The sequence below is a fragment of the Janthinobacterium sp. GL_088 genome (assembly GCF_057837845.1).
Genome location: NZ_CM174453.1, coordinates 2,787,848 through 3,248,117, shown reverse-complemented (window position 1 = coordinate 3,248,117; position 460,270 = coordinate 2,787,848). Strand labels below are relative to the sequence as shown.

387 protein-coding genes, 2 tRNA genes and 2 riboswitches (2 of these 391 cut by a window edge) are annotated in these 460,270 nt (G+C 63.1%); of the genes, 165 read left to right on the top strand and 224 right to left on the bottom strand.

Annotation, left to right across the window (positions count from 1 at the left end; all coding sequences use genetic code 11):
- The 3 genes in view from narJ to AC3IQ7_RS14665 are tightly spaced (at most 9 nt apart) and all read right to left on the bottom strand, a layout consistent with a single transcriptional unit that may run on beyond the window.
- Positions 1-585 carry the 5' portion of a nitrate reductase molybdenum cofactor assembly chaperone gene (narJ, locus tag AC3IQ7_RS14675; protein ID WP_233516041.1) on the bottom strand. Its footprint begins 84 nt before the window's first position, so only the first 585 of its 669 coding nucleotides appear in the window; it begins with the start codon at positions 583-585; its stop codon lies off the left edge, out of view.
- 9 nt (positions 586-594) lie between these two features.
- A complete protein-coding gene (gene narH, locus AC3IQ7_RS14670; protein WP_034751243.1) occupies positions 595-2,145 on the bottom strand; it encodes a nitrate reductase subunit beta in 1,551 nt (516 codons plus the stop codon).
- Position 2,146: 1 nt separating this feature from the next.
- On the bottom strand, positions 2,147-5,845 hold the full coding sequence (locus AC3IQ7_RS14665; RefSeq protein WP_099376992.1) for a nitrate reductase subunit alpha: 3,699 nt from the start codon (positions 5,843-5,845) through the stop codon (positions 2,147-2,149).
- A 233-nt stretch (positions 5,846-6,078) separates the two neighbouring features.
- Here AC3IQ7_RS14665 and AC3IQ7_RS14660 point away from each other — a divergent pair, with 233 nt between their 5' ends.
- Complete coding sequence (locus AC3IQ7_RS14660) at positions 6,079-6,450, top strand: ribonucleotide reductase subunit alpha (RefSeq protein WP_099376993.1); 372 nt, start codon at positions 6,079-6,081, stop codon at positions 6,448-6,450.
- Here AC3IQ7_RS14660 and AC3IQ7_RS14655 read toward each other — a convergent pair.
- The 3 genes from AC3IQ7_RS14655 to AC3IQ7_RS14645 form a co-directional block, all read right to left on the bottom strand.
- The gene (locus tag AC3IQ7_RS14655) at positions 6,436-7,131 is read right to left on the bottom strand and encodes a carbonic anhydrase (protein WP_099376994.1); all 696 of its coding nucleotides are present in this window, start codon (positions 7,129-7,131) and stop codon (positions 6,436-6,438) included. The two genes, AC3IQ7_RS14660 and AC3IQ7_RS14655, sit on opposite strands and share 15 nt — an antisense overlap.
- 63 nt (positions 7,132-7,194) lie before the next feature.
- On the bottom strand, positions 7,195-8,580 hold the full coding sequence (locus AC3IQ7_RS14650) for a NarK family nitrate/nitrite MFS transporter (protein ID WP_099376995.1): 1,386 nt from the start codon (positions 8,578-8,580) through the stop codon (positions 7,195-7,197).
- Positions 8,577-9,821, bottom strand: a complete 1,245-nt coding sequence (locus AC3IQ7_RS14645; protein ID WP_489210451.1) for an MFS transporter — start codon at positions 9,819-9,821, stop codon at positions 8,577-8,579. Before AC3IQ7_RS14645 ends, AC3IQ7_RS14650 begins: the two co-directional genes overlap by 4 nt.
- A 283-nt stretch (positions 9,822-10,104) precedes the next feature.
- On the opposite strand from AC3IQ7_RS14645, the gene AC3IQ7_RS14640 reads away from it, so the two are divergent.
- Positions 10,105-10,551, top strand: coding sequence for a GNAT family N-acetyltransferase (locus AC3IQ7_RS14640; RefSeq protein ID WP_489206461.1), 447 nt, complete (start codon positions 10,105-10,107; stop codon positions 10,549-10,551).
- A gap of 87 nt (positions 10,552-10,638) precedes the next feature.
- Positions 10,639-11,016, top strand: coding sequence for a SirB2 family protein (locus tag AC3IQ7_RS14635; RefSeq protein ID WP_099376998.1), 378 nt, complete (start codon positions 10,639-10,641; stop codon positions 11,014-11,016).
- Positions 11,017-11,020: 4 nt separating this feature from the next.
- On the opposite strand, the gene AC3IQ7_RS14630 is transcribed toward AC3IQ7_RS14635, so the two are convergent.
- The 4 genes from AC3IQ7_RS14630 to AC3IQ7_RS14615 all read right to left on the bottom strand — a co-directional run bounded on the left by AC3IQ7_RS14630 (position 11,021) and on the right by AC3IQ7_RS14615 (position 15,800).
- A complete protein-coding gene (locus AC3IQ7_RS14630; RefSeq protein ID WP_489210363.1) occupies positions 11,021-13,483 on the bottom strand; it encodes a TonB-dependent siderophore receptor in 2,463 nt (820 codons plus the stop codon).
- 85 nt (positions 13,484-13,568) lie between these two features.
- On the bottom strand, positions 13,569-14,543 hold the full coding sequence (locus tag AC3IQ7_RS14625; RefSeq protein WP_489210361.1) for a FecR domain-containing protein: 975 nt from the start codon (positions 14,541-14,543) through the stop codon (positions 13,569-13,571).
- Positions 14,543-15,055, bottom strand: a complete 513-nt coding sequence (locus AC3IQ7_RS14620) for a sigma-70 family RNA polymerase sigma factor (protein WP_489210359.1) — start codon at positions 15,053-15,055, stop codon at positions 14,543-14,545. The genes AC3IQ7_RS14625 and AC3IQ7_RS14620 overlap by 1 nt, the downstream gene beginning before the upstream one ends.
- 103 nt (positions 15,056-15,158) lie before the next feature.
- Entirely contained in the window at positions 15,159-15,800 is a 642-nt protein-coding gene (locus tag AC3IQ7_RS14615) for a hypothetical protein (RefSeq protein ID WP_489210357.1), read from the bottom strand.
- Between the two features lie 283 nt (positions 15,801-16,083).
- Here AC3IQ7_RS14615 and AC3IQ7_RS14610 point away from each other — a divergent pair, with 283 nt between their 5' ends.
- Positions 16,084-16,596, top strand: a complete 513-nt coding sequence (locus AC3IQ7_RS14610; protein WP_489210355.1) for a hypothetical protein — start codon at positions 16,084-16,086, stop codon at positions 16,594-16,596.
- Positions 16,597-16,606: 10 nt separating this feature from the next.
- On the opposite strand, the gene AC3IQ7_RS14605 is transcribed toward AC3IQ7_RS14610, so the two are convergent.
- The 5 genes from AC3IQ7_RS14605 to AC3IQ7_RS14585 form a co-directional block, all read right to left on the bottom strand.
- Positions 16,607-17,914, bottom strand: coding sequence for a DUF3472 domain-containing protein (locus AC3IQ7_RS14605; protein WP_489210354.1), 1,308 nt, complete (start codon positions 17,912-17,914; stop codon positions 16,607-16,609).
- Positions 17,915-18,043: 129 nt separating this feature from the next.
- On the bottom strand, positions 18,044-19,435 hold the full coding sequence (locus AC3IQ7_RS14600; RefSeq protein ID WP_322427126.1) for a Gfo/Idh/MocA family protein: 1,392 nt from the start codon (positions 19,433-19,435) through the stop codon (positions 18,044-18,046).
- Between the two features lie 66 nt (positions 19,436-19,501).
- On the bottom strand, positions 19,502-22,546 hold the full coding sequence (locus AC3IQ7_RS14595) for a TonB-dependent receptor (protein ID WP_489210351.1): 3,045 nt from the start codon (positions 22,544-22,546) through the stop codon (positions 19,502-19,504).
- A 502-nt stretch (positions 22,547-23,048) separates the two neighbouring features.
- Positions 23,049-25,994, bottom strand: coding sequence for a TonB-dependent receptor plug domain-containing protein (locus AC3IQ7_RS14590; RefSeq protein WP_489210349.1), 2,946 nt, complete (start codon positions 25,992-25,994; stop codon positions 23,049-23,051).
- 98 nt (positions 25,995-26,092) lie between these two features.
- Positions 26,093-29,443, bottom strand: coding sequence for a TIM-barrel domain-containing protein (locus AC3IQ7_RS14585; protein ID WP_489210347.1), 3,351 nt, complete (start codon positions 29,441-29,443; stop codon positions 26,093-26,095).
- A 344-nt stretch (positions 29,444-29,787) separates the two neighbouring features.
- On the opposite strand from AC3IQ7_RS14585, the gene AC3IQ7_RS14580 reads away from it, so the two are divergent.
- The 8 genes from AC3IQ7_RS14580 (at position 29,788) to AC3IQ7_RS14545 (ending at position 39,924) form a co-directional block, all read left to right on the top strand.
- Complete coding sequence (locus tag AC3IQ7_RS14580; RefSeq protein WP_489210346.1) at positions 29,788-30,924, top strand: AgaS family sugar isomerase; 1,137 nt, start codon at positions 29,788-29,790, stop codon at positions 30,922-30,924.
- On the top strand, positions 30,911-31,864 hold the full coding sequence (locus AC3IQ7_RS14575; RefSeq protein ID WP_489210344.1) for an ROK family protein: 954 nt from the start codon (positions 30,911-30,913) through the stop codon (positions 31,862-31,864). Before AC3IQ7_RS14580 ends, AC3IQ7_RS14575 begins: the two co-directional genes overlap by 14 nt.
- Positions 31,864-33,207, top strand: coding sequence for a D-tagatose-bisphosphate aldolase, class II, non-catalytic subunit (locus tag AC3IQ7_RS14570; RefSeq protein WP_489210449.1), 1,344 nt, complete (start codon positions 31,864-31,866; stop codon positions 33,205-33,207). Before AC3IQ7_RS14575 ends, AC3IQ7_RS14570 begins: the two co-directional genes overlap by 1 nt.
- Positions 33,208-33,242: 35 nt before the next feature.
- Positions 33,243-34,010 carry a DeoR family transcriptional regulator gene (locus tag AC3IQ7_RS14565; RefSeq protein WP_034781637.1) on the top strand — a complete coding sequence of 256 codons (768 nt, stop codon included), beginning with the start codon at positions 33,243-33,245 and terminating at the stop codon, positions 34,008-34,010.
- 3 nt (positions 34,011-34,013) lie between these two features.
- Positions 34,014-35,108 (top strand): N-acetylglucosamine-6-phosphate deacetylase, encoded by a 1,095-nt coding sequence (locus tag AC3IQ7_RS14560; protein ID WP_099377009.1) that lies wholly within the window; start codon positions 34,014-34,016, stop codon positions 35,106-35,108.
- A gap of 56 nt (positions 35,109-35,164) precedes the next feature.
- Positions 35,165-36,952, top strand: a complete 1,788-nt coding sequence (locus AC3IQ7_RS14555; protein ID WP_489210341.1) for an MFS transporter — start codon at positions 35,165-35,167, stop codon at positions 36,950-36,952.
- Between the two features lie 210 nt (positions 36,953-37,162).
- Positions 37,163-38,560, top strand: a complete 1,398-nt coding sequence (bcaP, locus tag AC3IQ7_RS14550) for a branched-chain amino acid transporter BcaP (RefSeq protein WP_322427134.1) — start codon at positions 37,163-37,165, stop codon at positions 38,558-38,560.
- Positions 38,561-38,637: 77 nt separating this feature from the next.
- Positions 38,638-39,924, top strand: coding sequence for a DUF445 domain-containing protein (locus AC3IQ7_RS14545; RefSeq protein ID WP_489210339.1), 1,287 nt, complete (start codon positions 38,638-38,640; stop codon positions 39,922-39,924).
- Between the two features lie 17 nt (positions 39,925-39,941).
- Here AC3IQ7_RS14545 and AC3IQ7_RS14540 read toward each other — a convergent pair whose 3' ends face one another.
- From AC3IQ7_RS14540 to AC3IQ7_RS14530, 3 genes are read right to left on the bottom strand one after another with little or no spacing between them, the layout of a single operon-like run.
- The gene (locus tag AC3IQ7_RS14540; RefSeq protein ID WP_489210337.1) at positions 39,942-40,964 is read right to left on the bottom strand and encodes an LLM class oxidoreductase; all 1,023 of its coding nucleotides are present in this window, start codon (positions 40,962-40,964) and stop codon (positions 39,942-39,944) included.
- A gap of 18 nt (positions 40,965-40,982) precedes the next feature.
- Positions 40,983-41,606 carry a glutathione S-transferase family protein gene (locus tag AC3IQ7_RS14535; protein ID WP_489210335.1) on the bottom strand — a complete coding sequence of 208 codons (624 nt, stop codon included), beginning with the start codon at positions 41,604-41,606 and terminating at the stop codon, positions 40,983-40,985.
- Complete coding sequence (locus tag AC3IQ7_RS14530) at positions 41,603-43,006, bottom strand: MFS transporter (protein WP_099377015.1); 1,404 nt, start codon at positions 43,004-43,006, stop codon at positions 41,603-41,605. The genes AC3IQ7_RS14535 and AC3IQ7_RS14530 overlap by 4 nt, the downstream gene beginning before the upstream one ends.
- Before the next feature lie 123 nt (positions 43,007-43,129).
- On the opposite strand from AC3IQ7_RS14530, the gene gcvA reads away from it, so the two are divergent.
- Complete coding sequence (gcvA, locus tag AC3IQ7_RS14525) at positions 43,130-44,041, top strand: transcriptional regulator GcvA (protein WP_489210333.1); 912 nt, start codon at positions 43,130-43,132, stop codon at positions 44,039-44,041.
- Here the strand turns inward: gcvA and AC3IQ7_RS14520 are convergent.
- Positions 44,038-44,277: a hypothetical protein gene (locus AC3IQ7_RS14520; protein ID WP_158301119.1), complete on the bottom strand. Its 240-nt coding sequence runs from the start codon at positions 44,275-44,277 to the stop codon at positions 44,038-44,040. The genes gcvA and AC3IQ7_RS14520 overlap by 4 nt on opposite strands.
- A 271-nt stretch (positions 44,278-44,548) precedes the next feature.
- On the opposite strand from AC3IQ7_RS14520, the gene AC3IQ7_RS14515 reads away from it, so the two are divergent.
- From AC3IQ7_RS14515 to AC3IQ7_RS14500, 4 genes are all read left to right on the top strand, one after another.
- The gene (locus tag AC3IQ7_RS14515) at positions 44,549-46,351 is read left to right on the top strand and encodes a PHA/PHB synthase family protein (protein ID WP_489210330.1); all 1,803 of its coding nucleotides are present in this window, start codon (positions 44,549-44,551) and stop codon (positions 46,349-46,351) included.
- Positions 46,352-46,375: 24 nt separating this feature from the next.
- The gene (locus AC3IQ7_RS14510) at positions 46,376-47,218 is read left to right on the top strand and encodes a universal stress protein (RefSeq protein WP_489210328.1); all 843 of its coding nucleotides are present in this window, start codon (positions 46,376-46,378) and stop codon (positions 47,216-47,218) included.
- 101 nt (positions 47,219-47,319) lie between these two features.
- Positions 47,320-48,387 (top strand): alpha/beta fold hydrolase, encoded by a 1,068-nt coding sequence (locus AC3IQ7_RS14505; RefSeq protein WP_489210326.1) that lies wholly within the window; start codon positions 47,320-47,322, stop codon positions 48,385-48,387.
- A gap of 80 nt (positions 48,388-48,467) precedes the next feature.
- Complete coding sequence (locus tag AC3IQ7_RS14500) at positions 48,468-49,166, top strand: alpha/beta hydrolase (protein WP_322427140.1); 699 nt, start codon at positions 48,468-48,470, stop codon at positions 49,164-49,166.
- 9 nt (positions 49,167-49,175) lie between these two features.
- Here AC3IQ7_RS14500 and AC3IQ7_RS14495 read toward each other — a convergent pair whose 3' ends face one another.
- The gene (locus AC3IQ7_RS14495; protein WP_099377023.1) at positions 49,176-50,162 is read right to left on the bottom strand and encodes a magnesium and cobalt transport protein CorA; all 987 of its coding nucleotides are present in this window, start codon (positions 50,160-50,162) and stop codon (positions 49,176-49,178) included.
- A 188-nt stretch (positions 50,163-50,350) separates the two neighbouring features.
- Here AC3IQ7_RS14495 and AC3IQ7_RS14490 point away from each other — a divergent pair, with 188 nt between their 5' ends.
- From AC3IQ7_RS14490 to AC3IQ7_RS14475, 4 genes are all read left to right on the top strand, one after another.
- Positions 50,351-50,863 carry a sigma-70 family RNA polymerase sigma factor gene (locus AC3IQ7_RS14490; RefSeq protein ID WP_489210324.1) on the top strand — a complete coding sequence of 171 codons (513 nt, stop codon included), beginning with the start codon at positions 50,351-50,353 and terminating at the stop codon, positions 50,861-50,863.
- A gap of 1 nt (position 50,864) precedes the next feature.
- A complete protein-coding gene (locus AC3IQ7_RS14485; RefSeq protein WP_489210322.1) occupies positions 50,865-51,821 on the top strand; it encodes a FecR domain-containing protein in 957 nt (318 codons plus the stop codon).
- Positions 51,822-51,883: 62 nt separating this feature from the next.
- Positions 51,884-54,301: a TonB-dependent siderophore receptor gene (locus AC3IQ7_RS14480; RefSeq protein WP_489210320.1), complete on the top strand. Its 2,418-nt coding sequence runs from the start codon at positions 51,884-51,886 to the stop codon at positions 54,299-54,301.
- A 161-nt stretch (positions 54,302-54,462) separates the two neighbouring features.
- A complete protein-coding gene (locus AC3IQ7_RS14475) occupies positions 54,463-55,017 on the top strand; it encodes a hypothetical protein (protein ID WP_489210319.1) in 555 nt (184 codons plus the stop codon).
- A gap of 62 nt (positions 55,018-55,079) precedes the next feature.
- On the opposite strand, the gene AC3IQ7_RS14470 is transcribed toward AC3IQ7_RS14475, so the two are convergent.
- From AC3IQ7_RS14470 to AC3IQ7_RS14420, 11 genes are all read right to left on the bottom strand, one after another.
- On the bottom strand, positions 55,080-57,596 hold the full coding sequence (locus AC3IQ7_RS14470) for an ATP-binding protein (protein ID WP_489210317.1): 2,517 nt from the start codon (positions 57,594-57,596) through the stop codon (positions 55,080-55,082).
- 10 nt (positions 57,597-57,606) lie between these two features.
- Entirely contained in the window at positions 57,607-58,635 is a 1,029-nt protein-coding gene (locus AC3IQ7_RS14465) for an ABC transporter substrate-binding protein (protein WP_489210315.1), read from the bottom strand.
- Entirely contained in the window at positions 58,632-60,269 is a 1,638-nt protein-coding gene (locus AC3IQ7_RS14460; protein ID WP_489210313.1) for a response regulator, read from the bottom strand. Before AC3IQ7_RS14460 ends, AC3IQ7_RS14465 begins: the two co-directional genes overlap by 4 nt.
- Before the next feature lie 133 nt (positions 60,270-60,402).
- Positions 60,403-62,601 carry an aldehyde oxidoreductase molybdenum-binding subunit PaoC gene (gene paoC / locus AC3IQ7_RS14455; protein WP_489210311.1) on the bottom strand — a complete coding sequence of 733 codons (2,199 nt, stop codon included), beginning with the start codon at positions 62,599-62,601 and terminating at the stop codon, positions 60,403-60,405.
- Positions 62,602-62,605: 4 nt separating this feature from the next.
- A complete protein-coding gene (locus AC3IQ7_RS14450) occupies positions 62,606-63,565 on the bottom strand; it encodes an FAD binding domain-containing protein (protein ID WP_489210309.1) in 960 nt (319 codons plus the stop codon).
- Positions 63,562-64,221: an aldehyde dehydrogenase iron-sulfur subunit PaoA gene (gene paoA / locus AC3IQ7_RS14445; RefSeq protein WP_489210307.1), complete on the bottom strand. Its 660-nt coding sequence runs from the start codon at positions 64,219-64,221 to the stop codon at positions 63,562-63,564. The genes AC3IQ7_RS14450 and paoA overlap by 4 nt, the downstream gene beginning before the upstream one ends.
- Before the next feature lie 76 nt (positions 64,222-64,297).
- Complete coding sequence (locus tag AC3IQ7_RS14440) at positions 64,298-65,008, bottom strand: RNA polymerase sigma factor (RefSeq protein ID WP_489210305.1); 711 nt, start codon at positions 65,006-65,008, stop codon at positions 64,298-64,300.
- Positions 65,005-77,610: a filamentous hemagglutinin family protein gene (locus AC3IQ7_RS14435; RefSeq protein ID WP_489210304.1), complete on the bottom strand. Its 12,606-nt coding sequence runs from the start codon at positions 77,608-77,610 to the stop codon at positions 65,005-65,007. Before AC3IQ7_RS14435 ends, AC3IQ7_RS14440 begins: the two co-directional genes overlap by 4 nt.
- Before the next feature lie 157 nt (positions 77,611-77,767).
- Positions 77,768-78,739, bottom strand: a complete 972-nt coding sequence (locus AC3IQ7_RS14430; protein ID WP_489210302.1) for a FecR family protein — start codon at positions 78,737-78,739, stop codon at positions 77,768-77,770.
- 8 nt (positions 78,740-78,747) lie between these two features.
- Complete coding sequence (locus AC3IQ7_RS14425) at positions 78,748-79,323, bottom strand: RNA polymerase sigma factor (RefSeq protein ID WP_489210300.1); 576 nt, start codon at positions 79,321-79,323, stop codon at positions 78,748-78,750.
- Positions 79,320-80,042: a hypothetical protein gene (locus AC3IQ7_RS14420; RefSeq protein ID WP_225241035.1), complete on the bottom strand. Its 723-nt coding sequence runs from the start codon at positions 80,040-80,042 to the stop codon at positions 79,320-79,322. The genes AC3IQ7_RS14425 and AC3IQ7_RS14420 overlap by 4 nt, the downstream gene beginning before the upstream one ends.
- Before the next feature lie 209 nt (positions 80,043-80,251).
- On the opposite strand from AC3IQ7_RS14420, the gene AC3IQ7_RS14415 reads away from it, so the two are divergent.
- From AC3IQ7_RS14415 to AC3IQ7_RS14395, 5 genes are all read left to right on the top strand, one after another.
- A complete protein-coding gene (locus AC3IQ7_RS14415; protein ID WP_489210297.1) occupies positions 80,252-81,268 on the top strand; it encodes a M14 family zinc carboxypeptidase in 1,017 nt (338 codons plus the stop codon).
- Positions 81,265-82,071, top strand: coding sequence for an alpha/beta fold hydrolase (locus tag AC3IQ7_RS14410; RefSeq protein WP_489210295.1), 807 nt, complete (start codon positions 81,265-81,267; stop codon positions 82,069-82,071). Before AC3IQ7_RS14415 ends, AC3IQ7_RS14410 begins: the two co-directional genes overlap by 4 nt.
- The gene (locus AC3IQ7_RS14405) at positions 82,062-83,099 is read left to right on the top strand and encodes a serine hydrolase domain-containing protein (protein WP_489210293.1); all 1,038 of its coding nucleotides are present in this window, start codon (positions 82,062-82,064) and stop codon (positions 83,097-83,099) included. Before AC3IQ7_RS14410 ends, AC3IQ7_RS14405 begins: the two co-directional genes overlap by 10 nt.
- 88 nt (positions 83,100-83,187) lie before the next feature.
- Positions 83,188-84,111: an EAL domain-containing protein gene (locus AC3IQ7_RS14400; RefSeq protein WP_489210291.1), complete on the top strand. Its 924-nt coding sequence runs from the start codon at positions 83,188-83,190 to the stop codon at positions 84,109-84,111.
- Between the two features lie 10 nt (positions 84,112-84,121).
- Positions 84,122-84,400, top strand: coding sequence for a helix-turn-helix domain-containing protein (locus AC3IQ7_RS14395; RefSeq protein ID WP_489210290.1), 279 nt, complete (start codon positions 84,122-84,124; stop codon positions 84,398-84,400).
- Between the two features lie 64 nt (positions 84,401-84,464).
- Here the strand turns inward: AC3IQ7_RS14395 and AC3IQ7_RS14390 are convergent, their stop codons facing one another.
- The 11 genes from AC3IQ7_RS14390 to AC3IQ7_RS14340 all read right to left on the bottom strand — a co-directional run bounded on the left by AC3IQ7_RS14390 (position 84,465) and on the right by AC3IQ7_RS14340 (position 98,629).
- Positions 84,465-85,616 carry a fimbrial protein gene (locus AC3IQ7_RS14390; RefSeq protein ID WP_489210288.1) on the bottom strand — a complete coding sequence of 384 codons (1,152 nt, stop codon included), beginning with the start codon at positions 85,614-85,616 and terminating at the stop codon, positions 84,465-84,467.
- Entirely contained in the window at positions 85,613-88,561 is a 2,949-nt protein-coding gene (locus AC3IQ7_RS14385; RefSeq protein WP_489210286.1) for a fimbria/pilus outer membrane usher protein, read from the bottom strand. The genes AC3IQ7_RS14390 and AC3IQ7_RS14385 overlap by 4 nt, the downstream gene beginning before the upstream one ends.
- Positions 88,562-88,571: 10 nt before the next feature.
- Positions 88,572-89,336 (bottom strand): fimbrial biogenesis chaperone, encoded by a 765-nt coding sequence (locus AC3IQ7_RS14380; RefSeq protein WP_099377043.1) that lies wholly within the window; start codon positions 89,334-89,336, stop codon positions 88,572-88,574.
- Between the two features lie 72 nt (positions 89,337-89,408).
- Positions 89,409-89,963: a fimbrial protein gene (locus AC3IQ7_RS14375; protein WP_489210284.1), complete on the bottom strand. Its 555-nt coding sequence runs from the start codon at positions 89,961-89,963 to the stop codon at positions 89,409-89,411.
- Positions 89,964-90,267: 304 nt separating this feature from the next.
- Entirely contained in the window at positions 90,268-91,512 is a 1,245-nt protein-coding gene (locus AC3IQ7_RS14370) for an MFS transporter (RefSeq protein ID WP_489210282.1), read from the bottom strand.
- Between the two features lie 20 nt (positions 91,513-91,532).
- On the bottom strand, positions 91,533-93,911 hold the full coding sequence (locus AC3IQ7_RS14365) for an ATP-binding protein (RefSeq protein ID WP_489210280.1): 2,379 nt from the start codon (positions 93,909-93,911) through the stop codon (positions 91,533-91,535).
- Positions 93,908-94,582, bottom strand: coding sequence for a response regulator (locus AC3IQ7_RS14360; protein ID WP_489210278.1), 675 nt, complete (start codon positions 94,580-94,582; stop codon positions 93,908-93,910). Before AC3IQ7_RS14360 ends, AC3IQ7_RS14365 begins: the two co-directional genes overlap by 4 nt.
- 189 nt (positions 94,583-94,771) lie before the next feature.
- On the bottom strand, positions 94,772-96,073 hold the full coding sequence (locus tag AC3IQ7_RS14355) for an EAL domain-containing protein (protein ID WP_199534261.1): 1,302 nt from the start codon (positions 96,071-96,073) through the stop codon (positions 94,772-94,774).
- A 75-nt stretch (positions 96,074-96,148) separates the two neighbouring features.
- Positions 96,149-96,475, bottom strand: coding sequence for a hypothetical protein (locus AC3IQ7_RS14350; protein ID WP_233516046.1), 327 nt, complete (start codon positions 96,473-96,475; stop codon positions 96,149-96,151).
- A 154-nt stretch (positions 96,476-96,629) separates the two neighbouring features.
- On the bottom strand, positions 96,630-97,760 hold the full coding sequence (locus tag AC3IQ7_RS14345) for a YbfB/YjiJ family MFS transporter (RefSeq protein WP_489210275.1): 1,131 nt from the start codon (positions 97,758-97,760) through the stop codon (positions 96,630-96,632).
- On the bottom strand, positions 97,757-98,629 hold the full coding sequence (locus AC3IQ7_RS14340; RefSeq protein WP_489210273.1) for a LysR substrate-binding domain-containing protein: 873 nt from the start codon (positions 98,627-98,629) through the stop codon (positions 97,757-97,759). Before AC3IQ7_RS14340 ends, AC3IQ7_RS14345 begins: the two co-directional genes overlap by 4 nt.
- A gap of 87 nt (positions 98,630-98,716) precedes the next feature.
- Between AC3IQ7_RS14340 and AC3IQ7_RS14335 the strand changes: the two genes are divergently transcribed.
- Entirely contained in the window at positions 98,717-99,778 is a 1,062-nt protein-coding gene (locus AC3IQ7_RS14335) for an NAD(P)H-dependent flavin oxidoreductase (RefSeq protein WP_489210271.1), read from the top strand.
- Between the two features lie 22 nt (positions 99,779-99,800).
- Here AC3IQ7_RS14335 and AC3IQ7_RS14330 read toward each other — a convergent pair whose 3' ends face one another.
- Together AC3IQ7_RS14330 and AC3IQ7_RS14325 are read right to left on the bottom strand one after the other, a co-directional pair.
- Positions 99,801-100,892: an agmatine deiminase family protein gene (locus tag AC3IQ7_RS14330; protein ID WP_099377051.1), complete on the bottom strand. Its 1,092-nt coding sequence runs from the start codon at positions 100,890-100,892 to the stop codon at positions 99,801-99,803.
- Between the two features lie 10 nt (positions 100,893-100,902).
- Positions 100,903-102,069, bottom strand: a complete 1,167-nt coding sequence (locus tag AC3IQ7_RS14325) for an agmatine deiminase family protein (protein WP_233516048.1) — start codon at positions 102,067-102,069, stop codon at positions 100,903-100,905.
- A gap of 104 nt (positions 102,070-102,173) precedes the next feature.
- Between AC3IQ7_RS14325 and AC3IQ7_RS14320 the strand changes: the two genes are divergently transcribed.
- On the top strand, positions 102,174-103,067 hold the full coding sequence (locus tag AC3IQ7_RS14320) for a LysR family transcriptional regulator (protein WP_099377052.1): 894 nt from the start codon (positions 102,174-102,176) through the stop codon (positions 103,065-103,067).
- Positions 103,068-103,079: 12 nt separating this feature from the next.
- Here the strand turns inward: AC3IQ7_RS14320 and AC3IQ7_RS14315 are convergent, their stop codons facing one another.
- Positions 103,080-103,874: a TOTE conflict system archaeo-eukaryotic primase domain-containing protein gene (locus tag AC3IQ7_RS14315; protein ID WP_099377053.1), complete on the bottom strand. Its 795-nt coding sequence runs from the start codon at positions 103,872-103,874 to the stop codon at positions 103,080-103,082.
- A 61-nt stretch (positions 103,875-103,935) separates the two neighbouring features.
- Positions 103,936-105,453 (bottom strand): MFS transporter, encoded by a 1,518-nt coding sequence (locus AC3IQ7_RS14310; RefSeq protein WP_489210268.1) that lies wholly within the window; start codon positions 105,451-105,453, stop codon positions 103,936-103,938.
- Positions 105,454-105,594: 141 nt separating this feature from the next.
- Between AC3IQ7_RS14310 and AC3IQ7_RS14305 the strand changes: the two genes are divergently transcribed.
- On the top strand, positions 105,595-106,500 hold the full coding sequence (locus tag AC3IQ7_RS14305; protein WP_489210266.1) for a LysR substrate-binding domain-containing protein: 906 nt from the start codon (positions 105,595-105,597) through the stop codon (positions 106,498-106,500).
- A 63-nt stretch (positions 106,501-106,563) separates the two neighbouring features.
- Here AC3IQ7_RS14305 and AC3IQ7_RS14300 read toward each other — a convergent pair whose 3' ends face one another.
- Together AC3IQ7_RS14300 and AC3IQ7_RS14295 are read right to left on the bottom strand one after the other, a co-directional pair.
- Positions 106,564-107,568 (bottom strand): fimbrial protein, encoded by a 1,005-nt coding sequence (locus AC3IQ7_RS14300; protein ID WP_489210264.1) that lies wholly within the window; start codon positions 107,566-107,568, stop codon positions 106,564-106,566.
- 456 nt (positions 107,569-108,024) lie between these two features.
- Positions 108,025-109,413, bottom strand: a complete 1,389-nt coding sequence (locus AC3IQ7_RS14295; protein ID WP_489210262.1) for an MFS transporter — start codon at positions 109,411-109,413, stop codon at positions 108,025-108,027.
- 94 nt (positions 109,414-109,507) lie between these two features.
- Between AC3IQ7_RS14295 and AC3IQ7_RS14290 the strand changes: the two genes are divergently transcribed.
- On the top strand, positions 109,508-110,404 hold the full coding sequence (locus AC3IQ7_RS14290) for a LysR family transcriptional regulator (protein ID WP_489210260.1): 897 nt from the start codon (positions 109,508-109,510) through the stop codon (positions 110,402-110,404).
- Between the two features lie 109 nt (positions 110,405-110,513).
- Positions 110,514-111,128 (top strand): glutathione transferase GstA, encoded by a 615-nt coding sequence (gene gstA / locus AC3IQ7_RS14285; protein ID WP_489210258.1) that lies wholly within the window; start codon positions 110,514-110,516, stop codon positions 111,126-111,128.
- A gap of 22 nt (positions 111,129-111,150) precedes the next feature.
- Here gstA and AC3IQ7_RS14280 read toward each other — a convergent pair whose 3' ends face one another.
- Positions 111,151-111,597 carry a PaaI family thioesterase gene (locus tag AC3IQ7_RS14280; RefSeq protein WP_489210256.1) on the bottom strand — a complete coding sequence of 149 codons (447 nt, stop codon included), beginning with the start codon at positions 111,595-111,597 and terminating at the stop codon, positions 111,151-111,153.
- 180 nt (positions 111,598-111,777) lie between these two features.
- On the opposite strand from AC3IQ7_RS14280, the gene AC3IQ7_RS14275 reads away from it, so the two are divergent.
- A complete protein-coding gene (locus AC3IQ7_RS14275; protein WP_489210254.1) occupies positions 111,778-112,875 on the top strand; it encodes an acyl-CoA dehydrogenase family protein in 1,098 nt (365 codons plus the stop codon).
- On the opposite strand, the gene AC3IQ7_RS14270 is transcribed toward AC3IQ7_RS14275, so the two are convergent.
- The 3 genes from AC3IQ7_RS14270 to AC3IQ7_RS14260 are packed head-to-tail and all read right to left on the bottom strand — an operon-like array spanning position 112,861 to position 115,613.
- Positions 112,861-114,228 carry an MFS transporter gene (locus tag AC3IQ7_RS14270; protein ID WP_099377061.1) on the bottom strand — a complete coding sequence of 456 codons (1,368 nt, stop codon included), beginning with the start codon at positions 114,226-114,228 and terminating at the stop codon, positions 112,861-112,863. The genes AC3IQ7_RS14275 and AC3IQ7_RS14270 overlap by 15 nt on opposite strands.
- A gap of 40 nt (positions 114,229-114,268) precedes the next feature.
- Positions 114,269-114,916 carry a 4-carboxy-4-hydroxy-2-oxoadipate aldolase/oxaloacetate decarboxylase gene (locus AC3IQ7_RS14265; RefSeq protein WP_099377062.1) on the bottom strand — a complete coding sequence of 216 codons (648 nt, stop codon included), beginning with the start codon at positions 114,914-114,916 and terminating at the stop codon, positions 114,269-114,271.
- A gap of 34 nt (positions 114,917-114,950) precedes the next feature.
- Positions 114,951-115,613, bottom strand: coding sequence for an RraA family protein (locus AC3IQ7_RS14260; protein WP_489210251.1), 663 nt, complete (start codon positions 115,611-115,613; stop codon positions 114,951-114,953).
- Positions 115,614-115,706: 93 nt separating this feature from the next.
- On the opposite strand from AC3IQ7_RS14260, the gene AC3IQ7_RS14255 reads away from it, so the two are divergent.
- Positions 115,707-116,600, top strand: a complete 894-nt coding sequence (locus AC3IQ7_RS14255; RefSeq protein ID WP_489210249.1) for a LysR family transcriptional regulator — start codon at positions 115,707-115,709, stop codon at positions 116,598-116,600.
- On the opposite strand, the gene AC3IQ7_RS14250 is transcribed toward AC3IQ7_RS14255, so the two are convergent.
- The gene (locus AC3IQ7_RS14250) at positions 116,601-117,065 is read right to left on the bottom strand and encodes a (R)-mandelonitrile lyase (RefSeq protein ID WP_489210247.1); all 465 of its coding nucleotides are present in this window, start codon (positions 117,063-117,065) and stop codon (positions 116,601-116,603) included.
- A 259-nt stretch (positions 117,066-117,324) separates the two neighbouring features.
- Here AC3IQ7_RS14250 and AC3IQ7_RS14245 point away from each other — a divergent pair, with 259 nt between their 5' ends.
- The 3 genes from AC3IQ7_RS14245 to AC3IQ7_RS14235 all read left to right on the top strand — a co-directional run bounded on the left by AC3IQ7_RS14245 (position 117,325) and on the right by AC3IQ7_RS14235 (position 119,620).
- Positions 117,325-118,158 (top strand): HDOD domain-containing protein, encoded by an 834-nt coding sequence (locus AC3IQ7_RS14245; protein ID WP_233516049.1) that lies wholly within the window; start codon positions 117,325-117,327, stop codon positions 118,156-118,158.
- A gap of 92 nt (positions 118,159-118,250) precedes the next feature.
- On the top strand, positions 118,251-118,682 hold the full coding sequence (locus AC3IQ7_RS14240; RefSeq protein ID WP_071077609.1) for a hypothetical protein: 432 nt from the start codon (positions 118,251-118,253) through the stop codon (positions 118,680-118,682).
- Complete coding sequence (locus tag AC3IQ7_RS14235) at positions 118,679-119,620, top strand: DUF2145 domain-containing protein (protein WP_099377067.1); 942 nt, start codon at positions 118,679-118,681, stop codon at positions 119,618-119,620. The genes AC3IQ7_RS14240 and AC3IQ7_RS14235 overlap by 4 nt, the downstream gene beginning before the upstream one ends.
- On the opposite strand, the gene AC3IQ7_RS14230 is transcribed toward AC3IQ7_RS14235, so the two are convergent.
- From AC3IQ7_RS14230 to AC3IQ7_RS14195, 8 genes are all read right to left on the bottom strand, one after another.
- Complete coding sequence (locus AC3IQ7_RS14230) at positions 119,586-120,890, bottom strand: glycosyltransferase (protein WP_489210244.1); 1,305 nt, start codon at positions 120,888-120,890, stop codon at positions 119,586-119,588. The genes AC3IQ7_RS14235 and AC3IQ7_RS14230 overlap by 35 nt on opposite strands.
- Positions 120,891-121,053: 163 nt before the next feature.
- Positions 121,054-121,503 (bottom strand): GNAT family N-acetyltransferase, encoded by a 450-nt coding sequence (locus AC3IQ7_RS14225; RefSeq protein WP_489210242.1) that lies wholly within the window; start codon positions 121,501-121,503, stop codon positions 121,054-121,056.
- A gap of 45 nt (positions 121,504-121,548) precedes the next feature.
- Positions 121,549-122,178: a Rossmann-fold NAD(P)-binding domain-containing protein gene (locus tag AC3IQ7_RS14220; protein WP_489210240.1), complete on the bottom strand. Its 630-nt coding sequence runs from the start codon at positions 122,176-122,178 to the stop codon at positions 121,549-121,551.
- Between the two features lie 58 nt (positions 122,179-122,236).
- Positions 122,237-122,620, bottom strand: coding sequence for a nuclear transport factor 2 family protein (locus AC3IQ7_RS14215; RefSeq protein WP_099377071.1), 384 nt, complete (start codon positions 122,618-122,620; stop codon positions 122,237-122,239).
- Between the two features lie 41 nt (positions 122,621-122,661).
- Complete coding sequence (locus AC3IQ7_RS14210; RefSeq protein WP_489210238.1) at positions 122,662-123,762, bottom strand: alkene reductase; 1,101 nt, start codon at positions 123,760-123,762, stop codon at positions 122,662-122,664.
- 72 nt (positions 123,763-123,834) lie between these two features.
- Positions 123,835-124,419 (bottom strand): TetR/AcrR family transcriptional regulator, encoded by a 585-nt coding sequence (locus AC3IQ7_RS14205; RefSeq protein ID WP_199534262.1) that lies wholly within the window; start codon positions 124,417-124,419, stop codon positions 123,835-123,837.
- Between the two features lie 58 nt (positions 124,420-124,477).
- Positions 124,478-125,758 (bottom strand): arsenic transporter, encoded by a 1,281-nt coding sequence (locus AC3IQ7_RS14200; RefSeq protein ID WP_489210236.1) that lies wholly within the window; start codon positions 125,756-125,758, stop codon positions 124,478-124,480.
- Between the two features lie 118 nt (positions 125,759-125,876).
- Positions 125,877-127,523: a DUF4394 domain-containing protein gene (locus AC3IQ7_RS14195; RefSeq protein WP_489210234.1), complete on the bottom strand. Its 1,647-nt coding sequence runs from the start codon at positions 127,521-127,523 to the stop codon at positions 125,877-125,879.
- Between the two features lie 153 nt (positions 127,524-127,676).
- Between AC3IQ7_RS14195 and AC3IQ7_RS14190 the strand changes: the two genes are divergently transcribed.
- From AC3IQ7_RS14190 to AC3IQ7_RS14180, 3 genes are all read left to right on the top strand, one after another.
- Entirely contained in the window at positions 127,677-127,988 is a 312-nt protein-coding gene (locus AC3IQ7_RS14190) for a 7(1) septoil knot domain-containing protein (RefSeq protein WP_489210232.1), read from the top strand.
- A gap of 41 nt (positions 127,989-128,029) precedes the next feature.
- On the top strand, positions 128,030-128,605 hold the full coding sequence (locus AC3IQ7_RS14185) for an Hcp family type VI secretion system effector (RefSeq protein WP_489210230.1): 576 nt from the start codon (positions 128,030-128,032) through the stop codon (positions 128,603-128,605).
- An 89-nt stretch (positions 128,606-128,694) separates the two neighbouring features.
- A complete protein-coding gene (locus tag AC3IQ7_RS14180) occupies positions 128,695-129,558 on the top strand; it encodes a hypothetical protein (protein ID WP_489210228.1) in 864 nt (287 codons plus the stop codon).
- Here the strand turns inward: AC3IQ7_RS14180 and AC3IQ7_RS14175 are convergent.
- Genes AC3IQ7_RS14175 through AC3IQ7_RS14165 form a run of 3 tightly spaced genes read right to left on the bottom strand, consistent with a single transcriptional unit; the run spans position 129,506 to position 135,225 of the window.
- Complete coding sequence (locus AC3IQ7_RS14175) at positions 129,506-130,879, bottom strand: efflux transporter outer membrane subunit (RefSeq protein ID WP_489210226.1); 1,374 nt, start codon at positions 130,877-130,879, stop codon at positions 129,506-129,508. The two genes, AC3IQ7_RS14180 and AC3IQ7_RS14175, sit on opposite strands and share 53 nt — an antisense overlap.
- A complete protein-coding gene (locus tag AC3IQ7_RS14170; RefSeq protein ID WP_489210224.1) occupies positions 130,879-134,025 on the bottom strand; it encodes a multidrug efflux RND transporter permease subunit in 3,147 nt (1,048 codons plus the stop codon). The genes AC3IQ7_RS14175 and AC3IQ7_RS14170 overlap by 1 nt, the downstream gene beginning before the upstream one ends.
- Positions 134,026-134,058: 33 nt before the next feature.
- Positions 134,059-135,225 carry an efflux RND transporter periplasmic adaptor subunit gene (locus AC3IQ7_RS14165; RefSeq protein WP_489210222.1) on the bottom strand — a complete coding sequence of 389 codons (1,167 nt, stop codon included), beginning with the start codon at positions 135,223-135,225 and terminating at the stop codon, positions 134,059-134,061.
- A gap of 133 nt (positions 135,226-135,358) precedes the next feature.
- Between AC3IQ7_RS14165 and AC3IQ7_RS14160 the strand changes: the two genes are divergently transcribed.
- A complete protein-coding gene (locus AC3IQ7_RS14160; protein ID WP_099377082.1) occupies positions 135,359-136,108 on the top strand; it encodes a response regulator in 750 nt (249 codons plus the stop codon).
- Complete coding sequence (locus AC3IQ7_RS14155) at positions 136,108-137,193, top strand: ATP-binding protein (protein ID WP_099377083.1); 1,086 nt, start codon at positions 136,108-136,110, stop codon at positions 137,191-137,193. The genes AC3IQ7_RS14160 and AC3IQ7_RS14155 overlap by 1 nt, the downstream gene beginning before the upstream one ends.
- Here the strand turns inward: AC3IQ7_RS14155 and AC3IQ7_RS14150 are convergent, their stop codons facing one another.
- A complete protein-coding gene (locus AC3IQ7_RS14150; RefSeq protein ID WP_489210219.1) occupies positions 137,194-138,081 on the bottom strand; it encodes a LysR family transcriptional regulator in 888 nt (295 codons plus the stop codon).
- Positions 138,082-138,182: 101 nt separating this feature from the next.
- Between AC3IQ7_RS14150 and AC3IQ7_RS14145 the strand changes: the two genes are divergently transcribed.
- Both AC3IQ7_RS14145 and AC3IQ7_RS14140 read left to right on the top strand, forming a co-directional pair.
- Positions 138,183-139,181: an aldo/keto reductase gene (locus tag AC3IQ7_RS14145; protein ID WP_489210217.1), complete on the top strand. Its 999-nt coding sequence runs from the start codon at positions 138,183-138,185 to the stop codon at positions 139,179-139,181.
- A gap of 109 nt (positions 139,182-139,290) precedes the next feature.
- Positions 139,291-139,929, top strand: a complete 639-nt coding sequence (locus tag AC3IQ7_RS14140; RefSeq protein ID WP_099377086.1) for an NAD(P)H-dependent oxidoreductase — start codon at positions 139,291-139,293, stop codon at positions 139,927-139,929.
- A 66-nt stretch (positions 139,930-139,995) separates the two neighbouring features.
- Here the strand turns inward: AC3IQ7_RS14140 and AC3IQ7_RS14135 are convergent, their stop codons facing one another.
- The 3 genes from AC3IQ7_RS14135 to AC3IQ7_RS14125 all read right to left on the bottom strand — a co-directional run bounded on the left by AC3IQ7_RS14135 (position 139,996) and on the right by AC3IQ7_RS14125 (position 142,214).
- Positions 139,996-141,306 (bottom strand): ATP-binding protein, encoded by a 1,311-nt coding sequence (locus tag AC3IQ7_RS14135; RefSeq protein WP_489210215.1) that lies wholly within the window; start codon positions 141,304-141,306, stop codon positions 139,996-139,998.
- Positions 141,300-141,965, bottom strand: a complete 666-nt coding sequence (locus tag AC3IQ7_RS14130; RefSeq protein ID WP_099377088.1) for a response regulator transcription factor — start codon at positions 141,963-141,965, stop codon at positions 141,300-141,302. Before AC3IQ7_RS14130 ends, AC3IQ7_RS14135 begins: the two co-directional genes overlap by 7 nt.
- A 78-nt stretch (positions 141,966-142,043) precedes the next feature.
- The gene (locus AC3IQ7_RS14125) at positions 142,044-142,214 is read right to left on the bottom strand and encodes a hypothetical protein (RefSeq protein ID WP_322427207.1); all 171 of its coding nucleotides are present in this window, start codon (positions 142,212-142,214) and stop codon (positions 142,044-142,046) included.
- Positions 142,215-142,446: 232 nt separating this feature from the next.
- Between AC3IQ7_RS14125 and AC3IQ7_RS14120 the strand changes: the two genes are divergently transcribed.
- Positions 142,447-144,312 (top strand): LodA/GoxA family CTQ-dependent oxidase, encoded by a 1,866-nt coding sequence (locus AC3IQ7_RS14120; RefSeq protein WP_489210213.1) that lies wholly within the window; start codon positions 142,447-142,449, stop codon positions 144,310-144,312.
- Positions 144,309-145,415, top strand: a complete 1,107-nt coding sequence (locus AC3IQ7_RS14115; RefSeq protein WP_489210211.1) for a tryptophan 7-halogenase — start codon at positions 144,309-144,311, stop codon at positions 145,413-145,415. The genes AC3IQ7_RS14120 and AC3IQ7_RS14115 overlap by 4 nt, the downstream gene beginning before the upstream one ends.
- On the opposite strand, the gene AC3IQ7_RS14110 is transcribed toward AC3IQ7_RS14115, so the two are convergent.
- From AC3IQ7_RS14110 to AC3IQ7_RS14095, 4 genes are all read right to left on the bottom strand, one after another.
- The gene (locus AC3IQ7_RS14110) at positions 145,412-145,600 is read right to left on the bottom strand and encodes a hypothetical protein (RefSeq protein WP_099377091.1); all 189 of its coding nucleotides are present in this window, start codon (positions 145,598-145,600) and stop codon (positions 145,412-145,414) included. The genes AC3IQ7_RS14115 and AC3IQ7_RS14110 overlap by 4 nt on opposite strands.
- 65 nt (positions 145,601-145,665) lie before the next feature.
- Positions 145,666-146,328, bottom strand: coding sequence for a DUF799 domain-containing protein (locus tag AC3IQ7_RS14105; protein WP_099377092.1), 663 nt, complete (start codon positions 146,326-146,328; stop codon positions 145,666-145,668).
- The gene (locus tag AC3IQ7_RS14100; protein WP_225240994.1) at positions 146,325-146,693 is read right to left on the bottom strand and encodes a DUF4810 domain-containing protein; all 369 of its coding nucleotides are present in this window, start codon (positions 146,691-146,693) and stop codon (positions 146,325-146,327) included. The genes AC3IQ7_RS14105 and AC3IQ7_RS14100 overlap by 4 nt, the downstream gene beginning before the upstream one ends.
- Before the next feature lie 8 nt (positions 146,694-146,701).
- Positions 146,702-147,376: a CsgG/HfaB family protein gene (locus tag AC3IQ7_RS14095; protein ID WP_489210208.1), complete on the bottom strand. Its 675-nt coding sequence runs from the start codon at positions 147,374-147,376 to the stop codon at positions 146,702-146,704.
- A gap of 306 nt (positions 147,377-147,682) precedes the next feature.
- Between AC3IQ7_RS14095 and AC3IQ7_RS14090 the strand changes: the two genes are divergently transcribed.
- On the top strand, positions 147,683-148,882 hold the full coding sequence (locus AC3IQ7_RS14090; protein ID WP_489210206.1) for a YbfB/YjiJ family MFS transporter: 1,200 nt from the start codon (positions 147,683-147,685) through the stop codon (positions 148,880-148,882).
- A gap of 30 nt (positions 148,883-148,912) precedes the next feature.
- On the opposite strand, the gene AC3IQ7_RS14085 is transcribed toward AC3IQ7_RS14090, so the two are convergent.
- Positions 148,913-149,281, bottom strand: coding sequence for a cupin domain-containing protein (locus tag AC3IQ7_RS14085; RefSeq protein WP_489210204.1), 369 nt, complete (start codon positions 149,279-149,281; stop codon positions 148,913-148,915).
- 218 nt (positions 149,282-149,499) lie between these two features.
- On the opposite strand from AC3IQ7_RS14085, the gene AC3IQ7_RS14080 reads away from it, so the two are divergent.
- Positions 149,500-150,033: an ankyrin repeat domain-containing protein gene (locus tag AC3IQ7_RS14080; RefSeq protein WP_489210202.1), complete on the top strand. Its 534-nt coding sequence runs from the start codon at positions 149,500-149,502 to the stop codon at positions 150,031-150,033.
- Positions 150,034-150,896: 863 nt separating this feature from the next.
- Here the strand turns inward: AC3IQ7_RS14080 and AC3IQ7_RS14075 are convergent.
- Complete coding sequence (locus AC3IQ7_RS14075) at positions 150,897-151,301, bottom strand: hypothetical protein (RefSeq protein WP_489210200.1); 405 nt, start codon at positions 151,299-151,301, stop codon at positions 150,897-150,899.
- Between the two features lie 216 nt (positions 151,302-151,517).
- On the opposite strand from AC3IQ7_RS14075, the gene AC3IQ7_RS14070 reads away from it, so the two are divergent.
- Positions 151,518-152,246 carry a transposase gene (locus AC3IQ7_RS14070; RefSeq protein WP_489210198.1) on the top strand — a complete coding sequence of 243 codons (729 nt, stop codon included), beginning with the start codon at positions 151,518-151,520 and terminating at the stop codon, positions 152,244-152,246.
- Between the two features lie 72 nt (positions 152,247-152,318).
- On the opposite strand, the gene AC3IQ7_RS14065 is transcribed toward AC3IQ7_RS14070, so the two are convergent.
- Complete coding sequence (locus AC3IQ7_RS14065; protein WP_489210196.1) at positions 152,319-152,897, bottom strand: hypothetical protein; 579 nt, start codon at positions 152,895-152,897, stop codon at positions 152,319-152,321.
- A 326-nt stretch (positions 152,898-153,223) separates the two neighbouring features.
- Here AC3IQ7_RS14065 and AC3IQ7_RS14060 point away from each other — a divergent pair, with 326 nt between their 5' ends.
- Complete coding sequence (locus AC3IQ7_RS14060; RefSeq protein WP_489210194.1) at positions 153,224-153,415, top strand: hypothetical protein; 192 nt, start codon at positions 153,224-153,226, stop codon at positions 153,413-153,415.
- A gap of 106 nt (positions 153,416-153,521) precedes the next feature.
- Here the strand turns inward: AC3IQ7_RS14060 and AC3IQ7_RS14055 are convergent, their stop codons facing one another.
- Together AC3IQ7_RS14055 and AC3IQ7_RS14050 are read right to left on the bottom strand one after the other, a co-directional pair.
- A complete protein-coding gene (locus tag AC3IQ7_RS14055) occupies positions 153,522-154,262 on the bottom strand; it encodes a hypothetical protein (protein ID WP_489210192.1) in 741 nt (246 codons plus the stop codon).
- A 5-nt stretch (positions 154,263-154,267) separates the two neighbouring features.
- A complete protein-coding gene (locus AC3IQ7_RS14050) occupies positions 154,268-154,750 on the bottom strand; it encodes a putative toxin (protein ID WP_489210190.1) in 483 nt (160 codons plus the stop codon).
- Between the two features lie 47 nt (positions 154,751-154,797).
- Between AC3IQ7_RS14050 and AC3IQ7_RS14045 the strand changes: the two genes are divergently transcribed.
- Positions 154,798-155,661, top strand: a complete 864-nt coding sequence (locus tag AC3IQ7_RS14045) for a transposase (protein WP_489210188.1) — start codon at positions 154,798-154,800, stop codon at positions 155,659-155,661.
- 322 nt (positions 155,662-155,983) lie between these two features.
- Here the strand turns inward: AC3IQ7_RS14045 and AC3IQ7_RS14040 are convergent, their stop codons facing one another.
- The 3 genes from AC3IQ7_RS14040 to AC3IQ7_RS14030 all read right to left on the bottom strand — a co-directional run bounded on the left by AC3IQ7_RS14040 (position 155,984) and on the right by AC3IQ7_RS14030 (position 178,928).
- A complete protein-coding gene (locus tag AC3IQ7_RS14040) occupies positions 155,984-156,556 on the bottom strand; it encodes a hypothetical protein (RefSeq protein WP_489210186.1) in 573 nt (190 codons plus the stop codon).
- Positions 156,546-177,074: a two-partner secretion domain-containing protein gene (locus AC3IQ7_RS14035; RefSeq protein WP_489210184.1), complete on the bottom strand. Its 20,529-nt coding sequence runs from the start codon at positions 177,072-177,074 to the stop codon at positions 156,546-156,548. The genes AC3IQ7_RS14040 and AC3IQ7_RS14035 overlap by 11 nt, the downstream gene beginning before the upstream one ends.
- Before the next feature lie 81 nt (positions 177,075-177,155).
- Positions 177,156-178,928 (bottom strand): ShlB/FhaC/HecB family hemolysin secretion/activation protein, encoded by a 1,773-nt coding sequence (locus AC3IQ7_RS14030; RefSeq protein WP_489210182.1) that lies wholly within the window; start codon positions 178,926-178,928, stop codon positions 177,156-177,158.
- 1,164 nt (positions 178,929-180,092) lie between these two features.
- Here AC3IQ7_RS14030 and AC3IQ7_RS14025 point away from each other — a divergent pair.
- From AC3IQ7_RS14025 to AC3IQ7_RS14005, 5 genes are read left to right on the top strand one after another with little or no spacing between them, the layout of a single operon-like run.
- Positions 180,093-180,974 carry a WYL domain-containing protein gene (locus AC3IQ7_RS14025; RefSeq protein ID WP_489210180.1) on the top strand — a complete coding sequence of 294 codons (882 nt, stop codon included), beginning with the start codon at positions 180,093-180,095 and terminating at the stop codon, positions 180,972-180,974.
- Positions 180,956-182,422: a Wadjet anti-phage system protein JetA family protein gene (locus tag AC3IQ7_RS14020; RefSeq protein WP_489210178.1), complete on the top strand. Its 1,467-nt coding sequence runs from the start codon at positions 180,956-180,958 to the stop codon at positions 182,420-182,422. Before AC3IQ7_RS14025 ends, AC3IQ7_RS14020 begins: the two co-directional genes overlap by 19 nt.
- Positions 182,419-183,117, top strand: a complete 699-nt coding sequence (locus AC3IQ7_RS14015) for a DUF4194 domain-containing protein (protein ID WP_489210176.1) — start codon at positions 182,419-182,421, stop codon at positions 183,115-183,117. Before AC3IQ7_RS14020 ends, AC3IQ7_RS14015 begins: the two co-directional genes overlap by 4 nt.
- Complete coding sequence (locus AC3IQ7_RS14010; protein ID WP_489210174.1) at positions 183,104-186,556, top strand: SbcC/MukB-like Walker B domain-containing protein; 3,453 nt, start codon at positions 183,104-183,106, stop codon at positions 186,554-186,556. The genes AC3IQ7_RS14015 and AC3IQ7_RS14010 overlap by 14 nt, the downstream gene beginning before the upstream one ends.
- Positions 186,553-187,734: a Wadjet anti-phage system protein JetD domain-containing protein gene (locus tag AC3IQ7_RS14005; RefSeq protein WP_489210172.1), complete on the top strand. Its 1,182-nt coding sequence runs from the start codon at positions 186,553-186,555 to the stop codon at positions 187,732-187,734. The genes AC3IQ7_RS14010 and AC3IQ7_RS14005 overlap by 4 nt, the downstream gene beginning before the upstream one ends.
- 210 nt (positions 187,735-187,944) lie before the next feature.
- Here the strand turns inward: AC3IQ7_RS14005 and guaA are convergent, their stop codons facing one another.
- From guaA to AC3IQ7_RS13985, 4 genes are all read right to left on the bottom strand, one after another.
- Positions 187,945-189,555 carry a glutamine-hydrolyzing GMP synthase gene (guaA, locus tag AC3IQ7_RS14000; protein WP_489210170.1) on the bottom strand — a complete coding sequence of 537 codons (1,611 nt, stop codon included), beginning with the start codon at positions 189,553-189,555 and terminating at the stop codon, positions 187,945-187,947.
- Between the two features lie 66 nt (positions 189,556-189,621).
- Positions 189,622-191,082 (bottom strand): IMP dehydrogenase, encoded by a 1,461-nt coding sequence (gene guaB / locus AC3IQ7_RS13995; RefSeq protein ID WP_099377100.1) that lies wholly within the window; start codon positions 191,080-191,082, stop codon positions 189,622-189,624.
- A gap of 135 nt (positions 191,083-191,217) precedes the next feature.
- Positions 191,218-191,514 carry an RnfH family protein gene (locus AC3IQ7_RS13990; RefSeq protein ID WP_099379855.1) on the bottom strand — a complete coding sequence of 99 codons (297 nt, stop codon included), beginning with the start codon at positions 191,512-191,514 and terminating at the stop codon, positions 191,218-191,220.
- A complete protein-coding gene (locus AC3IQ7_RS13985) occupies positions 191,507-191,938 on the bottom strand; it encodes a type II toxin-antitoxin system RatA family toxin (protein WP_035818194.1) in 432 nt (143 codons plus the stop codon). Before AC3IQ7_RS13985 ends, AC3IQ7_RS13990 begins: the two co-directional genes overlap by 8 nt.
- A gap of 93 nt (positions 191,939-192,031) precedes the next feature.
- On the opposite strand from AC3IQ7_RS13985, the gene smpB reads away from it, so the two are divergent.
- A complete protein-coding gene (gene smpB, locus AC3IQ7_RS13980) occupies positions 192,032-192,481 on the top strand; it encodes an SsrA-binding protein SmpB (protein ID WP_034752217.1) in 450 nt (149 codons plus the stop codon).
- Between the two features lie 300 nt (positions 192,482-192,781).
- Here smpB and AC3IQ7_RS13975 read toward each other — a convergent pair whose 3' ends face one another.
- The gene (locus tag AC3IQ7_RS13975; RefSeq protein WP_010397665.1) at positions 192,782-193,090 is read right to left on the bottom strand and encodes an H-NS histone family protein; all 309 of its coding nucleotides are present in this window, start codon (positions 193,088-193,090) and stop codon (positions 192,782-192,784) included.
- A gap of 501 nt (positions 193,091-193,591) precedes the next feature.
- On the opposite strand from AC3IQ7_RS13975, the gene AC3IQ7_RS13970 reads away from it, so the two are divergent.
- Entirely contained in the window at positions 193,592-193,741 is a 150-nt protein-coding gene (locus AC3IQ7_RS13970) for a hypothetical protein (RefSeq protein WP_489210166.1), read from the top strand.
- Here AC3IQ7_RS13970 and AC3IQ7_RS13965 read toward each other — a convergent pair.
- From AC3IQ7_RS13965 to ppsA, 4 genes are all read right to left on the bottom strand, one after another.
- On the bottom strand, positions 193,731-194,675 hold the full coding sequence (locus tag AC3IQ7_RS13965; protein WP_035818190.1) for an SPFH domain-containing protein: 945 nt from the start codon (positions 194,673-194,675) through the stop codon (positions 193,731-193,733). The genes AC3IQ7_RS13970 and AC3IQ7_RS13965 overlap by 11 nt on opposite strands.
- A gap of 15 nt (positions 194,676-194,690) precedes the next feature.
- A complete protein-coding gene (locus tag AC3IQ7_RS13960) occupies positions 194,691-195,107 on the bottom strand; it encodes an NfeD family protein (RefSeq protein WP_035818188.1) in 417 nt (138 codons plus the stop codon).
- A gap of 177 nt (positions 195,108-195,284) precedes the next feature.
- Positions 195,285-195,782, bottom strand: a complete 498-nt coding sequence (locus AC3IQ7_RS13955) for a Dps family protein (RefSeq protein ID WP_034752224.1) — start codon at positions 195,780-195,782, stop codon at positions 195,285-195,287.
- A 167-nt stretch (positions 195,783-195,949) separates the two neighbouring features.
- Positions 195,950-198,382: a phosphoenolpyruvate synthase gene (gene ppsA, locus AC3IQ7_RS13950; protein ID WP_071078407.1), complete on the bottom strand. Its 2,433-nt coding sequence runs from the start codon at positions 198,380-198,382 to the stop codon at positions 195,950-195,952.
- A 152-nt stretch (positions 198,383-198,534) separates the two neighbouring features.
- On the opposite strand from ppsA, the gene ppsR reads away from it, so the two are divergent.
- The 3 genes from ppsR to AC3IQ7_RS13935 all read left to right on the top strand — a co-directional run bounded on the left by ppsR (position 198,535) and on the right by AC3IQ7_RS13935 (position 200,955).
- A complete protein-coding gene (ppsR, locus tag AC3IQ7_RS13945; RefSeq protein ID WP_035818186.1) occupies positions 198,535-199,383 on the top strand; it encodes a posphoenolpyruvate synthetase regulatory kinase/phosphorylase PpsR in 849 nt (282 codons plus the stop codon).
- 549 nt (positions 199,384-199,932) lie between these two features.
- Entirely contained in the window at positions 199,933-200,343 is a 411-nt protein-coding gene (locus tag AC3IQ7_RS13940; protein WP_489210162.1) for a hypothetical protein, read from the top strand.
- Between the two features lie 60 nt (positions 200,344-200,403).
- Positions 200,404-200,955 carry a hypothetical protein gene (locus AC3IQ7_RS13935; RefSeq protein ID WP_322427281.1) on the top strand — a complete coding sequence of 184 codons (552 nt, stop codon included), beginning with the start codon at positions 200,404-200,406 and terminating at the stop codon, positions 200,953-200,955.
- Between the two features lie 36 nt (positions 200,956-200,991).
- Here the strand turns inward: AC3IQ7_RS13935 and AC3IQ7_RS13930 are convergent, their stop codons facing one another.
- From AC3IQ7_RS13930 to rpsB, 17 genes are all read right to left on the bottom strand, one after another.
- Positions 200,992-202,185: an aminotransferase class V-fold PLP-dependent enzyme gene (locus tag AC3IQ7_RS13930; RefSeq protein ID WP_489210160.1), complete on the bottom strand. Its 1,194-nt coding sequence runs from the start codon at positions 202,183-202,185 to the stop codon at positions 200,992-200,994.
- Between the two features lie 7 nt (positions 202,186-202,192).
- Positions 202,193-202,978 carry a TrmH family RNA methyltransferase gene (locus tag AC3IQ7_RS13925; protein WP_077403392.1) on the bottom strand — a complete coding sequence of 262 codons (786 nt, stop codon included), beginning with the start codon at positions 202,976-202,978 and terminating at the stop codon, positions 202,193-202,195.
- Positions 202,975-203,613 (bottom strand): ribonuclease HII, encoded by a 639-nt coding sequence (rnhB, locus tag AC3IQ7_RS13920; RefSeq protein WP_099379858.1) that lies wholly within the window; start codon positions 203,611-203,613, stop codon positions 202,975-202,977. The genes AC3IQ7_RS13925 and rnhB overlap by 4 nt, the downstream gene beginning before the upstream one ends.
- A 43-nt stretch (positions 203,614-203,656) precedes the next feature.
- Positions 203,657-204,841: a lipid-A-disaccharide synthase gene (lpxB, locus tag AC3IQ7_RS13915; protein WP_489210157.1), complete on the bottom strand. Its 1,185-nt coding sequence runs from the start codon at positions 204,839-204,841 to the stop codon at positions 203,657-203,659.
- Entirely contained in the window at positions 204,825-205,616 is a 792-nt protein-coding gene (lpxA, locus tag AC3IQ7_RS13910; protein ID WP_092610952.1) for an acyl-ACP--UDP-N-acetylglucosamine O-acyltransferase, read from the bottom strand. Before lpxA ends, lpxB begins: the two co-directional genes overlap by 17 nt.
- Position 205,617: 1 nt before the next feature.
- Positions 205,618-206,112: a 3-hydroxyacyl-ACP dehydratase FabZ gene (fabZ, locus tag AC3IQ7_RS13905; RefSeq protein ID WP_046684969.1), complete on the bottom strand. Its 495-nt coding sequence runs from the start codon at positions 206,110-206,112 to the stop codon at positions 205,618-205,620.
- Positions 206,109-207,164 carry a UDP-3-O-(3-hydroxymyristoyl)glucosamine N-acyltransferase gene (lpxD, locus tag AC3IQ7_RS13900; protein WP_099379859.1) on the bottom strand — a complete coding sequence of 352 codons (1,056 nt, stop codon included), beginning with the start codon at positions 207,162-207,164 and terminating at the stop codon, positions 206,109-206,111. Before lpxD ends, fabZ begins: the two co-directional genes overlap by 4 nt.
- Before the next feature lie 21 nt (positions 207,165-207,185).
- Positions 207,186-207,704: an OmpH/Skp family outer membrane protein gene (locus tag AC3IQ7_RS13895; protein WP_099379860.1), complete on the bottom strand. Its 519-nt coding sequence runs from the start codon at positions 207,702-207,704 to the stop codon at positions 207,186-207,188.
- Between the two features lie 51 nt (positions 207,705-207,755).
- A complete protein-coding gene (gene bamA / locus AC3IQ7_RS13890) occupies positions 207,756-210,092 on the bottom strand; it encodes an outer membrane protein assembly factor BamA (RefSeq protein WP_099379861.1) in 2,337 nt (778 codons plus the stop codon).
- A gap of 83 nt (positions 210,093-210,175) precedes the next feature.
- Positions 210,176-211,537, bottom strand: a complete 1,362-nt coding sequence (gene rseP / locus AC3IQ7_RS13885) for an RIP metalloprotease RseP (protein WP_489210153.1) — start codon at positions 211,535-211,537, stop codon at positions 210,176-210,178.
- The gene (ispC, locus tag AC3IQ7_RS13880; protein WP_099379863.1) at positions 211,534-212,718 is read right to left on the bottom strand and encodes a 1-deoxy-D-xylulose-5-phosphate reductoisomerase; all 1,185 of its coding nucleotides are present in this window, start codon (positions 212,716-212,718) and stop codon (positions 211,534-211,536) included. Before ispC ends, rseP begins: the two co-directional genes overlap by 4 nt.
- A gap of 8 nt (positions 212,719-212,726) precedes the next feature.
- Entirely contained in the window at positions 212,727-213,560 is an 834-nt protein-coding gene (locus AC3IQ7_RS13875) for a phosphatidate cytidylyltransferase (protein ID WP_219310583.1), read from the bottom strand.
- Positions 213,560-214,327 (bottom strand): polyprenyl diphosphate synthase, encoded by a 768-nt coding sequence (uppS, locus tag AC3IQ7_RS13870; RefSeq protein ID WP_099379865.1) that lies wholly within the window; start codon positions 214,325-214,327, stop codon positions 213,560-213,562. The genes AC3IQ7_RS13875 and uppS overlap by 1 nt, the downstream gene beginning before the upstream one ends.
- A gap of 98 nt (positions 214,328-214,425) precedes the next feature.
- On the bottom strand, positions 214,426-214,986 hold the full coding sequence (gene frr, locus AC3IQ7_RS13865) for a ribosome recycling factor (protein WP_034784152.1): 561 nt from the start codon (positions 214,984-214,986) through the stop codon (positions 214,426-214,428).
- A gap of 178 nt (positions 214,987-215,164) precedes the next feature.
- Positions 215,165-215,881 carry a UMP kinase gene (pyrH, locus tag AC3IQ7_RS13860; protein WP_035818156.1) on the bottom strand — a complete coding sequence of 239 codons (717 nt, stop codon included), beginning with the start codon at positions 215,879-215,881 and terminating at the stop codon, positions 215,165-215,167.
- A gap of 147 nt (positions 215,882-216,028) precedes the next feature.
- Complete coding sequence (tsf, locus tag AC3IQ7_RS13855) at positions 216,029-216,940, bottom strand: translation elongation factor Ts (RefSeq protein WP_099379866.1); 912 nt, start codon at positions 216,938-216,940, stop codon at positions 216,029-216,031.
- Between the two features lie 158 nt (positions 216,941-217,098).
- Positions 217,099-217,851 carry a 30S ribosomal protein S2 gene (gene rpsB / locus AC3IQ7_RS13850; RefSeq protein ID WP_010397614.1) on the bottom strand — a complete coding sequence of 251 codons (753 nt, stop codon included), beginning with the start codon at positions 217,849-217,851 and terminating at the stop codon, positions 217,099-217,101.
- 391 nt (positions 217,852-218,242) lie between these two features.
- Between rpsB and map the strand changes: the two genes are divergently transcribed.
- From map to AC3IQ7_RS13830, 4 genes are all read left to right on the top strand, one after another.
- The gene (gene map / locus AC3IQ7_RS13845) at positions 218,243-219,055 is read left to right on the top strand and encodes a type I methionyl aminopeptidase (RefSeq protein WP_035826955.1); all 813 of its coding nucleotides are present in this window, start codon (positions 218,243-218,245) and stop codon (positions 219,053-219,055) included.
- 36 nt (positions 219,056-219,091) lie between these two features.
- Complete coding sequence (locus AC3IQ7_RS13840) at positions 219,092-221,659, top strand: [protein-PII] uridylyltransferase (RefSeq protein ID WP_099379867.1); 2,568 nt, start codon at positions 219,092-219,094, stop codon at positions 221,657-221,659.
- A gap of 40 nt (positions 221,660-221,699) precedes the next feature.
- Positions 221,700-222,449 (top strand): pseudouridine synthase, encoded by a 750-nt coding sequence (locus tag AC3IQ7_RS13835; RefSeq protein ID WP_099379868.1) that lies wholly within the window; start codon positions 221,700-221,702, stop codon positions 222,447-222,449.
- Between the two features lie 152 nt (positions 222,450-222,601).
- Complete coding sequence (locus tag AC3IQ7_RS13830; RefSeq protein WP_099379869.1) at positions 222,602-223,366, top strand: flagellar brake protein; 765 nt, start codon at positions 222,602-222,604, stop codon at positions 223,364-223,366.
- Between the two features lie 78 nt (positions 223,367-223,444).
- Here the strand turns inward: AC3IQ7_RS13830 and def are convergent, their stop codons facing one another.
- From def to AC3IQ7_RS13795, 7 genes are all read right to left on the bottom strand, one after another.
- Positions 223,445-223,981 carry a peptide deformylase gene (gene def / locus AC3IQ7_RS13825; RefSeq protein ID WP_034752265.1) on the bottom strand — a complete coding sequence of 179 codons (537 nt, stop codon included), beginning with the start codon at positions 223,979-223,981 and terminating at the stop codon, positions 223,445-223,447.
- Positions 223,978-224,871 carry a UTP--glucose-1-phosphate uridylyltransferase GalU gene (gene galU / locus AC3IQ7_RS13820; RefSeq protein WP_489210147.1) on the bottom strand — a complete coding sequence of 298 codons (894 nt, stop codon included), beginning with the start codon at positions 224,869-224,871 and terminating at the stop codon, positions 223,978-223,980. The genes def and galU overlap by 4 nt, the downstream gene beginning before the upstream one ends.
- Positions 224,872-224,896: 25 nt before the next feature.
- Positions 224,897-227,263: an NAD-dependent DNA ligase LigA gene (gene ligA, locus AC3IQ7_RS13815; protein WP_489210145.1), complete on the bottom strand. Its 2,367-nt coding sequence runs from the start codon at positions 227,261-227,263 to the stop codon at positions 224,897-224,899.
- A 14-nt stretch (positions 227,264-227,277) separates the two neighbouring features.
- Positions 227,278-228,441: a cell division protein ZipA C-terminal FtsZ-binding domain-containing protein gene (locus AC3IQ7_RS13810; protein WP_489210143.1), complete on the bottom strand. Its 1,164-nt coding sequence runs from the start codon at positions 228,439-228,441 to the stop codon at positions 227,278-227,280.
- A complete protein-coding gene (smc, locus tag AC3IQ7_RS13805; RefSeq protein ID WP_489210141.1) occupies positions 228,438-231,965 on the bottom strand; it encodes a chromosome segregation protein SMC in 3,528 nt (1,175 codons plus the stop codon). The genes AC3IQ7_RS13810 and smc overlap by 4 nt, the downstream gene beginning before the upstream one ends.
- A gap of 183 nt (positions 231,966-232,148) precedes the next feature.
- Complete coding sequence (locus AC3IQ7_RS13800) at positions 232,149-232,784, bottom strand: phosphatase PAP2 family protein (RefSeq protein ID WP_233516292.1); 636 nt, start codon at positions 232,782-232,784, stop codon at positions 232,149-232,151.
- A 146-nt stretch (positions 232,785-232,930) separates the two neighbouring features.
- Positions 232,931-233,503: an ATP-dependent Clp protease proteolytic subunit gene (locus tag AC3IQ7_RS13795; RefSeq protein WP_489210139.1), complete on the bottom strand. Its 573-nt coding sequence runs from the start codon at positions 233,501-233,503 to the stop codon at positions 232,931-232,933.
- Between the two features lie 169 nt (positions 233,504-233,672).
- Positions 233,673-233,759, top strand: a riboswitch (glycine riboswitch).
- A 27-nt stretch (positions 233,760-233,786) separates the two neighbouring features.
- A riboswitch (glycine riboswitch) is annotated at positions 233,787-233,892 on the top strand.
- 74 nt (positions 233,893-233,966) lie between these two features.
- Between AC3IQ7_RS13795 and gcvT the strand changes: the two genes are divergently transcribed.
- From gcvT to gcvP, 3 genes are all read left to right on the top strand, one after another.
- Positions 233,967-235,088 (top strand): glycine cleavage system aminomethyltransferase GcvT, encoded by a 1,122-nt coding sequence (gcvT, locus tag AC3IQ7_RS13790; RefSeq protein ID WP_489210137.1) that lies wholly within the window; start codon positions 233,967-233,969, stop codon positions 235,086-235,088.
- A 70-nt stretch (positions 235,089-235,158) separates the two neighbouring features.
- Complete coding sequence (gcvH, locus tag AC3IQ7_RS13785) at positions 235,159-235,539, top strand: glycine cleavage system protein GcvH (protein ID WP_035818129.1); 381 nt, start codon at positions 235,159-235,161, stop codon at positions 235,537-235,539.
- 118 nt (positions 235,540-235,657) lie between these two features.
- Entirely contained in the window at positions 235,658-238,558 is a 2,901-nt protein-coding gene (gene gcvP / locus AC3IQ7_RS13780) for an aminomethyl-transferring glycine dehydrogenase (RefSeq protein ID WP_489210135.1), read from the top strand.
- Between the two features lie 79 nt (positions 238,559-238,637).
- On the opposite strand, the gene AC3IQ7_RS13775 is transcribed toward gcvP, so the two are convergent.
- Positions 238,638-238,796: a hypothetical protein gene (locus tag AC3IQ7_RS13775; protein ID WP_158301322.1), complete on the bottom strand. Its 159-nt coding sequence runs from the start codon at positions 238,794-238,796 to the stop codon at positions 238,638-238,640.
- 163 nt (positions 238,797-238,959) lie between these two features.
- On the opposite strand from AC3IQ7_RS13775, the gene AC3IQ7_RS13770 reads away from it, so the two are divergent.
- The 5 genes from AC3IQ7_RS13770 (at position 238,960) to AC3IQ7_RS13750 (ending at position 244,801) form a co-directional block, all read left to right on the top strand.
- Positions 238,960-240,177 (top strand): Bcr/CflA family efflux MFS transporter, encoded by a 1,218-nt coding sequence (locus AC3IQ7_RS13770; RefSeq protein WP_489210133.1) that lies wholly within the window; start codon positions 238,960-238,962, stop codon positions 240,175-240,177.
- Positions 240,178-240,199: 22 nt separating this feature from the next.
- Positions 240,200-240,811 carry a TetR/AcrR family transcriptional regulator gene (locus AC3IQ7_RS13765; protein WP_489210131.1) on the top strand — a complete coding sequence of 204 codons (612 nt, stop codon included), beginning with the start codon at positions 240,200-240,202 and terminating at the stop codon, positions 240,809-240,811.
- Between the two features lie 394 nt (positions 240,812-241,205).
- Complete coding sequence (gene mgtA, locus AC3IQ7_RS13760; RefSeq protein ID WP_489210129.1) at positions 241,206-243,890, top strand: magnesium-translocating P-type ATPase; 2,685 nt, start codon at positions 241,206-241,208, stop codon at positions 243,888-243,890.
- Between the two features lie 36 nt (positions 243,891-243,926).
- On the top strand, positions 243,927-244,280 hold the full coding sequence (locus tag AC3IQ7_RS13755) for a hypothetical protein (protein WP_489210127.1): 354 nt from the start codon (positions 243,927-243,929) through the stop codon (positions 244,278-244,280).
- Positions 244,277-244,801 (top strand): ribonuclease HI family protein, encoded by a 525-nt coding sequence (locus tag AC3IQ7_RS13750; RefSeq protein ID WP_489210125.1) that lies wholly within the window; start codon positions 244,277-244,279, stop codon positions 244,799-244,801. The genes AC3IQ7_RS13755 and AC3IQ7_RS13750 overlap by 4 nt, the downstream gene beginning before the upstream one ends.
- 1 nt (position 244,802) lies before the next feature.
- Here the strand turns inward: AC3IQ7_RS13750 and AC3IQ7_RS13745 are convergent, their stop codons facing one another.
- The 4 genes from AC3IQ7_RS13745 to AC3IQ7_RS13730 form a co-directional block, all read right to left on the bottom strand.
- On the bottom strand, positions 244,803-245,447 hold the full coding sequence (locus tag AC3IQ7_RS13745) for a hypothetical protein (protein ID WP_489210123.1): 645 nt from the start codon (positions 245,445-245,447) through the stop codon (positions 244,803-244,805).
- A 283-nt stretch (positions 245,448-245,730) separates the two neighbouring features.
- Positions 245,731-247,377, bottom strand: coding sequence for a methyl-accepting chemotaxis protein (locus tag AC3IQ7_RS13740; RefSeq protein WP_489210121.1), 1,647 nt, complete (start codon positions 247,375-247,377; stop codon positions 245,731-245,733).
- Between the two features lie 73 nt (positions 247,378-247,450).
- A complete protein-coding gene (locus AC3IQ7_RS13735; protein ID WP_099379882.1) occupies positions 247,451-249,058 on the bottom strand; it encodes a methyl-accepting chemotaxis protein in 1,608 nt (535 codons plus the stop codon).
- A gap of 230 nt (positions 249,059-249,288) precedes the next feature.
- Positions 249,289-249,780, bottom strand: coding sequence for a chemotaxis protein CheW (locus AC3IQ7_RS13730; protein WP_034752308.1), 492 nt, complete (start codon positions 249,778-249,780; stop codon positions 249,289-249,291).
- A 296-nt stretch (positions 249,781-250,076) separates the two neighbouring features.
- Here AC3IQ7_RS13730 and AC3IQ7_RS13725 point away from each other — a divergent pair, with 296 nt between their 5' ends.
- The 4 genes from AC3IQ7_RS13725 to AC3IQ7_RS13710 all read left to right on the top strand — a co-directional run bounded on the left by AC3IQ7_RS13725 (position 250,077) and on the right by AC3IQ7_RS13710 (position 254,116).
- Complete coding sequence (locus tag AC3IQ7_RS13725; protein ID WP_489210118.1) at positions 250,077-250,724, top strand: HD domain-containing protein; 648 nt, start codon at positions 250,077-250,079, stop codon at positions 250,722-250,724.
- A 321-nt stretch (positions 250,725-251,045) separates the two neighbouring features.
- Positions 251,046-252,329: a TCR/Tet family MFS transporter gene (locus AC3IQ7_RS13720; RefSeq protein WP_322427305.1), complete on the top strand. Its 1,284-nt coding sequence runs from the start codon at positions 251,046-251,048 to the stop codon at positions 252,327-252,329.
- Positions 252,330-252,429: 100 nt separating this feature from the next.
- On the top strand, positions 252,430-253,251 hold the full coding sequence (locus AC3IQ7_RS13715) for a substrate-binding periplasmic protein (RefSeq protein ID WP_099379884.1): 822 nt from the start codon (positions 252,430-252,432) through the stop codon (positions 253,249-253,251).
- A gap of 7 nt (positions 253,252-253,258) precedes the next feature.
- Positions 253,259-254,116 carry an EamA family transporter gene (locus AC3IQ7_RS13710; protein WP_489210115.1) on the top strand — a complete coding sequence of 286 codons (858 nt, stop codon included), beginning with the start codon at positions 253,259-253,261 and terminating at the stop codon, positions 254,114-254,116.
- Here the strand turns inward: AC3IQ7_RS13710 and AC3IQ7_RS13705 are convergent.
- Entirely contained in the window at positions 254,113-256,092 is a 1,980-nt protein-coding gene (locus AC3IQ7_RS13705; RefSeq protein WP_489210113.1) for a CocE/NonD family hydrolase, read from the bottom strand. The genes AC3IQ7_RS13710 and AC3IQ7_RS13705 overlap by 4 nt on opposite strands.
- Positions 256,093-256,389: 297 nt before the next feature.
- Between AC3IQ7_RS13705 and trpS the strand changes: the two genes are divergently transcribed.
- The 4 genes from trpS (at position 256,390) to AC3IQ7_RS13685 (ending at position 261,204) form a co-directional block, all read left to right on the top strand.
- Entirely contained in the window at positions 256,390-257,466 is a 1,077-nt protein-coding gene (gene trpS, locus AC3IQ7_RS13700; protein WP_233516294.1) for a tryptophan--tRNA ligase, read from the top strand.
- A 130-nt stretch (positions 257,467-257,596) separates the two neighbouring features.
- Positions 257,597-259,186 (top strand): pyridoxal-dependent decarboxylase, encoded by a 1,590-nt coding sequence (locus AC3IQ7_RS13695; protein WP_489210111.1) that lies wholly within the window; start codon positions 257,597-257,599, stop codon positions 259,184-259,186.
- A gap of 36 nt (positions 259,187-259,222) precedes the next feature.
- Complete coding sequence (locus tag AC3IQ7_RS13690) at positions 259,223-260,476, top strand: voltage-gated chloride channel family protein (protein ID WP_489210109.1); 1,254 nt, start codon at positions 259,223-259,225, stop codon at positions 260,474-260,476.
- Complete coding sequence (locus tag AC3IQ7_RS13685; protein ID WP_489210107.1) at positions 260,473-261,204, top strand: class I SAM-dependent methyltransferase; 732 nt, start codon at positions 260,473-260,475, stop codon at positions 261,202-261,204. The genes AC3IQ7_RS13690 and AC3IQ7_RS13685 overlap by 4 nt, the downstream gene beginning before the upstream one ends.
- 8 nt (positions 261,205-261,212) lie before the next feature.
- Here AC3IQ7_RS13685 and AC3IQ7_RS13680 read toward each other — a convergent pair whose 3' ends face one another.
- Complete coding sequence (locus AC3IQ7_RS13680) at positions 261,213-261,770, bottom strand: helix-turn-helix domain-containing protein (RefSeq protein ID WP_489210105.1); 558 nt, start codon at positions 261,768-261,770, stop codon at positions 261,213-261,215.
- 51 nt (positions 261,771-261,821) lie between these two features.
- Here AC3IQ7_RS13680 and AC3IQ7_RS13675 point away from each other — a divergent pair, with 51 nt between their 5' ends.
- Complete coding sequence (locus AC3IQ7_RS13675) at positions 261,822-262,730, top strand: DMT family transporter (protein WP_489210104.1); 909 nt, start codon at positions 261,822-261,824, stop codon at positions 262,728-262,730.
- Position 262,731: 1 nt separating this feature from the next.
- Here the strand turns inward: AC3IQ7_RS13675 and AC3IQ7_RS13670 are convergent, their stop codons facing one another.
- From AC3IQ7_RS13670 to AC3IQ7_RS13645, 6 genes are all read right to left on the bottom strand, one after another.
- Positions 262,732-263,679 (bottom strand): cupin-like domain-containing protein, encoded by a 948-nt coding sequence (locus AC3IQ7_RS13670; protein WP_489210103.1) that lies wholly within the window; start codon positions 263,677-263,679, stop codon positions 262,732-262,734.
- 52 nt (positions 263,680-263,731) lie between these two features.
- Positions 263,732-264,724, bottom strand: coding sequence for a chemotaxis protein CheB (locus AC3IQ7_RS13665; protein ID WP_489210101.1), 993 nt, complete (start codon positions 264,722-264,724; stop codon positions 263,732-263,734).
- A 230-nt stretch (positions 264,725-264,954) separates the two neighbouring features.
- Entirely contained in the window at positions 264,955-265,698 is a 744-nt protein-coding gene (locus tag AC3IQ7_RS13660) for a DNA-binding protein (protein ID WP_046684938.1), read from the bottom strand.
- A gap of 142 nt (positions 265,699-265,840) precedes the next feature.
- Positions 265,841-266,458: an LON peptidase substrate-binding domain-containing protein gene (locus AC3IQ7_RS13655; RefSeq protein WP_099379894.1), complete on the bottom strand. Its 618-nt coding sequence runs from the start codon at positions 266,456-266,458 to the stop codon at positions 265,841-265,843.
- A 66-nt stretch (positions 266,459-266,524) separates the two neighbouring features.
- Positions 266,525-267,763 (bottom strand): DEAD/DEAH box helicase, encoded by a 1,239-nt coding sequence (locus tag AC3IQ7_RS13650; RefSeq protein ID WP_034752386.1) that lies wholly within the window; start codon positions 267,761-267,763, stop codon positions 266,525-266,527.
- A 119-nt stretch (positions 267,764-267,882) separates the two neighbouring features.
- Complete coding sequence (locus tag AC3IQ7_RS13645; protein WP_233516295.1) at positions 267,883-269,964, bottom strand: TonB-dependent receptor plug domain-containing protein; 2,082 nt, start codon at positions 269,962-269,964, stop codon at positions 267,883-267,885.
- Between the two features lie 383 nt (positions 269,965-270,347).
- On the opposite strand from AC3IQ7_RS13645, the gene asd reads away from it, so the two are divergent.
- Positions 270,348-271,196 carry an archaetidylserine decarboxylase gene (gene asd / locus AC3IQ7_RS13640; protein WP_099379896.1) on the top strand — a complete coding sequence of 283 codons (849 nt, stop codon included), beginning with the start codon at positions 270,348-270,350 and terminating at the stop codon, positions 271,194-271,196.
- 152 nt (positions 271,197-271,348) lie between these two features.
- Here the strand turns inward: asd and AC3IQ7_RS13635 are convergent, their stop codons facing one another.
- Positions 271,349-272,254: a LysR family transcriptional regulator gene (locus AC3IQ7_RS13635; RefSeq protein WP_099379897.1), complete on the bottom strand. Its 906-nt coding sequence runs from the start codon at positions 272,252-272,254 to the stop codon at positions 271,349-271,351.
- A gap of 124 nt (positions 272,255-272,378) precedes the next feature.
- On the opposite strand from AC3IQ7_RS13635, the gene AC3IQ7_RS13630 reads away from it, so the two are divergent.
- The 3 genes from AC3IQ7_RS13630 (at position 272,379) to AC3IQ7_RS13620 (ending at position 274,989) form a co-directional block, all read left to right on the top strand.
- The gene (locus AC3IQ7_RS13630) at positions 272,379-272,978 is read left to right on the top strand and encodes an FMN-dependent NADH-azoreductase (protein ID WP_489210098.1); all 600 of its coding nucleotides are present in this window, start codon (positions 272,379-272,381) and stop codon (positions 272,976-272,978) included.
- 67 nt (positions 272,979-273,045) lie between these two features.
- Entirely contained in the window at positions 273,046-273,921 is an 876-nt protein-coding gene (locus tag AC3IQ7_RS13625; RefSeq protein ID WP_070279226.1) for a pirin family protein, read from the top strand.
- Between the two features lie 117 nt (positions 273,922-274,038).
- Positions 274,039-274,989 carry a cation diffusion facilitator family transporter gene (locus tag AC3IQ7_RS13620; protein ID WP_099379900.1) on the top strand — a complete coding sequence of 317 codons (951 nt, stop codon included), beginning with the start codon at positions 274,039-274,041 and terminating at the stop codon, positions 274,987-274,989.
- An 80-nt stretch (positions 274,990-275,069) separates the two neighbouring features.
- Here the strand turns inward: AC3IQ7_RS13620 and AC3IQ7_RS13615 are convergent, their stop codons facing one another.
- Genes AC3IQ7_RS13615 through AC3IQ7_RS13605 form a run of 3 tightly spaced genes read right to left on the bottom strand, consistent with a single transcriptional unit; the run spans position 275,070 to position 278,640 of the window.
- Positions 275,070-277,322, bottom strand: a complete 2,253-nt coding sequence (locus AC3IQ7_RS13615; protein WP_099379901.1) for a RelA/SpoT family protein — start codon at positions 277,320-277,322, stop codon at positions 275,070-275,072.
- A 39-nt stretch (positions 277,323-277,361) separates the two neighbouring features.
- Positions 277,362-277,712, bottom strand: a complete 351-nt coding sequence (locus AC3IQ7_RS13610) for a RidA family protein (RefSeq protein WP_099379902.1) — start codon at positions 277,710-277,712, stop codon at positions 277,362-277,364.
- Between the two features lie 46 nt (positions 277,713-277,758).
- Entirely contained in the window at positions 277,759-278,640 is an 882-nt protein-coding gene (locus AC3IQ7_RS13605) for an alpha/beta fold hydrolase (RefSeq protein WP_099379903.1), read from the bottom strand.
- A 349-nt stretch (positions 278,641-278,989) separates the two neighbouring features.
- On the opposite strand from AC3IQ7_RS13605, the gene AC3IQ7_RS13600 reads away from it, so the two are divergent.
- Both AC3IQ7_RS13600 and AC3IQ7_RS13595 read left to right on the top strand, forming a co-directional pair.
- Positions 278,990-280,327, top strand: coding sequence for a dicarboxylate/amino acid:cation symporter (locus tag AC3IQ7_RS13600; protein WP_489210094.1), 1,338 nt, complete (start codon positions 278,990-278,992; stop codon positions 280,325-280,327).
- Between the two features lie 250 nt (positions 280,328-280,577).
- Positions 280,578-280,988, top strand: a complete 411-nt coding sequence (locus tag AC3IQ7_RS13595) for a DoxX family protein (protein ID WP_489210092.1) — start codon at positions 280,578-280,580, stop codon at positions 280,986-280,988.
- 52 nt (positions 280,989-281,040) lie between these two features.
- Here the strand turns inward: AC3IQ7_RS13595 and AC3IQ7_RS13590 are convergent, their stop codons facing one another.
- Positions 281,041-281,691 (bottom strand): CoA transferase subunit B, encoded by a 651-nt coding sequence (locus tag AC3IQ7_RS13590; RefSeq protein WP_035818065.1) that lies wholly within the window; start codon positions 281,689-281,691, stop codon positions 281,041-281,043.
- 20 nt (positions 281,692-281,711) lie between these two features.
- On the bottom strand, positions 281,712-282,413 hold the full coding sequence (locus AC3IQ7_RS13585; RefSeq protein ID WP_034784215.1) for a CoA transferase subunit A: 702 nt from the start codon (positions 282,411-282,413) through the stop codon (positions 281,712-281,714).
- A 147-nt stretch (positions 282,414-282,560) separates the two neighbouring features.
- Here AC3IQ7_RS13585 and AC3IQ7_RS13580 point away from each other — a divergent pair, with 147 nt between their 5' ends.
- A complete protein-coding gene (locus AC3IQ7_RS13580; protein ID WP_046684925.1) occupies positions 282,561-283,127 on the top strand; it encodes a LuxR C-terminal-related transcriptional regulator in 567 nt (188 codons plus the stop codon).
- A gap of 22 nt (positions 283,128-283,149) precedes the next feature.
- On the opposite strand, the gene AC3IQ7_RS13575 is transcribed toward AC3IQ7_RS13580, so the two are convergent.
- Complete coding sequence (locus AC3IQ7_RS13575; RefSeq protein WP_034752351.1) at positions 283,150-283,926, bottom strand: SDR family oxidoreductase; 777 nt, start codon at positions 283,924-283,926, stop codon at positions 283,150-283,152.
- Positions 283,927-284,177: 251 nt separating this feature from the next.
- Between AC3IQ7_RS13575 and AC3IQ7_RS13570 the strand changes: the two genes are divergently transcribed.
- The 10 genes from AC3IQ7_RS13570 to AC3IQ7_RS13525 all read left to right on the top strand — a co-directional run bounded on the left by AC3IQ7_RS13570 (position 284,178) and on the right by AC3IQ7_RS13525 (position 296,494).
- Positions 284,178-285,854, top strand: coding sequence for an electron transfer flavoprotein-ubiquinone oxidoreductase (locus AC3IQ7_RS13570; protein WP_175444538.1), 1,677 nt, complete (start codon positions 284,178-284,180; stop codon positions 285,852-285,854).
- A gap of 229 nt (positions 285,855-286,083) precedes the next feature.
- The gene (locus tag AC3IQ7_RS13565) at positions 286,084-288,693 is read left to right on the top strand and encodes a tetratricopeptide repeat protein (RefSeq protein ID WP_489210088.1); all 2,610 of its coding nucleotides are present in this window, start codon (positions 286,084-286,086) and stop codon (positions 288,691-288,693) included.
- Complete coding sequence (locus AC3IQ7_RS13560) at positions 288,690-289,823, top strand: DegT/DnrJ/EryC1/StrS family aminotransferase (RefSeq protein ID WP_489210086.1); 1,134 nt, start codon at positions 288,690-288,692, stop codon at positions 289,821-289,823. The genes AC3IQ7_RS13565 and AC3IQ7_RS13560 overlap by 4 nt, the downstream gene beginning before the upstream one ends.
- Entirely contained in the window at positions 289,820-290,569 is a 750-nt protein-coding gene (locus tag AC3IQ7_RS13555; RefSeq protein WP_489210084.1) for a CatB-related O-acetyltransferase, read from the top strand. Before AC3IQ7_RS13560 ends, AC3IQ7_RS13555 begins: the two co-directional genes overlap by 4 nt.
- On the top strand, positions 290,562-291,158 hold the full coding sequence (locus tag AC3IQ7_RS13550) for an acyltransferase (protein ID WP_489210082.1): 597 nt from the start codon (positions 290,562-290,564) through the stop codon (positions 291,156-291,158). The genes AC3IQ7_RS13555 and AC3IQ7_RS13550 overlap by 8 nt, the downstream gene beginning before the upstream one ends.
- Positions 291,159-291,330: 172 nt before the next feature.
- The gene (locus AC3IQ7_RS13545) at positions 291,331-292,182 is read left to right on the top strand and encodes a flagellin N-terminal helical domain-containing protein (RefSeq protein WP_099664377.1); all 852 of its coding nucleotides are present in this window, start codon (positions 291,331-291,333) and stop codon (positions 292,180-292,182) included.
- Between the two features lie 183 nt (positions 292,183-292,365).
- On the top strand, positions 292,366-293,217 hold the full coding sequence (locus tag AC3IQ7_RS13540) for a flagellin N-terminal helical domain-containing protein (RefSeq protein WP_099411527.1): 852 nt from the start codon (positions 292,366-292,368) through the stop codon (positions 293,215-293,217).
- A 183-nt stretch (positions 293,218-293,400) separates the two neighbouring features.
- Positions 293,401-294,279: a flagellin N-terminal helical domain-containing protein gene (locus AC3IQ7_RS13535; RefSeq protein WP_489210079.1), complete on the top strand. Its 879-nt coding sequence runs from the start codon at positions 293,401-293,403 to the stop codon at positions 294,277-294,279.
- Between the two features lie 173 nt (positions 294,280-294,452).
- Positions 294,453-295,331 (top strand): flagellin N-terminal helical domain-containing protein, encoded by an 879-nt coding sequence (locus tag AC3IQ7_RS13530; protein WP_322428927.1) that lies wholly within the window; start codon positions 294,453-294,455, stop codon positions 295,329-295,331.
- Positions 295,332-295,387: 56 nt separating this feature from the next.
- Entirely contained in the window at positions 295,388-296,494 is a 1,107-nt protein-coding gene (locus AC3IQ7_RS13525; RefSeq protein ID WP_489210078.1) for a hypothetical protein, read from the top strand.
- Positions 296,495-296,546: 52 nt separating this feature from the next.
- Here AC3IQ7_RS13525 and AC3IQ7_RS13520 read toward each other — a convergent pair whose 3' ends face one another.
- Genes AC3IQ7_RS13520 through AC3IQ7_RS13490 form a run of 7 tightly spaced genes read right to left on the bottom strand, consistent with a single transcriptional unit; the run spans position 296,547 to position 302,860 of the window.
- Positions 296,547-298,634: a flagellar biosynthesis protein FlhA gene (locus tag AC3IQ7_RS13520; protein ID WP_099380176.1), complete on the bottom strand. Its 2,088-nt coding sequence runs from the start codon at positions 298,632-298,634 to the stop codon at positions 296,547-296,549.
- The gene (locus AC3IQ7_RS13515) at positions 298,631-299,770 is read right to left on the bottom strand and encodes an EscU/YscU/HrcU family type III secretion system export apparatus switch protein (protein ID WP_099380177.1); all 1,140 of its coding nucleotides are present in this window, start codon (positions 299,768-299,770) and stop codon (positions 298,631-298,633) included. Before AC3IQ7_RS13515 ends, AC3IQ7_RS13520 begins: the two co-directional genes overlap by 4 nt.
- Entirely contained in the window at positions 299,760-300,560 is an 801-nt protein-coding gene (locus tag AC3IQ7_RS13510; protein WP_099380178.1) for a flagellar biosynthetic protein FliR, read from the bottom strand. Before AC3IQ7_RS13510 ends, AC3IQ7_RS13515 begins: the two co-directional genes overlap by 11 nt.
- A gap of 11 nt (positions 300,561-300,571) precedes the next feature.
- On the bottom strand, positions 300,572-300,844 hold the full coding sequence (locus tag AC3IQ7_RS13505) for a flagellar biosynthetic protein FliQ (RefSeq protein ID WP_034757874.1): 273 nt from the start codon (positions 300,842-300,844) through the stop codon (positions 300,572-300,574).
- Positions 300,845-300,847: 3 nt separating this feature from the next.
- Positions 300,848-301,618, bottom strand: a complete 771-nt coding sequence (gene fliP, locus AC3IQ7_RS13500; protein WP_077403187.1) for a flagellar type III secretion system pore protein FliP — start codon at positions 301,616-301,618, stop codon at positions 300,848-300,850.
- Positions 301,615-301,980, bottom strand: a complete 366-nt coding sequence (locus AC3IQ7_RS13495; RefSeq protein WP_077403184.1) for a FliM/FliN family flagellar motor switch protein — start codon at positions 301,978-301,980, stop codon at positions 301,615-301,617. Before AC3IQ7_RS13495 ends, fliP begins: the two co-directional genes overlap by 4 nt.
- A 1-nt stretch (position 301,981) precedes the next feature.
- Positions 301,982-302,860, bottom strand: coding sequence for a FliM/FliN family flagellar motor switch protein (locus tag AC3IQ7_RS13490; RefSeq protein WP_322428924.1), 879 nt, complete (start codon positions 302,858-302,860; stop codon positions 301,982-301,984).
- Positions 302,861-303,412: 552 nt separating this feature from the next.
- Between AC3IQ7_RS13490 and fliE the strand changes: the two genes are divergently transcribed.
- The 17 genes from fliE (at position 303,413) to AC3IQ7_RS13405 (ending at position 317,085) form a co-directional block, all read left to right on the top strand.
- Positions 303,413-303,751 carry a flagellar hook-basal body complex protein FliE gene (gene fliE, locus AC3IQ7_RS13485; protein WP_099380180.1) on the top strand — a complete coding sequence of 113 codons (339 nt, stop codon included), beginning with the start codon at positions 303,413-303,415 and terminating at the stop codon, positions 303,749-303,751.
- A 60-nt stretch (positions 303,752-303,811) separates the two neighbouring features.
- Positions 303,812-305,542 (top strand): flagellar basal-body MS-ring/collar protein FliF, encoded by a 1,731-nt coding sequence (gene fliF, locus AC3IQ7_RS13480; RefSeq protein WP_489210073.1) that lies wholly within the window; start codon positions 303,812-303,814, stop codon positions 305,540-305,542.
- Complete coding sequence (locus tag AC3IQ7_RS13475) at positions 305,520-306,560, top strand: flagellar motor switch protein FliG (protein ID WP_035818015.1); 1,041 nt, start codon at positions 305,520-305,522, stop codon at positions 306,558-306,560. The genes fliF and AC3IQ7_RS13475 overlap by 23 nt, the downstream gene beginning before the upstream one ends.
- Positions 306,557-307,246, top strand: coding sequence for a flagellar assembly protein FliH (gene fliH, locus AC3IQ7_RS13470; protein WP_099380182.1), 690 nt, complete (start codon positions 306,557-306,559; stop codon positions 307,244-307,246). Before AC3IQ7_RS13475 ends, fliH begins: the two co-directional genes overlap by 4 nt.
- On the top strand, positions 307,243-308,553 hold the full coding sequence (gene fliI / locus AC3IQ7_RS13465) for a flagellar protein export ATPase FliI (protein ID WP_099380183.1): 1,311 nt from the start codon (positions 307,243-307,245) through the stop codon (positions 308,551-308,553). Before fliH ends, fliI begins: the two co-directional genes overlap by 4 nt.
- A gap of 8 nt (positions 308,554-308,561) precedes the next feature.
- Positions 308,562-308,999: a flagellar export protein FliJ gene (locus AC3IQ7_RS13460; protein ID WP_070289072.1), complete on the top strand. Its 438-nt coding sequence runs from the start codon at positions 308,562-308,564 to the stop codon at positions 308,997-308,999.
- Positions 309,000-309,088: 89 nt separating this feature from the next.
- On the top strand, positions 309,089-310,498 hold the full coding sequence (gene fliD / locus AC3IQ7_RS13455; protein WP_099380184.1) for a flagellar filament capping protein FliD: 1,410 nt from the start codon (positions 309,089-309,091) through the stop codon (positions 310,496-310,498).
- 50 nt (positions 310,499-310,548) lie between these two features.
- Positions 310,549-310,938, top strand: a complete 390-nt coding sequence (gene fliS, locus AC3IQ7_RS13450) for a flagellar export chaperone FliS (RefSeq protein WP_035818009.1) — start codon at positions 310,549-310,551, stop codon at positions 310,936-310,938.
- A 31-nt stretch (positions 310,939-310,969) separates the two neighbouring features.
- Positions 310,970-311,248 carry a hypothetical protein gene (locus AC3IQ7_RS13445; protein WP_233516324.1) on the top strand — a complete coding sequence of 93 codons (279 nt, stop codon included), beginning with the start codon at positions 310,970-310,972 and terminating at the stop codon, positions 311,246-311,248.
- Positions 311,245-312,390, top strand: coding sequence for a flagellar hook-length control protein FliK (locus tag AC3IQ7_RS13440; protein WP_489210070.1), 1,146 nt, complete (start codon positions 311,245-311,247; stop codon positions 312,388-312,390). The genes AC3IQ7_RS13445 and AC3IQ7_RS13440 overlap by 4 nt, the downstream gene beginning before the upstream one ends.
- On the top strand, positions 312,390-312,866 hold the full coding sequence (locus AC3IQ7_RS13435; protein WP_099380187.1) for a flagellar basal body-associated FliL family protein: 477 nt from the start codon (positions 312,390-312,392) through the stop codon (positions 312,864-312,866). The genes AC3IQ7_RS13440 and AC3IQ7_RS13435 overlap by 1 nt, the downstream gene beginning before the upstream one ends.
- Before the next feature lie 33 nt (positions 312,867-312,899).
- Positions 312,900-313,643, top strand: coding sequence for a FliA/WhiG family RNA polymerase sigma factor (locus tag AC3IQ7_RS13430; RefSeq protein ID WP_077403148.1), 744 nt, complete (start codon positions 312,900-312,902; stop codon positions 313,641-313,643).
- Between the two features lie 56 nt (positions 313,644-313,699).
- Positions 313,700-314,614 (top strand): flagellar motor stator protein MotA, encoded by a 915-nt coding sequence (gene motA / locus AC3IQ7_RS13425; RefSeq protein ID WP_034757817.1) that lies wholly within the window; start codon positions 313,700-313,702, stop codon positions 314,612-314,614.
- Positions 314,541-315,602, top strand: a complete 1,062-nt coding sequence (locus AC3IQ7_RS13420; protein ID WP_099380188.1) for a flagellar motor protein MotB — start codon at positions 314,541-314,543, stop codon at positions 315,600-315,602. Before motA ends, AC3IQ7_RS13420 begins: the two co-directional genes overlap by 74 nt.
- A gap of 16 nt (positions 315,603-315,618) precedes the next feature.
- Positions 315,619-315,909, top strand: a complete 291-nt coding sequence (gene flgM, locus AC3IQ7_RS13415; RefSeq protein WP_034757812.1) for a flagellar biosynthesis anti-sigma factor FlgM — start codon at positions 315,619-315,621, stop codon at positions 315,907-315,909.
- On the top strand, positions 315,906-316,346 hold the full coding sequence (flgN, locus tag AC3IQ7_RS13410; protein WP_099380189.1) for a flagellar export chaperone FlgN: 441 nt from the start codon (positions 315,906-315,908) through the stop codon (positions 316,344-316,346). The genes flgM and flgN overlap by 4 nt, the downstream gene beginning before the upstream one ends.
- Positions 316,333-317,085: a glycoside hydrolase family 73 protein gene (locus AC3IQ7_RS13405; RefSeq protein WP_322428920.1), complete on the top strand. Its 753-nt coding sequence runs from the start codon at positions 316,333-316,335 to the stop codon at positions 317,083-317,085. Before flgN ends, AC3IQ7_RS13405 begins: the two co-directional genes overlap by 14 nt.
- Positions 317,086-317,092: 7 nt before the next feature.
- On the opposite strand, the gene flgA is transcribed toward AC3IQ7_RS13405, so the two are convergent.
- Entirely contained in the window at positions 317,093-317,740 is a 648-nt protein-coding gene (flgA, locus tag AC3IQ7_RS13400; RefSeq protein ID WP_099380191.1) for a flagellar basal body P-ring formation chaperone FlgA, read from the bottom strand.
- Between the two features lie 254 nt (positions 317,741-317,994).
- Here flgA and flgB point away from each other — a divergent pair, with 254 nt between their 5' ends.
- The 13 genes from flgB to AC3IQ7_RS13335 all read left to right on the top strand — a co-directional run bounded on the left by flgB (position 317,995) and on the right by AC3IQ7_RS13335 (position 329,059).
- Positions 317,995-318,357, top strand: a complete 363-nt coding sequence (gene flgB, locus AC3IQ7_RS13395; RefSeq protein WP_034758109.1) for a flagellar basal body rod protein FlgB — start codon at positions 317,995-317,997, stop codon at positions 318,355-318,357.
- Between the two features lie 8 nt (positions 318,358-318,365).
- A complete protein-coding gene (gene flgC, locus AC3IQ7_RS13390; RefSeq protein WP_034757795.1) occupies positions 318,366-318,782 on the top strand; it encodes a flagellar basal body rod protein FlgC in 417 nt (138 codons plus the stop codon).
- A 3-nt stretch (positions 318,783-318,785) separates the two neighbouring features.
- Complete coding sequence (locus AC3IQ7_RS13385; protein WP_489210065.1) at positions 318,786-319,439, top strand: flagellar hook capping FlgD N-terminal domain-containing protein; 654 nt, start codon at positions 318,786-318,788, stop codon at positions 319,437-319,439.
- Positions 319,440-319,495: 56 nt separating this feature from the next.
- Positions 319,496-320,692: a flagellar hook protein FlgE gene (locus tag AC3IQ7_RS13380; protein ID WP_489210064.1), complete on the top strand. Its 1,197-nt coding sequence runs from the start codon at positions 319,496-319,498 to the stop codon at positions 320,690-320,692.
- Between the two features lie 26 nt (positions 320,693-320,718).
- Complete coding sequence (locus tag AC3IQ7_RS13375) at positions 320,719-321,447, top strand: flagellar basal body rod protein FlgF (protein ID WP_099380194.1); 729 nt, start codon at positions 320,719-320,721, stop codon at positions 321,445-321,447.
- A gap of 32 nt (positions 321,448-321,479) precedes the next feature.
- Entirely contained in the window at positions 321,480-322,268 is a 789-nt protein-coding gene (gene flgG / locus AC3IQ7_RS13370; protein WP_167389655.1) for a flagellar basal-body rod protein FlgG, read from the top strand.
- An 11-nt stretch (positions 322,269-322,279) separates the two neighbouring features.
- Complete coding sequence (gene flgH, locus AC3IQ7_RS13365; protein ID WP_099380232.1) at positions 322,280-322,942, top strand: flagellar basal body L-ring protein FlgH; 663 nt, start codon at positions 322,280-322,282, stop codon at positions 322,940-322,942.
- Positions 322,943-322,951: 9 nt separating this feature from the next.
- Positions 322,952-324,064, top strand: coding sequence for a flagellar basal body P-ring protein FlgI (locus AC3IQ7_RS13360; protein ID WP_099380195.1), 1,113 nt, complete (start codon positions 322,952-322,954; stop codon positions 324,062-324,064).
- Positions 324,061-324,453, top strand: a complete 393-nt coding sequence (locus AC3IQ7_RS13355; RefSeq protein WP_416208785.1) for a flagellar biosynthesis protein FlgJ — start codon at positions 324,061-324,063, stop codon at positions 324,451-324,453. The genes AC3IQ7_RS13360 and AC3IQ7_RS13355 overlap by 4 nt, the downstream gene beginning before the upstream one ends.
- Positions 324,454-324,534: 81 nt before the next feature.
- Positions 324,535-325,896 (top strand): flagellar hook-associated protein FlgK, encoded by a 1,362-nt coding sequence (gene flgK / locus AC3IQ7_RS13350; protein ID WP_099380196.1) that lies wholly within the window; start codon positions 324,535-324,537, stop codon positions 325,894-325,896.
- Positions 325,897-325,906: 10 nt separating this feature from the next.
- A complete protein-coding gene (gene flgL / locus AC3IQ7_RS13345; protein WP_489210060.1) occupies positions 325,907-326,818 on the top strand; it encodes a flagellar hook-associated protein FlgL in 912 nt (303 codons plus the stop codon).
- 5 nt (positions 326,819-326,823) lie between these two features.
- The gene (locus AC3IQ7_RS13340; protein ID WP_489210058.1) at positions 326,824-327,858 is read left to right on the top strand and encodes a hypothetical protein; all 1,035 of its coding nucleotides are present in this window, start codon (positions 326,824-326,826) and stop codon (positions 327,856-327,858) included.
- Between the two features lie 100 nt (positions 327,859-327,958).
- Complete coding sequence (locus AC3IQ7_RS13335) at positions 327,959-329,059, top strand: glycosyltransferase family 9 protein (protein WP_489210056.1); 1,101 nt, start codon at positions 327,959-327,961, stop codon at positions 329,057-329,059.
- Here the strand turns inward: AC3IQ7_RS13335 and AC3IQ7_RS13330 are convergent.
- Together AC3IQ7_RS13330 and AC3IQ7_RS13325 are read right to left on the bottom strand one after the other, a co-directional pair.
- Positions 329,044-331,209 carry a putative bifunctional diguanylate cyclase/phosphodiesterase gene (locus AC3IQ7_RS13330; RefSeq protein ID WP_489210054.1) on the bottom strand — a complete coding sequence of 722 codons (2,166 nt, stop codon included), beginning with the start codon at positions 331,207-331,209 and terminating at the stop codon, positions 329,044-329,046. The two genes, AC3IQ7_RS13335 and AC3IQ7_RS13330, sit on opposite strands and share 16 nt — an antisense overlap.
- A gap of 117 nt (positions 331,210-331,326) precedes the next feature.
- On the bottom strand, positions 331,327-331,779 hold the full coding sequence (locus AC3IQ7_RS13325) for a hypothetical protein (protein WP_489210052.1): 453 nt from the start codon (positions 331,777-331,779) through the stop codon (positions 331,327-331,329).
- Positions 331,780-331,961: 182 nt separating this feature from the next.
- On the opposite strand from AC3IQ7_RS13325, the gene AC3IQ7_RS13320 reads away from it, so the two are divergent.
- Positions 331,962-332,429: a PACE efflux transporter gene (locus tag AC3IQ7_RS13320; protein ID WP_070291265.1), complete on the top strand. Its 468-nt coding sequence runs from the start codon at positions 331,962-331,964 to the stop codon at positions 332,427-332,429.
- Here the strand turns inward: AC3IQ7_RS13320 and AC3IQ7_RS13315 are convergent.
- Positions 332,405-333,286, bottom strand: coding sequence for a LysR family transcriptional regulator (locus tag AC3IQ7_RS13315; protein WP_035826890.1), 882 nt, complete (start codon positions 333,284-333,286; stop codon positions 332,405-332,407). The genes AC3IQ7_RS13320 and AC3IQ7_RS13315 overlap by 25 nt on opposite strands.
- Before the next feature lie 87 nt (positions 333,287-333,373).
- Between AC3IQ7_RS13315 and AC3IQ7_RS13310 the strand changes: the two genes are divergently transcribed.
- Entirely contained in the window at positions 333,374-333,577 is a 204-nt protein-coding gene (locus tag AC3IQ7_RS13310) for a DUF3460 family protein (RefSeq protein ID WP_035817978.1), read from the top strand.
- 6 nt (positions 333,578-333,583) lie between these two features.
- On the opposite strand, the gene AC3IQ7_RS13305 is transcribed toward AC3IQ7_RS13310, so the two are convergent.
- Both AC3IQ7_RS13305 and AC3IQ7_RS13300 read right to left on the bottom strand, forming a co-directional pair.
- Complete coding sequence (locus tag AC3IQ7_RS13305; RefSeq protein WP_416208784.1) at positions 333,584-334,333, bottom strand: YcbK family protein; 750 nt, start codon at positions 334,331-334,333, stop codon at positions 333,584-333,586.
- Positions 334,334-334,432: 99 nt separating this feature from the next.
- Positions 334,433-335,269, bottom strand: a complete 837-nt coding sequence (locus tag AC3IQ7_RS13300) for an EAL domain-containing protein (RefSeq protein ID WP_322428912.1) — start codon at positions 335,267-335,269, stop codon at positions 334,433-334,435.
- Between the two features lie 232 nt (positions 335,270-335,501).
- On the opposite strand from AC3IQ7_RS13300, the gene AC3IQ7_RS13295 reads away from it, so the two are divergent.
- On the top strand, positions 335,502-336,314 hold the full coding sequence (locus AC3IQ7_RS13295; RefSeq protein ID WP_322428911.1) for a class II glutamine amidotransferase: 813 nt from the start codon (positions 335,502-335,504) through the stop codon (positions 336,312-336,314).
- Between the two features lie 66 nt (positions 336,315-336,380).
- Here the strand turns inward: AC3IQ7_RS13295 and AC3IQ7_RS13290 are convergent, their stop codons facing one another.
- Complete coding sequence (locus tag AC3IQ7_RS13290; RefSeq protein ID WP_225240924.1) at positions 336,381-336,911, bottom strand: GNAT family N-acetyltransferase; 531 nt, start codon at positions 336,909-336,911, stop codon at positions 336,381-336,383.
- A gap of 301 nt (positions 336,912-337,212) precedes the next feature.
- On the opposite strand from AC3IQ7_RS13290, the gene AC3IQ7_RS13285 reads away from it, so the two are divergent.
- Complete coding sequence (locus AC3IQ7_RS13285; protein WP_152252574.1) at positions 337,213-338,268, top strand: sulfate ABC transporter substrate-binding protein; 1,056 nt, start codon at positions 337,213-337,215, stop codon at positions 338,266-338,268.
- Positions 338,269-338,432: 164 nt separating this feature from the next.
- The gene (locus tag AC3IQ7_RS13280; RefSeq protein ID WP_034757699.1) at positions 338,433-338,651 is read left to right on the top strand and encodes a TOBE domain-containing protein; all 219 of its coding nucleotides are present in this window, start codon (positions 338,433-338,435) and stop codon (positions 338,649-338,651) included.
- A 59-nt stretch (positions 338,652-338,710) separates the two neighbouring features.
- On the opposite strand, the gene AC3IQ7_RS13275 is transcribed toward AC3IQ7_RS13280, so the two are convergent.
- The 3 genes from AC3IQ7_RS13275 to AC3IQ7_RS13265 are packed head-to-tail and all read right to left on the bottom strand — an operon-like array spanning position 338,711 to position 341,185.
- Complete coding sequence (locus AC3IQ7_RS13275; protein ID WP_489210046.1) at positions 338,711-339,139, bottom strand: DsrE family protein; 429 nt, start codon at positions 339,137-339,139, stop codon at positions 338,711-338,713.
- A 43-nt stretch (positions 339,140-339,182) separates the two neighbouring features.
- Positions 339,183-339,932: a LytR/AlgR family response regulator transcription factor gene (locus tag AC3IQ7_RS13270; protein WP_099380205.1), complete on the bottom strand. Its 750-nt coding sequence runs from the start codon at positions 339,930-339,932 to the stop codon at positions 339,183-339,185.
- Positions 339,929-341,185 (bottom strand): sensor histidine kinase, encoded by a 1,257-nt coding sequence (locus AC3IQ7_RS13265; RefSeq protein WP_489210044.1) that lies wholly within the window; start codon positions 341,183-341,185, stop codon positions 339,929-339,931. The genes AC3IQ7_RS13270 and AC3IQ7_RS13265 overlap by 4 nt, the downstream gene beginning before the upstream one ends.
- Before the next feature lie 416 nt (positions 341,186-341,601).
- Here AC3IQ7_RS13265 and AC3IQ7_RS13260 point away from each other — a divergent pair, with 416 nt between their 5' ends.
- Positions 341,602-342,480 carry a serine hydrolase gene (locus AC3IQ7_RS13260; RefSeq protein WP_489210042.1) on the top strand — a complete coding sequence of 293 codons (879 nt, stop codon included), beginning with the start codon at positions 341,602-341,604 and terminating at the stop codon, positions 342,478-342,480.
- On the opposite strand, the gene AC3IQ7_RS13255 is transcribed toward AC3IQ7_RS13260, so the two are convergent.
- Entirely contained in the window at positions 342,481-343,413 is a 933-nt protein-coding gene (locus AC3IQ7_RS13255) for a DMT family transporter (RefSeq protein ID WP_099380208.1), read from the bottom strand.
- A gap of 109 nt (positions 343,414-343,522) precedes the next feature.
- Here AC3IQ7_RS13255 and AC3IQ7_RS13250 point away from each other — a divergent pair, with 109 nt between their 5' ends.
- Entirely contained in the window at positions 343,523-344,422 is a 900-nt protein-coding gene (locus AC3IQ7_RS13250) for a LysR family transcriptional regulator (protein WP_099380209.1), read from the top strand.
- Positions 344,423-344,436: 14 nt separating this feature from the next.
- On the opposite strand, the gene AC3IQ7_RS13245 is transcribed toward AC3IQ7_RS13250, so the two are convergent.
- From AC3IQ7_RS13245 to AC3IQ7_RS13220, 6 genes are all read right to left on the bottom strand, one after another.
- Positions 344,437-346,362, bottom strand: a complete 1,926-nt coding sequence (locus tag AC3IQ7_RS13245; RefSeq protein ID WP_099380210.1) for a methyl-accepting chemotaxis protein — start codon at positions 346,360-346,362, stop codon at positions 344,437-344,439.
- A gap of 159 nt (positions 346,363-346,521) precedes the next feature.
- Positions 346,522-348,480, bottom strand: coding sequence for an exodeoxyribonuclease V subunit alpha (gene recD / locus AC3IQ7_RS13240; RefSeq protein ID WP_489210039.1), 1,959 nt, complete (start codon positions 348,478-348,480; stop codon positions 346,522-346,524).
- Complete coding sequence (gene recB, locus AC3IQ7_RS13235) at positions 348,477-352,133, bottom strand: exodeoxyribonuclease V subunit beta (protein ID WP_489210037.1); 3,657 nt, start codon at positions 352,131-352,133, stop codon at positions 348,477-348,479. The genes recD and recB overlap by 4 nt, the downstream gene beginning before the upstream one ends.
- Positions 352,130-355,549: an exodeoxyribonuclease V subunit gamma gene (gene recC, locus AC3IQ7_RS13230; protein ID WP_489210035.1), complete on the bottom strand. Its 3,420-nt coding sequence runs from the start codon at positions 355,547-355,549 to the stop codon at positions 352,130-352,132. The genes recB and recC overlap by 4 nt, the downstream gene beginning before the upstream one ends.
- Positions 355,550-355,624: 75 nt before the next feature.
- Complete coding sequence (locus AC3IQ7_RS13225; RefSeq protein ID WP_489210033.1) at positions 355,625-358,663, bottom strand: CHASE domain-containing protein; 3,039 nt, start codon at positions 358,661-358,663, stop codon at positions 355,625-355,627.
- Between the two features lie 142 nt (positions 358,664-358,805).
- The gene (locus tag AC3IQ7_RS13220; RefSeq protein ID WP_489210031.1) at positions 358,806-359,696 is read right to left on the bottom strand and encodes a LysR family transcriptional regulator; all 891 of its coding nucleotides are present in this window, start codon (positions 359,694-359,696) and stop codon (positions 358,806-358,808) included.
- 108 nt (positions 359,697-359,804) lie between these two features.
- Here AC3IQ7_RS13220 and AC3IQ7_RS13215 point away from each other — a divergent pair, with 108 nt between their 5' ends.
- Positions 359,805-360,797, top strand: a complete 993-nt coding sequence (locus tag AC3IQ7_RS13215) for a cyclase family protein (RefSeq protein WP_489210029.1) — start codon at positions 359,805-359,807, stop codon at positions 360,795-360,797.
- A gap of 2 nt (positions 360,798-360,799) precedes the next feature.
- On the opposite strand, the gene cobA is transcribed toward AC3IQ7_RS13215, so the two are convergent.
- From cobA to AC3IQ7_RS13160, 11 genes are all read right to left on the bottom strand, one after another.
- Positions 360,800-361,570: a uroporphyrinogen-III C-methyltransferase gene (gene cobA, locus AC3IQ7_RS13210; protein ID WP_322428899.1), complete on the bottom strand. Its 771-nt coding sequence runs from the start codon at positions 361,568-361,570 to the stop codon at positions 360,800-360,802.
- A 14-nt stretch (positions 361,571-361,584) separates the two neighbouring features.
- On the bottom strand, positions 361,585-362,775 hold the full coding sequence (locus AC3IQ7_RS13205) for a CmpA/NrtA family ABC transporter substrate-binding protein (RefSeq protein WP_489210027.1): 1,191 nt from the start codon (positions 362,773-362,775) through the stop codon (positions 361,585-361,587).
- A 157-nt stretch (positions 362,776-362,932) separates the two neighbouring features.
- Positions 362,933-363,571, bottom strand: coding sequence for an ANTAR domain-containing response regulator (locus AC3IQ7_RS13200; RefSeq protein WP_099380218.1), 639 nt, complete (start codon positions 363,569-363,571; stop codon positions 362,933-362,935).
- Positions 363,572-363,633: 62 nt separating this feature from the next.
- The gene (locus AC3IQ7_RS13195; protein WP_489210025.1) at positions 363,634-365,133 is read right to left on the bottom strand and encodes a CoA-acylating methylmalonate-semialdehyde dehydrogenase; all 1,500 of its coding nucleotides are present in this window, start codon (positions 365,131-365,133) and stop codon (positions 363,634-363,636) included.
- 10 nt (positions 365,134-365,143) lie between these two features.
- Positions 365,144-365,941: a 5-deoxy-glucuronate isomerase gene (iolB, locus tag AC3IQ7_RS13190; protein ID WP_035817911.1), complete on the bottom strand. Its 798-nt coding sequence runs from the start codon at positions 365,939-365,941 to the stop codon at positions 365,144-365,146.
- Positions 365,938-366,858: a myo-inosose-2 dehydratase gene (iolE, locus tag AC3IQ7_RS13185; RefSeq protein ID WP_489210023.1), complete on the bottom strand. Its 921-nt coding sequence runs from the start codon at positions 366,856-366,858 to the stop codon at positions 365,938-365,940. Before iolE ends, iolB begins: the two co-directional genes overlap by 4 nt.
- On the bottom strand, positions 366,855-368,684 hold the full coding sequence (gene iolD, locus AC3IQ7_RS13180) for a 3D-(3,5/4)-trihydroxycyclohexane-1,2-dione acylhydrolase (decyclizing) (protein WP_489210021.1): 1,830 nt from the start codon (positions 368,682-368,684) through the stop codon (positions 366,855-366,857). The genes iolE and iolD overlap by 4 nt, the downstream gene beginning before the upstream one ends.
- Entirely contained in the window at positions 368,681-370,627 is a 1,947-nt protein-coding gene (locus AC3IQ7_RS13175) for a bifunctional 5-dehydro-2-deoxygluconokinase/5-dehydro-2-deoxyphosphogluconate aldolase (RefSeq protein WP_099380223.1), read from the bottom strand. Before AC3IQ7_RS13175 ends, iolD begins: the two co-directional genes overlap by 4 nt.
- 8 nt (positions 370,628-370,635) lie before the next feature.
- Positions 370,636-371,421 carry an ATP-binding cassette domain-containing protein gene (locus AC3IQ7_RS13170; RefSeq protein ID WP_322428892.1) on the bottom strand — a complete coding sequence of 262 codons (786 nt, stop codon included), beginning with the start codon at positions 371,419-371,421 and terminating at the stop codon, positions 370,636-370,638.
- 3 nt (positions 371,422-371,424) lie between these two features.
- The gene (locus tag AC3IQ7_RS13165) at positions 371,425-372,546 is read right to left on the bottom strand and encodes an ABC transporter permease (RefSeq protein ID WP_322428932.1); all 1,122 of its coding nucleotides are present in this window, start codon (positions 372,544-372,546) and stop codon (positions 371,425-371,427) included.
- 170 nt (positions 372,547-372,716) lie between these two features.
- A complete protein-coding gene (locus tag AC3IQ7_RS13160) occupies positions 372,717-373,763 on the bottom strand; it encodes a sugar ABC transporter substrate-binding protein (RefSeq protein ID WP_099380225.1) in 1,047 nt (348 codons plus the stop codon).
- A gap of 258 nt (positions 373,764-374,021) precedes the next feature.
- Here AC3IQ7_RS13160 and AC3IQ7_RS13155 point away from each other — a divergent pair, with 258 nt between their 5' ends.
- Genes AC3IQ7_RS13155 through AC3IQ7_RS13145 form a run of 3 tightly spaced genes read left to right on the top strand, consistent with a single transcriptional unit; the run spans position 374,022 to position 376,918 of the window.
- Entirely contained in the window at positions 374,022-374,888 is an 867-nt protein-coding gene (locus AC3IQ7_RS13155) for a MurR/RpiR family transcriptional regulator (RefSeq protein ID WP_034757651.1), read from the top strand.
- Positions 374,881-375,867: an inositol 2-dehydrogenase gene (gene iolG, locus AC3IQ7_RS13150; RefSeq protein WP_489210446.1), complete on the top strand. Its 987-nt coding sequence runs from the start codon at positions 374,881-374,883 to the stop codon at positions 375,865-375,867. Before AC3IQ7_RS13155 ends, iolG begins: the two co-directional genes overlap by 8 nt.
- Before the next feature lie 28 nt (positions 375,868-375,895).
- Positions 375,896-376,918: a Gfo/Idh/MocA family oxidoreductase gene (locus AC3IQ7_RS13145; RefSeq protein WP_328574842.1), complete on the top strand. Its 1,023-nt coding sequence runs from the start codon at positions 375,896-375,898 to the stop codon at positions 376,916-376,918.
- A gap of 13 nt (positions 376,919-376,931) precedes the next feature.
- On the opposite strand, the gene AC3IQ7_RS13140 is transcribed toward AC3IQ7_RS13145, so the two are convergent.
- Together AC3IQ7_RS13140 and AC3IQ7_RS13135 are read right to left on the bottom strand one after the other, a co-directional pair.
- Positions 376,932-377,267 carry a helix-turn-helix domain-containing transcriptional regulator gene (locus AC3IQ7_RS13140; protein ID WP_099380228.1) on the bottom strand — a complete coding sequence of 112 codons (336 nt, stop codon included), beginning with the start codon at positions 377,265-377,267 and terminating at the stop codon, positions 376,932-376,934.
- Complete coding sequence (locus tag AC3IQ7_RS13135) at positions 377,236-377,613, bottom strand: type II toxin-antitoxin system RelE/ParE family toxin (RefSeq protein WP_489210016.1); 378 nt, start codon at positions 377,611-377,613, stop codon at positions 377,236-377,238. Before AC3IQ7_RS13135 ends, AC3IQ7_RS13140 begins: the two co-directional genes overlap by 32 nt.
- A 237-nt stretch (positions 377,614-377,850) precedes the next feature.
- Between AC3IQ7_RS13135 and AC3IQ7_RS13130 the strand changes: the two genes are divergently transcribed.
- Together AC3IQ7_RS13130 and AC3IQ7_RS13125 are read left to right on the top strand one after the other, a co-directional pair.
- Positions 377,851-379,068, top strand: coding sequence for a hypothetical protein (locus AC3IQ7_RS13130; protein WP_489210014.1), 1,218 nt, complete (start codon positions 377,851-377,853; stop codon positions 379,066-379,068).
- A gap of 25 nt (positions 379,069-379,093) precedes the next feature.
- Positions 379,094-380,128 carry a ParB/Srx family N-terminal domain-containing protein gene (locus AC3IQ7_RS13125; protein WP_489210012.1) on the top strand — a complete coding sequence of 345 codons (1,035 nt, stop codon included), beginning with the start codon at positions 379,094-379,096 and terminating at the stop codon, positions 380,126-380,128.
- Between the two features lie 77 nt (positions 380,129-380,205).
- On the opposite strand, the gene AC3IQ7_RS13120 is transcribed toward AC3IQ7_RS13125, so the two are convergent.
- From AC3IQ7_RS13120 to AC3IQ7_RS13100, 5 genes are all read right to left on the bottom strand, one after another.
- Positions 380,206-381,315: an ABC transporter ATP-binding protein gene (locus AC3IQ7_RS13120; RefSeq protein WP_489210010.1), complete on the bottom strand. Its 1,110-nt coding sequence runs from the start codon at positions 381,313-381,315 to the stop codon at positions 380,206-380,208.
- Positions 381,316-381,324: 9 nt separating this feature from the next.
- The gene (locus AC3IQ7_RS13115) at positions 381,325-382,194 is read right to left on the bottom strand and encodes a carbohydrate ABC transporter permease (protein ID WP_034777933.1); all 870 of its coding nucleotides are present in this window, start codon (positions 382,192-382,194) and stop codon (positions 381,325-381,327) included.
- Entirely contained in the window at positions 382,191-383,075 is an 885-nt protein-coding gene (locus AC3IQ7_RS13110; RefSeq protein ID WP_034777935.1) for a carbohydrate ABC transporter permease, read from the bottom strand. Before AC3IQ7_RS13110 ends, AC3IQ7_RS13115 begins: the two co-directional genes overlap by 4 nt.
- 115 nt (positions 383,076-383,190) lie before the next feature.
- Positions 383,191-384,444: an ABC transporter substrate-binding protein gene (locus tag AC3IQ7_RS13105; RefSeq protein WP_034777937.1), complete on the bottom strand. Its 1,254-nt coding sequence runs from the start codon at positions 384,442-384,444 to the stop codon at positions 383,191-383,193.
- A 245-nt stretch (positions 384,445-384,689) separates the two neighbouring features.
- On the bottom strand, positions 384,690-385,976 hold the full coding sequence (locus AC3IQ7_RS13100) for a maltoporin (RefSeq protein ID WP_489210007.1): 1,287 nt from the start codon (positions 385,974-385,976) through the stop codon (positions 384,690-384,692).
- Between the two features lie 345 nt (positions 385,977-386,321).
- Here AC3IQ7_RS13100 and AC3IQ7_RS13095 point away from each other — a divergent pair, with 345 nt between their 5' ends.
- Both AC3IQ7_RS13095 and AC3IQ7_RS13090 read left to right on the top strand, forming a co-directional pair.
- A complete protein-coding gene (locus AC3IQ7_RS13095) occupies positions 386,322-388,235 on the top strand; it encodes a glucokinase (RefSeq protein WP_099380657.1) in 1,914 nt (637 codons plus the stop codon).
- On the top strand, positions 388,219-389,292 hold the full coding sequence (locus AC3IQ7_RS13090) for a LacI family DNA-binding transcriptional regulator (protein WP_489210005.1): 1,074 nt from the start codon (positions 388,219-388,221) through the stop codon (positions 389,290-389,292). The genes AC3IQ7_RS13095 and AC3IQ7_RS13090 overlap by 17 nt, the downstream gene beginning before the upstream one ends.
- 7 nt (positions 389,293-389,299) lie before the next feature.
- Here the strand turns inward: AC3IQ7_RS13090 and AC3IQ7_RS13085 are convergent, their stop codons facing one another.
- From AC3IQ7_RS13085 to AC3IQ7_RS13065, 5 genes are all read right to left on the bottom strand, one after another.
- Positions 389,300-390,250, bottom strand: coding sequence for an IS481 family transposase (locus AC3IQ7_RS13085; protein ID WP_489210003.1), 951 nt, complete (start codon positions 390,248-390,250; stop codon positions 389,300-389,302).
- A 93-nt stretch (positions 390,251-390,343) separates the two neighbouring features.
- Entirely contained in the window at positions 390,344-391,267 is a 924-nt protein-coding gene (locus tag AC3IQ7_RS13080) for a carbohydrate kinase family protein (protein ID WP_489210001.1), read from the bottom strand.
- Positions 391,264-392,478, bottom strand: a complete 1,215-nt coding sequence (locus AC3IQ7_RS13075; RefSeq protein ID WP_489209999.1) for an AGE family epimerase/isomerase — start codon at positions 392,476-392,478, stop codon at positions 391,264-391,266. The genes AC3IQ7_RS13080 and AC3IQ7_RS13075 overlap by 4 nt, the downstream gene beginning before the upstream one ends.
- 68 nt (positions 392,479-392,546) lie before the next feature.
- Entirely contained in the window at positions 392,547-393,548 is a 1,002-nt protein-coding gene (locus AC3IQ7_RS13070; protein WP_489209997.1) for a tetratricopeptide repeat protein, read from the bottom strand.
- Entirely contained in the window at positions 393,545-394,387 is an 843-nt protein-coding gene (locus AC3IQ7_RS13065; RefSeq protein ID WP_489209995.1) for a tetratricopeptide repeat protein, read from the bottom strand. The genes AC3IQ7_RS13070 and AC3IQ7_RS13065 overlap by 4 nt, the downstream gene beginning before the upstream one ends.
- Before the next feature lie 134 nt (positions 394,388-394,521).
- On the opposite strand from AC3IQ7_RS13065, the gene AC3IQ7_RS13060 reads away from it, so the two are divergent.
- A complete protein-coding gene (locus AC3IQ7_RS13060; protein ID WP_322428880.1) occupies positions 394,522-394,911 on the top strand; it encodes a DUF1090 family protein in 390 nt (129 codons plus the stop codon).
- Here the strand turns inward: AC3IQ7_RS13060 and mmsB are convergent.
- From mmsB to AC3IQ7_RS13045, 3 genes are read right to left on the bottom strand one after another with little or no spacing between them, the layout of a single operon-like run.
- Positions 394,908-395,813, bottom strand: a complete 906-nt coding sequence (gene mmsB / locus AC3IQ7_RS13055) for a 3-hydroxyisobutyrate dehydrogenase (protein WP_099380664.1) — start codon at positions 395,811-395,813, stop codon at positions 394,908-394,910. The genes AC3IQ7_RS13060 and mmsB overlap by 4 nt on opposite strands.
- Before the next feature lie 10 nt (positions 395,814-395,823).
- Entirely contained in the window at positions 395,824-397,338 is a 1,515-nt protein-coding gene (locus tag AC3IQ7_RS13050) for a CoA-acylating methylmalonate-semialdehyde dehydrogenase (protein WP_489209992.1), read from the bottom strand.
- A 26-nt stretch (positions 397,339-397,364) separates the two neighbouring features.
- Complete coding sequence (locus tag AC3IQ7_RS13045; RefSeq protein WP_489209990.1) at positions 397,365-398,582, bottom strand: ABC transporter substrate-binding protein; 1,218 nt, start codon at positions 398,580-398,582, stop codon at positions 397,365-397,367.
- Positions 398,583-398,706: 124 nt separating this feature from the next.
- On the opposite strand from AC3IQ7_RS13045, the gene AC3IQ7_RS13040 reads away from it, so the two are divergent.
- Both AC3IQ7_RS13040 and AC3IQ7_RS13035 read left to right on the top strand, forming a co-directional pair.
- On the top strand, positions 398,707-399,624 hold the full coding sequence (locus AC3IQ7_RS13040) for a LysR family transcriptional regulator (RefSeq protein WP_099380667.1): 918 nt from the start codon (positions 398,707-398,709) through the stop codon (positions 399,622-399,624).
- A 50-nt stretch (positions 399,625-399,674) separates the two neighbouring features.
- Positions 399,675-400,205: an isochorismatase family protein gene (locus AC3IQ7_RS13035; RefSeq protein WP_489209988.1), complete on the top strand. Its 531-nt coding sequence runs from the start codon at positions 399,675-399,677 to the stop codon at positions 400,203-400,205.
- A 45-nt stretch (positions 400,206-400,250) separates the two neighbouring features.
- Here AC3IQ7_RS13035 and AC3IQ7_RS13030 read toward each other — a convergent pair whose 3' ends face one another.
- Positions 400,251-400,826 (bottom strand): hypothetical protein, encoded by a 576-nt coding sequence (locus AC3IQ7_RS13030; protein WP_489209987.1) that lies wholly within the window; start codon positions 400,824-400,826, stop codon positions 400,251-400,253.
- Between the two features lies 1 nt (position 400,827).
- On the opposite strand from AC3IQ7_RS13030, the gene AC3IQ7_RS13025 reads away from it, so the two are divergent.
- Entirely contained in the window at positions 400,828-402,183 is a 1,356-nt protein-coding gene (locus AC3IQ7_RS13025; RefSeq protein ID WP_489209985.1) for a hypothetical protein, read from the top strand.
- Positions 402,184-402,191: 8 nt separating this feature from the next.
- Here the strand turns inward: AC3IQ7_RS13025 and AC3IQ7_RS13020 are convergent, their stop codons facing one another.
- From AC3IQ7_RS13020 to AC3IQ7_RS13010, 3 genes are read right to left on the bottom strand one after another with little or no spacing between them, the layout of a single operon-like run.
- Positions 402,192-403,355 carry an acetyltransferase domain-containing protein gene (locus AC3IQ7_RS13020; RefSeq protein WP_489209983.1) on the bottom strand — a complete coding sequence of 388 codons (1,164 nt, stop codon included), beginning with the start codon at positions 403,353-403,355 and terminating at the stop codon, positions 402,192-402,194.
- A gap of 3 nt (positions 403,356-403,358) precedes the next feature.
- A complete protein-coding gene (locus AC3IQ7_RS13015) occupies positions 403,359-405,461 on the bottom strand; it encodes a TonB-dependent siderophore receptor (RefSeq protein ID WP_489209981.1) in 2,103 nt (700 codons plus the stop codon).
- A gap of 54 nt (positions 405,462-405,515) precedes the next feature.
- Complete coding sequence (locus tag AC3IQ7_RS13010) at positions 405,516-406,436, bottom strand: LysR family transcriptional regulator (RefSeq protein ID WP_489209979.1); 921 nt, start codon at positions 406,434-406,436, stop codon at positions 405,516-405,518.
- Positions 406,437-406,556: 120 nt separating this feature from the next.
- On the opposite strand from AC3IQ7_RS13010, the gene AC3IQ7_RS13005 reads away from it, so the two are divergent.
- The gene (locus AC3IQ7_RS13005; RefSeq protein WP_489209977.1) at positions 406,557-407,543 is read left to right on the top strand and encodes a zinc-dependent alcohol dehydrogenase family protein; all 987 of its coding nucleotides are present in this window, start codon (positions 406,557-406,559) and stop codon (positions 407,541-407,543) included.
- A gap of 70 nt (positions 407,544-407,613) precedes the next feature.
- Complete coding sequence (locus AC3IQ7_RS13000; RefSeq protein WP_489209975.1) at positions 407,614-407,937, top strand: tetratricopeptide repeat protein; 324 nt, start codon at positions 407,614-407,616, stop codon at positions 407,935-407,937.
- Between the two features lie 5 nt (positions 407,938-407,942).
- On the opposite strand, the gene bla is transcribed toward AC3IQ7_RS13000, so the two are convergent.
- The 12 genes from bla to AC3IQ7_RS12940 form a co-directional block, all read right to left on the bottom strand.
- The gene (gene bla, locus AC3IQ7_RS12995; RefSeq protein WP_489209973.1) at positions 407,943-408,893 is read right to left on the bottom strand and encodes a subclass B3 metallo-beta-lactamase; all 951 of its coding nucleotides are present in this window, start codon (positions 408,891-408,893) and stop codon (positions 407,943-407,945) included.
- 61 nt (positions 408,894-408,954) lie between these two features.
- Complete coding sequence (locus AC3IQ7_RS12990; protein WP_489209971.1) at positions 408,955-410,706, bottom strand: M56 family metallopeptidase; 1,752 nt, start codon at positions 410,704-410,706, stop codon at positions 408,955-408,957.
- 8 nt (positions 410,707-410,714) lie between these two features.
- Positions 410,715-411,107: a BlaI/MecI/CopY family transcriptional regulator gene (locus AC3IQ7_RS12985; RefSeq protein ID WP_034757543.1), complete on the bottom strand. Its 393-nt coding sequence runs from the start codon at positions 411,105-411,107 to the stop codon at positions 410,715-410,717.
- A gap of 64 nt (positions 411,108-411,171) precedes the next feature.
- Positions 411,172-412,692, bottom strand: a complete 1,521-nt coding sequence (locus tag AC3IQ7_RS12980; RefSeq protein ID WP_489209969.1) for a hypothetical protein — start codon at positions 412,690-412,692, stop codon at positions 411,172-411,174.
- Between the two features lie 73 nt (positions 412,693-412,765).
- Positions 412,766-414,112 (bottom strand): DUF3422 family protein, encoded by a 1,347-nt coding sequence (locus tag AC3IQ7_RS12975; RefSeq protein ID WP_099380676.1) that lies wholly within the window; start codon positions 414,110-414,112, stop codon positions 412,766-412,768.
- Between the two features lie 121 nt (positions 414,113-414,233).
- Entirely contained in the window at positions 414,234-415,442 is a 1,209-nt protein-coding gene (locus tag AC3IQ7_RS12970; protein ID WP_489209967.1) for a multidrug effflux MFS transporter, read from the bottom strand.
- Entirely contained in the window at positions 415,439-416,113 is a 675-nt protein-coding gene (locus AC3IQ7_RS12965) for a TetR/AcrR family transcriptional regulator (RefSeq protein ID WP_489209966.1), read from the bottom strand. The genes AC3IQ7_RS12970 and AC3IQ7_RS12965 overlap by 4 nt, the downstream gene beginning before the upstream one ends.
- A gap of 125 nt (positions 416,114-416,238) precedes the next feature.
- Complete coding sequence (locus tag AC3IQ7_RS12960; RefSeq protein WP_099380679.1) at positions 416,239-416,709, bottom strand: copper chaperone PCu(A)C; 471 nt, start codon at positions 416,707-416,709, stop codon at positions 416,239-416,241.
- 19 nt (positions 416,710-416,728) lie between these two features.
- Positions 416,729-417,325 carry an SCO family protein gene (locus AC3IQ7_RS12955; protein WP_322428866.1) on the bottom strand — a complete coding sequence of 199 codons (597 nt, stop codon included), beginning with the start codon at positions 417,323-417,325 and terminating at the stop codon, positions 416,729-416,731.
- 61 nt (positions 417,326-417,386) lie between these two features.
- Positions 417,387-417,785: a DUF2946 domain-containing protein gene (locus AC3IQ7_RS12950; protein ID WP_489209963.1), complete on the bottom strand. Its 399-nt coding sequence runs from the start codon at positions 417,783-417,785 to the stop codon at positions 417,387-417,389.
- A 24-nt stretch (positions 417,786-417,809) separates the two neighbouring features.
- Positions 417,810-418,403, bottom strand: a complete 594-nt coding sequence (locus AC3IQ7_RS12945) for a helix-turn-helix transcriptional regulator (protein WP_322428864.1) — start codon at positions 418,401-418,403, stop codon at positions 417,810-417,812.
- Positions 418,404-418,465: 62 nt separating this feature from the next.
- Positions 418,466-419,137 carry a Crp/Fnr family transcriptional regulator gene (locus tag AC3IQ7_RS12940; RefSeq protein WP_099380681.1) on the bottom strand — a complete coding sequence of 224 codons (672 nt, stop codon included), beginning with the start codon at positions 419,135-419,137 and terminating at the stop codon, positions 418,466-418,468.
- 156 nt (positions 419,138-419,293) lie between these two features.
- Here AC3IQ7_RS12940 and AC3IQ7_RS12935 point away from each other — a divergent pair, with 156 nt between their 5' ends.
- Entirely contained in the window at positions 419,294-420,928 is a 1,635-nt protein-coding gene (locus AC3IQ7_RS12935; RefSeq protein WP_489209961.1) for an acyl-CoA synthetase, read from the top strand.
- Between the two features lie 10 nt (positions 420,929-420,938).
- On the opposite strand, the gene AC3IQ7_RS12930 is transcribed toward AC3IQ7_RS12935, so the two are convergent.
- The 4 genes from AC3IQ7_RS12930 to AC3IQ7_RS12915 all read right to left on the bottom strand — a co-directional run bounded on the left by AC3IQ7_RS12930 (position 420,939) and on the right by AC3IQ7_RS12915 (position 424,914).
- Entirely contained in the window at positions 420,939-422,354 is a 1,416-nt protein-coding gene (locus AC3IQ7_RS12930; RefSeq protein WP_489209959.1) for an MFS transporter, read from the bottom strand.
- A 77-nt stretch (positions 422,355-422,431) separates the two neighbouring features.
- Entirely contained in the window at positions 422,432-423,148 is a 717-nt protein-coding gene (locus tag AC3IQ7_RS12925; RefSeq protein WP_199534529.1) for a ribonuclease T2 family protein, read from the bottom strand.
- Between the two features lie 69 nt (positions 423,149-423,217).
- A complete protein-coding gene (locus tag AC3IQ7_RS12920; RefSeq protein WP_099380684.1) occupies positions 423,218-424,318 on the bottom strand; it encodes a branched-chain amino acid aminotransferase in 1,101 nt (366 codons plus the stop codon).
- Between the two features lie 95 nt (positions 424,319-424,413).
- Positions 424,414-424,914, bottom strand: coding sequence for a Fur family transcriptional regulator (locus AC3IQ7_RS12915; protein WP_322428860.1), 501 nt, complete (start codon positions 424,912-424,914; stop codon positions 424,414-424,416).
- A 167-nt stretch (positions 424,915-425,081) separates the two neighbouring features.
- On the opposite strand from AC3IQ7_RS12915, the gene AC3IQ7_RS12910 reads away from it, so the two are divergent.
- Positions 425,082-426,050: an IS1595 family transposase gene (locus AC3IQ7_RS12910; protein WP_489209956.1), complete on the top strand. Its 969-nt coding sequence runs from the start codon at positions 425,082-425,084 to the stop codon at positions 426,048-426,050.
- Positions 426,051-426,113: 63 nt separating this feature from the next.
- Here the strand turns inward: AC3IQ7_RS12910 and AC3IQ7_RS12905 are convergent, their stop codons facing one another.
- From AC3IQ7_RS12905 to AC3IQ7_RS12890, 4 genes are all read right to left on the bottom strand, one after another.
- The gene (locus AC3IQ7_RS12905; protein ID WP_489209954.1) at positions 426,114-428,444 is read right to left on the bottom strand and encodes a TonB-dependent receptor; all 2,331 of its coding nucleotides are present in this window, start codon (positions 428,442-428,444) and stop codon (positions 426,114-426,116) included.
- 105 nt (positions 428,445-428,549) lie between these two features.
- Complete coding sequence (locus tag AC3IQ7_RS12900) at positions 428,550-430,946, bottom strand: TonB-dependent siderophore receptor (RefSeq protein ID WP_489209952.1); 2,397 nt, start codon at positions 430,944-430,946, stop codon at positions 428,550-428,552.
- Between the two features lie 94 nt (positions 430,947-431,040).
- Entirely contained in the window at positions 431,041-432,057 is a 1,017-nt protein-coding gene (locus tag AC3IQ7_RS12895) for a FecR domain-containing protein (RefSeq protein ID WP_099379556.1), read from the bottom strand.
- Entirely contained in the window at positions 432,047-432,643 is a 597-nt protein-coding gene (locus AC3IQ7_RS12890; protein WP_489209950.1) for a sigma-70 family RNA polymerase sigma factor, read from the bottom strand. The genes AC3IQ7_RS12895 and AC3IQ7_RS12890 overlap by 11 nt, the downstream gene beginning before the upstream one ends.
- 181 nt (positions 432,644-432,824) lie before the next feature.
- On the opposite strand from AC3IQ7_RS12890, the gene AC3IQ7_RS12885 reads away from it, so the two are divergent.
- From AC3IQ7_RS12885 to AC3IQ7_RS12870, 4 genes are all read left to right on the top strand, one after another.
- Entirely contained in the window at positions 432,825-435,344 is a 2,520-nt protein-coding gene (locus AC3IQ7_RS12885) for a PepSY domain-containing protein (RefSeq protein ID WP_489209948.1), read from the top strand.
- 109 nt (positions 435,345-435,453) lie between these two features.
- Positions 435,454-435,639, top strand: a complete 186-nt coding sequence (locus tag AC3IQ7_RS12880; RefSeq protein WP_489209946.1) for a hypothetical protein — start codon at positions 435,454-435,456, stop codon at positions 435,637-435,639.
- A gap of 151 nt (positions 435,640-435,790) precedes the next feature.
- The gene (locus AC3IQ7_RS12875) at positions 435,791-435,946 is read left to right on the top strand and encodes a hypothetical protein (RefSeq protein WP_158301299.1); all 156 of its coding nucleotides are present in this window, start codon (positions 435,791-435,793) and stop codon (positions 435,944-435,946) included.
- Positions 435,947-436,148: 202 nt separating this feature from the next.
- Complete coding sequence (locus AC3IQ7_RS12870) at positions 436,149-436,547, top strand: bacteriohemerythrin (protein ID WP_489209943.1); 399 nt, start codon at positions 436,149-436,151, stop codon at positions 436,545-436,547.
- Between the two features lie 7 nt (positions 436,548-436,554).
- Here AC3IQ7_RS12870 and AC3IQ7_RS12865 read toward each other — a convergent pair whose 3' ends face one another.
- Positions 436,555-437,214 (bottom strand): hypothetical protein, encoded by a 660-nt coding sequence (locus tag AC3IQ7_RS12865; protein ID WP_158301301.1) that lies wholly within the window; start codon positions 437,212-437,214, stop codon positions 436,555-436,557.
- Between the two features lie 509 nt (positions 437,215-437,723).
- Here AC3IQ7_RS12865 and AC3IQ7_RS12860 point away from each other — a divergent pair.
- The gene (locus tag AC3IQ7_RS12860; protein ID WP_489209941.1) at positions 437,724-439,958 is read left to right on the top strand and encodes a TonB-dependent siderophore receptor; all 2,235 of its coding nucleotides are present in this window, start codon (positions 437,724-437,726) and stop codon (positions 439,956-439,958) included.
- Here the strand turns inward: AC3IQ7_RS12860 and AC3IQ7_RS12855 are convergent.
- Entirely contained in the window at positions 439,955-440,698 is a 744-nt protein-coding gene (locus AC3IQ7_RS12855) for a nucleotidyltransferase domain-containing protein (RefSeq protein WP_489210444.1), read from the bottom strand. The genes AC3IQ7_RS12860 and AC3IQ7_RS12855 overlap by 4 nt on opposite strands.
- 100 nt (positions 440,699-440,798) lie before the next feature.
- Here AC3IQ7_RS12855 and AC3IQ7_RS12850 point away from each other — a divergent pair, with 100 nt between their 5' ends.
- From AC3IQ7_RS12850 to AC3IQ7_RS12840, 3 genes are all read left to right on the top strand, one after another.
- Positions 440,799-441,365, top strand: coding sequence for a methylated-DNA--[protein]-cysteine S-methyltransferase (locus AC3IQ7_RS12850; RefSeq protein WP_322428854.1), 567 nt, complete (start codon positions 440,799-440,801; stop codon positions 441,363-441,365).
- Positions 441,366-441,424: 59 nt separating this feature from the next.
- Positions 441,425-441,799 (top strand): DUF1294 domain-containing protein, encoded by a 375-nt coding sequence (locus AC3IQ7_RS12845; RefSeq protein ID WP_099379563.1) that lies wholly within the window; start codon positions 441,425-441,427, stop codon positions 441,797-441,799.
- Between the two features lie 124 nt (positions 441,800-441,923).
- Positions 441,924-442,313 (top strand): hypothetical protein, encoded by a 390-nt coding sequence (locus AC3IQ7_RS12840; protein WP_489209938.1) that lies wholly within the window; start codon positions 441,924-441,926, stop codon positions 442,311-442,313.
- A 64-nt stretch (positions 442,314-442,377) separates the two neighbouring features.
- Here the strand turns inward: AC3IQ7_RS12840 and AC3IQ7_RS12835 are convergent, their stop codons facing one another.
- Positions 442,378-443,097 carry a hypothetical protein gene (locus tag AC3IQ7_RS12835; protein ID WP_489209936.1) on the bottom strand — a complete coding sequence of 240 codons (720 nt, stop codon included), beginning with the start codon at positions 443,095-443,097 and terminating at the stop codon, positions 442,378-442,380.
- A 164-nt stretch (positions 443,098-443,261) separates the two neighbouring features.
- Here AC3IQ7_RS12835 and AC3IQ7_RS12830 point away from each other — a divergent pair, with 164 nt between their 5' ends.
- Positions 443,262-443,441, top strand: a complete 180-nt coding sequence (locus tag AC3IQ7_RS12830; protein WP_099379565.1) for a hypothetical protein — start codon at positions 443,262-443,264, stop codon at positions 443,439-443,441.
- 125 nt (positions 443,442-443,566) lie between these two features.
- Positions 443,567-443,779: a hypothetical protein gene (locus AC3IQ7_RS12825; protein ID WP_035817803.1), complete on the top strand. Its 213-nt coding sequence runs from the start codon at positions 443,567-443,569 to the stop codon at positions 443,777-443,779.
- A gap of 63 nt (positions 443,780-443,842) precedes the next feature.
- On the opposite strand, the gene cydX is transcribed toward AC3IQ7_RS12825, so the two are convergent.
- From cydX to cydD, 5 genes are all read right to left on the bottom strand, one after another.
- Entirely contained in the window at positions 443,843-443,968 is a 126-nt protein-coding gene (gene cydX, locus AC3IQ7_RS12820) for a cytochrome bd-I oxidase subunit CydX (protein WP_099379566.1), read from the bottom strand.
- Positions 443,969-443,989: 21 nt separating this feature from the next.
- Positions 443,990-445,144, bottom strand: a complete 1,155-nt coding sequence (gene cydB, locus AC3IQ7_RS12815) for a cytochrome d ubiquinol oxidase subunit II (protein WP_099379567.1) — start codon at positions 445,142-445,144, stop codon at positions 443,990-443,992.
- 13 nt (positions 445,145-445,157) lie between these two features.
- Positions 445,158-446,735, bottom strand: a complete 1,578-nt coding sequence (locus tag AC3IQ7_RS12810; RefSeq protein WP_099379568.1) for a cytochrome ubiquinol oxidase subunit I — start codon at positions 446,733-446,735, stop codon at positions 445,158-445,160.
- Between the two features lie 114 nt (positions 446,736-446,849).
- Positions 446,850-448,532: an amino acid ABC transporter ATP-binding/permease protein gene (locus AC3IQ7_RS12805; protein ID WP_489209932.1), complete on the bottom strand. Its 1,683-nt coding sequence runs from the start codon at positions 448,530-448,532 to the stop codon at positions 446,850-446,852.
- The gene (cydD, locus tag AC3IQ7_RS12800; protein ID WP_489209930.1) at positions 448,529-450,229 is read right to left on the bottom strand and encodes a thiol reductant ABC exporter subunit CydD; all 1,701 of its coding nucleotides are present in this window, start codon (positions 450,227-450,229) and stop codon (positions 448,529-448,531) included. The genes AC3IQ7_RS12805 and cydD overlap by 4 nt, the downstream gene beginning before the upstream one ends.
- 138 nt (positions 450,230-450,367) lie before the next feature.
- On the opposite strand from cydD, the gene AC3IQ7_RS12795 reads away from it, so the two are divergent.
- From AC3IQ7_RS12795 to AC3IQ7_RS12785, 3 genes are all read left to right on the top strand, one after another.
- Entirely contained in the window at positions 450,368-450,913 is a 546-nt protein-coding gene (locus AC3IQ7_RS12795; RefSeq protein WP_199534463.1) for a GbsR/MarR family transcriptional regulator, read from the top strand.
- A gap of 286 nt (positions 450,914-451,199) precedes the next feature.
- On the top strand, positions 451,200-451,766 hold the full coding sequence (locus AC3IQ7_RS12790) for a PEP-CTERM sorting domain-containing protein (protein ID WP_489209927.1): 567 nt from the start codon (positions 451,200-451,202) through the stop codon (positions 451,764-451,766).
- 145 nt (positions 451,767-451,911) lie between these two features.
- Positions 451,912-452,091: a hypothetical protein gene (locus AC3IQ7_RS12785; RefSeq protein WP_099379572.1), complete on the top strand. Its 180-nt coding sequence runs from the start codon at positions 451,912-451,914 to the stop codon at positions 452,089-452,091.
- 70 nt (positions 452,092-452,161) lie between these two features.
- Here the strand turns inward: AC3IQ7_RS12785 and AC3IQ7_RS12780 are convergent.
- The 6 genes from AC3IQ7_RS12780 to AC3IQ7_RS12755 all read right to left on the bottom strand — a co-directional run bounded on the left by AC3IQ7_RS12780 (position 452,162) and on the right by AC3IQ7_RS12755 (position 457,573).
- Positions 452,162-452,236, bottom strand: a tRNA-Arg gene (locus tag AC3IQ7_RS12780).
- A gap of 94 nt (positions 452,237-452,330) precedes the next feature.
- A tRNA-Pro gene (locus tag AC3IQ7_RS12775) sits at positions 452,331-452,407 on the bottom strand.
- Positions 452,408-452,488: 81 nt separating this feature from the next.
- Positions 452,489-453,826: a phosphoglucosamine mutase gene (gene glmM, locus AC3IQ7_RS12770; RefSeq protein ID WP_489209925.1), complete on the bottom strand. Its 1,338-nt coding sequence runs from the start codon at positions 453,824-453,826 to the stop codon at positions 452,489-452,491.
- Between the two features lie 40 nt (positions 453,827-453,866).
- Positions 453,867-454,700, bottom strand: a complete 834-nt coding sequence (gene folP, locus AC3IQ7_RS12765) for a dihydropteroate synthase (protein ID WP_489209923.1) — start codon at positions 454,698-454,700, stop codon at positions 453,867-453,869.
- 103 nt (positions 454,701-454,803) lie between these two features.
- Positions 454,804-456,687 (bottom strand): ATP-dependent zinc metalloprotease FtsH, encoded by a 1,884-nt coding sequence (gene ftsH, locus AC3IQ7_RS12760; protein ID WP_099379575.1) that lies wholly within the window; start codon positions 456,685-456,687, stop codon positions 454,804-454,806.
- Between the two features lie 202 nt (positions 456,688-456,889).
- Complete coding sequence (locus AC3IQ7_RS12755; RefSeq protein ID WP_034757436.1) at positions 456,890-457,573, bottom strand: RlmE family RNA methyltransferase; 684 nt, start codon at positions 457,571-457,573, stop codon at positions 456,890-456,892.
- A 42-nt stretch (positions 457,574-457,615) separates the two neighbouring features.
- Between AC3IQ7_RS12755 and AC3IQ7_RS12750 the strand changes: the two genes are divergently transcribed.
- Entirely contained in the window at positions 457,616-458,086 is a 471-nt protein-coding gene (locus AC3IQ7_RS12750) for a YhbY family RNA-binding protein (RefSeq protein ID WP_010397237.1), read from the top strand.
- 106 nt (positions 458,087-458,192) lie between these two features.
- Here AC3IQ7_RS12750 and AC3IQ7_RS12745 read toward each other — a convergent pair whose 3' ends face one another.
- From AC3IQ7_RS12745 to carB, 3 genes are all read right to left on the bottom strand, one after another.
- Entirely contained in the window at positions 458,193-458,636 is a 444-nt protein-coding gene (locus AC3IQ7_RS12745) for a DUF4149 domain-containing protein (protein ID WP_199534464.1), read from the bottom strand.
- Positions 458,636-459,112, bottom strand: a complete 477-nt coding sequence (gene greA / locus AC3IQ7_RS12740; RefSeq protein WP_010397233.1) for a transcription elongation factor GreA — start codon at positions 459,110-459,112, stop codon at positions 458,636-458,638. The genes AC3IQ7_RS12745 and greA overlap by 1 nt, the downstream gene beginning before the upstream one ends.
- A 163-nt stretch (positions 459,113-459,275) precedes the next feature.
- A protein-coding gene (carB, locus tag AC3IQ7_RS12735; RefSeq protein ID WP_489209919.1) for a carbamoyl-phosphate synthase large subunit crosses the window boundary here: on the bottom strand, positions 459,276-460,270 show its end. The gene runs 2,236 nt beyond the window's last position; only the last 995 of its 3,231 coding nucleotides appear in the window; the start codon falls outside the window, past its right edge; the stop codon is at positions 459,276-459,278.

Sequence of the window (460,270 nt, the reverse complement as noted above, 5' to 3'; positions counted from 1 at the left end):
CTCGACGCCGTCCGCACCGGGACCGAAGGTTTCCAGCGCTTCGTCCATGTCGCGCACCGGCGGTTCGGCCAGCATTTCTGCCGCCACGGGGCTCAAGCGTTCGAGCAAGGTGAAGACGGGCGCGTACGGGCTGCCGTTGGCCGTCAGCTTGCGGCCGATGTGCGCCAGCACGTGGACGGCGTCGCCCAGCAGCGGTGCCGAGACTTCCTCGTCGAGCTGTGCCAGAAACTCCAGGAACAGGGGCACGAAGTCGGGCAAGTCGTCGCCCACCATTTGCAGGCCGTGGCGCTTGTATTCCTCCATCAGATCGACCATGGCCTGGCCCCGGTCGCGCGATTCGCCGTGGATATGCTCGAACAGATGCAGCGAGTGCGACGGATTGCGGTCGAACGTGGCCACGTACTGCTGCTGCAGGTCGATCAGGCTGCTGCTTTCCAGGTGCGCCAGCAGGGGCCGCAGCAGCGCGTGCTGCTCCGGCACGGCCGCCAGCGCGGCGTCCAGCTGCGGCAGGTGCGCGATCAGCTCGGGCTCCGGATACAGCAGCAGGCGCGAAAGGATTTGGTAGTGATGCATAGCGTGTTCCATATCAGCTCCTTAAGCGCCTGGCGCCGTTTTGCGCGACTTCGGCATCTGCATGAAGATGGCCGAACCGTGTTTTTTCTTGCCGAACAAGGTCGGCTCGCTGGTGCCGTCCGAGCAGCCGTTGCCGAAGCTGAAGCCGCACGAACCCTTCTCGTTGAAGCTGTCCTCGGCCATTTCCTTGTGGCTGCTGGGGATGACGAAGCGGTCTTCGTAATTGGCGATGGCCATGATGTGGTACATGTCCTCCACCTGCGCCTTGCTCAAGCCCACTTGCTTCAGAACCGTGAGGTTTTCCACCTTCTCGACGGTCTTGCTGCGCATGTAGGCACGCATGGCCAGCATGCGGTCCAGCGCCGTGACGATGGGCGGCTGGTCGCCGGCCGTCAGCAAATTGGCCAGGTACTGCACCGGAATGCGCAGGCTTTGCGTGTCCGGCAGCATGCCGTTCACGCCCAGCTTGCCCGATTCGGCGGCCGCCTGGATCGGCGACAGCGGTGGCACGTACCACACCATTGGCAAGGTGCGGTATTCGGGATGCAGCGGGAACGCCACTTTCCACTCGACGGCCATCTTGTAGACGGGCGACTTGACGGCAGCTTCCAGCCACAGGTCGGGAATGCCCTGGCGGCGCGCTTCGGCGATGATGGCCGGGTCGTGCGGGTCGAGGAACAGGTCGAGCTGCGCCTGGTACAGGTCCTGCTCTTGCGGCACGGAGGCGGCAGCCTCGATCTTGTCGGCGTCGTACAGCAGCACACCCAGGTAGCGGATGCGGCCCACGCACGTTTCCGAGCACACGGTAGGCTGGCCCGCCTCGATGCGAGGGAAGCAGAACGTGCACTTCTCCGCCTTGCCGGAGGACCAATTGTAGTAAATCTTCTTGTACGGGCAACCGGAGATGCACATGCGCCAGCCGCGGCACTTGTCCTGATCAATCAGCACGATGCCGTCGTCTTCGCGCTTGTACACGGAACCGGACGGGCAAGACGCCACGCACGTCGGATTCAGGCAATGCTCGCACAGGCGCGGCAAGTACATCATGAAGGTGTTTTCGAAGGTGCCGTACATCTCCTTCTGCATGTTGTCGAACAATTTATCCTTGCTACGCTGGGCAAACTCGCCGCCCAGGTCATCTTCCCAGTTCGGACCCCACTCGATTTTCTCCATCTTTTTCCCCGTCAGCACGGAGATCGGACGGGCCGTCGGCGGCGTCTGCGACAGCGGCGCGCTTTGCAGGTGCTCGTAGTCGTAGGTGAACGGCTCGTAGTACTCGTCGATGGCGGGCAGGTTCGGGTTGGCGAAGATATTCGCCAGGATTTTCAAACGGCTGCCCTGGCGCGGCTCGATCTTGCCCGCATCCGTGCGGCGCCAGCCGCCATTCCACTTGTCCTGGTTTTCCCACTGCTTCGGATAGCCGATACCCGGCTTGGTTTCCACGTTGTTGAACCATGCGTATTCGACACCGTCGCGGCTGGTCCATACGTTCTTGCAGGTGACGGAACAAGTGTGGCAGCCGATGCACTTGTCCAGGTTCAGCACCATGCCGATTTGCGCTCTGATTTTCATACTATGCTCCTTCTTCCTGCAACGGGCCTTCGAGCCAGTCGACCTTGTTCATCTTGCGCACCAATACGAATTCATCGCGGTTGGAGCCCACCGTGCCGTAGTAATTGAAGCCGTACGCCAGCTGGGCGTAGCCGCCGATCATGTGCGTCGGCTTGGGCACGGCCCGCGTCACCGAGTTATGGATGCCGCCCCGCTTGCCCGTCATCTCCGCGCCAGGCACGTTGATGATCTTTTCCTGGGCGTGGTACATCATCGTCATGCCGGCCGGGATGCGCTGACTGACGATGGCACGCGCCGTCAGGCTGCCATTCACGTTGAAGACTTCGATCCAGTCGTTGTCGACGATGCCGGCCGTCTGCGCGTCCGTCTCCGACAGCCACACGTGCGGTCCGCCACGCGACAGGGTCAGCATGCGCAGGTTGTCCGAATACGTGGAGTGGATGCCCCACTTCTGGTGCGGCGTCAAAAAGTTCAGCGCCAGTTCCTTGTTGCCGTTCGGCTTGGTGCCCAGCAGCGCTTCCGTCGTCTTCGTGTTGATGGCCGGCTTGTACACGCACAGTCCCTCGCCGAAATCGCGCATCCACAAATGATCCTGGTAGAACTGCTGGCGGCCCGTCAGGGTGCGCCAAGGGATCAGTTCATGCACGTTGGTATAGCCGGCCGTGTAGCTGACTTCTTCGCTTTCCAGGCCAGACCAGGTGGGCGAGGAAATGATCTTGCGCGGCTGCGCCTGCACGTCGCGGAAGCGGATGCTGTCATGCTCGCGCGGCAGCGCCAGATGCGTATGCTCGCGTCCCGTGATGGCGGACAGCGCGGCCCAGGCTTTCACGGCCACGTGGCCATTCGTTTCCGGCGCCAGCGACAGAATCATCTCGGCCGCATCGATGGCCGTATCGAGGCGCGGCTGGCCCTTCGACACGCCTTCTTCCAGCACCGTACGGTTGATGCCGCGCAGGACGTCGACTTCATGCCCCGTTTTCCAGGAAATGCCCTTGCCGCCGTTGCCGATGCTTTCCAGCAGCGGGCCGATCGAAGTGAACTTCTTGTACACGTCGCGGTAATTGCGCTCGACCACCGTCATGTTCGGCATGGTCTTGCCGGGAATGGCGTCGCATTCGCCGGCGCGCCAATCCTTGGGATCGAAAGGCTGGCCCAGTTCACCCGGCGTGTCGTGCATCAGCGGCGTGAGGATGATGTCTTGCTGGGTGCCCAGCAGCTCGCCGCCGATTTCCGAGAATTTCTCGGCCAGCCCTTTGTAGATTTCCCAGTCCGACTTCGATTGCCACAGCGGCTGCACGGCTTCGGACAGCGGGTGGATGAACGGATGCATGTCCGACGTATTCAGATCGTCTTTTTCATACCAGGTGGCCGTCGGCAGCACCACGTCGCCATACAAACACGTGGTCGACATACGGAAGTCCAGCACCACCAGCAGATCGAGCTTGCCTTCGGCGGCCGGGCGCACTTTCACCTGTTTCGGCGTGATGCAGTCGTCTTCGTCGCTGAGCAAGCCATTCTGCGTGCCCAGCAGGTATTTCAGGAAGTACTCGTGGCCCTTGCCCGAGCTGCCGAGGATATTCGAGCGCCAGACAAACATATTGCGCGGGAAGTTGGCCGGGTTGTCCGGGTCGTCGCACGAGAATTGCAGCTGGCCCGCCTTGATCTGGTCGAGCGCATACGCGGCCGGTGCCTGCCCTGCCGCCTTGGCGGCCTTCGCCACTTCCAGCGGATTGGTTTGCAGCTGCGGCGCCGATGGCAGCCAGCCCATGCGTTCCGCCTTGGCGTTGTAGTCGAGCAGGGTCAGGTCGCCCGTGCCGCCGGCCGCCGATGGCGAGGCGATGTCGCCCGTTTCCAGCTTTTCGTGGCGCCATTGGCTCGTGTGGGCATAGAAGAACGAGGTGCCGTTCATCTGGCGCATCGGGCGTACCCAGTCCTGGGCGAAGGCCAAAGGCGTCCAGCCCGTTTGCGGACGCAGTTTTTCCTGGCCCACGTAATGGGCCCAGCCGCCGCCGGACTGGCCGATACAGCCGCACATCATCAGCATATTGATGATGCCGCGATAGGTCATGTCCATGTGGTACCAGTGATTCAGGCCGGCGCCCACGATGACCATGCTCTTGCCGCGCGTCTGGTCCGCGTTCTCTGCGAACTGGCGCGCCACGGTAATCACGTCGGCGCGTTTCACGCCCGTGTGCTTCTCTTGCCATGCGGGGGTGTACGGCACGTCATCGTCATAGCTTTCCGCGACATTGGCGCCGCCGAGGCCACGGTCGATGCCGTAGTTGGCCAGGGTCAGGTCGAACACGGTGGTGACGAGGCCCGTCGTGCCATCGGCCAGGCGGATGGTTTTCACCGGCACCTTGCGCAGCAGCATGTCGGACGCGTCCTTGCCGCCGAAGTAGGCGAAGCCCACTTCCGTGACGGCGTCGCTGTCATTGATCATGGAGAGCATCGGCACGATGGGTTCGCCGCTGCCGCCGGCCTTCTGTTCCAGGTTCCACTTGCCCGATTCGCCCCAGCGGAAGCCGATAGAGCCGGCCGGCGCGGTAATGGCACCCGTGGTTTCGTCGATGACGAGGGTTTTCCATTCCGGATTGTTGGTTTCGTCGAGGTTGTTGTCCAGGTGCGAAGCGCGCAGGAAGTAGTCGGGCACGAGGGTGCCGTTATGCTCCTTGAGCAGCACCAGCATGGGGAAGTCCGTGTACTGGCGTGCGTAGTCGCGGAAGTAGGCGCTCTGCCCTTCCGAGTGGAATTCCTTGAGGATGACGTGGCCCATGGCCAGTGCCAGCGCGGCGTCCGTGCCCTGCTTCGGCGCCAGCCAGATGTCGCCGAACTTCACCATTTCGCCATAGTCGGGAGAGATGGCCACGGTTTTCGTGCCCTTGTAGCGCACTTCCGTGTAGAAGTGGGCGTCCGGCGTGCGCGTCATCGGCACGTTCGAGCCCCACACCATCAGATAGGTCGAGTTGTACCAGTCGGCCGATTCCGGCACGTCCGTCTGCTCGCCCCACACTTGCGGGCTGGCCGGCGGCAAGTCGCAGTACCAGTCGTAGAAGCTCAGGGCCACGCCGCCGATCAGGGACAGGTAGCGCGTGCCGGAGGCATAGCTGACCATGGACATGGCGGGAATCGGCGAGAAGCCGACGACGCGGTCCGGGCCGTATTTCTTGATCGTCAGCGCATTCGCGGCGGCGATGATTTCATTCGATTCGTCCCACGTGGCGCGCACGAAGCCGCCCAGGCCACGGATGGATTTGTACTGCTGCGAGCGCACGGGGTCCTGGCTGATCCAGTCCCAGGCCGTGACGGGGTCCATGGTCTTGCGTGCTTCGCGCCACATTTCCATCAGGCGGCCGCGCACCATCGGGTATTTCACGCGCTGGGCCGAATACACGTACCAGGAATAGCTGGCGCCGCGCGGGCAGCCGCGCGGTTCGTGGTTGGGCAGGTCGGGCCGCGTGCGCGGGTAATCGGTTTGCTGGGTTTCCCAGGTGATCAGGCCATTCTTGACGTACACCTTCCAGCTGCATGAACCGGTACAGTTCACGCCATGCGTGGAGCGCACGATCTTGTCGTGCTGCCAGCGCTGGCGGTAGGCGTTTTCCCAGGTACGGTCTTCATCGACCACGGTGCCATGGCCGTTTGAAAACGGCTCGGCGGGCTTGCTAAAAAATTTCAGGCGGTCCAGAAAGTGACTCATGCTACCTCCACATTGCGCCGCAGGCAGCGACGCCAGGTCTTAAAAAACGCTGCAAGCAGGATGGCTCAAGCGTCGATACAAACAGTCTATCGATGCGCCGCGCCCGGCGGTATTGGCAAGAAGTCGGTTTCCGGCACCAGGAATGCATAGGCGGATAGTCACTATTGCCTATGGGCGGCGCGACGGAGCTGCGGTATACCTGTCGTCATCGTTCAACACAGAGAAAGAGCATCATGCCGATTACCGATTACGCCAGCCTGCTGCGCAGCGCCCGCAACCAGGAGCAGCCGCAACGCCTGCTGTTCACCTTTACCCAGGCGCAGGCCCAGCCTGGCGGCCAGGGAAAATCCCTCACGCCCGTGATGTGCGCCGACAAGCTGCCCGAGGAACTGGACAGCTTCGAGACATTGAAGGAGGAGTCGAAACAGATGCAGACGCACTGGGACGTGGTCTTCGTGGCGGGACTGGCGGGTCGCGAGGGCCAGCCACCGGCGGCGCAGGAATGCGAAGCACCCCTGCGCGCCATGGTGACGGCCATCGAGCAAGGCCGCATCGACAGCCTGCTGGCGTTTGACCGCAGCGGGGATTTGTTACGTTTTAGCTGAGTCCGGCCAAGGGCGCTCGTGCAAATGACGCGCCCGCTCGATGGGACAGACCAGCGGCAGAAACTGCTGCTGGCGCGCGGAATACGCCATCAGCGCCCCGCTGTCGATATCGAAATACCATCCATGCAATTTCAATAGTCCCTGCTCCACCCGGCGCTTCAGCCACGGGTAGGTGAGCAGGTTATCGAGCGACTGCAATATGCTGGCCAGTTCGCACGCGTGGTGCTGTTCCGCCGACGAGCGGTGCGCCAGCTCGCGCCGCACGCGCTGCGCCACCGGTTCGGCAATGCGCATCCACTGCCCCACGAAGTCCGTTTCCTGCCCTTCCGCGCGCGGCTGCGGTTCCAGCAGCGCGCGGATGCCGCCGCAGCGCGCATGGCCAAGCACGATGACCCTGGCCACTTCGAGCTTGCAGACGGCGAACTCGATGGCCGAACTGACGCCGGGCGGCGCGTCCGGGGTACAGCGCGGCACCAGGTTGGCGATATTGCGCACGACGAACATGTCGCCCGGGTCGCTGCCCGTCAGCAGCATGGGATCGACGCGCGAATCGCAGCAGCCAATCAGCAAGGTCGAGGGCCGCTGCCCGTCGCGCAGGCTGTCGTACAAGGTTTGCGGCTCGCTGAAGTACTGCTGCTGAAACAGGCTGAAGCCGTTGACGAATTTTTCCAGTTCTTCCATGACTACCTCGAATACTTTATACAGCGCCCGGCAAGCAGGACTTGCCAGGCGTTCTGACGCTAACTAGCACGGCATAGCCGCGTTCTTGCGCGCATAGCACCACCAGGTGATCGCGATGCAGCTGACATAAAAGCCGATGAAGCACCACAGGGCCGCGTCGGGGCTGCCCGTCAGCGCAATCGAGGTGCCATAGCTTTTCGGGATGAAGAAGGCGCCATACGCGGCCACGGCCGAGGTAAAGCCCAGGACGGCGGCGCCTTCCTTGTTGGCGTCGACGATCGCTTGCTCCTGCACCGCCTTGCCCTTGCCGGCCGCCGCGCGCTGGTGTTCCGTCAAAAAGATCACGGGAATCATGCGGAAGGTCGACGCATTGCCGATACCCGTGCCGGCGAACAGCAGCATGAACATCCAGAAGAAGCCGTTGAAACTGCCACCAGTGCCACCTTGAGGCATGAAGTACAGCACGCCCAGCACGGCGCCTATCATCAAGAGGAAGGACCACAGGGTGACTCTGGCGCCGCCCAATTTATCGGAAATCACGCCGCCGGCCACGCGCGCCAGCGCGCCAACCAGGGGTCCGAGGAAGGCGTAATCGAGCGGGTTCACGTCGGGGAACTGGATCTTGATCAACAGCGGAAAGGCGGCCGAATAACCGATGAAGGATCCGAAAGTGCCCGTGTACAGCCAGCACATGAGCCAGTTGTGCTTGCGCTTGAAGATCACGGCCTGCTCGGAAAACGAGGCTTTCGCCGACGCCAGGTCATTCATGCCGAACCAGGCCAGCAAGGTGGACAGCGCGATAAACGGCACCCAGATGAAGCCCGCGTTTTGCAGCCACATGTCCTTGCTCACGCCATTTTTCACCCAGGTGAGCGAATCGCCGCCCCAGGCGCCGAAGACGGCAAACGTGATCACCAGCGGCACGACGAACTGCACCACGGACACGCCCAGGTTGCCCAGGCCCGCATTCATACCCAGCGCGAAGCCCTTGCTCGCCTTCGGATAGAAAAAGCTGATGTTGGCCATCGACGAGGCGAAATTGCCGCCACCGAAGCCGCACAGCAGCGCCAGGATCAGCATGGTCGGGTAGCCCGTGTTCACGTCCTGCACGGCCAGGCCGATGCCGATGGCGGGAATCAGCAGGGAACCCGTGGAAATGGCCGTCCAGCGGCGCCCGCCGAAGATCGGCACCATGAACGAATAAAAGATGCGCAAGGTGGCGCCGGACAGGCCCGGCAAGGCCGTCAGCCAGAACAGCTGGTTGTTACTGTAAGTAAAACCGATGTTGGGCAGATTGACCACCACCACGCTCCACACCATCCACACGGCGAATGCCAGCAGCAGCGCGGGAATCGATATCCACAGATTGCGCGCGGCCGTGGCCTTGCCCGTGTTTTGCCAGAAGCTCGGGGTTTCCGGCTCCCACGTATTGATCATGTAGCGGCTCATGCTTTAACTCCTGCAGGTTGAGGGATAGTCGCCGCGCGTAGCGGCTTGAACGAGAAATACATCCAGACGAGGGAAACGCAGACGGTGCCGTACAAGAGCATGAAAGAGCTCGAACGCACGCCGGTGAGGTCCACCAGGGCGCCGAACATCACGGGCAGGATGAAGCCACCGAGACCGCCTGCCAGGCCGACCACGCCCGAGACGGCGCCGATGTTATCGGAAAAATCATCGCCGATGAACTTGAAGACGGATGCCTTGCCCACGGCCATGGCGATGCCGACGATGAACAGCAGCACGGTGAACCACAGCGGCGACAGGCCGATGTGGAAAGCCAGCGGTCCCGTGACGGTTTCCACCACCATTTGCGTTTGCGGATACGACAGCAGGAAGAAGCACACCCAGCACACCCACATCACGGCCCAGGTGACTTTCGCCGCGCCGTATTTGTCTGAGATCCAGCCGCCAAACGCGCGCAGCACGCCGCCCGGCAGCGAGAAGCAGGCGGCCAGCAGCGCCGCGTGCTTCAAATCGAAGCCGTATTCGGCCACGTAGTACTTCGTCATCCACAGGGCCAGCGCCACGTAGCCGCCGAACACCACCGAGTAGTACTGGCAGTAGCGCCACACGCGCGGATCCTTCAGCACCTTCATCTGCGCCGAAAAGCTCTCGCCCGATGGCGCCAGGTGCGATTTGTCCGTGTACGAAAACAGCCAGAAGATGATGGCCGTGGCCAGCATGGCGACCGCATACACCTTGGGCAGCATCTGCCAGCCGAAGGCGGCGACGATGCCCGGCGCGACGAACTTGGTCAGTGCGGAACCGGAGTTGCCGGCGCCGAAGATGCCCATCGCCAGGCCGCGGCGCTCCTTTTCATACCAGCGTGCCACGTACGGCGTGCCGACGGAAAACGAGCCGCCCGCCAGGCCGACGAACATGCCCAGCACGAGGAAATGCCAGTAGGCGGTGGCGTAGGAGATCAGGTAGATCGGCACCACGCTGGCCAGCATCAGCCAGAAGAAGACGCGGCGCCCGCCGTATTTGTCCGTCCAGATGCCCAGCGGCACGCGCACGAGGGAACCCGTCAGCACGGGCATGGCGGCCAGCAGGCCGAATTGTGTTTCAGTCAAGCCCAGGCTGGTCTTGATGGGAATGCCCAGCACGGCAAACATCATCCAGACTGCAAAGCAGATGGTAAATGCGAAGGTACTGCTGACCAACACGGAAAACTGCTTGCGCCGTATGCCGGGTTCGACTGCCTTGTTACTACTGTTGTTCTTAGTGCCATCTAGGGTAGCCACGATGTTTCTCCATGAATGCACTGGCCGTCTGGCCAGCCGTCCCGACCAGCTTACGTGGCAGAGGGGAAAGGCACTATCGGTCACAGGGTGATTCTGGAAAGGCAATCTGGATAGCCGTATCGGCAAAAGTGACTAGATGGCGCGGTGCGGATCTAGCCTGGATGGCGGGTGTTTTACAAACGGACGCATTTTTGGCACACTCGGCGCCTGGAGAAAAAGGATCGGCATGCAGAACAGAACGGAAGCAGATGAAATCGTCACCCGCGTGGCCGGGCATGGCGATGTGGCAGCCATGCTGGCCTGCGACGCCTACGCGCAGGCGCATGCCAGCCGGGGCGATGCCGTGCGCACCGCCGTCGGCAAAGGTCAATGCCAAGTGGCCATCCGGGCTGGCCAGGTGGCCGGCTATGTCCTCACGCACGACGATTTCTTTGGCTACGGCTTCGTCTCGCTGGTGGTGGTCGCTCCCGGCCAGCAGCGGCGCGGCGTGGGTTTGCGCCTGCTGGCCGCCGCAGTAGCCGCGTGCCAGACAGGGAAAATTTTCACGTCGACGAACCAGTCCAACCTGGCCGCGCAACAGCTGTTCGCCAGCGCGGGCTTCGTGCGCAGCGGCCAGATCGACCATCTCGACGAGGGAGACCCGGAACTCGTGTACGTGAAATTCCTGCGTTAGCAGCGTCTCATCCCGACGACGTATGGCGCGGCGCGCCAAAGGCGGCTATGCTGGCGCCACCGTCAATCAACGCCCACCACATCACGCATGGATTACCTGAGCCTCAAGCATTTCCACATGGGTTGCGCCGCCGCCAGCGGCTTTCTTTTCCTCTTGCGCGGCGCCTGGATGCTGCGCTCCTCTCCCGCGCTGCAGCAGCGCTGGGTGAAGATATTGCCCCACCTGGTCGACACGGCCCTGCTGGCCAGCGCCATCACCCTGGCCGTGTGGAGCGGCCAGTCGCCGGGCAGCCAGCCCTGGCTGGCCGCCAAGCTGTGCGCGCTGGTGGCCTACATCGTGTTGGGCACCATCGCCCTGAAACGTGGCAAGACGCCGGCCGTGCGCGGCGCCGCTTTCGCGCTCGCCGTGCTGGTCTTCGCCTACATCATCGCCGTGGCCGTGACCAAACAGGCCTGGCCATTCTGACACATCAGAAGAGGTAACGCAGGGTGACGCTGGCGTTGCGCGGCGCGCCCCAGTAACCCTGGTTGTACATGCCAAGCTGGCTGTAGTAATGCTTGTCGAACAGGTTGTTGATGTTCGCCTGCAGGGACAGCTGGCGCGACAGCGCGTACTTCGCCATCAGGCTGGCCACGGCATAGCCGCCCTGCTCCACGCGCTCCATGCCCTTCGGCCCGCTGGCATCGCGGTAGGCGCCGCTCTGCCAGTTCACGCCGCCGCCCAGCGACAAGGCCCGCCAGTCGCCATGCAGCTGATACGTGGAAAATACGCGCGCCAGGGTTTGCGGCACATAGCTGTTCAAGCGCGCGCCCCCGTTGTCCTCGGCCGCCGCATGCGACACGCTGGCCGACACATTCCAGCCTTGCGCCAGTTCGCCCGAGACATCGAGTTCCACACCCTTGCTGGTGGTACCGGCTGCCGCGTAATACGCCTGCGTCAGTGAATTGCCGACAAAATGGCCCGTATCTTCCTGCGCCAGGCCATCCTGCGCGATGCGGAACACGGCCAGCGCCGCATTGAGCTTGCCGCCGAAATACTCGCCCTTCACGCCCGCTTCCAGATTCTTGCCCTGCACGGGATCGAGGTAGCGCCCGAACCGGTCCTGGTAGCCCTGCGGCTTGAAGATTTTGCTGTAGCTGGTGTACAGCGCATGCTGCGCGTCGATATCCCACACCAGCCCCGCGTAGGGCGTGACGGCATGCTTGGCGTAGGCGTAGCTGCCGCCCCAGTCATCGACGTGGTCAGCCTTGTAGCGGCTGTAGCGCGCGCCGACGATCAGTTTCAAGGAGTCGGCCAGCGAAAAACGCGCCGTGCCGTAGATGCCGCGCTGCTGCACCGTGTCGAGCAACTGCCAGCGCGAGAAATTCGGGTTGTTCCAGTCCGGTTCCGGCGTCACGCCCTGCCATTGATGGAAATTGCCGTAATCGACGCTGCCGCCGGCCAGGCCCGGATTACTGGCAAACTGGTTACTGCCCGAGACGCCAAACGCCAGGTCGTGCGTACGGCCCAGCAGCTGCAGCGGCCCCTGCACATAGGCGTCGACGCTGTCCTGGCGCCGCGTGCCCGAATAAAAGCCGGTGTAGCCCGTCACGCCCTGACCCGTGGCCTTGTCCGGCCAGGTATTGGCGAAAAGCTCGGCCGCCGAATAATTGCCCCAGCCGTGATTCAGCATGGCGGTCAGGCTCCAGCCGCTACCCAGGCTTTGCTCCAGGCGCAGGAAAGCCGTCTGGCTGGTGCTGAACCAGCGGCTCCAGGCGGTCGCCGTGGTGGCGGAGCGGGGCAAGGTGGCCCGTTCGCCATCCGCATACCACAGCGGCAGGCCGCCATACATGCCGCCGCGCGGGCGGTTGTCCTGATATTCATAGCCGGCGATCAGCACGCTGCCAGGCGCCAGATCCGCTTCCACGGTGGCGTAGGCCATGGCTTTCTTGCCGTGATACAGACTCACATACGATTCGCTGTCCTGGTAACTGGCGACGACACGGCCACGCACCTTGCCATCGCTGCTCAAGGGCGTGGAGAGGTCGGCGCTGGCGCGCGCATTGTTCCAGGAACCCAGGCTCACGGCCGCATTCCCGGCCAGCTGCCGAGATGACGCGCGCTTGCGCACCAGGTTGATGGTGGCCGATGGCTCGCCCGCGCCCGTGAGCAGGCCGGTGGCGCCGCGCACGATCTCGACCCGGTCGTAGGCCGTCATGTCCAGGGTGCTGTCGCCCACGCTGAACGCATTGTCGACCGTGGTGGGGATGCCGTCGTACTGGTAGCTGGCGATGGAAAAGCCGCGCGCAAAGAACGAAGTACGGTCGCTGTCGTAGCGGTTGATGGCCACGCCGGCCGCGTTTTGCAGCACCTCTTCCACCGTTTGCAGGTTCTGGTCATCCATCTGCTGGCGCGTGACCACGCTGACGGCTTGCGGCGTCTCGCGCACGGACAGGCCCAGGCGCGTGGCCGAGCGCATGCTCTGCGTCGTGTACGAGCCGCTGCCTTCCGTCGCGCCGTTCGCATCAAAGCTGGCGCTGACCTTCATCTCGGGCATGGTCTGGCCGCCATCGGCCGCCGCCACGTCGAGCACATAACCGCCATTCGCCTGCGGCACGGCGCGCAGACCTGAGCCGGCGACAATGGCGCCCAGCGCCGCCGGCACGCTGTAGCTGCCCGTCAGTCCGGCACTGCGCTTGCCCGCCACGGTGACAGCCTGGTAGGAAATCATGGTGCCCGTCTCCTGGCCGAAGCGCACCAGCACCTGTTCCAGGGTGCCGGCCGGTATCGCCAGTTCGATGCGCGCCGCATTGGCTGCCTGGGCAATAGGTGCGGCGGCCGAGGCGCCGCTGGCGGCGAGCAGCCACAGGGCCTGGCTGACGGCCAGCGCCGCTACGCTGCGGCGGCATACAGTGGAAGTGGAAGTGGCGTAAATAGGTGTTGTGCTGGGCATGCTGACTGTTTTCCTGAAAGTGAATGAGGGGTTCACTTGCTATGTCACGCGAAAATCGAAAAACCCTCAGTTTTTCAGAAAATAATCATGGATGCTGCCGATGCGGCACCACGGTCACCCAGAAGCGCGTGCTCTGGCGCACGTCGACGGGCAAGGTGCGCGTCAGCATGTCGAGTACCTTGTCGGTATCGGCCAGCGGATAGATGCCGGAGACGCGCAGGTGGCCAATAGCCGGGTCGCAGGCCAGGCGCCCATGGCGGTAACGTGCCAGCTCGCCGATAAAATCGGCCAGCGCCATGTCGCGCGCCACCAGCATGCCGGCCGTCCACGCATCGGCGCCGGCTGGCAGAAGCTCGACGGAGCCAACGCTGCCCGCCGTGAAAGTCGCTTGTTCGCCCGCCTGCAGCCTGCGCGCCACCTCAGGCGCCCGTTCCGGCACGATGTCGACGGCGCCCGCGAACACGCCCAGCTGCGTGCGTTCACCTTCGACGCGCACGGCAAAGCGCGTGCCCACCGGTTGCAAGCGGCCTTGCGGCGTGCGCACGACAAAGGGCCGGCCAGCCGCATCGTGCGCGGTCGTGACCATGATCTCGCCTTTGAATACCGTCACCAGGCGCTGACCCGCGTCGAAACGCACATCGATGCTGGACGCCGTGTTGAGGGCGATACGCGTGCCGTCTGCCAGCACGATATGGCGCAGCTCGCCCGTGCCGGTACGGTAATCGGCCAGCCAGAATCGCGCCTGTTCATCGCCGCCAGCCAGCCAGACGCAGCCGCCCACGGCCAGCAGCGCCAGGAGTTTCAAAGACTGGCGCCGCGCCGCATTCGCTTGCGCGTGCAGCGGCTTGCGGACCAGGGTGCCGTGCGCCAGCGGCGCGGGCAAGGCACGCATGCGCGCCATGCAGCCTTCCACATGCTGCCACGCTTGCTCGTTCTCCGGATCGCTGCCGCGCCAGGCGCGCCAGGCCTGCTCCACTTCGGGCGTGGCGTCGCCCGCCTGCAGGCGCACCAGCCATTCGACCGCCTGCAAGCTGGCCGCTTCCGGTGTGAGGGCACCCATTACGGCGCCAATTGGGAAAAGAAACACTGGTGCATGGCTTTGACCAGATAGCGCTGCACGGTGGCCAGCGAAATGTTCAGTTCCAGCGCGATGGCCACCTGCGGCATGCCATCGAGTTGCGACAGCAGAAAGGCGCGGCGCACGGCAGGCGCCAGGCCATCGAGGCGGCGGTCGATGTCGAACAGGGCTTCGAGCAGGATCGCCTGCGCCTCGGGATCGGGCGCACTTTGCGCCGGCAGGCTGGCCAGGGTTTCCAGGTAGGCCGCCTCCAGGTCGCGCCGGCGGTACAGATTGCCCAGCACGCCCTTGGCCACGGTCGTCAGGAAGGCGCGTGGCTCGCGCGCGGCGATAGCCTCGTCGCGGTTCAGCAGGCGCATGAAGGTGTCGTGCGCCACGTCGGCCGCATCAAACGCGTTGCCCAGCTTGTGTTTGAGCCAGCCTTGCAGCCACCGGTGGTGATCGTGATACAGGCTGCCCACCTCCTGGTGGACGCCGGATTGGGCAGGCGGCACGTCGCATACTCCCTGGCTTGCAAATAATAATGATTCGCATTCTATCTCTATGCGGTGCTGCGGCGCAAGCGACCTGCCGGCCGCCGCCCCACCCGGCAGGTGCTTACTTGGCGCGGTTTCTTTCCTGAATTTCCTTGCCAAGGGCGTCCTGTAGCCACCATTCACGCACCTCGAGCGCCTTGTTCTCGATGCTGGCATTGGCCAGCAAGGGATTTTTCTTCAGGTATGCGATATCCTCCTCGAAATTGTCGTGTATCGAAGCCACTTGCAGGGAACGGTTGGCATCCAGACGTCCCAGGTAGATGACCTTGCCAGCAACGACGTCAAACTCGATCGCCTTCGGCGACGATTCGGAGTACCTGGACCTGAATCCATAGTCAAGCAGCCAGATGATAACGCTGTAGCGTCCCGGCGTCAGCTGCAGCGCAAAGGTGCTGCCCTTGCCCGTGGGCACTTTTGGCAAGACATTCTGCAAGGCGACCTGGCCGGCGGGAGCATGGCTGGATAACCACAGACTTTTTCCCTCGAGGGCGGCAGGGTCGCTGCTGACAATGCCGAACCTGGCGCCATGCGCCTCGAAGACGGAGCTCTCGAACACGATGCCGACGACAACGCCCTTGGCAAGGTCGGGTGTCGTGTAGGTAAACGCAGGCGCGCTATTGCGGCCGGTGACGCAGGCCGACAACAGCGCAGGCAGCAAGACGGCGCACGCCAGCGCGCGCAGCATGGTGGTTCGGACAAACATGGATGATCCTGAATAAAATGAAGAAATGGGTAACAAGTAATGGGCAAAAGGGCAAAGGGCAAAGGACGACAAGCGTGCCTGTGCCTGCATGAGCCCAGACAAATATTTCCAATTGGAAATATTTTCAGTGTATCCGCCTGGAACAAAAATGTCTAGTTGACAAGTAGTCAAAGGACGCAGTACGCGTTCTGCAGAGCGCGGCAAGCTGCACGGCAATGATAGTATTGGCAACTTCATCGACAAGGCAGCCACCCTGGCCATGCCGCTCCCCTGAAAGGCAAACATGCTCTTATCCGAACTATTGACCAAGCTGACCTGCGGTGATCTGGAAGGCGAGGAACTCGACGACGCCGTCGCCGCCATCACCAACGCGCCGTCCGCGCCGCGCGACGAGTGGATCGACAGCGATGCGCAGGCCTATGCGGTGGAACTCCTCTCGCAGCTGGGCGGCTATATGGCGTCGAGCGACAAGCTCGATGAACTGCACGAACAGATCCAGGACATGTTCGACGAATTCCCCGACTTCCCGTACGAGCTGCTCAAGGACAGCGACGGTAGCGCGCTGCCCTATTTCGAGTGGCTGGACACGGAACTGGCGCAGCGCGCCGTGGACGAAGGCGGCTATGACCTGATCCAGATCGACGGCAATGGCACCGACGAAATGGATGCGCTGGTCGTGTACCGGCGCGATACAAACGACATCATCCAGGCGGCGGCATTGATGGGCGTGACGATAGGCCGGCCGCTCACCTACTATCGCGGCATCGAAGCGATGGTGGGCAAGCGGCCGTTCTGAGAAACCACGCCTATTGCATCGGCAAGGTCGCCACATCGACAGCCGGCGCCTGGCCCGTGGCCGGACGCGTGAAGTTCTGGCTGGTTTGCACGTAATTGGCGAAGAAGCCGCCGTTATGCAGGTAGAACTTGCCGTTTTCCAGGCCGCCCGCGTAATCCATGCGCTGCGCATTCGTGGCCGTGGCGTCGCCGGTGAAGCGCCCCGCCGTCACTTCCGACCAGATGCCCGATGCATTCCTGGCCCACTGATTGCCGAACTGGACGCGCCGCTCCGTGTAGCCCAGGGTATTGATGAAGTTCTCGAGGAAGGAATGCACGCCCGTCAGATAGGTGGAAATCGCCGGCCGCTTCCAGGTGGCGATGTAGCGCCACTGGCCCGTCTCGGGCGCGAAGAACCAGGCCGAATAATCGCTGCCGCCCTTGCCGTCGGGCCGCGCGCGCGTGATGAAGCGGTACGTCGTGCCGGCCGCCCAGTTATACGACAGATACGTCTGGCCGCCCGTGCCCTCGCCACCGAAGGCGTTGTCGACCACGCCGGCGCCCTTGCTGACCAGGGTGGTCTTGGCACCATTGTCGGCGTCCCACACGGAGAACAATATCCAGCGCTCGCTCGGCGACTTCACCTGGATGCCCATGTAGCCCTGGCCAAAGCCGTTGGCCATGAAGTAGGAGCCGATGGCGTCCTGGCCCTGGGGAATCGTCATCTCGTTATAAAAATACTCGGTATTGGCCGGCACCGTGTAACCCATGTGCACAGAGGGTCCGCGCCGCGACCAGTAGTAATTGGCCGGATCATTGGCGTACGTGAGCGCGGCGTTCGCAGTCACCTTCAGCGCCGCGACGTCGCCGAACGTGCCCTTCACGCGCTTCAGGCCCTGCATGTCGACCTTCACATAGCCGGCCGCCGCCACATTGACCGTGCCGACGGCATAGGTCTTGCGCTCCTTGCCGGCCAGCTTGACGTCGAACGGCGTGCCGTTGATCTTCACACGGATGGTGCTGTTGCCGCCATCGGCCAGGCTGGCGTCGAGCGCCACCTGGACGGGACCTGCTTCGGCCACGCGGAAATACGTGCTGGCGACGGCAGCCGGATTGCTCCAGCCGGCCAGGCCATGCTCGCCGATGACAGCGCCTGTGTCCCCGCTGGTGATGAAGGCGTTGCCGGCCAGTTCCACGGTCGCCGTCGTGGCAGGCGCCGCCACGCTGGACGCCAGCAAGGCCGTATTGCCGTTGCCCGTGGCGGTGGCGCCGCCGCAGGCTGCCAGCAGCAAGGGCATGGCGGGAAGAATGGCATAGAGTAATGAACTTCTGTGTTTCATCAACGTCTCCTGGTGGTACAGCTTTGCGGCGGGCGAACACGGGCCTGCGCACCTGCGCCGCGGTTGAAAAATGCATAGGGATAGAAAAAACCCGCTACGGCAACTGGTGCGGTAGCGGGTTCTGCAGGCTTAGTACTTGCCGTCGAGGGCGAAGATCGGCTTGCGCGATTTCCACTGCCCGCCCGTGAAGTCCGGGAAGTCCAGGGTCTGGAAGTTGGCGGCGATCGATTGCTCGGACAGGGGCGTGATGGCGCTCCACGTCACGGCATCGTAGATATCGATCGGCATCGGCGCATTCGCCTTCAGGGCTTCGACAAAGGCGTGGATGACGAAGAAGTCCATGCCGCCATGGCCTGCGCCTTCCGCCTGCGCCGCATATTTACGCCACACCGGATGCTCATACTTGTCCTGGTAGGCCTTGAAGTCGTCCCACTGGTGCGGCTTGCTGACGCCCTCGATGTGAATCGAATTGTTCAAATCCATCCACAGGCCGTCCGTGCCTTGCACGCGGAAGCCCAGCGAATATGGGCGCGGCAGGCTCGTATCGTGCTGCAGGATGATGGTTTCGCCGTTTTCGCACGCCAGCGTGGTGGTCACCACGTCACCCAGCTTGAATTTCACCTTCGCGTTCGCATGCTGCGCGCCGCCCGGCTGCTTGACGATGTAGTCGTGCAAGCCGCGTGCCTTGGTGGCGAAGGCGTTAATGCGCGTAAAACGGTTGCCGCGGTTGATGTTGGTGTACATGGCGCACGGACCAATGCCGTGGCTCGGATACAGTTCGCCATTGCGCTCGACCGAGTGCTGCGTGCGCCAATGGGCTTCCGACCAGCCCTTCTCGCCGAATTCCACGCCGCCGCCATACGGCTTGGCCGGATTGCCGCTGTTGAATTTGACGGCGCGCAAATCGTGCTGGTAGCCGCCCTGCAGGTGCAGCAGTTCGCCGAACAGGCCCGCGCGCACCATCTGCAGCGCGGCCATGACGTCGCGGCGGTAGCACACGTTTTCCAGCAACATGTACGGCGTGCCCGTTTTCAGCTGGGTATTCAGGACATCCCAGTGGTCTTGCAGTGTGATACCGGCCACCACTTCGCAACCGACGGGTATCTTCGCTTGCATGGCGGCGATCGCCATGGGCGCGTGGAATTCCCACGGCGTGGCGATGATCACGCCATCGAGGCCGCCCGCGTCCAGCATGCGCTTGTAGGCTTTCTGGTCGCGGTCTTCGCCATACGTGCGCGGACGCGGCTTGCCGGCTTTGGCCACCTGGCCCAGCGCGTGTTTCAGCATGATCGGTTCGATATCGCACAGGGCAACCACTTCCACGTCATCGCGGCGCACCAGTTCGGCCAGCAGCACCTGGCCGCGCATGCCCGTGCCGATGACGCCCAGGCGGACCTTGTCGCGGCCGGCCGCAGGTGCGGCGCTGGCGTCGCCGGGCAGCAGTGCGCTGCCGGCCATGGCGCCACCGGCCAGCGCGGCGCTGGCGGAGAGGAAATTGCGTCGATTGATTTGTGTTGTCATTGGTCTCTACTCGCTTCCATTGGTAATGTTCGTCGCCGGCCCGCCTTGCAGCGGGCCGGCTGCAGTTTAATAGGTGTATTCAGCCGTGAAGCGCACGGAACGCGGCGCCGTGCGCCCATCGACCTGCAGGTAATTGCGGGAGATGGCGCCATGGTCTTCGCGCGTTTCGCTGTAGCGGGTCACGGTCTGGCTGTTGAACACATTGAAGACGTCCACCTTCAGGCTCAGGCCCTTGACGGCGCTGGGAGTATAGGCCACATTCATGTCCAGCTGGGCTTGCCACGGCAGGCGGCCCTGGCTGCCGCGCGGCGCCGGCTTGCCATTGCAATAGAAGTAGGAATCGCCATAGTCGTTCTCGAACCTCAGGTTGTCGGGCAGCGCGCCGATGCAGTTGCGCGGCGCACCCGAGGTCAGCGACAGGTTGGCGCCGACCATCACGTCCGGGATGACCTGCATGAAGCCATAGGCCTTGAAGGCGTGGCGGTGGTCGCCCGGCAGGTAGCCATAGGCGTTGTACATCAGCTCCTTGTGATCGTCGCTGACGGTCAGGCCCACGTCGCCGCCGCCGATGCTGTCCGTCTGGCCTTCCATATTGCCCTTCAGGCCGGACAAGGTGTAGGTCAGCTTGCCGTACCAGCCATTCGTGTACGGGTGCTCGATGAACATGTTCAAGGCGCGGTAGGTGCGCGATGGCAGTGGGTTGCCCCACTCCGCCGCCGAAATATCCACGCGGCGCAGGCCCTTGCCATCGTCAAAGTCCACCATCAGGCTGTTGTCGCGGCCAGGGTTGATGATGGCGCACTGGAAACCGCTCCAGTTGCCCGTATCGACGCCGTTGCGCGTGGCCCAGGCTTGCAGCGGACGCTCGTCGCAGACGTCGTCGTTGGTGTCGTTCAGCTTGCGGTACAGGAAGCTGGCGCCCACCACCAGCTTCTTGCTCAAGGCGCGTTCGAAGCCCAGCGAGAATTCATCCTGCGACAGCGGCTTCAGGCCGACGGCCGTCACTTCGCGCGCATCGCGGCTCTGGCCATACGCGTTGTTGGCCGAATACGGCTTGCTGATGGCGTGCAGGCCCGTCGGCGCGCCCGTGACGGGATCGACGCCCGTATAGGTGTACATCTCGCTGGTGGCCAGGAAGGGGCTGGCCATGTTGCTCGACAAATTCGATGGCACCGGCAGGTGGTAGCGGCCGCCGTTGGCGAAGAATTTCAGGGTGCCGTCGCCCAGATAATCCCAGGTGGCGCCCACGCGCGGGGCGATCATGTTGCGCTGCGAAATGAAGGCCACGCCATCGGTGCTGTAGTTGGTGAACTGCTCGCGGCGCAGGCCCAGGTCCAGCAGCACCCGTTCCGTGACCTGGTAGTGATCCTGGATGTACTGCGCCGATTGCACGCTGGTCGGACGGGCCAGGTTGGCGTTCAGGTCCTTGCTGACGTAATAGCCATCCTTGCCGTAGCCCTGGCCCTGGGCCGGCGTTTCAAAGGCGCCGTTGATCGGCAGATTCGGATCTGTCGCCCGCAGGTAGTTCCAGCGATAGCCGCCGGCCAGGCTCAGGCCCACTTTCGATTCCACGTCGATGCGGTCGATGCCGCCACGCAGCGAATGCTTGCCCAGCTTGTATTCCAGGTCCAGGCGCTTGGCCTTCTGGCGGTCCTCCGAGGAAGGGTCGGTCAGGGTGCCCGTGACCGATTGCGGGTTCATGTAGACCAGGCCAGGGACTTGCGTCGATTGGATGGACTTGGTTTGCGCCAGGCTGGGGTCATAGCCTTCGGGAGTGCGGCGGTGGCTGGTGCGCGATTGCCCCATCATGGCCGTCACCGTCAGGTTGTCCGTCAGGTAGCCCGTGTACTTGAAGATGTCGACATTCGCACCCGGTGCAGCCGACGAGCCGCAGCAGTTGATGGTGGTCTCGCTCCCGCCGCCAGGCACGTTGTTGCGTTTCAAGGTGGCATAGTCGAAACCATAGCTCTGGCTATCCGTAGTCGTGCGGTCATACAGCTTGGTATATTCAAAATGATGGTCGTCCGTCAGGTTGTAATCGAGCTTGGCCATCATGCGGTCAACCTTGCTCTTGCTCTCGCGCCAGCCGTTCGGCAGCACCTTGTCCGAGTCATCGCGCGCACCGGCGACGGCGCCGCCGTCCGTGCGCGTCTGTTCCAGCGCCACGAAGGCGAACAGCTTGTTCTTGATCAGCGGTCCGCTGCCGTACAAGCCGACGACCTTGCTGGTGCTGCCGTTATCGCGGTTCCAGTACTTCAAGGTGCCATCCGTGTCCGGATTGGCGCCCGTGTTCGGGTAATAGCGGTTTTCCGTCGTGCCCTTCAGCGAACGGGGGATGATGGACACCTTGCCGCCGAATTCGACCTTGTTGCCGCCGCTCTTGGTAGTGATGTTGATCACGCCGCCCGTGGAACGGCCAAATTCCGAGCCGTAACCACCCGACAGCACCTGCAGGTTGGAGATCGCGCCAAACGGCAGTTCCGACGCGCCCACCTGGGTCAGGAGATTCGTGATGGGGAAGCCGTTGACGTAGAACGCGTTTTCCGACTGGCCCGAGCCGCCGATCGACGGCGCATTGCCATATGCGCTGTTGGTGCCCCGCGCCACGCCCGGCGTCAGCTGCACGATGGAAGCGACGTCATTACCGACCGGCAGCGCCTTCAATTCCTTGGCCGTGAAGATCACGCCATTGTTGGTGTTCGACACGTCGATCGGATTGCGCGACGCTTTCACGACGACGGTCTGCTCCTGGCCCACGGCGCCTGCCGCGCTGGCCGGACCGAAGTTCGCTTCCGCGCCCGCGCCGATCAGGGCTTCGACTTCCTGCGACGCTTCCACCGAACCGGCACGCAGCACGCGCACCGCATAGCGCCCTGGCGGCATGGAGTTGGCCACGTAGCGGCCCGACGTATCGGGCGTCAGGCTGCGCTGCACGCCTGTCGCCAGGTTTTCCAGCACCACGGTGGCGCCGGCCGGCGCGCTTACTTCACCGAAAATGGTGCTGGTGGCGTTCGACTGTGCCCAGGCCTGGCCTGGCACGCCGGCCGCCAGGGCGATCACGATCGCGGCGGCGCGGCTGATGTCGCGCAATTTGAGTCGGGTGGTATGCATGGTGTGTCTCCGTCTATATCGAGGGTTATGCGCGCCCTCCCCGCTCCAGGGCGGAGCCGGGGGATGCAATTTTTATGGTGGTCGTCGGCCGGCGCAGCCAGGCAGTTGCGCCTTCCGGGAAATCAGTCCGTATCGGCTGATTTTCGTTTTCTTGGGATTACTTTAAAAAGAAAAATAAGTATCGTCAACAAAAAGAAAGTTACAACGCAAATTTATTGCTAAATTCAGTAAATAAAGGCGTTTTATCTTTCGATTCAATCAGCAATGCGTCAGATAACTTTCGTTATCGTGGTGTGACGGATACACACGTAGGTACGGAGATGGCCATGAGCACAGAACCGGCGCAGAAATCTGGGGATATCAACGCGAAAGCAGCCAAGGCAATCGCCTTTCACTTACGTTTATCTTTCGTATTGCGCATTTTAGAATGTTGTCTTTTCTTTTTGTAGCAATACCCCGGCCCGCCACCATGCTGGCTGGCGGGCCGGGACAAGGTCACGCCTTAAAAGAACTTGTAGCTGGCCGACAGGGCAAACTGGCGGCCGAACAGGTCCTGGCTATGGTTGTAGCCTTCCCAGCCGTTCGGGTCGTAGTACGGCTGCTTGTTGAACGCGTTTTTCACGTTCAGGCCAATGTCCAGGTGCTTGATCGGTTTCCAGCTGAAGGCCAGGTTGACCGTCGTGTACGACGGCGCACCCTTGCACTGGCCGGCCGGCAGCGCCACCGAGGCGGCGGTGCAGTTTTCCGGCGTATTGTCCTTGTCCCAGGGACCATAGGCCCAGCGCGTCTTGCCCGAGTAGTTGACGAAGACGCTGCTGACGAAGTTACGGTAGCTCCAGTCGGCATTCACGGTGGCGCGGTAGCGCGGCGAATCGTAGTAGCCGACGGTGTTGCCCTTGATGTCGCTGCCGTCTTCGCTGTCGTGGGTGTCGCGCTTGCGGATGGTGGCGGCGATGCCGGTGCTCAGCTTGCCCCAGTCGCCGAGCGCGAAGCGCGTGCGGGCGTCGATGTCCACGCCGTCCATCAAAGTGCGGCCGCGGTTCGAATACGAGTTGATCAAGCCGCCCAGGTTGCCCACCGAGTAGCCGGGCACGCCGCCCGCGCACACGCCAGCATTGGCGGGATTGGCGCACATGGCCGCCACCGCCGCCACATTGCCCCGGTCCGTGTCAGTCAGGTCGTTGCGGATGGCGCTCGATGTGCCGGCCAGGGTCGGGCCGTACTTGCCCACCAGTTCCGTAAACAGCTCGTTGAAGTCCTGGCGCACGATTTCGTCGCGGCGGTTGATGAACCAGTAATCGATGGAGATGCTCACATCCTTGGCCGGCTGCAGCACCAGACCCACGGTCGATATCTTCGCCTTTTCCGGACGCAGGTTCTGGTTCGGCGGCGTCAGGCCGCCCACCGTCGTGGAGCAGTTCGAATTGAGCAAACTCTTGCCCAGGTCCGCATCCGTCGCCACCTTGGACTTCATCAGGGCGCGCGCCATGGCATTCGTTTCATCGCAGCGCACCGTGTCGCGGATGCCGCCCACCTGTGCAAAGACGCCGCCCGTGCCCGATTCGGCCAGATTGGGTGCGCGGAAGCCTTCCGAATACGTCCCGCGCAGCATCAGGTCGGGCCGCGCACGCCAGATCACGCCCAGCTTGGGCGCCAGGTTGGCGGCGAAATGCGGGTATTTGTCCACGCGCGCGGCCGCGTTGACTTCCAGGGTGTCGCTGAGCGGCACCACCACTTCGCCAAACACGGCGGCAATGGTGCGCCGGCCGTCGAACCAGGAACCGCCCTGCTGCGTGATCAGGCCATTGGCCGCATCCGCGTTGCCGGGCGTGAGAAAGCTCTCGCGCATCACGTTGGTGCCGACGGCGGCGCGCACTTCGCGCTCGCCCAGCTTGAACAGGGTGCCTTCCAGCTTGGCGTCCCACGTCATCAGTTTGGTCCACGATTCGATGGCAAACGTCGGGTAAGCGGCGCGCACCAGCGCCGCATTCGCCTCGCTGATTTCGCCGAACTTGTAGGCGGGATTGTCGGCGATATACGTGCGGCCGCTGACGGGGTCTTTCGTGAACGGCCCGAATGCCTGCTCGAAACCCTTGATGTTGATATTCGCCGTCTGGAACAGGGTCGAATGGCTGCCCGCCACGCTAAGCGCCGTTTCAAAATCCCAGCCGCCGCCGATGCTGCCGCGCAGGCCGACGAGCGCGCGGTAGTTTTCATCGACGTTCTTCTGGCCGAAGTGGCCTTGTGCATCCTGCAGCAGGTAGTTCAAGCCGGCCGCGCCGCCCATCCTGGCCACCATGTCGGCATCGAGCTTGCCTTTCAGGTAGACATTGTTCGGGCTCAGGAAAGGCGTGGCGAAGGTGTTCAGGGTATTGCCCGTATTTCGCGCGAACCAGTTGTTCGTGCTGCCGCTATTGAAGCTGGACGGGCCATTCTCGCCACGCATCTTGATGTGGGTGAAGGCGCCTTCCGCGAACGCTTCCATGTCGCCGCCCAGTTTCAGCCGGCCACTCAGGTAAGCCGTGGCGCGCTCCGAGGTAGGCCCCGTGTCGAGCTGGTTGGGCAGCGCATTCCACACGCAGCGCGTGCCCGACGCTTCGGTGATGCTGTTGTTGCAGCCATTGACGGCGCGCTGGGTGCGGGCATTGTTATTTGCCTTGTCGAAGACAAAGAAGGTTCCGGGATTCATGGTGCCCGGTTCGCTGCCGACGCCCACGCGCATGTTCGGGATGAAATTGGGATTGTTCGCATAAAAATACGAAGGACGCTTCTGCCAGGTGTCGGCCAGCGCGATGCGGTCGCGCTGGTAGACGTTCACGGAACCGTAGATGTTGTAGCCGTCGCTGGCCAGGTCGCCCAGGCCATACAGCACGCTGGCCTGGCGTTCGCCATAGGCTTTCACGCTCGGTGAAAACTCGCCATTGGCGCGCGCTTCCAGGCCTTGATACGACTTTTTCGTGATCACGTTGATAACGCCGGCCACGGCATCGGAGCCATACACGGCCGACGCGCCGTCCGTCAAAATCTCCATGCGCTCGATGGCGGCGGCGGGAATGGCGTCGATATTGACGAACATGGTCTGGAAGCCGGCCGGCGCGCCATAGAACGACAGGCGGCGGCCGTTCAAGAGCACCAAGGTGCCCTGCGCGCCCAGGCCGCGCAAATTCGCTTGCGAACCGCCATCGGAACCCGTGAACATCGAGCGAAAATCCTGCTGCGCCGGACGGGCGGCGGGCAGGTTGTCGAGCACTTGCAGCAAGGTGAGCGCGCCCATGTTTTCGATCTGCTTGGCGTTGATCACCTGCACCGGCGACGCCGTTTCCGCGTTGATGCGCTTCAGGCTCGATCCCGTCACTTCGACGCGCGCCAGTTTCTCCTCCTCGGCTGCCAGTGCCGTCGACGCCAACCCTACCGCCACCATGGCGGCCATCAGTTTTTTCAAGTGCATTCCCAACTCCCTTTTTATAAGTGATTTGTTTTCGTCAGCTTGCAAGAGCCCCTCCCCGGTCCGAAGAGGGGCTCCTTTGTAGTGAAATGATGATGTGTCTAGCGCGGCTTGACGGTCGCGCCTTCCGTGCCGGTCAGCACGGCGTTGGCCCAGTTGCCGCACACCTGGGCCGGGTGGGCGCCGCGCGCGCCCAGGGTGCGCAAACTGAGCTGGCTCAGGCCGCGCACGTCGATTTCGGGTTTGACCACCCCGGGAGCCGTGACCAGACCGCTGTCATACAGCAGCCGCTCACCGCTCCAGACCTGGAATTGCAAGCCGCCCGCGCTGCGGCAGCTATCGTCCACACCCAGGTCGGCGCGCAGCAGATTCCAGTTGCCCGCCAGCTGCAAATCGATGCGGCTGGCAGGTCCCACGCCGAGGCCCTTGCGGAACCACAGCCCGTTCATGCGCATTTCGGCCACCTTGCCCACTGGCCGGTCTTTCGCGACAGTCTTCGGCAGCGCCAGGTCCGACAGGTAGCGCTGTACTTCCTCGCCGTCGGCCACGCGGTGCTCGAGCACGCGGAATGCGGACAGGGTGACGGGCGCCACGTCGGTCGCCAGCGCCGCGTCGAACGCGCGCGCCACCGGACCCGCTTGCGCCGCCGTCACCATCGGGTCCAGGGACGCGGCACCGTCGCCTTCCGGATTTTGCGTGCTCATGACGCGGAAACGCAGCAAGCGCCCGGCCGTGGCGGGGAAAGTAATCGTCTGCACGCCTTCCTGCAGTTTCAACGTGCCCCGCACCAGCGGTGCGCCCCATTCGCCGTTGTTGTCGCCGATGTAGATTTCATAGTCGCGCACCTGGCCATGCTTCCAGTGCTGGTCGTTGCGCGGCGCCAGTTCGATGCCGTCGACCAGCCGGCGCTCCGTGAAGCCGATCACCCATTCGTGCGGACCGCTTTTCACGGACGGGCTGCGCACGGTGCGGAACCACGTCTCTGGCTTGCCATCAAAGGCGTTTTCCAGCGGATAGCCGCTTTCCTCGGCAGGACGCGCCACCACCTGCATGGCGTCGGCCGGCAAGGCGCGGCCCGGCACGGGAGCGGCAGGGAAGTCGGCGTCGATTCTGGCCACGGCCAGCGCGCCGGCGACCTGCAAAGTCAAGGCCTGTCGGATGTCCTGCGCCGCCACTTTCACGTGCAGGGTGCCTTGCCTGTCAGCCGCGTCGAAATACCAGCCCTCTGCCGCCTTGTCGTAGGCAGCGCGGTCGCCGGCTGCCGCGATCAGCCGTTCGCCAGCGCGCACGGCGGCCGGTGCCTGGCCCGCCAGCATGCGCAGCGCATAACCGCGGCGCGCTTCCTGGCCCTGGTACTGGCCATCGACGGCGCCGATGTCGACCTGCACATCGCCGCCCGTCTGGCGCATGCGGATGACTTGCTGGCTGAAGGCGCCGCCCTGGTACTGGCGCGTGTTGCCATCGTCTTCATACAGGGTGTATTCGGAATCGCCGTGCGGGTAGATATCGAGGGTCAGCTGATCCTTCGGCTTCTGGCCGTCGTACAGCATTTCCGGATACATGGGGAGGATGGCGCCGGCGCGCACGAACACAGGCAATTTATCCAGCGTCACCTGCATGTCCAGGTCGCGTCCTTTCGCGTCCGCCGTGGCCTGGCGGCCATCCCAGTAGTCGTACCACGTGCCCTGCGGCAGGTGGATGCCCTTGCGCCAGCCGCCGCTGACGGCCTGGCTGCGGTAGACGGGCGCCACCAGCACGTCGCGGCCCAGCAGGAACTGATATTTATAGGCTTCCGTGTAGGCGGCAGGGTCTTGCGGGTAATCCCACATCAGGCCGCGCACCAGCGGCGCGCCCGATTGCTCCGCTTCGCGCACCAGGGTATACATATAGGGAGTGAGGCGCATCTTGAGTTTCAAATAGCGGCGGTTGATGTCGCGGTAGGGCTGCTCGAACCACCACGGGTGCTTGCGCTCGGCCGCGGCCCAGCCGGACATACCCATCAGCACGGGCGTAAAACTTTTCCACTGCAGGTCGCGCAGATAGGTTTCCGGGCTGCCGCCGAAGATGGCGTCCACGTCGCCCGATGCATAGGCCTGGCCGGACAGTCCCGAGCCGATCAGGGTCGGGATGTGCCAGCGGATGTAGTCCCAGCTGGCGCTCTGGTCGCCCGTCCACGCCACGGCGTAGCGCTGGATGCCGGCCCAGCCCATCACCGTCCACAGGAAGGGCCGGCTGTCGGAGTTGTTCAGGATGCCGTCGTAGGCCGACTTGTTCGCATCCATGGCGAACTGGTAGCCCTTGCCCGTCCACGCCACGTCGAGCTTTTGCACGCGGCTGCCCGCCTGGCCCACTTCCCAGGCGATCTTGTCGACGCCGTTTTCCGTCCACAGGCCCGTGCGGAAGCCATAGCCTGCCAGGCCCTTCACCGTTTCCGGCAAGTTCGTGTAGCCGCAGCCATAACCGTCGTTGGGCAGGATCCAGCCGCCCGGCATGTCGTGTTCGCGGTACTGGCGCGCCACGCTTTCCACCACGTCCGGCGTCTTGCCGGTGGGGCCATCGCTCCAGCCCTTCGGCACGGAACCGGGCTTTTTCACGTTGTCGCCATCGTTGTAGCAATCGGCGTCGCCGTATTCCAGCGCCCAGCGGGGCAGCATGCGCGCGCGGCCCGTCAAGTCCGTGTAGCGGGCGACGACGTCGCGCAAGTCCTTGCCGACGAAGAAATACGCATCGAAGCGCCCTTCCGCGTGCTGCAGCGAGATCTGCTCCTTGTCGCGCAAGTCGTAGTTCCCGTCGGACCAGGTGTTGCGCAGCATGCCCCAACCGCGTGAACTCATCAGAAATGGCGCGGGATTCGGGCGGTCGCCCTCTTCCCAGCCGCCCGAATACGACACGGGCACCTGCTTGCCCTTGAACTCGAAGCGGCCATTCTGCTGGCCGCCGCCAAAGTAACGCTCGCCCGGCAAGCTCGATAGAACCTGCACGCCCTGCTTGTCGTCGAGCGACAGCGGCTGCACCTCGCGCCACAGGGGCACCGCATCGCCCTTGCGCAGCAGGGTAAAGCGCAACGGTTTGCGGTCGATGCGCAGACTCAGGGCTTCGGTGCTGATCAGGATATGGTCGGGCTGTTCATGGATCTGGTACGCCACCTGCGCGGCAGGCTGGCCCACGACGATGGGCGCGGCCTTGTCGCCCGGTCCCGTCAAGCCCCCTTTTCCGCCGGCCTGGATGCGCAGCACGTCCACCTGCGGCAGGCTGATACGCAGCTGCATGCCCGTGTCGCTGCGCAGATCCCAGCCCAGTGCCTCGCCCTTGTCCACGTCGGCCGCGTGCACGGCACTCACGCTGGCCAGGTTGCCGAGAGGCGCGGCCTGCAAGCTTTGCGCAGACAAGGTGGCGAGGGCGGCGAGGACACAGGCGGCAAGGACGCGGCGGGGAAGCGGGAGAGGTTTCATCTATCGGCTTTCAGAAGTGATTCGATGAAATACTTTAAGAAGAAAAATAAATATCGTCAATCAAAAGAAAGTTAAAGCGGTAATTTATTAATAAAATGCCCATAATTGGCGCATTTTTCTTACGTTTCACCAAAATGTCACAAAACATACTTTCGTTATCGTGGCATTTCAGCGACAAGCCGCGCCGCCGCGGGCTTTTACGCTGCACCGCAGCAAGCTTCGATGCCTTTAAAGCGACATTATTTCGCAAGACAGAAAACTATTTACTTTCGTTTTACTTTCGTATTTGACTTTTCGAAATTTAGTATTTATGCTTTCTCCAACAAACACTTTACTGAGCTCTCATGACTACCCTTCTTCAGCGTGACATTCAAACCTGGCGCGACATCGGCGGCCTGCACACGGCCGAGGAAATCGCCCACCAGCCGGCCATCTGGCGCGCGCTGGCCAGCATTTTGCACAATGAACAAGCAGCCCTGGCCGCCTTCCTCGGCGACACACTGTCGAATCCGCAGCAACGCGTCATCCTGACGGGCGCCGGCAGCTCGGCGTATGTGGGCGAGATCGTCGTCGATACCCTGAATGCGGCCTGGCCGGCGCAAATCCGCGCCATCGCCACCACAACCTTGCTGACGCACCATGAGCTGTACCTGGAAGCAGACGCGCCCACCCTGCTCGTCTCGTTTGCCCGCAGCGGCGACAGCCCGGAAAGCCTGGCGGCAGTAGAACTGCTGCGCCAGGTCGTGCCCGGCGCGCGCTTCCTGAACATCACCTGCAACGCGGACGGCAAGCTGGCGCGCCAGGGCGCCAACGACAGCAATACGTATAACCTGCTGATGCCGGAAGGCAGCTGCGACCGCGGCTTCGCCATGACCAGCAGTTTCAGCAGCATGCTGCTGGCGGCCCTGTCGGTGCTTGGCAAGGACACGGATCTGAATCGCCTGGAGACCATGGCCGGCCTCGGCGAGCAAGCCTTGCGCGACTGGTCGGCGCCCGTGGCGGACCTGGGATCAACGCCCGTGCAACGCGTCGTCTACCTGGGCAGCGGTCCGCTGGAAGCGCTGGCCAAGGAAGCGGCATTGAAGATCCTGGAATTGACGGGCGGCCGGGTGATGGCGATGGCGAATACGCCGCTGGGCTTCCGCCACGGCCCGAAATCGGCCGTCACCACGGAATCGCTGGTAATCCTGCTGCTCAGCAGCAAGCCCCTGGCGCGCCAATACGAAGACGACCTATTGAAAGAGCTGCAGCGCGACAGCGTGGCGCAGCGCTGCCTGACGGTGGGCATCGGCAGCGACTTATCTGCCGATGCGCCGGCCTGGCCCGACGCCTGGCTGGCTTCGCTGTGGCTGCTAATGGCGCAGCAATATGCGCTGCACCAGTCCGCGCTGCTGCAACTGCGCCCCGACAATCCATTCGCCGGCGGCATCGTCAACCGTGTCGTGCAGGGCGTCACCATCTATGGCCATGACCAATTCTAAACACACAGCCGGCTACCACGGCATCGACATCGGCGGCAGCAAGATGGAGCTGGTCGCCTTTGCCGACCACGATGGCGCGCTGGCGGAAGTGTTCCGCGAACGGGTAGCCACGCCGGGCGACGATTTTGCCGCCTTCGTGCAAGCCATCGTCGACCTGGTGGCGCGCGGCGACGCCGCCCTGGGCACGACGGCGCCCGTCGGCATCGGCTTGCCCGGCGTGATCGACAGCGCCACTGGCCGCCAGCTCAGCTCCAACGTGCCGGCCCTGAACGGCCGCCTGGTGGCGCAAACCCTGCAGCAGGCCTTAAAACGTCCTGTCGCCATCGGCAACGATTGCCAGTGCTTCGCCCTGTCGGAAGCGCAGGGCGGCGCGGCCGACAATGCCGCCAGCATGTTCGGCGCCATTCTCGGCACGGGCGCAGGCGGCGGCTATTGCGTGGGCGGCCAGCTGCTGCGCGGCTTTAACGGCGTGGCCGGCGAATGGGGCCACTGGAGCCTGCCCGCCACCCTGCTGGCGCAGCACGGCCTGGCCGATTACGACTGCCCGTGCGGCAAGGCGGGCTGCCTGGAGCGCTATGTCTCCGGCCCCGCCATGCGCAAAATCCACGCCCACTTTGGCGGCGACGGCGCAGAGCCTTTGGCGATCGTGGCGCGCGCCAACATGGGCGACGCCGTGGCCCAGCGCACGGTGGCCGTGCACCTCGATGTGCTGGGCCACGCGCTGGCCGGCCTGGTGCTGGCCTACGACCCGCACGTCATCGTGCTCGGCGGCGGCTTGTCCAAGCTGCCGCACCTGTACGACAAGCTGCCGGCCGCCGTCAAGCGCCATCTGTTCCCCGGCGTGCACGTGCCGCCGATACTGCCGCCCCGCTTTGGCGATGCCGGCGGCGCGCGCGGCGCGGCCCTTTTGATACGACAACATACAAAGGCGTCAACATGATGAAGCAAGCGGAAAACCCGACTTTTACCCTGTCCCCGATCCAGCAAGTGATCAAGGCGCACCGCCGCGGCGAGCGCGTGGGACTGTACGCCGTCTGCTGCAGCCACCCGAGCGTGCTGCGCGCCGCCATGCGCGTGGCCAGCGAGTACGACACTGTGCTGCTGGTCGAGGCGACGTCGAACCAGGTCGACCAGTTCGGCGGCTACACGGGCATGACCCCGGCCGTTTTCCGCGACACCATGCTGGCACTGGCCCGCGAACAGGGTTTCCCCGCCAGCCGCCTCGTACTGGGCGGCGACCATCTGGGCCCGAACGCCTGGCAGCATCTCGATGCGGCCACCGCCATGGACCACGCCGAAACCCTGATCGCCGCGTATGCGGCCGCCGGCTTCCATAAAATCCACCTCGATTGCAGCATGCGCTGTGCCGACGACCCTTTGCAACTCGACGATGAAACCGTGGCCGCCCGTTCGGCGCGCCTGTGCATCGTCGCCGAAGCGGCGGCGGCCGCCGCCGGATTCGCGCCGCCCGTCTACGTGATCGGTACGGAAGTGCCGGTTCCCGGCGGCGAAGCGTCGCTGGCGCAGGCCGGCGCCGTCACCAGCCCGCAAGCGGCGCGCCGCACGCTCGACGTGCACCGCCGCGCCTTCCTTGATAACGAGCTGCATGGCGCCTGGCGCCGCGTCATCGCCATGGTGGTGCAGCCCGGCGTCGATTTCGACCAGAGCAGCATCCAGCATTACGACGCGGACGCCGCCACCGAGCTGTCGGCCTTTGTCGCCGAGCAGCCTGGCCTCGTGTTCGAAGCCCATTCCACCGACTACCAGCGCGAGTCCGCCCTGCACGCCATGGTGCGCGACCATTTCGCCATCCTGAAAGTGGGCCCTGCCGCCACCTTCGCCCTGCGCGAAGCGCTGTTCGCGCTGTGCCAGATCGAGGAAGAACTGCTGCCGGCGCACGCCACCTCGCAGCTGATGCAAGTGCTCGACGACGTGATGGTGGCCAAGCCGAAGAACTGGATCAAGCATTACCTGGGCACGCCGGACGAGCAGCGATTGATGCGCCGCTACGGCTTGAGCGACCGTTGCCGCTATTACTGGGGCGAACCGGAAGTGGCGGCCGCCGTCGGCAAGCTGCTGGCCAACCTGGACACCGTGGCGATTCCGCTGCCGCTGTTGAGCCAGCATTTGCCGGAGCAGTACCTGGCCGTGGTGCAGGGCAGCCTGCCAGCGCAGGCGCCGGCCTTGATCGAGCACAAAATCGGCAGCTTGCTGGCGCAATATGCGCGCGCCTGCAACCGCAATGCGGCAGTCCCCGTCATTGCCGAAGCGGCAATCTGTTAAGCTCGGTATTTTCATTTTTTACTGAGCCCGCCACCATGCGAAATACCAGCCAACGCCGTGAATCCATCCTCCAAATGCTTGCCCAGCAGGGCTCGGTGCAGGTGACCGATCTGGTGGAAAAGCTCGGCGTGTCCGCGGTCACCATCCGCAGCGACTTGAATGCGCTGGAAGCGCAAGGCATGGCCACGCGCAGCCACGGTGGCGCGACCCTGACGCGCACGCCGCCGCCTGAACACACGATACGCCAGAAGGACGCCATCAACCACGAGCAGAAGGAGCGCATCGGCGCCTATGCTGCGCGGCTGGTGGAACCGGGCGACAACATCATCATCGACTCGGGCACCACCACCATCTCGCTGGCGCGCCATTTGCGCGACGCGACCGGCGTGACGGTGGCGACGAATGGCCTGAACATCGCGTGGGAACTGGCCGACGCGCCCGGCGTGGACCTGATCCTGACGGGTGGCCTGCTGCGCAAGCAGTCGCTGTCGATCCAGGGCAGCCAGGCGGAAACCTGTTTGCAGGCGTACAGCTTCGACAAGCTGTTTCTGGGCGTGGACGGTTTCGACCTGCAGTTTGGCGTGACCACCCATCACGAAGCGGAAGCAAGCCTGAACCACAAGATGGTGGAACGGGCCAAGAAAATCATCGTCCTCACGGACGCCTCCAAGTTCGGCCGCGTCAGCCTGCACCGCATCGTGCAGCTGGACCGGGTCGATACCGTCATCACCGATGCCAGCATCAGCCAGGAGTACCGCGAAGGGCTGCAAAAGCTGGGCATCGAACTTTTTATAGCGGAATAACACATGCTGAGCGGCAGAATCCTTACCCCATCTGGCTGGATCACGGGCACCATTACCTTTGACCAGCGCATCGTCCAGATACAAGAAGACCCTGCCGCCGACAGCGCGCTGACCATTTTGCCCGGCTTTATCGACCTGCACGTGCATGGCGCGGCCGGCGTCGACATCATGGAAGGCGACGACGCGGGCGCCACCGTAGCGCAGGTACATGCGCGCCATGGCACCACGGCCCTGCTGGGCACCACCCTGACGGCGAAAGAGCCGTCGATCCTGCACGCCCTGCAAGGCCTGGCCGGCGTCATCGCCGAGCGCCCGGCCAACGGCGCGCGCATGCTGGGCGTGCACCTGGAAGGCCCATTTTTGAACCTGCACCGCCTGGGCGCACAGCCGCCCGACGTGGTGCAGGCCAGCCTGGCGCTGGTGCAGCGCTTTCACGCCATCGCCCCCATCAAGGTGCTGACCATGGCGCCGGAAATCCCCGGCCACCTGGAACTGATCCCGCAACTGGCGGCGATGGGCATCCGCGTGCAGATCGGCCACAGCGCAGGCACGTATGACGAAGGCGTGGCGGCGCTGAACGCCGGCGTCTCCGGTTTTACCCACCTGTACAACGGCATGACGGGCATGACGCATTACGACCCGGGCATGGTGGGCGCGGCGCTGGCGCATGCCGAATACGCGGAAATCATCCCCGACCTGCAGCACGTGGCCAAGGGCGCCCTGCGCGCGGCCCTGCGCGCCATCCCGCGCCTGTACGGCGTGACGGACGCCACCTCGGCCACCGGCATGCCGGACGGCGAATACGGCCTGGGCACGCAGCGCGTCTACAAATGCCTGGGCTGCGTGCGCCTGGCAACGGGCTCGCTGGCCGGCAGCGTGCTGACCATGGACCAGGCCCTGCGCAATTTCGTCGAGCTGGGCCTGGACCTGGCCGACGCCTCGAACCGCTTGTCGCTGTACCCGGCCGACTACCTGGGCGAATCCGAACGGGGCCGCCTGGCACCGGGTGCCTGGGCCGATATCGTCGTCCTCGATTCCACACTACAGCCAGTGTCCGTCTTCGTCGAAGGCGCGGCCATCGATCTTTCCACCCGCTAGATTCAGCCTCCAGATCCATCCCCCAACCTCAACCTCAACCCCGTCCCGGAGTTACCATGCACGACACGTCACACAAGGCCCCCGTGTGGGCCATGCGCTACCTGCTATTTATTGCCGGCATGGGGGGATTGCTGTACGGCATAGACATCGGCATCATCGCCGGCGCCCTGCCCTACCTGGAATCGACGGCCTCGGTGGCCTGGAAACTGACGGCCCAACAGCTGAGCTTTATCGTCGCCGCCGTGCTCCTGGGTTCAGTCCTGTCTTCGCTGTTCGCCGGCGCCCTGGCCGACCTGCTGGGCCGGCGCTGGGTGATGTTCCTGGCCGGCGCCCTGTTCAGCGCCAGCATCCCGCTGATCGCCCTGGCCGACGGCTACACGCCGCTGCTGCTGGGCCGTCTGCTGCAAGGCATCAGCGGCGGCTTGATCGGCGTCGTCGTGCCCTTGTACCTGGCCGAATGCCTGCCCGCGCAACAGCGTGGACGCGGCGCCGCCCTGTTCCAGCTGCTGCTGACCATCGGCCTGGTGGCCGCCGCTCTGATCGGTCTGCTGCAGGCGCAGACGGTGGAAACGGCCACGCAGGCGGCGCAAGCGTTGCCGGAAGCGGGCCGCATCGCCGCCATCTTCGCCGCCAAGGACCATGCGTGGCGCAGCATCTTCTGGGTCTGCCTGACGCCGGGCCTGGTGTTTACCGTCGGCGCCCTGCTGCTGGCAGAGTCGCCGCGCTGGCTGGCGCAACGGGGCCGCATCGAGCAGGCGCGCCAGTCGCTGCTGCGCACGCGTTTGCCCGCCGCCGCCGACATCGAACTGCGCGAGATGCAGGACACGCCGGAAAATACGGCCAAGGCGAGCGGCAAGGCGAAAGATCCGCTGCTGAGCCGCCGCTATGTGCTGCCCTTCCTGCTCGCTTGCCTGATCCTCGCCTGCACGCAGGCGACGGGCATCAATTCCATCCTCGCCTATGTCGTCAATATCCTGAACCAGGCGGGCCTGTCGGGCGCCTCGGCCAACATGGCCGACGTGCTGTTGAAGGTGCTGAACGCCGTAATGACGGTGGTGGCCGTGCTGCTGGTGGACCGCAAGGGCCGCAAGTTCCTGCTGATGCTGGGCACGGGCGGCATCGTCGTCTCGCTGCTGGCGGCCGGCTTGCTGTTCCGCGGCGCCGAAGCGCACCTGGCCGACGTGCGCCCCGCCATCGCGGCGCAAGTGCAAGCGGACGGCCTGTCCCTGCGCCTCGACGCGGCTACCTTGACGGCCTTGGGCGCGGCGGCCGACGGCACGCCGCAGCAGCTGACCATCGCCTACGCCTACGGCCCGTTCACCAACGTGAAAAGCTTGCGCAGCGACGATCCCGTGCTGCGCCAGGTGACCATCGCCCGCGAAGACGCCGTGCAGGCCGACAGCGTGATCGGCGTGTTCTTCCGCAAGCTGCACCTCAATCCGTTCGCCGACCCGGCCGCCGGGCGCGAGGCGCCGCTGCGCATCGAGAAGGCCAGCCTGGGCCCCGTGCCCTCGTCCACGCATGGCTGGCTGGTGGCCATCGCCATCTGCGTGTTCGTTTCCAGCTTTGCCGTGGGACCGGGCGTGTGCGTGTGGCTGGCCCTGTCCGAGCTGATGCCGACGCGTATCCGCTCAAACGGCATGAGCATCGCCCTGCTGGTCAACCAGTTCGTCTCGACAGTGATCGCCGCCATCTTCCTGCCAACGGTGGGTTTGCACGGCTATTCGACCCTGTTCTTCTTTGGCGCCGGCTGCACGGTGCTGTACTTCCTGGCAGCAGCCTTCCTGCTGCCGGAAACGAAGGGCAAGACTTTGGAAGAAATTGAAGCGCACTTTGCCAAGTAAGCCAAAGTAACCAACGGTAGCAGTCTCCTTTCCAGCCCCGGTCCACATCCGGGGCTGTTTTTTTGCCTACTGGACAAGTTGTCAGGGCTGACGCGCATGGCACCGTACGGTTTTCCTTCTGGAATCACGGGCGTGTGGGCTAGAATCTGGCTGCGTCGTGCTACTCACGAGGCGGCAATGGCGCCATGACAAAAACCACTAGGAGACACAGTGAGCTTATTTAGAACCAAGAATTTGGATGACATGATTGCCCACAGCAAGAAGCCAGGAGGACTGGCCAAGGTGCTGGGGCCCTTCGACCTTGTCCTCATGGGCATTGGCGCCATCGTCGGCACGGGCATTTTCGTGCTCACCGGCACGGGCGCGCTGACGGCCGGCCCCGCCCTGTCGCTGTCATTTGTCGTGGCGGCCGTCGCCTGCTGCTTCGCCGCCCTGTGCTACGCGGAATTCGCTTCCACCGTGCCCGTGGCAGGCTCCATCTACACGTACAGCTATGCCACCCTGGGCGAGCTGGCCGCTTGGATGATAGGCTGGGACTTGCTGCTCGAATACGGCCTGGCCGCTGCCGCCGTCTCCGTCGGCTGGTCCGGCTATTTCCAGTCGCTGCTGTCGGGCTTTGGCATCGCCCTGCCCGTGGCCCTGACTGCCGCACCGGGTGCGCTGCCCGGCGTGACCACCTTCATCAACCTGCCGGCCCTGGTCATCATGCTGGCCCTGACGGCCATGCTGGGCTGGGGCGTGCGCGAATCGGCGCGCCTGAACAACATCATGGTTGCCATCAAGGTGGGCGTGGTGCTGCTGTTCATCATCTTCGGCGCGCGCCACGTGCAGCCAGCCAACTGGCAGCCTTACATGCCGTTCGGCTACCACGGCATGCTGAGCGCCGCCGCCCTCGTCTTCTTCGCCTTCATCGGCTTTGACGCCGTCACCTCGGCCGCCGAGGAAGTCAAGAAGCCGTCGCGCGACCTGCCGATCGGCATCATCGGTTCGCTGGCCGTGTGCGCCGTGCTGTACGTGGTCGTCTCGGCCATCATGACGGGCATCGTGCCGTACCAGAAATTCCTCGGCGTCGACCATCCCGTCTCGCTGGCCCTGCAATATGCGGGCGAAAACTGGATCGCCGGCTTCGTCGACCTGGGCGCCATCCTCGGCATGACCACCGTGATCCTCGTGATGGCCTTCGGCCAGACGCGCATCATCTTCGCCATGTCGCGCGACGGCTTGCTGCCCAAGCGCCTGTCGACCGTGCACCCGCGCTTCCACACGCCATTCTTCGCCACCTGGCTGGTCGGCATCGTCTTCGGCCTGATCGCCGCCGTGATCCCGCTCAACATCCTCGCTGAACTGATCAACATCGGCACCCTGGCCGCCTTCACCATGGTGTCGATTGCCGTGGTGGTGCTGCGCAAGAAGCGCCCGGATCTGCCACGCGCCTTCCGCTGCCCCGGCGTGCCGTACGTGCCGGCGCTGGCCGTGATCCTGTGCGTGGGCCTGATGACCTTCCTCAGCTGGGTCACCTGGGTGGCCTTTACCATCTGGCTGGTGATCGGCCTGGTCATCTACTTCGGCTACGCGCGCCGCCGTTCGCTGCTGCACCCGCCGCAGTAAAAAATCCCCTGCAGCGACATATCCTGTCGCTGCCGCAGTTAAGATGGCGGTCTCGCAACCACCGCAGGCCGCCATCCATGCAACGTTCCCCCGACCTCATCGCACAACTGGACCAGAGCACGGACCAGCTCAAACGCGCGCGCCTGCGCAACATGCAGTGGCTGGCGGCCGGCTTGCTGCTGCTGGCCGCACTGGTCTTCGCCGTGGCCCGCTCGCAACGGGGCGGCCACCCCGCCTGGGGCTATGTGGAGGCATTCGCCGAAGCGTCCATGGTGGGGGCGATCGCCGACTGGTTCGCCGTCGTGGCCCTGTTCCGCCACCCTTTGGGCATCCCCCTGTGGCATACGGCCATCATCCCGAACAGCAAGGCGGACATCGGCCGCAGCCTGGGCGCCTTCGTGGAAAATCATTTCATTACCGAGCAAGGCATCGCCGAGCGCATCGCGCAAGCCGATCCCGCCGCGCGCCTGGGCGCCTGGCTCAGTGACGAGGTCCACGCGCGGCAACTGGGCATGGCCAGCGCCAGTGTTGCCAGACAGCTGCTGGCGATGGCCGACCACGACAAACTGGGACGCCTGCTGCGTGTACAGGCCAGCAGCTACCTGGGCCAGCTGAATCTGTCGGACGTGGCGGCCGACTGCATCGATGCGCTGATCGCCGACGGCAAGCCGCAGGAACTGCAGGACTTCATGCTCGACCGCAGCGCCGCCTACCTGGACGACGAGGCGCACCATGCCGCCATCGGCGATTTCGTGCTGGGCGCCTTCCAGATCGAGAACGCGCTGGTGAAAAAGGCCGTGAAAGCATATGAACCGCGCATGATCGCCTCGCTGCAAAAATTCGCCCTCGCCGTGCGCCTCGATCCAGACCACCCGCTGCGTCAGCGCATCGCCGGCTGGATCGCCGACAGCGCCCTGCACCTGAAGGCCGACCCGCAATGGCAAGAAACGGTGCGCCGCTACCAGTTGCAGCTGATCGCCAGCGATACGGTGCAAGCCATGCTGGGCGACGTCTGGAAGCACCTCAGCACGCGCCTGCTGACCGACCTGCACGCGGACCAGCCCTTGCTGGCGCAAGCCATCGCCAGTCTGGCACGCAACACGGGCAAGGTGCTGGAAACGGACAAAGCAGCGCGGGCATGGCTGAACGACGCCATCGTCGCCGGCAGCGGCTCGCTGGTGCGCCGCTACCGGGGGGAGGTGGGCGCCTTCATCGCCGCCCGCCTGGACTTGTGGAGCAAGGATGAAATGAGCGAGCGCATCGAACTGGCCATCGGGCGAGACCTGCAATTCATCCGCATCAACGGCACCATCGTGGGCGGCCTTGCCGGCTTGCTGATTTACGCCGCCAGCCACGCGTTTTAAGCGCGTTAATCTCCCCTTCACCAGCGCGGCACGGCGCTGGGCGGCGCCGCATGCGAGGGAAAATGCGGCAGCACTTCCTGCGCCAGTTCCTGCAGCACCTCCGCGGCCGGGCGCCGGCCATGCTGGATGCCCAGCGCCGCATGGTTGACGCCCGCTTCGCGCCATTCACCGAGCAAGTCGATCAAGCCCTTGCGCCCAGTGCGCAGCACATAGCCGCTGCGAACTAGCGTGCGCGGGTAATCGGGGTCGTCCACCAGGTCCAGCCACTCATTGCACATATGCGGGCGAAAGCCGCCATCCGGTATGCACTGGCGCCAGGCGCGGATCTTTTCCGCCAGGCGGCACGGCCCGTCCCGCGTATCCGTCGCTTCCGGATACGTCAGCCAGCCGTCCGCGTGGCGCCCTATCCACTCCAGCGCCTGGCCCGACGAGCTGGTGACGACCAGGGGAATGCTGCCCGCCACGGGCTTGGGCAGCAGTTCGAGGCCCTCGATGCTGCCCAGTGGACCTTTGACGCTGGCGGGGCCGGCGCGCAGTAACTGGCGAAACATATGCACGGCCTGCGCATAACGCTCGCCGCGCGTGGCGTACGGCACGCCATACGCGGGAAACTCGCTGGCGCGGTCGCCCGACGCCGTGCCCAGCACCAGGCGCCCGCCGGACAATTGGTCGATGCTGGCAGCCGCCTTGGCCAGGTCGATGGGGTGGCGCAGGGTAAAGATGGCGCTGCCCGTGGCCAGGGCCAGCGAGTCCGTGCACGCTGCCAGATACGCCAGGTAGGTCCACGGGTCGAACAGCTGGCCCGCATCGCCGAAGCGCGGGTCGAACAGGGGAATGTCGCGCACCCAGGCGGCGGCAAAGCCTTGCCTGTCCATGGCAGCGACCAGCTCGGCCTGGCCGGCCAGCGCCTGCATGTCGCCCTGGTAAAAGCGCAGGGGCAGATAAATGCCGAGGGTGAGCGCGCCGGGCGCGAACATGCGGCGGTAGCCGGCATGGTGGGAAAACGCGTGCGAGGACGCGCCACTGGTATCGATCGTCATATTGTTCCTTGAAGTTGCTCAGGCGCCCGTGGCGGGCGTGGGCAGCGTGATGCCCAGCTGGACGGCCGGACGTGCCGCCACGCGGGCGTACCAGGCGCCCACGTGGGGCCATTCATCGAGCTTGAAGCCGATCAGGTCGGCGATATGCAGCCAGCCAAAGCTGGCGATGTCGGCGATGGAATAAGCGTCGCCGGCCAGGTAGGCGTGGTTCGCCAGGCGGCCATCCATGGTGGCCAGCGCGGCGTCGCTCAATTGCCGAAAGTGCGCCGTGGCGGCGACATTCGCGCCCGCTTCCGCAATCTCGAAATGCACGCGCTGGCCCAGCATCGGCCCCATGCTGGCCGCGTGGAATTGCAGCCAGGTGATGGCGGCCCAGCGCTGCGCGGGAGCCTTCGGCAGCAGCCGCCCCGTCTTCTCGGCCAGGTACAGCAGGATGGCGGCCGATTCAAACACGGTGATGCCCGTGTCGTGGTCGACCAGCACCGGAATGCGCCCGTGCGGATTGAGGACCAGGAAAGCGGGCAGCCGGTGTTCGCCCTGCTCAATGCGCACATGGCGCAACTGATAGGGCAAGCCCAGTTCGGCCAGCGCAATCGTGGCTTTGAAACCGTTCGGCGAGCTGTCGGTGTAGAGTTCCATCATGGCGCCGCCTCCTGGCGCGCAGCCTTGCCGGGCAGGATGGCGATGGCGCACGCCAGGCCCGCCGCCACCAGACAGGCGGAAACGAGGATGGCGCTGCTGTAGCCTTGCGCGGCCGTGCCGCCGCCGGCAAGCACGGCGATGCTGACCGCCACGCCCACGGCCAGGCCAACGGCCGAGCCGACTTCCTGCGTGGTCGTCAGCATGCCGCCGGCCAGGCCATGGTCCGCTTCCGGCACGCCATCGATGCCGGCCACGGTCCAGGCGGGAAACGCCAGGCCATAGCCGATGCCGGCCAGTACGGTGCCAGGCAGGATGGAGACGGCCCACGACGCCAGCGTGGCCAGCGACGCGCCCAGCATGGCCAGGCCGCCGATGAACAGCAGCATGCCGCCGACGATGACGGGCTTGGTGCCGCAGCGGGCGATCAGTGCCGGCCCGGCCCACGCGCTGGCCAGGGTAAAGGCGACGGCCATCGGCAACAGTCCCAGTCCCGTGCGCGTGGCGGAAAACGCCAGCACTTCCTGCATGGCCAGCGCCACGACGACAAAGGTGGGGCCCAGGGCCGTATTGGCCAGCAGGGAGACGATATTCGCGCCGCCCGTGGAGCGGCGCCGGAAGACGGCCAGCGGCATCAGCGGCGCAGCCACGCGTCCCTCCACCCACACGAACAGGGCCAACAAGGCCAGCGCCAGCGCGATCAGGGCAAAGGTGAACGGATGCGCCAGTCCCACATGCTCGCTATTGGCAAAGGCAAACACCAGCGTCGCCGCGCCCGACGCCACCAGCAGCGCGCCCCAAACGTCGAGCGTGCCGGCAGCCGCAGCGGTATCCGCATCGGGTCGCCCCAGTGGCAAGGCCGGCGACAGGGCCAGCACCAGCAAGCCGACGGGCACATTGATCCACAGCACCCAGCGCCAGCCCAGCAGGTCCGTGATGAAGCCGCCCAGGATCAGGCCCGCGACAAAGCCGCTGGCCGCCACGGCCGTCCAGGCACCGAGCGCCCGGTTGCGCCGGGCCGGTTCGGGAAACACGGCCAGCAGCAGCGAGAACGCAGCCGGCGAAAACATGGCGGCGCCAAAGCCCTGCAGCGCGCGCGTGGCCACCAACATGGCCGGGCTATGCGAAAAGCCGCCCGCCAGGGAAGCGGCCGTAAACAGCAGCAACCCCGTGACGAAGACGCGGCGGCGGCCAAACAGGTCGGCCGCGCGCCCGCCCAGCAGCAGGAAGCCGGCGATGGCCACGCCATACGCATTGATCACCCACTGCAGGCCGCCGGGCGTAAAGCCCAGGCTGTGCTGAATTTGCGGCAAGGGGATCATGGTGATGGAAAAATCGAGCAAGGCAACGAATTGCGTGGTGCATAGCAGGATCAGGCAAATTTGCCGATGTGAAAGTAGCATGGATATCCTATCGATATAGTTTTACTCGACGTCAAAAGAACGCCGTATGCCCCTATAATGCGTTCTCCAAGAGCGAAACAGAAACGATGATTTTTCGCGCTTAACTATAGAAAAACTATATCGATGAAACATCCTTTACCACTCCAGGCGCTGCGCGCCTTTGTCGAAGTGGGCCAGCGCGGCAGCATCAAGGCGGCCGCCGAGGCGCTGCACGTGACGTCGGGCGCCGTCAGCCAGCAAATCCGCCTGCTCGAAGATCGGGTCGGCATGCCCCTGTTTACGCGCGAACGCCAGGGCCTGCGCCTGACCGAGGCGGGCGCCAGGGTCCACCCCGCCCTGCTGGGCGCCTTCGCGCAGATCGCCGGTGCCAGCCAGGCGCTGGAAGACATGGGCGCCCGCCAGACGCTGACCGTCAGCACGGTCGCCACGTTTGCCGCCGCATGGCTGGTGCCGAGGCTGGGCCGCTTCAACCAGCGCCATCCGCAGATCGAGGTGCGCGTGGAAGCGACGTCGGCCCTCGTCGACCTGCGCCGCGACCGGGTCGACGTGGCCTTGCGCCACGGCCTGGGCGACTATCCGGGCTTGCAGGTGACGCGATTGATGGCGCCCGTGCTGGTGCCCGTCGCCAGCCCCGCCCTGATGGCGGGCCAGCCGCCCATCGCCACGCCGGGCGATTGCCTGCGCTACCCGCTGCTGCACGATACGGACCGCGCCGACTGGTCCCTGTGGCTGGCCGCGCATGGCGCGCCGGACGACAGAGAGGATGCGGCGCGGGCGCTGCGCGGCTCGGCCTTCGAAGATGATTTTCTGTTGATACGCGCGGCCGAGGCGGGCCAGGGCCTGGCCCTGGTGCCGCAGCTGTACGCGCAGGAGGAGATCGCCGCCGGGCGCCTGGTGCAAGTGCTGGACTTGCCCTGGCCCGCGCGCTTTGCCTACTACCTGGTAGCGCGGCCCGACGCAGCCACGCGCCCCGCCGTGCAGGCATTCATGACCTGGATCTGCGAGGAAGCGCAGGAAGCGCAGGAAGCGCGCTAGAACACATGGCCGTCGGCCGCGCACGACACCACGCCGCACATGGTGGTAAACAGCACCGGCACGCCGGCGCGTCCCGTGGCGATGCAGGCTGCGGCCGGCACCACGGCCAGCAACAGGGCCAGGTAGCCGAGCGCCTTCAGGCGCCGCCCGGACGAACGACGCACGCCCCCGGCTGCCTCGCGTAAATAGCCTCTGGCCGCCTCTTCGCTGCCGCTTGCCGACATTTTCGTATGCATGTCCATCTCCTCCATCCATAGTGACCGGTCTTGCTTCACCGCATTTTGCTACATAAATTTGCCAAATACAATAAATAAATTCATGAATAAATTGCTTTTTCTTCTTTCATCACACAAAACAATGGAATCACAATATTCGATTAAATCATTTTTATTCGCACTTGCCATCAGGCGGCAAGCCACATGGGCACGCATCCGGCCAAACTTGATGTAGATCATAATTTTTTGAACAAGCTCTTGCTACCCTGTAAAAAAATGACAGGAGCACCGGATGAGCAAGACGCAGCCGAGCGACGCGCAGCACAACGTGGAACATGAGCGCCTGGGTAGCGCCTGGCAAGGCGTACCGGCGCCCGGTTATCCGGAAAGCGCACCGGAAGGCGCCACCCTCGACCTGCTGCTGAACGCCTGGCTGGGCAAGTTCACGGGCGGTATTTCGCCAGCCGCGCTGGGCAACGCGTATGCCGACTGGCTCAGCCACCTGGCGCTGGCGCCATCGAAGCAGCAAACCCTGCAGCAGGAAGCGTGGAAGAAGATCGGCCGCTGGCAGCAATATGCATTGCAATCAGCCCTGACTGGCGGCGCCACCGAGCCGTGCATCGCGCCGCTGCCGCAGGACCGGCGTTTCGACGATCCTGCCTGGCAGCGCTGGCCCTACAACCTCGTCTACCAGGGCTTTTTGCTGCAGCAGCAATGGTGGCACCGCGCCACCACGGGCGTGCGCGGCGTCTCGCCGCACCATGAGGATGTCGTCACCTTCACCGTGCGCCAGTGGCTAGACATGCTGGCGCCGTCGAACTTCCTGCTGACCAATCCCGTGGTGCAGCAAGCGACCTTCGAGAGCGGCGGCGCCAGCCTGGCGCGCGGCATGGTTCACGCGGCCGACGACTGGCAGCGCGCCGCCATGGGCGCTGGCGCGGCCGGCGAAGCAGCGTTCAAGGTGGGCGGGAACGTGGCCGTCACGCCGGGCAAGGTGGTCTACCGCAATGACTTGATCGAATTGATACAGTACGCGCCCGCGACGGCCAAGGTGCATGCCACGCCCCTGCTGTTCGTGCCTGCCTGGATCATGAAGTTCTATATTCTCGACCTGTCGCCGCACAATTCGCTGGTGCGCTACCTGGTGGGGCAAGGCCACACGGTGTTCATGATTTCCTGGAAAAACCCGCAGGAGGAAGACCGCGAGCTGTCGCTGGAAGACTACCGCCAGCTGGGCGTGATGGACGCGCTCGACGCCGTTGTCCGCCTCACGGGCGCGCCGCAAGTGCACGCGGTGGGCTACTGCCTGGGTGGCACCCTGCTGGCGATCGCCGCCGCGACGATGGCGCGCGACGGCGATGCGCGCTTGGCCAGCCTCACCATGCTGGCCTCGCAGGTGGACTTCAAGGAGCCGGGCGAACTGTCGCTGTTCATCGACGACAGCCAGGTCAGCTTCCTGGAAGCGGCCATGTGGAAGCAGGGCTACCTCGATACGAAGCAGATGGCGGGCGCCTTCCAGCTGCTGCGCTCGAACGACTTGATCTGGTCGCGCCGGTTGAACCACTATCTGCTGGGACGCGATGAACAGGACAGCGACCTGATGGCCTGGAACGGCGACGCCACGCGCATGCCCTGCCGCATGCACTCGGAATACCTGCGCCGTCTGTTCCTGCACAACGACCTGGCCGAAGGCCGCTACCGCACGGCGGGCCGCCACATCGCCCTGCCCGACATCGCTGCTCCCATCTTCGCCGTCGGCACCCTGACGGATCACGTGGCGCCGTGGCGCTCCGTGTATAAACTGCAGCTGCTGACCGACACGGACGTTACCTTCTTGCTCACCTCGGGCGGCCACAATGCGGGCGTCGTTTCGCCGCCGGGCCAGCCGCGCCGCAGCTACCAGCTGGCCACGCACCGCCAAGACGCGCCCTATATCGACGCGGACAGCTGGCAGCGCGACGTACCGCACCACGACGGTTCGTGGTGGCCCGCCTGGCAAGCCTGGCTGGCAGAACGCACGGACGCGCAAGTGGCACCGCCTGCCATGGAGCCCGACCTGGGCGACGCGCCGGGCAGCTACGTGCTGCAAACCTGATAACCGACAACCGAGGAAAACGCCATGCCCTACACCACCCTGCTGGTCCACGTCGACAATTCCCGCCACTGCGCCCAGCGCATCCGCCTGGCCGTGCGCCTGGCCGTCACCGACGGCGCTCACCTGATCGGGTCGGCCATGAGCGGCATCTCGCGCTACGCGTATGGTGGCGGCGTCAACGCGCTGCAGTTTGCGCCGGCGCAGATGCAGGCGCTGTGCACCCAGGCCAGCGAGGCCTTGCACGACTTCGAGCGCATCGCCCGCGAAGAAGGCCTGGGCAGTTACGAGACGCGCTTCGTCGACGACGACGCGCAAGGCGCGCTGCTGCTGCAGGCGCGCTATTGCGACTTGCTGATCCTGGGCCAGACGGATGCGCAGGATACGCCCTCGCGCGTCATCGCCGGCACGGCCGAATACCTGATGCTCCACTGCGGCCGGCCCGTGCTGATGGTGCCGCACGCGCCAGCGGCCACGCTATCGGATACCGCGCAGCACCCGCTGCTGGCCTGGAACGGCAGCGCCGAAGCGCTGCGCGCCATCACCGATGCGCTGCCGCTGCTGCAAGGGGCGCGGCAAGTGACCCTGGCCGTCGTCAATTCGCACGCCCAACCGGCCCATGGCGAGCAGCCGGGCGCCGACCTGGCCCTGTACCTGGCGCGCCACGGCGTCAACGTCGAGGTGCTGCAGCACGACACGCCGCCGGGCCAGGATGTGGGCGCGGCCCTGCTGGCCATGGCCGCGCAGCGCCAATGCGACCTGGTCGTGATGGGCTGCTACGGCCACATGCGCCTGCGCGAAGCGCTGCTGGGCGGCGTCACGCGCACGGTGCTGCAGGAGATGACGTTGCCGGTGCTGGTGTCGCATTAGCGCGCAGGCGGGTCCTTCACCCACCCCTCATCTGCCCCTCATCGGTACTTCATGCGCGGCGGCGACACTGGCCATGTCCCCGTCACAGCAAGGAGTACCGCATGAACAGCATCACCGATGCCATCCCCCATTTCCACGCCCGCCGGCGCCTGCTGTCCGGCATGGGCGCGATGGCGGCCCTGGCCGCCTGCGGCGGCGGCAGCGTGCCGCACGCCGCAAAGGTAATCGACCGGCAGATCGGCGTCGCCCCTGGCGTCAGCCTGCATGTGCGCGACTGGCCATCGGCAGGCGGCGACAGCGATGACGTGATCGTGCTGCTGGCCGGCCTGGGCGCCAATGCGCACGCCTTCGACAGCCTGGCCCCCGCGCTGGCGCGCCGCCACCGCGTGCTGGCCATCACGCGGCGCGGCTATGGCGCATCAGGCAAGCCGCTGCCCGCAAACGACGCCAACGATATGACGTATGCCCCCGCCACCCTGGTGGCCGACCTGCTGGCCGTGCTGGACGCACTGAAGGTTCAACGCATCATTCTGGCCGGCCATTCCATCGCCGGCAACGAGCTGACCCTGTTCACCGGCAACCACCCGCGGCGCGTGCGGGGACTCGTCTATCTGGACACGACCTTCGATTACCTGGCCAGCGGCGGCTATGAGGCACCGGAACCCACGCCCTTCGACGAACCGCCGCCCGGCCCGACCGACCTGGCATCGGTGGAGGCCTCGATCGCCTATGCCAGGCGGATCAACAAGCACTGGTGGCCCGCGCTGGAAGCGAACTGGCGCGACGCCCTGGAAGTGCTGCCCGGCGGCGCCGTGCAACCGAATACCCCGCCCGCCATCGCCACGGCCATGGACATGGCCGCGCACAATTTTTCGCCCGACTACCGCCGCGTGCGCGCGCCAGCGCTCGTCATCACCGTCGATCCGGGCACCTTGCGCAACCTGTTTCCCTGGCTGCTGCAAGCAGATCCCGCCACCCGGGCCGCCGCGCAAGCGCTGCTGGACTTTATCCGCCCGCTGCGCCTGGCCGACGGCGAGCGCCTGGCCGCCGCCCTGCCCGGCAGCCGCCACCTGGTGCTACGCGACGGCTTCCACAGCGATTTCTTCATCGAGTACGAGAACACGGTGGTCGACGCCATCGAGGCCATGCGCCGGGAAGGTCTACAATAGGCATGCAGTTGCCCGCCGCGCCGTGAGCACTCGATCCCGGCGCGCTCTTCGCCGTTTCCCTTACATCAAGGAGTACCCGCATGAGCCAGCAAGCCACGATCATCCTCGTCCACGGTTTCTGGGGCGGCGCCGCCCACTGGAGCCGCGTCATTGTCGAATTGCGGCGCCAGGGCCACACAGCCATCCGCGCCGTCGAACTGCCGTTGACGTCATTGGCCGACGACGCCGAGCGCACGCGCAAGATGGTGGCCCAGGTGCATGGTCCGGTATTGCTGGTGGGACACTCCTATGGGGGCGCCGTCATCAGCGTGGCCGGCAATGCACCGAATGTGGTCGGCCTCGTGTACATCGCCGCCTTCGCCCCCGACGCGGGCGAAAGCCCGGGCAGCATCACGCAGGAACACCCGCCCCTGGGCGCGGCCAGCCTGGAAGGCGACAGCGATGGCTATCTGTGGGTCAAGCCCGAGCAATACCATGACAGCTTTTGCCAGGACCTCGATGCGGAAGAAGGCGCCGTGCTGGGCGTGGTGCAGAAAGCGCCGCTGGCCAGCACCTTCGGCGACACCGTCAGCGACCCGGCCTGGAAGCATAAACCCAGCTGGTACCAGATTTCCACTGCCGACCGCATGATTTCCCCCGTCAACCAGGAGCGCATGGCGGCGCGCCTCGGCGCAAGAAAAGTCATCACCCTGAACGCCAGTCACGCCTCGCTGGCCTCGCGTCCCGTGGAAGTGGCGGCGCTGATACTGGAAGCGGCGGGCGCGGTGGCGGGCGGCTAAGCCTGCCGACTACAACCACCCTTCGCGCTTCAGGCGCCGGTGCAGCCAGTAGCAGCCGGCGATGATGACGACGATCACGGCCGGATAGCTGCCGCGCCACTTCAGTTCCGGCATGAATTCGAAATTCATGCCGTACAGGCTGAAGACCATGGTGGGCACGGCCAGGATGGCGGCCCAGGCGGCCAGGCGCTTGACGACTTCGTTCTGGCGGATCGAAATCTGCCCCAGCGCCACCTGCATGGCCGAATTGACCAGTTCGCGCATCTGCCCCGCCGTGTGCGTGACCCGTTTGACGTGGTCGAGAATGTCGCGGTAATAGATGCGGTTTTCCTTGGGCACGATATCGCCATGGAAGCGGATCAGCTGGGTGCAGATGTCGTGCAGCGGGTTGACGGCCGCATCGAGCTTGAGCAGTTCCGTCTTGAGCTGGTAAAAATCCTGCAGCTTGTCCTCACTCAAACTGGGCTTGAACAGCTGCAGTTCATAGTGCTGAAACTTCGCCTGCAAATGGTCGATGCAGGGTTGGTACTGGTCGACGATGAAATCGATGATGGAATACAGCACGTAGCCAGGGCCGCTGGCCAGTTTCTCGGGCACGCTTTCCTTGCGTTCGCGCAACTTCGCATAGCCGGCCGAGGGGCCGTGGCGCACCGTGATGATGAAGCGGGGGCCGAGAAAGACGTGGGTTTCGCCGTAGACGATGGCCTCGCCGTCCAGCGTGGCCGTGTGCACCACCATGAACAGGGTGTCGCCGTACTCTTCCAGCTTGGGCCGCTCGTGCGCGCCCTGCGCATCCTCGACGGCCAGTTCGTGCAAGCCAAAGGCCGATTGCAGCGCCTGCATGGCCGTGACGTCGGGGCTGGCCATGCCGATCCAGACGAAACAATCGGGGTCGCCGAGAAAGTCGCCCACCTTGTCGATGTCGAAATGGGCGATCTTCTTGCCATCGCGATACGCTTCGCAATTGACGACGGCGGCGTGGGTACTCAGGTCCATGGTGATTTTCGGCTAAGGGCGGCAATATCGGGGGGCCAGTATAGCGGAAAGAGCATGATTTCCCTGCCAACGGAGCTGCCGCATTGACATTCAGGCACGTCAATGTAAAATGAGAACCATTCGCATTCAAGAAGAGCCTGCACTTGCCAGCCGCCTGGGGGAACTTCAGCGCCAACCTGGAGTGTATCGTGACGTCTGCCGTATCCCCCGCCGCCGATCCTGTCGCACTGCTGTATGGCCAGCACCATCCGTGGCTGCTGCGCTGGCTGCGCGGCAAATTGTCCTGTACCGATCACGCGGCCGACCTGGCGCAGGATACCTTCGTCAAGCTGCTGGCCACGCCCGGCGAACGTGCCGTCACCCTGCGCGAGCCGCGCGCCTACCTGACCACCGTGGCGCGCCGCCTGCTGATCGACCACTACCGCCGCCAGTCGCTGGAGCAGGCCTGGCTGGCCACGCTGGCGCAACTGCCCGCTCCCACCGTGCCGTCGGTGGAGGACCGCTTGCTGATCCTGGAAACCCTGCACCAGATCGACACCATGCTCGACGGCCTGGGCGCGAAGGTGCGCACGGCCTTCCTGCTGTCGCAGCTGGAAGGCTTGGCGTATGCGGACATCGCCGCGCGCCTGAACGTCAGCGAGCGCACCGTCAAGCGCTACATGGTGCAGGCGTTCGAACAATGCATCCTGCTGCTGGCCTGACATGAGCGCGACTCTCGATGCGCACGCCGCGCGCGAAGCGGCGCACTGGATGATGCGCCTGCAAGGCGGCGAACTGGACGCTGCCGCGCAACAGGGGCTGGCCCGCTGGCGCGCCGCCCACCCCGACCATGAAGCGGCGTGGCAGCGAGCCGAGCAGGTGTGCCGTACCTTCGGCATGCTGCCTCCGCCGCTGGCCATGCCTGTGCTCGACCGCCCGGCCGCTGCGCCGCGCCGCGCCATCCTGAAGACCCTGACCGTGCTGATCGTCGCCGGGCCGACTGGCTGGGCCATGCTGCGCGTGACGCCATGGCAGGCATGGACAGCCGACCTGCGCACGGCCACGGGAGAAATCCGCCATTTCCCCTTGGCCGACGGCAGCGAGCTGAGCCTGAACACGGCCAGCGCCGCCGACATCATCTTCGGCGCCGCCCTGCGCCTGGTGCACCTGCGCGGCGGAGAGATGCACGTGGCGACCAGCCCCGATCCCCTGCGGCGTCCCTTCATCGTGCGCACCAGCAACGGCAGCATCCGCGCCCTCGGCACGCGCTTCACGGTGCGCCAGGAAGACAGCTTGCCGGACGCGCGCACCCACGTGGCCGTCTCGCAGGGCGCCGTGGAAGTGCGGCCTACTGAAGGCAGGCCCGTCATCGTGCAGGCGGGCTGGCAAGCCAGTTTCGACGAGGCGGCTGCCAGCGCGCCGCAGCCGCTGGCGCCCCATGCGGACGCCTGGACCAGGGGCTTGCTGTATGCGGACGACACGCCGCTGGCCGATGTGCTGGCGCAACTGGCCCGCTACCGCCACGGCGTCGTGCGTTGCGATCCCGCCGTGGCGCGGCTGCGCGTGTCGGGCGTGTACCAATTGCATGATACGGATCAATTATTATCACTATTGCAAGCCTCGCTGCCCATCCGCGTGCGGCGCCACAGCCGCTGGTGGATTTCCGTCGAACCCGCATAAATATTCTTTAAAAAAATGTCCCTTTCGCGCATGTGCCCCGTCAATCCAGGCAAGACCAACACATGAACGAAGGGAAACAAGCAATGAAGCACTACCGCAACACCAGCATGACCCTGGCCCTGCTCGGCAGCCTGGCCCTGAGCGCGTCCGCCTTCGCCCAGCAGCATCAGCAAGTGTCCGCACGCCACTACCAGCTGGCTCCCGGCCCCCTCAGTACCGCCCTGTCCGCGTTTGCGGCCGACGCGGGCGTCAGTATTTCCGGCGCCGCCAGCCTGTACGCGGGCTTGCACAGCCGGGGCTTGCATGGCAGTTACCAGGTGGCCGACGGCTTCGCCCGCCTGCTCGATGGCAGCGGCCTGGTCGCCGTCGACCAGGGCGGCGGCCATTACGCCGTGCGCAAGCTGCCTTCCGCCGCCGAGGCAACCACCCTGCCCGGCATCGCCGTGCGCGCCACGGCCGAGCGCAGCACCAGCACGGAGGGCACGGGTTCGTACACGACGCCGGCCACGGCCAGCGCCACGGGACTGGTGCTGTCCTTGCGCGAAACGCCGCAATCGGTCAGCGTCATCACGCGCCAGCGCATGGACGACCAGGACTTGCTGACGGTGCGCGACGTGCTGCGCAACACGCCCGGCATCGCCGTCAACCAGTTCGACACGGAACGCAGCACCTTTTCCGCGCGCGGCTTCGACGTCGACAACTTCCAGTACGACGGCGTGCCCACCACCTATAAGGTGCAGTATTCGGGCGGCGAATCGGAAATGGATTCGCTCATTTACGACCGCGTGGAAGTGACGCGCGGCGCCACGGGATTGCTGACGGGCGCCGGCTACCCGTCAGCCTCGATCAACCTGGTGCGCAAGCGGGCCAGCGCCAGGCAATTCGAAGGGCAATGGTCGCTGGCGGCCGGCTCGTGGAGCGATTACCGGGGCACCGTCGACCTGGCCACGCCGCTGAACGCGGACGGCTCCGTGCGCGGCCGGGTGGCGGGCGCCTGGCAGGACCGCAAGTCGTTTACCAATGGTTATTCGAACCAGCGCCAGCTCGCCTACGCCACCGTCGAGGCGGACCTGGCGCCCGGCACGGTGGCGACGCTGGGCGCCAGCTACCAGCAGAACGATCCGAAAGGCAGCAACTGGGGCGGCTTCCCCCTGTGGTACAGCGACGGTACGCGCACCAATTTCGACCGTTCCGTCACGACGGCGCCCCGCTGGGCCGCCTGGGCCACGGAACAGACGAACGTGCACGCCACCGTGGAACACGCGCTGGGCCAGGGCTGGAAGGCGCAGGCGCAGGCCATGTACAGCAAGCACACGGAAGACACGCCGCTGGTGTTCCTGGCCGAACGGCCGGATCGCATCACGGGTCTCGGCATGCTCGGCTATCCGAACCGCTACATCGGCGCGCGCGAGCAGAGCAGCGCGGACGTGAAGCTGTCTGGCCTGTTCACCCTGGGCGGACGCCAGCATGAAGTCATCGTCGGCGCCAATTACACGCTGCAACACGCCGAGTTCAGCGTCAAGGAAGCGCTCGACCCTGAACCGATCGGCAACTTCCTCGCCTGGGACGGCAGCTACCCGCAGCCGGCCTGGGGCGAACTCGTGCTGTCGGAAAAATACACGACCAGGCAATACGGTGCCTACGGCGCGGCGCGCCTGAATCTTGCCGACAGCATTAAATTGATCCTCGGCGGGCGCCTGACGCGCTGGGACAAGGACCGTATCGGCTATGACGGCAGCGCCCGCTTTGCCTTCGCCAAAAGCAAGTTCGTGCCGTATGCAGGCGTGGTGGTGGACCTGAACGACACGTATTCGATGTATGCCAGCTACACGGACATCTTCCGCCCACAGGAAAACCAGGACCGCACGGGCGCCTGGCTGGACCCGCTGACAGGGCGAAGCATGGAAATGGGCTTGAAGGGAGAACTGGCCGAAGGCCGGGCCAACGCTGCCATCGGCATCTTTGAAATCAGGCAGGACAAGCTGGCCCAGCCGGACGGCGCCCACCGCGTGCCCGGCACCACCACGCAAGCGTATTATGCGGCGCGCGGCGCCACCAGCCGCGGCATCGAGGGGGAATTGTCGGGCAGCGTGGCGCCGGGCTGGAACGTGACGGCCAGCGCCAGCCACTTCCGCGCCAGGGACCGCGAGCAGCAGGATATCAACACCCTCTCGCCCCGCTCGACGGCGCGCTTGTTTGCCACCTGGAAGGTACAACCCGACCTCACCGTGGGCGGCGGCGTCAACTGGCAAAGCAAGTTCTACTTTGACGACGAAGGGCCGAACGGCAAGGAAAGAGTGACGCAGGAGGCCTACAGCACGGCGAGCCTGATGGCCACGTACCAGCTGACGCGCCAGCTGACGGCCCAGCTGAACGTGGAAAACATCCTCGACAAGAAGTACATCAACATCAATACCTATGCACAAGGCACGTATGGCATGCCGCGCAGCGTGCGGGGGACCTTGACGTACCGGTTCTGAACCTTGGTACCGGAGCGCAGGCGAAGCGCACCGGTACCGGCGTTTTTCATGGCAAGAGAATGACAGCGCGCCACGTGACAATTCGTGAATTTTCCTTATGGAAATGTCCGTAGAATCACGGCGCGCCACGGCACGCCCTGCCGGCATCACTGATGCCTACTATGAAAAAAATCATTATCACTATTCTTGCAACCATGCTCTCCGCCTGTGGCGGCGGTGGAGGTGGTGGCGATACCGCACCTGCGCCATCGGTCATCGCGGCCATCAGCAGCGGTACATTGGACGGCAAGTGGAAGTGTGCAACTGGCTCGCAAACGCTGGGGAAAATTGCCGCCGGCGCCGGCGATACCTTGCAGATATCGGGCCTCGCCTACTACCCTTACCTGGGGGCATCGGCACAAACGCTATCCTTAAACCAGGGCATCATCACTGGCCCTGATACCGCGCATTATGGCGGCGCCGGCAATTTTGCCAGCCAATTGATCAACGACCGCATCTATCCGGTGATCCATCTTGCCGACAAAATCGGCTATGCCGGCATCTATAGCACGCAAGATGCGCCGATTGGACGAGGCCGGGAATTCCGCCTGAATGCCAGCGGCAACCTGGTGGTAAAAGATTACGCAGTAAAATTCCTGTATGACACGGTCTTCTCGGATGCCAGCGGCAAGGCCGCGAACCTGGACATTACCGAAACGACTTGTACGAAAGCGTAGTACGCCCGCCCCTGCAAGCAACCCGGCAAGGCGCTGACTGCCTTGCCGCTCCCTCCCAGGCTCTACCCTGTCGCAATAACCTTGTTCAAGGCGCGTCGCAATTCCTTCAGCCGGGGCGGCTTGCCCAGCACGCAGTTGACGTGTTCGGGATAGTCGCTGTCGGCCGCCAGGCGCTGGCCCCAGCCCGTGAGCATGATGATGGGCGTGGCCGGCGAGCACTGACGCACGGCGCTGGCCACCTTGCGCCCGTCCACGTGGGGCATGCCCAGGTCCGTGATGACTACCGAAAAATGCGCGTGCCTGTCGTGCGCGGCCAGGAAGCTGTCGATGCCGGCCTGGCCGCCATCGGCGGACACCACCTCGTGGCCATCGATTTCCAGGATGTCGCGCAGGGACTTGAGCACCATCGGATCGTCGTCCACCACGAGGATGCGCAGGCGCGGCGGCACGGCGTGGGCCGTGTCGGAGGCTTCATGTTCCTCATCCGCCTCGCAGGCGGGAAAAACCAGGCGCACCGCCGTGCCCTGCCCCGGCGCCGTGACGATGTCGATGCTGGCGCCATGGCGCTCCATCATGCCATACACCATGGCCAGGCCCAGGCCCGTGCCGCGCTCGCCCTTGGTGGTGAAAAACGGTTCCAGGCAGCGACGGCGCGTATTCTCGTCCATGCCGATGCCCGTGTCGCCCACTTCGACCTGCACCTGGCGCGCCGCCTGGCCGGGCACGCCGATGCAGCTGGTGCGCACAGTCAGGGTGCCGCCTTCCGGCATGGCGTCGACGGCGTTGAAAACCAGGTTCGTCAGCGCTTCGCGCAGTTCGCCCACGCTGCCGGGCAGCATGGGCAGCTCGTCCGCCAGCTCCGTGTGCAGGGCGATGACGATGCCGCGCTGCTGCGGCATGTCGCTCCAGCGCGCGCGCGTCAGGTCCAGCACCTGCTGCACCACCAGGTTGGCATTGATGGGCGACAACGCCAGTTGCGGTTCGCGCTGGCGGTAGAATTCGCGCATGCGCGCCACGGTGGCGGCCACATCGTCGATGGCGCGCTCGATCACTTCCAGGCAATGCCGGCCTTGCGGACTGAGATTGGTTTCCGTTTCCAGCAGCGATTCCGTGTACAGCGCCACGGGGGAAATGGCGTTATTGATATCGTGCGCGATGCCGCTGGCCATCTGCCCCAACGCGCGCAGGCGTTCCTGCTGCATCACCGACTGCTGCGTCTGGCGTAAATCGTCATACGCGCGCTGCAGTGCGCCGTAGAGCTGCGCCTGGTTGGCGGCCAGCGCCACGTGCTCGCTCAGCTGGCTGAGAAATTCGCACTCGCCGCTGGTAAAGCTGTGTGCCCTGCGGCGCGCCACGATCAAGATGCCGAAGACCGTGTTTTCGGCCAGCAGCGGTGCCATGACGAGAGCGCGCAGCCCTCCTTGCGCCAGCCGCTGCGGAAACGGAAACGCCACCTCGGCGATGTCGGCTTCATACACGAGCTTGCCGCGCACGCAGCTCGACAGGCCGTTCTCGTCGATGGGAATGTGCGCGTGTTCGCTCATCATGAACGACAGCGCCAGCGCCTCGCTGCGCACGCCCACGCACGTCACCTGCAGCGCGTGCTGGGACGGCTCGTACAGGCAGATACAGCTGAAATCAATGGGCAGCTGCTCTTCCAGGCTGCGCACCACCACCTGGAAAATGCTGCGCAAATCCTGCCGCTCGCCGATCGAGCGCGTGATCTGCTGCAGCAGGTTCAGGCGCTCGAGCTGCTCGTGCACCTTGCGCTCGGCCAGCTGGCGCTCGGCGATCTGCGTTTCCAGGGCGGCATTCGTGTGCGCCAGCTCGTCGCGCGAGACCGTGGTGCGCCGCAGCTTGTCCGTCATGCCGTCGAAGGCGCGCGCCAGGTCGCCGATCTCATTTCTGGTGTTGAGGCCGAGCGCAAAATCGAGCTTGCCGGCGCCAACGATCAGGGTACCCTGGCGCAGCTTTTCCAGCGGTCCCGTCACGCTCGTCATGGTGAAGTAGATCAGACCGGCCACCAGCGCGATGATCATCCCGCCAAACAACATCACGGCCACGTTGGCCCGCTGCTGCGCATCGAGCACGCCTTGCCGGCTCAATTCGGACAGCCGCATCGCATCCGAGATCATGCCCTGCACCTTGCCCATGATCTGGCCGGACAGGCGCGACTCCAGTTCGCCCAGTACCTCGCGCCGCTGCGGGTCCTGTCCCAGCTCGCGGTGATTCGCCACAAACAGGTTGAACAGGCCGCCCACGCCGGCCAGGTCGGCCTGCAATGCGCGCAGCAGCGCGCGCTCCTCGCCGCCGTTGAAGGCGGGCGTGGCCAGCAGGCCCGAAGACAGCGAGTCGCTGCGCAGCTGCCACTGGGCCCGCGTGCGCGTGCCATGGTGCAGCGCGTATTCGATCGACAGGTAGCGCAGCGACGTGACGGCTTGCAGGATATCGGCCGCCGCCTTGTTCTTCGCCAGTTCGCGCTGCATCGCCAGGGTGGTGGAAAACAGCACGGCGACGATGATGGCCACGAGCACCACGCAAAACAGTTGGGCCAGCTTGAAGCGCGTTACGATTTTCACGGTGGCCTTCTCAATGAATGACCGTCACGGCCGATGGCGCCACGGCTTCCAGGCCGTCCAGGTAGACGGCGTCGAGGAAGTTCGGCATGTCGCTGCGCTCGCCCAGCCGGTTCTTGATGGCCCAGCGCGCCTCGTCTTCCAGCGCCAGCAGCAAGCCCTGATCAAGAACGATATCAAATTGATATCGGTGCCAGGCCGCCCGCAGGCGCGCCGCCTCGCTGGCCGACGCGCTGGAAAACAGGGCCCGCGCGGCATCGGGCTCGTCCCGGCAAAAGCGCGCGCCGGCGATCAGCGCGCGCAGCACCTTGCGCATCGTCGCCGGGTGGGCACGCACATAGTCGCCCGTGCCGGCCACATTGAACAGGCCGGCATACACATCCTCGCCATAGAAGATGGCCGCCTTGCCCGCGATGGCCTGCGTCATGCCAGTCAGGAACGGCTCCCAGCCGGCCGCCGCATCGACCTCGCCGCGCGCCAGCGCCCCGGCCAGCTGGTCCGGCGTGTAGTTGTGCAAGGTGACTTCCGCGGGCAACAGCTTCTGGCGGTTCAAGAAGGCGTCCAGCGTGAATTGGCCGGACGTGCCCAGGGTCACGCCGATGCGCTTGCCCTTCAGGTTGGCGGGCGTGGATACGCCGCGGTCCAGGCGCCCGACGATGCCGTGGTCGCGCTCGGCCTCGAAGATGCTGGCGAGGATGACGACGGACTGGTTCTTGAGGCTGGCCAGTACCACGGGAATATCGGAAACCGTGCCCAGGTCGGCCTTGCCCTGCAGCACGGCTTCCAGCGACGCCTTGCCCGACGAATACGGCTGCAGCTGCGCGTCGATACCCTCGCGCGCGAAATAGCCGTGCCCATGCGCGGCCAGCACGGGGCAGCTGCCCACGTATTCCGCATTCACGGCCAGGCGCAGCACTTCCACGGGAGCGGGCGGCGGCGCGGGACGGGCAGCGAGCCGCCAGAGAGCGAGGGCGGCCAGCGCCGCCAGTAGCAGTGCGGCCGCCAGCCAGACCGCCCGCCGCGCCGGCGCCAGGCCGCTCATGCGCTGCACTGCGCCGTGGCCGAGTCCAGCGCGCTGTTGATGGCCTCGGAAAACGCCTGCACGTCGATCGGCTTGGTGAGATAGCGGTAAAACCCGGCCGCCAGCCCCTGGCGGATATCGCCGGGTCCGGCCACGGCCGTCAGGGCGATGACGGGGATATGCGCGGTACGCGGATCGGCGCGCAGCAGCTGCATGACTTGCGTGCCGCGGATGTCGGGCAGGTCGCAATCCATCAGTATCAGCTGCGGCAGATGGCGGCGCGCCATGTCCAGCCCCGTTTGCCCGTCGCCGGCCGACAGCAGGTCAAGGTCGGGGCGAAAATGGATCAGGCCCGCCACCAGGGTCACGTTCAGGGGATTGTCTTCCACATACAGCAGCGTCTTGCGGTCTGGCAACGGTGGCGTTTCGGCGGGCCGGGCCATGACGGGCAGGCGCGGACTGTCCTGCAACGGCTGGCGCGCCGGGCAACTGGCGATATCGAGCCAGAAGGTGCTGCCGCGCCCGGGCGTGCTGGCCACGCCGAGCCGGGCCTGCATGGCTTCGGCCAGGCGCTTGCTGACCACCAGCCCCAGTCCCGTGCCCTCCTCGTCGCGCGCATCGCGTCCCAGCCGGTTGAAGGGCTGGAACAGCGCCTCGAGCTGCGCGGCGCTCAGCCCGGCGCCCGTGTCGCGCACGGACAGGCGCAGCTGGCGCGCATCGACGGGCTGGCAATCGACGTGGATCTCGCCCTGGTCGCGGTTGTACTTGACGGCGTTCGACAGCAGGTTGATCAGCACCTGCTTGAGGCGCGTGCGGTCGGCCAGCACATGCACTCCGTCCGCTTCGACGAATGTCAGGGTGATGCCGCGCTTGTGCGCCAGCGGCTCCATCATTTGCCAGCATTCGTGGTAGATGCCGGCCAGGTCCACGGGTTCCATCGACAGCGACATATTGCCCGACTCGATCCTGGCGATATCGAGGATATCGTTGATCAAAGTCAACAGGTGCCGGCCGGCGCCGAAGATGTGCGAGGCAAAGGTTTTCCTTTCCTGCGCCGTCGAAGGGATGGAATCGGATGTCAGCATCTGCGAAAAACCGAGGATGGCGTTGAGCGGCGTGCGCAACTCGTGGCTCATGCTGGACAGGAAATTGGTCTTTTCCTGGTTTGCCCGCTCGGCCACCTCGCGGGCCAGCTGCAAATCCTTGTTCATGGCGTCCAGTTCGGCCGTGTGCTGGCGCAGCAGCAGTTCCAGGCGCGCATTGGCGATGCGCAATTGGCGCGTTTCCAGCGCCCGCACCAGTATCAGCAGGATACCCGAGACCTTGAACGGCTTGACGACATAATCAAGTGCCCCCGCCTTCATGGCCTGCACGGCCGACGCGATCGTGCCTTCGCCCGTCATGATGATGCACGCCAGATCAGGATCGATCCGGCGTGCCGCTTCCACCACGGCGATGCCGTTCATGCCTGGCATCATCAGGTCGACCAGCAGCAGGTCGAACGATTCGACGGCCAGCAGCGATAGCGCCGCCTCGCCCGAAGCGAGGCCCGTCGTGTCGTAGGTCTGGCCGCGCAAGGTCTCGCAAAGAGCGCGCACATGCGCCAGCTCGTCATCGACGATCAGTATCCGCGGCGGCATTGGCGAGCTGTTCATGCATTCTCCTGGCGGCATGAGCTTGCGGGCCGCGAATGTGCCCCGCAAGATGCGTTCCGAGCATAGCACCTGAAAATTACCAAAAATACACGCTTTGTCACGCGCGCGGCGCGAGGCCGACGCCAAGCCGAGTCTAGGCCATTATGGGCAGCCCCCGCAGCAGCTTGTCCAACGTTACCGGATAGTCGCGCACCCGCACGCCCGTCGCGTTGTACACGGCATTGGCAACAGCGGCCGCCACGCCGCAGATGCCCAGCTCGCCCACGCCCTTGGCTTTCATGGGCGAAGACATGGGGTCCGTTTCGTCGAGGAAGATGACGTCCTGATGAGGGATGTCGGCGTGCACGGGCACTTCGTAGCCGGCCAGGTCGTGGTTGACGAAGAAGCCGCGGCGCTGGTCGACCACCAGTTCCTCCATCAGAGCCGCGCCCACGCCCATGGTCATGGCGCCGATAACCTGGCTGCGGGCCGCTTTCGGGTTCAGGATGCGGCCGGCCGCGCACACGGCCAGCATGCGGCGCACGCGCACTTCGCCCGTGTCGCTGTCCACGCCCACCTCGACGAAATGCGCGCCGAACGTCGATTGCTGGAATTTTTTATCGAGGTCGCCATATTCCATGTGGTCTTCCGCAACGACGTCGCCATGGTAGGCGGCGGCAGCGAGCGGCACGCTGCGCTCGCCCTGGCTCACCTGGCCATCGGAAAAGCGCGCTTCCTTCTCGTCAAAGCCCAGCTTGCCGGCGATGGCCTGGCGCAGGCGCACGCAGGCCGCGTACACGCCGGCAGTGGAACTGTTGCCGCCCCACTGCCCGCCCGACCCGGCCGAAACGGGAAAATCCGAGTCGCCTAGGCGCACGACCACCTTGTTCAAGGTCACGCCCAGCATTTCCGCCGCCGTCTGCGCGATGATGGTATAGCTGCCCGTGCCGATATCCGTCATATCCGTTTCCACCGTGATTACGCCATTGCCATCGAGGCGCACGCGGGCGGCGGACTGCATGACGAGGTTGTTGCGGAAGGCGGCCGCCACGCCCATGCCCACCAGCCAGCGCCCGTCGCGCCGCATGCCCGGCTGCGCTGATCTCTCCTTCCAGCCGAATTCCACGGCGCCCGTGCGCAGGCAGTCGATCAGCCGGCGCTGGGAAAACGGCCGGCCCGGTTTTTCCGGGTCCACTTTCGTGTCGTTCAGGATGCGGAACACGATGGGGTCCATTCTCAGCTTGTCCGCCATCTCGTCCATGGCGATTTCCAGCGCCATCAGCCCCGGCGCCTCGCCCGGCGCGCGCATGGCATTGCCTTCCGGTAAGTCGAGAACGGCCAGACGCATGGCCGTCATGCGGTTTGGCCCCGCGTACAGCAAGCGCGTCTGCATCACGGCCGTTTCCGGCTGGCCACCTTTGAGGTCGCCGGACCACGATTCATGGCCGATGGCCGTGATCTTGCCGTCGCGCGTGGCGCCAAGGCGCAGGCGCTGGATGGTGGCGGGCCGGTGCGTCGTGTTGTTGAACATCAAAGGCCGCGTCAGGGCCACCTTGACAGGACGCTGCGCCGCGCGTGCGCCCAGGGCCGCCAGCAAGGCTTCCGCGCGCACGAACAGCTTGCCGCCGAAACCACCGCCGATGTAAGGCGAAACGATGCGCACCTTGTCTTTCTGTATGCCCAAGGTCCGGGCCAGGTCGCCCCGGCCCCAGTCCACCATCTGGTTCGCCGTCCACACCGTCACCTTGTCGCCTTCCCAGGCGGCAATCGAGGCGTGCGGCTCCATCATGGCGTGCGACTGGTCAGGCGTCGTGTAGGTGGCGTCCACGCGCACGGGGGCAGCAGCATAGGCACCGGCGAAGTTGCCCGTCTTGCTGTCGGGCTTGCCGTCTTTCGGCTTGCTCGCCGTGCCCTTGGCCGTGGCCAGGTCGAAAGCGCCCTTCTGCTCGACATACTTGACATCGAGCAACTGCGCGGCCGAGCGAGCCTGTTCGAAGGTTTCCGCCACCACCAGCGCGATGGCCTGGTGGTAATGTTCAATGTCCGGACCACCGAGCAGCTTCGCCGTATTCATCTTGCCTTTGCCAAGCTTGCCGGCCGATTCCGCCGTCACCACGGCCAGCACGCCGGGCGCGCGCCGCGCAGCGCTGGTGTCAATGGAAGCGATGCGCCCCTTGGCAATCGCCGCGCCGACGACATGACCGTAGGCCGCATGCGGCGCGGCCTTGTTCTGTTCATACGCGTATGGCGCCGTGCCCGTGGTTTTCAGGGGACCGTCGATGCGGTCCGTGGGGCGGCCGACGACTTTCAGCTGGTCGATGGGATTGGTGGTGGCGGGTGTCGTGAATTTCATGGCCCTAGCCTTTCTTCGCTTGTGCTTCAGCCAATACGGACGCCACGGTGCGCTGCGCCAGGGTCACCTTGAAGGCGTTGCCGTCAGTCGGCTTGGCGCCGGCCAGCAACTGCTGGCTCACGGCGGCGGCGCCATTCGGTATCGCCTGCTCGGCAGCAGGCACTCGCCAAGGCTGCGGCGCGACGCCGCCCAAGGCCAATCGGCCCGTGCCATTGGGCAAGATGATGGCCGCCACGGACACCAGCGCGAACGCGTACGAGGCGCGGTCGCGCACCTTGCGGTAGACATGCATGCCGCCGACGGGCCGGGGCAAGGTCACGCTGGTGATCAGTTCGCCCGGCTGCAACACGGTTTCCAGTTGCGGCGTGTTGCCCGGCAAACGATAAAAGTCGGCGATGGGGATGCTGCGCACGGCGCCGTCGGCCCGCACCGTGTCGATGCTGGCGTCAAGCACGCGCATGGCCACGGCCATGTCGCTCGGGTGCGTGGCGATGCAGTCGCCGCTGCCACCCAGGATCGCCAGCGGCCGGCTGAAGCCGACTATGGCCGAGCAGCCGCTGCCCGGCACGCGCTTGTTGCAGGCCTGGTTCGTGTCATAGAAATACGGGCAGCGCGTGCGCTGCAGCAAGTTGCCAGCCGTCGTCGCCTTGTTGCGCAGCTGCGCGGAGGCGCCGGCCAGCAAGGCGCGCGACAGCACGCCATAATCGCGCCGCACCGTGGCGTGGGCTGCCAAGGCCGTGTTGCGCACGAGGGCGCCGATGCGCAAGCCACCGTCCTTTGTTGCTTCCACTTTATCCAGCGCCAGGCCATTGACGTCGATCAAGTGCGCGGGCGTCTCGATTTCCAGTTTCATCAGGTCGAGCAGATTCGTGCCGCCGGCGATGAAGCGGGCGCCCGGCGTGTGCAAGGCGGCGGCCGCCGCTTCGGCCGGCGTGGCGGCCTTCTGGTAGCTGAAGACTCTCATGCCGGCGTCCCCGCCACCTCGGTGATGGCCTCGATGATGTTGGAATAGGCGCCGCAACGGCAGATGTTGCCGCTCATGCGCTCGCGCAATTCTTCGGGCGTCACCGAGGGGGCCGCATTCAAATCGGTGCTGACGTGGCTGGGGATGCCCTGGCGGATTTCTCCCAGCGCGGCCACGGCCGAGCAGATCTGCCCCGGCGTGCAGTAGCCGCACTGGTAACCGTCATGCGCGATGAAGGCGGCCTGCATCGGGTGCAGCTTGTCGGGCGTGCCCAGTCCCTCGATGGTGGTCACCTTGGCGCCGTCATGCATCACAGCAAGCGTTAAACAGGCATTGATGCGCTGGCCATCGAGCATGACGGTGCAGGCGCCGCACTGGCCATGGTCGCAACCCTTTTTGGTTCCTGTCAGGTGCAGGTGTTCGCGCAAGGCGTCGAGCAAGCTGGTGCGCGTGTCGAGTTCCAGGCTGTGGCGCTGGCCGTTGACGTCCAGGCTGACTTTCATCAGGACGGGCGGCGGAGAAGCGCCGGCCAGGCTGGCCGCATTGACGGCCTCGGCCGCCCCTGCCACGCCGGGCACGGCCGCCGCCGTGGCCGACAGCGCGCCGGCGATCAGCACGCCGCGCCTGCCGGCATTGATGTGATTACACTCTGTCATGTCGCGCTTCCTCCTGGCTGTGGACTGGCTGGGTGGGCGCATGCAGGCCCGAAGCAGCAGTCTGACGGCCGGATTTCTACGCGTCTGTACGCGAACGAACGTTCAGCCTCAGGCCGCGCCGGGTCGTGCCGACGCCGCCCTGCGCCGCGTAACCCGTGTGGCGGGCGCAATGGTCGAGCGCCTGGCGCAAGGCCGTATCGACATTGCGCAGCGACATGTCGTGCCGCTCGGCCACTTCCTGGCGGGTCAGCTCGTCCACGCGCAGCGCTTCGAGCACTTGCCGGTGGCGCCGTGGCAGCAAGTCGACGGCCTGCGCCAGACGCCGCACGTAGGCCTGCAGCTCGGCCAGGCGTTCCGGCCCGGCCGCCGTATCGGCGAGGAAATCGACGAGGCCGGCGCCGCCATCCCCTTCGCCATCGTCCACATACAGCCAGGCACGGTTGCGGCGCAGGCTGTCCATGGCCGCATTGCACGCCACGCGAAACACATAGGCGACGGGGCTATGCGCCAGTGCCGCGCCATCCCCGGCAGCCAAGGTGCCCAGCCTTAGCCAGGCGTCGTGCAGGCTGTCGCTGGCCAGCTCGGCGCAGCCCAGGTGGCGCGCCAGGCGCCGGTGCAGGCTCGCGTAATTGCCTTCCAGTACAGCCTGCAGTTGCGCGCCCTGCCCTGGCGCCGCCGCCATGTCGTTGGCCGCCTGCAGGCGGGGCCGGATGGCGGGCCGATACCAGGCCATGCCCGTCATGTGCAGGGGCAAGGCAGCAGCCATACTCACCACGCCGGCCATCATGGCGACAACCTGCTGCGCTCTTGCGCCGTCAGCTGGCGCGTGGCCGATTCCGGCAGCGTGCCCAGGCCCAGCACGCGCACGGCGCTGCGCGGGTTGTAATCGGTCGCCTCGATGCGCGCGCCGTCCTGCGGCGCGGCTTGCGCGCTGTCGGGCGGTGCGTCGCTGCCAAAACCCAGCACGCGTACCGTGAACACCGATGGCTGAGCGGAACGGGTGGCGGCGCGTTCACGCTGCACCACGTCCTGCGCCGCCGCCGTCGCCTGGTTAGCGGCCGCGCTGGCGTTCGTCATGGCGCCCACGTTGACGGACGCCACCGTCGGCATGCCCTTGGATTCGCCCTTGACCTGGATATTCGCCGCGTTCATCACGGTCAGCGCGGCCAGGTTGACGTTGCCCGAGACGCGGATGCCCGCCTCGCCCGCATCGATGGTGCCCAGCGGGGCCAGCAGATCCACGTCGCCGGCCGGCACTTCCGCGATCGGCGCCAGGGTGGCGATGCCGGCGCCCGTGCTCGGCACGTCGGACGACAGGGTCACGTTGCCCCAGTTGTCATACACGCGCTTGGGCGGCGTGTAGACGATGGTCGACTTCGAACCGCGGCCCGCATTGATGTCGCCCGTCGACGACCAGCCGAGGATATCGCCGCCAAACGTCGTCATGATGCGGCTCTGGCCCAGCAGGATGCTGCCATGCGAGAACAGGTCGATATTGCCGCCGCCCTTGGTGATGACGCCGGAAGTCGACGGCGGTGCCTCGCCTTCGATGCCCAGCACCTGCTTGCCGCCCGGCGTCAGCATCTGAATATCGCCGCCGAAGTTGGTGTGCACGTAGCCGCTGCGGGGGAAATAATCCCTGCGCTGCTCGCCGTCGTTCCACTTGGAATACAGGCCGCGGTACATGATGATGTCGCCCGTATAGGCAATCGCCTTGCCATTCGCGTCCGTGGCCGGCGCCAGGCCAGCGATGGCGTTGCGGCTGCGCAGGAAGCTGCCATAACGCGCGCTGTCCGCATCGTTGTACTCGCGCCCGCCCGCCTTCAGTTCCGCAAAATACACGTCGCGGGCGAACACGCGCTGCTGCGGTGCCGGCAAGGCCAGGAAGTAGGCCAGCGCCTCGGCAGGCGTGCCCTTGAAGCCGTAGCGTTCACCGAGCCAGGTGGCCAGTTCGCCGCCGTACGATTTCACCACCTTGCCGGCCTGGTCGGCCAGCGGCACGCCCGCCTGCGCCACGTTCGCCGGGTCAAGATACGGTTTGACGAAGCGCAGGTAGTCGAGGCCCGCCGCGCCCACGCCGGCCTGCATGGCGATGCCGGCGCCCGGACGCTTGTCTCCCGCGACGACGGGGCCGAGGCTGACGACGCTGCCCTTGTCCTGCATCAATATATTGCGCCCGGCGCTGATGTCGAGCGTGCCGGGGCCGGCCACGTTGAAGGAGCTATTGAGTATGTCGCGTCCGGCCGAGACCACCGACACGTCGAACGCGTTGTTGTGCACGAACAAGTTGCTGTAATTGCGGAACATCATGTCGCCACCGCCCGTGCCGTCGATGGCTTCCAGCAGCGCCGTGCCGCTGCCGACGATATCGCGGCCTGCCTTCATCCACACCGGTTGCGCCCCCTCGTACCAGGTGACGCCTGCGTGTTTGGCATCGTAGAACGCGACCATGCGGCCGCTATTGACGCCGATCAGATCGCCCTTCACGGCGTAGATGCGCGCCGCTTGCGTGCCGCTGTTGGCCGGACCGGCGGCGGAATCGGGTCCGAAGGCGAACAGCGGAGCGTTCCACTGCGACGACGGCACGCCCGTGTTCGAAACATTGCCGCCCAGGGCAGTCTGGCTGCCAGGCCGGAGGTTCCAGGCCGCGAAGGCTGGCTTGAACGGCGTCGCCATGCTGTCGGCGGCCGCGCCCGACTGGCTGACGGCGTAGCCGCCCGCATAAATGGAATCGCCGGCCAGCCATTCCAGCTGGGCGTTTGGCGACGGCGCCAGCAGCAAAGGATCGGCATACGCGGTCGCGCCACCCCAGTCCGTGATGGTCTTGCCATAGTACAAGCTGCCATTCGCGGCCGCGGCCCGCACGATGGAGGGATAGACGACGGCCAGGTCGGTGGCCGTGCCGATCGGCGCGGTCAGCGGCGTCATGTTGCCGCCGGCGGAAAACAGGTCGAGTGCCGTGCGCGGCGTCCACAGGCTGAACCAGCTGTAGCCGGCGCCCGCTTCGCCCGCCGCACTGGTATACGACGCGGCGTTGAACATCGGTACGCGGCCGGGGTCGGCCACATCCTGCAGCACCTGGTCGCCCAGGGTGGCCACATTGAAAGTGGCGTCGCCGGGCACCAGGGTCATGCCGCCCTGCGGCGTGGCGCGGGTGGCGCGGAAGGCGTCGAAGGCGCGCGTTTCCAGCGGCACGTGGTCGGTAGCGCGCGTGCCGTACTGCAGCGCGACCTTGCCCAGCTGGGCAGCGGCCACCTCCACGTGGCCGCGCAGATCGGCCAGCGCGCCATTCAAGTGGCCGCCACCGGACTGGCTGGACGGATTGAGGCCGCCGCCCACGCGCAGGTCCAGGTCGCCGCCGCCCGTCAGTTGCAGGCTGCCGTCGGCCAGCACGCGGCCCGTGCTGCCCACGGCCAGCAGCAAGCCCTGCGAGCGCGGATTGATGTTGGTGTTGAAGACGGTGGCAACCTTCGGCGCCAGCACGCCCGCATCGCCGGCCACGTCGGCGCGCACATTGCCGCCGCCCAGGGTGCCGAAGCCCGTAAAGCCCAGCACGGTATCGGCCAGGGCATCGCGGCCCACATAGCTGCCGAAATTGATCCACCACGCCGTCGGCTGGGCCGGACCGCCCGTGGCCACGCCGCCGCTGCCCTGGCGCCACAGCCAGTTGCCCACCGCCACCGAATCGCCGGGGCCATCCTTGCTGACGGGGCGCCCGTTGGTGGCGGCAGCCCCGCCGACCAGCGAGCCGCTCAGGTCGCCAGCCACCCGCAGCAGCAGATTGCCGCCCTGGTCCGGATACCAGGCGCGGTAGAGACTGTCTGCGCCGCCATCGACCAGGCGCTCATGCGCGCCATCGGGGTTGGACAGCACCGTGCCGTCCAGATTGCGCGCGCGCGGCAGGTTGTACGGGTCACCGGCCGCCGTCGCCACCGACGACATGCCGGCCGTGTACACGCCGTACAGGCTATCCATGCGCAGGTCGCCGCCGCTGACCAGGTCCAGGTCGCCCGTGCCCGTGCGCAGCACGCTGTAGCGCAGGCTGGACGCCTTGTTGTCGAAGGTAGGGTTGGAGGTGCCGCACCAGGTGGGGTTTTCCTCGCACATGGTGGGCCAGCCCAGGCCGGCCAGGTCGACCACGTCGCCCGCCTTCACGCTCGGGTCGGCGAATTCTTCGGCGCCGGCCTTGGTCCACACATAAGCCAGCTTCAGCACGCACATGCTGGCGTCGCCAGCGCAAAATTCCGCCACGGTCTGGCCGAACTGGCTGATGAATTCCTCGGTGATCGGTTCGCCCGCCACGATGCCGACGATGCCCTCGCGCTCGCCCAGCTCCTGCGCCGCCTGCGTCCAGTGCTGCACGCCCTTCGGCGGGATCATGACGCCATACATGCCGTAATGGCTGTCGGCCAGGCGCAGGGTGCCGTGGGCCGGATGCGCTTGCACGCTGCGCGTGTCAGCCGCCTCCAGGTCGGCGCCGGCCGCCAGGCGCATGCCCCACGATTGCGAACCTTCAGCCAGCATCGGTGCGATGGCCCACAGCGCGCCTTGGCGCCCCGCCACTTCCGGGCGCAATGCGATGGACGTCACGCCGGGCAGCAGCTTGACGTCGGTGCCGTTCGGGATCAGCGCGCCGACGGGCAGCACCACTTTGCCACTGAGGGTGACCACGTTGCGCTCGCCCAGCAAGCCCGGCAAGGCAACGCCTTTCGGCCAGGTCATGGCGCGCACCTTGACCATTTGCGCGACCACGCTGCCCGCGTCGAGCCGCATGCCGGCAGTAAAGGTCTGTTCCGTGGCCAGCAAGGTACCCGCCGCGTGGACGATATTGCCGGCGCTGTCGCGCACGGCAGCCGCCAGGACCGTGCCGGCCGGCAAGGTAAGCACCTGGTTCAGGACCACGTCCACGGGCAGGCGCGTGTTGGCGCGGAAACTCAGCGCCTTGACGGGCACGTCGTAATTGAGTGTGACGCCGCCCGGGAAAATGGTGCCGTCGGCCAGGGTCACGCCCGTGCCCGGAACGATGACGTCGCTGCCGTTGATGTCGCGCCCCGGCAGCAGCAACCAGCCCTTGTCGTCCTGCGTGGACGGCGGCGGCGCGAAGCCGTCATTGATGCTGCCATAGATATTCAAATCGCCGCCGGCGCGCAGCAGCAGGCTGCCCACCTCGCCCGAGCCGCGCGCATGCGTCACTTGAAAACGCGGGTTCAGGCTGGCGTAGCGCATGCCCGACAAATCCAGGTCGCCCTGCACCACCAGGTCGCCGTCCGCCGTCTTGCTGACGATATCGACGCCGGGCCGCAAGTGCAGCGCCTCGGCATACGCGGCCGTGTTCAAGCCGGCCAGCTTGCCATTGCGCAAGTTGGTGTTGGCCAGCGCCGCATTGACAAACGCCGTGCTGTCCGCATGCTTGCTGTCGAGGTATGCCTGGTTGACCACCTGATACGGGCGGCCACTGGCCGACAGGTCCGTGGCATAAGCCGCATCGTCATAGCGCTGCATGGCGTTGACGGCGATGGATTTCGCGCCGCGGATGGTGAAGCCGCCGCCAGCCGTAATGGCGATGTCGCCAAAGGTGGCCGCGTCTGCGTCCGTGCGGGAACCGCCGCTGCCCAGGCGCGGCGCGCTCAGTTCCACCGTGCCGCGCGCGGCGCCGTCGTATTCGCCCTTGCCCTTGCCAAGCACGGCCGCCGTGCCGTGGCGCACGTCGATCTGCGCGCCGCCGGCCAGGTCCAATGTGCCCTCCCCCGCGTTCAGTTCAACCGTGGCGCGGTTCGGGCTATCGATGATCTTGCCATAGCTGTCGACGCGCAAGACGGTGCCGTGCGCATCGAGCACGGCGTTGCCTGCCACGGTGACGCCATGCTTGCCGGCCAGGCGGATGCTGCCTACGCGCTCGCCGCTGGCATCGATCGTGCCGGCCACCGTCAGGCGGCCATTGTCGACGGATACCTGCACTTCGCCCGCCTTGAGTTCATTGCCGATGCTCAGGTCGCCCTGTTTCAGCTGGAAGCTGCGTGCGCCCGTCACGCCGCCTTCGTTCAGGCGCTTGTTCAGCGCAGCGAACTGGCTGTCCAGCGCGCCGCTCGCGCCCAGGGTTTGCGCACGCACGTCCACGCTGCCCAGCTTGTACGGCACCACGGTGCCGCCCGCGTCGTAGCTGCCGCTGGCGCCACCGAGTATCTTACCTTGCAGCTCCACCATGCCGGCCGCGCCATCGAGGGCCACGGCCTTCAGGCTGCCGGCCCGGTTGTTCTCGGCCGACAGGTCGATCACGCTGCCGGCAGCTGTGCGGATATCGCCGGCGCGGCTGTCCAGGACCACGTCGCCGCCCCAGCTGTATTTATCCACGTCGAAGAAGGTGCTCTTGCGGCCCGCCATGTCGATGCGCGCAGCATCGGCCACGCTGATGTCGTGCTGCGCATTGACGGTGAGCTTGCCGCTCGGCAACACCACGGCTGTCGCCACGTTCACGCTGTCGCCGTTCAAGGCCAGCTGGGCGCCCAGCGCCGCGTTAGTTTTGGCGAAAGGGGCTGGCGCGCCGGCCGGCGCCGTCACGGCCAGCGCGCCGCCCGCCGTGTAGCTGTGCGACGAGCCGGCCTCGCCCGTCAGCAGCGGCGTGGTGATATTCAGATTGCCGCCGCTGTACCGGAAGCCCTTGCCCGTTTCATACGCGCCCTGCGCCTGGTAGACGGACAGGCTGCCCTTGTGGTTGGCCGTGACCTGGCCCGAGGCTTTCAGGTTGACGGTGCCAAAACCCAGCGCCAGGCGGTCGAAGGTGGCGACGCCGGCTGGCTGCGTGAAGGGGCCGAAGCCGAAATCGATGCGCTCCGTCTCCAGGTTCAGGGTGCCGCTGCCCGTGCCGGCGCCATGCGCGATCACGTTGCCGGGCGCCGACAGGGCGCCGCCCCAGATCAGGTTAGCCGTGCGGATGGTCGCCACCGTGCCCGCGCCACCCTGTCCATACATGGCCGGCGTGGTCAGCACCAGGCGCTCCAGGTTCGATTTTCCGCTCGTCTTGTCATAGGTGTCGAGCACCACGTCGCCATAGAAATTGACGCTGTCGGCCGCGTTCAACATCAGCGCCTGCAGTGCCGGCGCGCCCGTGCTGGTGTCGCCGCGCAGCAATCGGTCCAGCAGCCCCTGGTTCAGGGTCAGTCCGGCGGGACGCGTGCCGCTGGCCTGGGCCGCCGCCAGCGCCTCGTTCGAGCCGATATTGATGGCGCCCACAGCCAGGCTCAGGTTGCGCGTGCCGTAGCGGGCCGTGTCGTCGAGCTGGAAGCTGCCGCTGGTCGCCAGCAGCAAGGTGCCTTCCGAGTACAGGCTGGCCGTGCCGCTGCCCGCGCAAGCGTCGGCGCACATGCCGATGCGGATGCCGCCGCGCGTCGCACCGCTGACGGGCGCCACATTGAGCAAGCCGTTCGACGCGGCCAGCACGTGCACGTCCGGGCGGCTCTGGTAGATGAAGCCATCGTTGGCGTCGTAGGCGGCCTTGCCGCGTCCCAGGGTGTTGATGCCGGCGCCGGGCGCGATATCGATCACGCCGTCGCCCAGTTCAGAATTGCCCGGATCCTGGGCGACGAGGAATACTTCGGGCGCCGACAAGACGGCGCCGGCGCGCAGGTAGATGGCGCGCGCCGACTGGACGCCGAAGTTCACATAGTTGCCGCCCTGGCCATATTCCACCGTGGGCGCATTGCCCACCACGATGCGCGCCGCGCCGATATTGTTCAGGCTGGAAGCGCGTATGCTGACCTGTTTCGCGTCACCGCTGGCCGGCGCGCCATCAGCGAGGAGCTCGATCTCGCCAGCGGAGGTATTGCTCGACATCAGCACCACGGTGCCGCCATAGCCGCCCTCGGCCGCGGCGAACTTGCCCGTGCCTTGGAACTGGAACGTCTCCAGGCCGCCGCCGGGCGCCAGGTTCAGCTTGAGCGTTTTCGCATCGGCCGGCAGCATCGCGCGGGGAATGCCCCGCGTTTGCGCATCGGCCAGGGCAAACGCGGCATAACCCATTTCGTTGTACTGGGAATACGTGCGCACGACCTTGGCCGGCGTGATGATCAGCTGGCTGGCCAGCGGCGCGCGGATGTCCGTGCCGGCGATCGACAAGGTGCCGGGTGCGGCCCAGGAACCGTTGCGCAGCGGCTGCGCCAGCGTACCGGCGCTACCCTGCCCCGCCAGGCCGTTCAGTTCCACGCGGAAGGCGCCCGGCAGCAGAGCGTAGGTCGACGGCATCAGGGTGTAGGTGCCGGCCGCCAGGCCCGGCACGCCGTTGCCTATCGTCACCTGCCGGCCGATGGCCGCATCGGAGGCGCCCGAAGGCGCTTGCGGCGCCTGCACGCCCGGCACGATGGCGTACACGGGATTCGTCGCCAGGCCCGGCAGGATGAAACCGCCGTTCGCATTCACTTGCGCCAGCGGATGATAGCGCGCATCGGTGGAGCCGCCGCGGCCCGCGATGAAGCCGGCGCCCGTCAGTTCGCCGCCGCCCGACAGGTCGAGCAGCGCGCCCGGCTGCACCTGCACGGCCACGCCGGCCATTTCCACGCCGACGCGCAAGCCGCCCTGCGCATTGAAGCCGCCCACGCCCATGAAGGTGGCCAGCTTGCCGTCCACGTTCCAGCTCTGGCCATCGACCGTGCCGCCATACGGCATGACCAGGCCGGCACCGCTGACGGAGCTGATGCTGTTGGCCAGCAGATTGACGCTCAGGCTCTTGTCATTTTCATAGCGGGCCGCGCCAATCGCCAGGCGCCCCAGCGGCGCACGCACCACGCCGCCCTGCTCGATATGCGCGGCCTCCAGTTCCAGCGAGCCGAAGGCGGAATACGGCATGGCCGGCACGCTGTCCGTCGTGCGAGCGATGCGCAGGCTGCGCGCCGGATCGTAGCCGAACTTTCCATCCGTGCGGCCATAACCGACGCGTACGGCGGCGCCGGCGCCCGTGTCCGGATACAGCTGGGCCGCGCTGAGGGTCATGTCGCCCGGCGAGGACAGCACCGTCGTCGCCTCCGCGCCGCCCCAGCCCAGCGGGGACAGCAGGAAGCGCAAGTCGCCGCGGCTGCTCAGGCGCACGTCGTCGGCCAGGATGGAGACGATGCCGCGCACGTCGATCAGGTCGCCCGCGATGCTGACCTGGCCAGCCATCGGCGACTCCCCGGCCGTGCCCGGCGTGACATAGAAATCCTTGCCGGCCGGCTTGATGTTGGCCAGGCGCACGTACGGCGCCGCGATGCCGACCTTCGCGCCGGGCTTGCTGCCGGGTGTCAGCACGGGCGCGCCGTACAGCTGGAAGCTTTGCTGCAGATGCAGCGACACGTCGCCATCGAAGGAGGCGGCGCCCAGCAGGGCCAGGCTGCCGAAGCCGCCCGCTTCCACCTGTTCCACCGAAAAACGCCCGTGGCCGTACTGCAGCGTTGCCGCCGCATCCCGAGCGTTCACGTGTTCAGCCAGGTCGCTGGCGCCCTGGCGCTGCGTCAGCGCCAGCTGGCGGCCCTGCAGCACCTTGTCCGTGGCCAGCACTTTCAGGTAGACGGGGGTGCCCGTGGCCACGGACAGGCTGCCGCCCGCCGCGCCCGCGCCGCCCGCCCGGGCCAGCAACTGGCCATCGAGGTACAAGCCATTGTTCGACGCCAGCGCGATGCTGCCGCCCGCACTGGCCACGTCGACGGCCGCGCCGTTAATGTCGAGCACGGCGTGCGCGCCGGAAGCGTCCAGCACGGCGCCGTCGCGCACGACGACAAACAGGCTGGCCGCCGACGTGCTGCCCTGCGCATGGTCGATTTCGCCGCCGATGACGATGCTGCCGCCATCGACCACCTTGCCATAGCGCCGGCCCTGCGCATCCGTAGCGCTGACGGCGCGCGCGGCCACGTCCAGCACGGCGTTCTCGCCGACCCACAGGGAACGGCCATGGCCGGCCGCTTCCACCGCTTCGGACACATTCACGGCGACGCCCACGCCGCCGAGGCTGATCTTGCCGCCCCAGGCGTTCAGCCGCCCTTCCACCGTCAGCTGGCCCACGCTGGACAACTTGATCGACTGGCCCGCATCGACATTCACCACGGCATTCTTGCCCACCAGCAGTTCGGCGATGGCCATGTCGGCCGCATCGGACTGGACATCGCCCACCTGCAGGGCCAGACTGGCGCCCTTGCGCTGCGTCAACGTGCCCTTGACGGTGTTTTCCGTGACCTGTTCCGGCGTCCACAGTGCCAGTTTTTCATTGTCCACCACGCGCAGCACGGGCATGCGCACGTCGACCTGCGTGCCGTCCGCCACCGTCACGCCCTGCTTGCCGAGCAGACTGTAGCTGGAAAAACCCTTGTCAAAGAAGTCGCCATCCAGCTGCAGGGTACCTTTCTGTCCGGTATCGGCTTGGCCGACCAGTATCTTGTTGGCCTGCAATTCCAGCTTGCCGCCGCCGGCAACGCCATGGCCGCGCACCTGCGCGCTCTCGCCCAGCACCAGGTCGGCCTTGGCGCCATAGCTGGCCAAGGTCACGTTGCCGCCCTTGCCGCCCTGCTGTTTCGCCTGCGACAGGATGGCCGCGCCCGAGCTGACGTCGATCAGGCTGCCGCTGCCGATGCGCACGTCGCCATACGCCCGCAACGATACCGTGCCGCCGTTCAGGTACGGCAAGCCGGCGGCGGCCAGCGGATCGCGCAGCACGTTGCTGAGCAAACCGCTGGTGTCCAGACTCACGCCATCGGCCAGCAGCAACGTGCCCGGGGGCACGCCCGGATTGACGAAGGTATCAGCCATGCCCAGTGCGCCGATCTGGTTCAGCACATTGCCAGCCATGATGCTGCCGCCATGGCTGCGCAGGTTGCTATTGATGGCCACGTCCTTGCCGAACAGGGTAATATTGCCGCCATCGGCCACCTGCAGCGCGCTGTCGACAGTGATCGCGCCCTTGGCGGCGATGCGGATGGCACCCAGTTGCTGATTGTTCAGCAAAGTTGTGTCGAGCAGCAGCCTGCCCTGGCGCTCAGCGTCCAGCACGCCTGCCACGTCGAGGCCGGCGGCGATGCCGTCCTGCACCCGCGTCAGGCGCACCTCGTCCATGACGGCCGACAGCGCATGCTGCAGCACGCCCGTGCGCTTGTCGAACATGGCCTGATACTGGCCGACGATCAATTGCCCCCGCTGCGCGGCCGCCAGTTGCGACTGCTGGTAGCCGTCGAGCAGCGCCTGCGGCGCCTGGCTCTGGCGCTCGCCCTGGAAGACATCGCCCGCAATCGCTCCTTCCAGCACGGCCGACCCCGTGGCCACCACCAGCTTGCCCGCGTCGCGGCCCACCGTGTAGCCGTTTTCCAGGCGCTGTTGTGCAGCGATCAGGGGATTGGCGTAGAAAGCGCTGGCTTCCTTGCCCCAGCGCGCGTGTTCTTCCTCGTAACCCTTGTACACGCCAAGATAGGCCAGGTCGGCCGGCGCGCTGCCCGCTTCATACAGCTTGCCGTCCGCGCCTTTCAGCCAGGTCTGGCGCAACGCGCCCGTCTGCACGTCCAGGGTGCCGCCCGACAGATTGATGCCGGAGCCGGCCTGCGTGACGACATCCTTGCCGCCGAAGCTGACCGTGCCGCCCTGCCCCATCCATTCGCTGACGGAGTGCCCCTGCGTGCCCAGATAACCGGCCACTTCCAGCAAGCCGCCGGCCGTGTACCAGCGGTCGCTGTCATAGCCATTCGTGCCCTTCGGTACGAACACCAGCTTGCGGCGGTCCACCCAGATGCTGTTGTTGATCAGGGCCTTGCCATCGCGGTTGACTGGCGCATCGCGCTGCTCGTTGCCCTGCACATTGATCTCGATATTGTTGGCCGCCATCGCCACCTTGACGCCGACGGCGCCGGACACGTCAAGCTGCGCCCCGTCGCGCAACAGGCTGCGGCTGGCCGCATTGACGGCGATCTGGCCGCCCGTGGCCAGGGTCAGCGAATCGCCGAGCAATTCCACCGTGCCGGCGCTGCCGATCTCGATGCGCGACTGGTCGCGGCGGTCGTTGACGAGCGAGATATTCTGTTCCGCCGCCACGGCCGGGCCGCGCATGGCGTCGCGCTGGCTGTCGAGCGCCATCGTCTTGCCGTCATCGTCGACGAGGATGGCCGTGGTAGCGCCCCGTCCCACGGTGACGGCCGCGTCGCTGCCCAGGGCATTGAGGTGTATCGTGCCGCGCGTGGCCGTGGTGGTGGTGGCGAACAGCACGCCATCCTGCTGCACCGTGCGCCCGGCCAGCGTGATGTCGCCTTCGCGCGCCTGGATCAGGCCCGTGTTGACGACCTTGCCCGCCGTGCTGCCGGCCGCGAACTGCGGCGTGACTTCGCTGCCGCGCGTGGTCGACAGCGGATTGCCATCCGTGCCCACGCCCTTCTTGATGGTAAAGCCGTCGCCGGCGGCCAGCAGGGCCTGGCCCTTGGGCGTGCTGATCTCGCCCCCGTTGTGCACCTCTTTACCCAGCAGCATCACGTAACCGCCGCCTTCCGTGCTGCCCTTGGGCGCATTGCTACTGACGCGCGCGCCGGCCTGCACCTGCACCTTGCCGGCCGCATCGGTGAACGTTGCGGCGCCGGCCGTGCCAGGGCTGTAGATGCCGTTTTTCTGGAATTGCGCGTCGCTGATGCGGGCCGCGGCCGCCACCAGGCTGCGCGTATCGACCTGGCTCGTGCCCGTAAACACGATGCCGTTGCGGTTGACCAGCAGCACCGTGCCATCGGCCTTGATCTGGCCCTGGATCTGGCTGGGACGCGCCAGCGGATCGTTGACCCGGTTCAGCACGGCCCAGTCCTTCTGCTGCTGGAAGGTCAATGTCGTGTCTTTGCCCACGTTAAACGTTTCCCAGTTCAGGATAGCCTTGTCCGCCGTCTGCTGCACCACCACGGCCGTCTTGCCGTTCGCCACTGTCTGCACGGGTCCCTGGGCATTGAGCCAGCCGGCTGTCAGGCTGTTGGTGTCGACCTGCAAGCCACCCTGCGCCAGGCCATTTGGCACGCTGGCGCCGCCGGCGGCCGCCTGGCGCGCCTGCGCCTGGGCCGCTTGCTGCGCGGCGATGGCGCGCGCGGCCAGGTTCAGGTTGTTGAGCGAGCGCTGCAACTGCTGGTTCGCCTGCTGTTGCTGGCCCTCGGGACGGCTGCCCAGCGGCAGCGGCTGGCCATTCGGCAGGCGGCCCGCCGTGGCCGCCGTATTTTGCGCCGCGCCCTTGGCCGCGAACCAGCCGCCGCTGAACGCCTGCTGCGCACGGGCCGGCGTGGTGAAGGCGCCCGCCATCAGCATGGTGGTCAGTGCATAAGCGAGCGGCGTGAGCCGCAAGCGGCTGCCCAGCGTGGAGGTACGCTGCGCGTCCGTGTCAACGTTTGGGACTGGGCGCTGGGCAGTGTGAAGCTTGGTCATGGCAATGGTTTCCTGGCTAGAGAGTAGGGAACGGAGCCTGGCGGTAGCGCAGGCGTCCATGCCTCCATGACGTAGCTCAATGGCGGAAGGGATAATGTTTTTTGAAAAATATTTTTAAATATTTTTCAAAATAAGCCTGCCAAAGGAAAACACGGGATCAGCTGAGCAGGACAATGCCACCTGGCAGGCTGGTCATTTGCGCGCCGTACAGGTCGCGTATCATCGCCAGCGCGCCATCGGTTTGCCCGATAGAAAAACGCATGCGCACGAGGTGGCGGCCCAGCTCGGCATTGCGCAGCACCACCCGGCCGGGCCGGTAGCGGTTGATTTCATCGACGACATCGGCCAGCGGTTTGCCGACAAACGACAGCGCGCCCGTGCGCCACGCGCTGGCCTCTTCCACCGGCGCGGCCGTGGCCGCCTGCACGCCCCGCTCGTCGTAGACCAGTTGCTGTCCCGCATCGAGGGTCTGCCGGCGCTGTTGCCACGCGACCTCCACGGCGCCCGCCAGGCAGGTGACGCACACGGCATCGTCCGTGTAGCGCACATTGAAGCGGGCCGACTGCGCCAATAAACGCCCCGCGCCCGCCAGCACCGACACGGGCTGGCGCGCGCCGCTGGCAAGGATTTCCGCCTCGCCGCCCAGCAATTCAATCGCTTCCGGCGCCCGCACATTGATGCGCGTCTGCGTATTCATCTGCACCGTCATCTGCTGCGACAAGGCAACTTGCCGCTGCTCGCCCGTGCCCGTGCGATAGTCAGCGGCGAATTCCTGCAGCGACGGCCAGGCGCCCAAGGGCGGACGCAAGGCCAGCACGGCCACGCCGGCCGCCAGCGCGCCACCCAGGAAAGCACGGCGTCCGGGGCGCGCCGGGAACGCCAGCACGTTCGCTCCCTGCGGCGCGGCGGCGCGGGTCAAGGCGGGATCGAGCGCCTGCCACACTTGTTGAAGCTCGCGCCAGGCGCGCGCATGCGCAGGGCTGCGCGCGCACCAGGCGCGCAAGGCGTCGGCGTCGGCCTGCGTAAAGTCGTCGGCACGCAGGCGCGCCCACCAGGCAGCGGCTTCCCGGCCGATGGCCGTGTCGGTATGTTCAAAAACGTCGCGTGGATCGCGGTCAGGAGCAGTCATGGGATTCATCAATATTTACGGCGGCCCGACACATCGCTGCGCTGGGCGGCATCGGCGTCGGCCATGCACGTTTTACAGTGTTGCATGGCGGCCTGCAATTCTTTCTTCACCATCGCCACGGAAATGCCGAAGCGCTCGGCGATGTCCGCATTGAGCAGGCCGTCGATGCGCGCCGCCGTCAGGATGGCACGGCGGCGCGGCGACAGGCCCGCCAGCGCCGCGTCGAGCGCCTGCACGTCGAGCCGGGCCGAGACGATGCGCGCCGGATCGCTGATGTCGTCGCCGGCCTCGTCGGCCAAGTGCATCAGCTCTTCGCGTTCGCGCTCCGTGACGATGATGCGGTCGCGCCGGTAAGCGTCGGTGGCGATATTGGCCGCCATGCGCAGCAGATAGGCGTCGGGATTGTGGACGGGCGCGGCGGCCGGGCCAGGCGCCACCATCGCTTCGAGGCGCAGCCAGGTTTCCTGCAGCGCATCGGCCGCATGGTGCTTGCAGCCGACCACACGCTCCAGGCGCCAGCGCAGCACGGCGTAGCGCGAACTGAGGTGGCGTTTCAGCTTGGTGCGCAGGTCGGGCATGCTCATGGCGCGTTTCTACCCGGCGCGCTGGCGCAATCGACTTCGCTGCCCGGCCCTTGCGGCAGCAGCAGGATGGAGACGGGCTGCGGCATCGACGGCAACGGCGCCGCGCCCACGCGCATGCCCAGCACCACGCGCGCAATGGCCGTATCGCGCGCGCGCAAGCCCGTGCTGTCGAGCAGGTGCACCCGGTCCACCACGCCGGCGCGGTTCAGATACAGCTGCAGCGCCAGCCGGTAGCCGCCGGGACGCGTCTGCGCCGCGCGGCACAGCAGCCCCAGCAGCACGTGCTGCAAGCGGCTGACATAGGCCGCATGGTCGCCGCCGCCCTGCGTGGCGCCTGGTATGTCGGCGGCGGCCACGACGCTGACTTGCGGCAAGTCAGCTGCGGCCGGCGCATACACGATGACGGCTTGCGCATCGGACAGGCGCGATTGCAGCCCTGTCCCCTCCAGCAAGGCTTGCAGGGCCGCGCCGGCAGCATACGCGCCGCGCACGGCCGCCGACTGGCGCTGCGCGTAGCGCTGGTCCATCAGCACGGCGATGCCCGTGCGGCGGCTGTACAGGTCGAGCGCGTCGCCGAGGTTTTGCGCGGCGATATCAAACTGCAGCACGGCACCATCGGCCGGCTGCGCCCGCACGGGTCCCACCGCGGCCAGGAACCCCAGCAAAACCAGGTATCCTGCCAGCGCAAGCACATGGACGGATGCCGGGCTGCCTGTCATATCGCTATCGAGTCGCTATCGTGTGAGGGTGAAATCGCGTGGAAACAAGGCATTGCCAAGTAACAATTCTTGCATCAACTGCAATAGCCTACACAGAAAAAATGACGGCTTCGTGACATCAGCAGCGTGCGCAAATTTCGCCATGCGGGACGTCGGGCGCGGCGCTTATTTCGGCTACACTGGCTGCTACTCTCCCTTTCAGACGCCTGATGATCGAAAAGAATCTGCCCGAGCTGGTCATGCTGAAACGCCTCATCGACGAGGGCGGCAGCCACCTGGAAGTGGCCGCGCCCTGCAGCATCGCCATGGATGGGCGCGAGTTTCCCGTGTACACAATTGCACTGGGCAATCCGAGTCCCGACGTGCCCGTGCTGGGCTTTTTCGGCGGCATCCACGGCCTCGAACGCATCGGCACGCAAGTCATCCTGTCTTTCCTGGAAAGCCTGATCGCGCGCCTGCGCTGGGATGCCACCCTGCACCAGCAGCTGGAAAGCATGCGCCTCGTGTTCATGCCGCTGGTCAATCCGGGCGGCATGTGGCAAGCCACGCGCTGCAATCCGCGCGGCGTGGACCTGATGCGCAATGCGCCGTTGAGCGCGCGCGAAAAAGTGCCCCTCATGCTCGGCGGACAGCGCTACAGCGCCCGCCTGCCCTGGTACCGAGGTGCGGCAGACGGCCCGATGGAGGTGGAGAGCCAGGCCGTGTGCGACCTCGTCGAGCGCGAACTGTTGTCGCGCCAGTTCAGCATCGCCCTCGATTGCCATTCCGGCTTCGGCTTGCGCGACCGCATCTGGTTTCCCCACGCGCATACCCAGGTGCCAATCGAGCACCTGGCCGAGATCGGCGCGCTGGAGGAGCTGTTCAGCCAGAGCTACCCCAACCACAACTATGTATTCGAGCCGCAAAGCCGGCAATACCGCACGCACGGCGACCTGTGGGACTATCTGTACCTGAACGGCACCAGCTACAGCGGGCGCGTGTTCCTGCCGCTGACCCTGGAAATGGGTTCGTGGCTGTGGGTCAAGAAAAACCCGCGCCAGCTGTTCAATCGGGTCAGCATCTTCAACCCCACGGCCGCGCACCGGCTGCAGCGCGTGCTGCGCCGGCATCTGGTCTGGTTCGATTTCCTCATGCGCGCCGCCAGCAGCCACGGCCGCTGGATGCCGGAAGGCTTGCTGCGCAAGGCGCAGCGCCGGCGCGCCCTGGCGCAATGGTACGAGTCATGAGCGGCGCGCACACCTGGGTCCTGCTGCGCGGCCTGATGCGCGAACAGCGCCACTGGGGCGGCTTTCCCGCCACCCTGGCGCGCGCCCTGCCCGGCGCCCACATCGTCACGCCCGACTTGCCCGGCAATGGCACGCGCCACGCGCAGGACAGCGCCACCCGCGTGGCCGCCATGGTGGATGACTGCCGCCAGCAACTGCAGGCGTGCGGCATCCCGGCGCCGTACCATGTGCTGGCCCTGTCGCTGGGCGGCATGGTGGCCGTCGAATGGAGTCACCGCTACCCGCAGGAAATCGCCCGCTGCGTGCTCGTCAACACCAGCATGCGGCCGTTCAATCCGTTTTACCGGCGCCTGCGCTGGCAGAACTATGGCGCCCTGATGCGCCAGTTGCTGCTGGGCGATGCCGGCAGCCAGGAAGCGCTGATATTGCGCCTGACGAGCCGTCGCCACGCACATGGCAATCCCGCGCTGCTGGCCGAGTGGCTCAGTTACCAGCAGCAATATCCGGTCAGCCGGCGCAACGCGCTGCGCCAGCTGCTGTCGGCCGCCCGCTACCGCGCGCCGGCAAGCCGCCCCACCATGCCCGTACTGGTGATGGCCGGCGCGCAAGACCGGCTGGTCGACCACCGCTGTTCGCAGCGCCTGGCGCGCGCCTGGCAGGCCGATTGTTTGATCCACCGCGATGCGGGCCACGACTTGCCGCTCGACGAGGGGGAATGGGTGGCGCAATCGGTGGCGCGCTGGCTCGGGGTGGCAGCGGCAGAGCATGACAAGACAAGCACGGCACCATCATCATGCAAATAAGCAACCATACCGACCAACTGACAGCGCTGGTGGAAGCCGGCGTGCACGACCACATTTTCCCAGGCGCGACCTGGGCCATGGGCACCATCGACAACAGCGTGGCAGGTGCTGCCGGGCGACTCACGCCCGATCCCGCCAGCGCAGCGATGCAGGTCGACACCTTGTTCGACATCGCCTCGCTGACCAAGATCATCAGCGTCTGGGCGCTGATGGGCCTGCTGGTGAAGCAGGAACGCCTGCGCCTCGATAGCCGGCTGGCGGAACTGCTGCCCGGCACAGTGGGATACGCGCTGGCGCCCATCACGATTTTCCAGCTGCTGACGCACACGGCCGGCTTGCCGCTGCGCGCCCGCCTGCGCGCCAGCTATGGCGAGGTGTACGACGATATCGTGCGCGGCGTGCTGCGCGAGCCGCTGGAAGGCATGCCAGGCCAAGCCGTGGAATACACGGACCGCGCGGCCCTGATCCTCGGCCTGGTCATCGAGCGGCTGCTGGGCCTGCCCCTGGACGTGGCGCTGGCCGAGTACGTGCTGCAACCGCTGGGCATGACCGCCACGGGATTCGGTCCTGTGGCGCCACGGCAGGGCCAGCTGGTCGCGCCGACCGAATATTGCGAACAGGCGGGCGCCCACCTGTCTGGCGTGGTGCATGATTTTTCGGCCCGGCTGCTGGGCGGCGTGTGCGGCATTTCCGGGCTGTTTTCCAACGTGCCCGACCTGCGACGTTTCCTGCAGGCAATGCTGCTTCCGGACGGCAAGATATTCGATGCCGGCTGGGTACGCGATTCGCTGACGGTGCGGACGGGCGAGCTGCAGCCGTCGCGCGGCCTGTTCTGGCACCCGGCGGCGGGCACGGGCCCGCAGGACGACGTCTGGTGCCACCAGGGTTTCACCGGCACGGCCATGTGGCTCAGTCGCCGGCGTGGCCGCTATGCGGTGCTGCTGACGAACAAGCTGTACTACACGCGCGATTCCGACAGGCTCAACGCGCTGCGGCGCGACTTCATGCGCGGCGCATTCGGCCTCTGAAGCTGGGCCGCTTTTCAGAACAGTCCGATGTCGCTTGGCAGTCGAACTTCCTATACTTTCCCCATCTTAAACTGTCGGGAAAATCGCCATGAGCGCTGCCGTGTACGCCCTTCCATCCATCACGATGAGACAGCGCCTGCCGGCGCGCCCCTTCGCCATGCCCGGCAACGGGCTGCAAGAAAGCAGAAAAATCCCGCAAGCGCCCAGGCACCACCCATATTCCCTGCCCAGCGACGCGGACGTCATTCACGCCATACATTCGGGTGAAGGGCTGCGTGTCGTCTACCAGCCCCAGTATGACTTGCACAGCCGGCGCGTTGTCAGCGCGGAAGCACTGCTGCGCTGGCACCATCCACGTCATGGCAGCGTACCACCGACGGTACTCATTCCCATGGTCAACCGGCTCGGCCTGCATCTGCCGCTGTTCGACCTGGTCGTCAAGGAAGTCATCGCCATGTTGCAGCACTTGCGCCGTCAAGGTGGCGACGTGCCGGTTGCCGTCAACGCCTCGATCGATACCGTGTGCACGCCCGGAATGGCCGATCTGCTTGCCACAAAAATGTGGGATGCCTGCCTGCCAACGCGGCTGCTGAAGGTCGAAGTCACCGAAGACTTGCCAGTCCTCGACGAACTGTGCCTGTCGGCTTGCCTCAACACCTTGCGGGCGAAGGGGTTTCCCCTGTCGCTCGACGATTTCGGCGCCGGTTCCGCCACCTTCAACGTCCTGTTCAAGATGCCTTTCGATGAAGTCAAGATCGACGGCGCCTTTATTCGCGACATGGAAACCAATACCCATTCGCACGCCATTGTCGCCACCCTCATTTCACTGGCAAAAGGGCTCAACCTCAAACTGGTGGCCGAAGGCATCGAGAGCGAATCGCTACTGGCGGCCTTGCTGGGCATCGGCTGCCATATCGGCCAGGGCTACGCGCTGGCACGCCCGATGGAGCGCGAGGACTTTATTCAACATCAGCTTGCAAGACTGCCTGCAATGGCAATGAAGGCAACGTAACATGACCAATATGACCGAATTACCAGCGCATGCCTTGATCACCGAGACCAGGGGTGGCGAGGCAGCCGTCCACACGCACGATGGCGCGGCGCTGGTCGAGCGCCTGCTCACGTACATGGGGCTGCTCAACGACGCCTGCCTGGCGCGCGAGCTGGGCGTGCCGCCCTTCGCGATCAGCAAGCTGAGAAAAGGAAGCACCGCAGTCGATACCGACATGCTGATACGCATGCACGAGGCATCGGGTCTGTCCATCGGCGAACTACGGGCACTCTCGCGTCCCCGGCACTGACCGCTCATCACGCAAAACGGCGCGCCATCACTGGCGCGCCGTTTTGCATGGGAGCTTGCACGTGCTATTGATACGTCAGTGTGTAAGTGGCCACCGCATTGGCCGGGCCGGCCGTCACCGTGCCCATCGTCGTTTTCAGATAACGCGCGCCCAGGGAGATGTCGAGCAAGCGGGTGCCTGCACCGAGCACGTTGCTCAACTTGACATCCTTCGACAGGGGCCAGGGCGCGCCTGCACTGTCGAGCAATTGCACGCCCACGCCAGTGGCCACCCCTCTTTCCGTCGTCAGGCTCAACACGCCCCTGGCCGCATCGATTGCCGGTGCGGCAGGATCTATCCGCACGCTGACGCTATTCGGCAGAAAAGTGGGGGCTCTGACAACCCCATTTTCAGACGACACCGGCGCCGTCGTGGAGGTGATGCTGAGATTGCCGGGAAACCCTGGGCAGTCGGCCAGACCGAGCAAAAAGCCGACCGTCGGCGTGGACGCGCCTGCCGCCCCCGTCAGGGCAGATACCTTCCTGCTGCCCAGCGCCACCTTGACGTCGGGCGTATGGCACGTGGTGCTGACCACGCTGATGCTGCCTGTCAAGCTAACTGAACTGACATTGAACTCCGTGCCGCCGCCACCCACGGTCACAAAATAGGATAGTCTGCCCAAGTCGCTGGCCCGTATGATTCCCGTCCCCACCGGTCCCGTCTTTATGAGCATGAAGGCGGTAGTGGGGACTAACTTGGGGAGCGGGAGGGTGCGGCACGCTCCCGGCGGCTCACCTAAGCCGCTGCCACAGCCGTTGGGCACTGTGGGGACACTATTATCTACATTCCCGTCAGCCATCCACAAGCTGTTGGTGTACCAGGCAACGCCAATGCCAGGCACCGCTGTTGCATAGACTTTGCCGGCGTATGCCTGGTTTCCGCTGAAGTTGGCATTCGCGCCAACACCCTGCATACGGAATGACAGCTGTATCACAGCGTTTGCGACATCGCATTGCAGCTGCAGGCCATTGGCAGCCTGCCTAATATACTGAAAGTACAGCATGGTGCCATTCGGCACGTCACGCGGCACGGCAAGGCTGCCCAGCTGCAGCGCCATCGTGCCCGTAAAACCCAGGTTTCCATTGATGGCGAAACAGTTCGGCCCAGCCTGGGCCAGTTGCGGCGCTGCGCACAGCAGCAACCCGGCCATCAGGCCAGCCATTGTACGAATTTTCATGGTTTTCTCTTTTGCGTGATTTTCATGCCGGTGTCTTCCTTCTGGATGCCTGCGGCGGCCAGTTGCGAGCCCTGGCGTGGCGCGCGCGCCACCAGCGACGCGGCCGGCACCTGCAGATCGAGGCGCTGGACGGCAGCCTCATGGCGCCAGCTGGCGCCGCGGATCGACGCCAGTACCTGCTGGCACGGCAGCAGCAACTGCTCTTTGGACAGCTGCACGCCATACTCCTGCAAATCCACCGTACTCATGCAGGGCGAAGGACGTTGTTCTCCGGCCACCGGCATGAAGGCCACGTCGCGCCTTTCCATGCGCTGCCCGTTGAGGAAGATGTCGACCGGATATGTACCGCCGAGCAGCTCGACGCGGCGTTCCTCGGCGGGCGCCACCTTTGCATTGATCAATTCCGGCACGCACACGGCATCAACTTGCTGCAGCTTGCCGCCCTCGCCTTGCATGACAGATGCGGGAATGGCCAAGGTACAACGTTCATGCGCCCTTCCGCCCCAGGAAATCGATAACTGCCGGGTGCTTTCCTGCAGGCGTGCATACAGCTGGCCACCCTGCCCCACCACGCCCACCGGCAAGCCTTGCTCATCTTTTACTGTGGCACCAAAGGCCAGTGCCTCGCCGCTTGCCAAGCTCACGTTGAATAGTATTGCGCGCCCCGTGCTGGTGCCATACTTCAAAAACACGACGGCGCCATCGCGCGGTGCCACCTGCTGACTCGTTTCGCTCAGCTCGACATCCATCGACGTGCCCTGCGGATCAATCGCCACTTCGTTCAATTCATACGGACGCAAATATGGCAGGACCGCATTGCCGCTGGCGTCGAGCCTGAGGCCGGGATAGCCGGCCACCTTGGCGCCGGCGGCACCAGGCGCATGCACGACGGCCATGGTTTCGCCACGCAGCGGCGTCAGGGTCACACCACCAGGATGGGCCACCACACTGCCGCTCATGCTGACCGAGGCACTGCTATAGCCTGTGCCGCGCCCCACGCTGGCGCCAAGCATCGCCTGCGCCCCGGTATACTGACCGTTGAGGCTGCTGCTACTGGTACTGCCATTGCGGCTCACTGATGCGCCATAACCAAATTGCCGCTCTTCTCCCGCGCTGCCGCTCAGCGTTGCCAGCTGGCTGTAGCGACCATCCGTGTCGCGCGATACCTGTGCCGACATTTGCGGACTGTACAGACTGTCATTGCCGCCCAGCGGCATGCTCAAGGTCAGTTGTATCCTGCTTTCCATGCCGCCATAAGATACCTTGCTGCGATTGGCATTGATGCCGTAGCTCACGCGCCCCACCTGCTTGTTGTAACTGAGCTGGTATTGCAAGTCCTGGCCAGGCCGGTTCCAGTAATTCTGTGCATAACCACTGATGCTGACCTGGCCCCACGCACCCAGGTGCTGATCGGCGGTCAAGGACACGCGGTTGCGGGGCCTATACTGCATATTGGAATCGTGACCATTGCGTTCGGCGTCGAGTATTTGGGCCGCATTGGCAAAATCCAGATAGCCGCTGGTGGAAAAACGGTAAGCAGCCATCGAGAAATTACTGCCGGTGCTCAAGACATTCTTGCTGTACGACAAGCGCAGACTTTGGCCCTTGGCCGTGTCCGCGGCAAGTTTCGTCTGCGCATGACTCAGATCCATGGAAAAGGCACCTATCGGTGATGCAAAGGCCACGCCGCCGAGCAGGGACAAATAGTCCTCACTGGCCTGCAAGCCACCGTAACCGGTCAGGCTATTATTCAAACCATACTGCAAAGTGCCCTGCAGGACGCGCGCCTGCTTACTCAAGAAATTATTGCGCGTTACGCCAGCCGCCGCGCTGAAGCGCAGCGAACCCGGACGCAGCAACTGGCTTACGGCTGCATACGGCACGATAAAACGCTGTTCGCTACCATCCGCTTCGGACACCGCCACGCTCAAGTCGCCGCCGTAACCCGTGGCATACATGTCGTCGATGACAAAAGCGCCTGGCGCCACCGTCGTTTCAAGCAAGAGATTGCCCGCCTGGCGTATGCTCACCCGAGCGTTGGTGCGGGCAATGCCGCGCACCACGGGCGCATAGCCGCGCAAGGAATTGGGTAACATGCGGTCATCGCTGGCCAGTTGCGCACCCCGGAAGGACAAGGTATCGAAAATCTCCCCGCTGGTATTCGCATCGCCCAGGGTCAGCTGGCTTTTCAACGCCGTCATGTCGCGCCGCGCATAGGTATCGAGCACCTGATAACGACTGCCTCCCTGCTGCTGCCAGCTGAGTGCGCCATTATGGCGAAAACGCCAGCCACCCATATTGAAGCCGCCGTTGAGGCCCAGATAGGCGGAGTCGAATGAAGTACCGCCACTCTTGTTGTGATAGCTGTTAAAGTTGTAGCCCAACATGCCCGAAGTGACACCGCTATCCCACAGTTCCGGGCTGACATAACCGCGCGCATTACGCCGCAGCGACGCCTGGGGAATGCTGATATCGACTTGCTGACTCTCCGGCACGAACCTGGCCGTCGCATTCTCGATCAGCTTGCCTAGCTCGGTACAGTTGTCCGCTTCCAGCAAGGCCATCGCTTCCGGCGACAGGCGCGTCAGGTCGACACCGAGCAATTCCAGCAGCTTGCGCGATACGCACACCACGGGATGGCTGCCATCGTCATTGGCGTGAATCTGGATATCCTGGCGGTTTTTCAACTGGCCATTGAGGGAAATATCGGCACGGTAAGTACCTGGCAACACCGGGTTACCTTTTTGATAGGCTGCGAGATCCAGGTTGCGCGAGCCTTCCGGCAGGAACGCACTGTTGAAATCGACCTCGTCGGCATGCGCAGCTGGCATGACCAAGGCACATGAACTGAACGCCACCGCCTTGAGCATGCTGCCGACGAGCGCATTGACGCCCGGATTAGGCCTTGCTTGCGGATAATAGCGGATATGGCGATGAGTATTCATGCTTCAGACCTCAAGGAACGGGCCGGCCGGCCGGCGCCGCAAGGGTGCGCCGCACCGGCATCGGGACACCATAATCATTGATGGCGTTAAACTCCACCTGCGCGCCTGCGGCCGGCAAGGCCTTCAGGGAGGGCAGCGCAAATTGTTTGGTCTCGCCTGGCGCCACCATGCCGCCATCACTCTCACTGCGTTCGGCGCCAGCCACCAGCGACAGCGACGCCACCGACACGTGAAAGGCGGACGGGTTATATGCTTCCAGGGTAAAGCCCTTGCCACTGCTGGCATGAACGGCACGCCATTGCACTTGTTCGATCGCGTCGACAGGATTGCCAGCCAGGCCCTCGGGGCGATAAAAAATCTTGATGCGCGAGCGAAACGCCATCTGCAGGGAATTCACATCGGCGTCTTGCGACTTGGGCGGAATCTCCAGCACGTTCAGCCAGAACACCGATTCCTTCGCCGCCGACAAGGCCGGACCGACAAACATCAGGCGCAGGCTCTGCCCCTTGCCCGGATCGATGCGGGCCAGCGGCGGCGTCAGCACAAAAGGAACTTTGGCCGCAGCCGGCGTCGATGCGACATCGCCAGCATCGACCCACGCCTGCACCAGCGCCGGCACTGCGCCATCGTTATTGAGCTTGACCGTGATTTCTTTTTGCTTCGCCGGATAAATCTGCCGCGTGCCCGTGATCACGACGCTGGCCATCGAGGAAGAACAAAACAGCAAGGCCAGGCTGAGCAACAACGAACTTTGCAATGAATGATAAGGGGACATGAAAGACCTCAGGATGTAGATCGGAAGCGCGTCCCGCCTATGCGGCGAGGACGTGCTTCCCTGGCGAGTGGATTATTCGTAAGTGATGGAATAGGTAACGGCACTCTTCACCAGACCGGCACTGGCAATGCCGGTGGAGATGTATTGCACGGCATACGGCAAAATCGTGCTGCCGGCAGCGTCTTTCGTGACCTTGAAGGTATTCGCAACTTGCGAGAAATCACCAGCCTTGATCACCTTACCGTTGCTGGCATCGACCAGTTGCAGCTCCACATTCTTGGCGCCGCCAGCGGTGAGGTCGCTATTGAACAAATTGGAGGTCAGTGGATTAACACCGCCACCAGATTCGAAAAATGCGGCAGCCTTGGTGCTGGTGCCTGTGCACGCGCTCAGCGTAATATTAAAACCTGTCTGACCTGCAACGGTGCCAGCCGTTTTCAGCTGGGCAGCCGAGACTTTTGGCAATTGCACGAGCGCGGCGGCAGGGCCAACAACGCCGTTGACAGTAACGGTACAAGTCGAATCGACCAGTTCACCTGCGAAGTTGATCGTGCCATCGGAAGCGAAAGCGGATTGGGTTGCAGCGGCGGCCAGCAGAACGGCGAGGATACGGACTTGGGATTTCATTGAGACTACTCCTGAAAGATAAATGTAAATGCGCACCAGTTAATGTAGGAACGCGGCTGTTGAAGCAGATTCGTACTTTACAGAGAGGAGGTAGTTGTCGATATGAGAATGGTCTTAAAAATCCGCGCCACCGGATAGGAAGTGCTTTTTTGGGAAGCCGCAACAACACGCGCAAGATGCCAGCTGCCTGGCGATCTGGCGTTGCGGCGTGAATGGAGCGAATGGGGAGGCAGTGCGGGGATGAAAGCGACGGGGAGCGCCTGCAAGGCGGCGCTTGCAGGCGGGGTGAAAGGCTGCTGGCCGGTCAGCCGGGCAGCACCGCCTTGTCGTCAGACTTCAATATTCTTTGCGCCAGCCAGACCAGCAAGGTGGCCAGCATCAAGGGGCAGACAAGCTGCAACAGCACCAGCGCGGTCCAGCCGAGCCTCTCTTTCAGATGGGTGAAAAGGAGATCCGCGACAGGAATACCCAGGTTGAACGCGACATAGAACAAGCCCGCCGCGCGCATGTTCTGCATGGGCGACACCGATTCGATCAGGGCCGCCAGGATGTTAATATAGAACACGGCGGTCAAGCCAAAACCCAGCAGGAAGACCAGCAGCATGAGGATGTCCACGGGCAAATTCCATCCCAACGAGATCAGGCCGCCGATGGCCGCCGTGAGGGGCAGCGTGATCAGCAGCGTTTTCATGGCGCCATGGCGGTCCCCCAGCCAGCCGCCCAGCGGCGACAGCAAGGTCGCGCTCATGGCAATGCCTATCGCCATCTCCACCGTCTTGATGGGAAATCCCAGTATCTCGCGCATGTACGTGCTATACAGGTAGTCGAAACTGCCCGCGCTCAAAGGCAGGCACACGGCGGCCAGGAACAGCAGCAACGGGCCGCGGGACCAGACCGAACCAACCGGCCCCCTGGCTTCAGGACGGATGAAACGCCGCTCGCCAGAGGCGCTGATCTGCTGGAAAAAATGCCAGATCAGGATATACAGGAGGACAAAGATGAGCATGCCCGCCAGGGCGGGCAACAGGGGCAGTTTCCCCTGCTCATTGATGGCATGCTGAATGGCGCTGAGTTTGTTCGCGACAATATTACTGGCCGCGGTAAGGCAAATCATGAGTCCCACCACCATGGCGCGATGGCGCGGAAAATATGTGGCGCCGATACTGATCCAGGCACAGATATTCATCGTGCATCCTATGCCGCCCAGCAAGCTCCAGCAGCACAGTTCAAATAAGGAGCGGGAAAACAGCCCCATGAGCGCTGCCACCGCCAGCAGCAGGAAACCGCTGAGCAAGGTTTTCTTGCGCGACAGGGTTGCCGGCAGCAATGCCAGCACCAGCCCCGTCAACCCCATGCTGATGTAAAAGATCACGGCCGCTATCGGGAAATTGCCCAGCGTCGCAGGCAGGCCAAGTGGCAGGGGCTGGGATGCCAGCGGCAACGTCGTCGGATCCATGCCCGACAGTATCAGGAACAGCAAGGTGGTCGGCAACATCAACGCCAGCATCCCCATGGCCTCTTTTTTATTCTTGCTCATCCTGCGCAACATGATGCTCCTTTCGATTGAAATCAATGCTGGCCACGGGTGCGCCAGGCGGCTACCAGCGCCTGCAGGAGCTGGCTGCAGCGCGCATCGGTCAGCGCTCCCGCGCCGCGCAACAGGCTCTCCAGTTCTCCTGCCGGCTGCGCCATCTCCGTCCATTGCAAGGACAGGGCCGCGCCATGCAGGCGATGCGCGGCGCGCAAGGCGGCATCCCGCTCATGCATGGCCATGGCTTGCAGCAACTCGGTCATATCGTTGGCGAACGCCGCGCGCACTTGCGGCATATCAAATACCGCCAGGGTCTCCATCGGCGGCGCGCGTAGCACCAAGGTCACGTCGCACCACAGTTCGACGATATCCTGCAGTTTCGCCAATCGGATCGGCTTGCTCAATATGCCATCCATGCCTGCCTCGAAGCAGCGCTCGGCATGATCCTCGCCCGTCGAGGCGGAAATCGCGATGACCGGGCAGCACGCCTGTTCCAGGTCCGCTTCGCGCCGGCGCCATTCGGCCGTCAGGCTGTAGCCGTCGATGTCAGGCAAGTCGCAATCCATCAGGACCAGGTCATATTCGCGCAGGCTGAAGCAGGCCAGCGCCCGGGCGCCATTCTCGGCAATGTCCGCATCGCAGCCAAGGCTGGCGAGCTGGGCCCGCAGCACGGCCTGGTTGGCCGGCACATCCTCGATGACCAGGATCGACAGGCGCTGCGCCGCCGCACCGACCACCGGGGCGGGCCGGGCGACGACCACGTCAACCGCCGGAGCGGCCCCCGACGCTATTTCCACAGGCAAGGAAATCAGCATGCGCGTTCCCCTGCCCTTCTCGCTGTCGATGGTGATCGTGCCCTGCATCAGGTTCACCAGTTCGCGGCAAATCACCAGCCCCAGGCCGGTGCCGCCCGAGCGCTTGTAGGTGCCCTCCACCTGCACATACGGCCGGAACAGGGTCGCCTGCATGGCGGCGGCTATGCCGATGCCCGTATCTGCAACGGCAATTTCCAGCCGCGCCTGCCCCGGCCCCTCTTCCAGCATGGCAATCTGTATCTCGACGCCGCCGCTTGCCGTAAATTTGATGGCGTTCGACACCAGATTGTGCAGCACCTGCAACAGCCTGGCCTCGTCCAGCATCAGCAGCGGTACCGCCAGGGGCACCGCCACATCGAGCGCAATGCCCTTCTCTCGCGCCCGCAGCTGTTGCAGCGCCGCCACGTCGTTGGCCAGGGCTGCGACATCGACCGCATCGAGGCTGAGCGTGAGTTGTCCCGCCTCCAGCTTGGAGACGTCAAGCACGTCGTCGAGCAGACGCAGCAGGATATTCCCGCCGTTGCTGGCCAGGTCGACAAAGTGACGCTGCTCCGCATTCACGGGCGTGGAGCGCAGCAATTCCACCGCGGCCAGCACCGCATTCATGGGCGAGCGGATTTCATGGCTCATCACGGCCAGAAACATGGCCGCCCTGCGCTCGTTGCGCAAGGCGCGCCGGTGCGCGCTGTAGGCCTGATACGCCAGGCCCGCCAGGATCAGCAGCAAGGCGGCAGCAAGGCCCACATGCTCGCCAAAGTGGTCCGCCGCGAACAGCATGCCCGAGTGATCAACGCCCGGCGCCCCCAGCCAATCCTGGCGCACCAGCCGGATCTGGGCCGGGGTCATCGCGGCCAGCGACTTGTTCACGATCGATTCCAGCAAGGGATCGCTGTCGCGCAGCGCCATGCGCACGTCGGACGTCATGACCACGGGAAGTTCCGTAAAATGCAGGTCTGCGCCTTCCTCGCGCATTAAACTTGGCAATAATTGCGCCTTGCTGCCGATGGCGACGTCGGCGCCGCCCTTCGACAGCAGCGCCAGCGCCTGACGCATGGTGGGGCTGACAACGATGCGCATGCCGTCGTAGCGCTCGCGCAGGAAGGGGCCGAACAGGCCAGCTTCCGCGGCCGGCAGCGCCACGGTCTTGCCATCGAATGCGATGTCATCGGCAACGGGGCCATCCCCTTCGCGCGTGGCGGCGATGGCCGCGGTCGACAGGTACGGCAAGCTGTAGCTGATGCCGGGCACCTGCGGCGGCGTGCCGATGCTGCGCACTGCGGGAAGACAATCAACGCGCCTGTCACGCAGCGAGGCCAGGCCGCTGTCGGTGTCGGCCACGGTGACGATGTCAAAGGTCAGGTTGCTATGCCGCTCAATGACCTTGATGTAATCCGCGCCGATGCCCCCTCCGGTCGCGCCGCGCTGGACGACTTCGAACGGCGGCCGGTTCTGCAGCATGCCCAGTTTCAGCACAGGATGCGCGCGCACCCAGGCTTGCTCGGCGGCGCTGAGCGGATAGACCCTTTCCTGCCCCTGCCCCTGCGCCGCCAGGCAGCAGGCGGCCAGCAGGAAAGCGGCGATGCCGGCTCGCCAGCACCTCATGCTTCCCCTATGGTATGCCTGATCTTGAACAGTTCATTGTTCGACGTCACGCCCAGCTTGCGGAAGGCGGTGGTCTTTTGCGAGCTGATGGTCTTGATGCTGCGCTTGAATTTTTCCGCGATTTCCGTCACCGTCATGCCTGCAAGATAACAGCGGATCACCTCGCGCTCGCGCGCCGACAGCGCAGCTCCCAGCAGCAGCGCATCCGCGCCGTCTTCGCCCTCCCGTGCATCGAAGGTGGTGCTCGCTTCCGCCACCCGGTAGGACATCTCGGCGCTCAGGTACACGGCGCCCGACACCACCTTGCGCAGCGCCTTGACCAGCTCCGCCATTTCCTCGCCCTTGCCGACAAAACCACGGGCGCCGACGCGCAAGGCCAGCGCCACCGTGGCAGGTTCATGATGCGTGGACAACACCAGGATGGGACAATCGGGGAACTTGGCCCGCAGTGCGCGGATCAGCGACACGCCATCGAGTTCGTCCGGACCCAGCGCATAGTCGAGCAAAATCACGTCGGCCGGCGCCGCGAGCATGCCCGCGATCAGGTCGCGGCTGGTACTGTAGGCGCCCACGACGTCGATATCCGGTTCGGCCGCAAAGCGGGCCACGAGACCGTGCCGTACCACGGCGTGATCGTCGAGCAAGGCAATGCGTAAGCGTTTTATCGGCATGGACAAGGACCAGACGCTGTATGAAAAAAGTTGCTTTTGATGAGATTACTCCTATTTTCGCCACGACCGCCATACGACATGCAGTTTATTAACATAGGTGCTCCTGTGCAACAAAAAAGCTTCGATTCCTCCCGCTTCAGACATACGCCACAATAAAATTGCCTTTATTGCATTGCCAGAAGACACGTATTATTGATTGCTGACACTGTCGAAGAAGTCCCGCAGTTCCATCGGGCGCGCCAGGGCATAGCCCTGGCCCGTGGGACAGCCAAGCTGGCACAGCGCCTCGATGCACGACGATTCCTCGATACCTTCCGCCACCACTTTCAGATTCATCAGCCGTGCCAGATTGACCGTCGCGGCAATCACGGCTTGCGCGGAAGCACTGGTTTTCATGTCGCGCACAAACGCCCCGTCGATCTTGACCTCATCGAAGGACATCCTGGCCAGCAGATTCAGAGTCGATGAGCCTTGCCCAAAATCATCGAGCGAAACGGGAAACCCTTTCGCCCGCAGCGTATTGAGCGAAGCGGACAGCAACAGCTCATCAGCGACCGGCAGATCGCCAGTCAATTCAATTTTCAGCAACTGCGGCGGCACGCCTGCCCGCCGCATTTTTTCAGCCAGCCGCTGCGCGAGACCAGGCGTACACACCGTTTCGGCGGAAGCATTCAAGGCGATGGGCAACGTCACCTGGCGGCTCTTGAGCACCAGCAGGACGTCGATCACGCGCGTCTCGATAAAGCTGAACAGCAGCAGGTGCAGGCCGAGGCGATTGACCATCGGAATCAGCACCGATGGCGGCACTTCGCCAACGCCGGGATGACGCCAGCGCAGCAGCGCCTCGGCGCCGATGATGCGCCGGGTACGCAAATCGTACTGCGGCTGCAGCATCACGCGCAGATTCTTGCCTGTCGTCAACGCCTCGATCACATCGGCTTCCGTCGGACCATCGGCTGGCGCGCAACAGGATGCCTGCCGCTTGATCGACGGGACCAGCAGCAAGGCCCGCAAGGCCTCGGTAAACGCGGCATTGCCGCCACCATAGACCATGCCGACATTGATGCCTACGCGGTGCGCCAGGCGGGCATGCGCCAATAACGCCGTCACGGACAGGCCGCCGATGCGGGGCACCGCCGGTTTTTCCAGCATCGCCGCCGCTTGCCCATGCAGCAAATTGAGCAGCGTTGGCTGGCCCACCCACAGCACATGCGGGTAACGCGTCAGCGGACTGGCCGCATCGAGCGTCTTGAGCATGGTCGGTACCATCAGGCCACCGTGTTCGACATCCGCGACGATCACATCGACCTCCCCTTCGCGCAGGAGCGAGGGGATCAGGCTCAAGGAATTGATGCTTTTCACATTGGCGATATCGATGGCTCCCAGCATCGTGCCCAGCCATCGCGCACCGCCCTTGTCCGCATCAGGCGTCAAGGTCAGCACACGCAGGGAATGAAATTCGCTACGCACAGGGGAGCTGAGAGTTTTCACGGAAGTTTTCCTTGGGTTAAGACGCATGGGTGGACAAAGACTTGGGGGCGCCAGAAATGACGGGCGGCAAACTTCTTACTTGCTATCCTCGTCATCGGGCATGCCGAAACGCGTGCGATGATCGCCCATGCATGCCCGCAGCTCTTGAATACTCAAGCGGCTCACTTCGTGCATGCGTATGAGGATGGCGGCGCTGACTGGCAGCGAGCCATGTCGGATTTTGGACAGGATGGGAGCCGATACCTGCAGTTCGCGCCCCAGGGCCGCATCGTTCTTCAAGCCCAGGAAATCGATGAGCACGTCGAGCAGGTCGGCGTTGCGAAAACCGCTTGCAGCATTCTGAGGAAGCCGGTTGCGTAATCCCGTCACGCGTGGGGAATGCTGCTGTATTTGCTTTGTCATAGCCGCTACTTTCAATGAGGAAGATCAGGAACCGGCCACGCCATGCGCATGGCGGCTGGCGCGTACCGGTGATGACTTGAAGTGTAGCGACAGACTTTCTTGACCGAAATCAGAACAGTCCTAAAAATTCCCAGTGAGCATTTAAAGCAACGGCCTACAACCGCAGGCTGACGACAATCGCCAGCAGCAGCACGCCGGCCGCCGCCAATAATGCGCTGTTGAAACTGTGCGACTGCGCATACAGGCTGCCGGCCAGCAAGGGGCCGAGTATCTGTCCGATGCCATACACCACCGTCATGATGGCCATCATGTTGCTGCCGGCCTTGACTGCGGCCCGCTGCGCGGCAGGCATGGCGATGGTCACCGTGCCGACAAACGTGCCGCCGACGAGGATGGCGCTGAGCAGATAACCGGCGGCCGAGGGCGCCAGCACGGGCAAGACCACGCCCAGCGCCTGCAGCAGCAAGTTCAGCCTGAGCACCTGGCGCGTGCCCAGGCGTTCGTGCAGCCGGTGCCACAGGAAACACGAGGGCGCCGCACCGAGGCCGAAGACGGCCCATATGTGGGCGGAATTGAGTTCGGGCAAGGCAGCGCCGACCAGCACGGGCAAATACGTGGCCGTGACGATGTAACCGAGTCCCGCCAGTCCGTAGATCAGCACCAGCGGCCAGGGCGCCACGGGTGCCAACGCCGATGCAGCGGCTGGCGGCGGCGCATCCGGCGTCGCCTGGCCGCTGGCGGCAATCGCGGGCGCGGCCGCCAGCCCCGCCAGCACGGTGACGCCGGCCAGCAGCAGCCACATGCCGGCGCTGTGCCAGCCCAGGTGCGACGCCAGCACCAGCAATTCGGCAGAGACGGCAATGCCGGCGCCCACGCCCGCGTACAGCAGCGGCGCGCCGCGCGCCTGCCGGCGCTGCACCAGCAGCCACAGCGAGGCCGCCACCATGGCCAGGGCGCTGAACACGCCCGCCGCGCCGCGCACCGTCACGAAAAGCCAGACGGGCATAGTCAAGGCCAGCACGCCCAGGCACAGGGCCGTGCCGGCCACCGACCACAGGCATAGCCGGTGCGCGCTGTGGGCCCGCGCACGCATGGCCAGGACGGCGCCCAGCAAGTAACCGGCATAATTGGCCGAGGCGGCCAGGCTGCCGTCGCGCAAGCTCAGGACACCCTCCTCGAGCATATGCGGGTAGATGGCCGTGAAGGCGAAGCGGCCAAAGCCCATGCCGATGGCGAGGATGACCGCCGCGGCGATGGCCGCGCCCAGCCTGGCCCGCGCGCTCACGCCGCCTCGCCGAGCTGCACCAGCAAATGCTGAAAGGCGGGCACGTCGAATCCGGCGCGCCACACCAGCACGGTGTCAATCTGCCCGGCGGACAGCGTTGTCAGGCTGGCCGGTGCGTCGGACAGCGCCAGCACGCTGGCCGGCAGCAGGGTCACGCAGGCGCCGGCCGCCACGCAGGCGATCATGGTGTGATACGAACTCATTTCCTGCACCTGCCACTGCGTGCTGCCGGCCACGCCCAGCACCTCTTCCGCGATGCCGCGGTAGGTGCAGCCCTGCGGGAAGGCGGCCAGCGAACGCGTGCGCACGTCCGAGGCGCGGCGCACCTGCCCTTCGCTGGCCGGCAACAGCAAGCACAGCTCCTCGCGCCACGCGGCTGTCGATGCCAGGCCCAGTTCCGCCAGGGCGGCGGCGCCGCCGAACGAGGGTGGCAAGGCGACGAAGGCGCAGTCGAGCAAGCCAGTGCGCACTTGCTCGATCAGGGGGCGCGACGGCCCCGTGCTCAACGCCAGGCGCGTGGCCGTATAGCGGGCGTGATATGCGGCCAGCAGGGCCGGAAGCCGGCTGGCCGCCGTGCTTTCCATGCTGCCGACGCGCAAGGTGCCGCCCTCTCTCCCGCCCGTGACGACGTGCCGCGCTTCTTCCGCCAGCGCCAGTAAACGCTGCGCATACTCGAGAAAGCGCTCGCCGGCCGCCGTCAGGGCCATGCGTTTATTGGTGCGCACGAACAGCTCGGCGCCGATATCGGCTTCCAGCTGCTGGATGCGCGTGGTGACGCTGGATGGCGCCCGTCCCAGCCGCGCTGCGGCCTGGGTGACACTCAGTTCACTGGCGACAGAGCAAAAAATCCGCAATGATTCGGTATCCATATAATTCTTTATTTTGAAATGATTATGCTATTATATTCTCAAAATTCGAATCGAATACAGCATCCTCAACTTCATGAAGGAAACATCATGACTTCAATCCAGCCCTTCCTCGACCGTCTCGGCTTGCAACTGCCCATCATCCAGGCGCCGATGGCGGGCGTCTCCACGCCCCGGATGGCCGCCGCCGTGTCGAATGCGGGCGGCCTCGGTTCGCTGGCCATCGGCGCAGGCACGGTGGCGCAGGCGCGCCAGATGATCATGGATACGCGTGCGCTGACGGATGGCCCCATCAATATCAATGTGTTTTGCCATGCGCCGGCGATGCGGGATGCGCGGCGCGAAGCGGCCTGGCTGGCCCACCTGGCGCCCCTGTTTGCGGAGCTGGGCGCGGCCGTGCCAACGGAGCTCGATGAGATATATCAAACGTTTGTCGGCAATGAGGCGGCATTCGCCCTGTTGCTGGAACAGCGTCCCGCCGTCGTCAGCTTCCATTTCGGCTTGCCGACGCCGCAGCAGATCGCCGCCCTGCGCCAGGCCGACATCTACACGATGGCCACAGCCACCAATTTGCGCGAAGCGGCCCTGATCGAACAGGCCGGCGTCGACGCCATCGTGGCGCAAGGCGTGGAAGCGGGCGGGCATCGCGGCGTCTTCGACCCGCAAGCGCCGGACGAACGCCACAGCACGGCCGTGCTGCTGCGCCTGCTGGCGGGCCGCACTGCCCTGCCCCTGATCGCCGCCGGCGGCATCATGGATGGCCTAGGCATCCGCGCCGCGCTGGACCTGGGCGCCGCAGCCGCCCAGCTGGGCACGGCGTTCGTGCTGTGCCCGGAATCGTCGGCCAATGCAGGCTACCGGGCGAACCTGAAAAGCGCACGGGCCGCAAGCACGCGCCTGACCAGCGTGCTGTCGGGCCGCCTGGCGCGCGGCATGGTGAACCGCCTGATCGAATACGGCGAAGCGCCAGGCAGCCCGCCACCGGCCGCCTATCCCGTCGCCTACGATGCCGCCAAGCAATTGAACGCACTAGCCAGCCAGCACGGCAACAGCGAATTCGCCGCGCACTGGGCCGGCCAGGGCGCGCCGCTGGCGCGGGAAATGGACGCGGCGCAGCTGGTGGCCACGCTGGCGCGGGAAATGACGGCTTGAGCCGTCCGCCGGACAGCCCCGCCTACGCCGGCTGCTGCTGCGTGGTGCAGTGAATGCCGCCACCACCGGCCGCGATAGCGTCGATATTCAGCTGCACGATGTCGCGCCCGGGGAAGTGTTCGCGCAGCATGGCTTTGGTGTTGCGGTCGGCTGGCGCATCGCCAAATTCCGGGCACAGCACGGCGCCGTTGCAGACATAAAAATTGATGTAGCCGGCGGCGAAGTCCTTGTTTTCATAGCGCGGGCGTACCTGGCCCGGGCCGGGCAGCACCACCACCTGCAGCGGACGGCCGCGCGCATCCGTGGCCTTGCGCAGGATGTCGAGGTGGCGCTGGGTGACGGCGCGCTCTGGCGACGTCGGGTCGTTTTCAAAGCCGGCCGCGACGACGCCAGGCGCGCAGAAACGGGCATAAAAGTCCGTGTGGCCATCAGTGATGTCCTGGCCGGCAATGCCCGGCAGCCAGATGACTTTCTCGATGCCCAGCAGCCGGCGCAGTTCCTGCTCGCACCTTGCCTTGCTGACGCCGGGATTGCGGTTGGCGTTCAGCACGCAGCTTTCCGTGATGATGGCCGTACCCTGGCCATCGACTTCGATGCCGCCCCCTTCCAGCACCAGGCTGCTTTCCAGCACGGCGACGCCGGCGCGTCCGGCCACGAAACCAGCCACCAGCGCATCGTCGTCGTAGTCCTGCTTTTCGCCCCAGCCATTGAAATTGAAATTCACGCCGGCCAGCGCTCCGCCCGCCTGCTTGACGAAGACGGGGCCCGTGTCGCGCATCCACAGATCATCGATGGGCTGCACCAGCAGCTTGACCTTGTTGCCGCACAGGCGAGCCGCCACGTCGTAGTCTTCCTCGTTGACCAGCATGTGCACGGGTTCGACGCTGGCAATCGCCTGCGCGATGCGCGCCAGGTCCGCTTGCGCGCCCGCCTTCAGGCGCTTGCCCCAGACGTCGTCGTTGGCGCCGAAAGCCATCCAGGTAGCAGCGTGGCGCTCGCCTTCATCGGGCATGCGCCAGCCCGCGCCTGCCGCCAGGGCGGGCAAGGCCGGCAAGCCCATGGCGGCGCCGGCCGCCAGGCCCAAGGCGCCAGTGAGGAACTGTCGTCGTTGCATGTGGTTCTCCTTATGCCGGTTCCTGTTGCGTGGTGCAATGGATGCCGCCGCCACCGGCAGCGATGGGGTCGATATTAATCTGCACCACGGCGCGGCCCGGATACAGCTGCGCATACTGCGCCCTGGCGCGGGCGTCCGCTTGCGCATCGCCGAATTCCGGCAGGAAAATGGCGCTGCTGGTGGCATAGTAATTGATGTAGCCGGCAGCGAAGGTGTTCGGATTGTTTCCAGGCCGAATTTTCTCTGGGCCATCGATGACGACGATCTGCAGCGGCTGGCCATCCGCATCGGCGGCGCCGCGCAGAATCTCCAGGTGGCGCCGGGTCAGCGCGTAATCGTACGATTCCGGGTCCATCTCGCGGTGCGCCGCCACCACGCCGGGGCGCACGAAACGGGCGTAAAAGTCCGTGTGGGCATCCGTGATGTCCTTGTTCCTGATGCCTGGCAGCCAGATCACCTTGCGGATGCCCAGCAGGCGCAGCAGCTCCGCTTCGCAGTCGGCCTTGCTCCAGCCCGGGTTGCGGTTGCTGTTCAGCACGCAGCTTTCCGTGATGATGGCCGTGCCCTTGCCATCGACTTCCAGCGCCCCGCCTTCCAGCACCAGGCGCGTGGCCAGCAGCGGTACCCGGGCCTGGGCGGCGACCATGTCGGCCACCTGTCCATCCTTGCCGAACTGCTGCCTGTTGCCCCAGCCATTGAAGTTGAACTTCACGCCGGCCCGCTCGCCATTCGGCTTGCGCACGAAGACGGGACCCGTGTCGCGCATCCACACATCATCCATCTCGGCGGGAATCAGGTTCACGCGCGCATCGAACAAGGGCCGCGCACTGGCCAGCTCTTCCGGGCGTACCAGCATGTTGACGGGTTCATGCGCGGCGATGGCATTGGCGATGCGCACCAGCGCCAGCTGCACCTGCGGCACTTGCGCGCGCGTCCAGACGGCGCTGGAAGCGCCATATGCCATCCACGTCGCCTTGTGGGCGTCGGCCTCGTCGGGCATGCGCCAGCCGTCGGCCAGGTTGACGCCAGCGCCGCTATTGATCGGTGGCACTGGTGCAACGGGGCCAGTTTCCACCCCGCCGTCGGCGCCACCGCCGCAGCCGACCAGCAAGCCGCCCATGGCCAGCGCGCTGCCGCCCAGCATGCAATGACGCAAGAAATATCGACGTGTCTTCATGATTCATCCTTTTCAGTAGGCCAATTGGCATGCACGGCATTGTGGATGGATCAAGATATGAAAACAAATGATATGATTTACCTTAATTCATTAGATTTTCTCATATGTCAGAACATCGTATTCCTTCGCTGAAATTGTTGATGGGCTTTGAAGCGGCCGCCCGCCACGGTAATTTCTCGCGCGCGGCCGACGAGCTGCACGTGACGCAATCGGCCATCAGCCACCAGGTGCAATTGCTGGAAGAGCAAATCAAGCAGCCGCTGTTCCGCCGCGCGGGACGGGGCGTGGAACTGACGGTGGCGGGAGAGGTGCTGCTGCGCAGCGTGCAGCGCTCGATGACCGTGCTGCGCAGCGGCCTGGGGCGCATCGCCACCTATCTCGATCCCGGGCTCGTGGTGCTGGTGTGCCCTGCGCCCGTGCTGCACGGCTGGCTGCAGCCGCGGCTGCGCGCGCTGGAAGCGCAGATGCCCGAGCTGTGCTTGCTATTGTCGGTGGATGAAAGCGCCCGTTTCGTCGACGAGATCGACGTCGATATCGCCATCGGCGAACGCCCCATCCTGCAGCCGGACTTGCAGGAAATCCCCCTGCTGCACGATGAATGGCTGCTGGTGGCAAACAGCGAACTGGCGGCGCGGCTGGCCGGCGTGCCGCAAGTTGAACACCACCTGCACGCGGATCTGGTTTGCCTGGAAGAAAGCCTGACGGGCGACGCCACGGCGCCTTTGTTCCTGGGCCCGCTGGCGCGCTTTCGCAAGCGGGCCATCTATGACGATGCGCGTCTGTTGCTCGACGCCACCCTGGACGGGCGCGGCATCGCCTGCCTGCCGCGCCTGCTGATCGATGCCAGCCTGGCGCGTGGCCAATTGCACATCCTGCCCGCTTACCCGCGCGTGCCCGGCGCCACTTGGTGGCTGTCGGGCGTGGCGGAACACCCGCGTTCACCCATCGTCGGGCAAGTGTTCGACTGGCTGCGCGCGCAGGGCGGCATGCCGGCGTAACCAGGCATCAGGCTACGGCAGCCTGTGCCGGAACGTCGGCTCGATATTGCGCGCATGCAGCCAGCGCACGATGTCTTCCAGGCTGGCGTCCTGCAACAGCAAGCCTGGCTGGCCAACTGGCTTTACCGCCGGCAATGGCGCGGCGACGGGCGCGGGCGCGGCATCAAACAACCCTGCATGTCCCTGCAACTTCGCTAGCGCCTGGGTGAACTGTCCCGGATTGGCGCTGCGCAAGCTTTCCAGGAAGCCCAGCTGGGCGGCTGGCGGCGGCGGCATGTCCAGGCCAGGTTCGTCGACGAAGGCGGCGCCCATGCTGGGGTGGATGAAGGCGGCCCACTTGCCTGACGGCTGCAACGCAGGCGGCAACGCCACCTGTTCCACGTCGGCGGGCGGCGCCACGGCCAGGATGTCGGTCGAGGCGGGTAAAAAGGTGGCGCGCAGCAGTTGCACGAACTGGCGCGCCTGGGCGACAGGCACGGGCGTGGCCAGCGACAGCCATAACTGGAATGCCGTGCCCGAGATGCTGACGGCGGGCGCTGGCAAGTCCAGCTCGTGCTGCACGGCATTGGCGATCGTACACAACGCGCTCCAGTGCAACTCGCCGCCGCCCTTGCCGCCAAACTCCAGTACCAGCGCGCGCGTCAGGCCGCTCCCGGTCACGAGTTGCACCGCTACCGTCTGCTCGCCCGACAGATGGCGCGCCAGCACGGCTGGCGTCAGCGGCTGCACGCCGCCCGCCGCATCGACGTATTGCTGCTGTTCATCGAACAGGTACAGGCGGGTGAGTTCGGAAATCAGTTTATGCATGGGCGGCCTCGTAATAACGTTGAGCAAGACTTGTCAACGTGCCCAGATTATAGCCTCCTGGCTATTCTCTCACCGGCAGCCCGGCTGCCTGCCGCGTCCGTCCCGCGCCAAACACCAGCCAGCTGGCCAGGGCAAACAGGCAGGCGGCCACGCCGCCGTACAGCATCACGGCGCCAAATCCTTGTGCCAGCGCAAGCTTGGCCACGCCGGCCGGCAGCGCGCCGGCACCCTTGCCTGCAGACAAACCTTCCGCCATGGCGCGCAAGGTGGCTGCGTCCAGTCCGCCAGGCAACTGCATCCACAATGCGGACTGGATGGCTGCGACGAGGATAAAGCCCATCAGCGCGATGTTCACCGACAGGCTGATCATGCGCGCGCTGATGTCGATGCTGGAAGCCATGCCGGCCCGTTCGCCCGGTACGGCGCCCGTCGTCGTATTGGTGACGGGCGTGTTGGTCAGGCCCAGGCCCGTGCCCGCCAGCAGGCAGCCGGGCAGTATCGTCAGCCAGCTGGCGGCGTCCGCGCGGCTGCCCCACAGCATCAGCAAAAAACCCAGGCCGATGGCCAGCAAGCCGGCAGGAATGACGGCATCGGCCCGGTAGCGCAGCGCCAGGCGCTCGGCCAGCGGCGGCACCAGCAAGGTGGGCAAGGTGTAGGCCAGCAAGGTCAGGCCCGTGTCCAGGCTGCTGTAGCCGAGGCCATATTGCACGTACAGGGGCAGATAGATCATGAACGGCCAGAAACTGCAGTTCATGCCCGCCGAACCGAGCAGCGCTCCCGAGAAACGGCGGATGCGGAACACGGCAAAGTCGATCATCGGTTCGGCCTGCCGCCGTTCAATTATGACAAACAGCATCAGACTGATCAGCGCCACGGCCAGGCTGGCCACGCTGCGCGGGTCCGTGTAACCCAGCGCCGGCCCCTGCGTGAGGCACCAGGCCAGGCTGAACACGCCCAGCGACAGGGTGGCGATGCCGGCCACGTCCAGCTTGCGCCGCTGCGGGTCGCGCGATTCGCTCACGCCCAGCGCCACCAGCAGCAGGGCCGCCAGCGCCAGCGGTCCGTGCACGAGAAATACCCACTGCCAGTTTGACAGCGCGACGATGGCCGCGCCGATGATGGGACCGAAGCCCAGGCCCAGGCCAAACACGATGCCCCAGGCGCCAAACGCCCGGCCCCGCGCGGCGCCGGCCGGGAACTGCTGCGACAGCACGGCTACCTGGCAAATCAGCATGGCGCCGCCGGCCATGCCCTGCAGCGCGCGCGCGGCGATCAGCACGCCTGTGCTGCCAGCCCAGCCGCATGCCAGGGAGCTGAGGCCGAACAGGACCAGGCTGGCCAGCAGCAGGCGCTTGCGGCCATAGCGGTCGGCCAGGGTCCCGGTTGCCATCAGCACGGTGGTGCACGCCAAGGTGTAGGCGTTCATGATCCATTGCAAGTCCTTGAAACCGCCATGCAGCACGGTTTCCAGGGTGGGCAGGATCACTGGCACGCTGGAAATTTCCAGGCCAAACATGAGCGATGCCAGGCAGACGGCGGCCAGGGTCAGTGCGTTTTGTTGTGAAGTAGTCAGGTGCATCGAAGCCTTGCTTTCGGTAGTCATGGAGGGGTGGTGGTGCCGGAGCACTGCAAGCGACCATTCTAGAAAACGTGGACTCATGAGGGAAATGATAAAATTTTGTACAATTCATTCATTTTCATCATGAATCACGGGAACCCCATGGACTTCGATACCGCCCTGCTGCGTGCCTTTGTGGCCGTGCAGGACACGGGCGGCTTTACGCGCGCCGCCGAACGGCTGCACCTGAGCCAGTCCGCCATCAGCCACCAGATCCGCCGCCTGGAAGAGCAGGCGGGCAGCGCGCTGCTGGTGCGCACGACGCGCAGCCTGCGCCTGACGGAAGACGGCGAGGATTTTCTGCGCCACGCGCGGCAGATCCTGGCCGCCCAGGATGCGCTGGCGCGGCGCTTTCAGCGCTCCTCGCTTGCCGGCGCCGTGCGCTTTGGCGTGCCGGAAAATTTCATGGGCGCGCGCCTGCCGGCCCTGCTGGCGCAGTTCGCACACCTGTTTCCCGCCGTGCGCCTGGATGTCACGGTGGGTACCTATCTTGACTTGCAGAAACTGGTCGCGGCCGATGCGCTGGACCTGGCCGTCGTCATGACGCTGGCCGGTGGCCAGCATGCAGCATCCGTGCTGCGCCGCACGCGCTTCGTCTGGGCCGCGGCGCACGACTTCCGGCATGACGGCGCGCAGCCCCTGCCGCTGGCGTTTTCGCCCGCGCCGTGCGTGCACCGGCAAGTGGGCGTCGACGCCCTCGAAGGCGCCGGGCTCGACTGGCGCGTGGCGTTCACCTCGCCCAGCCAGCAAGGGTTGCGCGCTGCCGTGCTGGCGGGCCTGGCCGTCACGGCCCTGCCGCAAGGCGACCTGGAAACGGGCATGGTGGTCATCGATGGCCAGCATGGCTTGCCCGCCCTGCCCAGCGCCCAGTTCCAGCTCGTCTGGCGCACCGCCGGTGCCACGGCGGCGGCCGAAGCGTTCGGACAATTGCTGCGCGAGTGGTCAGCCGCCGCAAGTGTACCTATGCAGGCTGCATTTTCAGGCCAAGGCACATCGCCAGTGACGTGAGAGGCAACGTATTGGTGCTGCTGAAGGCGGCAGTCCGATAAATCGTCGCCGGATGGCTACACGTCAGTCATAACTCATCGTGAACGTCGCCGATGCATTTGCCGGACCCGTCGTCACGCTGGTCCCCGTTTTCAGGTAACGCGCACGCAGGGGGATGACATAACTGCGTTCGGAGGAACTCAGGGTCAGGCCGCTGCTCTGCAGGCTTGCCAGCGGCACCGTGTTACCGGCCTGGGTGGTTATCTGCAGGCCTATGCCGGTGGCTGCGGGAGGACGCCCGGCGGCAGCGGAGTCGAGGCTCAGCACGCCATTGCCTGCGTTGATGGCCATGCGAACGGGATCGATGCGATAGCGCAGGCTGTTCACTTCACGCGTTCCGGGTGTCCCCGTGCCACCCGGGGAGCTGCCGCTTTGCGACTCCCAGCTTGCAGCGGTCTTGCTCACTGTTCCATGAAACGCCGGGCAATCATTCAAGCGTATGGAAAAATCCTTCCAGCCGGTGGCGCTGTTGGTCCCGCTAAAATCTTTGGGTGAATACGTGCCCATGGGCACCGAGACATCCGGCGTGCTGCAGGTCCGCGAGACGATCTGGAGACTGCCGGTGATGCCCATCTGGAAGCCCAGCACTCTGGCATCGCCGAAATTGCCGTACAGCCTGACGGTCGGCAATGAGCTGTTTGTCAACACCCCGGGAGTCACGTCTCCCAACTTGATCAATATCAATTCAAAATTGGACGGCCCGTCAAACGGAATCAGGCAGCGATGGCCCGGCGTACAGGTGCTCGGCTGCGTGGAGGTCCGTCTTGGCAGTACACCGCCCCGACTGTTCATGACTACCCCCAACCCCGGAATACTGGTCTTGTACACTTTATTGGCATACGTCCCGCTGGGCCAGGCGGCCAGGCCGAAGCTAGCGTCAACCGTCAGTTCGGTAAACATTTGAAACGGGGCATACAGACAGTCCGGTGTCACTGTCTGGCCGGCGACCATTTTGAATGTCTGGCGATACACCTCGGTGCCCACCGGCACCTCGCGTCCGACAGTGATCGCCGACACTTGCAAGGGCATGTTGCCTATTGCCGGCTGGATCCCGTTTGAGTAAGTGCAGCTGACCGCGGAAGCCGTATCGGCTACCGCCCACAGTAGCGCGACGGCCAGACCCGATTGAAGCAAAGAGACTATATTCATAACGCGACCTTTTATCTGTTGACTGGTGCAACTTACTGCTGACCCATGACGCCATCATGGCGCTGGCGACAGCGCCCGGCGGCGCAGCGATTGCTCAACTTACTATTAAAACCGGTCTGGCATGTCCGACGTTCAGCTGGAAAGCATCCTTGCGCGAAAGCGCTCCTGTGTTGTTGCGGGATGAAGTGTATGGCCCCCACGGCACACGCCATATAGGAGCACTCCGAAAAACGGATACATTGCAAAAATTTTATGATCTGGCAAGCCCGAAGAGCCGCTCGGTCCGCTGACGGAGCTTGACGCCACGCCTGCGCTCGCCAGACACGGTATCTGGCTTCAGCCGCGGCGACGGCATGACAGCACCAGCAGCAAGGCCAGCGCCAGCATGCCGCTCGCGCTGCCCAGGGCCACCGTCACGCGATGCGCCAGCAGCGGCGCGCCCGCCAACTGGCCAGCGCCCAGCCCGGCCACGGCCACCAGCGTCGCCAGCCCCAGCGAACTGCCCAGCTGGTGCGCCACGTTGACAATGCCCGAGGCGGCGCCCGCATCCTGCGCCGGCACGCCAGCCACGCCGGCCGCTGTCAGGGGACTCAGGGCCATGCCCTGCCCCGCGCCGATCAGCAGCATGGGCAAGGCCACGCCCAGCCAGTAAGCCGTGCCCGTATCGACGCGGCTCAGCCATGCCATGCCCAGCAGGGTCAAGCCCAGCCCCATGGCCAGCAAACGGGCATTCCCGAGGCGGTGGATCAAACGCGGCACGCACAGGGCCACGCCGAAGTTAACCAGAGTCATGGGCAGGAAAGCCAGGCCCGTCAGCGAAGGCGGATAGCGCAGCACCACTTGCAGGAATTGCGTGGTGAAAAAGAAAAAACCGATCATGGCCCCCATGAACAGCACCCTGGCCCCGTACGCGGCATTGCGCTGCGCATCGGCAAACAGGCGCAGCGGCAGGACGGGCTGCGCGGCGCGCCGCTCGATGGCAATGAAAGCGGCCAGCAACAACACGCCCGCCGCCAGCGCGCCTTGCGTCAGGGCATCGCCCCAGCCGGCGCCGGCCGAGCGGATCAGGCCATACACGAGGGCCGACATGCCGAAGGTGGAACTAGCCGCGCCGGCCACGTCAAACTGTCCCCCGCTGCGCGCACTTTCCGCAACGAAACGGCGCGCAGCCACCAGCATGACGGCGCCAATCGGCAGGTTGATGAAGAAACCCACCCTCCACGACAGCCATTCGGCCAGCACGCCGCCCAGCACCAGGCCCACGCTGGCAGCGATGCCGGCCACGGCGCTGTACAGCGCGATGGCCCGTGTGCGCTCGCGCCCTTCCGCAAACGTGGTTTGCAGCAAGGCCAGCGTGGACGGCGCCAGGATGGCCGCGCCCGCGCCCTGGATGGCGCGCGCGGCGATCAGCATGGCCGGCGACCGCGCCAGGCCGATGGCCAGCGACGCAAGCGTGAACAGCGCCAGGCCCAGCTGCAGCATGCGGCGCCGGCCATACGCATCGCCGGCGCGCGCGGCCAGCAGCAGCAAGCCGCCAAACGTCAGGGTATAGGCGCTTTGCACCCAGGCCAGGCCCGTGTCCGTAAAGCCCAGTTCCTGGTGGATTTTCGGCAAGCCCGTCAGCACGACGGACGTGTCGAGCACGATCATCACATAGCTGACGAGAATGATGGCGAGGATGGCCGCCTGGTGCGGCGCGGCAGAGTTAGCGGGAAGATTTTTCATGCCCCCACTGTAAGACTTTCGCATTACCATGAATAGATGCTAAAGTCCGCATGAACTTATTAGTATAACTAATGAATAAAAGAGGCACTCCGCCATGGCACAAACCAACTTTAACGACATCCTCGCCTTCGTGGCCGTGGCCCGCGAAGGCAGTTTTACCCGCGCGGCGGCCAAGCTGGGCGTGTCGCAATCGGCCCTGAGCCAGACGGTGCGCGCGCTGGAAGAGCGGCTCGACTTGCGCCTGCTGGTGCGCACCACGCGCAGCGTCTCGGCCACGGATGCGGGCGAACAGCTGCTGCGCACGGTGGCGCCCCGTTTCGACGAAATCGAGGCGGAGCTGGCCCTGCTCAGCGAGCGGCGCGACAAGCCGGCCGGCAACATTCGCATCAGCGCGGGAGAACACTCGGCGCTGACAGTATTGCAGCCGGCCATCGCCCGCTTGCTGCCGAACTATCCCGACATCAACATCGAAGTCGTCGTCGACAACGGCATGACCGATATCGTGGCCGCGCGCTGCGACGCGGGCGTGCGCCTGGGCGAGCAGGTGGCCAAGGACATGATCGCCATGCCCATCGGCCCGGATTTCCGCATGGCCATCGTCGCGTCGCCCGCCTACTTCGCCCGCCATGCGCCGCCCGCCACGCCGCAGGACTTGATGGCGCACAACTGCATCAACATGCGCCTGCCCACCCTGGGCGGCCTGTTTGCCTGGGAGTTTGCCAAGGATGGGCAGGAGCTGAAAGTGCGGGTGGAAGGGCAAATGATCTACAACAACATGGCCATGCGATTGCATTCGGCGCTCGATGGCCTGGGCGTGGCCTGCATGGCGGAAGATGTGGTGCAGCCTTACGTGGCCGATGGCCGTTTGATCCGCGTGCTGGACGACTGGTGCCCCACGTATGCGGGCTACAAGCTGTATTACCCGAGCCGGCGCCACCCGTCGCCCGCGTTTACCTTGCTGCTCGACACCTTGCGCTATCCCCAGGTTTGAGCCAGCGCAATCCTTCACCCGGCAGAAAGTGTGAATTGCGCGAACACGCGTTTACCGTGCGGCGGCGCGGGACTATAGTGGCTTCTTTCCCACCTGTTCAAGGATCGCCATGAAACTCTTTTACTCGCCGGGCGCCTGCTCGCAGGCGCCGCACATCATCCTGCGCGAAACGGGCACGCCGTTCACCCTGGTCAAGGTCGACCTGGGCCAGCACAAGACGCTGGAAGGCGGCAATTACTACGAACTCAACCCCAAAGGCCAGGTGCCGCTGCTGGCACTCGATGATGGCACGACCTTGAGCGAAGGCCCCGTCATCGCCCAGTACATCGCCGAACAGGCCGGCAGACAGGATTTATTGCCGCCGGTGGGTAATTTTGCCCGCTACAAGGTGCTGGAATGGCAGAACTACATCACGTCCGAGCTGCATAAATCGTTCAGTCCCCTGTTCGATCCCCGCATCGACGCTACCACCAAGGCCTTGTTCATTGAGCAATTGGGCAAGAAATACAAATGGGTGAACAGCCGCCTGGAAGGCCAGGCCTGCCTCACGGGCAACACCTTCACGGTCGCCGACGCCTATCTGTTCGTCATCACGGGCTGGGCGCCAGGCCTGGGCGTGGATTTGTCCGCGCTGGAAAATTTGCAAGCTTTCCTGGGCCGAATTGCCCAGCGCGACAGCGTCAAGACGGCATTGGCAGCGGAAGGCTTGGTCAAGGCGGATTGAGCGCCGTTGTGCGGTGCACGGCTCACGTCTTTTCCGACTTGCCGTGCATCACCATGATGGTTTGCTGCATCAGCGCGCACAGGGTTTCCTTGCCGTCGCGCACGGCGAACACTTCGGCCTGCGCGACGATCAGGGTGCGGCCCGGGCGCACCACCTTGCCGCGCGCGATCAGTTTTTCACCATCGGCGGGCGCCAGCAGATTCATCTTGTATTCCACCGTCAGCACGGACGCGCCATCGGCCACCATGGTCATGGCCGCGTAACCGGCGGCCGAGTCCGCGATCATGCCCACCACGCCGCCATGCACGAAGCCATGCTGCTGCTCGATGCCGCGCCAGTGCGGCACGTGGATTTCCGTGCTGCCATGCGCCACCACGGGCAGGCTCGCCTGGATCAAGGTCATGGCGTTCTGCAGCGCAAAACTGGTGCGGACTTTCTCGGCGAAGTGCGGGTCGGGAAGACGGGACATGGTTTTGCGCTTTCAGGATAAGTGCTGCATGGAAGGGACCATGCGACTGTACCTGCTTATGGCCGGCACCGGCCATCCGCTGTCGTCATTTTCACCAATTGCGATGCACAGGCCGCGAACTACCCGGTACACGCCCCGCTATGCGAAAATGCCCGCCTTCGCCATTGCCGGATGTTACCCATGCCGCACGCTGCCCTTGCCACCCTTTCCGAGCGCGACGCACGCCGTATCGCGCGCCACGCCCAGGCGGCCGACGCCGCCCGCTTTTTGCATCCGGCCCAGCAAGCCTTGCTGCACCGGCGCGGCTGGCTGACGATGCTGGCGCCGCGCAGCGCGGGGGGCGCCGAGCGGCCCTTGCCGCAAGTGGTGCGCCTGGAAGAAGCCGTGGCCGCCGTCGACGGCAGCATGGGCTGGGTGCTGACCCTGTGCGCGGGGGCCGGCTGGTTCGCGGGCTTTTTGGCGCCCGACATGGCACGCGCCATCATCGGCACGCCGCGCGTCTGCCTGGGCGGCAGCGGCGCGGCCACCGGTTACGCGGAGGAAGAAGGCGACGGCTACCGCATCACGGGCAGCTGGGATTACGCCAGCGGCGCGCCCATGGCCACGCACTTCACCCTGAACGCCCGGCTGCAGCGCGATGGCCAGCCCCTGCTCGATGCGGATGGAAAACCGCGCATCCGCGCCTTCCTCGTGCCCGCCGCGCTGGTGCAGCTGGTGCCGTCCTGGAACAGCATCGGCATGCGCGCCAGCGCCTCGCACAGCTACCGCATCGATGGCCAGTGGCTCGGCAAGGACCATGGCTTTGCGATCAGTCCTGACACCGCGACGGCCGACGGCCCGCTGTACCGCTACCCGTTCTTCTCGCTGGCCTACGTAACCCTGGCCGCCAACGTGGCCGGCATGGCCGCGCATTTCCTGGAATTGGCCGAAGAATGCATGCGCCACCGCCGCCATGCGCGCGAAGGCTTGCCGCTGCTGGACGTGCCGGCAGTGGTCGCCATGCTGCAAGGCAAGAAAGACGCGTTCACCGTCGCCCGCGCCCGCTTTTACGCCGTGCTGGACGACAGCTGGGCGCAGGTGGCGGCCGGCGCGGCGCTCGGCGCGGACGCCATGCAAGCCGTGCAAGACAGTTCGCTGGACCTGGTGGCCACGTGCCGCGCGGCCGTCGATGGCCTGTACCCGCACTGCGGCCTGTACGCGGCGCGCGAAGACAGCACCATCAACCGCGTCTGGCGCGATTTCCATACGGCCAGCCAGCATTCCTTACTGCTGCCCTGACGGCCGCAACTTGAGCGGTTCGGCGATGGTCAGTACCACCAGGAAGGTCAGGCAGGAAATGGCCGCCATGAAGCCGAACACATAATCCCAGCCGTAGTGGTCGAGCAGCATGCCGACGATCCACGGCGTGGCCGCGCCGCCCAGCTGGCCGCCCATGTTGACGACGGCATTGGCGACAGGGAATTTTTCCTTCGACACGAACTGCATCGGATACACCATGTAGGCGGAGAAACCAATGCTCAACAGCACGCCCGTGAGGAACAGCAGCGCGCCGTATTGGAGCGGGTCGGCCGGCGCATGGATCAGCAAATACATCATGACGGCCGTCGACAGGGCGGAAATGAGCATGCCGGGTTTCCTGCGCTTGTCGAGCACGCGGTCAGCCAGCAAGCCGCCCAGGATATTGCCGAAGACGGCGCCCACCCACGGCGCGGCCGCCACCATGCCCATGTTCATGATGGAAAACTGTTTTACCGTCAGCAAGTACGTGGGAATCCAGGCCAGCAGCACGCTGGAAATGCCCAGCTGGCAGCAATAGCCGAGCGCGCAGCCGAGAATATTCCACGACGCAAACACGCCACGGCTGGTGCTGACGGTGGGCACCTGGCGGACGCGGATCAGTTTGTCGAGCCAGGGCATGGGCCGCGACGTGGCCGCCGTACCGGTGCTGCTGCCATCCGGCGCCTTTTCTTCGATGACGGCCAGTTCTTCCCCATTGACGAAACGGCTCTCCATCGGCTTGTTGGTGACCAGGAAATACCAGAAGATGGCCAGGATCACGCCGGGCACGGAAAACCAGATGAACACTTCGCGCCAGCCCCAGACGGCAATGATGGCCGCGCCCAGGATCGGCGTGATGACGGGGCCAAACTTGACGGCCGACAAGAACAGTCCCGACGCCGTGCCCTTCTCGCGCGACGGGAACCAGTGATTGATGGTGGTCGTCACGCCGATCGGCAACGGCCCTTCGGCCAGGCCCAGGCCGAGGCGGCACAGTTTCAATGACAGCAGGGAACCCACCAGCCCCGTCAGTCCCGTGGCGATCGACGTGAGCACCATGGAAATGGTAAACACCTTGCGCACGCCGAACTTCGACAGCAGCCAGGCGGAAGGCAGTTGCGCCAGCGCATAGGCGACGAGGAACAGGCTGACGAGGCCGCCCGCATCGGTATTGCTCATTTCAAATTCCTTGCGCAAAAACGGCAAGACCACGCCCAAATTGGCGCGGTCGGCGGCGGCAATCGTGTAGACGATGAAAAACAGGGCCGCGACGACCCAGCGGTAGCGCGTGGGACGGCGGACGGCCAGCGGTGCGGCGGGCGCCGCAGCCGGGGCGGTAATGGTGGTATGCATGAGGGTGTCTCCTGATTTTTTTTAGTGGTGGGCACAGAGGTCAGTGCAGTGCCAGCCGGCGCAAGGTCTCTTCCAGCCCCAGCAGGTCGACGGTCGTGGCGCCGTCTCGGATCTGCTGGCGGAAGCGCGCTTCCTTCTCTTCGCGCTGGCGGCTTTTCTGCAGCACCGCATCCACCTCGTGGCGCCGCACCACCACCACGCCATCCTGGTCGCCGACGATGATGTCGCCGGGATCGATGCTGACGTCGCCAATGGTGACGGTCACGTTGAGGCGCCCCGGCTGGTGCTTGCCCGTGCCCTTGATCGACAAACCCCGGCTGAAGACGGGAAAGCCCGCCTCGGTCATGGCGGCCGCGTCGCGCACGGCGCCGTGGATCACCAGGCCGGCCAGGCCGATCCGCTGCGCCTGCTCGGTGAAGACATCGCCCCACACGCCCGCTTCCAGGAAACCCTTGGCGTCGACCACCAGCACGTCGCCGGGCTGGGCTTTCAGCATGGCGTAGTGCAGCATCAGGTTGTCGGCCGGGCGCGTATCGACGGTCAAGGCCGGGCCGGCCAGGCGCATGCCGGGCGCAATCGGCTTGATGCCGCTGTCGAGCGCGCCTTTCGCGCCCTGCGCTTCATAGATGGTGGCCGCGCCCAGCTGGCGCAGGGCGTGCAGGGTCGCGATGGAAACATGCTGGTCCATGGTGTGCTTTCTGAGAGGTAAAGAGAGGGGAAATTCAGGCAGCCGCAGGCTTGCGCTGCAAGGTGTGATAGCCGAACTGGCGCCGCGCGTCGCGCAGCGACACGCCGTCCAGCGCGGCGGCGACGATGCGCAATTCCACCGCCTGCATGGCCAGGGCGCGTTCAAAAACGGCGTGCGCCCGGCCCGCCGGCACGATGACGACGCCATCCTGATCGGCCACGACGAGGTCGCCGGGCGCCACGCGCACGCCGGCCAGGCTGACGGGCGCGCCAACGGCGTCCACCTGCACCCGATCCTTGCCGGTGCGCATGAAGCGCCCCAGCGCAAACAGGGGGTAACCGGCGGCGTCCGCTTCCGCCGTGTCGCGGCACACGCCGCCGATGACGGTGCCGGCCACGCCCCGCTGCGCCGCCAGCTGGCTCATGATGCCGCCCCAGACGGTGCAATCGCTGCGGCCAGCGTTATCGAGCACGGCAATGGCGTCCGCAGGAATATCGTCGAGGTAATCGCCCACCGTGCCGGGCGACTGGCTGTCGACGGGCGCGAAGCGCACGGTAAAGGCGGGACCGAACAGGCGCCGCGGCCCGGCCACGGGGACGAGGCCTGGCACGCTGCCGGGCAAGCCGAAATAATCGAGCGCGTCCGACACTTCCGCACTGCTCAGGCCGCGCGCCTGCGTGAATACACTGTCTTCCATGAAACGTCTCCAGATATTGTTGTCGTGGAACCCAGTTTCATATAAAGTGTTTTCAATATCAAACATCGATTATTGACTCTTGGATCAATAAAAATGAACTTAAGACAGTTGCGGTATTTTTGCGAGGTGGTGGAAGCGGGCAGCGCCGCGCACGCGGCCGAGCGCCTGCACGTGGCGCCGACGGCCATCAGCATGCAGCTGGGGCAGCTGGAAGCCCACCTGGGCGGTGAGCTGTTCGACCGTTCGCGCCGGCCCATGGAGCCGACGCCGCTGGGCCGGTTTTTCTACCCGCGCGCCAAGGAACTGCTGCTGCAGGCGGCGCGCCTGGATGACGAGGCCAAGGGCCTGGCAACGGGCAGCCATGGCTGGCTGGGCATCGCATTTACCCGCTCGGCCACGTTTTCCGTGCTGCCACGGGCCATCCGGCAATTTCGCGCCGTCTATCCGCAAGTGCAGCTGGACCTGGTCGAGGCGCTGTCCGAATACCAGCCGGCGCAGCTGCGCCAGGGGCGCATCGATATCGGCCTGTCGCGCTTCATCGGCCCCTGCGAAGCGCCGCCCGACCTGTGCCACGCGGTCACGCTGGACGACCCGCTGGTGGCCGCCCTGCCCCTGCACCATCGACTGGCGGGACGCACGTCGTTGCGCGCGGCCGAGCTGGCGGACATCCCCTTCATCCTGTATCCGAAAGACCCGATCAGCCCGTTTGGCCAGCAGATCGTCGCCGCGCTGAAGGCGGCGGGCGCCGAGCCGGCCGTGGCGTATTCCGCCGTGGAAATCTACACGGCCCTGTCACTGGTGGCCGCCGGCCTGGGCGCCACCCTGGTAGCCCGCTCGATCGCGGAAAACAACCGCACCGACGTGGTCTTCCTGCCCTTGGACGATATCGCCACCAGCACCACCGTGGTGGCCGTGACGCGCGCCGATGAAAAAAGCCGCCTGGTGGCGGCTTTCCTGGAGATACTGGCGCACGGCGAACAGTCCTGACTACCTGGGGTAGCTGTCATCCGCCACGTGCTCCAGCCAGTTGACGGCCGTGCCATCTTGCGCCTCCGCAATGGCAACATGCTGCATGGCAGACGTGGCCGTGGCGCCGTGCCAGTGCTTGACGCCGGGCGGTATCCACGCCACGTCGCCCACGGCCAGCGCCTGCAGCGGCCCCTGCCAATGCTGCACCCAGCCATGGCCTTGCGTGACGATCAGGGTCTGGCCCAGCGGATGCGTATGCCAGGCCGTGCGGGCGCCGGGCGCGAAGGTGACGAGGCCGCCGCCCACGCGGGCCGGAGCCAGGCGCTGGAACCTGGCGCCGACTTCGACCGTGCCCGTGAAATAGGCGGCGTCGCCGATGCTGGCGGGCATGGCGGCGGCGCGCGTGACGGTGACTGCCGCTGGCGCGGCAGCCGCCCCGGCGGGCAGGCAGAGCGGCAAGAGTGCCGCGGCGTATCGATGCATGTCTGGTTTCCTTTCTTGCCGGTATGATTGGTCTCACGTGCCGCCGGGCAGCCGGCGTCGCCTGTCCTGGCCATACAAGCTTAACAGCGCTGGCCCGTGCTGATTAGCGCCATAAACCCACTAGGGTCTATAAGCTGGACTGATGAATAGGTCGAGGCGCGGTCGAGGCGCGGCCTATTTCACAGGAAAGGCTGTCGGGCGCCATGCAGGCCGGATTGCCTGATAATATGGGGCATTGCTACTTCTCGCTCCCCTATCCATGCACGTCAACACGCTCAGCAGTCTGGCGCAACTTCTGGCCAGCGCCGAAACGGAAACCCTGGCTTTTCCCACCAGCATCAATACGGCCCTGCTCCTGCAAAAGGAACTGGCGAATCCGGATTGCCACTCGGCCGACATCAGCCGGCTGCTGCTGTGCGAACCGACCTTGTCGGCGCGCGCCGTGGCGCTGGCCAATTCGGCCCTGTTCGCGCCCGGCCAGGCGCCCGCCCTCACCAGCGTGCGCGCCGCAGTCGAACGGCTGGGCCACCGCAACCTGTATGCGCTGGCCACGGCGGCCGTCATCCGCCAGCTGAACGCGGGCATCCGCGACGAAGCCTTGCGCGCCCGCGCCACCCAGCTGTGGGCGCACACCGTGCACGTGGCGGCCCTGGCGCATGGGCTGGCGGGCGCCGTCACGCACACTGATGCCGACACGGCCCTGTTCGCCGGCATCGTGCATGAAGTGGCCGGTTTTTATTTGCTGGCCCAGGCCGACAAGACGCCGGGCCTGTACGCCGAGCTGGAAACGCAGATGGCATCCACGCTGGAAGTGATCGGCCGCGCGCTGATGCGCCAGCTGGGCGTGCCGCTGCCGGTAGCTGATGCCGTCAACGCCTTGCCCGGTTCGACCATCATGCTGCCGCCCGAGGGCTTGCGCGACACCCTGCTGCTGGCCAAGGCGCTGGCACCCGTGCCGACACCGCTGCCGCAGGCCAGCGTCACCGTCAGCGCGCCGCTGCAAGCGTATCTGGAAAATGATCCCGTGCTGCAGGCGCTGCGCACGCAGCCGTCGGCCGAAGCGAAGGGCCTGATCGAGGTACTGCTCAGCTGATAAGCGATCTGCTATGATGGCGCAGGCCGGGACAGACCCGGCGCGCTTTCATTGACGTCCACTGGAAAACTGCCTTGACTATCTCCTTACGCATGCTCGGCCTGGCCGCAGCTCTGACCGTGGCGTGCAACGCCAACGCCGACAGTTTCGTTTCCTCGGCCTCCAGCGCCGGCTCCCAGTCGAGCGGCAGCATTTCCGATTCGCTCAACGGTTCGAGCAACAGCTCCTCGCGCGACAACAAGGTGGCCAATGGCCCCTACCGCATCATCGACGTGGCAGCCCTGCCAGGCCGCGACGGCATGACGCGTTTGACCATGCAGGCCGACGCCACGGCAACGCCGCTGGTGCTGGACTTGCCGCAAGCGGCACTCGACAAGCAGCAGCTGGCGCAAGGCGACGTGGTGCATGCGCAAAACCGCGCCTATGGCATCGAATTCTCGCGCAACGACACGCGCGCCGCCTTCTTCCTCGTGCTGGCCGACGACTGGTACGGCGAAATGGCCACGCGTCCCGTCAGCCTTTGATTTTGCGCAAACTGGCGCCGCTGCTGGCCGGCTGCGCCGCGCTCGTCCTGGCTGGCGCGGCCCAGGCGGGCACCTCGCTCGCCTCATCGCGCTTTTGCGACCGCGCGCAGGAACTCACGGCCACGGAACAGGACCGTCTGTTGCGCTTTGCCGCCGTCGTGCGCGAGGAACTGGCCGCCAGCGAAGGCAGCGTGGCCCTCATCAGCCGCTCCGGCCTGGACCTGGCCCGCTTCGGCATCCGCTATTCGCACGCGGCGCTGGCCTGGCGCCACGACAATGACAGCGGCTGGTCCGCGCGCCAGCTGTACTACGCCTGCGACGAAGGCCGCCCGCGCATCTTCGACCAGGGCACGGCCGGTTTCGCCATGGGCACGGAAAATCCGTCACTTGGCTACATCTCCCTCGTGAAACTGCCTGCAGAAACCGTGCCGCCCCTGCGCCGCGCCCTGCTCGACCCCGTGCGCGTGCAGCAGTTGCTGGCGGGCCGCTACAGCGCCAACGCGTACGCCTTCAATTTGAAATACCAGAACTGCAATCAGTGGGTGGTGGAAATGCTGGCCGCAGCCTGGGGCGAGCTGGCCGCCGGCAGCGACTTGCGCGCCCGCGCCCAGGACTGGCTGCGCGCCGCGCCGTATGCGCCCGCCCCCGTCGACGTCGGCGCGCGCTGGCTGATGCTGGGCTCGATCTTCGTGCCTCTCGTGCACATGGATGACCACCCGCCGGAAGCCATCGGCACGATGCAGCTGGCAGTGAGCCTGCCGGCCAGCCTGGAAGCGTTCGCGCGCCAGCGCCTGCCCGCCAGCGAACGCGTGGAAATCTGCCACGACGGCAAGCAGGTGGTCGTGCACCGGGGCTGGGAACCAATCGCCGACGGCTGCGTGCCCGGCGCAAACGACCGTGTCATCACCCTCGACGACGGTGCGCCCCAGTCCCGATAAGCGCCGCCTCGACGTGATCGAGCAGGCGCGCTGATTCGAGTCCCTGCCCCATCCTGCGGGCCACGTCGGCGCACGCCAACTGAACCTCGGGCGCGGCCAGCAGGCGCGCCAGTTGCCGCCGCATGCGCCCCGCCGACAGGCGTTTGGCCAGCAAGACATCTGCTACACCCAGCCGTTTGGCGCGCCAGCCGTTATCGAACTGGTCGTACGCGAATGGCACGATCAGTTGCGGGACGCCCGCGCGGAAGGCGTCCGCGCTGGTGCCGATGCCGCCGTGGTGCACCACGGCCGCCACGCGCGGCAACAGCGCCGCAAACGGCACGTGCGCCTGCCACATCACGGTCGGCGGCAAGTGTTGCGGCACTTGCGCCGCGTGGGGCGTGAGGAACAGGCCGCGCCGCCCCAGCCGCCGCAAGGCGTCCAGCGCGATGCTGAAATAGCGTTGCGCGTGCTGGTGGCCGGTACCGGGCGTAAACACGATGGGCGGCTCGCCCTCGTCCAGAAAACGTTCCAGCTCCGGCGGCAGCGCCGCAGCGCCATGCATGGCGGCGCCGGTGAAATCGGCTTGCACGAAGTGCGGCGGCCAGTCCGCCTGCGGCGCGGCGAACCAGGCGGGGAACAGCCCCAGCGAGGCATCCGGCGCGGCCAGCATGTGCGCAAAAAAATGCGCTTCCGGCGGCAGCCCATGCTGCGCGCGCGCCCCATTTAGGCCCGGCAGCAGCACCGGGTCGACCATGCTGCGGTGGATCAGCCGCCACAGCGCCTGGCGCCAGGCCAGCGGCACCCAGGCGGGAATCCGCAAGGAGCCGGCCGCCAGGAAGTCATGGCTGCTGCACAGGTTCGATGGCGCCAGATACGCCGCGACGATGCGCAAGTCAGGGCGCACGGAGCGCGCCAGGGCCGCCATCGGCACGAGGATCGGGTGGCACAGCACCACGCACGACTCGCCGGCCGGCAAGCCTTGCACGACGTCGCGCACGGCGCCCAGGTGCGGCACGAGGCCATTCCACACCACGCCCCAACCCTTGCGCTCATCCCACAAGCCTGGGTCGCACAGCATGGCCTGCCCCTCTTCCACGCTGCCAAAGATTTGATACGGCAGCCTTGACGCCTGCGCGGCCGCTTCCTGCCAGCCCGGCACCAGCAGCAGCACGCGCCGGCCCCGTTGCTGCAAGCCCTGCGCCAGCGCGATAAACGGTTGCATGTCGCCGCCGGTGCCGCTGCTGGCCACGATGACGAGCGGGGATGGCGGCAGGCTGTCATCAGCCATGCTGGCCTCCGTGCCTGGCGGCGGTCTGCAATGGGAGGTCAAACGAGAGTGACGGGCGCATGGGCATCTTTCCTAGTTGAAACACCCAACGATAGTAAGCGACTAACGTTACCATCTCAATCAGTATTTGGCCGAAGCATGACGCCATGCCAGCCGGCAGTTGCTACACGGGCAGTTGCAACATCATGTCCCACTGGTCGATGCCTGGCCCGAAGCCATCCGGCGTCACCTTGACTGCCTCAAAACCGAAGCGCGCATAAAACCGCTGCGTGTGCTGGCTGGTATTCATGCTCACGCTGGCGACTCCCGGCACGGCACGGATGGCGTCCAGGCGCGCCTGCGTCAGCGCGCGGCCCAGTCCCTGCCCATGCAGATCCTGCGCCACCATGCCCCAGCACAGGCTGGCGACCGTGCCGCCCGCCTCAATGGCATGGCCGCCGCAGGCGACGATGTCTCCGTCGCGTTCGATGATCAGATACGGATGCGTCGATGCTTCCAGCCAGGCGGCAAAGCCCGCACGCTCGGACGGGTCGAAAAAACGCGGCGTATTGCCGTCGAAAAGGGCCAGGCAGGCGTCGCGGTCGCCGGCCTGGTAAGGGCGTACTGTCTGCATTGTGATCCTTTCAAAAACGGGAAGATAAATGATACGGGCCTGCGCTCACAGCAGCTGCTCCGACGTCACCACGTGCACGCCCGGCGCGGCGGCCAGCGCCGCTTCCAGCAAGGCGCTGGCGATGCGCGGCGCGGGATTGATGCGCCAGCGGCGCGGCAGCACGGGAGCGAGCACGCGCAGCAGGCGCAAGGCGGCGCCCTCGCCCGCCCGCGCCACCTCGCGTTCGCCGCCAATCAGACCGGGTCGCACGTGCGTGAGCGAGTAAAAACCCAGCGCTTCCAGGTCGCGCTCCAGCTCGCCCTTGACGCGGTTATAAAAGAAGCGCGAAGCGGCGTCGGCGCCGGCCGCGGAATTGAGCGCATACGTGCGCGTGCCGGCCGCCAGCGCCAGGCGCGCCACGACCAGCGGATAGTCATGGTCAACCCGTCGGAACGCCTGTCGCGTGCCCGCCGCCTTCATGGTCGTGCCCAGGGTGCAGATGACGGCGTCCGCCTGCCACCAGGGCGCCTCCGCCGGCAAGCGGTCGAAGTCGACGAGCGGCGCATCGAGCTTCGGATGCGCAGGCAAGGGCTTGCGCACGGGCGCCACGATGGCCGTGACGCGCGCGTCGGCCAGGGCCAGGCGCAGTACTTCGCGGCCCACCAGGCCCGTGGCGCCTGTCAGTATCAGTTTCATTCATTCTCTCCGCATGCTGGACGCCACACGATACAGCATCGGGCGCCCAGCCAGTGCATCAGGCGCCCGCGTGCGTGTGATAAATCTTGCTGACGATGGTCCACTCGCCCTGCACCTTCAACAGGTTGAAAAAGTCGGTAAAGCGGAAACCCGAGATATCGTCCGTATCGACGCGCGCGCTGGCCGCCGTGCCCACGATGTCGACGCGCACGATGGCCGCCCTTGCCTGCGGCGATGGCCGGAAGGCGCTGTCGATGATCTCGAACAGGCCCTCGATGGGCCCGCCCGTCAGCTTATCGTCGCCATCGACGCCGAAAATGGTGGCCTGGCCGCTGAAAGCCGGGCGCATGATGCTGCTGTCGGCCTGCGCGCCGCCCGCATTGTATTGATTCAGCACGGCGACAATCGCCTGGTAATCCTGCACATAAGTGGTGTTGTTCATGTTGCGCTCCTTGGGTGAGTAAAAAAGAAAATCAAGAGAAATCAGTACAGGTTTGCGGGCCAGTCGGTGTAGCCGCTGGCGCCACCGCCGTAATACGCCTCGCGCGGCGCCACGGTCAGCGCCACGCCATGGCGCAGGCGGGCCACGAGGTCCGGGTTGGCGATGAAGGGACGGCCAAACGCCACCGCATCAACCTTGCCTTGCGCGCGACGGGCCTGCGCCAGCGGCAAGTCATAGTGGTTGTTGCCGATGTACGGACCGTCGAACAGCGCCCGCAGCGCATCGAGGTCGACGCCTGTCGGCACAGCGCGCGAGGTGGCCGTGGCGCCCTCGACGAAGTGCAGGTACGCCAGTCCATAGCCGTTCAACTGTTCGATCAGATAGCCATAAGTGGCCATCACGTCGCTGTCGACGGGCGTATTGCCCGCGTCGGGCGTGACGGGAGACAGGCGGATGCCGACCCGCGCCCCGCCCCAGACGTTCACCACGGCTTGCGTCACTTCCAGGGTCAGCCGCGCACGGTTTGCGATGCTGCCGCCATAAGAGTCCGTGCGCTGGTTGGTCGAATCGCGCAGGAACTGGTCGAGCAGGTAGCTGTTGGCCGAATGCACTTCGACGCCATCGAAACCGGCGCGCAGTGCGCATGCGGCCGCATGCGCATATTGCGCGACGATGCCGGCGATTTCCCCCGTTGCCAGCGCGCGCGGCATGGACACGGCCTGCATGCCGCTGGTGGTATAGGTGCTGCCCTCGGCCCGGATGGCGGAAGGGGCGACGGGCGCGGCGCCATCGGGCTGCAGGCTCGCATGCGAAAACCGCCCCACATGCCACAGTTGGCAGACGATCTTGCCGCCGGCCGCATGCACGGCATCGGTGACCAGCTTCCAGCCAGCCACCTGCTCGTCCGTCCAGATTCCGGGTGTCATGGCGTAGCCGCGCGCCTGGGCCGAAATATTCGTCGCTTCGCTGATGATCAGACCGGCGCTGGCGCGCTGGGCGTAATACTCGGCGTGCAAGGCGTTCGGCACGCCATCGTCGCCCATGCGGCTGCGCGTGAGCGGCGCCATGACGATGCGGTTGGCCAGCGCCAGCGCGCCCAGGTCGACGGGAGAAAATAGATCGCTTTCATGCTGTTCGGTCATCGTACTGCTTTCATATTGTGCGAGAGGTCAAAATAACTGACCGGTCGTCTATTTAATGGTTAAAAAAAACGGCTAGGACAGCAGCCGTTGCGTGGTCGACATGGCGGCGTCGAACGGTCCGCCGTTCCTGGCCACCTTGACCATCAGCGAAGCGCCCAGCCACAACTGATACAGGGATTCGGCCAGCACGCGCGCCGCCGTCGCCGCCGCCACGGAACCGTCGAAGTGGCCCGCTTCCACGCACTGCGTCAGGCGCTCTAGGATGGCGCCCGTGCCCTGCTGCAGCACGGCGCCCATGTCCACGGACAGGTCGCACACTTCGGCGCCCAGCTTGACCACCAGGCATTTGCCTTCCGGCGCGCTGCTGGCCTGGGTGGCGCGCCAGTAGTCAAAATAGGCCAGCAGGCGCTCGCGCGCCGTGCCTGGTCCCGTCAGCAAGGCGTCGACCGTCTGCAGATAGGTGGTGAAATAGTCATCGAGCAAGGCTTGGCCAAACTCTTCCTTCGACTTGAAGTAATAGTAGAACGAGCCTTTCGGCACGCCAGCGGCCGCCACCAGCTCGGCCAGGCCCACGGCCGTATAGCCCTTCTCGGCCATCAGGGCATTGGCGATGTCGATCAGGTGCTGGCGCATGTCAGCGGAGGATTTTTTGCTCATGCAGCCAGTATAGCAAAAAATCTGACCGGTCGTCTATAGGCCATATTTCCTTCCTTCATCACCCCAGGCGCAGCGCCAATGCGGCCAGGGTCACCAAGAGCACGGGCACGGTCAGCACGATGCCGACGCGGAAATAGTAGCCCCAGGAAATATGGATATTCTTGCTGTCGAGCACGTGCAGCCACAGCAAGGTGGCCAGGCTGCCGATGGGCGTGATCTTCGGGCCCAGGTCGCTGCCGATGACGTTCGCGTAAATCATCGCTTCGCGCACGGCCCCCTGCGCCGTCGTCGGGTCGATGGCCAGCGCGCCCACCAGCACCGTCGGCAGGTTGTTCATCACGGACGACAATAACGCCGTCAGCACGCCCGTGCCCATGGCCGCGCCCCACACGCCGTACTGCGCAAAGTGGTTCAGCATGCCCGTCAGGTACGCCGTCAGGCCCGCATTGCGCAAGCCGTACACGACCAGATACATGCCCAGCGAAAAGACGACGATATGCCACGGCGCATGGCGCAGCACGTGGCGCGTGGAAATCACGTGCCCCTTGCCTGCCACGCCCAGCAGCAGCGCGGCGCCGACGGCGGCGATCAGGCTGATGGGGACGCCCAGGCTTTCTTGCGAGAAAAATCCCACCAGCAGCAGCGCCAGCACCAGCCAGCCGGCGCGGAAGGTACCGAGGTCGCGGATGGCGGCGTCCGGGCGTTTCAGCTGCGCCACGTCATAGTCGCGGGGAATATCCTGGTGAAAAAAGAGCAGCAAGGCCGCCAGGGTCGCCAGCACGGCGACGACATTGACAGGCGCCATCACGGACGCGTACTCGGCAAAGCCGATCTTGAAGAAATCGGCCGAGACGATATTCACCAGGTTCGACACCACCAGCGGCAGGCTGGCCGTGTCCGCAATAAAACCGGCCGCCATCACGTAGGCCAGGGTGGCCCTGGCGGAAAACTTCAGCGCGCGCAGCATGGCGATGACGATGGGCGTCAGGATCAGCGCGGCGCCGTCGTTGGCGAACACGGCGGAAACCAGGGCGCCCAGCAAGACCAGCAGCACGAACAGTTTTCTGCCGCTGCCGCCGCCCCAGCGCGCCACGTGCAAGGCGGCCCATTCGAAGAAACCGGCCGCGTCCAGCAGCAGGCTGATGATGATCACGGCGATGAACGTGCCGGTGGCGTTCCACACGATGTGCCAGACGACGGGGATGTCGCCCCAGTGGATGACGCCCGCCAGCAAGGCGACGCACGCACCGATGACGGCGCTCCAGCCGATGCCCAGGCCGCGCGGCTGCCAGATGACGAGGACTAATGTGGCGAGAAAGATCAGGAAAGCGGTGAGCATGGGGCAAGGTCCCGTTCGATGCGGCATCGCGGGCACCATGCGCCGCAGCCATTGAAGATCAACAATAATTCTATAATACTGGAATTATTGAATCAAAGCAAAGCTGCGGCGTATTTCCTTACTTGAGCGCGATGGCAATATCGACCAGTCCCACCGGCCCGTTGCCGACGAGGGACGCGGCCGGCGTGGCCGCGCCGCCGCTCAGCACGGCCGCACCCGTCGCCAGGTCGATGCGGTACAGCGAGCTCGGTCCCGTGGCCGACGTGCGCAAGGCCGCCAGAGCCAGGCCATTCGCGCCACCCGCGATATCGAAGCCGACGTCGCCCGCCACGGCCAACCCGAGCAGCCCTACATTGACGAGAGTACCGTCATTCGGCGGATTTTGCAGGGCGAGCGCAGCGCTGGCCGTATCGATATCGAACAACATGGTGGCCGCCGTGCCCGCAAAGCTGTTGCTGTAAGCCGCCGCCGTGACAGCCGGCGTTGCACCGGCGCGGTTGACGGCACCATCGGTGGTGGTGGCGCCCGTGTCGACATTGATGCGCAGGCTTTGCCCCGTATTGCCGATCACGCGCAGGCGGTCGGCGACGGGATTGAAGTCGACGCCGAAGGCCGTGCCGGCGATGGCCGTGTAGGGCGCGGTGGCGTCCGCCGCATCGGCCGCCAGCGTCGCCTTGACGGTGGCCACACCCGTGTCCGGGGCGATGGTAACGATGCGCCCCGTTGACGATACCCCGTACAGCAAGCCGTCTTTCGGACGGATATCAAAGCCCAGCAGGCGCTCGCCCGCCGCCAGGCCCGTGACGGCCACGTTGGCGTCCAACGTGTTCGGGGTAGCCGTCTTGAAGCTGACGATGCGATTGTCGTCCGTCAGGCCGTAGGCGATGGGGGCGCCCGGCGCCTTCAAGGCGATGCCGCGCAATTCTTCCGTCACGCCGATGGCCGCCACCAGGGTTGCAGGCGCCGTGGCCACGGCCAGGTTCAAGGTGTACAGGTTGCGCGCGCCGGCCACCGTCATGACGGCGTAGCCCGTATTCGTGCGCGCATCGATGTCGAAACCGGCGACGCTGGTGGCCGCCACGCCCAGCGGCACGGCGCCGGCCAGGGTGCCGTTGTTGGGTGGATTTTGCGTGTACAGGGTGGCGTTGACCGCGTCGATCACAAACAAGGTCGTGCTGGCCGTGCCGGCGAAGCTGTTGCTGTAGGCCGCCGCCGTGATGGCCGTATTGGCCGCGCCACCGTTGATATTGCCATCCGTGATGGTGGCGCCCGTGTCGACATTGATGCGCAGGCTCTGGCCCGTGTTGCTGACGATGCGCAGGCGGTCGGCGACTGGGTTGAAATCGACGCCGAACTCCGTGCCGGCCAGCGCCGTGTAGGGCGCCGTCGCGTCGGCCGCATCGGCCGCCAAGGTGACTTTCACGGTGGCGGCGCCCGTCACGCCATTCAGGGTGTAGATGCGCCCCGTGCTGCCGACGCCATACAGCTGGCCATCGGCGGGACGGAAATCGATGCCCAGCAGGTTTTCGCCAGCCTGCAGGCCCGTCACGCTGGCCGTGGTGCGGATGGTGGCTGGCGTGGCGCGGTCGAACGACAGCAACTTGTTGCTGGCGGTGAGCACGAAGACATCGCCGGCCACCGCCACGGGTGGCGCTGGCGGAGCAACAACATCGTCATGGTCGCTGCCGCCGCAGGCGGACAAGGTCATGGCGACGGCGGAAACGAGCAGCAGCTTGGCAAATGGCAAGGTCGGTAATATCGGCATGATCGTGGCCCCTGTAAGAGTGAGTGGAAGTGCCGCTCGTGCCGCCCTTGCGGCGAGCGCACCCCTGTACTACTCGCCATGCGCGCGTTTGGATGCAGCCATGCAAAAATATATTTCGGCGCCATTGATGCTTGTGTTTATGCAATTTTTTCAGTGTATAGTCGCAGGCACGACGACAAGTGGAAACAGAGAGTGGCGCGCATATTTCAATCAGAGACCATGGGAGAAGCCGACGTACGGGTGGCCATCGTGCCGCGCGACAATGCCGATTTGCTGGTGCACCGCGTCAGCAGCCGGGGCCTGGCACGGGGCGACGCCGTGTGGTACATCACCCGCGACCGGCAAGAGGCCACGGCCCGCGTATTCTTCGTCTCGCAAGGCATGGCGCAGCTGAAAATCTGTTTTGTCGACAGCCACGGCGAAGCGGGCTGGCAAGTGCCACGCCCGCGCCACATCCAGCTGTAGCGCAAAAGGCCCGTGCACACTGACTTTAAGGGAGCATCGCCATGAATTTGATCTTGCTGGAACCCGGCAACGGGGAACTCGTATTCGGCAAGGCGACGGACGGTAGCAATGGCGGAAGTCTTATCGACACTGCCTGGAGCGACGCCGCCGCGTTTCAGGGCATGCGCCAGTGCATCGAGCTGGTGTCGTTACATCAAGGCATGAAGCAGCAAGTGATGACCGACGTCAGCAATGCGGCGCGCACGTCCGGGCGGCCCGTGATCACGGAATTTACCTGCGTCAAATATGTCGACCAGACGTCCGTCAAGCTGTATGAACTGTGCCTGCGCGCCGAGCCACTGGGCAGGGGTGCCGCCCAGCCTACCAAGCTGTACATCGCCCGCAACTCGGGCGACAAGACGGTCAACATCATCACCATCTCGCTGCGCGATGCCCTGATCAGCGAAATCCAGCTGCAAACCCATCCCGATGACATGCCGACCGAACAGTTCAAGCTGAACTTTACGGAAATCCTCTGGAGCCACAGCGTGCAGCGTGCGGACGGCCAGCCCGCCGCCCAGAACACGACGGGCTGGAGCCTGGCGCGCAACCGCCCGATCGGCGCTTTTACGGCATGATAAAGATGAGCTGCGCCTGCCCGCCACGGCAGTACCGGCGTCTGGCACAGTAGACCGTCAGCAAACCGATACGCCATAAGGATACCCGCATGAGCAACTACATCCGCATCGCCGGCAGTCCCGCCAAGGGCATCGTCCTGCTGGGCGACGATGGCACGGTGCGCAGCCTGGCCCAGGTCGAGCGGAACTTGTACTGGCTGGACTGCACCAAGGCCCCTGGCTTCGTGCCTGGCGACACGGCGTTCGCCTGCCTGCTGGGCGATGGCGTGGGCTACACCACGCTGGTGCATGGCACGGCCATCCGTTTTCTCGCCGCCCTGGGCCAGCCGGAGGCGCGCTGGAAAGACGTCGCGGGGCCGCCTGCCGGCACCGGCATGGCCGGCCTGGCCGGCGACCACCATCACGGCTACCTGCTGCTGGCCGCCGATGGCCACGGCCTGTACCGGCTGGACAGGTCGGCCAATGGCAATGGTGAGTGGAATGCATGGGAGCGCTGCGCCGCCCTGCCCCCGCCATTGCGCGGCAAGGCCACCCTGATCGCCGGTGACTGGCAGCATGGCATGCTGGCGGTGGGTGAGGCTGCGGCAGCAAAACTGTCACGCGGCGGCGACGCCTGGACGGCGCTGCCGCCGCCACCGCTGGCCATCGAGATGGTGACGGGCAATTTCCACGATGGCTTCATTGCCTACGGCGAGGGGCAGCTGTGCATGCTGGACTCGGGCGCCCAGCCAAGGTGGAGCCGCTTGGGCATGCCAAACTTCGACCTGCGTGCCCTGTCCGGCGATCCGGCCCACGGCGTGGCGGCCGTGCTGGCCGATTCCAGCGGCGACGGCACACTGGTCGCGTATGCCCTGCGTCCGGGACGGGAACCGTGGTCGCTGGCACTGGCGCCGCTAAGCCCTACTCTTCCAGCCCTCCCCCCAGCGCCTTGTACAGGGCCACGGCCGACTTGAACTGGTCGCGCCGCGCGTCGAGCAGGGTTTGCTGCGCCGCGTACGACTGGCGCTGCGCGTCGAGCAATTCCAGGCGGCTGTCCTGGCCCGCGTCGTAGCGCAGCTGTGACAACCGCTGGCGCTGCCGCGCCGCCGCCACCACACGTTCTTGCGCGGCGATCTGCTGCGCATACGTGGCGCTGCCCGCCAGGCCGTCGCGCACGTCGCGGAACGCGGCCTGGATCGCCTGTTCGTATTGCAGCACGGCCACGTCCTTGCGCAGGCGCGACAGCTGCAATTCCGCGCGCAGCTGGCCGCCCTGGAACAGCGGTTGCGTCACTTGCGGCGCGAACGACCAGCTGCGCGCGCTGCCGCGGAACAAGTCACTGAGTTCCGGACTGGCGAAGCCCAGCGACGCCGTCAGCGACAGGCGCGGGAAAAAGGCGGCGCGGGCGGCGCCGATTTCCGCATTCGCCGCCACCAGCGCATATTCGGCCTGCAGGATATCGGGGCGGCGCGCCAGCAAATCCGATGGCAGGCCGGGCGGCAGCTGCGTCAGCACGGGCTGGCCATCGAGCGGCCGGCCTGCCGGCAAGTCCGTTGGCAGCGGCGCGCCCAGCAACAATTCCAGGTTGTTGCGCGCCAGGGCACTGGCCCGCTCGCGCGCCTGCACGTCCGCTTCCGCCGTGGCCGCCTGCCCTTCGGCTTGCGCCACGTCAAGGCCACTGCCCTGCTGCGCGGCGTGCAGGCGCTGCGTCAGGACCAGGGCCTGACGCCAGTCAAGCAGGGTTTGCCGCGCCAGCGCCAGCTGTTCCTCGGCCAGGCGCTGCTCCAGATAAGCGTCGGCCACGGCGCCGATCAGGGCCATGTGCGCGGCGCGCTGACCCTGCTGGGTGGCCAGGTAACGGGCAAAGGCGGCATCCGACAGCGAGCGCAGGCGGCCGAACAGGTCGATCTCGAACGCGCTCATGGCGATGCCCGCAGTGAACTGATTTTGCGTCACCGCATCGGCGCCGCGCTGGCGCACGCCACCCGCATTCGCGCCGATGGCCGGAGTGCGGCCCGCATCCTGGATCTGGTACTGGGCCCGCACGGCTTCCACGTTGAGGGACGCCACGCGCAAGTCGCGATTGTTTTCCAGCGCGATGCCGACCAGGCGCTGCAGACGCGCATCGAGCAGCATCTGGCGCCAGCCCAGGCCGGCGGCAGTGTCGCCTATGCCTGGCGCCGAAACCTCGGCATAGCTGGCCGGTATCGGCGCCGCCGGTTTCACCAGCGGCGGTGTCAGGGAACAGGCCGACAAGGCCAGCGCGGCCAGCGGCGTGATAAAAATCAAACGCATTACGATTCTCCTTCCACCGCCTTGACGGCGATGCGATTACTGCGTTTGTTGAAATAAGCGTCCATCTTGTCGACGGCACCCAGCACCACGACAAAGAACACGGGCACGAAAAACACGGCCAGCACGGTGGCGGTGATCATGCCGCCGAACACGCCCGTGCCGATCGCATGCTGCGTCTCGGCGCTGGCACCCGTGGCCAGCATCAGCGGCACCACGCCCAGCGCGAACGCCAGCGACGTCATCAGGATCGGACGCAAACGCAAGCGGGCCGCTTCCACCGTCGCCTCGACCAAGCCTTTGCCTTGCGCCTGCAACTGGCGCGCATATTCGACGATCAAAATCGCGTTCTTCGCCGACAGGCCGATGATCGTGATCATGCCGACCTTGAAGAACACATCGTTCGGCATGCCGCGCAACATCACGGCCAGCACGGCGCCCAGCAAGCCCAAAGGCACGACCAGCATCACGGAGACGGGAATCGACCAGCTTTCATACAGGGCCGCCAATACAAGGAAGACCACCAGCATCGACAGCGCCATCAGCATGGGCGCTTGCGACGCGGATTCCTTCTCTTGCAGCGACTGGCCCGTCCACGCCAGCGCGAAGCCGGGCGGCAATTGCTTCACGAGGCGTTCCATCTCCAGCATGGCGTCGCCGCTCGATACGCCGGGCGCCGCGCTGCCCGAAATGCGCGCCGCAGGATAACCCTGGTAGCGCACCAGTTGCAGCGGTGACTCGCTCCACACGGGGCGCACCAGTTCACCCAGGGCCACCATGCCGCCCGCGTTATTGCGGATGCGCAAGGCCAGCACATCGTTCAGCTGCATGCGCGACGGCGCATCGGCCTGGATGATCACCTGTTGCATGCGGCCGGCGTTCGGGAAATCATTGACATAGGTCGAACCCATGGCTGCCGTCAGCATGTCGGCAATGGCCGTAAACGACACGCCCAGCGCTTCCGCCTTGGTGCGGTCGATATCGAGGCGCACGCTGGCGCCGGGCGGCAAGCCGTCCGGATACACACCGGCTACCTTGGCGCTTTGCGCGGCCAGGCCCAGCAGCTGGTTCTGCGCTGCCTGCAAGGCAGCGATGCCCTGGTTGGCGCGGTCTTGCAGGCGCATGGAAAAGCCGGACGAGTTGCCCAGTTCATCGATGGCGGGCGGCATCAAACTCATGATCACGCCCTCCTTCGCCTGCGACATGGCGGCCTGCGCCAGCGCCACTTCCTCCTGCGCCGTGGCGCCGTTGCGCTCTTTCCAGTCCTTCAGCATGGTGAACGCCAGGCCCGCATTCGGTCCCGCGCCGGAAAAGCTGAAACCGAGAATAGACTGGTTCACTTCGATGCCTGGCCGCGTGGCCACGTGCTGCTCGTACAGTTTGACGACGTCGAGCGTGCGCTCCATCGTCGCGTCGGACGGCAGCTGGATCGAGGTGATGAAGTATCCCTGGTCTTCTTCCGGCAAGAAGGCCGACGGCAGCTGCATGAAGGCCACGCCCAGCGCCGCGACGATGGCGCCATACAGCACCATCGAACGGCCCGCGCGTTTGACCATCGCCACCACGCCCTTTTCGTAGCGCGCCGTCATGCGCTCAAACTGGCGGTCGAACCACAGGAAGAAGCCTTTTTTATCGTGGTCGTGCGGGCCGATCGGTTTCAACATGGTGGCGCACAAGGCCGGCGTCAGGCTCAAGGCCAAAAAGGCCGAGAACAGGATGGACACGGCCATGGCCAGGGTGAACTGGCGGTAGATGGCGCCCACGGAACCGCTGGCCAGGGCCATCGGGATGAACACGGCCGTCAGCACCAGCGTGATGCCCACGACCGCACCGGTGATTTCGCGCATGGCTTTCGACGTCGCTTCCTTCGGCGACAAGCCCTCGGTCGCCATCAGGCGCTCGACGGCTTCCACCACGACGATGGCGTCATCGACGATGATGCCGATGGCCAGCACCATGCCGAACATGGTCAGCACGTTGACGGAATAGCCGGCCAGCAGCATCACCGTGAAGGTGCCCATCAGGGCAATCGGCGCGACGATGGCGGGAATCAGGGTGTAGCGTATCTTTTGCAGGAACAGATACATGACGAGGAACACCAGCACCATCGCCTCCAACAGCGTGACGATGACCTTTTCAATCGAGATTTTCACGAACGGTGCCGTGTCGAACGGTACCGAGTACTTGATCCCGGCCGGCATGGTGTGCGCCAGTTCGGCCATGCGCGCACGCACGGCGCTGGCCGTCTGCACGGCGTTGGCGCCCGGCGACAGCATGATGGCGGCGCCCGACGCGGCTTGCCCGTTTTCGCGGATGCTGAAATTGAAGCTTTGCGCGCCCAGCGACACTTTCGCCACGTCGCCGATGGTCACTTTCGAGCCATCCGCATTCGCGCGCAGAACGATGGCGGCAAATTCGGCCGGCGTTTGCAACTGGCCCTGCACCGTCAGCGGAATGGTCACGCGCTGGCCGTGCACGGCCGGCGAATCTCCCAGGCGGCCCGGCGCGATCTGCGCATTTTGCTGCGCGATGGCGGCCGTCAGCTCGCCCATGGCGATGTTGTACGACACCAGCTTGGCCGGATCAACCCAGATGCGCATGGCCCGCTCGGAACCGAACAGCTGCACCTTGCCCACGCCGGGAATGCGGCGCAGTTCTTCCGTCACGTTGCGCGCCAGGTAGTCGCCCAGCGCCACTTCATCGTGCTGGCCATTCTCGGAAATCAGGCTGACGATCATCAGGAAGCCGGACGACGCCGATTCCACCGTCAAGCCATTTTGCCGCACGGCCTGCGGCAGACGCGGTTCGATGGCTTTCAGGCGGTTTTGCACGTCCACCTGCGCCATTTCCGGATTCGTTCCCGGCTGGAAAGTGACGGTGATCGAAGCCGACCCCGACGTGTCGGTGGACGACTCGAAATACAGCAGGTGCTTGACACCCGACAGTTCGCGCTCGATCAGGCCGACCACGGAATCGTTCATGGTTTGCGGCGTGGCGCCAGGGTAGTTGGCGCTGATGCTGACGCTGGGCGGCGCCACCGAAGGGAAGCGCGCAATCGGCAATTGCGGTATGGCGATCAGTCCGAACAGGACGATGAAGACCGCCACCACCCACGCAAAGACGGGGCGGTTGATGAAAAATTGAGGCATGTCGTTAGGCTTTCATTGTATTCATATGGTGCATCAACGCGCCTTGGCGGCGGCAGCGGCTGCCACGATGGCCGGCTTCCACGGCTGCGGCGCGGCGGTGGCGCCAGGCTGCAAGCGTTCCTGGCCTTCGATGACGACGGTTTCGCCAGCCTTCAGGCCGCCGTTGACCACGTACTGGTGCTCGACCACGTCGCCCACCGTGATGGGTTTCAGGCTGGCTTTGTTCGTGCCATCGAGCACCCAGGCCTGCGCCTGGCCGCTGCTGCTGTGCAAGACGGCTTGCTGCGGCAACAGCACGCCATTTGCCTGCACGGCGCGGGCGATGCGGGCGCGCACAAACATGCCCGGCAACAACTGGCGCTGCGGATTGTCGACCAGCACGCGGATGACGGCGTCGCCCGTGCCTGCATCGACGCTGATGCCCGAGAACAGGATGCGGCCCGTGACGGGATGCGGCTGGCCATCGGCGCCCAAAATGGTCACGGGCAGCTTGTCGGCGCCACCCGTGCTGTCCGAACCTGCGGCTCTCAGCGCGGCCAGCGCGGCGGCCGGCTGGCGCACGTCGACATATACCTTGTCGATCTGCTGGATGCGCGCCATCGGCGCCGCATCGGCCAGGCCCACGAGCGCGCCTTCCGTCACCAGTTCGGAACCGATGCGCCCGGCAATGGGCGCCTCGATGCTGGCAAAGGCCAGGTCCAGGCGGCGCCGCGCCAGGCTGGCCCGCGCTTGCGCCACGGTGGCCACGGCTTGCTCGCGCTGGGCCACGGCGTCGTCATACGCCTGGCGGCTGATGGCGTCCGCTTCCACCAGCGGTTTCAACCTGTCGGCCTGGCTGCTGGCGCGGTTCGCCGTGGCCACCGCATGCTGCAGGGCGGCGGCGGCGGAATCGACGTCCGCCTGGAATGGCGCCGGGTTCAGCTGGAACAGCTTCTGTCCCGCCTGCACGTCGGCGCCCTGCTCGAACTGGCGGCGCAGCACGATGCCGCCCACCTGCGGGCGGATGTCGGCCGTGCGGAAGGCGGCCACCCTGCCCGGCAATTCGTCGCTGAGGACGACGGGCGCCGCTTGCAGCTTGAGCACGGTGACGGCGGCGGGCGGCGCGGCGCCTTCTTCCGGCGCGGGTTTGGAACAGGCGGCAAGGCTGAGCAGTGCCGCGGCGATCAACATGTTTTTCTTGGTGAAATGGCTCGGATGCATGGTCTTTCTCTATGGCAGATCCCAACCGGCGGTCCGGTCGACAGATAACAAGAGCATAGAAGGCCAAGATGGATGTTCCGTCAAAGAAATGTGGAGATTCGATGGAGACAGCGAAGAATGCTAGACTATTTGGATGAACTATCATCACAGCGCCAGCCAGCCCTCCTTCCTTGCCACCACGCCCCCTTCCGCCCTCGTCCTGATCGCCGAAGATGAACCGCAAATCGCCCGCATTCTCGCCGGGTACCTCGAGCGCGACGGCTACCGCACGGCCTTCGCGCACGATGGCCAGGAAGCGCTGCAGCAGCACCTGGCGCTGGCGCCGGACCTGCTACTGCTCGACGTGCAAATGCCGCGTGTCGATGGCTGGGGCGTGCTGGCGGAAGTGCGCCGGCGCGGCGAAACGCCCGTCATCATGCTCACAGCCCGCGACCAGGATGCCGACAAGCTGGCCGCCCTGCGCGTGGGCGCCGACGACTACATCATCAAGCCTTTCAATCCGGCCGAAGTGGTGGCCCGCGTGGCCGCCGTGCTGCGCCGCTCGCGCGTGCGCCACCATCCAGTGGGCGGCCAGCGCCTGCGCTGCGGCCCCATCGACATCGACCAGGAAACCTATGTGGCCAGCGTGCTGCGCGATGGCATGGCCGTGGCGCTCAGCCTGACGCTGACGGAATTTCGCCTGCTGGCCCACCTGGCGCGCACGCCGCGCCGCGTCTGCAGCCGCCTGGAATTGCTGGAGTCGTGCATGCCCGAGAGCAATTCGATGGAACGCACGGTGGATAGCCACGTCAGCAAGCTGCGCAAGAAGCTGGAAGAAGCAGGCGTGCTGAACATGCCGGCCAGCCTGCGCGGCGTGGGCTACCGCCTGGAAAGCGACCTCTGATGCGCTTCACAGGCTTGAACCGGCAAATCATCCTGTCGATGTCCGTGCTGATGGTCAGCAGCATCCTGATCATCTGGATCGGTTCCTGGACCTTCTTTGCCATCGCCTTCAAGATCGATCCCGGCATGCTGTCCGAGCCGGACGACTGGTCGCCCAGCACCGTCGAATGGCTGTGGATTTTCGCCATCACCATCTTTGGCCTGGGCCTGGCCGCCTTTTTCGCCCTCAAGCTCGCTTCGCGCATCCTCAAACCGATCAATTCCGTGATGGACAGCGTGCGCCGCGTGGCGCATGGCGACCTGTCCGCGCGCGCCTTCGCGGGCGACCGCAGCCTGGGCGAGACGGCCATGCTGGTCGACGATTTCAACAGCATGGCCGAGCGCCTGCAGCGGGGCGCCAAGGAAAGCGAAACGTGGAATGCGGCCATCGCGCACGAATTGCGCACGCCCGTGACCATCCTGCGCGGCACCTTGCAAGGCGTCGTCGATGGCGTCTTCAAGCCCGAGGAAGTGCCGTTTTCCAGCCTGCTGGCACAAGTCGAGGACCTGGGACGGCTGATCGAGGATTTGCGCACCCTGAGCCTGGCCGACAGCGGTCACATGCAGCTACGCATGGCGTGGACGGATCTGACCCTGGAAATCGGCGAAGTGCGCCGCCTGCTGGCGCAAGAGATGGAAGCGGCCGGTTTTACCCTGCAACTGCACCTGTCGGACCATCCCGTCTGCTGCGACGCGGCGCGCATCCGGCAAATCGTGCTGGCCCTGCTCGACAACGCGCGCCGCTATGCGCATCCGGGCCTGCTGCGCGTGCGCACCCGCGTGCAGGCCGGCCAGTACTACCTGAGCGTCGAGGATGCGGGTCCCGGCATTGCGGAGGATTTGGCGCCGCACGTGTTCGAGGCGTTCCGCCGCGGCGACAGCGCCAGGGTCGACCTGAACGCGGGCAGCGGCCTGGGACTGGCCGTGGTCGAGGCCATCGCGCGCGCCCACGGCGGCAGCGCCGTCTGCACGCGTGGCAAGGCAGGCGGTAGCCTGTTCACCATCAAGTGGCCGGTCGAGCATGCCGCGCCGCCGCCCGCCGGCTGACTATATCGCCGGCGCGCGCAGCATGTCGACAAAGGCGCGCAGCACAGGCGGCATCTGCCGCCGGCTCGGGTAGTACAGGAAGTAACGGGGCGGCGGCGGCAGGCAGCGCTGCAGCACGCACACCAGGCGCCCGGCCGCGATATCGGCGCGCGCATCAGCCTCGTACACATACGCCAGTCCCGCGCCATCGCGGGCCGCGCGCAGCATCAATTCATCGTCGTCGAACACCAGCGGACCGCCGACGGCAATGCTGACACCCTCCCCGTCCTGCTCGAACTCCCACGCATACTGGCGCCCGCTGGGGAAACGCCGGCCTATGCAGGCGTGTTCCAGCAGCGCGCGCGGCGTGGCCGGTGCGCCATGCACCGCCAGGTAAGCGGGCGAGCCCACCACGACGAACGGTTGCGGCGCGCCCACAGGCACGGCGATCATGTCGGCCGCCACCTGCTCGCCGAAGCGGATGCCCGCGTCAAAACCGTCGCGCACGATATCGATCATGCCGTCATCGGTGATCAGTTCCACCTGCACGCGCGGATAACGGGCAACGAAGCTGGCCAGCATGGGCGCGAGCAGCAGCCGCGCCGCCGGACGGGGCACGTTCAGGCGCAGCTTGCCTGCGGGCACATCCTGCAAGGCGCTCAAATCCTGCAAGGCATCATTGATTTCGCGCATGGCCGGCGCCAGCCGCGCCAGGAGCTGCTGGCCCGCCTCGGTCGGCGTGACGCTGCGCGTGGTGCGGTTCAGCAGGCGCACGCCCAGGCGCTCTTCCAGCGCGCGCAGCGCATGGCTGAGGGCGGAAGCGGAGACGCCCCGTTCCAGGGCCGCCTTGCGAAAGCTGCGCAGGCGGGCGACGGCGGCAAAGGCCGTCAATTCGTTGAAGTCAGCCATTATTCATGAGAAAAATTCAGTAATACATGCAGCATAAGCTATCTTATCGCACGCTGTTGCTTCATCCATACTCCTTGCATCTTTTTGAAGAGGAGTGAAAAATGGAACACAGAACACTGGGCAACTCCGGCTTGCGCGTCGCCCCCATCGGCCTGGGCTGCATGGGCATGAGCTTTGCCTATGGCGGCGCGGACGAGGCCACCTCGCTGCGCGTGCTGCACCGCGCCGTGGAACTGGGCGTGACCCTGATCGATACGGCGGAAGTCTACGGCCCCTACGTCAATGAGGAACTGGTGGGCCGCGCCCTGAAGCCATTGCGCGGCAAGGTCCACATCGCCACCAAGTTCGGTTTCAAGATATTGCCGCACGGCACAGGCGTGGAACGCATGGCGGGCGTGGACAGCCGCCCCGAGCATATTCGCCAGGCGGTGGAAGCATCGCTGTCCCGGCTCGGCATCGAGTGCATCGACTTGCTGTACCAGCACCGCGTGGACCCCGCCGTGCCCATCGAAGACGTGGTCGGCGCCATGGCGGAGCTGGTGCGGGCGGGCAAGGTGCGCCACCTGGGGCTGTCGGAAGTGTCGGCCGCGACCCTGCGCCGCGCCCATGCCGTGCACCCGATTGCAGCCGTGCAATCCGAGTATTCGCTGTGGAGCCGCGACGTGGAAGCCGAGGTGCTGCCCGCCTGCCGCGCCCTCGGCGTCGGCTTCGTGCCCTACAGCCCGCTGGGCCGGGGCTTCCTGACGGGCCAGCTCGCGTCCAGCGCCGCACTGGCGCCCGACGACTACCGCCACAGCCTGCCCCGCTTCCAGCCGCCCGCGATGGCGGCCAACGCGAAGCTGGTGGCCGAACTGCAGCGCCTGGCGGCGGCGCGCGGCGCCACGGCGGCCCAGCTGGCCCTGGCCTGGCTGCTGGCCCAAGGCGATGACATCGTGCCGATTCCCGGCGCCCGCAGCCTGGCGCACCTGGAAGAGAACGTGGCCGCCGCGCAGGTCAAACTCGGCGACAGCGAGCTGGCCGCCATCGGCGCCGCCATCGCGCCCGCCAGCGTGCAGGGCGCGCGCTACCCGGAGATTGAACTTGCCATGGTTGGCCTGTAGACAACCATGCATGAGTGCGCTATACCGGTACTTTTTTGTCCAGCGCACTTGAAATGGCCGAATCCGCTATCATTTCCAATCTGAACTATTCATTATGAAAGGGATTTACATGTCCGCACTGCTCGAAACACTGCAATGGCGCTACGCCACCAAGAAGATGGACCCGACGAAAACGGTGCCGCAAGAGAAGGTCGAGCGCATCCTGGAAGCCGTGCGCCTGACGGCCAGCTCCAGCGGACTGCATCCTTACGAAGTCTTCGTCGTGACGAATCCGGCCCTGCGCGAGCAGATCAAGCCGCACGCGTGGAACCAGTCGCAAGTGACGGATGCCTCGCATTTGCTGGTGTTTGCCGCCTGGGACAATTACACGGCAGAACGCATCAACGCGCGCTTTGACCTGGTCAACACCGTGCGCGGCTTCAAGAATGAAGGCTGGGAAGCGTACCGCCAGCAAATCCTGGCCACATATCCGCAGCGCGATGCGGAAACCAACTACCAGCACGCGGCGCGCCAGGCCTACATCGGCGTGGGCACGGCCCTGATCGCTGCGGCGCAGGAAAAAGTCGATTCGACGCCGATGGAAGGCTTTGATCCGGCCAAGGTCGACGAAATCCTGAACCTGCGCGAAAAAGGCCTGCGTTCCGTCGTCATGCTGCCGCTCGGTTACCGCGCCGACGCAGGCGACTGGCTGGTGGACTTGAAAAAAGTGCGCCCTGCGCGCGAGCAATTCATCACCGAGCTGGCGTAAGCGTTTTCAGCGCCTCGCCCGTGACTGAAAAGCGGATGCCCTCGCCGGCATCCGCTTTTTTTGCTTTCAGGCTGGCTGCGGGAAGCGCACCGTCACCTGCAAGCCCCGTCCCTCTTCCCCATCGGCCAGCGCGATATCGGCCTGGTGGTGCTCGGCGATGTGGCGCACGATGGACAGGCCCAGGCCGCAGCCCCAGGCGTCGTTGCCGTCGGGACGGAAGAAGCGGTCGAACAGGCGCGCATGGTGCTGGAGCGGCACGCCGGGGCCGTTGTCGGACACGCGCAGCAGGGGCCGGCCCTCTTCCACCGCCGCCTGCAAGTCGACCCGGCCGCCCTGCTGCGTGTAGCGCAAGGCGTTATCGATCAGGTTATTCAGCAACACTTGCAAGCCGTCAGGATCAGCCTGCACCAATACCTTGGCCGGCAACGTTTCCACCACGCCCAGGTCGATCTCCCGGCTGTCGGCCAGCGCGCTGTGGTCGGCCACGGCCGCTTCCAGCAATTGCCCCAGGTCCACCGTGTGCAGCTGGCTGGAAGTCAACGCCGTTTCATGGCGCGCCAGGCTGAGCAATTGACGCACGAGGTGCGTGCTGCGGTCCAGCCGTTCGTGCAGCCGCGCCAGGGCCACGCGGCGTTCTTCCTCGCTGCCGGCCCGCTCGGCCACCTGCAGCTGCAGTTTCAGCGCCGTCAGCGGCGAGCGCAATTCATGCGCGGCATCGGCAACAAAGGTGCGCTGCGCCGTCAGCGCCGCCTCGAACTGCCCCATCAGGCTATTCAGCGCCAAGGCCACGGGCCGCAATTCGGGCGGCATGTCGTCGGCCGCCAGCGGCGTCAGGGCGTCCGGCGAACGGCCCGCCACGGATTCGGCCAGCCGGTGCAGCGGCGCCAGCGCGCGCCCCACGACGGCGACGATCAGCAGCGCCAGGATCAGCGCGAACACCAGCAGCGGCGCGCCGGCGCGCATGGTCATCTGCCAGGCCAGCTGGTCGCGCACGGCCTGCGCCTGCGCCACCTGCACGTAGCGGCCGCGCCGCGTCTCGCCGTACAGGCGCCAGTCTTCGCCGTGCAGCACGACATCGGCAAAGCCGGCCAGCGCATAGCGCGGCAGTGCCGGCTGGCCTTGCAGGACGGGCAAGGGCTGGCCATCCTCGTCCCAGGCCTGCAGCACGAACGCTTCTTCCGGGTCTTGCGCGGCGGCCAGACCCGCCTGCGGCTCGAACTCGTCGGGCATGACCACGGCCAGCTGGCGCAGCTGCAAGTCGGCCAGTTCATTGGTTTCTTCCAGCAGCGAGCGGAACAGCGAAATGCCGGCGCCCAGCACGCACAGCAAGGTGGCGGCCAGCAAACCGAGCAGCAACTGGCGGCGGATGGTCAGCATGGTGCCAGCCGCATCTTGTAGCCCACGCCGCGCACGGTCTGGATGCTGTCCGCGCCGAGCTTCTTGCGCAACTGGTACACGTACACGTCGACGGTATTACTTTCCACTTCGCAATCCCAGCCGTACAGCTTTTCGCTCAGCTGGCGCTTCGACACCACCTTGCCCGGATGGTCGAGCAAGGCGCGCAGCACGGAAAACTCGCGCGGCGGCAGCTTGATCAGCTCCCCTTCGAACGTGACGTCGTGACTGGCCAGGTCGAGGATCAGCGCGCCATGCTCGATGACGGAGCGCGAACGGCTGACCCGGCGCCGCAGCAACGCGCGGATGCGCGCCAGCAGCTCGTCGAGGTCGAAAGGCTTGACCAGGTAATCGTCGGCGCCGCTGTCGAGCCCTTCCACGCGGGCCGGCGTGCCGTCGCGCGCAGTGATGATCAGCACGGGCAACTCGGCGCCGCGCGCGCGCATGGCGCGCAGCACGTCCATGCCCTCCTTGCCGGGCAAGCCCAGATCGAGCAGCATCAGGTCGTAAGCGAAGCCGGCCAGCGCCAGCTCCGCATCGTGGCCATCGCGCACCCAGTCGACGGCATAGCACTCGCCGCGCAAGCCTTCGACCAGGCTTTCCCCGATCATCGGATCGTCTTCCACCAGCAATACGCGCACCCAGGGCCTCTCAAGGTCTTGAAAAAGCCACCATCTTACCTTGACCGGCGCCGCGCCGCATGGGCTGCCGCAGTGGCCTTACTTCGACCCGCGGAACGGTGGAATATTCCCTTCTTGCGGAAACAGCGCCACGCCTTTCGCAAGCGGTACCGCCGCAGCGAGCGCCTCGCCAGGCTGGGCCGCTTGCGATACGGGCAGAATGGCCAGCAGGGATACCGCGCCAACACAGAAAATAGCCTTGATTTTCATATCATTCCTTAAAGGTTGCATAGAAAAATATCGGATGAATATACTATTTTACATATTAACAAACAGGCAATGCCAGCCCAAGATACCTGCATGCCGGCAACAAGTCAATCTGCGCAACAACTGCATTGCCCGATCTGGCGCCCGAATTCACGCTAGCGTGACTATGTGCGCATTTGGCGCGTTTTTTATGCGGTATATTTTCCTTCCCTCCACGCACCTGGAAAGGCCTGCCATGTCCAGCTCCACCCAAGATACCGTCATCGTCAAGGCGGCGATTTATCCGCCCATCGGCATTGCCCGCGTGGGCAACAGCCCCAGCGAGTACTTTCTGGGACCGGAGGTGCCGGAACCGGCGGCACGGCCGGCCGGGTATTACCGCGATGCATCCGGGGCCATCAAACGCCAGGCGGCCGGCTTTCGCATCTACGGCCTGAATGCCGCTGGCGTGGCGGTGGCCGAATTGAGCGCCGGCAATGCCGACATCGAATGGTCCGTCACCCTGGCCAATACCAAGGCGGCGTGGTACCAGTTCCAGATCGCGCTCGATATTCCCGAGGCGCATGTCACCCAGCCCTCGTTCCTGCGCAACATGGCCGTCACCGACCGCGCGCAACTGTCAATCACGCCGGGCGAGCGCAAGATCAGCGGCAGCGAACAGCTGGCCGTCGCCTTCGACAGCGGCAGCTTCCTGGGCACGCCCGTCTACCTGGGCGAATTGCGCACGGACGCCATGGGCCGGCTGATCGTGCTGGGCGGGCATGGCAAGTCCGCTTCGTGGAATGGCGCGCGCGCCATCACCTTTGCCAACAATGAAGGCTGGTACGACGACACGGCCGACGGCCCCGTCTGCGCCAAGGTCCACTACCAAGGCCAGGCCTTGCCCGTCGACATGGCCTGGGTGGTCGTCGCGCCGCCCGACTATGCGCCGCAGCAAAAGTCGGTGCGCACCATGTGGGACTTGATGCGCGACTTGTTTGTTTCCGAAGGCAAAATTGCCGCGCCGGCCGTTCCCTCGTTCCAGGACGATATCCGCCCCATTTTCGAACGCCTGTCCAACCTGCAATGGGTCAACGCCGGCTTCGCGGCCGCCTTTGGCTGGGATGGCAGCACGCCGTTCAGCCGCGACGAGTGGATGGCGCGCCTGGCCAGCCCGTCCGACAACCGCAAGGAGTGGCGCAACGTCATCTATAACCAGTTCCGCCAGTTCGAGCGCGACGCCTGGGCGCCATCGCCGTGGCCGTGGCTGTATGGCGACGCGATGGCCATCCCGCCGGCAGACACGCCGCGCCAGAACTGCGCCCTGAGCAATCTGCAATTGCGCTTCCTCAAGCAATGGGCGGCCGGCGAATTCACGGACGACTACGCGCCCGGCAAGGTGCCGCCGCAAAGCCTGGCCGACGTGGACGTGGCCCTGCAACCGGACACCCTGCTGCGCGCGGCCATGGAATTCTGCCTGGCCGACGCCTTCCACCCCGGCTGCGAAATGACCTGGCCCATGCGGCAGGCCAGCATGTACAGCGCACCGTTCCGCCTGGCGCACCGGCCACCGGGCTGGGTGGAGCCCGACTATGGCGCCGTCTTGACGCCGGACAATATCGGCAGCCCCTGCTCGGCGCAGATCGCCGGCGGCGTGACGCGCTGGATGGCCGTGCCATGGCAGACGGACACGGCCAGCTGCCGCTCCGGCTACCAGTCCGATTACGATCCCTACGTGCCCACGTTCTGGCCCGCGCGCGTGCCGAACCAGGTGATGAGCAAGCTTGCCTACGACACGGTGATGAACCGCGAAATTCCCATCGACGACCGTCTGGCCGCCTTCGCCCGGCGTGCCGCGTGGATACGTCCGCTGGGTAACATCAGCTATGAAGAGCAGATCAACAACATGATCGCCGACCTGGCGCAAGTGGGCGTGGTCGAGGTGCGTCCCGGCCCCACGGATATGACCGGTTTCCCCGCCTTCCTGCAGGTGGAAAACCTGCCGCAGCCGATAGCCGGCAAGCACCAGCTGCGCGCCGCGGCGGGCATTCCGGACGAGTTCGTCGACGTCGACCTGGAAGGCACGGAAAAAGCGCGCCATCTGCAGCGGCACCGCTTGTGACCGTGCTGCAGGCCGACGTGCTCATCGTCGGCGCCGGTCCGGCCGGCGCCACGGCCGCCTTGAACCTGGCAGGGCGGCACCGGGTCTTGCTGGTAGACCGGCTGGCCGCGCCGCTGGCGCGCATCGGCGAATCGCTGCCGCCGGCCGCCGCGCGCCTGCTGCAGGACATGGGCTTGCTTGACGCCTTCCTGCGGCAGGGGCATGCGCCCTACCACGGCAACCGCGCCTGGTGGAACGGCGCCTGGACGGAACACCATTTTCTCAGCGATCCCGACGGGCACGGCTGGCACCTGGCGCGCGGCAGCTTCGACCTGTGGCTGCGCGACGAGGCGCGTCGGCGCGGCGCCGCCCTGCTGGCTTCGGCCAAGGTCGCCGGCATCACGCCGGAAGATGGCGGCTGGAGAGTACGGCTGGAAACACCGCGCGGCCCCTGCGACGCGGCGGCACGCATCGTCATCGACGCCACGGGCCGCAGCGCCCGGCTGGCCCGCGGAATCGGGGCGCGGCGCCAGCGCAGCGACCGTTTAGTTTCAGTATGGCAATATGGACATGAGCGCACACCCTCGGCGCGGGGTTTTGCCCACATCGAGGCTTGCGAATACGGCTGGTGGTACAGCGCCCCCCTGCCCGGCCAGCGCCGCGTGCTGGCCCTGCACACGGATGCAGATTTGCTCGACAGTAACGCCTTGCGCCATACCGGCTGGCTGGAAGCGGCGGCGCGGCGCTTGCCGGCCACGCGGGAATTGCTGGAACAACAAGGCTACACGGCCGATACACCAACCCTGGCCACGCCCGCCCATACGGCCACCCTGGACGCCGGCGCCGGCCCAGGCTGGTTCGCCGTCGGCGACGCCGCCCTGAGCTTCGATCCGCTGTCGTCGCAAGGCATCTTCAACGCCCTGTACACGGGCCTGGCCGCCGCCGAGGCCGCCGACCGCACGCTGCAGGGAGAGCTGCAAGCCTACCAACACTACCATGGGGAATTGTCGGCCATCGGCGCCGCATACGCACGCCACCTGGCGTACTGCTACGGCCAGGAAACGCGCTGGCCGTCTGCGCCGTTCTGGCGCCGGCGCAGGCCGGTGCAGGTCGGCGCGCTCTAGCTGGCGCTGAAATCGAAGCGCCACAGGCCCTGCTGGCGACTCAGCGTCACGTCCACCGTGGCGACAGTGACCGGACGCGCATACTGCGTCATGTCCGGGAAATTCTCCAGGCCATGGGTCTGCCCCACCATCGGCCGCATGGCCACCATGAAGTAGAGACTGGGCTGGTATTCGACATTGGGCATGCTCACGGCAGGCCGGTCGTTGACATTGCGACAGGCCCGGCAAAGCGCCGGGCCTGGTAAGGCCATTACTGCGCCAGGTAGCGTTCCGAACGTGGGCCGTACAACAGGCCATTCGGCACGCCGGCCGACAGCATGCGCGCATTCGCCGTGCCAGCCAGCGGATGGCTGGCGTCGGTGCTGGTGTTGATGATCTGCTTGACAGCCGCCGTCACCAGCACGCCGATCAGGCCGCCGCCACCGCTGTTATTGCCTTCGTTGCTCGACGCACTGGCCGCGCCCTGCCACAGCAAGGCGCCCGTCTTCAGGTCGACCAGCTTGGCATCGACCGATACCACCGTCACGCTGTCGATCACGGCGTACGTCGTGCCGTACTTGGAGATCGTCACGTACAGACCCGCATCGGCGCCAAAGATCTCGTTGAGCTTTTTCGCATCGACGCCGTGGATATCGGCGGCGTTCGTCAAGCCGTTCTGCTTGAAGGTTTCACCGACCACGGCCACCGGCAGCACATAATAGCCCGCTTCGGCCAGCGGATAGGTTACTTGGGCATAGACGCTGTTGCCGGCATTGACTTCCGGAGAATTGTTCAGCGGCGGCAAGACCACGATCGAGCGGGGCTTGGCTGCCTTGAAGGCGGTGTAGTCGTATGCCGCCTGCTTGGTGGCGCAACCGACCATGAAGATGGCAGGACCCAGGCACAGGGCCATTTTCAACATGCGCGACATCATAATTTCTCGCCTTTTTTCAATTTACCCAACAGGAAATCCATGTACGGCGTCGATTCCGGGAACAGTTTTTTCTCGTCTTCGAACTGCGCCGCGACCTGCTCCGGCTTGCCCGCGATCGAGTACAGCATGCCCAGGTGGGCGTGGTAACCCGGCGGCGCGTGATTGCCCTTGGCACCGATCACTTGCAAGTCTTTTTCCATGGCGGCGATCTGCTGCTCCGGGCTTTCACCCTTCAGGTATTCATACACTTGCGGCTGGTAGCCTTCCCACTGGTACAGGGTCTTCGATTGCGTGGCGCAACCGGTCAGGGCGGCACAGGCGAGCAGCGCCAGCAGGGCTGCGCCCTTGTTCATCATTGTTTTCATGGGATACCTTATTGTTTGCGCAATGCGCCCGCTTCGACGCCAGCCACCAGGCGCTCGACCGCTTCGCGCATGGCCAGGTCCAGGACTTTGCCGTTCAGGGTGGCGTCATAACTGGCGGTGCCGCCAAAACCCAGTACTTCACGGTTCGACAGGCTGTATTCGCCGGCGCCGCCAGCCGAGTACACGACTTCCGAGGTGGCGATATTGACGACGTTCAAGGTAACCTTGGCATAGGCCACTTGCGTCTTGCCGCGGCCCATGATGCCGAACAATTGCTTGTCGCCCACTTCCTTGCGGCCGAATTCGGTCACGTCACCCGTGACGACGAAATCGGCGCCCTTGATATTCTGGCCCTGCTTCTTGAACTCGGCTTCCTGCTTGAGTTCTGCCATGTTGTCGCGGTCGAGCACGTTGAAACGGTTGGACGTCTGCAGGTGCGCAATCAGGATCGTTTTCGACTGGCTGCCCAGGCGGTCGACGCCATCGGAAAAGATGCCGCGCATGAAATTCGAGCGATTGTCGAACTTGCCGACAGCGATCAGCGTGCGTGGACCAACGTAGGGACGGGCTGCGCTGGCAACCGTAGGGACAGCCAAAGCTTGCGAGGATTCGGAAGCGCAGCCAGCCAACGCCGCGCCAATCAGCACTGCAATCAACAACGCGCCGGGTTTATTCTTGTTCATAGTGCCCTTATGATATGGAGGATCAGGAGCCACCTGCAAAATTGATTTTAAGCAAGTTAATTTCCTAATTGCAATTATATGGTATTGCATGTCTCACAATTCTCTCCAAAAGTAACGATGGCAAGGATTGCACTATTGCCCGCCATACACAGGTGCGGCCCTGCTTGACTTCCCAGCGCCAATTCATTAACTTGATAGTAAAAAAGCGTGTCGTCAGCGCCCTATGCCACTGTCACTCACAGACCTCGCCCGCCGGCCTGCCCCGGCGCCAACGCCACGCTGTTCACATAAACGGGTCCCAAGGCCATGCCGACACACGATCATTCCCCGGCTCATCCGCTGGCCACGGCGCTGGCGCTCTCGCTGGGCGCCGCCGTCGCCCTCGGCCTGTCGCGCTTTTCCTACGGCTTGCTGCTGCCGCCCATGCGCGCCGACCTGGGCTGGTCCTACCTGCTGGCCGGGGCCATGAATACGTTTAATGCACTCGGCTATTTTCTCGGCGCCCTGGCCACGCCCGCCCTGATGCGCCGCCTGGGCGTGTGGCGCCTGCTGATCATTGGTTCCGTGCTGGCCAGCATCTTCATGCTGATGTCGGGCCTCGTCAGCGACACGGCCACCCTGTTCCTGCAGCGCGTGTGCGCGGGCGTGGCCAGCGCCTTCATGTTCATCGCCGGCGGCGTGCTGGCGGCGCGGCTCGGTTCCATGCACAGCCAGCGCGCCGGCTTCTACATCGGGCTGTATTACGGCGGCACGGGTTTCGGCATTGCTTTGTCTGCCCTGCTGGTGCCGGCTGCATTGGCGTCCGCCCAGGAGCACGGCGCCGCGCATGCGTGGCAGTGGCCCTGGCTGGCACTGGGCATCGCCTGCCTGCTCGCCACCGCCATCATGGCCTTGCCGGCGAAAGCGATCGGCGAAGCGCCGCGTACCCTCGACACGCCGCGGCCTTTCGCCTGGCGCGATTTCTTGCCCAGTCTGGCAGGCTATTTCATGTTTGGCGTCGGCTATATCGGCTACATGACCTTCGTGATCGCCCTGCTCAAGCAGCAAGGCATGAGCGCCACTTTGATCACGGTGTTCTACACCTTGCTGGGGCTGGCGGTGGTAGCGTCGTCGCGCATCTGGGCGCGCATGCTGGACCGCTACAGGGGCGGCGAATCGCTGGCGATATTGAATGGCGTGCTGGGCGCAGTGACCATCCTGCCCGCGCTGACGAGCTTTGTCCCCGTCGTGTTCTTCTCCGGCCTGGTCTTCGGCGCCGTGTTCCTGTCGGTCGTGGCGTCGACCACGGCCCTGGTGCGGCATAACCTGCCGCAGCAATCCTGGACGGCCGGCATCAGCGCCTACACGACGGTATTCGCGCTGGGCCAGATCGTCGGCCCCATCGTCGTCGGCTGGATCGCCGACGGCCCCGCCGGCCTGGAACGGGGCTTGATTGCCTCGGCCATCGCCCTCTTCATCGGCGCGGCGCTGGCCGCGCGGCAAAAGGCGCTGACGGCGGGCGTGTAGGCGACTGTCTCGCGCATACATTGGCCCCGCTTATTGCGGTTTGGCATACCTTGCGACGCCTGTTACATCGAACAGGACACAACGCTCGTTTCCAACCACCCAGGCGTCGTGCCCCGGTGGCATATAGAAGACGTCACCCGGACCATATTCCATTTCGGCGCCATCATTCATCCTTACCACCATCCGTCCCTCAAGGACCATGCCGGTATGCGCTGCCTGGCACGAATCGGTTCCTGCAATCGGTTTTACGTGCAGACTCCAGCGCCAGCCAGGCTCAAATTCGCCGCGCCCCATGGTCTGTTCGCCAAGCGTAAAGACAGCCATCCGGCCAGCTCCATCCTTGAATGGGCGGACTTCGTCCGGCTTATCCAAGGATTTCTTTTCTAACATCGCACTCATGCCCCGTCCCTCCTTTGGAATTTCTGGAAGTATTAAATTTCCGAATCGGAATAACTGACGCGATATAAAAATCACATCATTTTCCAATATAGTTTAATAATGGAAATTTACAAGCAAAGCACCTGCCGCATTTGCCTCTCATGATGAGCGGAACTCGTACAATTGACACTTCCCGGCCAATACTTCAATATCCATTTAACGTTCGCAGAAAGAAAACGATGAACACCGATGTACGAAAAATCCCGGTAACGATGGATGCGGAAACGCTGGAATTCATCCAGGGCCTGTTCGCCCTCGTGCGCGAAGGCGATACGCAGCAACTGGGCGCCATGGTGGCTCAGGGCGTGCCAGTGAACTTTCGCAACGAAAAAGGCGACAGCCTGATCATGCTGGCCAGCTACCATGGCCACCTGGAAACGTCGCGCCTGCTGCTCGCAGCAGGCGCCGACGCCAACGTCCCGAACGACCAGGGCCAGACGCCGCTGGCCGGCGTGGCCTACAAGGGTTACCTGGACATCGCCGAACTGCTGCTCCGGCACGGCGCCAACGTGGAAGGCAACAGTCCGGATGGCAAGACCCCCTTGATGATGGCCGCCATGTTCAACCGCCTGGCCATCCTCGACCTGCTGCTGCAACACGGCGCCCGCATCGATGCCGTGGACAGCCGCGGCATGACTGCCGTGTCACTGGCCAAGTCCATGAATGCACAGGAGACGCTGGGCCGCCTGGTCAGTTTGGGGCAGACGGCATAGCCCATGCAGATATCGCCAGCGATTTTGCGACTGGCGCTTAAAAAATTGAGAATCAGACGCTTAGCTGCTTCATTGATCCGGTATTAGCTTACGCTGCCGGATGGGAGATTATTCCCACTCGATAGTCAATGAGGTTGCTAAGCGGTTGATTTTTCAGTGATTTCCAAACCATTCGGTAAACGATACCCTCAAAAATACCCTCACCAGAAAAATCCGTTATTGACGGTTTGTCGCGGCCGGGATGGGAGACACTAGTCCGCTCGCTCGCACCTGCCAGCCGGTTCTTCTTGCGATGAAGCCTTCGTTTCGCCACATCAGCAATCGCAGCGTTCCGCAGCATTCAAAGATACGCCAAGGCAGCAGCGCCACGCTGTCACACTGTCATTCGCACAATATAACGCTCGCTATAGCGACAGAGACGAGGCAATGGCACGCGCTTATCTTTCAACCGCTTTTACCATGTCCCACATCGCCTCCACTTTTCACGTCTCGAGCAAGACAGTCAGTCGGGCCGTATCGGCATTTAATAAAGCGCAACTTGCTGTGGATCGAGATGGCAAAGGTTGAGACCGTGTACGCAAGGCGGACCTGGACCTGACCCTGGCCCCTGTGACCTTGGCCCCTGCTCACACCTGATATACAACTAATCAATAATTTTTGCTTTACGCAAAACTCTTGGCAAAAAAATAAATGACAAAATACTAAATAGAAAAAAACACGGCCCCCCAATCCAAATAAACGCAATATCTTCCTTCATACTGAATATCATGCGAAAAATAGCCGCAATAACAAAAGAATAGAAACCAGAAGTACCAAATGACACGCAAATAATTACAATGCCATTCCTCAGAAAATTATGAAAATCACCTCTTAACACCATTCCCTCCGCGCTTATCAAATTCATCAAAAATAGCTTTCCCTTTTACTCCAACACCAAACAACATGACATCTTGATTGGTTCCATTTGGGAAAGGAAGTTTTGTAATTGGAATAAGCTTTGGATTATTAAACATAGGTACTTTTACATCAAACATGGATTTTTCTCGATTCAAGCCATCGGCTTTACCAACGGTTAAAGGCACTTTTGCCTGCATTGCAGCAACCCCAAACATAAAATCAAAACTAGAATATGCCACACCGCCCCACTCAGGACTAACTTTATTAAAACCATCTTTCATGAAATTTGTTCCAATTACACCACTTCCATTATTCTGCTTATATAATCCAGTCAATCCTTCTTGTATATTTCCTGCACCAAATCCCATCATTGGTAATCCGGGGACACATCCAATTAGCGTAGTTTGACATAAAGTATAGCCTGTCGAAACAGTAAGCCCACCCGTCACAACTTTCACCCCATTCAAAATAGCACGTCACGAGGTGGGGTCAGGTCCGCCATTCCGACACCGCCTCAGCCATACGCAGTCTACAAACCGCTGCGTAATCTCAGTGCCGACGCGCATAGCTCTGGTACCGTCTACCGTATGACGCGACCACTACGCCTTGAGTTTGCCGGTGCTCTCTACCATATTACTTCGCGCGGAGACCGGCGTGGAACAATTTACCGGGATGATACTGACCGCATTGCCTGGCAAGGAGTGTTGGCGCTGGTGTGTGAACGATATCATTTTGTCGTACACAGTTTTTGCCAGATGAGCAATCATTATCATCTACTCGTTGAAACGGTCGAGGCGAATCTATCGCAAGGCATGCGCCAACTGAATGGCGTATATACCCAGCATTTCAATCGGCGCCACAAGCTTGTTGGACACGTATTGCAAGGTCGCTACAAAGCTATTCTGGTGCAGAAAGAAAACTATCTGTTGGAATTGGCCCGCTACATCGTCTTGAATCCAGTCCGGGCGCACATGGTGACATCCCCCGACGAGTGGTATTGGAGTAGTCATCACTACTTTTTAGACGACGCAGCGCCTCCATGTTGGTTAGCATGCGACTGGCTTTTAAGCCAGTTCGGCGACACGCGCGACGAGGCAATCGCCAACTACTCTCGGTTTGTCGCGGCAGGGATGAGAGAAGCGAGTCCGCTCGCTCGCACCTGCCACCAGATTCTTCTAGGCGATGACGCCTTCATTTCAGCACATCAGCAATCACAGCGTTCTGATGCACTCAAAGATACGCCAAGGTTGCAGCGACGCGCTGTCACGCTGTCACGCTGTCACGCTGTCATTAGAGCAGTTTCGGGCGCGCTATAGCGACAGAGACGAGGCGATGGCACGCGCTTATCTGTCAACCGCCTTTACTATGTCTCACATCGCCACAGCTTTTCACGTTTCGAGCAGGACAGTCAGTCGAGCCGTATCGGCATTTAGTAAAGCGCGACCTGCCGCAGATCGAGACGACCAAGGCTGAGATCGTGTACGAATACCGGACCTGACCCCGCCCCTCCGCCCCCTGGCCTCCACTTTCACGTCTTGAGCGGGACAGCCTGTTGAGCCGTATCGGCATTTAGTAAAGCGCAACTTGCTGCAGATCGAGACGGCCAAGGCTGAGATCGTGTACGGATGCCGGACCTGACCCCGGCCCCGTTCGTACAGCCCCGCCACCCGGTCGATATCCGTGCGGCTGGAACTGTTGCCTCCAACGCTGCTGCTGGCACTTTGCGTGGTGCTGGCAATATGGATGTCGCGCCCGGCAGTGGCGATCAACTCACTGTTGGCCGAGATGGTGCCGCCTATATTGTTCAGGTCATTCCTGGCGGCCACCGCGACGGCATCGCCGTGCAGGCGGCCACCCATGTTTTCCACATTGTCCGCCGTCAGCTTGACGACGCTGCGCCCGGCAATCGTGCCGCTGTTGGTCAGGTCGCCCGACAGATTGATATTGATGTCCTTGCCAGCCAGCAATGCTCCGCTGCCGTCCAGGTTTTAAGAAAATACAACTTGCTGCGTATGTTGAGATCGCGTCTGAATGGCAGACCTGATCCCGCCCCCGGTAGAATAATAGTGTCCATAATCGAGTTTGTGGACACAATCGATTTATGTCTCAACCACAAATCATGCCGGCAGCGGCTCCCGACGTACAGACGACGCTGGCTTTTCGCTTATGCAGATCGAGACGGCCAAGGCTGAGATCGTGTACGAATGGCGGACCTGACCCCGGGCGCGCGACGGCGTGCCTAGTTACTGCAAAGTTCGATTATTTGAAATGGCCTTCAGTGAAGGGGCGCAGTATGACCAGTCGTACCGGCAATACCTCGCTGCGCGCGGCGCTTTACATGCCCAACTTGGTCGCACGCCGCCACAATCCCATTCTCTGCCGTTTTGCCGAACGCTTGTCTGCAACGGGCATGGCGAAAAAAAACAGTGATTGGCGCAATCATGCACAAATTAGTCCATCTGATCTATGGCGTGATCCACACTGACAGGCCCTTTGATGCGCATTACTGGGCAAAAGGACTTGTCATTCAAGACGGTATCTAACCCCGGCCCTCCGGCCCTCACGAATGACGGACCGGGTCATAGTCCTGTTCATTCATCATCTTCGCCTTTGAAAAAATTTTGAGGAAACAATTTCCTCATTTCTTCGCGCCGCTCCGAAAAAATAGCGAAATTGTCATTAACATCCGCAATGTTTTGCGTCACTCTAACAATAAATCCATCACCAATCTTTTCCACAAAAAATCCTGATTCTTCTAATTTTTGAATATCGATATCTTTACAAAAATCAGGACCATAGTACATAGCCCATCCTATCCCGCAAATTTCCGGATTCAGTGAAGCATTAAAGGATCCCAAACGAAAGCTATCGTACCGTCCAAGATCTTTCAATTCTTCTTCAACAAATAAATGTAGCATGCCAATTTGCGGAGGAAGAATACAACACCACGACTTAAATAATTCATAAAAATTTACTTTCGATGCGTAGTCCGAAGTAAAGCTGATTTCCCCAGGAACAATCTGAGATTTTATATTTCTTTTTGTATGGGTCACATAACCCAAAGATTTCACCGATTTTTTTCGCCGCCAGGCAAATGTGTCCGCAACTTCAAATGTTCCTCCGCTATAACTCAAAGTAACAGGCGTCGCCCAGAAATTTTCAACACATTTCTTTCCAAGAAACGGTGCATCAAATTTATCAGGATTATGAGAAATTTGCTCAGGAAGGAGATTCCCTTGAAATTCACACAAACTATCTAAAATATGTTCCCCAATACGCCAATTAACTGTTTCGCTCTTTGTTCTGACATTAATTTTTATATACTTTTTCATGACGATTATATTTTCTTAATGGTTTTTGCGACAGGATCATATACGTATATTTCCCCACCCGTTTTTTTAATTTCAGCAACAAGATTCTTGGATATGGTTTTATTTCTTGGACTAACTACCAGATTGAGTGGCTGTCCAGTCTCCTGTGCAATTTGCACTTGCGCTCTAAACTGAGGTGACAGAGATAAATCAACCACATTTTTTGCTTCAATCATTCCTCCAACATTTTTCCCGCTTATATCTACAATTGTCTTAACCTCACGCCCGCCCGCCAACCTGACAGTTATCGCTGTAGTATTTTTCTCCGCACCAACATGTTTAAGTTCATCAATAAGACTTTTTTCAAACTCGATGCCATTTTTGTAATTAATTGAAATCTGCGAATTGGAATTTGCATTTCCAGAATTAGAATTACTTGAAGAGCTTCCGGAGGCGGGGTCAGGTCCGCCATTCCGACACGGCTCCAGCCATATCCAACCTAAAACCACTGCGCAATCTCAGTGCCAATGCGTAAGGCTCAGATATCCTGTACCGTATGACGCGACCACTACGACTTGAGTTTGCCGGTGCTCTCTACCACGTTACTTCGCGCGGCGACCGGCGTGGCGCAATTTATCGGGACGATACTGATCGCCTTGCTTGGCAAGAAGTATTAGAACATGTGTGTGAACGGCACCATTTTATCGTGCACAGTTTCTGCCAGATGAGCAATCATTATCATCTTCTCGTTGAAACGGTCGAGGCGAATCTGTCGCAAGGCATGCGCCAACTCAATGGCGTTTATACCCAGCATTTCAATCGACGCCACAAGCTTGTCGGGCACGTATTGCAAGGCCGCTACAAAGCCATCCTGGTGCAGAAAGAAAATTATCTGTTGGAATTAGCCCGCTACATCGTCTTGAATCCAGTCCGGGCGCATATGGTGGCATCACCCGACGACTGGTACTGGAGCAGCCATCACTACGTTTTGGACGATGCAATGCCTCCATGCTGGTTGACGCGTGACTGGCTCTTGAGCCAGTTTGGCGCTACGCGTAACGAGGCGGTCGCCAACTATTCTCGGTTTGTCGCTGCCGGGATGGGCGAAACTAGTCCGCTCATCCATACCTGCCACCAGATGCTTCTGGGCGATGACGCCTTCGTTTCGGCACATCAGCAATCGCAGCGTTCCGATGCATACAAAGATACGCCAAGGCAGCAGCGCCGCGCTGTCGCGCTATCACTAGCGCAATACAAAGCCCTCTATAGCAACAGAGACGAGGCAATGGCACGCGCCTATCTCTCAACCGCTTTTACCATGTCCCACATCGCCGCCGCTTTTCACGTCTCAAGCAGGACAGTCAGTCGAGCCGTATCGACATTTAGTAAAACGCAACCTGCTGCAGATCGAGACGACTAAGGCTGAGATCGTGTACGAATGCCGGACCTGACCCCGGCCTCCGCTATAGCGACAGAGACGAGGCCATGGCACGCGCTTATCTGTCAACCGCTTTTACCATGTCCCACATCGCCGCCGCTTTTCACGTGTCGAGCAAGACAGTCAGTCGGGCCGTATTGGCATTTAATAAAGCGCAACTTGCTGTCGATCAAGACGGCAAAGGTTCAGACCGTGTACAAAAGTCGGACCTGACCCCGCCCCCCCCCCGTTTGACTCCCCGCCCCCCTGTTCAAGACGGTATCTACTCCTGGACTGCCATCACTAAAACCACGGAAACACTTCTTTACGGTATAAGTTTTCGCATACCATTTCTCTCTCGAACTGTTTCAATGGCACTTTTATACTGAAAAATCTCCTCCAATTCTTCACGCAGCTCATCCTTTTTTAATAATGGATCGAAAAATCTAATTATCAAAAAAACCATTCTGAATTCATTGCTGAATGGAATATCCTCATTTTTTAAAATTTCCTGAGGCGATACTGTTACAAGAAGTTTGAAATTTCTCAGTAGATCCTTTATATCTCTGACAGAGTCACCTTGCTTCGCCCCCCAAGTCCTAATGGCAAGACACCTATTTAGAATGCTAGAAACGAGATTTTTTTCAACTACGTCTTTATCATCTTTCACTTCATCAGCAATTCGCTCAAATAAATATACCGCCAATCTTAGCCATTCAAGGCCCTCGTCAAATACCTTCTCACCAACAATAAAATTTGCCGCAATAACTTCAGCACTTTCCGCCACCCGACTCCAGTTGAACTTACATTTAAAATTACCTTTTGCAAAATTCAGGCATTCTTTTGCCCCCAAGGAAATAAAGTCATCATATTTTTTTGCCTTCTCATTAATATCCATAGCCCACTCCTAAATAATCCTTGGGTATTTTTGGGTTAACTGTCTTGAAATCAATTCCGAGGTCACCAAACCCCTTAACTCCAATATTGAGTGTCTCTAACGATGGTTGGAAATGCCCAGATTTTCTATTTATTTCGCTACCAAAATTACGCACCCCACCTTTCCCATTATCAAAAACATCAATTATGGCCTCTCCTGCGGCCAAAACTGGTTTACCTCCAGATAATACTGTATGTTTCAACTCAACACCATCGACAAATTTCGGAATTACCACAAGATCGCCGCCCTCTAAAACTGCCCATTTTATAGGTCCTTCATTAGCAATTGCAGCGAAGGAAGGATCAGTTACTTTTGTAGGAGAAACTCCAAGTTTTTTTGCCTCAGAAAGTTCCAATTTGAGATCATTTGGCTTTAGGTTTTCAAAAACATCAACCTTTTCGCTGACGGAATCAATTTTTCCGGCCGTTTTTTCAATACTCCCAGCAACAGAAGATAAATCACCGCTCTTTGATTTAAATATTGAAGTTATTCCGCCGGACTTTTTAATCATCCCGGCAAATCCACCAAACCCTACTGATAGGACTGCTGAACCACCAACTGCCCCTTTTTGAACAGCATCTCCAGTGTATCCTGCCCTTTCAAATCCATCGCCAAAATAACCATTAACCGCTCCTGTAGCTTTGCCTATTAAATTCTCTACTGCAGGTATTTTCTTTACCCCGTAGATAATTGGCCCAGAGGCAAAATCAAGGGTTTCTACAGTATATTTGGCAACCATATTACTTTCGATGTAGTTTCCGAAAGTCATCAAAACACCGCCGACCCCTTGTGTCCCTTGATCTATGATTTCTGTACCTAAGAAAGGCCCTGGCTTCTGGCCAACCTGCGCATACTGATGTTCAGCGTCGCCCATGGGCGCATCAGTATTGCCCATCAGCCTGACCTCTACATTCGGCGTACGTGGAGTGTTAACCGCAGAAAGCCCAGCATTTGCAAAATTGGCCGTGACTTCGGCAATTTGCTGTGGTGACGCGCCACGCAAACTCAAGTAGTTTCCTATGCGACGATTTACCTCGTTCTGGGGAAGATTTTGAGACTCAGGGTCAAACCGCAGATTAGTTAGAAGCCTCAGTGCTTCCCAGTCCTCCTTCGACGTGAACTCATTGAACCCGGCATCGGTTGCAAGTTTCTGCACACGTGCTTGTTGCTCATAGGAGAGTGCCTTCAAGGACTCAGGAATATTTGCATGGTAAAGCAGGCCTGATACGCTACTCCCTCCAGCGCTTGCGGCCGCACCAACCAGCCCTCCCCCCAAGGCGCCAGCCAATGCATTGGCCAATACACGTGAGGAACCTCCTTCACTCCAGTTATGCTCAATTTCAGCTGCTTGCTTATACATCTCCTCACGTTGCGCCCCATCCGACACCTCCGCTGCCGCCTTCTTCAGCTTGTCGGCCTCGTCCAACTTCCCGTTCGCAAATTTGCCGATTTCAGCAGTAGCAGCCTTACTGAACGCTTCTGTAATCGCCACTTGCGCCTGCACTTCTTTTTCCAGATTTTTACCATCCCAGCCTTTCTTTAGGGCTCCGCTACTATCTTTTTCGCTGCTCACATCACGATTCAGACCTGACAACATTTCTGCCGTTGTCTTGCCCGTCAATGCTTCTTGTTTCTGCGCATCACTAATCAAGATCGCGCCGCCACTAATCCCGGATGTCGTAGTACTTCCCTGGCTGCCTGACACGCTACCGAAACCGGCAGAACCACTCGACCCCGATTTGCTGTTCGCTGCAGCGATTTTCTCCGGCGTACTCGCCGTATTCTGCGTCCCAACTTTGGCTTCCAACGACCCGCTCAAGCTGAACCCGCTCGCCGAATGCTCATCCTTGTTTTGCAGCTCGCTCGTCGTCAAGGTGCCCGTGATCAGCGAGTTCTTGCCATCCGTGATGGCCTTGCCGCTGCTGGCAATCACGCCGGCCTGCAAATCGGTATTGCCAGTAACGTTGATCTGGAAGCCACCGTCGCCCGCCTTGATGCCGCTTTGTTCCGTGACGCTGGCAAAGTCACCTTTGGCCTTGCTCTTCGAGACGCTGCCGCCGACACTGCTGGCGCCATAGCAGAACGGAGGAATACACAAGCTCATGTTGAAGCCCGCGCTGCTGCTCTTGCTGGCGTAGGTGCTCGTATCCTGCAAGCTGATAATGTTCAGGTTGCCACCGATGGCGCCCTTGACCATATCTGCCGCCAGGATCGCGCCTTGCAAGGTCGTGTCGCCACCACTGATGATGGTTGCCGTCTTGCCTGCCGTCACATAGGAGTTGGTGTAATAATTGTCCGTGCCATCGGCCTTGCCGCGCGCCTGGTTTGCAGCGATATCGAGACTAAAGCCGTTTTGGGTACCGCCGAATGTATAGCCGATGCCGATGCTGGAACCGCTGCTGCTGTTCTTGCTGGTTTGGCTCGCCGTATTTTGCGCCGCAAGCAGATTGATCTTGTCGTCGGCGAACAAGGTAAGATTGCCGCCCGCGCCAATCTTGCTGCCGGCCACCGTCAAGTCGCTTCCCGCTCCTGCCCCGGTCGCAACGATGCTGACCTTACCGGCTGCATTGACCGCGCTGCCAACCACCGTGCTGCTACTCTGGTGCATCTCGCTTTCGCTCTTGCTGCTGCCCAGGCTGACGCTGATCTTGATGCCAGCAGTGTTGGTCAATCCCTTCGCAGCCATGCCAGCCAGATCCGTGGCCTTCGATGCCAAAGTCACGGCCGCCAGGGCTTGCATGCGAGAGTCCTTCGTCTGTTCGGCGGCCTTCGCCAGGCTGCCGATGCTTTTCACTGCGTCGACAATCGGCACGTTGACCGTACCGCCAAGGGCCACCTTGCTGAAGGTCGTGTGCTGCTCGCTGGCATTGCTGTTGTACGCCTCCTTGATCAGCACATTCTTGCCCACGATGCTGATATCGCCAGGCAGGCCGCCATTCGCGCCCGCGCCGGTCGCCAGCACTTCGCTGGCCGTCTGCGTATACGTCTCGCCCGCGCGCAGCGACACATTGCCGCCCAGGCTGGCAATCTGACTACCCACTTGCGCCACACCCGTGTTCTTGCCATCGCTGGTGGTTTTTACCGTGCCGAAGGCTGGCTGGGTGAAGCTGCCGATAAAGCCGGACTTCTTGCTGTAGCTGCTAGACGTCGTGTCCTTGTCATTCTCGGCACTGACGATGCTCAAGTTACGCAAGGCGGTCAGGTCAATGTTGCCATCGGCTACCACCGTACTGCCCTTGATGGCGACGTCGCGTCCGCCCACCATCGTCACACTGCCGCCACTGACGGCGCTGCCAGCCTGGGTAACGGTGCGGCCATCGTCGGCCTGGCTGGTCAGCGACTTGCTCAGGCCAAAGGTGCCGCTCTTCTTGACTTGCTTGGAGTGAATCTCCTTCCCGTCCAGTCCGACGGACTCGATGCTGATATCGTTTTTCGCAATTAAGTTGGCTGCTTCGTGCGCAAGTACCGATGAACCCGCCACCTTCAGATCATGCCCGGCGACAATATCGACGGTATTGCCCGTCAATGAAGTCCCCAGCGCCGTGCTGGTCTGCACGAGATCGCGCGTGGTCGTGGTTTTGCTGGAGAAAGTACCGCTCTTCTTGACCTTGCTTGCCACATCCAGGCTGTCGGTGGCCACGCCATTGACCAGGCTGATGTCATTGCCCGCCACCAGTCCCAGCGCCCCGCCCGCCTGCACATCGGCCGCGCGCGCCAGCAAATCATGGCCCGCCTGCAAATTGACATTGCCGGCGCCCATGATCTGGCTGCCCACTTCGCCTGTCTTGCTTTCTTTGCGGTAATTGTCCGCGTTGCGCACTTGGTCGTGCGTCGAGGCGACGGCGACGGTATTGAGAGTCAGGTTATTACCTGCGACCAAGCTGGTCTGGCCATTCACGCCGGCATTGGCGATGACGCCGCCGGTCAGCGTCATATCACGACCCGCCTGGGCGATCAGCGTATTACCTTCACCCGTGCCGGTCACGTACAGGCCCGCCACCTTGTCGACGACGGTGCTGGTTTCGCTATTGCCCATCCCTTTCTTGCTGGCATTGCTGACAGTGGTCGTGACGATGTTGATGTCTCGTCCGGCGCTTGCGATGAGCTTGTCTGTCGCGATCACCTGGCCGCCAGCATTATTAATGTCATTGCCGGCCAGCATGACGATCTGCTTGCCGCCCAGCTCGCTGCCCTGGCTGGTACTCTTGGTCGAGCTGTTGCCATACCAGCCTTGACGCGTTTCTGTATCACGCGCCGTGGCAATATCGATATTGCGTTCGGCAGATAACTGCAGCGTTTCCGCGGCCTGGACATTTGCCGCTTTCAGCTGGATATTGTCACCTGCACTCAGGCGAATATCGCCGGCAGATGAAATAGTGCTGGCGGTTTCTTTACTGGACGTATTGGTCGTGTGCCGCTGCCCAGTACCTGCCAACGTGAACTCACTGCCGCTGTTCACCGTCGTGACGGCAATATCACGGCCGGCCGCAATGCCAATGCCGCCACCGGCATCCATATTCACGACGGAAGCACCCGCGATAGTCACGTCGCGCCCGGCAGATACCAGCAAATTGCCGCTGCCGGCCGTGCCATTGCCCGTCACGTACAGGCCCGCCAACTTATCCAGGCTGGTATGACTGACGCTGTTTCTACCATCAGTGCCACTGGACGTCAGCGTTGACGTCTTCACGTTGATATCCCTTCCCGCACTTGCTTGCAGCTCGCTATTGGCGGAAATGGTGCCGCTGATGTTGTTCAGGTCATTCCTGGCATGGGCGGAAATGGCGTCGCCCGTGATGCGCCCGCCCAGGTTGTCGATATTTTCCGCATTCAGCTTGACGATCGTGCGTCCGGCAATCGTACCGCTATTGGTCAAATCGCCTTCGAGATTCAGATTGACTTCCTTGCCGGCCAATAATCCGCCCTGGCCATCGATATCGCCCTCACGCACCCGCACATACACTTGCGGCGCCAGCACTTTTTGCGTGCTGCCGTCGGCCAGCACGACTTCCTGCTCCACCAGCCAGACGATATCGCTGGTCAGCCCCGCCATTTGCTCCGCTGTCAGCGCGATACCGGGACGAAGATCCCATTGCTTGGCAAACGCAATGCCCTGATCCATCAAGGCCTTGTACTGCTGTTCGTCGTTGCTGTAGTCACCCACGAAACGCTGTCCCGTCAGCGCGGCTACTTGTTCGCGCACCAGGCGTTGCTCGTAGAAACCGTCGCCCAGGCGCTTTTGCGTCACGGACGGATCGCTTTTCACCTGCTTGAGCAAATAATCGGAACCCGTCCATTCCCGATAACTGGCAAAGCGGGGGTCGGTTTCCACCAGATAGCGGGACGATGGCGCAGAACTCACCTTATACAGACTGGCGTTCGGAATCTGCAGCGATGAACCCGTGGTCCGCACCACTTGTGCGCGCGTGGACGGGTTACCCAGTTTCACCTGGGTAATGCCATTCATGCGCACCTGCCCCACTCCACCAACAGCACCTGCGTGTGCCGCGCTGCCTGTCGAGGCTGCGATAGCCATGTCTTTCAGCGGGTTCAATCCGGTTCCGGTGCTTGCTTGCGCGCCATTGACACCGGTCAATGCAGTCGGCGCCAGCGTTGCAATCTCGCCTGCCCGGCCAAGCATGCCCGCATTGGCGATACCGCCTGGCCCGCTTTGGCCCTGCACTTGATCTGCCGCAATGCCAGCCCCGGCGACGGGAACGAGCCCCGTGTGCGAGCTGGCGTGGCTGCCGGCAATGCCACTCAACTGAGCAGCATTCACCGTCCCCACATCTCCCGCCTGGCCAAGGACGCCACCATGAGCTGCGCCGCCGGGCCTATTGCCGCCTGACACGACCGTGACCAACCCCTCAGACGAGCGCGTCAGCAAGGCCGCATCAACGGCTGCGCCAGGCTGGCCAGCACCGCTGGCCGCATCAACGTGAGCACCGGACACCGTGTCAACGGCAACAGTACGGGCCGCATCGCCCGTACGCGTGCTGCCAGTCATACCTCTACTACCGGATGCCAGCGCTGCGCTTTGTCCTGCAACAAGTCCTGCCGCCACAGTCGATGCATGATTCAATTCCGAAGCGGTATTGGCGGCGACACCTTTCGCACCATTCAGCTGGCTGGCCGGAGCGACACCAACGGCCGCATCGGCGGCTGAATTACCAGCGCGGTCAGTCTTCTGAATAGTGCTCACCCCATCGACATGAGCAATTTCTTGGCCGCTCACATTGCCGGAGCTACCCACACCGACCGAGCCCAAGACAACAGTTGAGGTATTGACACTCCCAGAGGTATTCCCTATTTGCTCGGCCCCAGTGCTGACTCCACTTGCTGCCACATTGGCAGGTCGGGTACCCTGGCCACCCGGCGCCGTAAATTGCTCGTTACGAGCCGTGTCAATATTGGCCGATGGAAAGCTCTCAGTTGTATCAATTGATGTGCCACTAACTTCTGTACAAAATGAACCCGGATTGCAGGCCATAGGCACGAAATAGTATGAGACGCCTTTCTCATGAATCCTTTTATCCCCTCGCGTAGTTTTGTTATGCAAAACTGCACGATCCATAGCCAACTCACCACCAGCAATAATATGACTATTGTCATTTACTATGTAATTTGAATTTATTTTTAATCTGCTACTTGCGATAATTCGTCCCGGATCAGAACTAACTATCGCACTTTCATAAATAGTTCGGGTTATATCCCGACGGTGGAAAGCTTGTGCCCCACCGTCTGGTGTCTTAATAGAGGAGAGGTCGCCGGGCATGTGCACGCGCAAATAAATTTCTAATCCCGGAGTACCTTCGCGATACCAATTCGCGGATCCATATCTCTGATACTCGGTTACTGTTTCTGTCGTTTCCCGTCCAGCATCAAAAACCAGATGATTATTGAGGATATTGACCTGATTCGCACTCAGATCCAGACTCCCCAGCGCCTCGATCGTCGCGCTGGCATTTGTCACTGATCCCGCCCAGCCCGTGGCGGTGCGGTTACCGTCCAGATAGCCGCCGATGGCCATGTCGCCGCCGCTGAAGATCAGGCCGTGCTCACGGTTGTTGAGTGTGGTGACGCCGATATCGAGGCGCTCGCGCGCGGCGATGGTGGCCGCCACGCCGCCTTCCACGTCATTGTTGACGGTAGCGCCACCGATGCTCAGATAGTCGCCGTAGATGCGGCCCGTGCCCATGTTGTTCAGCGTGCCGACGTTCAGTTGCGTGCTGATGCCGTCGATCACCCCCCGGTTGTTCAGCAGACCGGCGACATTGACGCGCGTCGTGCCCGCGTTGATGTCGCCCGTGGCCGTGTTATCGAAATTGGCGGCGCCCAGGGTCAGCATGCTGAGCGCCTGGATTTTCCCGGCGTTGGTCAGTTGCCCGCCGATGGTGATATCCGCATTGCCATTGGCCATCAGTTCTGCCCCGGCATTCAGCGTAAAATTGCCGGCCAGGTCCAGTGCCAAGTCCTTCTGTGACAACACCTTGCCGTCGCCGCTCAAGCTGCCCGCGCGGATGTCGGTACGCACACCACCGATGATGGTGCCGCCCGAGTTGGTCACGGCCAGTCCACGGCCGGAACCGGCATCGTGCAGCGTCAGCGTGCCACCGGCGCTGAGCATGCCCAGGGTATTGTTGATACTGCCCGCGCTATTGATCGCCAGGTTGCCGTCCGCGCGCACAGCGCCCTGCACATTGCTGATATTGGCACTGTTCAGGGTCACATGCACGCCTTCGATGCCCTGGTTCGCGCCCATGGTGCTGGCATTGTCGATAGCGCCGCCCGTCACGGTGACGGCCGCGCCGGAGCGGATCAAGCCTTGCTGGTTATTAATACTGCCGCCACCCGCGTTCAGGCCTATATTGCCCAGCACCTGGACTTGTCCGCCCTGGTTTTGCAAGCCGCTCAGGGCCAGATCCAGCGCCGACTTGCCGACGACCTGGCCACCACGGTTGTCCAGCTGGCCCACGCTGCCCGTGATGTTGCCGGCCGCGCCCAGGTAGCCGCCCGCATTGTTCCAGCTGCCCGTTTGCAGGCTGAGGCCGGCGCCGCTGCTGATGCCGCCGGCACTGCCCGGATGGCGCACCGCATACGCGCCCGCATTGGTATTGAGCAAGGCGTTGCCTTGCGTATCGATGGTCATGGCGCCGCCCGATTGCAGCAAGCCGCCATCGTTGTCCAGGATACCCGTCTGCAAGTTGACGGTGCCTGCACCCGCCAGGGTGCCTTGGTTGTTGTTGAATACCTGCCCATGCGTGTCGAGCGTGACGTTCGCGCCGGCAATGGTGCCTTGCCCGTTCCACAGACCGCCATTGCGCAGGATGATGTCGCCACCCGCTTGCAGGGTGCCGCCATTGTTGATGGTCGCGCCGGTCGAGATCACCTGCAGCTGGCCCTGCACCGAGGCCAGCTTGCCGCCGGCGCTGTTGTCGATGCTGGCCGCGTTCACGATCATATTGCCCGTGGCGGCCAGCAAGCCGCCCGCATTGTTCAATGCCTGCGCCACATTTGCCGTCAGCTGCCCGCCTGCCGTGGCGCTGCCGCCCTGGTTCAGCAGATTTCCGGCACCCAGCATGACATTGCCGCCACCGGCGATAGCGCCGCCATGGCGGTTGTCGAGCACATTGCTTGCCGTCACCGTCAGGTTGGCCGTGCCAGCCGCCTGCAGCTTGCCGCCCTGGTTGTTAAGGGTCGGTGCGACAATCGTCGTGTTGCCATTGCTGGCGATAGTGCCGCCGCGGTTGTCCAGGCTGGTCGTCAATTGAATGCTGGCATCACCTTTACCCAGCTGCGTCAGGTTGCCGCCGGCATTGTCCAGAGTGCTACCCGTCACGCTGATTTGCTGTGCGATGGTACTGGCGTTGCGGTGGTCGATGGTGCCGGCCGTGACGACCAGCGCGCCATTGCCCGTGATCTGTCCGCGCAGGTCGTTCAGCTGGTTCGCTTGCAGACTCAAGGTACCGCTGCCCGCGTGTTCGATCTTGCCATCCGTATTCGTCAGGGTGGCTGCCTTCAGGGTCAAATTGGTGCTGTTGACGGCGATGCGGCCGCTTGTGTTGTCCAGCACGCCGGCGGGCGCCGTCAGCTCGATGGCGGTGTTGCCCGTGCCAGTTTGCACGATGCTGCCTTGCTGGTTGTTCAGGTTACCCACGCCAACGGCCAGCTGGCCGGCGCTGATATCGCCGCGTTGGTTGTTCCAGGTCTGGCCATTCGCACCGGCCGTGATCGTCAAGGCGCCCGGCGTGGTGACCACGGCGCCGCTGGTGCTGACGTCGCCTGTCGTCGCCGTCAGGCTGATATTGCCGGCACTGCTGCGGCTGCCACCAAGGTCGACGCTGCCGCCGCCCAGACTGGCATTGCCTGCCGCCAGCACCTGCCCGTGGGCACCCAGCGCCTGCTGCGCCGTGACTTGCAAGTTGCCGCTGGCCTGCAAACTACCATCGGCTTTCACGCCCGCGCCGACCAGGCTGGCCGCGCCGCTTTCGATACTCTTGGCACTGATCGTGTTATTGCCCTGGGCTAGGATCACGCCGGCATTCTCCAGCGCGCCCGTCACGGTCAGCACCTGTTCTGCGCCGGCAAACAGGCTGCCGCTGTTGCGCACGCTGCCCGCCGTCGTCGTCAGATTGCCGCTGGCAACGACGCTGCCCTGTGCATTGAGCAACTCGTCCATGCTCAATTGCGCATTGCCGCCTGCCGCCTGCAATTGGCCCAGCGTATTGTCCACCTTGCCGCCGGCCACTGTCAGGTCGCGCCCGGCAATGATCACGCCGCTGGTATTGTCCAGCTTGGCCGTCGCCGCCACATTGACGTCCTGCGCGGACGCAATACGGCCATGGTCGTTGAGCAACTCGCCCGTTTCCACGCGCACATTGCCGTTCGCTTCGATCTTGCCGCCGCTATTGTCCAGGCGCGTGCTGGCCTGCACCGTTGCCGCGCTCGTGCCCAGCTGCGTGATCTGCCCTTGGCGATTGTCGAGGACGCCAGCGGAGACGTTCACCTGCTGCGCCAGCAAGCTGGCGTTGCGGTGATCGATGTAATTGGCCGCCACGCCCAATGCACCATTGCCCGTCAGGTGACCCCGCTGTCCATACAGATTCGTGGCGCGGACGTCCAGTACACCCTTGCCTGCATGTTCGATCTTGCCATCGATATTCGTCAGGTCGCCCGCCTGCAGGCGCAAGTTGGCGCTGTTGACGGCGATGCGCCCACCCGTGTTGTCCAGCGCCCCTGTCTCGATGACGGTGTCACCAGCACTCGTCTGTATCAGCGTACCTTTGGCGTTGTCCAGGTTGGCCACGCGCAAGGACAATTGTCCCGCACTCAGGCTGCCGCCCTGGTTCACCAGTGCCTGCCCGTTGGCGGCATTGGCCGTGATGCTCAATAGGCCATTGGTCGACACGACGGCCTTGCTGGTCGTCATGTTGCCCGTCAAAGCCGTCAAGCCGATATTCGCCGCGCTGCTCTGGCTGCCGGCCACATCGACCGACGCGCCCGTCAATTGCAACTGACCGGCCGCCATGTTCTGGCCACCGGCTTGCAAGGCGCCACGGGCTGTCACCGTCAGGTCACCGGCCGAGGCAAAGCTGCCATCGGCGCGCATGCCTGCCGCCAGCAAACCGTTGCCGCTGAGCTGTCCTGCCGTAATCGTCGTATTGCCCAGGGCGGCCAGCGAGCCGGTATTGCTGAGCACGCCACCGACATCCAGGGTCTGGTTGCGCCCCGCATACAGCACGCCAGCGTTGAGCACGTCGCTGCTGACCTTGGCCGCGATATCCGTGCCCGCGCTGAGCGTGCCCTGCGCATTGCGCAGGCTGGCCGCATCCAGTCGCAAGGCGCCAGTGCCCGCCTGCAGCAAGCCGCGCGTGTTGTCGATGGCGCCGCCTAGGTGCAGATCGGTCGCCGCCGCGATCACGCCGTCGGTATTGACGAGTGCGCCAGTGCTGGCGATGTCGGCGGACGTTGCCGAGGTGATCTTGCCTTTGGTGTTGTCCAGGCTGCCGGTCTCCATCGACAACACGCCGTTGCCGGCCATCTCCCCATTCGTATTATCGAGCTGGCCCGTGACGGCGACCGTCATGTCGCCCGCGCCCGTCTGCAGCAGATGACCGCCCCGGTTGCTCAGGCTGTCTGCCTGCACGTTCAGGGTATGGCCCGTGGTAGTGGCGTTGGCATGATCCAGCAAGCCAGCCTTGAGATCGACGGCGCCATTGCCGATGATGCTGCCGCCGGCGCCCTGCAAGTTGGCCGCCGTGATGGCCAGGGTGCCGGCCCCCGCATGCTCGATCTTGCCGCCCGTATTCGTCAAGGTGGCCGCACCCAGGGTCAAATTATTGCTATTGACAGCGATGCGCCCGGCGCTATTGTCCAGCTTGCCCGTCTGCATGACGGTATCGCCCGTGCCCGTCTGTATCAATGTGCCCTTGGTATTGTCCAGGTTACCCACGTGCAGATCGAGTTGGCCGGCGCTGAGTTGCCCTTCCGTATTACGCAAGGTATCGTGCGCATGGATCGTCAAGGCGCCGGGCGTGCTGACCACGGCTTTCTGTGTGCTGACGTCGCCCGCGGTTGCCGCCAAAGCAATGCTGGTCGCACTGGTCTGACTGCCAGACAAGTCCACGCTGGCGCCTGTCAGGGCCGCTTTGCCCGCCGCCAGATTCTGGCCATGCGCAGCCAGCGTTTGTGTAGTGCTGATCGTCAGGTCACCGGTTGTGCCCAGCTTGCCATCGGCCTGCATGCCAGCGCCGATCAGGCTGCTTGTATTGCTGTCGAGGCTGCTGGCCGTGACGCTGGTGTTGCCGTGCGCCGCGATCACGCCCGTATTGACGATGGCGCCGCTGGCGTTCAGGGTCTGGTTGCCGGCTGCGTACAGGCTACCGATATTGTTCAGGCTAGCCAGGGTGGTGTTCAGGTTGCCGCCGGCAAACACGTTGCCTGCGTTGTTGTTCAACTTGCCAACGTTCAAGGTCGCATCGCCGGCCACGGCCTGCAACTGTCCCTTGGTATTGTCTATATCGCCACCGGACAGCTGCAGATGACGTCCTGCGGCCACCGTACCTTCGGTATTATCCAGGCTGCCGACCGTAAGCTCGGCATTCTGCGCCGCCACGATGTGGCCTGTGCTGTTCAGCAAGGTTGCGGCTTTTACCAGTGCGTCGCCATTGCCCTCGATCTTGCCGCCCGTGTTGTCGAGCTGGCCTGTGGCCGCGACCGTCATCAAGCCGGCGCCCGTCTGCGCCAGGCTACCACTGCGGTTGTCCAGCGTACCGGCATTGATGGTCAGCTGATTGGCCACCGTCGTCGCATTGCGGTGATCAAAGGCGGCTGCCGTGATGTCGAGCTTGCCATTGCCCGTGATCTTGCCGTGCTGGTTGTTGAACTGGCCGGCGTTGATGGCCAGGAGGCCCGCGCCTGCGTGTTCCAGCTTGCCATTGATGTTCGTCAAGACCGTGGCGTTCAGGGCCAGGTTGGCACTATTCACGGCGATACGGCCACTCGTGTTGTCCAGGTTCCCCGTGGTGATGGCGGTGTCGCCCGTGCCCGTCTGCACGATGTCGCCGCTGGCGTTGTTCAGATTGGCCACGTTCAGCTGTAACTGCCCTGCCACCAGTTGCCCTTGGCTGTTCACCAGCGACTGGGCGTTATTCGCATTGGCCGTGATGGCCAGCACGTTGCTGGCCGAGATGACGGCTTTGTTCGTCAGTACGTCGCCGCTGCGTGCCGTGATGGCGATATTCCCTGCGCCCGTCTGGCTGCCCGACAGGTCCACATTTGCGCCCGTCAATACGGCGTTGCCTGCCGCCAGGTTTTGCCCGCTCGCTTGCAAGACGCCATCGGCGTTGATCGTGAGATCGCCCGCCGTGCCCAGACTGCCATCGGCTTTTACGCCTGCGCCCAGCAAGCCGCTGCTAGTGACTTTGCCAGCGGTAATCTGGGTGTTGTTGACGGAAGCGATGGAGCCGCTATTGCTCAGCAAGCCGCCCACCGTCAGCTGCTGGTTGCGGCCCGCATACAGCAGACCCGCGTTGTTCAAGTCTGCGCTGAGGCGCGCCGTCAGGTCCGTGCCGGCGCTCACCGTCCCCTGCTGGTTTAGCAAGGTCGTCGCATCGAGATGCAAATTGTCCGCCTGCAATACGCCGCGCGTGTTGTCGATATTCACGCCGCCCACATGCAAATCGGCAGTCGCTGCCATCACGCCATCGGTATTATTCAGCGCTCCCTTGCTGGTAATGCTCGCCGATGCAGCGGACGTGATGCGGCCCTTGCTGTTATCCAGCACGCCAGCTTGCAGATTCAGGATCCCCGTTCCCGCATGCTCGATCTTGCCATCCTGGTTCGTGATCTTGGTGGCATCGATGCTCAGATTACTGCTGTTGACCGCGATGCGCCCGGCCGTGTTGTCCAGATTGCCGGTGACGATGATCGTGTCACCGGCCCCCGTCTGCATCACCGTGCCCTTGGCGTTGTCCAGATTACCGACATGCAGATCCAGTTGTCCTGCCTGCACCGTGCCGTCCGTGTTATGCAGGGTCTTGGTGGTCGTCACATTCAATGTACCCGGCGTCGTCACCACCGCTTTATTCGTGCTGACGTCGCCCTGTGTTGCCGTCAGGCCGATGTTGGCGGCGCTGGTCTGGCTGCCAGACATATCCACATTGGCGCCGGTGAGATTGGCGCTGCCCGCCGCCAGATTATGGCCATGCGCAGCCAGCGTTTGTGTAGTGCTGATCGTCAAGTCGCCAGCCGTGCCCAGCTTGCCATCAGCCTGCATGCCGGCGCCAATCAAGCTGCTTGCGCTGCTGTCGAGCGTCTTCGCCGTGATGCTGTTGTTGCCCTGCGCCGCGATGACGCCCGTGTTCACGATGGCGCTGCTGGCGGTCAAAGTCTGGTTGCCGGCTGCGTACAGGCTGCCCGTGTTATTCAGACTGGCCAGTGTCGCGTTCAGGTTGGCGCCGGCAAATACGTTGCCTGCGGTATTGTTCAAGTTCGCCACATTCAGGGTGGCGTTGCCGGCCACGGCCTGCAATTGGCCCTTGGTATTGTCGATATCGCCACCGGACAGCTGCAGATGACGTCCAGCCGCCACCGTACCTTCCGTATTGTCCAGACTACCCACCTGAAGTGCAGCATCTTGCGCCGCCACGATGCGGCCTGTGCTGTTCAGCAAAGTGATGGCCTTCACCAGCGCATCACCATTGCCCTCGATCTTGCCGCCCGTGTTGTCCAGCTGGCCGGTAGCCGCCACCGTCATCAGGCCGGCGCCCGTCTGCGCCAGGCTGCCGCTGCGGTTGTCCAGCGTGCCGGCATTGATGGTCAGTTGATTCGCCACCGTTGTCGCATTGCGGTGATCCAGAGCGGTTGCAGTGATATTGAGCTTGCCATTGCCCGTGATCTTGCCGAACTGGTTATTGAACTGGCCCGCGTTGATGGCCAGGAGGCCCGCGCCTGCGTGTTCCAGCTTGCCGTTGATGTTCGTCAACACCGTCGCATTCAGGGCCAGGTTCGCGCTGTTAACGGCAATGCGGCCAGCCGTGTTGTCCAGCTTGGCCGTGCTGATGGCGGTGTCGCCCGTGCCCGTCTGCACGATGTCGCCGCTGGCGTTGTTCAGGTTGGCCACGTTCAGCTGTAACTGGCCAGCCACCAGCTGGCCCTGGGTATTCACCAGTGACTGGGCGTTGTTGGCGTTGGCGGTAATGGCCAGCAGATTGCTGGCGGAAATCACTGCTTTGTTCGTCTGTACGTCGCCGCTGTGTGCGGTGATATTGATGTTGCTTGCCCCCGTCTGGCTGCCCGACAGGTCCACATTCGCGCCCGTCAACACGGCGTTGCCTGCCGCCAGGTTTTGCGCGCTCGCCTGCAGCACGCCATCGGCATTGATCGTGAGATCACCAGCCGTGCCCAGGCTGCCATCGGCTTTGACGCCGGCGCCCAGCAAGCCGCTGCTGGTCACTTTGCCAGCGGTAATATGGGTGTTGTTGACGGAGGCAATCGATCCTGTGTTGTTGAGCAAGCCGCCCACCGTCAGTTGCTGGTTACGGCCCGCGTACAGCAAGCCCGCGTTGTTCAAGTCTGCGCTGATGCGCCCCGTCAGATCCTTGCCTGCGCTCACCGTGCCCTGCTGGTTCAGCAAACTCGCCGCATCAAGCTGCAAATTATCCGCCTGCAATACACCGCGCGTGTTGTCGACAGTGACGCCGACGACATGCAAGTCGGCGGCCGCAGCCATCACACCCTCCGTATTGTTCAGCGCCGCCTTGCTGACAATTTCCGCCGACGCGGCGGACGTGATGCGGCCCTTGCTGTTGTCCAGCACGCCAGCTTGCAGATTCAGGATCCCCGTTCCCGCATGCTCGATCTTGCCATCCTGGTTCGTGACCTTGGTGGCATCGATGCTCAGATTACTGCTGTTGACCGCGATGCGCCCAGCCGTGTTGTCCAGATTGTCGGTGACGATGGTCGTGTCGCCCGTGCCTGTCTGCAAGACAGTACCTTTGGCGTTGTCCAGGTTTGCCGCATGCAGGTCGAGTTGCCCCGCCTGCAAGGTACCGTCCGTGTTATGCAGGGTCGTGGTGGTGGTCACATTCAATGTGCCCGGCGTCGTCACCACCGCTTTATTCGTGCTGACGTCACCCAGGGTTGCCGTCAGGCCAATGTTGGCGGCGCTGGTCTGGCTGCTGGCGATGTCGATGCTGGCGCCCGTCAGATTGGCGCTGCCCGCCGCCAGGTTCTGGCCATGCGCAGCCAGCGTTTGCGCGGTATAGATCGTCAGGTCGCCACTGGTGCCCAGCTTGCCATCCGCCTGCATGCCAGCGCCGATCAAACTGCTTGCACTGCTGTTGAGGCTATTCGCCGTGACGCTGGTGCTGCCCTGCGCCGCGATGACGCCCGTGTTGACGATGGCGCCGCTGGCGTTCAAGGTCTGATTGCCGGCCGCGTACAGGCTGCCCGTGTTGTTCAGGCTAGCCAGGGTGGCGTTCAGGTTGGCGCCGGCAAACACGTTGCCCGCGTTGTTGTTCAACTTGCCAACGTTCAAGGTCGCATCGCCAGCCACAGCTTGCAGTTGTCCCTTGGTATTGTCGATGTCGCCACCGTTCAATGCCAGATTGCGGCCGGCGGCCACGGTGCCTTCCGTGTTGTCCAGGCTGCCCAGGTTCAACGCGACATCCTGCGCCGCCACGATGCGGCCCGTGTTGTTCAGCAATACCTGGGCTTTGACCAGCGCATCGCCGTTACCCTCGATCTTGCCACCCGTGTTGTCCAGCTGGCCGGTGGCGCTCACCGTCATCAGTCCGGTGCCCGTCTGCGCCAGGCTGCCGGCACGATTGTCCAGGCTGCCGGCGTTGATGGTCAGCTGATTCGCCACCGTCGTCGCATTGCGGTGATCCAGCGTCGCAGCGGTAATGTCGAGCTTGCCATTACCGGTGATCTTGCCGAACTGGTTGTTGAACTGGCCCGCGTTGATGGCCAGCAGGCCAGCGCCCGCGTGCTCCAGTTTGCCATTGATGTTCGTCAACACCGGCGCGTTCAGAGCCAGGTTCACGCTGTTGACAGCGATGCGGCCAGCCGTGTTGTCCAGCTTGGCCGTGCTGATGACGGTGTCGCCTGTGCCCGTCTGCACGATGTCGCCACTGGCGTTGTTCAGATTCGCCACGTTCAGCTGCAACTGCCCTGCCACCAGCTGGCCTTGGGTATTCACCAGTGACTGGGCGTTGTTGGCGTTGGCAGTGATGGCCAGCACATTGCTGGCGGAAATCACTGCTTTGTTCGTCTGTACGTCGCCGCTGTGTGCGGTGATATTGATGTTGCTTGCCCCCGTCTGGCTGCCCGACAGGTCCACATTCGCGCCCGTCAACACGGCGTTGCCTGCCGCCAGGTTTTGCGCGCTCGCCTGCAGCACGCCATCGGCATTAACCGTGAGATCACCAGCCGTACCCAGGCTGCCGTCCGCTTTCACGCCCGCGCCCAGCAAGCCGCTGCTGGTGACTTTGCCAGCGGTAATTGTCGTGTTATTCACGGAAGCGATGGAGCCGCTATTGCTCAGCAAGCCGCCCACCGTCAGTTGCTGATTGCGGCCCGCGTACAGCAGGCCCGCGTTGTTCAAGTCTGCGCTGAGGCGCGCCGTCAGGTCCTTGCCGGCGCTTACTGTTCCCTGCTGATTCTGCAAGGTCACCGCGTCAAGCTGCAAATTGTCCGCTTGCAATACGCCACGCGTGTTGTCGATCCCAATACCCGTCAACTGCAGGTCCTGCGTGGCGGCAATCACGCCGTCTGTATTCTTCAGCACACCTTTGCTGGCGATATCTGCCGAGGCAGCCGAGGTGATGCGCCCCTTGCTGTTGTCCAGCACGCCAGCCTGCGCCTGCACGCTGCCATTGCCGGCAATGCTGCCGCGCGTATTGTCCAGCGCCTGCGCCACGTCCACGCGCATCAGTCCTGCCCCCGTTTGCTGCACGGTGCCGTCGCGGTTGTCCAGATTGCCGGCCTGCACTGTTACCTGCTGCCCGGACGTGATTGCCTGGCGGTGGTCGATCGTGCCCGCCTGAATGTCGACTAGCCCATTGCCCGTCACCTTGCCGCGCTCATCATCGAAGCGCGTTGCTTCAATATGCAAGCTGCCCGTACCCGCGTGTTCGATGCTGCCGTCGCGGTTGGTCAGCTGTTCCGCCGTCAACGCCAGGTTGGCGCTGTTGACGGCGATGCGTCCGCCCGTGTTGTCCAGGGTGCTGCCTGTTAATTGCGTATCGCCAGTGCCCGTCTGGATCACAGTGCCGCCGCGATTGTCCAGCGATCCCGTTTTCACTTCCAGCTGTCCCGCGCTCAAGGTGCCGCGCACGTTCGACAGGGACTGGCCGCTGCCGGCCGTCGTCACGGACAGCAAACCCGTGGTCGTCACCAATGCGTTATCAGTGACGACATGGCCGGTACTGGCGTTCAGGGTAATCGCCGCGCCGCCCGTCTGGCTGCCGCTCAGGTCAATGGCGGTGGCGTGCATGCTGCTTTTTCCTGCCGCCAAATTCTGGCCATGGGCGCTGATCATTTGTGCTGCCGTCAGCTGCAGCTGGCCGTTGCCGGCCAGGCTGCCGTCGGCGCGGATGCCGGCGCCCAGCAAGCTGCCAGCGGTGCTGTCGATGCGGCTGGCGTCGATGCGGTTGTCGCCCTGCGCAGCGATGACGCCGCTGTTGCTGACCTCGCCGCTCACCTGCAGCGCCTGGCTGCCAGCCGCATACACATTGCCGCTGTTCAGTACTTCGCCAGCCTTGGTGGCAAGGTTGCCACCGGCAAACACGCTGCCGGCCGTATTGTTCAGTTTTGCGACCGTCAGTGCCGCATCGCCGCCCACGGCCTGAATCTGGCCGCGCGTATTGTCGACGTCGCCAGTGTCCAGGCGCAGCTTGCCTCCCGCCGCCAGGGTCGCCTCCGTGTTGTCCAGCACGCCCGTCGACAGCGCGAGGTCCGTGCCCGAGACGATACGGCCCTTCTGATTTTGTACATTACCCGCCTGCACGCTCAAAGCGCCATTACTTTCCAGCGCGCCACCACGATTGTCAAGCCCGCCGCGCACCTGCACGCCGGTCGCGCCTTGGCTGCTCTGCGCCAGGCTACCGCCCCGGTTGTCCAAGGTGCCGGCGTTGATGCTGAGCTGCCCCGCCACCGTGCGGGCATCGCGGTGGTCGATCTGCTCGCCGCTCAGCGCCATGGCACCATTGCTGATGATGCTGCCGCGCTGCAAGTTGATCTGCGCCGCGCCGATCTCCAGCGCGCCCGTGCCCGCATGCTGGATCGTTCCGTCCTGGTTGCTCAGGCTGCTTGCCTGCAGGCGCAAGGCCTGGCTATTCGTGGCGATGACGCCGCGCGTGTTGTCCAGTGCACCCGGCAAGCGGATGGCCAGATCATTGTTGCCCAGTTGCATGATCTGGCCGCCCACGTTCGACAAGCCGTACGCCTGCACGCCCAACTGCTGGCCTGTCAGTTGCGCCGCATCGCTGCGCACGGTGTGGGCCGCGTCCAGTTGCAAGTGTTCGCGGGCAGTGACCTGCGCCCGGCTGGCGTCGAGGTCGCCAGCGCTGGCGCCCAGGCTGACGTTCCCGCCAGAAACCTGCGCTCCAGCAAGGTCCAGCCGGCGCGCCGCCAGGCTGCTGTCGCCGCCGGCCACGGCCGTACCGTGCACGGCAATGGTGTCGCCGGCAGAAACACTCAGCTTGCCGCTGGCGGCCAAGGTATTGTCCAGATTCAAGCCAGCCGCCAGTACCGAACCAGCAGTGGCATCGACACGCGCTGCCGCGCCCGTGGCTTGCACCTGGACATTGCCCTGGGCAGCGATCACGCCGCTGTTGGTAATATTGCCCTGCGCCTGCACCTGGCTGTCGCCGCCCGCATACACGGTGCCGCTGTTGGCCACGTCGCCTGCGACGGCAATGCCGGTCTGGCTGCCGCTACCGGCGGACTGGATGTTGCCGCTGTTGCTCAGCCAGCCGTTCGATTGCAGCACCAGGTTGCCGGCCGTGGCCGCCAGCACGCCCGCGTTGCGCACGCCCAGGCCCGCTTCCGTGCCGACCAGGGTAATCTTGCCAGCATACATGCCGCCCAGTTGCGCCACGTCCAGCGCGTACGCCGGGGCCGGCCCCACGCCGGACGCAGCGCCCGCCACGCCATGCGCCACATCGATCTGGTTAGTTCCCGTGACCACTTTCAGTTCCTGCGCCCAGATGCCGCCATTGATTTGCGCGGCCCGCGCCAGGATGGCCGTGTAGTCGCTCAGCGAGGTGTCCAGTCCCCGTCCGTTGATGGTGACCACGCCGCGCTGCACCATGTAGCCGTCCAGGCTGCCATCGTTAAGCATCGGCGTGCCCGTCGTCAGCACGACCCGGCTGGCGTTAATAAAACCGCCGCCGTCGATGGCCACGCCGGCCGGGTTGGCGATGACAACCTCGGCGCGCTGGCCGGCCACCTCGACATAACCGCGCAGCTGGCTGGGGTTGGCCGAATTGACTTCGTTCAATATCACGCGCGCGCTGCCGCCTGCCAGCCAGAGGTTGCCTTGTACCCAGCCGCCCGTCTGCGTCTGCACGTTGCCGCGGCTATTGTTCAGGATGGCGCCATTCGCCGTCACGTCGAACTGGCTATAGGTATTGCGCGATACGCCCGCCGCGCTCGGTGTCTGGATGTTCACCTGCGTCACGCCATTCGCGCTTTGCACCACGGTCGGGCGCTGGCGGCCCGGCGCGTTCGGATCGGCCACGATCTGTCCCATGGCCGGGCCGGACACAAAAGCCACCATGCCCAGCGCGCCAAACACGGCCAGCGCCAGCGGCCGCAACCTGGCATTGCCCCCGCCGCCATCACCGCCAAACACGCCACTGTCCAGGCCACCTTCCCCCTTGGCCGCCTTGCCTTGCGAGGAAGCATTTTCGGCCACCACCATCAATTGGCCACGGCGTTTGTTGAAGATGATGCGGTACAGGTTCTTGTTCATGAAATGTCCTACTGACAATCAATTAATGCGAAAGGGAGAAGAGAACGGCTGGCGGATGGCGGCGTCTCACCTTGTTATTTTTTAATAGCTGGCGTTCAGGCTGAAGCCGGCCGTATGGCTGGCCGTGCGGAACAGCTCGGGCTTGCGCACGGGCCAGCCGACAAAGGCGTCGTACTGCACGCCCAGCCACTGGCCGCGCAAGCCGACGAAGCCGCCCGTCAGTCGGCGCGCGATCAGCCATTCGGCGGACGGTCCCGATACTTCGCCGTGGTCGAGCCCGGCATACGCTTCCTGGCCGCTGCTGCCCAGCGGCACGCCGAACTCGTTGCGCAGCAGCCAGCCGCGCTCGGCCGACAGACTGCTTTCGCCGTCGTAGCCGCGTACCGTGTAGCGCCCGCCGATGGCGAAACGGTCCTGCGGCACCAGCGGCGTGCGGTTGTGCTGCATGCGCCAGCTGCCCGAGTAGCGCAGCGGCTGGCCAGCCAGCGTGAACGGTGCCGACAGGGCCGCGTCGGCCAGGAGCAGCTTGAGGCGCGAGGTGCCTTCGCCAAACGCTTCCTCGGGCGCTGCCAGCGCATCCATCGCGCCCGTGCCGCGCCGGTATTGCAGATTCAGGTCCAGGGTGGCCTGCCCCAGGAATTCGCGGTGGCCAAGGCCCAATTCCCAGCCCGCCATGCGGCGGCGCTGCACTTCCACTTCCGTGTCGTCGATGAAGTTTTGCGCGGCGCGCTGCCAGCCCCGCAAGGACACCGTCGTCTTGCGCGAGGCGTCGCGGTACACCAGGCGCGACAACTTGACTTCCTTGTTCTGGCTGGCGCCGCTGTAGTTGTAGTCCTGGCTGATGCCGGCCACGGACTGGTGGTAGTGGCTGTCGCTTACAGTGAAGGCCAGCAGCCAGTAGGCGTAGGGAATCGAATAGTGGGCCACCATGCCGGCCGTGCCGCGCGGACCGTTGCGGTCGCCGTCGACGTTCTGGTTCAGGCTCAGGTAAAACAGGTCGTTCAGGGTCAGCCAGTGGTCGTACGACAGGGTCACGCTGCCCTGCAGCTTGCCGGTCGAGCGCGAACCGCCATCGTCGAGGCCCAGCGCCAGGCGGAATGGCAAGCCCTGCTTCCATTGAATCTGCAGGTCGCTCTCCCCCGGCTTGGCGTTGCCGCCCTCGGCCGGCATGATCTGGATATCGGCTTCGGCCGTCGGCACGCGCTTGAAGTTTTCCAGCGCCTGCTCCGTGTCGCGCACATTAAGCAGCTCGCCCGGGCGCGCCGGCACGGCATTCCACCAGGTACCTCGGGGATTGGTGCCGGGCGCAAAACCGATCTGGCGGATGCGGCCCGGTATCAAGGTCAACGCCAAGGTGCCACGGCTCAAGTCCTGCGGTTCGGCCAGCACGCGCGTGGTAACATAACCGCGCGCGATCACGCCGTTCTGCATGCGGCCCATCAGCACATTGATGGCTTGCGTGCCCAGGCAGCGCCCCAGCGGAGAATCCAGCGCGCCCAGGTCGTCGCGGTTGGTGGCGTTCAATGCCCACTGAAACTGCGCGGCATCCTCGCCGCGCAACACAAGATGGTCAATCGTAAAACACGGCGATTCGCCCGTCGGCAAGCGGTTGGCTGACACCGCGGCAGGCGCCTCGAGCAGGCGCACGTCGGGATTGCGTTCCTGCTGCTGGCGCAGGACGCGCTCGCGCTCTTGCTGGCGTATCAATTCTTGGCTGGCATCGTCGCGCTGGCTGCTGCCAGGCGTGGTGGGAAGGGGCGGCGCGATTTCGGGACGGGTCTGCGCGGACACGGCGGCACACAGGGTGCCGCTAAACAAAAATACACCGCACCATGGCGTCAAGCGCAGGTGCATATGTTGCCTTACGTAATTATTTTCTTAAGTAGATTATAAAATAATTATTTCCGCATGGCAATTTTATTTATTTCTTGAGAACTTTAGTTCTTTGGTAACTGTCTTTCATCTATCCAATTACCACTAGTAAACAGATGCGCGACCTTGTGCCAGCACAGCAGACAATGAAAGCCAACATCTATAGCATAAAAAAGCCCTGTAAAAACAGGGCTTTGGCTTACTCAGTCATTCCGGCATGTGAAGTTTCCTAGAGGAAACTCACTCCCACTCGATGGTCAATGAGGTTGCTAAGCCATTGATTTCTTGGAGTTTCCTAACTTACTCAGTTAGCGATATCCTCAAAAATACCCTCATCGCCAACATCCGTCATTGCGGGTTTGTTGCCGGAGGAGATGGGAAAAACTAGCCCACTCGCAGGCACCTGACATCAGATTCTTCTGCGTGATGACGCCTTCGTGGAGGCACATCAGCAATCGCAGCGTTCCGAGACGCCCAGAGATACGCCAAGGTCGCTGCGCCGCGCTGTCACGCTGTCATTAGAGCAGTTTCGGGCGCGCTATAGCGACAGAGACGAGGCGATGGCACGCGCTTATCTGTCGACCGCTTTTACCATGACCCATATCGCCGCCGTATTTCATGTCTCGAGCAGGACAGTCAGTCGAGCCGTATCGGCATTTAGTAAAGCGCAACCTGCTGCAGATCGAGACGACCAAGGCTGAGATCGTGTACGAATAGCGGACCTGACCCCGGGCGTTGACGTGACCTCGGGCGTTGACGTGTCGGAAAACATGATCTATCTGACCATGGGATCGTTGCTGCTGCATCGACTAAATTTCCGCTAAGTTATTAAACTGTCTCTCAATCACAGAATTCTCTTATCGTAGTTTTGGTGTACGTGTAGGAACGACCACTTTGGGTGGAAGCGACGTGAAGCCCTGTGCTCTGATCTGTGTGTCCAAGGCGGCATTCCTACTCCTTAAAATTGCAGGATTATCTGTTGCAGATTGAACCTATACGCGCGCCACTCGACCGTCATTGCGAGGCGGAGGCAGATGACCGCTTTTGGAGAAAATCGCTTCCAGACAGATATGCAGGCCTTGCGTCAAGCAGCGCGCCTTACCTGTATACATTTCAATATCATATATTTTAATATATGATATTGAAATGTATACCGTCAAAGCCGAACGCGATGAGTCTGGCCAATCTTCTCGAAAAAACCGCTATAAAGTCATGCGTCGCATGGCTCTATGGGAGGGACGCCTGAGCCGAGGTCGGCTAATGGACGTCCTCGGTCTGAGCGGCATACGGGTGAGCCAGCTCCTCAGGGAAATCCGCGAAGAAACTCCCGACTGGTTCGAATGGGACAGCAAAAGCAAGTCTTACTTTGTCACCCCAGCCGCCTACAAGAAGACCCAGGTTGAGCTCAAGGCTGGTACATCCGATCTGAGCCTAGCGGCCTACCTGGCAGAGGCGGACATTCATGCGGACCTCGCCCCGGGTGCCGGCCCGGTCGCCGTGGCCCCTTGGGGCTTCTCCCAGGTCAACCCCCATACCTTCTCCCGCATCCGCCTTGCTGTCGAACAGGGCACGCGACTGAAGCTGGAATACCGCTCCATGCGCACCCCCGAGCCGCACCTGCGGAACGTGGAGCCGCACAGCCTGGTCCAGGCCGGCCGGCGCTGGCATATGCGTGGCTACTGCCTGGAAACCGGTGACTTCCGCGATTTCGTGCTGGGGCGTATCGCAAAGCTCACCATGCTGGACCAGAAGGCCGAGTCCACGGTTGCAGGAGACGCCAAATGGAACGTCGTGGTGAAAGTGTGCATCCAGGCGCATCCCAAGCTGACGCCCAGCCAGCAGGACCTGGTTCGCAGCGAATATTTCGACGGGGCCGCTGCGCGCGTGCACAGCTGTCGCGGCGCCCTACTGCCCTACCTGGTCCAGGAGCTGCGACTGGCCCTGGACGTAACCAAGGAATTGCCGCCTGAGTACCAGCTGGCGGTGGAGAACGTCGAGGAGGTGCGCAAATGGCTGTTCCTAGCTTAACCCCGGCTTCCATGGCGCTCTTCCAGCGCATCCCGGAACGCCTGTTCGGTCCGCTGGCATCGCAGAACCGTCACGGGTACTGGGCGTTGCTGTGCCATCTGCACCGTCGGCGATTCGGTCCCGACGCGCCTCTGCCGCCCAGCTATGGATTCCTGCAGCGCGAGATCACCCAGGAGATCGAAGACCACCTAAAATATGCCAACGAATGGCAGCCGGAGTCCGGCGACCAACACGACACGCCACTAAACATCCGGGCCATTGGTATCTTCAACCGCTTGCTCGACGCGGGCTGGTTCCGCTTGGAGAAGTACGGTATCGAAAAAACCGTCAGCATGGCGCCGGCCGTGGGCCAGTTGCTGACGCAGCTGATCAACTTTGCAGAGACGGGCCCGGTCTTCGTTTCGGGCAAGATCCGCTCGATCGACGCCGCCGTGGCGCAAGTGCACAAGGGCGTTGCCAGCGGCGACCTGCTGCGCGAGGCGGCTGAACAATGTCGCAACCTGTTGGTCTACATCCGGAACACCGGCACCAACGTGCGCGACCTCATGGCGGCCATAGGCGCGCAGCCCACCACCGCCCGATATGTCCGGACCTTCTTCCAGGACTATATCCAGCAGGTTTTCATCGGCGACTACCAGGAACTGCACACACGGGAGCATCCGCTGTCGAAGCGCCAGCAGATCCTGGACGCCGTCGCAGACATAGACACAGAGCCTGACCACCGTAGTCGCTTGCTGGACTGGTACGTGAACCGCCTTTGCAGCGGAGACGATAAAAAAGGCCAGGCCGCGTTCCAGCGCGACCTGCATCGCCTTTACGAACTCGACCGAATCGAGGAGTACCTGGAGCGCCTGGACGAAGAGATCCGCAGCGCCAACAGGCGCGCGCTGGCCTTCCTGGAATATAAGCTGCGCGCAATCCGCCCCATCGACAACCTGCTTCGTCAAACCATGGACCGATTGATTGCCAATCCCGACCTCGAGGTTGCGCCTGTGTTCCCACCAGATGCCCTGATGGGTGGCGGCCGCCTGGCGCAACCACGCAAGGATGCGCCACGGCTGGCGCCCACGCCTTTGCGCCAGGTGATCATCTCCGACCGCACGCGCGCAATTGGGAACCTGGTGCGCCGTGCCCAGGAGCGCCGGTCCATCACACCCATGAAGCTGCGTGCCTATGCCGAGAAAGTGCTGCAAGACACAATCACCATCAGCAGTGACGTCCTGCCTTGCGGATCCATTGAGGACTTGCGTGCATTTCAGGCCCTGACCAGCGTGGCCATGGCCACCAACTCCCGGATCGTTAGGCTGGAAATGGAAGGCCGGGCGTCAGCCCCGGGCATAGAGCTGCGCTACACCAGCGACGAAGCCGCCGAACACCCGTATTTGAGCGGCAAGCCATTTTCACTGAGCTGGCGCAAACGCCGGACCAAAAACAGGGAGACCAAATGAGCAACCAACGGGATTGGGAGGATCTGGCCAGTCGGCTGGATGGCATCTATACCGTCGAAGACTTTGAGACCGCCGCCTACCGGCTGGTGGCCGAACAGGTGATCTACCACTCCGACCGCAGCAGCCGAGTGACTTATGCCATCCTGGACCTCTACGAGCGCGAGTTCGTCAAGGTCCTGGTCCCATTTGGGGTGTCCTTGTCGATCAACCGTCAGCTGCGTTATGTCACGGCCCTGCCGCGGCATGCAAAAGCCGGTACCGCGACCGTGGCTCAGACGCTGTTTGCCCTGGTGCTGCGCGGCCTGTATGACGAAGGCGTGCGCGCCGGCGGGCTCACCGAAGACGGCGAGGTCCTGTGCGACTACATCGAGCTGCAGGAAAAGTTCCATCTCATGACTGGGCGCGACCTGCCAACGCGCGGTGAGCTCGACACGTTGTTGCGCGCAGCCAAGCGTTGGGGCATCGCCAGACGCCTGGAAGACGATGACAGCGGCCATCTCACCTCCTTGCAGGAGCTGGCGGCTGGCGGCGTGGCCATCCGCCCGGCCATCGTCGACGTGCTGGGAGAGACTGCCTTGATACGGTTGGCGCAGTGGGGAGCAGCCAGGGATGAGGCGAATGCAGATGGTGCTGCTGGCGCCAGCGAGTCTATGGCGATCAAAGAAAACCAGGAGTTGAACGATGAAGCGGCTTGAGAGCGTCAAACTGGTGCAGTTCCTGCTATACGAGCAGCAGGAATTCCGTCTGGAAGAGATCACCGGTCTGTTCGGTCGCAACGGCAGCGGCAAGAGTTCGATGCTCGATGCCGTGCAGATCGCCATGATGGGCGCCAACAAAAACCTGATGCACTTCAATGCCCAGGCCGATGCCAAGTCGCACCAGAGCCGCACCTTGCGGTCCTACTGCCTTGGGCAGTACGGCGACACCATTGAACAGTGCGCGCGGCCGCAGGCCACCACCTACATCACGCTAGTCTGGCGCGACACGGAGACCAATGAGCCGGTTTCCATGGGCGTGTGCATAGAGGCCTCACTCGGCAATGAGGCGGAGAAGGTGCTGGGGCGCTATGTCATTCGCGGCGTGGAACTGTCCATGTCCGATCACCTGCAGACGGTGGACGGGGCAACCATGCCGCTGCCGTGGAGCAGCTTTCGGCACCGGTTGCTGGAGCGGTCCAAGGTCACCGGTGAGGACCCTCTATTCGATGACGGCGCAAGCTATGTCAAACAAGTGCTGTTCATGCTGCGCGGCAAGGCTGGCCCCGCGTCGTACGACGCATTTGCGCGGGCCTTCCGCTTCGCGCTGCGCATGAGCTTTTCCAAATCGGTGGACCAGATTGTTCGCCAGGATGTCCTGGAGGACCGGCCTACTAACATCGCCAAGTTCAAGCAGCTGGTGGACACCTTCAAGCGGATCAACCAGCTGGTCGAAAGCGTCGAGCAGAAGATCGCCCAGGGCTTGGAGGTGACCAAGAACTTTGACGCGGCGCTGATTGAGGCCCGGAAGTCCGTCACCTGGACCGGTCTGCAAGCGTCCGCTGCGTACGAACTGAGCAATGCCGCTCATGAAAAACTGACGGCTGAGAAGTTTGCGCAGGAAGAAGTGGTCGGGAAGTCCAACCAGGCCAGCGAGACCGCCGATGGAGTGCTGCAGACCTGGAGTAGCGAGGTGGCCCAGCTGACCGGCCTTCAATTCGCCCATGCCGACCATGCAGAGAATGCGGGCGCCCAGCGAGATCTGGCACTGGCCCAGGAAAAAACCACCCGCCGGGAAACCGACCTGAAGAGAGAGCTGGGCAACTTCCAGCAGCTGCTTCAAAACGCCAGCGCCAACGATCTGTTGGCCCAGTGGCAGCCGGCGCTTGCGCTGACCGCCCAGCAGCTTGGCCAGTTCTCACGGGAGCAGAACCAAGTTGACCAGGATGGGCTGGGACAGATCATCCTGGGCCTGGCGGAAACGTTGAAGACTGTGGCCACACACCTGGATGCAGAGCACGACGACGTCAAGGAGCAGATCCGGACCGCGACGGAGCGGCTCAAGACCATTGGATTGGGCATGGAGCGCGCCAACACCAACCGCACGCAGGTGAGTGACCCTACGGCTCGGCTGATGCATGAGTTCTCAGACCATGGACTGCACCCTACCCCCGTCTGTGACCTAGTGAAGGTGACAGATCCGCAGTGGCAACCGGCCATCGAAGCCTACCTGGGCAGGAATGTGGAGGCCATCCTGTTGCGGGACAAGGAAGAAGAGGACAAAGCCTTCGACATCTATCGGTCCTTGCAAGGCAAGCGGACCATCTATGGCGTCAAGATCGCTCGCTCGGACAGAGCACGCTCTGGACATGGCCAACCGGCCGCCGACACGGTGGCCAGCCTGATACAGGGCAGCAACCAGGTGGCGGTGGCCTACCTGCGTGGCAAGCTGGGTAACCTCAAGCGCGCCAATACCGCCCAGGAGGCGCTGCGGGGCGAACGGACGCTGACCCTGGACGGCATGCTGGTGGGGCCCGGAGATTTTGAACGGTTGAGACTGGTACCTGAAGCGGACCTGCAGATCGGCGCCGGTGCCAGGGGCCAGGTCGACGGACTCAGGGCTGAGTCCCGTGTCTTGACCAGAAAGGTTGTCGAGCTACGCGAGCGTGAAGGGTTCATCGACCGCATCCGTCAGGCCGTGCAGAGTTTGTCGTCGCCGGAGACCCGGCGCCTGCTGCTCGGATACGCGGTACAGCTGAGCGAGGCGCTCGCAGAGAAAGAGCTTGCCAACCAGCGTATCTCGGGCAGCACCGGTGCCGAATACCAGGCTATTTGCGCAAAGCTACTTGCGCTGCAGGAACGCAAGCCACAGGTTGAAATTAATGCCCGGAACGCCCGGGATGCCGTTGTTCGGGCTCAGACGATACTTGACAGCTTGACCACTGACTGCCAAGCCAAGCTGCTTGAGCTCAAAGGCAAGCGAACTTCCCACGAGGCTTGCCGCGGCCATGCCGACTATGTCCCTGGCTTTGCGTCGGATCGCTGGGACCAACTGCTGGAGCAATTCGGCGAGAATTACCAGGCCATGACGGACCACTGCGAATCCCAATCCAAGCGCTGCAATACAGCCATGGTGCGCAACCTGGGCCCGGCACAGACACTACTGGGGACCTTCCTGACCGACCACCGCGAAGCCGTCAGCGATGAGGTGACGTCCGACTGGCGCAAGGCCAAGGCCTGGATGGAGCAGCAAGTCGCAAGACTGCAGAACACGGAGCTGCCGCAGTACAAGGAGCAGGCCCAAGAAGCCTACCTTGCGTCGCAGAACACATTCCGACAGGACGTGGCGCTGGCCCTGCACGCCAATCTCAAATACCAGACCACCACGTTCAAGCGCTTGAACGATGCGCTCAAGGCCTCGCCCGCCTTCACCAATGGTGAAAGATACCAGTTCCAAGCCAAGGTCCGTCCTGACTTGCTGCCGCTGAAGAAATTCATTGAAAACATCGCCGACTTTGGCGCCGATGGCGGGCTGTTTGGAGATCCCGGGGCCATCCCTGCCCAGTTCGAAGAGCTGCTGCGGGAGAAGGCCACCACAGGCAATGCGGCGGTCAAGAGTCCGCTGGATGACTATCGGGAGTTCTTCGAGTTCGACATCGAGATCGAAACCGACGACCCGGTCACTGGTGCCACCAAGACCATCGGGCATCTGAGCAAACGCATTGGTCCCGGTTCCGGAGGTGAGCATCGGGCGCCGCTGTACGTGATTGCCGGCGCCGCACTGTCCTCGGCCTACCGCATGGATGAGAGCAACCAGGACGGCCTGCGGCTCATCCTCTTGGACGAAGCTTTCGACAAAATGGACACGCCTAACATCGTGGCCACCATGCGCTACCTCGAAAAGCTCGGACTGCAAGTGCTGCTGGCCAGCCCGGGAGAAAACCTGCCGACGCTGACAGCCTTCCTGCATCGCTATTTCGAAATCATGAAGGATGAAACCCGCCACGTGATCCAGGTGGAAGAGCGCCAAGTCAGCGAAGCCATGCGGGAGCAGTTCCGAGAGGACATGTGGGAGTACCACCCCGAGCTTCTAGAAGCGGAGCTACTGGCTGTCCGCCAGGAGCCTGTTGCTCGACCTGCAGCAGCCGCCACACCATGAGCGCAGACACCATCGCCAAAGATTTGCTGGCTAAGCTACTGGATGCGGGCAACAAACACGCCGCCGGCGCACGAGCGCGCGCACCCGCATTGACAGCCGCGCATTTGAAGCCCTACAGCGGACTGCGGAGCTGGCAGCACAAACAGGAATGCGATGAGACGTTTCTGGCCGCGCGCGACGCCGGGGCCGTCACTTTGCAGCGTGACAAGCTGAACCCTAAAGATGGACTGTTTGAGCGTATTGATCTGGTGGACGTGCAGGCGCTGGCCAGATTTTTGGGGCGAAGTACCTATGCCGACCAGCTGACTCAGTCCATTGAACAGCTGGAGTCATTGAAAGCGGAGTTCCCAGTGATCCTGGAGGTAATTGGACGCTGGACCGGGATGGCCAAGGTGCGCGGGCTGAGCCCGCAAGACGCAGGCGCCTGGATCGATGCAGCCAAGACCATCTGGGCCTGCGCAGCGCGCAGCCAGGACGCGATTGCCGCCCCGGTGCGTGAATTCAGCGCGGGACTGTTTCTAGACAGCAAGCGGATTGAGGCGCTCACAACCCAGCTCGACATCCTGCTGAGTGGCAGCGTTGAGGACAGCCCAAGGGCTGCGGCCCAGGTCTGGCAGGAACTGGGCTTGTTCCGGGAAGAGCATCCCGTGCTGTTGGCCGGCCACGTGCACATCGCGCGGGATCGCTCCACCGGTTTGATTGACGCGCCCTACATGGGCCTGCCAGCGGCAACCATTCAGGGGGTGGCCAGCGAGGTCCTTGAAGTCATCACCATCGAGAACAAGACCACGTTTCACAGTAAGGCTAAACGCCGGCAAGACGACAAGGTGCTTCTGATCTACACAGCGGGCATGCCTTCACCGGCCTGGCGGGCAATGTACAGGCGTCTGCTGGGGAGCCTGCCGCCGACCACGCCGATAAATCACTGGGGTGACGTTGATGAGGGGGGATTTCGGATCGCCTCCACGATCGCGGCCGTAGCCAGGACGGCGGGTTTTGCCCTGCAGCCTTACGGTATGTCGCCAGCGGATGTGCCCTTGAAAGTGCGGGTTAGGGCCTCAGCACGGACCGTGGATCGTATTTACCACTTCGCTTGTGCAGCAGGATGGCCTGAATTGGGACAGGCGATGCGTGAAGCCAAGTTCGTCGCCGAGCAGGAGGCGCTGGAACGGGAGTGATAAATGGCGCAACGAGGAAAGTCTTTCATACCGAAATGCTTGGCCTCGGTCAGACGGCGTTTTTCGCGCTGCGTCTCCATGGCTGGGGACTTGCCGCTGCCGATTGCTTGGGGTCGATAGCTAGCGCTAGCTATCGAGACGTAAATTATTAAAAATCAACAACTTACGTCACTTTTCGATAGTACTCGATAGACCCCGAACAACCTCAACTCACTCCCACTCGATGGTCGCCGGCGGCTTGCCCGAGATATCGTAGACGACACGGTTGATGCCGCGCACTTCATTGATGATGCGGTTGGAGACCTTGCCCAGCAAGCTGTGCGGCAGGTGCGCCCAGTGGGCCGTCATGAAGTCTTGCGTTTGCACGGCGCGCAGGGCCACCACGTACTCGTAGGTGCGGCCATCGCCCATCACGCCCACCGATTTGACGGGCAGGAAGACGGCAAACGCCTGGCTCGTCGCTTCGTACCAGTTGGTCGGCACGCTATCCTGGTCGAAGCCAGGAACCACGACCGGCTCATATGGCGTGTTGCGCAGTTCTTCGATGAAGATTGCGTCTGCGCGGCGCAGCAGGTCGGCGTAGTCTTTCTTGACCTCGCCAAGGATGCGCACGCCCAGGCCAGGACCCGGGAATGGGTGGCGGTAGACCATGTCATGCGGCAAGCCCAGGGCCACGCCGAGTTTACGCACTTCGTCTTTGAACAGTTCGCGCAGCGGCTCGAGCAATTTCAGCTTCATGGTGTCCGGCAAGCCGCCCACGTTGTGGTGGCTCTTGATGGTCTGGCCTTTTTTACCTTTGCCGGCCGATTCGATGACGTCCGGGTAGATCGTGCCTTGCGCCAGCCATTTGGCATTGACCAGCTTGCCCGATTCGACCTGGAAGACTTCGACGAATTCGCGGCCGATGATCTTGCGCTTTTGCTCGGGGTCGGTCACGCCGGCCAGGTGGCCCATGAACTGCTCTTCCGCATCGACGCGGATGACTTTCACGCCCAGGTTCTTGGCGAACATGTCCATCACCATCTTGCCTTCGTCCAGGCGCAGCAGGCCGTGGTCGACGAAGACGCAGGTCAGCTGGTCGCCGATGGCACGGTGGATCAGCGCTGCCGCGACGGACGAATCGACGCCGCCGGACAGGCCCAGGATGACATCATCGGTACCGACTTGCTCGCGGATTTTTTCCACCGCTTCGCTGATGTAATCAGGCATGTTCCAGTCCGACTTGCAGCCGCAGATTTCATGCACGAAACGGCCGAGCATGGCCTTGCCCTGCACCGTGTGCGTCACTTCCGGATGGAATTGCACGCCGTAGAACTGGCGCTCTTCGTCGGCCATGGCGGCGATCGGGCAGCTCGGGGTATTGCCCATCAGCTTGAAGCCTGGCGGCATTTCCAGGACCTTGTCGCCATGGCTCATCCACACTTTCAGCATGCCGTGGCCTTCGTCGGTGACGAAGTCGGCAATGCCGTTGAGCAACTTGGTGTGGCTGCGGGCGCGCACTTCGGCGTAGCCGAATTCACGCACCAGGCCGTTTTCCACCTTGCCGCCCAGCTGGGCCGCCATGGTTTGCATGCCGTAGCAGATGCCCAGCACGGGAACGCCCAGCTCGAACACGGCTTGCGGCGCGCGCGGCGAATCGCCGTCCAGGGTCGAATTGTGGCTGCCCGACAGGATCACGCCGGCGGCGCCATAGTTGCGCACGAATTCGTCGCTGACGTCATACGGGAAGACTTCGGAAAACACGCCGGAATCGCGCACGCGGCGGGCGATCAACTGGGTGACTTGGGAACCGAAATCGAGAATGAGGATTTTAGAATGCATGATGGGGACTTTATCTGAGGTCATTACAAAACCGGCGCACTAGGCGCCGGTCTGGTCTGTCGCTAATTACTCTGAACGGTAGTTTGGCGCTTCTTTCGTGATCTGCACATCATGGACGTGCGACTCGCGCATGCCGGCCGAGGTGATTTCCACGAATTCCGCTTTTTCGCGCAGTTCGTCGATGGTGGCGCAACCGCAGTAACCCATCGATTGACGCACGCCGCCCACCAGCTGGAAGATGATCGCCAGCACGCTGCCCTTGTAGGCAACGCGGCCTTCGATACCTTCAGGCACGAACTTGTCGGCCTTCATGGTGGCGTCCTGGAAATAACGGTCAGCCGAACCATCGGACATCGCGCCCAGCGAACCCATGCCACGGTACGACTTGTAGCTGCGGCCCTGGTACAGGATCACTTCGCCCGGTGCTTCTTCCGTACCGGCAAACATGGAGCCCATCATGACGGTCGAGGCGCCAGCGGCCAGCGCTTTCGAGATATCGCCCGAGAAGCGGATACCGCCATCGGCGATACATGGCACGCCCGTGCCTTCCAGTGCTTCGGCAACATTCGAGATAGCCGTGATTTGCGGCACGCCCACACCGGCGACGATACGCGTGGTGCAGATCGAGCCAGGACCGATGCCGACCTTGACGGCATCGGCGCCGTATTCCACCAGCGCCTTGGCGGCGGCGGCGGTCGCGATGTTGCCGCCAATCACTTCCACTTGCGGGTACTTGGTCTTGATCCAGCGTACGCGGTCAAGGATGCCTTGCGAGTGGCCGTGGGCCGTGTCGACCACCAGCACGTCGACACCGGCGGCGACCAGCAGGTCGATGCGCTCTTCATCCTTGGCGCCGACGCCGACGGCAGCGCCGACCAGCAGCTTGCCCTGGCTGTCTTTCGACGCGAACGGGTGGGAAGTCGACTTCTGGATATCCTTGACGGTGATCAGGCCGCGCAGTTCAAACGCGTCGTTGACGACCAGCACGCGCTCGAGGCGGTGCTTGTTCATCAGGCGCTTGGCTTCGGCCGTATCGGCGTCTTCGTTGACGACCACGAGTTTTTCGCGCGGGGTCATCTTGGCGGAAGCTTCCGCGTCGAGTTCCTTTTCAAAGCGCAAATCGCGGTTGGTGATGATGCCGACGACTTCCTTGCCTTTGACGACAGGGAAACCGCTGATGCCATATTGCTCCGTCAGGGCGATCACGTCGCGGATTTTCATTTCCGGCGGAATCGTGATCGGATCACGCAACACGCCAGCTTCGAAACGCTTTACGCGGGCCACTTCACGTGCCTGGTCCTTCGGATTCAAATTCTTGTGGATGATGCCGATGCCGCCTTCCTGGGCCATCGCGATGGCCAGACGGGCTTCCGTCACCGTATCCATGGCTGCGGACAGCAAGGGAATATTCAGGGTGATATTGCGGGTCAGGCGAGTTTTGAGGGACGTATCGGCGGGCAGAACGTTGGAGTAGGCTGGGACGAGCAGCACGTCATCGAATGTGAGTGCTTTTTGAAGTAGACGCATAGCATTTCCTATTGGCGCAAAAGCAGATTATACAGAAAAAAGCGCCCTCCGTCCTTGCAGCATAGAAAAGATATTTGAAAATAGCAAAAAATGGCGCTCGCCAGGCAACGGCCGCGCGGCGGCCGCCCTACCCGCTCAGCCCTTGGCAGGCTTGCCGCCAGCCCTGCGCCGGCGCGCTTCTTTTGGGTCCGCCTGCAAAGGCCGGTACACTTCCACCCGGTCATGCTCGCGCAGGATGGTATCGAGCGGCTTCTTCTTGCCATAGATGCCAACCATGTTCACGGCCAGGTCGATGCCCGGAATGTCCTGCAGCAAGCCGCTCAGCGCCAGCGCCTGCTCGATGGTGGTACCTGCAGGCACCTTCAGTGAGCGCAGAAAACTGCTATCGGGTAAGGCGTGGCAGACTTGCACCTCGATGTTGGCCTCAGCCATACACAGTCTCCGCGCGCTTGCAGAAGGAATCGACCATGCTGTTGGCGATCATGCCGAAGACGGGGCCGATGATCTGCTCGAGCACGCGGCTGGAAAACTCGTAGTGCAGGTCCAGTTCGATCTTGCACGCATCTTCGCGCAGGGCCTTGAAGGTCCACACGCCGTCGAGGGTCTTGAAAGGACCGTCCACCAGCTTCATTTTGATGGAAGTCGGCGGCACGTTCTCGTTGGACGTGGTGAAGCTTTGGCGCACGCCGTGGTAATGTATGCCCACGCTGGCGACGACCGTGTTCTCGCCCCGCTCGCGAATCTCGACCGCACCGCACCAGGGCAGGAATTTGGGATAATCCTCCACCGCCGCCACCAGCGCGAACATTTGTTCGGCGCTATAGCCGAGAAAAACTGATTTATGTACTACTGCCATTGAAGAACCATTTGCTATGATGTTGGATACATTTGATTTTATCGCGCTTGCGCGAGACAGTAGTTTAACCGACCCGCGCACATTTACCATCTCATGACCATAGCAGACAACAGAAAAGCCTTCCACGACTACTTTATCGAGGATCGCTACGAAGCCGGCATCGTGCTGGAAGGCTGGGAAGTCAAAGCCATCCGCGACGCCCGCGTACAAATCAAGGAAGCCTACGTCGTCGTCCGCGGCGATGAGCTCTTCCTGTTCGGCGCGCATATCAGCGCCCTGCCGACCGCCTCCACCCACATCCACCCGGAAGCCGTACGCACGCGCAAGCTGCTGCTGCACCGCACGGAAATGGATAAACTGATCGGCAAGGTGGAACGCTCCGGCTATACCCTGGTGCCGCTCAACCTGCACTACAAGGGCGGCCGCGTGAAATGCGAAATCGGCCTGGCCAAGGGCAAGAAACAGCACGACAAGCGGGCAGCGGAACGCGACCGCGATGGCGCGCGCGAAGTGCAGGCGGCAATGAAGTCGCACCGCCGCTGATCCGGCATCACGCGCAGCATGCTGCGCCAATACCATCAAGCCCGGCTATATGCCGGGTTTTATTTTGCATGCACCTGCGGCAAACGGAAAACGCACTGCGCAATAGGATAAAAACAGAAAAAGGAAGAGATACCGGAGAAACAAGAAGGGTATTAGCGAAAATACCGTGAAGATAAGCGATGTAAATCAGCTTTGCCTGCCTGGCCAAAGACGATTAATCAGGAAAGTTCCGGATGCTTGCATGCTGCCTTGTACTACACCTGTACTACTCCACAGGACAAGCATCCGAATGAACGGTTTTTAAACCTTCAGCAGATCACGCGACTTGCCCGAATCGGTCCACTCTTTGACCCATTTCGGTTGACGGCCACGGCCAGTCCATTGCTGCGTAGCATCGTCCGGATTGCGATAGCGTACTGCGACCGTACCGGTTTTAGCGCGGATACCCGTGCCAACCAGATCTTTTACGGAAACGCCAACGCTCTGGGCGATTGCCAGGATTTGCTCGCGCGCTTTGGACAGATCGTCTTGTTCGCGTTTCTTCATTTGCTTCTTGATGTCGTCCTGCAAGGTGCGCAGTTCGGACAGGGATAAGCTGGACAGATCCATGATATTTCCTTGTGTGAGTTGAAAAATATAACTAAACAGTTAAATTCTATCCAATTGTAACGCGACTGAGGTGATTTTTCTTGAGATTTGATTGTTTTTTACAATTCTTTTACCAAAAACCCGACTTCCCCGACCTTCAGATGATGTAAGTCTTCATTCCAGGGAGCGGACATCGCGCTGGTCCGACTGTCTGCGCCGACTTCCCTGCCTTGTGCGATTGCGAGTCAATACCACCATCGGCAGTATTTATTTTGCAGCACTTTTTGTTTCATTGCAATTTATAGTAATTATAAATTGCAATTCAAAATACACACGGGAGCAATACTATCGCCAATTATGCATCGGCTACCAAACACTACCCATGCATCCGTCGCGGATATCGCACGATCATCGCCATGCATGAGCAGCAGATTCTGTTTCAAACAAAAAGATAAGCATCGCACGACAGCATATAATCCCGAAAGTGCGCACAGCATAGCATAAAGAGAATATTTTTCAACGATGCTGATTCAAAGCGAAGATACTCGAACCCTGCTGCCAGCATATATTCCAGCAGCACAAATGAAAACTGCCCGCGATACGGCGGGCAGTTTTGACGAAAAACTTGCTACGGATTTGCTATTCACCCACCCAGCGGAAATCAGGGAATAGCCACGCCACCTTTCGGCTTCTGCGTTTTTACCACCTGCATCGCCGTGGCGATCAAACCGCTCATATCGCCCAGATTGGCCGGCACGATAATCGAGTTATTTGTTTTCGCCAATTGCGCGAACGCGCCCACATACTGCTCTGCCACTTTCAGGTTGACGGCATCTTCCCCGCCCGGCTCACGTATGGCCGCGCCCACCTGGCGCAGCGCTTCGGCGCTGGCCTGCGCCAGCGCGACGATGGCCGTAGCCTGGCCTTCGGCACGGTTGATCGACGCCTGCTTCTCGCCTTCAGAGCGGGCAATGGCCGCTTCGCGCTCACCGCTGGCGATATTGATCTGCTCCTGCTTGCGCCCTTCCGAAGCGGCAATCAAGGCGCGCTTTTCGCGTTCGGCCGTAATCTGCGCCTGCATCGCATGCAGGATTTCCTTGGGTGGCGTCAAATCCTTGATTTCATAGCGCAATACCTTGACGCCCCAATTCGCCGCCGATTCATCGATGGCATTCACGATGGCCGTATTGATATGGTCGCGTTCTTCAAATGTCTTGTCGAGTTCCATTTTACCGATCACCGAACGCAAGGTCGTTTGCGCCAGTTGCGTAATGGCGGCAATATAATTCGACGAGCCATATGAAGCACGCATGGCATCGGTAATCTGGAAATACAGAATGCCATCGACCTGCAATTGCGTATTGTCGCGCGTAATGCACACCTGCGGCGGCACGTCGAGCGGAATTTCCTTGAGCACGTGCTTGTAAGCGATGCGGTCAACAAAAGGCACGACGATATTCAGGCCAGGGCCCAATACCGCATGGAACTTGCCCAGGCGTTCCACCACCCAGGCATGCTGCTGCGGCACCACATTGACCGTCTTGAAGACAAATACCAATGCCAGCAATAACAAGATCAGCGACACGCTTCCAGTGCTTACTTCCATAATCTACTCTCCAGGTTATTCAACAATCAAACGGCTGCCACGCACGGCACGTATGGTGTAATGACCGGCCTGCGTATCGCTGCCGGGAATCAGTTCCACATCCCACAAGGCGCCGCGGTACATGACGCGCGCCGCGCCATCGACCCAATGCGCGACCGCCACGCTTTGGCCGATATCGAGATTCACATTCGGATCCTGCGCAGCGTCGCGCCGTGCCGCCTTGCCAAAACGGCTGCGCCGCAATAACAGGGTGGCCGCCACGCCGACAATGGCCGCCGTCAGGGCTTGCCAGCCGCCATTGCCGCCCGCCAGCGCCACCAGTCCTCCGGCACTGATGCCGATGGCGATCATCAGCAAATAAAACGTGCCCGTAAACAGTTCCAGGATCAATACCGCGCCTGCCGCCACAAACCAGCCTACCCATTCAGCCATGATGCCTCCATCTTTGCGAATCCGAAAATAAAAAACCCCGCAGCCTATATAAGCGACGGGGTTTAATGCGTATGACTGCCTGATATTATTCTTGCCAAACACCTATATACAAGCAGTCTAACGCAATTCCTGATGGCGTCAATAGGCAGGGGCGAATTAGCGCCGCAGGCCCGGCAATTACTCTTCCAGCAGGCTGCGCAACATCCATGCCGTCTTTTCATGCAAATCGAGGCGCTGCGTGATCAGGTCGGCCGTCGGCTGGTCATTGGCCTTTTCCAGCAAAGGGAACAGGCGGCGCGCCGTGCGCGCGGTCGCTTCCTGGGCCGATACCAGGTGGCTGACCATGTCCAGCGCCGGCGGCACGCCGTCAATTTCCTTGATCGAGGCCAGCTTGACGAACTCCTTGTAGGTGCCGGGCGCAGGATAGCCAAGGGCGCGAATGCGCTCGGCGATCAGGTCCAGTGCAGCCCACTGCTCCGTGTATTGCGTCATGAACATCAGATGCAGGGTGTTGAACATCGGCCCCTTGACGTTCCAGTGAAAATTATGGGTCATCAGGTACAAGGTGTAGCTGTCGGCCAGCAGGCCGGACAGGCCTTCCGCGATCTTCGCGCGGTCCGCCTCGGAAATGCCGATGTCGATCTTTGCCACTTTGCTCGGTTTCTTGCTTGCCATGAGAACTCCCGTTTCAATGTATTGGTGGAATCATTTTAGCTGATCTGGCGCAAGCCCATCGAATACTGCCGTGCGCCGCATGGTTATCGCCTGTCCCTGCGTGACGGGCATAAAAAAACCCGCTGCCGGGTGAGCGGCAGCGGGTTTTCAGAAGGCAATATAGATGCTTACGCTTTCAGCGCAGCCAGCTTTTGCCAGGTGTCGATCACCGAGTCGGGATTCAGGGACATCGATTCGATGCCCTGCTCCATCAGCCAGACGGCGAAGTCCGGATGGTCGGAAGGACCCTGGCCGCAAATGCCGATGTACTTGCCGCGTGCCAGGCAAGCCTTGATGGCCAGCGACAGCAGGGCTTTCACGGCAGGATCGCGCTCGTCGAAGTCGGCGGCCAGCAATTCCATGCCGGAATCGCGGTCCAGGCCCAGGGTCAGCTGGGTCAGGTCGTTCGAACCGATCGAGAAACCGTCGAAATGGTCGAGGAACTGGTCGGCCAGGATGGCGTTCGACGGCACTTCGCACATCATGATGACGCGCAGGTCGTTCTCGCCGCGCTTCAAGCCGTTTTTCGCCAGCAAGTCGATGACTTTCTCGGCCTGGCCCAGGGTGCGCACGAATGGCACCATGATTTCCACGTTCGTCAGGCCCATGTCATTGCGCACGCGCTTCATCGCTTCGCATTCCATGTTGAACGCTTCGGAGAAGTCGGCCGACAGGTAGCGCGCCGCACCGCGGAAGCCCAGCATCGGGTTTTCCTCGTCCGGCTCGTAGCGCGAACCGCCGATCAGCTTCTTGTACTCGTTCGACTTGAAGTCGGACAGGCGCACGATGACTTTTTTCGGCCAGAACGCGGCAGCGATGGTGGCGATGCCTTCGGCCAGCTTGTCGATGTAAAACGCTTTTGGCGAAGCATGGCCACGCGCCACCGATTCCACGGCCTTTTTCAGGTCGGCGTCGATGTTCGGGTATTCGAGGATCGCGCGCGGGTGCACACCAATATTGTTATTGATGATGAATTCCAGGCGCGCCAGGCCCACGCCGGCATTCGGCACGGACTGGAAGTCGAACGCCAGCTGCGGATTGCCCACGTTGAGCATGATCTTGGTGTCGAGCTTCGGCAATTCGCCGCGCGACACTTCAGACACTTCCGTTTCCAGCAAGCCATCGTATATCTTGCCTTCGTCGCCTTCGGAGCACACCACGGTGACAAAGGTGCCGTCCTTCAGCACGTCGGTGGCATTGCCGCAGCCGACGACGGCCGGCACACCGAGTTCACGCGCAATAATCGCAGCGTGGCAAGTACGGCCGCCACGGTTGGTGACGATGGCCGAAGCGCGCTTCATGACCGGCTCCCAGTTCGGGTCCGTCATGTCGGCAACGAGCACGTCGCCTGGCTGCACGCGCTCCATGTCCGCCGGGTCGTGAATCACGCGGACGGGGCCGGCGCCGATCTTCTGGCCGATGGCGCGGCCGGACGTCAGCACGGTGCCCGTGCTTTTCAGCTTGAAGCGTTCCTGCACGTCGGTCGCCTTTTGCTGCGACTTGACGGTTTCAGGACGCGCTTGCAGGATGTACAGTTTGCCGTCGCGGCCATCCTTGCCCCACTCGATGTCCATCGGACGGCCGTAGTGGTTCTCGATGATGACGGCGTACTTGGCCAGTTCCACCACTTCGCTGTCGTTCAGCGAGTAGCGGTTGCGCATTTCGACGGGCACGTCGACGGTTTTCACGGAACGGCCAGCTTTCGCTTCGTTCGTAAATTCCATCTTCAGCAGCTTCGAGCCGATATTGCGGCGGATCACAGGCGACTTGCCTTTTTCCAGCATCGGCTTGTGCACATAGAATTCGTCTGGGTTGACGGCGCCCTGCACCACGGTTTCGCCCAGGCCATAGCTGGAGGTGACGAAGACCACGTCCTTGAAGCCCGATTCGGTGTCGATGGTAAACATCACGCCGGCCGCGCCCAGGTCGGAACGCACCATGCGCTGCACGCCGGCCGACAGGGCCACTTCCGCGTGCGTAAAGCCTTTATGTACGCGATACGAGATGGCGCGGTCGTTGTACAGCGAGGCGAACACCTGTTTCATGGCGTCGAGCACGTTGTCGATGCCGACCACGTTCAGGAAGGTTTCTTGCTGACCAGCAAAAGAAGCGTCCGGCAAGTCTTCCGCCGTGGCCGAGGAACGCACGGCAAACGACATTTCGGTATCGGAATCGGCTACCAGCTTGGCGTAGAACTGGTCGATTTCAGCGGCCAGGCGAGGCTGGAATGGCGTTTCCACGATCCATTGACGGATCTCCGCACCGGCTTGCGCCAGCGAGCGCACGTCATCGATGTTCAGCCCTTCGAGGCGCTGGGCGATGCGTTCGGCCAGCGGCAAGCCGCCGTTGGCGCTATACGACAGGAAATCGCGGAATGCCTGCGCCGTGGTGGCAAAGCCACCGGGCACGCGCACGCCGGCTTCCGCCAGTTGGCTGATCATTTCGCCCAGGGAGGCGTTCTTGCCGCCGACGGATTCGACATCCGTCATGCGCAAATGCTCGAACGAGGCAACATACACCGCGTCCTTGTCTTCCTGCTGTTGCGATACTGCGTTGGTCATAATGACACCCTTACTGATGATAGAAATCTTTACGCGCGGCGCACAGACAGTCTTCTTGTTATTCTTGGCGTCGTGCAGCACAATCATACCGTTGCAGCCATTTTACCTTGTGCGGCGCAAATTGACGACGCACAATCTTGATCCGAAAACCCATGACACAAGAACCACGCCCTCCTCTGCCCTCCGCGGCCCGCACCGTCTTCTTCGTTTCCGACGGCACCGGCATCACCGCCGAGACGTTCGGCCACTCGGTGCTGACGCAGTTCGATCTGCGCTTCCGCCAGATCCGCCTGCCCTTCATCGACACCATGGACAAGGCCTACGAGGCGGCGCGCAAGATCAATGAAGCGTTCGCCACCGATGGCCAGCGCCCCATCATTTTCTCGACCCTGGTGAAGAACGACCTGTCGGCCGTAATCCGCAAGTCCAGCGGCATGCACATGGACCTGATCCAGACCTTTGTCGCCCCGCTGGAGCAGGAGCTGGGCGTGATGTCGACCCATACCATCGGGCGTTCGCACAACATCGTCGACAGCGAGGAATACAAGAATCGCATCGAGGCGATCAACTATTCGCTGGCGCACGACGATGGCCAGTCGCACAAGAACCTGTCCTCGGCCGATGTCATTCTGGTGGGTGTTTCGCGCTCTGGCAAGACCCCGACCAGCCTGTACCTGGCCATGCAATACGGTATCAAGGCGGCCAATTATCCGTTGATTCCCGACGATTTCGAGCGCGACAAGCTGCCTTCCGCCTTACTGGAATTTAAGAATAAAATTTTCGGATTGAGCATTACGCCCGAACGTTTGTCGGAAATACGCAACGAAAGACGCGCTGGAAGCAAGTATGCGGCCATTGAAAATTGCCGTTACGAGGTCAACGAGGCAGAAAAAATGATGAAACGCGAGGGTATCCGCTGGCTGTCGTCGACCACCAAGTCGATCGAGGAGATATCCACGACGATCCTCCAGGAAATCAAACCGAACCGCCGCGAGTATTGACACAGAAAGGTCCGCCGCGTAGCGCAGGCATCACGTCGAAAGCAATGTGTCTGCAAGGTGGCCCAAGCTATCGCAAGTTGAAGTGGCACTGCCGCTGGCCGAGGTCTTGCCAGTGGCTTGCGCTGGCGGTCTGGCGGCGGCCGTCATCTTCGTAAAGGCATTGGATTCAGAGCAAAGCAAAACCGCGTGGCCAGCGATGCTTTTGCCATGCCGTTCAAGGCCTGCTCTTAAAATATTTTTCGCACTTTCCACGACCATACTCTCTGCTGCAGTCACCTCCGACTGGCCAGTAATCAAAAACTCCCTTTCGATGTCCCTGACCAAACTGCGGTGATCCGGCGTGGCCGATAGCAGGCCAGGTCGCAGCGGGCTGAAAACTCAATCTTTACACTTTCTTATTTATCAAAAATGCATTATTATTTTATTTCTTAAAAGCAAATAAGAGTTCTCCACCACGCGGACATTATTTTTGCTCGATCGCGTTACCACCTAGGCCATCATAGTATGTTTAAACGTAATACCCTTTCCGTTTTTGCTTCAAGCTGCACTATGCTGGCGGCCCTGTCCCTGACCGGTTGCGCTGTCAATAAAGCCACCAGCTCGCTCAGTCCGGGAACCGATCTGAACAGCATCAAAAGCGTCTACGTGGTGAAGTTCCCGCAAGACGGGCGCCATATCGACAAGATCATCAAGGCTAATCTGGAAAAGCGCGGCTATGTGGTGACCAACGGTCCTGTATTGGCGGGGCCGTACAACGCCGATGTCGCCGTCACGTACGCCGACAAGTGGATGTGGGATATCACCATGTACATGGTGGAACTGAGCGTCAACTTGCGCGACCCGAAAACCGGCTTCCCGCTTGCCACTGGCAATTCCTTCCATACTTCGATGGCACGCAAGTCGCCCGACGAAATGGTCGATGAAGTGCTGAACAATATTTTTTCCGCCTCGCCGCAGTAAATCCTGCGGTTTGCTGCCTGTGGCAAACCGCGCCGTGTTCACTCATCCACTCCCCATATCATGAAAAAAATTCTGCCATTCCATGCAGCGCGCCTGCTCGCCATCCCTGTCGTTGCCACTCTGCTGGCATTGGGCGGTTGCGCATCACCTGTCACCTATCAGGCGATGGTGCCGGTGACGCTGAAAGTAAGCCAGCAACACCCACAATCGGTGTCAGTTGCGGCGCTCGGCGGCAGCGACACCAACAGCATGGGTAAATCGCAGATCGACAACGCGGAACTGGCGAAAGCGGTCACCGAAGCGATCAACCAGACCAAGACCTTTTCGCGCGTGGTGCCCGGCAAGGGTGGCGACTACCTGCTGACCGTCAACATCGTCAACGTCGTCCAGCCCAATTTCGGCTTTTCCTTTACTGTGGGCCTGGAAATGGGTTGGACACTGATACGCGCCAGCGACAGCAGCAAGGTATGGCAGGAAGCCGTCAAGTCGGAATACACGGCCAGCGCCACCGACGCTTTCGCAGGAACCACACGCCTGCGCCTGGCGACGGAAGGTGCGGCACGCAACAATGTCGAACAGGGCCTGCGCAAGATCGCTGAGCTGAAACTGTAAGTCACCGCACAGCCGGCTTGCCTGGCGGACCTGCCGCTATGCCTCTCTGCCCAGCACCTCCAGCGCCGCCACCAGCCGGTCCAGTTCACCGGTGGTGGTGGTGACGGCCACCGTGGCGCGCACGATATCGGTATCGCCGATATTGCGCTGCACGGTAAAGACCCCGAAACGGTGCAGCAAGGCCTGTTGCAGCGCGCGTGCATCCATGCCATCGACGGCAAACGCCACCAGCGCCGTGCCACGCAGCGCATCCAGCGGCGACAGCAGGCGTACGCCAGGCAGTTGCACGGCGCGGCTGACCCAGTAATCGCGCAGCCAGGCCAGGCGTGCCGTCTTGGCTGGCGTGCCTCCCAGGCGCTCATGAAAGTCCAAGGCGGCAGGCGCGGCCAGGATGGCGCCGATCGGCGGCATGCCCATGTGCAGGCGGCTGCGGATATCGTCAAGCGGATAATCGTCGTCGCCACAATGCGGTTCGATCTTGTGCAACTGCGATGCGCGGATATACACGACACCGAGTCCCGCCGGCGCTCCCAGCCATTTATGCAGATTGAAACCGGCGAAATCGACGCCCATCGCCTGCACGTCCACGTCGACCTGTCCCAGCGCATGGGCGCTGTCGAGCAGCACGTCGATGCCGTGTTCGCGCGCCAGCGCCATGATGGCCTTCACTGGCATTTGCTGGCCGTTGGCCGGCGTCACCTGCGACAGCAGCAACCTGGGCTTGACGGCCTGGCGCATGGCTTGCGCGTAACTGGCGATGATCTCGTCATCGCCGATGGGTAAGCTCAGTGTGACTTGCGTGCTGGTGACACCACGGCGCCGCGCCAGCCAGCGCATGGCCGTGCGCATGGCCGGATAATCGAGATTACTCCACAGCACCGTATCACCGGGCGCCAGGCCATGGTATTGCGTGATCAGCACCTGCATCGACTCCGTGCCGCTGCGGGTCAGCAGGATCTCGTGCGGCTGCGCGTGGATCAGCGCGGCGACGCGCTGGCGCAGGATATCCACATGCGTGCGCGTAAACTCGCCGCGCACGAAGGGACTCAGTTGCTCGTTGGTGTAGCGCACGGCCTGCTCGAAGGCCGCTTGCACGGGTCCGGCCATGGCGCCGAAATAGCCGTGTTCGAGATTGACGATGGCGTCCGGCGGCGCGGGATACAACGCGGCCACCTGGCGCCACCAGGCCGCGTCGCGGGCCGCACCGTCGGCAAGCACAGGGAAAGCCATGGCGTGTTCAGGCCTGCCCCTGGCGCAGCTGCTCGAAGAAGCAGACGGCTGCGCAGGCGGCTACGTTCAACGATTCGATCTGGCCCAGGTGGGGAATGACCACCTGGTGCGTCGCCATCGACAGCAGGTCATCAGCCACGCCCTGCCCCTCATGGCCGAACAGCCAGGCGACGGGCTGACGCAGGTCGACGTCGTACAGGCGCTGGGTGGCATAGCCGCTGGTAGCGAGCGTCGCCACCTTGGCGCCGGAAACGAGCGCCGCCAGGTCGACGTTTTCAAAGATGTCGAGCACGAAGTGCGCGCCCATCGCCGCGCGCAGCACCTTCGGCGACCAGCAGAAGGCCGTGCCGGCGCTGCAGTACACCTGCGTGATGCCGGCGGCGGCCGCGCTGCGCAGGATGGAGCCCACGTTGCCTGGATCCTGCAAATTATCGAGCAGCACGGCCGACACGCTCAGGGGCTGCGTGACGGCCCGTTCCGGCGTCTCGACGAGGAACATCACGCCCACGCCGTGTTCGACCTGGCTCACCGCGTTATACAGCGCGTCCGGCAAGCCCAGTACGTGTGCGCGCTGGCTTTCCAGCTGGCCGACGATGTCCGCCACTTCCGGGTTCTGCAAGGCGCTTTCGCTGACGATGCATTGCTCCGGCATGCCGCGCAGCTGCAGATACGACTGGCACAGGTGCACGCCGTCGAGCAGGGTGCGGCCCGACTTGCGGCGCGCCTGCGAACTGCCCGCCAGTTTCAGCAAATCCTTGTATTGCGCATTGTCGCGCGAGGTGATCGTCTTCATGCCACCACCTCCTGTCCGCCGAACAGGGCGATCACGTTGCGCACGGGCGCGAACGAGCGGCGGTGCACGGGCGAGGCGCCGTGCAGGTGCAGGCGCTCCAGGTGCAGCTTGGTGCCGTAACCCTTGTGCTGGTCGAAGCAGTATTCGGGATAGGCCGCATGCAGGTGCACCAGGGCCGCATCGCGCGCCGTCTTGGCCAGGATCGAGGCAGCGGAAATCGAATCGACCTTGTCGTCGCCACCGATGATGGCCATGCCGCGTATCGGCATCACGGGGCAGCGGTTGCCGTCGATCAGGGCCAGGGTCGGCACGGTCGCCAGCGCCTCGACGGCGCGGCGCATGGCCAGCATCGATGCCTGCAAAATGTTCAGGCGGTCGATCTCTTCTTCCGACGCTTCGGCGATGGCCCAGGCCAGGGCCTTGGCCTTGATCTGCGGCGCCAGCAGGTCGCGTTTGGCTTCGCTGAGTTTTTTCGAATCACGCAAGCCGTCGATCGGCTGGTTCGGGTCGAGGATCACGGCGGCGGCGAACACGGGGCCGGCCAGCGGACCGCGTCCTGCCTCGTCGACACCGCAGATGATTTCATCGAGCGAGAATGGCAAGTCGTCAAACAGGCCGGGATAGATATTTTTCACGTTGAATCTTTGGTTGGTACTGCGGTTGAAGCGGTGATCGGGCTTACTTGCGGTTGGCGGCGATGACCTGCATGACGGCGTTGGCGCTTTCAAGCGCACTGTCGCGCAGCAGGCTGTGGTGCATGTCCGTGAAGCGCTGCACCAGACGCAAGCGGCCCGGCACGTCGCTCAGTTGCTGCCACATGGCCTCGGCCAGCGCTTCCGGGCTGGCCGCGTTTTGCAGCAGCTCAGGCACCAGGTAGTCGCGCGCCAGGATGTTCGGCAAACCTATCCATGGCTGGTAGCCCATGTGGCGCATGATTTCCCACGAGGCGCGCATCATCTTGTAGGCGATGACCATGGGCTTCTTGTACAGCGCCACTTCCAGCGACGCCGTGCCGGACGCCACCAGCACCGCATCGGCGGCGCAGATGGCCGTGTGCGAGCCGCCGTCCGTGAGCAGTATCTCGACGTCCTGCAAGCCCGCTTCCGCGATCAATTGCAGGAAGTACTGGCGCTGTTTTTCGCCGGCCATGGGCGCGACGAAACGCAAGGAGCGGTCGCGCGCCAGCAGCAGCTTGCAGGCGCCGACAAAGGCTACCGTATTGTATTTGAGTTCACCCATGCGGCTGCCCGGCATCAGGGTCACGACATTCGCGTCTTCCGGCAAGCCCAGGGTGCGGCGCGCGGCCGCTTCGTCGGGCTGCAACGGAATCATTTCAGCCAGCGGATGGCCGACGTAGGTGACGGGCACGCCCGCCTTGCGGTAGATATCTTCCTCGAAGGGGAAGATCACCAGCATGTGCGAGACAGCCTTGATGATTTTCTTGATGCGGCCGCCGCGCCAGGCCCAGATCTGCGGCCCGATGTAGTGCACGGTGGGGATGCCGCCTTCCTTGAGCTGCTGTTCCAGTCCCAGGTTGAAACCCGGATAGTCGGCGCCGATGAAAACGGCGGGACGCTCGGCCAGCAACTGGTCGCGCAGCGCGTTCTGAATACCTTTGATCTCGCGGTAGCGGGGAATGATCTCGAACAGGCCGCGCACGGTCAGCTTGTCGAGCGGCCAGTCGGACACAAAGCCCTGCTTGGCCATGTGCTCGCCGCCGATGCCGTGGAAGCGCGCGCCGGGCAGCTGCGGCACGAGGCCGGACAGCAGCCGGCTGGCCAGCAGGTCGCCCGACACCTCGCCGGCGACGATGGCGATATTGGCGACCGGCAGGCCGCTGGCTTGGTCAGCGGACGATGCCACGCGACGCCACGCCAAGGAATTCGCGCATGGCGCGAATGTGTTCCGCCACTTCGGGCGACGACGCCGCTTCTTCTTCGAACAGGGCTGCCTTGGATTCCTCCAGGGTCAGTCCCGAGCGGTAGATGAGTTTATACGCGGTGCGGATGCCGTTGATCTGCTCGCGCGTAAAGCCGCGGCGTTTCAGGCCTTCGATATTGACGCCGTGAGCTTGCGCCGGATTGCCGTTCAACAGGACGAACGGCGGCACGTCCTGCGTCAGGCTGGTGCTCATGCCGACAAAGGCGTGCGCGCCGATCTTGCAGAACTGGTGCACGTTGGCGAAGCCGCTCATGATGACCCAGTCGCCGATTTCCACGTGGCCCGCCAGTTGGGCATTGTTCGAAAAGATGGTGTTGTTGCCCACCAGGCAGTCGTGCGCCAGGTGCACATACGCCGAGATCCAGTTGTCATTGCCCAGGCGCGTCACGCCGCCACCTTGCACGGTGCCCGTGTTGAAGGTGCAGAATTCGCGGATGGTGTTGCGGTCGCCGATTTCCAGGCGCGTCGCCTCGCCCGCCCATTTTTTATCTTGCGGCTGCGCGCCGATGGAAGAAAACTGGAACAGGTGGTTGTCGCTGCCGATCGTCGTGTGGCCATCGATGACCACGTGCGGGCCAACCTTGGTGCCAGCGCCGATGCGCACGTGCGGACCGATGATGGTGTACGGACCCACTTCGACCGAGCTGTCGAGCTCGGCCTTCGGATCGATGACTGCCGTGGAGTGGATGGCCGCCATATCACTGCCCCGCTGGCTGGCTCGCAGACTGGCTCGCATCCTGCGCGCTGCGGATGGTGCACATCAGTTCACCTTCCACCGCCAGCTTGCCGTCGACCGTACCGACGGCCTTGTATTTCCAGATGCCGCGCGAAACGCGCAGGATTTCCACATCCATCTTCAGCTGGTCGCCCGGTTCGACGGGGCGCTTGAAGCGCGCGTTATCGATGCCGACAAAGTACACGACCGAATTTTCGTCCGGTTTCACGCCCATCGACAGGAACGACAGCAAGGCCGCCGTCTGTGCCAACGCTTCGATCATCAGCACACCAGGCATGACCGGCTTGTGCGGGAAATGGCCCTGGAAGAACTCTTCGTTGACCGTCACGTTCTTGATGGCGGTGATGGTTTTGTTCGCTTCCCAGTCCAGCACGCGGTCAACCAGCAGCAGCGGGTAGCGGTGCGGCAGCAGCGATTTGATGGCGAGGATGTCGAGGGTCTTTTTTTCAGTAGTCATTTTTCGTCTTGCGTGGTCAGTGTTTTAATTGTTTTTTCAAGCGCACGGATCTTTTCGCGCATGCTTGACAGGTTGCGCACGATGGCGGCGCTCTTTTCCCAGTCGGCGTTCTTGGCCAGCGGATAAAAACCCGTGTACTGGCCAGGCTCCGCGATCGAACGCGAGACCATGCTGCCCGAGCCCACGTGGACGCGATCGGCAATGGTCAGGTGGCCCAGCACCATGGCGGCACCGCCAAAGGTGCAGTACTTGCCGATGATGGCGCTGCCGGCCACGCCGACGCAGCCGGCCATGGCCGTATGCGCGCCGATATGGCAGTTGTGGCCGATCTGGATCTGGTTATCGAGCTTGACGCCATCTTCGATGATGGTGTCGGCCAGGGCGCCGCGGTCAATGGTGGTGTTGGCGCCGATATCGACATCGTCACCGATCACCACCCTGCCCGTCTGCGGAATCTTGATATACACGCCGCCTTCGTTGGCGAAGCCGAATCCGTCGGTGCCGATCACGGCGCCCGAATGGATGATGCCGCGCTGGCCGATCACGCAGCGCGCATGGAAGGTCACGTTGGCAAGCAGTTGCGTGCCCGCGCCGATGACGGCGTCGCGTCCCACCACGCAGCCAGGCCCGATGACGCAGCCGGCACCGATCACGGCACCCGCTTCGATCACGGCGCGCGGTCCGACCGATGCGGTCGCATCGACCTGCGCGCCATCATCGACGATGGCGCTGGCATGGATACCCACGGGCGGCTTGATCTCGTGCAGGGCGGCGAAATACTGTGCCGCGCGCGCGAAATACACATAGGGATTCGGTGTGACGATGCGCGCGCCGGCGTAGTCGTCGCCGATCAGCGCGTCATCGGCCGGCGTGAGGATCAGCGCGGCAGCGCCGCTCTGGGCGGCCTGCGCGCGGAATTTGCTATTGCTGAGAAAGCTGATGTGCGAAGCGCCGGCGTCGGCCAGCGGTGCGATGCCTGTAACTTCCAGGTTGGCATCGCCCGCCAATTGCCCGCCGAAGCGTTCGACCAATTCTCCTAGTCGAGTGCCCATCTAATTACCTCTATTCTAATATTACTTGTCCAGCGCCTTCAAGACCTTGTCGGTAATGTCGATGCGCGGGCTGGCCCACAGGGCTTCCTGCAGCACGATGTCATATCCTTCGATATGCGCCATCTGCTGGATGATGGTGTTGGCTTTTTCCGCGATGGCGCTGCGCTCTTCGTTCGTGCGCTGGCTCAAGTCTTCGCGGAACTCGCGCTGGCGGCGTTGCAGCTCCTTGTCCAGCTCGAAAAACTCGCGCTGGCGCTTGGCGCGCTCCGCCTCGCTCAGGGTCGGCATGTCCTTTTCCAGGGCTTCGTTGGCGACCTTGAAGCGGCTGGCCAGTTCCTGCACGGCTTTTTCACGCGAGCGGAACTCTTCGGCCAGCTTGGCGCTAGCCAGCTTGGCCAGCCTCGATTCGTTATAAATACGTTCGCTGCTGATCCAGGCGATCTTCGACTCCTGAGCCTGCGCCTGCACCGGCAACAGCGAACTCCAGCACAATGCAATCATGGCAAGGGACTTGGGCAGGGTGGCGGATGCGGTGTTCATGATACTCCATGGTCAAAAAGTAAAAGCTGTCGCCCCGGTTCAGATGGCCGGTTAGAAACCGGTGCCCATCTGGAACTGGAAGCGCTCCAGGCGGTCCGTCGGCTTGGCGTTCAGCGGCTTGGCATAGCTCAGCTTGAGCGGGCCCACCGGTGAAATCCAGCTGATGCCCAAGCCAGCAGAATAGCGCAATTGCGAAATCCGCATTTTTTCGCCTTCCTGGTAGACCTGGCCGCCGTCAAGGAAACCGAACCAGCGCAAGCTGCGGTCATTTCCCGAACCAGGGAATGGCATCTGCAGTTCCGCGTTACCGATCAGGCGCGAAGCGCCGCCCAAGGCATCGTTGGTGCTCGGCTCAACCGCGCCCAGCGAAGAGCTCAGGTAGCCGCGCACCGAACCGATGCCGCCGCCGTAGAAGTTCTTGAAGACCGGATACACGTGCTTGCCGATACCGTGACCGTAATCGAGCTCGCCCTTGAGCGCCAGGGTGACCTTGCTGAACAGCGGACGGAAGTACTGGTGCTCGTAGATGGCACGGAAGTACTTCTGGTCGCCGATCACGTCCGCCTCCAGGTTGATGCGCTGGTAGCGGCCGATCGATGGCGTCAGGGCACTGTCGCGGCTGTCGCGCTGCCATGCCGCCGTCAGCGGAATGGAGTTGGTGGTGGCCGAACCGATACCGTCGGACGGGCCGCCATTGTCGACCACGTACTGCTTGAAGCGGATCGGGCTGGTGATGTCGGTCTCGATGCGCGAGCGCTCGGCGCCGATACCGAAGAAGACGGTGTCGACTTCGGAGAACGGCACGCCGAAACTGACGCGGCCACCGGTTTGCTTGATCTTGTAGCTGCCGATGTTCAGCGCCGGCGGTTCCGTCGTCCGCAGGTAGACTTCAAAGCTGCGCGAAATGCCGTCGTCCGTGAAGTACGGATTGGTTTGCGAAAACGCGATCGTGCGGCTGTAATGGCTGGTATTGAGTTCGATGCCGACCGTGTTGCCGCTACCGGCAAAGTTGGCCTGCGAAATCGACGCCGACAGGGTGAATTTTTCCGATTGCGAGAAGGCGCCGCCGATCAGGAAGTTACCGGTTGGTTTCTCCACCACCGTCACGTTGACGTCGACCTGGTCGGTCGTGCCCTGCGCTTCCGGCGTGTCGATGGTCACGTCCTTGAAGTAGCCGAGACGGTCGACACGGTCGCGCGACAGCTTGATCTTGTTGCTGTCATACCAGGACGATTCGAACTGGCGGAATTCGCGGCGGATGACTTCATCGCGCGTGGTGGTATTGCCGGCGATATTCATGTGGCGCACGTAGACGCGCTTGCCCGGATCGATGAAGAAGGTGAAACCGACTTCATGCTTCTCGCGGTTGATTTCCGGATTGGCGTTGACGTTGGCAAAGGCGTAGCCGAACGTGGCCAGGCGGTCCTGGATGCGCTTGTTGGTGGCCGTCAGGCGCGCGCCCGAATAGATCTCGCCTTCGCGCATCAGGTTCAGGGCTTTCAGCTCTTCTTCGCGGCCGAACATCTCGCCTTCGAACTTGGTGCCGGCGATCTTGTACTTTTCACCTTCGGTGATATTGATCGTCAGGTAAATGTCTTTTTTATCGGGCGTGATCGACACTTGCGTCGAGTCGACCTGCATCTCGATATAGCCGCGGTCCAGGTAGTAGGACTTGAGCGCCTCGATGTCGCCCGTCAGCTTGGTCTTCGAATATTGGTCGGCCTTGGTGTACCAGCTGAACCAGCCGCCCGTGTTCAGGGCCAGCTGCTCGCGCAGCTCCTTGTCGGTGAAGGCCTTGTTGCCGACGATGTTGATCTGCTTGATGCGGGCCACGTCGCCCTCGTCGACGGCGAACACCACGTTGACGCGGTTGCGCTCGATCGGCGTGACGGTGGTGGTGATCTTCACGCCGTACAGGCCATGCGACAGGTACTGGCGCTTAAGTTCCTGTTCCGCGCGGTCGACGGATGCCTTGTCGAAAATTTTGGCTTCACCGACGCCGATTTCCTTCAATGCCTTGACCAGCACATCCTTTTCAAATTCCTTGGTACCCGTAAATGCCACGGAAGCGATGGCCGGACGTTCCTCGACCAGCACCACCAGCACGTCGCCATCGGCTTCCAGGCGCACATCCTTGAACATGCCCGTCGCATACAGGGCCTTGATGGCGGCGATACTCTTCTCGTCGGAGAACGTTTCGCCGACCCGCACCGGCAGGTAGGCAAAGACGGTGCCCGCTTCGGTACGCTGGATCCCTTCGACCCGGATGTCCTTGACAGTAAATGGCTGGACGGCCAGCGCGTGGCCGGAACAGATGGCCATGACGGCGGCGCCGATCAGGCTGCGGCGAAAGGAAGGCAAGGCAAAACGAGCAGAATGTAATTTCATTGGGGTTATTCAATGGGTAAATCAATGGACAACATACACAAAAGATTGCTTGTGCGACTCACGCAATGGCATCAACCACCGCCCTAATTCAGCAATCGCAACACGTCATTAAAGACGGCAAGCACCATCAAGGTCAGCAACAAACCGATCCCCAGGCGCTGGGCAATCTCGCCTACGCGCTCCGGCAAGGGGCGTCCGGTCAAAACTTCCAGCGAATAATACAGCAAATGCCCGCCATCCAGAACAGGAATGGGTAGCAAATTCATCACGCCCAGACTGATACTGATGAAGGCGATGAAGCTCAGGTAGCTTACCAGGCCGATGCGCGCCGTCTGGCCCGCATAATCGGCGATGGTAATGGGACCCGTCACATTCTTCAGCGAGACCTGGCCGGTGATCATTTTGCCCAGCATTTTCAGGCTCATGACACTGGTATCCCAGACCTTGGTGGACGCCTTGCCCACGGCAGAGAACGGTCCGGATGCCACGGTGATCATATCCGGCACCTGTCCCAGCTTTGCCTGTATCTTACCAACTGTTACAGCTCCCTCTGCCCCGGCGCCCGGCACGGCGTCCGGCGTGATGGACAGGGTCAGGTCCTGGCCCTGGCGCAAGAGTTGCAATTGCAGGGTCCGGCCCGGCGCCTGGCTCAGGGTGGCGATCACGGCCGCCACGTCGTGCACGGGCTGTTCGTCGATGGCCAGGATCTGGTCGTTTTTCTGCAGACCGGCGCGCGCGGCGGCGCCACCGGGCATGATTTCCATCAAAGTAGGCGCGGAACGGGCCAGGGTCAGGCCCAGCTTGCCCAGCACGTCGCCTTCCAGGTCCGTCTCCGTCAGGCTGGCCGTCGGCAAGGTCGCCTCCTGCTGGCCACGGTCGGGACGGCGCACTTCGATGCGCGCCGGCTGCTTGTCGAGGGTGGCCTGGATCAGCTCCCAGCGCAGCTCGGACCAGCTGGCCACGGCCTTGCCATTCACCGCCTCGACCGTATCGCCGCTGCGCAAACCGGCCGCGTAGGCGGCCGTCTCTTCGGCCACGGGGCCGAGCTTGCTCGACGGCTCTTCGATGCCATGCATGAACAGACCCGCGTACAGCACGATGGCGACGAGGAAATTGGCCAGCGGGCCGGCGGCCACGATGGCGATGCGGCGCCACACGCTCTGGCGCGTGAATTCGCGGCGCAATTCGCTTTCCGGCAAATCGCTGAGGTCTTGCGCGCGACTGTCGAGCATGCTCACATAGCCGCCCAGCGGCAGCGCGGAAATCGCCCACTCCGTCTGATCCTTGCCAAACTTGCGCGAATACACCACTTTCCCCATGCCGATCGAGAAACGCAGCACTTTGACGCCGCACCAGCGCGCCACCAGATAGTGGCCCAGCTCGTGCAAGGTGATCAGCGAGCCCAGCGCAACGATGAACGCCAGCAAGGTGGTAATCAAGGTCATGCGGCCAGCCTCTGGGCAATGTATGCTTGCGCGGCCTCTCTGGCCAGGCGGTCCTGCTCCATCACGGCCTCGATGCTGGAAGCGGCGCCGTGCGGCACCGTTTCGATCACGTGGGCGATGACCCGGTCGATCTGGCGGAAGCCGATCTGCTCGTCGAGGAAGGCTTGCACGGCCACTTCATTGGCCGCGTTGAGCAGGGCCGGCGCCGTGCCGCCCGCGCGCAGGGCGTCGAAGGCCAGCGCCAGACAGGGGAAGCGGCGGAAATCGGGACGTTCGAACTGCAAGGTGGCCACTTGCGCCAGGTCAAGTTGCGCCACGCCGGAAGCGATACGCTGCGGATACGCCAGCGCATGGGCGATCGGCGTGCGCATGTCCGGATTGCCCAGCTGGGCCAGCACGGAACCGTCGATGTACGACACCATCGAATGGATCACGCTTTGCGGGTGGATCAGCACTTCGATCTGGTCGGCCGGCGCGCCGAACAGCCAGTGCGCCTCGATCACTTCCAGGCCCTTGTTCATCATGGTGGCCGAATCGACGGAAATCTTGCGGCCCATGGCCCAGGTCGGGTGCTTGCAGGCCTGGTCCGGCGTGACCGTGTCGAGCGTTTCGACGTCGCGCGTGAGGAAGGGACCGCCCGACGCCGTCAGCACGATCTTCGCCACGCCTGCGGCGCCTGGCGCGCGGCCATGGGCGTGCGGCATGCATTGGAAGATGGCGTTATGTTCGCTGTCGATCGGCAGCAGCACGGCGCCGTTATCGTGCACGGCATCGATGAACAGCTGGCCGGACATCACCAGCGCTTCTTTATTGGCCAGCAATACTTTCTTTCCGGCACGCGCCGCCGCCAGGGTGGGCGCCAGGCCAGCCGCGCCAACGATGGCCGCCATCACGCCCGTCACTTGCGGCGCGCTGGCGATGGCGCAGAGGGCATCCACGCCATACTCGACCTGCGTATCGACGCCCTGCCCGCGCAGCAAGCGCGTCAGTTCAAGGGCGGCGTCCGCCGTGCCGACGACAGCGCGCAGGGGACGAAATTGCAGACACTGGGCGGCCAGTTCGGCCACACGGCTGTGCGCGCTCAGCGCATACACGCTGTATTGCTCGGGATGACGCGCGAGCACGTCCAGGGTGGACACGCCGACCGAACCGGTCGCGCCAAGAATGGTGATGTATTGCATGAGTTTCCTTAAAGCCAGCTGGCCACAAGGGCGGCAAATGGCAGGACCGGGATCAAGGCGTCGATACGGTCGAGTACGCCGCCATGGCCAGGCAGCAGGTTGCTGCTGTCCTTGATGCCGGCGCGGCGCTTCAATTGGGATTCGAACAGGTCGCCGACGATGCTGGCGGCGACGATCAGCAGCAGCACCAGCAAGGCCACCGGCCAGCCGCGGCGCAATTGCAGCTGCACGGCAAAGGTGTCTTGCAAGACCGGCAGCGATGGCGCGGCCACGATGGTGATGGCGGAGATGACGAGCACGGCGATGCCGCCGCCGATGGCGCCTTCCCAGGATTTACCTGGGGAAATGCTTGGCGCCAGCTTGCGCTTGCCGAAAGCCTTGCCCGAGAAGTACGCGCCGATATCGGCGATCCACACGAGGGCCATGACGGACAGCAGGAACAAGGGGCTATGCAGGAACAGGGCGATGATGGCGACGAAGCAGCCGACGATGGTCACCGGATACACGAGGCTGAGCAAGGTATTGCCCAGGCCTTCGGTGGGCGGCAAGCCCGTCGCCAGCGAAGGCACGAAGCGGATCAGCCAGATGGCCACGCACAGGGCGAACCAGAAATTGAGCTGCGCCATGCCGTTACCAACAAAAAACGTATACGCGAAGGCGGCGGTCCAGATGGCAGCAATCAGCAGCGCCTGGCGATTTTTGAAAATGCGGAAGCTTTCCCAGATGGCGGCGCCGAAGAACGCCGTGGCGATCACGGCGAAAGCGGGGAAATAATTCAGATACAGAACCGGCAGCAAGACCGCCAACAAGACCAGGGCGGTGATTATCCGTGTTTTCAGCATCAGTTTGTCTTTTCAGTTAATTGCGCGCTGGTACGGCCAAAGCGCCGTTCGCGCTGCTGGTAAGACGCGATTGCCGCGTCGAGGCACTCGTCATTGAAGTCGGGCCAGAAAGTTTCGGTAAAAAACAACTCAGTGTACGCCAGTTGCCACAGGAGGAAATTGGAAATGCGCTGCTCGCCGCCGGTGCGGATGAACAGGTCGGGCTCGGGCGCGTAAGCCATGGCCAGGTGCGGCGCCAGTTGCTCTTCCGTGTACGCGTTCCCGGCGGGCTGGCCATTGGCTGCCGCCTCGGCCGTCATTTTATTGACTGCCTGCATGATGTCCCAGCGGCCGCCGTAATTGGCGCAGATGGACACCGTCAGACGCGTGTTGTTCGCCGTCTTGCGCTCCGCATTGGCGATCAGGGTTTGCAGCTGCTCATTGAAGCGCGACAGGTCGCCCACGACCTTCAGGCGGATATCGTTGGCATGCATCTTGACCACTTCGCGTTCCAGCATGGTGACGAACAGGCGCATCAGCATCGACACCTCTTCTTCCGGGCGGCGCCAGTTTTCCGAACTGAAGGCAAACAGGGTCAGGTACTCGACACCGCGGTCGAGGCAAGTCTCGACGATGCCGCGCACGGCGTCGGCACCCTTCACGTGGCCAGCCACGCGGGGCAGGAAGCGCTTGGTTGCCCAGCGGCCATTGCCGTCCATAATGATTGCCACATGGCGCGGCACCGTGCCCACCTCAGGTACTGCCGTTGTCGAACTCGAATAGATCATGAAAACACGAATACCAAAAATAAAAGATAGCTATTATGCGCCAAATAGCACTGCCCGGAAAAGCCATGCTTTTCCGGGCAGCGTCGAAGGACTGAAAACTAGACGGTCAGTACTTCTTTTTCTTTGTCGACCACCATCTTGTCGATGTCGGCAATAAACTTGTCCGTCAGTTTCTGCACTTCTTCCGACGAGCGGCGCTCATCGTCCTCGGAGCAGGCTTTTTCCTTGACCAGTTTCTTCAGCGACTCGTTTGCATCGCGGCGAATGTTACGCACGGCAATCTTCGCATCTTCCGCCTCGCTCTTGACCAGCTTGACCATTTCCTTGCGGCGCTCTTCCGTCAGCGGCGGCGTCGGAACGCGGATCAGGTCGCCCTGTGCCGACGGGTTCAGACCCAGGTCGGCGTCGCGGATGGCTTTTTCGATGGTGTTGGCCATCTTCTTTTCGTACGGCTGCACACCGATGGTACGCGCGTCGATCAGGGTCACGTTGGCAACCTGGGTCAGCGCCGTCGGCGAACCGTAGTAATCGACCATCACGTGGTCCAGGATACCCGTATGGGCGCGGCCGGTACGCACTTTGGCCAGATCGGCCCGCAGTGTTTCCAGCGACTTCGTCATGCGTTCCTGGGTGTTCTTTTTAACGTCAGCTAAGGACATACGCCCTCCTATATCTTGATAATAAATGGGTATTACAATTATTCACTGCAGTGTAAATGTTCGCGCAATCGGGAGTGCCAAAAACCGTTCAGGGCAAGGCGCAGCGCCGAAGACAGTACTTAATGTACGGCGAGGCGCTGCAACGCAGCCATGGACGGTTTCTCGGTGCTCCTTATTTCTACACGTGAACCAGCGTGCCTTCATCTTCACCCATGATGACGCGCATCAGCGCGCCTGGCTTGGTGATCGAAAACACTTTGATTGGCAGTTTCTGGTCGCGGCACAGGGCGAATGCCGTGGCATCCATCACTTGCAGGTGCTTGGCGATGGCGTCGTCGAACGTAATCGTGTGGAACAGGGTGGCGTTCGGATCCTTCTGCGGATCGGCCGTGTAGACGCCGTCGACCTTGGTGGCCTTCAGGACGATCTCGGCGCTGATCTCGGCACCGCGCAGGGCAGCTGCCGTGTCGGTGGTGAAGAACGGATTGCCGGTGCCGGCGGCGAAGACCACCACTTTACCTTCTTCCAGGTATTGCAGGGCTTTCGGGCGGACGTACGGCTCGACCACTTGCTCGATGCCGATGGCCGACATGACGCGCGCGGTGATACCGACGTGGCGCATGGCATCGGCCAGGGCCAGTGCGTTCATCACCGTGGCAAGCATGCCCATGTAGTCGGCGGTGGCACGGTCCATGCCTTGCGCGCCAGGCGCGACGCCGCGGAAGATATTGCCGCCGCCAATCACGATTGCCAGTTCCACACCCAACTTCGCCACCTCGGCCACATCGGCCACCATGCGCTCGATCGTGGCGCGGTTGATGCCGTAGGGATCATCTCCCATCAGGGCTTCGCCGGACAACTTGAGGAGGACGCGCTTGTAGGCTGGTTTTGACATGAGCTGGGGCTCCATAAATGAGGTTATTCGAGTATGACATGGCGCAGCGCCTTGCAGCGCCGGATAGGCGCGCGGGGCTGCCCATGCCGCCGCCCGGCACGACAGGTGCGGGCGGGCCAAAAAAACGGGCCTCTCGGCCCGCTTTACTTACGCTCCCTGGGAGGCAGCCATCTGTGCTGCGACTTCTGCTGCGAAGTCGTCTTGCTTCTTCTCGATGCCCTCGCCCACTACGTACATGGCGAAACCTTTGACGCTGGTGTTAGCCGCCTTCAGCATTTGCTCAACCGACAGCTTGTCGTTTTTCACGAAAGCCTGGTTCAGCAGGGATACTTCTTTCAGGAACTTCTGTACGGAACCTTCCAGGCGCTTGGCCAGGATTTCCGGCGATTGCGCTGGCTTGCCTTCGGCGGCCGCTTTGGCTGCGTCTTCTTCGGCTTTCAGTTGTGCAACCGAGCGCTCTTTTTCGATCAGTTCCGCAGGAACTTCGTTCGACGACAGCGACACTGGCTTCATGGCAGCGATGTGCATGGCCACATCTTTGCCCACTTGCTCATCCGCACCGTCGAATTCGACGATCACGCCAATGCGCGAACCGTGCAGGTACGAAGCCAGCTTGGCGCTGGTTTCGAAGCGCTGGAAGCGGCGGATGGTCATGTTTTCGCCGATTTTGCCGATCAGAGCAGCACGCACATCGTCCAGGGTCTTGCCATCGAGTGGCAGGGCCAGCAGGGCAGCGACGTCAGCCGGGTTGTGTTCTGCCACCAGACGGGCAGCGTTGTTGGCCAGTGCCAGGAAATCGTCGTTTTTCGCAACGAAGTCGGTTTCCGAGTTCACTTCGACCAGGGCGCCTACGCCATTGGCGATGTAGGTTGCCACGACGCCTTCAGCGGTGATGCGTGCCGATGCTTTCGATGCCTTGCCGCCCAGTTTGACGCGCAGGATCTCTTCCGCACGAGCCATGTCGCCTTCGGCTTCGGTCAGTGCTTTTTTGCATTCCATCATTGGTGCGTCGGTTTTGCCGCGCAATTCGCCTACCATCGCTGCTGTAATCGCTGCCATGTGTTTCTCCTGATTCGGTGAGTCGATAGTCGCGGCCGGGCATGCATGCCTCGCCAGCGGTCACTATCGTTTTTTTGTTAAAAAAAAGGGGGAGCTGCTGCCACCCCTTTTCCCTTACTGCTGTGCTTACAAACGGCTATCTTGCGATAGCCTGGCCATTAAGCCTGTTCGTTTACTTCGACGAATTCGTCGCCAGCGGCTGCTTTAACCATTTCAACAACTTCGTTACCGGCAGCTGCACGGCCTTCGATGATTGCATCAGCAACACCGCGAGCGTACAACATGATGGCTTTCGAGGAGTCATCGTTACCTGGGATCACGAAGTTCACGCCTTCTGGGGAGTGATTGGTATCGACAACGCCGATGACCGGGATACCCAGTTTAGCTGCTTCGGTGATCGCACCTTTGTGGTAGCCGACGTCGACGACGAAGATTGCGTCAGGAATGCCGCCCATGTCCTTGATGCCGCCGATCGATTTTTGCAGCTTGATCATTTCGCGGGAGAACATCAGCGCTTCTTTTTTCGACAGCTTCTCGATCGAACCGTCTTCGATCATCACTTCCATGTCTTTCAGACGCTTGATCGAGGTTTTGATCGTTTTGAAGTTGGTCAGCATGCCGCCCAACCAACGTTGATCAACGAAAGGCACGCCAGCGCGTTGTGCTTCAGCAGCGATGATTTCGCGAGCTTGACGCTTGGTGCCAACCATCAGGATGGTGCCACGGTTTGCAGCCAGTTGACGCACGTGCTTCATTGCGTCCTGGTACATCGCCATGGTTTTTTCCAGGTTGATGATGTGGATCTTGTTGCGATGACCGAAGATGAACGGTGCCATTTTTGGATTCCAAAAACGGGTTTGGTGACCAAAGTGGACACCGGCTTCCAGCATTTCGCGCATTGTTACGGACATTATTAACTCCAGGGTTGGGTCTGGAATCCGATCAGTCACCATACAGGCACCCTTGTCGACCGGATTCGCGTGTTTATATAAATTAAAGACACTGTTTTACTGCATTGCTTAAAAGAGAATTCAAGCAACCCGGGATTCTACACCGAAATGCCCATTTCATCAAGTCCAGGGCGCAAATCGCGCACGCAGCGACGGCAAGCGTTGCACCACACTGGTGCAACGCGTATCGACCATCGGTTTTCCCGCAAAAATCGCCTGCCAGCCATAGGATGGAGGCGGCGGATACAGGGCGCCTCGTTTATAATTTCGACATATTTGCAGACTTTTTCCTCACACGCTGAGATTCGTCTGTGCTTTTCACCCGAACATCTTGCAGATTGCGAATTACACCATGTCCACCATCCGTATCAATACCGCCGCCGACATCGAAGGCATGCGCGTTGCCGGCAAACTCGGCGCCGAAGTGCTCGACTACATCACTCCCTTCGTCAAGGTCGGCGTCACGACCGGCGAACTGGACCGTCTGTGCCACGAATACATGGTCAACGTGCAAGGCACCATCCCTGCCCCGCTGAACTACTGTCCTCCTGGCTACACGCCGTACCCGAAAGCCATCTGCACCTCCGTCAACGACGTCATCTGCCACGGCATTCCCGGCGACAAGGTCCTCAAGAGCGGCGACTCCGTCAACCTCGACATCACCGTCATCAAGGATGGCTACCACGGCGACAACAGCCGCATGTTCCTCGTCGGCACGCCGACCATCCTGGCCAAGCGCCTGTCGGAAATCACCTATGAATGCATGTGGCTGGGAATCGACCAGATCAAGCCGGGCGCCCACCTGGGTGATATCGGCCACGCCATCCAGCAGCATGCTGAAAAGGCCGGCTACAGCGTGGTGCGCGAATTCTGCGGTCACGGCATCGGCAAGGTCTTCCATGAAGAACCGCAAGTGTTGCACTACGGCAAACCAGGCACCCTGGAGCGCCTGGAAGCAGGCATGATTTTCACCGTGGAACCGATGATCAACTCGGGCCGCCGCGAAATCCGCGAAATGAACGATGGCTGGACCATCAAAACCAAGGACCGCAGCCTGTCGGCGCAATGGGAACATACGGTGCTGGTAACGGAAACAGGCTATGAAGTGCTGACCGTCTCGCCCGGCATGCCACCACCGCCCGCCTTGATCCTGAACAAAGCCTGATCCTCCCATCCCACGCACCGCCACCCCAGGGCCCAGATGAAAAAGCAAGTTCGGGAACAGCTGAAACAGCAACTGAAAGCCGACCGCCAGGTCGTCATTGCGGCCTTCCAGGCCGACGGCAAGCCTGAAAAACTGCTGCGCAGCCTGCGCCACAGCGTCGACGGCGTGCTGACGCGCGCCTGGCAGGAGGCCGGCTTGCCGCCCGGCACGGCCCTGGTGGGAGTGGGCGGCTATGGCCGCGGTGAACTGTTTCCGTATTCCGACGTCGACCTGCTGATCCTGCTGCAACAGGCGCCCGATGCAGCCACGCAGGAAAAGCTCGAGGAACTGGTGCAACTGCTGTGGGACCTGGGCCTGGAAATCGGCCACAGCATCCGCACCGTCGACGAATGCATGGTCGAATCGAAGGCCGACATCACCGTGCAAACGAGCTTGCTCGAAGCGCGTCTCGTGTGCGGCAATGCGGACTTGTTCGCGCAATTGCAGCAGCGTTATGACGCCGCCATGGATCCGCAAGCCTTCTTCCAGGCAAAAACGGCGGAAATGCGCCAGAGACATGCCAAGTACGAAGACACGGCCTTCAGCCTGGAACCGAATTGCAAGGAAAGCCCGGGTGGCCTGCGCGACTTGCAGGTCATCCTGTGGGTGGCCAAGGCGGCCGGCCTGGCGAACTCGTGGCGCACCCTGGCCACAGGCGGCCTGATCACCCTGACGGAAGCGCGCCAGCTGATGGAAAAGGAGCGCGCCTTCAAGGATATCCGCGTGCGCCTGCACCTGCACGCGGGCAGGCGCGAAGACCGCCTCGTGTTCGACGTGCAGACGGCGATCGCCGAATCGCTGGGCCTGCAGGCGACAGGCAGCGGGCCGCACATGCGCCGCGCCAGCGAATTCCTGATGCAGCGCTATTACTGGGCCGCCAAGACGGTAACCCAGCTCAACACGATTTTGCTGCAGAACATCGAAGCGCGATTGTTTCCGCAAGACGATGTGGCCGTGCCCATCAACGAACGCTTCAATGAAGTCAACAGCCTGATCGACATCAGCGCCGACGATACGTTCGAGCAATACCCATCGGCCATGCTGGAAGTCTTCGTGCTGATGACGGAGCGCCCGGCCCTGAAAGGCATGACCTCGCGCGCCACGCGGGCCTTGTGGCACGCGCGCTTCAAGATCGACGCCGCCTTCCGCCAGGATCCCGTCAACCGCGCCCTCTTCCTGCGCATCATGCAAGCGCCGGTCGGCATCATCCATGCGCTGCGGCGCATGAACGAGATGAGCATCCTGGGGCGCTATCTGCCGAATTTCCGCCGCATCGTGGGACAGATGCAGCACGACCTGTTCCACGTGTACACGGTCGACCAGCACATTTTGATGGTGGTGCGCAACATGCGCCGCTTCACCATGAGCGAACACGCGCACGAATACCCGTTCTGCAGCCAGCTGATGGCCGATTTCTCGCAATCGTGGCTGCTGTACGTGGCAGCCCTGTTCCACGACATCGCCAAAGGCCGCGGCGGCGACCACTCGAAGCTGGGCGTGGCCGACGCCACCCAGTTCTGCCAGGACCACGGCCTGTCGGAAGAAGACACGGAACTGGTGGCATTCCTTGTGGAAAATCATTTGACCATGTCGCAAGTGGCGCAAAAGCAGGACTTGTCCGATCCCGACGTCATTGCCGCCTTTGCGAAAGTGGTCAAGGACGAGCGCCACCTGACAGGCCTGTACCTGCTGACGGTGGCCGACATCCGCGGCACCAGCCCGAAAGTGTGGAATGCCTGGAAGGGCAAGCTGCTGGAAGACTTGTACAAGATCACCTTGCGCGTGCTGGGCGGCGAGCCGCACACGGCCGACCGCGAACTGAAAAACCGCCAGCAGGAAGCGCTGGCCACCCTGCGCCTGTACGGCTTGCCGCCCGATGCGCACCTGAAACTGTGGCAGCAGCTGGACGTGGCCTACTTCCTGCGTCACGACGCCTCCGACATCGCCTGGCAGACGCGCTCGCTGTATGACAAGCTCGACAGCAAGTTGCCGGTGGTAAAATGCCGGCTGGCGCCCATCGGCGAAGGCTTGCAGGTGGCCGTGTACATTCCCGACCAGCCCGACCTGTTCGCGCGCATCTGCAGCTATTTCGACCGCAAGAACTTCAGCATCCTCGACGCGAAGATCCACACGACGAAAAATGGCTATGCGCTCGACACCTTCCTCGTCACGGAACAGAACTTCGCCAAAAGCTACCGCGACATCATCAGCCTGATCGAGCATGAGCTGGGCGAGCTGCTGCAGTCGCAAACACCGCTGCCGCCGCCGGGCAAGGGACGGCTGTCGCGCCTGTCGCGCACCTTCCCCTTCCAGCCGACCGTGGATTTGCGGCCCGATGAAAAGGGCCAATATTACTTGCTGTCAGTGGCGGCCAACGACCGCACGGGCTTGCTGTATGCGATCGCCAACGTGCTGACCAAGTACCGCATCAACTTGCACACGGCCAAGATCATGACCCTGGGCGAGCGGGTCGAAGACGTCTTCCTCGTCGACGGCCCCGCGCTCAACAATGCCCGCAACCAGATATTGCTGGAAACCGATTTACTCGATGCGCTGAAAGTGTAGACTTTCCGCGCAACGCCTACCTTACTGAAACTGAAACAACATGACCGAAGAATTATTACGCTTGTCCAAACGCATGTCCGAACTGGGCCTGTCCTCCCGCCGCGAAGCCGATGAGTGGATCGCACGCGGCTGGGTCCGTGTGGATGGCAAGGTGGTGTCCGAGCTGGGCAGCAAGGTCTACCCGAGCCAGAAAGTCACCGTGGAACGCCAGGCGGCGGCCGAACAATCGAAGCGCGTCACCGTGCTGATCAACAAACCCGTCGGTTACGTCAGCGGTCAGGCCGAAGACGGCTACACGCCTGCCGTGGCCCTGATCAAGGCGGAAAACCGCTGGGCGGAAGACCGCAGCCCGGAACAATTCCACCCGACCCAGCTGCGCAGCCTGGTGGCGGCCGGCCGCCTGGACATCGATTCCGTCGGCTTGCTGGTCCTGACGCAGGATGGGCGCGTGGCCAAGCAGCTGATCGGCCACGATACCGATATCGACAAGGAATACCTGGTGCGCGTGAGCTACACCAAGGGCGACACCCTGCCCGACAGCGAGCTGAAAAAGCTCAACCACGGCCTGTGGCTCGACGGCAAGCCGCTGCTGCCGGCCAAGGTGCGCTGGCAAAATGAAGACCAGCTGAGCTTTACCCTGCGCGAAGGCAAGAAACGCCAGATCCGCCGCATGTGCGAAGCCGTCGGCCTGAAAGTATTGGGACTGAAACGCGTGCGCATCGGCAAGGTCAAGCTGGGCGACTTGCCGACCGGTCAATGGCGCTATCTAAGCGCGGACGAACAATTTTAAGCGGCGACGTCAAGATGGCATGCCGCGCGGCATGCCTAGTCACATAAGCAACAGGAATATAGTGATATAAAAACAATTATTGTGATTTACTTAGTAAATATTGCTTTAAACCTATACACTATTCCCCATTAGAACAAAAGAGATACGCTGTCGTGAACGATCCCATCCCTAATCCCCTGCGCAAAGGCGCGCCCAGCCTGGCTGACGTGGCCGAGCCGATGGCGCCCGGCACCAAGCCGCACCATATGAGCGATCCGTGGGATATCGGCGAAACCCTGTGCAGCCTGGCTGACAACGGCGACGCCATTTCCATCTACCCGGCGGGCGGCGAAGACGTCATCATGGCACGCATTCTGTCCGTGGACGACGACTTGCCGCAATTCGTGCTGGAACTCAATGAGGGCGCGACCCTGCCGCCTGGCGGCGCCACGTTTGTGTCGTGGGTGCAAAGCGCCAAGCTGCAATTTACCATCAATGGCGAATGGGAAGCGTATCCCGAGCGGCCGAACGTGTACCTGACCAACTTCCCCAGCCATTGCCTGGTGCTGGAACGGCGCGAATCGACGCGCCTGGAAACGCCGCTGGGCGTGTACTACCTGGCCGCCTTCGTGCTCGAGGGGCGTCCATATGAATTGCAGCTGTATGATTTCTCGGCCGGCGGCATCGGCATGCGCGCCCATCCGCGCGACACGGTCGGTCTGTACGTGGGGCGCAAGCTGTCGCGCGTGCGCCTGGAACTGGGACCGAACAAGGTCATGATCGCCGACCTGGAAATCCGCCTGTCGCGCACCTTCCGCTCTTTCCTGCTGGGCGAGCAAGTGCAGATCGGCTGCCGCTTCCTGAACCTGACGGATGCCATGCAGGATGAATTGAAAGTACTGCTCGATGACCTGGGCAGCAGCCGCAAGGTGCGCTAGGTTTGCTTCACGCATAAAAAATGGCCGCCCAGCTCATGCTGCGCGGCCATTGTTTTATCGTCGACAGGTATCGGGCGCCTAATCGTCGTCGTTTGGGTCGAGATCGGGGAACATCACCTCGGTATAGCCGAACTGCGTGAAGTCGACGATACGCATCGGATACAGAATGCCGTGCAAGTGGTCCACCTCGTGCTGCACCACGCGCGCATGGAAGCCGTCGCAGTCGCGGCTGATGGGCTGGCCGAACTGGTCCACGCCTTCGTAGTGCAGCTCGCTCCAGCGCGGCACGCTGCCACGCAGGCCAGGCACGGACAGGCAGCCCTCGAAACCCTCTTCCTTGCGTTCCGACAAAGGCGTCAGCACAGGGTTGATCAGCACGGTTTCGGGCACTTGCGGCGCATCAGGGTAACGCAGGTTCTGCTTGAAGCCGTAGATCACCAGTTGCAGGTTGACACCGATCTGCGGTGCCGCCAGGCCCGCGCCATTGGCCGCATGCATGGTGTCGAACATGTCGGCGATCAAGGCATGCAGTTCGGGCGTATCGAATTCACGCACGGGCTCGGCCATGCGCAGCAGGCGCGGATCGCCCATTTTGAGAATTTCACGTACCGTCATTTTGCGTCCAGTGTCGATTGCAGTTCTTGCAGGTAAGTGCGGAAGGCCGCGCCCGTTTCCGGATGTTTCATGCCCATCGCCGTCATTGCCTTCAGGTAGCCAAGCTTGGAGCCGCAATCATAGCGCTGCCCCTGGTAGCGGTAAGCCAGCACGCGCTCTTCTCGCATCAGGGCGGCGATACCGTCCGTCAACTGGATTTCGCCGCCGGCGCCCGTGCCGATATTTTCCAGGTGGTTAAAGATACGGCTGGTCAGCACATAACGGCCCACCACGGCCAGGGTCGACGGCGCCTCCTCTGGCGCAGGCTTTTCCACGATGGCCGAGACCAGTTCCAGGTCGGGCTGATAATTCTTTGCCGACACAATACCGTACTGCTTGGTTTCCGCGCGCGGCACATCCTGCACCGCCAGCAGCGAGCAATTTTCATACTGGAAGACATCGGTCATCTGCGCCAGCACGGGGCGCACACCCTCTTCCACATCCATGAAGTCGTCGGCCAGCAAGACGGCAAACGGTTCGTCGCCGATCACGGGACGGGCGCACAACACGGCATGCCCCAGGCCCAGCGGCGCGGACTGGCGTATGTAAATGCAATTGATATGCTTGGGAATGACGTTTTGCACCATGTCGAGCAACTGGCGCTTGCCAGCCGCTTCCAGTTCCGACTCCAACTCGTAAGCCGTATCGAAATGGTCTTCGATGGCGCGCTTGTTGCGGCCCGTGATGAAGATCATTTCCGTAATACCGGCCGCCACGGCCTCTTCCACCGCATACTGGATCAATGGCTTGTCGACGATGGGCAACATTTCCTTCGGTTGTGCCTTGGTCGCTGGCAAGAAACGGCTGCCCAGGCCGGCGACGGGAAAGACTGCTTTTCTGATTTTTTTCATGGGTCTTCTGTAATTTTTTGAATAATTAGTCTTGCGCGAGCAAGGCCAGCAAGCCAGCCTCGTCGAGGATGGCCACACCCAGCTCCTGGGCCTTGGCCAGCTTGCTGCCGGCATCCGAACCGGCGACGACATAGCCCGTCTTCTTCGATACAGAGCCGCTGACCTTGCCTCCGGCCGCCTCGATCAGCTCCGCCGCCTCGTCGCGGCTCATAGTGGGCAAGGTGCCCGTCAGGACGAACGTCTTGCCATCCAGCTTGCCGCCAGCGGCTGGCATTTCAGGCAATTGTGACAGTAATTCATTTCGCAGGGCGTCCAGTTGACCTAGCAGCTTGACATTCTCGCCATCGGCCAGCCATTGCGCCAGCGCTTCGGCCACGGCGGCTGGCAAGCCCGCGTGGAAGCTGGTGCCTTGCGCGGCCAGGCTGGCCAGGGTCACGCCCCGCTCCACCAGCTGCCTGGCGCGCGGCTCCGTCAGCTTCGGGATACCGATGGCTGCCAGCAGCTTGGTTTGCTCAAGTTGCGTGCGCAGCTTGGCGCTGGGCGCATGTTCGCCCTGGGGCGTGACGCCGGCGTCCAGCAATGCCTGCAGCGCTTGCTGGTTCTTTTCTTCGGCAAAGAAATCGGCAATCGATTCGGCTACCGTGCCGCCGATATCTGGCAGCACGCGCAACAAGGCTGCGGGCGCTTGCCGCACATACGCCAGGCTGCCCAGCCATTCGGCCAGGGTCTTGGCCGTCGATTCGCCCACGTGGCGGATGCCCAGCGCGAACAGGAAACGCTCAAGCGGCGGACGCTTGCTCGCTTCAATGCCGGCTAGCAGGTTTTCCGCCCACTTGGTGGGAATCTTTCCTTGTTGCACTGTCTCTGGCGTCGAACCGTCGCGCTCATCGGCGCGTACTTTCATTTCCAGCAATTTATCCAGGGTCAGGCTGTACAGGTCAGCCAGGCCATGCACGTATTCCAGTTCGACCAGGGTATCGATATAACGTTCCCCCAGGCCTTCGATATCCATCATGCGGCGACCCGCGAAATGGCGGAACGCTTCCTTGCGCTGCGCCGAGCAGAACAGGCCACCCGAGCAACGGGCAATCGCCTCGCCCTCTTCACGCACCACGTGCGAGCCGCACACGGGACACGCTTCCAGCATCTTGAACGGCGGCGGCGCCGGTTCCGGGCGCTTTTCCAGCACCACGCTCAGCACTTCGGGAATCACGTCGCCGGCGCGGCGCACGATGACCGTATCGCCCACGCGCACATCCTTGCGCAGCACTTCATCTTCATTGTGCAAGGTAGCATTGGTCACCGTCACGCCACCGACCGACACGGGCGCCAGGCGCGCCACGGGTGTCATGGCGCCCGTGCGGCCCACCTGGATATCGATGCCCAGCACCTGCGTCAGCGCTTCTTCGGCGGGAAACTTGTGCGCCAGCGCAAAACGCGGCGCGCGCGACACAAAGCCCAGTTCCTGCTGGTCTTCCGTCGCGTTCACCTTGTAGACGACGCCGTCGATTTCATACGGCAAGACGGGGCGGCGCGCGCCGATATCGGCATAGTAGGCGAGCAAGCCCTGCGCGCCCTGCACCACCTTGCGCTCCTTCGACACGGGGATGCCCAGCGTTTCGTACCAGTCCAGCAAGGCCGAATGCGAGGCCGGCATGGCGGCCCCATCGAGGGCGCCGATGCCGTAGGCATAGAAACGCAGCTTGCGCTGCGCCGTGATGCGCGAATCGAGCTGGCGCAGGCTGCCGGCAGCCGCGTTGCGCGGGTTGGCGAACTCCTTCTGCCCCGCTTCACGCTGGCGTTCGTTCAAACGGGCAAAATCGGCCTTGAACATCATCACTTCGCCGCGCACGTCGAGCACGGCAGGAATCTTGTCGCCATGCAGGCGCAGCGGGATGCCGGAAATGGTGCGGATATTCGCCGTCACGTCTTCGCCCGTGGCGCCATCGCCGCGCGTGGCTGCCTGCACGAACAGGCCGTTTTCATAGCGCAGGTTGATGGCCAGGCCATCGAATTTCACTTCGGCCGCATAGTCGACTTCGGCACCGCCAAGGTCCAGGCCTTCACGCACGCGGCGGTCAAAATTGACGATATCGTCATCGAAGAAACCATTGTTCAGCGACAACATCGGCACCGTGTGCGTGACTTGCTCGAATTGCGGCAGCGGTGCCGCGCCCACGCGCAAGGTGGGCGAATCGGGCGTGCGCAAATCGGGATGGGCCGCTTCCAGCGTTTGCAGTTCGACGAACAGCTTGTCGTACTCAGCGTCGGGGATGGTGGGATTGTCGAGCACGTGGTAGGCGTGCAGATGCCGATTGAGTTCGGCCGTGAGTGCCAGGACGCGCTGGGCGGCATTCCGCTGGGCGGCGTCCTGGTTGATCGGATCAGTCATTGTTGCGGGATTCTTCAGCTAAATAAACGCAGGGCGCGGGTGGAGCCGGCCGGAATGTCGGCCGCGTCCATTTCCTGGTAAAACTCTTGCACCTGGCCAGCGATCTCGGCCAGCGCCGCATCGGACAGGGCCTGGTTGTAATCGTCGACGATGGTGGCGTCCAGGCGGCCCACCAGTGCCTTGGCGCAAGCGACCATGGCGCCGAAGCCGTCGCGCGCAGGCGCCACGCAGGGCACGTCCAGCAGCAGGGTCAGGCGCGGCGTCGTTTCCTCGGCCAGCGTGACATTCGTCGACAGCGAGAACAGATAGCCGCCGTCGCCGTCCGGCATGACGAAACGTCCGTCCGGACGGACGTCAAAGCCCTGCTTTTCCAGTGCGAACAGCAAGGTGGAAATGGCCCATGGCGCGCCATTCGTGTGCAGGTTGACGCCCAGCTGCGCGTCGTGACCGGCAACAAAGCGGTGCAGATTGCGCGCTTCGGCCATCACTTCCATCATGTCGGGCACTTCCGGCTCGGCGCCGATCTCGTCAGCCACGCCGCGCAGGCGCGTGACCAGTTCCGAATATTCCAGTTCATTCAAGGCCGTGCTGCGGCTGGCCAGCTGCACGCCGCCCTGCATCTTGGTGTAGACACCGCCATGCGTGATCGGTTCCCAGTCGCCATTCACGTGCAAACCGATGAAGTGGACGGGCTTGTTGCCCACCAGGCGCAGGGTTTGCAGCACGGGCAATATCTTGTCGCCGCGCACGGGCGCTTCCAGCGACAACGGCAGCAGGCAATCGATCAGCGGGTCGACCAGGCTGGTCGCCTGTTCGCTGGCGGCGCTGACTTCCTGCTGCGCCGGCGCGGCCGGGGTGGCGGGTGCGGGATCAGCATCGGCCAGCGACGGTTCCGTGTGCACGGGCGCGTCCGGCACCACGGTTGCTGGCGGCGCGCCAAACGACGGTTCGGCCTTGGCGGCGGGCGCGGCGTCGAAGCGCGGCTCCTGGCGCAGCACGGGTTCCTGGGCTTCCACCGCAGGGGCGTCGCCCTCGCGCATCAGCACGTCATCGTGGTCGGTGGAGAAGGCCCGTTCCACGCTTTTCTTGGCCTTGTATTCCTGCCATTTGTTGTACGAGAAAACGCCGACGATAAAGACGCCGCCGGCGCCGAACAAGGTAATTTGAAGGTCTGTCATGCTGCTTGTGCCTCGGTTGCAAAATTTGCGGCGGACTCCATGTCCACCGCCACGATGCGCGATACGCCCTGCTCCTGCATCGTCACACCGATCAATTGATGGGCCATTTCCATCGCAATCTTGTTATGCGAAATGAAAAGGAATTGGGTCTGGTCGGACATGCGCTTAACCATGCGGCAGAAGCGTTCCGTGTTCGAATCGTCCAGCGGTGCATCGACTTCGTCGAGCAGGCAAAACGGCGCCGGATTCAGGCGGAACATGGAAAACACCAATGCGGTCGCGGTCAGCGCCTTCTCTCCACCCGATAACAGGTGGATGGTGGCATTTTTCTTGCCGGGAGGCTGCGCCATGACTTGTACACCGGAATCAAGAATCTCGTCGCCCGTCATGGTCAGCTTGGCCTGGCCGCCGCCGAACAGGATCGGGAACAGCTCGGAAAAGTGATGGTTGACCTTGTCGAACGTGTCTTGCAGCAAATCGCGCGTTTCCTTGTCGATCTTGTGGATCGCGTCTTCCAGCGTGTTGATCGCTTCCGTCAGGTCGGCATTCTGGGCGTCGAGGAAATTCTTGCGCTCGGACGCCTGCGCCAGTTCGTCCAGCGCGGCCAGATTGACCGCGCCCAGGGACGTGATGGCATTCGTCAAACGCGTGACTTCGCCCTGCAGATACGATGGGCGCATGTCCGGGTGCAGTTTTTCCGTCAACACGGCCTCGTCGGCGCCCGACTCCAGCAATTGCTGGGCGAATTGCTCTTGGTTCAGGCGCGCGGCCTGTTCCTTGAGCTGCATTTCCATGATCTTGTCGCGCTGCGGCTGCAGGCTGCGTTCCGATTGCGTGCGCGCATCTTCGGACAGGCGCAGCTGCTGCGTGATCTGGTCCAGTTCGTGGCGCGCGTCCGCCAGCGCCCGCTCCTGCGTGGTGCGGCGTTCTAACAGATCCTGCAAGCCATCGGCCGCCGCGCCGCTTTCCAGGTTGGCCAGTTCCAGTTCGCCCGCCTGCAGGCTGGCCGTCACTTGCTGGGCCTGCGTGCTGGCCGTGGCGATGTTGCGGCGCAATTCCTCGATCTTCGCGCGGTGGGCTTTTTCCGCGTATTCCGTATCCTTGGCTGCCCGCTCCAGGTCGCGCAAGGCTTCGCGCGCCTCGGCCAGACGCTGTTCCTTCTGCAGGAAGTCCGTATGGCCGTCTTCGTGCGCTTCCTGCAAGTTGCCCAGTTCCATGTCCAGCTGTTCGAATTTCTCTTCCGATTCCAGCTTGGTCTGCATCTGTTCCGCTTCCTGTGCGGCAATCTCCGCCAGGTCGGCGCCGATCTGCGTGCTGCGCTGGTTGAAACGCGCTTCCACTTCCGACAGTTTCACCACGTCCAGTTGCAGAGTATGCACGGAGGAAGTGAGCTGCTGTATGCGCAAGCGCAAGTCCGACAGGTTGCGCGTCAAGGTGGCAACGGCCGCATCGGCCCGCACGGAACGGGCGCGCGCCTCTTCGGCCAGCAATTGCTGGGCGCGCAACTGTTTGCCGATATTCTCGATTTCCTGCTGGCGGCCCAGCATGCCTTCCTGCTCCGAATCGGCCGCATAGAAGCGCACGCTGGTGGCCGTGACCACATGGCCGGCGCGCGTGACGAAATAGCCGCCCGGCGGCAATTTGCTGCGTTCAAGCAAGGCTTCGGCCGCGTCTTCCACGGCGTAGGCGTTGTACAGCCAATCCTGCAGCAAGCCGCGCAAGCCCGGATCATTAAGTTTCAACAAGTTCAGGAACGGTTTCAGGCCTGGCACTTCCGGCTGCGGCAGCGGCGCCACGGTCGATGGCGCGTACAGGGCCAGCTTGGCCGGTGGCGCGTCGGCAAAGAAAGCCTTGGCCCAGTCGATATTCGACAGTTGCAAGGCCGACGTGCGCTCGCGCAAGATCGATTCCATGGCTGCTTCCCAGCCCGCTTCGATCTGCAACTTTTGCCACAGGCGCGGCAAGGTGTCGAGCTCGTGCTTTTTCAGCCATGGCTGGACCTTGCCCTGGGTCTGTACCCGCTCCTGCAATTGTTTTAAAGCGGAAAGACGCGCTTCCAGCTGGGCGTTGGCGGCTGTTTCGGCATTCACCTGCGCCTGTGCTTCAGCCCGCTCCTGCTCCAGCTTCGGTTGCTGCTCCAGCGCTTCTTCCAGGTAGAAACCCTGTTCTTCCAGCGTCTGCTGCTTTTCTTCCAGCTGCAGTTTCAGGTTTTCCAGGTGGCTGCTGTCGGGCAAACTCAGGCTGTTCTTTTCCTGCTGCAAGCGCTCGCGGCGCGTCAGCAGGCTGGCCAGGATGTTCGAGGCGTTGCGCTGGTGCGCCGATTCCAGTTCCAGCTGCTGCTGGGCCTGCATGATTCGGGCGCGTGATTCCGTGCTCTTGTTTTGCGCGGCGCGCCAGGCGGCGTCCAGCTCGGGCAATTGCTCGCCTTTCTGCTCGGCCATCATTTGCGATTGCTCGACCTTCGCGGCCAGCTCTTCGAGGTGGAATTCCGCCTCTTCGATCTGTTCCTGGTATTCGCCGCCCTGTTGCGTCCACTGGTCGCGCTGGGCCGTCAGGGTCGCCAGCTGCGCCTGCAGGCGGGCGCGCGATTCGATGACGAACTTGATCTGCGCTTCCAGGCTGCCGATTTCCGCATTCGTCTGGTACAGATGGCCCTGCGCCGTATGCAAACGGTCGCCCACGGCAAAGTGCGCCTGGCGCATCTGCTCGAGGGTCAGTTCCACGTTGCGCAGCTTGGCCGTCTGTTCTTCCAGGTCCGTCTGCGCCTGTTCCACTTCGCGGAAATAGCGTGTCTGCTCGTTTTGCGCCTCGTTCTTGCGCAGCAGCCACAAGAGTTTCTGCTTTTCTTCCTGGTCCGCCTGCAAGGCGTGGAAACGCGTGGCCACGGCCGCCTGCGCTTCGAGCTTTTCCAGGTTGGCATTGAGTTCGCGCAAGATGTCTTCCACGCGCAGCAAATTCTCGCGCGTGTCCTGCAGGCGGTTTTCCGTCTCGCGGCGGCGTTCCTTGTATTTGGAGACACCTGCCGCTTCTTCGAGGAAGACGCGCAATTCTTCGGGGCGCGATTCGATGATGCGCGAAATCATGCCCTGGCCGATGATGGCGTAGGCGCGCGGGCCGAGGCCGGTGCCGAGGAAAATATCCTGGATGTCGCGCCGGCGCACGGGCTGGCCATTGATGTAATAGGTGGAGGTGCCGTCACGCGTCAGTGTACGCTTGACGGCGATCTCGGCGTACTGGCCCCATTGGCCGGACGCCTTGCCATCGTTATTGTCGAACACCAGTTCCACGGAAGCGCGCCCGGCTGGTTTGCGGTGGGTGGAGCCATTGAAAATGACGTCCTGCATCGATTCGCCGCGCAATTCCGACGCTTTCGATTCGCCCAGCACCCAGCGCACGGCATCGATGATGTTCGACTTGCCGCAGCCATTCGGCCCGACCACGCCCACGAGCTGGCCTGGCACCTGGAAATTGGTGGGATCGACGAAAGACTTAAATCCCGACAACTTGATGGAAGAGAGACGCACGTGTTTTAGAGTTCCTGGCCTATGCTGGCGGTTATATTATGGGTGAACCCGGTTCATATTCATTTCAGATGCACCATCGCGACGGCTGTCTGGCCATTCACCGCAAAAAAGTGGTTCATCATACCATTTCCTGATGCTTTTCTGGCCAAAAAACCGCAGCGCCAGGCGCCAGCCTGCCCCGCCTCACGGGGCTGGACGGCCATCCTGTGCCAGTTTCCAGTCTTCACGGGAAAAAACGCGCTCATGGCCAGACAATATCAGGGCCAGCTTTTGCAGCCATTGCTCGGTCGGCATGGGTTCCGCCTTGAAGCTGAGCACCACCATCAGCACCAGGCTGGCCAGGGCCAGCGCATGGCTGACGGCAAAATTGACGGCGCCGCGGGCATTCCACATGAAACCCAGCGCCAGTGCCAGGCCCAGCACGCAGCCGCTGACGGCTTCCGACACGCTGTGCGCATGCACGACCACGCGCGAAATGGCCACCAGCACGGCAAAGGCCACACCGACGAGCACACCAGCATGGCGCCAGCGCGGTGCGGCCCGCTGCAGCAGTACATACATCAGCACGGGAAACACGGCGCCGGCGCGCATGGCGTGGCCGCTGAAACCCGTAAAATCAAGCGCGCTGCTGCCCACGCCCCAGCTCATGAAAGCCAGCTTCGACAGCACCACGAGGGCCAGGCCGCCGCCGTACCACAGGCTCCAGCTGAGCACCAGGCGCCACTGGCGCGAGACGAGCAGCCACAGGGCGATCGCCACGCCAGCCGGCCCCATCACGGACATGTCGGCCGCAAAAGAAATCCCATTCCACCAAGTCATCGCGCCTGCACTTATTTCATGATCAGCTTGCACTATGCCACGACTCTGCCCTGTTCCGCGCGGCTTTTGCTGTGCTGCAGCGAAGAATTACATTCGATTACAAAATTTCCATGCAAAACCATCCGCCGGTCATTGCGAGGCAGGCGTCAGATATTCGTCAGGCGCTTGCCCTTGGGTGGCGTAAAGTCGCGGATCGATTCGACCATGCCCACTTCCAGCGCCTGGTCGGCCGTCAGGTGCAGGTCGGAATACGCGTGCACCTGCCATTGCTCTTCCGTCAGGTTGACGTGGCCACGCAGGATGCGCTCGGTACGCATGTCGTCGGCGCGCAAGCCCTCGACGATGATGCTGAGCGCATCGGGACGCGAGCCGGGCGACGCTGTCGCATGCGACTTGTGCACCATGAAGCGGGCCGTGTCGCTGGCATGGCGGTGCCGCCCCGACAGAAACAGGGTGACGGCGATGGACGCCACGGCGCCCGCGTTATAGGTAATGATGTCGAATGGCAACTTGCTGAGGAAGTTGTACAGGCAGATGCCATCGCTGACATAGCCGCCGTTGGACTGTATCAAAATGTGCGCGGTGGTGAGCTTGTCTTCCGTGATGTCGGCCACGGCGTTGAAGACGCGCCGCACCATATCACTGTTGACGTCGCCCGAGAGGGTGAAATAACCGTGCTGCTCGGTGTTGTTTTGCGTCTCGCTTTGTGTAGTGTTCATGGCAGGCACCCGCAAGAAAGCCAGGATTTCATCATAGCGCATTCCCGCGCGGCCGGGCGCCCTTTTGCACCGCGCCAGCGCCCCTCCCAGCCCCGCAAATCGGGGCTTTTGCTGCAATTTGGCAACGTCTTTTCAGATTGACAGAAAGACCCTGCTGGCATATATTCCTCCCACTTGATCGGGAGAGGGCAAACCAGCGTTGCCGCCGAAGGGGCACTACCCAAAAACTCTCAGGCAAAAGGACCGATCAGGCGGACTGAAGTTGTTGCTTTGGCGACATCTTTAGCTCAACTCTGGAGAGCGGCCGCGGCTATTGCCGGCGGCCCACCGAAGGGGCGCGCGGGGCAAGCCCCCGTAATCTCTCAGGTACAAAGGACAGGGGGGTCAGTGATCACGCTGGAAAGCCGTGTTTGGCTATTCTATGTTTTGTTAACTCCCCTATTACCTTCGTCCCGAGGAATCCATGACGCTCAAAGCGACCCCACTCAACAACGCCCACCGTGCCCTCGGCGCCCGCATGGTCGATTTCGGCGGCTGGGACATGCCTGTCAACTACGGCTCGCAAATCGAAGAACACAACGCCGTGCGCGGCGATGCCGGCATGTTCGACGTGTCCCATATGTGCGTGGTCGATATCGAAGGCCCGAACGTGCGCGCCTTCCTGCGCGGCTTGCTGGCCAACAACGTTGACAAGCTGCAAGTGTCGGGCAAGGCCCTGTATTCGTGCATGCTCAATGCCGAAGGCACCGTCATCGATGACCTGATCGTCTACTTCTTCAATGAAAACTGGTTCCGCCTCGTCGTCAACGCGGGCACGGCGGAAAAAGACGTGGCCTGGATGCAGCAGCAAAATACCGCCACCAACAACGGCCTGACGATTACCGAACGCCGCAATGCCAACGATCCGATGGCCCTCGTCGCCGTACAAGGCCCGAACGCGCGCGCCAAGGTGTGGCAAGTGCTGCCGGAGACGCAAGCCGCCTCCGAAGCCATCAAACCGTTCAATGTCGTCATCGTCAAGGACACGGCCTTCGGCGAAGTCATGCTGGCGCGCACCGGCTACACGGGCGAAGACGGCTTTGAAATCGGCGTATCGGCCACCCAGGTGGAAGCCCTGTGGAACGCATTGATCGCCGCCGGCGTCAAGCCGGCCGGCCTGGGCGCGCGCGACACCCTGCGCCTGGAAGCGGGCATGAATCTGTACGGCCAGGACATGGATGAAACCGTCAACCCGCTCGACGCAGGCCTGGCGTGGACCATCGACCTCGTCAGCGAGCGCGACTTCATCGGCAAGGCGGCCCTGCTGGCCAAGGGCCAGAACGCGCAATTCGTGGGCCTGATCCTGCGCGAAAAAGGCGGCGTGCTGCGCGCCCACCAGAAAGTCATCATCGCCGGCAATGACGCCACGGGCGAAATCACCAGCGGCACCTTCAGCCCGACCATGCAGGAAGCGATTGCCCTGGCGCGCGTGCCCAACGGCGTAGCGGTAGGCGACACCGTGCACGTGGAAATCCGCGGCAAGCAGCTGGCCGCTTCTGTTGTCAAGCTGCCTTTCGTGCGTAACGGTAAAATCCTGGCTGCGTAAGCGTTTTAGAGCCGCCCGCAAGACCGAATAAACATAATCAATAACGAACACTTACCATCTGGAGCCACACATGAACATTCCTGCAGACCTGAAGTACACCGCTTCCCACGAATGGGTACGCCTTGAAGGCGACGGCACGATCACCGTCGGCATCACCGAGTACGCGCAGGACGCCCTGGGCGACATCGTCTTCGTCGAACTGCCAACCGTGGGCAATACCTACGGCGCCGGCGACGACGCCGCCGTGGTGGAGTCGGTCAAGGCAGCGAGCGACATCTACGCACCGATCGCCGGCGAAGTCGTGGCCGTCAACGACGACGTAGTCAACTCGCCTGAGTCGATCAACGCCGACGCCTACGCGAACTGGCTGTTCAAGATCAAGCCAGCCGACGTGTCGGCCCTGGACGGCTTGCTCGACGCTGCCGCCTATGGCGCCACCACCAGCGCGTAATCGCGTTTGACTCACGGGCCGCAATCGCGGCCCGTTTGCATTTAATTTTGTAGCTATGCCCCGGCGCTGCGCCCGCGCGCCGCATCCCGGTTTTTCAGTCTTTTTTGGCCTCTATATCATGACCCGCACCAGCCTGACCCAACTCGAAGCACGCGATGCCTTCATCGCCCGCCACATCGGCCCCTCTTCCACCGAACAGCAAGCCATGCTGGCGACCCTCGGCTATCCATCGCGCGCCGCGCTGATCGACGCCCTGGTGCCGGCCAACATCCGCAACAAGGGCGCCCTGCCATTGGGCGCGTATTCGCAGCCGATGCCGGAACAGGAAGCCCTGTCGCGCCTGAAAGCCATCGCCGGCAAGAACCAGGTGCTCAAATCCCTGATCGGCCAGGGCTACTACAACACGTTCACCCCTGGCGTCGTGCTGCGCAACATCTTTGAAAATCCCGCCTGGTACACGGCGTACACGCCTTACCAGCCTGAGATTTCGCAAGGCCGCCTGGAAGCGATCCTGAACTTCCAGCAAGTGATCACGGACCTGACCGGCATGGGCATCTCGAACGCCTCGATGCTGGACGAAGGCACGGCCGCCGCTGAAGCGATGACATTGATCCAGCGTGTGGGCAAGTCGAAGTCGACCGTACTGTACGTCGCCAATGACGTGCTGCCGCAAACGCTGGAAGTGGTGCAAACGCGCGCCCAGCCGATCGGCATCGAAGTGCGTACCTTCGACCCTGCGGAAATCGAGTCGCTGGACGCCTGCTTCGGCGTGCTGCTGCAATACCCTGGCGTGAACGGTGTCGTGCGCGACTACCGCGCCGGCGTGGAAAAACTGCACGCGAATGGCGCCATGGTCATCGTCGCGGCCGACCTGCTGGCCCTGACCATGCTCACGCCACCGGGCGAATGGGGCGCCGACGTCGTAGTCGGCAACAGCCAGCGCTTCGGCGTGCCGCTCGGTTTCGGCGGTCCGCACGCGGGCTATCTGTCCACGCGCGATGAATTCAAGCGCAATATGTCGGGCCGCCTGGTGGGCGTGACCGTCGATGCGCAAGGCAACAAGGCGTACCGCCTGGCTCTGCAAACGCGCGAACAGCATATCCGCCGCGAAAAAGCGACGTCCAACATCTGCACGGCGCAAGTGCTGCTGGCCGTGATGGCCTCGATGTACGCCGTCTACCACGGCCCTGCCGGCCTGCTGCAGATCGCCCAACGCGTGCACCGCTTTACGGGCGTGCTGGCCGCCAACCTGAAGACCCTAGGCTACGGCGTCGTCAACGCAAGCTACTTCGACACCCTGACCATCAACGTTGCCGATGCGGCGCAACTGCACGCGACGGCCATGCACCACGGCGTCAACCTGCGCAAGATCGACAACACCCATGTCGGCGTGTCGCTCGACGAAACCACCACGCGCGACGATATCGCGCTGTTGTGGAAAGTGTTCGCGCACGGCCTGGTCAACGCGCCTGCCGCGCCTGACCTGGACGCCGTTGAAGCAGCCGTGACCAGCGCGCTGCCGGCCAACCTGGCACGCGAGAGCGCCTACCTGACCCACCCCGTCTTCAACAGCTACCACTCGGAACACGAAATGCTGCGCTACCTGCGCAGCCTGGCCGACAAGGACCTGGCGCTGGACCGCACCATGATCCCGCTCGGCTCGTGCACCATGAAGCTGAACGCCACGTCAGAAATGATTCCCGTCACCTGGCCCGAGTTTTCCAACATCCACCCGTTCGCGCCGGATGCGCAAACGGTCGGCTACCGCGAAATGATCTCGCAGCTGGAAGAAATGCTGTGCGCGCTGACGGGCTACGCGGCCGTCTCGCTGCAGCCGAACGCCGGCTCGCAGGGTGAATACGCGGGTCTGCTGGTGATCAAGGCGTATCACGAGTCGCGCGGCGAAGGCCACCGCAACATCTGCCTGATTCCCTCGTCGGCGCACGGCACCAACCCTGCCTCGGCCAACATGGTCGGCATGCAGGTCGTCGTCACCAGCTGCGACGCCAACGGCAACGTGGACCTGGCCGACCTGAAAGCGAAAGCGGAAAAGCACAGCGCCAACCTGGCTTGCGTGATGGTCACCTACCCATCCACCCACGGCGTGTTCGAAGAAGGTATCCAGGAACTGTGCGAAATCATCCACGCGCATGGCGGCCAGGTCTACATCGACGGCGCCAACATGAACGCGCTGGTCGGCGTGGCCGCTCCCGGCTCGTTCGGCGGCGACGTGTCGCACCTGAACCTGCACAAAACCTTCTGCATCCCGCACGGCGGTGGCGGACCAGGCGTCGGCCCGATCGGCGTGGGCGCCCACCTGGCGAAATTCCTGCCGAACCAGCGTTCCTCGGGCTACCAGCGCGACGCGGCAGGCATCGGCGCCGTCAGCGCCGCGCCATTCGGCTCGGCCAGCATCCTGCCAATTTCGTGGATGTATATCGCCATGATGGGCGCGGAGGGATTAACGGCAGCGACCGAGACGGCGATCCTGGCGGCGAACTACATTGCGCGCCGCCTGGCGCCGCACTACCCTGTGCTGTACTCGGGCCACGACGGCCTGGTCGCGCACGAATGCATCCTGGACCTGCGCCCGATCACGGACGCCACCGGCATCAGCAACGAAGACGTGGCCAAGCGTTTGATGGACTTCGGCTTCCATGCGCCGACCATGAGCTTCCCCGTGCCGGGCACCCTGATGATCGAGCCGACGGAAAGCGAATCGAAAGTGGAGATCGACCGCTTCATCGACGCCATGATCGCCATCCGCGCGGAAATCGCCAAGGTCGCCAGCGGCGAATTCGACCACGACGACAACCCTTTGAAAAACGCGCCGCATACGGCACAGGTATTGATGTCGGACAAATGGGAACGCAAGTACAGCCGTGAAATCGCGGCCTACCCCGTCACTTCCCTGCGCCAGCGCAAATACTGGCCACCGGTCGGCCGCGCCGACAACGTGTACGGCGACCGCAACCTGTTCTGCGGTTGTGCGCCAATCAGTTCTTATGAAGAAGAGTAAACGCCATTTGCCCGGCTAGCCGGGCAAGAGGAAAACAGCACGGCAGGCCGCAGGGTCTGCCGTTTTTTTATGCGCCGCCCTACAACGCCAGCAAGGCCGCGCCCGGCAAGCCCAGCACGGTGCCCAGTATCGTCAGCAACATGACATCGCGCCGTTCGCAGCGGGCGCGGTGCGAGCTCCAGGCGGCAAACAGCAGCGCGACAGCCACGCCGCTGAGCGCAATTCCCACTTCCGTCATGCCGTCTCCCCCACCGGCGGCAACGCGCCCGTCATTGTTTCTTCTTTCATCGGCCCATCCTTTTCATTGATTGAACAAGCTACCTACCGGTAGGCAGTAAGTGTACAATAAAAAACACGGCGGCGTCCATGCCCCGTTTTTTTGACGACACGAAGGAAGCGCAATGCAGCAGCAAACCACTCTCCCCGCCGCCAGTCTCGGGCTGGCGGCTTCCCTGGCCCTGGTGGCCGTGCTCGGTCCGGCCGGCATCGACATGTACCTTGCCTCGATGCCAGCCATGGCGCGCGAGCTGCATACCTCGTATGCGAATGTGCAGCTGAGCCTGACCGTTTTCCTGCTGGCCCTGGGCGGCGGGCAATTGCTGTGCGGCCCGCTGACGGACATGCTGGGCCGGCGCCGTCCGTTGCTGGCCGGCATCGGCGTCTACATCGTGGCGGCCGTGTGGGCATCGCAGGCGGATCACCTGAGCACCCTGCTGCTGGCGCGCTTGCTGCAAGGCCTGGGCGCCGCGCTGACCCTGGTCGTGGTGATGAGCATGGTGCGCGACGTGGCTGATGGCGTCAAAGCGGCGCAGCTGTTTGCCCTCCTGATGACCATCGTCGGCCTGGCGCCCGTGCTGGCGCCCGCCGTGGGCGGCTTGCTCGACGCCCATTACGGCTGGCGCGCCGTGATGCTGGCTCTGGCCACGCTGGGTGTCTTGACCCTGCTCAATAGCGCGCTGTTCCTGCCCGAAACCTTGCCGCTGAAGAAGCGCGTTTCGCCGAAAGGCATGCACCACACCTATGCGCGCATCGCGCTGGAGCGCGCCTTCCTGCTGCCCGCGCTGGCCCTGTCTGCCACTTTCTTCTTCCTGTTTGCGTATATCGGCGGGGCGTCGCTCGTGTACCAGCGCGATTTCGGCCTGTCCGCCGGCAACTTCGGCCTCGTCTTCGGCGCCACCGGCGTGGCCGTGCTGCTAGGTGCGATGGCCAGCGGCCGTCTGGTGGAAAAGCACGGCGTGGCGCGCCTGAGCGTGGCGGGCAGCGTGGCCATGCTGGGCGGCGCGGCATTTGCCCTGCTCGGCGCGTGGGCGGGAGGGGGAATAACGGCCGTCGTGCCGGGCATGTTCGTGGCCCTGTTTGGCCTGGGCATCGCGGAAGCGGCGCTGATGGCCATGGCCATGGGTTCGCAGCAGCGCGCGCTCGGCTCCACGGCCGCCCTGCTGGGCGCCATCCAGATGACCTTGTCGTCCCTGGCCACGCCGCTGGCGGCCAGCCTGTCCGAATGGGGGCCGCTGCCCTGGCTGCTGTTCTTGACCGTGGCCGGCCTGCTGGTATCATGGCTGACCCTGGCCACTGCGCGCGTCCATCCGGTCCATGCCAGCAGCCTGGGAGCGCACTGACGCCTCACCCACTTTCACCCCCATGATGAAAAAACGCTCGGCTTCGGCCGATAACATCTGTGCCGTCGCTGTCGTCCACTTTTCGGAACACGGCTACGACGCTTCGTCCCTCAGCGACATCGCCGCGCAGGCGGGCATGCGCAAGGCTTCGCTGTATTCGCACTTCGCCGGCAAGGACGCCCTGTTTCTGGACGTGTTTGCCGACGCCCTTGCCGAAGAGCAAGCCTTCATGGATGCCTGCTTCGCCGACGAAGCGGCGCTGGCGGCGCCCGGCGGCCAGCAAGCTGGCGCCCTGTACTGCGACCGCATGGCGCAGCGCTATGCCGATTCGGCCCATTTGCGCTTTTTGCTGCGCACGGCGTATTTGCCGCCCGCGCCCCTGCGCGTCGAAGTCGGCACGGGCTACGAAGCCTTGCTGGCGCAGCTGCAGCGGCTTTACGTGGCCAGCCTCGGCCGGCTGGCGCCCGCCTTGGCGCCGCAGCGCGTCGAGCTGTATGCGCAAGCTTACCTGGGCATCGTCGACAGCCTGCACGTGGAACTGATTTACGCGGGCGGCGCCGCGCTGCAGCAGCGCCACGCAGCCCTATGGCATATCCTGTCCGATTCGCTGGCGCTGGCGGCGCAACACGGCTGAGCATGCGGCTAGCAACAGCCACATTACACTTTGGAAACCTAAGATTTCTTCAGTTGACACTCTTGCAGCGCATCCATAAGATGCCCTCATTATTCATTTACGGAGTCCCACGTGGGTACTTGTTCTAGTGACAGTAGCCGATCTTGTATCGGTGATTGCCTCGGCAGCTAAACAGCAAGCAACGCGGAACTCTCTTTACTCCGTGCCTTGCTGAGCAAGGTGCGGTGTCTCGCGCGGCCAGTCCGGCTGCGCGCCTCCCCCCTCTTTCCGATCGCGACCGGCTACTGACCCGGATTGCCCGCCAGCGCCATGCTTCGTCATGCCGCGTTGGCGGCGCGCAAGTCTTGCCTGCGGCTGCGCCGCCCGTCAACACCTCGTCGTGAAAGGAAGAGCCATGAATCTCTTCACCCGCTTATTCGAATCGTTCCTGCGCAAGCGCCATACGGCCGGCAACTTCCGCCGCCGCGCCATGCCGCTGGAAAACAGCACGGCCCGCCCCGTGCCCGACCACCTGGCACGCCAGCTGCTGGCCGCCGCCCATGAAGACCTGGACAGCGCCCTGAATCGCCTGCACACGCGCCTGGAAGGCTTGCGCGATGCCGAAGCGCAAGTGATCGGCGCGCAGACGGGACCGAACGAGGTCGAGCATGAAAAACCGCTGGCCTGGTACCAGCACCTGTGGCTGTGCTACAAGAACCCGTTCAACCTGCTGCTCACCGTGCTGGCCATCGTTTCCTACCTGACGGAAGACCCGAAGGCGACCATCGTCATCGGCACCATGGTGATCCTGTCGACCCTGTTGCGCTTCGTGCAGGAAGGCCGCTCGAACCGGGCCGCCGAGCGCCTGAAAGCCATGGTCAGCAACACGGCCACCGTGCTGCGCAATGGCCAGCAGATCGAACTGCCCATCCGCCAACTGGTGCAGGGCGACCTCATCGTGCTGTCGGCCGGCGACATGATTCCCGCCGACTGCCGCCTGCTGTCCGCAAAAGACCTGTTCGTCAGCCAGGCCGCCATGACGGGCGAATCCTTGCCAGTGGAAAAGATGGCCGAGCTGACCGACAGCGCAAACCGCGACCCGATGGAACTGGCCAATTTGCTGTTCATGGGCACCAACGTCATTTCAGGTGCCGCCACGGCGCTGGTCTTGGCGACCGGCAACCGCACCTATTTCGGCACCATCGCCACGCGCGTGACGGCCACCGAGCGCACGCCGACGGCGTTCGAAGCGGGCGTCAACAGCGTCAGCTGGCTCTTGATCCGCTTTGCCCTCGTGATGGCGCCGCTCGTGTTCCTCATCAATGGCTGGACCAAGGGCGACTGGATGGAAGCGTTCCTCTTCGCCCTGTCGGTGGCCGTGGGCCTGACGCCGGAAATGCTGCCCATGATCGTCACCAGCACTCTGGCCAAGGGTGCCGTGAAACTGTCGAAAAAGAAAGTCGTCGTCAAGCGCCTGGACGCCATCCAGAACTTCGGCGCCATGGATGTGCTGTGCACGGACAAGACGGGCACCTTGACGCAGGACAAGATCGTGCTCGAACGTCACACGGACGTGTTCGGCCAGCCGTCCGACGAAGTGCTGCAGTTCGCCTATTTGAACAGCCACTACCAGACGGGACTGAAAAACCTGCTGGACCGCGCCGTGCTCGACCATGTGGAACTGCAGACGGAAATGCAGCTGGCGCGCGACTACGTGAAAGTCGATGAAATCCCGTTTGATTTCGTGCGCCGTCGCATGTCCGTCGTCGTTTCTGAAAAGAATGACCACCATGAGCTGATCTGCAAGGGCGCCGTCGAGGAAATCCTCGCCGCCTGCAGCCATCTGCGCCTGGGCGGCGTAAATATTCCCCTCGATGCGGCCCTGCTGGACAAGGTGCTGGAAACGACGCATGGCCTGAATGCGGAAGGTTTACGGGTGGTGGCCGTGGCCGTCAAGGAAGTGCCGCCGCATAAAACCGTGTACGGCGTGGCCGATGAAGCGGCGCTGACCCTGATCGGTTATGTGGCCTTCCTCGATCCGCCGAAGGAATCGACGGCGCCCGCCCTGCGCGCGCTGGCGGAACATGGCGTCACCGTGAAAGTCTTGACGGGCGACAACCATCTCGTGACGGCAAAGATTTGCCGCGAAGTGGGCCTGGCCGTGCATGGCGTGCTGCAAGGCCCGCAACTGGACGACATGGACGACGCCACCCTGGCAAGGGCGGCAGAAGACAACACCGTGTTTGCCAAACTCAGCCCTCTGCACAAGGAACGCCTCGTGCGCGCCCTGCGCGGCAATGGCCACATCGTCGGCTTCATGGGCGACGGCATCAACGACGCGCCCGCCCTGCGCGCGGCCGACATCGGTATTTCCGTCGATTCGGCCGTCGATATCGCCAAGGAAGCGGCCGACATCATCCTGCTGGAAAAGAGCCTGATGGTGCTGGAAGAAGGCGTGCTGGAAGGCCGGCGCACCTTCAGCAACATGCTGAAATATATCCGCATGACGGCCAGCTCGAACTTCGGCAATGTGTTTTCCGTGCTGGTGGCCAGCGCCTTTTTGCCGTTTTTACCGATGCTGCCGCTGCACTTGCTGGTGCAAAACCTGTTGTATGACGTGTCGCAGATCGCCATTCCCTTCGACCATGTCGACGCCGAACTGATCCAGCAGCCTTTGAGCTGGAATCCGCGCGACATCGGCCGCTTCATGGTGTTTTTCGGGCCCATCAGCTCGATCTTCGACATCAGCACGTTTATCCTGATGTGGCATGTGTTTGGCGCGAACACGCCGGAGCAGCAAACCCTGTTCCAGTCCGGCTGGTTCGTCGTGGGCTTGCTGACGCAAACCCTGATCGTGCACCTGATCCGCACGCCCAAGCTGCCCTTCATCGACAGCATCGCGTCCGTGCCCCTACTGGTGGCCACGACCCTCATCATGGCCGTGGGCGTGTTCCTGCCGATGGGACCGCTGGCGAGCTACTTCAAGCTGCAAGCCTTGCCGCTGGGCTATTTCCCCTGGCTGCTGGGCATCCTCGTCTGCTACACGGTACTGACGACGTTCATGAAACGCGTGTATCTGCGCAAATTTGGCTGGCAATAGTATGATGAGCCGCTCTTCCCCTTAGAAAAGGCGCGCATGAGCGGCTCTCCCTCATCTTCATCCGTACCCAAACGCACGCAGGCCCTGCTGCTGTCAGCCCTCGTCTTTCCCGGCAGCGGGCATTTCCTGTTAGGCCGCAAGGCGCGCGGCTGCCTCTTCCTCTTGCCTGCGCTGGTCGCGCTGGTACTCGTATTGCGCCAGATCATGGCACGTTTGGACCAGGTAATGGCACAGCTCGACAGCGGCGCCCTGCCCCTCGACGTGCAGCTGATCGTGGAAAAAGTCGATGCGTTGTCGGCCAGTGATGGTCCCGCCATGACGGTGGCCGTTTGTGTGCTGGTGGCGTGCTGGATCGGCAGTCTGATCGACACCTTCCTGATCAAGCCATGACGCCGGAAGCAGTCGCGCGCAATGAACGCAAAAAACGCAAGGAAGCCAGGATGCAGGCGCGCCGCGCGCAGCTGGCGCTCAGCCGCCAGGACCATGGCGGTCCGCTGGCCTGGCGTGGCTGGTTCGACGGCTCAGCCCATCCGAATCCGGGCAAGCTGGGCATAGGCGCCCTGCTGCTGGGACCGAACGGCGAGCGCATCGAGGTGAGCGAGGCGGCCGGCTATGGCAGCAGCAGCGACGCGGAATATGCAGCCTTGACGGCCATGCTGCAGGCGGCGCTCGGCGTGCGCCCACCGCCCGTGCAACTGCTGCTGTACGGCGACAGCCAGGTGGTGATCAATGACGTGCTGGGAACGACGCCGGTCGGCGCCAAGGGGCTGGAAACGCAGCGGGCCACCGTAGTGGCCCTGCTGGAACAATTCACGGATGTGAGCTTGCGCTGGATTCCTCGCCACAGGAATGGCGAGGCGGATAAATTATCGCAAATGGCAATTGAAAAATACTATACATTGCCAAATTGAATCAACCCACATTGCCACCAGAAAAAATTTTCAATTCCAAAAAAACTTTTGCAATTACCGCAACAGATGATGAATAAATAAGACAGATCATCAAAGTAAAAAGCTCCATGTAAGCAAACATAAAAAAAGATGTAGCTTTTGGATTTTTATAAATAAGAATTTTTTTCAATCCATTACGTGGATTTGTATAAATAAATTCCTTGAAATTCAATTGCCGAAAGATACGAATACAGGCGATCGGAGCAGCCACCAAAAAAACAAGGAATGTAACGATTGGTGTCAACTCATTTTGGCTGCGGTTAAAAGCTGGAAGTACATCAGTATAAAATACCGTAATTGTTGCGGTAAAGGCAGCCTGCAAAAAAAAGGCAAATCCTAAAGTTGCGACTCCCCAAGACCCCAGAAAAATTGCAATTCGGATATTTTTCTTGCGGAAATTCGGACTCAGACGACTGTAAGAACGTTGAGTTTCAATTACTATAATGAGGAAAGCGGCAGTAAAAAATCCAAGGAAAAGATCAAAATAGATATTATCAGTTTTTGTTACGAAAAATGCTCCCGCAATAGAAACACATCGAAAAAAATATTTCCATAATATTTTCCTCTCTTCGGGTAACGACGTCCATACAAACTCTGTCAAACCCACACATTTTCTCATAGTCGTCTCATTCAATCGGTTTCATGCTAATACATTTTATATGGGGCCAATATCAATAATTGGTTCATTAGATGATCCCTAACAAAGATCTTGGCTGTCCGACCACAACTATTTGACCTTATCATGGGAAATTTGTTCAACATCCAAAATTTTTTGCGCAGACTATTTACCCTGAAACTTGGGTTAAAAGATCAGCATAATGAGGGAGCGCTCTCAAAAATAGAGAGCACTCTAGTCAATAAATAGCAGCAAAAAAGAACGAGGATGCCGATCAAGCGGCGCGGCCAATCTGCAATTTTCCTTGCGGCATCTTGACCGCCGGGCGCTTGCTACCACTCATCGCCTTCAAGCCGCCGGTGCCAGCCTGCTGCCCGTTAAGCTTAAACACGCTGACCACTTGCGCCAGGTTATGCGCCTGGTGCTGCATCGATTCGGCCGCCGCGGCCGATTCTTCCACCAGGGCCGCATTTTGTTGCGTCACTGCATCCATCTGGCCGATGGCGCGGTTGATCTCGTCGATGCCCACGCTTTGCTCGCTGCTGGCTGCCGTAATTTCCGTGATGATGTCGCTCACGCGCTGCACGCTGTCAACGATGTCGGTCATGGTCGAACCGGCTTGCGCTACCAGCATGCTGCCCGCGTTGACTTGCTCCACGGAAGCGCCGATCAGGGTCTTGATCTCTTTCGCGGCACTGGCCGAACGCTGGGCCAGGTTGCGCACCTCGGACGCCACGACGGCAAAGCCGCGGCCTTGTTCGCCGGCACGGGCCGCTTCCACGGCCGCGTTCAGGGCCAGGATATTCGTCTGGAAGGCGATGCCGTCAATCACGGAAATGATGTCGACGATCTTGTTCGACGAAGCGTTGATCGATTCCATCGTGCCCACCACTTGCGCCACGACTTCGCCGCCCTTGACGGCCACTTGCGCCGCCGAGGCCGCCAACTGGTTGGCCTGGCGGGCATTGTCCGCATTCTGTTTCACGGTGCTGGTCAGCTCTTCCATCGAAGACGCTGTTTCCTCCAGGGAACCAGCCTGCTCTTCCGTACGGGAAGACAGGTCCTGGTTGCCGGCGGCGATCTGCGTCGACGAGGTGGCGATGCTGTCCGTGCCGCTGCGCACTTCGCCCACGATATTGAGCAGGCTCGTGTTCATGTCCTTCAGGGCCAGCAAAAGTTGCCCCGTCTCATCCTTGGCGCTGGCGTCGATCTGCGCCGTCAAGTCGCCATCGGCCACCTTGCGGGCGATTTCCACGGCCGTGCGCAGGGGGCGCACGATGCCCGTCGTCAACAACCAGGCGCACACGACGCCAAAACCCAGCGCCAGCACGGCCAGGGTCAGCAGCAAGTTGCGGCTCGTCTTGGCGACTTCGTCGATCTCGCGCGCCGTCTTGTCGATGCTGGCGCGCTGGTGCTGCAGCATGTCGTTGACCACTTTCAGGTATTTCGTCGAACCGGGCACGAAGACGTTCTGGAAAGCTTGCTCCGCTTCCGCTTCCTGTCCATCCGCCTTCAGCTTCGACACTTGCGCGCGCGAGTCGAGGTAGACCTTGCGCTGTTCGCTCACCAGACGGAACAGTTCCTTTTCTTCCGGGCTGGAAATCAAGGCTTCGATTTTTTTTTGCAATTCACCCGATACGACGGACGATTGCTTGGCTTCTTCCGCAAAATACGCGCCCAGTGACGTGTCGCTGCTGCGCGCGATGGCCGTGGTGCGGCGCACACCGCTATCGATCTTGGAATACCAGTCGGAAATATAGCGTTCCTTCGCCAGCGGCAATTCCATCATGGTGCGCGTAGCCGTGGCCACGTCATGCAAGCGCCACACGCTGATACCCGTGATGAGCATGGAAAACAGCAAAATCACGGCAAAACCCAGGCCGAGGCGCACACCAATACTGACGTTTCTTAACAAATTCATGTGAATATCCTAAAAAAGCGGAACCAGACTATATAAAAGGGAGTTGCGGCTGCACGTGGCAGCCGCGGCGTCATCAGCGTTTGCCGATGCGCAAGGTGGTTTGCGGCGCAGCCGGGCGTTTCAGCGCCTGCTGGCCATTCAATTTAAAGACGCTGACGACTTGCGCCAGGTTGTGCGCCTGGTGCTGCATCGATTCGGCCGCCGCGGCCGATTCTTCCACCAGCGCCGCATTTTGTTGCGTCACGGCATCCATCTGGCCGATGGCGCGGTTGATCTCGTCGATGCCCACGCTTTGCTCGCTGCTGGCCGCCGTGATTTCCGTGATGATGTCGCTCACGCGCTGCACGCTGTCGACGATATCGTTCATGGTCGAACCGGCTTGCGCCACCAGCATGCTGCCCGCGTTGACTTGCTCCACGGAAGCGCCGATCAGGGTCTTGATCTCTTTCGCGGCACTGGCCGAACGCTGGGCCAGGTTGCGCACCTCGGACGCCACGACGGCAAAGCCGCGGCCCTGCTCACCGGCACGGGCCGCTTCCACGGCCGCGTTCAGGGCCAGGATATTCGTCTGGAAGGCGATGCCATCGATCACGGAAATAATGTCGACGATCTTGTTCGACGAAGCGTTGATCGATTCCATCGTGCCCACCACTTGCGCCACCACTTCGCCGCCCTTGACGGCCACTTGCGCCGCCGAGGCCGCCAACTGGTTGGCCTGGCGAGCATTGTCTGCATTCTGTTTCACGGTGCTGGTCAGCTCTTCCATCGAAGACGCTGTTTCCTCCAGGGAACCAGCCTGCTCTTCCGTACGGGAAGACAGGTCCTGGTTGCCGGCGGCAATCTGCGTCGACGAGGTGGCGATGCTGTCCGTGCCACTGCGCACTTCGCCCACGATATTGAGCAGGCTCGTGTTCATGTCCTTCAGGGCCAGCAAAAGTTGCCCCGTCTCATCCTTGGCGCTGGCGTCGATCTGCGCCGTCAAGTCGCCATCGGCCACCTTGCGCGCGATGTCCACGGCCGTGCGCAGGGGGCGCACGATGCCCATCGTCAAGACCCAGGCGCAGACGACGCCAAAAGCCAGCGCCAGCGCGGCCAGCACCAGCATCAGGTTGCGGCTGGCATTGGCGACGGCGTCGATCTCGCGCGCCGTCGTGTCGATGCTGGCGCGCTGGTGTTCCAGCAAGTCCTGCACCATCTTCTGGTATTTGGCGGCGGCCGGCACGAAGGTCTTTTCAAACACCTCATTGGCGGCATCGACCTGCGCTTCGCCTTTCAGCTTGTAGACCTGGTCACGCGAACTGATGTACACCTTGCGCTGTTCCAGCAAGCCCGCGAACATGGCTTTTTCCTCCGGCTTGTCGATCAGCGCCTCGATTTTCTTTTGCAGTTCGGCCGAGCTGGACGACGAAACTTTCGATTCTTCGGCGAAATAGCCGCTGAGCGAAGTGTCGCTGCTGCGAGCAATGGCGATGGTGCGGCGCACGGCGCTGTCGATGCGGCCGTACCAGTCGGAAATATAGCGTTCCTTCGCCAGCGGCTGCTCCATCATGACGCGCGTGGCGCTGGCCACGTCGTGCAGGCGCCAGACGCTGATGCCCGTAATGAGCATGGAAAACAGCAAAATCACGGCAAAACCGAGTCCGAGGCGGACACCGATGCTGACGTTGCGTAATAAATTCATGTGACTATCCTAAAAGGCCCTGCCGTCAGCCTGAGAACAAGCTGACGATCTCGCTCATGGGCGGGCGCTGGCTGGCCGCTGTAGCGAATTGGCGTGACAAGTGAAACTGGCGCACGGTTCGGCTGAACCGTGCGCCAGGAAAGGCGCTAGCGTGCGCCTTGCAGAAAAATCAAGCAATGCCGAGAGTCAATTGTTTCCGACAAATCCAGTCAAAATGACCGCGGCGAGAATTAAGCGGCTAATTTTTCGATCAAGCCCATGTCGGCGCTAGACATCAGCTGGTCGATATCGACCAGAATCAGCATGCGCTCATCGATGGTGCCCAGGCCGATCACGTATTCCGTGTTGATCGAACGGCCCATGTCCGGCGCCGGCTTGATCTGTTCCGGCATCAGGGTGGTGACGTCGGAGACGCGGTCGACGACCATGCCGACGACGCGGTTGCCGATATTGAGGATGATGACGACGGTGAACTGGTCATAGCTGGGCGTGCCCAGGTTGAACTTGATGCGCATGTCGACGATCGGCACGATGATGCCGCGCAGGTTGACCACGCCCTTGACGAACTCGGGCGCGTTGGCGATGCGGGTCGGCGTTTCATAGCTGCGGATTTCGCTGACTTTCTGGATGTCGATGCCATACTCTTCCTGGCCCAGGGTAAAAGCCAGGTATTCGGCAGCCTTGGCAACGGTTGCGCCAGTGTCGCTGGAATTGGTGTTCATGATAATCCTTTAGTTAACTCGCCTGGGGCGCAGGCCAAGCATGCACGATGGCATGGCAGCCACTTGTATGTTTTTGCAAATACTTTCTCGCAATTAGCTTATGCTTCTAATTTCCGTGCGGCAATGTTACCCCATGTAAATTTTACATGCACTAAAAAAGAGCAATTGCTGGAATGATGATTTCTAAAAATACAATCTGTGTGGCAAATACGGCACGCCGGGACGCCGGACTGCCCGCCGCACGCGGCGGCGTTTTATGCCACACTGGCGGCCCCTGCTTTTTATGACTTTGAACCATGCACTCTTTGCTTTCTCAATGGCAACCTCACCTGCTGGCGCTGGCCACGGCCGGCCTGGGCGATGACGGCGCCCACGACCTCAACCACCTGCACCGCGTCTGGCGCAATGCCAGTGTCCTGCTGCAAGAGCATGCGGACGCGGACGCCCTCACCGTGATGGCCGCCTGCTACCTGCACGACCTCGTCAATCTGCCGAAAAACCACCCCGAGCGCCATCTGGCCTCGCGCCAGGCGGCGGCGCTGGCGTGCCGCCAACTGGCGGAACTGGATTTCCCGGCAGAAAAATTACCCGGCGTGGCCCACGCCATCGAGACGCACAGTTTTTCAGCCAATCTGCCGCCGCACACCATCGAAGCGCAAATCGTGCAGGATGCAGACCGCATCGACGCCCTGGGTGCCGTGGGACTGGCGCGCCTGTTCTACACGGCCGCGCGCATGGATAGCGCGCTGGCGCATGGCACGGATCCGCTGGCGCAGCAGCGTCCGCTCGACGACAAGGCCTACGCCCTCGACCATATCGTCACCAAGCTCGACAAACTGCCTGGCAAGATGCAGACGGCGGCGGGCCGCGCGCTGGCCGAACAGCGGCTGGCCGTGCTGACGGATTTCCGCGCCGCCTTTGCCTGCGAGTGGGGAGTTAAGTAATCCTCGGGAAAATATTGTGAATTTATGACGAACAGAACTGGATGCTATGCAAGGCGCCCGCTGCGACGCAGTGCGAGTACTGCTAGCAGTGGGCAACGCCGCAGAGCGCCGGTTATGGAAGTCAGAAATCACGATAATTTATTGGGGGTTACTTAGTGCATAAACCCTGGTGGCGATAGCCAGCATGGCCCTTGCTGTCTATAATGCAAGGCTCAGCTATCGCGCCGCGCGCCAGCAAAAAACCTGCAACGCGCCGGCGCAACGCCAACAACTGAACCCCGCCAGCCGCACCGCGACGCGGGGTGCGCGCCGAAAGCATGCATGTCCGATAAAACCAGCCCCGACAGCCATTCCCCGTCACCGCCCGCCGCGCCCGCGCGCACCGGCAACCTCAATTTCATCCTCGTCTGCGTCTTCATCGACATGCTGGGCATCGGCCTGGTGGTGCCCGTGTTGCCCATCCTGATCGGCGACTTTGTCAACGGCAAGGATGAGCAAGCATTCTGGTACGGCATCATGGCGGCCGTCTTCGGCTTGCTGCAGTTCATCTTCATGCCCATGCTGGGCGCCATCAGCGACCGCGTGGGACGCCGTCCCGTGCTGCTGTATTCGATGGCCGGCATGGGCATCAACTTTCTCGCCACGGGCTGGGCGCCGAACCTGGCCTGCCTGTTCATCGGCCGCATCATCGGCGGCGTCTCGTCGGCCAGTATGTCGGTCGCGTCCGCCTATGCGTCCGACGTGTCCACGCCGGACAACCGCGCCAAGAGCTTCGGCAAGATCGGCGCCGCCTTTGGCCTGGGTTTTATTTGCGGCCCCATGCTGGGCGGTCTGCTGGGCGAAGTCAATCTGCACCTGCCGTTTTACGTGGCGGCGGGCCTGTCGGCGGCCAATTTCATCTACGGCTATTTCTGCGTGCCCGAGTCGCTGCGGCCCGGTCCGCGCGCGCCATTTACCTGGGCGCGCATCAACCCGTTTGCCGCCCTGCTGAAGCTGGTGCGCCGCGTGGAAATCCGCGGCCTGGTGCTGGCCTTCGGCCTGATGACGTTTGCGCAAATGATGCTCAACACCACCTGGGTGCTATATACCCATTTCCGCTTCGACTGGACGCCGCGCCAGAACGGCATCGCCCTGTTCTGCGTGGGCCTGTGCGCGGCCGTCGTGCAGGCGGGCTTGCTGGGCATACTCATCAAGCGCTTTGGCGAAGTGCGCCTGTCCCTGCTGGGCATGGCCTCGGGCGCACTCACCTATTTGCTGTACGGCCTGGCGACGCAGGGCTGGATGATGTATGCGCTGATCCTGTGCAACCTGCTGGCCTTTGCCGCCGGACCGGCCCTGCAAGGCATCATCTCGAAGTCATCGAACGCCAGCGAACAGGGAGAACTGATGGGTTCCCTGCAATCGATCAGCAGCCTGGGCATCATCATCATGCCTTTGCTCGGCAGCATGATCCTCGGCGAAGTGAGCCACTTGCCGCCGCAAGACTGGCGCATCGGCAGCACCTTCTACCTGTGCGCCATCATGCAAACCCTGGGCATCCTGGTGGCCTGGCGCTACTTCAAGGCGCAACGCCAGGCAAGACTTGTGGTTTCCACCACAAAGTAGGCGGCAAGATAATATTGCATTTGGGAAATTAATAGGCGAGAATGGGATAATCAGACGGGCGTTGCCGACGCCCGCGATTCGATGGTGAGCAAGGATGGGTATGACTGACTTTTATTCCAGCGCCTGGCGCCGGACCGTGGCCATGCTGGCGCTGGCGCTGCCATCGCTGGCGGGCGCGCAATGTTCGCGCGACATCCAGGTGCCCGTCTCGGCCATCGGCGCCAGCGTGGTGGTCAATGGCGCCACGATAGGCGGCATCTATCCCGACTTGCTGCGCGGCATGGGCGCCAAGCTCGGCTGCAATTTCATCTTCACGGCCGTGCCCCGCGCGCGGCTGGAAGCGATGTTCGAGACGGGCAAGGCAGACTTGCTGATCCCGGCCAGCAGCACCTTGCGGCGCGACCAGCATGGCCTGTTCATTCCCATGCTGGGCAGCCGCCCCCTGCTGATCTCGCTACAGGGCGCGCGCGCCCCCATCAACACCATGCAGGAATTGATCGAGCGGCGCGAATTGCGCGTGGCGCTCGTGCGCGGCTACGACTATGGCGCGCCGTACCAGGCGCTGGCGAAGGAGCTGAGCAGCCAGGGCCGCCTGTTTTATGAAGTCGACGCCCTGTCCGTGGCGCGTTTGATGCAAAGCGGCTTCATCGATGCCACCATCATGGCGCCCACCATCCTCGCCGGCGTGGCGCAAAACGATGCGCGCGTATATGGCCTGGCCGACCGCCTGCGCCTGGAAGCGCTGCCGGAGTTGCCGTGGGGCATGAGCGGTGTCTACCTGTCGCGCAAGTCGCTGACGGCGGAAGACCAGGCCACCCTGCGCGAACTGCTGGACAAGGCGGGCCGCTCCGGTTCCGTGATGGAAGGCTTCCAGCGCCATCACCGCCAGGAACTGTTGTCGCTGAGCATACGCCCCCGCTAAGGCCCGCATGTCCGGCCTTGTCGTCGCCGTCGTCCTGTTTGCCGCCCTGCTGCACGCCAGCTGGAACGCCATCGTCAAGTCGGGCAAGGATACCTTTCTCAGCACGGTGCTCGTTTCCGTGGGCGCGGCCCTGATTTCACTGGCCGTCTTACCCTTTGTTCATGCTCCCGCGCCCGCCAGCTGGCCCTACCTGGCCGCCTCGGCCGTGGCGCAGCTGGCCTATTACTCGCTGCTGGCGGCCGCCTACAAGGCGGGCGACATGAGCCATGCCTATCCCCTGATGCGCGGCAGCGCGCCGCTTATCGTCGCGCTGGCCAGCTGGCCACTGATCGGCGAGCGCCTGTCCGCCATGCAGATGGGCGCTGTCGCCTGCATCTGCGCGGGCATCCTCGGCTTGTATGTTGCCGCGCGCACCAGCACTATCGGCAAGGTGCCGAAAAGCACGGGCCACGCCACCGCCTTTGCGCTGGGCAACGCCTGCGTCATCGCCAGCTATACCCTGATCGACGGCATCGGCGTGCGCCTGTCCGGCGCGCCGGCCGCCTACACGATGTGGATTTTTGTCTTGAACGGCGCGGGACTGCTGCTGTGGACGGCGTTGCGCCGGCCCGCCGACCTGCTTGCGTATGCGCAAACACAATGGCGTTTGGCCGCCGTTGGCGGCTTCGGCACCCTCGCCTCGTATGGACTGGCCCTGTGGGCCATGACGCAGGCGCCCGTGGCCGCCATCGCGGCCCTGCGCGAAACGTCGATTTTGTTCGCCATCGCCATTGCGGCCCTGTTCCTGCGCGAAAAAATCAGCCCCCGCCGCTACCTGGCCATCAGCCTGATCGCGGCGGGAGCCATCCTCATGCGAATGGGCTAGCGCGCGTCGAGCGGCGCAATCGGCAACTCGATGGCGCTGGCAGCGCCTGTCGCGTGGTACACGCGCTGCGTCGCCTTTTTATAATCGCCTGGCTGGGCCAGGAAGATGTTCGGCACGAAGGTTTGCGGATTGCGGTCGTACAGGGGGAACCAGCTCGACTGCACTTGCACGGCGATGCGGTGGCCGGGCAGGAAGACGTGGTTCGCGTTCGGCAAGGCGAAACGGTAGCGCTCGACCTTACCGGCAGGAATCGCCGTCGGGTGTTCGAGGCTGTCCCGGTAGCGGCCACGGAAGATGTCCATCGCCACGCCCAGCTGGTAGCCGCCCATGGCCGGCTGCGACGGTACTTCATCGGGATACACGTCGATCAGCTTCACCACCCAGTCGGCATCCGTGCCGCTGGTGGCGGCGAACAGGTTGACCATCGGCGCGCCGGCGATGCGCACGGCCGTCTTCAACGGTTCGGAAACATAGCTGAGCACGTCGGTGCGGTCCGCATAGCCGCGCTGGTCGCTGACCAGCCATGGCTTCCACACGTCGCCATCGTTCAGGCGCACGGGACGGGGTACGAACGGCACGGGTTTCGCGGGATCGGCCACGTATTCGTCGAAGGCGCCTTCCGCCGCATCCGCAGCGCCCGATGGCGCCGCAAAGCCCAGCTTGGAGCCATCCTGCAGATAGATCGGCGTCAGCTTGATATCGCACGTCTCGCAGGCCAGCGGCCACTGCTGCAGGCGCTGCCACTGGTTCGTGCCGCTCTGATACGACACGACGGGCGCCGTGTTCGCTTCCGGCGCGCCATCCTTCAGGTATTGATTGAGGAATGGCTGCATGACTTTTTCGCGGAACTGGCGTGCCGTATCGCCGTCAAACTTCAGGGCGCCCAGACTGGAACCGTCATAATTGACGCCGCTGTGGCGCCACGGGCCGATGGCCAGGTAATTGAGGTTGTTGTGCTTGTCGCGCCCTTCCATCGCCGTGTAGGTGGCATAAGGGCCATAGATGTCTTCCTGGTCCCACTGCCCCACCACGTGCATGGTGGGCACGATCAGCGGGCGTTTCGCCAGGATTTTATCGAGCGCCTGCTCCTGCCAGTAACTGTCGTAGGCCGGATGCTCGAACAGTTTTTTCGTATAGGTCAGCTTGTCGATGCCAAATTTCTTCGCAAAGTCGCGCGCCGAGCCGATGCGCAGATACGCCTCGTAATCGTCGTAGACGCCCAGGGCCGGCGATTCGCCGCCGCCGCGCACGCTGGTCTGGCCGGCGATATACGACAGGCTGGGCATGCGGAAGGCGCCATTATGAAACCAATCGTCGCCGCGCCAGCCATCGACCATGGCGCTCATGGGCACAGCCACTTTCAGGGCCGGATGCGGATCGACCAGGGCCATCAGCACCGTGTGGCCTTCGTACGAGGAACCGAGCATGCCCACCTTGCCATTGCTTTCCGGCACGTTCTTGACGAGCCAGTCGATGGTGTCCCACGCATCCGTGACGTTGTCCACCTTGGTATTGTTCAGCGGGCCGCGCACGGGGCGCGTCATCACGTAATCGCCTTCCGAGCCATACTTGCCGCGCACATCCTGAAACACGCGGATGTAGCCGTTTTCCACCAGGGTATCGTCGCCCTGCGGCAAGGTGGCCAGCATGCTGGGGCTGGCCGTGCGCTGGGCGCGGCGGGCAGCGTTATAGGGCGTGCGCGTGAGCATGATCGGCGCTTTTTGCGCGCCCTTCGGCACGACGATCACCGTGTACAGCTTGACACCGTCGCGCATGGGGATCATCACCACGCGCTTGACGTAGTCGTTCAGGTCCGGCATCACCAGTTTGGCGCCGATATCGGGCGTCATCGGCGGCGTTTGCGGCGTTTGCAGCAGTCGTGGCGTTTGCGGCGTTTGCGCCAGCACTGGAGCGATGAACAAGGTACTGACAAGCAGGGCCAGGCCACTCAGGCGGATGGGGGATACAACAGGCATACACGTCTCCAAAAGATTCATATTGACAATAGTACCCGCAAAGCAAGTTTGACAGAAGTTCAGCCGCCACCTGCGCGGCAGATAAATCGGGGTGCAACTTGACAGAACGCGTGCGAACTGCAACCATAACGCCATGAAATTTATCCCTTCACAACACGCCTGCTTGAATTGGTGGTCCCGCTCACTTTCGCGCGGCCACTGCATAGTGATGTGAATTTGATCCACGCCGCCTCGATCGGTGGCGTAACAGGCTCAGCCTGGATCATCCCCGATGCAGGCGGCTCAAAAGGAAACTTGATGAGCTTGCCTAACACCCCAGACACCCCAGACCAGAATGACGCACCGGCGGCACCGCTGTCGGCCGCCGCCATCGCTTCGCAATCCGTGATCCTGACGGGCGACCGTCCGACCGGCCCCTTGCACCTGGGCCACTACGTGGGCAGCCTGCGCGACCGCGTCCGCTACCAGAACAGCTACAAGCAATTCATCATGCTGGCCGACGCGCAAGCGCTGACGGACAATATGGACGACATCGACAAGGTGCACCGCAATGTCGTCGAAGTGGCGCTCGATTACCTGGCCGTCGGCATCGACCCGACGAAAACCACGGTGTTCATCCAGTCGCAAATCCCGGAACTGGCCGAGCTGACCTTTTACTACCTGAACATCGTCACCGTGGCGCGCCTCGAGCGCAACCCCACCGTCAAGGAAGAAATCCGCCTGCGCGGCTTCGAACGCGACATCCCGGCCGGCTTCCTGACCTACCCTGCCAGCCAGGCGGCCGACATCACGGCCTTCAAGGCCGGCGTCGTGCCTGTGGGCGAAGACCAGATCCCGATGATCGAGCAAACGAATGAAATCGTGCGCCGCTTCAACCGCATGTACAACCGTGAAGTATTGATGGAATGCAAGGCGCTGGTGCCCGACATCGGCCGCCTGCCCGGCATCGACGGCAAGGCGAAGATGAGCAAGTCGCTGGGCAACACCATCAACCTGGGCGCGACCTCGGCCGAAATCACGGCTGCCGTGAAGAAAGTCTATACCGACCCGCTGCACCTACGCGTGGAAGACCCGGGCCACCTGGAAGGCAATATCGCGTTTACCTACCTGGATGCGTTTGACCCGGAAAAAGCGGCGCTGGCCGAAATGAAAGCCCATTACGTGCGCGGCGGCCTGGGCGACAGCATCGTCAAGAAGCGCCTGGACGTGGTCTTGCAGGAAATGCTGGCGCCGATCCGCGCCCGCCGCGAAGAGTTTGCCAAGGACAAGGGGCAAGTCATCCAGATGCTCAAGGAAGGCACCTTCAAGGCGCGCGAAGTAGCGGCCCGCACGGCCGATGAAGTCAAGTCGGCGCTGGGCCTGAACTACTTCTGATCGCCAGCAGCGAGCAAACTGATATAGCAAACTGATGCGCTCAGGCGGAGTCGGGTAAAATCCCGCTTTCGCCTGGGCGCAATTCGTTTGTCACCGTGGCACCAGCAATCCGTAGAGAAGACAACGCGCCATGACCGATACCCCTATCGAACAGCTGCTGCAGCAGCATTTTTCCATCGATGCGCTGCAGAAGGCGCCCGCGCCCCTGCAGCAGGCGCTGGGCATGCTGGGCGGCTGGCTGGCCGCCGACCGCGACACGGCCTATCCGCACACGCCGTATGCGGAACTGCTGACGCAACTGTCCGACACTTGCCTGCCCGCGCACGGCATGCCAGTGGCGCAATTCCTGCAAGAACTCGACACCACCGTGCTGGCCAATACGGCCCAGCTGAACCATCCCCAGTACATCGGCCACATGACGCAGGCCCTGCCGTGGATCAGCGTGCTGGCCGAAGCGTTTACGGCCACCCTGAACCAGAACCAGGTCAAGATCGAGACAGCCTACGTGTCGACCCTGATCGAAAAACAGATCCTCGGCTGGCTGCACCGCCAGGTGTACCAGCAACCGGACGCCGTCTACACGCAGGCCATGGCCGCCACCAGCGGCGCGCTGGGTAATGTCGTCAATGGCGGCACCATGGGCAACCTGACGGCCCTGGCCGTGGCGCTGGAACAGCAACTGCCCGGCACGCGCAAGCGCGGTTTGTTTGCCGCCATACAGGATTCTAGCCATGCGGGGCTGGCCGTGATCGGCTCGGCCCGCAGCCATTATTCCGTGAAAAAGGCGCTGGCGACCCTGGGGCTCGGTGAAAACGCCTTGCACCTGGTGGCCGTCGACCGCGACAACCGCATCGACGTCGGCGCGCTGGAAGCGACGATTGCCGATTTGAAATTGCGCAGGATCAAGGTCGTCGCCATGATCGGCATCGCCGGCACGACGGAAACGGGCGCCATCGACCCGTTGGCAGCCATGGCGGCGATTGCGGCGCGCGAAAACATCTGGTTCCACGTGGACGCAGCCTGGGGCGGCGCGCTCTTGATCGCGGAACAGTACCGCGCGCTGTACGACGGCATTGCCCTGGCCGACTCCGTCGTCATCGACGGGCATAAATTGCTGTGGGTGCCGATGGCGCAAAGCATGGTGCTGTTCAAGGATAGCGCCAGCCTGAACTTGCTCAAACACAACGCCAACTACATCTTGCGCGACAACTCGGGCGACCTGGGCCAGACGTCGCTGGAAGGCTCGCGCCGCTTCGATGCCTTGAAACTGTGGACCTCGTTCAAGGTGCTCGGTGTGTCCGGCTACACGACCTTGCTGCAGCAGGCGGCCACCCTGTCCGGCCAGTTGCAGGATTTATTGGCCGACCAGCAGGATTTCGAACTCGTCACGCGCTCCGACACCTTCATTCTCACTTACCGCTACGTGCCGGCGCACTTGCGCCAGCGCATGGAAAGCTTGCTGGCCGGCGGCGAAGTGGAGGCGGCGACCGAACTGAACAAGCAACTCAACACCTTGAACGCCAAGCTGCAGAACCGGCAAAAGGCGCAAGGCCACAGCTTCGTGTCGCGCACGGTACTCGAATCGACGCGCTACCCGGGCCCGACCAACGTGCTGCGCGTGGTCATGACGAATGTCAAGACGCGCCCCCACCACTTGCGCGCCATTTTGGCCGAACAGCGGGCCATCGGCCAAGCGCTGGTGGCGGAATTCGGCTTGTAAGGAAGCACCCACCCATCAGCCTTGACTGGATGCACGATGCAGCGTCTTAGCGCCCTCACCGATCTGTTACGGCATCTGTTGAAATGGCTGCTGCTGGCCTTTGTCGTTGCCGTGCTGGCAGGGACGGCCTCGGCCGGCTTCCTGTTCGCCCTTGAGTGGGCCACGCGCACGCGCCAGGCGCACGCCTGGCTGATCTGGCTGCTGCCCGTGGCGGGCTTTGCCGTCGGCTGGCTGTATTTGCGCTACGGCAGCAGTGTCGAAGGCGGGGCCAACCTCCTGATCGATGAAATCCACGACCCGAAAAAAATCATCCCCTTGCGCATGGCGCCGCTGGTGCTGGGCGGCACCGTCATTTCGCATTTGTTTGGCGCCTCGGTCGGACGCGAAGGCACGGCCGTGCAGATGGGTGGCGCGCTGGCCGACCAGTTGACCCGCATGTTTCGCTTGAACAATGAAGACCGCCGCATCATCCTGATGGCCGGCATCAGCGCCGGCTTTGCTTCCGTCTTCGGCACGCCGCTGGCAGGTGCCCTCTTCGGCCTGGAAGTGCTGGCCATCGGCCGCTTGCGCTACGAAGCCATGCTGCCCTGCCTGCTGGCTGCCGTCATCGCCGACCAGGTGGTTCTGCTGTGGGGACCGCTTTTGCAAATTGCTCACACGCATTACGCCGTGCCCCTGATCCCCGCCCTTTCAACCTGGACCTTGTGCGCGATGGTGATCGCTGGCGTGCTGTTCGGCGTGACGGGGAAACTGTTTGCGCAAGCCACGCACGGCTTGAGCGGCCTGATGAAACGCTGGATCGCCTACGCCCCGCTGCGTCCGCTGGCCGGCGGCCTCGTTGTCGCGCTTGCCGTATGGCTGCTGGGTACGGATCGCTACATCGGCCTGGGCATTCCCACCATCGTCGATGCGCTGAAAGAACCGTTGCCCGCATATGACTTCCTCGGCAAGATGGCATTTACCATTGTTTCCCTCGGTACGGGGTTCAAGGGCGGCGAAGTGACGCCATTGTTCTTCATCGGCGCGACCCTGGGCAATGCGTTGGGCCCGCTATTGCACCAGCCTGTCACCTTGCTGGCCGCCATCGGCTTTGTCGCCGTGTTTGCGGGCGCAGCCAACACGCCGATCGCCTCGACCCTGATGGCGATGGAACTGTTCGGCGCCGAGATCGGCGTGTACGCGGCCATCGCCTGCGTCGTGGCGTATCTGTTTTCCGGCCACGCGGGCATTTACCGGGCACAACGGGGCGGGCATACCAAGCGCACCGTCCACAAGGATATCGACACATGACACAGAATATCTACGACAACGACGCCTTCTTTACCGGCTACAGCCAGCTGCCCCGTTCCATCGGCGGGCTCGACAGCGCCCCCGAATGGCCAGCCCTGCGCGCAATGCTGCCGGAGATACAAGGAAAAATCGTGCTCGACCTTGGCTGCGGCTATGGCTGGTTCTCCCGCTGGGCAGCCGATGCTGGTGCGGCGCAGGTGCTGGGCGTGGACGTGTCGGAAAAGATGCTGGCGCAGGCGAACGCCATGGGGACGCACGCGGCCGTCAGCTATGCCCGGCTGGACCTGGAACAACTGGCCCTGCCGCCCGCCAGCTACGACCTCGTCTACAGTTCGCTCGCGTTTCACTACATCGAGGATTTCACCACCTTGCTGGCTACCATCCGCCACGGCTTGAAACCGGGCGGCAAGCTGGTGTTTTCCATCGAGCACCCGATCTTCATGGCCCCGCGCCAGCCGGGCTGGCTGACGGACGCGCAAGGCCGCAAGCGCTGGCCCGTCGACAGCTACCAGCAGCAAGGCCCGCGCGTGTCGGACTGGCTGGCGCCAGGCGTGATCAAGCAGCACCGCACGCTCGGCACGACCATCAATGCGCTGCTACGCGCTGGTTTCCAGCTGGAACACATGGAAGAATGGGGCCCCACCGACGCACAGGTCGCGCAGCAGCCGGCGCTGGCGGAAGAGCGCGAGCGGCCGATGCTGTTGCTGGTGGGATGTAGCCTGCCGTAATCGCGCTGTCAGCTGGCCACATTGCGCGTAAAGCGCAGGGTAGACTCACCCGCATTCACATAGGCATACGCTTGCGCGCTGCTGAAGACGAAAAAATCGCCCGTGGCCAGCTGCCGGGTTTCCGCCGCCAGCACGAGCTGCAGCTCGCCTTCCAGCACGTAGATCATTTCGCTGAAGCCCGCCGGGTCGGCTTGCGCATCGTAGCGCTCGCCTGGTGCCAGGGTCCACGACCACAGTTCCACCTGGCGGCTGGCGGGTGCCGCGCCCAGCAGCACGGCCTGGCTGGCTTGCGATGCGCTTTGCCACATCAGCACGCGCAAGCTGTCTTGCGGCTGCCGCGGTGGCTGGACCAGGTCGACAAAGGCCACGTTCAAGGCGGCCGCCACATGGTCGAGGTTGGCCAGGCTGATGTTGGTGCTGCCCGCCTCGACGCCATTGACCATGCGCCGGCTCAGGCCGGACTGGCGCGCCAGCTCTTCCTGGCTGAGGCCGGCGGCCAGGCGCAAGCGCCGCAGATTGGTGGCCAGGTATGCCAGTACGCCACCGGCTTCGGCTTGACTGCGCAATATATTGCTCCTATTATGATGGGAAATATTTTGCTCATAGCATAGCGTCCCATGAAAACACACGCAAGTCCCCCGCCCGCCCTCGGCATGCCCGAACTGGCCCTGATCGCCATTACCTTCCTCTGGGGCGGCACGTTTCTTGTCGTGCAACATGCCGTGACGGTCAGCGGCCCGCTGGCCTTTGTGGCCGCCCGCTTTGCCGTGGCCGCCAGCATCGGCGCCCTGATTTGCCGGGGCCAGCTGCGCCAGTTGACGAAGGCGGAGCTATTCACCGGCATGGCCATCGGCGTGAGCATCTTCGGCGGCTACGCCCTGCAAACGTATGGCTTGATGTATATCACGAGCAGCAAGTCCGCCTTCATCACGGCCTTTTATGTGCCCATCGTGCCGCTGGTGCAATGGCTGGGCTTCAAGCAGCGGCCCCACCCTGCAGTGTGGGCGGCCGTGGTGCTGGCTTTCTTCGGCTTGCTGCTGCTCACCGGCACGGATGGCTTGAGCATGGGTTTTGGCACGGGCGAACTGATCACGGCCGTGGGCGCCATCGCCATCGCCCTGGAAATCATCCTCATCAGCCGCGTGTCGCCGCAGCTGAACATCCTGCGCGTGACCATCGTGCAACTGGCCACGGCCTCATTGATCGCCCTGCTGTTGATGCCCGTCTTGGGCGAAGCGCCACCGGTCCTCAGCAAGACCTTCGTCTTCAGCGTGCTGGCACTGGGCTGCGCCAGCGCGCTGATCCAATATGTGATGAACTGGGCGCAAAAGCGCATTTCCGCCACCAAGGCCACCTTGATCTATGCGGGCGAACCCGTGTGGGCCGGCGTGATCGGCCGCATCGCCGGCGAACGCCTGCCGGCCCTGGCCATCGTGGGCGCGATATTGATCATCGCTGCGGGCATCCTCAGCGAGTGGCGGCCCAAGCGCCGCGTGCGCGCTGCCGGCAAGACCATCCAGCCCTAAGTTATTCCTCGCCCCGCCGCAGCGCCATATCCCCATGCAGCGCCAGCGGCACGGCCCTGGCCCAGCGGTTCGACGACAGGGAAAACGTCAGCGCCCGCACCTGGTGGTACCAGCCGGCGGGCACGTACAACATGTCGCCCGGCTCGACGAGGCATTCGATCATGGTGGCCTGGCGCGCCAGGGGAAAACGCTCGAAATCGGGCGCTTCCGGGTCGAACGGGGAGCCGAACAGGATGGCGTTCGCCTCGCTGGGATACAGGAAGGCGTCATGGTGCGGCGGCGACAAAAAGATGCGTTTGCGGCCCCACACCTGGGCGAAGATATTGTCGTCGTAATCGCAATGCAAGGGCGTCACCGTGCCGGCCGGCCCCACCCAGAAGCGTGGCGGGCCCATCTTGTCGAAATACGTGGGCCAGTGGCACAGGCGGTTCAGTTCGCGCAATTCCAGGTTGCCCAGGTAAGGCGGCAGCGCATACTCGCCCTCTGCCACCAGATCCAGGTATTGCCCCATCGACATGTCCTGCATGGCGCGGTCGGCCGCGAAAGCCGTGTTGATGTAGTCACCCACCCGCGCCCGCACGGGCACGTGGCTGAATTGCTCGCGCAAGACTTCGGGGCCCAGGGCCGACAGGGGCCAACGCCGCACCAGCCCGCGCATCAGGAAGGGCAAGCCCAGCGCGGCCCGCGCGCGGAAGGCGGCGGCGTCCAGCATGGCCAGGCGCGGCACCTCGGTGATGGTGGGCAAGTCGCGCGCCGCCTGTTTGATGGCGACACGCATGGCGTCGATGGACGTGACGCCGCGCACCTGCGCATCCTTGGCTTCGCGCGCCTGCTTATGCGCAAGGGCTGTTGCGGCAGAACTGAATTCGGCTGGCGGCCGGGGCGGCAGTGCGCGCGGCAAGATGGGGGTGGCCGCAGGCGGGTGCGGCGCTTTCTTTTCTACGGACATAAACCTTCTTTGCGATCGGGCGTCGCGCGGCATGGCGCGACCGTACGCTATTTTAAGCCAGCAAGGCCCGTTTCAGCATATCGGCCTGCTCGCCCGCCTGGCGCGCCTTGGCGGCATATTCGCAGGCCGTACCCGGATGCAGCCAGGCCTGAGCCTTGGCGGCCAGGTTCAGGTACAGCTTTTCCTTTTCCTGCAGCGCCCTGACGGCGGCCCACATAGCGTTTTCCGCCTTGTCATGCTGCAACTCACCGAGCATCCGCGCCGTGAAACTGTGGCCCGTATGGCAGCGAAAACGCTGCGGCTGCTGAGCATGCAGCTCCCACAGGGTGCCCTGGCATTCGGGACAGGTGAAAGTCGATGGCGTGGCAATTTTTTCCAGTTGCTCCATATTTCCCACTCCCCGGGCAAAACGGTTTTCCACGGCGATCCACGACGGCGCGGGCGGCAAAGGCTGCGCGGCGCTGGCCGGCGCTGGCGTGCCGCTGGCCAGCGCCAGCAGGGCCGGGCCGATCTCGGCGCACGGCAGGCGCCAGTCCACCTCGGCGTGGTCGATTGCGCTTTGCGGCATCGACGGCGCCACCGCATCCTGCGGCTCCTGCACCAGCGCCTTGCCACCGCAGGCCTTGATGGCCTGCAAGCCTGCCGTACCATCGTCGAGGTAACCGCTGAGGATGACGCCCACCACCTTCGGGCCGAAAGCTGCGGCGGCACTGCGAAACAGGGGATCGATGGCGGGACGCGTATGGTTTTCCTTGGGTCCCCGGGTCAGCTCGACCGTTGCCTGGCCAGCCAGGTTGGCAACGAGCATGTGCCGATCCGGCGGCGCCAGCAGGATGCGCCCCGCGCGCACGGGTTCGCGCTCTTCGGCAAAGCGCACGGGCAAGGCGGAGGTTTTGCCTAGAATCTCGGGCAACACGCTATTGCGCGCGCCCACATGCATGACGACCAGGATTGCCGCGGGCAGGTTCGCCGGCAAGGCGGAGAAGATGGTGGACAGTGCGCTCACGCCGCCCACCGAGGCACCCATGACGATCAGCGTTTCCATGCCGGCCCTTTCGCGCCTGGATCACTGAACTATTTTGCCGCGCCTAATAACAAGATTCAGTGCGCCGGCTAACACTGTACGCAGCGTTAGGTCAGAACAGAGACGTAACGACACCTGACGAAACCGTAGCGAGCGGAAGGGAGAGGTGGCCGAGAAGCGCAACCGTACTAAAGTACGGTGAGCATCGCAGGCCGCCTATACCGACGCGTAGTAGGTTTAGTCAGGCGTCCTCAGACAGGCGTCTTGAAGATCGGATCGACGATGAACTGCTGCGCCTTGATGCGCAAGGTGCGCTCTTCATCGAGCTCGGCGCGCGTTTCGCCCAGCTCTTCGCGCTCCGCTTCCAGTTCCAGGCGCGCGGCGGCCAGTTCCGTTTCCACGCGCGTCAGGCTTTCCAGCTTCAGCTGGGCTTGGATCAGTTCGGCGCGCGCCGCTTCGGCAGCCTCTTCCAGGCGGGGGATGCCTTCGAGCTTGAATTGCGCCTTGGCCAGGTCCATGCGTGCCTGCTCGGCCGCCTCTTCCAGGCGCGGCAAGCCTTCCAGGCGCAGCTGCGCCTTGGCCAGGTCCGTACGGGCCTGGTTCGCCACTTGCCGCTCGCGTTCAAGTTCCTCGCGCAAGGTTTCCAGCTCGCCGGCCTGCAGGTCGAGCAACTCTTGCTGGCGCTCGTTCTCGCTGGCCAGGTCCATCAATTCCTGTTGATTGTCGTTCATCTCGGCTTCATGCGCGCTGTGGCTGGCGCTTAACTCCTGTCCTACATAATCGAGGATGGCTTGCTGCAGCACGGGCGACAGTTCGGCGGCGGCAGCGATCTGGCGCTGCGCACCGGCCTTGCGGCGCTGCAAGAGCTTGCTGATGGTGCCCAGGCAGGCGCCGTTGCCCAGCCGTTCGCGCAAGGCGCGCACCGTGATGGCCTGGCCTTCGCCCGCCATCGCTTCCATTGCCGCATTGATCTGTTCCGCGCTTACTTTTGCCATGTCGTCTGCTCTTGAATGTTGCCCAGGGCAATCTTGCCCAGGGGCATTATCTTATGCCAGCGGCGGCAAAGCGTAAAGTATTTCTCAATAGAAATTGCAATTGCACAACGAAATGTTGTGCAAGCATGCGGCCTGGGACGTTTTACTCTTCGAGCAGGCCATTTTCCGTGAGCATATCCTGCACCAGTTCCAGGCGCAGCACGGGATTGTCTTGACTCAGCAATAGTTGTTTTTGCATGGCGCTCAGGGACAGCAGCTCGCACCAGCGGTTCGCCACCCAGCCGCACTCGTCGAGCCGGTACGGCGGCTGCAGGGGCATTTGGTCAGGCGGGATCTTTTGCTCCTGCAAGGTGCGGATCAGGGCGCCGAGCGCGTCGGCCACGTTCTGCTGCTCTTGCGGAATGGGGATGGTTTTATCGGGCGGCAAGGTTTCGATCTGCGCCATCCACAAGCCGTGCTTCAGCTGTTCGCTGGAGACGATATGAAAGCGCTGCATGCCCATGCATTTGATTTGCAGCAAGCCGGACAGGGGCGCGGCCCAGTCGATTACACGCGCCAGGGTGCCCACGGGCGCGAGCGTTTCCTGCTGGCCCGGCTTGCGCACTTCCCCGCCGTCCAGCAGTTGCACCACGCCAAACGGCTGCTCGCCCATGATGCATTTGCGTATCATGTCCAGATAGCGTACCTCGAAGATCTGCAGGGGCAGATAGCCATCGGGATACAGCACCGTATTGAGCGGGAACAAAGGTATCGAGGTCATAGCGCATGATGGCACGAATGGCATATCCGTGCTGCGCGCCTTGCCTTGTCAGCTTAACTGCGCCGATTATTTGTAGAAGCGCCTTTTCTTGGCCCGCTCCGCCGCCTTCGGCGCCAGCACTTTCACGGCCTTCTTCTGGATGGTGCCGCCGGCGGACGTGCCCGGCACACGGTGCTCGGCCTCGAAACCGGGCTCCTCGTTGCGTTTCAGGGTTTGCCGGGTCAGCGCTTCCACAGCCGACAGCAACTCCACCTCATCGGCGCAAACGAGCGAGATCGCTTCGCCCGAAGCGCCCGCGCGGCCCGTGCGGCCGATGCGGTGGATATAATCTTCCGCCACGGTGGGCAAGTCGAAATTGACGACGACGGGCAATTGATCGATATCGAGGCCGCGGGCAGCCACGTCGGTGGCCACCAGCACCTGCACCTCGGCCGATTTGAAGCGGGCCAGCGCGCGCAAACGGTTCGGCTGGGTCTTGTCGCCGTGAATCGAATCGGCGCGCACGCCCTGCTCCAGCAAAGTGTTCACCAGCAGCTCGACACCCTTGCGCGTCTTGACGAAGACCAGGACCTGGCCCCAGCGCTTTTTCTTCAGCAAGTGCAAAAAGAGTTCCGGCTTGCGTTTCTTGTCGCACACGATCACCGATTGTTTCACGGCCTTGACCGTGCTGTTGCGCGCGCTCACTTCTACCGAGACGGGGTCCTTCAGCATGGTTTTCGCCATGGCGCGGATGGCGTCCGAGAAGGTGGCCGAGAACAGCAGGGTCTGGCGCTGCTTGGGCATAGTCATCAGCAATATATCGAGCTCGCGCTCGAAGCCCAGGTCCAGCATGCGGTCCGCCTCGTCCAGCACCAGGGTTTGCACTTGCTCGAACTTGACGGCGCCCTGCGTCTGCAAATCCAGCAAGCGGCCCGGCGTGGCCACCAGCACGTCGAGGCCCTTGCGCAGTTTGCTGATCTGCGGCTCGATGGGCACGCCGCCATACGCGACAAAGCTGCGCAGCGGCAAGTTGCCGCCATAGCTGCGGAAGCTGGCATAGACTTGCTCGGCCAGTTCGCGCGTGGGCACGAGCACCAGCACGCGCACGCACTGCGGCGCCACCACGCCTTCCAAAGTCAGGCGCTGCAGCAGCGGCACGGCAAAGCCGGCCGTCTTGCCCGTGCCCGTCTGGGCGGCGGCCATCAGGTCGCGCCCGGCGAGCACGGCAGGAATCGCTTGCGCCTGCACGGGCGTGGGCTTGGCATAGCCGAGCTCATCGAGTTTGCGGACCAGGGGATCGATCAGGCCGAGGGAGGAAAACGTCATGGGGAAAGCAATCTTGGCAAAGGAAAAGGTGGCGCGCACGGACGGGCCGCGCGCGCAATTGCCGAGATTATAGGCCAGCGGGGATGCCGGCCGGGGTTTTCAGTATGAGAACGTCGCGATCAGAACTTCATTTCCAGGGTCGCGCGCGCCTGCGGCGAACTCGGTGAAATGCTGTTGCGGGCTATCGTGCCGCTGGCGTCCGCATACGTGGTGGTGCTTTCGAAGTCTTGCGCCAGCAAGTTCGACACGGCCAGGCGCAACTGGTTCTTCGCATCGAATTTCCACAGCGCATAAAGGTCGAGGTCGCGCCGCGGCGACGTATAGGCGCTCTGGCGCTCGGTGATGCGCACGGGGCCGCCATTGCGGAAGTTGAAGCTGCCACCCGTCGTCAGCACACCATCCGGCGTCTTGTAATCGAGACCGAAGTTGCCGCTGACGGGGGTTTGCTGGTCGAGCCGGTTGTTTGGCCCCGGCACCTGCTCCACCTGCGACCAGTTGCGGCTGACGCTGGCGCGCAGGTCGATGGCCGGCACGGGCGCCGCCAGCACGGCACGCAGCGGGAACTTCGCTTCCAGTTCCAGTGTCTGAGTATTCGCGCGGCCATCATTGACGGGCGTGGAGACCCAGCGATCATTGATGAACAGCAAGCCCTGGCGCGTGTAGCCATCGATGCGGCGGGCCGAGGCGCGCGCGCTGAGCAAGGCGCCTTCGGCCCAGTAGTGCTCGTACGAGGCATCGATGCCCAGCGCCAGCTCCGGTTTCAGGTAAGGATTGCCTTCACGGTCGGGGTCCGTCTGACTATTGTTGGTCGAGGTATTACGACGCGGAATCAGGCTTGCCGTGGGTTGCGCCTTGTAGGTGCGCGTCAGGGCCAGACGTACCTGGTCGCCCTTGGTATCAGGCAACTTCCACAGGGTTTGCAACAGCGGACTCCACACGCTGGTGCGCTGCTGCACTTCATCATAAGTGTTGCCTGCGCTGCGCGTGTCGATGCCCTCCCAGCGCACGCCCGCATACATCGACCAGCGCGGCGTGATTTCCCAGTCGTCCTGCACAAACAGGGCCAGGCGCTTGATGGTGGCGTCGAAACCTTCGTCGCTGTCGACGGGCGGGCGCGCACCCAGGGCAGACAGTGCCGCTTCGCGCTGCCGGCGCGTTTCCTCGCGCTCCGTGTAGGCGCCATCCCAGCCCATCGACAGGGCGTGGCCGGGCAGCAAGGGCGTGGAGTACTTGCCGGTGGAACTGACGCCGTTTTCCGTCGCCTTCACGCCCACCTTGCGGTCGAGCGCCAGGCCGCTGCCATCGACAAAGCCTTGCTGCAGGCTGTCGGACGTATTGCGGGCGGCCGAGGCACCGATTTTCAATTCCAGCCGGGCGCCGCCGGCCAGCTTGTGCATCCACGTCAGGTCGCTGCGGCCGAAGGCATTGTGGTTGCTGGAGCTGCCCGTATTGGTGTCGTAATCGGGGCGCAAGCCCTGTTCTGTTTCCGCGCGGCTGAAATTGCGGTGATTCGAGCGCCCGCCATTGAAGAAGAATTGCGCCGTCACATTATCGCCGTTGACCAGCACCCAATTCAGGCGCGGCGACAGATTGATGCCTTCCGGGCGGCCATCGCCCGTGCCATTCGTGCGACGCAGCAGGTTTTGCCGGCCATCGGGCGCATAGCCCAGTTCCAGTCCGGGATTGTCGTAATGGTAGTCGTAGCGGAACAGCGAGCCGGCCAGCGAATACGAGAAGTTGCCGTCGCGGTCGGACAGTTGCACGTTCACGCTGGGCGAAAAGCTCACGTCGCTGCCCTGCACGCCCAGCTTGAGTTCGCGCTGCGCCGTCTTCACGGCTTTCTTGAGCACCACATTGATGGTGCCGGCAATCGACTGCGTGCTGTATTCGGCGCTGGCCGCATGCAAAATCTCGATGCGTTCGATCACGTCCGGCGACAGGGTGTCGAGCGAAAAACCGGCCGGCGCCCGCTCGCCGTTGAGCAATATCTGCGTGTAGCCGCTGCCCAGGCCGCGCATGCGGATTTCGCCGCCCGAGCGCCCGGCCGCGCCGGAAACCGTGATGCCGGGCAAGCGCTTGAGCACATCGGTGACATTCGTGTCGCCATACTTGAGGATTTCCTCGCTGCCCACGACCATCTTGCTGGCCGTATCGTCGCGGCGCGGATCATAGCCGCTGCCCTTGACTTCCACGGTTTGCATCGCGGGCGCGGCGGGCTTTTCAGCCTTCAGCGGCGCAGCGGCGGGCTCAGAGGCTGGCGTTTCGGATTGCTGGGCCTGGGCATTCCAGGCAAACAGGACAGCGGAACAAAGGACGGTAAGGCGAAGGCAACGGCGTGGCATCATGACCTGGCTAAAAAAGTTGGCTGAATAAAAATGGCTAAAAGCTAAAAAACAGGCCGCTGTATTGTGCTGTAATTTTTTCCGAGTGGCACAGTTTCCTGAAAATATTTCCTATGGCAAATTAAATTCGGCGGCCGGCTGCGATACGCACCCTTGCATACGGCGCATAGTATTGCGCGCCACATCGCCGCTATAATGCGTTTTCACCATTGTTCCCATCACCCCGTCAAAGGCTTCCCATCGTGTCTGACCGTCTTGCCGTTTTGCCTCAATATCTGCTGCCCAAGGGAGCGCTGACCAATTTTGCCGGCCGTGTCGCCGGTGCCAAGGGCGGCGCCATGACGACGCGTTTGATCCGCTGGTTCGTCGGCCGCTACAACGTCAACATGGATGAGGCGCTGGACCCGGACATCACGCACTACACGAGCTTCAACGACTTTTTCACGCGCGCGCTGCGCCCGGACGCCCGTCCGCTGGCCCAGGCCGACTACGTCTGCCCCGTCGATGGACGCATCAGCCAGTTCGGCAGCATCGACAAGGACCAGATCTTCCAGGCCAAGGGCCACAACTTCAGCACGACGGCCCTGGTCGGCGGCGATGCGGCCCTGGCGGCCCAGTTCGAACACGGCAGCTTCGCCAATCTGTACCTGAGCCCGCGCGACTACCACCGCATCCACATGCCCTGCGATGGCCGTCTGACGCGCATGATTTATGTTCCCGGTGAATTGTTCTCCGTCAACCCGACGACGGCGCGCGGCATTCCCGGCCTGTTCGCCCGCAACGAGCGCGTCGTCTGCGTGTTCGATACGGCCAACGGTCCCTTCGTCATGACCCTGGTAGGCGCCACCATCGTCGGCAGCATGGCCACCGTCTGGCACGGCGTCGTCAACCCACCCCGCACAGGCCAGATACGCGACTGGAGCTATGCGAACGACAATGTCGTGCTGAAACAGGGCGAAGAGCTGGGCCGCTTCCTGCTCGGCTCCACCGTCGTCATGCTGTTCCCGAAAGGCACAGTCGATTTCAATGCCGGCTGGCAGCCAGCCGGCCCCGTACAGCTGGGCGAAGTCATGGGCAACCGGCCTAAATAGATCAAGGCTCCGCGCCCTCCACTGACCTGTCAACGCCTGACAAAACCGTAGCGAGCGGAAGGGAGATGTGGCCGAGAAGCGCAACTGTACGAAGGTACAGTGAGCATCGCAGGCCATAGATCACGACGCGCAGTAGGTTTTGACAGCCGTTACTAAACAGGCGCGTCGGTTTGGTACATTTCCTCCATTAGGTCGAGAAACGCGCGCGTCTTGGCCGGCATCAAGCGCCGGCCGGGAAACACGGCCCAGCCCGTGACCAGCGGAAAACTCCACTCGGGCAGCACGCGCACCAATTCCCCCGTCGCCACATACGGCTTGGCAAAGCGGTCCGTGCTGGCCGCAATGCCCACGCCCGTGCAGGCCATACGCACCAGCAATTCCGGCGAATTGGCCAGCAGGCGCACGGGCAGATCGCGCTCCCACGTCGTCTTGCCGCGGATCAAAGTCCAATGCACGAGGCCATGTACGGCCCGTGGCAAGCTCAATAAATCGTGGCCATACAAATCGTCGGGATGCTCGGGCAAGCCGTGCACGCTCGTGTATTGCGGCGAGGCATACAGCGCCAGAGTGCTGAAGGCCACGCGGCGCGCGGCCAGGCTGGCGTCATCGGGCAAATTGCCCATGCGGATGGCCAGGTCGAAATTTTCTTCCAGTAAATCCACCCGGCGCGCCGACAAGTCCAGTTCCAGAGAAATGGCGGGATAGCGGCGCACGAACTCGGCCAGCACCTGACGCATCAGGGTGTCACCGAAATCGGCCGGCATGGAAATGCGCAGCAAGCCGCTGGGTCCTGCCTGGCGGTGCTGCGCCAGGGCGCCAGCCGCCTCCGTTTCTTCCACCACCTTGCGCGCATGCTCGAGCAGGCTGGCGCCGAACTCCGTCAGCGCCAGCTTGCGCGTGGTGCGCAGCAACAGCCGTTCGCCCAATTTCGCTTCCAGCAGCGAGATGCGGCGCGACAAGGTCGACTTGGGCAAGTCCACGCGCACGGCGGCACGACTGAAACTGCCGCACTCGACGACGCGGGCGAACAGCAGCAAATCTCCGGGATCGATATTCATACGCTACCTTTACGCTCAATTGTTCCATGAGTGGATTAATGTTATCCATTTTAACGGCTTCCGCATCAATTTTGGAATTGCTATAGTTCATCCATCGCAAGACACCTCACAACGGAGAAACAAGATGAACATCCTGCAAATCAATTCCAGCGCCCGCAGCACCGGCTCCGCATCGACCCGTTTGGCTGACGCCATCGCTAGCCGCGTACAAACGGCCAACCCTGGCGCCGCCCTCGTCCGCCGCGACTTGGCTGCCGCACCACACCCCGTGCTCGACGAGCCGACCCTGCAAGCGCTGTTCACGCCAGCGGACAAGCGCACGCCGGAGCAGGCGGCCCGCATCGCCCTGGACGACGCGCTGATTGCGCAAGTGCAAGCGGCTGACGTGATCGTCATCGGCGCGCCGATGTACAACTTCGGTATCACCGTGCAACTGAAAAGCTGGTTCGACGCGATTGCCCGCGCCAACGTCACCTTCAAGTACACGGAAAACGGCCCTGTTGGCCTGCTGACCGGCAAGAAAGTCTACGTGGGCCTGTCCCGCGGCGGCTTGCACCGCGACAGCGCCAACGATAGCCAGGTGCCTTACCTGAACACCATGTTCGGCTTCCTGGGCCTGACCGACGTGCAATACGTGTATTCGGAAGGCATGGGCATGGGCCCGGAAGCCGTGGCCAAGGCGCAAGCGCAAGCGGACGCCGAGATCAACGCCATCCTGGTGTGATCCCGATGTAATCCCAGCAGTGAAAGGGGCGGCGCACTGGCGCCGTCCTGGCCTAGAGGAGAAAGCAATGAGCGACATCACCACCGTCAACAAGCCACGCGCCGTCGAGCGCGTGATCGCCGGCCAGGCCGTCATGGATGGTGCCGGCGTGAAGATCAACCGCGTGCTGACGCAGCAGCTGCAGCGCCGTCTCGACCCGTTTTTGATGCTCGACAATTTCGCCAGCGACAAGCCGAACGACTATATCGCCGGCTTCCCCGAGCATCCGCACCGCGGCTTCGAGACCGTGTCGTACATGATCACGGGGCGCATGCGCCACAAGGACAGCGCGGGCCACGAAGGCTTGCTGACCTCGGGCGGCGTGCAATGGATGACGGCCGGCAGCGGCGTGATCCACTCGGAAATGCCGGAGCAGGAAGAAGGCGTCATGGAAGGTTTTCAGCTGTGGTTGAACCTGCCCGCGCGCGACAAGATGCGCACGCCGTGGTACCGCGATTTCACCAGCAGTGAAATCCCCCGCTACACGACGGACGCGGGCGTGGCCGTGCAAGTGATCGCCGGCGCAAGCCATGGCGTGACGGGCGCCGTGCAGCGCGAGCTGACGGAACCGCTGTACCTCGACATCGACTTGCCGGCCGGCAGCAGCTTCGAGCAGCCCTTGCCGCCAGGCCATAACGCTTTCATCTACACCTTCCGTGGCGAAGTGCAGGTCGACGGCAAGGCCGTGCCCGCACTGCGCATGGCGATCTTCGCCAACACGCCGGGCAGCGATGGCGTGCGCATCGAGGCGCCGCAAGGCGGCCGCGTAATCCTCGTCGCCGGCCAGCCCTTGAACGAACCCATCGCGCAATATGGCCCGTTTGTCATGAATACCCAGGCGGAAGTATTCCAGGCCGTGCAGGATTTCCGCGAAGGTAAGTTTGGCGAGACGGCAGTACAGTAAAATTGTTTGTTCCAGGTAAAACCTGCAGCGCCTCCGGGCCTGCAGGTTTTTTTACGTGCCGACTATGTTGTTGCTTTTCAATTACACTGACGGCAACATCATTCCACAAAGCATTCCATGCAGCCGACGCACACCGAACACGACGCCACCCATTTGCACGCCCACCTGAAAGGCGACGCCAAGCACACCCACTCGTTCGAGGGACGCAGCCAGAGCATCCTCGCGTGGGCGCTGGGCCTGACCCTGTCGTTTGCCGGCATCGAGGTGGCGGCCGGCTTCCTGTCCAATTCGCTGGCCCTGATTTCCGACGCGGGCCACATGGTCACGGACGCGGCAGCGCTGGGCCTGGCACTGCTGGCGCAGCTCATCGCGCGCCGCCCGCCCTCGCCGCGCCATTCGTTCGGCTTTGGCCGCGCCGAAGCGCTGGCCGCCTTCGTCAACGGCCTGGCCATGCTGTGCGTGGTGGGCTGGATCTGCTATGAAGCTGCGCTGCGCTTTTCCTCCCCGCAACCCGTCAAGGGCGGCATGGTCTTCATCGTCGCCTTTATCGGCCTGGCGATCAACGTGGTGGTGGCGTGGGTATTGTCGAAAGACAAGCAAAGCGTCAACACGCGCGCCGCCCTCGTGCATGTGATGGGCGACTTGCTCGGCTCGGTCGCCGCCATCGTCGCCGGCGCCGTCATTTACTTTACGGGCTGGATGCAGATCGACCCGCTGCTGTCCGTGCTGGTCTCCCTGCTGATCCTGAAATCCACGTTCGGCGTGCTGCGCGAGTCGTACCACTTCCTGATGGAAGGCGTGCCCATGCATATCGACTACATTCAGGTGGGCGCGGACGTGGAGCAAGTGGACGGCGTGATTGCCGTGCACGACCTGCATGTGTGGGACATGTCGCCCGGCCAGCCGGCCCTGATCGGCCACGTGGAAATCGAGCACCTCGACCATTGGCCGAAGGTATTGCGGGCGATCAAGAAGATGTTATTGAGTAAGCATGGCATCGACCATATTACTCTGCAGCCTGAGACGGCGGCGATGGCGGGGTTGCATCAGGGTGACAAAACCCACTAGCAAGGACTGGGGTCAGACCCCCGGCCACGTTAGCGCAGAGCTCTGCGTTAGCGGGCTTGAGGGTCTGACCCCAAGATACACTAACTTCTGCGTGCCTCTAACACGCCACTGACATCCTTGATCACATTCAGCGCCTTCAACAACTGCGCCGTCGAGCTGATCTCGGCCGTAAAGGTCATGCGGGCCTGGCCCTTGGCGCTTTGGGTGTTGACGCCAATCACGTTGATCTTTTCGCGCGAAAAGATTTCGGAGATGTCGCGCAGCAAGCCCTGGCGGTCGCCTGCCAGAATGAAGATATCGACCGGATACACGGTATCGTGTCCGCCCGTGCTGCCCCATTCCGTGAAGATCACCCGTTCGGGCGACTTGGCGCGCATTTCCTCGAAGTTTTTACACGTGGCGCGGTGGATCGACACGCCCTTGCCACGCGTGACGAAGCCGACGATGCTGTCCGGCGGCGCCGGCTTGCAGCATTTGGCCAGCACCGTCATCAAGCCTTCGGTGCCCACCACCAGCACGCCCGACTTGGCGCCCTGCTCCACGCTGGATGCGCGGCTCTTGCCGACCAGCACGGCGTCTTCCGGCACCACCACTTCGCCATTGTCGTGCAGCGCCTGCTCCACGTGACGCAGGCTGAATTCATCCTTGCCGACCGACAGGAACAGCTCGTCGACTTTCGCAAAGCCCAGCTTTTGCGCCAGCGCTTCGAGGTTGACGGCTGTCTTGCCTTCGCGCTGCAAGGACTTTTCCACCAGCGCGCGGCCATGGGCCAGGGTTTCCTGCATGTCGATGGCATGGAACCAAGCACGAATTTTCGAGCGCGTGCGCGTGCTGACGGCGTAGCCGGCGCTGAGCCAGTCGCGCGACGGCCCGGCCGTGCCCGGTGCGCCCTTGGCCGTGATGATTTCGCAGGTCTGGCCGTTTTTCAGTTGCGTATTCAGGGGCACCATGATGCCGTCGACCTTGGCACCGCGGCAGCGGTGGCCCACGTCCGTGTGCAGGTGATACGCAAAATCGACGGGCGTGGCGCCCACGGGCAATTCCAGCACGCGCGCTTGCGGCGTCATGACGAAGATGCGGTCGTCCAGGGTGGCCGATTTGAGTTTTTCCACCCATTCGCGCTGGATTTCTTCCTGGCCCACGACGGCGTCGGCCACTTCCGTTTTCCAGGCCAGCAACTGGCGCAGCCAGGCGATCTTTTCGTCGTATTTCTGGCCGGCAAAATTCGAACCGCCCTCTTCCTTGTAGCGCCAGTGCGCAGCCACGCCGTATTCGGCAAAGCTGTGCATTTCATTCGTGCGGATTTGCACTTCCAGCGGCCGGCCATCCTCGGCCGTCACCACCGTGTGCAGCGACTGGTAACCGTTCGGTTTCGGCCGCGAAATGTAATCGTCGAATTCTTTCGGGATGGGGGTCCAGATATTGTGGACCACGCCCAGCACCGTGTAGCAAGTTTTCACGTCGGCAACGATGACGCGGAAGGCGCGCACATCGTACAGGGCCGTGAAATCGAGTTCCTTGCCGCGCATCTTGTTCCAGATGCTGTAAATGTGTTTCGGGCGGCCAAATACTTCCGCCTGGATACCGGCCGAAGCCAGTTCCGTCTGCAGGCGCAAAATCGCCGAGGAAACAAAGCCCTCGCGCATCATGCGCTTTTCTTCCAGCATCTTGGCGATGCGTTTATACGCTTCCGGCTCGATGAAGCGGAACGACAAGTCTTCCAACTCCCACTTCAGCTGCCAGATGCCGAGGCGGTTGGCCAGCGGTGCGTACAGGTCCAGGGTTTCCTTGCCGTACTCGCGCGTCATTTCATTGAACAGTTTTAGTTCGGCAAAGTAACGCAAGGTCGTCACGCAAGAAGCCAGGCGCACCAGCACGACACGCATGTCGGAAGCCATCGCCAGCAACATCTTGCGCAAGGTTTCCACCTGGGCCACGGCTTGCTGCGCCGCATTCTTGCCGCGCCCGCCAGCGCTGCCGTGCTGCGCCTGGGTCAGCGCGCGCAAGCGGATCAGCTGGCGCACGCCTGTTGCCAGGTCGCACACCTGCTTGCCGAAGCGGGGCTCGATATCGGCCGCCGTATCCGGCTCCAGCAGGGTCAGCTCGAACATCAGGCCGGCGATGCGCGTTTCCGCATCGCTGCGCAGGAAAGCCAGCGTGGTGGCCACGCCGACGGCGAAGTCCAGCGCGGAGCGGCCGGCAAAGGTCAGCTTGTCGCCATATGCTTCGGTGGCATACGCGAACGCGTCCAGCACGCGCGCGCTGTCCGGCGCGCTCAAGCCCTCTACCAGTTGTTCCGAGGTGACGCTATTCGGGGCCGAGATGGAAACCATGTGATACCTTTAAACTTAATAACCCAACAACTTGATGACTTAACGCTCTGCAGCGATGATGACGATTTCCACCAGGCAAGCCGGATTGGCCAGCTTCGCTTCCACCGTGGCGCGCGGCGGCGTGTGGCTTGACGCGACCCAGTCGTCCCATACTTCATTCATGCCGGGAAAATCCTTCATGTCGGCGATGTAGATCTGGCACGACAGGATGCAAGTCTTGTCGCTGCCCGCTTCCATCAGCAAACGGTCGACGTGGCCGAGCACTTCGCGCGTCTGGCCGACGATGCCTTGCGTGGTGTCTTCGGCGATCTGGCCAGCCAGGTAGATGGTGTTGTTGTGAATGGCTACTTCGGAGAGGCGTTTGCCTACGTGCAGTCGTGTAATTTCCATGCTTCTTCTTTCGGTTGTTTCAAAATCTGTACAGCGTTACTGATTATTACTTGCCCAGCAAAAACTTGCGCGCGATGGCGATCTGGTCGTCGTGCACGAAAGTGGGCGCATGGCCTACGCCGGCGATTTCCACCAGCTCCGCCTTCGGGCCGCGGCCCAGCATGCGCGTGGCCGTTTCATGCGACAGCAAATCGGATTCCGAGCCGCGCACCAGCAAGGTGGGGCAGCGTACGGCATCATACGCGGCCCACAGCATGGCTTCATCGCTGGCCGCCGATTCCGGCGTGGCCGAGCGGAACGGCATGGCCAGTCCCATATCATAGTGGCGGCGCCAGTGGCCATCCTTATCCTGGCGCAACACATCCACCGCCAGTTTATGCCATTCCGCGTCCGTGTGCGGGCCGAAGCTGGCGGACACGTCGCGCACAAACCTGGCGCCCTGCTCGAAGGTTTCGAAACGCAGGTCCTGGCCGATGTAGTCGCCGATGCGCTGCAAGGCTTCGGGCGCCAGCGTCGGGCCGATATCGTTCAGCACTAGCTTGCTAATCGGGCTGTTGGGCAATGATGCCAGGCCCAGGCCGATCAAGCCGCCCATCGAGGTGCCGAACCAGTCCACCGTCTGGCGCTCGCCGTTGGCCAGCACGCGCGCCAGCAGGGTCACCATGTCGCTCACATATTGCGGTACGCGGTAAAACTGCGGGTTGGCCAGCCAGCCCGAGCGCCCACGCCCCACCACGTCGGGGCAGATCACGCGGTAATCGCTGGCCATAGCGCGCGCCAGGTTGTCGAAGTCGTCCGCCACGCGCGTCACGCCGTGGGCGCAGACGAGCACGTTCGGATTATCGGCCGCGCCCCACTCTTTATACGACATGGTGTGCAAGCCTGCGGGGGAGATACATTGCACTGACTTGATGCTCGCTTCGATCATGCGATTCCTTATAACACCGGAGAAAACCTACTGCGCGTCGGTGTTTGCGGCCTGCGATGCTCACCGTACTTAAGTACGGTTGCGCTTCTCGGCCACAACTCCCTTCCGCTCGCTACGGTTTTATCCGGCGTCGTTATTTGGTAGTAAAAAATAAAGAAACCGGCGATTTGCCGGTTGCCTCGCGCGCGACGCTACGGCAGTGTAGCGCAGCGCGGGCAATGCTCCAAGCACACGCCTGAAATGCTGCGCCGCAGCACAGTGCCGGCACGTTCGCCATGGCGCAATACCCGATATAGCGAAAATGCATATCTGCGGTTATCCACAATTGAGCCGGCCTGGCAATGGGCGGATGATCGCAGCATCAACCCGCAAGAGGAGACCACTCGTGAAAAAACCATTCTATAAAATCCTGTACGTCCAGGTGCTGTTCGCCATCGTCGCTGGCGTACTGCTGGGGGTGTTCTACCCCTCGAACGCCGTCGACATGAAACCGCTGGGCGACGGCTTTATCAAACTGATCAAGATGATCATCGCCCCGGTGATCTTCTGTACCGTGGTCTCCGGCATCGCCGGCATGCAGGACGTGAAGAAAATCGGCCGCGTGGGCGGCAAGGCGCTGCTGTACTTCGAAGTGGTCTCCACCTTCGCGCTGGCCATCGGCTTGCTGGTGGCTAACATCCTCAAACCGGGCGCCGGCTTCAACGCCGATCCGGCCCACCTCGATGCCAAGTCCATCGCGCAATACACGCACGCCGAAGGCTTGACCACCGTCGACTTCCTGATGAATATCATACCGAAGACCTTCGTCGACGCCTTCGCCAAGGGCGACATCCTGCAAGTACTGTTGATCGCCATCCTGTTCGGCTTTTCGCTGTCCCTGCTGGGCGAGCGCGGCCGTCCGGTCACCAAGCTGATCGACGAACTGTCGCATGCCATCTTCGGCATGGTCAACATCATCATGAAAGTCGCTCCCATCGGCGCATTCGGTGCGATGGCCTTTACCATCGGTAAATACGGTCTGGCTTCGCTGATCCCGCTGGCGAAACTGATGGGTTCGTTCTACCTGACCTGCTTCCTGTTCGTCTTCGTCGTGCTGGGCCTGATCGCCAAGTACACGGGCTTCTCCATCGGCCGCTTCTTGCTGTACATCAAGGAAGAACTGCTGATCGTGCTCGGTACCAGCTCGTCGGAATCGGCCCTGCCGGCCCTGATGAAAAAACTCGAGCGCCTGGGTTGCTCCAAGCCAGTCGTCGGCCTGGTCGTGCCTACCGGCTACTCGTTCAACCTGGACGGCACCAACATCTACATGACCATGGCGGCCCTGTTCGTTGCGCAAGCCACGAACACGGAACTGACGATCTGGCAGGAACTGACCATCCTGGGCGTGGCGATGCTGACCTCGAAAGGCGCATCCGGCATCACGGGCGCCGGCTTCATCACTCTGGCTGCCACCCTGGCCGTGGTGCCGACGATTCCCGTGGCCGGCATGGCGCTGATCCTCGGTATCGACCGCTTCATGAGCGAATGCCGCGCGCTGACCAATTTTGTGGGCAACGGCGTGGCCACCATCGTCGTGTCGAAATGGGAAAAAGAACTGGACATGGACAAGCTGCATAGCGAGCTGGCCCATCCAACCCACCCGACCGACGACGCCTACGTTGCACCGACCGTGAATATCGTCAAGTAAGCAATACCTTACAGCGAGACATCCTCCTGAAAAGCCCCGCAGATCACTCTGCGGGGCTTTTTTCATGCGCGCAGACTGTTGTCAGCATCATCAACAAATAGTAAATCATGTATCAATATTTACTAGGATGATCAATAAATGAAAAACCATTACAGTACTGTCACCTGTTCGCCACCTGGCTCGCGCATAATGACATTGCGTTAATGCAAGCCTGACACCGAACCATCCTCACTTTTGAATGGAGTACGTCATGTCCCTCTCGCCCGCCTTCTACGCCACCTGGAACCCACGCCTGCTGGGCCTGCTGCGCATCATCCTCGGCTTTCTCTTCCTGCAACACGGCACGGCCAAGCTGTTCGGCGCGCCGCATGTGGCCATGTTCGACGGGCTGCAACTGTTTTCCGTGATGGGCGCGGCCGGCGTCATCGAGCTGGTCGGCGGCAGCTTGCTGCTGCTTGGCCTGTTCACCCGCCCCGTCGCCTTCATCCTGTCGGGCCAGATGGCGGCCGCCTACTTCATGGCGCATGCGCCCGCCGGCTTCCTGCCGATCCTGAACGGCGGCGAAATGGCCGTGATGTATTGCTTCACCTTCCTGTACTTTGCGGTAGCGGGCGCTGGCGCCTACAGCCTGGACGGCTTGCGCGGCAAGGCTGGCGCATAAAAAAGGGCGGACACCGCTGTCCGCCCTGCTTTCATACGACGATCCGCCTGGCTTACACGGCGGAGACGTCCAGTTCAGCGCCCGTGGCCGCCTGCACCTGCTCCTTGGTCACGCCCGGCGCCAGTTCCACCAGCTTCAGGCCGTTTTCCGTCACGTCGATCACGCCCAGGTCGCTGATGATGACGTCGACCACGCCCACGCCCGTCAGCGGCAAGTCGCACTGCTTGAGCAACTTGTGCGACGTCGTGCCATCCTTGGCCGTGGCCACGTGTTCCATCAGCACGACCACGCGCTTGACGCCGGCAACGAGGTCCATCGCGCCGCCCATGCCCTTGACCATCTTGCCTGGAATCATCCAGTTCGCCAGGTCGCCCTTTTCCGACACTTGCATGGCGCCCAGGATGGCCAGGTTGATCTTGCCGCCGCGGATCATGCCGAAGGAATCGGCCGAGCTGAAGTAGGCGGCGCCGGGCAAGGCCGTCACCGTCTGCTTGCCAGCGTTGATCAGGTCGGCATCGACTTCCGCGTCGGTGGGGAACGGGCCGATGCCCAATAAACCGTTTTCCGACTGCAGGAACACTTCGATATTTTCCGGCACATAATTCGCCACCAGGGTCGGCAAGCCGATGCCCAGGTTCACATAAAAGCCATCCTGCAATTCCTTTGCCGCGCGTGCGGCCATTTCATCTCTCGTCCAAGCCATGATTATCTCCGTATTCTTCTTTATGCTTCAGTGCGCACGGTGCGCTGCTCGATGCGTTTTTCCGGGTTCGCGTTGACCACGATGCGGTGCACGAAGATGCTCGGCGTGTGGACCTGGTCCGGGTCGATCTCGCCCACTTCGACCAGTTTTTCCACTTCGACGATGGTGATCTTGCCAGCCATGGCCACGTTCGGGTTGAAATTGCGCGCCGTCTTGCGGTAGACCAAATTGCCGGCGCGGTCGGCCATGTAGGCTTTGACCAGCGACACGTCGGCCACGAGGCTGCGTTCCATCACGTATTGCTCGCCGTCGAATTCGCGCAGCTCCTTGCCGTCGGCAACGATGGTGCCCACGCCCGTCTTGGTGAAGAAGGCGGGAATGCCGGCGCCGCCGGCGCGCAGTTTCTCGGCCAGGGTGCCTTGCGGCGTGAATTCCAGTTCCAGCTCGCCCGCCAGGTACTGGCGCGCGAATTCCTTGTTTTCGCCCACGTAGGAGGCGATCATTTTCTTGATCTGCCGCGTGGTCAGCAACTGGCCCAGGCCGAAGCCGTCCACGCCGGCGTTATTCGAAATGGCCGTCAAGCCCGTCACGCCCGAATCGCGCAAGGCGCCGATCAGGGCTTCGGGAATGCCGCACAGGCCGAAGCCGCCGACGGCGATGGTCTGGCCATCTTGGACGATACCGGCCAGCGCCGAGGCGGCGTCAGGATAAACTTTATTCATGGGTGTCCCTCTATCTTTTGTTAAGCTTTGGTCTTGAGTCCATGACTCAGGCAGCGACTCAGCATAAAATACGCGAGTGGAAAGTACAATACCGTAGAACTACCGGCGCCGTGCCAGCAATCCCCCTGTGAGAGTGATACGTATCAGATGAACGCCGCGTCAGCCATCGATTATGAAAGTATCTTCCTGCACGCGCCCGTGGGCATGTGCATGTCGGAAAACCGCATCATGCGCAGCTGCAACGAAGCGCTGGCGGCCATGTTCGGCTATGCGCGCGCCCAGCTGGACGACCAGTCGTTCGAAGTACTCTACCCCACGCACGACGAATTCCTGCGCACGGGTGACCGCATCATCCCCATCATGAACGCCAAAGGCCGCTATTCGGACGAGCGCATCATGCGCCGCAGTAATGGGGAATTGTTCTGGTGCCACGTCACGGGCCACGCCATGCTGCCGAAGGAACCGCTGGGGCCGGGCATCTGGACGTTCGAGGATGTCAGCGAGAAACGTCCCGTGACGGCGGAACTGACCCCGCGCGAGCGCGAAATCGCCGCCCTGCTGGTGGAAGGCAAGACCAGCAAGGTCATCGCCCGCCAGATCGACCTCAGCCCCCGCACGGTGGAAATGCACCGCGCCAAGCTGATGCGCAAGTTCGCCGCCTCGACGTCGTCGGAGCTGGTGCACAAGCTGGTGGGACTGCAGCTGCAGCGCTAAGGCTGCAGCGCAGGCTGGCGCCTTAGAAGGTACTCATGCCGCCGTCTGCGGAAATGATGGCGCCGTTAATAAAGTGCGAATCCTCGCCCGCCAGCAGCAGCAACAGGCCGTCGAGGTCTTCCGGCTTGCCCGGACGTTTATTCGGCAGCATTTCGATCAGCTTCTTGCCCTGCTCGGTGGCGAAGTAATCTTCGTTGATTTCCGTGGAAATATAGCCGGGACAGATGGCGTTCGTGTTGATGCCATATTTTCCCCATTCCACCGCCATGGCGCGCGTCATGTGCACCATGCCCGCCTTGCTCATGCAGTACACGCCGATCTGCGGCAGCACCTGCAAGCCCGCCATCGAAGCGATATTGATGATGCGGTGCTGTTTTTTCGGGTCGCCCTTGGCGCGCGCGATCATGCGCTTGGCCGTTTGCTGGGCCACGAAGAACGATCCGCGCAGGTTGGTGTCCATCACGAACGAGTAATCTTCGGGCGTCACGTCGACCAGGCGTTGCGTGGTGGAGACACCGGAATTGTTGACGAGGATATCGATGGGGCCCGCTTCCGTTTCCGCGTGCGCGATGGCCGACTTGATGCTGGCGAAGTCGGTCACGTCGAGCGAGACCACGTGCGCGGCACCGCCATCGGCTTCGATTTCGGCGCGCAACTCCTTCAGGCGCTCGGTGCGGCGCGACGCCAGCACGACCTGTGCGCCAGCCTGGGCCAGCACTTTCGCAAAGCGCGCGCCAAGGCCGCTCGATGCGCCGGTAATCAGGGCAATCTTGCCCTCGAAATTGACTTCTATGCCCACGAGCTACTCCTGTTTTATTTTAGATAACACTTTACGCCGTGCCGATGGCGCAGGGGCAAAATACCCTGCGCCGCACTTGAGCAAAGGTAAACGCCATCATTACACAAAATGGCCGGATTTAGATTGCGGCGAGGGGCAATGTCACGCAAAATGGCGCCAAAGTTGCAATCCTCGCCAAAAACAAGCACACTCGTGCTTAAATTTCTTCGAAGATTCCTCACCCACCCATTTAGTGACTATAAATCGAGACCATGACACAGCCTAATAACTTAGTTGAACAGTACGGACCGCGCGAAACCATGGAGTATGACGTGGTGATCGTCGGCGGTGGCCCCGCAGGCCTGGCCGCGGCGATCCGCCTGAAGCAGCTGGCCGCTGAAAAGAGCCAGGAAGTGTCCGTCTGCGTGCTGGAAAAAGGCGGCGAACTGGGCGCGCATATCCTGTCGGGCGCCATCATGGACCCGAAAGCGCTGACCGAGCTGATTCCGAACTGGAAAGAACTGGGCGCGCCCCTGAATACGGAAGTGACGGAAGACCGCATCCTGTTCCTGACCGAAACGAAAGCATATAAAACGCCAGGCTTCGCCGTGCCGGCCTGCTTTGAAAACCACGGCAATTACATCGTCTCGCTGGGCAATGTGGTGCGCTGGATGGGCCAGCAGGCGGAAAACCTGGGCGTGGAAATCTTCCCCGGCTTCCCCGCCGCGGAAATCCTCTACAACGACGACGGCTCCGTCAAAGGCGTGGCAACCGGCAACATGGGCGTCAAGCGCGACGGCGAACCGGGCCCCGACTTCCAGCTGGGCATGGAATTGCACGCCAAGTACACCCTGTTCGCCGAAGGCGCGCGCGGCCACCTGGGCAAGCAATTGATGGCCAAGTATGACTTGAACGCCGGCAAGGATCCCCAGTCATACGGCATCGGCATCAAGGAATTGTGGGAAATCGACCCGGCCCAGCACAAGCCGGGCCTGGTGATCCACTCGAGCGGCTGGCCGCTGGACACGAAAACCTACGGCGGCTCCTTCCTGTACCACCTGGAAAACAACCAGGTGATGGTCGGCTATGTGGTGGGCCTCAATTACGAGAATCCTTACCTGTCGCCGTACGAGGAATTCCAGCGCTATAAAACGCATCCTGAAATCCGCAAGTTCTTCGAAGGCGGCAAGCGCATTTCGTACGGCGCGCGCGCGATCGCGGCCGGCGGCCTGCAATCGCTGCCGAAACTGGTGTTTGCCGGCGGCGCGCTGATCGGCTGCGATGCGGGCTTCCTGAACATGAGCCGCATCAAGGGCAGCCACGCGGCCATCAAGAGCGGCATGCTGGCGGCGGACGCAGCCTTCGGCGCGCTGGGCGAACAGCGCCAGCACGACGAACTGACGAGCTATCCTGTTGCTTTCGAGAAATCGTGGCTGCATGAAGAGCTGCACGTGGCGCGCAACGTCAAGCCATGGCTGTCGAAGGGCCTGTACCTGGGCAGCCTGATGACGGGCATCGACCAGCTGATCTTCCGCGGCAAGGCGCCGTGGACCCTGCACCACTCGCATGGCGACCACGAATGCCTGAAACCGGCCGCCCAGTCGAAGAAGATCGTGTATCCGAAACCCGATGGCAAGCTGACTTTCGACAAGATGTCGTCCGTGTTCATTTCGAACACGAATCACGCGGAAGACCAGCCGATCCACCTGACCTTGAAGAACGCCAGCGTGCCCGTCGACGTCAACCTGGCCACGTATGCGGGTCCGGAAGCGCGTTACTGTCCCGCCGGCGTGTACGAGTTCGTGAAGAACGACGACGGCGCCGAACGCCTGCAGATCAATGCACAGAACTGCGTGCACTGTAAAACCTGCGACATCAAGGACCCGACGCAGAACATCGTCTGGGTGACACCGGAAGGCGGCGGCGGGCCGAACTATCCGAATATGTAACTGCAAGGCATCGCAGCACCGGCTGAGAATCGGCCAGAACAGCGCACTCCCGTCCGGCAGTGCGCTGTTTTTTGTCAGAAGGATCAGAATTGCCCGCACTTTGGACTAACTGCAACAGCAAGTGCGCATTCGGGCAGCGTGCGTCAACAAATTCCCCTCGGAAAGTTTCTCACGGGCACTGTCACCAGTTACAATTCCCGTTGCTAAACATTTCTGCCCGCCCCAGCCCATGCACCCGACCCTCCCTCCCGCAGTCTCCCCCGACACCGAATTACAGCTGGCCATCGCTGAACACCAGGCAGGGCGTTTTGCCGAGGCGGAAGAAATCTACCTGTCGATCCTGCAGGCCCATCCCTACCATGCCGTCGCCAACCACAACCTGGGTTTGCTGGCCGGGCAAGTAGGGCAGCATGTGGCCGGCTTGCCGTATTTACGCAAGGCGCTGTCCGTCGCCCCGGACGAGGGCCAGTTCTGGCTATCCTATGCGCAGGGCTTGCTGCAGGCGGGACAGCCCGACGAAGCGCTCGACATCGTCGACACCGCCATCGCCCGCGGACTCGACAATGCTGCCTCGCAAGCGCTGCGCCAGCAGGCGCAGGAGGCGGTCGCGCTGGCGGCCCTGTCGCCGTCGCAGCCGGAAATGGACCACATCGTGCAGTTGTACCAGGCGGGCCAGCATGAACAGATGGAAGCGGCCTGCCGGCAGTTGCTGGAAACCTATCCAGACTCGCCATTCGGCTGGAGCGTGCTGGGGACGGCCCTGCAGGTGCAAGGCAAAGATGCTCTGGCCACGCTGCAGCGGACGGTGGAACTGGCGCCGCACGATGCGCAGGCGCATGGGCACCTGGGCAATGCCTGGCAAACGGCCGGGAAACTGGATGCAGCCCGCGACTGCTATCTGCGGGCGCTCGAAATCGAGCCGGCGTTTGCCGAGGCCCACTGCAACCTCGGTAACCTGCTCCAGGCGGAAAACAGGCTGGACGAGGCTGTGGCGAGCTACCGCCGCGCCCTGGCCTTGAAGCCAGACTACGCGCTGGCGACGTTTAATCTGGGCAATGCGCTGCTGCGCCAGAAACAGTTTGGTGCCGCTGCCGACAGCTTTCGCGCGGCCACCCTTGCATTACCGGACGACGCCGAGGTGCATAACCGGCTGGGCCAGGCGCTGCACGAGAGCAGGAATGTACAGGACGCCGTGCGCAGCTTCCAGCGCGCGCTGCAGATCAAACCCGATTACCGGGTGGCACGGAACAATCTGGTCGCCGCCTACCTGGTGCTGAAACAGTATCAGGATGTATTGACGTGCCTGAACACGGCGCTGGAATCCGAGCCAGATGATGAAGAATTACATTTTCATTTGGGTAATATCATGCGCACCATGGGCAAAAGCAAGGAAGCGCTGGCCGCGTTCCGGCGCGCCCTGGAAATCAAGCCCGACTACGCAGCGGCAGAAATCAACCTGTGCTCGCTGCTCCACGCCGAAGGCCACTTGGAGGAAGCCATTGCCAGCGGCTATCGCGCCCGGACGGTGGCGTCGCATATTCCGGAGAGCCACAGCGGTCTGCTATTTTGCCTCAGCCATAGCGTCGATATCGATGCTCAAAGCCTGTTTGAGGAACACTGCCGCTTCGGCGAGGCCTTCGACCGGCCGTCCACGACCGCGACAGCGGAAGGCCACGTTTTCGGCAACGACAACGATCCCGCGCGGCGCATCAGGGTCGGCTTTGTCTCGGGCGACTTCAATTCGCACGTGGTGTCCAACTTCGTCGTGCCCGTGGTGGCGCACCTGAGCGCCAGCCCCGGCCTGAGCCTGTACGCCTACTACAACAATACGCTGGAAGACGCCGTCACGCAGCGCCTGCGCGGCTATTTCCCCCATTGGCAAAACATCATCGAGGTGAGCGACAGCAGCTTGCAGGAAAAGATCCGGGAAGACGGCATCGACATCCTGGTCGACCTGTCCAGCCATACGGCCTTCAACCGCCTGACGGCCTTTGGCCGCAAACTGGCGCCGATTCAGGTCAGCTGGATCGCCTATCCCGGCACAACGGGCCTGAAAACCATGGATTACTATCTGACCGATCCGCAATTCGACGTCGATGAAAAGTACTTCACGGAAAAAGTCGTGCTGCTGCCTGCCAGCGTACCCTTCCTGCCATCGTCCGACTCCCCGGAACTGGTCCGCGCACCAGCGCTGGGCAACGGCTACCTGACCTTCGGCAGTTTCAATCGGCTCAGCAAACTCAATCCAGGCGTCATCGCTCGCTGGGCAAAGCTGCTGCGGGCCCTTCCCGAAGCGAAAATGCATCTTGCCGCCATGCAAAAAGACAGCGATATCGCCACCTTGCAAGCCTGGTTCGCGCAGGAAGGCATCGCCGCCGACCGCCTGACCTTCCACGGCCGCACCCACTTGGGCGGCTATCTGGCCTTGCACCAGCAAATCGACATCTGCCTCGACACCTTCCCGTACACGGGCGGCACCACCACGCTGCACGCGCTATGGATGGGCGTGCCCACGCTGACGCTCAAGGGAACAAGCGTACCGAGCCATGCCGGTGCCTGCATCTTGCAGCATGTGGGTCTCGACGCCTTCATCACGACCGACGACGAGGATTTCGTCCGCAAGGGAATATTCTTATCTAGCAACATCATGCAGCTGGCCGTCCTGCGCGCAGACTTGCGCAACCGCATGCAAGTGTCGGCGCTGGCCGACTCGCGGGCCATTGCCCACAATATGGAAAAGGCGTTCCGCACCATGTGGCAGCGCTGGTGCAGCGGCTTGCCGCCGGCATCGTTCGCCATTGCGCCAGGCGACACCAGCAAGCAGGTGATGCCATCATGAGCGACAAGAAGCCGATTTACGTCACGCAGCCGCTCATGCCGGATTTGCAAGACTTCCTGCCATATCTGGAAGAGATCTGGAAAAATAAAATCCTCACCAACGGCGGCCCGTTCCACCAGCAACTGGAACAGGCGTTGTGCGACTATCTGGGCGTCAAGCACATCTGCCTGTTTACCAATGGGACGCTGGCACTGATCACGGCCCTGCAAGCGCTGCGCATCACCGGCGAAGTGATCACCACGCCCTACTCCTTCGTCGCCACCGCCCACTCGCTGCTCTGGAATGGCATCAAGCCCATTTTTGTCGATATCGACCCGCTGAGCCTGAATATGGATCCCGCCAGGATCGAGGCAGCCATCACGCCGCACACCACCGCCATCATGCCGGTGCACTGCTATGGCCGTCCCTGCGAGGTGGAACGCATCGAAAAAATCGCCGACAACTATGGCTTGAAAGTCATCTACGACGCGGCGCATGCGTTCGGCGTGCGCCACAAGGGCAGCAGCGTGCTCAATTGCGGCGACCTGTCCGTGCTGAGTTTTCACGCCACGAAAATTTTCAATACCTTTGAAGGTGGCGCGATCGTCTGCCCCGACGCCAAGACCAAGCAGCGCATCGACCATCTGAAAAATTTCGGCTTCGTCGACGAAGTGACGGTGGTGGCACCCGGCATCAACGGCAAGATGAGCGAGATCAACGCCGCATTCGGCCTGCTGCAATTGAAGGGCATCGACGCGGCACGGCTGCAGCGGCGCGCCATCGATGCCCGTTACCGGGAACGGCTGGCGGCCATCGCCGGCATCGACTGCCTGCCGGCTGGCGAAGAGGAATCGGCCAACCATTCCTACTTCCCCATTCTCGTCAAGGAAGCCTACGGCACCAGCCGCGACGCACTGTTCCAGCTGCTGCGGGACCAGGATATCTACGCGCGCCGCTATTTCTATCCGCTCATCAGCGACTTCCCCATGTACCGCAGCATGCCGACCGCCGCCCACAGCAATCTGCCGAACGCGCTGCAGGCATCGCGGCAAATCATCTGCCTGCCCATCTATCCCGGCCTGGGCCTCGATCAGGTCGATGCCATCTGCGCCATCATCGAGCGGCATGCACAGGCCGGCCTGATTCCATGAATATTTCCACAGACACCGACTTTTTCGGCACCATCGACGACCATCGCTGGGCGGCACAATTTACCGTGCTGTCCTACAAGGACGGTGGACAGACCCTGATACCGCATGGCTTTTTCCGTAACTGGCTGGGCAATGAGCCGGACTTCGGGCAATTTACCATCGGCCGCTGTTCCGGCATCGGCATCGGTTCGCAAGCCAAATACGATTCGACCGAGCAGCACCTGCAAATCGGGCGCTACGTTTCCGGCGGCGCGAATCTGCGCTTCATCCTCAACGGCCAGCACGACATGCGCACCATTTCGACGTATCTTCTGGCATTGGGCGGCATGGGCCTGGAAAACAGCCCGATTCCCCAATATGCCGATACGGTCATCAAGAACGATGTGTGGATCGGCGACGAGGCGATGATATTGGGCGGCGCGGTCATCGAGAATGGCTGCGTCATCGGTGCGCGCACGCTGGTGCCGCCCAATTTCCGCAGCGAACCCTACGGCATTTACGCAGGGACGCCCGCGCGCCTGCTGCGCTTCCGCTTCAGCGAGGAAGTGCGCGCAGCCCTGCTGGCGCTAGCCTGGTGGGAACTGCCGCTGAGCTGGATACGCGAGAATAACGCGCATTTCCTGCAAAACATGACGGCCGACGACGGCGAGGCGCTGCGCGTCATTGCCGAACTGGCAGAAAGCAAGCGCCGCCACCTGGAAGCCGGCGCCGGCGCCGCACACCCGCACAAGGATGACCATGTCTGAACTTTTCAATCCCGGCTATTACACCGAAGAAGACTTGCACGGCGCGGGGTTTCGCAGCCTCGGCCACAACGTGCGCATCGCCAGGAACTGCGTCATCATCGGCATCGACAATATCGCGATCGGCAACAACGTGCGCATCGATGGCTACAGCACCCTGGTGGCGGCAGGTGGCCATATCCGCATCGGCAGCTACGTTCACATTGGCGGCGGCTGCTTTCTCTCCGGCGGCGCAGGCATCACGCTGGAAGACTACGCCGGCTTGTCGCAAGGCGTGCGCCTGTACAGCAAGACCGATGATTACAGCGGGGCCAGCATGACCAACCCCACCGTGCCGGCGGAATTTACAAACTGCAAAAGCGGCGCCATCCACCTGGGCAGGCACGTCATCATCGGCTCGGGCAGCGTGGTGCTGCCCGGCGCACAGCTTGGCGAAGGCGTCGCCGTTGGCGCGCTCAGCCTGGTCACCAAGTCGCTGCAGGCATGGGGAATCTATGCGGGCACACCGGCGAAGCGGATCAAAAGCCGCGACCAGGGTTTGTTAATTGCAGAAGAGCAATTGCGCGCACGCGATGCGATAAAAAATAGTTAAAAGTATTTTTTTAGATATTATTTCCACAGAAACTAAAAATCACGGCAGATTCAGGGCAAGATAAAAAATATTTCCATGTAGCATTTAATGCATAAGTAAAAATGGCCGCCTTGTGCTTGTGAGAGCAGAAAAATAGCGCGTCTCGCTGAATATATCCTACAGGAGCAATACAATGCTGAGCCTTCACACCAATAACGCATCGTTGTCCGCACAAAACTCGATCGCCAAGACCCAATCGCAGCTGTCGACCTCGATGACCCGCCTGTCGACCGGCTATCGCATCAACTCGGCAATGGACGACGCTGCCGGCCTGCAGATCGCTACCCGCCTGAAAGCACAGACCAGCGGCATGACGGTCGCCATGAGCAACACGCAAAACAGCACCTCGATGCTGCAAACGGCTGAAGGCGCGTTCGGCGAAGTCACCAACATGCTGGTGCGCATGAAAGATCTGGCCACGCAAGCTGCCGATGCTTCGTCGAACACGGCCGACAAGGACGCCATGCAAGCCGAATACGACGCACTGGGCCTGGAATTGTCCAACGTGATGAACAACACCACGTTCGGCGGCCAAGCTCTGCTGACCGGCGGCACCATCGCCAGCGCCATGACGTTCCAAATCGGCGCCGCGAAATCGGAAACGATGACCATCAACCTGTCCACCTCGATGGGCAGCGTTGCCACCGCACTGGGTTCGGCCACCGCCAACTTCACCGGCACCGCTGGCGGCACGGAACTGAAAACCCTGGCCAACACGGCCATCGGTAGCCTGGTCTCGGCCATCGACAGCATCGGCGTGGTACGTTCCGCACTGGGCGCCGCCGCCAACCGCCTCGACCACGTCAACAGCAACCTGTCGAACATCTCGACCAACACCAAGGCCGCTACCGGCCGCATCATGGACGTTGACTTCGCCACCGAAAGCTCGAACATGACGTCGTCGCAAATGCTGCTGCAAGCCGGCACCGCGATGCTGAAACAAAGCAACAGCATGTCCTCGATGGTCATGTCCCTGCTGCAATAATCACCGGCGCCTGGCGCCATATGAAAGCCCCGGCAAGCGATTGCCGGGGCTTTTTTCATGGCGGCGCGCCAGATAAAAAATTTCCATGTGGAATTTAATGAAAGGCGCTTCCCTGTCGCCTTGTAGGGGTGAGGGCAAGAAATTACCTGCCGCTCGAAGAATTCACTTACCAGGAGCAATACAATGCTGAGCCTTCACACCAACAACGCATCGCTGTCCGCACAGAACTCGATCGCCAAGACCCAATCGCAACTGTCGACCTCGATGACCCGCCTGTCCACCGGCTACCGCATCAACTCGGCAATGGACGACGCTGCCGGCCTGCAGATCGCTACCCGCCTGAAAGCACAGACCAGCGGCATGACGGTCGCCATGAGCAACACGCAAAACAGCACCTCGATGCTGCAAACGGCTGAAGGCGCGTTCGGCGAAGTCACCAACATGCTGGTGCGCATGAAAGATCTGGCTACGCAAGCTGCCGATGCCTCGTCGAACACGGCCGACAAGGACGCCATGCAAGCCGAATACGACGCACTGGGTCTGGAATTGTCCAACGTGATGAAAAACACCACGTTCGGCGGCCAAGCTCTGCTGACCGGCGGCACCATCGCCAGCGCCATGACGTTCCAGATCGGCGCCGCGAAATCGGAAACGATGAGCATCAACCTGTCCACCTCGATGGGTAGCGTCACCGCCGCACTGGGTTCGGCCAGCGCCAACTTCGGCGCCGCCGGCCTGGGCACCGAACTGACCGCCAGCGCCAACGCCGCCATCGGCAGCCTGGTCTCGGCCATCGACAGCATCGGCGTGGTACGTTCCGCACTGGGCGCCGCCGCCAACCGCCTCGACCACGTCAACAGCAACCTGTCGAACATCTCGACCAACACCAAGGCCGCTACCGGCCGCATCATGGACGTCGACTTCGCCACCGAAAGCTCGAACATGACGTCGTCGCAAATGCTGCTGCAAGCCGGCACCGCGATGCTGAAACAAAGCAACAGCATGTCCTCGATGGTCATGTCCCTGCTGCAATAATCACCGGCGCCTGGCGCCACATGAAAGCCCCGGCAAGCGATTGCCGGGGCTTTTTTCATGGCGGCGCGTCAGATAAAAAATTTCCATGTGGAATTTAATGAAAGGCGCTCCCCTGTCGCCTTGTAGGGGTGAGGGCAAGAAATTACCTGCCGCTCGAAGAATTCACTTACCAGGAGCAATACAATGCTGAGCCTTCACACCAACAACGCATCGCTGTCCGCACAGAACTCGATCGCCAAGACCCAATCGCAACTGTCGACCTCGATGACCCGCCTGTCCACCGGCTACCGCATCAACTCGGCAATGGACGACGCTGCCGGCCTGCAGATCGCTACCCGCCTGAAAGCACAGACCAGCGGCATGACGGTCGCCATGAGCAATACGCAAAACAGCACCTCGATGCTGCAAACGGCTGAAGGCGCATTCGGCGAAGTCACCAACATGCTGGTGCGCATGAAAGATCTGGCTACGCAAGCAGCCGATGCCTCGTCGAACACGGCCGACAAGACCGCCATGCAAGCCGAATATGACGCGCTGGGCCTGGAACTGTACAACGTGATGACCAATACCACGTTCGGCGGCCAGAATCTGCTGGGCGATGGCACGACTGGCAAGGGCACTCTGTCGGAAGCCAAGATGACCTTCCAGATCGGCGCCGCCAAGTCGGAAACCATGGACTTCACCGTGCAAGCAGGCATGGTCACGCTGGACACCGCGCTGAAAGGCTTGTCCGCCAACAACTTCAAGGCTACCAGCGGCGGCGTCGGCACGGAACTGACCGGCACGGCAAACGCCACGATCGACCTGCTGAAAAATGCCATCGACAATGTCGGCACGATCCGCTCGTCCCTGGGCGCCGCCGCCAACCGCCTCGACCACGTCAACAGCAACCTGTCGAACATCGCCACCAACACCAAGGCCGCTACCGGCCGCATCATGGACGTTGATTTCGCCACCGAAAGCTCGAACATGACGTCGTCGCAAATGCTGCTGCAAGCCGGCACCGCGATGCTGAAACAAAGCAACAGCATGTCCTCGATGGTCATGTCCTTGCTGCAATAATCTTTGCCTGGCCGTCCGCGGCCAGCAACGCCAAGCCAGACTGCGGTCTGGCTTTTTTTATGTGCGAAACGTATTGATTTGACTATATTGCCTTTCGATTTAACAATGCTGGCGCCGCAGTCGCCTATACAAGGTAGACCCGACTCACCCTCACCGCCCACCGGAGCCGCCACGTGCTGAGCATTCACACCAATATCGCCGCAATGTACGCCCAAAGCGCCGCCGCCAGTGCGCAAAGCCGGCTGACGACGTCGATGATGCGCCTCTCCACCGGCTTTCGCATCAACTCGGCCATGGACGACGCTGCGGGCCTGCAGATCGCCACGCGCCTCAGTGCCCAGGTCAGCGGCATGACGGTGGCCATGCGCAATACGCAGAACAGCACCTCGATGCTGCAGACGGCCGAAGGCGCGTTTGGCGAAGTCACGGACATGCTGGTACGCATGAAAGACCTGGCCACGCAGGCGGCCGACGCTTCGTCCAACCAGACCGACCGCGACGCCATGCAGTCCGAGTACGATGCGCTGGGGCTCGAGCTGTACAACGTCATGACCAACACCTCCTACGGCGGCGGCCTGTTGCTGGGCAACGGCAGTGCCGGCAAGGGCACCCTGTCGGAGGCGATGACCTTCCAGATCGGCGCCAGCAGCAGCGAAACCATGAAGTTCGACGTGTCAGGCAAGATGGGCAGCCTGGATACATTATTGAAAGCCATTTCGGCCAACTTTTCCGCCACCGGCACGGCCGGCAGCGAAATCGGCACGAATGGCGCCGCCAACAGCATGATCGATCAGCTGGCGGCGGCGCTCGACCAGGTCGGCGGCGTACGCTCGGCCCTGGGCGCGGCGGCCAACCGCCTTGACCACGTGCACAACAATCTGGCCAACATGGTCACCAATACCAAGGCCGCCATCGGCCGCATCATGGATGTCGATTACGCGGCGGAAAGCGCCAACATGGTGTCAGCACAAATGTTGCTGCAAGCCAGCACGGCGATGCTCAAGCAAAGCCAGAGCATGCAGAAAATGATACTGTCACTGTTGCAGCCATGATGGCTGATACCGCCTGATTCACCGGCTTTTATGGACTTTCATCTGGACACAGTGGCATGGCGATAGACCGCATTTCATCGGGCAACCCGGTTCCCCTGATTACCCAGCGCTTCGACGTCAGCCCCGCTACGCCGATGGTGCCGGGCGTGGTGCAGCCGCTGGTGCCCATCGGCCCCTACATGGCGCCCGCGCCCGACGCCGGCACCCTGCCCGCCCAGCTGCAGCAGAAGGGACAGGACAGCCTGGCGTCCCTCATCAAGCCAAATGCCGACGGCACGGGCGGCGCCATGCCGCGCGACAGCAGCGCCATGCAGGTCAATCAGCTTTTCTTCACACGCCAGCTGGTCTGGCAACCGCCTGACGCGGCACAGCTGGCCGCCTCGTGGCGCGTGATGGTCAAGACGTATGGCGAGCAATATGCGGCCCTGCAGGAACAGGCACGCGGCCAGCACGTGCCGGGCAACCTGTTCATGGCCGAGCAGCAACCGGCCCTGCTGCGCGAAGGCGCCCGTCCGCCGTTGACGGTCGACAGCGAAGCGTGGCGCTTTGCCGTGTATGGCTGGGGCGGCCAGCGCCTGCTGCTGCGCGTACTGGCCAGCGACGAGGATGAGGATGCAACGCCCAGACGGCGCGGCAAGGTGGCGCTGCGCGTCGAGCTGATCATCATCGGCATCGGCCGGGTCGTGATCCAGATGGAACCGTCCGGCGACGGCGTGCTGCTGGAACTGGCTGCCGACGAGGAAGCCGCATTGCGCCATTTGCGCCTGGCCCTGCCCGAGATCGCCGACGCCGTGCGGCGCGCCGGTCTGCGCGTGGTGCGCTGCCGCCTGAACCGCCAGCTGCACGCGCAGCGCGTGCACGGCAATTACCCGATGCAGGCAGGCGCCGCCTCGCTGTCGCTGGCCCTGTTCCGCGCCATGGCCGAAGTGGCGCTGCTGCTGACGCAGCCGGAAGCGGAAGCGGCGGCCGATCCCGATGCGCCTGCAGCCAGCAGTGCCGCGGCCGAAGAGGAGGCCATCATTGTCTCGAAGGAAGTGGCGGCGCCGCTCGGGTATGACTATGGCGACGCGGCGGCGGGCGAGCAGGAAGAGGAAGTGCTGTTGCTGGCCGGGCCGGCCGAAGCTACGCAGGATTTGCTGCCGCCCATCGACGAGCAGGATTGACGCAGCACAAAAAAAACGGCGCCCGAAGCGCCGTTTTTGTTTATGCCATCGTTTACCCCACCGTGCCGATGATGCTCACTTCGCGGTTTTCCGGAATTTCGTTGTACGACAGCACATGCAGGCCCGGCGCGAACAGGCGCGCATAGCGGGCCAGCAGCGGACGGATCTGCGGCAGCACCAGCAGCAACGGCGGTGTGGCCTGCTGCTTCATCTGCTCGCGCGCCACCGGCATGTTCACCTGCAGCTGCGACAGCAGATGCGGGTCGATCGGGTAATTATCCAAGGTCACCTTGCCCGACTGGCGCGCCTGGTTCAGCGAACCGAGCAGCATGTTTTCCAGCTCGCCGCCCAGGTTAAACGCCTGCATTTCCATCTTCTGCCCGAACAGGCCGCTGACGATCTGGCGCCGCAGCGCGCAGCGTACTTCGGCGGCCAGCAGGATCGGGTCCTTGGTCGTTTCCGAACTGTCGAGCAAGGTGGTGGCGATGGGCACGATATCCTTCAGCGACACATTTTCCGCCAGCAAGACGCGGAACACGCGCAGCAGCTGGGTGTGCGTCAGCGCCTTGTCCAGCGCGCCAGCGAGCTTGGGCGACAGGGCCGTCAGGCGCTCCATCATGTTCGAGACGTCTTCGTGGCGGAACAGTTCCGGCAGGTATTCGCGCACCATTTTCGACAAGTGTGTGGCAATCACGCTGGGCGCCTCGATGACCTGGTAACCGAGGCCCAGCGCATGCGCCTTCTCGCTCGGTTCGATCCACGTGACGGGCATGCCGTAGGCCGGCTCGATGCCGGGAATGCCGTCCAGCTGGCCATACACGTTCGGCGACGGGATCGCCATCAGGCGGTCGGCCTGCACTTCCGCCTGCGCGACCACCGTGCCCGACAGCACGATGGCGTATTGCGACGGCTTCAGGGCCAGGTCGTCGCGCACGCCGATATTCGGCAGCAGCAAGCCCATCGCTTCGGACAGGCTCTGGCGCACGCCCTTGACGCGCTTGTTCAGCGGTTCGCCTTGCGTCTTGTCCACCATGCCAACCAGTTTATAGCCGAGCATCACCATCAGCGGTTGCACGGCAGGCAGTTGCTGCCACTCCAGTTCGGCCGGGCGCTCGTCGCGCAAGGCCGCCTCGATGGCCGCCATGCCGGCCGCATCGGGCCCCTTCACGCGCTTGGTCAATCGCCAGGCCACGAAGGCCAGTACGCCCGCGAAGGTCATGAACATGAACCATGGCATGCCCGGAATCAAGGCCAGCGCCACCATCATGCCGGCCGCGCTGAAGATCACCGTTGGCGACGTCAGCACCTGGCCTGCCACTTGCTGTTCGAAGTCGCCCGAATCGCTGATGCGGGTCACCAGGATGGCGGCCGCGGCCGACAGCAGCAGCGCCGGAATCTGCGCCACCAGGCCATCACCGATGGTCAGCAGTGCATATTGACGGAAGGCATCGCCGAACGACAGGTCGTGCATCAGCGAGCCGATGGCCACGCCGCCGACCATGTTGATGATCAAAATCAGGATACTGGCGACGGCGTCGCCGCGCACGAACTTCGACGCACCATCCATGGCGCCATAGAAATCCGCTTCGGCGGCCACGTCCTTGCGACGGATCTGGGCTTTTTCCTGGTTGATCAAGCCGGCATTCAGGTCGGCATCGATGGCCATCTGCTTGCCCGGCAAGGCATCGAGGGTAAAGCGCGCCGACACTTCGGATATACGCTCGGCGCCCTTGGTGACGACGGCGAAGTTGATGATCATCAAGATCACGAAGACCACGATACCGACGACGAAGTTGCCGCCGATCACGACGTTACCAAACGCCTCGATCACCTTACCGGCCGCATCCGCACCCGTATGGCCGTGCAACAGCACCACGCGCGTGGACGCCACGTTGAGGGTCAGCCTGAGCATGGTGGTGGCCAGGATCACCGTCGGAAAGACGGAGAAATCGAGCGGCCGCTTGGCCGACACGCTGACGAGGATGACGATCAGTGCCAGCACGATATTGAAAGTGAACAAGATATCGAGCAGCACCGGCGGCAGCGGCAGGATGATCATTGCCAGGATCACCAGCAGGAACAGCGGCGTGGCGAACTTGTGGCGGCGCATTTCAGCAACCACGCGGTTCAGGAAATTCATGGCGGTACGACCTCGCTCAGATGAGATGGCACGGCCATCTCGGTGGGTAATACGGGCTGGGCAGCACGCTGCCCGGACCGGAATGCTTTCAATTGCAGGATGTAGTTCAGCACCTGCGACACGGCCTGGTACAGCTGCACGGGAATCTGCTGCTGCACCTGGCTGGTGTTGTAGATTGCGCGCGCCAGCGGCGGCAACTCCAGCGTTTCAATATGGTGTTCCTTCGCCACTTGCCGGATATACAGCGCCATCTCGTCGACGCCCTTGGCAACGACAAACGGCGCCTCGGCGCGGTCCTGGTCATACTTCAATGCGACGGCGTAATGTTCTGGATTGACAATCACCACATCGGCGTCGGGCACGGTCTTGCGCACGCTGCGCCGGCCGATCTGCTGCTGCAACTGGCGGATGCGCTGGCGCACTTCGGGCCGCCCTTCGCTGCTTTTATGTTCTTCCTTGACATCCTGCTTGCTCATGCGCTGGTTGCGGGCAAAGAAAAACGCCTGCGCCGGCACGTCGATGATGGCAAACAGCACGAAGACGGAAATGAGCGCCATCAAGCCGTCGAGCATCAGCGCCGAGCCATCGAGCATGGCCTGCTGCAGGGGCCGGTGTTGCAAATCCACGTATTGCGTCAGGCTGGAGCGGCTCACATGCACGAGCACCATGCCCAGCACGGTGGCCTTGGCGATGGACAAGCCGAATTCAAAAGCATGCTTGGGCGCAAACAGACGGCCCAGGTTCTTGGCCGGGCTCAGGCGCTCCATCTTCGGCATCCAGTTCTTCGTGCTGATGACCCAGCCGCCGGGGATCAGGGAGCCGAGCACGACAAACAGGGGCACGCAGAACAGCGGCACGATCATCTTGATCAGCAAGCCCACCGACGTCGTAAACGCCATCGACATGGCATTTTCCAGCGCGCCCTTGCTGTCGAGCGGCATGAAGGCCATGGCGAACAGCTCGCGAAAGCTCACCAGATAGCCTGGCAGCAGGTAAATGAAGACCTTCATGCTGATCAGGATGCCCAGCGCCGTCGACAGGTCGCGCGAACGCACCACCTGCCCTTCCTGGCGCGACTTCTTCAGCTTTTGCTGTGACGCCTTTTCTGTCTTGTCGCCCGTGCTGCTATCCGCCATGGGCCACCCGCATCTGTTCGGCGATCATGTCGAGCACCCGATTCGTCATGGCGATGTAGTGCTCAGGGATAAAGCGCACGATCTGCCCCAGCATCAGCAGGCCGAACACGGTGATCATGGAAAAACCCAGCGAAAACAGGTTCAGCGACGGCGCCACCCGGTTCAGGAAGCCAAAACCCAGTTGCACCACCATGGTGGAAAAGACGATGGGCAAGGCCAGCAGCATGGCGGCGGCAAAAATCCACGCCACGTTATACGCCACCGTCTGCAGCAGCAGCGGTCCGTAACCCTGCCCCACGGGCCAGGCCGTGAAACTGGCGCCGATCACGCCCGTCAGCACGAGGTGGCCGTCGATGGCGAAAAATACGATCATGCACATGATGGTGAGCATCCCCGTGATCACGTCCGACGAGGTGCCATTGAGCGGGTCGTTCATGACGGCCATGGAAAAGCCCACCTGGCTCGACACGAGGTAGCCGAGCACCGACATGACGGACATGGCGAAGTGGAAGGCCAGACCCAGGACGAAGCCGATGATGGCCTGCTCCAGGGTGGCGACGAGGGCGTGCAGGGAAAACGGATCGATCTTCAGCAAATCCTGCGACACGCCCGACGCCTGCATCACGGGCAGCATCAGTATCGCCAGCACCAGCGACAGCAGCACCCGCACGGGGACGGGCACCATGGCGTCGCCGATCACGGGCGAGGCGCTGAGCATGGCCAGGATGCGGCAGAACGGCCACCACACGGCCAGCAGAAACGGCAGCACCTGATTGAAAATCTGATCCATGGCGCGCGGCGCTATCCGACCAGGGTGGCGGCGCGCTGAAAAATGGATACGCAATAATCCATCAGGTAACCAGCCATCCAGCGTCCGGCCAGGATCAGGGCCAGCAGGGTGACCAGCAGGCGCGGCAGGAAACTCATGGTCTGTTCATTGATCGAGGTGGCCGCCTGCACCAGCGCGACCAGCAAGCCCATGAGCAAACCGGGCACGACCAGGATCACCACCAGCAGCATGACGACATGCAGCGCTTCGATGATCAGGTCGACGGCGACTTCAGGCGTAAACATCGGTCAATAGCCCTGTATGCTGGTAACCAACGTGTTGACGGTCAGGGTCCAACCGTCGACGAGCACGAACAGCAGCAGCTTGAACGGCAGCGAAATGACGAGCGGCGAGAGCATCATCATGCCCATGGCCATCAGCACGGACGCCACCACCAGGTCGATGATGAGGAACGGTATGAACAGCATGCAGCCGATCTGGAACGCCGTCTTGAGTTCGGACAAAACAAACGCGGCCAGCTTGACCGTGAAACTGTGGTCTTGCGGGCGCATGCTGGACGGCTCCCCGGCCAGGTGCGCGATCTGCGCCAGCGCGGCCTTGCTCGTCTGCGCCAGCATGAAGCGCGAAATCGGCACTTCGGCGATCTTCAGGGCTTCCTGCATGCCGATCTGGTCGCGGTCGTAAGGCACGAACGCTTCCTTCCACACCTGGTCGCCGATGGGGCGCATGACCAGCAAGGTGAGGATCAGGGCGATGCCGGTGACGATACGGTTTGGCAAGCCCTGCTGCAGGCCCAGGGCCTGGCGCAGCAGGGACAGCACGATGACGAAGCGGGTAAAGCTGGTCATCATCATGACCATCACGGGCAGCAGCCCGAGCAGGGTCATGACGACCAGGATCTGCATCTTGACCGACAAGTCTGTCTTCGCGCCCGGCACCACGCCGGACAGCAGGTCCTGCGCGCCAGCGGCGTTGCAACACAGCATCAGAACGGGAACAGCCAGCGCGGCAGCCAGCGCGCCGCGGCGCCGGCTCAAACCGGGTACCGCCAGCTTCATGCTGTCATCAGGTCGAGATTGAGGCCGTCGAGGTCGATGACTTTCAGGCCATAGTTCTCGCCGGCCACCACCACTTCGGCGCGGCCGATCGGCGTGCCGTTGACCTTGATCACCAGCGGTTCGCCGGCCAGCATGTCGAGTTCGATCACGCTTTCCGGGCCGATGGCCATCAATTCCTCCAGCGAAATGCGGGCCGAGCCCACTTCCAGGGTCAGGGTGACGGGGATCTTGCGCATCATCTGCGGAATGTCGCGTCGCGCGCGGCCGCTGGCCACGTCGGACACATCGCCCTGGTCGATGATCATGTCATCGCCCAGGTCTTCCAGCAGGGTTTCGCTCTGGTTGGTATCGGTCATATTCATATTATTCGACATCTTCAAAGGAGGTTAAACAGAGCTTGCCCTTGTGTTCGGAAACAGCAGCTGTAAATAAACGGGAGTCGTCGAGCATGACGTCGGTACGGCTGAGGCTGACGGGAATCACGTCACCCACGCGCAGGTCGAACAAGGCGCCCAGTTGCACCTGTTTGCTGACGAGCCGGCCTTCCAGCGTCACTTGCAGGCGCGACGCGAGCGGACGCACGCTGCCACGCAGGGCTTTCTTCGCTTGCGCGCGCTCGGGCAGCAAGCCGCGCAGCACGTCGGCCATCAGGCGCTTGTCCAGCGAGAACCAGAACTGGCCGCTCTGCCCCGCCTCGACGTCGCTGAGCGCCACGGTGACGATCCAGCTGCCGCGCACCGGATGCACGCCCGACTGCACGGCGACCTCGGCACTGGTGTCGATGTCGCTGCTTTTGCCCAGGGTTTGCAGGTTCTTGTGGACGCGGGCGAACAAACTGCTCACCAACTGTTGTCCAAGCACCACAGCGAGGCGCTCCTCCGTGGCCGTCACGCGCACCTGTGCCGGATCGGGCAACGCCCCCTTGGCACCGGCACTACCATAGCGATAGTTCAGCACGCTCAAGAGTATCTGCCGTTCGAGGGCAAAGCCCGTCTGGCTGGCCGGCGTGGAAAAACTCAGCCAGCGGTTCACGCTGTCCTCGTTCTCCACGCGCGACAAGGTCACGGCGTCGATCTGGAAATTACCCCAGTAGCGACGGCTCATCGGCTGGCGCAGGGCCATGGCCAGGTCGTCGCGTAGCTGGGCGCCGAATACATGCAGCAAATGGACAGGACGTCCAAGCAGACAGGAATCGAGGACTTGATGGCGCACAGTTTGATCTGTCTTGGTAAGGATTGTCATGTAGTGGTCATGTCGGTATTGCGGTGGCAGAACAAATTATACGGATCGCCCGAAATTAAATACAGCATCATCTTGACCTAGGGTAACGGTCCGCAAGCAAACGATTGCGCATCGTATCGCATGCTAGATGACTACGGTGCTGAACAATACATGAAAAAGCTAAATATTGCCATGTATCAATATTCCTTGAGGCAATCCTCTCTTTACTTTATAGTTGCCGCGAGGTAAGCTTATAGCGACAAAATATAGATTTGCAGTGCGCCATTCCGCTTACCTGATTCCGGTTTTTATGGCAGTTTCCAGTCCCGCTTATTGCCACCAGAAGAAACTTTTATCAGATAATTATTAGTTGTCATGGCCATGTAAATCATGTCGGCGCAGGTCTGCCGGGTTTGTTTGAATCTGCTTGAGCGGATGGTGTGGCAACTGATAAAACTGATGGCCCCCGCAAAACGGGCCGGGCAAGATGGCATGGGATGTCATGCCTGCCGGAATGGCAACACCAGTAATTTCTGATTGATACGTCACCGCATATTGAAAGTAGAGGGCACGATGAGCAACGAACTCGCAGGTCTGATCAAGGCCGATCTGGCAGCACTGAGCAATGACGCGCGCGCCTTGGGCGCCAGCATCGCGCCCGCCGCCCAGTTCGGCGCGCCGGAACAAGCAGGCTTCTCCTTTGCGCAAAGCATGAAAGACGCCATCGGCAAGGTCAACGGCGATGACCGCATGGCTGCGCAGAAAATGAGCGACGTCGACAGCGGCAAGAGCGACGACATGGTCGGCGCCATGCTGGCCAGCCAGGAAGCGAGCCTGTCCTTCTCCATGTTGATGCAAGTGCGCAACAAGGTCATGGGCGCCGTCGACGAACTCATCAAACTGCCTCTGTAATCTTCACGTCCTGAACCACGCCCAGCCTCCCAGCGAAAGTTACCCCAAGTGATTACCCCCATGAAGTCCGCATTTGCGCGCTGGCGCCTTGGCGCCCAGCCCGCCATCCCGCCCGCCCTGCTGAAAAACCTGGTTCCCATCGTCGTGCTGGCCATCGGCATCACCGCCATGGTGACCATGTATGCCTGGCGCGACCAGGCCAACTACAAGCCGGTGTTTGGCGCGCGCGAAAAAGTGGCCGTGACGGACATGATGGCCACCCTGGACGCCGAACACATCCCCTACCGCCTGCATCCGGACAGCGGTCAGGTGCTGGTGCCCGACGCCATGCTGGGCAAGGTACGCATGCTGCTGGCCTCGAAAGGCGTGACGGCGCAACTGCCGGCCGGCCTGGAACTGATGGACAAGAATGACCCGCTGGGCGTTTCCCAATTCGTGCAGGACGTGCGCTTCCGCCGCGGCCTGGAAGGCGAACTGGCGCAAAGCATCATGACGATGGACGCGATCGCTTCGGCGCGCGTCCATCTGTCGATTGCGAAATCGACATCGTTTGTCGCCAGCGACGGCGACAAGTCGTCCGCCTCGATCGTCGTGGCACTGAAACCGGGCCGCACCCTGGCGCCGGAACAGATCGCCGCCGTCATCAACATGGTGGCCGGCAGCGTCGCCAGCCTGGCGCCCACGCGCGTGAGCCTGGTCGACCAGGGCGGCAACCTGCTGTCCGCGCACATCGACCTGACGGATGGCTTCGACGCCTCGGCCGCCGGCAATGAAGGCGCGAAACGTTTCCAGGATGAAATTCGCCGCAACGTCACGGGCTTGCTCGGCCCCGTCATCGGCGAAGACAACTTCAAGCTCAGCGTGACGGCCGCCGTGAACAACGACCGCGTGGACGAAACGCTGGAAAAATACGGCGAAGCCCCGAAAGTGACGAGCGAAGCGATGCGCGAAGAGCAGGAACGCAACCGCACCGTGGCCGGGATTCCCGGCAGCCTGTCGAACCGTCCGCCAGCGGCCGCCGTGCCGGCACCGGCCGATGCCGCCGGCGCCGCGCCCGCCGATGGCGCACCGAAGCCATCCGACGATGGCACGGCCCGCAAGAACGCCACCACGCGCCAGTACGCCTACGACCGCAGCATCACGCAGATCAAGCGCAGCCGTGGCCGCCTGGAAAAACTCAGCGTCGCCGTGGTCCTCAACAGCGCCGCCGCACCGAATCCGAAAACGGGCTGGACCCCTGCCGAACTGGGCAATATTGAAAAAATGCTCAACAGCGGCCTCGGCATCAACGCCCAGCGCGGCGACAGCCTGAGCCTGACGGCGCTGGCCTTCCCGGCCAAGCCGCCCGTGGCGCAGTGGTGGGAAGAGCGCGACACCGTCGTCGATTTCAGCAGCTGGCTGCTGTACGCCCTGGGCGCCGTGCTCGGCTACTTCCTGATCCTGCGTCCGCTGCTGCGCCTGCTGACCACGCGCCTGGCGCCGCCAACACTGAAACAGCTCGATCCCGCCATGGCACTGGGCGGCAGCAGCGCCGCCGGCGCGAATGGCGCGGCCGTTGCCGGCGCGCCAGCCCTGGGCGTGAATGGCAGCCCGCTGGCGCTCGAAGGCGAGTCCGCCGGTGGCAACATGCCGGTTGTACCACTGCTGGAAAACTATGACTTGCCGCCACCTGGCTCGGCGGTCGACGTGATGGTCGACCACCTGAAAGTGCTGGCTGAAAAAGAACCCGAGCGTGTCGCCGAAGTCGTCAAACAATGGATGCAGAAAAATGGCCGAACTCAACAACAATAATCCCTCCGACGGCGCCGAATACGAAAGCGTCAGCCTGAATCCCGTGGAACAGGCAGCCATCGTGCTGCTGAGCATCGGCGAAGAACAGGCCGCCAACGTGCTGCGCTGCCTGTCGCGTGAAGAATTGCTGGAAGTCACGCAAGTGATGTCGCGCATGAGCGGTATCAAGGTCGAATCCGTGAAAACGGCGATGCAGACCTTCTTCGACGACTACCGCCAGCAAAGCGGCGTGCATGGCGCCTCGCGCAGCTACCTGAAGCGTTCGCTGGACATGGCGCTGGGCAGCGATATCGCAAATAGCGTGCTGAACAATATTTACGGCGACGCCATCCGCCCCAAGATGGCGCGCCTGCAGTGGGCTTCGCCGAAATGGCTGGCCGAATACATCGTCAACGAGCACGTGCAGATGCAGGCCGTGTTCCTGGCCTTCCTGCCGCCCGCGCTGGCCGGCCAGATCCTCGATGCCCTGCCCGTCGAAGGCCGCGACCTGGTCTTGCTGAACCTGGCGCGCCTGGACGAGATCGACCGCGACCTGCTGGTCGAGCTCGACGAACTGGTGGGCCGCTGTCTGGGCACGCTCGACACGCAAAGCACCAGCGTGGAAGGCATCCGCCAGGCGGCAGAGATTCTCAACCGCATGCCGGGCAACCGCGCCGCGCTGGTCGAACTGCTGCGCGCGCACGATCCGGACGTCGTTTCGGAAATCGAACTGAGCATGTACGACTTCCTGATACTGGCCACGCAGAGCGATGTCACGCTCACGCGCATCCTGGAAGACGTGCCGATGGAACAGTGGGCGATTGCACTGAAAGGCGCGGAACCGTCGATCCGCGACGCCGTGCTGAAAACCATGCCGCGCCGCCAGGCACAGAGCTTCGAAGACATGATGCGCCGTTCCGGCCCCGTGCCACTCTCCCGTATCGAACAGACGCGCCAGGAAATCATGGCCACCGTCAAGGGCCTCGCCGATGCAGGCGAGATCGAAGTGCAACTGTTTGCCGAAGCGGTGATCGAATGAAACACTTCCGCTCGTATCGCTTCCCTCCCCTGTCGCAATTCATCGCCGCCGGCCAGCGTTCCTCCAACGAGGACACGGATGGCCAGTGGCAGGCGTCCGTCTCGGAAGGCTTCGAGCAGGGCCAGCGCGACGGCTACGAAGTGGGCCTGGTGCAAGGCCAGCAGGACGGCTACGACACCGGGCGCAACGACGGCATGGCGCAGGGCCGCGAAGAAGGCCGCAATGAAACCCTGGTGGCGCTGGACCGCCTGGCGCGCCCCGTCGACGCGATTTTGCGCGACCTGAAAAAAGTACGCGCCGATTACCGCGAAGCGCAGCGCAAGGAAGTGGTCGACCTGGTGGCCAAGGTGGCGCGCCAGGTGATCCGCGCGGAACTGGCGCTGCAGCCGGTGCAATTGCTGGCCCTGGTCGACGAGACCCTGGCCTCGATGCCGCCCACGCGCGAGGAAATCGACGTTTTCCTCAATCCGGAAGAATTGAAACGCATCAGCGAACTCGATCCGAAGCGCGCCAAGCGCTGGAACCTGATCGCCGACGCGCGCCTCGACGCGGGCGAATGCCGCATCAAGGCGGGCGACAATGAAGTCGACGCGGGCTGCCATCAGCGCCTGTCAGCCTGCATGGAACAGGTCAGCAGCCACCTGGCGCTGGCCGCCGAACACGCAGACCAGGGCGCGCCTGCATGATCGCCGACACGCTGCGCAGCTTCGAGATCGGCGATATCCCGGTCGCGACACCGACCGGCCGCCTGGTCGGCGCGTCCGGCCTGCTACTGGAAAGCGCCGGCTGCCGCCTGCACACGGGCCAGCGTTGTCAAATTGAAACTGTCAGCGGTGAATGGCTCGACGCGCAAGTCGTCGGCTTTCGCGAAAAACTGTCATATTTAATGCCGTTCAAGAAGGCCACCGGCCTGACCACGGGCGCCAGGGTTCTGCCCCTGCCCGACAAGGCCAGCCTGCAGATCGGCCCGTCGTGGCTGGGCCGCATGGTCAATGGCCTGGGCGAGCCGATCGACGACCTGGGCCGCCTCGGCGGCGAACACATCCTGGAAGTCACGCCGCCAAAAATCAATCCCCTGAAGAAACAACCGGTGGTCGAACCGCTGGATGTGGGCGTGCGTGCCATTAACAGCATGCTGACCCTGGGCAAGGGCCAGCGCGTGGGGCTGATGGCCGGTTCCGGCGTCGGCAAGAGCGTGCTGCTGGGCCTGATCACGCGCCAGACGGTAGCCGATGTCGTCGTCGTCGGCCTGATCGGCGAGCGCGGCCGCGAAGTGCGCGAATTCGTGGAAAAGTCGCTCGGCGCCGAAGGCTTGAAAAAGGCCGTGCTGGTGATCGCGCCGGCCGATGAATCGCCCTTGATGCGCATCATGGCCACCGAGTTGTGCCATTCGATCGCCGCCCACTACCGCGACCAGGGCAAGCACGTGCTGCTGCTGGTCGACTCGCTGACGCGCTATGCCATGGCCTTGCGCGAAGTGGCGCTGGCCCTGGGCGAGCCGCCGGCCACGCGCGGCTATCCGCCGTCCGTCTTTTCGAACTTGCCACAACTGGTGGAAAGCGCCGGCAATGGCGCCCACCCGGAAGGCAGCATGAGCGCCATCTACACGGTGCTGGCCGAGGGCGACGACCAGCAGGATCCCGTGGTCGACACGGCGCGCGCGATTCTCGACGGCCACATCGTGCTCACGCGCGAACTGGCCGAGCGGGGCCACTACCCCGCCATCGACATCGCCGCCTCGATCAGCCGCTGCATGGCGCAGGTGATCACGCCGCCCCACATGCAGGCGGCGCGCGCGCTGAAAGCATCGATGGCGCGCCATGCGCGCGTGCGCGACCTGATTCCGCTGGGCGCCTATGTGCCCGGCGCCGATCCGATCACCGACCGCGCCGTCCAGTTGCACGCGCCCATCGAAGCCTTCCTGTGCCAGGGCACCAAGGAAGAGGCGCCGATGGGGCCTTGCATCGAACAACTTGAACAGATCATGGCCTAGGAGCATACGTGAGCGACGCGCATACCATCCGCAACCTGACCACCCTGGTCGGCCTGCGCAGCACCGAAGTGGAACGCCTGCAAGGTGAAATGGCGGCGCAGACGGCCGTGCGCGAGCGCTACCAGAAAAACCTGGAACGCCTGACGGGCCTGTACACGGATAGCGGCCCCAGCGGCGCTCTGCCCCTGGCCCTGTCCGTCAACTGCGGCAACTTCAAGCAAGCCGTGATGCAGATGGCCGACCAGCACCGTACCGATTTGCACTTGCACGAAGCCAACATGGCCGTTTCGCAACGCGCGCTCAATACGGCCTGGGCCAAACGCGAAGTGCTGGACCAGGTGCTGACGCAAAAACAAAAGCATGTTGCAAATGAGCAACAACGAGTTGATGCCAAGCGGCAAGACGAGCTGGCGACCCAATTCTGGTTCCGCGGGCAGGTAAAATGAGGTTTGTGTAAGTTTCTTTCAGGAAAACTTCACAAAACGGGAATGGGGGTCGCCTTGTACCGGTATATCCCTTTATTCAGGAGTCTGGCATGGCAAGCGTAATTACTGCACCGCAATACGATCCGATCCCAACGGCCGAAAAACTGGCTACCAAGGCTGTCGCTGCGCAAAAGGCAGCCCTGCAGGCGCAGAACACGCTGGCCAGCAACACCAGCACGGCGCTGGGCAACCTGAAGTCGGCCATCTCGACCTTCCAGAGCGCCATGTCGAGCATGACCAGCAGCAAATCGGTGCTGAGCCAGTCCGCCACCTTCCCGGCCGCCGGCTACGGTTCTGCCACGGCCGGCATCAATGCGACGCCGGGCACCTATTCCTTTTTCGTTGAAAAACTGGCCACGGCCAGCCAGATGTCGTATGGCGGCCTGAGCAGCGTAAATACCGCCGATGGCACGGGTACGCTGAAAGTGAAAATTGGCGATGGCGTGGGCGACAACACGCTCGACATCGACCTGGCCGCCGCCGACAAGGATGGCAACGGCACACTGACACCCCAGGAAATCGCTGCCGCCATCAATGGCAACAGCAAGAACAATTCGCGCGTCACCGCGTCCATCGTGACCATCAACAACCAGGCGCAACTGGTACTGACGTCGAATGCGACGGGCATTGCAAACGCCGCCACGCTCGACGCCAGCGGCGTCAACAATATCGCGCTGAAAGGCGCGCTGATCGCGCCGGCCAACATCAAGGAAGTCGTCAAGGCTGACGACGCCACCGTCTGGCTGGGCGGCAAACCCGGTGGCACGGCCATCACGCAAGCATCGAATACCTTCACCAACGTGCAGGACGTGAAAATCACGTTCACCCGCGCCATGAGTGCCGCCGAAGCGCCCGTGACCTTGACTGTCGCCACGGACAGCAGCGGCACCGCCGCCAACGTGCAGGCATTCGTCGATGCCTACAACAAGCTGAAAAGCCTGATGGATGGCCTGGCCAGTCCCGGCAACCCGGAAAAGGGAATTGCCGCGGGCATCTTCGCCCATGATTCCGGCCTGAATGCCCTGCGCAGCAGCATGGGCGATGCCCTGCGCCTGAACGTCAATGGCGTATCGCTCGTCTCCTACGGCATTACGGCCCAGCGCGACGGCACGATCAGCCTCAACGCCGCCAAGCTGACGGCCAAGCTGGCCGACAACCCGACGGGCCTCGACAAGCTTTTTGGCAACAACAGCCTGTCCGCCCCTGCCGGCGTGCTCGGCAGCATGGACAAGGTACTGGGCCAGTGGAGCAATATCACCAAGGGCCAGATCACCCAGCGCCAGGCCGCCACGGAGAAGCTGCAAAAAAGCCTGGTCAAGAGCGGCGAGCGCCTCACGGCCCAATATGACACGGCATACAAACGTTTCCTCGATCAATTTACGCGCCTGCAAGTCATGCAGGAGCAAATGAGCAAGACGTCCGATATGTTCGATGCCATGTTCAGCAACAATAAATCCTAAGGCGGATGCGCCTGCCGCGCCGCCACAGTTAACATAGCGAGAATACAATAATGTTAAACAATGAAGCTTACGGCAACTACCACGCCGTCAACCTGGATGCCCAGACCGCCCGCGCCACACCGGTCGAGCTGGTACTGGTGCTGACGGACGGCCTGCTGGAAGAACTGGCGCGCGCGCGCGGGCATATCGTGGGCAAACGCTACGAACAAAAGGCCGTCAGCCTGGATAAATGCACGCAGATCATCAACGGTCTGTCGAGCTCGCTCGATTTCGACAATGGCGGCGAAGTGGTCGTCAACCTGGCGCGCCTGTACGATTATTGCGTGGCGCGACTGTACACGGCCGGCATCAAGCTCGACCCGACCCTGATCGACGAAGTGACGACCTTGATGACCACCATCAAGCGCGGCTGGGTGGGCGTCCAGGCCAACAATGCCTAGGCGCGCTGCGCTGCAGCAGCTGAGCCGGCAATTGAGCGCGGCCATCGCGCAGCCGGACTGGGAGGCGATGGAAAAACTCTCGGCCAGCCTGGCGAAAAACATCCCGTTGCTGGCCGAACGGGGCGCATGGAATGCGCTGGAACAAACAGAATTGTTGCAATTGCGCAAAATTCACGCGCAAGCGGTTAAAATTTGCTCTGAGGAAAAAGAACGCCTGGGTCAACACCTGGGTGCATTACAGGCAAATAAGGAAGGTTGGGTCGCCTACGCCGCGCTCGGCGAATACGACTCGGACGGGAATCAAGCATGATCATGAACTTCAATACGGCGCCGGCCGCTCCGGCACCGGCAGCCACGGCGGCATCCGCCCCTGCACCAGCGCCGGCACAGGTCGCTGCCTTGCCCGGCACGCCAGGCTATGGCAGCACTGGCGCCGCGCCCTCCGCCCTGCCCCTGTTTGCGCAGGTGCTCGATGTGACAGCCGTGGAAACGGCCGACGCGGGCACGCCCGCGCCCGCGCCCACCAAGGATGGCGACAGCGACAGCCAGGCCGACAGCAGCCTGCCAGCCATGGCCACCCCCGTCATCGGCTTGCCGGTGACGATGCTGCCGCCAACGGACGCGGCCGCAGCAGAGGCACGCGCCGCCGCCCAGGCGCAGGCACAGACACCGGTGCAATCGAATGTGGCGCAAGCCAACCCGGCACTCAACATCAGCCTGCATCCGGCAGCAATCACCCTCACCGCACAGGGAACGGCACAGCCGGCAGGCCGCGATACGCGTGAACCGCTGGCCGCCGCCAATCCGGCGACCGCTGCAAAAGGCAACGCGACGGCACAGCCGTTCGAAGCGCTGCTGCAGCAAGCCGCTCCGGTGACGGCCGCCGCCGCCCCTGCCGCGCGCGAGGGCGAACGTGGCGCCGCGACACCAGCCCCCGTCACGCCCAACCTGGGCCTGACAGGCGCGGTCGGCAATACGGCTGCAGCGGCCCCGACCGGCGATACCATCAAGCTCAGCGGCCCTGCCCAGCAATGGCAGGAACCGCTGCGCGAAGCGCTGGGCGAACGCCTGCAGACGCAGATCGGCCGCAACAGCGAACACGCGACGATCCGCCTCGACCCGCCCATGCTGGGCCGCATTGAAATTTCCATCCGCCACACGGCTGGCGCGCTGCAGGTGAACGTCACGGCGTCGAACTCGGAAGTGTTGCGCCAGCTGCAAGGCATCGGCGAAAACATGCGCAGCGACCTGGCGCAGCGCCAGTACACCGAGGTGGCCGTGAATATCAGCGCCACCCCGCGCAGCCCCGCCGCCCAGGCCTTTGCCGAAGGCGATGCGCGCGGCCAGCGTCAACCTGGCCGCCAGAACGACGACGCGGAACCGGGACGCGCCCTGTCCGACGGCAGCCCTGCCGGTACCACTTACGCCATGCATGAGCGAGAGACTGCCTGATGAATATGAAAATGAAACTGATCGGCGGCTTTGTCGCCGTGGCCGTGCTGGCCGCCGGTGCGGCTGGCGGCGCCATGTGGTATCTGGCCAAGCCGGTTGCCGGCCATGCCGAGGTGGCCGACGCAAAAGCCCCGCCACCGCCCGCCACGGGCAAGAAGGCGCGCAAGTTCCTCACGCTTGACAAGGTCATCGTGATGCTGCGCCGCGGCCCGGGCGAAGGTGAAACGCATTACCTGTCAGCCGACCTGGTGATCGCCACCACCGAGGAAAAGGAAAAGCTGACCAAGGACCACTTGCCGCTGATGCGCTCGATCGCCGTCAGCACCCTGTCGAGCTTCCCGATGGACAAGGCGCAGACGATGACGGTGGAGCAATTTGCCGAACAGATCAACAAGGCCTTCAATGTCAGCTATGAACGCGAGCAGATGGAAAAACCGTTCACGGAAGTCATGGTCGGCAAGCTGATCATTGAATAAGTCAACACGCCAGCCGACCTAGTGGGAGATCCCTTGGCCTATGTAGAGCAATACCAGGAAGCGTATGGCGCCGGCGAATATGCCGCCGCCAGCGCTTGCGCGGCCGTGCTCAGCGTTGCTGAAGAGCAACAACATCTGGTGGCGTACTCCCCTTTGGTGAAACGCATCGTGCGCCAGCTCAATTCGCAGGTGTCGGGCGCCATCGACCGCGACGACATGGAACAGATTGGCCTGATGGGCTTGCTCGAAGCCTTGCGCCGCTACGGCGTGCCGGACCAGTCGTTCGGCAGCTATGCCAGCCTGCGCATCCGCGGCGCCATCCTCGATGAACTGCGGCGCCAGGACTGGCGCCCGCGCGCCGTGCGCCAGGAAAGCCACCGCCTGCGCGACAGCGTGCGCGCCCTGACCCGGCGCCTGGGGCGCGAGCCGCTGGAAGCGGAAATCATGGCGGCACTGAAACTGACGCCGGAAGCCTTCCAGGAATACCAGTTGGCGGAAAACGCCGAACTGATCGCCAGTTTCGACGAAGTGCTGCAGGAAAGCCTGGGGCAAGCCGACAGCGCACCGAGCCCGGAAGAGCAATTGATGGTGCGGCGCAGCCTGGAACAGGCGCTGCGCACGCTGGACGAGCGGGAACAGCGCGTGATCCAGATGTATTACGAATTCGAACTGAGCTACAAAGAAATTGCCGCCGTGCTGGACCTGAGCGACGCCCGCGTCTGCCAGTTGAACAAGACGGCGCTGGGCAAGATGAAAACCATGCTGCAAGACGCATAAGTTTCAGCACTATCCATCAAATTGACGCAGCACAATGACGCAGAAAGGCAGTTGACATGGTAATTATCGGTATCTTAATCGTGATGGGGTGTGTATTCGGAGGCTTCGCCCTGATGGGCGGCACCGTCCATGCGATCTGGCAACCGGTCGAGTTGATCATCATCATCGGCGCCGCCGTCGGCGCCCTGGTGCTGGGCAACCCCAAGCATGTACTCGGTGAAATGCTGCATCAGATGCGCAAGATCGTCACGCACAAGAAGCAAGGCTCGGAATTCCAGCGCCAGTTGCTGCTGCTGATGTATGAACTGCTGCAAACGGCCGCCGGCGGCCTGAAGGCGCTCGACGCCCACGTCGAGGCACCGCGCGAAAGCGCCCTGTTCCAGCGCTATCCGCTGGTGCTGGAAGAGCCGAAGCTGCTGGCCTTCATCGTCGACAACTTCCGTTTGATGGCGATGGGCAAGATCAACGCGCATGAGCTCGAAGGCGTGCTGGAGCAGGAACTGGAAGCCATCCACGACGAATTGCTGCAACCGTCGAAATCCTTGCACAAGATCGCCGAAGCCATGCCCGGTTTCGGTATCCTGGCCGCCGTTCTCGGCATCGTGATGGCCATGAATTCCGTGGCCGACGGCGCCGATGCGGCGGAAATTTCGGAAAAAGTGGGCGCCGCCATGGTCGGTACCTTCATCGGTATCTTCTTTTGCTACGGCGTGCTCGATCCGATGTGCAACATGATGAAACAGCTGGTGGGCGAGGAAGGCTCGACCATGGAATGCGTGAAGGTCGTGCTGGTCACGCACGTGGCGGGCAAACCGCCGCTGCTGGCCATCGATGCGGGCCGTCGTCTGGTGCAGCTGAACATCAAGCCAAGCTTCGCCCAGCTGGAAAGCTGGATCAATGCGCTGGAAGATGGCGGCGCCGAACAAGAGCAAGGCCAAGGCCGGGGAGGCCGCCGTGCTAAAGCCGCATGAGAAACATGAACAGGCCATCATCAAGCGTGCCGGTCGCAAGCATGATGACGATGGCCATGGCGGCGCCTGGAAAGTAGCGTTTGCCGACTTTTGCCTGGCCCTGCTGTCGCTCTTCCTCGTACTGTGGCTGATGGCCGCGCGCGAGCAGCAGGCGATGAAGGAAATCATGATGGATGCGTCGGCAGGCAGCCGCCAGGGCGAAGGCCAGGGCGTCATGCCGGAACAGAAAGGCGGACCGCGCGGCAGCTTGATCGAGCGTTTCCCGATGCCCCGCAAGGGCACGGGCGACACGCGCACGGAAGGCAAGCAGATGCAGGACGGCAAGGCCGGTACCGCACCGCAAAACCAGACCAAGGTCAGCTACCAGTCGCCGGAAGACTTGCTGTCGCTGTCGCGCGCGCTCGACAAGCTCAGCGATGAAGCGGGACTGAAGAGCAATCTGCAATCCGTGATCACGCCGTACGGCTTGCGCGTCATGCTGCACGATACGGACAAGCAAGGCATGTTCGTGCGCGGCAGCGCCGTGCCGACCGACCGTTTCCGCAAGCTGCTGCGCCAGATGGGACCCGTGTTTGCGCAAATGGATAACCAGATGCTGATCGTCGGCCACACCGACTCGATGCAATACGCCAATACCGGCTACGAAGGCTTTTCCAACTGGACCCTGTCGGCCAACCGCGCCATGTCGGCGCGCGCGCAATTGTTAATCGGCAGCATGAGTCCGGACAGCGTGCTGCAAGTGGTAGGCATGGCCGACCGCGCACCGCTGGACGTGAAAAATGCCAGCGCCGGCATCAATCGCCGCATCGAACTGTTAATATTGACGCGTGGCCAGGCTGACAGCATCGCCGCCATGTTCGGCATGGCCGGACAAAAGCCGCAAGGCGAAGAGCTGCAAGTGGGTGAACCGGATGCGGGCACCTTGCAGCGCCTGCGCGAGAAACTGGGCCTGCCCGCAAAGAAGGAGCGGGATGAGCATGCAAATTAAGGGCAAGGGACAACGTATGAAAATCTCCTCCGGCAATACCGGCGCTGCCGTACGCAGCAGCGCCGTCGCGCCGGCCGAGGCGATCGCCGAGAACGCGGGCGCCGCAGGCGCCATGGGCGGCTCGTCGGCCGGGGCGGAACTGCAATCGGCCGTGCTGCAACCGGCCATGGCCGCCCTGCGCGCCATGCCCGAGATCGATCACGAGCGCGTGGCCATGCTGCGCGATGCGCTGGCCAAGGGTGAATTGCCGTTCGATCCCTCGAAACTGGCAGGCTTGATCCAGCGTTTCCACGGCGGCGAATCATGACCGCACCGCGCAAGGGCATCACGCGCCAGGAAGCCATGCGCCGCGTACTGCAAGGCATGGCGGATGACCGCGCCGGCTATGCCGCCCTGCACACCTTGTTGGAAGAGCAATTCCAGGCCACCCTGCACCACCAGAGCGCGCAGCTGACGGCACTGGCCGACCAGGTCATCGCCGCCGTCGAGCCACTCGATGCGCGCCGCCGCCAGCGGGTCAGCCTCGTCACTGCCCTGCTGGGCCCGCAAGGCGATATGCCACAATTGTTTGCGCTATTGCAAGAAGATGCACGCGCCACCGCCGAGCGCGACTGGGCAGCGCTCGAGCAGATGGTGCTTGAATGCAAGCGCCTGAATGCCCGCAACAGCGATTTATTAACAGAGCAGTACAGCATCATGCAGCGCGTGCTGCATGGCGAGGAAGATACGTATGCGCCAGGCTGATTTCCTGACCACCCGCGCCACGGCGGCAACGCCATCGACGGCAGCCACATCCGCCGTACAGAGCAATATGCGCGCCACCGACGCCACCAGTTCCAGCGGCAACTTCAGCAGCGTATTCCGGCAAGTACAGGGAGAAGTGGCCCGCTTCATCGAACAGGGCGGCGGCAACGCCACCAACCTGAACCCGCAAGGCCGCGCCTACCTTGAACAGAGCCAGCCCGTGAATGTGCTGGGCAGCATCAACCAGGGCGGCGAGATCGGCGAAACGCAGCAGCAATTCCTTGCCTCGATCAAGCCATGGACGCAAGAAACGGGCGCGCGCCTGGGCGTGGCGCCGGAAATCGTCGCCGCCCACGCGGCGCTGGAATCGGGCTGGGGCCAGCGTCCGCTGCGCCAGGGCACGGGCGCGGACACGAATAATCTGTTCGGCATCAAGGCCGGCGGGAAATGGCAGGGCGACGTGGCCAGCAATGTCACCACCGAATACGAGGCCGGCAGCGGCACGGCCCTGAAGAAAACGGAACGCTTCCGCAGCTACCCGGACCAGGCCAGCGCCTTCCGCGACTATGCGCAAGTCTTGCTCGACAACCCGCGCTACCGCGCCGCCCTGAATACGGGGGCCGACGCCGGCGCTTTCGCGCAAGGCCTGGCGCGCGGCGGCTACGCCACCGACCCCAACTACGCCGCCAAGCTGACACAGCTGGCGACGCGTCTGCAGCGCACGGCCGCCGCAGACTGATCTTTCCTTAACGGCCGGGAAGTTCGGCCGGTTCCACCACGCCCGCATCGACCACCCTGGCACGTATCACCGTGCCGCTGGTGGCGTTGCGCACGCGAATCACCTCGCCCAGTGCGCCCGGATCCAGCGCTTCGCCGGCCATGCTCACTTCCACCTGCTCCTTGCGCGCCACGATATTCACCGCACTGCCCCGCTTGATCAACACGGGCGACGCCAGTTGCCCTTGCCGCAGCACTTCGCCGGCGCGCAAGCTGCGCCGGCTCGACAGGCCAACGGCGCCGGGCAAGGAGGCAATACTGTCGGGCACCATCGTCACGTCGCGCCGCGCCAGGGTCACGTCGCCCGCCTGCAGCGGCGTATTCGCCGTGACGGGGGCGCTGGTGACGGCCACCTGGGCCGTGATGCTGCCGCGCGCCAGCATTTCATAGCGCCAACCGTTGCTTCCAGGACACACTGCCACAAAGCGCATGCGCTGCGCCGAACGGCTGTCCGCCGTTTCCAGCGCGACGGGCGCCGCGCACGCCGGCACGGGGCGCGTGCTTTTCACCACGGTCACTTGAAACTGCGGTTCCAGCAATCCCGCCGAGGCTGCTTGCTGCACCAATTGCTCGCGCGCCAATTGTTCCACACGCGAAAATATATTGTCGGCTGGCAATTCTGCCCGTCCTGCACTACTATATAGGCTGGTCAGTAAAAAGAGGCCCGGAAGCAGTATGTGACGACATTGCGCCTTGTTCCACATCACGGAATAGTTCTCAAAGTAAATCATTGCTAACCTTAATCAAAGATACTGAAGCGGCATGACCTTACCATGCGTCAACATGACCAGGCTGGGATTTTACCTCTGCACCACCTATTTTCTAGCCCGAACCGCAAAAAGCACGATCGAATTCAACACAAAGGATGACCATGGGGATTAATTTCAAGGATGCGCTGGGCGTGCACGCCGATGCACTCGCGCTGCGTGCCGACCGCACACGCGTACTGGCCGCCAATATCGCCAATGAAAACACGCCCGGCTTCCAGGCCATGGACATGGATTTCGGCAGCGCCCTGCAACAGTTGCAGGACAACGAGGCCGGCCTGCTGTCGACCGATGACGATGCCAGCGCCCTGTACCGCGTCCCCTACCACCCTAGCCGCGACGGCAATACCGTCGAAATCGGCGTCGAGCAGGCGGCGTTCTCGCAGAACGCCACCGACTTCCAGACCAGCCTCACTTTCGTCAACATGAAACTGAAGGGTCTGTCCAAGGCCATTTCCGGACAATAAGGATCAGCATGAGCTTCCAGGATATTTCCAAGATCGCCGGTTCGGCGATGGCGGCGCAAACCGTGCGCCTCAATACCATCGCCAGCAACCTGGCCAATGCCGATTCCGTTGCCGGTTCCGAAGGCGAAACCTACCGCGCGCGTAAACCCGTGTTTGCGGCCGTGATGGACGGCCCTGGCGCCAGCGGCGCCGGCGGACGGGTACAGGTACTCGACGTGGTGCAAAGCGATGAGCCGCTGCGCAAGGTGTATGAACCGGGCCACCCGATGGCCAATGCCGATGGCATGGTGTTCTACCCCAACGTCAATCAGGTGGCCGAGATGACCGACATGATGTCGGCGTCGCGTGCGTTTGAAACAAATGTCGAAGTTCTGGGCCGCATCAAGTCGATGCAGCAATCGCTCCTCAAATTAGGTGAAGCATAATCCATGGAAACCAATCTCTTTACAAACAACACCAGCGGCAGCAACACCAACAGCAATGCCGTCAAGTCGCAAAGCAATGCCACCCAGGATATGTTCACCAAGTTGCTGGTCGCGCAGATCAAGAACCAGGATCCCCTCGCGCCGACCGATCCGAGCCAGTTCGTCAATCAATTGACGCAGCAGGCACAAACGGAAGCGATGCAAAACCTGTCGGCGCTGACCAGCGCCAATGCCAGCGTGCTGCAATCGATGCAGGTGCTGGCCCTGGGCGCGCAAGTGGGCTCCGAAGTGATGGTCAACAGCGAAACCGTCCAGCTCGACAAGAGCAAGGTCAGCGGTACCATCGCGCTGGCCGCCGGCACCACCAAGACCACCGTCACCCTGAAAGGGCAGGACGACAAGGAATACAAGATCGAACTGGGCGCCAAGTCGCCCGGCACGGTGCCGTTCACCATCGATCCCGTGGCCTTGGGCTTGCCTGCCGGCACCTACAGCATGAAGGTCAGCACCAGCGGCGCCGAAAAACCAACGGTCGACATTGCAGGCAAGCTTAACAGCGTGCGCCTGTCGTCCAGCGGCAGCATGATTCTGAGCGTGTCGAACCTGGGCGAAGTCAACCCTGGCGCGATCACCGGCTTTAATGGCAAGACGGCCTGATCCGGCCCTTGGTTCCCCAAACACACTAATCTCGTCCTTCACTAAAGGAAGTCAACATGAGTTTCGACATCGCCCTGTCCGGTATCCAGTCCATCAACCAACAGTTGAACAGCACCAGTAACAATATCGCCAATGCCGGCACCTACGGTTTCAAGAGCAGCCGCGCCAACTTTTCGGCCATGTACGCCGGTTCGCGCGCCACGGGTACGGAAATCGGTTCGGTCACGCAAAGCATGTCGCTCAATGGCGGCGTACTGAACACGGGCCGCGCGCTCGACGCGGCCATCGATGGCCGCGGCTACTTCGTCGCGCGCGATGCGCAAAACACCATGAGCTACAGCCGCGTCGGCATCTTTTCGGCCAGCAATGACGGCAAGCTGATCGACTCGAACGGTCGCCTGGTGCAAGGTTATGCCGCCGTCAAAGGCAGCACCACCCTGGGCACCATGGGCGACATGCTCATTCCGACGGGCCAGATTCCCGCCGTGGCGTCGACCAAGCTGGCGTATGCCGCCAACATGTCGTCCGAATGGACCATCAAGACCGTGCCATTCGACAAGACTAGCGAACTGAGCTACAACAGCGCCAAGTCCTCGATCATCTACGATTCGCTGGGCGCCAAGCACTCGCTGGGCCAGTACTTCGTCAAGACGGCAGCGGGCGTGGACGTGCACTACACTCTGGACAACGTCGATGTAACATTGCCAGGACCTGCGCCGCTGGTGACAAGCATGGCCTTCAACACGTCCGGCAAGCTGACGATGACCGCGCCGGTCACGCTGGCGCTGGGCACGCCGCCAGGCGCCGCGCCGCTGTCGATCGCCATCGATTACACGGGCACGACCCAGTTCGCCGGCGAATCGACCACCTCGACCGACCGTTCCGACGGCTATGCCTCGGGCACCTACACGGGCGTGGAACTGGCCGATGACGGCTCCGTCGTGGCGAAATACACGAACGGCCAGAAGCAAAGCATCGGCGTGATCGCCCTGGCCACCTTCCCAGACGAAGGCGCCTTGACGGCCATCAACGATACCAGCTGGGTCGCGTCGACCACGTCCGGCACCGCCATCTATGACCGTCCAGGCGTCGGCATGGCCGGCAAACTGGTGACGAGCTCGCTGGAGCAGTCGAACGTCGACATCACCTCCGAACTGGTGGGCCTGATGACGTCGCAGCGTAACTACCAGGCGAACTCGAAAGTCATCTCGACCGAGAACGCCATGCTGCAATCGCTGATGCAAGCGCTGTAATCCACGATACGCAAAGGTAAAGAGCAATGGATGCGCTGATTTATACCGCCATGAGCGGGGCCGACCGTGCCCTGCGGGCACAGCAGGTACACGCCAACAACCTGGCCAACATCGAGACGGGTGGCTTTCGCGCCAACCTGGAAGTGTCCACTGCCCAGCCGTTGCAAAACGGCTATGGCTACGACGACCGCCACATGACGCAGACGCAGTCGAGCGCCATCGGCACGCGCACGGGCGCCATCAAGGAAACGGGACGCGAACTCGACGTGGCCGTCACGGGCCCCGGCTTTCTCGCGGTGCAGTGGCAAAACGGCGAAGCCTACACGCGCGCCGGCGCCATGGACCTCGATGAAACGGGCGCCCTGACCATCAATGGCCGGCCCGTGCTGGGCGAAGGCGGTCCGATCACGATTCCCGAGCACACCAGCCTGTCGATCGGCGCCGATGGCACGATTTCCATCCAGGTGCCGGGCACCGCGCAAATGCAGACGGTCGACAAGCTCAAGCTGGTCAACGCCGAAGCGGGCGAGCTGACCAAGAACGAGGCGGGCCTGATCGTGGCGCGCGGCGGCGAAGACTTGCAAGCCGATCCGACGGTACGCATCCGCGACCGCCACCTGGAAGGCAGCAACGTCTCGGCCGTCGAGGAAATGGTCGCCACCATGAGCCTGAACCGCAGTTTCGAGATGCAGATGAAAATTTTCAAGGCCAGCGATTCCATGACGGAGTCGGGCAACCGCCTGCTGGGCGCCTAAGCCCAACGCCAACCAATTACCAGGAGTAAACCATGAATCCAGCAATGTGGATCAGCAAGACCGGCGTGCAGGCACAAGATGCCAAACTGCAAGCCATCGCGAATAACCTGGCCAACGTCAATACCGTCGGCTTCAAGCGCGACCGCGTCGTCTTCGAAGACCTGTTTTACCAGGTCGAGCAGCAGCCGGGCACGCAGCGCGCCGACAATACCCTGTCGCCATCGGGCGTGCAGTTGGGTAACGGTACCCACATGGTCGGCACGCAAAAGGTGTTTACCACCGGCAGCCTGCAAACGACGAGCCGCGAATTCGACGTCGCCATCACCGGCAACGGCTTCCTGCAAGTGCTGCGCCCGAACGGCGAAGCGGCCTACACGCGCGCCGGCCAGCTGGGCATCAATGAAAACGGCGTAATGGTCAACGCCCAGGGCTTGCCCCTGGTGCCGCAAATCACCGTGCCGAACAATGCCACGGCGATCACCATCGGCGAAAACGGCATGGTCACGGCCACCGTGCCGGGCAATGTCAACGGCACCCAGCTGGGCCAGCTGAACCTCTCCAGCTTCATCAACCCGACGGGCCTGCTGGCACTCGGTGAAAACCTGTTCCAGGAAACGGCATCGAGCGGCACGCCAACGGAAGGCCGTCCTGGCGAAGGCGCACTGGGCAAGCTGAAACAATTCGCGCTGGAAGGCTCGAACGTGCAGGTGGTCGAAGAGATGGTCGACATGATCGCAGCCCAACGCACCTATGAAATGAACACCAAGGTGCTGTCGGCCGCCGACAATATGCTGCAATACCTGGCGCAAGCGGCACGCTGATGACAGTCGCCATGAAAACCACGGCAGCCATGCTGCTGGTGTTGATGGCCGGTTGCGCCAGCCGGCCGGCGGCGCCGGTGGCGCCCAGCTTTTCCGATACGCCGCTGCCCGTGGCGCCGCGCAGCGCTGCGCGCGGCGGCGTCGGCGGCGGCGTTTTCAATCCCGACGCGGGCCTGGACCTGATCTCGGACAGCCGCGCCTTCCGCGTCGGCGACGTCGTCACGGTGGCCTTGCAGGAAACCACGCAGGCCAGCAAGAAGGCGGGCACCTCGTTCAACAAGGGTTCGTCCGTCGGCGTGAATGCGGCCAATATTCTCGGCAAGACCTTCCCCAAGACCGGTATCGACCTGTCGGCCGACCGCAACTTCGCCGGCGACTCGACCAGCACGCAGCAAAATGCGCTGTCCGGCGCCATCACCGTGATCGTGCAGGAAGTGCTGCCGAACGGTTTGCTGCGCGTGCAGGGCGAGAAAACCCTGACCCTGAACCAGGGCGAGGAATTCGTGCGCCTGCGCGGCTACCTGCGCGCCGCCGATATCGATTCGAACAACCAGGTGTCATCGTTGCGCATCGCCAATGCACAGATCGCCTATTCCGGCCAGGGCACCCTGGCCGAAGCCAATACACCAGGCTGGCTGACGCGCTTCTTCGTCGGCCCATGGATGCCGTTTTAAGGTGACCTCATGAAATTTCGTTCCGCCCTGCCCCTGGCAGCCATGCTGGCCGTGCTCTCCGGCCTTGCCCTGCCCGCCAGCGCCGCGCAAGTGCTGCGCAACCTGGTCAGTATCGAGGGCGTGCGCGACAACCCGCTGGTCGGCTACGGCCTCGTCGTGGGCCTGAACGGCAGCGGAGACACCACCCAGGTGAAGTTTTCCAGCCAGTCCGTGGTCAACATGCTCAAGCAGTTCGGCGTCAAGATGCCGGACGGCGCCGAAGCGAAAAGCAAGAACGTCGCCACCGTCATGGTCAGCGCCGTGTTTCCACCAGGATACCGCCGTGGCCAGGCTATCGACGTCACCGTGTCGTCCTTGGGCGATGCGAAAAGCTTGCGCGGCGGCACCTTGTTGCTGACGCAATTGCGCGCGGCCGACAATGAAACGTATGCGCTGGCGCAAGGCAACGTCGTCGTCGGCGGCTTGAACGCCACCGGCAAGAGCGGCTCTTCCGTCACCGTCAACACGCCCACCTCGGGCCGCATTCCCAACGGCGCCAACATTGAGCGCGAGATTCTCAGCGATTTCTCGACCAAGCCGACCGTCACCCTGAACTTGCGCCACCCGCATTTCGAGACGGCCATCAATATCGTCGAAGCCGTCAACCGCCGCTTTGGCGCCGTCGCCACCACGCGCGACGCCACCAGCGTGGAAGTGCTTGCGCCTGAAAACCCGACCCAGCGCGTGGCCTTCATGGCCAAGCTCGAAGCGCTGTCCGTCGATGTCGGCGTCGATACGCCGAAAGTGGTCTTCAATTCGCGCACGGGCACCGTCGTCATCGCCGAAGGCTTGCGCGTGAAGGCGGCCGCCGTCACGCACGGCTCGCTCAAGGTCGTCATCTCCGAAAGCTCGGCAGTGAGCCAGCCGGCACCGTTCGGCCGCGGCCAGACCACCGTCACGCCGCAATCCAAAGTGTCCGTCGACCAGGGCAACGGCAATATGTTCAAATGGCCGGCCGGCGCCAAGCTGCAATCGATCATCGACGTGGTCAACAGCCTGGGCGCTTCGCCTGATGATATCATGGCAATTTTACAAGCCCTCGACCAGGCTGGTGCCATCGAAGGCGAACTGGTGGTCATATGATCAACATCAACGACAGCAGCAGCGCCCTGCCCTCGGCGCTCGACGACAAATCCCCTGCGGCCGCCGCGCCGGCCGATCCCCGCTATGCGGCCAAGGCCACCGAAGCGGCCGTCAAGTTCGAAGCCTTCTTCATCTCGCACATGCTGCGCCAGATGCGTTCTGGCACGCGCGAGATGGCGGGCGAGGACAGCGTCTTCAAGGACCCCGTCAACAGCGACATGCTGGAAATGGCCGACAACCTGGTGGCCGACAAGATGGCTGGCCAGCGCGCCTTCGGCATCGCCGATGCCATCCTGCGCCAGCTGCTGCCGGCAGCCGGCGCCCCCGTGGCCGCCAAAAGCACTGTCAAGACCGACAATATTGCGGCCCCGCTTAATAAATCCGTCTGAAGCGTCGCCTGTACAAGGTAACAACGATTCAATGCCTGCCCACCCGCATGCGCCACACTCTTCACGAAAGAAACTTGCCCAATGAGCATCATCAGCAATGCATTGTCAGGCAGCATCGCCGCCCAGGCCGCACTCAATGCGGCCAGCCAGAACATCGCCAACCTGCAAACGGCGGGCTACACCCGTCAAGGCGTGCTGTTGTCTTCGCTTGGCGCCACCGCCGGCGTGCGCTCGGCCGGCAATGGCGTGGAAGTGTCCGCCCTGCTGCGCTTTGCCGATGCTTATAAAAGCCAGCAAATGTGGCGCGCCGCGTCCGACCAGGGCGCCCGTTCGCAGACCCAGCCTTACCTGACCCAGCTCGAGCGCGTGATGGGCGACGATGCCTCCAGCATCAGCAACGGCATCGACGGCTTTTTCGCCGCACTCAACGCCTCGGCCGTCGACCCGACCTCGACACCGCTGCGCCAGCAGATCATCACCTCCGCCGACGCCATGTCGCAACGATTCAACAGCATCAGCACCGTCATGGGCAACCAGTTGCTGTCGCTGCAGCAACAACGCGCAGCGATCGTGCCGCAAGCCAATACGACGCTGGCCAATATCGCTGCGCTGAACCAGCGCATCAGCGCCTCCACGGCCTCGGGTACGAACGTGTCGTCGCTGATGGATGCGCGCGACCAGCTGATCGACGGCCTGGCCTCGCAAATGGGCATCGACGTCCTCGACCAGCCGGACGGCTCGCGCAATATTTCGCTGAAGTCGGGTCAGCCGCTGGTGATCGGCAGCCTGGCCGGCACCTTGACCAGCAACATGACGAACACGGGCGAGCAAACCTTGAGCCTCGATTTCGCCAAGTCGTCGTACACCCTCGATCTGGTCGCCATCGGCGGCCAGATGGGCGGCCTGGGCGAATTCGAGAGAAATACCCTGAAACCGCTGCAACAGTCGCTGCAAGACATGGCCACCCAGTTGACCAGCAAGGTCAACGCACAGCTGGCCTTGGGCAAGACCATGGCCGGCACATCCGGCGCCCCCCTGCTGGCCTACGCGAATGGCAAGCTGAGCATTACTCCCGGCTTCAACGCCAAGGACCTGGCCCTGTCGCTGACGGGTGCGGCCGGCGACAGCGGCAACTTGCAAAAATTGATCGATATCAAGAATCAATCGATCAACGTCAGCTGGGTGGGTACGGTCCTGATGAGCGATGCGGATACGCAGCTGGTCGGCAAGCTGGCTATCTACAGCCAGCAGAACCAGGCCCTGCTGAAGACGTCCAACACAGTGCGCGCGCAAGCGATCGATGACTGGAAGTCCACCAGCGGCGTGAACAAGGACGAGGAAGCGATGAACCTGGTCGAATTCCAGAATATGTATCAGGCAAACATGAAAGTCATTTCCGTGGCGAATACCTTGTTTGATGCCACTTTGCAAATGATGGGTTAAGGAGAAGATCATGCGTGTCGCCAGCAGCCAGTACCAATCGCTGATTAATATTTCGCTTCAGCAAAATCAAGAACGCATCAATTACCTGACCCAGCAAATGTCGTCGGGCCTGCGCATCCAGCTGCCATCGGACGATCCGATCGGCAACGTGCGCATTTCGCGCCTGACGCGCGAGCAAGCCATGGTCACGCAATACCAGGACAATATCGCCACGGTGAAAGTGCGCCTGCTGAAGAACGAAAACTACCTGTCGAGCATGGTCACCGACATGGGCCAGGCACGTGATCTGCTGGTGTGGGCCGCCGACGGCGGCAATGCGCCGGACGACCTGAATGCGATGACGCAATCGCTGATCGCCATGCGCGACAGCGTGCTGTACACGGCCAACCTGAAGGATCAGGAAGGCCGCTACATGTTTTCCGGCACCGCTACCGACCAACCCGCCATCAAATACGATCCGGGGGCAACTGCAGGTTCGCGCTACACCTACATCGGCAATACCGACACGCAGACCGTGGTGGTGGGCAATGGCGTGACGCAGGCGGCCAACGTCGACGTGAAGAACCTGGAAGTATGGCTGAACAAGATCGACCAGGCCATCACCACTCTGGGCGTGCCTGGCGTCAGCCCGAACGATCCGGCCGTGCGCAGCGTGGTGGGTGCGGCGCTCGATGGCACCGATGACGGCATGGATTTACTCTCCGGCAAGATCGCCATCTTCGGCGGCGCGCAAAACATCCTCACCACGCTCTCCGGCAACCTGGCCAATGTGTCGCTGTCGAACAATTCGGCCCTGCTGGACCTGAAAAAGACCGACATGGGCGCGGCGGCCATTGAACTGACCGGCTACCAGACGGCCCTGCAGGCAACCTATAAAGCCTACGCCAAGGTTGGCACCATTTCCCTGTTTGATCTTCTCTGACCATCATGCAAATCGTTCAGACCTCCTCCTCTTCCGGCGTCAATGCCAAAGGCGCCGGCACAGCGCGCGTCGTCGATGACGCGTCCGCCGCGGTCAAAGGCAGCGCCAGCGAAGCGCCGGCAGCGAGGAGTTCGACGGCGAGCCTGCAGCGTGGCCTGAGCAACTGGGATCACCAGTTGCAGGGAGAAATTTCTAACGCGCAACAAACCCTCGACTACCTGGAACGCAGCAGCAGTCAGTTGCAAGCGCTGAAAAGCGAGCTGGCGGCCAAGCTGGCCGCGCGCCAGGGCCGCGAAGGACAAGTCGAGGCCAGAGTACGCCAGTTCAGCAATACCTGGCGCCAGCGCGCCAGCGCCTCGGGCGGCACGCTCGATGCGCAACTCAGCTATACCAGCCCGCAGGCGGCACAGCAGAACTTCAGCATCCGCGGCCTGACCATGGCCAGCCTGCAGGAAGGCCCGCAGGAAGTGCTGGCCTTTTCCGTCGGCGGCGCGAACCAGGCCTTGCGCTCGGTGAATATCGAACCTGGCCTGAGCCAGAATGAAATCGTCTCGCGCTTCGACCGCGCACTGATGCCGTCCGGCATCGGCGTCAAGCTGGGCGAGAATGGCGAACTGGTGTTCAGCACCTCGGAAGCGGCCTGGACCAACGTGCGCGACAGCCTGTCCGTGCGCGGCAGCGGCATCCGCTACCCGACCGGCCAGATGAGCCGAGTGCGCACGGATGCGGAACCGGCCGCCATTTCCCCGGAAGAATGGCATACCGGCGATACGGAAGCACTGCGCGCCACCTTGCAGCAAGTGGTGCAGGCGCTGGCGCAGTTGCAGGCGGCGCGCAGCTCCGTCAGCCTGGCCCTGGCGCAAGCCACGGGACGGGTGGCCCGCGCGCAACCGGTGCAAGTGCACGTCAGCATGGATACCCTGGCGGAAAACTTCACGGAAAAGGCCAGCCAGCCCGGCTATGAATCGCTGCTGGCGATCAGCTCGGCGCTGGTCGGCATCAGCCGCGAGCGCGTCGTCGCGCTGCTGGGCCTGGAATAAATCCCCCTAGCTCAGGACGCTGGAAATCCGTAAGATGCTGCTGTCGCTGGCGCGTTGACCCACACGCCAGCGCATCCCGTCATCCACCTCCGGAGTTCCCTTGATAAAGACCGCCGCCCGGCTGATCAGTTACGCCCTGTTGGGCAAATCCGGCAAGCAAACCCTCGATATCGCCAAGGTGCGCAAGGTATTGATTTTGCGCAACGACAAGATCGGCGACATGATCGTCACCACGGCCCTGCTGCGCGAGCTGAAGAAGTACTATCCGCACTGGCAGATCGACGTGGCCGCCAGCAGCGCCAACCGGGCAGTGATCGCCGACAATCCGCATGTGAGCGAGATCCTCATCTGGGACAAGCAGCCGCTGCTACGCGACTTGCGCACCAGCATCGCCGAGCTGCGCCAGCGCCGCTATGACATCATCTTCAACCCCTACAACCGTTTTTCGATTCCCTTGCTGCTGCGCATCAAATGGCTGGGTGCGCGCTATTTGACGGGCTTTGCCATTCCCAAATACGGCACCTCGACGGCCAAGCTGGGCATGTTTGACCATACGGTGCCCTGCGACCGCAGCCGGCACATCCTGCACAGTTTTTTCGCCACGTTCGGGCAATTCGGCTTGCGCGACATCGATATGCGCTATGAACTGTTCGGCGTGGACGCGCACGCGGCGCAGGTGGACACCGCCTGCGACACCCTGCTGCGCAGCCACGAGGGCTTGTTTTGCCTCAATTTCCAGGGCAGCAATGCGCAACGCACGGTCAGCGTGGCCGATGCCCAGCGCTGCTGCGCCGCCCTGGCCGCACGCTATCCGCGCCATGCGCTGCTGGTGATCGCCGCGCCAGGCACCGAGGCGCGCGCCGCCGAGATCGTGCGCGGCGCCGGCCATGCCAACGTGATGGCCGCGCCGCCCACCGGCCACATCCTGGAGCTGGCGGCCCTGATCCGCCGCTGCGAACTGGTGCTCTCGCCCGACACCTCGGTGATCCACATCGCCTCGGCATATGACAGGAAAATCGTCGGCTACTACATCCGTACCGACAATTACCGCTGGTTTTATCCGGCCAGTCGCCATTACCGCGTGATCCTGGCGCCTGGCCTGACCCTGGTCAGCGTCAACGCCGCCGAGACCCTGGCCGCCGTGGAACAGTTGATGGAAGGCGACGGGCAGGCGCAAGCGACGATTCAAGCCGCCGGCTGAGCCGCCAGCAAGCAACTCATCTGCCCTGCCGCCAGCGCGCGGGAAAAGAAATACCCCTGTGCATAGTCGCAGCCGGCGGCGCGCAGCAGGTCGCGCTGCGTCGCCGTCTCCACGCCTTCGGCCACGACTTTCACTCCCAGCCGCTGCGCCAGCGCAATGATTGCCTCGCACAGGCCCAATCCAGCATCATCGCGTCCCAGTTCGCCAACCAGCGAACGGTCGATCTTGAGAAAGTCGATACCGGCCTTCCGGATGCATCCGAGCGACACTTGGCCGCTGCCGAAATCGTCGAGCGCCAGCGCCAGGCCCATGGTGCGGAACTGGCGCAGGCGGTCGGCCACCTGGCGCGCCTCGTCGAGCAGCACGGCTTCCGTTGTTTCAATGACGATGGCGCCCGGCGCCAGGCCCGCCCGCGCCAGGGCATGGCCCCAGTCCTGGTACAGCGCGGCGTCGCAGCGAAATTCCGCGGGCGACTTGTTGATACAGACCTGGAACCCGGCGCCATGCTCATCCCGCCACTGGCGCGCCTGACGCACGACCTGCTGAAAGACCCACTCGCCGATATCGATGATCAAGCCGTTTGCCTCGGCAAAGGCGATGAAATCGGCGGGCACGAGCAAGCCGCGCAGCGGATGGCGCCAGCGCAGCAGCGCCTCGGCCCGCTCGATCGTGCCATCGCACAGGCGGATGATGGGCTGGTAATACACCTCGAACTGTTCCTGCGCCAGCGCCAGGCGCATCTCGCGCACCGTGCTGCGGCGCAGGTCGGCAGCCTGCTGCAGGGCCGGCGTGAAATAGCTGTAGCCATTGCGCCCCGCGCTCTTGGCCGCATACATGGCCTGGTCGGCATGCCGCAGCAAGGTGTCCGTTGCCTCGGCGTCGGCCGGATACAGCGCCACGCCCACGCTGGCCGACACTTGCGCCGTGTCGCCGTCGAGCACGAAAGGCAGGGCCAGCGCCGTCGTCAATTCCTGCAGCACGCGCTCGATGCCGCCCAGCTGCCCCACGCCGGCCAGGATGACGGTGAACTCGTCGCCGCCCAGGCGCGACACCGTATCCGTGGAACGCACGCGCTCGCTGATGCGCAGCGCCGCCTGGCGCAGCAGCATGTCGCCCTTCTCGTGGCCGAGGCGGTCATTCACCTGCTTGAAATGGTCGAGATCGATGAACAGCAGGGCCAGGCAACCGCCTTCGCGGCTGGCGTGGCGCGCCTCGTGCTGCAAGCGGTCGAGGAACATATGGCGGTTCGGCAATCCCGTCAACGGGTCGAAATTGGCTTGCCGCCAGATGCGCTCGGACGCGGCGCGCTGTGCCGTGATGTCGCTGACCAGCGCCAGCGCACCCAGGTAGGTGCCGCCGGAATCGAAGATGGGATTGGTGGCCAGGGTGGCCCACAAGGTGCTGCCGTCACGCCGCTGGAACTTGAATTCATGGCGCTCGACGATGCCATCCTGGCGCCGCGCGATGTTGCGCTCCAGGATGGCGCGCCCCTCGTCATCCATGAAGGCGGCCAGCGGCTGGCCCAGCATGTCCTCGATCTGGCAAGCGAGCATGTGCGCCATCTTCGGATTGACAAAGCTGGTCAGCGCCTGCGCATCGATTTCCCAGATGCCCTCCTCGGCGCTGTGCACGATGCGCCGGAAGCGCTCTTCGCTGCGTTCCAGCGCGGCCAGCTTGCCCTCGGCCTGCTCCAGCACCAGGCGCAGCGCCTGGCCGTTCGGATCGGCGCTGCCCAGCAGGCTGACGGGCAAGCCTGCCTCGCGCGCGCCGGGGCGCAGCCGCACCTGCAGCTGGATGCGCTCGGGTTCACTGCTATTGAGCACGCGCTGCACGAACTGCTCGAAATCGTGGAGGAACGCCTCGTGCACATAGGAGCGGAACAGCACGTGGCCAAGGCGTTCGCGCACCAGGCCGAACAATTCGGCCGCCACCAGGTTGACCTGCACGATCACGCCATCGAGGCCAAGCACGAAATAGGCGACGGGCGCCAGCAGGTATAAATCGTTGAAATACGCTTGCTCGCGCTCGGCCTTCACCCGTTCCGGGCTGAAGACGCCATCGTCAAGCAGGGGCGCGGCATGCCGCGGCACGCCGTGAAGGCTGTGCGAGGAGGAATCCGGCGCAGGTACCGCTAGCGGTGGTGTGTCCATGGCTATCCTTTGCACCGCCGCCCTGGCAACCAGGTGGGTGCAGTTGCGAGACTAGCACGCGCCACGCGCAGTGTCGAGCCAAGCCTGCCATGGATGTCATCTCTACAACAAGGCGCTTCAGCGGCCCATGCCGCGCCGGCGCAAACCGAAATCATGGCCCACCACCAGCAAGGTACTGGCCACCAGGCTCGATAACCCCACGATCAGCTGGATCAATTTGTCGTCAGGCAAGATCCACAGCGACGAGTCCGGCGTCTCGCAGCCCGTGGCCGCGCTGATCAGGGGAGAGACCCAGACCGCGTCCGGCGTCACGTCCAGCACGACGGCGCCGTCGGCGCTTGTCTGCATATAGATATCGCCGCCCTCGGCCAGGGTAAAGCAGATGCCCACACCCGTTTCCGTGGCGCGGATATTGTCCTGCATGCTGCGGTTATGTTCTTCGATCCACACCTCCACGTCGTATGGCGTTTCCAGGTGCTCCCACGGACGGGGGCGGAAACGGGGACGTTCGTCCGCGCTGGCGGGAGTGTCGGGAACGTCGGGGATGTTGCTGTCTGCTGCGCCTTGCATGCTGGTTGACCTTTTCTGCGGTGATGCGGCGGGACCGGTTGCCTGCCAGCCGCCATTATCCACCGATCACGGCACGCATGGTATTCCCACAGCGAATCTATCAGAAAAACTGACAGCTATCGACTTCAAACATCAGTACACCTGACTTAAAATACGCGCCATCTCTTCTTTACAGGCTTTACATGCAAGGCATCAAACGCAAAATCGTCTACGTCACCGCCTTTGAAATCATCGGCATGGCCATTTCCACGGCTTGGCTGACCCTGCTTTCGGGCGAGTCGCCCACCAGCACGGGGCCGCTGGCCATCATGATCACCACCATTGCCGTGATCTGGAACCTGCTCTACAACACGGCCTTCGAATACTGGGAAATCCGCCAAGTGTCGCGCACGCGCACCGTCTGGCGCCGCATCCTGCATGCAATCGGCTTCCAGATCACCTTGGTGATTTACCTGATCCCATTGATCGCCTGGTGGCTCGACATCAGCTTGTGGCAGGCGTTCGTGCTGGACTTCGCCCTGATGCTGATCATCCCGTGCTACAGCTTCATTTTTAATTATTTCTTCGATGGCCTGTTCGGTGTGCCCCTGTCGGCGCAGCAGCCGAAGGAAGAGCCAGCGGACGTTCAGGCCGCTTCGCTGAGTAACTGAAGAAAGGACCGCGCCGCCATGCCCAGCGGCCGGTCCTTCATCCACACCAGGTGGATGGGCACGACCAGACCATTGCCCGTATTCTTGAACGCCACGCAGCGCACCCGCCCCGCCGCCAGAGAATGCTGGATGGCCGAGGCGGCAAAGTTGCCCCATCCCAAGCCCGCTTCCACCATCGCCAGCGCCATCGGCAAGCTGTCCGTGCGCCAATAGGACAGCCCCACCACGGGACGCGCATCGGCCAGGTCGAGTTCGCGGCTTGCGACGATGATCTGACGCAAATTCACCAATTCCTCGATATACAAGGGCTGGCCGGCCGCGCTGGGCGGATGCTGGGTGGAAATAATCGCCAGCAAGGCATCGCTGCCCACCAGCTGGAACTGTTCCTCGTGATTGATGCGTCCGCCTGCGAAAGCCATGCAGGCGCTGATGCGCCCCCGGTGCAGCATGTCGAGCACATCGTCCTGCGGCGCCGTCAGCACTTCGATGTCGAGCAGCGGATGGCGCTGCGACAGCGCGCGCACGGCAGCCAGGAAGGGCGTATGGTCGAGCTCGGCCGCAATGCCCAGCGAAATGCGGCTCTCCAGTCCCTGCGACAATTCCTGCACGTGCAGGTGCAACTGCTTCAACTGCTCGGCGATCAGGCGCGCATGCGGTATCAGGGCCATCGCGGCCGGCGTGGGCACGGCTTCGCGCGCGCCCCGGTCGAACAGGGTGATGCCCAGTTCCGCCTCGATGTTGGCCATCGCCATGCTGACCGCCGACGGCGCCCGCCGCAAGGCGCGCGCGGCGGCCGAGAACGAGCCGCCGTCGACGACGGCCAGGAACAGTTCGATGTTATGGCTGGACAGTTTCATGGAATCGGAAAGTGGGAAGCGGAAAGCGGGCGGCACGTTTGCGCCGCTGGCGATAGAATGAAAGAAATCCCGATAGCAGGAGGAGCCATGACTCATCCACTTCCCTACCGGCGCGGCGGCTATGTCTCGGAATTCACGCGCTTTATCGACGGCTACCTGCGCGACCATCCCGAAGCGCAAACCAGCCAGCGCCTGGGCTGGCGCATTTACTGGGAACGCCCCGTGAATTTCGATGAATGGCGGCGCACCGAACGCGATAGCGTGCCGGAGCCGCCCTACCATTACGACTAAAAGGTCTTAGCCTTTCCAGGTGCGCTGCAAGCCCGTATCCGCATGGATCCAGCCGCCACGGGGGCCGGAGCGGTAATAAAAGCCCACGCCTCCCTGTTTGAAGCTGCGCACGAGCGAACCGAGCACTTCCGCGTTCAGATTTGCCACGCGGATGTCGGCGGCGCGGCCGGAAATGTGCAGCGACTGGCGCGCGGCCGGTACGCCCGCCTCGCGCAGGCGGCTGTTCGACTCAGCCGTGCGGTAGCCCGACAGGATCTCCAGCGGCTGCTCGATGCCGTAACGGGCCACGAACGCTTGCGTACCCCACAGGGTTTCCAGCAGTTTCGGGTCGATGGGCGCCGTCTTCTTGCCGTTCACGTCGCGCAGCAAGTGGCAAAGTTCCTGGTAGGCCGAATCGATGACCTCGCCATCTTTCCAGTACAGCAGCTTGGCTTTTTCATTGCTGGCCGGGCGCACCACTTCCAGGGTGCGGGGCTTGAGCCAGAATTCCAGGTCCAGCGCCTGCGCGTCGAAGATGTCGGGAGGCGGTTCCATCTCGGTGATGACCTGGCGCGACTGCGAGGTGACCGAGCGGTCAATGCTGGCCAGTTGCGTCGGCTGGGGTGGCACGCCCGTGCGCGGCGCGCGCGGCTTGGCGCTGGCCGAAGCCGAGGCGGGAGCGGCCGTGCGCGAGGCGCAGCCTATGAGCGGGGTGGCAACCAGGCCCAGCGCGGCCAAGCCCATACCGTGGTGTAGAAAATTTCTGCGCGATGCCATAGTCAGTCCAATATAACGATGGGAATACTATAGCGTATTGTGCCGCGAAGAAAAACCCTCAATGCCTATCGTGGCGCCCTCATTTCACCTTCGGGCGCCCTACGCGGCGGCGGCGCTGGCCACGCTGTCCCGATTTGCCTGCGCCAATGCCGTCAAAGGCTTGTCGAGCAGATAACCCTGGGTGACGATGGGCAATCCCGTGGCGGCGGCGATGCGCTGCAGCGCGGCCAGCGCGGCCGGCGTGTCGAGGCGTTTGAAAATGACGCGGATTTTCGCCGCATGGCACACGGTGACGAAGCTGGCGACGGCCTGCTCGTCGCTGAGGTTGCCCGCGTCAAGCTTGAATGCATGCGGATGCAGGCGCTCCAGCATGCCCGTGGCCTCCTGCACGCTGGCCACGTTGATGGCCAGGCGGAAGCCGTTGCGGCGGTAATTGTCGGCCACATAGTTGAGCAGCCAGCCCTGGTTCGGCGTCACCGTCGGCAATTGCAGCACGATGCGCTCGATGGGCAAGCCCAGCGCGTCGAGGATGCGCTGGAAGGCGTGGCCGTGATTGCTGCTGACGGCGCTCAGCAGGCGGTCATGCACGTTCAGATACAGGTCGGCTTCCTCCGCTTCGCTCTGGCGGAAAAAATTAATGGCGTGCAGCATGCGGCACAGCCGGTCCAGCTCCACGGATTCATCGTCGCTGGCCGCGTGATCGAGCAAGCGCCACAGCGACAAGCCTTCGTCCGCCTTCGACACGCTGCGCGCCAGCCCCTCGAACGCCACCAGCTTGCCGCTTTCCAATTCGCGCAGCGGCTGGAAAGCGCTGGTCATGGTGCAATTGAAAAAGCGCCCCAGCGCCCTGCCCTCCCCGTCGAGCCAGACGCTGGTGCCGGCCTGGGTTTGGTGCGACAGGCGGGCCAGGTAATTTTTCAGGACGGGAAATGGCATACGTGCTCCTTCATCGGGCTGCGCCAGCTGCCCTCATGGGGAAGACGGCGCCAAAGTGTGCAGAGTAAGGCAGCGCCAACCAAAGGAGAACGAATGGTTTCGCCATTTGATATGCGCCCAACACATATGGGATGCGGCGACCAGCGCATAACGATACTCGGAAACATTCCTTCCAGCCACCTGCCCCGGCCTTTACTGTGTTCATGTACCGATACCATCAGGAAGGGCCGCCATGTGCCAGTTACTCGCAATGAACAGCAGCAAGCCCGCGGCGCTGGGTTTTTCCTTTGCCGGCTTTGCCGAACGGGGCGGACGCACGGACGAGCACCGCGACGGCTGGGGCATCGCCTATCATTCCAGTAGCGGCTGCACCCTGCTGACGGATCACCTGGCTGCCATCGATTCGCCGCTGGCAGCCCGGGTGCAGCAGCATCCCGTGAAGGCGAAAAACATCGTCGCGCACATCCGCAAGGCCACGCAGGGCCGCATCGCGCCGGAAAACACGCATCCGTTCGCTCGCGACCTGTGGGGCAAGACCTGGTCGTTCGCCCACAATGGCGACTTGAAAACGTGGCGCGCGCCCGCCAATGCGCACTACCGCGCCAGCGGCGACACGGACAGCGAGCAGGCCTTTTGCCACTTGCTGGCCCGTTTGCGCACGCGCTTCCCCTTGGGCGAACCCGCGCGCGCCGACTTGCGCGCCGCCATCGCCGAGGTCGCCACGGAAATCGCCGCGCACGGCACATTCAATTTCATCCTGTCGGACGGCGAGCTGCTGTTTGCCCACTGTTCCACGCATTTGCACTTCGTGATACGCGAATACCCGTTTTCCGTCGCGCAACTGATCGACTGCGAGCGCAGCATCGACTTTCGCCAGCATAATCACCTGGACGACCGCATCGCCGTCATCGCCACGCATCCGCTGACGCAAAACGAGGACTGGCTGGCGTTCGCGCCCGGCGAACTGAAACTGTTTGCGGGCGGCACTTTGCTGCCGGCAAACGAGAGCGTGCCGCAAGGCGTGTATATCCAGATCAGTTACTGAAGGGAAATATTCAAACGGAGGAAATGGCCCGCCGCCGGATGGGCGGGCTGAAGTGCAGAAAAGCCGTCAGGCCGAATTGCAGTTGCAAAAGCGCTTGCGCTTGGGGTCGCCGCTAGCGATACCCGCGGGGTCAATCTGTTTCCAGCAAAAAATCGTTTCCACGCCATACGGCGAACGCACATTGCCCGCCTCGACATACCCTTGCTTGACGAAAAAGGACTGGCTGCTGGCCGTGCTGTGCAGTTGCAGGGCCTTGATGCCCCACTCGCGCGCCTGCGCCTCCAGTTGCTCCACCAGCGCCTTGCCCGCGCCGCGGCCTTGCGCCTCGGGCAGCAGGTAGCACAGGGCCAGCTTGCCGGCGCGCGTCAGCAAGCCGACGCCGACAACGGCGCCCGCCTCGACTGCGACCAGCGAAAAATTGGTAGGCGACGCAAACCAGCACGCCACCATCTGCGGTGTTTTATTGCCCAGCCAGGCTTCCAGGATGGCCGGATCGTCCCGATGATCGAGGCTGCAGCATTCGACGATGGAGCGTCGTAATACGTTGCACGCCTCGAAAGCGTCGGTCGATGTTGCAATACGAATTTCAAGACTCATGTACGCTCACAAAATATTCCAGTTGCCGATGCAGACGGTTTTACCCCTGTATCGTGCGATTCGACTATACACCAAGCGGCGCTTTCGGGTTTTTTGCCGCGCGCCACGGACCGGTTTTGCCTATGGTGCGATGCCTGCAGACTAAGTGCTGATGCGCATCTTGCCCACGAATGTTTCCAGAAATCGATATCTGTTTTTTAGCGCAAACGGGAATCGAATCTAAGCATATTACGAAAAATTCGTTTCTTTTCCGGCCGGAATTTTAGACTATGTCTATCTATTCTCACAACAAGAGTTCAACATGACCCATTCCAACGCCGTATCGACTGCCGCAGCAACGCTCACCCAACGCTCGCGCCGCTGGTTCCTGGCCAGCGCCCTGGCCGCTTCCGCTGCCGCCATGAGCCTGCCGATGGCCGCCAGCGCCGCCGAACCCGTGGTCTTGCTGAACGCGTCCTACGACGTGATGCGCGAACTGTTCAAGGACGTGAATCCCGCATTTATTGCTGATTGGAAAGCCAAAACAGGCGAAACCATCACCATCAAGCAATCGCACGGCGGCTCCAGCAAGCAGGCGCGCTCCGTCGCCGATGGCCTGGAAGCGTCCGTCGTGACCATGAACCAGGCGAATGACATCGATATCCTCGTCGACCGCGGCCTCGTGGTGGCCGACTGGGCCAAGAAATTCCCGAACAATGCGGCGCCGTTTTACTCGACCATGGTGTACCTGGTGCGCAAAGGCAACCCGAAACACATCAAGGATTGGGACGACCTGGCCAAGCCCGGCATCAAGGTCATCGTGCCGAACCCGAAAACCTCGGGCAATGGCCGCTACACCTACCTGGCGGCGTGGGGTTATGCCGTGAAAAAAGGCGGCAGCGAAGCGCAGGCGCGCGACCTCGTCACCAAGCTGTTCAAGAACGTGCCCGTGCTGGACGGCGGCGGCCGCGGCGCCACCACCACCTTCACCCAGCGCGAAATCGGCGACGTGCTGGTGACGTTTGAAAATGAAGTGCAACTGGTGCGCGCCGAATTCGGCGACAACTTTGAAGTGGTGTATCCAAGCATCTCCATTTTGGCCGAGTCGCCGGTGGCCGTCGTCGACAAGGTCGTCGACCGCCGCGGCATCCGCAAGGAAGCCACGGCCTACCTGCAATACCTGTACTCGGAACCAGGCCAGGAATTGGTCGCCAAGCATTATTTGCGCCCCCGTTCGGCTGCCGTCGCCAAGAAATACGCGGCCAGCTTCAAGCCGATCACCCTGTTTACCATCGATGACGTCTTTGGCGGCTGGAAACAGGCGCAAAAGAAACACTTTGACGATGGCGGCGAGTTCGACAAGATTTATCAGAAGTAAGTTTGCGCCATATCAACAAAAAACCGGGATTTGTCCCGGTTTTTTCATGCCCGCGCCTGTTTGCGCATATCGATATGCGCATCGATTCGTGGTCAAAACTCCGCGCGCGCCGTACTCTGGCCTTGTCGCGCCGCATGGCGTATTACGGGCACAAAGGAAATATCATGGCTATCTCGGAAGTAAATGTACGCAACCAGTTTCGCGGCAAGATCAAGGAAATCATCTTTGGCCCCGTGGTGTCGGAAGTGGACGTGGAAACGCCGCACGGCATCGTCACCTCGGTCATCACCTCGCGCTCGATCAAGGATCTGGACTTGAAAGTGGGCAGCGAAGTCATCGCTCTGGTGAAATCGACGGAAGTGTCGATCGCCAAGATCCAGTAAGCGTTATCTGCCCACTGACGCCGCGCCCCTTGCCATCCGGCAGCGGCGCGGCGTTCGCATCAGGGCTTGATATACGCATACCCTTCCTGCCACTGCAAGCGGCTCAACTCGGCCACGCCCGAGGGCACGATGATGGCTTCGGGCAGCACGCGTTGGCGGTCGATGTTGCGTCCTTGCAAGGTGTTATTGCAGACGCGAAAGCTCACGCCACGCTTGGCCAGCTCGCGCACCACTGCGTCATACGGATTGCCATTCTTGTCGATGGCGCCATCGAGCAGAAAATCGATGCCGGGGCCGTGCGCGACGAGCACGATGATGGCTTGGGGGCTGGCGTCCAGGTGATTGCGGATATTTTTCAGCGCAGCCGTGGCATTGCTGGCGTCATTGACGTGATACACCACCTTTTCCTCCTTCTGCGCTGCCGTGGCGGCGGTGCAAGCGAGCAAGGAAAGAAGGATGGCGGAGAACCAGCGGCGCAAGATTGTCATGAGATGTCCATTTCAGTGGCAGATTAAAAACATTGCCATCATATCAATCCCGGAACAAATACGTAAACGTGCGGCTGACGGGCAGCTTTTCCGTGCTGCCGCGCAGCAGCACCTGCATGCGTTCGGCATCGATGCGCTCGGCCGCCTCGATGGCTTTCACGTTGACCATGGTGCCACGGTGGATTTGCCAGAACTGTTCCGGATCGAGGCCGCCCAATAAATCCTTGAGCGGCGTGCGCACCAGCGCCTCCGAGCCGGCCAGCACCACACGCGTGTATTTTGTGTCGGCCTGGAAGAACAGCACGTCATTGATGTCGATCAAACGGATCTGCTTGCCCACGCTGGCCCTGATCCATTTCAATTTTTCGCGCGGCGGCGCCGGCAGCGCCGCGCGCAGCGATTGCAATAAATTCGCCATGTCGGCCGGCTGGGCGCCGAGCTTGTCGCGCAGCCGGGCCAGCGCCCGCTGCAGCCGCTCGGCCTGTACGGGTTTCAACAGGTAGTCGACGGCGCCCGCGTCGAAGGCATCGACAGCGTACTGGTCGTAGGCCGTGACGAACACGACGTGGGCGCGCTTGCCGATGCGCTCGGCCACTTCCAGGCCCGACAGGCCAGGCATGCGGATGTCGAGGAAGACCACGTCCGGCTCATGTTCGAGAAAACCGTCCCAGGCATCGTTGCCGTTTTCCGCCACCAGCACGATGCGCGCCTCGGGCCAGGCCAGCGCCAGCATCGTTTGCAGGCGTTCGCGCATCAGGGGTTCGTCTTCGGCGATCAGGATGGTGGCATTCATGCGGCAAGTTCCTTGGTATTCATCGGCAATACGATCTCGGCGAGCACGCCATCGTCCTCGTCCTCGTCCTCGCGATTTTGCACGTGCAGGCTGGCAGCGGCTGCGGCCAGCTGCAGCCGGCGGCGCACATTCTCCAGGCCAAGGCCGCCTCCGGGCGCACTCGCGGCGCCCAGGCCCACACCGGTATCCTGCACGCGCAAGCGCATGGCGCCGTCCGCGTCCAGCAGGGCCGAGACGGCGATTTCGCCGCCCCGCAGCGATGGCTCGATGCCATGCTTGATGGCGTTTTCCACCAGAGTCAGCAAGATCATGCTGGGCACTTGCATCTGCGCCAGGCCGGGCGGCAAATCGAGGCGGAAGGACAGGCGCGCGCCCATGCGTACCTGCATCACTTGCAGATACGCTTGCACCACGTCGAATTCCGTTTGCAAGGGCACCTGGTCGGCGCGCATCTCGGCCAGGCTGGCGCGCAAGAAGGCGATCAGGTTGGCCGTCAGCGCGGCCGCCTGCACCGCCCCGCTGGCGCCCTGCTCGGCCAGCTGCTGCACGGCGCCCAGGGTGTTGAACAGGAAATGGGGTTCGATCTGCGCGCGCAGCAAACGCAGCTGCGATTCGCTCAGCTCGCGCGCCAGACGGTCGCGCTCGGCATCCTGCTGCAGCTGCAGGGCCAGCGCCTCGTACTGGCGGTTGCGCCACAGAACAACGATGGTCATCGGTATCATGTAGACCAGCCCGGCCGTCAGCGCGGCCCAGCCGCCCACGCGCGCACCGCGCTCGATGGCCACGCCGATGGAACTATTACCTTCCAGTATGGCGCGCAGCACGCCAATCGCCACACCGCCCAAGGCCGGCACCAGCAGTAGCAGCAGCAGCGTCTTGAACTTCTTTTGCGCCAGCTTGCGGTAATTGAACCAGACCCCCAGCACGCCCCAGGCCATCGCCAGGCCGAGCACATTGCTGAGCACCACGGCCTTGGTCCAGCCCACCTTGTCGGGCAGCAGCAGATGCAGCACGACGCCGACGATACTGAACAACAGCACCAGCCTGGCTGCCGCCAGGTAAAAGCCGGCGCCCCGGTACTTGAGCATGAAGGCGTGGAATTGCTGGCGCTCGATGGGCGTCAGGGTGACGAGACGCAACGCCACCCAGCGCCGCCAGCCATGCGGCAACTGGGCCGCCGTGTCCGGATGCGCGAGCACCCTGAGGGTTTCATCGTCGTAACAGCGATACCATCCCGCAAATTTTTTCCACATGCTGCGTTCTCCTTATCGTCTCAATCAGGCATGAACGCAGTCTACGGCGCCCTTGTTGCAGGGCATAGCGTGGGGCGACGAAGCACGAAGCGGCAGGCATCAGCGACGAAGCGCGCGGCGCCAGCCGGACCATGGCTGCCAATATTGCTAAAATAATACGAAGTTTCCAAGACGAAATCAATAATCGCGCAACAATTTTCACTACGGCAAGATTAGCCCCATTTATTTGCCAAATTGGCCGCAACGCCGCTTGTCACGGGCTTATACCGTAGACATCGCTTGATCTTTAATGGTATTGTTTAAGCTTGGCAAATATTGCCTCCGAGATACACGCCGCGTCCCCGCGCGGCCCGTTTCCGGATTTGCGCGCAGCGCCCACGATGGCGCCCCAAAACTGCTTTCCCACATACAATCCCATGCTCAAAAAAATGTTCGCCGCGGTGCTGATGACGCTTTCGACAGCGGCCATCGCCGTGCCCTTCGGTTCCCAGTCGATACTGGTGGTCGAAGACGGCACAGGCAAAGTCTTGCTTGAAAAAAATTCCAACGTGGTGGTACCCATCGCCTCGCTGACCAAACTCATGACGGCCATGGTCGTGCTCGACTCCAAGGCGAATATGCAGGAAGAGATCAGCATCGACCGCGAGGATGTCGACACCCTGAAACACAGCACCTCGCGCGTGCCCGTGGGCGCCACCCTGAGCCGCCACGACGTGCTGCAACTGGCGCTGATGTCATCCGACAACCGCGCCGCCGCCTCGCTGGCGCGCACCTTCCCCGGCGGCCCGACCGCATTTGCCGTGGCCGTCAACGCCAAGATCAAGGCCCTGGGCATGCACCAGACCGTGATCGAAGAGCCGACGGGCCTGTCGCCGAACAACCAGTCGACGGCGGCGGATCTCGTCAAGATGGCCGTGGCCGCCTCGCGCTACCCGGAAATCAGCCGCATCACGACGGACTCGAAGGACATCATCCAGATCAAAGGCCGCGACGTGGAATACCACAACACGAACCGCCTGGTGGGCGCCAAGGGCTGGGATATCGGCCTGTCGAAAACGGGCTATACGAATGAAGCGGGCCGCTGCCTGATCATGCGCATCAAGTCGGCCGGCAAGTTCGCCACCATGATCCTGCTCAACGCGCGCGCCAATTCCGTGCGCGCCATGGACGCCGTCAACATCCGGCGCATGCTGGCGGCCGAGAACGGCATCGAAGAACCGAAAGTGATGCGCGCCTCGGTCAGCCGACACAAGAAGGCGCCGGCGAAACCTGGTAAACGCCGCCGCGCCCGCTGATTATTTCGCTTGCCGGTTGGTCATCACCACGCCGGCAATCGTCACCGCGCCGCCCACCAGCATCGAAACCAGCACGGGTTCGCCCAACAGCACTGCCGCCAGCACGATGCCGAATACGGGCACGAGGTTGTTGAACACGGCCGTGCGCGACGGACCCAGCGCTTTCACGCCCTCGTAATACCAGACAAAGCCGATTACCGTGCCGAACACGCCCAGGTAGCCGATGGCGGCCCACACTTGCCAGCCAAAGCTGTGCCATGGCACGTTCGGGAATTCCACCACCGCGCCCACCAGCAAAAAGGCCAGGCCCCACATCGACGCATACGTGGTGGCGGCAATCGGGCTCAAGCCCTTCAGCGCGACCCGGCCGATCAGGGTGTAGGCGGCCCAGCTGGAAATACCGCAAAACATGAACACTTCGCCCATGCCGATGCCGCCGCCCGTGCCATGCAGCACGCCGGCCAAGTCGCCGCGCGTGATGACGATGGCCGTGCCGCAAAACGCCAGCATGATGCCCAGCCACTTGAAGGAACCGAGCCGTTCGCGGAACAGGAAGGCCGAGGCCAGCGCCGTGACGATCGGGTTCAGGGCCACGAACAGAGCCGTGCGCCCGGCCGGCATGCGCGACAGGGCCGCCAGGAAGCACAGGTTGTACAGAAAGATGCCCGTCAGGCCAAGCGCGGCCGTCGTCATCAGCTGCTTGCGGTCCAGGCGCGGCAAGCCGCCTTCGAGTTTCCACGCCAGCACGAGCAGCAACAGCACGGCCACGCCGAAGCGTCCGCTGGCCGCCGTCATCGGAGGCATCTGCTGCGCCAGCACGCGGCCGGCGATAAAGGTACCGCCCCAGAACAGGGCGACGAAAATCAGTTTGAGATAGACGAGCGGCGATTGCACGGAAGGCAAGGCGGCGGAAGGTATGGCGGTAGTGCGCATGGAAAGTCCTATGATATCGCTTGTACAGCGGACGCTGTACATATATATTAATACTAATATTAACTCATGAAATAATGAGCAAATACTCATATCTCAAAGAAACCACACCATGACCTTCACGCAACTGGAAATCTTTACCCTGGTAGCCGAACTGCACGGTTTTTCCGCCGCCGCCGCGCAGCTGGGCATCAGCCAGTCAGCCGTCTCGCATGCCTTGAAAGCGCTGGAAAAGGAGATGGGCGTTGACCTCATCGTGCGCCACCAGGCCTCGGCCGAACTGACCGATGTGGGCCGCCAACTGCTCGTGCGTGCGCGCGAAATCCTCGGTTTGTCGGAAGCCATGCGCCAGGAAGCGGCCGACGTGCTGGGCCAGCGCCAGGGCACCCTGCGCATCGGCTCCTTCGGCCCGACGTCGTCGTTGAATCTGCTGCCGGCCATCACGGCGCAATTTCGCCTGCGCTATCCGGGCATCGACCTGCGCATCGACGAGGGCGCAGACCATGAAGTGGTGCAGTGGATACGCGAACGCAGGGTCGACGTCGGCTTCGTCGTGCTGCCCGACGAGCGTTTCGATACGGCGCCGCTGGTGGAAGACCAGATGATGGCGCTGGTGCCGCGCAGCCATGCGCTGGCCAGCGAAACGTCCATCACCCTGGCGCAGTTGTGCGAAGGTCCGTTCATCATGTCCGAAGCGGGATGCGCCTGCCTGATCGAACCGCTGTTCGCCAACGCGGGCTTGCAGCCGAACGTGCCCTACCGCATCAGCCAGGTGATCACCATCCTCGACATGGTCAGCCGCGGCGACGGCCTGTCCATCGTGGCCGAACTGGCCCTGCCGCAGCGCCTGCGCGAACAGTATCCGGAGCTGGTCGCCCTGCCGTTAAACCCGCCCGTCAGCCGCAAGGTGGGCCTGGCCGTGCGCGACCGGCGCCAGAACACGCCCGCCACCAACGCTTTTTTCGAGGTGGCGAAACAGATGGCGCCGACCCTGGCGCCCCGCCGCGCTTGAAAGTCCAAAAGAGCTTAAAACGTCTCCCACTCTTCGCTGCGCTCCGGCCTGGCGACGGGCACCGTTGCGGGACGGCTGGCGATGCGCGGCGCAATCGATGCGCGCGCCGCGGGCCTTGCCGGCGGTTGCTGCGGCGCCTGCCCGTCATCGAGCTTGAACACGCCCACCACCTGCGCCAGGGTGCTGGCCTGGTCTTGCAGGCTTTCCGCCGCGGCGGCCGCCTCTTCCACCAGGGCCGCGTTCTGCTGCGTCACCTGGTCCATCTGCGCAATCGCCTGGTTCACCTGCTCGATGCCCGAGCTTTGCTCTGCGCTGGCCGCCGTGATCTCACCCATGATGTCCGTTACACGGCGCACGCTGTCGACGATTTCCTGCATCGTCGCGCCAGCCTCGTCGACCAGGCGCGCGCCCGAGTCCACCTTGCCCACCGAATCGTCGATCAGCAGCTTGATTTCCTTCGCTGCGCCAGCGGATCTTTGAGCCAGATTACGCACCTCCGTCGCCACCACGGCAAAGCCGCGTCCCTGCTCGCCCGCGCGTGCCGCTTCCACGGCCGCATTCAAGGCCAGGATATTCGTCTGGAAGGCGATGCCGTCGATGACGCTGATGATGTCGACGATCTTCTTCGACGAGTCGTTGATCGAGGCCATGGTATCGACCACCTGTGCCACCACTTGCCCGCCCTTGCTGGCCACGCCGGACGCCGATTGCGCCATCTGATTGGCCTGGCGCGCATTGTCGGCATTCTGTTTCACCGTGCTGGTCAGCTCTTCCATCGAGGCTGCCGTCTCTTCCAGCGAACTGGCTTGCTGTTCCGTGCGCGATGACAGGTCCTGGTTGCCGGCGGCGATTTCCGATGACGAGACTTTCACCGATTCGCTGGCCGTGCGGATTTTTACGAGCACGGCGGCGATCTTGTCGATGAAGCGGTTGAAGGCGCCGGCGATCTGCGCCAGTTCATCCACGCCGGAAGCGTCGAGGCGGCGCGTCAGGTCGCCCTCGCCCGAGGCGATGTCGTCGAGCGCGTCGCGCACCAGTTCCAGGCGCTTGAGCATCCTGAACACCAGCAGCGACAGCAGCAGCGCCGCCAGCCCGGTCAGCAACGCGGCCGTGACGGTGGCCGTCGTCAGCATCGTCTGCAAGGCTTGCATGGCTTCCTGCTGGTCCAGCACCACGGCCAGCAGCCAGTCGGTGCCCGCCACGCGCGTGACATACAGCTTGCCGTCACGCTCATCGAGGCGCACGGCATCGCTCGTGCGCGTGCTTTCCAGGCGGTTGACCTGCGCGGCCGACAGCGACGCATCGAGTTTCGTCACCGGCTGCAGGCTCAGGTCCTTGTTCGCGTGGGCGATGATGGTGCCGCTCTGGTCGACGAGGAAGGCAAAGCTGTGCGGCGTCGGCTTGATCGCCACCACGTTGGCGATCACCGTATCGAGCAGCACGTCCGCGCCCGCCACGCCCAGCAGCGCCTCTTTCGGGCCGACGGGCGCCGTGAACGACACCACCAGCTTGTGGCTGGCCGCGTCCACGTACGGCGGCGTGAGCATCGGCACGCCCGCCTTGACGGTGTCCGTGTACCAGGCGCGCGCCGTGGGATCGAAATCGGCCGGACGGCCCGGATGGGTAAACACGGAGCGTTTGTCCGCGTAGCCGATGAACACTTCCGCGAAATCGCCGGCCTTTTCCGCGATCTGGAAAGCGCGCAGCGGGTCCGGCGTCTCTGCCGACATGACGACGGACGCCATGACCTTTTTCTTGCCATCGACCCATTGCGCCAGCACGGCCGACTGGCTGTGCAACAACTGCTGCATCTGCTGGTCCGACGACGCCAGCATGCTGCTGCGCGTGGTGATGTAATTGGCGACCGAGAGGGCCAGCATGGACAGCACGACGATGGCCACGCAAATGAGCACCAGCCGCGTGCGAAGGGAAGACAACATGATGGACTCCTCGTTTCAATTTTAATGGCGTGAAACAGTGCTTTTGCACTACTTTCTCTATGAAAGCATTTTCACACAAAAATCGGAACAATTTCCATCAATATTCGGAATACAACACATATATTTCCATATGGAAACTCATCAAACCCAGTCCAGCCATCAGCCGATCAGCCCCCTCAAGCCGCTGGCCCGCTGCGTACGGCGCAGAATCGCATCGAACAGCACGGCCTGCGTAGGCGAGACGAGGGTAAAGAAGTCGCGCGCACGCGTGATGCCTGTATAGACCAGTTCGCGCGCCAGCATGGCGCCGCCTTCCTGCGGCAGCACCAGCACCGTATGGCGAAATTCCGAGCCCTGCGATTTGTGCACCGTCATGGCGAACGCCGTTTCCACATGGCGCAAACGCGTGGCCAGCACGCTGCGCACGTTCTCGCCTTCCAAAAAGTACACGCGCAGGGAGCCGGGCCGCGCAGGGTCGCGCAGGGTCAAGCCGATGTCGCCATTGAACACGCCAGTGCCGTAGTCGTTGCGCGTGACCATCACGGGACGACCCACATACCATTCGCTGCGGCGTATCAAGCCTTCCTTTTCTAGCCGCAGTTCGATGGCCGTGTTCAAGCCGGCCACGCCCCACTCACCTTCGCGCACGGCGCACAAAATGCGGAACGATTCAAAACTGTGCAGCACGGCGCGCACCCAGTCGTCATGCTGCGCGTACGCATCGCCGCCCGCATTGACCAGTTCCAGATAGGGCTGGTAGCCGCCCGGCGCGTCAAGCCGCCCGCGCAAGGCCAGGCGCAGCACCTCGTCCGGTTGCGCGGTCACGCTCCATGCCAGCTGGCCGCCGCTGTCGCCGGCAAAGCAAGCCTTGGCCAGCTCGGGCCTGCCGCCGTTCACGGCCAGCGCCAGCTCGCCGATCGGACCGCTGAAGCGGTGGCTGTGGCGCAGCATCACCGTCTGCTGCGCCAGCGCACCCGCCGCACCGGCAAAGGCGGCGGGAATAGCCACGCCGCTGGCCGCCTGCGCATACGCGATGGTGGCGTCCGTATAGCCGCCCGCCTGCGCATCGTGGCACAAGTCCCCCAGCACGGCGCCCGCTTCCACGGACGCCAGTTGGTCCTTGTCGCCGAGCAGGATCAGGATCGCCGTGGGCGGCAAGGCGTCGAGCACGGAGGCCATCATCTCCAGGTGCACCATCGACGCCTCATCGACGATCAGCACGTCGACGTCGAGCGGATTGCCCGCGTGGTGGGCAAAGGCGCGCGTATCGGGCCGCGCACCCAGCAAGCTATGCAGGGTACGGGCCGCGCCCATGCGCCGCGCCAGTTCCAGCAGGGGCAAGGCTTCCCCGACCTTTTCCGCCAGGCCGCTCAAGGCCTTGTCGATCGACTGCTTCAGGCGCGCGGCCGCCTTGCCCGTGGGCGCGGCCAGCGCGATGCGCAGCTGCTCCGGCTGCGGCGAGACGGCAAACAGCAAGGTGAGCAAACTGGCTACCGTGTACGTCTTGCCCGTCCCCGGCCCGCCCGTAATGATGGCCACCTTGCCGCGCAAGGCGATGGCGCACGCCACCTTTTGCCAGTCCGGGCCACCATCCTGCGTGGGCTGGTCGAACAGGATGTCGAGCCATTGCCGCACCTGCGCCAGCGGCGGATTGGTCAAATCCTGTGCACGCGCGGCGATTTTTTCGCCCACCAGGCTCTCATCGCGCCAGTAGCGGCGCAGGTACAGGCGGTCGCCGTCGAGCACCAGCGGCTGGCGCATGTCGTGGGCATCCACCTGCCACACCTGCGGCGCGCCAGCCAGCAGCGCGCGCCAGCCATCGACGCTGTCCGGCAGCGGGCCGGAAACGGCCAGCACGCCATGCCACAGCTCCTCGCTCCAGCCCAGCAACTGCGACGGTTCGCCGGCCAGCTCGGCCAGCATCAAACAACTGTGGCCCCGCCCTTCCAGCTCGGACAGCACCACGCACGCCACGGCCACGGCGGGCGCATTTGGCGCCTGCTCGTCCAGGCTGGCGATGAAGCGGGCAAAGGCGGCGCTCAGGCGGCGCAGATGGCCATCCCCGGCGACGCCGTCGACATGGGCAAACAGGGCGTCCAGGGCCACGTCATGGTTCATGCTATTTCCACTTCTTCTGACAATAATTGATCGAGGCCGTCCAGCAGTTCCAGCTGCGGCGCCAGCCAGTAGCAGCCATGCGTATCCGCATTCGCGATACCGCGCAGGAACAGGAAGATGGCGCCGCCCAGGTGCTCGGCCGGGTCATACGCGTCGCCAAGGCGGCTTTTCAGCAGCCGGTGCAGGGCCAGCATGTAGATGGCGCCCTGGATATCGTAGCGGTGCTGCGCCATGCCAGCCGCCAGCGCGGCCGTGTGATAGGCCGCGTCGTTGGCGCCCAGTGCATTCGACTTGTAGTCGAGCACCCAGTAGCGGCCATCCTGTTCGATGACCAGGTCGGCAAAGCCTTTCAGCATGCCGTGCAGCTGGCGCCGCGGCAGCACGGGACGCGGCGCGCCGTCGAGCAGCAAACGCGTGCACAGCTGATCGAGCGCCCCGGTGGACAAATGCTCGCTGGGGAACCAGAACTCCATCTCGGACAGGGTGCTATTAAGCTGCGACAGCGACGCATCGAGCAGCGGCAGCGGCGTGACGGCGACTTCCCTGAGCCAGGCGATGGCGTCTTCCTGGCGATGGCCCCAGCCAGCCCGCTCGCAGCGCGCGGCCAGGCGCGTGTCGAAGTGCGCCTCGTGGACGCTGTCAAAACCTTCGCCGCCCATCCACTCGAGCTGCTCGTGCAGGAAGTTGCCGGGCACGGAGCCGCGCGGGAAGCGGTGCCACGGGGCGTCGCCCGTCTGCAGCGGCGAGGCGGCTGGCACGCCAGTGCCATCTTCCAGCAGGGTTTCTTCCAGCGCCCGCTGCGGTACGTGCGCGGCCGCCACGGCGCCGATCTGGCGCGTCAGCGAGGTAAAGCTGCCCACCGACCAGTCGCGTTCGAATTCGCCCGCGAACACGGGCGCGGGACGCAGCTCGGGGCGCCGCTCGACCCGGTCCAGCACCGTGCAGGCGTCGGGCTGCGCCAGCGCGCTGACATAGATGGCGTCGCAGCTGCCCGCCACCTGCTGCCAGCGCAGCAGCAGTTGCTCCGCCGGCAGCTTGTCGCCGCCTGTCAGCAGGTAGCCGAGCGCCGATTCGTGCAAGGTGTTCTCGCCCGCCTTGCGCGCCGCCTGGGCGGCCACGCCCAGCCACAGGAAGTGGCGCGCGCGCGTCAGGGCCACATACAGCAAGCGCAAGTCTTCCTCGATGCGCGCCTCTTCGACCGCCGCCATGGCCTCGTCGGACAGGGACAGGTCGAGGCGGCGTTCGCCATCCTCGCCCGCATACTCGAAGAAGCTGCGGTTGCGTTTGTCCACCTTGCGCGCCGTGACGGCAAACGGCAGGTACACGAGCGGGTATTCGAGCCCCTTCGACTTGTGCACGGTGATGACTTTCACCAGCTCCGCATCGCTTTCCAGGCGCAGCACGCGCTCGTCACCGCCCTCGCCTTCGCCGGCGATCTGCTCGGCCAGCCAGCGTATCAGCGCCTGCTCGCCATCGAGCTGGCGGCTGGCCGATTGCAGCAATTCGGCCAGGTGCAGCAGATTCGTCAGACGCCGCTCGCCGCCCGTCTGCTGCAGCAGCATGGCCGGCAGCTGCAATTCGTGGATGAAGCGGCGCAGCATGGCCAGCACGCCCTGGCGCTGCCAGATCAGGTGCAGGGCCTTCAGTTGCTCGACCCGGCGTTCCCATTCCAGTTCATCGCTCGACAGCCGCGCCAGTTCGCCCAGCGACAGGCCGATGGTGCGCGTGGCAAACGCGGCGCGCGCCAGCCCCCCGTCGAGCGGGTTGGCCAGCGCTGCCAGCCAGCGCAGCACGTCTTGCGCTTCCTCGCTGTCGACGACGGAATCCTTGTCCGACAGGTAGACGCTGGCGACCCGGCGGCGCGCCAGCGCGCGGCGGATGGCCGCCGCCTCCTTGCGGTCGCGCACGAGGATGGCCACATCGGCCGGCTGCAGGCGCGTGAAACCGTCCGGGCCATCGAAACCTGCTTGCGCATCGCCCAGCATGGCGACGATGTGCTCGGCGCAGTGCTGCGCGAAATACTCGCGGTAGCTGTCGCCGCGCAGCCCTTCATCGCTGGCGCAGGCGGCCATCAGCGCCGGCATGGCGCCATCCTTTGTTACCAAAAATTCGGCGCGGCCCTTGGCATCGACGGCTTCGAACGGCAGCGGGTTCTCGCCGTTTTTCCGGTAGCGGAAGGCGCCGGCCGGCACCTCGTCGCGCTCGGCATGCAGGAACAGCTGGTTGACGGCCGCCACCAGCGGCGCCGTCGAACGGTAGTTGGTGCCCAGCTGATAATGGCGCCCGTTTGTCGCGCGGCGCGCCGCCAGGTAGCTCTGGATGTCGGCGCCGCGAAAGCCGTAGATCGACTGTTTCGGGTCGCCGATCAAAAACAGGCCCAGGGCCGGGTCGTTGTCGGCGATGCGGTACAGCAGATTGAAAATCTGGTACTGGGCGGGCGCCGTATCCTGGAATTCATCGACCATCGCCAGCGGATACTGGTCGACGATGCGCTGGCGCAGGGCCGCGCCGTTTTCGCCAGCCAGCGCGTCGTGCAGGCGCTGCAGCATGTCGGCAAAGCCGAACTGGCGCGACTGGCGTTTCAATTGATCCATGCGCCGCGCGATGGCCGCCGCCGCATGCAGGTGCAGCTTGTGCGCCAGCGGCGTGAGGGCCGCCAGGGCGATCCCCAGCGCCTCGGTATGGTCGAAGCACTCGGGTACCTGCGCCGTGAAACTCTTGGCAAACGCATCCTCGATGCCGAACGGCGTCAAGCGCTCCCACGCCTTGGCCGTGATGGCCGGCTGCAGCAAGAGCGGATCCTGCGCCCAGCGGCGCAAGCCGTCGAACCACTTCGTCAGGTTTTCCGGCTTCATCTTGACGCCGTTAAAACACTTGGGATTGGCGGCGCGGTGGTCATTGATCCAGGCGGCCATCCGGTCCACGCGCTCGACCCAGCCCGCCTTCAGGGTGGCCAGCTGCGCGGCCAGCGCCCGCTGTTCGCGCGCGATCAGCACGGACAACGGTTCCTCGTCCGCCATGCGCATGATGTCCGCGCGGCGCGCCAGCTCGCGCGCGCCCTTCTTCAGCGCCCCCACGTCGGGCCAGCAGGCCAGCAGCACGTCGAGCGCCTGCGGCGGCAAGGGATAGACTTGCTGGCGCCAGTAATCGTGGGCCGCATCCTCGAACAGGGCTTGCTCGTCGCTGACCAGTTCTTCGTCGAACAGGCTGCCACTGTCGAACGCGTGCTCGCGCAACATGCGCTGGCACCAGGCGTCGATGGTGAAAATGGCCGCTTCATCCATCGTCTCGGCGGCCAGCATCAGCCGGTGCGCGGCCTTTTGCCGCTCGCTCTCGTCCGGATAGGATTCGAGCAAGGCATCGAGAAACGGATCGCTGCCGCCAGACTCGTGGCGGAAATATGCGGCCGCCTCGATCAGGCGCTCGCGCACGCGGTTCGACAATTCGCGCGTGGCGGCGCGGGTAAACGTCATCACCAAAATGTCGGCCGGCAGCAGCGGACGCGTAAAACGGCTGTCGTCGTCGCCATGCCCCAGCACGAGCCGCAGGTACAGCGCGGCGATGGTCCAGGTTTTACCGGTGCCGGCCGAGGCTTCGATCAGGCGCGAGCCATGCAGCGGGAACGCCAGGGGGTTGAGCAGATGGCTCGTCATTGTTCTTCTCCCGCACCGTCTGCGGGCGCGCTGATCGGGTCTATCGTAATGTGCTGCTGCAGCCAGTCGGCCAGCGGGCCATACAGCTCACGCGTGCAGTCTTCCCAGGCTTCTTCCGCGGCCAGCGCGGAAAACTCGGGCCACAGGCGCGCCAGGCACAGTTCGTCGCGCTCGCCAGACAGTTCAAAGCCGCCATCGTAGACGGCGCGCGGGTCACCCTGCTGCACCAGCGCCAGGCCCGTCTTGCAGGCCGTCGGCAGCGGATGGTTCATGCCTTCGCGCCACAGCGCCAGCAAGGTGGCCAGCGCGTCGCGCGAGCTGGCCGGATCGAGCGGCGCCATGCTGACGATGGCGTCGCGCGCCACCAGGTAGCCGGTGACGGGGAAACCGAGGGCGGCGGCGGCCAGCTGGCGCAGCCACATCAGCGTCAGCTTGTCGCCGCGCGCCAGGCCGCCCTTGTCCGTCACCTTCGAGGAAATCTGCATCAGCCAGGCCGTCTCCTGCCCGTTGCTGCACAATTTGTCGAGCCAGTCGTCGATCTGCAGCTCGCCGAAGGGCAAGTTGATGGCGCGCTTGTCGGCCGCGTACGGGAACGAGGCGCGCAAGGACAGCCACGCGCTGCGCACGGGCACCAGCGCCTCGACCAATTGCGCCTGCACTTGCCGGCCGATCAGGCCGATGGGCAGCACGCCTTCGCGCGCCAGCTTCGCTGCGCGCGCTTCCAGGCTGGCGCGCACGTCATCAAGCGCTTCGACGGCGCCGCCGTCGTCCAGCATGGTGTCTTCCAGCAGATAGCGCTCGAGCGCATTCAGGCCGAACGGCTCTTCATCCTCGCCCAGCATGGCCGCATCGGCGAAATATACGCTCAAGCGGCGGCGGAAAAAGTATTTGACGGGCTGGCGCAAAAAGCTGGCAAGCTCGCCCAGTTTCAAACGCGTGCCGGGATCGAGCTCGTAAAGGCCCAGCGGCAGCACGGCGGCCTGCGCATCGGCATCGGCATGCGCGACGCGCCATTCGCGCGCGTAGGTCAGCAAGCCATCGGCCTCGAAATAGCGGCGGCTGAACGGCTGCAGCGCGTGCTCGGTCGTCAGGCTTGCCAAATGCCGGTCCAGCGACCAGCCGGCGGCCAGGTAATCGCGCAGCTGCGACACGAGGACGGACGGCGGCTGCTCGGAATTGTCGCGCACATTGCGCCCCACCCAGCTCACGTACAGTTTGTCGCGCGCGGCCAGCAAGGCTTCGAGCATCAGGTAGCGGTCATCGTCGCGGCGCGAGCGGTCGCCCGGGCGCGCCATGCCGGGCAGCGCCAGCAAGTCGAAATCGGCCTTCGGCGCGCGGCGCGGGAAGTCGCCATCGTTCATGCCCAGCAGGCATACGACACGGAATGGCACGGCGCGCATCGGCATCAGGGTGCAGAAGGTCACGCCGCCGGAGACGAATTGATGGTTCAGGGTCGGCTCGTCCAGCGCGCCCAGCCACGCCACGCGCAGCACGGACAGCGGCACCTGCTCGACAAAGCCCGCGTGTTCGCAGGTTTCCAGCCAACCCTGCAAGGCGCCTTCCAGCTGCGCCAGGGTCAAACGGTCGCCTTCGTCGTCGGCGTCAAAGAAGGCGGCCAGCAGCGCGCGCGCCTGCACGCCCCATTCGGCCGGCGTGCAGGCGCCGGCCAGCACGGTGCGCCAGTGCAGCAGCGCCTCGACCAGCTGCGCCAGCGAGCCCGCCAGCGCCGCATCGAGGCCGCCCACTTCCGCATACGGCTCGATGCCGCCAAAACTGGCACCACTGCCGCTGGCATAGCCGAGCAACATGCGCCGCACGCCGAAGATCCACGCATTCTGTTCGCCGGCCGCACCGAGCCCCAGGCCGGCACGGTGTGCCTGGTCCAGGCCCCAGCGCACGCCCGCCCCTTCGATCCAGGCGCCCAGAGTGGCCAGGTCGTCCGGCTGCAGACCAAAGCGGGCCGCCAGCGCCGGTACGTCGAGCAGGTCGCGCACTTCGCTCTGGCGGCAGCGCTGTTGCGGCAACTGCAGCAGCCATTCGAGCGCAACGAGCAGCGGGTTGACGCTGCGGTCCTTCACGTCGCCGATCTCGAACGGAATGAACCGCTCGTCATTGCGCCGGTACTGGCCGAAGACGGCGTGGATGGCGGCCGTGAACGTGTCGATGTCGGGCACCATCACCACCACGTCGCGCGGGCGCAGGCCCGTCTCGGCGCTGTGCGCGAACATGGCCAGCAGCTGGTCGTGCAGCACTTCCACTTCGCGCTGCACGCTGTGCGCCACATGAAATTCGATCGAGCGGTCGCCTGCCTCGGGCGGTGTCTGCTCGTGTTCGGCCAGCGGGCGCAGTTCGCGGATGGCCACCTGCACCTGCTGCAGCAGGGTCTCGCCCGTTTCCTCGCCAAACAGGTCGATGCGCAGGCTGTCATCGCGCCCTTCGGCTTGCGCGTGTTCGTCGAATTCGTCGAGCATGCGGATGAAGTCGCGCCCTTGCCTGCCCCAGCTGGCCAGCAGCGGGTGGCTGTGCGCATGCAGTTCTTCGAGCGGAATTTGCGCCAGGTCGGTGCCGTTGCGCTGCCGCTGGCGCTTGTTTTGCGCGCGCAGCAAGTCGCGCCCGTCGATGATGTCGCCCCAGTAAAACTGGCATGGATTCGGCACGGCCAGCACCACCTGCGTGTGGCGCGCCAGCGCGGCCAGCGCCTGCAAGGTCTGGTACGGCAAGGCAGACACGCCAAACAGCACGACCCTGCGCGGCAGCTTGCCGGCAGGCGCATCGCCGGCGGCGATCGCCGCCAGGAAGGCGTCATGGATGTCGGCGCGGCCCGTGTCGCGCTCGAAAGCCTCGACGTCGGCCGCCACGGCGCGCCACAACTGCGCCTGCCAGCGCTGGTCCGCCTTCAATGGGATAGCTTCGCCGCGCGCCGTGCGCAACTGGTCACGCCCTGCGGCCCAGTCGGCCAGCCAGTCGGCGCGGTAGACCTGGTACTGGTCGAACAGGTCGGCCAGGCGCTCGGCCAGCTGCAGCCGGCGTTCGCTATCGCCATCGGCAAGGAAGTAGCGCAGCGGCTCAAACACCGGGTCGGCCAGCAGCGAGGGCAATAGACGCATCAAGCGCCACGTCAGCGGGGATTTGTCGAACGGCGACACGCGCGGGACGCGCTCGCGCCCCAGCATGCCCCGGTAACTTTCCCACAGCAGGCGCGCCGGCAGCGCGATGCGCGTGGCGGCGCATACGCCCATCTCCTCGGCCAGGGCGATCTTCAGCCATTCGGCCACGCCGTTCGACTGCACCAGGAAGATATCCGTTTCCAGCGGTGCCAGCGGATGCTGGCGCAGCCACTGGAAGACGGCGGCGCGCAGCTGTTCCAGCTGGTTGCCATGCAGGATGAGGAGGCCGGGCGTGACGGGAGTATGCATGCTGATCCGATGGGTTGCCGCGCCTCCGGCCGGGTGGCCGGAGACGTCAAAGGCATATTATCGCCGCTGCCTGCGTCAGGGGGCGTCGCTGGCGGCAAATTCCACAGAAATTTGTTCCGCCACCTGCGCCAGCGCCGGTCCGAGGGCTGTCAACAGGGCGCGCGCCTGCTGCAGGTCGCCGCCCACGCGCAAACCTTCGATCGACGCGCACAGGCCGGCAAAGGCATGCGCGCCCACGGCCAGTGCCGACGATTTGCTGCGGTGGCCCAGGTCGGCCAGGCGCCCCAGGTCTTCCAGCGCCATGGCTTGCTCCATTTCGGCGATGCCGTCGCGCGCCGTGTCGAGAAACAGCTGGGTGTATTTGCGCATCTTCACGGGGTCATTGCTGAACGTGAGCGCCAGCGTGGCCAGGTCGAGGATGGCCGTGTCGCGCAACTCCGGCGAGGCTCCCGATGGCGGCGCCTTCGGCACTGCCACCAGCCTGTCACCCACGCGCGCATGGCCGATGCCGCCGATGCCTCCACGCAGCCGGAACCATTTCGCCAGCAGGTGAAACAGCAGATTCGGGGCGATCGGCTTGGTCACGAATTCGTCCATGCCCGCCTCCAGGCAGCGGGCGCGGTCTTCGCTGCCCGCATTGGCAGTCATGGCGATCACCAGCAGGCCGGCAAGCTGCGGATCGGCGCGGATGCGGCGCGTCGCCTCGAAGCCGTCCATCTCCGGCATCTGCACGTCCATCAGCACGCAGTCGTAGCGCTGGTGCGCCAGCAATTCCAGCGCTTCGCGGCCATTGCAGGCGACGCAGACGGTGGCGCCGGCGTCTTCCAGCAGTTCGCAGCCCACCTGCTGGCTGAAGACGTTGTCTTCCACCAGCAGGATGGAGGCGCCGCGGATCACGCCCAGTACTTCCGGTTCCACTTCGGCGATGCGCTCGTCGGCCGCCTGCGCGCTTTTCTCCAAGCGCGCCGTGAACCAGAAGGTGCTGCCCAGGCCAGGCTGGCTGTACACGCCCACCTTGCCGCCCATGAGCTCCACCAGCTGCTTGCTGATCACCAGCCCCAGGCCGCTGCCGCCATACTTGCGCGTGGTCGACGGGTCGGCCTGGTGGAAGGAGCGGAACAGCTGCGCCACCTCTTCCTGATTCATGCCGATGCCGCGATCCTGCACCTCGAAGCGCAGCATGCCGTGGCTGCCCCGCTCCTCGGACTGGCGCACGCGCACGAAGATGCTGCCATTGTCGGAAAACTTGATGGCGTTGCTGGTCAAGTTCAGCAAGACCTGCTCCAGGCGCAGCGGGTCGCCACGCCAGCGCTGCGGCAGTTCCGGCGCGATATCGAACTGCAGTGCCAGGCCCTTGACGGCGGCCGCGTCGCCCAGCTGGCTGGCGATATTCGCCAGCAGGGTGTCGAGACGGAAGTCCAGCACTTCCAGTTCCAGCTTGCCCGCCTCGATCTTGGAAAAATCGAGAATATCGTTGATCAGGCCCAGCAAATGCTGGCCCGAATGGAAGATTTTCTGCAGATAGTCGCGCTGGCGCGCGTCGGCCACCGATTTCAGCGCCAGGTGCGCCATGCCGATGATGCTGTTCATCGGCGTGCGGATCTCATGGCTCATGTTCGACAGGAAGTCGCTCTTGGCCTGGCTGGCCGCGTCGGCCTGCTCCTTCAGGCGGTGCAGTTCCGTCACGTCCGTGGACAGGCCGATCAGGCCCGTGACGGGCCCGGGCAAGCCCAGCGGCACCTTCACGCTCCACAGGTGATGCACCTGGCCCTGCGCATCGACGAAACGCTCCTCGCCGACAAACTTGGCGCCGCTGTCGAACACCTGGCGCTCCGTCAGCTGCACCGACGCCGCCGCATCGCCGAGCATCAACTCGCCATCCTGGCGACCGATCAGCTGCTCCGCCGAACGGCCCAGTATCTTCGCCGTGCGCGCATTCACGTAGCGGTAGCGCAGGTCGGCATCCTTCATGTAGACGTAGGCGTCGACGCTGTCGAGCACCGTATCGAGCAGGGTGCGCTGCGCCACCGCGTTGCGGCGCGAACGGTACAAGGTAAAGATGTAGCCATAAATGAGCAGGGTGCCGGCCACGCCGACGGCCAGCGCCAGCCAGGGAAAATAGCGGTCGAAGGGGCTGTACAGTTCCGCCTTGCGCACGCGGAAATGGGCTTTCCACAGGCCGCCCTGGTATGCCACGGGCAGCACCTGGTCGAAATAGTCGGCATTGCTGCCCGGTTGCGGCGGCGGTGCAGCCAGATCGTCGTCGTCATTGAACAGCAGGCGGTCCTGCGGCGTGATGCGCCAGACGCCATCGGCAGGCTGCGCTTCGGCGGCGCTGTACAGGGTCAGGTGCAGCGGCTCCAGGGCGCTGCGTTCGAGCGCGCTGTGCACCAGCTGCGCCACGCCAAAGCCGATGCCGACGGAGCCCTGGTAGGCGGCGCGGCGCTCGGCCACGCTGCCTTGCGGCATGCCGTTGCGGTACACGGGCAGGCGCATGCCCAGGCCAATGTGCGCGGGCGGCCCCTTGATCATGATCACCTGGCCTGACGCGCTGACCTCGCCGCTGTCGCGCGCCTGCGCCAGGGATTGCGCCACCAGCGGGTTGGCGCCGATATCGACGCCCATGCGTTCGGCCAGCAGGGAATCGGGTTCCAGGTAAGTGAGCACCGTGTATTCCGGCCGCTCCCCCGCCGGACGAATGGTGAAGGCGGGATAGCCGCGCGGCGCCAGGCTGGTGTCACCGCGCACGCCGGAGACATAGGCCGCGCGCTGCGCCTGCGTCAGCGCCACCGCGTAGTTGACCGACTCGATGGCCGGGAACTGGCGCGCGATATCGAGGCCGGCCACGTAATCGTGGAACTGCCGGCGCGTCAGCTGCTCGCTGGTGCGGAACAGGGCTTCGAGGCCCCGCAACAGGTCGGAATAGCTTTTTACGCGCGTGATCAGGCTATGCTGGGCGCCATGCGTGAGGTTGTCGAAACGCTGTTCGGCGTCGTCATTGACCGTGCGCGCCGCACCCGCGTACAGGGCGCCGCCCACCGCCAATGCCAGCAGCAAGCCACCCGCCCAGATCCTGATGCCTGATCCCGTCCCGCCCTTGCTCAAAGTGTGCATTGTCGATCGCTTATTCCGGTTTCCTTGAATGTGCGGCGCCCCGCCGCCCAGCAAGTACGAGGATACTATCAAAGCCCCTGCCCCACGCGCTTGTGAAAGAAAAAAAGCGCGTCCGATGGTTGCCCTGGAAAACACCGGGCGCCTAGGTCCCCGGCAACGCCCCGGCCAGGAAGTCGCAAAAGGCGCGCACCTTTTCCTGCACGTGGCGTCCGTCGGGCGTCAAGGCAAACACGCCGCGCCTGGCCATGCCGTGCGACGGCAGCACGCGCACCAGGGCGCCGCTGGCCAGCAGCGGGGCGGCGACGAATGACGGCAGCGCCCCCACGCCGATGCCCGCCACCAGCATGTCGGCCAGCAGCAGGCTGCTGTCAGCGGAAAAGCGCACGGGCAGGACAATGCTGCTGCTCCCTTCAGGCCCGGCCAGCTGCCAGACGCCGGGGCTGTCGGCCAGCCGGTAGGCCAGGCAATCGTGGCCGTGCAAGTCCTGCGCCAGCCGGGGCGTGCCGCGCCGCGCCAGATAGGCGGGCGATGCGCAAATCATTTGCTCGATGTCGCCCAGGCGGCGCGCCACCAGGGATGAATCGGCCAGCGCGGCGCGGATGCGCAGCGACACGTCATAGCCCTCGCCCACCACGTCGCGCAGGCGGTCGTCCAGGGTCATCTCGATTTTGACGTCCGGATAGCGGGCCATGAACACCGGCAGCAGCGGCGACAGCACTTTCAAGCCAAACGACAGCGGCGCATTCACGCGCAGCCGCCCCGCCACCTTGCCGGTACAGCCGCGCGTGGCCAGTTCCAGCGCATCGATTTCATCGAGCAGGCGGCAGCATTCAGCATAGTAGGCGCGCCCGCCGTCCGACAAGCTCATGCGCCGCGTCGTGCGCACCAGCAGCACCGTGCCCAGATGCGCCTCCAACTGGCGCACCTGCTTGCTGATGGCCGCCGCCGACTGATTCAGGTCCAGCGCCGCCTTGCTGAAGCTGTCGCGCTCGACCACCTTGCGAAACACGCGCATGTGCGCCAGGACATCCATGATTATTTCCATCCAGTTGAATATCTTATTATTTTATCGCTGATTATCATTGAAATGGAAAACAATATGATGGCGGCTTCTTCATTCATGTCACGCAAGGAGTACCCCATGTTCAAACCATCCGCCGCCCTGGCCGCCCTGCTGCTGGCCCTGCTGGCCGGCACAGTGCATGCTGCCCCGGCCGCCGCCCTGCCCGAAGTGGGCATCAGTCCCTGGGGGCCGAAAGACGAAATCGGCCGCCTGAACCTGATGACGCCGACATCGCGCGCCGCCATCCTGGCGCGCATCGACGGCGGCAAGAGCTACGACCTGGCCGTCGATTTTTATGTCGGCATGCCCAGCTGGCAGGCGGCAGGCGATCCGCCCTACCAGATGTGGATGACGCACACGCCGAAGGGCAACGTGGTGGCTGACTCGATGCATGTGGGCGAACAGATGAACCGCCACGTCAGTTACACGGGTTCGGCCGTGTCCATGTATGCGCACATGGGCACGCATATCGACGCGCTCAACCATTTCGGCTTGAACGGCAAGATCTGGAACGGTTTTACGGAAGAGCAATACCTGGGCGACCGGGGCTGGACCGTGACGGGCGCGGAAAAACTGCCGCCCATCATCGCGCGCGGCGTGCTGATCGACGTGGCCATGGCCAAAGGATTGCAACAGTTGCCCGACAATTACCGCGTCACGCGGCAAGACTTGCGCGCCGCGCTGGCCAAACAGAAGGTCACGCTGGAAAAGGGCGATGTGGTGCTGATACGCACGGGCCGCATGCAGCACTATGAGCAGGCGCAAACGTACATGGCGAATCCGCCCGGCCTGTCGCTCGATGCAGCGAAATTCCTCGTGGAAGATGGCGGCGCCATGGTGGTGGGCGCGGACAACCTCAGTTTCGAAGCGTTTCCGTCCGAAGTGGCGGGCAACTACCTGCCCGTGCACACGTATCTGCTGGCGCAGCAGGGCACGCCCATCCTGGAACTGGTCGACCTGGAAGGCTTGTCACGCGACAAGGTCTACCAGTTTGCCTTCATCGGCGCCTCGCTGAAATTCCGCGGCGGCGATGCGGCACCCATCCGTCCCGTGGCCCTGCCGATCCGCTGAGTTCAAACCGAGGCAGCCTGCAATGTGCTTGCACCATGGTCATCCCAGGCATCGGCGCAGCGCACCACGTCGCCCACGACGATGATGCTGGGGCTGCCCAGGCCGCTGACCTGCAAGTCGGCGGGCAAATCCCGCAGAGTGCTCAGCAATTCGCGCTGGGCTGCCAGGCTGGCCGATTGCACCACGGCCACGGGCGTGCCCGGCGCCATGCCGCCGGCCAGCAAGCCGGCCTGGATGGCGGCCACCCGGGCCACGCCCATGTAGATGACGAGGGTGAGGCCGCTTTGCGCCAGCGCAAGCCAGTTCGGTTCCGACGCGCTATCCTTGCCGTGACCCGTGACGAAAATCGCGCCCTGGCTCCAGCTGCGGTGCGTCAGCGGCACGCCGATGGACGATGGCGCGGCCAGGCCGCTGCTGATGCCGGGGATCACCTCGACGGCCACGCCGTGGCTGCGCAGATAGGCGCGCTCTTCGCCGCCGCGCCCGAACAAATACGGGTCGCCCCCTTTCAGGCGCACCACGTGCAGGCCGGCACGGGCTTCGGCCAGCATCAGGCGTTCGATGAAGGCTTGCGGCGTGGACGCGCAGCCGCCCCGCTTGCCCACCTCGACCACGCGCACGCCTTGTGCCGCATGCGCGAGGATGGCCGGGTTGACGAGGTCGTCGATCAGCACCACGTCGGCCCGCGCGATGGCCTTCACCGCCTTGAGGGTCAACAGGTCCGGGTCGCCGGGACCGGCGCCGACCAGGGTCACGCTTCCAAATTGCGCCATGATGCACTCTCCAATCAGAAAAAATGGCCGATGGCAAACGATGCCGCGTAGGCTTCCGGCGCGCTGCCGTCCCACACGACGCCGTCGCACAGGGTCGAGCTGCGCATGGCGGCCTTTGGTACTGGCGTGGCCGTCATTTCCGCCGCCTGGCGGTACAGGTCGATGCGGTTGACTTGCCTTGCCACCGCCAGGTAATCGGGCTCGTCGCGCAGCAAGCCCCAGCGCCGGTGCTGGGTCATGAACCACATGCCGTCCGACAAATACGGGAAATTCACGGCGCCGTCGCCATAAAACTTCAAGCCGTGCGCCTCGTCCCAGGTCTTGCCCAGGCCATCCTGGTAGTGACCGAGGATGCGTGGTGCCAGCGCTTCCTGCGGCGTATGCAGATAAGCGGGCTCGGCCAGAGTGGCCGCCATGGCCAGCCGGTTGGCGTCGCTGGCGTCGATCCAGCGGCCCGCCTCGAGCACGGCGGCGATCAGGGCGCGGCAGCTGTTCGGATGCTGCTGGGCAAACGCGGCGCTTGTGCCCAGCACCTTGCCCGGATGATCGGGCCAGATGGCCCCGCTGGTGGTGGCCGTCACGCCGACGCCATCGACGATGGCCTTGTAGCCCCACGGTTCGCCGGCGCAAAAGCCATCCATCTGTCCCGCGCGCAAGGCGGCCACCATCTGCGACGGCGGCACGGTCATCACGCGCGCGTCGCGCAGCGGATCGATGCCCTGCGCGGCCAGCCAGTATTGCAGCAGCATCGCGTGGTTACCGGTCGGGAAAGTATGCGCAAACGCAAACGGCCGCGCGGCCCCGCGCATGTGCCGCGCCAAGGTGGGACCATCGTGGGCGCCCTCGCGCGCCAGCGCTGCCGACAGGGTGACGGCCTGGCCGCTGTGATTGAGATTCATCAATACGGCCATGTCGTGCTGCTGCCCGCCTATGCCCATCTGCACGCCATACACGAGACCGTACAACACGTGGGCAGCGTCGAGTTCGCCGCTATTCAATTTGTCGCGCACGCCGGCCCACGACATCTCCCGGCTCAGTTCGATCTTGATGCCGTACTTTTCATCGAGGCCCAGTTTTGAGGCCATCACCAGCGAGGCGCAATCGGTCAGCGGCAGGTAGCCGATGCGTATCGTCTGTTTTTCCGGTTGCAGGGATCGCCTCACCCGGGGGTCATGTCCCGCCTCTTTGCCCGCTTGCTCTGTCATACCATTCCTTGCTGATAAGTACTGTTTTGCCGCGCCACCGTGGGCAAGGCTCTCTCCGACCAGCAGCAAGGACCGTGCCTGTGCATATCCAGTCCGAGGCAGCTGGAAACGCACCGCAATGGTGCACTGCACCAGCATGTATCAGAAAGTGGACGATTCATCCCAGCAAGTCCTCCACGTCGAGGATACGCTGGGCGATCTCCGCCAGTTTGAGTTTCTTGTTCATGGCCATGCTGCGCAAGCGCTGGTAAGCCTGGTCTTCCGTCAAGCCGTGATGCGTCATCAGCAAGCCCTTGGCCCGTTCAATCACCTTGCGTTCGAGCAGCTTGTGCCGCGTGTCGAGCAATTCGGCGCGCAATTTTTCTTCCTGGCGAAAGCGCGCGAGGGCCACGTTCAGCACGGGTTGAATGCGCTCGGCCTGCAAGCCGGCCACGATATAGGCGGATACGCCGGCCGCCATGGCCGCGTCGATGCTGGCCGTGGCGCCGTCTTCTGTAAACAATACGATGGGACGGCGCTCGTCGCGCGTGGCGATGACGATGTGCTCAAGCACGTCGCGTGCATCCGATTCGGCGTCGATGATGATGAGGTCAGGCTGCAGCTGCGCAATGCGCTCGGGAAGGTAGAGGTCGGCAGGCAGGGAGGCAACGATATCGTAGCCCGATTCCAGCAAGCCGATGCGCAAGGCATTGCCGCGCTGCACCTGGGCCGCCAAAGCCGCATTCTCGTGCACGCCGTGCTCGACGATGGTGTTGACGACAACGATGCGCAAAGGCTGGGTACGGCTGGACGTCATGGGAGCGATCTGCAATGGCTAAACACAACCATTGCAGTAAGCAAGAAGCGAACCAGATGTTTTTACTTCAGGGTCGGCATGGCAAACTCAGCGCCGGCGGCCGTGGAAGCGGGCCAGCGCTGCGTGACGGCCTTCTGTTTCGTATAGAAGCGCACGGATTCCGGGCCATGCGCGTGATGGTCGCCAAACAGGCTGCGCTTCCAGCCGCCGAAGCTGTGGAAAGCCATCGGCACGGGAATCGGCACGTTGACGCCCACCATGCCCACCTGCACCCGGTGCGTGTACTCGCGCGCCGTGTTGCCATCGCGCGTGTAGATCGCCGTGCCGTTGCCGTACTCATGCGCGTTGACGAGATCCAGCGCCGTGGCAAAATCGGGCACGCGCACGATGCACAGGACGGGCCCGAAAATTTCTTCCTTGTAGATCGTCATTTCCGGCGTCACATGGTCGAACAGGCTGCCGCCAAGGAAAAAGCCGTTTTCGTGGCCGGGCAGCACAAAACCGCGTCCGTCACTGACCAGTTTCGCGCCTTCTTTCACGCCTGTGGCGATGTAGCCGGCAATTTTATCCTTGTGCACTTGCGTGACGACAGGCCCCATCTCGGCCGACAAATCCATGCCCTGCGTGATTTTCAAGGCGGCGATGCGCGGCACCAGCGCCTCGACCAGCTGGTCCGCCACATTGCCGACCGCCACGACGACGGAAATGGCCATGCAGCGCTCGCCGGCCGAGCCAAACGCCGCGCCCATCAGGGCGTCCACCGTCTGCGGGATATCCGCATCCGGCATGACGACCATGTGATTTTTCGCGCCACCGAGCGCCTGCACGCGCTTGCCCTGCGCGCAGCCGGTGGCATAGATGTATTCGGCAATCGGCGTGGAACCGACAAAGCTGACGGCGCGCACATCCGGGTGGTGCAACAAGCCATCCACGGCTTCCTTGTCGCCCTGCACCACGTTGAAGACGCCGTCTGGCAAGCCCGCATCCGTCAACAGTTGTGCCAGCAGCAGGCTGGCGGACGGGTCGCGCTCCGATGGTTTCAAGACGAAGGTATTGCCGCAGGCAATCGCCATCGGGAACATCCACATTGGCACCATCACGGGAAAGTTGAAGGGCGTGATACCGACGCAGACACCGAGCGCCTGGCGGATCGACCAGGCATCGATGCCGCCGGCCACTTGTTCCGAATATTCCCCCTTCATCATTTGCGGGATGCCGCAGGCAAATTCCACTACTTCGATGCCGCGCGTCACTTCCCCTTTGGCATCCGTAAACACCTTGCCGTGCTCTGCCGTGATCAGCGCGGCCAATTGATCCGAGTGTTCTTCCAGCAATTCCTTGAACTTGAACATGACGCGGGCGCGGCGCAACGGCGACGTTTGCGACCAGGCGGGAAACGCTGCGTGGGCGGCGGCCACAGCCGCGTTCAGTTCGGAAGGCGTGGCCAGCGCCACCTTCGCCGTCACGGCGCCCGTGGCGGGATTGAAGACGTCGCTCGTGCGCTCGGAGCGCGAAGCCATGGGGTTGCCACCAGTAAAGTGGCCGATCTGTTGCGTTGTCATTGCAGTTCCTTTATTTGGTATTCATCAGCCATTCATGGGCCGGGTCGTTCTTGAAATGCCAGACCCGCTTGGGGCCGGCCATCACGTTCAGGTAATAGCCATCGTAGCCATACGGCACGGTTACGGGGTGGTAGCCCCTGGGCACCATCACCACGTCGTGGTTTTCCACGGCCATGGCTTCATCGATGGAACGGTCGTCCGTGTAGACTCTTTGGTAGGCAAAGCCCTGCTCCGGATTGAGGCGGTGGTAATACGTTTCTTCCAGAGAACTTTCCAGCGGCACATTGTCGCTGTCGTGCTTGTGCGGCGGATAGCTCGACGAATGGCCCGATGGCGTGACCACCTCGACCACCAGCAAGCCGTCCGCCTCGGCCGTCTGCGGCAGGATGTCGCACACATAGCGCGTGTTGGCGCCCTTGCCGCGCACGGAGCGCGTCATGGTCGATGGCTCGATCAGGCGCGCCGGACGCTGGGTCGTGGCCGGTGCGCTGCACAGCGCCACTTCCGCAGCGCTCACCGCCGTGATGCTGACCTTGGTTTCCAATGGGACATACACGGCGTAGGGTGAAATGTCTTCAAAAACGCTGGCGCGATTGCCGATGGCTTCCCAGCTCTGTTCGCCCGCCTGCACGGTGACCGTGCCCGTCAGCACGACGATGCACAGTTCGCGGCTGCCCGTCTCCAGGTTCAGGGACTCGCCGGCGGCCAGACGATGCGCGGCGAAACCGACATGCGTCCAGCCGGCCGACTCGGGCGTCACCTCGACGATGGCCTGGCCTTGACCCGCTTTCACCAGCAGGGGGCTCATGCCGCCTCCCGGCCCAGGCGCGGGATGGCATCGACGAGGCGTGCCAGGTAATCGTGGCCCATCTTCGCGTATTCGTAGCTGGGCGCGACGGCCGGGTCCTGCTCCGCCTCCACCACCAGCCAGCCCTCGTAGCCGTGCAGATACAGACGCGTGAGGATGGCCGGGAAGTCGATGCTGCCGTCGCCCGGCACGCTGAAGGCCCCGTTGATGACTGCTTGCAGGAAGCTCCAGTGGCCATTGCGGGCCAGTTTCACCACGTTGGGGCGCACATCCTTGCAATGCACATGGCAAATCCTGTCAATATGTTTGTTCAGCACCGCCAGCGCATCGCCGCCCGCAAAGGTGATATGACCCGTATCAAACAACAAGCCCACTTCCGGCCCCGTCAAGGCCATCAGCTGATCCACGTCAGCCGGGGTTTCCACATAGGCCCCCATATGATGGTGATAGGCAAGCCGCACGCCGTTGTCGAGCAAGTGCTTCGCAAACGCCGTCAATTTGTCGGCGTAGTCCTGCCACTGCTGCTGCGACTGGAAACGGGGGCGTTTATACAAAGGGCGCGCTTCACCCTGGATGGCGTCAGCCACTTCGCCGTAGACCATGACGGTGGCGCCGCTGTCGGCCAGCAAGCGCAAGTGCGATGCCACGGCGGCGATTTCCTCTTCCACGGAGCGATGGGCCAAGCGCCCCGAATACCAGCCGGAAACGCAGGCAAGATTGTATTTGCCCAGCACGGCGTTCAGGGACGGGGCGTCTTTCGGAAACTTGTTGCCCAGTTCAAAGCCCACGTAGCCGATCTCGGCGCCTTCCTTGAGGGCCGTTTCCAGCGGGGTTTCTCCCCCCAGCGACGGCAAATCGTCGTTCATCCACGAGATCGGGTTGATGCCGATCTTCACATTCCATGTCGGTGCGTTCATTTTTGTTGTCCTTGGCGGTCAAGTTCATAACGGGCGCGCGCAAGCTGCACGCCGGGCTGGGTGGAGACCTCGGGCACGGCCACTTCCCACCAGCAACCACCCTCTTCGGTCGTGCGCGTGTCGTCCGTATCGATGCAGATCAGATAGGTACGCGTAGCGGCGCGGGCGCGCAGCATCGCCTGTTCCAGCTCGGCAATGTTGGCCACGTGTTCGGACAGCGCCCCCAGCGATTGGGCATGCAGGGCGAAGTCAATACGAGGTGCACTATCGGGCAACATATTGTTGAACGAAGGATTGCCGCACGCCTGCTGCAAGCGGTTGATGCAGCCATAGCCCCGGTTGTCGAGCACGACGATGATGAGTTTTTTGTCCAGCATGACGGAAGTGGCGATTTCCGAATTCATCATCAGATAACTGCCATCGCCCACCATGACGATCACTTCGCGCTCGGGCTTGGCCATCTTGACGCCGAGGCCGCCGGCGATTTCATAGCCCATGCACGAGTAGCCGTATTCCATGTGGTAGCCGCCCGGCGTCGACGTTCTCCACAGTTTATGGAGTTCGGCCGGCAGAGTCCCTGCCGCGCAGACGACGATATCGTTGCTGGTCGAGTCCGCTGAAGAGCGCTGCACGGCGCCGATGACTTCACCGTCGTACGGCAAGCCAGCCACGTCACGCTTGCCGGTGATGCTTGCAACCGTCGCGCGCCAGGCATGGCCCGCCTGCTGCGCCCGGTCCAGCCATAGTCCCGCGCTGTTCCAGCTGCCCAGCAGCCGCGACAGGCCTTGCAAGCCCAGCGTCGCATCCGCCTGCACACCGAGGCCACGGCGTTTCAGGGCGTCAAAATGGTTGACGTTCAGGCTCACCAGTTGTGCTTGCGCAAACAGGGAATTCGAGCCCGTCGTGAAATCCTGCAAGCGCGTGCCGACGGCCAGCACCACGTCGGCCTCCGCCGCCAGCGCGTTCGATGCAGGCGAGCCCGTCACGCCGATGGCGCCCAGCTGCAAGGGATGGTCCCATGGCAAAGAACTTTTACCGGCCTGGGTTTCCGCCACGGGAATGCCATGGCGCTCGGCAAAGGCCTGCAAGGCGGCGCTGGCCTGGCCATACAGCACGCCGCCACCGGCCAATATCAGCGGTTGCTTCGCGTTCCTCAACAACGCTGCCGCTTCTTCCAGTTCCTGCTCGACGGGCGGCACGGCGCGGAAACGCACGATGCGCGGCGAAAAGAATTCTTCCGGATAGTCATACGCCATCGTCTGCACGTCTTGCGGCAGAGATAAAGTGACGGGACCGCAGGCGGCCGGGTCCGTCAAGGCGGCAATCGCCCGTGGCAAGGCCGTCAGCAACTGCTCCGGATAGACGATGCGGTCGAAATAGCGCGATAAAGGTTTAAACGCGTCATTCACCGACACGCTGCCATCCGTGGCATCTTCCAGCTGCTGCAGCACCGGGTCCGGCGCGCGCGAGACGAACACGTCGCCCGGCAACAGCAATACCGGCAGGCGGTTCACGTGGGCCAGCGCGGCGGCCGTCAGCAAGTTGGTCGCGCCAGGACCGATGGAGCTGGTGACAGCCATCATGCGCCGGCGCATGTGGGCTTTCGCATAGGCAATGGCCGAGTGCGCCATCGCCTGTTCATTATGGGCGCGGTAAGTCGGGAAGCTGTCACGGTATTGATACAGCGCCTCGCCCAGCCCCGCCACGTTGCCGTGGCCAAAGATGGCGAAAGCGCCGCCGAACAGCGGCTGTCCATCGTCCGTGCGCAAGGCGGCCAGGTAGCGCACCAGGGCCTGCGCCATGGTCAGGCGGATGGTGGCGCTCATGCTGCACGCTCCAGGCGGTTGCGCGTACGCTGCCACAGGGCAATGAGCTGCTCGAAGTTGGCGCGTACTGCGGCGATCAGGCCCGCATCGTCGAGTTCGCCCGCCAGCCAACGGCGGCTCGGTTCCTGGAAGATGGTGCGGCCCACCATGAAGCCGCGGCACGTCGTGCTGGCACTGGCTTGCTCAAAACTGTCGGCCAGGGCGGCAATCGGCGCGTTCAAACCCAGCAGGACGACGCCACGGCAATACGGATCGCGCTCATGCACGAGGGCATCGATGGCTTGCCATTGTTGGGCAGACATGCTTTCCAGCTTCCACCATTCCGGGTAAATGCCCAGGTTGTACAGGCGCTTGACGGCACGCAAGACCGTGTCGTCGCCGTGCGGCAAGGCTTCCGACGGTATGACTTCCAGCAACAGTTCGTGACCGCTCACTTGCGCCGCATCGTACAGGGCCTTGATCTGCGCTTCCTGTTCCAGGCGGTTTTCCACGGCATCGTCCGGATGCAGTTGCACCAGGCACTTGATCACATGTTCCTTCGGCCAGCTGAGCAGGTGCGAGCCGATGGAACGGCCCCAGTCGAATTGCAGCGGGTTTGATCCCGGCAACTCCACGGGGCGGCCTATCCACCAACCCCGCCCCGTCGCATCGTTGAGCGCATCGACGCCATAGCGGCCATCGATCAGCACGCCCGTCTTGCCGGCCAGTTGCAAGGCCGTTTCCGTTTGCGCCACGGCTTGCACCATCAATTGTTTCAGGGCCGCAATGGCCGACTCGGGCGCACCCGTCTGTTGCGCCAGCTCAAAGAATTGCGTACGGTGATCAAAGGCAAATACGCACAACTCATCCCATTGCTTGCGCGCCACTGTCGTGCGGTGCAGGCGCGACAAAGTCGCGTCCTGGTCCGGCTGCGTCAGTTTCACCGCATTGGCGAGGAAATAGTCGAGTTCGACAGGCGACGGCATGGCCGGTGCACAGCCGTGGCGCGACACGACCAGGGCGCCGCAACCGTTCGCGTAGCGGCAGCACGCTTCGTAATCCTCGCCGCGCAGCCAGCCTTTCAGGAAGCCTGACAGAAAAGCGTCGCCTGCGCCCAGCACATTCAGCACTTCCACGCGCACGCCGCGGTAGTTATACGCGTCATCAAGACTGGCCGGCACCACATTGTCGATGACGGCGCTGCCCAGCGGGCCCCGCTTGACGACCAGGGTGGCCAGGGTGGCGGCCCGCACGGCGCGCAAGCTGGCCATGATGTCGGCGCCGCCGCCGGCGATCATGAATTCCTCTTCCGTGCCGACGATCAGGTCGAACTGCGGCAAGATGCTTTGCAGATGTTTGGTCACGCCGTCGTTCGAAACGAAACGCGTTTCGCCATCGGCCTTGCCCGACAAGCCCCACAGCACGGGCCGGTAATCGATGTCGAGCACGGTGCGCACATTGTTCGCGCGGGCCAGTTTCAAGGCTTGCGTGCTGACGGCATGCATGGCAGACGTGGAGAAATGCGTGCCGGTGATCAACAACGCCTTGCTGGAGGCAATGAAGTCCGCATCCACCGAAGAGGCTTCGATGGCCATGTCGGCGCAATTTTCACGGTAAAAAATCAGGGGAAAGGTGTTTTTATCCTTGATACCCAGCATGACTAAAGCCGTCAGGCGGTCGCGGTCGATGCCCACGTGGCTGACGTCGCAACCCTCCTTCGACAAGGTGTCAGTGAGGAAACGCCCCATGTGGTCGTCGCCCACTTTCGACAGCATGGCTGACTTGAGGCCCAGGCGGGCCGTGCCGAAGGCGATATTCGCCGACGAACCGCCCAGGTATTTGGCGAAACTGGTGACATCTTCCAGGGTGCTGCCGATCTGCTGCGCGTACAGGTCCACCGCCAGGCGGCCCAGGCAGATCACGTCCAGCGCCCGCCCCAGGGCAAATTGTGTGGAATTATTCATGGCTATCCTTAAATCGTGACACCGTCGAGTTCACTCATCAGCGTTTGCATTTCCGCACCGCCCGCCATCATGTCGAGTACTTCATCCTTGGAAACGGTTTCCTTGGTGTAAGTGCCCAGCGACTTGCCCCGGTTCAAGAGAGTGAACGAGTCGCCCACGGGATAGGCATGGTGCACATTGTGGGTAATAAAGATCACGGACAAGCCCCGTTCGCGCGCCTTGTAAATCAGTTTCAGGACATTAAACGACTGCTTCACGCCCAGCGCGGCCGTCGGCTCGTCGAGAATCAGGACGCGCGCGCCGAAGTGGATGGCGCGGGCAATGGCCAGGCATTGCCGCTCGCCGCCCGACATCGTGCCCACGGCCTGATGCGGATCGCGCACCATGATGCCCATCTCGGCCAGCTTGTCGCGCGCCGTGGTGGCCGCATATTCCATATCCATCACGGGCAGCACGCCGAACATTTTCCGCATCGGTTCGCGGCCCATGAAGAAATTGCGCGCCACGGACAGCAGGGGCACCAGCGCCAGGTCCTGGTAGACGGTGGCCACGCCCAGGTCGAGCGCCTCTTTCGGCGAATTGAAGCTGACGGGCTTGCCGTCAACCAGATACTCACCGCTGGTGGGCCTGTGCACGCCGGCCAGGGTCTTGATCAGGGTCGACTTGCCGGCGCCGTTGTCACCGAGCAGGCAATGCACTTCGCCCGGTTTCAAGCGCAGGGTGACGTTTTGCAGGGCGATGACGGAGCCGAAACGTTTGCTGATGTTTTCCAGCGCAAGGATGTATTCGCTCATGGCTTATCTCGCTTCCGTGACACGGGCACGGACAAAGTTGTTGAACAGTACCGCGATCAGCAGCATGACGCCGAGGAAGACGCGGAACCAGTCCGAATTGATATTGGTATAAGTAATGCCGATCTGCACCACGCCGAAGATCAGCGCGCCGAAGCAGGCGCCGACGACGGAACCGTAGCCGCCCGTCAGCAAGGCGCCGCCGATGACAGCCGCGATGATGGCTTCGAATTCCTTTTGCATGCCGCGGTCGGCGGCGGCCGAACCCACGTCAAATACTTGCAGCGTGGCAAACAGGCAGGCGCAGAAGGCGGTGAAGACGAACAGCGATACCTTGATGGTTTTCACCGGTACGCCCACGTTCTTGGCCGCGTTGGCGTCGCCGCCGACGGCGAAGATCCAGTTGCCGATGCGGGTGCGGGCCAGGACGAAGCCGGACACGAGCGCCAGGCCGGCCCACCAGACGATGACCTTGGGGATGCCCTTGACCAGCGGCGCACCATTGTCGAGCGCCGTGATCCAGCCCGCCTTGGCCATCCAGGCGAATAGCGAAGTGCCCACTTCGCCATGGAACAGGGTCGTGGCCAGCCAGTCGTCGGCGGCCAGCGCGCCGATGCCGCTGACGATGGTGCGGTTGGCAAACATGATGGACAGCGCCAGGGTCAGGCCGCGCAGGATGAACAAAAAGGCCAGGGTGACGATAAACGAAGGCAAGCGCGTCTTGATGACCAGGTAGCCGTTGAGCCAGCCCAGCGCCATGGAACCGGCAAAGGCGAACAGGATGGCGGCCCACACGGGCCAGTGGAAGTAGACGGAAGGAATGGCGATCATCATGCCGGCAAAGCCGATCATGGAACCGATCGACAGGTCGAATTCGCCGGCAATCATCAGCACGCAGGCGCCGATGGCGATGATGCCCAGGTAGGCGGCCACTTGCGCCCAGTTGATCACGCCGTCGAGGTTGAACATGCCAGAGTCGCCTGCTGTCAGGACGAAGAAGGCGAACACCAGGATGGCGCCCGAGATCGAGGCGAACTCCGGGCGACTGAACAGCCGCTTCAGCCGGCTGACCTGCCCCACGCGCTCATCAAAGCCCTGCTTTTGCGGCGGCGTGCCCGAGGCGGCCATGCCACCCTGCTCCACGCTTAATTTCACGGTACTCATGCTATGTCTCCCTTGTTTTATAGCAACCTGCCAGCCTCGACAACAATTCCAGGGCGGCAGGACCCGCGCGCCGGCAAGCTTGGCCTGCGCGCGGGGACTACAACTAAGTATTGATTGAATTGAAAAGCGGTTGCTTAACGGAACTGGCCGGCGTATTTCTCCACCTTGCCGATATTGTCCTTGGTGACATATCCGGGACCGGAACCGATATGGCGCGGGCCATACGATGGTGCCAGGCCGTACTCGGCCAGGCGCGCCTTGAACTTGGCGTTATTGATCAGCTTTTCGCGGATCTTGGCCAGGTCCGTGGTCTTGTCCTGCTTCATGATGGCCAGCACGGCAACGGGGATATAGCCTTGCAGGTACGGTTGCTGGTCGATCGCGAACTGGATGCTGCCATCCTTGATGCCTTTCGAGATGTCATCGGACAGGTCGAACGTGGCAAACCACATCTTGCCCTTCAAACCCATTTTTTCCAGCGCCTTCAACGAAGCGTGGGCCGAAGTGGGTCCCAACGCCAGCACGGCCTGGGTTTTCGGGTTGTTGCGCAGGTAGGCGCTCAGCTTGCTCTCGATGGTGGTCGGATCTTCGCCCGCATCCAGGGTAGCAGCCTTGAAATCGACGCCGATGGCCTCGGCAAAGCCGCGGCAACGTTCGAACGACGATGGATTCGTCGCATAGTGGTTGACGCAGACGAAGGATTTGATGCCGGCCGCCTTGGCTTTTTCACCGGCGCCCTTGCCTGCCTCGAATTCGGGTTGGCCCACGTGCATCACGGCACCCAGCTGCTCGCTTTGCGTCAGAGTACCGGAGTTGATCGTGACAAACGGAATCTTCTTGGCGGCAACCAGACCCAGCGGTTTTTGCAGCACGCTGAAGTCGGCGATGCTGACGATCACGCCGTCGTAGTTGCGGGCTGCCGATTGCTCGACCAGGCGCGCCATATCGGCCAGGTCGCCATTCGGCGGATTGCGGTAGTCGACGGTGACATTGAAGTCTTCGCCAGCTTGCTTGACGGAATTTTTGATCGTATTCCACCAGGAATCGGAATCAGGCGCATGGCTGATCAACACGAATTTCTCGCCCGCCGCGTGGCTGGCGCTCATGGCCAGACCCAGTCCCAGGCCGAGGCCCAGCACGGCCAGGCGCTTCAGAAATCCCTTACGCTTATTGCTTTGCATGAATGTCTCCTTGAAGGATTAATTTTTATAGTTGCCAGCTTTTGTCGCGTGTCAGCGGGGAGCCGGAATACTGGCAAGACCCGATGCACTGCGCACAGCTTAGGCCACAAAAAAGACAAATGCAATAAAATTTTCAAAATAAATTTAAATAGAAAATCATTTCTATTTTCTGAATTCACTCCTATAATTCTCGCCAGAACCAGCCGCACGGAATTGATACACCGTCGCGGCCCAGCAAGCACACAGAGGAAAAAAACCATGGCAGCCACCGCCCCCATCGAACAGCTGATGCAGCACATTGCCGCCGAGTACGACAATCTGTCGCGCCAGTTGAAAGTCATCGCCCAATACATCGAGAAGCACCGGGCCAGCCTGATGCTCGAGCGCATCAGCGACATCGCTGCCGCCTGCGACGTGCAGCCGTCGGCCATCGTGCGCTTCGCGCAGCGCTTCGGCTACACGGGTTTCAGCGAAATGCAGGATGTCTTCCGCCAAGCTTATACGGACCAGGCCGGCGCCACGCCCGACTATCAGCAACGCATCCGCAAGCTCATTTCCACGCGCGACGCCGCCCTCAGTGCGGGCGACCTGACGCGCGAATTCGTTGGCGCCAGCCGCGCCGGCCTCGACGACCTGGCCGCAGGACTCGACGACGCGCAACTGGAAGCGGCCGTCAACCTGCTGCTGAAAGCGGAAAACATCTATGTGATCGGCGTGCGCCGGTCCTTTCCGATCGCCTCCTACATCGCCTACGCGCTGGAACACACGGACAAGCGCGTGCACCTGATTAGCGGACTGGGCGGCATGCACCGCGAACAGATGCGCAGCGTGCGCGAACGCGATGTGGCGATCGCCATCAGTTTCTCGCCTTACGGCAAGGAAACCCAGCAGTGCATCAAGGCGGCGCAAGACAAGGGCGCCAAGGTCCTGGTGATTACTGACAGCAAGCTGGCCCCGCTCGCGCGGGCCGCCGACGCGCTGCTCACCGTCACCGAGGGCAGCGCCTTCGCCTTCCGCTCGCTGACCAGCACCATCTGCCTGTGCCAGGCGCTGTTCATCGCGCTGGCATACAAATTAGAGCTCGACATCGAAGAAATCCACACCCCAGGAGAACATGATGATTGAAGTAGCGTTGTTCGGCGCCGGACGCATCGGCAAAATCCACGCGGCCAACCTGGCCGCCCAACCCGGCGTGCAGTTCAAGTATGTGGTCGACGTCAACCAGGAAGCGGCCGCCGCGCTGGCTGGCTTGCATGGCGGCAGCAGCGCCACTGTCGAGGCGGCACTGGCCGACCCGGCCGTCAAGGCCGTCGTCATCGCTTCCAGCACGGACACGCATGCGGACCTGATCCTGCGCTCGGCCGCCGCCGGCAAGGCCATCTTTTGCGAAAAACCCGTCGACCTGACCCTCGACCGGGCGCGCGCCTGCGCCGCCGCCGTCAAGGAAGCCAAAGTGCTGTGCATGCTGGGCTTCCAACGCCGCTACGACCCGACTTTCAATGCCGTCAAGACACGCATCGCAGCGGGCGAAATCGGCACGCCGGAATTGCTGATCGTTACCAGCCGCGATCCGGGTCCGCCTCCCGTCAGCTACATCAAGGTATCGGGCGGCATCTTCAAGGATATGCTGATCCACGATTTCGACATCTTCCGCTGGATACTCGACGATGAAGCCGTCAGCGTGCACGCCACGGGCAGCTGCCTCGTCGATCCCGCCATCGGCGAGGCGGGCGACCTGGACACGGCCGTCGTCACCATCCGCACGGCCAAGGGACGTTTGTGCCAGATCAATGCCTCGCGCCGCGCCGCCTACGGCTACGACCAGCGTTTTGAGGTGCTGGGCAGCGCCGGCATGCTGCAGGCGGGTAACCACAAGCCGACGGAAGTGACGGCGTATGGCTCAGTGAACGTCAGCGTGGACAAGCCGGAAGATTTCTTCCTGGAACGTTATCGCGTGGCCTACGCACAGGAAATGGCGCACTTTTTTGACGCCCTCAGCCACGGCACGCCGCCGCGCACCACCGTCCACGATGGCTTGAAGGCACTGGAACTGGCCGAAGCGGCCACCTTGTCGTGGCGCGAACAGCGCGTGGTCACTTTATAAACCAATAATAAAAATACCTGGAGACACCATGTCATCCCCAACATTAAAAGTCGGCATCGTCGGCCTGGGCCGGCTGGGCCAGCGCCATGCCATCAACCTGGCGCAGCGCGTGCCGAATGCCGAAGTCGTGGCCGCCTGCAGCCCCGTGCAAGCCGAACTGGACTGGGCCGCCAGCACGCTCGGCATCACCACCGGCTATGCCGATTACGACGCCCTGCTGGCCCATCCGGGCCTGGACGCCGTCTTCCTCGTCACGCCCACCTCGCTGCACGCGGACCAGATCATCGCCGCCCTGCGCGCAGGCAAGCACGTGTTTTGCGAAAAACCGCTGTCGCTGGACCTGGCCGACTGCCTGAAGGTGGAAGCGGAAGCGGCGCGCCATCCGCAGCTGACCATCATGATCGGCTTCGTGCGGCGTTTTGACGCCAGCTACCATGACGCGCAGCAAAAGATCGCCCAAGGCCTGATCGGCAAGCCTTACCTTGTCCGTTCGCAAACCTGCGACCAGAACGACCCCAGCGGCGCCTTCATGCGCTTCGCCCCCACCAGCGGCGGCATCTTCCTCGATTGCAGCGTGCACGATATCGACCTGGCGCGCTGGCTGCTGGGCAATCCCGTGCCCAAACGCGTGTATGCGAGCGGCACCAACGCCATCCACACGGGCTTGCAGGCGTTCGGCGACGTGGACAATGGCCTGGCGACGGTCGAATTTTCCGATGGCAGCATGGCTAGCTTCATGGCCTCGCGCACCATGGCGCACGGCCACGAAACCCTGACGGAAGTGTTCGGCACGGGCGGCCGCCTGGCCGTGGGCAGCAATCCACGCCTGAACAGGGTGGAAATTTCGGATGCGCATGGCGTGCGCAATGAATGCACGCCGGACTTCTATGCCCGCTTCGCCGACGCCTTTTTGATCGAAGCGCAGGAGTTCACGGATGCGGCACTGGGCCGGCGCACCTTGTCGCTGACCTTGCACGATGCGACGGAAGCGACGCGCATCGGCCTGGCCATGACGCAGGCGATGCGCGAGGCACGGCCCGTGGAGTTTTAAGCCGCCAGGGGATTCAGGCAGCCGGCGCGGGAAATGGACGCTCGGGCTGCCTGGGTTCCACGGCCAGGCGCAAGCCCATGGCATCGAGGATGGCCGTCAAGGTGCTCAAGGAGGGATTGCCATCGGGCGACAAGGTGCGGTACAGCTGGGTAGGATTGAGCTTGGCCGCCTGCGCCACGGCGGGCACGCCGCCAAAGGCGCGCGTCAGCTGGCGCAGCACGGCCAGCAGTTCGCCGTGGTCGCCATCGACGAGGATATTGTTGATGAGTTCCAGGGCGAAGGCGGGATCGTCGCGGTACAGCTCAGCCATCGCCTCGTCATGCGAGCGGTCTCTTGCTGGTTTGCTCATGACCTCTTTCACGTCCTCTTTCATCTTCCCTCTCCTTCCAGTCGTGCCAGCAGGCACAGGCGTATTCGATATCTTTCGACTGCGTGCGCTTGTCTCCGCCACACAATAATAAAATGATCTGCCCGTCAGCGATGGCGTAATACACGCGGTAGCCAGGCCCCACATCGATGCGCAACTCCCACACACCGTCGCGGCAAAACTTGTGGTCGCCAAAATTGCCGGGAATCATACGCAGTACCCGGCGCACGATGGCTACCCTGGCCGTATTGTCGCGCTGGCGCTTCAGCCATTCCGTATACAAATCCCTGCCCGATGATGTCAGGTAGTGCCGTATCTCGTACATCATATTCGTCCATAAACGAAGAAAGATCAAGGGTAAAATCACGTGTACATGTAAAAAAAGTAGGCCGCCCATCTTGCTACCAAACCCGCGCACACAGGCCGCGAATGCCGGGTTCACTGAGCTACATCAAGATGCGTTTTTCTAATTGTTATAGGGAAATGATGTCGCGTGTGTACATCGCATCTGCATGCAGATGCGCTATACAATAAGCGCCTGCCCAACCGCTCAAACCAGGCCGCCATGACGAACAACGACAGCAACTCCTCCCTTCTCGCCGACGTGGCCGAACGCTACGTCAAGCTGGTCCTGGCCATGGGCCAGCACGATGTCTCGTATGTCGACGCGTATTACGGCCCGCCCGCATGGCAACAAGAAGCGGTAGAACAGCAACTGAGTTTGAGCGGCATCAAGGATGGTGCAAACGCGGCGCTGGCCCTGCTGACCGACGCCGACTGCCTGCGCGCCCTCAACCTGTGCAAGCAGTTGCAGGCCGTGCTGGCCAAGGCGGACATGCTGCAGGGATCGCGCCTGGATTTCGATACGGAAAGCGCGCGCCTGTACGACGCCGTCTCGCCCCATCACAACCGCGCGTACTATGCAGAACTGGTGGCGCAGATCGATGCCCTGCTGCCTGGCGACGGCACGGTCAGCGACCGGGTCAATGCCTTGCGCGCGCAACTTGTCATTCCCGCCGACAAGCTGCGCGCCGTCATGGATGCGGCCATCCGCGCGGGCCGCGAACGCACCTTGCAATACATCGCCCTGCCCGAAGGCGAAGATTTCGTGCTGGAATTTGTCAGCGACAAGCCGTGGAGCGGCTACAACTGGTACAAGGGCAACTACCAGAGCGTGATCCAGATCAATACCGACTTGCCCGTGTACATAGACCGCGCCGTCGACCTCGGCTGCCACGAAGCGTATCCGGGCCACCACGTCTACAACGTGCTGCTCGAGCGCGACCTGGTGCGCGGCAAGGGCTGGATGGAATACTGCATCTATCCGCTATATTCTCCGCAATCCTTGATCGCCGAAGGCACGGCCAATTACGGCATCGAACTGAGTTTCACGGATGCAGAGCGGCTGGTTTTCGAACAGCAGGTGCTGTACCCGCTGGCGGGCCTGGACCCAGCGCTGGCGCCCCGCTATGCGCAGCTCAATGCGCTGCTGGCAAAGCTGAGCTATGCCGACAACGACATCGCGCGCCAGTACCTCGAAGGCAGCCTGAGCCGCGAAGAAGCGCTGGAATGGCTGGTCAACGTACGCCTGTACCCGGCCGAGAAATCCGCGCAGCGCCTGCAGTTCTACGATGCCATGGGCGCGTACGTCATCAATTACAACCTGGGCCAGGACATGGCGAAAGCCTATGTCGAACGCCAGGGCAGTGCGCGCACCACGCACTGGGCCGCCTTCCGCGATTTGATGTCTTCACCGCGCGTGCCCAGCGCGCTGCTGGAATGAGACGCTGGCGATAAAGGAGAAAAGCATGCCCCACTACACCACGCACGCCGCCAGCGCCCTGCTGCTGGCCCTGTCCTTCAGCCATGCGGCGTGGGCCAAGGATGCCGCCGTCGCAGCGGCACCGGCGCTCAGCGCGCGCCAGCAGGCGCTGATGGCGACAGTCGTGGGCAACGCCGCCCATCCGCGCATCCTGCAGGTACGCCTCGATGAACTGCACCCGACCCAGCCGGCCATCGGCTACGACCAGGTGTATTACAAACTGGGACGCTATGCGGCGGAAGAACAGCACATCGCCGACATCGCCAAACCCAAGAAATTTGCCGACCTGTGTGAAGCCAATGGCCAGGGCGATGTCTTGCCCGGCACGGCCAATGCGCCCGGCGCCACCCTGGCCGCGCCACCGGACGGCTACCGCTGCAAGACGGCCGTGGGCAGCCGTCCGGACGACATGAAAAGCGTCGTCATCGGCCCGCAGGGCAAGCTGTACCTGACCGATGGCCACCACACGTTTTCCACCTTCTGGGATGCCGATGGCGGGCGCAATCATCAATTGAAGGTCTGGGTCAAGGTCAGCGACAATTTCAGTGCGCTGGGAGACGCGGCCTTCTGGGTCCGCATGCGCGCGGAAAACAAGGTATGGCTGAGAGATGGCCGCAACCAGGCCATCACGCCGCAGCAACTGCCGTCCGCCATCGGCCTCGCATCGCTGGGCGACGATCCGTACCGCTCGCTCGTCTACTTTACGCGCGAGATCGGCTACCAACCGCCGGAGCACGCCACGGAATTTCTCGAATTCTACTGGGCCGACTGGCTGCGCCGCAAACCGACGCTGGATCTGGCGCGTGTCGACCTGCTTGATCCCGTCGCATATGCCAGCGCCATCCTGCTGGCCGCGCAAGCGATGGCGACGCTGCAAGCATCCGACATCGTCAGCGGTGGCAAGCGCGCGGCGGACCTGGGCGCGCTGCGCGACATCGGCCACGAAGCATTCGACGCACTGACCGAAGACAAGGGCAAACTGGGCTACGCCATCGCCTATAAAAAATCGCTGGCCAAATAATCGCGGCGGCGTCAACAACAACGAACAACGGCCCGCCTGTCATTCGACAAGCGGGCCGTTTTTATGGGCAGCGTCGCTTACGCGATGCGTTCACCATTCTCCGGATCAAACATGGCCGCTTTCGACAGGTTGAACGACAGCTGCATGGTCTGCCCCGGCAGCACGGCTTCGCGCGGATGCGTGCGGCAGGTGACGGCGGCGCCGTTCAAGCGCGTCGTCAGCAGGGTGTCCGGGCCGGTTGGCTCGACCAGGTCGATCAGGCAACCGAGTTCCTGGCCCACGTCGCCGTGCGCGCTGCTCATGTCCGTGATCTGCTCCGGGCGCACGCCCAAAATCACCTCGCGGCCCGCATAGCTGCGCAGCTTGTCGGTGGCGAACGGCAAGGCCAGGCGCATGCTCTTGCCCGCGTTCTCGATAGCGACAAACACCTCGTTGCCCTCGATGACAGGCTTGACGGTGATGAAGTTCATCGATGGCGAGCCGATGAAGCCGGCCACGAACAGGTTGGCCGGATTGTCGTAGATTTCCTGCGGCGTGCCCAGTTGCTGCACTACCCCATCCTTCATGACGGCGATCAAATCGCCCATGGTCATCGCCTCGATCTGGTCATGCGTGACGTAGACGATGGTGGCTTTCAGGCGCTGGTGCAGCAGCTTGATCTCGGCGCGCATTTCCACGCGCAGCTTGGCGTCCAGGTTCGACAGCGGTTCGTCGAACAGGAACAGCGACGGCTTGCGCGAAATGGCACGGCCCATGGCCACGCGCTGACGCTGGCCACCGGACAGCTGCGCCGGACGACGGTCCAGCAAATGCGTGATCTGCAGGGTTTCGGCGACGCGGGCGACGATTTCTTCCTGCTCCGCCTTCGGTACTTTTTTCACGTTCAGGCCAAACGCGATGTTTTCGCGCACCGTCATCGACGGGTACAGCGCATACGACTGGAACACCATGGCGATGTCGCGGTCTTTCGGCGGCAGGTCGTTGACGACCTTGCCATCGATGAGGATTTCGCCCGAGGTGACGCTTTCCAGGCCGGCCACCATGTTGAGCAAGGTCGACTTGCCGGAGCCGGAGCCGCCGACGAGGATCAGGAACTGGCCATCCTTGATCTCGATGTCGATGCCCTTGAGGACTTCGACGCCATTCGTGTACACCTTGCGGATGCTGCGTATCGATAAACTGGACATATTCTTTCCTTAACCTTTGACTGCGCCTGCGGTCAGACCGCGCACAAAATAACGGCCTGCGACCAGATAGACCAGCAGGGTCGGCAGCGCGGCAATCACCGCGGCGGCCATGTTGACGTTGTATTCCTTCACGCCCGTGGACGTGTTGACCAGGTTGTTCAAGCCCACCGTGATCGGCTGCGAATCGCCGCTGGCGAAGACGATACCGAACAGGAAGTCGTTCCATATCTGCGTGAATTGCCAGATGATGCAGACGACGAAAATCGGACCCGAAATCGGCAGCACGATCTTGCGGAAGATCAGGAAGAAGCCAGCGCCGTCGATGCGGGCCGCCTTGATCAATTCTTCCGGCACGCCGATATAGTAATTGCGGAAGAACAGGGTCGTGAACGCCGTGCCATACACCACGTGCACGAAGACGAGGCCCGTGGTGGTATTGGCCAGGCCGAATTCGCCCAGCAAGCGCGCCATCGGCAGGATCACCACCTGGAACGGAATGAAGCAGCCCACCAGCAAGGCGGCAAACAGGATTTCCGAACCGCGGAAGCGCCAATGCGCGAACACATAGCCGTTGAAGGCACCCAGGAAGGTCGAGATCAGCACGGCGGGAATCACCATCTTGATCGAGTTCCAGAAGAACGGCTGCATGCCGTCGCAGGTGACGCCCGTGCAGGCCGAAGACCAGGCCTTGGACCAGGAATCGAATTGCCACACGTGCGGCAAGGCCAGCAGGTTGCCGCTGCGGATCTCGTCGAGCGACTTGAACGACGTCGACAGGGTCACGTACAGAGGCACGATGTAGTACACCGCAAACAGAATCAGCAGCAGGTATACAACCACCCGTCCGAGGGTGAGGCGATTATTGCGTGTAGGTGTCATCTCATCGCCTTTGCGCTGCGCGTTTCCAGGTACATCAGCGGCACGAGCACGGCCACGATGGTGGCCAGCATCATCATTGCCGATGCCGAGCCCAGGCCCAGCTGGCCGCGGGTGAAGGAAAACTGGTACATGAAGATGGCCGGCACGGACGACGAATTGCCAGGTCCGCCAGCCGTCAATGCGATGACCAGGTCGAAGCTCTTGATGGCGATATGCGCGAGGATCAGCAGCACGCTGAAGAACACAGGACGCATGGCGGGAATCACGATGCGCCAGTAGATCGTCGGCAGCGACGCGCCATCAACTTGCGCCGCCTTGATGATTTCATCATCGATGCCGCGCAGGCCGGCCAGGAACAGGGCCATGACAAAGCCGGACGACTGCCACACGCCGGCGATCACCACCGTGTAGATGGCCATGTCTGAGTTCACCAGCCAGTCGAAGGTAAACGAGGTCCAGCCCCAGTCGTGCATGACCTTTTCCAGGCCCAGGCTGGGATTGAGCATCCATTTCCAGGCCGTGCCGGTGACGATGAAGGACAGCGCCATCGGATACAGGTAGATGGCGCGCAGCGCGCCTTCGGCGCGGATTTTCTGGTCCAGCAGGATGGCCAGGAAAAGGCCGATGGCGATGCTGCAACCGATGAACAGGACACCAAAGATGCCGAGGTTCTTGAGCGAGGTCCACCAGCGCTCGTTGTCGAACAGCTCGTAATATTGCACCAGGCCGGCGAACTCGTAGTTCGGCATCAGCCGCGATTCGGTCAGCGACAGCCAACCGGTCAAAAAGATAAAACCATAGACGAATACCAAGCTGGCGATGAGCGTGGGGCCCAACACCATCTGCGGTATCCATCGGTCGAATTGCTTGCGTATGGACATAGGACAGCCGTAGAAGTAGAACTGCGTGTGGCGCCGGCCTGGTCGAACGCCAGGGCGGACGCCTGCGATGCATGCGATGCAGCGGGCGCCGGCGGGAGTGCCGGCGCCGTCGTGATTACTTCACTTTTGCCGCTTTGGCCAAGGCTGCAACCGCGTCTTTCGAGCTCATGTTGGTGTTCATGAACTTGGCGATGACGTCGGTCACGGCGCCTTGCGTGGCCGATGGCAGCGCCATGCCGTGGGCGAACGATGGCACCAGGCCGCCGGTCTTGTTGGTGGCGTCCATGTCTTCCATCGATTTCAGGGCGCAAGCGTCAAACTTGTCCTTGGAAACGCCGGAACGCACGGGGATGGAACCCTTGTTCAGGTTGAAGATCGACTGGAACTTCGGATTCATGATGGCGTTGGCCAGGGCGATCTGCCCTTTCTTCGCATTCGCATCCTTTTGCGTGAACATGGCAAACGAATCGATGTTGAAGGTATAGGCCTTGTCCGTCCCAGGCGCTGCCACGCACAGGTAGTCCTTGCCCGGCACCTTGCCGGCAGCCGTGAACTCGCCCTTGGCCCAGTCACCCATGAACTGGAAGCCGGCCTTGTTGTTGATGACCATGGCGGTCGCCAGGTTCCAGTCGCGGCCTGCCGCATCCTTGTCGATGTAGGTCTTCACCTTGCCCAGGGTGTCGAACACCTTGAGCATGGTCGGGCCGGTCAATTCCTTCTGGTCCAGCTTGAGAATGGCTTTCTTGTAGAACTCCGTGCCGCCCACGCCCAGCGCGACGGATTCAAACACGGTGGCGTCCTGCCAAGGCTGGCCGCCGTGGGCGATCGCGATGCCGCCCGATTTCTTGATTTTCTCGGCCGCGTCAAAGAACGCATCCCAGGTGGTCGGGGTGGTGGCCACGCCGGCTTTTTTCAGCACTTCAGGATTGACCCACATCCAGTTGACGCGGTGGACGTTGACGGGAGCGGCAACGTAATGGCCCTTGTATTTCATGATGTCGGCGACAACTTTCGGCAGCACGGCATCCCATTTGCCTGGAATGGCGGCATCATCGATATTGGCCAGCACGCCTTCTGCGCCCCATTCCTGAATCGATGGACCCTTGAGCTGGGCGGCCGTTGGCGGGTTGCCGGAAATGACGCGGGTTTTCAGCGCGGTCGCGGCGTTTTCGCCAGCGCCGCCAGCCACGGCGAAGTCTTTCCAGCCGAAGCCGCTTTCCTTCACGATTTGCTGCAACTGGCCCACGGACTTCGCTTCGCCGCCGGAGGTCCAGTAGTGCAACACTTCCACGTCGGTTGCAAAGGCGCTGCCGGCAAATGCCAGGGTGGTCAACGCGGCCAGTTGGGTAATCTTGAATTTCAGTTTCATCTCCACATTCCTTTTTTGATCAAGCTTTTAGGGGGCTTCGGCATACGGGGGCCGAAAAAGGTGAAATCTGCGCCTGTACCGGCGCTCTTGTGCTCAGACCCGCTTGCAAACGGGCATCATCTTCAGTGAAAAGACGGCGCCGCGATCCATGACATGACTACATTGCCTTTATATCACGGGACGGCGCCAAAAACGCATCCGCGAAGGATGCGCCAGGTTGATCTAGACTTACAACGCCTGCAAACTTAGAACCAGGTTTCTACCTGGAAACCATACGAGGTGCCGCTGGTATTGTTGTTGTAGATCGGGCCGCCGTTGTTCGACGCATTGACCGAAGCGGTAGCCGCATCGTTCCATTTGCCGTAGGTGACGAAAGCGCGCAGTTCAGGACGCGACCACAGGCCAGGGCCGGCCGAGATCGTCGGGGCGATGGTCAGCTTGGTCAAGCGCTTGGCCGGCAGGCCGCCCGCTTGCGTCACGCGGTCCGTGCCCAGTTCGCCCACCAGCTTGAAGTTGTCGGTGAATGCATACACGGGACGCACGCCGACCGAGGTCCAGGTCGAGGAACCGTTGGCGTTCGACTCGTCTTTTTGCCACAGGGCGACGAATTCCATGCCGAAGTTGGCCATCGGCTGGATCGCCATGTCATTGAAGATACGCGTGCGTTTCACGTCCGAACCGAAATTGGTGTCGCCCGAGGCGCCGAACTGCGCGCCCTGGCCCGTGCCGGGACCGACGCCGTACTGCACGCCGAAGGTATTGCCGCCGCCAAACACTTTACCTTGACGGTGGAATGCCGACAGCTGCCAGCCATTATTGCGCTTGCCAGTGGCGATGTCATCCTTGCCTTCGCCGATGATGTAGGTCGCGGCCAGGTCCAGCGTGCCGTTTTCATTGACGGGAATCTCGCCGTAGATGAAGTTCTGGCGCACGGCCGATTTGGTGTTGACGCCGCCGGTCGGCGACACGCTGTTAATGTCGTGGTCCTTGAAGAAGGCATACGAGAATTTACCCGGTCCTGCAGGAATGCGGTCCAGGCCGGCGCCCGTGCCGTTCATATTGATGTATTGCAAGTCCAGCATGTGGATGTCAGGACGGTAGTAGAAGCGTTTACCGATCCAGGCCGTGCCGCCGTTCAGGAAGTCGAGTCCCTGCGCTTCGACGTAGGCCTTGACGATGCCCAGTTTGTTGTCGCCGAAATCCGAGTTTGGCGCGTAGGCGTTGACCCAGATGGTGGCCAGGTAGTTCACGCCGCCGGACTTGGCGACGGACTTGGTGTAGCCGAATTCCGTGTAGGCGTCGCACTCATTGCCCAGACGGTATTTCATGGTGTTGCCACCCAGGCCGAAGCAGCCTTGCGAACCGCCACCGCCCGACGTATTGCTGCCGGCGCCAGCGCGCAGGTAGCCGTGGAAGCCTTCGGAATCGGATGGGTACATTGGGTCGGCGGCAGCGGAACCGCTGGCGATGGCTAAGACGATGGCAGCTGGCAGTGTCTTCAACACGGCCTTCAACATGGTGCGATGCAGCATGGTAAGTCTCCTCAGTAGTTATTTTTTATCTAGTCATTCGTGGCCGAATGTACTGGCCAGAATTCTTTCCAGCAGGGACATAGTAACTATACTACGAACAAATATCAACATATTATGTTGTAATCCTACGACTACTCTGCGACACTTTATTTGCGTACCGATAGGCGAGTTGACTGCCCTGTTTTTTCCGCCGGCGCCACCCGTTTCCGGCACTGCAGGCAAGCATTTGCGCAGGCGCCCCGCATTTTTCGGCACGCGGCACGTATACGAATTAAAATCCTTGGTTTTTGCCATAACGACAGTGCGCCGCCAAGACAGCGCACGCAAACGAGACTAGGCACCGCCATGAAAATTGATGAAAAAATGGAAGTAGCAGGCAGCGATCCGGCGGAGCGATTCAGTGAAGGGCCACGCCTGCTGGCCGACATCGGCGGCACCAATGCCCGCTTCGTGCTCGAAACGCGCCAGGGCCACCTGGAAGCGGTCGCCGTGCTGCCCTGCGACGACTACGCGTCGCTGCTCGACGCCATCACCGCCTATATGGATAGCAGCGAGGCGCGCGCCGCCGGTTCGGCGCGCGTGCGCCATGCGGCCATCGCCATCGCCAATCCCATCGACGACGACAATATCCGCATGATGAACCACCACTGGTTCTTCTCGATCGAAGCCATGCGCGCCACGCTGGGCCTCGACACGCTGCTGGTGGTGAATGACTTCACGGCGCTGGCGATGGCCCTGCCCTACCTGCGGCCCGACCAGCGCCTGCAGATCGGCGGTGGCATGGCGCGCGCCGACAGCGTCATCGGCCTGCTCGGTTCGGGCACGGGCCTGGGCGTATCCGGCATGATTCCGGCCGAAGACCGCTGGATCGCGCTGGGCAGCGAGGGGGGCCACGTCAGCTTCGCCCCGTGCGACCAGCGCGAGATGGACGTGCTGTCCTTCGCTTGGCGCGAGCTGTCGCACGTCTCGGCCGAACGCCTCGCCTCCGGGCGCGGGCTGGAACTGATCTACCGCGCCCTGTCCGAGCGCGCCGGCAAGCCCGATGCGCTGCCGCTGCTGGCAGCCGAAATCACCAGCCGCGCCCTGAACAATGAATGCGACGTATGCCTCGAAGCAGTGGACTGCTTCTGCGCCATTCTCGGCTCCATCGCCGGCAACGTGGCCATGACCCTGGGCGCGCTGGGCGGCATCTATATAGGCGGGGGCATCGTGCCGCGCCTGGGCCCCCTGTTCGAACAGTCGCAGTTCCGCGCCCGCTTCGAGCAAAAGGGCCGCCTGAACGAATACCTGGCGCAGATTCCGACCTTCCTGATCACGGCCGAACTGCCCACCTTCCTCGGCATCGCCGCCATCCTCGCGCAAAAGCTCAAGCGCGCCCATTCCGGCGCACCCGTGCTCGAATCCGTGCGCCAGGCGCGCGGACGCATGAGCCCGTCGGAATGCAAGGTCGCCGACTGGGTCCTGAAAGAGCCGAACGCCATGCTGACCCTCCCAATCGCCGAAATCGCCCAGCGGGTCGGCGTCAGCCAGCCGACCGTGATGCGCTTTTGCCGCTCGATCGGCGTGCAGGGCCTGGCCGATTTCAAGCTGAAGCTCGCGTCCGGCCTGACGGGCGGCGCCATCACGGTGGCCCACTGCCACGTGGAGATCTCGGATTCCGACGCGGAACTGGCGCGCAAGGTGCTGGGCAATAACGCCTCGGCCGCGCTGGCCCTGCGCGACATGCTCGACGTGAAAGCGCTGACGGCCGCCATCGAACTGCTGCGCGGCGCACAGCGCGTGGAATTGCTGGCCGTGGGCAGCGCCCGCGTGGTGGCGGACGACATGCAGCACAAGCTGCTCAACCTGGGCATCGTCAGCAGCTTCTTTGCCGACCCGCAGGCGCAGGAAATGAGCGCCGCCATGCTCAAACCGGGCGACGTGGCGCTGGTCATTTCCCGCTCGGGCGCCCTGCCCGACCTGCTGCGCACCGTCAAGGTGGCGCAAGGCTGCGGCGCGCGCGTGCTGGCCATTACGGCCAGCGGCTCGCCGCTGGCCAAGCTGGCCGACGTGCTGCTGACCTTGAACCACCCGGAAGGCAATCTCAATTTCGTGCCCATGATCGTGCGCCTGCTGCAACTGATGATGCTCGATATCCTGTCCGTGGGACTGGCGCGGCGCGACACGGCGCAGCGCACCAGCGCCGCCGAGCTGGAAGAAGGTCAATTGCACGGCATGCGCATCAGCGGCAAGCTGAAATTCGGTGGCCACCTCGAATAAGGCGGCGCACGCCGCCCCCGCCTCCTCCGACGCCGCCAGCGGCGCCACCGTGCATGACGTGGCGCGCGTGGCAGGCGTGTCGGCCATGACGGTATCGCGCGTGATCAACGGGCGCGCCAGCGTCAGCACGGCCACGCGCGACAAGGTCGAGGCGGCGATCGCCAGCCTGCATTACCAGCCCAACCTGGCGGCCAGGGCGGCCCGTACGGGTACCTTGCGCATCGGCCTGTTGTACAGCAATCCGAGCGCCGCCTTCCTCAGCGAATTCCTCGTCGGCGCCATGGATCAATGCCGCCAGGGGGGCGGCCAGTTGCTGCTCGAACGCTGCGAAGATCTGGACAGCCAGCGCGCCGGCATCGATTGCCTGGTGGCGGCCGGCGTGGATGGCATCCTCGTGCCGCCGCCCCTGTGCGATTCGCCGGAAGTGCTGGCGCAGCTGAACCAGATGGGCATCCCCGCCATCGCCGTGGCCACGGCACGCCCCTCGCCCGGCGTCTCGGCCGTGCGCATCGACGACTACGAAGGCGCGCTGGCCATGACGCGCCATTTGATCGCACTGGGCCACCGCGACATCGGCTTCATCGAAGGCGATCCGGCGCACACGCCGGCCCTGCTGCGCCGCCAGGCATTCGAGGACGCCATGCGGGAAGCGGGCTTGCAGGTGCCGCCGCACAGAGTGGCGCAAGGCTACTTTACGTATCGTTCGGGCCTCGACGCGGCGCGCCAGCTGCTGGCGCAAGCACCGCACCCGAGCGCCATCTTCGCCAGCAATGACGACATGGCCGCCGCCACGCTGGCCGTGGCGCACGGCATGGGCCTGCAGGTGCCGGCGGAATTGTGCGTGTGCGGCTTCGACGACACGCCCGTCGCCACCACCGTCTGGCCCGAGCTGACCACCATCCACCAGCCCATCGCTGACATGGCGCGCGCCGCCGTCAATCTCGTCATCGACGAAATCCGCCAGCGCCGCGCCGGCGAAACGGCGCCCGCCACGCATCATCTGATGGCGTTCACCCTGATGGACCGGGCGTCGACGGGAACATACCGTCCCCGCTAGCCGACGCCTAGCTGTGAAGTTGCAAGAGGTTATTCTGGCCGGATCTGAGCCGTGACATTGGGGCCTTGCCAGCAATACCCTGATGCGGCCGGTGCCAGTTGTAGTGATGGTTCCAGTCTTTGAGCATGTTGGCCCGCTCCAGTGAGTTGTTATAAACAAAGCCGTAAGCCCATTCGCGCAAGGCTGACTGGATGAAGCGTTCGGCCTTGCCATTGGTCTGTGGCCGATAGGGCCGTGTAAAGCGGTGCTTCAATGCTATCTGGCTACAAGTGGCCTTGAATGACTTGGAGCGAAAGGCTGAGCCGTTATCGGTCAACAACGCTTTGGGACGCACCCCGAGTGAGCAGAAATAGGCATGGGTATTGGCGAGGAATCGGTTGGCATTCTCCTGGGTTTCGTCAGGATAGAGCTCCGTGAAGGCGATGCGGGCATGGTCGTCAATGGCGATAAACAAGACTTCCCAGCCGGCGCCGCGCGTACGGTCTCGCCGGTCTCCCGTCGCACGATGGCCGGTGGTTTCAATGCGCCCGAGCTTCTTGGTATCGATATGAATCAGGTCGCCTGGTTCTGCATGCTCGTAGCGCTGCACCGGCTCGACGGGATCGAGATTGCTCAGTTTGGAGAGGCCGGCGCGCGCCAGCACACGGCTAACTGTGGCCTTCGATATCTGCAGGTACTGGGCGATCCTGGCCTGCGTCATGCGCTTCTTGCGTAGCTCGACAACGGTCAGCGCCTTGCCTGCGTCCAGAGCCAAAGGGCTATGCGCGGGACGCGACGAGCGATCCATCAAACCATCCCGATCTTCGGCAAGGAAGCGCCCCAGCCATTTGCGCACGGTCGCCTCGCTCACGGCATAGCGGACAGCGGCCTGGCAGACCGGCAGGCGGTGATGTAGTACGTCTTCGACCATCTCGACTCGACGAATCAGCGTTAATCGGGCATTCTTATGGATGTTCATTCGGTTGGTTTCCTTGAGAACTGGGGGTTTGGCGATTTCCAGTGTCTCAAATCCAATCCGAATGAACCACAACAACCTATTGAAACATCACACCTAGCGCACCACCGTGCGCTGCACCAGCGACTCCACCAGCTCCACCGAAGGGGGGGCGCCACCGGCCGCCAGGCAGGCGCCCGCGCCCGCCGCGACGGCAAAGCGCAAATGCTGGCCGCCGTCGGCCTCGGGACGGTACATCAGGCTGTACAGCAAGCCGCCGATGCTGGCGTCGCCCGCCCCCACGGAGTCGACCACCTCGATGACGGGCGGCGCCGCCTGCCAGGTTTGCTCGCCCTGATACAGCGCCGCGCCCTGCGCACCGCGCGTATATAAATAGGTGGCTTGCGGATTCCAGCTGCGCAGCATGGCAAACGCGCCGTCGATATCGTCATGGCGGAACAGGCCCGCCAGGTCTTCGTCCGACACCTTGATCACGTCAGCCAGCTGCGTCATGCGGCGCAAGGTGGCGTCGTAGCGTTCATCCATCATGATGCGGAAATTCGGGTCGTAGCTGATTTTCACGCCAGCCGCCTTGAGTTCCTGCGCCAGCGCCAGCAGCTTGCCCGCCAGCGGTTCGCGCGCCAGGCTGATGCCGCCGAAATGCACCCATTGCGCACCCCGCATCCAGCCGGCCGGCAGGAGGGAAGAGTCGAAATGCAGGTCGGCGCTGTCGTCGCCGATGAAGTAATACGTGGGCGGATGCAGTTCGTGCACGATGGCCAGCAGCGGCGACTTCGCATGGCGCTGCAAAAAACGCATGTCCAGGCCCGCCGCCCCGGTGGCAGCGGCCAGCGCGTCGCCGAAGACGTCGAGGCTGACGCCGCCCGCAAAGGCGCTGGGCACGCCCAGGCGCGCCATCACGCGCGCCACGTTCCAGGTCGAGCCGCCCACCTGGCTGTTCCAGGAGTCGGCGCCCGTGCGCAGCATGTCCGTCAGCGCTTCGCCGGCCGACACGAAAGCAGGGAAAGAGGTGACGTTCATGCGGCACCGCCGATCACGTTCAGCACTTCATAGCAGGCACCCATGGTGTGGTAATCGGTCTTGCCGGCCGGGCTTTTCTCCTTGCTGATCTTGCCGTTTTCCGGCGTCAAAATGCGGTACCAGGCGCCGTGTTCATGGTCGACGAAGTGCGTCCAGCTGTAGTCCCAGATTTTGTCGTAGCTGTGCCAGTAGGCGTCGTCGCCCGTGCGTGCGGCCAGCACGGCGGCGGCGGCGAAGCTTTCCGCCTGTACCCAGAAGTATTTGTCGCCATCGCAGATCTCATCTTGCGGGCCGAAGCCGTAATGAATGCCGCCATGCGCGCCATCCCAGGCCTTGGCCAGGGCCGTGTCGTACAGTTCGCGCGCGCGCGGCAGCAGCCAGTCGGACGGGCCGGCCATGAACTTGGCGTGGCGCTCCATGATCAGCAGCAGCTTGGCCCATTCCGTGAAGTGGCCGGGCTGGTAGCCCCACGGACGGAAGATATTGCTCTTGTCGTGCAGGTTGTAATCCCAGTCGATAGCCCAGTCAGGCGTGTAGTGTTCCCAGATCATGCCGTCCGCCAGGCCCGCCTGGCGCACCGTGATGTTGTGCGCCAGCGTTTCGGCGCGGTGCAGATAGCGCGCCTCGCCTGTCGCTTCAAAAGCGGCCAGCATGGCTTCGCAGGCGTGCATATTGGCGTTCTGGCCCCGGTAGCCGTCCAGGGTGGACCAGTCGGCGCTGGCCACGTCCGCATACAGACCGTGTTCGGGCAGCCAGAAACGCTGCTCCATCAATTCAAAGGTCTCGTCCAGATACGCGCGCGCTTCCGTCACGCCAGCTTGCAAGGCGTGGGCATACGCCAGCAGCACGAAGGCCAGGCCGTAGCAGTGGTTGGCGCCGTCTTCGACTGTCTTGACGCCGCCTTTCCACGACAGTTGCCAGGCATAGCCGCCCGTGGCCGGGTCGCGGTGCACGTCGCGCAGGAAGGCCACGCCGTGGCGCAGGGCCGCCTGGTAAGCGTCATCGCCGAAGTGGCGATAAGCCATGGCGTAATTGAAGATGAAGCGCGTGCTGCTGACCAGGTGGCGCGTGCTGGCGTCGTACACCGTGCCATCATCGAGGAAGAAGTGGTAAAAGCCGCCGCTCGGGTCAAAAGCGCGCGGGTGATAAAAGTGCATCGTGTGCAGGATATGCTTTTCAAGCGTCGCCCTGGAGCGGAAGTCGGGATTCATCGGTCTCTCATGATATTGTTATCGATAACAATGATGATAGCATGCCGTCCCTGCTCCGTCATGCCTGGTCAGGGAGTCTTCGCCAGTCTGAGCTTTTCGCGCCACAGCGCCGCCTGCGCGGGGTCGGCTGCCTGTTCCAGCTCGCCCTTATCGTACACCTTGATCAGCCGTTCGATGGCTTCCCGGTCGCCCTGCTGCGCCGCCAGCAGGTACAGGGCAAAGGGCTTGGGCGCCGGCCCTTGCCGGGTCGGCCCGCCGCGCCCTTGTTCCAGCAGCCGCGCGAAACCCTTCTGGCCCGGCGGGCTTTTGGCGATGGCCGCCATCTCGTACCAGCCCAGGGCCGCCTCGTCGCTCTGCGGCACGCCCTCTCCCACCTCGTACGAGTAGGCGACATTGTTCAAGCCGGGCGGATCGAGCGCCTTGGCCGCCTGCATGTACCAGCCGAACGCTTCCTTGCGCTGCGCGTCGTCCTGCGCCGTCATCATCAGGCGGTAGCCGATCTCATTGTAGGCGTAAATAAAGCCGTTCCCGGCATAGAACTTCAGCCAGTGCAGCGCATGCGCCTGTTCTTCCGGGCTGCTGTGGATATTTTCAAAGTGCATGGCCACGGTGAAGTTGGCCAGTTCCACGCCTTGCGCGGCACCCTTGCGCGACCAGTATTCACCCAGCTTGCGGTCGATGGCCATGCCCTGGCCCAGGGTATAGGCCACGCCCAGGAAAGCCTGCGCCGGGCCGTAGCCGCCTTCGGCCGATTTCTGCATCCACGCCAGGCCGGCGTCATAGTCGCGCGACGTGCCTTCGCCTTGGTGCAGCATATGCGCCAGCTCCAGCTGGGCTGCCGTGTCCCCCCGTTCCGCAGCGGCGCGCGTCTTGTCGAAGGCGGCGACCTTCTTCGGCGACAGGTCGGCCGGCCGATTGATCACGGCCTGCACCCTTGCGCGCATGGCATCCAGGCCGGACATATCGAATTCGGCCAGCGCCGGATGCTGGCGCGGCGCCTGAGTGGCTGCTGGCTGGGCCGGCACGCTCTGCGCCAGCGCCAGGCTGAATATGAACAGGATGGTCTTCATTGCTTTTCCTTCTCGGCCAGTTTTGCGCGCCACTCGGCCGCGTCTTCGGCATTCGCCTGCTGTCCTAGTCCGCCCTTGGCATACACGTCAATCATGCGCCGCATGGCGGGCACGTCGCCGCTCCATCCCGCCCGTTCATACCAGACCAGGGCCAGCTTGTCGGACTGTTTCACGCCCAGGCCCAGTTCATGTGCGCGAGCCAGGTTGTGCATGCCGGCCGGCTGCTTTTCACGCGCCGATCTGTCATACCAGTGGAAAGCCTCGCCGCGATCCTGTTCATCGGTGGCTGCGCGCATCAGGTGCTCGCCCAGCGCGTTGTAGGCAGGCACAAAGTGCTGTTCGTTCGCCGCCGCCTTCAGCCAGGTGATGGCCAGCGCCTGTTCTTCGGCACTGCTGTCGCCATCGATGAATTCCAGCGCCAGGATGGTTTGCGCCAGCTGATCTCCTTGTGCCACGCCCTTGCGCAGCCAGTATTCGCCCTGCACGCGGTCGATCGGCACCTTGCCGCCCACGGCATAAGCCAATCCCAAGGCCGATTGCGCCGGCGCATAGCCGTTTTCGGCCGACTTGCGCAGCCAGGCCATCGATAGCGCCGTGTCTTGCGGCGCGCCGACGCCCAGTTGCAGCATGCGGGCCAGTTCCAGCTGCGCCTCGACGTCGCCCGTTTCCGCCACACGCCGGGTCTCGGCAAATTCGGCGATGCTTTCCGGGCTATGGGTAGTCACATCGGCCCGTGCCTTGATGGCGATCAGCTGCAGATCGAGCAAGGTCGGCGAAGTTTGCGCCAGGACGGGCAGCGGCAGCAGAAAAGGAATCAGCAACAGGAATTTCTTGGGCATGCGGCGGCATCGGGAAGAAGAAAACACGCATGGTAGCCGATGCCCGGCCGGACAGGCGCGCACTGCAGGCGAAGTTTGACAGGGCAAGCCGGCGGGCTTACATTGCACGGGCTCACCACTTATACAGGAACGCCATGAACCGCCTCGCCACCACCGCCTTGACCCTGCTGCTCGCCGCAGCCTCCGTGGGCGCCAGCGCCGCAGACACCCAGCTGGCCGGCTGCGCCGCCAAGCGCGAAAGCATCCGCACCGAATTGCACCAGGCGCAGGAACAGGGCCTGTCCGACAAGGTCGCGGGCCTCACGCGCGCGCTCGACGAAGTCAACGCCCACTGCCGCGACAATGTGCTGGTCGAACGCCATAACAAGAAAGTGCTGAAGGCGCAGGCGAAGGTAAACCAGACGGAGCGTTCGCTGCGCCTGGCCCAGGAAGCCAATAAACAGCCGAAGAAGATCGCCAAGCTGGAAGGCAAGCTGGAAAAAGCCAGGGCGGAACTGGCCGCCCTGCAGGCGCAACAGCCTTAAGCTTTATCGCCCAATAACTGATAAATGCTGGAAAAGTCCAGCGCGCCCGATCCCGCCTTGCTGTGCAAACTATATAAATTGCGCGACAAGGCGCCCAGCGGCACGCTCGCGCCGCTGGCCAAGGCGCTTTCCACGGCCAGGCCCAGGTCCTTCAGCATCAAATCGACGCCAAAGCCGCCCGTGTAGCCACGCGACGCGGGCACGTTCTCGGCCACGCCCGGACACGGGTTGTACACGTCCAGGGTCCAGTTGCGGCCCGAGCTTTTCGCCATCACGTCCGACACCACCTTTGGGTCCAGGCCATTGGCCACGCCCAGGCGTATCGCTTCGCTGGTGCCGATCATCAAAATCCCCAGCAGCATGTTGTTGCAGATCTTGACCGTCTGGCCGCAGCCCGAACCGCCCGCATGGAAGATGGCCTTGCCCATGACGTCCAGGTAAGGCCGCGCCGCCGCCAGCGCGGATTCTTCCCCGCCCACCATGAAGGTCAGCGTACCGTTGGTGGCGCCCGCCGTACCGCCTGAGACGGGCGCGTCCAGCATGGGCATGCCCTTTTCCTCGGCCGCGCGGCCCACCTGGCGCGCCGCCTCGGTGGAAATCGTCGAACAGTCGATCAGCAGGGTGCCGGGCCGCGCCTGCGCCAGGATGCCAGTCTCGCCCAAAGGGTTACCCAAATAAGCACCCAGCACGTGGCGGCTGGCCGGCAGCATGGTGATGACGATGTCGGCCGCCTGGATCGCCGCGCCCTGATCATCGGACACGAGGCCGCCGCCATCGGCAAACTGCCGCACGCTGGCCGGTACCAAATCGAAGCCCGTGACGGCATGGCCGGCCCGCACAAGGTTTTGCGCCATGGGCAGCCCCATGTTACCCAGGCCGATGAAAACGATATTGGTGCTCATCGCCGCCTCCTTATTTCATCGAGATGGTGGTATTGACGCCGCTGCCACCGTCGTCCGGGGCGAACCAGCGCGCCGTGACGGTCTTGGTCTGCGTCCAGAAGTACAAGGCTTGCTTGCCATTCGGGCCCAGATCGCCCAGCTTCGACGCACGCGAACCCGTGAAACTGAAATAAGCGACAGGCACGGGTATGGCCACGTTGATGCCCACCTGGCCCACGTCGATCTCGTTCTGGAACTTGCGCCCCGCCCAGCCGGACGAGGTGAAGATCGACGTGCCGTTGCCATTCGGGTTGGCGTTGATGAAGGCGATGGCCTGGTCCAGCGTGTCCGTCTCGACCACGCACATGGCGGGCCCGAAGATTTCCTGCGTGTAGACGGAGTTCGAGGCTGCCACCTTCGAGAAAATCGTCGGCCCCATGAAGTTGCCGCCCTCGTAACCGGCCACCTTGTGGCCACGGCCATCGAGCAGCAGCTGCGCGCCTTCGTCCACGCCTGCCTGGATCAGCTTTTCCGCGCGCTGCATGGCCGCTTTCGAGACCATCGGTCCCAGGTCGGCCGTGCGGTCGCTGCCCGGCCCCACTTTCAGCGCTTGCGAGCGGGCGACGATTTCCGGCAGCCAGGAGCGCGCTTCGCCCACCAGCACGACGACGGAATTGGCCATGCAGCGCTGGCCGGCCGCGCCGAACGCCGCGCCGATCAGGTTATTGATCGCCTGCTCCTTGTTGGCGTCGGCCAGCACCACGCAATGGTTTTTCGCGCCCATCATCGATTGCGCGCGCTTGCCCGATTCGCTGGCGCGGCGGTACACATGCGTGCCCACGTGGGTGGAGCCGATGAAGGATACGGCCTTGATGTCGGGATGGTCGCACAGCATGTTGACGACGTCGGCGCCGCCATGCACGACGTTCAGCACGCCGGCCGGCAAGCCCGCCTGATACATCAGTTCGACCAGATACATCGACGAGGACGGATCCTGCTCCGACGGTTTCAAGACAAACGTATTGCCGCAGGCGATAGCGATGGGGAACATGAAGCACGGCAGCATGACGGGGAAATTGAAGGCCGTGATGCCGGCGCCTACGCCCAGCGGCTGGTAGATATTGTAGACATCGACGCCGGTCGCCGCGTTTTCCGCGATCTCGCCCAGCTGCAGGGTGGCGATCGAGCACGCGTGCTCCACCACTTCCAGGCCGCGCATCACCTCCCCTTCCGCGTCGGGCAAAGTCTTGCCGTGTTCGCGCGTGATCAATTCAGCCAGAGTGGCGATGTTTTCGCGGATCAGGTGCTGGTACTTGAGCATGATGCGCATGCGCGCCGCCAGCGGGGTATTCCGCCAGCTCTTGAAGGCTTCCTTGGCCGTGGCGACGGCCAAGTTGACTTCGTCCGGCGTGGAAAACGGCACCTTGGCGACGATTTCCTGCGTGGCCGGGTTGATGACGTCGCGCCATTCCGTGCTGGTCGAGGCGTGATGCTTGCCGCCGATGTGCAGGGGGATGGCAGGGATTTGGGTGAGGGCTTGGTTCATGTCAGGCTCCGTAAGGTATTCGATGGTTATTTCTTGACCAGGTTGCACGCCGCCGCATCCATAGTCTTGAACGCCTGGTCGGCGGGGATGGTGGACAGCACTTTCAGGTAATCCCATGCGCCTTTCGATTCGGCCGGGGTTTTCACCTGTACCAGATACATATCGTGGATCACGCGGCCGTCGGGGCGGATCGAGGCGTTGTTCATGACGGCGTCCTTGATCGGCAGCTCGCGCATTTTCTGGGCGACGATTTTCGAATCGTCGCTCTTCGCGGCCGCCACCGATTTCAGGTAGTGGTAGACGCTCGAATACACGCCCGCCTGCACCATGGTCGGCTTGGCGCCCTTGTTGAGTGCCTCGAAGCGTTTCGCAAAGGCGCGGCTGCGGTCATCGAAATCCCAGTAAAAACCATCCGCGTAGACGAGGCCCTGGGCCGTTTCCAGGCCCAGCGCGTGCACGTCCGAGAGGAAAACGAGCAAGGCGGCCAGGCGCTGGTCCTTGCCGCTGCCGATGCGGAACTCGCGCGCCTGCTTGATGGCCGAGACCACGTCTGCGCCGCCGTTGGCCAGACCGATCACCTGTGCCTTGGAGCCTTGCGCCTGCACCAGGAAGGACGAGAAATCGGACGCGTTGAGCGGATGGCGCACGGCGCCCAGCACCGTGCCGCCATTGCGCTTGACGACGTCACTGGCGTCTTTTTCCAGCGAGTGGCCGAACGCGTAATCGACGGTGACGAAGTACCACGATTTCTGACCCAGTTTCGTCAGCGCCGCCGCCGTGCCGGCCGCCTGCGAATAGGTATCGAACATCCAGTGGAAGCCGTTCGGCGAGCAGTCTTCATTCGTCAGCCGCCCCGTGGCCGGGCCGCTGAACATGGCGATGCCGCCTTTCTCTTTCATCAGTTTTTGCACGGACAGGGCCACCGAGGAATTGGTCAGGTCGGCGATGGCATCGACCTTGTCGCGGTCTATCCATTCGCGCGCCTTGGAGGCGGCGATATCGGCCTTGTTCAAATGGTCGGCCGAGAGTATCTCGATCTTCATGCCCTTGCATTCGGCTTTCAGGCAATCCTCGACGGCCATCTGGCTGGCGACGACGGAGCCGCGCCCGCCCATGGCCGAATACGGGCCGGACATGTCGGTCAGGATGCCGACCTTGACGACGCCATCGGAAATCTGCGCGTGTGCGCCGCCAAAGGAAAGGGTGAGCGCCAGCGCGCCCATGGCCAGAACGGTTTTTTTCATGCGTGTCTCCTGAGGGGTGAGGGTTTTTCTTATATGTATATCTGCATTCTGCATGTGTAAAAATAAGCATTCAAGTGAAATTCATGCATAATTCCTTTGCAAAAATGCACAGAGAGGATCAGCCATGCTCGATTGGGACAATGTACGGGTCTTCCTGGAACTGACGCGCAGCGCCGGCCTCGTCGATGCGGCGAAAAAGCTGGGCATCGACCATTCCACCGTGTCGCGGCGCATGCGCAAGTTCGAGGAGCAGGTGGGCACGCAGCTGTTCGACCGCAACTACGTGGGCTACCAGCTGACGCCCGAAGGCCACCGCCTGATGGAATATGCGGAAACCATGGAAAGCACGGTGTTTGCCGCCACCGAAGAACTGGGCGAACATAACCGGCTGCTGTCGGGCCAGGTGCGCCTGGGCGCCACCGAGGGCTTCGGCGCCATCGTGCTGGCGCCCCACCTGGCGCAGTTTTGCGGACGCTACCCGCACATCAGCGTGGACCTGATCGCCGTACCCCGTTTCGTCAGCCTGTCCAAGCGCGAGGCGGACGTGGCCATTTCCATCGAGCGCCCCCTGTCCGGCCCGTATGTGGTGACGAAGCTGTCCGACTACCGCCTGAAACTGTATGCCACGCCAGCCTACCTGGGGCGCCACGCGCCCATCACCAGCGTGGCGCAACTGGCGCAGCACCCCATCATCGGCTATGTGGACGATCTGGTCTTCAGTTCGGAACTGCGCTACATGGACAACGTGGCGCCCGACTCCCTGCGCGCCTTTCGCAGCACCAGCGTGATCGCCCAGTATCACGCGGCGCGCGCGGGCCAGGCGCTGGCGATCCTGCCCTGCTTCGTGGCGCAGCAGTCGAACGAACTGGTGCCCGTGCTCGACGGCGAGATCGACCTGCTGCGCGCCTTCTGGATGGTCTCGCCCAGTGAGCGGCGCAATATCGCCCGGGTCAGCGCCCTGTGGAACTACCTGCGCAGCGCCATCGATTTGAATCACGCCTACCTGATGGGCGAAACAGCCATGCCCAGTTGGCCTGCTTGAGCAAGCCGCGGCGCGCTACACTGTCGCCACATACTAATTAGGAGAACGCCATGCTGATGGATGCGAGCCAGGCTGTTTTGGTCATTGTCGACCTGCAAGGCCGCTTGATGCCGGCCATCCACGATGCCGGCCTCGTGCTGGCGCAAAACCTGCGCCTGGCCAGGATCGCCCGCCTGCTTGACGTGCCCGTGCTGGGCACGGAACAAAACCGCCAGGGACTGGGGCCGAACGTGGAAGAGATCGCCGCCCTGTGCGAACGGACCCTGCACAAGACGCATTTCGGTGCCTGTTTTGACGGCTTGCAGGACATCTTGCCGCCAGGGCGCAAACAGATCGTCGTCACGGGGTGCGAAGCCCATGTATGCATGCTGCAGACGGCCGTCGGCCTGCTGGAACGCGGTTACGACGTGATCATCGCCATCGATGCCGTCGGGTCGCGCCAGGCCGCCAGCCGCGATGCGGCACTGGCCCGCCTGGACAAGCTCGGTGCCCATCTGGTGACGGTGGAGATGCTGGCCTTTGAATGGCTGCGCGATTGCAAGCACCCGCGTTTCCGCGAAGTGCTGGCACTGATTAAATAGCTGGCCCGCCTTTAATCCAGATCAAGTCCATCGGCCATTCATTTGCTAGCTTGGTAACAGCGCCGCCGTTCCGAGCGGCGCGCCGTCCACATCAGCAAGGGAGCCATCATGGCCTACATCCTGCGGGGCAAGCTGTGCGGCTTGATCTGTGCCGAGTGTCCTGAAGCCTTTTCCCACGTCATCGTGCGCCTGTACCGGCCGCGCGAGTCGCAAAACGTCACGGCCCTGGCTGTGGCCAGCGCCAAGGAAACCTTCGCCATCCTCACGGACGAGGAAGTGCAGGTGAAAGCGCCCTTCCTGCTGGCCGAAACGCGCACGGATGACGATGGCAACTACAGCTTTACCCTGGAAGACGCTTACCAGGGCGAGGCCGTCGAAGTCGACATCCTGTGCCCTACCGTGCCGCATTTGAAACCGGGGCCGAAAGACCCCGTGCCGCTGCAGCTTTCCATCACCACCATCCAGCCCCGCTGGCGCCAGGTCGACAATGATTTTCTCGCCGTCTGGGACTATTGCCTGCCGCAACGTTTCTGGTGCCTGGTGCGCGCCCGCTTCGGCGCCTGGACCATCTGCGGCCGGCTGCGCACGTGCGACGCGCCGCACGCGCGCAGCCGGCGCCACGGTGCGGGCCTTCGATGCCGACTGGCTGCAGGACGATGCGCTGGGCGTCGCAATGACGGACGCCAGCGGGCGCTTCCGCATCGATTACCTGACGTCGGACTTCACGCTCACGCCATTCTCGCCGTTCGTCAACGTGGAATTCGCCAGCGGACCCGACGTGTATTTCACGGCGCAGCTGGGCAGCGTGACCATCCTGTCGGAAACGCAAGCGAACGGGCGCCAGCCGGGTCGCGAAAACGTGGGCCACTGTTTCTGCGTGGAATTGTGTTCGAAAGACGTCTTGCCGCCCGACGTGGAAGGCGTGCCCCACTGGCAGCAGGTGGAAATCTTCGACATCCACCCGTTCCCCTCGCTGGCCGGCTTTTCCGCGCAAGGCTATGCGGGCGGCGCCGGCGCCTCGTACGTGTTCGCCGGCGGCGTCACCCTGAAGGGCAATTGCCCGCTGCGCAACAGCGCCATTCCCGCCAACCCGCTCGAATACCGCTTTCTCATCGGCGAATGGACCTGGTCGGGCGGCAGCGACGACCCGGCAGCCATCCCTTCGGTGGCGCCCGCCAGCCTGGCACCGTTGACGCAAGTGCTCGGCACGCACGTCGGCTATGTGTTTTACACGAACGGACTGGGTCTCGGCGATTCGGCGCCCGTCATCATCGACGCGGGCGACTTGAAACCGGGCGGCTGGATACGGGTGGACGGCAAGCCCGTCACCGTGGACATGCGCGACGGCACGACGGCCATCGTCAATGTGGCGCCCAACATCTTCCTGCGCACGTTTGACTTGCTGACCGTGAATACACCGGCCATCACCAGCCTGCACCCGGCCAAGCTGCCGGGCGGCTTGCCCATCCTCGACGCTGGCCGCAGCCTGAGCGCGGCCGAGAGCGAACCGATACGCCGCTACCGCCTGGGCTTCGAGGTGCGCGACGGCGTCAGCCTGGCACTCGTGGCCACGGATGGGCTCGACTCCATCGTCTTCGACAACTCGCCCGTCATCGTGGCGCTGGACCTGGAAGAGCTGCGCAGCAATGCCTGCAACCCCATCGCGGGCGGCCTCGTGCATATCCTGTACACGATCGACCATCCGCATCTGCGCTTCTTCAATATCACGATTTCCAACAACAACGGCATCACGCACCCGCCGCCACCGCTGCCGGCCGCCAGCTTCACCCCGCCACCGCCACCGAGCAATTATCTGTTCCGTGGCGGCGCGGGCGGGCCGCATTTATCAGGCAACAATGGCGGCTTCCCCGTCAACGTGGCGCTCGATCCACCGTGCGCCTACAGGGTGGCGATCGGTTGGCAGACGCGACATTACCTGGCGTCGGCGCACAGCATCGACAGGCTGTACTGCAAGTAGGGGCTGCATCAGAAATAGCGCACCCAGGCCTGCGTTGAGGTTCGCTTGTAATTGGCAAACGCGCGGCAAGGGAAATACAGCACGGGCATCAGCGCCAGCGCAATCAGCCACACTTGCCAGATGTGCTCGACGCCATAGCGGGCGCCGTGGTTGGCGCCCAGCACGGCCGTCAAGGTGAGGCCGATAGCCAGCAGCAGGTATAAATGCAGCAGATAGTAGAACATGGGCGCGCCGCCAAAGGTGGCGCACGCCCGCGTGAACCAGTTATCGACGCTTTCGAGCCAGGCCAGGCCCAGCATACCCAGGCCCAGGGTGAACAGCAGGAAATCCAGCGATGGCGGGTACTTGGTGAAGTTGAGCACGCTCATGACCGTACGCACGGCCGTGTCGCCCGCCACCCACGGCAGGGTTTCGCCATAGATATTGAAGCCGCGCAACACGGCCAGCAGCAGCAAACTGCCCGCGCCCAGCGCCAGCAGCCGGCGACGACGGTTCTCCGGCGAACGGCTGCGCGCATACAGGGGGCCGGCCGCATAGCCGAGCACGATCACGCCTATCCACGGCAGCAGCGGATAGCTGACCTTGATCTTCATGGCGCCGTCCGCCACCAGGTAACCGCGCTGCAGCAATACCGTCAGAGCGTAATAGGCAAAGCTGCCCTCTTCCGCGCGCAAGCCTGTCAACAAATGCTGTCCCGCAACAATCGCCACGCCCAGCACAAGCAGCACTTTCAACGGCAACTGGTGCAGCACGGCCAGCGCCATCATGGCCAGGCCGATGACCCAGATCACCTGCAGATACAGCACGGCCGGCGGAAACACCCCGCTCCAGGCGAAATTGACGAACACCAGTTCCAGCACGACCAGCAGCAATCCCCGCTTGAACAGGAAACCGCCGGCGCTGCGCGGTCCGGCAGCCGGATGCGCATACAGCCAGGCGGACAAGCCTGTCAGGAAAACGAACATGGGCGCGCAGACATGGGCGGCCAGGCGCGTGAAGAACAGGGCAGGATCGACGCTGGCCACATCCATCGGGTCGCTGACCTGGTGGTGTAAAAAGACCGTTTCGCGCACATGGTCGAACAGCATGATCAGCATGACGAGGCCGCGCAGCACGTCGATGACGGCGATGCGGGTACGCAGGGTGGAGGATGTAGTCAATGTCATCGTCATCGCTTAGAAACGGTAATGGGCATTCAGGGTCACCGTACGCTCGGCCCCCGGCGCCACCCACAGCTGGCTATACGAACTCGCATAATAGCTGCGGTTGAACAGGTTTTCCACGTTCAAAGCCAGGCGCAGTTTGGCGCTGGGAGAATAAGACGCCAGCAATTTGGCCGTCGTGTAGGCCGGCAGGGTGAACTTGCTGCTGACGGCCACGTCGCCTAGGCGAACGCCCACGTACTGCACACCGCCGCCCACGCTGGCCGTGCCCGTAGCCAGCGCGAATTGCTGCGTGGCCAGCAGGTTGGCGCTGTGGCGCGGCACGTTGGCGAAGCGGCTGCCCGTCACGATCGTATTGTCGCCGCGCGTAACGGTGGCGTTGGTGTAGGCATAGGCGCCCGAGACGCGCAAGCCGCGCGCCACTTCGCCTGACACGTCGAGTTCCAGGCCACGGCTGCCCACCTCGCCCGCCGCGATGGCGAAGTCCGTGTTGGCGGGATTGGTCGTCAACACATTGCTCTTGCGGATGTCGTACACGGCCACCGTGCCCGTCAGCTTGCCCGTCTCCAGCTTCGCGCCCAGTTCATACGAGCGGCTGCGCTCGGCCGGGAAAGCCTGATTGGCGATGCTGATGCCGCTGTTGGGCCGAAAGCCCTTGGCCGCGCTCGCATACAGCGACCACGCCTGCGACGGCTGATACACGAGGCCTGCGCGGGGGCTGGTGGCCGACAGCGACTGGCGGTTGCTCACGTTCAGGCGATTATTCGTCACATCCTGCGTGTACGTATCATGGCGCACACCGACCAGCGCCTTCCATTGCGCGCCCAGGTCGACCTGGTCCTGCGCATACAGGCCACGCGCCCTTTGCCCTTCCTGCGTATCGATGGACAGGGCCAGCGGAGCGGCCTTGCCTCCATACACGGGATTGAAAATATCGATGGCATAGGCGTTGGCGGCCGAGGGATTGCGGCGTAGCTGCACCCGGTGGTCATCGAAGTGATAGGCGTCGACACCGGCCAGCACTTCATGCGCCAGCGCGCCCGTTTTGAATTTGCCCAGCAACTCGACGCGGGCAGAGACATCGGTGGCCGAGAAATCGCGGTGGCGGCGCTGGCGGTTCAGCGTGCGGCCATCGGCCAGCAGTCTGTTCGCTTCGGTCGAATAACCGCTCAATGCGCTGTCGCGGTAAGAAGCCCCCGCCTGCACCGTCCAGTCGTCGGACAGCGCGTGATGGATAAACAGCTGCTGTCCCAGCGACTTGACCGTCATCGGGCCGTCGCCCGGTTCGCCCAGGAAGCGCGACACTGGCACGGCGCCCAGCTTGCCGTTCACGGCAACCACGCCCCGGTCGAACGGCGCGCGCTGGCGCACCGCTTCGATTTCATACGACACGGTCGTGTGCTCGCCCGCCAGCCAGATAAACGAGGGAGAAAACAGGCTGCGTTCGACTTTCACCGTATCGCGGAAGCTGTGCCCTTCTTCATGCGCCGCGTTCAGGCGGTAGGCGATGGTGTCGCTCAACGGTCCCGTCAAATCCAGCGCGGCGCGGCGCATGCTAAAGCTGCCGAGTGACATATCGGCACTGTATTCGGGCGCAAACTTCGGCTTTTTCGTCGTGATGTTCACCGTGCCACCCGGCTCGCCACGGCCGTACAGGGCCGAAGCGGGGCCTTTCAGCACTTCCACATTCTGCGTATTGCCGCCGTCGCGCATGCCGTTGTAACCGCGGCTGGAACTGAAACCGTTGACCATGTAGTCGGAGCCGAAATTCGGGTCGCCCGTGAAGCCGCGCATGGCGTAGCTGTCCCACAGGCCGCCCAGCGGACTTTGTTTTGAAATACCGCTGGCCAGGTCCAGCGCGCCGGCCAAAGTCGTCACGCCGGCGTCGCGCAGCAGGTCGCCGGTCAACACGCGCACGCTTTGCGGCAAGTCCATCAGCAAGGCATCCGTCTTGGTGGCGCCCGTGGCGGACAGGCTGCGGTAATGCTGGCGCTCGGCCTTGACGGTGACGACGTCCTGCGCATCAAAGCTATCGACGGCAGGGTCGGCTGCCAGCACCAGGGGAGAAGCGGCGGCCAGCAAAAGCGCCACGGGGCGGCGGTAAAACACGGACATGGGATTCCTGACAAGGGGCAATTCAATGCAATAGGCTTGCATTATAATTGATAATCAATTCTCATTAAAGCCTTCCCGGAAAATCTGCGCCAAAAACTCCACGAACACCTGCACCTTCGCCGCGCGCAGCTGGCGCGGGTGGAACAGCGCCCACAAGTCCGGCCCGCGCGTGCGGAACGGTTGCAGCACGGGCACGAGGCTGCCTTCACACAGCGGCTGCAACACGGAAACGGACAGCGCCTGGACGATGCCGCATCCGGCCTGGGCGGCGGCGATCATCGATTCGATATGGTCGAAGGCCAAGGCGGCCGGCGGCGTGTGCGCATACGCCGCGTCGCCCCCCTCTCCCTCCTCGGCCTGGAAGAGCCAGGGGCGCACCTGGCGCGCTTTCGGATACAGGAAATGCAGACAGGCAAACTGGTCCAGCTCCTGCGGCGTGCGCGGCATGCCATGCCGGGCGACAAAGGCGGGCGAGGCGCAGCACAGATAATCCATCTTCAGCAGGCTGCGCGCCACCAGCGATGAATCCTGCGGCTCGCCGATGCGCAGCATCACGTCGATGCCCTCTTCCACCATGTCAACCAGGCGGTCGCTGACCGTCAGGCGCAGGGAAATATCCGGGTAAGCGGCGATAAAGCGGGGCAAGGCGGGCGCCACCAGGTTGCGGCTGATACTGCTGGGCATATCCACGCGCAAGCTGCCCGAAGGTTTCCCGACCGCCTGTTCAAGACTGGACTCCAGCACCGCCATGTCGGCCAGCAGCTGGCGCGCCTGCACATGGCATTGCCGGCCTTCGGCCGTGAGCGACATGCTGCGCGTGGTGCGCTGCAAGAGGCGCACGCCAAAGTGTTTTTCCAGCGCCGCCACCTGGTTCGTCACGGACGAGGTCGAGATACCCAGGCGCTGCGCCGCCTTGCTGAAGCCGCCCGCCTCGACCACGGCGCAAAACACGTGCATTGCTTCCAGCCTGTCCATGCTTTTCCCTCCTGTTTTGCAAGCGATTATCCACGATTTCGAAATAGTGCATCGGGGCGCGCCCTGTTTTTCTTTACGCCATCGCCGCCTAGACTGGGGCATCAACCACAGGAGAACCTCATGCAAGCCCTCGTCCTCACCAGCTTTGCCAGCCCCATGAGCATCGAGCACCTGCCCGTGCCGCAGCCCGGCCCCGGGCAAGTCCTCGTGCGCATCGCCGCCAGCGGCGTCAATCCGCTCGACACGAAAATCGCTGCCGGCGCCGCCCCGCACGCCCGGCCCAGCCTGCCCGCCATCCTCGGCATCGACGTGGCCGGCACGGTGGCGGCCGTGGGCGACGGCGTGACGACTTTTCACGTTGGCGCAACAGTCTATGGCATGGCGGGCGGCATAGCCGGCATCCAGGGCTCGCTGGCCGAGTACGGCGTTTTCGACGCCGCGCTGCTGGCGCCCGTGCCGCCAGCGCTGAGCATGCGCGAAGCGGCCGCCCTGCCCCTCGTCTTCATCACGGCCTGGGAAGGTTTAGTGGATCGTGCCCACGTGAAGGCGGGCGACAGCGTGCTCGTGCATGGAGGCGCAGGCGGCGTGGGCCACATGGCCGTGCAGCTCGCCGTCGCCCTTGGCGCCACCGTGTATGCCACGGGCAGCGCGGCCAGCCGCGATGCCATCGAGACGCTGGGCGCCCGCTTCATCGATTACCGCACCAGCACGGTGGACGACTACGTGGCCGAACATACGGGCGGTGCCGGTTTCGACATCGTCTACGACACGGTGGGCGGCGCCACCCTCGATGCCAGCTTCCGGGCGGCACGCATGTACGGCGGCCACGTCGTCAGTTGCCTGGGCTGGGGCATGTTCGCCCTGAGCCCGCTGACGGCACGCGCGGCGACTTACTCGGGCGTGTTCACGCTGCTGCCCCTGTTGAGCGGTGAGAATCATGCGCGCCATGGCACCATCTTGCGCGAAGCCAACAAGCTGATCGAGGCGGGCAAGCTGCAGGTGCGGCTCGATCCACGCCGCTTTACCCTGCACACGGCGCACGATGTGCATGTGGCGCAGATGGACGGCAGCGCGCGCGGCAAGCTGGTGGTGGATGTGCAGGATTGAACGCGGGCTTGTTTCCAGCGCGCTCAAGCGTTAATATACAAGCATTAACTTGCATATTAAGGAACCGGGCATGCGTGAAAATCTGGAAAAACTGCTGGCGCAGGGACGCGACAACGCGCTGCTGCGCTTTGGCCTGGGAGATGCTTGCCTGAAAGACCATGACGCCGAACAAGCGGCCCTGCACCTGGCGCAAGCCACCGTACAGCAACCCGGCTATTCCGCCGCCTGGAAACTGCTGGGCAAGGCCCTGCACCAGCTGGGCCGCCCGGACGAAGCGCAAGCCGCCTGGACCACGGGCGTGACCGTGGCCCAGCAGCAAGGCGACTTGCAAGCCGTCAAGGAAATGACGGTATTCCTGAAACGCCTGCAAAAACAAAAGCAGGCGGCAGAGTAAAAGGCTTAATGCGCGTGCGCCGCGCCTTTGGCTTCGGTTGGTAACGCGACGCCCCGTTCTTTCGCCAGCTTTTTGGCCAGCAAGCCGCCCGCTTCGGCCGCATAGGCGCGGCAGGCGCCGGCGTCGATCAGGGGATTATCTTGACCGCTGCGCCTGGCTGCCTTGCCCAGCACGTCCGTCGTGCCCGGATGCACGGGGATGATGATGTCGCATGGCAAGGCGGCCACCTTGGCGATGCTCGCTTCGAACGAGGCCGAAATATCGGGCGTGCCGCCTTTGCCCGTATAGCGGAAATCGCCGCTCGAATACGGGTTCAGGCTATCCGCATACACGACGTCCAGGCAGCGCTGGCCTTCGCACGACGTCCACGTCCATGTCGTGCCGCCTGGCGTGTGGCCCGGCGTCATGTGGGCCGTCAAGGACAACGGTCCTACCTTGACGGTATCGCCCTCGCCCACCAGGCTGACCTTGCGCACCTTGGCCACATGCACGACGGGATCGGCCTGGTACTGCGGATCGTCCTTGCCGTTGGTGCCGCTTTGCAGCACCGGGGCGGCCGCCGCGCTGGCCATCACGGTGGCGCCGCTGGCCCGTTGCAGCGCGGCAATGCCGCCCGCATGGTCCCAATGGGCGTGCGAATTGAGGATGTATTTCACATCCTCGATGCGAAAGCCCAGCGCCTTGATGTTTGCCACGATCAGGGGCGCCGATTGCGGCAGCGCGCCGTCGAGCAGGATATGGCCCTGCGGACTCGTCACCAGCACGGCGGACAGGCCTGCCGTGCCCACATACCAGGTATTGCCAAAGACGTTGAACGGCTTGACGGGCGCGTTCCATTCCTTGCAATTGTCGCAATTAACCGGTTTATCCTGCACCGGTGCGGGGGTCTTCGCCTGCACCGTGCCAGCCGCCATGGTCGCAACCGTAGCCAGCATCAACTTCGCCAATAGTGTCATCTTCATCTCCAGAGTGTAAAAAAGATGGGCGCCCGCACTGGCGCGCCCGGGGGGGGGGGTATCAATGCATGCGACTGGTCCTGTCGGCCAGGGTGTCGCGGATGTGTCCGGCGTCAAGCGAGCGCCGCTGCGCGCCGGCGGCGTCCAGCAGCACCACAGTGACGTGCTTGCCGCCGCTGCGCATGCGCATCGTCAGGCAGCTGCCCGCTTCGTTGCTGCTGCCAGTTTTCGACAGCACAATGTCCCAGCCCTTGCCACCGACCAATGGGTTGGTATTGTGCAAGGTACGGACCTTGCCATTGACGGCCACGCTCGCTTGCGGGTGGCTGGTGATGCGCGCGATGTCCGGATAGCGCGCGGCCGCCGCGACGATCTTCGCCACCTCGCTGGCCGTGGAGGTGTTCGCCGGCGAGCTGCCGACGGGGTCCAGCAAGGTGGTGCGCGTCAGCCCCAGGTGGCGGATCTTCGCTTGCAAGGCCTGCTGAAACGCCGCGCTGCCGCCCGGATAGGTGCGCGCCAGTGCGGCGGCGGCGCGGTTTTCGGACGGCAACAGCGCCAGTTGCAACAGCGCGCCGCGCGATACGGCCACGCCCTCGGCCAGCAGGCTGTGGCGCTGCATTGAAGCGTCGGCATCGGCGCGCACGATACGCAGCTGTTCGTCCGGGTCGAGGCCCGCGTCCAGCACCACCATGGCCGTCATCAACTTGGTGATCGAGGCGATCGGTACGACGGCGTCCGCGTCTTTTGCCATCAGCACCTTGCCGCTGGCGTCATCGAATACCAGCATGTGTTTCGCGCTGACGGGCAAGTCCAGCATCGCGGCGGCGGCCTCGGCCAGGGCCGCCCCGTTGACGGCAGGCTTGCCCGGCGCCTGCAGCAGCAAGGTGGCGCAAGCCAGCAGCAAGGCGGGCACGGCCAGCTTCCAGCCGCCAGTGTCGGGGCCGGGCGCCATCAGGCGTTCGATTCGCGTCAGCAACGCCCCGCCCCGGGCCGACATCAGCAAGCGGGAATGCTGCGGCGCGGCTGCATGCAGGGACAGCGCATGCAGCGCCGAGGCCAGCTGCTGCGGGTCTTGCAGCGCTTGCGCAGCCAGCGCGTCGGCCACCTGTTCGCGCTCGGCCCGCATGCGCGCCGACAGCCACCAGACGACGGGGTGAAAAAACAGCAACGCCTCAGCCACGCTTTGCAACAGGTTGACCAGGTAATCCCAGCGCCGCACGTGGGCCAGTTCATGCGCCAGCAGCGCTTCGAGCAAGGCCACCGGCATGCCGCTCAGCAAGGCGGCCGGCAGCAGGATGACGGGGCGCCAGAAGCCCACGGTCACGGGACTGGACAAGCCCGCATGCAGCTTCAGCGGCACTGGCCGACTGCTGCGCAAGCCCATGCACAAAGCCAGCGCATCGAGGCGCGCCTGCCAGATGGCGGGCGCCGCCACTGCCTGGCGGCGCAGCTTGCCAACCCAGGCCAGGCCCAGGCACAGCCGCAAGCTCATCAAGCCAACGCCGGCGCTCCAGGCCAGCACCAGGGCCGGCATCCACGCTTGCAGCGCGGCGCGCCAGGCGGGCGGCGCGTCCACCGGCAGCTGGGCCAGCGATGTGCCGGACAGGAGCGAGAGCAGGTGGACGGTGGGAATGCACAGGCACAGCAGCAGCGCCAGCGCGCAGACGGCGTAGCGCCAGCGCGCGCTGGCGTGGCGCAGCAACCACAGCAATACGGCAGACACGGCGCCGACGATCACGCCCTGCCAGACAAAATACAGCAGCACCCAGCCCAGCGCAGGAACAAGGTTGCCCAACTCAATGCCCAAACCCATGTCCAGGTTCATGGCGCACCGCCATCCTTGCTGCGCAGTATTTTTTCAATTTCCAGGCGTTCCGCGTCGCTCACGTGCTCGCGCAGCGCCGTCAGCACGAGCGCCTTGCCTGAACCGGAAAACACCTTGCCGATCAAATCCTTGAGCAAGCTGGTCTGTAACTTTTCCTGCGCTTCGACGGCCGCATACAGTTGCGGCCGCTGGCTTTCATCGCGGCTCAGCAAGCCCTTGCCATGCATCAGCTGCAACTGGCGCAGCACGGTGGCGTAACTGGCGTCGGCACGCTCGGCGGCCAGCGCGTCATACACGGCGCGCGCGTCGGACGGACCGCGCTGCCACAGGATGCGCAGCAGGTCCAGCTCGGCGGCCGTGGGATGGGGAGTGGAGGTATTTTTTAACATGCCGCTAGAATACCCAGTCTAGAACGCCTTGTCTAGAACTTTTTTTCTAGAGTCCCTGGCAAGACTAGAATTCGCGCAAGCGGTCGAACAGCTCCAGCACGGCCGCCTCATCGACGAGCGCAGTGCCCTGCCCACCCAGTTGCTGGCGCAGTTGCACCAGCAACTCAGCCAGCACCGTGTAGATTTCCTCACGCTCGACCGTCTCGATGATGCTCGCACGCCGCTCGATCTTGTTGAATTCAGCCACATAGGCGGTGACCATCGCTTCCAGCGCGGCGGCCACCGCCGTCGCCTCCATGGCAGCATCGATGCCGCGCGTCACGGCCAGCATGTTCTTGTAGGCCAGCGCCGCCTTTTTCGCATACGCGGGGGAAATATGCTCGCGGCCATCCCAGTCGCGAAACGGGTTGAGCAGGTTGTCAGCCAGCCATTCCGGCTTGCGCGCCTTGCTCACCGACAAATCCAGTCCCAGCGCCGCCGCTTTCTTGTAGCCGGCCTTGATGGCCTTGGCGGCATCGGCGGGCAAGCTGGTCAGCCACAAGGCCGACAGCTGCGGCAATTGCGCGGCCGCTGGAAACTCTTCCGCCGTGTAACCAAACAAATCATAGGCGGTGAACATCCGCAGCTGGTGCAGCTGCGCCAGGCTGGCCATCTGCGACGCCAGCCCCGGTTTGCCCCAGATGCGCAAGGACGTCAGATGGGGAAAGCGCTGCGCCACTTGCGCCAGGTCGACTTCTTTCATGCTGACCAGCGACAGACCGCCCAGCTGGCCGAGACCGTGGAACGGCGGCAGCGTCTGCGTGCACTGCAGTGTCAGATGGCGGCCATCGGCGCCATCGTCGATGCGCAGCGCCGGCGATGGCGCGCCGCGCAGCGCGAGCAGGCCCAGGCCTTCGTTCAAGACCAGGCCGGTGACGCCATCGGGCTGCAGGATCAAACGGCTCAAGCCACTGCCGCTGAAATCGAGCGCATGCACCGTCGATGACTGCCAGTCCAGCTCATTGATGAAGGGATTGCCTTGGATAAACGCCATCAAGGCCTGCGTACCATCGGCCGTCTCGATGGACATCAGGCAAGGCAGTTGCTCCAGCTCGGATATGTCGTCCAACGCCTGCAAGACGCTGTCATTGATTTTCGTCGCATCCTGGCGGAAGACGTGGCCGCCGAGCGTCACTTCGCGCTCGTCCGACGCGGCCTTGAATTGCTGGCGCCGCAGCGGATCGATGCGCTCCCAGTTACGCTGGCGCAGCACGCTGTCGCCCACGTTCCAGCCGCTGCGGTAACTGTTGACTTCCACATCCACCAGCGGCGCGATATTGCCAACGAGAGTATGGCCAGGCGGCACGTTCGCCGTGGCATAGCAGTGATCGTGGCGATTATTCCAGAAGAAATAGTCGCACAGCAGCGGCCGCATGGCTTGCACGGCCGCCGCATCGGGCAAGGCGTCGCCGGTCCAGTCCAACTCCAGCACGGCAGCTACCGGCCTGGACGAGGATACATCCTTGATGCGGGTGACCTGGCAAGCCACATACTGCTGCAGCTCGGACGAAAACACACTGTAAACATCGCCAACATTCGGTAGCACGCAACTTCCTTTCAAAACACCTGACGGTCGAATGTTGAAAGATAGCAAAAATGACAGCGCAGCGTCGTCCTGTTCAGTCAGCGTGCAGCTTGTGATGCATGCGCCGCAGTCCCAACCAGACGGCGGCTGCCACGAACGGCACCAGGGCGCCGACGAGGATTTCCGGATTCACGGGCAAGCCCATCACCTTGGCCGCCTTGCCCGTGTAGCTGAACAGGCCAATCACGTAATACGAGATCGCCGCCACGGACAAGCCTTCCACCGCTTGCTGCAGTTGCAACTGCTGCGCCGCGCGGGCGTTCATCGATTGCAGGATTTGCCGGTTCTGCAATTCCTGCACGATGCCCACGCGCGTGCGCAGCAAGTCATTCGTGTTGGCAATGCGCTGCGCCATCGCTTCCTGGCGGCTAGCCATCGCTTCGCAGGTGTTCATGGCGGGCGTCAGGCGGCGGTCCATGAATTCCTCGACCGTCGGGATACCTTCGATGCGCACTTCGCGCAACTCGTCGATGCGCGCTTTCACGAGGCCCATGTAGGCTTTCGAGGCGGAAAAACGGTAGCTATTGTCGAGCGACAGCTTTTCAATGCGGGCTGCCAGGCGCGTGATGCGGTCGAGCAAGGCTTGCTCGGAGACGCCGTCGTCCGTCTTGCTGGCTCCCGGCGCATCGTCCGTATCAACCATGGCGGCGGCCAGGGTGGCCAGTTCGTTTTCGATGGCATTCAAGGATGGCGCCGCCTGCATGGCGTAGGGCAAGCCCAGCAAGGCCATCATGCGGTAGGTTTCGATTTCCAGCACGCGCTGCACCAATCGGCCCGACTGCTGCGAGCGCATGCCCGCATCGCGGATGACGAAACGGCTGAAGCCGTCGGACTGTATCGTGAAATCGGTCCACAATTCGCCGCCCTGCAACACTTTGCTGCCAGCCAGGGTATTGCCCTCGAACACGCGCGACAAGCCCTGCATGAAGATCTCGGCAGGCTCTGTCGCCTGCTCCAGCACCACGTGCGCGGCCACCATCAGCTTGCCCTTCAAACCCACCAGCCACTGCTGCGGCAACTGTTCCAGGGGCATGCGCTCGAACGCCTGCGCCAGAGGCAAGGCCTGCCCTGGATGCTCGGCAAAGGTAAACGTGGCAAATTCCGTGTGGCATTCCCATTTCAGGCGGAAGCGGCCAAAGTCATAATAAAAATACTTGGCTTCGGCGGCGGGCGGCGTGACGCCGAAATGCGTGCACAGGGCCGCCAGGGTGGCGTGCTGGGCCGCCATATTCGACGCACCGGGCGCCGCGCTGTCATCCTTGTAGACGGCCAGATGGGTGATCAGCTCGGGAGCGTCGAGCTGCAAAAACGGCCGCGAGTGGATTTCCGCCGCCAGCGGCACGCGCAAGGCGTGGTTCAAACTGGAGTTAATCAAGTGCATGATAGCCAAAGGTAAAGTTGCAAAACTGCTTAGACCCGCGCGCGTGCTGCTATGCCCGCGGCGGGGTCTGATTGTCACAGTGTAACAAAGCAGAATGCATGCCATCCTTTTCCAAGGGCCATCATGTTATTTTGACAATCCCCGCCACGCCCTGCTCCGCCTCCTGGCGGCTGCCCAGCCACCAGAACGCGGCGGCCAGCACGACGGCCGAAGCCTGTCCCAGCGCCAATTTAAATGCGCTGTCGAACAGCAACGGTGCGACAAAACCGGACACCAGGGCAAACACCAGCATTTGCACGAAATTTTGCAGGGACGCGGCCAGGCCCCGCATCTGCGGGAAAATGTCCAGCGTCGACATGGTCATGCCCGGCAAGGCCAGCGACATGCCGAACGCATACAGCATCACAGGCACGACAGCGAACGGGATGCTGGCCGCAAACCAGTGGTTGTAAGCGATATTGAGCGCCCCCGTGGCCGACATGGCCAGCAAGCCCCAGCGCACCAGCACGGTGCTTTTCACCGCATGCGCCAGCTTGCCCGACAGCGCCGAGCCGCCCACCAGGCCGGCCACCATGGGAATGAACATCCAACCAAACGCCGTTTCCGGCAAGTGCAGCAGTTCCAGGATGAAATGCGGGGCCGAGGCGATGTACAGGGCGAAGCCGCCAAAGGCGAAGGCCACGGCCAGCGAACGCAGCAGGAACGCCCGGTGGCGCAAGGCCAGCCAGTAATTGCGCGCGATGTTGCCTGGGTGGAAGGGTTGGCGTTGCTCGACGGCTAAACTTTCCGGCAAGCCTTTCAGGCAGGCCAGCGCCAGCAGCACGGTGACGGAAAACGTGAAAACGAACGTCGATTGCCAGCCGTAGGCCACGTGCAGCCAGCCGCCGATGATGGGCGCGATGGCGGGCGCGATGCCGAACACCATCATGATATTGGCCAGCATCTTTTGCGCGGCCGCGCCAGACAGGGTGTCGCGCACGATGGCTTGCCCGATGACCCTGCCCGCTCCCGCCGAGGCGCCCTGCATGCCGCGGAAAAACAGCAGCCAGCCAAAGCTGGGCGCAAATGCGGCGCCGATGGAGCCCACGGCGAAGATCAGCAGCGAGGCGAGGATCACGGGGCGGCGGCCAAACGAGTCGGACAAGGTGCCGTAGAACAAGGTCATGAAGGCATAGGCGGCCAGGTAGACGCTCAGGGTCTGCTGCACCAGCACGCTGCTGACGTCGAAATGCGTGCCGATCGCGGGAAACGACGGCAGGAAGGTGTCCGTGGCGAACGGGCCCAGCATGGCCAGCCCGGCCAGCACCAGGGTCAAGTTTCTGGTTTTCATGCAAGCTCCTGCGCAACATGCTGGCGACGCAAGCCGTCGAGGGCCGCCAGCGAGAAGGCGGCAATATGCCGGGCGATATCGGCGATACCCGCCTCGTCATAGGTGATTTCCGGCGCCACCAGTTCATGCACGATGCGCGAACGGGCATAGAACACGGCCTGGCCGATCACGCTGAACACGCATTTCTGCACCACCTCGGCGGGCATGGCAGGCCCCACCACGCCACGGATCAGGCTAGTGAACAAGGCGTGCTGCGGGCGCACGTTGCGCTCGGCCAGCTTGTGGATGGCGGCCGTCGGCTCGATCAGTTCGCGCGCCACCAGGCGGCTGAACAGCGAAGCCGGACCCGAGCGCAACATGTCGGAGACGAGCGCTTCTATGGCCAGGCGCAACTGTTCCACTGGCGGCAATTGCGCCTGCGCACTTGCCGCCGCCACATCGGCGGCCGAGGCCCGCGCCAGCTCGCGCGCATAGTCAAAAGCGGCCAGGTGCAGCTCTTCCTTGCTATGAAAGTAATAATTCACCATCGCCACATTCACGTGGGCCGCCTCGCAAATCTTGCGCACGGACGCGACCTTGTAGCCGTCGTCGGCAAACAGCTGGGCCGCCACTTGCAGGATGCGCGCGCGCGCCGGCTCCGCTTCCCTGTCACTTCTCGTTTCTTCCGTCATGCCATTCCCATCATTTAAACAGCCGTTTAATATTGCATGGAATTATATCAAACAGTCGTTTAACTTTCAGGCGAACACAAAAAAAGCCCGGCGAACCGGGCTTTTCAAGGGGACTGGCGGCAGGCTTAGTGCTTCATCGCCGGCATCGGCGCCGAGGTGGCGCCCAGCGGACGGGCCACGGCATTGACTTCGATGGTTTCGCGGCGCTTGTCTTCGCCTTCGACGACGAGGGTCAGCGGAATCTTGTCGCCCGCCTTCACCTGCCCTTTGAGTTCCAGCAGCATCACGTGGTAACCGCCCGGTTTCAGTTCGACGGCCTTGCCGGCCGGCAAGGCGATTTCCTTGACCTGGCGCATGCGCATCATATTGTCCGTCATGCTCATTTCATGGATTTCCGCCACGCCGGCCACGGGCGAACGCACTTCCAGCAGGCGCATGGCTTTCGGCGCCGTGATCTGCATGAAGGCGCCCGTGGCTTTTTGCTGCGGCACGGTGGCGCGCACCCACGGGTCGGTAATTTGCACGCTGGTTTGTGCGACGGCAGAGAAGGACAGCACGGTCAGGGCCGTGGCCAGCAGGGTTTTCAGATGGGTCATGATTATTTCCTCGCGATGGTTATAAGGTGTATTTCGATTTCATCAGGGTCTTGATGTCCTGCACGCATTCGTCACCCGTCAACTGGTGTTTCAAGCCCAGGCGCATGCGTCCCTCGGCATCGAGCACATAGCTGATGGCCGTATGGTCCATCGTGTACGAGCTGCCGCTCGGCACGCGGCGGTAGAAGACCTTGTAGTTGAAGGCCGTCTGCGCCGTCGCCTGCGGGTCCGTGCGCAAACCGAGGAAACTCGGATCGAAGGCGCGCATGTATTCGCCCAGCAACTCGGGCGTATCGCGCTCGGGGTCGATGCTGATAAAGATTACCTGCAATTTATCGCCATCGGCGCCCAGTTTCTGGCGGATTTCCAGCGCGCGCGACAGGGCTGTCGGGCACACGTCCGGGCATTGCGTGAAGCCAAAGAAGACCATCACATATTTGCCCTTGAAATCGGCCAGGGTGTAGACCTTGCCATCGGGGCCGCTCAACTTGAAGTCGGGCTTGTAATCGCCTCCCGTCAAGTCGAGGCCGTTGTAATGGGGTTTCGGCGCTGGTTCGCAAGCGGCAAGCGTAAGCAATCCCGCCGTACCGGCGAGAAGGAAAAGACGACGTTTCATGATAATTCCGGCCCGATGGGCGTAGTGGATACAGTTAAGACGTGGAAGGCGTGACTGGCGTTCAGGCAGCCAGAGGGGGGCCGCGCGGGCTGGCGGCCAGCCACGCGAACGGGGCCCGCGGCGCCTGGTAAAACAGGGGCGGATACAGGTCGTGGCCCGTGATGACGGCCAGCGGCGATGCTGACGACGGCGGCAAGCCCACGCTGCCCGCATGGCTCATGCAGAACGGGCAATGCTCGATGTGATGCAGCACGGAATCGGTGGTGGATGTGGCGGTCGGCGCCAGGTCCGCCTGCGTGTAGACGGCGCCGCTGGCCGAGCAAATCTCGACGGCGGCATTGTTCGCGTTCGCATGCAGCGAGGCAAACGCATACGACAGGGACGGCGACAGCGCATTGAGCAGTATCGCCAGGCAGGCGAACCACATATGCCACTGTTTGCGCTTCAATAATGATCCCATGGCCCCGATTATAACGGAGTCTGGCTATCCGGGCGCCTGGCCGCGCAGGAACAGGCTGGGGCGTACGCCGGCCACGTCTACGCAGGCGTCGCAAAACGCGGGGATCGAGGCAAAGCCGGAACCAGCCGCCACTTGCGCCAGGTCGCGCTCGCCATGCACGCCATCGGCATCCGCTTGCGCCGCCGTGTGCAGCGCGTGCGCCAGACGCTGCTCGCGCACCAGGCTCAGCAAGGCCTCGCCCTCGGAAAACAGGCGCGCCCTGGCCTTGTGCGGCGTCACTTGCCACAGGGCCGCCAGGCGCGCCGCCGTCCATTTTCCTTGCGGCGTATCAAAGATGTGCTGCGCCAGCGCCTGGCTCCAGCGCTTGCCGCCGCCGTGGCCACCCTCCGCCTCATCGTCTTCCAGCGCCAGGGTGAACACGGCCGGCTTGCCCCGCCCCGGCATCACGTCGCAGGCGAAGCGCAAAAAGGCGGGCACGACGAAACTGTCGCCGCTGGCCAGTTTCTTGGTGGTGATTTCATTGTGCAAAGTCACAAAGCCCTGGCGCACGGTGACGCGCAGCCTGAGCGGAAAGCGCAAGCCCAGCAAGTGCAAGGGATGATCGGAAACGAGGGCCATGCGTCAGGTCAGTATGGTGAACGAGCCGCCAGCATGCCACACATCGCGCGCCCGGTCTGTCATCACAGCGACGCTACGCCATAACGGCGCAAGCCGTCCAGGTCGACGACGCGGATCGATTGGTAGGCGATGCTGATCAAGTTCAATTCGGCCAGGTGGCCCAGCGCCTGGTTCACGCGCTGTCGGGAAATGCCCGTCAGCAAGCCGATTTCTTCCTGCGACAGCTCAAGCACGCTGGAAGTGCGCGGGTATAACATGGGGTGGAACAGTTGCGCGATGGCTTGCGCCACTTGCGCGTCGACGGCCAGCAGGCGCTGGTTCTGGATGGTGGCGATGAACTGGCCCATGCGCTCGTTCAACTGGCGGATGACGAAGGCATTGAAGGAAAGGCTTTCGGCCAGCAGCAGGTGAAACAAGTCCACCGGCACGAGGATGATGCTCGATGCGCGCACGGCCACCACGTCGTAGCGGCGCAGTTCGCGCTTGAGCACGCTGCCCTCGCCGCACCAGCCGCCGGCCGGCACGCCGGAAAACGTGGCGCCGCGCCCATCGGCGTTGTAGACGGCCAGCTTGATCAAGCCCGTGTGCACGCCGATCCAGTGCGCCGACGGTTCGCCGCGCCGCGTGATGAAGGCACCCGCTTCGTAATGCCTGATCACGCTGCCGGTGCGCAACAGGGTCTGATGCCGCGCATCGAGGGCCGTGAACCAGTCATGGCTGCCGAGTTCAGGCATCGCTAGGTCTACACTATCGTTGCTATCCATTCCATCCTTCAATTTCACACGTCAGCTGTCACTAAGATGACAGTGATTTTCCAGCGCCGGTGCTATGCTAACCGGTATCAATCCCGAAACAGGGAGCTACAGAATTTTATTTCACAGGAGACAAGCATGACTGCTGATTTCAATACCGGCCTCGGCAAAAATAGTGCCAATTACGCCGCCCTCACCCCGCTCGACTATATCGCCAGGGCAGCCGCAGTATATGGCAATCGCCTGGCAATTGCACATGGCGCCTTGCGCCAGACGTGGGGTGAAACCTATGCGCGCACGCGCCGCCTGGCCTCCGGCCTCATCAAGCTGGGCGTGGGTACGGGCGACACGGTGGCCGTGATGCTGCCAAACACGCCCGCCATGGTGGAAGCGAGCTTTGGTGTCCCGATGGCCGGCGCCGTCCTCAACGCCCTGAATATCCGCCTCGACCTGGCGTCGCTGACCTTCATGCTGCGCCATGGCCAGGCGAAAGTCTTGCTGGCCGATACGGAATTTGCCGAACTGGCGCGCCAGATGGCGGCGCAGATTCCCGGCCTGCGCGTGATCCAGGTCAATGACGTGCTGGGACCGGAAGTGGACCCATTTGCCGACCTCGACTACGAAGCCTTGCTGGCCAGCGGCGACCCCGAGTACGACTGGCAGGGGCCGGCGGACGAGTGGGATGCCATCGCCCTCAACTACACGTCCGGCACCACGGGCGACCCGAAAGGCGTGGTCTACCACCACCGCGGCGCGGCATTGAATGCCCTGTCGAACATACTGGAGTGGGACATGCCCAAGCATGCCGTGTATTTATGGACCTTGCCGATGTTCCACTGCAATGGCTGGTGCTTCCCGTGGACCGTCGCCGCCCGCGCCGGCGTCAACGTATGCCTGCGCAAGTTCGAGCCGAAACTCGTGTTCGACCTGATGCGTGAGTTGCGCATCACCCACTATTGCGCCGCGCCCATCGTGCACGCGGCCCTGGCCAACGCGCCCGCCAACTGGCGCGACGGCATCAACTGGACCGTGCGCGGCATGGTGGCCGGTGCGCCGCCTCCAGCGGCCATGGTGGCAAAGATCGAAGCCATGGGCTTTGACTTGATCCACTCGTATGGCTTGACGGAAGTGTACGGTCCGGCCGCCATCTGCGCCGAGCAGGACGAGTGGGCGGCCTTGAGCCAGGAAGAACGCGCCGTGTTGAAGTCGCGCCAGGGCGTGCGCTACCACTTGCAAAGCGCCGTGGCCGTGATCGACCCGGACACCATGCAGCCGGTGGCGGCCGACGGCGAACAGATCGGCGAGATCATGTTCCGCGGCAACATCTGCATGAAGGGCTATCTGAAAAATGAAAAGGCGACGCAGGAAGCGTTCGCCGGCGGCTGGTTCCACACGGGCGACCTCGGTGTGATGTATCCGGACGGCTATATCAAGCTGAAGGACCGCAGCAAGGACATCATCATTTCCGGAGGAGAAAACATTTCCAGCGTGGAAGTGGAAGACGCCTTGTACCACCACCCGCAAGTACTGGCCGCCGCCGTCATCGCCCAGCCGGACGAAAAATGGGGCGAAACGCCGTGCGCGTTCGTCGAACTGCGCGAGGGCGGCACGGTGACGGAAGCGGAATTGATCGCCTTTTGCAAGAACAACCTGGCGGGCTTCAAGGTACCGAAAGCCATTTATTTCGGCCCCCTGCCCCGCACGTCGACGGGCAAGATCCAGAAGTTCGAATTGCGCAAGCGCATGCAGTCGGACAAGGCCATCGACGTCTGATTTGTTCCCGTCAGTCGCGCTTGCCTTGCAACCACGCCGGCTGCGCCACCACCAGGCGCGAGAAGCTGGCGATGCTGGCCACGGCGGCGAACCCTGCCGCCAGGCACAGCGCATACGTCGTGCCCCGGCTGGCGGAAACCGTGAAGCAATACGCGACCAGTGCCGCGCCCGTCGCTTGCCCGATCAGGCGGGACGTGGCCACCACGCCGCTGGCGCCGCCGGCCCGCTCGGGCGGCGCGCTGCCCATGATGGCTTTCAGGTTCGGCGCCTGGAAGAAACCGAAACCGATGCCGCACAAGGCCATGCGCCAGCCGATGTCAAACGCGCTCGGATGCGCCGGGATCCACACCAGGGTCAGCAAACCGCCGGCCAGCGCCGCCAGGCCTATACCGCCCAGCACGCCCGGAGAATAGCGGTCGCTCAGGCGGCCGGCTACGGGCGCCATCACGGCGACCAGCGCGGCCCACGGCGTCATCAAAAAACCCGTCTCGACGGGTGAGCGGCCCAGTGTCACCTCAAAATAGAAGGGCAAAGAAACAAAGGCCAGGCCCTGCGCGGCAAACGTGCAGATGGCCGTCAGCGACGACAGCAGGAATAATGGACGGCGGAACAGGTCGATCGGCAGCATCGGTGCCGCGTGCCCCGCCTGGCGGCGCAGCAGCAAGACAAAGAAAATCACCACCGCCACCAGTTCTGGCAGCAAGGTCGACAGCGCCGCGTGATGGGCCGCGTCGCCAAACAGCAAAATGAGCAAACCGAAGGCGCCCACGTTGTACAGCGCCGTGCGCGCATCGAGGGTGTGGCCGGACAATTTGGTGGCCGGCAGCATGCGGCTGGCGAGGAAAAAGCCCGCCACGCCCAGCGGCACGTTGATGGCGAACAGCCACGGCCACGAGGCCGTCGCCAGGATCAGCGAGGCAGCCGTGGGGCCGATGGCGAACGCGACGGCCACCACCAGCGCGTTATTGCCAAACGCGCGTCCCAGCAAATGTTTAGGGTACAGGGCGCGCAGCAGCGCCGTATTGACGCTCATCATGGCGCTGGCGCCGACGCCCTGGAACAGGCGCGCCACCACCAGCGACGGCAGGGACCAGGCCAGCGCGCAGGCGAGCGAGGCCAAGGTAAACAGAAGCATGCCGGAGATAAACACGCGTCGGTAGCCGGCGATTTCGCCGAGGGCGGAAAACGGCAGCAGGGTCGCCACCATGGCCAGTTGGTAGACGTTCACGATCCATACGGAGGCGGCCGGCGTCGTGTGCAGCTCGCTGGCGATGGCCGGCAAGGCCGTGTTGGCAATGGCCGTATCGAGCGAGGCCATGCCCACGCCGATGGCCAGCGCCAGCATGGCCCATAAACGGGCGCCGGGCGGCAAGCCGTCCTCGCCCACCATCACGGCTTGCGTTTGCCGCTGCATAGACTGCTGCATAAATACACTACCTGTTCATCTTGCTGATCCGGGTAATACACTAGCATGTATGCAAAAAACCTGCAGGACAGGCAAGCTTACTTCTGGCAATCGATCACTTTAAAATCTTTCGAATAACAGATACGCAGCTCGCCCGAATGCTTTTCATAGCCGAGCCAGCGGCCTTTCAATTGCGGGTTGTGCTGCTTCATCCACTGGAACAGCTCGTTTTTCGGCATGGTGGAGTCCGGCAACTTCAAGGCCTGGAACAGTTCACGTTCCTTCTCAAAATACTGCTTGGCCGTATCGAAATCGCAGGCGCCATGCTTTTCCCACTCGCCCTGCAGCAAGGCTTCGCCCGGCTGCATGCACATATAGGGCAGGATGTCGGACGGTGCCAGCTTCGGCAGATTGCCCTTGCAATAGCGCGGATGCATGTCCGTCTTGCGCGGCGGCGTCACGGAAATGTCTTCGCAGGTGGCCGGATTGGCCGACTGCGCCCACAGGCCATGCACGATCCAGCCGAACTGGTTGCTCTCGGCGCACTGGAAGGCGGCCTTTTTCGACACTGCGCCACGACGGCGCTGGCTGTCGCAAAAACCTGGCGACCACGACAGCGCCAGCATGAAGTAATCGGTGGGCACGTTGGTGCTTTGCTTGTAGCACGTGTTTTTCTCGTCCGACGGCTTGACGTCGTAATCGTAGTAACTGACGTTACGGGGAATGGCGCACGTGGCGTCGGCCGCGTGGACGGCACCAAAGGACAGGCTGAGGAAAACGGCCGCCAGCGCGGGCAGTACAGTTCGAAATTGCATCAGGTTTCCCTTTCAGAATATAAAACGCCGGCAACACAGTGCCGGCGCGGTATCAATCAAGCAAGCTGATTAGCAAACCTTGTGCATCCAGCCATGCGTATCCGGTGCCGTGCCATGCTGCAGACCCAGCAACGCTTCGCGCAGGGCCAGAGTAACGGCGCCGTTTTCATTGTTGTTGATGGTCATTTCAAAGCCGTTGGCCTTGGCCACGCCCACGGGCGTGATGACGGCTGCCGTGCCGCAGGCGAACACTTCGGTCATGCGGCCCGAGGCGATGTCGTCGCGCCATTGCTGCACGGACAATTTACGCTCTTCCGTCGCATAGCCGAGGTCTTTTGCCATTTCCAGCAGGCTGCGGCGGGTGATGCCTGGTAACAAGGTGCCCGTCAGTTCCGGCGTCACAACGGTGACTTTCTCGCCATCTTTATACACGAAGAACAAATTCATGCCGCCCATTTCCTCGATGAATTCCCGGTGCACGGCGTCCAGCCACACGACCTGGTCGCAGCCCTTCTCTTGCGCTTGCGACTGGGCCATCAGGCTGGCCGCGTAGTTGCCCGCGCACTTGGCTTCACCGGTGCCGCCCGGCGCGGCGCGCACGAAGTCTTCGCTGATCCACACGGTGACGGGTTTCACGCCTTTCGGGAAATAGGCGCCAGCAGGCGAAGCGAACAGCACGAACAGGTATTCTTCCGATGGACGCACGCCCAGGTACGGGTCGGTGGCGATCATCAGCGGACGCATGTACAGGCTCTCGCCCGTGTTCTTCGGCACCCAGTTGCGGTCTTGCGAAATGAGCGCGTCGCCCGCTTCCAGGAATAGCTCGACAGGAATGGCCGGCATGGCCAGGCGCGCGGCGCTGCGGTTGAAGCGCTCGGCATTTTGTTCCGGACGGAAGGTCTTGATGCTGCCATCCGGCTGGGCGAAGGCCTTGTAGCCTTCGAAGATGGCCTGGCCGTAATGCAGCGACGACGCGGACGGGTCCAGCATCAACGGGCCGTAAGCCTTCAGTTCACCCTGCTGCCACTTGCCGTCGCGGTAAGGAATCACCACCATGTGGTCGGTAAAGATGCGGCCAAACGCCGGGTTGACCATGCGCGCGGCGCGCTCGGCGTCGGACAGGGGGTGGGCGGATGGGGTGACGACGAGATTCTGTGTGGAAGTGGTCATGGCAGCAGGAAACAAATAAGAGGTTCCCTATTGTAGCGCCTAATGCGCGCGGCGAGGAGGCGGATGGGCCAGCCGTTCTTGTTGCGCCGCATCAATCAAACGGCTGCCCGCGCCGGCCGGCCCCGCCCTGCCTGCGCTTCGTCGGCGCACTGGCTGCAGCGCATCTGCACGGAAATCACGTTCGCGCCGATTTCCATGCCGTGCGCCGCCGCCGTCTGGCGCAATTGCTCCACCAGCGGCATATCCTGCACCAGCACGCTGCGTTCGCAGACGCGGCACACGAGGTAGCAACTATCCGTCTCCACCTGATCCGGCTTGATCAGGTAGCGCGCCTTGTTGCCGCTGGCACTCGCCTCACGCTCGCGCAGCAGCAAGCCGGCCCCTTCCATCTCCTTGAGCACGCGGTAAATCGTGCCCAGGCTGACGGCAATGCCGATATGCAGCAGTTGCTGATAAATGCTTTCCGCATTCATCGCTTGCCGCTGCGTGCCGGCCAGCACTTGCAGGATGCAGATGCGCGCGCTGGTCGGGCGCAGGCGCACGGCGCGCAAGCGCTCGAACACGCGGCCATCGCCCTGGGTTTGAATGTCTTGCATGGGATTCTCCACTTGTGCGTTCTGCTCTCCCTACCTTGCCAAGCGAAAACGTCAAAAGGGAACCGGGAAATGAAAAAGGCTCTGTCATCGATAAATAGGGGAACTGCCGGAATCTTCCCTTGGCATTGCTGTCTGACTCTGCATAGTTACCACACAGGGAGCAGATCATGCAGCCAGCTGAATGGATCCGTTTTATCGCCCAGTTTGCTCACTTGAACCGACGCCAGCGGCAAACAGGCATCGCCCTGCTGTGTGGCAACGCACCGCAAGACGCGACCGTCGCTTTGCTGGAAAGCGTGGCGCAGCCGCGATTGGCCTGTCCCGCCTGCCGCTCGCCTCACCTGCACCGGCATGGCCATGCGCACGGCTTGCAGCGCTACCGCTGTGTGCCTTGCGGACGCACTTTCAATGCCTTGACGGGCACGCCGCTGGCCCGCTTGCGTCACAAGGCGCTATGGATCGCGTATGCCGATTGCCTGCTTGATTCCAGGTCGGTGCGCCAGGCCGCTCAGCAGCTGGGATTACACCGCAACACCACGTTTCGCTGGCGCCACCGCTTTCTCAGCGTGGCGAAGACGGACCGGCCGCATGGCCTGCATGGCATCGCCGAGGCCGATGAACTCTACGTGCTGGAATCGGAAAAGGGATCGAGGCAGATGACGCGGCCGGCCCGCCGCCGGGGCGGCCATGCCTTTAAACGCGGTATCTCGAATGAGCAAGTCTGCATCCTGGTGGCGCGCGACCGCACGGGCCAGACTCTCGATTTCGTCACGGGCAAAGGCGCGTTGACGAAGGCGCAGCTGCACCGATGTTTGTTGCCCGTTATCGACAAGGATGTTCTGCTGGTAACGGATGGCCATGCGGCCTACCGGGCGTTTGCGAGGGAAGCGGGTATCAGCCACGAGGCCGTCAACTTGCGCGCCGGCATCCGTGTGCAGGGCGCCGCGCATGTGCAGAACGTCAATGCGTATCACAGCCGCCTGAGACAATGGCTCAGTCCGTTTCATGGCGTGGCCACGCGCTACCTGCCAAATTACCTGGGCTGGCGCTGGATACTCGACGCCAGACGCATCCGTTCACCAGAAACGTTATTGAAAGCAACGCTGGGAGCATTCCCACACTTGATGGTGACATAGCCATGAAAAAGGCGCCATTCCAATCGCTGGAACGGCGCCTTGCGCTACCTCAAACGAACGACATCAGAACTTGATGTTGGCCGTCACGGTTGCCGAGCGGCCTGGTGCCACGCCAGCGTAGTGCGGCGACGAGACCTTGTCAAAGTACAGCTTGTTCGTCAGGTTCTGGATATTCAGCTGCAGGGTCACGTTGCGGTTGACCACGTAGCTGGCCATGGCGTCGAAGCGCGTGTAAGCCGGAGCATATTTGTTGTTGGCCACGTTCGCATAGACTTTATCGACGTAGTTCACGCCGCCACCGACCGTGATGGCTGGCGTGACCAGGTACGAGGTCCACAGCGACGCGCTGTTCTTCGGCGTGGTCGCAAACTGGTTGCCGTTGTAAGGCGATGGCGCATACACGGGCGCAGCCGTCGTGCCCGTATTGACGTAGCCATTGTTTTCCAGGACGGCGTTCAGGTGCGTGTAGCCGCCGAAAACCGACCACTCCCTGGTGATATTGCCGCTCAAGCCCAGCTCGATACCCTTGACTTGCTTGTCACCCACGTTTTGCGAGCTGCCATCCGGTGCCGTCACGCGCGCATTGCTCATGTCGCTCTGGAAATAGGCGCCGCTCAGTGACAAACGGCCGCCTGGCAGTACTTCCCATTTCGTGCCCAGTTCGAAGCTCTTGCTCTCTTGCGGCTTCAGGTTCTGGATGGCTACCGACAGGCCGTCCAGGCCGTCGCCGCCGTCATTGCCCGGTGGCGTGGACGAGGTGCCGTAGGAAACATACACGCTGCTGTTGGTCGATGGCTTGTACACCAGACCCGCCTGATAGCTGGCAAACGTGGCGTGCACATTGGCGCTGCTGGCGGCGGTGGTCTTGCCATCGAGCGTGTATTGCGGCGTGTTCAGCGAGCTCTTGTAGTCATCCCAGCGGATGCCCACGTTCAGCAGCCATTGCGGCGTGAACTCGATGGTATCGAAGCCGTACACGGAGCGCGTGTTGGTAACGATGTTGGTACGGGCCGGCGACACCGTGCGCGTGTAGACCCACGGGTCGTTGGCGTTCGGATTGAGCAGCGGCGCGCAGTTGTAGCCGGTGGCGGCGCCCGATGTCGGGCAGGTGGTCGACTTGTTGAGGAAGTTATTCGTTCCCGGATTAAACAGGTAAGAGCTGCGGTCCGTTTCTTCACGGCTGATTTCCAGGCCCAGCGTGTAGGTATGCTTGACCGAACCCGTCATGAATTCACCGCCCAGGCTGGTGGCATTGGCCAGTGCATCCGTGTCGGTGACGCGGGTGTTGGTGCGGCGCCAGACGGTGCCGTACAGCATGGTGTTGCCCTTCGAATCGTCGGGCTGGGTCCACACGTAGTCGTTGCTGGTCTTGCCGTAACGGGTCACGTTGCGCAAGATCAATTTGTTGCCGAAGTCGTGGCGCACGTCGATGGTGCCGATATCGCTCTGGGTGTCGCGGAAGTCGCGGTTCACCAGGCCATAGAAGGTGTCGCGCGGCACATTGACGGGCGTGCCGTTGCCGTTTTTCGACACATTGGCGCCCGACGAGAACGGGTTGTTGAACGGCAAGCCGGTATCGGGCAATTCGCTCGACTGCATGTGGTAGTAGCTGAGGGTCGCTTGCGTGGCCGACTTCAGGCCGAAGGTGATCGATGGCGCGATGCCCCAGCGGTCGCCATTGATGTAGTCGCGGCCGGCAACGTGGGCGTCGTGCGCCATCACGTTGACGCGCACGGCCACGTCGTCGCTGATAACGCGGTTCGCATCCAGGGTGGCGCGGCGGTACTTGGCGCTGCCTAGGCCGACGGTGGCGTTGGTGAAATTGTCGACTTTCGGCGTCTTGCTGATCAGGTTGACGCCGCCGCCTGCGGACGAGCGTCCACCGTAGGCCGAGTTCGGACCCTTGACGACTTCGATTTGTTCCAGCGCAAAGATTTCACGCGATTGCGAACCCGTGTCGCGGATGCCATCGATATACGTATCCGTTTGCGCGTTGTAGCCGCGGATAAACAGATTATCGCCCACTGGATTGCCGCCTTCGCCGGCGCCGATGGTGATGCCCGGCACGGTACGCAGCGCATCCGTCAGCGAGACGGCGCCCGTTTGCGAAATGATTTCAGCAGGAATCACCGTCACGGATTTCGGCGTGTCCAGCAGCGGCGCCGTCAGCTTGTCGCTGGCCGATTTGACCGGCGCCTGGATCAAGCGGTCAGCCGTGCCGATCACTTTAACTTCCTGCAACTGCTGCGGCTTGTCCGTCGTTTGCGCGTACAGTGCCAGCGGCATGGCCAGGGTGGCAAATGCGGCCAGGGCCGTGCCATGCATGCGCGGCGTGGAAGTGGTGTGGTGCTTGCGGCTGCGGATGGTAACGCCCGCTTTGTCTTTCGATGTCATCGCTATCTTTCAATGTATCGGATGGAATAAATTGGCTGGCTACTGCCCCCCGGCAGTTGGCTGGCTCGTTGATTGCTTGGGTACTGCAAACTTGCTAATACAAAACTAGAACCGCCACAGTGCCGTCATGCGCAAGGCCCGGGGCGAACCGGGCGCGATGTTGTCGTTGCTGTGGGCAGAGGCATAATATTTCTTGCTGAATAAGTTTTCCACATTCAGCTGCAACTGGAAATGCCCGTGCGGCTTGAAGTAGACGGCGCCGTCGACACGCGTAAAACCGGGCAATACCACCGTATTCGACACCGAGGCGTACACGGCGCTGCGGGCGATCAGGCCCAGGCCGGCGCCCCAGGCGGGCGAAAAATCGTAGCGGTTCCACAGCGACAGGCTGTGCCTGGGCACATGCGCCACCGTGGCGCCCTCCACGGCCGTGGCCGCTTGCGTGGCCGTCAGCACGGCGCGCTGCCACGCATAGCCGCCGGCGATACTCCAGCCAGCTTGGACCTTGCCATTGACGTCCAGTTCCAGGCCCTCGCTGCGCTGGCCGTCGACCAGCATCGCCCGCGTCGTATCGACGGGGTCGGTGACGGCCACATTGCTGCGTTCCAGGCGGTACACGGCCGCGCTGGCGGAGAGTAGCGGCGTGACCTCCCACTTGGCGCCCAGCTCCGCGTTGCGAAAACGCTCCGGCTCGAAGACGGCATTGCTGGGCGTCAACGAGGCCAGCTGTTCACCCGCGCGCGGCAGGAACGATTGGCTGACGCTGGCATACAGCGACAGCGCTGGCAAGGGCTGGTAAATGAGGGCCACGCGCGGCGACCACGGCGTATCCGTGCGGGCGATGCGCGCATCAGTACGGTTGTTGACGAAATCGACGGCAAAGCGCTCGTAGCGCACGCCGGCAACCGCCTGCCAGCGGGAACTGAAACGCAACTGGTCCTGCAGATAAATGGCGGCCGTGTCGGCCACGCCATGGTTGTCCGCATCCGTGGCGCTGGGCCGGAAAGTCACGGGCAAGTCCGTCACGGGGTGCGATGTAGGCAGGCTGATGTGGGTGACGTTGTCGCCCAGGGTAGTGAAATAGCCGGTGTTGCGCAGATTGTCCGTCGTCTGGCGGCCCAGTTCCAGGCCCGCCGTCAGCCGGTGCCGCACGCCGCCACTATCGACTGTCCACTCGACGTCCGTCTGGTTGAACAAGTTGCGCCGCTGGGTGGCGCTGTTGTATGCCAGCACGGTCACGTTCTCGCCATCGGCGCTGACGGGGCCGGGAAAGGCGTTCTGGTACAGCTTGTCGTAATCGGCCAGGCGCATGCGGTTGCGCACGCTTGCGCCGCCGCCCAGGTCGTGTTCCAGCGTCACGCCCAGCGCATCGATGTAGGCCCACGACGGGCTGCTGCCGGCGATGCCGAAAAACGTGGACGGGTCCGTCTCAAACGGCCGCCCCCGGTAAGAAGGCAGGCCCCGGTCCGTCACCCGGTCATCGCGAAAATGTTCATAGCTGGCCACTACGCTGGTGCGCGGCGACAAGCGCCAGGCCAGCACGGGATTGATGGCGCTGCGGCGCACGTTGACGCCCTGGCGAAACGAGTCGCTGTTTTCCGCCATGGCATTGACGCGCATGGCCACTTCGGTGCCGAACACCTGTTGCACGTCGAGCGCGGCGCGCCGGTTGCGCCAGGCGCCCAGGCTCACGCTCGCTTCGCCGTCGTTCGTCCATTGCGGCTGCTTGGTGGCGCGGTTGATGACGCCGCCACCGCCGCCACGGCCAAAGACCATGGCGTTCGGCCCCTTTATGGCTTCGACTCGTTCGATATTGTAGAAATCGCGATAGTACTGCACGTCGTCGCGCATGCCGTCCAGGTAAAAGTCCGACGTGGAACTGTTGCCACGCATCACGGCCGTATCGCGATTGCCCTCGCCTGCGGCCGTGCCCACGCCCGGCATGTAGCGCATGGCGTCGGCCAGGCTGCGCATGTCCTGATCGCGTATCAGTGCGGCGCTGACGACGCTGACAGCCTGCGGCGTGTCGCGCAAGGCCGTGTCATTGCGGCTGGCGGCGGCAGAGCTGGCACGGCGGTAGCCATCATCGTTGTCTCCCAGCACAGTGACAGGCGCCAGCACTTGCAGGCCCGCGCCCTCCCCGTCCAGGTCGGCGCGCAAGGGCACAGGCGCCAGGCGGACGATATAACTGCCATCCGGCAACTGCACGGCCACCAGGCCCGTGCCCGCCAGCAATTGCTGCAAGCCCTGTGGTATGGACAAGCTGGCATGCACGCCGCCGCTGCGTTTGCCCTGCGTCAAGCCGCCTTCGGCCGACAGCAAGATCCCCGCCTGGCCCGCAAATTGGCGCAAGGCCTGACCCAGCGGCGCGGCGGCGATGCGGAAGCTGCGTACCGTCTCTTCCGCCGCCGGCGCCATGACAGGCACGGCCAGCAGCGCGGCAGCCAGGGACAGCGGCAGCAGGCGGCGGGCGAACGGCAGGCAAGGTGGGAACAGCGGCACGGATTTCCTTTGTTATTGCATTGTTGAGCAGGCTACTTCTACCTTGCCAAACAACTTTTCAAAAAGGGAACCACTTTTTGAGAAATATTCTTATTTACTGTTTTGACTGGGGCTGCTGGGCTTCCACCGTGACCCACCAGTCGTGCAGCCGGTTGATCCTGACGGGCAAGGTCGCTTCCAGCGCCGCCAGGATGCGGTCCGTGTCGGCCAGCGGATAACTGCCCACCAGGCGCAAGTGCGCCACGTCGGGCGCGCAGCCCAGGTGGCCGCGGCGGTAGCGCGACAGTTGCGCGAGGAAATCATCGAGCCGCATCTGCTCCGGTTGCAAGCGGTACTCGATCCAGGCGGCCGCATTCGGATCGGCGGCAAACGGCTCGCCAATCAAACCGTCGCCAAAACGCACTTGCTGGCCGGCCGGCACGATGCGCGGCGCACCGCCATCGCGGGGCGCCACTTCGACACTGCCCTCGTAGACGGCCAGCAAGGTCGCATCACCCTGTGGCTGCACGCTGAAACGCGTGCCCAGCGCGCGCAGGCGACCGTGCACGGTGTCGACGACGAGCGGACGCGCCGGCTGCCGGCTGTCGCGCGCGCTACTGATATAAATTTCGCCGCCGTGCAAATCGACGCGGCGCAGCTTGGCGCTGTAATCGATGTCGAGGGAGGTTGCCGTATTGAGCCACAATTGCGAGCCGTCGGCCAGCGCCAGCTGGCGCACGCTGCCGATAGCCGTTTTTTCAGTCGCGCGCAGACTGGCGATCCAGCTGCGCGTATCGCGCCGCAGCAGCATGGCGCCGCCCAAGCCGCTTGTCAGGCACAGCGCCAGCAGCCCCTTGACGAGGCTGCGCCGCTGGGCATCGCTCTGGCGCGGCCCCGCAGCGTCGAGCGCCTGGCGTGCCGGCTCGCCAGGCAGCAGGCGAAATTCCGCGCTGACGGCTTCCACCCGGCGCCAGGCGGCACGGTGGGCGGGCGAGGCGGCATGCCAGCGTTCCCATGCTTGCTGCTCGGCAGGATCGGCGTCTTCGCCGCGCAGCACGGCGTACCATTCGGCCGCTTCCTGCAAGATGGCGTAGTCGGCCGGCGGCATGGCAGGAGCAGGCTTAGGCGGCATCGTCCAGGCACAGCATGCATTGCAGCATGGCTTGCGCCATGTATTTCTTGACCATCCGTTCGGACACGTCCAACTGGACGGCGATCTGCGCATACGTCAGGCCATCGAGCTGCGCCAGCAGAAAAGCCTGGCGCGCGCGCGGCGACAGGGTGTCGAGCATGGCGTCAATGCGGTACAGCGACTCCACCACCAGTGCCCGCTCCTCGGGCGACGGCGCCGTCAATTCGGGACGGTTGGCCAGGGCGGCAAGAAAAGTGCGTTCCAGGGTCAGCCGGCGCCAGTGATTCACCAGCAAGCCATTGGCAACCGTGCTCAGATAGGCGCGCGGTTCGCGCAGGCTGTCCGCCGACTGCGTGGCCAGCATGCGCACGAAGGTGTCTTGCGCCAGGTCGGCTGCGCCATCGCGGCAGCCCAGCTTGCGCCACAGCCAGTTGTACAGCCAGCCATGGTGGCTGCTGTACAGGTCGCTAAAGAGATCGAGGGAAGGAGAAATGGTGGACACGGGCAAACGAACAAAGGGGCTGCCAAACTTGCCTGTCAAGTGGGTCAGCGCTGCATCATGATCACGAATGAGAATGATTTTCATTTTCACACAATTTCACGACGATGTAAATTATCAAAACCATCATCCTTGCCCGGCGTGGACCTTTTGCGCAACAGTGCCACCGCACCATCATTTGCGAATGATTCTCGTTTGCGTTAAAATATCAGCCTTCCTTCTTCCCGCCATGCCTGATACCTGCATGGCGGCGCTATCGAAAGCCGCCATGACCACCTCCTCCCTTCCCCAGTTGCGCGCCAGCGCCGACGATGCGCCGCAGACTCGCCAGCTTGCCGCCCCGCAACAACGGTGCTGGCACTGGAGCTGGAAGCAGGTGTGGTTTCAATTGCACTGGTTCATCGGCATCACGGCTGGCACGGTGCTGGTGATCATCGGCCTGAGCGGCGCCACCCTGGCCTTCAAGGATGAATTGCTCGATGTCATGAACCCCGGCGTGCGCCATGTACCCGTGGAAACGCGCGCGCCGTTGACGCCAGCCCAGCTGAGCAACATCGCCGCAACGGAACACGGCCAGCGCGTGGCCTCCATCACCATGTATGCAGAAGCGGGCGCGGCGCCACGCCTGTTCTTTGCACCCAAGAACGGCCAGCGGCGCGGCGAGTCCATTTATGTCCACCCCTACACGGGCGCTACCCAGCCGGCGCTGACGGGGGCGGAATTTTTCGAGTGGACGGAATCGCTGCACCGCTGGCTGCTGCTGCCGCGCGATCCGGGCCGCCAGGTGGCGGGTGCGCTGGCCCTGTGCCTGCTGGGGCTGGCACTCTCCGGCCTGTATCTGCGCTGGCCCCGCCGTCCGCTGGACTGGCGCACCTGGCTGACCTTCGATCCTGCCCTGAAGGGCCGCTCGTTTTTGTGGAATCTGCACGCCGTGGCCGGCACCTGGTGTCTGGTCGTCTACGTGGCGCTGACCCTGACGGGGATTTACTGGAGCTATGACGTGGTGCGCGACAATCTCGACGCCTGGGCCGGCAAGCCGCCAAGGATGGCACAGGCGCCGGGCAAGAAAGGCCAGCCGAAAGAGAAAGCGCCCGCCGTCGACATCGGCCCCGCCTGGAGCAGCTTCCAGCAGCACGCCGCCGGCTGGACCCTGGCCAGCGTGCGCCTGCCCACGCGAGCCGGCGAAGCCGTGCAATTCACGTGGCTGGCCAGCGATGCGCCGCACGAACGGGCGCGCAGCCGCATGAGCATTGCACCGGCCGACGGCACGCTCACTGAAAGCGAACCGTACAGCCAGCAGGCGCTGGGATCGCGCCTCGTCAACATCATTTATCCGCTGCACATGGGCACGTATTTTGGCTTGCCGGGCCGCATCATCGTCACCTTGGCCAGCCTGGGCCTGCCCCTGTTCGCCATCACGGGCTGGATGCTGTACCTGGGCCGCCGCAAGGCCAAGCGGGCTGTGCAGGCGCAGCGCGCCATGCTGGGCGCCGGCGCCCCGGGCAAGACGCCTGGCACGGATAGCGGTTTGCCCACCCTCGTCGCCTACGCCAGCCAGTCGGGACAGGCCGAGCGCCTGGCCCTGGAAAGCGCGCGCGCCCTGCAGCAAGCGGGCGTGGCCGTCGACGTGCAATCGCTGGACCGCTTTGACCCCGCGCAATTGCGCCAGTACGAACGGGCACTGATCGTCGCCAGCACCTTTGGCGAAGGCGAGGCGCCGGACGGCACGCGCCGCTTTGCGCGCCTGTTGCAACAAACCTCGGGCACGCCGCTGACGGGCCTGGAATTCGGCATGCTGGCCCTGGGCGACCGCCATTACAGCGCCTTCTGCGGCTTTGGCCATGCGCTGGCGCAACAATTGCACGCGCTGGGCGCCACTTCCCTGTTCCCCTTGATCGAAGTGGACAAGCACGACCCCGCCGCGCTGGCCGACTGGTCCAAGGCGCTGGCCCGCTGCAGCGGCAGCGCCATCGACGCCATCGGCGTGCAGGAAGAAGCGTCGTATGCCGAGTGGCGCCTCGTGCGCCGCGTGCTGCTCAATCCGGGCAGCCTGGGTGGCGAACTGCATGAAATCACCTTGACGGGCCCGGCCGGCGCCACCTGGGAAGCGGGCGCGCTGGCGGAAATCATTCCTTGCAATGCGGACGGCAGCGATGGCGAAGCAGGCAGTGCCCATCACGCGCCGCGCAGCTATTCACTCGCTTCGCTGCCGTCCGACGGCGAGCTGCAATTGCTGGTGCGCCAGGAACGCCATGCGGGCGCGCAGAATCAAGGCCATGGCCTGGCCTCCGGCTGGCTCACGCGCTTCGCCCCGCCGGACGCCACTATCCGCCTGCGCCTGCAAGCCAACCCCGCCTTCGCGCCCGCCCTGGTGGACGTGCCCTCCATTTATATCGGCAACGGTTCCGGCCTGGCGGGCCTGCGTGCGCATTTGCGCGCGCGCAAGCGGGCGGGACTGGCCCGCAACTGGCTGCTGTTCGGCGAGCGCCAGCAAGCTTTTGACAGCGTCTGCGGCGCAGAGTTGCAAGGCTGGCTCGACGGTGGCCACCTGGCGCGCCTGGACAAGGTCTTTTCGCGCGATGGTGAGACACGGCAGTACGTGCAAGACCGCCTGCGCGCCAGCGCTGGCGAGCTGCGCGACTGGCTGGCGCAAGGCGCCATCGTCTACGTGTGCGGCAGCTTGCACGGCATGGCGGCAGGAATCGATGCTGTGCTGCAAGAAGTGCTGGGCCAGGAGGGCCTCGACGCGCTGCTGGCGGCCGGGCGCTACCGCCGCGACGTGTATTGATCTACATCAATCCGCCCCCGGCACCGCCCGGCTATGTGGGCAGGCGCACAGTCAGCGCCAGCCATCGGACTAGAGTGGGGACATTCCCCCACCGTCTGCGAGGCTAGCCATGAAAAACCCCTGGATGAGCATGTACCTGAGCGCCGCCAACCGCATCGCCAACACGGCGCGCGGCCATGCGACGGCCGCCGTCAAGCGCGAAGCGGCGAAAAATACGCGGCAACTGACGCAAGTGTGGTTCGACTCTTTCCTGCCCGCCGCAGGCAAGCCACGGCGCAGCCGCAAGGGGAAATAAGCCCGTGGCACCAGGCGAACTGGTGCGGTGCATCACAGCAATAAGTTGAAGTTACGACCAGATGAACTAAACTGCAAGCATGGTAGTGCATAAGGAAGTGACCGGCAGGCGCCGCATCCCCGCGCCGCCGCCGGGACACCGGGAGACGACCATGTTGACGCTCAAAGTGCTGGCCTGCCTTGCCTTGTCGGCCTTGCTGCTCGTGCCCCTCGTGCTGAGGGATGCGATGCAGACGTCCGCCGGGCAGCAGATGCAGGTGCCGAATGTAGACGCACAAGCCCTCTGGGCTCGCTGGCCGAAGCATTAAACGCGCTAGGTGGCAGCTTACCTCATTTAAAAACGCTTTATTGCGGATGGGGATTTGTTCCCCGTTTTCCTTCATTTCTCAGTGCCTCAATCCTCCTCCTCTTCACCATACTTTTGATCCAGATCATGGATTTCCCCCTTCGCCGCGTCCACACTGGAACAGTCCGCTTCGCACCGGGACGGACTTAACCTGGAGCATCAGCATGGGTAAATCGCATTGGAAGGATGAGATGGCGCTGGGGGTTCCCGTCATCGACGAGGCGCATGAAGCGCTGTTTCAGGAATTGGCGCGGCTGCAGCAACTGGGCGACCAACATTTCAGCGTGGCGTTTCGCGAGCTGATTGCCGCCGTCGAACGCGATTTCCGCGAGGAAGAAGATTTGATGGAACAAATCGGCTTTCCCTCGCTGGCCAACCACCGCGAACAGCATGCGCGCGTGCTCAGCGGCTTGCACCATGCCTGGGCCGCCGTCGATGAAGGTGACCTGGAACAGGGGCGCCATGCGCTGTCGCTGTTGCCGCAATGGCTGATCTTCCATCAGGCCACCATGGACCTGGTCCTGGCGGCGGCGCTGGAACTGGTGCAGCGCCAGCCGAACTAGCAGTTAATTACAGCAGCAGCACTGTGGCCTGCTCGGGCAAGACGACGCGGTAGTGTCCCGGGTACTTGTCTTCGCCATCGAAAATCTTGCAAAACACGGGCTGGTTGATGTCGTTGACGGCCGCCTCGTTCATGGGCAGGGTGGCGATCAGCTGCTCGCCTTCGACCAGTTGCAGCGCGCTGCCCCGCTCGGTAGCGCAGAACGCCAGCGATTGCACATCGCTGGCGAACGGCCGCTTGTACCACGGCGTAATGGCCCGCACGGCGCGCCGGGCGTCGTGCAAAACCTGCCCCACGCGCGTGACGTTCCAGGCATCGCGCGCCACGGACGGCTGAAGCACGATATTCGCCGTCAGCTCGCCCCTGCTCTTGTTCACCAGGAAAGTACCGTCCTGCGCGGCGATGTCATCGTTGAGCGGCACGACAAACACGCCGCCGCTGGAAACCTTGATCGGCACGGGTGCGCCATTGCCTTGCAAAGCCACGCGCACGTCGTCGATGGTGGCGCTCAGCTTGGCCGGAATCAGGCGCAAGGCCATGACCACGCTGCCGCTCGACACTTGCCACACTTTCCTGGCCGTCAGATAACTTTCACGGTAAGCCGTGAAGCGCACGCGCGGCGCCTTGGCGTCGCTGCTGGCCGTGATCGTCACCGTTTGCGACGGCAAGGCGTCCTCCGCACTCGCCGCTGGCGCCGCGGCTGTGGCAGGCGCAAGGGGGGGCGATACGACTGCGGCGGCGGGCGGAACGCTAGCGCTCTGCAGCGGCGCGGGAACCGCCGGCGGCGGCGCCTGCTCCTGGGCCTGGCCCAGCGACACGACACACAACCATCCGGCACAAGCGATCCATGTACGCATGCATTTCTTTCAATGAGGAAAATATTTTATCAGCGCCTGCATTATCGCAGAAGGTCGGACGATACGCCCTCGGCCTGCCTGCACTCCTGTCCGCACTCTTTTGGTGCGCACGCTTGATTATTTGGCAAATACCACTTATATTGATAATGATTCTTATTCACATAATGTGAACTGAATCATGCACGACCTTTCCACTGCCATGCGCGGGTGGACTGCTATCCGAGCCAGATCCCGGGCCAGCGTCACGCCATCCCCCAGCTACTGCGCCACTCGCCAGACGAGATAGGAACACACACGACTAAAAATACTCCAGGAAAATAATGCAATCGACCACCGTCTTCTCTTCTTCGCGCCAGCCCGCCTTGCGCCCCCTCCCCCGCTTATTACACATCAGCCTGCTCAGTCTTGCCGCCGGCGTGGTCTTGCCTGCACAGGCTGCCGATGCTGCTGAGGCCGACGTCACCATGCCGGCCGTCACCGTGCTGGGCCAGTCGATGGCCACCACGGAAGGCACGCAGTCGTACACGGCAGGCGAAACGCGCAGCGCCACGCGCATGGACCTGTCCCTGCGCGAGACGCCGCAATCGGTCAGCGTCATCACGCGCCAGTTGCTCGACGACCTGGGCGCCGTGCGGCTGGACCAGGCGCTGGCGCAGACGACGGGCATCCAGGTGAACCAGAACGACACGGAACGCACGACGTTTAGTGCGCGCGGCTTCGGCATCAACAATATCCAGATCGATGGCATGGCGCGCGGCGGCAATGCGCCATTGCAAGACACCATCCTGTACGACCGCATCGAGGTCGTGCGCGGCGCCACCGGCCTGATGGGCGGCAAGGGCGACCCGTCGGCCACCATCAACATGATACGCAAGCGGCCGACGAAGGAATTCCAGGCCAGCGCCGGCCTCATCATGGGCCGCTGGGATGACCAGCGCTTCGAGGCCGACCTTTCCACGCCGCTGAACGCGGATGGCAGCGTGCGTGCGCGCACGGCCCTGGCGTGGCAAAAACGCGATTCCTACCTGGACATGTATCACGAACGCAAGACGGTCGGCATGGTCATCGTCGAGGCGGACTTGCGTCCCGGCACCCTGCTGACGGCCGGTGTCGACTTCCAGGACAACAAGCCCACAGGCGCCACCTGGGGCGCCGTGCCCTACTGGAACGCGGACGGCAGCCTGGCCAACTTGCCGCGCAACACCAGCTGGACGGCGCCCTGGAGCACCTGGGCCAACAAGCAGCACACGGTATTTACGTCGCTGGACCAGCACCTGCCCGGCAACTGGAATATGCACCTCGGCTATGCGCGCACGGAAAGCACGAACCGCACCACCGTTCTCTATGCGGGCAAGGGTTATCCCGATCCCGCCACGGGCAAAGGCATGGAACTGTGGACGGGCGCCTGGGGCGCAGGCGAAAAGAACAGCGACAATTTCGACATTTACGCCAGCGGGCCGTTCACCTTGCTGGGACGCAAGCATACAGCCATCGTCGGCTGGAATGGCAATAACGCCCAGGACAATTCGATAGGCGGCAAGGCGAAAATCGACTATGAACCTTTGGTCCCTGATTATCGCAGCTGGACGGGCAACATCCCCCGCCCCGTGTTCACCCCGGATGGCTCGCACACGGAAACCGTGACGCGTCTGGCGGGCGGTTATGTGGCCACGCGTTTGAGCCTGGCCGACCCGCTGCACGTGATCATCGGCGCGCGCAGCAGCACCTACCGCACGGAAAAGCGCAACTACAACACGCAAGGCGTGCACACGAACAGCAGTAACTTTGTGGAAACGCGCAACGAGGTCACGCCCTATGTGGGCGCCGTGTTCGACATCAACAAGCAGTATTCGGCCTACGCCAGCTTCACGCAGCTGTTCAACCCCCAATCGAGCAAGGACCGCAACAACCAGTTCCTGGCGCCGGAAACGGGCGACAATGCGGAACTGGGCATCAAGGGCGAATTCTATGAAGGCAAGCTGAATGCATCGGCCGCCCTGTTCCACACGAAGAAAAAGAACCTGGCGGAACTCGACCGCACGGTGCCGCCCGGCTTCTTGCTGCCCGACGGCGGCCAGGCCATGGTGGCCAATGGCGCCGGCGTGACGGCAAAGGGCGTGGAATTCGACGTTTCCGGCCAGTTGTCACCCGGCTGGGAAGCGAGCGGCGGCTATACCTATCTGCACGCGGCCGAGGCTGATGGCCGCCGCGCCGCCACCACGCAGCCACGCCATTTGCTGCGCCTGGCTACCAGCTACCGTTTCGACGGCCGCCTGGCAGGGCTGAAAGCGGGCGCCAGCATGACAGCGCAAAGCGCCATCTACAGCGAATCGTGGTACGGCCACCCGCCATCGGGCGAGATGACGAATATCCCGCAAGCGGGCTATGCACTGGTCAACGCCATGGCCAGCTATGCCATCAACCGCCACGCCAGCGTGCAGATGAACGTGAATAACTTGCTCGATAAGAAATACTACCGCACCATAGGCTTCTACGACAGCGTGTTCTGGGGCGAACCGCGCAACATCAGCCTGGCCGTGCGCACGGCGTTTTAAGCGCGCCAGTGCGCGGGTGCCGGCAGGGTGAACCCTTCCAGCAAGGGGCCGCCCACGGGCGCCAGCACGGCGGCGGCGACTTGCTCGAACGCATGCTGGCCGGCCGGCAAGTCGCTGGCCACCAGGCGCAGCGCGCCATCGAGCTGGTCGGCGATGGCGGCGTCGAACGCCTGCAGGCGGCGGAACAGGTGCTTGCCGCCGCCGCTCCACTGGCCCGCCGCGCGCAAGTGCAGGTCGGCCAGTGCCTCATACAGCTGGCTAGCCACGGCCAGCGCCTCGCCCGGGTGCGTGCTGTCGACCAGGTCTTCCAGCGCGGTGGTGATGGCGTAGCGGCGTCGCTGCAGGTTTTCCACATCGAGCACGGGCGGCCCGGCGGCGGTGAATGCTTGCGCCAGCGCCAGCAGTTGCGCGTGCTGCGGTCCGGGCGCGGCGATGTTCTCGCCTTCGAGCACCATCATCGCCAGCGGCACCCTGCCGCTAGGCGCATCGATTTCCTTGCAAAAATACGTGAACGTGGCCACGTCGTGCGCGAACAGTTCCACCGTGCGCCCTTCGGCCACGAGGGTATCGCGCCAGGCGCAATCGACGTGGTCGAACAGCAGCAGCAAGTCGATATCAGAACTGGGCGTCTGCCGGCCCGTGGCGAACGAGCCGCCGATGATGGCCGCCACGGCCGTGGGGTAGCGCTGCTGCACCAGCCGCGCGGCAATTGCGCGGATATCGTCATAGCTGGGAATCATCGTCAAAGCCAGTTCTCCGTGCTGAAAAACCCTATCCTACACGCAATATGCACGCTGCCGCCATCCTGCTACACTGGCGCTCTCCGATCAAGGAACAGACATGGAATACGACTGCATCGTGGTGCCCTCGCCCGTGGGCGAGCTGACCCTGGTGGCGCGCGGCGCGGCCCTGGCCGCCATCCTGTGGGAAAACGACAAGCCCAACCGCGTGCGCCTGGGCGCAATGCGCGTCGGTGACAGTTGCGCCGTGCTGCAGGAAACGGCGCGCCAGCTAGGGGAATATTTTGCCGGCACGCGCCAACGTTTTGAGGTGCCGCTCGATTTTGCCGGCACCCCGTTCCAGCAGGAAGTGTGGCGCGCGCTGCTGACGATACCGTATGGCCAGACGCGCAGCTATGGCGAGATCGCGCGGCAGATTGGCCGCCCCGCCGCCGTGCGCGCCGTGGGCGCCGCCAACGGCAAGAATCCCATTTCCATCATCGCCCCCTGCCACAGGGTCATCGGCGCCACGGGCGAGTTGACGGGCTTCGCGGGCGGCCTGCATGCCAAGGAAACCTTGTTGGCGCTGGAAGGCATCGCGCTGTCCAGCGACCGCGAAGCGCTGAAAACGGGCCACGCCCGCCGCCGCGCCGTGCCCATCGATACGGCGCAAGGCTGCTTGTTTTAGGCGGCGGCAGCGCTCCCCTTGTGGGATACTCACGCCTTCCGCTCAAGCAAACACCTACTATGCCCTATCTTGTCATCCTGTTCTTTGTCGTTCTGTATTTGCTGGCCACCTTCTTTTTCCACATCCCCGCCCTAGTCGCCCTCGTGTATGGCGTGCTCAGCCTGAGCTGTTTCGTGGCCTATGCGATCGACAAATCGGCCGCAAAAGAGGGCCGCTGGCGCACCTCGGAACGCACCCTGCTGCTATTGGGGCTGCTGTGCGGCTGGCCTGGCGCCGTGCTGGCCCAGCAATGGCTGCGCCACAAGTCCAGCAAACGCTCGTTCCGCATCGCGTTCTGGATCACGGTCGCCATCAATATCGGCGCCTTCGTATATTTCAGCATGCATTACGCTGCGCCCGATATCGGCACCGAAGTGGCGCCCATCGAACTGTAAAACTGCCTCCCGCCAAGATGTAACAATTATTGCAGCGCATTGTTCTTGAAATGATCGCCTGTCAGAATATCAATATTCACGATATTCAAGCCCATTCATCTACACGGGAAAGCCCTTTTCGACCATGCGTACCTTGCAAATCCACCATTCCTTCTTGTTCCGCCTTGCCGCAGCGATTTGTTTCGCCATCACATTGGCGGGCTGCACAAGCTATCGCTTTATTCCCCCGGACTCCGATGCGGGGCGTCAATGCGTGACGAGCTGCGGGACCAATCAACAAATATGCATTGCCGGCAAGGAGCAGCTTGCTGCGGCCCAGGCACAAGCTTGTGAGATGCGCAACGTCAGTACGGTTTCCATCTGCCTGGCAGTGGCGAAAACCGATGCGGACCGGGAACTGTGCTCGAAGAAACGCCAATATTGTTCCTCCAGCCCTGCTGGAACGTGGCAATGCGAGTCAGACTACAGAGCCTGCTATACGCAATGCGGTGGCCGAATCGAAGAAAGCGAATAATCGATCGCAAGGCTGATGCCGGCGAACAAGATGCCGGCGCGGCAGGCTTGATTGATTGATCTTGCTACTCGCCCAGCAAGCGCAGCGATTCCAGCCAGTCCGCCTTCCATTCGCGCAACAACGGTTGCGTGGCGAACGCCTTCTTCAGGTGCGCCATGGGTACGCGGTGCACGTCGTGCAAGCCGAACGCCAACGTCACCGGATGCCACAGGTGGCTGTTCTTGCCGCCGCGCGAATTCTTGCGCACGCGGGCGCCATCGTCGCCAAAGATGCCCACGCCACTGGCCAGTCCCTGCTCCAGGTCGACCTTGCCCACGCCGGCAAAGGCCAGCAAAATCTGCTCGCGCCCCAGACCCTTCAGGGCGCTGGGCAAGACCACGGGCGCCTTGTCCGCCTGTGCTTCATCGGGCTGCGGATGCTGCAACTGCTTGAGCAAACGCAACAGATCGCGCTCCTGGAAGTGCAAGCCGTCCAAGGGCACGCGCAGTCCCGGCGCCTTCAGCTCGATGGCGATGTTGCCCGAATCGCGCGTAAAACGCAGCCACACGTCGTCCGCGCCCGAGGCCAGGTGCTGCTTGTCCTCGATAAACACGATGGGCGCCGCATAGCGCGTCACGCCGTCATGGAACAGCTCGGCCCATGCTTCGCTGTAATCAAGCCAGACATACGGCAAGCCGCCCTGCTCCAGCAAACGCGCCAGGGTCCACGGCGTGCCCGTCTGTTGCGCCAGCCAGGCACAGGCGTCAAAGGCGGAGGCTCGGTATGGCAAGGAAATGGAGGTCATGGCGGTTCCGTCGATAAAAGTGGAGCGCAGTGTAGCAGACGCCATCGTCATCCCCTTCGGCGGGCGCAGCGGGCGCGCTTTTTTTGCGCGATGTGCTAGGCTGGTAGCATCAGCACGCGCCATGGCCCCCCGGCCGACTGGCGCACCACCACAAGGGGATCACCATGCATTCGAGCACCAACGCCGCCACCGCACCCGCCCCGCCGCCGGAGCGCGATTCGCCCACGCCGGCCAATGAAGGCCATGCCGAGGAAGCACTCGATGAAGCGCTGAAGGAAAGCTTTCCGGCCAGCGACCCGATCGCCATTGCCACCCCAAAACCAGCCGGCAAGACACCTTCCTGATACACGCCCCAACAGCCACCCTTGCGGTGGCTTCTTTTTTTGCTGAAACTGAATCCGGACGCCCCGCCCCCGCGTACATGGCTATGCCATGACCGAACGACGTTACCACGCGGAAAGGAATCGCCATGCAGCACTACAGCAAAAAGACGGATCCCATGGATCAGCGCCTGTATCTGGCCCAGCGCATCGACAGGGCCGATGCGCGTTTGCAGCGCCTGCACGATGCGGCCGAGCGCGAACGCTGCGCGCAATGGATCACGGCCTGGGCCGTGGCGGCGGGCGCCGACGCGCCGCGCGGCATGAAGCTGCGCATCCGCGGCGAATTCATCTTGCTTTGATAAAAAGCAAAAGCCCCGCCCGATGCATATGCACGGGGCGGGGCCAGTCAAGCCGACGCCGTCCTAGTTGGACGTGTCGCGGTACTGCTCGGGCGTCGTGTCGCCGTCGGCGACCTCATACCACATCGCATTGAGCACGGCGAAGGTCGCCGCCAGCGGAAGACCCAGTATCCAGGCGAAATACCACATAGTTATTCCTTTCGTAAATTTTTAGTAGGCGTGACCGCTGTCGTCCTTGATTGCTTTTGCATCGACCTTGCCCCACAGCACTTTATAGACCCACGTCGTGTACGCCACGATGAGGGGAATGAAGACGGCCGTGACGACCAGCATGATGAACAGGGTCATGTGGCTGGACGAGGAATCCCACACCGTCAGGCTGGCGCGCGGGTCGATCGACGAAGGCAGGATGAACGGAAACATGGCCGCGCCCACACCGAGGATGATGCCGGCGATGCCGGCCGCGCTGGCCAGCAAGGCGGGCACTTCGCGGCGCGCGCGCTGGAAGGCAAAGGCCAGCAGCGGGCAAAGCAGGCCCAGCGCTGGAGCGATCCAGGTCCACGGATGGGCGGCAAAGTTGAGGAACCAGGCGCCCACGTGCACTTCCGCCGTTTTCAGCATCGGGTTCGACGGACCGTCGACCACCACCGTGCTGCTGATGCGGTAGCCATCGACCCACAGCCACAGGGCCACGCCGGCCAGCGCATACAGCACGACCGTGGCGATTGCCGCCACGCTGCCGTAGCGGCGCGCCCGTTCGGCCACGGCACCGTCCGTCTTCAGCTGCAGCCAGGTGGCGCCGTGCATCACCAGCATGGCGACCGAGACGAGGCCGCACAGCAGGGCGAACGGGTTGAGCAGCGCAAAGAAGGTGCCGTCATAAAAGATGTGCATATCTGGCGAGAAACGGAACGGCACGCCCTGCAGCACGTTGCCGATCGCCACGCCGCAGATCAGGGCCGGCACGAAGCCGCCCACGAACAGGGCCGCGTCCCAGCGGGCGCGCCAGCGCGGGTCTTCGCGCTTGCTGCGGAACTTGAACGCCACGGGACGCACGATCAGCGCCACGAGGATGACGAACATGGCCAGATAAAAGCCCGAGAACGAGACGGCGTACAGTTGCGGCCAGGCGGCGAAGATGGCGCCGCCGCCAAGGATCAGCCACACCTGGTTGCCTTCCCACACGGGACCGATACTGTTGATGACGACCCGGCGTTCCAGGTCCGTCTTGCCGACGAAGGGCAGCAAAATGCCCGTGCCCAGGTCGAAGCCGTCCGTGATGGCAAAGCCCACCAGCAGGATGCCGATCAGCAGCCACCAGATCAGGCGCAGTGTTTCGTAAGAAATCATTTCATGCAAAATCATGGTCTGGCCCTCCTTAGGCGCGTTGAGTATGAATGGCTGCGGCCGCTGGCACGGGGACCGGCGCCTTCTCTTCCGGCCCCTTGCGGATGGCCTTGAGCATGAGCTTCATTTCAATAATCAACAGCACGGTGTAGATGGCGGCAAAGCCGGCAATCGTGATCAAGAGGGTCGAAGCACCCAGGTTCGAGACGGCCACGGCCGTCGGCAGCACGCCTTCGATGACCCACGGCTGGCGGCCCACTTCGGCCACGATCCAGCCCGCCTCAATCGCCACCCACGGCAGCGGAATGGCGAACACGGCCAGCTTCAGCAGCCAGCGGTGCTTGTCCAGGGTGCGGCGCGTCGACAGCAGGAAGAAAGTGCCGGTGAGCAAGATAAAGAACATGCCCAGACCCACCATCACGCGGAAGGACCAGAACAGGGGCGCCACGGGCGGCACGGTATCGAGCGCGGCCTTGCGGATCTGCTCGGGCGTGGCCTGGCGCGGGTCATCGACGTAGCGTTTCAGCAGCAAGGCATAGCCCATGGACTGACCTTTCGACTCGAACATGTCTTTCGCGTCCTGCGGCACGGGCGCGCCGGGCGCCACGCTGCGGATGGTTTGCAGCGCGTCATATGCCTTGATGCCATCCTTGATCAGCAGTTCGCCGCGGTCGACCAGCTGCTCGATGCCGGGGATTTCCGTCGTCAGCGAACGCGTGCCGATCAAGCCCATCACCATCGGGATGTGCACGGCGTAATGCGTCTCGCGCGCTTTCGCGTCAGGGAAGCCGAAGGCCGTGAAGGCGGCCGGGGCCGGCTCCGTGGTCCACATGGCTTCGATGGCGGCCAGCTTCATCTTTTGGTGTTCCGACGACAGGTAACCGCTTTCATCGCCAAGCACCACCACCGACAGCGAGGCGGCCAGGCCGAACGAGGCAGCCACCGTCATCGAACGCTTGGCCAATTGCACGTGGCGGCCTTTCAGCAGATACCAGGCGGAAATACCCAGCACGAAGATGGCAGCGGCCGTATAGCCGGCCGACACCGTGTGCACGAATTTCGCCTGAGCAACGGGATTCGTCAGCACGGCGCCGAAATCCGTCACTTCCATGCGCATGGTTTGCGGATTGAAGGCCGCGCCGACGGGATTTTGCATCCAGCCGTTGGCGATCAAAATCCACAGGGCCGAGAAGTTCGAACCGATGGCCACCAGCCAGGTCGTGACCAGGTGGCCCCGCTTCGACAGCTTGTCCCAGCCGAAGAAGAACAGGCCGACGAAGGTCGCTTCCAGGAAGAAGGCCATCAAGCCCTCGATGGCCAGCGGCGCGCCGAAAATGTCGCCCACATAATGGCTGTAATAGCTCCAGTTCATGCCGAACTGGAATTCCATGACGATGCCCGTCGCCACGCCCATGGCGAAGTTGATGCCGAACAAGACACCCCAGAACTTGGTCATGTCGCGCCAGATGGGGCGGTTCGTCATCACGTAAACCGTCTCCATGATGGCGAGGATCACTGACAGGCCGATCGTCAGCGGAACGAATATAAAGTGGTACAGAGCTGTCAGCGCGAACTGCAGTCTGGATAAAGCGACAATATCGAAGTCCATATGATTTCCTTGGTGTTTCCCTACTGTAATTGTAAACTTGGTATCTATCTGATGCGATTCGATTGGTTCCGCCGCCCACAAGCTGGCGTACGGACCGCCTGTCTCCGTTCTTAGTTAATCTCCGCGCAAGCCCGCCAAGGCTGTCTCGAAGGCTGGCGTGCCACGGCGCGCGTCGCCCACGATGCGGCCATCGCGCAGGCTGACCAGCCGGTCCGCCTGCGCCGCTTCGCGCCGCAAGTGGGTTGCGATCAGCAAGCTGCGCCCTTCGCTGCGCGCCCGCAGGCGCTGCAAGACATCGTTCGCCGTCTGCGCATTCAGTGCTTCCGTCGCTTCGTCCAGCAGCCACAAGGTCGATTCGTGCAGGAACAGCCGCGCCAGCGCCAGGCGCCGCGCCTGGCCGCCCGACAAGCCCAGGCCGCCCTCGCCCAGCATGGTGCCCAAGCCGTCCGCGAAGGCCCGCACCTCCCCGTCCAGGCCGGCCGATTGCAGCGCCGCCCACAGCTGCGCATCGCTGGCGGACGGATCGGCCAGGCGCAGGTTGTCGCGCAAGCTGTCCTGGAACAATTCCGTCTTCTGCGTGAACAGGCAGGCGCGTCCGGCGTGGACACTGCCCGACAGGGGCGCCAGCTCGCGCGCGGCCAGGGCCAGCAAGGTGGACTTGCCCGCGCCGCTGGGGCCGATCAAGGCCACGCGCTCGCCATCGGCGATGTGCAGCGATACGTCGTGCAAGATGGCAACGTGGCTGCCCGCATGCGCGGCGCTGACGTGTTCCAGGCGCAAGCCCGGCGCGGCGTCGACGGGCGGCGCAACTACATCGTCTCCATCGAGGCGCGGCGCCAGACGGCGCATGGCCAGCAGCATGCGGCCCGCTTCCAGCGCGCCACGGCGCAGTCCCGCGAACGGTTCCACGGCCGTCAGGGCAATCAACAGGGCCAGGGCAGCCAGCGGCACGCTCATCGTTTGCTGCTGCACCAGCACGGCCACGGCCAGCAGCACGCCTGCCAGAGTCGCGCTGCCCGCCACGCCATACGCGGCGCCGGCGGCAGTCTCCAGGCGCAGCAGGGCGAAATCGGCTTGCGCCAGCGAACGGTCGATCTGCGCCAACGCCGCGCACTGGGCGTCGATGCGGCCCGCCATCACCAGGTCCGTCTGGCCCGCCACCAGGTCGATGGTGCCGGAACGCAATTTTTCGATGGCGCGCGAACGCACGATGGCCGGGCGGCGCGCGCGTTGCGCCACGGCCCAGCTGATGCCGCCGCCGGCGGCCAGCAGCCACGCGGCCAGGCCCAGCCCCAGTTGCCACTGCATCACGCCCAGCGCCACGCCGGCCAGCAAGGCTACGCACAAGGCCGTGAAGGCAGGCACCAGCAGGCGCAAATACAGTGATTCGAGCGCGTCGATATCGGCCGTCAGGCGGAACAGCAGCTTGGCGGGCTGGCGCAGCAGCCGGCTGGCCGCTTCCGGGCGCGACCAGCCACGGAACAGCCGCACGCGGATGCTGGCCAGCGCAGCGAACGTGGCGTCGTGCGTGACGAGGCGTTCCGCATAGCGCGAACCCGTGCGGCCGATGGCCAGCAGGCGGATGCCGGCCGACGGACCGAAGACGTCGAACAGGATCGCCGTCGAAGCGTGCAGGCCGGCAATCGAGGTGGCCGTGATGAACCAGCCGGACAAGCCCAATAAGGCCATGCCGGACACCGCCGTCAGGGCCGCCAGCAAGGCGCCGCCGATCAGCTTGCCGGGCTGGGCCAGCAGCAATTGCCGCAGGACGGGGTTCGATATGAGGGAAGTTTTCATGCCTGCTGTTCCTGTTCCTGCTCCTGTACCTGCGCCCGGACATCGACCTGCACCGTGCGCTGCAGGCGGCCGGCCAGCACGGGATCGTGCGTGGCGACGATCATCGTCTTGCCTTTCGCCAGTGCCAGCAAGGCGTCCGTGACGCGCGCCGCCGTTTCGCTGTCCAGGTGGGCCGTCGGTTCATCGACCAGCAGCAAATCGGCATGCGGATGCAGGGCCACGCGGGCCAGGGCCAGACGCACGGCTTCGCCGCCGGACAAGCCCTGGCCGCCATCGCTGAGCATGACGGCCGGCTGCGCCTGCGCCACGGCAGCCAGGTCGGCCAGGTGCAGCGCCTGCGTCACCTGCGTAGCGCTGGCGCCCGCGCGGCCCAGGGTCACATTCTGGCTGACGGACGCGGCAAACACGTGGGGGCGCTGGCCCATCCAGGCCATGCGCTGGCGCAAAGTATTGACGGTACTGTCGGTCAGGCGCACGCCGCCGATGCGGATCTCGCCGCCGCTGGCGGGCAGCAAGCCGGCCAGCAGCGACAGCAAGGTGGTCTTGCCGGCGCCGCTGGCGCCCAGCAGGGCCACGTGTTCGCCGGCGCGCACGCTCAAGTCAAAGTGGTCGAACACGGGCGCCTCGCCGGGATGGGCGAAGCGCAATTGCTGGAGTTCCACGGCAGGCGGCGGCGCCACCGCCATGGCGGCGGCGGAAACGGCAGCTACTTCCACACCGGCGCCGGGCAGGGCTACGCCCTCCCCCGCCAGGTCGTGCAGGCCGGCCAGGCCCGCTTCGCCGGCCGCCTTGTCGTGCCAGACGGCGGCCAGTTCGCGCAGCGGTTCGAAGAAAGCGGGCGCCAGCAGCAGGATGAACAAGCCCTGCCCCAGCGTCAGTTCCCGGCCCCAGGTGCCGAAATTGATGCTGCCCAGCAAGGAAAAACCGATAAACGCGGCCACCATGGCCACGCCCAGCGCGGAAAACAGTTCCAGCACGGCGGACGACAAAAAGGCGATGCGCAGCACCACCATCGTGCGCCGGCGCACGGATTGCGACGAGGCGTCCAGCCGTGCGGCCGTAGCGTCGACAGCGTCGAGCGCGCGCAGGGTGGCCAGGCCGCGCAGGCGGTCCAATAGAAACGCGTTCATGCTGCCCATTTCCACCATCTGCGCGCGGCTGGCCGCCTGTGCACCCATGCCGACCAGGGCCATGAAGACGGGAATCAGGGGCGCGGCGATGAGCAGGATCAAGGCGGCGATCCACGACAGCGGCGTCACCACGGCGAGGATCACGAGCGGCACGAGCATGACTTTCCAGCGCGCCGGCTTGTAGCGCACCAGATACGGCACGATGGCTTCGGCCTGTTCGGCGATGACGGAGGCCGCCTGGCCCGACTGGGCGCGCTGGCGGTCCAGCGGCGAACGCTGCGCCAGCGCTTGCGCCACTTGCGCGCGCAAGGTGGACAGGTGCGCGCGCGCCGCCGCATACATGCGCCGCGCGCCCCACGCTTCGCAGCCGGCGCGCAGCACGCCCAGCAGCAGCACGCCAGCGGCCGGCAGCAGGGCCGCGCGCCATGGAGCGCCGTCGAGCATGGCTTGCACGGCCCAGGCCAGCAAGGCCGCTTGTGGCAGCCACAGCAAGGCGGCGCCGCCTTGCGCCAGGCTGGCAGCGCGGGGAAGGATAAAGCGGGGCAAGGACAGTGGCGTGGTCGGCATCTCTATACTTTTTGAGTTTTCAGAATTTTCTGTAAATTCGATATTTTGTATAATACTGCGAAACATGACATATATCAATTGACCCTGCGGGTGTGGCGTGAAAAAATTCAGATAATTATGAAAACTCAACATATCCAAATGACGCCGCTGATCCTGACCTTCGTCAGCCATTTCGGCGAGATGGGCAGCCGCTGGGGCTTTAACCGCACAGTGGGGCAAGTGTACGCCTTGTTGTTTGTCGCGGAGCATCCTTTACACGCGGATGAAATCGCGGAACACCTGAGTTTTTCGCGCTCGAACGTGAGCATCGGCCTGAAGGAATTGCAGGGCTGGGGCTTGATCCGCCAGTCGCGCATCCCCGGCGACCGGCGCGAGTATTTTTCCTCGCTGGGCGATGTGTGGCAAATCTTCCGCGTGGTGGCCGCCGAACGCCGCCGCCGCGAAGTGGCGCCCACCTTGACGGTGCTGCGCGAATCGCTGCTGGCGCCGGCCACGGAACCCGTCGACCAGTATGCGCAGGAGCGCATGCGGGAAATGTATGAATTGGTCGACCTGGCCAACACCTGGTTCGACGACTTGCAGCGCCTGTCGCCCGAATCGATGGCGCAGCTGATGAAAATGGGCGCCAAGGTGCAAAAATTGCTCAACGCCAAGGATCGCCTGTTTGGCGTCAGCAACGACTGAAGCCCCCCCTCCTGCGTCTTCCTCCTCCCTCCAGCACAAAGCGGCGTGTCTTGTCACGCCGCTCCTGATCGCCGCGCGACCGCTCGCTGGCACAACCACGCATAGCCGTATGCGACATTGCCAACTAAGCCAATAGAATTATTTAAATTACATTAGTTTGCATCGAGGCTAAGCTTGCATATGCGTACTCACGCAAAGGCGAACGGGCGACAAGTTGACCTCCCTGACAGGACGGCGCGCACCCTGAAGCAGTGAAATGCCTGCAATAAAACCAAAGGGGATTTTCATGAAAAGCATAACAAGCATTGCCATACGGACATCCATACTGGCCGCCCTTGCGGCCTTGATGGGCATGGCACAGGCAGCTACATGGATCGACGTGGGACCGGCCAGCGGTTTCAGCATCGAAGGCAGCACCGTCACTTACTCGCCGTCGCCAGCCACCATGGTGAAATACTATGACGACAATCTCGTGCCGCAGAGTCCAGCCAACATCCAGAGCCAAATCAACAGCGTTTTCGGCACCAGCCTGGGTGCGGCCGTCTCATTTTGCGACAATGCCACTTCGGGCTGTACCGCCGGCACCACGGCAAGCGCCAGCGGCGGGGGGAATTCCTTCACGAGCGCGGCGGCCTATGACTATCTGGCCATCCATTTCGGCCAGGGCGAACTGGTCTTCCACTGGGCCGCTCCCGTCGCAGCCGGCACGACCTTCACGGTAGAGGGCTTGCCCAAGGACCTGAGCAATTACCGCGCCTATGTTTCCGCCATACCTGAACCGGAAACCTATGCCATGCTGCTCGCCGGCCTGGGCCTGCTCGGCGTCCTGGCGCGCCGCCGCCAGGCAAAATAAGAGCATCGGGCAAGGCCCGCAACACGGCGCCGGCGCATCCATGTTTACAGCGCGCTTGCGCCGCGCCGCCCACTCTTTACACCGCCTTTATGCCGCTCCCGCTATGCTGGCCGACATCATCAGCCATCGTTGCGAGGGAGTTCACATGCATGAATCACCATTCCAGCCGCGCGCGCGCGACCTGGTCCGCCGGCATTTGCCTGCGCGCGAACGGCTGCGCCTGGCACGCCTGGCGAGCAAGAAAATGCTGTCGGTGTTGTCTGCGCTGCTGTGCGCCGTGCCGCTGCTGTATTTGCTGAGCGTGGTGCTGTTTGCGCAGCCTTAGGGCCGCGTGCTGATAGACAGGAAAGAGAGAAGATGCGGCCGCATGGCGCAAGCCGTGGCCAGTATGAAACTGGTCCGCCCAGAGGGAATCGAACCCCCATTCACGGTTTAGAAGACCGTTGTCCTATCCGTTGAACGATGGGCGGAGAGGTGCAGTATTTTAGTCCATGCGCGCCAGCAATGAAATGCGGGCGCGGAATAGAAAACGGGCTGTCATTTCTGACAGCCCGCTTATGACTTTGGTCGGAGTACAAGGATTCGAACCTTGGACCCCCTGGTCCCAAACCAGGTGCGCTACCGGGCTGCGCCACACTCCGAAGACAAGATAATAACGCCCCCACCCAATTTCGTCAATTGCCATAGACGAATTAGATGGAAATAACTATCGGCGCCTGCCTTTACACAGCCACCTTATCGGCGATGCGGCGCGCCATGCTCTCGGCCTTGTCCTTGTCCTTCGCTTCCACCATCACGCGGATCAGCGGTTCCGTGCCCGAAGCGCGGATCAGCACGCGGCCCGTGTCACCCAGTTCAGCCTCGACCAGTTCTTTCTCGGCCACCATGGCGGCATTTTTCTGCCAGTCGGAACCGGGCGCCACGCGCAGGTTGATCAGGGTTTGCGGGAACAGCACCAGCTCGGCCAGACATTGCTGCAGGCTCTGCCCGCTGCGCTTGAGCGCGGACAATACTTGCAGCGCGGAGACGATGCCGTCACCCGTCGTGTGCTTGTCCAGGCACAGCAAATGGCCGGAGCCTTCGCCGCCCAGTATCCAGCCCTTTTCCTTCATGACTTCCAGCACGTAGCGGTCGCCCACCTTGGCGCGCGCAAAGCCGATGCCCTGCTGCTTGAACAGCACTTCCAGTGCCATGTTGGTCATCAAGGTGCCGACGGCACCGGCCACGGGGCCTGTCGCCAAGCGGTCCTTGACCATGACGTACAACAGTTCGTCGCCGTTATACAGGCGGCCCGTGGCGTCGCACATGATCAGGCGGTCGGCGTCGCCATCGAGGGCGATGCCCAGGTCCGCGCCGTGCTCGACGACGGCTTCGGCCATGGCCTTGGTTGCCGTGGCGCCGAAGCCCGCATTGATGTTGAAACCGTCGGGCTTGTTGCCGATGGCGATGACTTCCGCGCCCAGCTCATGGAACACGTGCGGCGCGATATGGTAGGCGGCGCCGTGTGCGCAATCGACGACGATCTTCAGGCCGCGCAGATCCAGCTCGTTCGGGAAGGTGCCCTTGCAAAATTCGATGTAGCGGCCCTGGGCATCGTCCAGGCGCTTGGCGCGGCCCAGCTTTTCAGATGGCACGCAGGCCATCGGTTCGTCGAGCGCCGCTTCGATTTCCAGTTCCACGCTGTCGGGCAGCTTGGTGCCCTGGCCGGAAAAGAACTTGATGCCATTGTCATGGTAGGGATTGTGCGAGGCGGAAATGACGACACCGGCCGACAGGCGCAGCGCCCGCGTCAGGTAAGCAATTGCCGGGGTCGGCATGGGGCCGGCCAGCATCACGTCCACGCCAGCGGCCGACAGGCCCGCTTCCAGCGCCGCTTCCAGCATGTAGCCGGAAATGCGCGTGTCCTTGCCGATCAGCACCGTCGGACGGGTCTTGCCGCCTTGCGACTTGGCCAGCACCTTGCCGGCCGCATAGCCGAGGCGCATGACGAAATCGGGGGTGATCGGAGCCGTGCCCACCAGGCCGCGGATGCCGTCGGTGCCAAAATATTTACGCGTCATAGTATTTCTCTTTTTGTTGTTTATGATAAATCTTACAGGCTCAGTGTGCCATGCGCCAGACCTTCAGTGCATCGACGGTTTCAGCTACATCATGCACACGGATAATTTCCGCACCTTGCGCTACCGCAGCAAGCGCACCGGCAACACTGCCGGCCAGGCGCTGCTCGACGGGACGTCCCGTGACGGCGCCGATCATCGACTTACGCGACAAGCCGGCCAGCACGGGCAGCTCCAGCTCGCTGCGCAACTGGCGCGTGGCGCGCAGCAAGGCATAGTTCTGTTCCACCGTCTTGCCAAAACCAAAGCCGGGATCGACGCACAGGCGTTCGCGGGCTATGCCGGCCGCCGTCATCGTGTCGATGCGTTCGCGCAGGAAGTCGATGACTTCGCGCACCACGTCCTCATACTGCGGCTGGGCTTGCATGGTTTCTGGCACGTTCTGCATGTGCATGATGCACAGAGCGCAATCGCTGTCCTGCACGGCGTCGATAGCGCCTGGCGCGCGGAAACCGTTGATATCGTTGATCATGTCGGCACCCGCCAGGATGGCTTCGCGCATCACTTCGGGTTTATAGGTGTCGACGGACAGCGGCTTGCCGCAATCGCGCAAGGCGTACAGCACCGGCATGACGCGCTGCAACTCGTCCTGCAGCGGCAGCGGCGGCGCGCCGGGACGGCTCGATTCGCCGCCGATGTCGATGATGTCGACGCCGTCAACCATCATCTGCTCGGCCCGCGAAAGGGCAAATTCCAGGTGTTGATACTGGCCCGCATCGGAAAACGAGTCGGGCGTGATGTTCAGGATGCCCATCACCAGCGCCTGCGTGCCGGACAGGTTGAAGCCGAAACGGCCGAATTGCAAATAGTGTCGCATGTGAATCTTTGTAGTCATCAGGGAAATCTGGCGCGCCAACGAAAAAGGGCAAGGATTGCTCCTTACCCTTTTGATTACGCGCCGCCGGTCAGGGCGGCCGTTATCAGGCTGGCGCCGTCACGTTAGGCGAAATGCCGCCCGTGCCGCTATCACCGCCCGCATTGCGGCGTGGCGGAATGACTTTCGGTGGACGCGGCTCCAGGCCGGCCATGATGTCATTGATTTGCTCTGCATCAATGGTTTCCCATTCCAGCAAGGCTTTGGTCATCATTTCGACCTTGTCGCGGTTGCCTTCCAGCAAAGTGCGCGCCAAAGCATATTGCTTGTCGAGAATGTTGCGGATTTCAGCATCGACCTTTTGCTGGGTCGCTTCCGAGATCGTCTTGGTGGCGCCACCGAAGAAACCTTCGTTTTCGCTGTCTTCGTAGACCATCACGCCCATGCTGTCGGACATGCCGAAACGGGTCACCATGGAACGGGCCAGCTTGGTGGCACGCGAGAAGTCGTTCGACGCGCCGGTGGACATTTGTCCCACGAAAATCTCTTCGGCGATACGGCCACCGAACAGGATGGAAATTTCTTCCAGCATCTTGTCCTTGTAGGCGGACAGATTGTCGTGTTCCGGCAGCTGCCACGTCAGGCCCAGAGCCCAGCCACGCGGCATGATCGTCACTTTATGCACGGGATCGGCCTTCGGCAGCAACTTGGCGACGACGGCGTGACCGGACTCATGGTAAGCCGTATTGCGGCGCTCTTCCTCGCGGATAATCATCGATTTACGCTCAGGACCCATGTAGATCTTGTCTTTCGCATCTTCGAAGTCGGCCATTTCCACCAGGCGCTTGCTGCGGCGTGCGGCAAACAGGGCCGCCTCGTTGACCAGGTTGGCCAGGTCCGCGCCCGAGAAACCAGGGGTGCCGCGGGCCAGGATATCGGCTTTCACGTCGGTACCGATAGGCACTTTGCGCATATGCACGTTCAAGATCTGCTCGCGGCCGCGGATATCGGGCAAGCCGACGGACACCTGGCGGTCGAAACGGCCCGGACGCAGCAAGGCTTTATCGAGCACATCGGCGCGGTTGGTGGCGGCCACGACGATCACGCCGGAGTTCGCTTCAAAACCGTCCATCTCGACCAGCAACTGGTTCAAGGTCTGTTCGCGCTCGTCATTGCCGCCGCCCATGCCGGCACCGCGGTGACGGCCGACAGCGTCGATCTCATCGATGAAGATGATGCATGGCGAATGCTTTTTCGCGTTTTCAAACATGTCGCGCACGCGGCTGGCACCCACGCCGACGAACATTTCCACGAAGTCGGAACCGGAAATCGAGAAGAACGGCACCTTGGCTTCACCGGCAATGGCGCGCGCCAGCAGGGTTTTACCCGTGCCCGGAGGACCGACCATCAGCACGCCGCGGGGAATGCGGCCGCCCAATTTCTGGAACTTGCTCGGATCCTTGAGGAAGTCGACTACTTCGTTGACTTCTTCTTTCGCTTCGTCGCAACCGGCGACATCGGCGAAGGTGACGGTGTTGCTGGCTTCATCCATCATGCGCGCCTTCGACTTGCCGAACGAGAATGCCCCGCCCTTGCCGCCGCCTTGCATCTGACGCATGAAGAAGACCCAGACGCCGATCAACAGCAGCATGGGGAACCAGGAAACAAAAATAGTTTGCAGGAAGGACGCTTCCTCAGGCGGACGCACATCGAAATGCACGCCATTGTCGCGCAAGTCGCCGATCAGGCCCTTGTCGAGGCTGGTGGCGGTAGTACGCACCTTGGTGTCGTCCATCAGCTTGGCGGTGATCGACGAACCTTCGATCACGACATCCTTGACGCGCTTGGCTTTGACTTCATCCAGCAAATCGGAATAAGCGATGGCCTTGCTGCCGCCTGTGGCGCCATGACTGTCGAATTGCTTGAACAGCATGAACAACAGCAGCAATACGACTACCCAGATGGCAGATTTGGAAAACATGTTATTCACGAAGACTCCTTGGATGCAGTGCGCATCTCTTTACCTATAGCTAGAAACACGATTTTACTCGCAATAAGCGGGCCGTGCCAAAGCCCGCCGATCCGTGCGCGCGAAAAAATCGCGTTCACGTAAAAAAATGCAGTATAAACAATTTAGGCTTTTATGCCATCAGACGCTACTGCACTTCTCGTTCCCATGTGCGGATTCCCGCTTAAATATCAAGGGCGGAATCATCTTCTTCCACGGCATTTTTCAGCGGATTCTTGATTCCACGGCCCATCAGGAAGATTTCCGACGATTTATCGCGGCTGGCCTTGGGCTTTTTCTGCACCACGACCTTGAATTCGGCGCGGAATTTCTCCACGATCTGGCTGAAACCCATGTCTTTAAAGCATTTCACCAGCAGCACGCCAGACGGCTTCAGGTGCAATTGCGAAAATTCGATGGCCAGGTCGATCAAATGTTCCATGCGTGCAGCATCCGCCGTGGCGATGCCCGACAGGTTGGGCGCCATGTCCGACAGGACCAGGTCAACCTTGCGACCCTGCAACACCACTTCCAGCTGGCGCAGCACGCGCGCTTCGCGGAAGTCGCCCTGGATGAAGTGGAAATCGGCGATGGGCTCCATTTCCAGCATGTCCAGGCCAATCAGGGTACCATTGACCCCGCCGCCGTCCTTGCCGGCCAGCTTGCGCCGCGTGTACTGGGCCCAGCTGCCGGGAGTGCAACCAAGGTCGACAATCACCTGGCCAGGTTTGATCAGTTTTTCGTCTTCATCGATTTCTTTGAGCTTGTATGCTGCCCGGGCGCGGTAGCCCTCTTTTTGCGCCAACTTCACATAAGGATCATTTATGTGGTCGTGCAACCAGTTTTTGTTTAATTTCTTCTTTGCCATTCGCGTAGAATACTGCTTTTAAGGGAATTACTAAATATTATTATGCTAAAACTTACACCCGTAGAGCGCAGCGCACTGCGCGCCGAAGCACACGCGCTGAAGCCTATCGTCATTATTGGCGAAGCGGGCTTGACACCTGCTGTCCTCAAAGAGATCGACCTTGGCCTGGATTCGCACGGTCTGATTAAAGTCCGCGTGTTCGGCGACGACCGCGAAGCCCGCGTCGGAATGTACGATACGATTTGCGGCAATCTCGGCGCCGCCCCGGTACAACATATTGGCAAACTGCTGGTAATCTACCGTCCGAAAAAAGAAGTGGTTAAGGAGAAGGTCAGCGCCGGCAAAGGCATGCGCGAAGTGACCATCGTCAAGGCCAGCGCCAGCGGCACCAAGCGCCCGAGCGTGACGAAAGTCATGATCAAGGGCAATGAGCGCGTTACCGAAGGCGGTTCCATCAAGCGTGCCAAGCCACGTCAGAAAAGCGCCAAGAAAAGCGCACTGGGCAGCAAGTAAGCCTGTTCACCCGGCAACCGCAAGGCGGCCGGGCTTGAAACAAGAAGCGGAGCACGGGATATCCCCTGCTCCGCTTTTTTCATGCGATTACTTTACTGACATCAAACTACTGTTGTTTCCAGATCAATACGCCCGCCAGCAGGCTCTGCACGGCAAAGATCAGGGTCGACACGCCATGCAGCATGCCAAAGCGGCTGCGCATGGCATCATCCATGATGCCCGAAGGCGCCTGCGCCTTGAGCTCGGCCATCAGCGGCGAAATGCCGAAATGGCTGAGCAGCGCACACACCAGCATCGACAGCACCAGCGCGCCCAGCAGGCGGCGGCGCTTGAGTTCCAGCGCGCCGGGCGCCCATTGCAGCAAGGCCAGCAGAATCAGCGCACAGGCGATCGACAGCCAGGCCTCGGCGCGGAACATGCTGCCGGCGATATTGCCCGCCAGCACGCGGTCGCTCAGGGTGCCGAACAGGGTGGGCGCCACGATGAAGCCGATGGTCCACAGGCTGCCGGCCCACAGGGTGGCAACGAGAAGGCGCACGCGGGCGAGCATCAGATGTACAGTACTTCCAGGATTTCGTATTCGCGCGGGCCGGACGGCGCCTGCACTTCCACCACGTCGCCGGCGTACTTGCCGATCAGTGCGCGGGCGATCGGGGATGTCACGGAAACCTTGTTCTTTTTCAAGTCGGCTTCATCGAGGCCGACGATCTGGTACGTGACTTTCTGGCCCGATTCCAGGTCTTCCAGATTCACGGTCGAGGCAAACACCACGCGGCCTTCCGCGTCGAGCGCGGTCGGGTCGATGATTTGCGCTGCACCCAGCTTGCCTTCGAGCTCGGCAATGCGGCCTTCGACGAAGGCCTGGCGTTCCTTGGCGGCATCGTACTCGGCGTTTTCCGACAAATCTCCGTGCGAACGCGCTTCGGCGATCGCATCGATGACGATGCGGCGTTCCTTGGTCTTCAAATGATGCAGCTCTTCTTTCAGGAGTTCTGCGCCGTATTTGGTCAATGGGACTGAGGTCATGTTATCTCTACTATCTGCTAGTTATCGGCGCCGTTGTCCGCGTTTTGCCACGGTTAACGGACTTACCAAGTGAAAACCACAGAGGCCGCGCGCTGCTCTGCACGGAACTCTGTGGTTGATAAGCATGCAGTGTACCGCCTAACGGCGGCCACTGCAAACGCACTTAGTTCAAGGTCTTGTGCAGACCTTGCAAATCGTACACACGCAGCTCATCCAGGTGGCGGATGCCTTCGACGGCCGCTTCCGCGCCGGCGATGGTGGTGTAGGTCGTCACGCGCGACGCCAGGGCCGAAGTGCGGATGGCCCGCGAATCGACGATGGCACTGCGCTTTTCTTCCACGGTGTTGATCACCAGCACGATTTCATGGTTCTTGATCATGTCGACCACGTGCGGACGGCCTTCGATCACCTTGTTCACTGGCGTGACGGCGATGCCGGCAGCAGCGATCACGGCGGCGGTGCCCTTGGTGGCGACCACGGTGAAACCGGACTCGACCAGGTCACGCGCCACTTGCACGGCGCGCGGCTTGTCCGACGCTTTCACGCTGATGAAGACCTTGCCCGATTTTGGCAGGTTCACGCCGGCGCCCAGTTGCGATTTCACAAACGCTTCGCCGAACGTCAGGCCCACGCCCATGACTTCGCCCGTCGATTTCATTTCAGGACCGAGGATGGTGTCCACGCCAGGGAACTTGACGAACGGGAACACGGCTTCCTTGACGCTGAAGTAAGGCGGCACGACTTCCTGCGTGATGCCTTGCGATGCCAGCGACTGGCCAACCATGCAGCGCGCGGCAATCTTCGCCAGTTGCAGACCGGTGGCTTTCGAGACGAATGGCACGGTGCGCGACGCGCGTGGATTGACTTCCAGCACGAAGACGACATCTTTCATTTCGCCGTCGATCTCTTGCTTCTGGATCGCGAACTGCACGTTCATCAGGCCGACCACATTCAAACCCTTGGCCATCAGCGCCGTCTGGCGTTTCAGTTCATCAATGGTTTCTTGCGACAGCGAGTATGGTGGCAAGGAGCAAGCCGAGTCGCCCGAGTGGACGCCAGCCTGTTCGATGTGTTCCATCACGCCGCCGATGAACGTCGTTTCGCCGTCGGAGATGCAATCGACGTCGCACTCGATGGCATCGTTCAGGAAGCGGTCCA

What these genes read in the sequence shown, in the direction of transcription:
- AC3IQ7_RS13545 (WP_099664377.1), top strand. Translation starts at nt 291,331, where the DNA reads ATGCTGAGCCTTCACACCAATAACGCATCGTTGTCCGCACAAAACTCG.
- AC3IQ7_RS13320 (WP_070291265.1), top strand. Translation starts at nt 331,962, where the DNA reads ATGCAAGGCATCAAACGCAAAATCGTCTACGTCACCGCCTTTGAAATC.
- AC3IQ7_RS13360 (WP_099380195.1), top strand. Translation starts at nt 322,952, where the DNA reads ATGAAATTTCGTTCCGCCCTGCCCCTGGCAGCCATGCTGGCCGTGCTC.
- AC3IQ7_RS12840 (WP_489209938.1), top strand. Translation starts at nt 441,924, where the DNA reads ATGCGTACCTTGCAAATCCACCATTCCTTCTTGTTCCGCCTTGCCGCA.
- AC3IQ7_RS14380 (WP_099377043.1), bottom strand. Translation starts at nt 89,336, where the DNA reads ATGTCCCCTTATCATTCATTGCAAAGTTCGTTGTTGCTCAGCCTGGCC.
- AC3IQ7_RS12745 (WP_199534464.1), bottom strand. Translation starts at nt 458,636, where the DNA reads ATGCTCGCCCGCGTGCGCCTTCTCGTTGCCACCCTGTGGGCCGGCAGC.
- AC3IQ7_RS13685 (WP_489210107.1), top strand. Translation starts at nt 260,473, where the DNA reads ATGACACAGAATATCTACGACAACGACGCCTTCTTTACCGGCTACAGC.
- AC3IQ7_RS13635 (WP_099379897.1), bottom strand. Translation starts at nt 272,254, where the DNA reads ATGAATATCGATCCCGGAGATTTGCTGCTGTTCGCCCGCGTCGTCGAG.
- AC3IQ7_RS14340 (WP_489210273.1), bottom strand. Translation starts at nt 98,629, where the DNA reads ATGGATACCGAATCATTGCGGATTTTTTGCTCTGTCGCCAGTGAACTG.
- AC3IQ7_RS13675 (WP_489210104.1), top strand. Translation starts at nt 261,822, where the DNA reads ATGAAAACACACGCAAGTCCCCCGCCCGCCCTCGGCATGCCCGAACTG.
- AC3IQ7_RS13560 (WP_489210086.1), top strand. Translation starts at nt 288,690, where the DNA reads ATGAGCGACAAGAAGCCGATTTACGTCACGCAGCCGCTCATGCCGGAT.
- AC3IQ7_RS14060 (WP_489210194.1), top strand. Translation starts at nt 153,224, where the DNA reads ATGACCAGTCGTACCGGCAATACCTCGCTGCGCGCGGCGCTTTACATG.
- AC3IQ7_RS14575 (WP_489210344.1), top strand. Translation starts at nt 30,911, where the DNA reads ATGACCAATTCTAAACACACAGCCGGCTACCACGGCATCGACATCGGC.
- AC3IQ7_RS13895 (WP_099379860.1), bottom strand. Translation starts at nt 207,704, where the DNA reads ATGAACACCGCATCCGCCACCCTGCCCAAGTCCCTTGCCATGATTGCA.
- AC3IQ7_RS13755 (WP_489210127.1), top strand. Translation starts at nt 243,927, where the DNA reads ATGAGCGGCTCTCCCTCATCTTCATCCGTACCCAAACGCACGCAGGCC.
- gcvA (WP_489210333.1), top strand. Translation starts at nt 43,130, where the DNA reads ATGAAACATCCTTTACCACTCCAGGCGCTGCGCGCCTTTGTCGAAGTG.
- flgH (WP_099380232.1), top strand. Translation starts at nt 322,280, where the DNA reads ATGAAAACCACGGCAGCCATGCTGCTGGTGTTGATGGCCGGTTGCGCC.
- AC3IQ7_RS14120 (WP_489210213.1), top strand. Translation starts at nt 142,447, where the DNA reads ATGTCCAGCTCCACCCAAGATACCGTCATCGTCAAGGCGGCGATTTAT.
- AC3IQ7_RS13045 (WP_489209990.1), bottom strand. Translation starts at nt 398,582, where the DNA reads ATGAAAAAAACCGTTCTGGCCATGGGCGCGCTGGCGCTCACCCTTTCC.
- AC3IQ7_RS14500 (WP_322427140.1), top strand. Translation starts at nt 48,468, where the DNA reads ATGAGCCAGCAAGCCACGATCATCCTCGTCCACGGTTTCTGGGGCGGC.
- paoA (WP_489210307.1), bottom strand. Translation starts at nt 64,221, where the DNA reads ATGACAGAGTGTAATCACATCAATGCCGGCAGGCGCGGCGTGCTGATC.
- AC3IQ7_RS14015 (WP_489210176.1), top strand. Translation starts at nt 182,419, where the DNA reads ATGAGCAACCAACGGGATTGGGAGGATCTGGCCAGTCGGCTGGATGGC.
- AC3IQ7_RS13975 (WP_010397665.1), bottom strand. Translation starts at nt 193,090, where the DNA reads ATGGATCTGTCCAGCTTATCCCTGTCCGAACTGCGCACCTTGCAGGAC.
- AC3IQ7_RS12935 (WP_489209961.1), top strand. Translation starts at nt 419,294, where the DNA reads ATGACTGCTGATTTCAATACCGGCCTCGGCAAAAATAGTGCCAATTAC.
- AC3IQ7_RS13740 (WP_489210121.1), bottom strand. Translation starts at nt 247,377, where the DNA reads ATGAATTTGTTAAGAAACGTCAGTATTGGTGTGCGCCTCGGCCTGGGT.
- AC3IQ7_RS13770 (WP_489210133.1), top strand. Translation starts at nt 238,960, where the DNA reads ATGCAGCAGCAAACCACTCTCCCCGCCGCCAGTCTCGGGCTGGCGGCT.
- AC3IQ7_RS12880 (WP_489209946.1), top strand. Translation starts at nt 435,454, where the DNA reads ATGAAAAACCCCTGGATGAGCATGTACCTGAGCGCCGCCAACCGCATC.
- AC3IQ7_RS13005 (WP_489209977.1), top strand. Translation starts at nt 406,557, where the DNA reads ATGCAAGCCCTCGTCCTCACCAGCTTTGCCAGCCCCATGAGCATCGAG.
- AC3IQ7_RS14420 (WP_225241035.1), bottom strand. Translation starts at nt 80,042, where the DNA reads ATGACAGGCAGCCCGGCATCCGTCCATGTGCTTGCGCTGGCAGGATAC.
- AC3IQ7_RS13155 (WP_034757651.1), top strand. Translation starts at nt 374,022, where the DNA reads ATGGCAGCCACCGCCCCCATCGAACAGCTGATGCAGCACATTGCCGCC.
- AC3IQ7_RS13325 (WP_489210052.1), bottom strand. Translation starts at nt 331,779, where the DNA reads ATGCAAGGCGCAGCAGACAGCAACATCCCCGACGTTCCCGACACTCCC.
- iolE (WP_489210023.1), bottom strand. Translation starts at nt 366,858, where the DNA reads ATGAACGCACCGACATGGAATGTGAAGATCGGCATCAACCCGATCTCG.
- AC3IQ7_RS13420 (WP_099380188.1), top strand. Translation starts at nt 314,541, where the DNA reads ATGCGCTGGAAGATGGCGGCGCCGAACAAGAGCAAGGCCAAGGCCGGG.
- AC3IQ7_RS12850 (WP_322428854.1), top strand. Translation starts at nt 440,799, where the DNA reads ATGGAATACGACTGCATCGTGGTGCCCTCGCCCGTGGGCGAGCTGACC.
- AC3IQ7_RS14535 (WP_489210335.1), bottom strand. Translation starts at nt 41,606, where the DNA reads ATGATGGAACTCTACACCGACAGCTCGCCGAACGGTTTCAAAGCCACG.
- cydB (WP_099379567.1), bottom strand. Translation starts at nt 445,144, where the DNA reads ATGATTTTGCATGAAATGATTTCTTACGAAACACTGCGCCTGATCTGG.
- AC3IQ7_RS14075 (WP_489210200.1), bottom strand. Translation starts at nt 151,301, where the DNA reads ATGATGGGATTTGGTGCAGGAAATATACAAGAAGGATTGACTGGATTA.
- AC3IQ7_RS13405 (WP_322428920.1), top strand. Translation starts at nt 316,333, where the DNA reads ATGCGCCAGGCTGATTTCCTGACCACCCGCGCCACGGCGGCAACGCCA.
- AC3IQ7_RS13060 (WP_322428880.1), top strand. Translation starts at nt 394,522, where the DNA reads ATGAACCGCCTCGCCACCACCGCCTTGACCCTGCTGCTCGCCGCAGCC.
- AC3IQ7_RS13595 (WP_489210092.1), top strand. Translation starts at nt 280,578, where the DNA reads ATGTCCCTCTCGCCCGCCTTCTACGCCACCTGGAACCCACGCCTGCTG.
- gcvP (WP_489210135.1), top strand. Translation starts at nt 235,658, where the DNA reads ATGACCCGCACCAGCCTGACCCAACTCGAAGCACGCGATGCCTTCATC.
- AC3IQ7_RS13810 (WP_489210143.1), bottom strand. Translation starts at nt 228,441, where the DNA reads ATGACAGACCTTCAAATTACCTTGTTCGGCGCCGGCGGCGTCTTTATC.
- AC3IQ7_RS13130 (WP_489210014.1), top strand. Translation starts at nt 377,851, where the DNA reads ATGACGAACAACGACAGCAACTCCTCCCTTCTCGCCGACGTGGCCGAA.
- AC3IQ7_RS13725 (WP_489210118.1), top strand. Translation starts at nt 250,077, where the DNA reads ATGCACTCTTTGCTTTCTCAATGGCAACCTCACCTGCTGGCGCTGGCC.
- AC3IQ7_RS13710 (WP_489210115.1), top strand. Translation starts at nt 253,259, where the DNA reads ATGTCCGGCCTTGTCGTCGCCGTCGTCCTGTTTGCCGCCCTGCTGCAC.
- AC3IQ7_RS13620 (WP_099379900.1), top strand. Translation starts at nt 274,039, where the DNA reads ATGCAGCCGACGCACACCGAACACGACGCCACCCATTTGCACGCCCAC.
- AC3IQ7_RS13585 (WP_034784215.1), bottom strand. Translation starts at nt 282,413, where the DNA reads ATGAATAAAGTTTATCCTGACGCCGCCTCGGCGCTGGCCGGTATCGTC.
- def (WP_034752265.1), bottom strand. Translation starts at nt 223,981, where the DNA reads ATGACGGTACGTGAAATTCTCAAAATGGGCGATCCGCGCCTGCTGCGC.
- AC3IQ7_RS13195 (WP_489210025.1), bottom strand. Translation starts at nt 365,133, where the DNA reads ATGACAACGCAACAGATCGGCCACTTTACTGGTGGCAACCCCATGGCT.
- AC3IQ7_RS12920 (WP_099380684.1), bottom strand. Translation starts at nt 424,318, where the DNA reads ATGACCACTTCCACACAGAATCTCGTCGTCACCCCATCCGCCCACCCC.
- AC3IQ7_RS13535 (WP_489210079.1), top strand. Translation starts at nt 293,401, where the DNA reads ATGCTGAGCCTTCACACCAACAACGCATCGCTGTCCGCACAGAACTCG.
- AC3IQ7_RS13215 (WP_489210029.1), top strand. Translation starts at nt 359,805, where the DNA reads ATGTTCAAACCATCCGCCGCCCTGGCCGCCCTGCTGCTGGCCCTGCTG.
- fliS (WP_035818009.1), top strand. Translation starts at nt 310,549, where the DNA reads ATGTTAAACAATGAAGCTTACGGCAACTACCACGCCGTCAACCTGGAT.
- fabZ (WP_046684969.1), bottom strand. Translation starts at nt 206,112, where the DNA reads ATGACTACTGAAAAAAAGACCCTCGACATCCTCGCCATCAAATCGCTG.
- AC3IQ7_RS14600 (WP_322427126.1), bottom strand. Translation starts at nt 19,435, where the DNA reads ATGACAACACAAATCAATCGACGCAATTTCCTCTCCGCCAGCGCCGCG.
- AC3IQ7_RS14520 (WP_158301119.1), bottom strand. Translation starts at nt 44,277, where the DNA reads ATGCATACGAAAATGTCGGCAAGCGGCAGCGAAGAGGCGGCCAGAGGC.
- AC3IQ7_RS14200 (WP_489210236.1), bottom strand. Translation starts at nt 125,758, where the DNA reads ATGCTCACCGCTTTCCTGATCTTTCTCGCCACATTAGTCCTCGTCATC.
- AC3IQ7_RS13775 (WP_158301322.1), bottom strand. Translation starts at nt 238,796, where the DNA reads ATGACGGAAGTGGGAATTGCGCTCAGCGGCGTGGCTGTCGCGCTGCTG.
- AC3IQ7_RS14155 (WP_099377083.1), top strand. Translation starts at nt 136,108, where the DNA reads ATGCGCTTCACAGGCTTGAACCGGCAAATCATCCTGTCGATGTCCGTG.
- fliD (WP_099380184.1), top strand. Translation starts at nt 309,089, where the DNA reads ATGGCAAGCGTAATTACTGCACCGCAATACGATCCGATCCCAACGGCC.
- motA (WP_034757817.1), top strand. Translation starts at nt 313,700, where the DNA reads ATGGTAATTATCGGTATCTTAATCGTGATGGGGTGTGTATTCGGAGGC.
- smpB (WP_034752217.1), top strand. Translation starts at nt 192,032, where the DNA reads ATGACCATAGCAGACAACAGAAAAGCCTTCCACGACTACTTTATCGAG.
- AC3IQ7_RS13065 (WP_489209995.1), bottom strand. Translation starts at nt 394,387, where the DNA reads ATGCCCAAGAAATTCCTGTTGCTGATTCCTTTTCTGCTGCCGCTGCCC.
- AC3IQ7_RS14255 (WP_489210249.1), top strand. Translation starts at nt 115,707, where the DNA reads ATGAACTTAAGACAGTTGCGGTATTTTTGCGAGGTGGTGGAAGCGGGC.
- AC3IQ7_RS14640 (WP_489206461.1), top strand. Translation starts at nt 10,105, where the DNA reads ATGCAGAACAGAACGGAAGCAGATGAAATCGTCACCCGCGTGGCCGGG.
- AC3IQ7_RS14540 (WP_489210337.1), bottom strand. Translation starts at nt 40,964, where the DNA reads ATGACGATCGATACCAGTGGCGCGTCCTCGCACGCGTTTTCCCACCAT.
- AC3IQ7_RS14270 (WP_099377061.1), bottom strand. Translation starts at nt 114,228, where the DNA reads ATGCATACCACCATTACCGCCCCGGCTGCGGCGCCCGCCGCACCGCTG.
- AC3IQ7_RS14100 (WP_225240994.1), bottom strand. Translation starts at nt 146,693, where the DNA reads ATGAAAACAATGATGAACAAGGGCGCAGCCCTGCTGGCGCTGCTCGCC.
- mmsB (WP_099380664.1), bottom strand. Translation starts at nt 395,813, where the DNA reads ATGAGCACCAATATCGTTTTCATCGGCCTGGGTAACATGGGGCTGCCC.
- greA (WP_010397233.1), bottom strand. Translation starts at nt 459,112, where the DNA reads ATGACCTCAGTCCCATTGACCAAATACGGCGCAGAACTCCTGAAAGAA.
- AC3IQ7_RS14475 (WP_489210319.1), top strand. Translation starts at nt 54,463, where the DNA reads ATGAAAAAAATCATTATCACTATTCTTGCAACCATGCTCTCCGCCTGT.
- AC3IQ7_RS13070 (WP_489209997.1), bottom strand. Translation starts at nt 393,548, where the DNA reads ATGAAGACCATCCTGTTCATATTCAGCCTGGCGCTGGCGCAGAGCGTG.
- AC3IQ7_RS14010 (WP_489210174.1), top strand. Translation starts at nt 183,104, where the DNA reads ATGAAGCGGCTTGAGAGCGTCAAACTGGTGCAGTTCCTGCTATACGAG.
- iolB (WP_035817911.1), bottom strand. Translation starts at nt 365,941, where the DNA reads ATGAGCCCCCTGCTGGTGAAAGCGGGTCAAGGCCAGGCCATCGTCGAG.
- AC3IQ7_RS13515 (WP_099380177.1), bottom strand. Translation starts at nt 299,770, where the DNA reads ATGGCGGATAGCAGCACGGGCGACAAGACAGAAAAGGCGTCACAGCAA.
- AC3IQ7_RS14175 (WP_489210226.1), bottom strand. Translation starts at nt 130,879, where the DNA reads ATGCGTTTGATTTTTATCACGCCGCTGGCCGCGCTGGCCTTGTCGGCC.
- AC3IQ7_RS14105 (WP_099377092.1), bottom strand. Translation starts at nt 146,328, where the DNA reads ATGATGTCGCGCATGTTGAAAATGGCCCTGTGCCTGGGTCCTGCCATC.
- AC3IQ7_RS12885 (WP_489209948.1), top strand. Translation starts at nt 432,825, where the DNA reads ATGACCACCTCCTCCCTTCCCCAGTTGCGCGCCAGCGCCGACGATGCG.
- AC3IQ7_RS14630 (WP_489210363.1), bottom strand. Translation starts at nt 13,483, where the DNA reads ATGCCCAGCACAACACCTATTTACGCCACTTCCACTTCCACTGTATGC.
- AC3IQ7_RS12790 (WP_489209927.1), top strand. Translation starts at nt 451,200, where the DNA reads ATGAAAAGCATAACAAGCATTGCCATACGGACATCCATACTGGCCGCC.
- AC3IQ7_RS14240 (WP_071077609.1), top strand. Translation starts at nt 118,251, where the DNA reads ATGCTCGGCCTGGCCGCAGCTCTGACCGTGGCGTGCAACGCCAACGCC.
- AC3IQ7_RS13605 (WP_099379903.1), bottom strand. Translation starts at nt 278,640, where the DNA reads ATGATCGAAGCGAGCATCAAGTCAGTGCAATGTATCTCCCCCGCAGGC.
- cydD (WP_489209930.1), bottom strand. Translation starts at nt 450,229, where the DNA reads ATGCCGACCACGCCACTGTCCTTGCCCCGCTTTATCCTTCCCCGCGCT.
- AC3IQ7_RS14385 (WP_489210286.1), bottom strand. Translation starts at nt 88,561, where the DNA reads ATGAATACTCATCGCCATATCCGCTATTATCCGCAAGCAAGGCCTAAT.
- gcvH (WP_035818129.1), top strand. Translation starts at nt 235,159, where the DNA reads ATGAACATTCCTGCAGACCTGAAGTACACCGCTTCCCACGAATGGGTA.
- AC3IQ7_RS14555 (WP_489210341.1), top strand. Translation starts at nt 35,165, where the DNA reads ATGCACGACACGTCACACAAGGCCCCCGTGTGGGCCATGCGCTACCTG.
- trpS (WP_233516294.1), top strand. Translation starts at nt 256,390, where the DNA reads ATGAGCTTGCCTAACACCCCAGACACCCCAGACCAGAATGACGCACCG.
- AC3IQ7_RS14070 (WP_489210198.1), top strand. Translation starts at nt 151,518, where the DNA reads ATGACGCGACCACTACGCCTTGAGTTTGCCGGTGCTCTCTACCATATT.
- AC3IQ7_RS14040 (WP_489210186.1), bottom strand. Translation starts at nt 156,556, where the DNA reads ATGGATATTAATGAGAAGGCAAAAAAATATGATGACTTTATTTCCTTG.
- AC3IQ7_RS13970 (WP_489210166.1), top strand. Translation starts at nt 193,592, where the DNA reads ATGCTGATTCAAAGCGAAGATACTCGAACCCTGCTGCCAGCATATATT.
- fliI (WP_099380183.1), top strand. Translation starts at nt 307,243, where the DNA reads ATGATCGCCGACACGCTGCGCAGCTTCGAGATCGGCGATATCCCGGTC.
- AC3IQ7_RS14425 (WP_489210300.1), bottom strand. Translation starts at nt 79,323, where the DNA reads ATGAGCATGCCCGACCTGCGCACCAAGCTGAAACGCCACCTCAGTTCG.
- AC3IQ7_RS14530 (WP_099377015.1), bottom strand. Translation starts at nt 43,006, where the DNA reads ATGCTACTTTCACATCGGCAAATTTGCCTGATCCTGCTATGCACCACG.
- AC3IQ7_RS14185 (WP_489210230.1), top strand. Translation starts at nt 128,030, where the DNA reads ATGAATTTGATCTTGCTGGAACCCGGCAACGGGGAACTCGTATTCGGC.
- AC3IQ7_RS12830 (WP_099379565.1), top strand. Translation starts at nt 443,262, where the DNA reads ATGCATTCGAGCACCAACGCCGCCACCGCACCCGCCCCGCCGCCGGAG.
- AC3IQ7_RS12805 (WP_489209932.1), bottom strand. Translation starts at nt 448,532, where the DNA reads ATGAAAACTTCCCTCATATCGAACCCCGTCCTGCGGCAATTGCTGCTG.
- AC3IQ7_RS14615 (WP_489210357.1), bottom strand. Translation starts at nt 15,800, where the DNA reads ATGTTTGTCCGAACCACCATGCTGCGCGCGCTGGCGTGCGCCGTCTTG.
- AC3IQ7_RS14225 (WP_489210242.1), bottom strand. Translation starts at nt 121,503, where the DNA reads ATGCAGACAGTACGCCCTTACCAGGCCGGCGACCGCGACGCCTGCCTG.
- AC3IQ7_RS12870 (WP_489209943.1), top strand. Translation starts at nt 436,149, where the DNA reads ATGGGTAAATCGCATTGGAAGGATGAGATGGCGCTGGGGGTTCCCGTC.
- AC3IQ7_RS13550 (WP_489210082.1), top strand. Translation starts at nt 290,562, where the DNA reads ATGTCTGAACTTTTCAATCCCGGCTATTACACCGAAGAAGACTTGCAC.
- AC3IQ7_RS12925 (WP_199534529.1), bottom strand. Translation starts at nt 423,148, where the DNA reads ATGCAATTTCGAACTGTACTGCCCGCGCTGGCGGCCGTTTTCCTCAGC.
- AC3IQ7_RS14230 (WP_489210244.1), bottom strand. Translation starts at nt 120,890, where the DNA reads ATGGCTGATGACAGCCTGCCGCCATCCCCGCTCGTCATCGTGGCCAGC.
- iolD (WP_489210021.1), bottom strand. Translation starts at nt 368,684, where the DNA reads ATGAGCGCCACCATCCGCCTGACCATGGCGCAGGCCCTGGTGCGCTAC.
- AC3IQ7_RS12970 (WP_489209967.1), bottom strand. Translation starts at nt 415,442, where the DNA reads ATGAAAACCAGAAACTTGACCCTGGTGCTGGCCGGGCTGGCCATGCTG.
- AC3IQ7_RS14025 (WP_489210180.1), top strand. Translation starts at nt 180,093, where the DNA reads ATGTATACCGTCAAAGCCGAACGCGATGAGTCTGGCCAATCTTCTCGA.
- AC3IQ7_RS13355 (WP_416208785.1), top strand. Translation starts at nt 324,061, where the DNA reads ATGATCAACATCAACGACAGCAGCAGCGCCCTGCCCTCGGCGCTCGAC.
- AC3IQ7_RS13295 (WP_322428911.1), top strand. Translation starts at nt 335,502, where the DNA reads ATGTGCCAGTTACTCGCAATGAACAGCAGCAAGCCCGCGGCGCTGGGT.
- AC3IQ7_RS12950 (WP_489209963.1), bottom strand. Translation starts at nt 417,785, where the DNA reads ATGGGATCATTATTGAAGCGCAAACAGTGGCATATGTGGTTCGCCTGC.
- AC3IQ7_RS13800 (WP_233516292.1), bottom strand. Translation starts at nt 232,784, where the DNA reads ATGACTTGGTGGAATGGGATTTCTTTTGCGGCCGACATGTCCGTGATG.
- AC3IQ7_RS14395 (WP_489210290.1), top strand. Translation starts at nt 84,122, where the DNA reads ATGACCGAATTACCAGCGCATGCCTTGATCACCGAGACCAGGGGTGGC.
- AC3IQ7_RS14180 (WP_489210228.1), top strand. Translation starts at nt 128,695, where the DNA reads ATGAGCAACTACATCCGCATCGCCGGCAGTCCCGCCAAGGGCATCGTC.
- lpxA (WP_092610952.1), bottom strand. Translation starts at nt 205,616, where the DNA reads ATGGCGGCCATCCACTCCACGGCAGTCATCGATCCGAAGGCCGAGCTC.
- AC3IQ7_RS14365 (WP_489210280.1), bottom strand. Translation starts at nt 93,911, where the DNA reads ATGAGGTGCTGGCGAGCCGGCATCGCCGCTTTCCTGCTGGCCGCCTGC.
- AC3IQ7_RS13940 (WP_489210162.1), top strand. Translation starts at nt 199,933, where the DNA reads ATGCTGGCGGCCCTGTCCCTGACCGGTTGCGCTGTCAATAAAGCCACC.
- AC3IQ7_RS13580 (WP_046684925.1), top strand. Translation starts at nt 282,561, where the DNA reads ATGAACGCCGCGTCAGCCATCGATTATGAAAGTATCTTCCTGCACGCG.
- AC3IQ7_RS12975 (WP_099380676.1), bottom strand. Translation starts at nt 414,112, where the DNA reads ATGCACTTGATTAACTCCAGTTTGAACCACGCCTTGCGCGTGCCGCTG.
- AC3IQ7_RS13270 (WP_099380205.1), bottom strand. Translation starts at nt 339,932, where the DNA reads ATGAATGCCACCATCCTGATCGCCGAAGACGAACCCCTGATGCGCGAA.
- recB (WP_489210037.1), bottom strand. Translation starts at nt 352,133, where the DNA reads ATGACGAGCCATCTGCTCAACCCCCTGGCGTTCCCGCTGCATGGCTCG.
- ispC (WP_099379863.1), bottom strand. Translation starts at nt 212,718, where the DNA reads ATGCAATACATCACCATTCTTGGCGCGACCGGTTCGGTCGGCGTGTCC.
- AC3IQ7_RS13135 (WP_489210016.1), bottom strand. Translation starts at nt 377,613, where the DNA reads ATGATGTACGAGATACGGCACTACCTGACATCATCGGGCAGGGATTTG.
- AC3IQ7_RS12825 (WP_035817803.1), top strand. Translation starts at nt 443,567, where the DNA reads ATGCAGCACTACAGCAAAAAGACGGATCCCATGGATCAGCGCCTGTAT.
- AC3IQ7_RS13050 (WP_489209992.1), bottom strand. Translation starts at nt 397,338, where the DNA reads ATGAACCAAGCCCTCACCCAAATCCCTGCCATCCCCCTGCACATCGGC.
- mgtA (WP_489210129.1), top strand. Translation starts at nt 241,206, where the DNA reads ATGAATCTCTTCACCCGCTTATTCGAATCGTTCCTGCGCAAGCGCCAT.
- AC3IQ7_RS14505 (WP_489210326.1), top strand. Translation starts at nt 47,320, where the DNA reads ATGAACAGCATCACCGATGCCATCCCCCATTTCCACGCCCGCCGGCGC.
- AC3IQ7_RS13615 (WP_099379901.1), bottom strand. Translation starts at nt 277,322, where the DNA reads ATGGTTTCCATCTCGGCCCCGAATAGCGTCACCTCGGAACAACTGGTA.
- AC3IQ7_RS14095 (WP_489210208.1), bottom strand. Translation starts at nt 147,376, where the DNA reads ATGAACAAGAATAAACCCGGCGCGTTGTTGATTGCAGTGCTGATTGGC.
- AC3IQ7_RS14545 (WP_489210339.1), top strand. Translation starts at nt 38,638, where the DNA reads ATGCAACGTTCCCCCGACCTCATCGCACAACTGGACCAGAGCACGGAC.
- AC3IQ7_RS13435 (WP_099380187.1), top strand. Translation starts at nt 312,390, where the DNA reads ATGAATATGAAAATGAAACTGATCGGCGGCTTTGTCGCCGTGGCCGTG.
- AC3IQ7_RS12945 (WP_322428864.1), bottom strand. Translation starts at nt 418,403, where the DNA reads ATGGCCCTCGTTTCCGATCATCCCTTGCACTTGCTGGGCTTGCGCTTT.
- AC3IQ7_RS13645 (WP_233516295.1), bottom strand. Translation starts at nt 269,964, where the DNA reads ATGCAAACCGTGGAAGTCAAGGGCAGCGGCTATGATCCGCGCCGCGAC.
- AC3IQ7_RS13330 (WP_489210054.1), bottom strand. Translation starts at nt 331,209, where the DNA reads ATGGACACACCACCGCTAGCGGTACCTGCGCCGGATTCCTCCTCGCAC.
- AC3IQ7_RS14005 (WP_489210172.1), top strand. Translation starts at nt 186,553, where the DNA reads ATGAGCGCAGACACCATCGCCAAAGATTTGCTGGCTAAGCTACTGGAT.
- AC3IQ7_RS13555 (WP_489210084.1), top strand. Translation starts at nt 289,820, where the DNA reads ATGAATATTTCCACAGACACCGACTTTTTCGGCACCATCGACGACCAT.
- AC3IQ7_RS13040 (WP_099380667.1), top strand. Translation starts at nt 398,707, where the DNA reads ATGCTCGATTGGGACAATGTACGGGTCTTCCTGGAACTGACGCGCAGC.
- AC3IQ7_RS13655 (WP_099379894.1), bottom strand. Translation starts at nt 266,458, where the DNA reads ATGACCTCGATACCTTTGTTCCCGCTCAATACGGTGCTGTATCCCGAT.
- AC3IQ7_RS13730 (WP_034752308.1), bottom strand. Translation starts at nt 249,780, where the DNA reads ATGAACACCAATTCCAGCGACACTGGCGCAACCGTTGCCAAGGCTGCC.
- AC3IQ7_RS14020 (WP_489210178.1), top strand. Translation starts at nt 180,956, where the DNA reads ATGGCTGTTCCTAGCTTAACCCCGGCTTCCATGGCGCTCTTCCAGCGC.
- AC3IQ7_RS13145 (WP_328574842.1), top strand. Translation starts at nt 375,896, where the DNA reads ATGTCATCCCCAACATTAAAAGTCGGCATCGTCGGCCTGGGCCGGCTG.
- AC3IQ7_RS12915 (WP_322428860.1), bottom strand. Translation starts at nt 424,914, where the DNA reads ATGCAAGACATTCAAACCCAGGGCGATGGCCGCGTGTTCGAGCGCTTG.
- AC3IQ7_RS13200 (WP_099380218.1), bottom strand. Translation starts at nt 363,571, where the DNA reads ATGACGTCCAGCCGTACCCAGCCTTTGCGCATCGTTGTCGTCAACACC.
- AC3IQ7_RS14245 (WP_233516049.1), top strand. Translation starts at nt 117,325, where the DNA reads ATGCACGTCAACACGCTCAGCAGTCTGGCGCAACTTCTGGCCAGCGCC.
- cydX (WP_099379566.1), bottom strand. Translation starts at nt 443,968, where the DNA reads ATGTGGTATTTCGCCTGGATACTGGGTCTTCCGCTGGCGGCGACCTTC.
- AC3IQ7_RS13260 (WP_489210042.1), top strand. Translation starts at nt 341,602, where the DNA reads ATGCTCAAAAAAATGTTCGCCGCGGTGCTGATGACGCTTTCGACAGCG.
- AC3IQ7_RS13175 (WP_099380223.1), bottom strand. Translation starts at nt 370,627, where the DNA reads ATGAATAATTCCACACAATTTGCCCTGGGGCGGGCGCTGGACGTGATC.
- AC3IQ7_RS14300 (WP_489210264.1), bottom strand. Translation starts at nt 107,568, where the DNA reads ATGCCCTTGCAAGTGTCGGCGATCACTGTCGGACGCGAGGTGCCGGTG.
- AC3IQ7_RS13720 (WP_322427305.1), top strand. Translation starts at nt 251,046, where the DNA reads ATGTCCGATAAAACCAGCCCCGACAGCCATTCCCCGTCACCGCCCGCC.
- AC3IQ7_RS12785 (WP_099379572.1), top strand. Translation starts at nt 451,912, where the DNA reads ATGCATGAATCACCATTCCAGCCGCGCGCGCGCGACCTGGTCCGCCGG.
- AC3IQ7_RS13875 (WP_219310583.1), bottom strand. Translation starts at nt 213,560, where the DNA reads ATGCTGAAAACACGGATAATCACCGCCCTGGTCTTGTTGGCGGTCTTG.
- AC3IQ7_RS13375 (WP_099380194.1), top strand. Translation starts at nt 320,719, where the DNA reads ATGGATGCGCTGATTTATACCGCCATGAGCGGGGCCGACCGTGCCCTG.
- flgM (WP_034757812.1), top strand. Translation starts at nt 315,619, where the DNA reads ATGAAAATCTCCTCCGGCAATACCGGCGCTGCCGTACGCAGCAGCGCC.
- AC3IQ7_RS14280 (WP_489210256.1), bottom strand. Translation starts at nt 111,597, where the DNA reads ATGTCCCGTCTTCCCGACCCGCACTTCGCCGAGAAAGTCCGCACCAGT.
- AC3IQ7_RS13315 (WP_035826890.1), bottom strand. Translation starts at nt 333,286, where the DNA reads ATGAAACTGTCCAGCCATAACATCGAACTGTTCCTGGCCGTCGTCGAC.
- AC3IQ7_RS13290 (WP_225240924.1), bottom strand. Translation starts at nt 336,911, where the DNA reads ATGAGTCTTGAAATTCGTATTGCAACATCGACCGACGCTTTCGAGGCG.
- AC3IQ7_RS13010 (WP_489209979.1), bottom strand. Translation starts at nt 406,436, where the DNA reads ATGGACAGGCTGGAAGCAATGCACGTGTTTTGCGCCGTGGTCGAGGCG.
- fliH (WP_099380182.1), top strand. Translation starts at nt 306,557, where the DNA reads ATGAAACACTTCCGCTCGTATCGCTTCCCTCCCCTGTCGCAATTCATC.
- AC3IQ7_RS13015 (WP_489209981.1), bottom strand. Translation starts at nt 405,461, where the DNA reads ATGTCCGTGTTTTACCGCCGCCCCGTGGCGCTTTTGCTGGCCGCCGCT.
- AC3IQ7_RS14260 (WP_489210251.1), bottom strand. Translation starts at nt 115,613, where the DNA reads ATGGAAGACAGTGTATTCACGCAGGCGCGCGGCCTGAGCAGTGCGGAA.
- AC3IQ7_RS13695 (WP_489210111.1), top strand. Translation starts at nt 257,597, where the DNA reads ATGACCGATACCCCTATCGAACAGCTGCTGCAGCAGCATTTTTCCATC.
- AC3IQ7_RS12990 (WP_489209971.1), bottom strand. Translation starts at nt 410,706, where the DNA reads ATGGGTTTGGGCATTGAGTTGGGCAACCTTGTTCCTGCGCTGGGCTGG.
- AC3IQ7_RS14650 (WP_099376995.1), bottom strand. Translation starts at nt 8,580, where the DNA reads ATGAGCCGCTACATGATCAATACGTGGGAGCCGGAAACCCCGAGCTTC.
- AC3IQ7_RS13340 (WP_489210058.1), top strand. Translation starts at nt 326,824, where the DNA reads ATGCAAATCGTTCAGACCTCCTCCTCTTCCGGCGTCAATGCCAAAGGC.
- AC3IQ7_RS14085 (WP_489210204.1), bottom strand. Translation starts at nt 149,281, where the DNA reads ATGAGTGCGATGTTAGAAAAGAAATCCTTGGATAAGCCGGACGAAGTC.
- AC3IQ7_RS13475 (WP_035818015.1), top strand. Translation starts at nt 305,520, where the DNA reads ATGGCCGAACTCAACAACAATAATCCCTCCGACGGCGCCGAATACGAA.
- AC3IQ7_RS13570 (WP_175444538.1), top strand. Translation starts at nt 284,178, where the DNA reads ATGACACAGCCTAATAACTTAGTTGAACAGTACGGACCGCGCGAAACC.
- AC3IQ7_RS13110 (WP_034777935.1), bottom strand. Translation starts at nt 383,075, where the DNA reads ATGTCCATACGCAAGCAATTCGACCGATGGATACCGCAGATGGTGTTG.
- AC3IQ7_RS13285 (WP_152252574.1), top strand. Translation starts at nt 337,213, where the DNA reads ATGACCCATTCCAACGCCGTATCGACTGCCGCAGCAACGCTCACCCAA.
- AC3IQ7_RS14565 (WP_034781637.1), top strand. Translation starts at nt 33,243, where the DNA reads ATGCGAAATACCAGCCAACGCCGTGAATCCATCCTCCAAATGCTTGCC.
- AC3IQ7_RS13000 (WP_489209975.1), top strand. Translation starts at nt 407,614, where the DNA reads ATGCGTGAAAATCTGGAAAAACTGCTGGCGCAGGGACGCGACAACGCG.
- AC3IQ7_RS14430 (WP_489210302.1), bottom strand. Translation starts at nt 78,739, where the DNA reads ATGACTGCTCCTGACCGCGATCCACGCGACGTTTTTGAACATACCGAC.
- AC3IQ7_RS14460 (WP_489210313.1), bottom strand. Translation starts at nt 60,269, where the DNA reads ATGAACAGCTCGCCAATGCCGCCGCGGATACTGATCGTCGATGACGAG.
- guaA (WP_489210170.1), bottom strand. Translation starts at nt 189,555, where the DNA reads ATGCATTCTAAAATCCTCATTCTCGATTTCGGTTCCCAAGTCACCCAG.
- AC3IQ7_RS14160 (WP_099377082.1), top strand. Translation starts at nt 135,359, where the DNA reads ATGAACTATCATCACAGCGCCAGCCAGCCCTCCTTCCTTGCCACCACG.
- narH (WP_034751243.1), bottom strand. Translation starts at nt 2,145, where the DNA reads ATGAAAATCAGAGCGCAAATCGGCATGGTGCTGAACCTGGACAAGTGC.
- AC3IQ7_RS14625 (WP_489210361.1), bottom strand. Translation starts at nt 14,543, where the DNA reads ATGGGTGCCCTCACACCGGAAGCGGCCAGCTTGCAGGCGGTCGAATGG.
- AC3IQ7_RS13835 (WP_099379868.1), top strand. Translation starts at nt 221,700, where the DNA reads ATGACCGAAGAATTATTACGCTTGTCCAAACGCATGTCCGAACTGGGC.
- AC3IQ7_RS13225 (WP_489210033.1), bottom strand. Translation starts at nt 358,663, where the DNA reads ATGCACACTTTGAGCAAGGGCGGGACGGGATCAGGCATCAGGATCTGG.
- AC3IQ7_RS13275 (WP_489210046.1), bottom strand. Translation starts at nt 339,139, where the DNA reads ATGACAATCTTGCGCCGCTGGTTCTCCGCCATCCTTCTTTCCTTGCTC.
- AC3IQ7_RS14295 (WP_489210262.1), bottom strand. Translation starts at nt 109,413, where the DNA reads ATGAAAAATCTTCCCGCTAACTCTGCCGCGCCGCACCAGGCGGCCATC.
- AC3IQ7_RS13140 (WP_099380228.1), bottom strand. Translation starts at nt 377,267, where the DNA reads ATGAGCAAACCAGCAAGAGACCGCTCGCATGACGAGGCGATGGCTGAG.
- AC3IQ7_RS13100 (WP_489210007.1), bottom strand. Translation starts at nt 385,976, where the DNA reads ATGCTGCATCGCACCATGTTGAAGGCCGTGTTGAAGACACTGCCAGCT.
- AC3IQ7_RS14315 (WP_099377053.1), bottom strand. Translation starts at nt 103,874, where the DNA reads ATGCATAAACTGATTTCCGAACTCACCCGCCTGTACCTGTTCGATGAA.
- AC3IQ7_RS13990 (WP_099379855.1), bottom strand. Translation starts at nt 191,514, where the DNA reads ATGGCTGAGGCCAACATCGAGGTGCAAGTCTGCCACGCCTTACCCGAT.
- AC3IQ7_RS14510 (WP_489210328.1), top strand. Translation starts at nt 46,376, where the DNA reads ATGCCCTACACCACCCTGCTGGTCCACGTCGACAATTCCCGCCACTGC.
- AC3IQ7_RS14210 (WP_489210238.1), bottom strand. Translation starts at nt 123,762, where the DNA reads ATGACCGAACAGCATGAAAGCGATCTATTTTCTCCCGTCGACCTGGGC.
- AC3IQ7_RS12965 (WP_489209966.1), bottom strand. Translation starts at nt 416,113, where the DNA reads ATGACGGAAGAAACGAGAAGTGACAGGGAAGCGGAGCCGGCGCGCGCG.
- AC3IQ7_RS13765 (WP_489210131.1), top strand. Translation starts at nt 240,200, where the DNA reads ATGATGAAAAAACGCTCGGCTTCGGCCGATAACATCTGTGCCGTCGCT.
- AC3IQ7_RS13490 (WP_322428924.1), bottom strand. Translation starts at nt 302,860, where the DNA reads ATGACAATCCTTACCAAGACAGATCAAACTGTGCGCCATCAAGTCCTC.
- AC3IQ7_RS13265 (WP_489210044.1), bottom strand. Translation starts at nt 341,185, where the DNA reads ATGTGGAAAAAATTTGCGGGATGGTATCGCTGTTACGACGATGAAACC.
- AC3IQ7_RS14370 (WP_489210282.1), bottom strand. Translation starts at nt 91,512, where the DNA reads ATGTTGCGCAGGATGAGCAAGAATAAAAAAGAGGCCATGGGGATGCTG.
- AC3IQ7_RS14045 (WP_489210188.1), top strand. Translation starts at nt 154,798, where the DNA reads ATGACGCGACCACTACGACTTGAGTTTGCCGGTGCTCTCTACCACGTT.
- AC3IQ7_RS14415 (WP_489210297.1), top strand. Translation starts at nt 80,252, where the DNA reads ATGATCGAAAAGAATCTGCCCGAGCTGGTCATGCTGAAACGCCTCATC.
- AC3IQ7_RS13610 (WP_099379902.1), bottom strand. Translation starts at nt 277,712, where the DNA reads ATGGAAATTACACGACTGCACGTAGGCAAACGCCTCTCCGAAGTAGCC.
- fliF (WP_489210073.1), top strand. Translation starts at nt 303,812, where the DNA reads ATGAAGTCCGCATTTGCGCGCTGGCGCCTTGGCGCCCAGCCCGCCATC.
- AC3IQ7_RS13440 (WP_489210070.1), top strand. Translation starts at nt 311,245, where the DNA reads ATGATCATGAACTTCAATACGGCGCCGGCCGCTCCGGCACCGGCAGCC.
- AC3IQ7_RS14560 (WP_099377009.1), top strand. Translation starts at nt 34,014, where the DNA reads ATGCTGAGCGGCAGAATCCTTACCCCATCTGGCTGGATCACGGGCACC.
- AC3IQ7_RS13165 (WP_322428932.1), bottom strand. Translation starts at nt 372,546, where the DNA reads ATGGCCGCCTCGGGCACGCCGCCGCAAAAGCAGGGCTTTGATGAGCGC.
- AC3IQ7_RS14465 (WP_489210315.1), bottom strand. Translation starts at nt 58,635, where the DNA reads ATGAGCGGCCTGGCGCCGGCGCGGCGGGCGGTCTGGCTGGCGGCCGCA.
- AC3IQ7_RS14215 (WP_099377071.1), bottom strand. Translation starts at nt 122,620, where the DNA reads ATGAACAACACCACTTATGTGCAGGATTACCAGGCGATTGTCGCCGTG.
- AC3IQ7_RS14595 (WP_489210351.1), bottom strand. Translation starts at nt 22,546, where the DNA reads ATGCATACCACCCGACTCAAATTGCGCGACATCAGCCGCGCCGCCGCG.
- glmM (WP_489209925.1), bottom strand. Translation starts at nt 453,826, where the DNA reads ATGACGCGTAAATATTTTGGCACCGACGGCATCCGCGGCCTGGTGGGC.
- AC3IQ7_RS14390 (WP_489210288.1), bottom strand. Translation starts at nt 85,616, where the DNA reads ATGAAAATTCGTACAATGGCTGGCCTGATGGCCGGGTTGCTGCTGTGC.
- AC3IQ7_RS14405 (WP_489210293.1), top strand. Translation starts at nt 82,062, where the DNA reads ATGCAAATAAGCAACCATACCGACCAACTGACAGCGCTGGTGGAAGCC.
- AC3IQ7_RS13965 (WP_035818190.1), bottom strand. Translation starts at nt 194,675, where the DNA reads ATGGAAGTAAGCACTGGAAGCGTGTCGCTGATCTTGTTATTGCTGGCA.
- AC3IQ7_RS12985 (WP_034757543.1), bottom strand. Translation starts at nt 411,107, where the DNA reads ATGTTAAAAAATACCTCCACTCCCCATCCCACGGCCGCCGAGCTGGAC.
- flgG (WP_167389655.1), top strand. Translation starts at nt 321,480, where the DNA reads ATGAATCCAGCAATGTGGATCAGCAAGACCGGCGTGCAGGCACAAGAT.
- AC3IQ7_RS13380 (WP_489210064.1), top strand. Translation starts at nt 319,496, where the DNA reads ATGAGTTTCGACATCGCCCTGTCCGGTATCCAGTCCATCAACCAACAG.
- AC3IQ7_RS14195 (WP_489210234.1), bottom strand. Translation starts at nt 127,523, where the DNA reads ATGCCGATATTACCGACCTTGCCATTTGCCAAGCTGCTGCTCGTTTCC.
- AC3IQ7_RS14135 (WP_489210215.1), bottom strand. Translation starts at nt 141,306, where the DNA reads ATGCTGACCATCCGCCGCCAGTTGCTGCTCGGTTTGCTGGCCGCCACC.
- AC3IQ7_RS14250 (WP_489210247.1), bottom strand. Translation starts at nt 117,065, where the DNA reads ATGCATCGATACGCCGCGGCACTCTTGCCGCTCTGCCTGCCCGCCGGG.
- AC3IQ7_RS12795 (WP_199534463.1), top strand. Translation starts at nt 450,368, where the DNA reads ATGACGCCGCTGATCCTGACCTTCGTCAGCCATTTCGGCGAGATGGGC.
- ppsR (WP_035818186.1), top strand. Translation starts at nt 198,535, where the DNA reads ATGACACAAGAACCACGCCCTCCTCTGCCCTCCGCGGCCCGCACCGTC.
- AC3IQ7_RS13590 (WP_035818065.1), bottom strand. Translation starts at nt 281,691, where the DNA reads ATGGCTTGGACGAGAGATGAAATGGCCGCACGCGCGGCAAAGGAATTG.
- AC3IQ7_RS14320 (WP_099377052.1), top strand. Translation starts at nt 102,174, where the DNA reads ATGTCAGAACATCGTATTCCTTCGCTGAAATTGTTGATGGGCTTTGAA.
- AC3IQ7_RS14435 (WP_489210304.1), bottom strand. Translation starts at nt 77,610, where the DNA reads ATGACCAAGCTTCACACTGCCCAGCGCCCAGTCCCAAACGTTGACACG.
- AC3IQ7_RS14080 (WP_489210202.1), top strand. Translation starts at nt 149,500, where the DNA reads ATGAACACCGATGTACGAAAAATCCCGGTAACGATGGATGCGGAAACG.
- AC3IQ7_RS13120 (WP_489210010.1), bottom strand. Translation starts at nt 381,315, where the DNA reads ATGTCCAGTTTATCGATACGCAGCATCCGCAAGGTGTACACGAATGGC.
- AC3IQ7_RS12845 (WP_099379563.1), top strand. Translation starts at nt 441,425, where the DNA reads ATGCCCTATCTTGTCATCCTGTTCTTTGTCGTTCTGTATTTGCTGGCC.
- gstA (WP_489210258.1), top strand. Translation starts at nt 110,514, where the DNA reads ATGAAACTCTTTTACTCGCCGGGCGCCTGCTCGCAGGCGCCGCACATC.
- rseP (WP_489210153.1), bottom strand. Translation starts at nt 211,537, where the DNA reads ATGACCTTGATTACCACCTTGCTGGCGTTCATCGTTGCGCTGGGCTCG.
- AC3IQ7_RS12895 (WP_099379556.1), bottom strand. Translation starts at nt 432,057, where the DNA reads ATGCCGCCTAAGCCTGCTCCTGCCATGCCGCCGGCCGACTACGCCATC.
- AC3IQ7_RS14360 (WP_489210278.1), bottom strand. Translation starts at nt 94,582, where the DNA reads ATGCCGATAAAACGCTTACGCATTGCCTTGCTCGACGATCACGCCGTG.
- AC3IQ7_RS13565 (WP_489210088.1), top strand. Translation starts at nt 286,084, where the DNA reads ATGCACCCGACCCTCCCTCCCGCAGTCTCCCCCGACACCGAATTACAG.
- AC3IQ7_RS14585 (WP_489210347.1), bottom strand. Translation starts at nt 29,443, where the DNA reads ATGAAACCTCTCCCGCTTCCCCGCCGCGTCCTTGCCGCCTGTGTCCTC.
- AC3IQ7_RS13245 (WP_099380210.1), bottom strand. Translation starts at nt 346,362, where the DNA reads ATGTTGTCTTCCCTTCGCACGCGGCTGGTGCTCATTTGCGTGGCCATC.
- AC3IQ7_RS14090 (WP_489210206.1), top strand. Translation starts at nt 147,683, where the DNA reads ATGCCGACACACGATCATTCCCCGGCTCATCCGCTGGCCACGGCGCTG.
- AC3IQ7_RS14450 (WP_489210309.1), bottom strand. Translation starts at nt 63,565, where the DNA reads ATGAGAGTCTTCAGCTACCAGAAGGCCGCCACGCCGGCCGAAGCGGCG.
- AC3IQ7_RS13660 (WP_046684938.1), bottom strand. Translation starts at nt 265,698, where the DNA reads ATGGCAAAAGTAAGCGCGGAACAGATCAATGCGGCAATGGAAGCGATG.
- flgN (WP_099380189.1), top strand. Translation starts at nt 315,906, where the DNA reads ATGACCGCACCGCGCAAGGGCATCACGCGCCAGGAAGCCATGCGCCGC.
- AC3IQ7_RS13715 (WP_099379884.1), top strand. Translation starts at nt 252,430, where the DNA reads ATGACTGACTTTTATTCCAGCGCCTGGCGCCGGACCGTGGCCATGCTG.
- folP (WP_489209923.1), bottom strand. Translation starts at nt 454,700, where the DNA reads ATGCGACACTATTTGCAATTCGGCCGTTTCGGCTTCAACCTGTCCGGC.
- AC3IQ7_RS14480 (WP_489210320.1), top strand. Translation starts at nt 51,884, where the DNA reads ATGAACGAAGGGAAACAAGCAATGAAGCACTACCGCAACACCAGCATG.
- AC3IQ7_RS13255 (WP_099380208.1), bottom strand. Translation starts at nt 343,413, where the DNA reads ATGCGCACTACCGCCATACCTTCCGCCGCCTTGCCTTCCGTGCAATCG.
- AC3IQ7_RS13160 (WP_099380225.1), bottom strand. Translation starts at nt 373,763, where the DNA reads ATGCAAAGCAATAAGCGTAAGGGATTTCTGAAGCGCCTGGCCGTGCTG.
- AC3IQ7_RS14660 (WP_099376993.1), top strand. Translation starts at nt 6,079, where the DNA reads ATGCCGATTACCGATTACGCCAGCCTGCTGCGCAGCGCCCGCAACCAG.
- AC3IQ7_RS14335 (WP_489210271.1), top strand. Translation starts at nt 98,717, where the DNA reads ATGACTTCAATCCAGCCCTTCCTCGACCGTCTCGGCTTGCAACTGCCC.
- ligA (WP_489210145.1), bottom strand. Translation starts at nt 227,263, where the DNA reads ATGACTGATCCGATCAACCAGGACGCCGCCCAGCGGAATGCCGCCCAG.
- AC3IQ7_RS14205 (WP_199534262.1), bottom strand. Translation starts at nt 124,419, where the DNA reads ATGAGCAAAAAATCCTCCGCTGACATGCGCCAGCACCTGATCGACATC.
- AC3IQ7_RS14310 (WP_489210268.1), bottom strand. Translation starts at nt 105,453, where the DNA reads ATGCACCTGACTACTTCACAACAAAACGCACTGACCCTGGCCGCCGTC.
- AC3IQ7_RS12855 (WP_489210444.1), bottom strand. Translation starts at nt 440,698, where the DNA reads ATGATTCCCAGCTATGACGATATCCGCGCAATTGCCGCGCGGCTGGTG.
- AC3IQ7_RS12960 (WP_099380679.1), bottom strand. Translation starts at nt 416,709, where the DNA reads ATGACCCATCTGAAAACCCTGCTGGCCACGGCCCTGACCGTGCTGTCC.
- AC3IQ7_RS12810 (WP_099379568.1), bottom strand. Translation starts at nt 446,735, where the DNA reads ATGGACTTCGATATTGTCGCTTTATCCAGACTGCAGTTCGCGCTGACA.
- AC3IQ7_RS14410 (WP_489210295.1), top strand. Translation starts at nt 81,265, where the DNA reads ATGAGCGGCGCGCACACCTGGGTCCTGCTGCGCGGCCTGATGCGCGAA.
- AC3IQ7_RS13300 (WP_322428912.1), bottom strand. Translation starts at nt 335,269, where the DNA reads ATGCCATTTCCCGTCCTGAAAAATTACCTGGCCCGCCTGTCGCACCAA.
- bla (WP_489209973.1), bottom strand. Translation starts at nt 408,893, where the DNA reads ATGACACTATTGGCGAAGTTGATGCTGGCTACGGTTGCGACCATGGCG.
- frr (WP_034784152.1), bottom strand. Translation starts at nt 214,986, where the DNA reads ATGTCCTTAGCTGACGTTAAAAAGAACACCCAGGAACGCATGACGAAG.
- AC3IQ7_RS14290 (WP_489210260.1), top strand. Translation starts at nt 109,508, where the DNA reads ATGGCACAAACCAACTTTAACGACATCCTCGCCTTCGTGGCCGTGGCC.
- AC3IQ7_RS14375 (WP_489210284.1), bottom strand. Translation starts at nt 89,963, where the DNA reads ATGAAATCCCAAGTCCGTATCCTCGCCGTTCTGCTGGCCGCCGCTGCA.
- AC3IQ7_RS13985 (WP_035818194.1), bottom strand. Translation starts at nt 191,938, where the DNA reads ATGGCAGTAGTACATAAATCAGTTTTTCTCGGCTATAGCGCCGAACAA.
- map (WP_035826955.1), top strand. Translation starts at nt 218,243, where the DNA reads ATGTCCACCATCCGTATCAATACCGCCGCCGACATCGAAGGCATGCGC.
- iolG (WP_489210446.1), top strand. Translation starts at nt 374,881, where the DNA reads ATGATTGAAGTAGCGTTGTTCGGCGCCGGACGCATCGGCAAAATCCAC.
- AC3IQ7_RS13625 (WP_070279226.1), top strand. Translation starts at nt 273,046, where the DNA reads ATGAGCGACATCACCACCGTCAACAAGCCACGCGCCGTCGAGCGCGTG.
- pyrH (WP_035818156.1), bottom strand. Translation starts at nt 215,881, where the DNA reads ATGTCAAAACCAGCCTACAAGCGCGTCCTCCTCAAGTTGTCCGGCGAA.
- AC3IQ7_RS14325 (WP_233516048.1), bottom strand. Translation starts at nt 102,069, where the DNA reads ATGAAGACACGTCGATATTTCTTGCGTCATTGCATGCTGGGCGGCAGC.
- flgK (WP_099380196.1), top strand. Translation starts at nt 324,535, where the DNA reads ATGAGCATCATCAGCAATGCATTGTCAGGCAGCATCGCCGCCCAGGCC.
- lpxD (WP_099379859.1), bottom strand. Translation starts at nt 207,164, where the DNA reads ATGGGCACTCGACTAGGAGAATTGGTCGAACGCTTCGGCGGGCAATTG.
- AC3IQ7_RS14400 (WP_489210291.1), top strand. Translation starts at nt 83,188, where the DNA reads ATGAGCGCTGCCGTGTACGCCCTTCCATCCATCACGATGAGACAGCGC.
- recC (WP_489210035.1), bottom strand. Translation starts at nt 355,549, where the DNA reads ATGCATACTCCCGTCACGCCCGGCCTCCTCATCCTGCATGGCAACCAG.
- fliE (WP_099380180.1), top strand. Translation starts at nt 303,413, where the DNA reads ATGAGCAACGAACTCGCAGGTCTGATCAAGGCCGATCTGGCAGCACTG.
- AC3IQ7_RS12750 (WP_010397237.1), top strand. Translation starts at nt 457,616, where the DNA reads ATGCTAAAACTTACACCCGTAGAGCGCAGCGCACTGCGCGCCGAAGCA.
- AC3IQ7_RS13035 (WP_489209988.1), top strand. Translation starts at nt 399,675, where the DNA reads ATGCTGATGGATGCGAGCCAGGCTGTTTTGGTCATTGTCGACCTGCAA.
- AC3IQ7_RS14665 (WP_099376992.1), bottom strand. Translation starts at nt 5,845, where the DNA reads ATGAGTCACTTTCTGGACCGCCTGAAATTTTTTAGCAAGCCCGCCGAG.
- uppS (WP_099379865.1), bottom strand. Translation starts at nt 214,327, where the DNA reads ATGATCTATTCGAGTTCGACAACGGCAGTACCTGAGGTGGGCACGGTG.
- AC3IQ7_RS14140 (WP_099377086.1), top strand. Translation starts at nt 139,291, where the DNA reads ATGTCCGCACTGCTCGAAACACTGCAATGGCGCTACGCCACCAAGAAG.
- AC3IQ7_RS13955 (WP_034752224.1), bottom strand. Translation starts at nt 195,782, where the DNA reads ATGGCAAGCAAGAAACCGAGCAAAGTGGCAAAGATCGACATCGGCATT.
- AC3IQ7_RS13540 (WP_099411527.1), top strand. Translation starts at nt 292,366, where the DNA reads ATGCTGAGCCTTCACACCAACAACGCATCGCTGTCCGCACAGAACTCG.
- AC3IQ7_RS14170 (WP_489210224.1), bottom strand. Translation starts at nt 134,025, where the DNA reads ATGCCTCAATTTTTCATCAACCGCCCCGTCTTTGCGTGGGTGGTGGCG.
- AC3IQ7_RS13495 (WP_077403184.1), bottom strand. Translation starts at nt 301,980, where the DNA reads ATGAATATGACCGATACCAACCAGAGCGAAACCCTGCTGGAAGACCTG.
- AC3IQ7_RS14330 (WP_099377051.1), bottom strand. Translation starts at nt 100,892, where the DNA reads ATGCAACGACGACAGTTCCTCACTGGCGCCTTGGGCCTGGCGGCCGGC.
- AC3IQ7_RS14165 (WP_489210222.1), bottom strand. Translation starts at nt 135,225, where the DNA reads ATGCATCCGAGCCATTTCACCAAGAAAAACATGTTGATCGCCGCGGCA.
- AC3IQ7_RS13650 (WP_034752386.1), bottom strand. Translation starts at nt 267,763, where the DNA reads ATGACGTTTTCCTCCCTCGGCCTGATCGATCCCCTGGTCCGCAAACTC.
- AC3IQ7_RS13095 (WP_099380657.1), top strand. Translation starts at nt 386,322, where the DNA reads ATGAAAATTGATGAAAAAATGGAAGTAGCAGGCAGCGATCCGGCGGAG.
- AC3IQ7_RS12890 (WP_489209950.1), bottom strand. Translation starts at nt 432,643, where the DNA reads ATGAAAATCATTCTCATTCGTGATCATGATGCAGCGCTGACCCACTTG.
- gcvT (WP_489210137.1), top strand. Translation starts at nt 233,967, where the DNA reads ATGACGCTCAAAGCGACCCCACTCAACAACGCCCACCGTGCCCTCGGC.
- AC3IQ7_RS13630 (WP_489210098.1), top strand. Translation starts at nt 272,379, where the DNA reads ATGAACATCCTGCAAATCAATTCCAGCGCCCGCAGCACCGGCTCCGCA.
- AC3IQ7_RS12940 (WP_099380681.1), bottom strand. Translation starts at nt 419,137, where the DNA reads ATGCCTGAACTCGGCAGCCATGACTGGTTCACGGCCCTCGATGCGCGG.
- AC3IQ7_RS13525 (WP_489210078.1), top strand. Translation starts at nt 295,388, where the DNA reads ATGGCGATAGACCGCATTTCATCGGGCAACCCGGTTCCCCTGATTACC.
- AC3IQ7_RS14590 (WP_489210349.1), bottom strand. Translation starts at nt 25,994, where the DNA reads ATGCACTTGAAAAAACTGATGGCCGCCATGGTGGCGGTAGGGTTGGCG.
- AC3IQ7_RS12910 (WP_489209956.1), top strand. Translation starts at nt 425,082, where the DNA reads ATGCAGCCAGCTGAATGGATCCGTTTTATCGCCCAGTTTGCTCACTTG.
- AC3IQ7_RS13505 (WP_034757874.1), bottom strand. Translation starts at nt 300,844, where the DNA reads ATGTTTACGCCTGAAGTCGCCGTCGACCTGATCATCGAAGCGCTGCAT.
- flgC (WP_034757795.1), top strand. Translation starts at nt 318,366, where the DNA reads ATGAGCTTCCAGGATATTTCCAAGATCGCCGGTTCGGCGATGGCGGCG.
- AC3IQ7_RS14570 (WP_489210449.1), top strand. Translation starts at nt 31,864, where the DNA reads ATGAAGCAAGCGGAAAACCCGACTTTTACCCTGTCCCCGATCCAGCAA.
- AC3IQ7_RS12905 (WP_489209954.1), bottom strand. Translation starts at nt 428,444, where the DNA reads ATGACATCGAAAGACAAAGCGGGCGTTACCATCCGCAGCCGCAAGCAC.
- AC3IQ7_RS14635 (WP_099376998.1), top strand. Translation starts at nt 10,639, where the DNA reads ATGGATTACCTGAGCCTCAAGCATTTCCACATGGGTTGCGCCGCCGCC.
- AC3IQ7_RS13735 (WP_099379882.1), bottom strand. Translation starts at nt 249,058, where the DNA reads ATGAATTTATTACGCAACGTCAGCATCGGTGTCCGCCTCGGACTCGGT.
- AC3IQ7_RS12755 (WP_034757436.1), bottom strand. Translation starts at nt 457,573, where the DNA reads ATGGCAAAGAAGAAATTAAACAAAAACTGGTTGCACGACCACATAAAT.
- AC3IQ7_RS13520 (WP_099380176.1), bottom strand. Translation starts at nt 298,634, where the DNA reads ATGAATTTCCTGAACCGCGTGGTTGCTGAAATGCGCCGCCACAAGTTC.
- AC3IQ7_RS13080 (WP_489210001.1), bottom strand. Translation starts at nt 391,267, where the DNA reads ATGAACGTCACCTCTTTCCCTGCTTTCGTGTCGGCCGGCGAAGCGCTG.
- AC3IQ7_RS14305 (WP_489210266.1), top strand. Translation starts at nt 105,595, where the DNA reads ATGGACTTCGATACCGCCCTGCTGCGTGCCTTTGTGGCCGTGCAGGAC.
- AC3IQ7_RS14035 (WP_489210184.1), bottom strand. Translation starts at nt 177,074, where the DNA reads ATGAACAAGAACCTGTACCGCATCATCTTCAACAAACGCCGTGGCCAA.
- AC3IQ7_RS13250 (WP_099380209.1), top strand. Translation starts at nt 343,523, where the DNA reads ATGACCTTCACGCAACTGGAAATCTTTACCCTGGTAGCCGAACTGCAC.
- AC3IQ7_RS14350 (WP_233516046.1), bottom strand. Translation starts at nt 96,475, where the DNA reads ATGACAAAGCAAATACAGCAGCATTCCCCACGCGTGACGGGATTACGC.
- AC3IQ7_RS14580 (WP_489210346.1), top strand. Translation starts at nt 29,788, where the DNA reads ATGACTACCCTTCTTCAGCGTGACATTCAAACCTGGCGCGACATCGGC.
- AC3IQ7_RS14485 (WP_489210322.1), top strand. Translation starts at nt 50,865, where the DNA reads ATGAGCGCGACTCTCGATGCGCACGCCGCGCGCGAAGCGGCGCACTGG.
- AC3IQ7_RS13960 (WP_035818188.1), bottom strand. Translation starts at nt 195,107, where the DNA reads ATGGCTGAATGGGTAGGCTGGTTTGTGGCGGCAGGCGCGGTATTGATC.
- AC3IQ7_RS14220 (WP_489210240.1), bottom strand. Translation starts at nt 122,178, where the DNA reads ATGAAACTGATACTGACAGGCGCCACGGGCCTGGTGGGCCGCGAAGTA.
- AC3IQ7_RS13085 (WP_489210003.1), bottom strand. Translation starts at nt 390,250, where the DNA reads ATGAACATCCATAAGAATGCCCGATTAACGCTGATTCGTCGAGTCGAG.
- AC3IQ7_RS13930 (WP_489210160.1), bottom strand. Translation starts at nt 202,185, where the DNA reads ATGGCTTTCCCTGTGCTTGCCGACGGTGCGGCCCGCGACGCGGCCTGG.
- AC3IQ7_RS14125 (WP_322427207.1), bottom strand. Translation starts at nt 142,214, where the DNA reads ATGAAAATCAAGGCTATTTTCTGTGTTGGCGCGGTATCCCTGCTGGCC.
- AC3IQ7_RS13840 (WP_099379867.1), top strand. Translation starts at nt 219,092, where the DNA reads ATGAAAAAGCAAGTTCGGGAACAGCTGAAACAGCAACTGAAAGCCGAC.
- AC3IQ7_RS14515 (WP_489210330.1), top strand. Translation starts at nt 44,549, where the DNA reads ATGAGCAAGACGCAGCCGAGCGACGCGCAGCACAACGTGGAACATGAG.
- AC3IQ7_RS14275 (WP_489210254.1), top strand. Translation starts at nt 111,778, where the DNA reads ATGCCGCACGCTGCCCTTGCCACCCTTTCCGAGCGCGACGCACGCCGT.
- AC3IQ7_RS13690 (WP_489210109.1), top strand. Translation starts at nt 259,223, where the DNA reads ATGCAGCGTCTTAGCGCCCTCACCGATCTGTTACGGCATCTGTTGAAA.
- AC3IQ7_RS14110 (WP_099377091.1), bottom strand. Translation starts at nt 145,600, where the DNA reads ATGCCCAATGTCGAATACCAGCCCAGTCTCTACTTCATGGTGGCCATG.
- AC3IQ7_RS13510 (WP_099380178.1), bottom strand. Translation starts at nt 300,560, where the DNA reads ATGGATCAGATTTTCAATCAGGTGCTGCCGTTTCTGCTGGCCGTGTGG.
- AC3IQ7_RS13665 (WP_489210101.1), bottom strand. Translation starts at nt 264,724, where the DNA reads ATGGAAACGCTGATCGTCATGGGTGCCTCGGTGGGCGGCGTGAGCGCA.
- AC3IQ7_RS13935 (WP_322427281.1), top strand. Translation starts at nt 200,404, where the DNA reads ATGAAAAAAATTCTGCCATTCCATGCAGCGCGCCTGCTCGCCATCCCT.
- galU (WP_489210147.1), bottom strand. Translation starts at nt 224,871, where the DNA reads ATGAAAAAAATCAGAAAAGCAGTCTTTCCCGTCGCCGGCCTGGGCAGC.
- bamA (WP_099379861.1), bottom strand. Translation starts at nt 210,092, where the DNA reads ATGAAATTACATTCTGCTCGTTTTGCCTTGCCTTCCTTTCGCCGCAGC.
- rpsB (WP_010397614.1), bottom strand. Translation starts at nt 217,851, where the DNA reads ATGTCCGTAACAATGCGCGAAATGCTGGAAGCCGGTGTCCACTTTGGT.
- AC3IQ7_RS14495 (WP_099377023.1), bottom strand. Translation starts at nt 50,162, where the DNA reads ATGGACCTGAGTACCCACGCCGCCGTCGTCAATTGCGAAGCGTATCGC.
- AC3IQ7_RS14610 (WP_489210355.1), top strand. Translation starts at nt 16,084, where the DNA reads ATGCTCTTATCCGAACTATTGACCAAGCTGACCTGCGGTGATCTGGAA.
- flgL (WP_489210060.1), top strand. Translation starts at nt 325,907, where the DNA reads ATGCGTGTCGCCAGCAGCCAGTACCAATCGCTGATTAATATTTCGCTT.
- AC3IQ7_RS12835 (WP_489209936.1), bottom strand. Translation starts at nt 443,097, where the DNA reads ATGACCTCCATTTCCTTGCCATACCGAGCCTCCGCCTTTGACGCCTGT.
- AC3IQ7_RS14265 (WP_099377062.1), bottom strand. Translation starts at nt 114,916, where the DNA reads ATGGACCAGCATGTTTCCATCGCGACCCTGCACGCCCTGCGCCAGCTG.
- AC3IQ7_RS14030 (WP_489210182.1), bottom strand. Translation starts at nt 178,928, where the DNA reads ATGCACCTGCGCTTGACGCCATGGTGCGGTGTATTTTTGTTTAGCGGC.
- AC3IQ7_RS13305 (WP_416208784.1), bottom strand. Translation starts at nt 334,333, where the DNA reads ATGGCATCGCGCAGAAATTTTCTACACCACGGTATGGGCTTGGCCGCG.
- tsf (WP_099379866.1), bottom strand. Translation starts at nt 216,940, where the DNA reads ATGGCAGCGATTACAGCAGCGATGGTAGGCGAATTGCGCGGCAAAACC.
- AC3IQ7_RS13310 (WP_035817978.1), top strand. Translation starts at nt 333,374, where the DNA reads ATGACTCATCCACTTCCCTACCGGCGCGGCGGCTATGTCTCGGAATTC.
- flgB (WP_034758109.1), top strand. Translation starts at nt 317,995, where the DNA reads ATGGGGATTAATTTCAAGGATGCGCTGGGCGTGCACGCCGATGCACTC.
- recD (WP_489210039.1), bottom strand. Translation starts at nt 348,480, where the DNA reads ATGAACCATGACGTGGCCCTGGACGCCCTGTTTGCCCATGTCGACGGC.
- AC3IQ7_RS14655 (WP_099376994.1), bottom strand. Translation starts at nt 7,131, where the DNA reads ATGGAAGAACTGGAAAAATTCGTCAACGGCTTCAGCCTGTTTCAGCAG.
- AC3IQ7_RS12875 (WP_158301299.1), top strand. Translation starts at nt 435,791, where the DNA reads ATGTTGACGCTCAAAGTGCTGGCCTGCCTTGCCTTGTCGGCCTTGCTG.
- fliP (WP_077403187.1), bottom strand. Translation starts at nt 301,618, where the DNA reads ATGAAGCTGGCGGTACCCGGTTTGAGCCGGCGCCGCGGCGCGCTGGCT.
- AC3IQ7_RS13705 (WP_489210113.1), bottom strand. Translation starts at nt 256,092, where the DNA reads ATGCCTGTTGTATCCCCCATCCGCCTGAGTGGCCTGGCCCTGCTTGTC.
- AC3IQ7_RS13075 (WP_489209999.1), bottom strand. Translation starts at nt 392,478, where the DNA reads ATGAATCCCGACTTCCGCTCCAGGGCGACGCTTGAAAAGCATATCCTG.
- AC3IQ7_RS13125 (WP_489210012.1), top strand. Translation starts at nt 379,094, where the DNA reads ATGCCCCACTACACCACGCACGCCGCCAGCGCCCTGCTGCTGGCCCTG.
- ppsA (WP_071078407.1), bottom strand. Translation starts at nt 198,382, where the DNA reads ATGACCAACGCAGTATCGCAACAGCAGGAAGACAAGGACGCGGTGTAT.
- AC3IQ7_RS12860 (WP_489209941.1), top strand. Translation starts at nt 437,724, where the DNA reads ATGCAATCGACCACCGTCTTCTCTTCTTCGCGCCAGCCCGCCTTGCGC.
- AC3IQ7_RS13795 (WP_489210139.1), bottom strand. Translation starts at nt 233,503, where the DNA reads ATGAACACTACACAAAGCGAGACGCAAAACAACACCGAGCAGCACGGT.
- AC3IQ7_RS13220 (WP_489210031.1), bottom strand. Translation starts at nt 359,696, where the DNA reads ATGGATGTCCTGGCGCACATGCGCGTGTTTCGCAAGGTGGTCGAGCGC.
- AC3IQ7_RS13115 (WP_034777933.1), bottom strand. Translation starts at nt 382,194, where the DNA reads ATGACACCTACACGCAATAATCGCCTCACCCTCGGACGGGTGGTTGTA.
- guaB (WP_099377100.1), bottom strand. Translation starts at nt 191,082, where the DNA reads ATGCGTCTACTTCAAAAAGCACTCACATTCGATGACGTGCTGCTCGTC.
- AC3IQ7_RS14440 (WP_489210305.1), bottom strand. Translation starts at nt 65,008, where the DNA reads ATGATGGCCGGCGTGGTGAGTATGGCTGCTGCCTTGCCCCTGCACATG.
- AC3IQ7_RS13670 (WP_489210103.1), bottom strand. Translation starts at nt 263,679, where the DNA reads ATGTCCGTAGAAAAGAAAGCGCCGCACCCGCCTGCGGCCACCCCCATC.
- AC3IQ7_RS14145 (WP_489210217.1), top strand. Translation starts at nt 138,183, where the DNA reads ATGGAACACAGAACACTGGGCAACTCCGGCTTGCGCGTCGCCCCCATC.
- AC3IQ7_RS13925 (WP_077403392.1), bottom strand. Translation starts at nt 202,978, where the DNA reads ATGAAGACGATCACCTCGCGCGACAATGCGCAATACAAGGATTTGCTG.
- AC3IQ7_RS14055 (WP_489210192.1), bottom strand. Translation starts at nt 154,262, where the DNA reads ATGAAAAAGTATATAAAAATTAATGTCAGAACAAAGAGCGAAACAGTT.
- AC3IQ7_RS13205 (WP_489210027.1), bottom strand. Translation starts at nt 362,775, where the DNA reads ATGACAGAGCAAGCGGGCAAAGAGGCGGGACATGACCCCCGGGTGAGG.
- AC3IQ7_RS12955 (WP_322428866.1), bottom strand. Translation starts at nt 417,325, where the DNA reads ATGAAACGTCGTCTTTTCCTTCTCGCCGGTACGGCGGGATTGCTTACG.
- AC3IQ7_RS13600 (WP_489210094.1), top strand. Translation starts at nt 278,990, where the DNA reads ATGATCGCAGCATCAACCCGCAAGAGGAGACCACTCGTGAAAAAACCA.
- AC3IQ7_RS12930 (WP_489209959.1), bottom strand. Translation starts at nt 422,354, where the DNA reads ATGCAGCAGTCTATGCAGCGGCAAACGCAAGCCGTGATGGTGGGCGAG.
- AC3IQ7_RS13750 (WP_489210125.1), top strand. Translation starts at nt 244,277, where the DNA reads ATGACGCCGGAAGCAGTCGCGCGCAATGAACGCAAAAAACGCAAGGAA.
- AC3IQ7_RS13385 (WP_489210065.1), top strand. Translation starts at nt 318,786, where the DNA reads ATGGAAACCAATCTCTTTACAAACAACACCAGCGGCAGCAACACCAAC.
- AC3IQ7_RS13280 (WP_034757699.1), top strand. Translation starts at nt 338,433, where the DNA reads ATGGCTATCTCGGAAGTAAATGTACGCAACCAGTTTCGCGGCAAGATC.
- AC3IQ7_RS13020 (WP_489209983.1), bottom strand. Translation starts at nt 403,355, where the DNA reads ATGACGATGACATTGACTACATCCTCCACCCTGCGTACCCGCATCGCC.
- AC3IQ7_RS14605 (WP_489210354.1), bottom strand. Translation starts at nt 17,914, where the DNA reads ATGAAACACAGAAGTTCATTACTCTATGCCATTCTTCCCGCCATGCCC.
- cobA (WP_322428899.1), bottom strand. Translation starts at nt 361,570, where the DNA reads ATGGCGCAATTTGGAAGCGTGACCCTGGTCGGCGCCGGTCCCGGCGAC.
- paoC (WP_489210311.1), bottom strand. Translation starts at nt 62,601, where the DNA reads ATGAAATTCACGACACCCGCCACCACCAATCCCATCGACCAGCTGAAA.
- AC3IQ7_RS13170 (WP_322428892.1), bottom strand. Translation starts at nt 371,421, where the DNA reads ATGAGCGAATACATCCTTGCGCTGGAAAACATCAGCAAACGTTTCGGC.
- AC3IQ7_RS14150 (WP_489210219.1), bottom strand. Translation starts at nt 138,081, where the DNA reads ATGGCTGACTTCAACGAATTGACGGCCTTTGCCGCCGTCGCCCGCCTG.
- AC3IQ7_RS13105 (WP_034777937.1), bottom strand. Translation starts at nt 384,444, where the DNA reads ATGAAACTGAAATTCAAGATTACCCAACTGGCCGCGTTGACCACCCTG.